We start from the raw sequence: 461,373 nt of genomic DNA, 5'->3' as shown, positions 1-461,373 counted from the left end.
CAGCAGAAGATCGATGAGCAGAACCAGGAGCAGAATCAGGACCAGAATCAGCAGGATCAGAATCAGCAGGATCAGCAGGACCAGAGCCAGGATCAGCAGAACCAGAACGATCAGAATCAGAACAATCAGAATCAGAACCAGTCTGAGCCTGATGATGTTGATGATGATCGAGAAGAAGAGATCAGAGAGCAGATGAAAGAAAAAGAGTCAGACGCTCGCGAAGAAAGAGAAGAGACTCAGCAGGAAGCTGAGGAAGATAAAGAAAGTCAGGGCTATTGGGATAGCTATTATGGAGATGGATCTCCTGAAGAGAGTGAAGAAAGGGTCTGGTAATTATGAAGTGTCCTAATTGCGGAGTCGAGAACGACGAAAACGCGCTATATTGCTACTTTTGCGGGCGAGTACTTCCCGGCAAAGCAAAGAGCACGAATTCAAGTCCGGATTCTGATGTCAAAAAGAAAAAATCCAATACTATCTTAAAGATCATGCTGGGTGTATTAGGCGGCCTTTTGGCCGCCAGCCTGGCTTTTCTTGTTGTAATGGTGGTAAAAGACAGTAAGAGCGACCAGAAAGGTTCGGGAGATCTTGAGGAGATCGCGGATGAGCTTTTTGAGGCACATGATTACATGACGGCAGCAGCAAGATACGATCAGCTGCTTGAGCAGGATCCTGATAATGATGATGCCGTATACGGATCTGTAATGTCCAAGCTTTATTTTGTTTCTGAAGAACTTGGAAGCTTTATTTCAGATGAAGAATATGTGGAAGCTTCGAATTACATGAGGGATTTCAGAATAGATGACTTTATAGAAGAAGCTAAGGATATTGGCATTGAATTCCCTATCTTATGTGAGACCAATTATGGCACTGTAGGATTTTATCTATATGGAGAAAATGAGTTTTATGCCTATGTTGGTGAATATGAGGATGGCGAAAGAAATGGAAATGGCTGTGTTGTAGCAACTAACGTCAGCGACTTTCTTCATGGTAATTTTGACTGCTATGTTGCATATGGCGATTGGGAGAATGATAAGCCAAATGGTCATATGGAAGTTATAAAAGATAGTAACGTCGGCACTTATGTATGTATGAAAGGTAGCGTTACTGACGGAATATGGGATGGAGACGTCGAGTTTATAGGCATTGGTTATAGTGATGAATATACCTTTGAGCTTGTTTGCGAATTTAATGATGGAATAGCAGTAGCTCAAGAGCTGATTAAAAATGAAGAAGGAAAATTCTATAGGATCAGTAAAGATAGTGACGAATCTGATGTATATATTACACAGCCTGTTGACGCTGCTGATATGATATATGGCATTATTTCATTTGCAGATATTATGTAATGAATCAGGCGCAGATTAGTTGAAGGGGAAAACAATTAGTTAACGCTATATAAAATTATACAAAAATAGACAAAAAGAAAAAAAATAGTCTATCTTTTTTGTGCATAATGTGATACATTATGTATTAGTTGAGGTTGGATGATCTAATACCGACCAAAAAAGAGGGGATGCTTCCACTATAGAGAAGCAGAGGGTGAGAAAAAAGTGAAAAATTATATGGAATTGATTACCGCGAGTTCAGGATCAATTATTATTGATAATGGATTTGTACTGGCTGCATATTCAGATGGGAACGGAGCAGTACAGATAGGGTTAGAAAGCGTTGGTGTTAAGAGCCGTAGTGGCATCAGGAATAAACACAACCTTGAAGCCATACTCGAAGCACTTTCATACATGATGGAACATCCGGGGGAGGATAATAATCTTTCGTCTGTTGCAGATAACCTTCGCATAGATCTTCACCATGCAGATGGTGGAGTTACAAGCATAGGTAATGCAGTCTTATATAATGCCCGTCAGAATAATTTCTATTTTGTTGGTCTTGGATGTGATTCTCCTTTTACAGAGCTTTTTTATCGCTTCATGGAAGAACATTGTGCAAGAATGCTCGATGAGGTTCCGGGAAGAATGGGAGGCTCTATGCTTCCTGATAAGCCACTTCCAAGCGGATTTGATGAAATTCAGGATGAAAGATTCCTTAAAGCAATTCCACACCATAAACCTCGTAAAGATCTTAGACTTAGAAGTGCCTTTGATTATGTAAGTTCAGGCATTTTTGTATTTGCATACACTAAGGAAGAAGAGAAGTATATTCACCGCTTTGCTCAGATCACAGGTATTTCTGATGCAAGGATCAAAGAAGGAATGTATGAATTCTACCCTTATGTAACTATTCAGGATAGAACTATGGTTCCTGTAAGAAATACAAATTGGGACAACATAATAAGCTGCAGAGCATTACTCTGCAGAATGGGTGATTCAAAACTATTCGATTAAAAAATAGTGGGAAACTGGGCTAGCAGGATTCGAACCTGCGAAGTGACGGAGTCAGAGTCCGTTGCCTTACCGCTTGGCGATAGCCCAATAGAGATTATTATACCAAATTTATTTTGGCAGATGGATATGATTTCTTTTTGGGTTCAGCATTAAAAATATAACGCTTAGAAATTGGAATCATTCGATATCCATTCTCAGTGTCTTTTAATTCATATTCCTGATGGCAAATCTTGTTCAGAACATCAATTGAATGTGTCTGTCTGGTACTCTTCGTAATACTCATTTACTAATTACCTTAATTACCCTGTGTGACCCCTAATATCAATCCACCTATGTCATTATACATAACGTGTTTGAAAAGTCAATACATCCGCGATACGATCGCAAAATATTATGAAAATTCATTAATAAAATACATAAAGAAAATTCCCTTTTTAGTCGATGTAGTTAATACAGAAGTTGTTTTTGGTTTGTTATATGACGGAAGGGATGATTTGCATGGAAGTAATTATTGCCGGAAGTATACTTATCATAGCTGGAGTTTTAGTTTGCTATTTTAATTACAGGATTGAAAACAAGATACTGGATGATGCAACTGGTAAAAAAGGAAAGATAGTAAAGTTCCGTTCTCATAAACGCAGATTTCGCTTTATGAAAAAGAAAAACAAAGCTAAAAGATCAAAGAAAGCAAATCAGTATGGCAGAAGAGTGAACTCGTATTAAAACTTGTGTTTAACTTGTATTCGGTCTGAATTCGTGGTATGGTAAGATAGATTCAGACCGATTTTTTGTTGTCTGAACGTAATTCCTGAAGTGTTTGGGATTTATAAAATTTAGAAATGATAGAAAAAGTCCTTGGTATTTGTGCATATTCACTATAAAAATAACGTTTTATAGTGACATGTTATGACATTTTACATTGATTGTAATGCTTTATTGGTATATTATTATTAAGGACTCGTGCGAATTTTGTGGATAATTACAAGAGGTTTTCAGATATGGATACAACAGTATATACTAGTTCTTCAGCTGTTAAGAAGAGAGAACATCATTCTGCTCCTGCGGCTAAAAAAGTGAATAAGCTTACTATAGCTAAGTGGGTTGTAGCAGCTGCACTGGTAATTGCTTTTACAGTTTCAACAGAAGTAATTAAGCATCCTGGCTTGTTTTTGTATGTCATACTGGCAGCCGGTCTTATAGTTCTGTTCCATAAAGAGTTTTCGATTAAGGCTTTTGGCAAGACTTACATCAGTGGATGGAAGCCTTGGGCATGGACGGCAGTTTGTGCATTACTTGCATTTGGTGCAGTTCAGCTTAAGACATATATTTTATGGGATCTGTTCTTTGGTAAGGATCCAGGTCTTATTTCTCTTTTCCTTAAAGAGAATTATTTTGAAGAAGCTTTTTATGCTATCACAATGATGGTTTTACTTCCTGTTGCAGAGAACCTTTTCCTGAGAAAAGGCCTGCTTTCAGGCAATAATAAGGCTTTGATGGTTGTGTTTACTATTGTCAGCCTTGTTGGTAGTGCGATTTTATTTGCTCATGGTATTCCTGGAATAGTATATTATGTGATTTTGGCAGCTCCATTTACAGCTGTATACCTTATCACTAAGAATGTATATATAACTATTACAGCTCAGATCATTATTTCTGCTTATATATATATTCCTGATATTGCTTACGATATTGCAAGAATGATGCTTAGATAAGTTATCTACTTTTGAACGAAAGTCAATTTTTCTTGGGGGGAATCGTGAAGAAAAAAAATCTGATTCTTTTTATAGCTGCTACTGCCGTGGCAGCTATTTATATAGGGGCAGCTATATTTTTCTCATTTCATTTTTGTCCCGGTTCAAAACTTAATGATCAGGATATATCCTGGATGACTATTGACGAAGTCAGAAGCCTTGTTAACTCTAAGGCTTCCAGTTATGTTCTTGCGATCTCCGGTAGGAAAGATCTTGAGGAGAAGATCACAGCTGCTGATATCTCATGGACACCTCAGTTTGATGAAGGTCTTAATGATAATCTTGGCTTTTTAAATGGTCTGAAATGGCCTGTTTCTATTTTTTCTCACAAAGCATATACAAATGCAGACCTTGCATCATTTGATGAAGGGCAGCTTCGATCAAAGATAAGCGCTATGTCTTTTTTCAAAGAAGAGAACATGGTGGAACCTGTTGATGCAGAGCTTGTGTTTGATGAAAGCGCTGCAGAATATACAGTTGTTCCGGAAGATTATGGAAGCGAAGTAGATGATACTGCATTTTATAGTGCTGTAACGAATGCGCTTTCTACTATGCAGTCAACTCTTTTACTGGATGAAGCAGGAGTTTATGTAGAACCTACAATCTTTGCTGATGACGAGAAACTCAATGCTGAATGCAATAGTCTTAATCAGTATGCTTCTGCCAAGATAACTTATACCTTTGGTCAGGATGTGATTACGGTTGATGGTAATTATATAAAGGACTGGATCAGTTATGACGGAACAACAACTACTCTTGATACCGATAAGGTTAATGAATTCGTTAATTACCTTGGAAGAACATATGATACCTTTGGACGTGACAGGACATTTACTACATCTCTTGGTCAGACGATAACAATATCAGGTGGTGATTATGGCTGGTGGATGGACAGAACCACCACCTTTAATGAGCTTGTAGAGGCTATAGAGTCTGCAAGTATCTGTGACATGACTCCGGCTTACTTTGGTACAGCGGCACAGTATGGAGCTCAGGATTATGGCGATAGCTATGTTGAAGTTGATCTTGATCACCAGCACGTGTATGTATACGAGGATGGGGTTCTTGTAATAGAAACAGACTGTGTTTCCGGTAAGGTCACCAAGGACAGAGTAACTCCTACAGGAGTTTTCAGTATCACATATAAAGAGCGGGATGCTACTCTTAAGGGTGATAACTATTCTTCAGATGTTAAGTACTGGATGCCATTTTATGGTAATGTTGGTCTTCATGATGCAAGCTGGAGATCATCCTTTGGCTCAGATATATATGTGACAAACGGATCACATGGATGCGTAAATCTTCCTCCGGATGCCGCTGCAGTTGTATTTGAACATGTCGAGAAGGGCGAAGCAGTTATCGTCTATGGCGGAATACAACCGGATCAGGTAAAAGACTATCTTAAGAATAAAGAGGGAAATGACTCATCTGAAGATAGCACAACTCAGGAAGAGGGAACTTCGGAAGAGAGTACTTCTGAAGAAAGCATACAGGCACCAGAAGCTGTTGTGCCTGATGATCAGAATCAGACAGTGACAGAGGAAACGACAGAGACTACACCTGTAACGGAATAAATGACATAGAAGTTGCATAGGAGTTCTTTACAGAACTCCACAATTCTTAACATGTCTAAACTACATCCTGTAATTGGTACATAGAATTACATCCATGTAATTCTAAACATGTACTAACTACATCCTGTAGTTCTTGAAAAATAATTGCGAAAGCGCCGGCTCAACTTAATGAACCAGCGCTTTCTTTTTGCCGAGTACTTAAAAACAGCAGTGCTGTTATTTTTGGGAGGAGGGACGGACTGATGGGGAATCAATCCGTCCGGTATGAAAAAAGTTTTGTTGGGGAGTCAGAAACAATTGACTGTTTCTGATGTTTTATATATTACATTGAATTTGTGTCTTAAATTTGGCTAAATTCTAAAGGCTTTATAAAGTAATGATAAAAGAAGAACAAAGAAATATATTATCAAAAATATGTAAACCAATACTATGATTTTTTGACTATTGGTTCAAAAATGAATTTTATTGCAGCTTTTTTGGCAAAATAAAGGGCTGAAATCGAATGAAATGATAATTTAGAAATACGCATTATGTGGTAAAATGTCTACATATAAATAAGTTTTATGTTGGAGGAATCGAATATATGGCAACTCAGGAATACGAATGCCCTGCGTGCGGCGGAGTTATGGAGTTTGACGCCCCTACGCAAAAACTCAAATGTTTGTATTGTGACACCGCTATTTCTATTGAGGAATACAAAAAGATCGTTTCTAAAGGCAATGCTTCTTCTGCAAATGAAGGGGCACAGGCTTCAGATAATTCTGATAAGTTATCGGATGAGGAAGCAGAGACTTATGGTTTTGGTAAAGACAAGAACGTCTATATCTGTAAGTCCTGCGGTGGTGAGATCATTGCCGATAAGACACAGGGAGCTACCCAGTGTCCATTCTGTGGTAACAATGTTACCTTCAAAGAGGTCTTTACTAATGGTAGAAGACCTGATTTCGTAATCCCTTTCCAGCTTACCAAAGAGCAGGCTAAGCAGAAGTATAAGGATTACATCAAAGGGAAAAAATTACTTCCAAGAACTTTTTCAGCTGAAAATCATATTGATGAGATCAAGGGCGTGTATATTCCTTACTGGCTCTTTGATACCAACATGCATGTGGCGCTTAACTGCGAAGCTACAAAGGTCAGGACCTGGAGCGACAGCAAGTACAGATACACTGAGACAAGCTTCTATGATGTATATCGTGAAGGTGATGTTCCTTTTGTTAATGTTCCTGTTGATGGTTCAAGTAAAATGCCTGATGATCTTACAGAGTCTATAGAGCCATTTGATGCAAACGGACTTAAGAAATACGATGATGCCTACTTCGCTGGTTACATAGCTAATCAGTACGATGTTGATGAACAAAAGTCCAGACCTCGTGCAAGAGAGCGTATGACTAACAGCGCGATTAATGAAATAAAGAGCAGCGCTCAGGGATATTCTACAGTTACTGTACGTAATCAGAATATTCAGGCATCAGGTGAAAAGATCAAATATGCACTCTATCCTGTATGGCTTTTATCTACAACATGGAATGGTCAGAATTTCCTTTTTGCAATGAATGGACAGACAGGTAAATTCGTCGGAAACCTGCCTGTAGATAAAGGTGCAGCAGCAAAATACTTTGCGATCAGTTCTGTTATCTTTACTGCGATCTTTGCAATATTGGAACTGATATTCCGTATTTGAGACTGGGGGATAGAAAATGAAAGGCTTATTTAAGAATAAAAAGATATCGATGATAATTGGAGCTGCGGCTATAGCTGCAAGCTTTGTAGCTTCACCGCTTGCTATGACTGTATATGCGGACGGAGCAGAGGTTATATCCGGTGACTATGGATTTGTTTATGATTCAAGTGATCTTCTGACTGACGATGAAGAAGAGACTCTTCAGAAAAAACTTGAAGAGATCGGTGAGGCTCATGATGTTCAGATCGCTGTAGTTACCACAGATTCTTATTCTCAGTATACTATTCAGGAATATGCTGATGATATAAGAGATTATGGCGAACTTGGCATGAAGAGAGGCAATGATGACAGCGCTATTCTTCTTGCTGTATGTATGAGCGAAAGAGAATATTACACAAGTACAAGAGGTGAAGCAATCCAGATCCTTACGGATGATAACCTTTTAAGTCTTGAAGATAAATTTGTTTCATATCTTAGCGACGGTGATTATGCTAAGGCATTTGATAAGTTTGCTGATGGATGTGACAAGTTTTGTACTGCATATGAGAATCGTGATAAGATTCCTGCATGGAAATGGCTTGCGTGCCTTGTTCTCGGCCTTGCCGCAGGCGGTGTAACAGTAGGTGTTATGGCAAGTGGTATGAAGAATGTTAAGCAGAACAATAGTGCCGCAGACTATGAGCAGAGAAATAATATTAGAATAAATGGTCGTTACGATAGGTTCATCAGAAAGAGTGTTAACAGAGTTAAGATCGATAATGACAGTTCCAGAGGCGGATCTACTGTTCATCGCTCGTCTTCCGGAAATACCAGCGGAGGTCATGGCGGTCACTTCTAAGTAGTATATGTTTTCGTAACTTTGAATCAGAAATCCGCATTTTCTGCGGATTTCGTAAGAAAGTGAATCGGTAGGTAAATAGGCTAGGCACCGAAGGTGTTCTCAATTGGCCTATTTACATGACTTTTGGAACGAAGTGACAAAAAGTCATATATTCTTAGATACATATTTTAAAAAGTCATAATTTTTAAAAAGTACATTTTGTATATAAATAATATACATGAAATATGATCAAGAATAGTTAAAAATATAAAAATAAAAAATATCAATAAAAAAACTATTAAGTCGATTGTATTTCTTACATAAAAACTTTAAAATTTTGAATCAGAAAGCTGTTAATATACAGCTTTCTGATTTTTTATTCATAGTTAAAAATGCTCCGCTACAGATGCAAGTTGATATTTAGGGCCAGGGAGCTATGGGAGGAAAATGTATGAGACAGACGACTTTAGATGAAGTCAGAAAGATAGCAGCGTCAGGCGATTACAAGCTTGTACCTGTCAAAAGAGAAATCTTATCTGACTTAAGAACACCTTTAGAAACACTCAGAGCACTTCAAAACGTTAGTAATCACTGCTTTTTGCTTGAAAGCTGTGAAGATAACAGACAGTGGGGAAGATACAGTTTCCTTGGCTATGCCCCTGACATGACTATCACAAGTAAAGATCACGAACTTACTATTACAAGCAAAGAAGGTACAAAGACAACCAAATGTGATAATCCCGGCGAGTATATCAAAAAAATAGTTGAAGATAATAAAGCACCCCAGGTAGAAGACTTTCCAACATTTACCGGTGGACTCGTAGGCTATTTTGCCTATGAATATATGCAGTATGGCGAGCCATCCCTTCATTTTAATGCCAAAAATGAAAATGATTTTAATGACATGGATCTCATGCTATTTAGAAAGATCATCTGCTATGACAACTTCAGTCAGAAGATTCTCCTTATAGCAAATGTAAGAACTGATGATATTGAAAATTCCTATAATAGTGCCTTAAAGAGCCTCGATGAAATGGAACACCTGATAAGAGGCGGCCTCCAAAAGCCTGTTATGAAGGGAAAACTTAAATCAGAGCTTAAACCCAAGTTCAGTAAAGAAGAGTTCTGTGAAAAGATAGACAGGATCAAGTATCACATTACAGAAGGCGACATATTCCAGCTTGTATTCTCAAATCCCATGGAAGCAGAGTTTGAAGGTTCGCTCCTTAATACATATCGCGTACTCAGGACCACCAATCCAAGCCCATACATGTTCTACTTCTATGGCGACATGGAGATAGCAGGAGCATCCCCTGAAACTCTTGTGAAGGTAACAGACAGAACCATCAGAACCTTCCCACTTGCAGGTTCCAGACCAAGAGGTGCTACATTTGAAGAGGATCAGGCTTTGGAAAAAGAGCTCCTTGCTGATGAAAAAGAAAGAGCAGAGCACAACATGCTCGTAGACCTTGGACGTAATGACCTTGGCCGCCTTTGCAAGTTTGGAACTGTAGAAGTTGAAAAATACATGGAAATAGAAAGATATTCTCATGTAATGCATATAGGTTCTGAAGTAAAAGGCGTTTTGAGAGACGACTGTGATTCGATCGAAGCAGTAGACTCAGTTCTTCCTGCAGGAACCCTTTCAGGAGCTCCCAAGATTAGAGCCTGCGAGATCATAGATGAACTCGAAGACAGTAGAAGAGGAATATATGGCGGCGCCATAGGCTACGTAGACTTTACCGGCAACCTTGACACCTGTATTGCCATTAGACTTGCATACAAAAAAGGAAATAAGGTATTTGTCAGAAGCGGAGCCGGAATCGTAGCTGATTCCGTACCGGAAACAGAATATCAGGAGTGCATCAACAAGGCTAAGGCTGTAGTTCTTGCAATCAAGGAAGCGGAGGAAGAATAAATGATACTACTTATCGACAACTATGACAGCTTTACCTATAACCTGTATCAGTATATCGGAACTCTTGAACCTGATATCAAAGCAGTAAGAAACGACAAGATAACACTTGATGAAATTAAGGAGCTTAATCCAAAAGCAATTATTTTATCCCCCGGCCCAGGTAAACCAAAGGACGCTGGAATCTGTGAAGACGTTGTAGCAAGATTTGGAGATAGTATCCCAATCCTTGGCGTATGCCTTGGACATCAGGCAATTTGCGAATACTACGGCGGAACAGTAGATCATGCTACAAGACTTATGCATGGTAAGCAGTCTGATACCAAGATTGATACATCATCTCCCCTTTTTACCGGAATGACTGATATAATAAAAGTAGCAAGATATCATTCCCTCTCACTGAAAGAAGGAACAGTTCCGGATTGTCTTAAGGTAATAGCAAGAGCCGACGACGGCGAAATAATGGCAGTTCAGCACAAAGAATATAAAGTCTTCGGCGTTCAGTTCCATCCGGAATCCATCATGACACCTCAGGGAATGGATATATTAAGAAACTTCGTACATAGAATTACATCCGGAGTTCTGTAAAGAACTCCTTAATTCTAAACATGTACTAACTACATCCTGTAGTCTCCTCAAATTAGCGTAAGATTCCTTTTGAAAATCAGGAATACAGGCTAAAAGGGCACGTTATGTGGAGGTTTTTATGAGTACCGGTAAAGATGAGAAAAGTAAAAAATCCAGGCTAAGACCCATTATTGTTTATACTCTGGTAGCAATCCTTGTTTGCATCATAGCGTATGAAGGATATGACATCTACGAAGAAATTCACGAAAGGCAGATCGCAGTTGAGGAGTATGACGATATAGCTTCTAAAGCGGTATCCACCAATCCTGAAAAGGATCCGGATACAGGAAAAGAAAGTGTTGTAATTGATGAAGATACAGGAATCCCTGAGCTCTTTGTTGATTTCGATATGCTTTCTTCACAAAATCCTGATTTCATCGGGTGGCTTTACTGGGACTTCGACGTAGAAGGCGATAAGTACGACTTTACATTAAACTATCCCATAGTAAAAGAAAATTACGCCAACCAGTACCTGCACGTAACCTTCACAGGAGAGCATAATTCATCCGGTTGTATTTTCCTTGATGAGTATTCTGATGAGACTTTCATGGGATATAACGACTTCCTCTTTGGGCACAACATGCGTAATGGATCCATGTTCGGTTCTCTGGATTATCTTTACAAGGCGCCTAATAAGGAAGAAACAATGGATGAACCGTTGTATTTCTATGTATATACAAAAGAAGCGACCTTTAAATACGTAGTCTATACATATGAAAGCACTAACAATGGTAACGATACTGTGTATGCCATAATTGATAACGACGAGGACTATGATAAGTATGTAGAAAGGCTCAAAAAGCTCACAAACTACAAATGCCCAATTGATGTGTCATTTGAAGACAGACCGGAAATTCTTAATCTTTCAACCTGTAATGGTCAGCGCGGATCATCCAAACGATTTGTGATCCATGGCGTAAAGGTCGATACAGTACCAAATGCTACAGATCAATAATCCCAGAAAAACTGGCATTATAACCAAAAAACACAGACTCGATTTATACAAAAAACAAGAATCTTTTTAACGAAAAAAGGTTCTTGTTTTTTATTTTGTTGACGATATAAGATTAGGAGATAAAGTGATGAAAATCAGAAAAACATATCATAAATAGCACATATATATTGAAATATGATAGAAAATATGATAGTATAATTACAAATAATGAAACCATGGAGGAATTCATTATGAGAAAAATAAGGGATTTTAAAAAGATAGTATCAGTGCTGATGGTAGCACTTATTGTATTAGGAACAGCTGCATGCGGCTCCAGAGCAGACATCGGAGATGCTGCTTTCCGTGCTGCGGGTGAAGGCGCTGGCGAAATATGGATTGATGAAGGAAAGATAGCTCTTGCTAATGAGCTTAAATCAAGTGAAGAAATTCAGGCTGCACTTGATGAGGCACTTGTTTTAGTAAATGCTCAGAGAACTGCTGCAGGACTTCCGGCACTTGTAAGGAATCAGGGACTTGAAGATGCAGCCAAGGTTAGAGCACAGGAGATCACAACCTACTTCTCACATACAAGACCTGATGGATCAAGCTGGTGGACAGTAAACAGTACACTCCAGTATGGCGAGAACCTTGCAAAGCTTTATCAGAGTTCATCATCAGTTGTTAATGCATGGATGAATTCTCCTACACATAGAGCCAACATTATGGATAGCTCATTTATCTCAATTGGAATGGCAATCTATCAGACAAGTGATGGCTCATGGTATTGGGCACAGGAATTCGGATATTAAATCTATAATGAAACAGTAACCTCCTTATCGGAAAACCGGTAGGGAGGTTTTTTAATGAGAAAAAAGACTGGAGCTTACATGTAACACAAAAGCACCAGTCTTTTCTTACGTAATATTATATTCGCCTTAGCACTGACCGCGATCGAAGTCTGAATCATTCATGCTATACTTCTCGTCGCAGTATTTGCAGCGATAGATCTCATTAGCTTCATCCGCAAGATAGAAGATATGCGGAAGCCCCTGCTCGATAGAAGTGATACAGCGGGGATTGTGGCATCTGAGCACGCCCTTGATCTCTCTGGGAAGGACCAGAGCTCTTTTTTCAATGATCTCGCCATCTTTTATAACGTTAACAGTGATATTGTGATCGATGAAAGCAAGGATATTAAGGTCCATGGAATCGATATCACATTCAACCTTCAGGATATCTTTGCGTCCCATCTTACCGGAACGGGCATTCTTGATGATAGCAACAGTACAGTCAAGGCGGTCAAGACCGAGGTGATGATAGATCGACATGGCTTTACCGGCCTGGATATGATCGAGAACAAAGCCCTCATCTATTTTTCCAACATTAAGCATCGTATATTCCTCCAATGATTTGAGTGTGTTTATAATTACAGTAGTATTATTTAGAACTTGCGTAACAGGCCTTCATTTATATGAGCGTCTGTCATATCTAATAGTGTAAGTATCAGGGCCATTCTTACGTAGAGACCATACTGAACCTGCTTGAAATATGCTGCTCTTGGATCGTCATCAACTTCAACGGAGATCTCGTTAACTCGTGGAAGAGGATGGAGGACCTGCATGGTTTCTTTGGCCATATCCAGCTTCTTTTTATCAAGAATATAGAAATCTTTGAGTCTTATGTAGTCTTCCTCGTTGAAGAAACGCTCTTTCTGAACGCGGGTCATGTAAAGGAAATCAAGGTCTGAGATAACATCTTCGAGTTTGATCACTTCACGGTAGGAGATTCCCTTGGCATCAAGCATTTCTGTGATGTAATCAGGGACTCTTAGCTCTTTTGGTGAAATGAAGATGAAGTTGATGCCTTCGTATCTTGTAAGAGCATTGATAAGAGAGTGAACGGTACGACCGAACTTAAGGTCGCCGCAAAGGCCGATAGTGAAGTTTCCAAGACTTCCATGAAGAGATCTGATGGTGAGAAGATCTGTAAGTGTCTGGGTCGGGTGCTGGTGACCGCCATCGCCTGCGTTGATAACAGGGATAAGTGATTTGGAAGCAGCTACCATGGGAGCACCTTCCTTGGGATGACGCATTGCACAGATATCGGCAAAGCAGCTTATAACGCGAATTGTATCAGCAACGCTTTCGCCCTTGGCAGCAGAAGAGTTGGAAGCATCGGCAAATCCTAAAGTCTTGCCGCCAAGTCTGAGCATTGCTGTTTCGAATGAAAGACGGGTTCTGGTACTTGGTTCATAGAAGCATGTAGCAAGGATCTTGCCGTCACATGCATGTGAGTATTTGTCCATATTGTGTTCGATGTCATTGGCTACATCGAACAGATCTTCGAGTTCTTGCACGGTGAAGTCCATGGGGCTCATAAGATGACGCATTGAATTCATAGTATTCCTCCATTTTGAACATAATAAAAGAGATATTTATTTTAAAAAATAAATATCCCTTCATAATTTACGTTTATTAAAAAACTGAAGCTTATTAGAAAAAATAGAAATAGAAGAAAGTCGCTTATGGCACATCGGTATTTTAATGTCTGATGTCTGAAAATGTCGCATACTCTCTCCTCGTAAAGCTGTGGTTTTTCGTTATCTAAGGTATGATAACATGTCGGCTTCAATAGTTCAACAGATTTTTTAAAATCCTGTTTCCATCCAGTTTTTATCGAGCTTCTATCGAAACTAACACTTGAGTCTTCACAAGTAATGCTGATTTCAACTATAATTAACAGAAACTGGGTTTTATGGGAGAGAAAAATGGATTATAAAGATCAAAGTTTTATTTATAAAGTTCACAAGAAGACATCCTGGACCAAGGAAGAGTTGGATGAGATTGGTGCTGACAGCAGGATGTTCCTGGCAGGAGAAATTATTACTAAAGGTATAATCGTGCTGATGTATGGATTTTTTGCTGCAATGCTTGCTTTTGTGGTGATTGTATCTATTGTGTCGAATGCTCTTATTAGCATGCTGCCAATAATATTTATTATGGCGTTATTGCTTCTTGGATATATTTATATAGTCAACAGTACTATGGACGCAAATTATACAGTATATCTTGCAGATGATAAGATATATTTTCAGAGAGACAGGCGATTTATTCAGGGGATCGGCAGCATCAAAATAAATTATAATAATATCCATTGCGTATATGAAGCGCCAAAGTGCCCAAGAGAGCTGATCTTAGGCTTGAAGGATAAAAAATCTTTGTATAGTGAAGAGTTTTTGAGCATATGGACTGCTTTTAATGGGAATTATATTGTTGCTGAGAATAAAGAAGGTAGAGTTTTATGCGGACTTAGGTATAATGAGGAGGCATGGAACAGACTAAAGGAAAAATGTCCGGAAGATACGATCTTTCAAACTTATGAGGAACATAAAACTTATAAAGAAGAACAGCGCCGAATTATGCAAAAAGCAGATGAAAAGATAAAAAACTATGACGGATACATAAACTAAATGGGGGACTAGCATAGAAGATAACGGATGTTAAAAAAAATCTCTAAAAAAATAAAACCGATCACTCTTTTCCCGGTACTTATTAATAGAATCAAGGAAAGGAGAACGCAGTTTGCCAACTGCAGATCGAAAGGTGATAAGGACAATGGATGAACAACTGATAAAAGCCATAAATGATATGGCTGAGGGTAAAGAAGAGGGCTTTAATGCTGTATATTCTGCAACATATAACTATGTATATTTCAGAGCGAGACAGCATACTAAAAATGATGCTGATGCCCAGGACTTAACGCAGATAGTTTATGTTGAGGCGTATAAGAGCATAAAGAATCTTCAGAATGCAGAGTCGCTTTTTTGGTGGTTGGAAAAAATCTGCCTTAATCAGGGAATGAAACTGTTACGAAAAAATAGGGATATTCTGGCGTCTGATGATGAAGATGGAAGAAGCGTTTTTGACATGCTTGAGAGTAATGACATTTCTTCCATGCCGGAATTATCAACAGAGCAGAAAGAGACAAGCAAGATTATTCAGTCTTTTATAGAGGAATTGCCGGAGCTTCAGAGAGTAGCTGTTGTTGCTTATTATTTTGACGGATTATCAGTTGGTGAGATCGCGCAGATGCAGGACTGTTCTGAAGGAACTGTAAAGAGTCGTCTGAATTATGCGCGAAAATTCTTAAAAGACAAGGTTGAGGGTACAGAGAAACGTGATGGCATAAGACTTCATGTATTTGCACTGCCTACTATATGGTATGCTATCAAGCTTATGTCCGAAAGAACTATACTTTCAGATCAGGCGGCAAATGATGTTTATGCAAAGAGCTGTGCGGGTCTTGGACTTATACCGGGAGCAGTCGCAATAGGCGGCGCCGGCGCAGGTGTTTGTGCAAGCCTTGTATCATCAGGTATGGTCCAGGCTGGTATTACAGGTATAACAGGGGCTGGAACAGCAGCTGTTACTGGAATGGCGGCTATGGAAGGCACAAAGATCGCAACAGGATCATCTTCAACTGCAAGTGCTGCAGCTGTCGGAGGTGAATCTGCAACGGGAGCTGCTACAGGAGCTGGGACTGCATCTGCGACGGGAGCTGCTACAGGAGCAGGAACCGCATCGGCTGCAGGAACTGCGACAGGAGTAACTGCAGGAACCACAGCTGCTACAGCGGCTTCGACAGGGCTTGGCATAAAGGCACTTATAATTGCGACAGTAGCTCTTGCAGGAGTGGGTATTGGCACCGGGGCAACTTATGTTGCTACACACCAGGATGATTCTGAAGATGCTGTAATAGAAGAAAGTGATGCAGCGGAGGACAACTCCATTGTAGTTGCTGATGCAGAGGATTCGGATGATGCAAGTGCTGAATCTTCGGAAGAAATTGATGAAGATGCTATAGAAATTTTGACTGACGTAACAGTTACCGGAGAAGTATTCCTTTGCCAGGATGTAGAGGAGTATATGGAAAAATATGAAGAATATAGAGAGCAGTATGATAGCGTTGGTTATTACATGTATGGAATCCGTTTTGATGAGCCATTGAAAATCATAGATGATGGAGTAGTAAAAGAAATAGATGAAGCTGCATTTAGCTGTATGAATGGTTATATGGAAAGTTTCGTTGGACAAACTATTACAGCAGAAGGATTTTTTGCCCACCATGTTTCTGAAAAGGTTTATGATGATCTGTACCGTGAAGATCTAGGAGGATATACTTACTTCCCAAGCGGAGAGTTTGAATTCACGATCAGAGACTATGAAGATATTTCTGAAGTAGATGGAACAAATCTCCAGGAAGCAAACGCAGACTTCACACTTTCCGAAGAAGCCAAGATACAGATTGCTAATGCCATAGGTTTTTACTCATATTATGGATTGCCGGATGATGGCAGGTATGTTTATGATGCTCGTTATTACATGATACATATGCTTTGTAACAGCCTTGATGTGGATGCGGTTTTACCATGGGAAACTGATGGAAAGTTAACGGCTTCGCAGATAGAGGACTTTTGGAAAGCATTTGGAATCACGTTACCTTATGATTATTCATTCAATGATAACGGCGTAACGCCGAATTCTGATTATGATGATCAGCATTTTACAGGAGATGTAGAACTTATCACATTTGGTTATGAAAGCCTTGATATTAAATACAACGGCGATGGAACTTTCACATTAAACGGAAAATTTAAATGGGCTGCAGATGGTGATGATTATTATGAGATAGTTCCGTTTACTGCAACTGCAATAAGAGGCGGAAGTCCTGATGTATTTGACGGCCTTATAATAAGAGATTTTACATCTGATTATGACTCAGCAGAATATTTAGAGATTGCAAGACAGGAAACAGTGTTTGATTATGCTCTTATGGCCCAAAAAGCATCTACGCTTATGAAGACAAAACAGGCTGAAGGCGTTGTTGATAAATATGATCCTAGATATTTTGTATATGATATAACAGGTGATGGTATTCCTGAACTGTTCGTACAGGAAGGAACCTGTGAAGCTGATTATGTCATTAATATATACGGTTGGTACGGAACAGAATGGCTTTGGAGCGGCACTTTCGGAGGAGGACATTTGGCTACTATGTGGGGGAAGAATTCTCATGATGGAGTTTACTTAAGCGTAGAACAAATGGGATACCAGATGGTGTCTGAGTATGATCAGGCAACCGGAACTCAGACGTTCATATATGAAGGCGAGATAGAGTATTACTATGATGATAATGACAATTTTATTGGAGATAACGGCTATGTACCTGCTGATGTAACACAGTTAAATGATTACAGAGATCTGTCCGCTGATGCCGTTCAAAGAGCACTGGAAACAGGAAAATAACTATATCCAGGTGACTTTAGATATATCGAAATTACAGCCTTAAAAAATTTATAGAAAAAAAATAAAAATTTTTTTCTAAATTATAAAACCGAATAAGTATTGAGTGGTACTTATATATAGAACAATAAATCAGAATCCCGGAAATCTGCGACGGATGCGGATTTCCGGAGAAAACACTCATACTTAGGAGGAAATAAAAATGGCAGAGAAGTATTTTGATTACAACACAAATGAATGGGTAGTAAGAGAAAGAGATGGACGTATCAGACCGGCAACTACTTATGAAACATCACTTGGAGATGATATCGAAGCCGGTTTTAACAGATATGGCAAGTATGCAGCCCGCTTTATGGCAGGAGGCTTAACTGTAGAAAAAGGCATTATTGATAAGCTTGCGGATAAGTATCTAACCGATGAAGAAAAGGCAGAACTTAATGCAAAGGTTTCCAAAATAGAAGCAAAGCCCGATTATCTTTCAAAGGCAGCAGATATGATGGGATCAGAAATGCTTCACAACATGGCAGTGTCTCACAGAGTTTCCCAAACAGGCGACAAGGCACTTCATGCGCTGATCAGGCATTTCTTCAGAAGTTTGACCGGAAGAAATAAAAAGAATTAAGAAACGAGAGATTTCTAACAGAACTATAAAAAAGTTTGAACTGTTCACAAACACTTATAATGATAAAACAAAGGGATTGCATAAAACAGGCTATGGTTTTATGCAATCTCTTTGTTTTGGCCGACAAATATCCGGCCTATATGTTATAGCATGAAAACTGTTATAATTATTGAAGTATATACAAATATGTGCCATAATAGGTCATTCGGAAAAAGTTTTTCATGTTACTGATACTGGCAGGCAGTAACGTTTTACGCGGGGAGATTTAATGAGTTTTTCATATATAGATACGGTCATTTACGACAACTTTGGCGAAATGATTTCAGGCTGGAATGATCGCTATCCTGATAAGACGGCGATCAGGTATTTTGCCAAAGATACCATAACAGATCTTAAGTACAGGGACGTAATACAGCATATCTACAACCTGTATTCTTATTTTGGTGAAAAGAAATTAAGCGGGCAGCACATAGCCATAGTTTCTGAGAACCGATTCGAATATATCACCATTTACCTGGCAGCAGCGCTTGATAACGTAATAGTACCACTGGACAAAGAGCTTGATAAGGAAACTCTTAAAGACATGATAAAAGACTTTGATGTCGACGTCCTTTTTTATACCAAAAAGACAGGCAAAAAAGTTTCCGACCTTCTTGAAGATCCTTTGATCAAAGCGATAAATATCGATGATGAATACGAGAAACTAAGCACAGGTTCGTATCCTTCTGAAGATTTTTTTATCAGAATAAAAACTATTGATAAGGACAAATTCTCTGTTCTTGCGTCAACTTCAGGTACTGACGGCAAGATGAAGGGAGTAATGCTGTCCCAGTATAACATCGCAACTAATGTTCGGGGAACTCTTGAAAATAACGTCCTAAAAAGTCCGACACTATCACTCCTCCCCATGAATCACACCTACGGCTTTAATCCGGGAATTCTCGCAACTTTGTACAATGGAACAACAGTATGCTTAAATCTCGACCTGAAGTACCTTTTAAGGGATATCAAGGCATTCGATCCGTTTTTCTTCGAGGCTGTTCCCATGGTCTTTGAAGGAATTTATAAAAATATCGTTCGCGAAGCTAAGAAAAAGAACAGATATAACCTTCTTTGCAACATGATAAAGGTAAGTAACTTCCTGTTAAAGTTCCACATCGATCTAAGGCACATCTTGTTCGGGAATATATTAAATAAAAGGTTAAGGCTTGTCGTAAGCGGCGGAGCAGCCTTAAACCCCTATTATGTTGAGAAATATGAAGAGCTTGGAATAAAGCTCTTAAACGGTTATGGCATGACCGAGTGCTCACCTACGATCGCGGTAAGCAGGGCAGCCAATAACGTAGTTGGAAGCGCCGGAACCATCATGAGACATATCGATGTCAGAATCTCCGATGAAGGAGAGATAATGGTCAAGGGTCCTTGCGTTATGCTTGGATACTACAAGAATCCCGAAGCCACCAGGCAGAGCATGGAAGGCGAATATTTTAAGACGGGCGATCTTGGCTATGTCGCAGACGACAAGGTCATCTTCGTTACAGGACGCAAGAAGAACCTGATAATCCGCAGTAACGGCAAGAATTTTTCTCCTGAAGCTGTAGAGAAAAAGATATTGGAGCTTCCTTACGTTAACGAATGCATCGTAACAAGCAGAGCCGTTAAAAGTAATGAGATCATAGTAGCCAAAGTCTATATGGAAAAGCCTGCAGACACCCTTGATGAAGATATAAAGAAGATAAATAAAGATCTTCCCGGCTTTATGAACATAGATAAGGTCGAAGTCATGGACCAGGAATTTGAGAAAAACAGTACCCGCAAGATAAAAAGAAATAAGTATGAAAATTGAAAAATCATACCCAAATTTGTGTCGCAAGCTTCAGTAACTAGAAAAATTAGTTATTCGTTTAACTTGCGGCAGGAGGTTAATTATGTTAGATGAATTTAAGAAATTAATGAAAGAACAATATGATATTGATAATATAGAGCTTTCTTCTAATTTTAAGACGGATTTTGACCTGTCATCATTTGATTTTATCGAACTTATCTGTCTGGTTGAAGAAAGATATGGAATAGAGATGGATGAAGATGATTATAAATCACTAAATACTGTCGAAGATATGATCACATATATCCAGGAGAAAATAGTATAAGGTTATGGAAGTAATAGAAGTTAAAGATCATAAGGAACAAAAGCTGTTCCTTGATTTTAGAAGAAAACTATATAAAGAAAGTAGTCTTTACGTAGACAACAACCTGTTCCTGATACAGGAACTTTTCTCCGGAAAGACAAGCTTTGTTAATGATAAAGAGATATACGCCTTCAATGTAAAAGATTCAAATAATATAGTGTGTCAGGGAATTGTTGTATACGCAAGTGACCTCTCTGATTATATCCAGCTTTGCTTTTTCGAAAGCCTTCCAGGCCAGGATGAAGCTGCAAAGCTGCTTGTTGATAAAGCTATCGAAATAGGTAAAAAGCATAACTGCAAAAAACTTGTAATAGGCTTAAATGGCCATGTTAACTACGGCCTTGGGCTTTTATGCGATCATTATGATGAGAAGAACACTTTCTCATCTGCTGCAAATCCAAAGTTCTATAATGACTATTTTGACAAAATGGATCTTGAAAAGGTATATCTTTGCACCTACAGGTCCGTGACCGATCACACAAGGATTGAGAGATACGCAAGCCTTCTTAGAAAGATCAAAAAGAATTATGAATTCAAATCTTTTGACAAAAAGAATTTTGATGAGTATTCAAAGATATACACTGACCTTAATAATCAGGCATTTGAAGGCCACAGATACTATTACAAAAGAAACTATAAAGAAGATAAAGAGATGCTTAAAGAGCTCTTTTTGTTCATGAAAGAGGATTCGCTTATTTTCGCATTCAAAGACGGAGAGCCGGTCGGATTCGTCATGTGGTATCCGGATTATAACGAACTTGCAAAAGGCGGAGAAGTGTTTGGTGTAAGGCACTTTTTCAGGAATATCTTTATGGGCAGGAAGATAAAATACGGAAAGCTGATGGAATACGGCGTCCTTCCGCAGCACAGGAAGAGCGGTCTTGTTATGGGACTTCTTGATCAGGTATATATCTCAATGCAGGGTCATGGAATACAAAACCTTGTATCATCCTGGGTTCTTGAAGAAAATGTCGATTCAAACAGCGTATGTCAGGCCCTGTGCGATGAGAAATACAAAAGGTATGTAGTGTATGAGAAAGAGATCTGACCAAGACCTTATCATAAGAGAAAAAAGTTCTGATACTAGTCTTATGGTAAGGAAGCTGAGCGAAGTCCCTGAGGACATCCAGGCACTTATAGATGGGCAGGCCAAAGAGCCTTTTCCTTTTGAAACAGAGCTGCTTAGACTATGTAAGAAAGAAAACCTCTTTGAACAGGAATACTACCATGTACAAAAAGGCAGTTCCAAAGCTTTCATAATTGTATATAAGATGAACCTTAACATTTTCACCTATGGAAAAATGGACTTATCGCTTAGTACAAGCGTCATTGGTTATCCATGTTCCTTAAGTGAGCCGGGATTTATCACAAATGATACGGATCTTGTACTTGAATTTGCAAAAACATTGAAAGGTCCTGTACTTATCCTTAACACAAAAGAGCATAGACCCCACAAGGACTTCGTTTTGGGGCAGACACTTCCTACCTGCGTCTTCCAAAACAGATTTAAGACAGAAGATGAATATCTATGCGCACTGAGAAGTCATTACAGAAGGCGCATAAAGCTTGCTATTAAAGCGTGTTCCCATTTGACAGTAAGAGAGATCACAGATGACTCTATAGATGTATACCAGTTATATCTAAATACATACAATAAGTCAGACTACAAACTTGAAAAACTGGAAAAAGGTTTTTTTGACAAGGTAGATGCTACCAAGATCGTATTCCTGAAAGAAGATAAGCCTATAGGCTTTGTACTTCTTAGAAAAGCAGAAGATAAGCTCATCTTCATGCTGTGCGGAATGGACTATTCGGAAGATACCACGGATCTTTATTACTATATGCTTTTTCACATAATAAGGTATGGAATAAAGCACGGATGCAAGACCATAGATTTCGGTCAGACATCGGAAGAAACCAAGCTTAAGTTTGGCGCAGCGCTGGAAAAGAGATATTTCTACGCGCATCATTCAAACGGGTTTATAAACTTCCTGGTGAAGCACGGAAGATATCTTCTTGAGTACAGATATGCCTTTCCGGATTTCTGCGTATTTAAAGATTTGAAAGAATGAGTACTTATTAAGGAATGCAAGATTTTCTTTGATTTTATAAATAAATATTTACATCAATCTATACCATCTGTCAGAGGGAAATTCATTTGAATGTGGTTTCAGTTGATTAGAATTTAATGAGGTTGTTATGAAAATTGTTTTATTTAGGCCAAGGCCCCATAAGGAGACGATAGGACTTCAAAACGTCATGATCTGCGAGCCCTTGGAACTTGAATATATAGCGTCCAATGTTGAACCACTGGGACATGAAGTAGTCATAGTAGACATGATCCTTGAAAAAAAGAAGATCGCCTACTTTTTGGAGAAACACAAGCCCGACGTAGTCGGCGTTACCGGCTATATTGCTCATGTAAATATCATTAAGGACTACGCAAGGCAGGTCAAAGAGTACAGTAAGGATATAGTAACAATAGTTGGCGGCGTCCATGCTGAAGTTAATCCGGAGGATTTTGAAGATCCTAATATCGATTACATTATAAGAGCTAATGGAATAAAGACTTTTATTTCGATTCTAAAAAAGCTTGAGAATCTGCATGAAATAGACACAGTAAAAAATAGCATTATTTCTAAAGAAGATATAAATGAGAATAGAAATGATGATGGAAGTGAAGATAGTAAAGAAAAAAATAACGAAGCTGGTATAAAATCTCAAGAAGACTTATTACCTGACCGGAAAAGTATCGTAAGTAAAGAATTAAATAATGCGCAGGAAGCCGTTTGCCAGGATGACAATCCCCTCGACTGTGTCTATACAAAAGGCGTAAATAAGGCGGTAAAAGAGACTACCTTCAATTATCTTTTTCCAGACAGGGACAAGGTTTCAAAATATAGGAAACACTACTATTACATGTTCCACAGAAACTGCAGTCTCATTAAGACATCCTTTGGATGCCCCTATAACTGCAAGTTCTGCTTCTGCAGGCAGATAACCGATGATAAGTACTTCGCAAGAAGTCTTGAAAATATAATAGAAGAGCTTAAGACAATTCCGCAGACAGAAGTATATATAGTCGATGACGACTTTTTGTTTAATGCAGAAAGGCTAATGGAGTTCTGCGACCTGCTTGAAAAGAACAACATTCACAAGAAATATCTTGTATACGGAAGAGCAGACTTTATCGCAAACAACGAAGCAGCCATAAAGAGGCTTAAGGAAGTAGGCCTAAGAGCCGTTATCGTAGGCCTTGAATCCTGCAGTAGTAAAGACCTTGATACCTACAATAAGAGAACTCAGGTTTCCATCAATGAAAAAGCTGTAAGCATCCTGCAAAAATACGATGTCGAATGCTATGGAACCTTTATCCTGGGTCTTGACTGGACCAAGGAAGACTTTAATGCTCTTGGAAGATGGATCAAAAAGCTCGGACTTATTTTTGTAAATCTTCAGCCATTAACGCCACTTCGCGGAACCGAGATGTACGAGCAGTACCGCAAGGACTTTATTATTAGAGAAGATGAATACGAGAAGTGGGACCTTGCCCATCTTGTTGTTAAGCCCATGAACCTTTCAGTCAGGAAGTATTACTGGTACACCATGGTCCTGTATTACAAGATCACAGCCAATCCCAAGAGCTGGTGGTATATGGTCAAAAAGTACGGACTCTATGACACCCTTAAGCTGACCGTAGGCGCTGCCAAGGTTAATATGCAGTATTTTAAAAAGTTATTATAAGTTTAAAAGGAATATCGATCATATTCTTAAGATCGAATTTGATCGTATAAGTTATACATTTAAGGAATTAAAAATATGGAAAATGGTATGAAAAAAGAAATAAAGGTCCTTCTGATAAGACCAAAATATTCATCAATCGTCGCACACCTCGAGCCTTTAGGACTTGAGTATGTGGCAGGACTTTGCAGAGATATGAATATTAAATGTGAGATCCTTGATGAGTTTCAGCATTCCTGGTTTTTCAGGCTCGAAAGGATCAAAAAGAAGATCAGAGAAGGCGGATATAACGTAGTCGGTTTTAATGCTAATGCCAACACGGTCGATTATATCCTTGACAGAGCTGCCCAGCTCAAAAAAGAATTCCCTGATATCTGCATTCAGGTAGGGGGACCTGAAGCAGAGCTCAATTACACTGACTTTTGTAAGGATCAGATAGACATTGTGTATTACGACAACGGCCTTAAGACCCAGAAGAACATATGGGCAGCAGGCCTTGATCCCGAAGTTTTGGACAAGCAGACAGGCATCTGCTTTAAAAAAGACGGCAAATGGGTGGTAAAAGAAAAAGGCGAACCCGTAGACTGCTTCATCGTTAAGCCTGACAGAACAGAGTTCTACAAGGGCCTTAAAAAGAATTTTATCTTTATGAAAGGAAAATTCGCTTTATCAAAAGCTTCTTTTTCCTGCCCATTTAATTGTAACTTCTGTTACTGCACCAAGATGAACAGCGGCGTATACACAGAGATAGACCTTGATTCTGTAATAGAAGAAGTCGAATCTATTAAGCACGACAAGATATGGTTTGTTGATGACACATTCTTTTTTAACAAAGAAAGAGTTATTAGCTTTTGCGAAAAGATAATCGAAAAGGGCATCAAGAAGCAGTTCATGGCATATGCAAGAGCTGACTTTATAGCAGAAAACCCTGACGTACTCCCGCTTGCATATAAAGCCGGATTCAGAGACCTTCTCATAGGTCTTGAAGCAGTAAGCGATGCCCAGCTCAAGGAATATAATAAGCAGACATCCAGAAATGATAACATCCTTGCGATCAAGCACTGCCATGAGAACAATATCGTATGTAACGGCCTGTTCGTAGTAAGCCATACATCTACCAAAGAGGATTTCAGGAATCTTTTGAAGTTTATCAAAGATAACAATTTGTTATGGATGGTATTTGGAATTTTCACTCCTTATAAGGGTACTGATGCATATGAGCAGTACAAGGACAAGCTCGTTAACTTTAAATCCAAGAACAGAGACGGCCTTCATGTTACAGTTCCACCGGAACACATGAGCGCATTTATGTTCCAGATGCGCTACTACTGGCTCCACGTTGTGACATACCCCAAGATCATAGTCAGGACACTCTTTGGAACAGCTTATGACACCAAGAAGACTGGTTGGTTTTAATGCTTTGAAGATTATTTTTGTAAAAAGAATTATCGCAGTCTCATTATTATGATTGTGAGATATGAGGTTGATATGAAAGATTTAAATTATATGTTCGTTCGCGTCCATTATGATGCGAGAGTTGCAAGCCTTGAGCCACTTGGCCTTGAGTACATCATGACCGTGGTTAAGCAGGAAAAGAAAAACTGCATGATTTTTGATGAAAGTCTCCATAGTCCTTTTTTCAGATTCCAGAGACTTGTTAAGCACATTGAAGAAAATAATATATCATTTGTAGGTTTTTCCATCATATCCTATACAGCAGGATATGCCCTTGATGTGATCAAGAAGCTTAAAAAGCTAAAGCCTGACATTAAGATCATGGTTGGCGGAGCTGAAGTTAACATCAATCATCAGGACTTTATGATCGATGAGATAGATTACGTGTACTACGACAACGGCCTTGAATCCCTTAGAAATGCAGTAAGACATAACTTTGAAGTTTCTGTATTAAAGGATTCCACAGGACTTGCTTATAAAAAAGATGGTAAATGGTTTGAAAATGAGAAGTGTCCGCCCATCAGCAGCTATGGCGTAAGACCTGACAGAAGCATCTTTTATGAGAACAGAAAGAAGTTCAGAGTTCTTGCCAAAGGTTGTTTTTCACTGATGAGAGGCTCTTTTTCCTGCCCTCAGGAGTGCAAATTCTGTGTTTCAAGAACCTTTAATAACTGCACCTATAAGGAAAGAGATATAGATGATGTTGTTGATGAGATCGTGGAACTTGACAACGACAAGATTTTTTTCGTAGATGATGATTTCCTGGTAAATAAGGAAAGAGTCAAAGCTATATGCAAGAAACTTCTTGAAAGAAAATGCACCAAGACCATCATGATCTTTGCAAGAGCAGACAGCATCGTTAACTGCGAAGATATCATGCCACTTTTATATAAAGTTGGATTTAGGGATATGCTGGTTGGACTTGAAGCAGTAGAAGATACCACCCTTGAAAAGTACAACAAGAACTCCAGTGTCATGCTCAACAAAAAGGCTGTAAAGATCCTCAGGGATAACAACATGGTCTGCGTCGGCCTCTTTGTTATCAACTACGATTTTAAGCACAAGGATTTCATGAACATCAACAAGTTCATCAAGGAAGAGAAGCTCATTTGGGTTCTTTTCAGTATCCTTATCCCCTTCAAGGGAACACCTGTTTATGAGGAAAATAAGGACAAGCTCATCCGCTATGAATACAAAAGAACAGGTGGAACCAGCGTCCTTATGAAGCCCGAGCACCTGCCGGCGTGGTTTTTCAAGATGGAGTATGATTTCCTCTACTATGTCAACTTCCCAAGAATCTACATGGCAGGACTTCTTGGAACCTTCAACAGGAAATATAAGAATAAGGGCACGGAATAAAATGGGATCGCGGGGGATTCCTGAGGACTGGCAGTTTATAAATATGTGAAGTTAGTTAATCGTAAAATGCATAGCTTTGAAAAGAGAATTTAATGAGTAATAAAAAAATTCTATTAATACAGCCGACACCATACGATCAACATGGGGTGCTGGTTAAAAAGAATAAACTCTACTTTGTAGGATTGGCGCTTCCCCTTCTGGCTGCGCTTACTCCTGAAGGCTTTGATGTTGAAATATGCTATGAGACCATAGAAGATGTTCCCTTCGATACAGATGCTGACCTAATAGGTATCAGTAGCATGGGTCATGCTGTCATGAGGACTATCGCTATAGCTCAGGAATTCAAGAAGAGAGGCAAGACAGTAGTTCTTGGCGGATACATGGTAAGTCTTATGCCGGAAGAAGCGCAGAAATACTGTGACAGCGTAATGATAGGCGATTCCGAAGAGACCTGGCCGCAGATGGTCAGAGACTTTGAAAATGGTAATCTTCAAAAGGTATACAAGAAGAAGCTGGAAAAACTAACTTATCCGATACCCAAGTATGAGCTTATCCTTAATAAGAAAATAGGAAACTTCCTCCCTGTTCAGGCTGGAAGAGGATGCCCTAAAACCTGCAGTTTCTGTTCCATATACTGTTTGTATAAAGGCCAGTACCTGAAAAGAGATATAGATGAAGTTATAAGAGATATCAAAAAGATTAAATCTCTTGGATTCAGGCAGTTCCTTCTTCTTGATGACAATATCTTTTCCGACAGAGACTATGCTATAAAGCTGTGTGCTGAGATCAAAAAGCTTAAGATGTACTGGATGACCCAGTGCTCAATTGATATAGCCAAAGATGAAGAGCTCCTTGATACTATCGCAAAGAGCGGCTGCTATATGCTGAGCTTTGGACTTGAAAGTATCAGCAAGGAAAGCCTTATAGGCATGCATAAAGCATGGGCCAAGCCTGAGAACTATTCCGAGCAGATCAATATCATAAGAAAACATGGAATTGATATATCTACCGAGATGGTAGTAGGTGCTGAGGGAGATACACTTGAGTCCATCAAGGCAACAGCAAAGTTCGTGGCTGATAACCACATAGCTGTACCCAGATTCTATATCCTGACCCCGATTCCGGGTACGGAATATTATGACGAGATGAAAAAGGCAGACAGGATCTACAATACAGACATGTATTCCTACAATGCCTGCGAAGCAGTTCATTATCCCAAGAACATGACGCCGCAGGAACTTACCAAGGCATATTGGGATCTGTACAATGAGGTCTACTCTATAAAGAGCATCTTGAAGAGAACGATATTTACAACGGCATTTTTAAAACGCCCTTACAATGTGACTTTCTATTTTCTCGTAAATTTGTTCTACAGAAAACAGATCAAAAAAGGAATCGTGCCGAATATCATTTAAAAGCGAAGTGTGTATAATATATACAGGAGGGACAGATATGAATCGTTTTTATAGAAGATATATATCGTTTGTTCTGGCAGTAATAGTATTAGTATTTACACTCGCTGGGTGTGGTAAGATTCTTGACCTTGGGTACAACAGCGGAGAGTCTGAAAAGCAGGATCAGCAGAATCAAAAGAAGGACCCCAAAACAGACGTCCCAAGTGAAGGGAAATCCGGTAAGGATGCTACAGATAACGGCGATAGCAAAAATTCTGCTGATACCTCTTGGGCCGGAGACCTTGTCAGTTTTCAGTATCATCCCGGATATAGTGATATGAATGGTGGCCATCATTATCAGACTCTTGCACAAAGGGACGGAGAATGGATCATCGAATGTTGTGATCAGGAGGAGCTAGGAGAGCCTGAAATTACGACTATATATTCGGTTTCTGAAGAAGACGTACAGGCTTTTGGGGATTTTTTAAAAGAAAAGCACGTAGATAAGCTTATGAACAGGGAAGACAGCGATGACTTCGTGACGGATTACAGTGCCTGGAGCTACTCTATATCTTTTGTTGATCCCACAGGGCAAAGTAAATATATCGAAGTACGCTTCGACGAGTACAAAAAATATTCTGATAAAGACTATGAACTTATAGGGGAAATTCATCAGAGGTTTGATTCCCTAAAGACAAACATGGTGTCACAAACCGAGGAATTTGACGACTAAAAGCGTTGAATAGAAGTAATAATTCTTCTCTATATAAACTGGTATTATATAAAAATATATTTTTGGTAATATCAATGATGCCAGTTCAGTGCTATATTAGCAAAAAACAGAGGAGGACTATTATGAAAACATCACAGAAAAACAAGAGACTTATCAAAATCGCATACGCAGGTCTTATGGCTGCGCTTTGCTATGTAGGTTATGCAGTATTTCCTGCTATAACTACAACAGGAACCAAGATTCATATCGGAAATGCTTTTGTTGTATTAGGAGCGCTTCTCCTTGGTGGAGTATATGGTGGATTCGCTGGTGCAATAGGTCTTTCCATAGCAGATATTCTTGGAGGTTATGCAGTTTCAGCTCCTAGAACATTCATCTGCAAATTAGCTATTGGACTTATAGTTGGACTTGTAGCGCACAGATTTGCCAAGATATCTCATAATCATCAAAAGAGCTATATCGTGAAATGGTCTATTGTTTCAGCAGTTGCCGGACTTGCATTCAATTGCGTATTTGAACCCTCTCTTAAATACATCTGGTATACACTTCTTACACCAAATTCAGAGAAGGCTGCATCAGCAATTAGTGCTCTTATTGCGATCACAACAGCCGCAACCGTCGTAAATGCAGTTATCAACTCCGTGATCGGTGTCATCGCTTATCTTGCCCTTCGCCCAATACTCTTCAAAACAGGACTTCTAGGCGAAGTAGACGAAGATCCAGTTCCCATACAAAAGGCAGTTTAATTAAGGTGAAGATTCCTGGGGATGACTGTTAATAAATGATTTTGGGGTCATGAAAATTATATAAAATTCAAGGCATGACAGAGGGAAATCTATATTCCTAGGGTTTGAAAACTCGCTTCGCTCAAACAGTCAAACCCTAAGCAGGAATATAAATCTCCCTCTATCAAGCTCTTGAATTTAATATATTTTTCAAAGACCCCAAAATCATTTATTAACAGTCATCCCCAGGAATCCGCTACATACTCAGTATTATTCCATAGGATTAAATAAGCTCGGAGGCTGGGATCCGTCGATAGGCATGTGGTACATACGAGTGTTGTCCTTGGCTGGCGTGTAATATACATACTGCGACGTCAGGCTTATGTTGAAGAAGATTCCCTGATGTACTGCTACATCACTAGAACCGTCCAGAGTCATTACATGCAGCGCCGGAGTCAGCGACTCTGCTACAGAGTAGAAGATATACTGGTCATTAAGATTGAAACATTCAACCCTGTTATTGGTCAGCTTCTCAACCTTCATGGTCGAAAGCTCCATACGCTTTAAATGGTAGTTATCAACGGCATCCATGTAGTAAATGTAGCCATCATGGTATATAGGATAGAAGATATATCCGTCAGCGATCTTTGTGATCTTATCGCCGTTTAATGTGTCCATCATATACAGATTATGATCTTTAGTTACACCGGTAAAATAGATCTTGCCATCACAGAAACCGCAAGGATCGATATATTCGTCAGAAATGGTGGTGAGATTGGTTTTGTCGTTTTTTATTTTTAAAAGAGAACCACCATTAGCATCTTTTACCTGGAAATAGATGTAGTTACCGCACATAGCCTGGGCAGCAGTACGGCCCCTGTAGAGGCACTTTTGCTTGGTACCGTCAAGACGGCACTGGTAGACTCCATAGTATTTTACAGTAGTACCGATACCGCTTGTTGAAAGCGACAAGTGCTGAGAATCCATATAGAAATAAAGGTAATTGCCGTTTCCGCTTATAAAGTAGACATTCATGGTGGTTACGGGCTTTATATCAGTCTCATCAACATTCATGCTGTACATACAACCATTGTCGTAGTTGTTTCTGAAATAGACCTTTCCATCCATCTCACAAAAATACCCACCATTATAAAGATTGCCGGTAGTGTTGCCACCAACAGTAGGATCCACTTCAGGAATCATATTAAGATAGAAATAAACAACAACGGCTGCTCCAACCGCAACTGTGATAAGAATGATAATAATTATGTTCCTTATCTTAGCCATAATTGCTTAATTTTCCTTTCTTGCGCCAGCTATCAATCCGCGGTATTATTCTCTTATACTGGCCATGACAATAATTTGTCAGAATACTGTATCATCATAAAGTCATGACTTTTGTCACTTCGTTCCAAAAGTCATGTAAATAGGCCAATTGAGAACACCTTCGGTGTTGGGCCTATTTACCTACCGATTCACTTTCTTACGAAATCCGCAGTAAATGCGGATTTCTGATTCAAAGTTGCGAAAACATATTCTTATATTATTATCGGTCAAAAATATGAAGCTATTAATAATAATTGGTATATAAAATACTTAAAAAATAGTTGCACTATAGTTGGAGGTTTTAATGGATTTACAGGAATTAAGAAAAAAGCTCGATGAAATCGATCCCAAGATCGTAGAGCTTTACGAGCAGAGAATGGATGTTTGTTCACAGGTTGCGGATTACAAGATAGGAACTGGCAAAAAAGTCTTCGACCCTGCCAGGGAAAAAGAGAAGATAGATACCGTAAAGGGCCTTACACACAATGATTTTAACCGCACCGGAGTAGAAGAACTCTTCGAACAGATAATGGCCATGAGCAGAAAGCTCCAGTATCAGAAGCTCACAGAGGCCGGAGCATCAGGAAGGCTCCCCTTTATCTCAATTAATTCCATAGATAAAAAAACCTGCCGCGTAGTATTCCAGGGAGCAGAAGGCGCATATTCACAGGCTGCCATGTTCAAATATTTTGGAGAAGGCGTACATAACTTCCACGTAGATACCTTCAGGGATGCAATGATAGCAATCGAAGAAGGTGCAGCAGATTACGCCGTCCTTCCAATCGAGAACTCCACAGCAGGCATAGTTTCTGAAATCTATGACCTTCTTGCAGAATACGAGAACTTTATAGTAGGAGAGCAGATAATCAAGATAGAGCACTGCCTTATAGGTCTTCCCGGAGCTGAGATCAAGGATATTAAGACCGTTTATTCCCATGCCCAGTCCCTCATGCAGAGTGGTAAGTTCCTTTCAGACCATCCTGCCTGGCGACAGATCAGCATGAAGAATAATGCTTTTGGTGTTCAGAAGATAGCAGAGGACGGAGACAAAACGCAGGCGGCTATTGCAAGTGAATATGCAGCCAAGTACTATGGGATGAATATTCTGAAAAAAGGTATTAATAAGTCTGAGACTAATTCAACCAGATTTATAATTGTTACCAATCAGAAAGTTTTCCTGAAAAAGGCAAATAAGATAAGTATTATGCTCGAAATTGGAAATGAGGTGGGAGCGCTGTATCACATTCTGTCTCACTTCCACTATAATCATGTGAATATGACAAGGATTGAATCCAGGCCTATCGGGGACAGAAACTGGGAATACAGATTCTTCATAGACTTCGAAGGAAACTTGGCAGACAGCTCAGTCAAGAACGCACTTCGAGGGCTGCGCGAAGAGGCGAAGTCGCTGCGAGTTCTTGGAAATTATTAAGACTGTGCCGATTCCGGAGGATGGTAGTTAATAAATAATTTTCCGGTCGTGAAAAATATATAAAATTCAAGGCATGATATTTGAAGATTTATATTCCTAGGGTTTGAAACTCGCTACGCTCAAACAGTCAAACCCTAAGCAGGATTATAAATCTTCATCTATCAAGCTCTTGAATTTAATATATTTTTCAAAGACCGGAAAATCATTTATTAACTACCATCCTCCGGAATCCTGAAAGTAATTATTAATTATCATATAAAATATGGAGATGGTATAATGGTAGAAGAACTGATTTGCTTCAGGAATCTGGAAGATGAAGAATTGCTCTTTGCTATGTCAGATCTTATGGACAAGTATACAAAGGGGAGCTTTTCTAATATAAATAGCCAGGATAAAGCACTTTTGTATGAGTGTATGTCGGAGCTTGTGGAATTCGCGGGTAGAGGCGGATTTTATGGGAATCTGTGGCATGATTATCTGGCATATTTGCTTGTTAATAGTGAGAATACGTATTCGCTTGCATGTGAGATGAAGGGGCAGGTTGAGGGGACTATAAATGACCTTGTTCTTCATGATATGGAAGTGTTTAGGAAGTTTTTTGACTATGATTTTACAGAGCTTTTCGAATGTTTTGGGGCACAGAATTTCGAGAAACTTTTTGATTATAAAGCAGGGAATTCGGATAGTAAGATTTATAACAGAAGGATAAGAGATCGCATATGCAGGCTCGCCTGTGACCTTGAAAAGGCAGCAGATGAGAAAGCTATGAAAGACTGCCTTACTCTTTTTTACAAGGAATATGGCGTTGGGAAGTTTGGGCTTCATAAGGCTTTCCGCGTGGGACATAGTAGCGACTCACTAAATACTGAATACAGCGGCGTCACAATTGAGCCGATCAAGAATATAAGACATGTGAAGCTTGACGACCTTGTTGGCTATGAGATCGCTAAGAAGAAGCTTGTGGATAATACGGAGGCTTTTCTTGCGGGGAGGCCGGCTAATAATTGCCTTTTGTATGGCGATGCGGGTACGGGCAAGTCTACATGTATCAAAGCTCTTGCTAATACTTATTTTGACAAGGGGCTTAGGATCATTGAGGTCTATAAGCATCAGTTTAAGGACTTGAATGATGTTATTGCTCAGATCAAGGGCAGGAGCTATCGTTTCATAATCTACATGGATGATCTTTCATTCGAAGATTTTGAGACGGAGTACAAATATCTGAAAGCTGTAATTGAGGGCGGCCTTGAGAAGAAACCTGAGAACGTCCTTATTTATGCTACGTCCAATAGAAGGCATCTCATAAAGGAGAGCTTCAAGGACAAGAAGAGTCTTTCAGATGACGGAGATATCCACGCAAGTGACACGGTTCAGGAGAAGATATCTCTGTCCGATAGATTCGGTGTGTCCATATATTTTGGAAAGCCGGATCCAAAGCAGTTCAAAGAAATTGTTACCACGCTTGCGCTTAGAAATGGTATCAGGATGCCGGAAGATGAGCTTTTGGCTCAGGCGAGTAAGTGGGAGCTTCATCACGGCGGCCTGTCTGGAAGGTGTGCTCAGCAGTTCATTGATTATCTTCTTGGGCAGGAGGCTTGAAATAATTTTGATATAAATATTTTGGAAAAAGATTCAAAATATAAATAGGTGAGGGTGTTTATGAGCGAAACTTTTGCAGCGGTTCATGTGGGATCATATGAGCTTACTATGAAGATTTTCGAGATATCCAAAAAGAACGGTCTTAAATGTCTTGATCACATAAGGCACCGTATCGATCTTGGATCTGAAACCTATGCTACAGGAACCATTACAAGTCAGCATATGCTGGAGCTTACAAGAGTTCTGAAAGAATTTTCAGAGATCATGAAAAGCTATGGCGTAGGAAGCGTTAGAGCATATGGCACAAGTGCGCTCAGAGAAACTCACAATATCAACATAGTTGCAGCACAGATCGAACAGAGAACAGGGATCAAAGTAGAGATCATTTCAAACTCAGAGCAGAGATTCCTTGATTATAAGTCTATCGCCCTGCAGTCAGCAAAGTTCACGGAACTCATCGAAGAGCCCACCGCCATCGTAGATATCGGCGGAGGTTCAATTCAGGTATCCCTTTTTGATAATGATAAGCTCGTTACAACTCAAAATATGAAGCTGGGCGTACTGCGCCTTCGCCAGACGCTGGAGCACCTTGCTGAAGGTAAGGACAGATATCATGAGCTCATAGCAGAGCTTGTTGATTCACAGCTTCGCGTCCTTTCCAAGTTCTATCTTGGAGACAGAACCTACAAGAACCTTGTAATTATCGATGACTATATGTCACCGGTACTTCAGAAGATATCATCTCCCGGCTTTGAAAAGGGTTTTATTACAAGTAAGGACTTTGATAAGCTTCTTGACAGGTTTTCCAAAACTTCCAATGACTATATAGCAAAAGAGCTGAGTATATCAAATGAATATGTACTCCTTGCTTATATATCTGGAATTCTTGTAAAAAGAATCGCATTAACACTCCAGTCACAGCTTTTGTGGGCACCGGGTGTTACTCTTTGCGATGGTATAGCATATGAATATGCAGAAAACAAAAAGTATATAACTCCAACTCATGATTTTGAAGCCGATATCCTTGCCTGCGGAATGTCGATCGCAAAGCGCTACGGTGGAAGTAAATCAAGGGCCAGAACACTTGAATCCATCGCACTTCCTATTTTTGACAAAACTAAAAAGCTCCACGGTCTTGGCCACAGAGAAAGGCTTCTTCTGGAATTGTCCACGATCCTGCACGACTGTGGTAAGTACATAAGTCTCATGAATATGGGCTTTTGCTGCTACAACATCATCATGTCGACAGAGATCATAGGTCTTTCCCACAGAGAGCGTTCCATTGTTGCAAACGTGGTAAGGTTTAATCACGAAGACTTTTTGTATTTCGACGATTCGCCGGACTGCTACAAGGGTCTTACCAAGACAGACTATCTTACTATAGCAAAGCTCACTGCGATACTAAGAGTAGCCAACGCCCTTGACAGAACCCACAACCACAAGTTCAAGGACGTAGCGGTCACAGTTAAGGACGACGAAGTGCAGATACTTCTTGATACAACTTCAGATATAACGATAGAAAAAGGCCTTGTTGGTAACAGAGCAGCTTTCTTTGAAGAGATATTTGGAGTAAGACCTGTTATCAGGCAAAAGAGGCAATTCTAGAAAAGTAGGCCATTAGTAACTCGTTTCACTCGCGACATGAGGTTAAATCTATGGGTAAGAATTCTTTTGACAAGAAAAAAACAGACGAGATCGATTACGAAGATCCCAAATACTACATGAACAGGGAATTGTCCTGGATCCAGTTTAATAAGAGATGCCTTAATGAAGCAAGAGACAAGAATACTCCTTTGTTTGAAAGGCTTAAATTCCTGTCCATAACTGCGTCAAACCTTGATGAATTCTTCATGGTTAGAGTTGCATCCCTCAAGGACATGATCCATGCGGACTATACCAAGCCTGATATTGCAGGGCTTACTGCAACCCAGCAGCTTGACCTTGTGTCAGAGGCTCTTCATGAATTTGTAGATCTTCAGTATGACACCCTCAACAGGATGCTCAGTCCTCAGCTTGATGATAACGGACTTCACATTTTGAGAAGCCATACAGAGATGACGGATAAAGAGTGCGACTACGCGGACAGATATTTCCGCGAGTTCGTATATCCTGTTCTGACCCCGATGGCGGTTGATTCCTCAAGGCCGTTCCCTCTTATCAGGAACAAGTCTTTGAATATCGGCGCCTTGATCAAAGCTAAGAAGTCAGAGACGGTACATTCAGATGATAGTAAGAGTTCCGATGGCAAAAAATCCTGCAAGAAAGCCTATGACTTTGCCATGGTTCAGGTTCCTGACGTACTTCCAAGAATCCTTGAGCTTCCTTCTGATGAGAAGTCGGGCCACAGGGTTATCCTTCTTGAGCAGATAATTCTTAGGAACATGGATATGCTTTTCCTAAACTACAACATAGAATGTGCCTATACATTCCGTGTTGAGCGTAATGCCGACCTTTCAATCGACGAGGACGAGGCAGAAGATCTGTTAAAAGAGATCGAGAAGCAGGTCAAGCAGCGCCAGTGGGGCGAAGCAATAAGACTTGAAGTTGATAAAAAAATAGACAAGCGTCTTATGGATCTGATCGTTGCAGAAATGCACGTTACAGATAATGAGATATATAGAATTGATGGACCGCTTGATCTGACTTTCCTTATGAAAGTCTACAAGATACAGGGCTTTGATGATTTTAAGGAGCACGGCTACCTTGAACCACAGCCTGTACCAGAACTTAGGACCGACGAGAATATTTTTGCCTCTATCAGGAAAAAAGATATTCTCATGCATCACCCTTACCAGACCTTCGATCCTGTAGTAAGATTTATTTCTGACGCAGCTCAGGATCCAAAGGTTCTTGCTATCAAGCAGACGCTTTACAGAGTAAGTGGTAACTCGCCTATCATCGCAGCTCTTGCCAAGGCTGCAGATAACGGCAAGCAGGTAACAGTTCTTGTAGAACTTAAAGCACGTTTTGACGAAGAGAACAACATCGTATGGGCAAGGATGCTTGAGCAGGCAGGATGTCATGTTATCTACGGACTTGTAGGTCTTAAGACTCACTGTAAGATCACTCTTGTTGTTAGAAGAGAAGATGATGGTATAAGGCGCTACGTTCACCTTGCAACAGGTAACTATAACGATTCCACAGCCCGCCAGTATACTGACGTTGGTATGTTCACCTGTAAGGATTCCTACGGCGAAGATGCAACGGCTGTATTCAATATGCTCTCAGGTTATAGTGAACCTCTTGCATGGAACAGGCTTTCAATTGCGCCACTTTGGCTCAAAGACCGTATCCTTTACATGATAGAAAGAGAAGCAGAGAATGCCAGAAAAGGCGAGCCTGCAAGGATCATAGCCAAGATGAACTCCATCTGTCACAAGGATGTTATAGCGGCTTTATACAAAGCCAGCGCTGCAGGTGTTAAGATAGACCTTATTGTCAGAGGTATATGCTGTCTTCGTACAGGAATAAAAGGCGTATCCGAGAATATAACAGTAAGATCCATCGTTGGTAACTTCCTTGAGCACAGCCGTGTATTTTACTTTGAAAATGCGGGCAAACCGGAGTATTATTGTTCAAGTGCCGACTGGATGCCAAGAAACCTTGAAAGAAGAGTAGAGATTCTTTTCCCGGTGGAAGATTCTGACCTTCAGAAGAAGATATGGCATATACTTAATGTTGAGCTCAGCGACACAGAAAAAGCCAGCATTATGAACGAGCACGGCGAATATGTTAAGATTGATAAGAGGGGCAAAGAATCTGTAGACTCCCAGAAGAAGTTCGGCCAGGAGGCGCTATCCTATGCACAGGAAGCTGTAAGGCAGGTCAAGGACACAAGGGTCTTCACGCCGGAGCGCAGCCCTAAGTTCGACTAAAACGTCAGTTGTCGAAGATTCCTGAGGCTGGCCGTTAATAAATGATTTTATGGTCGTGAAAATTATATAAAATTCAAGGCATGATATCTGAAAATTTATATTCTAGGGTCCGAAACTCGCTTCGCTCAGACATGCGGACCCTAAGAAGAATATAAATTTCCATCTATCAAGCTCTTGAATTTAATATAATTTTCAAAGACCATAAAATCATTTATTAACGGCCACCCTCAGGAATCTTCAAGAAATTGATGAGTTATATAATAAAAAAGAAAGAGAAAGAATGGTTAATGGCACCAAAAATTATTTTAGCATCAGGAAGTCCCAGAAGAAGGGAACTCATGCAGCAGGCTGGCCTTACATTTGAGGTTATACCTGCTCGGGGAGAAGAAGTAATAACAAGCGAAGAGCCCGCGGAAGTGGTAAAGCAGCTGTCTTTTCAGAAGGCAGCAGAGATCTTTTCTAAGGAAACTGGTATAAACCTTGAAAATGAACCACTTGAAACGCTTTCTGTAAATGGCAATTTTGACAAAAAATCATCCGATAACTTTGGAGATTTTTCGAAGGAAGATATTGAAAGTCCTGTTGTAATAGGCGCTGATACCGTTGTATCATATAAGCAGAAGATACTTGGTAAGCCCAAAGACAAAGAACAGGCACGCAAAATGATATCCGGTATCCAGGGTGAAGAACACAAGGTAATTACCGGAGTCACTGTATTGTGGAAGCAGGGCGGCAAAGTCCGTTCAATAGTTTTTGCAGAAGAGACGCAGGTTTTTGTATATGATATGACAGACGAAGAGATCGAAGCTTACATCTCTACGGATGAACCTTATGACAAGGCCGGCGCATATGGAATACAAGGTATGTTCGGCGTGTATGTAAAAGGCATACACGGAGATTACAATAATGTAGTCGGACTTCCGATCGCCAGACTTTATCAGACATTAACGTATTACAACCTGGTAGTACATTGAAGAACTTATAAATCTTTACTTGAGATTTGTTTTTCAAAGATATACAGTTTTATCCTATAACTGGTAATGTTGTGCATAATCATGGGCGGTTGGGTGCCCGAAAGGAGTAGACTATGCATGATTTTGATGATGACGTACTGGATTTTTTTATTGAGAATCAGAAACAGCTTTTCCCTGAAGATGTTGCATCTTCCAGAGAAGAAGCCGAAGCTTTCCTTGAAGACTGCTGTGCAGTTGTCGTAGATTCCGTTGACGAAGTTATTGAATACTTCGAAGAAGCCGGAGTTGACTTCGATTCAGACAGCATTCTGGAGGCATCTGAGGTTTTCGATATTGGAGACGGTCGTTTCCTTATTGTTGAAGGATAACAGTAGGGTTATCATTTAAATTATATTTATTAAAAAAATATACCGCAGCAGGCTTTGCGCTTGCTGCGGTTTTCATGTATTTTTTAGATAGCTCCTTCAATAAATGGAGCCAGACCGTCATGATCATTATCAGTATCAGTGATCACATCAGCATTTTCTTTTACCAGGTCAGTTGCATTAAACATCGCAATGCCTGTACCTGCAGCCCTTATCATACTGATGTCATTTTGCTCATCGCCTGCTGCAAGAGAGTTTTCAATCGGTATATTCAGATATTCACACAGACGTACAACTGCTGAACCCTTGCCCGCTTCCTTTGGGAAGATCTCAAGATAGTAAGGGTTTGAATACATCACTGAAAGCTTATCCGGTGCAAGCTCTGAAACTTCCTTCCTGAATTCCTCCATCTTGTCATGATCATGAAGTTCAATAGCTATGCATTTGGACGGCCCGAACTTAAGCTCTTTAAAGATATCATCTGTGACGGTAACAGGAGTTTTAATAACGCGCCTGTAATAATCCATGCACTCGCCGGTTTTCTTTGTCAGAATATGATCATCATTATAAGTATGGATGTGAACACCGCGGCGCTCTGCAATTTCAAAGCATCTCCCTACAAGCTCAAAAGGAATCTGAGCCCTGTAAACGATCTTATTTTTTGCACAGTCATAGATCTGCCCGCCGTTATAGCCTATAAGGAATGTCCCCTGGAAAAATAGTCCCAGCTCCTTTTGAACATCCATAGCTGAATCTATTGCGCGTCCCGTGCTTATGGCAAAATAGTTGCCTGCATCAGTAAAGTGTTTCAGAGCATCCATGGTTTTGGGTGTGATCTTTTTTTCACTATTTAGTAATGTACCATCAAGGTCGAAGAAAAATATTTTTTTATTCATAAAGTACATGATGAACCAGAATCCGCATTAAGTCAATTTCCTGCGATGAAATCAATAATCGGCATTTATCAATTTCCTACGAAGAAATCAATAATGGGACTTTATTCAATTTCTTCGAAGGAATCCAGAATATCCTCCATATCGGCAAAAAGGTCGATTTCTGCATCATCGTAATCTATCATGATTATGTAATAGACATTCTCATCATCCATGAATAAAGCGGAGTAGAAGTTGTTGGTTCCATCGTATTCTATAGTTCCTCTGGATGTAATTGCAGGGTATCCGGCAATATATCTTTCTTCGGGCTCTTCCACCTCAGGAGATTCGAATAGTATTTCCATTGCTTCTTCATTTACTCTTTTGAGAGCTTTGACGCACTTTTTGTAAGTGGAAGTATCTTCTATGTCCAAGGTGTATATAGGGTCATAGAATATGTAGATTACCGGGAATATATATTCACCTTCTGTATATATGTACATGTCGCCTTCGTTGTCATAAATATCGCACCAGAAATCCGGAACTTCAAAAGAATAATTCATATAAGTCAGCTGCGTTACGTCTTTTTTGTCAGATGACTTCTTTGAAGTGGAAGGCCCTCTGTCTTCCGGAGGTACAGAACCTTTATCTAAAGTGACTGAAAGATCATATTTGCCGCCGTTATCAACATCCTGCCAGCCCGGGCATATCACGATATAGTATATGCCTTCCTGGACTTCATATTCTGCTTCAATATCGAAGCGAAGAGGAGAGCTGGTGTCGTCGCTCCATGCATAAATTTTGTCCTGATCAGTGTTTTCGATATAACCATCTTCAATTTCGATTTCTGTAAATGGTACATTTTTACCTTTACGATCAAATACATACATGTTTACATTTGGCGCCTTGATCGACAGATAGATAGACATTACATCATCATCTGATGCTGCAATCTTATATAGGTCAAACTTGTTGTCTTTGGTGTTGCCTTCGTATTCTTCATCGCTTTCTATATCCATTCCATCTTCAGGATCTACTGCGGTATATATTCCTGCAATATATCCGGAAAAAGACTCTTCTTCATACAGGTAAGAAAGTTCAGGATCATCTATCTCGTCGTCGGAAAGTGCGGCTGTGATGCGATATGGTCCGCCATAAGTAACATCCTGCCAGCCAGGATTAACTACGATATAATACGAACCTTTTTGGATCTCGTAAGTTACGCACATATCAAATCGAAGAGGAGAACTGGTGTCATTGCTCCAGGCATATATTTTTTCTGTATCATCTTCATTTTCGATATAGCCATCTTCTATGGTGACTGTATCGTAGTCTACGTATTTACCTTTTTTATCAAAAAGATATATATTTACACATTTAAACTTGCAGGAAAGATATATTGTTAGAGTATCTGAGCCATCGGAAGAGATTTTGTACAGGTCAAAAGGCTCTACCGAGCTGTCGCCCTCTAAAGTCTCGCCACTTGTAAGTTCGGTGGCATCTGCCGGATCGATGTCTGTATATATACCGCCAATGTAGTTTTTAAAAGCTTCATCTTCATCTTTTTTGGCATTTACATTATAGGGACAGATGAGCAGAGAAAAGATAATGGTAGATAGGAAAATGCTGAGAATTCTGCGGTGAGTTTTGCCTTTTTTCATGTGGAACCTCCTTGGTAAAAAAGAGAATAACATGTGTATCAGTAACGTATATATCGGATATTATGTAGAGGGAATTTAAAGATTTTGAACAGATAATGATATATGAATAATGATTTTTGAGATCATAAAACAAAACTCGTCAACAAGAGCACAGTCTCTTGCTGACGAGTCTTTTTATATCAATTATTCAATTATTTTAAATGAATCCAGTATGTCATCAATGTCATCAAATATTGCAGACCCTGAATCTTTGTAATCAATCATCATGAATACATAGATATTTTCATCATCAATAAACTGGGCTATGAAAGCATCATCCTCACCATAGATGTTACAGGTTCCCTGACGGGTGATCGCGGGATTATCTGCTATATATGTAGATGTAGAATCATCGAAGTCACTTGAATTAAATACATAGTCTATAAAATCATCAAGACTTTCATCAAGAATCTTCACATAGTCTTTGTACTTAAGGTTGGATTTTTTGTAATTTTCAGTGTAATAATCCTTTGGAGCATATGTCAGATATAAGAGTGGAAGCGAGCCGTTTTCGCTTACAAAGTACATCTCGGTGTCAACCTGCATCGGTTCACCCCAATACTCAGGAATTTCGAAGGCGTAGCCATTGTATTCAACTTTGATAACATCAGTATCTTCGGTGCTTTGGACACTGCTGTTTGCTGAATAGCCCATATATTCAGTTGTTCGTGTGCGTGCACTCGAAGTGCTTGGAAAAGCCAGCGCAGAAAGGATTACAGTGGTTAGTGTCAGACATACTACTTTGCTTAATCTTTTTACTACCATAGAACCTCCTTGTTCGATCAGACTAATTGACTGAAAGCTAAAACCTTTTTCGGAGACAGGGACAGTAAAATATAGTTAAAATAATTATTTATCAATCTTAATGGTTTAAGGTAGAAATACTGCGACATAGCAAGTGAAAAGCCCTATTTACGAAAATGTATTAAGGCCTTACAAATGAGAGTATAACTGGGTTTGAGAGATTGTATCCATATTTGAACAATTATGAATGAAATGTTAATAAATTTTCTTAAATGGATTAATTATTGATGCGGAAAGAACAAAATATAATTTTATAAGATCAAATTTGCTTGTGCGTCATTATGTCAATCATATGCATTGTGCTATACTAATGTACGGCAATTGACATGGCATAGCTGACCGATTTTTTGACAAATAATAAAGTCAATTTGCATGGTGATATCAGATTTGTTTCTAAGTGCCGTAAATAATTGAAAGAAGAGGATATAAATGAGACCAGTAGATTTACATACACATTCAACCGCATCAGACGGTACATATACACCCGCGCAGCTTATAGATTATGCGCATGAAAAAGGCCTTGCAGCTATTGCACTGACTGATCATGACACAACTAACGGCCTTGCAGAGGCTATGGAGCAGGGGGCAAGGTACGATGACCTTGAAGTTATCCCTGGAATCGAGTTCAGTACTGATTATGAGGGCAAAGATATTCACATAGTTGGCCTTTACATGCGATATGACGAGCCAGATGTACAAAAGAGGCTTCAAGAATTCGTTGATTCAAGAGTCATGCGTAACAAAAAGATGTGCAGGCTCTTAACTGAGCACGGCGTACCAATGGATTTTGACGAGCTTCAGGCAGCTTTCCCTGATTCAGTGATAACTCGTGCCCACTATGCAGCATACATGCTCGAAAAGGGTTATATAAAGTCCAGACAAGAAGCCTTTGACAGATATATTGGAGATCATTGCGAGTGTTTTGTTGCAAGAGAGAAGATAACTCCCGCTATGGCAGTTAAGATGGTCCTTGATGCAGGCGGTGTTCCCATACTTGCACATCCCATACTCTACGGAATGTCTGATGATAAGTTAAGAACTCTGGTAAAAGAGCTTAAGGATACAGGACTTGTAGGCATTGAAGCTATCTATACCACTTATACAGCGGCTGATGAGCGTCAGATAAGAAAGATTGCAGAAGATTACGACCTTCTTATTAGTGGTGGTTCAGATTTCCACGGAGATAACAAGCCTGGAATCGATCTCGCGGTAGGATATGGCAAACTTTTTATTCCGGAGACTGTTCTTGAAAAGATTAAGAGTGCAACTATATTCTGGCATTGACAATTGTTAGGAGAACGTGCTTTAATAAATAAAGCACTGCGTTAATGGATTAAAGTATAAAAGCAGAGAAGCACGCAGCCAAAGGGGGACACCACATGAGCGAAGAAAAAAAGATTCCATACAAAATATATCTTAGTGAAGATGAGATCCCGAGACAGTGGTACAACGTAAGGGCAGATATGAAGAATAAGCCTGCACCACTTCTTAATCCCGGAACACTCAAGCCAATGACTTTTGATGAGCTTCGTCCTGTATTTTGTGATGAGCTTGTAAAACAGGAACTTGACGATACAACACCTTATATCGACATTCCTGAAGAGATCATGGATTTCTACAAGATGTACAGACCATCACCTCTTGTAAGAGCTTATTTCCTTGAGAAGGCTCTTGGAACACCTGCAAAGATCTATTACAAATTTGAAGGTAATAACACAAGCGGCTCACATAAGCTTAACTCAGCTATCGTTCAGGCATATTATGCCAAGAAGCAGGGCCTTAAAGGTGTAACAACAGAAACAGGAGCAGGTCAGTGGGGTACCGCTCTTTCTATGGCATCTGCTTATTTTGGAATCGATTGTAAGGTATACATGGTTAAGGTTTCTTATGAACAGAAGCCTTTCAGACGTGAAGTAATGCGTACTTATGGCGCAAGCGTAACACCTTCTCCATCAATGGAGACTGAGATCGGACGTAAGATCAACGCTGATCACCCAGGAACAACAGGATCTCTTGGATGCGCTATCTCTGAAGCAGTAGAAGTTGCAACTCATACAGAGGGCTACAGATACGTTCTTGGAAGCGTACTTAACCAGGTTCTTCTTCATCAGACAGTTATCGGCCTTGAAGCAAAGGCTGCACTTGATAAATACGACATAACACCTGACGTTATCATCGGATGCGCAGGCGGCGGATCTAACCTTGGCGGACTTATCTCACCATTCATGGGCGAGAAGCTTCGCGGAGAAAAAGACTATCAGATCATCGCAGTAGAGCCTGCAAGCTGCCCAAGCTTTACAAGAGGTAAATATGCATACGACTTCTGCGATACCGGAATGGTATGTCCTCTTGCTAAGATGTACACACTTGGAAGTAACTTCATTCCATCAGCTAACCACGCCGGCGGACTCAGATACCACGGCATGAGCCCGATCCTGTCACAGCTTTATGATGACGGCCTCATGGAAGCAAGAAGCGTTGAACAGACATCAGTATTTGAGGCTGCTCAGCAGTTTGCAAGAGTTGAAGGTATCCTTCCTGCACCTGAATCAAGCCATGCTATCAGAGTGGCCATCGATGAAGCCCTTAAGTGCAAGGAAACAGGAGAGGAAAAGACAATTCTCTTCGGCCTTACAGGAACAGGTTACTTCGACATGGTTGCTTATCAGAAATTCAATGACGGCGTAATGACAGACTACATTCCTACAGACGAAGAGCTCCAGAAGAGCTTTGATGCACTTCCTAAAGTAGACCTTTGATGCGTAGTCTGATATCTATACAGTTGTTAGACAGATTCTTTATCTTACAGGAATAATAGTAGATATCTTGCCGCCTGCCCATAACTTTTAGTATGGGCAGGCGGCTTTTTGCTTTACATTAAGAAGTTTTTTGTGTACAATACGCAGTGGTGCATTTTTGGTATTCAATTAGGTAATTTTAAAAACGCAGCATTTTTTATATGAGGTAAATTATGATTCAGGCAAACGGAGTAACACTTAGAGTCGGTAAGAAGGCTCTTTTCGAAGACGTTAATATCAAGTTCACAGAAGGCAACTGCTACGGTATCATCGGAGCTAACGGTGCAGGTAAGTCTACTTTCCTTAAGATCCTTTCAGGTAAGATCGAGACTACTAACGGCGACATTTCAATGACACCAGGTCAGCGTCTTTCTTTCCTTGAACAGGACCAGTTCAAATATGATGACAATCAGGTTCTTAATACAGTAATTGGCGGTAACGCTCGTCTCCTTGAAGTTATGGAGGAAAAAGATGCTATCTACGCCAAGGAAGATTTCTCTGACGAAGACGGTATCAGAGCATCAGAGCTTGAGGCAGAATTCGCTGAGATGGACGGATGGGAAGCAGAAGCTAACGCAGAATCACTTCTTAACGGCCTTGGAATCGAGACAGAGCTTCATACAAAGCTTATGAAGGAATTAAATGGTGCCCAGAAGGTTAAGGTTCTTCTTGCAAGAGCTCTTTTCGGTAATCCTGATATCCTTCTTCTCGACGAGCCTACTAACCATCTTGATCTTGACGCTATTGCATGGCTCGAAGAGTTCCTTATTAACTTTGAGAATACAGTCATCGTAGTATCACATGACCGTTACTTCCTTAATAAGGTTTGTACATATATCGCAGATATCGACTACGGCAAGATCCAGCTCTATGCCGGTAACTATGACTTCTGGTACGAGTCATCACAGCTCATGATCCGTCAGATGAAGGAAGCTAACAAGAAGAAAGAAGAGCAGATCAAAGAGCTCAAAGAATTCATTGCTAGATTCTCAGCTAACGCATCAAAGAGTAAGCAGGCTACATCCAGAAAGAGAGCCCTTGAGAAGATCGAGCTTGATGATATCAGACCTTCAAGCCGTAAGTATCCTTACATCGATTTCAGGCCTAATCGTGAGATCGGTAATGAAGTACTTACAGTTGAGCATCTTTCAAAGACAGTAAACGGAGTTAAGGTCCTTGATGATGTTTCATTTGTGATCCAACATGATGACAAGGTTGCATTTGTAGGTGGTACAGAGCTTGCAAAGACAACTCTTTTCCAGATCCTTATGGGTGAGATCGAACCTGATGAAGGTACATATAAGTGGGGTGTAACAACATCTCAGGCTTACTTCCCTAAGGATAATACAAAGGAATTCGACAACGATTATACAATCGCTGACTGGCTCACACAGTATTCTGAGATCAAGGATGCTACTTATGTAAGAGGTTATCTTGGACGTATGCTTTTCGCCGGTGAAGACGGTGTTAAGAAGGTTAAGATCCTTTCCGGTGGTGAGAAGGTTAGATGCCTTCTTTCCAAGATGATGATCTCAGGTGCTAACTGCCTTATCTTTGATGAGCCTACAAACCACCTTGATATGGAATCAATCACAGCTCTCAACCAGGGTATGATCAAGTTCAAGGGTGTTGAGCTCTTTGCCTGCCGTGACCACCAGGTTGTACAGACAACAGCTAACAGAATCATGGAGATCCTTCCTGATGGATCGCTTATCGATAAGCGTACAACTTACGACGAATATCTTGAAAGCGATGAGATGGCTCGTAAGAGAACCGTTTACCAGACAACAGAAGAAGACGAAGAAGACGATTAATTTACGCAGAGCGGCGACATGCCGCTCTGTTTTTTATAGATATTTTTGATATACCGTCTTTGAGGGATTTGACATTGATAGGGGGAGGGTCTGATTGTATAATAAAACAAGGTATTAACATGGTTTATAAGCATTCATGAGTTTTAAAAAATAAAATATAGGGGGAGAACGTATGAAGCTTAAGCTAAACTATGGGAGAACGGTTCTGATTGGGTTCGCCTTTATGTCGATCTGCATTTTCTGGCAGTTCTATGACAATGAGATTCCAAGAATACTTAAATACACATTTGGACTTGGTGAGGGTATCACAGGTTTTATTATGGCGCTTGATAATATTTTTGCGCTGTTTCTTCTTCCGATATTTGGTACGTTGTCGGATCGCACCAATACTAAAGTTGGTAAGAGGATGCCGTTTGTGCTTATTGGAACGGTTTTATCAACTATTCTTTTTCAGCTTCTTATAAATGTTGCAAATGTTCCGGGAAGGCTGGCGTTGTTTATTGTCATACTTCTTCTTTTGCTTGTTTCGATGGGTATTTACAGGTCGCCGGCGGTTGCTATGATGCCTGATCTTACACCGCCGCCGCTTCGTTCACGTGCTAATGCAATCATCAATCTCATGGGTACGGTTGGTGCTGTGTATACTCTTGCTATGATTTCTATACTTTTAAAAGATGCGGATGATCAGGCGAAGACTAATTATACACCGCTTGCACTTGCGATCAGTGTTGCAATGGTTATCTGTGTTATCATTTTGTTTGTTACTATCAAGGAAAATAAGATTCGTGATGAAGTTACCAAAGAGGTTGAATCGGCAGGTCTTTCAATGAATGATGCTGATGATGAGGCATCTGAGAAGATTGCAAAGGCTAAGGAAGATGGAAGCTTTGACAAAGAAAACCATTCAGAGCCATCTGTAAAAAGAAGTCTTAATTTCCTTCTTATATCTGTTCTTTTGTGGTTCACAGCATATAATGCAGTAACAACCGCTTTTTCCAGATATGTTGAAGAGGTATGGGGGCTCAAGAACGGAGCTTATGCTAACTGTCTTATGATCGCTACGGTAGCAGCAGTTGTTTCATATCTTCCTATCGGATGGATTTCATCCAAGATAGGGCGTAAGAAGACTATTCTTATGGGCGTATCGGTTATGAGTATATGCTACCTTGCAGGAGCATTCGCAACGGGATATTCTGGCGCGATCGTAGTCATGTTCGTTCTGATCGGATTTGGCTGGGCGTCGATCAACGTTAATTCATATCCTATGGTAGTGCAGATGTCCAATGCATCTGACATAGGTAAGTATACAGGTTATTACTATACTTTTAGTATGGCTGCCCAGGTGTTTACACCTATTGCATCCGGAATACTTCTGGAATATGTATCTTATAGAACGCTTTTCCCATATGCGTGTGTATTTTCAACGCTGGCATTTATAACGATGCTTATGGTAAAACATGGTGATTCCGAAAGACAGGCATAAATAGAATTCATTAACCTCTGGAGACTTGTTCTTCAGAGGTTTTTTAATATGGCGTCAGAGCTCTTTAATTGCAACAATAAATACTAATAATAAACATGGTCATGTAAAAATACACAAAAAGAACATTGAAATTTTGTACATAATTAGGAGTGGAATCCTGGTAAAATCTGTATTCGAATTTAAAACAAACGCTTGCCATTAAAACGCCTATGTATTAAAATAAGCAAGTGGCGTTTGTGAGGATTTTCACAAATTCTTTAGAGGTTGGTAAAAAGTAATGAGTTCTAAGAAAATATTGCTGACATTAGCATCTATACCGGCTGCAATTGGGGGACTGTATCTGGCTGCTGTAATGCCAAGAATAATTAAAAAACCTTCCAAAAAGCCGTTCGTTGGCAAATTATACGCACATCGTGGTCTTCATGATAATCATTCCAATGCACCAGAGAACTCAATGGCCGCCTTTAGGAAGGCAGTAGAAGCCGGATATGGCATCGAGTGTGACGTTCAGCTCACAAGAGATGGTATTCCGGTGATTTTCCATGATTTTACGCTTGCCAGAGTTGCCAGATATGACAAGGGTTTTGAGTCACATTATCCTATTCATAATCTTGATGGCAGCCTTGGAGTAAGAGGTAAGATCGGTGACTATTCTTATGAAGAATTGCAGCATTTTCACCTTCTGGATTCAGAAGAGAAGATTCCAAAATTCGAAGATTTTCTTAAGATGGTCGATGGGAAGGTTCCGCTTATAATAGAGCTCAAGATTGAAGCTTTTGATACAGGCGTATGTCCTGTTGCAGACGGTCTGCTTAGGAGTTACAAAGGAGACTATTGCATAGAATCCTTCAATCCTCTTGGACTTATCTGGTACAGGAAGCATCATCCGGAAGTTATGAGAGGTCAGCTGGCAGAAGAGTTCCTTAAGGACGAGAAAGATGAGTTTCATTCCAAGATATGGAAGGTGCCTTCGAATCTTCTTCTTAACTTCATAACAAGACCTGATTTTGTGGCTTATAATTACAAACACGAAAGAAATATGTCAAGGCGTATTGTTCACAGGCTCTATCGCAATACAGCAGCTGCCTGGACCATCAAGGATCAGGAAGCTTTGGACAAGGCCAGAGGCAAGTTTGATATATTTATATTTGACAGCTTTATCCCCGACATGAAAGAGAAGGCGGAGAATATGAAAGAAAAAGCTGATCAGTTTATTGAAGAGGGCACGCGTGAATACACGCAGCTTTAATAATTCTTGATAATATCTGTATGATTAAGGTTCTGTTCAGGAACTAAATGAGATAAAAGAGAATTTAAGTTCGTATTTTGTTTCGTCCATTCGTTTCTGGACAGGGTCTTAAATTGTGCAGATGATTATAAAAAATGTATAGGGAAATTGCAGTTTTACAAAAAGCTGCAAAGAAAGGGAAGAAAATGGCTAATAAGTGGGTTTATACCTTCAAAGAAGGTAACATGTCCATGCGCAATCTCCTTGGTGGAAAGGGCGCTAACCTTGCTGAAATGACTGAGATCGGACTTCCGGTTCCACAGGGTTTCACAATCACAACTGAGGCTTGTACTCAGTACTATGAGGATGGTCGTAAGATCAACGACGAAATCATGGCACAGGCAATGGAAGGTGTTGCTTGGATGGAAAAAGAGAACGGAAAGAAGTTCGGAGACCTTGAGAATCCTCTTCTTGTTTCTGTTCGTTCAGGTGCTCGTGCATCTATGCCTGGTATGATGGATACAATCCTCAACCTTGGTCTTAATGACGAAGTTGTTGCAGCAATGATCAAGGGCAATCCTGATCCTGCATTCGAGCGTTTCGTATATGACTCTTACAGACGTTTCATCCAGATGTTCTCTGACGTAGTTATGGAAGTTGGTAAGAAGTATTTTGAGCAGCTCATCGACAAGATGAAAGAAGAGAAGGGCGTTAAGTATGACGTAGACCTTACAGCTGCTGATCTTAAAGAACTTGCTGAGCAGTTCAAGGCAGAGTACAAGAACCAGCTCGGTACAGATTTCCCTTCAGATCCTGTTGAGCAGTTAAAGCTTGCTATCGAGGCTGTATTCCGTTCATGGGATAACCCTCGTGCTAACGTATATCGTCGTGACAACGACATCCCTTATTCATGGGGAACAGCTGTTAACGTAATGCCTATGGTATTCGGTAACCTTAACAACCAGTCCGGTACAGGTGTTGCATTCACACGTGATCCTGCTACAGGTGAGAACAAGCTTATGGGTGAGTTCCTCATCAATGCACAGGGTGAAGACGTTGTTGCAGGTGTTCGTACTCCTATGCCAATCGCACAGATGGAGAAAGAGTTCCCTGAAGCATACGCTGACTTCCTTAAGGTTTGTGAGACTCTTGAGAATCACTACCATGACATGCAGGACATGGAGTTCACAGTAGAGAACAAGAAGCTCTACATGCTTCAGTGCCGTAATGGTAAGAGAACAGCTCAGGCTGCTCTTAAGATCGCTTGCGACCTCGTTGATGAGGGACACAAGACAGAGGCAGAGGCTGTTGCTATGATCGAGCCTCGTAACCTTGATACACTCCTTCACCCTCAGTTTGATGCTGCTGCTCTTAAGGCTGCAACACCACTTGGAAAGGGTCTTGGCGCTTCACCTGGAGCTGCTGCTGGTAAGGTTGTATTCACAGCTGATGATGCAGTTGCTTGGGCTGAGAGAGGCGAGAAGGTAGTTCTTGTACGTCTTGAGACATCTCCTGAAGATATCACAGGTATGAAAGCTGCTCAGGGTATCCTCACAGTTCGTGGTGGTATGACATCTCACGCAGCAGTTGTTGCTCGTGGTATGGGTGAGTGCTGCGTATCTGGTTGCGGCGACATCAACATGGACGAAGAGAACAAGAAGTTCACACTTGGTGGCGTAGAGTTCCACGAAGGTGATGAGATTTCTATCGATGGTACAACAGGTAACATCTATCAGGGTATTATCCCTACAGTTGATGCTACTATCGCTGGTGAGTTCGGCCGTATCATGGCTTGGGCTGACAAGTATAGAAAGCTTAAAGTTAGAACAAACGCTGATACACCTGCTGATGCTAAGAAGGCTAGAGAGCTTGGTGCAGAAGGTATCGGTCTTTGCCGTACAGAGCACATGTTCTTCGAAGCTGACAGAATCGCAGCTTTCCGTGAGATGATCTGCTCAGATACAGTAGAAGAGCGAGAAGCAGCTCTTGAGAAAATCCTTCCTTACCAGCAGAACGACTTCGAAGGACTCTTCGAGGCACTTGAAGGTAACCCAGTTACTATCAGATTCCTTGATCCGCCACTTCACGAGTTCGTTCCTACAGAAGATGCTGATATCAAGAAGCTTGCTGAGGCTAAGAACAAGAGCGTAGAAGAGATCAAAGCTATGATCAATTCTCTTCACGAGTTCAACCCTATGATGGGTCACAGAGGATGCCGTCTTGCAGTTACATATCCTGAAATTGCTAAGATGCAGACAAAGGCTGTTATCCGTGCAGCTCTCAACGTACAGAAGAAGCATGCTGACTGGAAAGTTGTTCCTGAAATCATGATCCCTCTTGTATGTGATGTTAAAGAGCTTAAGTTCGTTAAGCAGGTAGTTGTTGAGACAGCTGATGCTGAGATCAAGGCTGCTGGTGCTAACCTTGAGTACGAAGTTGGTACAATGATCGAGATCCCAAGAGCTGCTCTTACAGCTGATGAGATCGCTAAGGAAGCTGACTTCTTCTGCTTCGGTACTAACGACCTTACACAGATGACATATGGTTTCTCTCGTGATGATGCTGGTAAGTTCCTTAACGCTTACTATGATACAAAGATCTTCGAGAACGATCCATTTGCTAAGCTTGACCAGACAGGTGTTGGTAAGCTCATGGAGACAGCTATCAAGCTTGGTAAGCCTGTTAATCCTAACCTTCACGTTGGTATCTGTGGTGAGCACGGTGGAGATCCTTCATCAGTTGAGTTCTGTCACAAGATCGGTCTTAACTATGTATCTTGCTCACCTTTCCGTGTGCCGATCGCAAGACTTGCAGCAGCACAGGCAGCTATCGCTGAGCAGAACTAATTTAAAAAATTGTTGTTTTATCTGCGCTTATGATGGAGATAAAACAGTTGGTAGGGAGCCCGAAAGGGCTCCCTATTGTATTAGTTGAGAGAGTTGGTGGTGACTTCTATGTTTTCGCACCAAAAGACAATAAAACAAACAGACGCCCATTGCTACCGAGTAGTGGGATTCACGTCATTCCTTTAATGCGTCATCTATCCGCTAAAGACTACCTTCTATCGTATTTCCAACACAAAGAAAACCGTTAATGCTATACTCTATCAAAATGCCGCAAACGACATTATAACCACCTTAAGTCGTTTACACATCGAACGAGAATAGGAGACAACATGAAAATAAAAACAACCACCGCGGTACTAAGCATAGTATTGATGGCAACAGCACTTACAGGGTGTTCTGTGCCCGAAAACCTTGGATCAACAATAGAGCTAGGCGGCTCACAAAAAAGCACTGCCAATCAAACTGAAACAGCCAGAGACTTAGATCAGGATATCACTGAAGATAATTCTAATGACAGCTCCAATGACAGTTCCAAGGCCACTTCAAAGGACACTTCTAAGAATAGTTCTGATGACAGTTCCGATGATACTTCCACAGAAGGAACAGCAAAGACACCGACATTTTCAATTGCATACAAAGATTACTCAATACGATACGATGGCGATGCCACTTTTGACGAATCCAATGAAAACTCAGTGGATTATTCTAATGGCATCCTGTTTGAAGGCAGTTACCAATTCCTGATGATGGACGATGAATGGGAGGAAGATTATCCCCAGTTATATGAAGCTGTCAATTCCTATGCCAGAGAATCTATGGCCCAAACAGATGGTTATGCCAATAACATGGCAGATGAAGCCCGTCAGATGCTTGAAGAAGCAGCTGAAGGCGGATACAGCTTTTGGGGACCATATACGGAAGACTACTTTGTATCAGTAACGAGAATAGATGATGCTGTTCTAAGCGTATACAACTATTCCAGTGAATATACCGGCGGGGCCCATGGAATGTACGGAGCAGCAGGAGATAACTATGATGTAGAGACAGGTGAGATGCTTGATATCTCCGATGTTCTTGACACTGATGAGGAAGAGTTTGAAGAAGTCCTTAAAGATGAGATCCTTGCCCTGGCTGAATCTGACGATCAGTTCCAATATATCGATGAGGCACTTGAGGATTTGAAGTTTGATGCGGAATATGACCCGGATAACGAAGTATATGAATTTGGGTACAAATGGTATTTTGCCTATGACGGACTTCATGTGATCTTCAATCCATATGAACTTGGCTCATATAGCGACGGAATGCAGGATGTAGTCATCGGATATGATGAATATCCTGATATGATAAAAGAAAAATTTGTTCCGGCCCAAAATACTGACTATATCTACAAAGACAGAATATACTTTATAGCGGATGAATATGATTATGATAATAATCCGGATTTGCACTTTAGATATACACCGTATGATGGCTACCAAGGCGATATGGTCTCCAGTAAATTCGAGCTTGTCAAAGACGGCAAGTCTGCCCAGGTCGACGGCGGCTTTTATGTAAATGATGAAAATGACTTTGATATATACAGAGTTGTAACCGCAGATGGTCGCGAATATGTATACCTTTTTGTCCCCACAGAAAGTGATCACCTATGGCTGGTTGTATTTGATATCACAGGCGATGTCAAGCTTGTAGATACCCAGGGCTATTATCAGCTGTATAGCGGATCTGATGACGGATATCATCTAGCGCCAATTCTGACAGATCCATATGACATGCGCCTGGGGCACCTTGGTCAGAACTTCGGATCATATATATGCTATGGTGATTACGAAGTTGGCGCTGACGGGCTTCCCAAGGAGATAAGTGAGTTCCATTACATATTAATTGGAAGCGAAGAAGCATACTCCAAGGCAGACATCAAAGTGGATGTTGTTGATACTAATGGAGAAGTGCTGGAGCAAGGCGTTACGATTCCAAAGGGCCAGCATTTTGTCCCTTATAGAACTGATGCGGAATCTTATATGGACCTCTATCTTGATGATGGCAGAATCGTAAGACTTACATATGAGGAATTTGATTCAGGAACAATTCCTGAAGGAAAGATAGGAGACCTCTTTGAAGGCCTTAAATGTTTTGGTTAGAATTATTTTGGAAAAAATATTTTGAAAGCAGGAAAGAATAAGCGCCACATTTCAGCTGATAGCAACTGGAATGTGGCGCTTTTGCTTGAACGGAATAGAGAAATAATTGAAATGATAGGAGAGAACGCGGATGAATCTCTTATGTCAGTCAATTATTTTTAAAATATCATCTATTTTAAAATATAAGATGTGATAAGCTTATAAGGTAATTTAAATTAACAAATCGGCAGTTGTAGGGGGTAATATGCCACACGTACCAATTAAAGATATTCCAGAAAACGACTGGAAATCAGAAGTCTGGGATAAGGATATAGCACCAGATTTCAATGAGTTATAAAAAAACCAGGTTATTATTGTGAAGAGGAATAAGTAATGGAAGAGTGTATTTTTTGTAAGATTGCTTCGGGTGAAATACAGGGGCTAAGAATATATGAGAACGATGAGACGCTTGCGTTCATGGATATAGCAAAGGATGTGGATGGTCATATACTGGTTATTCCTAAGAAACACTGTAAGAACATTTTGGATTGCGATGCCGATACTCTTTCTGCGGTTACACAGACTGTAAAAACGGTTTCAAACCATCTGACTGAGAGATGCGGATATGACGGTGTTAATTTACTTAATGCCAGCGATGAAAGTGCCGGACAGTCAGTGCCTCATTTTCATATTCATATAATTCCTAGAAAAACAGGTGATGGGATAGATGCATGGCCAAAATTTGAAGGAGCAAAGGAAAATATTCAAGCTATATTCGAGAAGGTAAAGGTTAAAGAATAAATGAGACTATATTTGGCAAAGCCTGACTTGATCTATTTTGAGCAGTTCAACGAGATGATGGAAGAGTGGTGCGAGAGTGGCACACAGATCGCACCATGGTTTTTGGATAAACCTTTCGAGTCTATAGAAGATTTCGAGAAGTTTATAAAAATGCTGGATGACTGCGAGCATGGAATTGTTGATAAAAGATTCAGTGCCACAACATCGTTCTTTGTAGTAGATGAGAGCGGAAAGTTAGTTGGAGCATCGAGTTTGAGGCATTATTTGACATGCGAAGGCTTAAATACTTGGGGACATATCGGATATGGAATCCGCCCTAGTGAGAGAAGAAAAGGATATGCCACTGAAGTTCTTAAAATGATGCTCGAAGAGGCAAAAGCAAAGAAAATATACAAAGTATTACTGGGTGCTCATGAAAACAATAGAGGCTCATGGAAGACTATAGAAAAGTGCGGAGGAATACAAGAAAATACAGTTACTATTGATGGTGATGATGAGCCAATCCGTAGATACTGGATTGATGTTTTTAACTTAGAAATACAAATCGGCAGTTTGTAGTGCTCTTTCATAAGAGAAAGAGCTCGATAACTTCAAATTTATAGAGGTGACAAACTATTAGTAGTCAATAGGTTTTAGAGAAAATTTTGAATTTATTGACTTGAGGGTAACTTTAATAAAACATCTGAATACACCGTATTTCAGATGGTGACCGGGGGTCATGACATTTGATATTAGCGAAGTTTTTGAGAATTGAAGTCTATGTTTTGCTTTTCTAAAGCAAAGATAACTCGTAAAAGTTTCTTTGCAACGTGGGTTATAGCTACCCGATGAGGCTTACCTTCATGACGCTTCTTGGCATAATAAGTTGCAAAAGTCATATCGAAGCGAATTAAAGGAAGACAGCAGTTTAGCAAGACATATCTCAATGGAGATGATCCGTGCCTTACCATCTTTCCGCCGTGAGATTCAGTTCCTGAATCATTTACACTTGGTTCAATCCCGGCAAAAGCAAGCATTTGTGCAGGAGATGAAAAGTTGGAAATATCTCCGTATTCTGCGTAGATTACTGCAGCAGAAATAGGACCAATTCCTGGAATGGTCATAAAGTGTGGATGGACTTCGTTTATGAGCCTGATAATCTCACTCTCAAGCGTATTGATTTCTTTGACCAAGGATTTGTAGAGGGACAGTAAGCTTTCAAGTTCGACATCAAATATGGAATTATTGATGCCAACAGTATCAGTAGCTAAACGCTTCAACTCAAGGAATTGTTGAGGAGAAAACTTACCATGAGATACACAACGGATTTCATTATAGTCAGTTTCATTCATGGCAGACATGTTTTCAGCAGAACCGTAGTTTTCTAATAGATATAGAGCTGTTTTAGAAAAACGTTCATTAAAGAATGGCTTGAACTCCGGAAATGTATGATCAAGAACATTTGTGAGTTTAACAAGATATAATGATCTTTGACGAACAAGCCTGTCACGGAGACGAGTTAATGACTTTAAGGAATAAGCGTGATAAAATCCTTTTGAATGGGGTTTGTACTCAACAGTCATTAACCATCGAGCAATGGATTCACAGTCAACAGAATCGGTTTTTGTACGCCTTAGAGTGGTCGATTTTTTATATTCCGATATCAAGACTGGATTTACTTCCATGAACGTTAGCGAGGCGTTTTCAAGGAAAAGCTCAAGATTCAGGGCATAATGAGATGTTGATTCAAACCCTATTCTTATGTCCTCGGGTGAGGATAAAGAGTTAATAGTTGTGAGCAGTTGATCAAATCCTTCTTTATTGTTTTTAAAAGTGAATTTAGCAACTACAGATTGATCGGCTGCAGCTATAATGCAGCAATCATGTTTGTACTTGGAAATATCAATTCCAGCAAAGTACATAGACATTAGATATAACCTCCTGATTATTATAGTTGGCACTGTTGTCTACCACAGAGAGATCGACTGTGTAATCACGTAAATCTAAACGTCAAGCGTTAACAAACTAATTACCAGTATTAGACGAAAAGCTGTGGTCTGAGTCACCTCATACCAGTCAAAGCTGTATCGATTTAGAAACAGATCCACAGTGCCTAAATAAATATATCAGAAAAGGATTAGAAATAGCCCAGAGAACCTGGGAGAAAGGAATAATCCAATCACTTTTCTAACATGATTGGATTATACGTGAAGATTTGAAAAATGAAATAGTATTATTTGAAACAAAGGATCAGGAGATAAAGCTTTCTGTTCCAGTGAATAAGGGAAATGTTTGGCTTAACAGACAACAAATGGCGGATTTATTTGATCGAGATGTTAAGACAATTGGTAAGCATATTAATAATGCATTAAAGGAAGAACTTGATAATTCAGTTGTCGCAAATTTTGCGACAACTGCTAGTGATGGAAAAAGCTACAATGTTGAACATTACAGTTTGGACATGATTATTTCTGTTGGTTATCGTGTAAAATCCAAACGTGGTATAGAATTTAGACGATGGGCTAATGATGTTTTAAAACAATACATCATGAAAGGCTATGCAGTAAATGAAAAACGTTTAGCTGCTTTGAATAAAACCGTTGAGATTCAATCAAAGATTATTGCAAATACGTTAGATATTGAGGAAGCAGAAGTCCTTAGAGCGGTTAATCTTTATACAGATGCACTGCTTCTTTTGGATCAGTATGATCATCAGTCACTGAGTAAACCGGAAGGAAATAAGCCGGTATATCGAATTACATATGACGATTGTAGAAATATGATTAATCATATGGAGGACAGTTTTAGTTCAGATGTATTTGGCGTAGAAAAAGAAGCTGGAAAAGTAGAAGGAATTCTTGCAGCAGTATATCAAGATGTATTTGGCGGTGAGGTATATCCATCATTAGAAGAAAAGGCTGCAAATCTTTTGTACTTTATGATAAAGGATCATCCATTTGCTGATGGATGCAAGAGAATAGCAGCATCACTTTTTCTAGAGTTCTTAGACAAAAATGATGCGTTAATACGAGATGGTCAAAAAGTCATTAGCGATGGAGCTCTCGTTGCTATTACACTTATGATTGCAGAATCAAATCCAGAAGAAAAAGATATCATGACAACATTAGTCATGAATTTATTGAAGATGTAGGCAAATCGGCAGGTTGTGGAGGTAATGGGATTCCAATAAAACAGCAGTGTATGAATTGAATTGTCGCTTGCTCGAAGCATGTTAAATCGAGGGATTGGAGGGGAAACCATGTTAGAAATATTAAAAGCGAGGTTTCAGGATAATAAGAATCTTCATATGGAACTGAGTTGGCTTGACGTGGAGAAACGTTTGCTTGAGCATCCGGGCTCCATGGACGTTTTGAGAAGGATGGAGGAGAGCGGCGGAGAACCGGATACCATCGGCTATGACGAAAAGACGGGAAAGCTAATTTTCTGCGACTGCGCAAAGGAGTCTCCTTCTGGGCGCAGAAGCCTGTGCTATGACGAAAAGGCATTACAGGGGCGTGCTAAAAACCCGCCGTCAGGCAGCGCCGAATGGAAAGCAAAAGAAATCGGCGTTTTGATCATGACGGAGGAACTCTATCGCCGACTGCAAAGTCTCGGGGAATTTGATTTGAAAACGTCAAGTTGGATCACTACGCCGGATGATATTCGCGACAAGGGCGGTGCATTGTTCTGCGAACGACGTTACGGAATGGTTTTCACATTCCATAACGGGGCGGATTCGTACTATTCCGTGCGCGGGTTCAGAGGTTATACGCTTATATAATTAGACATAGAACAGTACACATATCTGGGTTCACCACGCAAGCTGATATGCCAGTGTTGTGGCATGCCACTGGAAGATTCGATTATTGGCAGAAACAAAGACGGCTCTCTTAATGAGGATTACTGTAAATGGTGCTATGCTGATGGAACTTATGTCAGAGTTTAGCGCAGACAGATGTTTTGGGATCCTTGCAAATATGGATTTCATAATGATATGCACATATGAGGCCGAGGGAGCAAATCCGGAACTTGTCCTTTATAAGAAAAGATGAATCATAAGATTATAAAAGTGTGTAGATATTCCTAATTTACGGCATGTTAAGTGGTTTTGACATGGATAAAAAACGTAAATGTCAAAGCCTTTTGATGGAAACTAAATCAATATCTCGGTATTCTAAGCTGGAAAGAGAGACATTTTCAAACTTAGAACCTTACATAGGCCAGTACACTGGGGTCACCCAGATTGTACTGGTCTATTTTTAAATATAATAGTTGACAATAGCAACAATTGATATTATCATTTATATTCAAAAGGAGGTTTGACTATGGATAAAGTAAAAGTGTTTCGAGAATATACCAGAGAACTGGAGCGTAATCTTGATAATATGAATACTACGGATTGTTGTAAGTGCCTTGTTACCACTTCTCAGTGCTTTCTTGTAGTTGAGATTGGACGTAGTCCCGGAATCTGTGTAAAAGAATTGGCAAAAGTACTAAAACTTGATAAAAGTGCAGTAAGTAGAGCTGTAGAAGAACTTGTGCAAAAAGGTTTTGTCATTAGAGAACCTTCTAAAACAGATCGTAGAAGCGTTGTTCTTACACTGACCAAAGAGGGAGAAGCTCGTTTCAATAAGATCGAGAATGATATGTATGAGAAGTTCAAAGAAGTGTTCTCAAGAATTCCAAAAGATAAGCAAGACCAGGTTCTTGAAGCATTAAGAATATATAACGAAGCATGCGATAAAGTGGAGGACAAATGTTGTGATTAGACCAATGATTGATAATGACTGGGAAAGAGTATCAGAGATTTACAAGCAGGGGATGGAAGGCGGTACAGCAACTTTTAATACAGAGTGTCCTAGTTTCGAGGAATGGGATAAGGGACATATTAAGGATTGCAGATTTGTATATGAAGAAGATGGTAAGGTGATCGGCTGGGTTGCAATCAGTCCCACATCAAGCAGATGCGTTTATAAGGGCTGCGTTGAAATGAGCATCTATGTTGATCAAGAATACCGAGGACATGGCGTTGGAACTGCACTTGTAAATGAGTTAATTAAAAGGTCAGAAAAGGCAGGATTTTGGAGTATATATTCAGCAATAATCTCTATTAACAAGGCAAGTATCGCATTACATAAGAAGTGTGGTTTTAGAGAAATCGGATATAGAGAAAGAATTGCGAAGGACAGATTTGGAGAATGGCAGAATACAACCTTGATGGAATATAGAGCTTCATAAGGTGAAGAAAGTGGTAGGTGTTGAAAGTGATAGGCGATTTTTTTATGAAACAGATACTTGGAATGAAGTGGCTAAATGAACTGATAGGTGATTTCCTTTCGTTAATAGGAGCTGATTTAGAATCAAGACTGGGAGGCGGAATACAGTTCTTTTTATATGATGTAATAAAGATAACAATTCTCTTGTGTGTTCTTATCTACTTGATTTCTTATATTCAAAGCTATTTCCCACCGGAAAGAAGTAAGAAAATCTTAGGGCATTTTCATGGTATTTGGGCAAACTGTATTGCAGCACTTTTGGGAACCGTGACACCTTTTTGCTCCTGTTCCTCAATTCCTCTATTCATTGGATTTACCAGTGCCGGACTCCCTCTTGGTGTGACTTTTTCGTTTCTGATATCTTCGCCTATGGTAGATGTTGGAAGTCTGATTCTTCTTATGAGCATCTTTGGTACAAAGGTGGCGATTATCTATGTTATGCTGGGACTTGTGGTCGCAGTAATCGGAGGGACTTTAATAGAGAAGCTTCACATGGAAGATCAGGTAGAAGAGTTTATTCGAAAGGCGTCTGCTGTAGACATTGATTCACCATCCCTTACACAGAAGGAACGCCTTATCTATGCAAAGGATCAGGTGCTTGAGACTTTAAAAAAAGTTTTTCCATATATTGTCATAGGTGTAGGAATTGGAGCTGTAATACATAACTGGATACCACAAAGCTTTGTCGAAGGAATACTTGGTAGAAAGAATTCATTTGGTGTGATGCTGGCTACCATAGTTGGTATTCCGCTGTATGCTGATACTTTCGGAACTATATCTATTGCTGAGGCATTACTATATAAGGGGGCTCAGCTTGGAACTGTGCTTGCATTTATGTTAGGTGTGACTACGCTTTCTCTTCCGTCACTAATCATGCTAAAGAAAGCGATCAAAACAAAGCTTCTGATTGTTTTCATTACCATGTGTGTAGTTGGAATTGTAATAGTAGGATATCTGTTTAATCTAATGCAAGGGATGATTCTGTAGGAGGAAAAGAAAATGGCTTTATTTAGTTTTGCTAAGAAAAAAGAAGAGGAGAAAAAGACTTCATGTTGCTGCGCATGCAATTGTACTACGGAAAACATGCAGGCTGCGGAAGAAGAAAAAAGTCTAAAAGGAGTAAAGATCCTTGGCGGAGGCTGTGCAAAGTGTAATGAGCTAGAAGCAGCAGTTATTGAGGCACTAACGGAACTTGGTATGGATACGATCATCGAACATGTAAAAGAGTATGAAAAAATAGCCGCCTATGGAGTTATGACAACACCTGCATTGGTTGTAGATGGTAAGGTTGTATCTTATGGTAAAGTACTTAAGAAACACGAAGTCGTAAAGATTTTGAAAGACGTTAGAGGATTGTGAAGAGTTTGAAATTTTTTCTGTAAATATGGGGATTCTATGATAATTTAGATTTATGAGGGAGCAATCAGATTGGTTGCTTCCTTTTTCTGACTATACATTTATTAAAGATATAAATCAATATCAGTTTGTGATTGTACCAAGGATTGTAGTATGATTATTTGCATATGCATATGTTCTTTCGTTTGTTTCGATTTTCTTTTGTACTGTCTTTCTTGTGCTCCTGATGTATAAATGGGTGGTGAGTTATTTGAAAGAGGACAAAAAGAGCAGTCTCCTGGTTGCCTCTGCAGTTTCTTTTATAGCGGGGATCACAGCCGGATTTCCGATCATAACCGGATTAACGATTGTAGTAAAAGGGTATATAAGCTTCTGCGAATCAAGGGGAGGATATGATCCCATATATGCTTTCTTGAGAGGACTGTTAGACTTGGATTGGCTGAACATATTTGGCCTTGAAATGGTAGTATTATTGCTTATTCCGAATATTAAGTATGCATTACAGAACAAACATCCGGAAAACAAGTCTACTAATATGTTCATGAATGTCATGGAACAGATAGGCCGTTATGCATGCATGCTTTTTATGATCATTATTTTGGATTTTGCCGTGACCGGCTTTTTGTCCGGTTTTGTGACCGCTGTTTATTTTCTGGGAAATCTTGTACTTATGGTTTCTTATTGGGTTATATGGTTTCTGTATTCTGAAAAGCAGGAATGTTGGAAACAAATGGCACTTGCAATTATTCCCACAGCCTTGTTTTTATTAAGCTGAATAACCATGCTTAATATCCCGTTGATAGTATCTGCAGTCATATTTGGAGCAGGTCATATATACGTAACCCGGAGGGCATAATGATCTTGATAATCTTGACAGGTACTTATTTGAGCCTGAAAAACCGGCTCTTTTGCACGGAGACCTGTGGTCGGGAAATTTCATGACGGATGAAAAAGGTGACCCACTGCTGATTGATCCGGCGGTCTATGTAGGATGTAATGAAGCTGATATTGCCATGACTGAGCTTTTTGGCGGTTTTGACAGACGGTTTTATGAATCGTATTTTAGTGTAATCGATCAGGTGCCGGGATATCGCGACAGAAGGGACCTGCATAGATTTTGCCAACAATAATCTGTTTGTGCCGTTGAACCTTCCTGAGCGAATAGCGCATGGAGACAGCTCCAAAGAAGATCAGTTTGATTTTTTCATGAATAAGAATCCAAGGAAATATGAATGGTACAGCGACCCTCGGGGCTGCGTTACTGCGGGCTGGGGATTATGTATGTCAGCGAAAGATATGTCTGTAATCGGCGCTATGGTGTTGAATGATGGCCTGTATAACGGAAATAGAATAATCTCAGAAGAATATCTGAAAGATATGCTTTCTCCCCATCTCAAGCTAGGCGAACGGTTTGGCTTCATGAACTATGGCTACTTATGGTACAAACCCTATGATGATAAAGAGGTATATGCGGCGATTGGTGACAGCGGAAATATCATCTATATAAACAAAGAGAAAAAAGTATCTGTTGGAGTGACAGGTACGTTTAAGCCGAGGATATTTGACAGAGTGGATTTTATCGAGCAAAAGGTATTGCCTGCCATTGACGGATAATCGGCTAAGGTGGAGAAAAGAAATGTATATTGAAACAGATAGAACGATTATAAGATCCATTCAGCGTGGAGATGAAAAAGCATATGCTGAAATGGCTAAGGATGGCAGTCTTTCCGAAATAGGATTTGATGAGAATTTTTCTGGTTGGGCGGAGAAATGGATAAATGAGGCTGTTGAACTAACAGAAAAGGATGATCCGAGAGTCGATTATATACCGTGTACCATAATACTCAAGTCTTCAAGTGAAGTGATCGGAAACGTTGGATGTACGTATTATGAGGACACGGGTAAAATTGGGATATGCTATTTTGTTGGGACCGCCTACCGAAGAAATGGATATGTCAGTGAGGCTGTGAATGAGTATATTTCATACTTCTTCAATCATTATGATGAGAGGGAGATAATAGCGACAATCAAGGATGCAAACGTACCATCTTGGAAGGCGGCTGAAAAATGTGGATTTAAATTGATGGAAACTAAGATGTATAAGGACATCGATGACGAGAAAGAAGAACTATACAGATTCTACGTGGTAAAAAGATAATAGGGAAAATATATTCCAGGTTTTATAGATGATGACAAATCAAAATTTGTCGACCTAATTGAATATTGAACGTTACATAGCAGTTATCTCAATCGAGGTAGCTGCTTTTTTGGTGAAAAATAGCAGTATTTGGGCAGTGTACGCTTTGTTTTGAAGAGTATATTGTTTGTTGATTTTATAAAATAAGAAGTGAAAATAGCAATTATACTGGAGGTTGAATCATATGGGCAACTGGGGCGAAGACGCTGATTTTGAAGCAAAAAAGTTAAAGGACTATCAAGGTCGTTTTACGATTAACTTTAAGAAAATCTTTGTAGATGTTGATGAGATATCTCAGAAAACATTGGAGATTACTGATAAGCATCCTAAAGATTCACTTTTAAAACTGTGGGCAGGAACGATAGTGGGGCTTTTCATTTTAATGTTATGTTGCTATCAGGTGTTTGCGCTTGTGATGGTTCCGTTTATTGCGTTCTACTTAATAGCGCTGTTTAGAATATATAAATGCTGGAAGGAATTCAAATATAGTAAGGGGACGTTCTGGGGGATGAGTGTAGTCGCTATTTGCGCGTCTCTGGTACTTTCACAGCTTTTACAGCATGTGATAGTTAATACCTTGTTGTAATATATATGACGTTTGTGGTAACGGGAATGGATGAAATATGCCATTCCTTTTTTGTATTACTCGAACTTAACGCTGAGTTGCTGAATTATGACAATTAACGTAAATGTGATAATATATTATTGTGTAAACGTAATAACGTATGCTAAAAACGTAAAGATCACTGATATGCTTTACATTAATTATGCAAAGGAGGTAATTCCATATGGGCAAGTTACTATTAACAGGCGTGGACGGTAATCTCGGCGCTGAGGCTGCAAGAGTGCTTCTGACACTGGAAGACAAGAGCAATCTGATCTTCTGTGGCTATAGTGAGGATTCTCTTAAGAAGTTTGCCGAGCAGGGCGTAGAGACTCATGTTACAGACTTCAATTATCCTGATGGACTTGTAGAGGCATTCAAAGGAGCAGATGTTCTTGCACTTATTTCAATGCCTTTTGTTGGAGAGAAAAGACAGAGTGCCCATAGGAATGCTGTAGATGCAGCCAAGAAGGCAGGCGTTAAGAAAATCATTTATACATCACTTGTAAATGCAGGAGATGAGACCAATCCTTCAGTTGAAAAGAAAGATCATATTTTCACAGAGAATTACGTAAAAGAGGCTGGGCTTGATTATATCTTCCTGCGTAATTCCCAGTATGCTGAAGCTATGATAACCAACTATTTTACCTATGTACATGCAAACGCACCGCTTACAAACAGCCAGGGCGATGGCCTTATGGCATATATTTCAAGAAAAGACTGTGCTAAGGCAGTAGCCTATGCTCTTCACCGTGCATCTGAGTATGATCATGCTACTCTTGATATCAACGGAAAAGAGCTTATGACGATCACTCAGTTTGTTAATATCGGAAATCAGCAGACCGGTAATAATATCAGTTATAAAGAAGTTACTGATGAAGAGAATTATCAGATCTTCGATGCAATGGGCGTACCAAGAACTACAGACGGCCTGTTTAAAAAGGGCAGCGAAGCTCCATTCTCAAGTGATGGTATGGTAACATTTGCTCAGGCAATCCGTGAAGGCAAGATGGCGGTTCACACGGACGATTTCAAGAAACTTACAGGTGATGATCCGATCACAGTAGAGTACATGTTCGCTCATAGTGATGATTTCCAGATCGGAGAGCGTCACTCCAAGGATAAGAAATAGAAAATACATCTATGCCGGAAAATTTCAGCCATTAGCAGGTAATAAATGGTTTTCTTGTCTCAAAAGTATTATAAAGTCAAGGCATGATATCTGGAATCTTATATTCCGGGATCCAAACTCGCTTCGCGGGGACATGTGGATCCCAAGAAGAATATAAGGTTCCATTTATCAAGCTCTTGACTTTTTTAATACTTTTGAAGACTCGAAACCATTTATTACCTGCTAATTGCTGGAATATGCCATTCTCTTTGTGTTATATTACTATCTATATGATTATCTTGTTGGGAGGGCAGGGAACGATTATGAAGATAGAGCATATAGCGATGTATGTTAATGACTTAGAGGCAGCCAGAGAATTTTTTGTGAAGTACCTTGGTGGTAAGTCTAATGATGGCTACCATAATAAAACAACTGATTTTCGCTCCTACTTCATTAGTTTTGATGACGGAGCAAGGCTTGAACTAATGAATAAACCTGGATTATTAGATATAGACAAGCCACTAAACAGAACCGGATATATTCATATTGCTTTTTCTGTAGGCAGTAAAGAGGCTGTTGACGATCTTACTAAGAGATTAAAAGACGATGGGTTCGAAGTGGTAAGCGGGCCAAGAACTACAGGCGATGGTTACTATGAAAGCTGCATCATAGGAATTGAAGGCAATCAGGTTGAGATTACTGAATGATTATAAAGATATTACTAGAGAATGAATTGAAAAGCGAAAAGAAAAAATTTTTAAAGAATGGATCATGTAATAATGAATTATGATAATAAAAAAATTTACAGCGCATACCTGATGCCATCACTTGTGCTGGCTTTGATCGTTGCTATCGTAGCAGTGATGCTGGATTCTATAGGTATAGAACTTGGTTACACATCTCCAGTAGGACTTATTCTTATAGCACTGGGAGGCATTTCAACAGCTTTCTTTGGAGCACGGTTTCAATACAAATACAATAATAAAAGTATAAAAGATATAGTATCAGATTTCTTTTCTATTAAGCAGCCACCAATATTTTACCTGCTTGTGATACTGTTTCTCTTCCTGGACTTTGTTGGAGTAATAACGGGATTAGGGTTTGAAATTGACAGTCCGGTTACTCCTTTTCTTATTTTCCTAAAGGCAATTCTCTTTGGCGGAATAGAAGAAATCGGATGGCGATACACCTTCCAGCCTGAAATGGAGAAGAGATTCTCATACAAAGTTTCGACTTTCATAACTTTCCTTGCCTGGAGTGTATGGCATATCTTATATTTCTGCATTGATGGAAGTATCTATTTTTATTCGGGTAAAGAAATTGTATTTTTCCTGATAGGACTTCTTACTAATTGCTTTATACTTTCGGTCATTTACAAAAAGTCAGGAAGTCTGTGGCTTTGTGTTATGACTCATGCACTTATAAACACTGGAGCGCAGTTGTCACCATATGTTTGGCCGCTGGTTAGCGTTATATGCAGTCTGACATGTATCAGACTTGCATGTGTCATAGCTTCCGAATCTAAAAAAATAGATGTCAAAGGGTTAAGTTCAAAAGATGCGGCAGAATTTTTTTGCAAGTATAAAAGAAGAACACTGAGAAAATATCTTATTTCAATAGGATTATTGATAGTTGGAACACTACTACTATTTATTATTAGCGCTTTTAGTGAATCAGGTTATTTATATTATTTGGAATTGACTTATGATATGCCGTGGCTGGATCTGATAAGGGTTTATTCAGTTAATCTTTTTATTAAAGTCTGGAGTTATTCGCTTTTTGGATTGATAGTCGTCCTTCTTTTACGTAGGGAGATTAGATGCCAACTGATTTTGGGTAAGATTTTGTCTGAAGACCTGGAGCCTCAAAAATATATAGAAGTATTTGAAAAACTTCAAGGCAATCGCAAATTCTATAGAGGTAAGATCACAAAGTATTTTTATTTCACTAATTTCTATGTGGCTTCATTCATTTACGAACAGGAATATGACACGGCACTTGAAAAGATTGATTTAATGCAAGAGAGCACCAAAGGTAGAGCATATCAGCTTGCGGGTTGTGAATATTATAAAGGTGCGATAGCAATTGGCAAGGACAATGTCGAAGAAGCTGAGAAGTGTTTGGAGAAGATAAAAGAACTTGTCGGAAATAATAAAGGCATAACAGCCAAAAATTCCAGGGATATTATCATTGGACTTACCGGTGAAATTGCCTTGAAAAATAAAGACTATGTAAAGGCAGAAGCTTTGATCAGCCAAAGGCTGGCCGGCCGTAAAGACAGAATCTCAAAAATGAGCCTTACCTATGGCCTGGGAAAAGCTAAACAAGGCCTTGGCAAAGAAGATGAGGCAAGAAAGTGTTTTGAAGAAGCTGCAAAGCTGGCAGGCGATGCAACCTTTAAACTGGCAGATAAGATTCGAGAAGAATATAAGAACTGTATAAAGACAAAACCATAAAGAAAGCGAGATAAGAAATGACAGGATACATGGCTGAAATGCGAAAACTTGTAGGACACAAGACAATAATACAATGTGCAGCGAGCATTATGTGCGTTGACGATAAGGGCCGAGTACTTATGGGTAAGCGTTCCGATAACCATATGTGGGGGTATTCTGGCGGATCTGTAGAAATTGATGAATATGCCGAAGACTGCGCCAAAAGAGAACTTTTAGAGGAAATGGGATTAATCGCAGAAGAACTTGAATTCTTCTATGTCAATTCCGGTCCTGAAACACATTATATCTATCCAAACGGCGATGAAGTATCCAACTTTGAGATCATTTATATATGCAGAAAGTGGAGCGGAGAGCCCAAATCAGTCGATGGTGAAATGACAGACCTTAGATTCTTTTCCTATGATGAGATTGATATAGATCAGATTTCACCTCCAATCAGACCTGTTATTACTAAATTTATTGAAAAGATGAAATCAGTAAAATAAGATATTCCTTTATCAGAATTGCGTGGCTAAGCAAAAAGCACTGACCTCACTTATGAGGCAGTGCTTTTATTTGCGTTCTTCATCGTTCTCTTCATGACATACATTCGTTCATCGGCAAGGCCTATAGCTTTACTGATAGTCTCTTCGCCGCGCTTATAAGGAAGTGAGCTTGTTCCTATGCTGGCAGAAACTTTAAAGCCAAGTTCATCACTGGATTGCTGCAGCTTTTTTTCTATTTCGGGAAGAATTCCATCGATATCATAATCACCGATCAGAAGAGCAAGCATTTCATCGCCGCCGGTTCTTACGCAGATAGCTTCTTCAGGGCAAGAGTCTTTAAGAGCAGTAGCAACTGCTTTTATGGCTTTGTCACCTGCCATGTGGCCCAGATTGTCGTTTATCTTCTTAAGGTCATTAAGATCCAGCATTATTATGTTGACTTTTTTGCCAAGAATGCCGGTTGCGTGGATTCGCTCATCAATCTTGGATAGGAAAGCAAGTCTGTTGTACAGGCCGGTAAGAGCATCGTTCTGATACATGGTGCTAAGCTTGTCACGAAGGTACTTCTGATGACGGGTCAGTACATAGCCGCCAATACTCATTTCAAAGCAGTTGGTGAGATTTGAAGTCTGGTTATAATCGATGAGCATGGTTCTTGGATATGCGTAGCATACAAAGCCGCAACATTTGCCCATATATACGAGACTATTGAAAATAAGCGGTTCGCCGCTTTCCATAAGCTTATCAAGATGTGGAACGATCGTATTAGGATCATATGGATATGGATTGTAGTCTTCAATGTAAGGATCGAATACAACTAGCCTGTCACCCTTTTCAACATCGTCATAGAAGTAGTTTTGCTCCAGGTCAAAACAGGATTTTTCTATTACAGCCAAAGCATAATTGCCGTGGTTTGCCTTGAGATAATAGATATTTTGCAGAACATCCTTGTTAGTCATGACCTGGGAGATGATATTCTGATATACATGAATCTCATCTTCATGATGGTAAAAAAGGTTATTAAGTTCGCTGACAGTTGACTTTTTATGTAGCTCTTTTCTCTGACATCCACAGGATTCATTTGGGATGAAAACAGGCTCTACGAGTTTGGTTTCATTCGCATGTCCTGATAGAGATTCCATAACTGATTCAAATACAGCATTAGCAAGCTCGGTATTGTCGCAGACAGCAGTAGTAATACCGGGAGTTGAGAGGAATGCTTCATCGATCCCGTCAAAACCTGAAACGATCACATCTTCAGGAACTCTGATGCCTGCTTCAGATAGAACATCACATACATTGATGGCCATGATGTCATTGGCGCATATGATCGAGTCGGGAAGTACGTCTCTTTTCAGAATCTCCTGAGTTGCAGTCCTGCAGGGAAGTGCCCAGAAATCGCCATAGCTTACCATACTGTCATCAAAAGGCATATTGTTTTGGGCAAGAACTTTTTTGAATACTTCAAGTCTTTCATTGGAAAAAGAATTATTTTTATGACCTGCCATGAAATGAGGCTTTTTGACCTTGTGATCTTCGATGATATGCTTTACAACATTTTCAAAGCCCTTGGCATAGTCGTATCTTACCATGCTGACATTTTCAAATTCGCCATCAACTACGACTACAGGGATATTGTTGGAAGATGCTCTGTCAATAATACTCTGTGATACATCACGAACCTTGATCTTCTCGTTCATGATCACAACAACATCAATCTTGTCATAGGGAATCAGATCGAAAACTTCGATTTCAGGTGAAGTATCAGTAGCAATGCCAATTTCAGAATTTAAGGTATAGATAAAAAGATGACAATTATTACTTTTTAGATTTTCGCTAAGCTCAGAAATGAAAGCAAATTCCTGAGGCTCATATATTCTATAAGTGCAAAGTGCGACAACTTTTTTCCCGTTGATCATATGGCAGTAACTCCCCCACAAGAAGAATGATATTATCCCATAGTTATTTTAATGTTTTTGAGAAAAAGATGCTAATAAAACATTTATATCGAGACAGGATAAATATTTCAATCAGTATAGCGCATTGTGACTTTTGTATGTGCTTTTGTATTAACAAAATCCAGTATTTATAGGCACTTGAGACGGGGGGTGATAGCGAAAACCGCTTTGCGCCTGGATAAAATTGGTAAAAAAGATGAATTTTCGAAAATGTGAAAATATATATAAATCTGCTCCTCTCCATGATATAGGTAAGATAAGGATTTCTGATGCGATTCTTAATAAAACCGGTAAACTTACACCTGAAGAATTCGATATCATAAAAGAAGAATCAGGAACGCATTTTGATCCTGATATAGTCAAGGCTTTTTTTGCAGTGTCTGATGAAGTCCTGGAGACTGCAAAGAAGCAGAGCGGGAGTTAAGTTATATTTAAGTTTAAATAAAGCTTGCTTTAAAGATAGGTAATTATAGTGTACTTCGAAGATTAACGTGAACTATTTTTCGGAGGCTATAATGAAGGATTACGAATTAGATGAGCAGGCAATAGATAATAACGGGATATATAGCAATGTGGCTGACGGTGATGGAGATATTGCTAATGAAGATACCAGTAGTGAGAGCATTATTGGAGAAGGTGACATTCTTGAGGATAGTAGCAATAAAGATCTGATAGACGAAGATAAGATCTACGAGAAGATGATAGGTGAGGATCTTATTGGCGAATATAATATCCATGATGATATGCTGAGTGATGAGCTTGCGGATGAAGATTCGATCAATGAAGATATACCAGATGAAGACTTTGCCTGTGAAGATGAGATTGTAGAAGATGCTTTCGAAGATGGCAAGTCCAATGGATTAAAGATAAGCCCTAAAGCAGTTCTTATAAAGTGCGGCAATGGTATTAAGTCTCATAAGAAGATGGTCTTTGCTGCAATTGCTGTATGTCTTGCCGGCGCTGTGGGAGTATCGGCGTTGTCCTTTGCTAAGGCTAAGGGTGAAGATGTGGAGGCTGTTCCGGCAGCTACAGAGCAGATCATCAAGCAGGATCTGTCCAAGTCCATAGCAGTAAACGGAACTATTGCAAGCAGTGCAAGTTACAGTCTTTCTAGTGAAGTGACGGATGTTACGGTTAGTGAACTCAATGTGTCTGTCGGTGACAGGGTCAAGGCAGGAGATGTCATCGCAGTTCTTGATACTACATCTTTAGAAAAATCCCTTGAAATTGCTAACAAGAATCTTGAGACTACCAAGGAAAAAAATGAGCTTGACGTAGATGCTTCAAAGAGAAGCTATTCTAATGCCACAGAGTCAGCTTCTACTCAGAATGAGAGAGCCAAGGATGATGTAGATAAGGCGCAGGATGAACTTAATAAGTCTACTAATGACATGAATACTGCAAGTAAAGATGTAGATACCACCAAGGCTGACTCTCAGAGTAAGGATGCTGCAGTAACAAGTGCCAAAGATGATGTTACAAATGCTACTAAAAATGCAAACAGTAAGTCAGATGCAGCTACTAAGACTCAGAAGGAGTATGACAATGCGGTAAGTGCTCTGTCTGATGCCCAGGCGCAGCTTGATACTGCCAAGGCCAATGCTCAGACTGCCATAGATGCTGCCAAGACCAAGGTAGATACAGCACAGGCTGCATATGATACAGCTCTTTCTGACAAGAATGCTGCCCAGAGTACTTATGATACTGCCAAGAGTGCCTATGATACAGCTGCAGCTGAACTTGAAGACCTCAGATCTCAGAAAGATTCAGAGAATCCTCCGGAAGATATAGATACACAGATAAGTAATAAAGAAAGCGATGTTGCAACTAAGAAGGCAGATATGGATACAGCCAAGCAGACGCTTGATGATAAGACATCTGCCTATGATACAGCTTCATCTACTCTTGACAGTGCTAAAACTGAGCTTAGTAATGCTCAAAACAGCCAGGAGTTAAAAGATGCTCAGGCCAAATATGATGCAGCCCTTGAAGCCAAAAATAAAGCAGAACAGGCCAATGACACCGCACAGACAGATAGTAAGAATGCTCAAAGAGACCTTGAAAGTAAGCAGTCAGCTCTGACAGAAGCCCAGACAGCTCAGTCTGAAGCAAAGAGTAAACAGTCAGAAGCTCAGTCCAAGTATGATACTGCCAAGTCTCAGACTAAGACCAATCAGGAAAGCCTTGATAAGGCCAAAGAGAATCAGGAAGATACCAAGAGAAGCAGTGATAAGAGCGTTGCAGACAGCGCTGATTCTGTAACTAGCAGTAAGCTTTCGGCAGAGTCTTCTGAGCTTACAGCTCAGCAGGAAGTTGACAAGATCACAGCTCAGATTGAGAAGGCTACGATCACTGCTCCTTTTGACGGAGTTATCACAGTCCTGGATGTAAAACAGGGAGATACCTATAAAGGAGGAGAGCTGGCTCTTCTTCAGGATGATAGCGGATACAAGGTATCAGCTACAGTAGATCAGTATGACATAAGTGATATCTATGAAGGTATGAAGGTTACTATTAAGACTGATACAACAGGGGATGAGCTCATGGACGGAATCCTGACTTTTGTATCACCTGTTCCTAAGGCTACAACAGCATCTTCCTCTACCAATGAATCTGCAGGTACATCCGCTAGTACAGACTATCCTATAGAAGTTACCATCACTAATCCAAGTGACAGACTTCGTATAGGTATGACTGCCAAGCTTACTATCATCCAGCAGGAAGTTACAGATGCTCTAACTGTATCAGAGTCATCTGTTCAGATTGATGATAACGGTCAACCATATTTAGAAGTAGTGACAGGAACAGATGCTGACGGCAATCAGACAACTCAGAATATATCAGTATCATATGGGCTTAAGACAGACTATTATGTCCAGATAATAGGAGATGGAATCTCTGAAGGCATGGAAGTTAAAATGCCTGATCTTATGACTGATACAGGCAGCAATGAGGATGCGGGAGACTTTACGGAAGGCATGTACTGATGAGTGATATTATGATCGATGCAAGAGGCATCATTAAAAGATTTAATATTGGTAAAGAAAATGAGCTTGAGATACTACATGGAGTTGATCTTAAAGTCAGAAAAGGTGAGTTTGTATCCGTAGTAGGTCAGTCAGGATCCGGCAAATCTACTCTTATGAATATAATAGGTATACTGGATAAGCCTACGAAGGGCTCCTATATACTTGACGGAATTGATATAGCCAAGGCCAAAGACAATCAGCTATGTGCAATACGTAATCAAAAGATCGGTTTTGTATTCCAGACTTACAACCTGATCCCCAGAACGAGCGCTCTTAAGAACGTGGAACTTCCCATGCTCTATGCAGGAGTCAAGGCAAGAGAGAGAAAAGAAAAGGCCATGGAACTGTTAGAACTTGTAGGAATGGGCGAAAGGACAGATCATAAGCCTGATGAGCTTTCAGGTGGTCAGAAACAGAGAGTTGCTATAGCAAGAGCTCTTGTCAATGATCCAGCCATAATCCTTGCCGATGAGCCAACAGGAGCTTTGGATAGCGCGACCGGAAGGGCTGTCATGGATCTTTTTCACAAATTAAACGAAGAAAAAGGGATAACCATAGTCTTCATCACTCACTCTAATGAACTGGCAGAAGAGACAGGGAGAATCCTGACACTTCGTGATGGAATGATCATAGGCGAAAGACAGGGAACTAATCAAAATTCCTATGTTAAGGCAGCAAGTAACTTTTGACCGACTGTATTATTTTTTCATACATAATAAGGAAAAAAAATAGAAATGATATTAGAAAATATAAAGCTGTCTCTTTCAGCTCTTTATGCCAATAAATTAAGAACATGTCTTACGATGCTGGGAATAGTGATAGGTATAGCTTCTATGATAGCTATCATGACAGTAAGTGATGCTATGAATAAGTCTACTATGAATTCCATGGGAGATATGGGTGCCAATGTAGTTAGCGTATTCCTCACTCAGAAAGCTGATGAGAACGGAGAATACGATGAGAATGTCCGCGCTATGAAAGACAAGGACTACGTTTCGAGCCAGATGCTTGAAGGCATCCGGAAGACTTTTGGCAGCAGTATAAGTGGCATCTCCATATCTGCAGAAGTAGGCAGCGTGAAAGTCACTGATAAGAAGAACTATGCCAATATAACCCTTATTGGAAGCAATGCCACAGGTATCAAAAAGAACAATCTTACAATGCTTGCAGGAAGAAGTTTTGTATCAAAAGACTATGAAGATGGCAAAAAAGTCATCCTTGTGAGCGATAAATATGTTCAGAATATGTTCAGTGGTGATAATGAAGGCGCCCTTGGGCAGAATGTCGAAGTTGTTATAAACGGCAAATACTACAACTATACTATCGTAGGAGTATATGAATATCATGATACCGGATATAGCAGCGGCACCAGCCAAAAGGACATCCAGACAGGTGCATATATTCCGTATAAGACAGCTACAAGGCAGCTTCGTGACAGCGCCAGGATCACAAGCTTTGATGTTCTGACCAAGGCCGGAGCTGACCCGACTCAGCTATCCTTCGATCTTACTGATTATATGAACGAGAACTTCTATAAAAACAATGATGCTTATGAAATCTATGCTTATAGCATGAAGGCTGAGCTTAAAGAAATGGAGAATATGCTTAATACTCAGAAGATGGCCTTCATGGCAGTTGGCGCCATATCTTTACTGGTAGGCGGAATCGGCGTTATGAACATCATGATCGTATCTATTACAGAGAGAACCAGAGAGATAGGCACCAGAAAAGCTCTTGGAGCTACCAATGGTTATATAAGGCTTCAGTTCATTACAGAAGCAGTAGTCGTATGTTTTATCGGCGGAATAATCGGTGTGATACTGGGTATTGTATTTGGAATAGCTGCATCAAATCTCATGAACTATCAGGGAAGCCCGTCGGTAACAGGTATCGCCGCATGTCTACTCTTCTCTATAGTATTCGGAGTGTTCTTTGGATATTATCCGGCAGGCAAGGCTGCAAAGCTCAATCCTATTGAAGCGTTGCGGTATGAATGAGGTTACGACTTGCGATTTATATACAGTCCGATCCTGCATCTTCTTTAGAGATATAGAATTGCCCATGTGAGAAGATCACATTAAATATGATCAAGCAGCAGGTTGATAATATAAGAAAAATCATAAATGTGGAAATTAATTATTGCAAAAGCATATATTTGAGATTAAAATACAAACATCTGTTTGTTTGATGTTTTTTAAAGGATTAAGGTTTTAATGTTGAGGATAAGATACGAAGCACAGGAAACAGTTAAGTTAGTCGGAGCCAAGATCATGGCATCCAGACAGTTTCAGGAAGCAGATCTCCAGACACATCATCACGTTACCACCGTTGCAAGACATAGCTTCAGAGTTGCATGCATATGCTTTTGCATATGTCATTTCCTTTATGTTGTCTTCAAGATAAGGACTAACTGGCAGCTTCTTATCGTATGCGCCCTCTTGCATGACCTTGGCATTATAGGCAGACACTTCAAGTATGCAAGTAACTCTGAGTGTTATACGAAACATCCTGTAGATTCAGTTGATATAGCAGATAGTCTTCTTGGTGGACTTGATGATACCGCAAGAGATATCATAGGCAATCACATGTGGCCTGTGACTCCCACACGTCCTCGTACTATTGAGGGATTTATAATAACTGTAGCTGATAAGTACAGCGCAATGACAGATTTCATTCCTATGAATCATAGGCAGATGCTTGTAGAAGCTGCTATTTTATGATAAATATTTTTTTTGCCGTCATGTAAAAGTGGCGGCTTTTTTTCACATAATACATATGAGGTGATCTGCTTCTTGAGTATATTATTGCAAATGATGAATTATGAACAGGCACTAAATTACATTGAATCAATCGAGAAGTTCGGCATAGACCTAGGAGAAACCAAATAAAGGAGTTTTAAAATATAATGATCAGGATTGATGGGAAAGATGTAGATGTTTCAAGGATATTCTATGGAACAGCCGCCGAGCCTTTTATGTCAGGTGGTGATGGTAATGATCTTATCGAACAGATGGTAAACATGGGAGTTACTGCAATTGATACTGCCAGAGTTTATGGTCATGCAGAAGAATCTGTTGGAAGATGGCTTAAGATTGGCAATAACAGGCAGAGGGTAACTCTGCTTACCAAGGGCGGGCATCCGGACATGCTCTGGAGGAGCCGCCTTAGAGAAAAAGAGGTCAGGAAGGATCTTAAAACATCCCTTGATAAGCTATGTACAGATTATGTTGATATATACTTATTACATAGAGACGATCCGGAAGTTCCTGTAGGCGAAATCGTTGAACTTCTAAATGATCTTTATAATGAAGGTAAGATAAGGAGTTTTGGCGGATCCAACTGGACTCATGAGAGAATAGAAGAGGCCAACAGGTATGCAAGTGACCACGGCCTTATACCTTTTGCCGTATCAAGCCCATGCTTTAGTATGGCTGTTCCGACCAGGGAGCCTTGGCCGGGGTGCATCACTATTGCAGGTGATGACAATGAAGACGCAAGGAAGTGGTATATAGACAATCAGATGCCTGTCATAGCGTACTCTGCCATGGCAGCAGGCTTTTTTAGCGGCAGATTTAAAAGTGAAGATTATAAAGGGGCCAAAAAAGTCATGTCATCTGACAATTACAAGACCTATGTAAGCGAAGAGAACATGGCATCTCTTAAAGTCTGCGAAGATATTGCAAAAGAAACCGGCTTATCTGTATCACAAGTTGCCTTTTCCTGGATATACGGACAGGATATGAATGTGTATGCTGTTGTCAGCACAAGGAGCGTAGAGCGCATGAAGCAAAATGTGGATGCAATGTTAAAAGCTCTTGGACAAAAATGAGAACCATAAGAAGAGAGTACATATGTACATAGGGGCTTTCGTGCAGGATGATGTTGATAATTTGATTAATTAATTAAAACTTCCCGTATTACAAGACGTAAGCGGGAAGTTTTATTATATAAAAATGTTTGAAAAGTTGAATGTTTACATAAAAAAGATTAGCTATTATATAGCAGTTCTTCCTTCGTTTTTGCCTATATTTATATAGTGATAGTATAACATTTCTGCATTAGGTCCGATAGCTTGTTGAAGATCCGGATATCTGGTGTAATAAATGTATGCATTAAACTCACTGTTATTTAATGGAGAGGTTAAAAGTGCATTTACATCTGCATTAGAAGAGGCAGAATCTAAGCTTTCAATTGTTGTAGATGGCACGAATGATGCAAATCTTGCAGCTGCCTGAGCAGCAGTGATATGTGTGATAAAACCTGTATTGTCTGCTCTTGACCACAGATCTGATTCGCAGGAAGACAGGCATGGCACGTATCTGCCATTCATAGATGAATATGTAACTGCAAAACGTTGTAATGTGGAAGAGCTGCTTTTTCGCTTAATTGTATCCTCTATATTGGGATCAAAAAGATATTCAGTTCCGCTTACTTTAATAATTGCCCATGCGTGATTTGTGAAATCACCGCTTGTAGTGCGGACATCTCCGTGGACAAAGTATGACGGAAAACCTAATCCCCTGCTAAGATAAACAAATGCGCGTGTATATCCATAGCAATCCATATATCCAAATACATCTGAATAATTTCCATATTCAAAATTTGTAATGATCCAATTGTAGACAGCCAGGAGTTTTTGATAGTTCGTCATATCAGCAGTGACTATACCTGCGAGATATGCTTGCACAGTTGTATTCAAGTCATTCTCAGACATAGTTGTCATCAGGTCGCCACAAAGTATACAACCATCCACTCTGTATAAAATACTATCAGCAGTAGGAGATAGGGTTTTGGGAACTAAGATTGCGTTATTAACGGCATCTTGAAAAGTATTTTTGGGTTTTGCATAAACATGTAAAGGTGCAAAACTACATGCAATGCATAACATCATGATAATTAGTGTTGAAGAAATGATTTTTTTCAATCTTGTCACCTCCATTTTGTATTCATATACAAGAATAGTTTCAATCTATAATATTTAGGCTTAAAAGAGTATCGTAAATAAAATGTGGGCATATCATTTTCGGAATTGAAAATAGAATATTTTTGAACTTCTTTATCTAATATAGCAGATAGCAAAAATAAGATAAAGAGGGATAAAACGATAGTAAATAATTGTTTTTATAAATTCTAAATCAAAATTCCCACTTACAAAACAGACTTCATCTCTTGGAGCTGCGCTAACATGGATGGTTTATTAAGTGTTGTCATGTCTTTAAATTATTATAAAGTCAAGGCATGATATCTGAAGTTCTTTAATCCTAAAGACAAACTCAATTTGCCAGATATGATATATAAAAATATTTAATTAAAAACATTGCATTATATTTTGCGCAGATTTATAATACCTTCATACGTAGTAATAAAAACTACATGAAATAGTTTCGAAATACAATGGAGGTAGGATATGATCAAAGGACTTAAAATTGGAGATAAAAGTAGCAAGTATCCCATCATTCAGGGAGGCATGGGAGTAGGCGTATCCCTTCACAGACTTGCAGGGACAGTTAGTAGGGAAGGCGGAATCGGAGTATTATCAGCAGCTGATATAGGCTACCTTGAGCCTGACTTTGAGACAAATCCCAAAGAGGCCAATATGCGTGCTATTAAGACAGAGATAGAGAAGGCAAGGAAGATCGCAGGACCTGATAAGATAATCGCAGCCAATATCATGGTCGCTATGACAGACTATGCAGGGCTTGTCAAGGAATTTGTAAAGCAGGGAATCGATCTTATTATTTCAGGAGCGGGGCTTCCGCTTAATCTTCCTGAATTTATAGAGGGTAGCAAGACTAAGATTGCGCCTATAGTTTCATCTCTTCGCTGTTGCCAGCTTATAGTTAAGACATGGCGCAGGAAGTACAATTATGTTCCGGATATGATCGTGATCGAAGGTCCTAAGGCAGGCGGGCATCTTGGATTTAAGCGTGAAGAACTATTTGCAGAAGAAGGATCAAAACCGGAGCTTGAAAAGATCACATCCGAAGTGGTTTCTTTTGTCAGAGAGCTTGAGAAAGAGACTGGAAAAGAAATCCCTGTAATAGCAGCTGGCGGCGTCTGGGATGGAAGCGACATGAACAGATTTATGCAGCTTGGAGCTGATGGAGTTCAGATGGCAACACGCTTTGTGGCAACCAATGAGTGTGATGCTTCTGATGCTTTCAAGAACGCATACGTACAGGCTACGGAAGAAGACGTACAGATAATAGACAGCCCTGTTGGAATGCCCGGCCGCGCTATACGAAATGAGTTCATCAAGCAGAAAGAAGAGAAGAAGCTGGCGATCACTAAGTGTTATCAGTGCATAAAGACCTGCAACGTCAAGGACGCTCCTTATTGCATAACTAAGGCTCTTATAAATGCTGTAAAAGGTAATCTAGATGAAGGACTGATCTTTTGCGGAAGTAATGTTGGAAGGATAAAGGAAATCGTATCTGTACATGACCTGATACAGGAACTGGTGACAGAATATGAGACTTTGGCTGTAAGAACGGCTTAAAGGGTAACTATTTCTTCGGCATATATTGCAAGTGTACTACATGAAAATTATAATCAAAGGAGATTCATGGCTGATAAATGAAATTTGCATCAGTCAGGCTGGCGGATATGAAATAAAGGATGCAACCAGAAAAGCAGTAAAAGCGATGCCCGATGAATTCCTGATAAAAGAGTTTCTTATAGTTAATCTTGAGGAGGTAGAAGGAATGCTGGATACCGAATATAATGAAGCTGAAGTAATGGAACTATTTAAAGAAGAGGGCAGAATAGAGGGAATATCTGGAACAGTTAAAATACTTAAAGATATGAAAGTTTCAGAGGCTGAGATTATTCAGAAAATATGTAAGCAGTATAATTTAACCGAAGAAAAAGCGAAAAAATATATGTGATAAAAAGCTCATGCCAGATTTTGTGGTATGAGCTTTTTTATAGCATAGCCTTTTTATAGGAGATACCTGTTAATAAAAAAATCTATTCCTTTTATCACAACAAATGAGAATAAAAAACAAAATCTAGATGATAGTATAAGATAATAAAGAGCATTTGAACCAATTCGTGAATTTGAGTTACAAGACTTCAATAAAAGATCACAAATAAAATGGATTAGTAAGGAGAAATACTATCATGCTTGATTGTACACCATACCCAAAACTTAACGTCGCTAATGTAAAAAGAGAAGGAGATTTTCTTACCCTAAACTTCGCTCAAGGTATCCAGAGACTGATCCCCGTAGATGACAGGAGCATCAGAGTTATCTACACGCAGGATTCAGAAATATCAGAAGAGTCTATAAATAGTAAACCTGGAATTGTAGAGATAAAGCCTTTCTCGGACTGGACATATGAAGAATCAGACGAGGAAGTTATCGTTTCACTTCCAAAACTCAAGGTAGTTATAAGAAAAGATGGAGCTGCATATACCTATTATGATGAAAATGGGAAGCTTCTTTTAAAGGAGAAAAGCGCTAGAAGTAAAGAGCTTGATAAAGTCCCTGTATATGCAATGAATGAAGAAAATATACAAAAAGAATACATAGATACAGCAGACGGAAGAAAAGAAATAATACGTCAGGCTTCAAAGATAAAGATAAGAGATGCCTATCGTACCCGCATGAATCTTGTGTTTGATGATGACGAAGCTCTTTATGGCCTTGGTCAGCATGAAGAAGGCTATCACAGTCTTAGAGGAAAGCGCATCTTTTTAAATCAGGGCAATCGAAAGATCGTAGTTCCTATGTTTGTATCCACAAAAGGCTATGGACTTCTTGTTAACACCTATAGCCCGGCTATTTTCAATGATACTGAAGACGGTTCATATTTCTTTACTGAAGCTGACAGCGAGATGGATTTCTTTTTTTTAGGTGGATCAGATGGGAAGATGGACGGCGTCATCAGTGAGTACAGGAAGATCACTGGCAAAGCGGTAATGCTTCCAAAATGGGCATTTGGCTATATCCAGTCTCAGGAAAGATATGAGACGCAGGATGAGATCCTTAGTATATCAAAAGAATACCGTGACAGAAATATAGGACTTGACTGCATCGTGCTTGACTGGTGCTCATGGAAGGATGGCCAGTGGGGGCAGAAGACTTTTGACCCTGAAAGATTCCCAAATCCTGATGCTATGACAGATGAGCTTCATGATAGGAACGTGCACTTCATGATATCTATATGGCCCAACGTCAATGAAGGTACTGACAATTATAATGAGTTCAAAAAAGAAAATGAGCTCCTTCCTGGTATCAATATCTATAACGCCCTTAGCCCTAAAGCAAGGGAGATTTACTGGAAACAGGCTGAGAGCGGCCTTTTTTGCCACGGAATAGATGCCTGGTGGTGCGATAACTCAGAGCCGATCGCGCCAGAGTGGAATTATACGGTTAAGCCTGAGACTTCCAAGATATACGATGAATATGTGAATCAGCTTCCAATGCATATACCGGCAGAAAAGACCAATGCGTTTGGCCTGTATCATGCGATGGGAATATATGAAGGCCAGCGCGGATATTATAAGAATCTTGCCGAATCAGATACAGATGATGCGGGAAAAGAGAATCAAGTAGAAACAGAAAAACTTTTTGAAAGAGAAAAGAGAGTTGTTAATCTTACAAGAAGTGGTTATCTTGGGCAGCAGCGCTATGGAACGATTCTCTGGTCAGGCGATATATCTGCAAGCTGGGATACATTCAGAAGACAGATCGCTGCAGGACTTCATTTTAGCGCAAGCGGACTTCCATACTGGACAACTGATATAGGAGCTTTTTTTGTCAAAAATGGTATTCAGTGGTACTGGAACGGAGATTATGACCTTGGACCAAAGGACCCTGCTTATTGCGAGCTCTTTACCAGATGGTATCAGTGGGCAGTATTTCTTCCAATATTCAGAGGCCATGGAACAGATTTTAGACGTGAACTCTGGCAGTTCCAAAACGATGCAGCGCCATTCTACGAAGCCCTTGTTAAGGCCAATCACCTTCGCTATGAGCTTATGCCTTATATTTACAGCCTTGCAGGCGCTGTATGGTATAATGATAGCGTGGTGATAAGACCACTTGTCTTTGAGTTTACAGAAGATAAGCGCACTTGGGACATCATGGATCAATATATGTTTGGCAAAGACATGATGGTATGCCCTGTGACAAAGCCTATGTTATTTGATCATGACAAAGATTGTAACTGCATAAAAATAGCTGATCAAAATGATACTATAAATATACGTAAAGTATACCTCCCCGAAGGCAATATATGGCGCGATTTCTATACAGGAGAAAGCTATGAAGGTGGTCAGTGGATAGAAACTCAGGCACCCCTTGACGTAATACCTGTATTTGTAAAGGCTGGAGCAATAATCCCTATGACAACTTTTAAAGGTCATGTTCAAAAAGAAGATGAGATTACTCTAAAGATCTTCGGCGGAGCAGATGGAAGCTTTGCCCTATACGAAGATGAAGGTGATGGCTACGACTATGAAAAAGGAGTCTACACCATCACTAATATAGAGTATATCGATACATCTAAAAAAGTTATTATTGATGGATCTGAGATTAGAGATAAAGATACAAGATTTGAAATACAAATGATTTGAATTAATAACTGAACTTAACATATAAAAAGCGCTCAACAACTTGAATATTCCTGAGAGTGATAGTTAGTAAATGATTTTCTTGTCTTTGAAAATATTATTAAATTCAAGAGCTTGATAGATGGAATTATATATCCTGTTAGGAATCCACATGTTTGAGCGAAGCGAGTTTGGATTCCGGGATATATAATTCCAGATATCATGCCTTGAATTACATAATATTTTCATGGCAAGAAAATCATTTACTAACTATCACTCTCAGGAATACGCGATAACTAAGACTTTAAGGAGCTTTCGGATGGAATATTCAAATATCACCCGCGGTACATTTATTAAAAGGCCGAATCGCTTCATTGCTGAGGTCAATATAGATGGCCGGAAAGAAATCGTACACGTAAAGAACACAGGCCGGTGTAAAGAACTCCTTGTTCCGGGGAGCGAAGTGTGGCTTACTGCTCCGGGGACACCGGGAAGGAAAACAAAATACGACCTTGTTGCTGTACGAAAAAGTACCGGAGTTTTATTTAATATCGACAGTCAGGCTCCTAATACAGTAGTTAAAGAATGGCTTCAAAAGCAGGATTATAGCCTCGTTAAACCGGAATACAGATATGGAGATTCCAGAATTGACTTCTATATGGAAAAGGATGATGAGAAATTTCTTATGGAAGTGAAGGGATGCACTTTAGAAGAGGGTGGCATTGGATATTTCCCTGATGCGCCTACAGAGCGTGGCGTAAAACATATAGGTGAACTCATCAAGGCCAAGAAAGAAGGATACCGTGCCATACTTTCTTTTGTCATACAGATGGAAGGCGTATCCGAAGTAAGACCCAACATCGCCATGCAGCCTGAATTTGGAGATGCCTGGAATAAGGCTTTAAAAGCAGGCGTTGAGATCTGGTTCCTGAAATGTAAGGTTGATAAGGGAAGCCTTTCAATAGTTTCATCCGTACCTTGAAGTAAGGAGTTCTTTACAGAACTTCGAACTTCAAAACAGGTACTAACTATATCCTGTATTTGCTATTGCTAAGATTTTATCTGCCAGCTCTAAATTCACGAGGAGACTTTCCAATGTGTTTATGGAATAATCTGCTAAAGTATAGGGCGTTATCGTAGCCAACGCTCATTGCTATGTCGTTAATGGTGTAATCTGTTTCTACCAATAATCTCTTGGCGGTAGAAAGTCTAATATCAAGAACATATTGAAGCGGTGTAACACCAGTGAAGACTTTAAACTTATGGAAGAAAGAATTCTTGCTAAGATTATTGTCTTTTAAATACTGTTCTATACAAATCTGATCGTGATAGTGTTCGTGAAAATAATCCATAGCATGTTCTATCTCAAGGCGAACTGTAGCAGGTATGCTCAGTTCCCTTTTTTCATGTATTCTTCCCATTAAAATAATGATCTGCATAAAAAGAAGTGCTGAATCCGTGTCATAATGAGGCCTTTTAAGCTGGAGTTCCAATATGATCTTGTTAAAGAGGCGTATATAATCGCTACTTACACCGACGGATAAAGTTCTATCGTCAGGATTAAGTCCATATTTTTTTAGTAGATATTCAAGATCAGCTCCGGAGAAATGAATCCAGTAAATAAGCGGCTCATCATCGCCATAATATATGTAGTTCTGAGTTTCATTGGGACGATATATCACAATGTTACCTGCAGGCACGACAATAGGTGAACTTTCATCGAAAATAAAATGCCCGCAGCCGGAATGGATATATATGAGCTGGTAGTCAAGTCGCCCTTTGGGTCTGAATGTAGGCATTCCCTTTTTGGTAATGAGCTTATATGTACCGCAGCTGTTGATCCACAACGGAACGCTTTTGTTTATATATCCTTCCTGTATATCTTCCTGATAATTTCCATAGTTTATATACATTTTAAATACCTCGAACGGTAAGAATGTGCATATATTATACATCTTTGTTTATGTTTTTTGTGAGATGCAATTGATAAAATGACGTAAAAGATCAAGAAACATATAGATTCAGGTCTTATCAAAATCCATATGTTTTGCTGAATTTAATTGGGTTTAAGGGAGGTGAAGTTTGAAAATAAAATTTTCAAACTTCACAAAGTGGTGTCGCGAGCTCCACCACTTCAACCATTAGTCACTCGTTTCACTCGCGACATGAGGTTAAACATGAAAAGAAGAGTAGGTTCACTTTTTATAGCAGCTATCCTGGGAATAAGTGCTATAAGCGGATGCGGCAAAAGCGGTACTGTGGCAGATGCTAAGACAGATTCAGGTCAGGCGTCTACGCAGGATAGTAATGGAAATAATGTTGCTGACATTGCAGGTAAAAATGAGGAGGCAGAAGTGACAGAAAGCCAAAATACTGATGTGACAGAAGTAAATACTGAAGTATCGGGAAGTAGCGATACTGAAGATGAAACATGGAAGGCGGCAATAGAGGGACTTTCTGATGATTTTATTTTCGGAATGGACGCTTCTTCACTTCTGGTGGAAGAAAATAGCGGTGTAAAATATTACGATTTTAATGGAAATGAGCAGGATCCCCTAAAGACCTTTGCAGATTCAGGAATAAACTATATCCGACTTCGTGTATGGAATGATCCTTATGATGAGAATGGAAATGGATACGGAGGTGGCAATAATGATCTTCCTACTGCAATAGAACTTGGATCAAGAGCCACTGAATATGGAATGAGAGTTATGATCGATTTTCACTATTCTGATTTTTGGGCTGATCCCAAAAGGCAGCATGCTCCAAAAGCATGGGAAGGAATGAGTGTAGATGAAAAGGCGTCGGCCCTTTATGATTACACCAAGGATAGCCTGACTCAGCTCCTTGATGCGGGAGTTGATGTAGGTATGATACAGATTGGAAATGAGATCAATTATGGAATGGCTGGAGAATATAACCAGGATAATGTAATAGAGCTCTTAAAATCCGGAAGTAAGGCCATCCGTGAAGTATCTGAAGAGTATGGCAGGGATATTGATATAGTGGTTCACTATACAAGAATTACAAGTAAAGGTGATGTCCTTGATCTTGTTGAAAGTCTTGTTGATGCACAACTTGATTTCGATATGATAGGAATGAGCTATTATCCTTTCTGGGATGGAGGAATGGATAATATGAGCCGTGTTCTTGAACTTATTCAGGAGCGTTATGGAAAAAAGGTATTTCTTGCAGAAACATCCTATTGTTATACAACAGAAGATGGCGATGGTTCAGGTAACAGTCTGACAGAAAGTGATCTTGTAAATGGATATCCTGCAACGCCACAGGGACAGGCATCTATAATACATGATATATGCCAGCATGTAAGTGATGTTGGAGGAATAGGAGTTTTCTACTGGGAAGGAGCATGGATACCTGTTGGACCTGCCAGTGCTGATAACTCATCTATTTGGGAAGAATATGGAAGCGGATGGGCCAGCAGTTTCGCATCAGACTATGATCCGGAAGATGCAGGTGTTTATTATGGTGGATGTTCATGGGATAACCAGGCATTCTTTGACTTCGAAGGGCATCCGCTGGAATCTATAAATGTATTTAATTATATGAGATATGGCGAAAAATAGAATATAGAAATATGGGTACAAAAATAGAAATACAGGGTTCATTTTTGAACTCCGTATTTCTATTTTTATTAAAAGTTGAGTATGTAATTTAAAGTATAAACTCATAAATAAATCACTGTCCCTTATCTCATTAAAGTGTGTGAAAAGTCTGTTTTTATAATAAAAAGAATGCTATTAACAAGAAAAGTATAGTAATCTGATTGTTTGAACAGACTAACAATGAACGAAATATTGATTATTAGTTATCAATAACTTACACTAAATAATGGAAACTTTTTCTCTCAAATGCATTGTTGTGGTTGAAGGTGAGGAAACTATATGGGTAATAAAAGGATGCGTAAGTTATTGTCAATAACCATGTCTATGGTCATGGCGTGTTCTCTTACTACAGGCTGTGGCAAGTTGTTAACAAGAGGCGGTGGTGCAGATTCTGATGACACCAGCGTATCTGATTCCACTACAAAAGATTCTGAAGTTAATCTATCTGAAACCAATTCTATAGAATCTAAAGAAGTTCCAAAATCTGATGGAACCTCAGATTCTTCTGATAATACCCCGATTCTTTTACTTCATACAGATTCCGACTACGCTGTGAACAGCAAGAATAATCCGGCGATCCATGTTAATTATAATTATCTGACTCTGGACAAAGAATATGCCCAAAGCCATGAAGCTCTTGATAAAGCACTTGAGAGCGCAAACGAAGAGATATTAGCGCTTGAAAGCGAATGTTTTGACCAAGCTAAGGAAGATTTATCAGGAAGCGATGATTATACATTTGATGCTAATTACTATACATTCTTTAGAAGAGCTGATGGCAAATATCTGAGCCTTATAAATGAATGTTGTACTTTCGGTACATTTGACTTTGACTATTATTCATTCATAGCCCATTCTTACTACGTAGAAAGTGGTAAGGAGATAGAACTTTCTGATATTGTGGCAGATGAAGATGCTTTTTATACCATTCTATCTGAGAAGGTCAAAGCCGTCGTAGATGATGATCTTTATATTTATATGGGCGAATATTCAAACAAGGACGCAGAGGATTTTGTAAAAGAGATCAAAGATAGCCTTGAAGACGGCACATGTTCTTTTACCCTGGACCCTCAGGGCGTAACTTTCTGGTTTGATTCTAATGTATTTTCACCTATGTGCGCCAGCGCTACAGTTTTATTCTGTGAAGATGCAGACAATACTATTTTTAACGAAGAGTTTTCAAAAGATATACCTGATGAATGGGTCATGCAGATGCCTACAGGAGATCGGACCTATTTTGATGCAAATGGTGATGGAGAAGAAAATAGCGTAATAGCATCAGTTACATATGGTTTTAACACCGGCGGTGAGTACGAGTATTTGTACGTTTCAGGATTTCATTTGGCATACGAAGAAGACAGCAAGTCATATAGCCCTGAATATGAAGGCAGCGCTGGCGATTACAATTTTTTCCTATATCATAAGGGTGATAAAAATCTGATCATCGAAGACCATGACGAATTCGGTTATGGGGAGATGAGCTGTTATATTCTTGAAGATGGCAAGATAAAAGATGGTGATGGCATAAATGCAGGACTTGCCTATTCTTGGGATAATGCAGAGGATTCTGAGGATATTGCACCGGTATTTCTTCCTGTAAATATGAATAAAGTTTTAGTGATCGAGGAAGTCGGCGGCGAAGAAGGAGAGTCGATCGCTTGTTATCTAAGTGTTTCTGAAGATGGTAAGCTTACCCTTACTGAAATAGATGAAGATGGTGACGAAGATAGCGAAGAAGCGGATAATAAAGGCGGCAAGTCTGAAGATAAAGAAGTAGATGTAGCCTGGGCCGGTGAAGCAGTATACTATAATGATCAGATTCTTTTCAGACAGTATTCATCAGATGCATATAGATACAATGCCCTTTGGGGTGAGCTTTCAAATAGTGATATGCAGTATATAAAAGGAAATCTTTGCACTTTTGATCCTAATGCTCCCGAGAATGGGATTAAGACTATATGCGAAGATGACGGCTTTGGCGATATGTATCTGATCGATGGGCAGTACATATATTCTCAGAAAGAAACCGGGTATAGTAATAATAGCAGTGATATGCGAAGGGTATACAAGACGTCCTTGCCGGATGGTGAGCAGGAAGAAATATGCACAGGAGCTATAGAGGGATTTTCGCCCGATGGAAAGCATTTTACTGTTTATAATTATACTCTCGATCCATATACCCATAATTTTTACATCTTTAAGGCAGGCGATGTTGACGTAGATCATGCATCTTACCAAACTGAAAAGACCACTATTTATCTGACCATGGATAATGATAATGCATATCTTATGGAAAAAGAGGATGATGATAAATATATCATTTTGCAGATAAATAATGAAGGTGATATATACCGCCTTGCCGAGTGCGATTTTAGTGATATGGCGGAATATGGCACGGTGTATCCTGAATATACGAAAAAAGGGTACGTAGATAATGGAAAGTTACATCTGCAGTTTGATTTTTATGAAGGCACAGGACATTTCTATTATGCAAGTGCAAAGGTCACAGTGCCGATTTGTGAAGATGAGGGATCTTTTGACGATGTTTTGTATGAAGCTGAAATAGAAGACTTTAGCGCTGATGAAGATCCTCAAACGCTACTTCCTGATAAACTTGAAGATATAGCTTATGACTATCCTGAGCAGGAATCGGGAAGTGCTATCGCAAATGTCCTTCAGTATTATAAAGTATTTGATGAAGGAATATTCTATACCATGGCCCAGTGTCACAGAGAGCCGCTTGATGATGTGGGATGGAGAGAATCTTACATGCTTCTTAACTGTACCTATTATTTTCTTCCGGCGGGGGCAAAAGAAGCATCGTCCTTATTTACCTTATTTGAAGCTCCCGGGTCAAGGGGAGATCTATACCAATACGAATATTATGAGAGGCAGCCTACAGTGTATGCTTATGCGAGATTCTATGCTGATGAAGATGGTCATCTTGTAGGAGCCTTCTATGAGACTGTATATACAGGAGGACCTGAAACGCCTACCGAAACTTCTGATGTTTATTATATGGGTGAGTTTTCGGATGATTTTAAATTTGAACATCCAAAGGATGATTATACTATAGAAGATTTCGTGGTTGAAGATGCAAAGGCATTGGAAGACCTGATAAGAAGTGAGTATAGTAAGGAAGATATCATAATTGATGACGGCGTATTTGATGAAAACGGACATCTAGTATATGAATCGGATAGGGTTTTTACAAGCGACGAGTACGTATACATGTGCCACATATGCTTCGACGCAGACGGAAAAATAAACTATATCCGACCCGTCATTATGGAGTGAGGTTGTCGAGGGGATTCCTGCGGGCTGGCAGTTTATAAATGATTTTCGTGTCGTAAAAGAATTTTAGGTTTCAAGGCATGATATCTGGGATTTTATATTCTGGGATTCAAACTCGCTTCGCTCAAACATGTGAATCCCAAACAGAATATAAAATTCCATCTATCAAGCTCTTGAAACCACAAATTCTTTTAAAGACACGAAAATCATTTATAAACTGCCAGCCCGCAGGAATCCACAAGCGACAGTTAGTGTTATTACTTGCTTGAAGATTTATAAGCTTTTGAATTATAGATTTAAAAGTGCGGGAATAGAGCAAATTTACTTCGACTTTGTCGAAGGCGTTATTGTTAAACGATTCATTGGATTATGAGTTACGCAGTAAATGCGGATTTTGTGAAGAATTGAATCGGTGGGTAAATGATGAAATATCAAAGAGGAGGTTAAGTTTATTATGAAAAGAAAAATAGTTGCAGTTTTCATGTCTTGTGCCATGGGAATGACGCTTCTTACGGGATGCGGTGATATAGCTTCGGCATTTTCTTCAGATGATAAAGAAGATGTTGATGAGAATGCAGATGATGAGTCAGATAAAAAAGATTCGGATAAGGAGGCAAAAGATGGTAAAACTGATGATTCATCATCAAAAGCTTCTGATGAAAAAGAAGATGATTCAAAGGATAATGACAACTCTGACGCTGAAGGCTTAAAGGTACCTGAGTCTGAAGAGGAGCTCTTTGCCTTCATGGAGGGCGAGTGGGATTTTGTTAATCCGGTTACGTTGGAAGATTATGCTCATATGGAGATTGATAATAAGGGCTCTTTTGTCTATGGGTATACGGGGAGTAAAGAAAGCTGTACTGGGGAGTTTGTGGCTAATCATTTATATGTAGAAGAGGATGTGCCGCTGACGTTTACGGTGAATGTATCAGGGCTTGATGGGATGACATTTGAATATAGTGGCTATGTGGTAGAAGACGAGGATTCGTCTGATGGCAAGATCTATTATGGAAGCTGTGATGGCGAAGACTATATTTATATGGAGGAAACAGGGAACGGCGATACATTTGCGGGTAGCGTGCTGTTCCAGGATCCAAATACGGTAGATGGATCTTTTCATATGGGGGCCAATTCTTATATCATGCATAGAAAAAGCGATGCTGATACTACGGCAGAACTTAAGGACGGCGAGTTCTATGCATGGGTATGGAAGGCTGATGATAAGGGACTTTGGGCTCAGGAGATGAAGCCAATTACGTGGGATGATGAGAATGAGTATACAGGTAATCGCTATACAGCGGCTGCATTTATGCCTGAGGAAATGGGATCGGCTTACTATGAGTATTCAAAAGATATAGACAAAAAGCTTCTCTTAAACGGCCAGAGACTTGATATGGAAAACCCAAGGTACATGTGCCTTCTTAAGGTATCATCTGATGGTGTTATCGAGGATATTCAGGAAGTTGATGATGCCTTCTACGGAATGTATGATCTTGGCGATCTTGATGCTGAGATATCCTATGATGGAATGATATTTACCTACAACGGAATAGATTATGATATTGCGGAATATGGCGGCGGTCTTAAGATTTCAAATGTATACCATGCTTATGGCAAAGAGATCATAGAATGCTATGTAACTCATCATGAAAACGAATATCTTGTTTTTGACAAATTTTATGGAGAGATAGTTGGCGAACCTATTGTAGGAACGAATCTCATATGGCAGGGCGATGACTTTACAACTGCTATATATGTAAACGGAACTGAAGTAAGAGATATGTGCGGCGATCTTATGTTCTATATTGATTGCTGGGAGATCGAGAGCATTGAGTTTGCAGATGATGGCGAGAATGTAAAGTGCACATACATTATTTATGATGAAGATAAAGAGGACGAAGAAACCAAAGAAGAGACTTTTGAACTTCCCGAAAGGCGCGATGGTGCTATGAATGCATACTGCGATTATGCAAATTCGGGAAGGGCAAGTGATTACAGAAGATTCAGGGAATATGTACCGGATGATGCAACTTTCTTTGTAATAACAGATCCGCAGCTGTGGACAGAGAGGGTATTTTACTCGATGGGTGCACTTGAAGAGAACGCTGTCAATCATGTAATGGTAGTGGCTCTTTCGGATAATACATATTTTGAGATAAAAGATAAGGACGGTGAACTTCTGGCAAGTGATTATCTCGACAAGGGAAGATACGAGATGTATATTATGACGATCGCAGAAGGTGAGCCGCTCTACACTATCTACGTAACGACTTACGAGGATGGCAAAGAAGTAAATAGTGAGTGGGGCGTAACCATGATCAGCGGCGAAACATATCAGCACTGCTTGTTTGTGGAGTGAGCTGGCATAAAGTGTCGTGATAGGACGGAAGATGTCGTGATAGGACGGAAGATGCCGCTGATATAATCCTCGGGCTACCTTGCCATTCGTCGTAGGGGCTGTGGCAGTTCGCGCTGAAGTTGTTGAAAACGAGAAGTGGCTTAACGATTTAACATACGATGCCCCTGGGCACTCCTCATACGGAATACGCCCGAGGATTATATCAGCGGCATCTTCCTGGCCTGTGGCAAGGCTTCAGTATGTTAAGTGGTGATTTTATATGATTTGAACATGACAGTGCATTAAGCGAGGAAAAGGAAGCGTTTATTTAGGTAATAGTTTTTGTTAATGAAGGGGTAATGAGATGAAGAAAAAAAGTGAATTGATGAAAATGGTAGCAATAATTTCCTTCACGTCACTTGTGACTAATGCAGTTGCGTGTGGGAGTTCGCTGAATTTGAGTGATACGTCTAACGAGGAATCAGTTGAATCAGAAGAGGGAGATAGTGGCAAGAGCGGTGCTACTACCCAGCAGAAAAACAATAACAAAAATAATAGTTCTGATTCAGAAAGTAAAGATGAAGTATCCATAGAAGAGATCACAGAAAAGTTTATAGAAGAGGTGGCTTCAAGCGCGGAGAGTGATGAGGAGGAAGTCAGGTACTATCTTGTAGATGATTTTGATGATGACGGCGCGTATGAAGGTTTTATGTTTGTAGGCGGCGAAGAAGATCCTGACTGGGGATCTGGTGATGGTACGGTGTGGTTTGTTAATGAATCTGGATGTGAGAAGATTCATGATGAGTTTAGCTTTTTAGTTGGTGAGAACGAGAATATTTTTTCCATACTTCAGGAAGAGGATAGAAATTTCGTTGTCTTCAGAGATCTGTATGCAACAGCGGATGTATCAAATATCTATTATGTGGATGGTGAGAAGTGCATAGAATCAAGAGTATCGTATCTTGGATCATCTTATGTTGGCAAGGAAAAGGGTGATCTTAATATAACGGTTAGTGCTTATGACATGTACTGCGATTTTGAGGGCGACGCAGAAGAAGGTACATGGACCGGACATACCTGGAAGCCGTATTACTTTTATTACAGTAGTGAGACAGGTGACTTTGAAGAGTACGGAGCGGTTGAGATCAGTGAAGATGAGCTTTCAAAACTGATTGAGAATGACCCTATTATAGAAATCAAGGAAGAAGGATATGCCATTGACCAGATCATCAAGAGAGATAATGGGATAATCAATATCAATTATCACATGGAAACTGAAGGATCAGGAAGAAATTATGAATATAAAAATGCAACGTATGATCTAAATACAGGACTGTACGTTAACGTCTGGGGTGATGGCGAAGCGGGAGTGTTTGATTCTGACTACGGCGGAATCTATTATCTGCAGCTTCTTGATGATGAAGATGAAGATTCAGAGTCTGCATTAAGTGGTGATGCCCATACTTATGAAGAGAAGATATATGAGCTTAGATCTTCTGCCCCTGTGATTCCTGATAACGAAGATATTCTTAAGGAAATGGCAGAGTGCGTTACGTTTTCCTGTATTCTTGATTACGAAGGCATAACCTTTGCTGATATGGACAATAGTGATAAGGTATCTCTTCGCTACCACATTGTGGATTATGTAACCTGGGATCAGAAGGGTATCTATGAAGATGTCTGCGAGACTGTTAATGACAAAACGGCAATTCCTTTGGATATTGCATTGGATATATTCAAAGATTTCTATGGTGAAGAGAACTTTACTCCAGGCGAACATGAGGATGTAGACGATGAGTATTATTATCCTCTTTATGCTGATGGAGAACCCTGGGAACTTGTCGAGCATATGCAGTTTTTTGAAGATGATGACTATATCCTTTACACAGGCCCCGGATTTTATGAAAGTAATGGAGGCGATGAAGCTTTTGTAGGCTATGCGGATATTCTTTTTGCCAAGAATAAGGACAGCAGATTTGGCGTGACGGTTGTATTTGGATGGTATCGCGAAGATACAATAGATGTTTCTTCTGTAGAGGCGTCTTCGACACTTTCTTCGCAAGGCGGCAATGATTATTCCGCTGATAACCTTATCGACGGCGACTATACAACAATCTGGGCTGAAGGCGCAAAGGGTACAGGCGTAGGCGAGACTATTACAATCCATTTGGACAAAGAGCAGCTCGTATACGGCGTACTTATCTGCAACGGATATACTGCAAGCTACGAGCAGTACAATAATAACGGACGTCTGACTCAGGTAAGCGTTGATTTTGGCGGTGGAAACGTGGTTAAAGGTGACGTAGATGGCTATGGCTATGAGGGATTTAGTTCAGATAATCTTGCTGATAGTAACAGGACCAAGATCGAGCTTGATGAGCCTGTTATGACAGATACGATAGTTATTACGATCACAGGTGCAGAGAAAGGTGCCAAGTACGATGATACCTGCGTTAGCGAACTGCTGGTTTATTGAGTTAAATACCTGCGTGAATGAGCTGCGGGGTTATTGAGTAAATACCTGCGTGAGTGAACTGCTTGTTTGTTGAATAAATACCCTGGCGAGTGAACTATTGATTTTAGTTTAAAGAGGATAGCGATATGATACGTAAGTGTTTTAAGACAATGAGCATAGTTTCGGCAATTGCTCTGTCGTTTTCTGTGGCTGGTTGCGGCGATATTGCTCTTAGCAAAGAAACAGATGGAGATGAAAAAGATGATTCGACCGTAGCTGTAACAGATGAAGATACTGCTACAACAGATGCTGCATCAGATGAAAAATCTGATGACAGTACAACGGATAAGACGGCTGATGAAACAGCTGAAGAAGCAGATCTTGGCGCTCCTATATACTATAACTATCAGAATAATCCATATAGTTTTGTCGCTGATGATAAAGAGCTTGCTATTGGCAACTACTATACCATCGAACTTGAAGAAAGCGATAAGGAGAACTTCCCTGAGCTTCAGAACAGGCTTGATGAATTAAACGACGAAGCCCAAGAAGAGATAGTGACTTTTTTTACAGATAGTGAAGATGAGATTCAGGAGATGATCAAGTCCGGATGGTTCCTTGCATATGAGCTTGATCATAACTATACTCCGGCCAGAGCTGACGGAAGAGTATTTTCATATTGTTTACTTGAGTATTTGTATCTTGCAGGTGCCCACGGCGTTACAAGCTATAAGACTTACAACATAGATCCTGTTACGGGAAAAGATATTTCTTTTTCTTCAGTAGTTGAGAATACTAAGGATCTTCCTGATATCATTGCGGACGAACTGCAGAAACAAAGCAAGGATCTGAAGGGCTATTTTGAATCATGCCCAAGTGATCTTCAAAATCTCAAAGACGGTATCCCAGGAAGACTTTCCAATGATGCAGAGAATCTGGCATGGACTTTAGATTATGACGGCATCACGATCTATTTTGAAGACTATGCAATGGGATCCTATGCTGCAGGCTCACAGTCAGTGAAGATAAGCTTTGCTGATTATCCGGATGTATTTACTGATACATATATCAATTATAGTGATAAAGATATTCCTGATATACAGACTTATGCAAAGGAACTTAAAGAAGCAGAAAGTACAGAAGTTGCAGCATCAAGTGATTTCCAGACAACATTTAAAGTTAGATACACTGTAACATCAGAAGATGTCTATGATTTTTCAGATACCAGGATCAATATCAATGAAGTTGACTGCGTAAGCACAGTAAATGGTGACGACGAAGGAACCAAGTGGCTCTATATAGACGAGGATACAGTATTTGATGAATCCTGTGAAATGGAGTATTTCGCATTCTATGAAGATGGAGATACGCCGCTTTCCTGGTTTAATAAGGTTAATGAACTAAGAGAAACTGATATTGACAGCTATACATCTATGGGACCAGCGCTGTTAGGAGTATTCGAGGTATCGATAAGCGGCGACCACATTGAAAGGATTTACGGTATCTACTGGTGGGACTAGTTTGAAAATATATAATTTTCAAACTACACAAAGTGGTGTCTAGGGCTCAACCACTTCACCAGGTGTATTAGATTTTGCAAGCAGGAGGGTTTGGGAGATGATATTGATTCCATAGTAGTTGTTGGAAGACAGGTTGGTAACAGCGTCATCTATGATGAAGAGGATCATATTGATGCGTTTACCTGCTATGAGAATGTACATAATACAGAAGAGCTTTTAGACTCAAATGATTTTTTTCGTCGCTAGGAATAGGGATCTTTGGTTTTGGCGCATCTATCGCTTTGATCGTAGGTGGAATCATAGTGGTGATCAAAGGGTTCAGATAACAAGAAGTTTTTATTATTTATAGAGATTTGATATAAAAAACATCGCGACTGTACGATATATATTTTGTTAAACGGGTTAATTATTTCTTTTTTATCCTTAAGGAGGGTAAAATTATGAAGAAACAAGTTTTAGCACTTATGTTTTGTGTCGTCTTAGCACTCACTGCTTGCGGCAAAACAGGCACAAACGATGCTTCTGCACAGGCTCCTAAGGAGGAGACAGTCGCAAAGACTGAAACTGTGAAAGAAGAGCCTGTTAAGGAAACAAAGAAGGAAGAAAAGAAGGTTGAAGAGAAGAAGGCTGAGGAGAAGGTCGAGGAAAAATCCGAAGACAAAGCTGAAGTCGCAGCATCATCCGAGTCTTCAAAAGACACCGAGAAAAAGGCTGAAGAGAAGTCTGAGACTGCAGCTGCAGAATCAACTACTCAGGAAATAACACAGGAGACCAACCAGGCTCAGAATACCGAGCAGGTTCAGATTACTGAGCAGACAGCTCAGACCGAAACTCCTCCTGCTACCCAGACTTATTCTACGGTTATCGAGCAATATATTGCTGATGGAGATTTTTCAGATTTCAGAGATTATGGTGCTGCTATTGGAGCTGATGCTACAAAGATTTCAGGAGATGAATGGAATATTGATTTCTATTTCAACGGATACATTGTGTCCCTTGGAACCAACCTTCAGGATCCTGAATATTCATATGTAGCTACTGGCACAATGAACGGCGACATGAAATATGCATGCATCTTTTCATATAAGAACGTTTCAACAGTTCCAGTTTCAGCCTCTGGTACATTTGTACCTGTAGACGCTTTAATGAAACTTGAGCAGACTATTAACTACATGAAACAGCATCCCGATGTTAATGCAAAACCTGACATTCCTGGTATGACCTGGTATTCATGGGCAGAACTTGTCGGATAATTAAAAATTCTTCAAATCAACCCGGCCCCCACTTTTATCACATCGTTATCTTCAAGGTCCAATATATCTGTGATACTATTCATGTATCCTTCTCCTTCGATATTTATTCCAAGAAACATCATAAGAGACGGAGGAAGTGTGGGGAACAATCCCTTCGTAAAAAGAACCAGGATTAGTTAGTTTCAATAACTAATTAATCCTGGCTTTGTTTATTATCACGATAGACCCTCAAACTATACCCTCAAAATGTTTGACCCTCAAAATCTTTGAATACCCTCCGAATTTCGAAGGCTGTCGCTTTGGTGCGGCAGCCTTTTTTAGCGCCTGCAATTGCGCCTGCCGAGCATATTAGGTATAATCGTTACTGTTTTAAGTCAGCAGGAGGCACTTTGCCACAGGCTGCACAGAATATGGATCGCATGATTCCTTCAAGATGATTTTTTACGGGGAGATTTTTAGTTTAGAAAATGAGTAACACGGAAGTTTTAAGTTTTAGTGGGAGAATCAGACGAAGTGATTTCTTCAAAGCAGTTCTTATCCTTGGGCTTATACAGGGAACAGCGTCTTTTGTCTTCCAAGGCGCCGGAACAGGATTCATTATCTTTATAAATCTTATATTTTCAATTATCACGCTTTCTTACCATGTTAGAAGATTACATGATATCGGAATGAAAGGAACTATAGCTATAATGCCTTTTATCGGTCTGTTTTTATTTATTCCAAGCAGTTACTGGGGAGGCTTCACCTTTTGGTTAATTCAGATTTACAGCGCCTGGTTTTTATATCTTGCTTTGCTTGATTCAGAGCCTTGTTCTAATGCTTATGGCGAAAGCCCAAAGCCCTTAGCTGATGATATGATAGTCTCTTCACAGATAAAAAACAGGCAGATGATATGGAAGGTACTTGCTATCGTCACTGTTTCTCTTACCATTTTTTCCAGCATATATGATTTCATCACTGGACGTCCAATGGGAAGAGCCTATGAATTTCAAACAGCTTTATACCCTTGGGGAGTGGCTATTCTTTTGGGGCTTATAATATTTGATAAAACCAAAAAGCAGATTCTTACGTATATATCTATAATTTACCAATTTGCACTAGAAATACCTCTTCATATATTTTTCTTGTGGTTTTATCCATGGAAGTATGACAATTACAACATTTTTAAACATATATCCATACAGGATTTTCTGATCAGTATAGTCGGGCGATTCTACACTGTCATAATCTTCATTCTATTTCTGTATATTATGAAAAAGATAAAAGAAGAGAAGGAATTAAGTCCGGTATTTTTCATGCTTCCTTCGGTGATTTCTTATGTGTGGGGGCTTTTCTTTGAAATATACAAAAATGGACTGGAATGTTTTGCGGAAGGAACTGGAATAGAAGGTTTTAACCGGGGGTGGCAGTCATTCCTATTTACCGGAGGTTTTAAATTTACATTTACTATTGCAATGATCTGCATTTATAACCGCATGAAGATGAGATTTCTTCAAAATCAAATTAAATAAAAAACAGGTGTATCACTGCAATATGCGCTCTATTAACTGAACGATTCAGTATATAGAGGCAACTTACAGTGGTACACCTGTTTTTGGTTTGTCTTTATTTTTTAATTAGTGCGTGCTCAACAATTAATAACCCTTGATATTGCTGAATTTAGATGCCGATCCGTCCAAGTGGGGAGTTTTTAGCAAATTATATTTTCTTTCATAAAATTTTTTATTGTTGCTGTCGATAAGTTTTATTGAGAGTGTGTTGTCTTTTTGAACACTCTTACCTTTGTTCACTTGATTCTGGCATAGGTTTATTATCAGAACAATCCAATTAAATAATAATGCTTTGGATGCTGGAGGATATTGTCTATGAGCACAAATTCTAATGGAAAAGCTTCTTTGAAACCAACTAAAAGCGTAAGCGGCAAACTTATGATGGTCGTGATACCGATCATTGCAGTTGTTATCGTAGGAGTTATTGCACTTATTACGATCAACGCAAGGAGTATCATAACAGTTCAGGCTAGCAACAGACTTATAGAAGAGTCAAGAGCTAATGCCAATTCTATCGGAGTAGAGATTACAGAGCTGGTAAAATATGCTGAATCTGTTGGTGATTCGTTGCAGGTTGCTGATATTGATTCTAATGATGATATCATGGCCTTTATGGAGATAGTAATAGCTAACAATGAGAATGCATCAGATGCATATTTTGCCATAGGAAGTGATACCTTTATAGACGGATCAGGGTGGGTTCCGGAAGATGATTATGATCCTACAACAAGAGCCTGGTACCAAAGAGGTATATCAAGTGACTCAGTTCAGATTGGAACACCTTCACTGGATCTTACAACAGGTCAGATGGCAGTGGTTCTGTCTAGAAAAGTTACGCTTGCAGATGGGAGAGAAGGTGTATTGGCTGTAGACATGCTTATAAGCAGTATAGCAACTCAAGTTAGTGAATATAAGCCGCTTGAAACAGGCGGAAGTATGATGCTTGACGGCGATATGATAATTTCATACTTCACTTCAGATTTTAATGGAACCAGTGTAACTGAGCATTCAGACGATACCTTCCTGACACAGGCTTATGAATATGCTCAGACAGGTTCTGAAGAATTTACATTGATAAAATCATATACTGGTGATACATATGGTGTTGTTGTTTCCAAGGTACCTGGCACTTCCTGGTCACTTATATCTTCTGTGTTAGAATCTGATGTATTTGCAGAGCTCAATAAATTCATATATCTTGTTGCTGCAGTTGCTGTTGTAGTTATATTGGGAATCGCAGCTATAATGTTCACTCTTATCAATTCTATAGTTGCAAAGCCTGTTAAGAGACTTACAGGTGATATTGCCAAGATCGCAGAGGGCGACTTTAGAGTTGATATTAAGACAGGTGGCAATGACGAGATTGGTAAGATGAACAATGACATGAGTGAATTTGTCGTTAATATGAGAAATACACTCGGAGATATTCAAAATGAGGTTAACAAACTCGCAGGCGAAGCATCTTCCAGTAAAGATGCATCTTATAAGCTCACCAATGAAGCCACTGAACAGGCTCACGGTATGCAGCAGATCAAGGATGCCATGAGCGGCATGGCTGATGCTGTTACAGAACTTGCCAATAATGCAACAGAGCTTGCAACAGAAGTATCAGATCTTACAGAGAAGGGGCAGGCTGCCAATGGTACTGTTACCGACCTTGTAGAAAAAGCTAAGAATGGTAAAGAAGATATGGAAGCTGTTCAGAAGGGTATGAGTAATATCTCAGCTTCCATGACAGATATGAATGAGGTAGTAGAAGTAGTAAGAGATTCTGCACAGAAGATCAATTCTATTATTGAGATGATCACATCAATTGCAGAACAGACCAATCTATTGTCACTTAATGCTTCCATAGAAGCTGCACGTGCAGGAGAGGCCGGCAAGGGATTTGCTGTTGTTGCTACAGAGATTGGTAGCCTTGCTACAGATTCTGCTGATTCTACAACGCAGATCGCTAAGATACTTGAGGAGATCACTCAGCAGATCAATTCATTGTCAGAGAAGTCTCAGATCAATATGCAGGAAATCGATACTAATGTTGAGGCTGTATCCAAAGCCGGTAACACATTTGCGGAGATATTCCAGAGCCTTGATGAGACAAGCGCTACTGTAAATGAGATGATCGATAAGATCGGCAAGGTTGATACCATAGCTACGTCAATGGCAGCAATTTCGGAGGAGCAGTCAGCTAGTACACAGGAAGTAAGTGCAACAGCTGAGAATCTTGCAGAAAGCGCTCAGGCAGTATCAGAAAGCAGTAAAGGCGTTGATGAAAGTGCAAGTACTGTTACAGAATCAGCCAACTCTATCGAAGGCTATGTCAAGAAATTTGTAATAGGATAAAAAATATTGCGGCAGTAGCGATCAAATTCGCTATTGCCGCTTTTTTTATTACTTGTATAATTATGAAGTAACTTATTTCTCAAAATGGTAATGATAAGATATTAGTGTATGAAGAAAAGCTTGAAGAAAGAAGGCAGGAAATAGGCCTTACTGATGAAATCTATGAGTTCGGCAGTGAATACCTGCCGGAAGATGAATAAAAGGGTAATCAAATAAAGGATAATCAAACTTTTTGAGGGTCTGGCATGAAATATACAGATGATAATAATTGGAATAGTGATTGCTATAGTAATATGGATAATAACGATACTAATGTAAATGATACAAATGACATAAATAGCAATGGCAATGCGAGAAAAGTACTGCTATTAGTTGGAGACGTAATACATGCTCCATTAATAGGGGGAGTAATAGGATTATTATTTAAAATAGTTTTCTTTATAATCGGCTTGTTAATAGGAACCGGAGATATTATTATCGCGTTTGAGGCATCAAGAAATGCCGGCTTTATTGTAATTGGTCTTCTAACTTTCATCCTTGCAGGCATGTTCCTTACTAACGGCAAGAAAAAAGAAGAAGCAGTAAATCCGGCCTTTAAAAGATATTTTGCAATACTAGGTTATAAAAGCGCTTTGCTTCTCATAATATTAGGCGTCATCATCGTATCTTTTGCGTTTGATTACTTATTATTCCACTGATAAATCTTCTGATTAACCTTCAGTTATACTTACAATCCATTAGCCCTACTGACTGATCATTAGCGTATTGCTACATTGATTCAAACTTCACGCTTGGTGATACTGCGCCGTCCAAGTGATAAGCCCAAATAAATGATATTTGAGCAAATACTTTCTGCTAGTAAAATAAGTGCCACTCCTTGAGGGGGCGCCGATGCAGGAAGTTTATAAAGCATTTTCGCGTTCTTTTGAAGGTGTTATAAAATTCAGGAGTATGATAGATGGAGTATTATATTCTGCATAGGGGCCGCATGTTTGAGCGAAGCGAGTTTCGGCCCCTAGAATATAATGCTCCAGATATCATGCCCTGAATTTATAACACCTTCAAGACGCGAAAATGCTTTATAAACTTACTGTATCAGCACCCCCTCAAGGAGTGGCACTTATTTTACTAGCGCGGCTTTGAGTTATTTGGTAGTACCGCCCTCAACGAAGCTTACGGGAAGGCATACAAGCGGAGGCTTGATGCTCATACTGTCCTGTAATAACAGTTCTACGCACATCTCTGCGATCTTGTCAGTGGGCTGAGCTATAGAAGAGCAGGTGTAGTCCTTGTTGCCATGAATCCTGACACCGTCAAAACCAATGATCTGCACATCTTCCGGGACCCTGATATCAAGCCCCTTTAGGAATTTTACAACATCATAAACTATAGCATCTGTAACGCAGAACATACCATCAAAATCAAGCTTACCATTATGAATATGACTCTTTAAGAATTTGAGGAATTCCTCGTCACTGTCTGCATCGTCTATTATCTTCATCTCATATTCGAGCCCCTTTAACATACAGCCGTTTTCAAAGCCGCCCCTTCTTTTATTAGGCTCATTATCAAGATTTGAGCCTTTTCGCAGGAAGGCCAGTTTTTTGCACCCTTTACTTGCCAGCATCTCGGCAGCAAGGTGACCACCGGCGAAGTTGTCACTGGCTACGCATGGGATGTTTGGAGCTATGATTCTATCGATAGATACAAAAGGAACATCATCCGGTATCTGAAGATTCGGATTATAAGTAAGTGCTATGATCCCGTCTACCTTATTCTGAAGGACCATATCTATATAGTCTTGTTCATGGCTTCTGTCATAGTCAGAACAGCTTAGAAGCATCCTGTAATTACGTTTTTGAAGTTCGATATTAATATAATGTGCCAGGTCACCGAAAAATGGAGTATAGGTGTTTGGAAGAAGGACCGCTACAGTATAAGTCTTGCTGGCCTTAAGTCCTTGCGCATAACTGTTTACATGATAGTCGAGCTTTTTGATGGCTGCATTGACTTTCCTTACATATTCTTCACCTGTTGGCTTACCGTTTATGACCTTGGATACTGTTCCAAGTGATACACCGGCTTCTTTGGCGACATCTTTTATAGTAGGTATATTTCTCTTTTTGTTCATGAAATCCTCCGAGCCTGTTTAGTGGCGGCGATCTAATGTCAGGTGCACAGATCCCGCACAATTACTGGGCTTGATAGTTATACTAGATGATTGTTTGAATGGGGTAAATATATCTTTGTTTATTATGGTTCATGAAATAATATAGCATATAATGAAATGAATTACAAATTTCATGAAACGTTTCGTAGTTGTCTTTTTTTACAAAATTTACATTTTATAATCTACAAAAGCGACAAAATTAACAACCATTTGGCGAAAACTATTGACGTGTATAACACAAATGGAGTATACCATAATTACATCAAAAAACGTTTCACGTAAAAAACGTTTCATAGACAGATCGGCAGATCCGGTATTTTATCTTGTATAAAATAATCTGACCAGGATATTGCTTATCAAAAGTAATTCTATGATACCTGGGTAATTGCTATTAGGGAGGTTGTATGAAAGAAAAAGTAGCAGTTGATTTTCGTAGCAAGCTAAATTATATAAAGCGCCATTGGCAGTTATATGTATTTTTTATGATGCCGGCCTTTGTACTGACTATCATCTTCAAATATATTCCTATGGGCGGAATCATGATTGCCTTTACGGAATATAACCCATTTAGAGGTATATGGGGAAGTGAGTGGGTTGGATTTGCTCATTTTAACAGATTCTTATCATCCCCCGATTTTATGACATATCTGATCAATACATTAAAACTAAGTGTGTATGGACTTTTATGGGGATTCCCGGTTCCTATTATACTTGCACTTCTTCTTAACAGGATCACGAGTGTCAGGATGAAGAAGAACATACAGCTTGTTCTGTATATGCCTAACTTCGTATCAGTTATCGTACTGTGCGGTATCGTTCGTATACTTCTGTCAATAACAGGTCCTGTGAATCTGTTCTTCCATTCAAGCATTAACTTCATGACAATGCCTGAAGCATTCAGAACTATTTACATTGCAAGTGGTATCTGGCAGGGAGCAGGATGGGCATCCATCATGTACACAGCAGCACTTTCCAATGCAAGTCAGGATCTTAGAGAGGCTGCCAAGATAGACGGTGCCAATATCCTTCAGCAGATCAAGGTTGTTGAGTGGCCTGCCATTAAGGATATAGTTCTTATCCAGTTCATCATGAGCGTTGGTAATATCATGAGTATCGGATTTGAGAAGGCTTATGCTCTTCAGACTGATCTTAACCTTGCTTCATCTGAGATTATTTCTACATATGTATATAAGAAAGGTCTTCTTGACGGAGATTATGGTTTTTCTACTGCAGTAGGTCTTTTCAATACTGTAATAAATATTATTCTTCTTATTTCAATGAATCAGGTTGTTAAGAAGATGAATGAAGGAAGGGGAATCTAATATGAGCACAGTAAGAGCACAGCTTAAAAAGAAAAGCGAATTTGCAAGATATTCAGGCGCAGATAAGTCTTTACTTATAACAGGATATGCCCTGCTTGCACTTTTCCTTGTAGCGATAATCCTTCCTATCATATACATAATCGTAGCATCCTTTATGGATCCTATAACCCTTCAGAACAAGGGTATAACCTTTGAGTTCGACAAGTGGACTCTGACAGCATATGAAAGAGTATTGAGCAATAACCAGATCTGGGTAGGTTTTAAGAATGCAGTTATTTATTCTGTACTGTTTTCAGCGCTGTCTGTATTCATAACACTGCTTGCGGCATATCCTATGTCAAGACCTGATTTTGTGGGAAAAAAGTTCTTCAATACTATTTTCATCATAACTATGTTTTTTGGTGGAGGTCTTATTCCTACATACCTTCTTATAAGTGATCTTGGACTTCTTGATACTATGTGGGCTGTTATACTTCCCGGATCATTCAATGTATGGAACATGATAGTAGCAAGAACATATTTCCAGAACGTGCCTGCAGAACTTAGAGAGGCTGCAGAAGTTGATGGAGCATCTGATCTTACATACTTCTTCAAGATACTCCTTCCTGTATGTGTGCCGATCATTGCAACACTTGCCCTTTGGCAGTTTGTAGGAATGTGGAACAGCTATTTCGATGCCATGATCTATATCAATGACGCTGCTAAGCAGCCACTTCAGCTTGTACTTAGATCTATTCTCATTCAGAACCAGCCTGAATCGGGAATGATCTCAGATATGCAGAGTACTGCAGCAAGAGCACAGCTCGCTGAGCTTCTAAAGTACTCAACAATTATTGTTTCCAGTCTGCCACTTATTGTCATGTACCCGTTCTTCCAGAAGTATTTTGAAAACGGAATCATGGCAGGTGCAGTAAAAGGATAATAGCAAAAAAGGAGAGGGAAAATGAGAAAGAGTAATGCAAAAAGAGTTATTGCTACGGCGCTGACTATGTGTATGGCATTTGGCGCCAGCGCATGCGGCAAATCCGGTGCGCAGGTAGGTGGAGGAGAGTTCCAGCAGGTTGATGCTTCTGAGCTTACATTCCCACTTGCCGAGAAGACTACACTTACAGGTACTATCAGCTATCCTGCAAACACAGAGTCTGATCCTAACAACAGAACTATTTTCAAGCGTCTTCAGGAGCAGACCAATGTAGAGATTCAGTGGACAGCAATTCAGTCTGATCAGTGGGGCGATAAGATCACACTTGAGATGTCCAATGTTAAGACTCTTACAGATTTCGTATTCTCAGCAGGTTTTAGTGACAGTGACCTTCTTAAGTATGCTAAGCAGGGGGCTATCATATCCTTAGAGGACTATATCGATGCTTACATGCCTAACCTTAAGGCTGTATTTGATAAGTATCCTGAGTACCGCGCTATGTGCGAAGATGAGAACGGTCATATCTGGGCACTTCCATGGATCGAGCAGCTTGGATCTGAGAAGACAGCTATCCAGACTGTTGGTGATATGAGCTTTATCAACAAAAAGTGGCTTGATTTCCTTGGACTTGAGATGCCTACAACAGTAGACGAGTTCGAACAGGTACTTATCGCATTCAGAGACAATGCAGATGCTATTCAGAAGGAATTTAACATTGACGGAAGCATCATTCCTATGTCTTGTATCGTTAATGATGGTGACCAGGATCCTGCAATCCTTATCAATGGTTTTGGCGAAGGCTATGGTGATGCCGATAGAGGCCGTCACATTGCAGTTACAGATGATCTTAAAGTAATCTGCTCATCAACACAGATGGGTTACAAAGATGGTATTGCATGGCTTCATAAGTTATATGATGAAGGCCTTATCGATTCAGAAGCATTCACTCAGGAATGGTCAACATATGTATCTAAGGGTAAATCCGGAAGATACGGTGTATGCTTTAGCTGGGACGTTGCTAATATCGACAACCTTGAAGACTGGGTACCACTTCCGGCTCTTACAGCTGATACCAGAAACATCACTCCTCAGAACGGTTCATTCACAAGTGGTTTTGACAGAGGCAGATGCGTAGTTACATCCGTTGCTAAGAATCCTGCACTTGTATGTGCTTGGCTTGATCTTATGTATGATCCATTCCAGTCTCCACAGAACAACTGGGGTACTTATGGTGAAGAAGATGAGTTCGATATCTTCGAACTTGGAACTAACGACAATGGCGAGCAGATGCTCAAGCACGCACCTCTTGGTGATGCATCTCCTGTAGAAGTAAGAGAAGCTGAGTGCGTTGGCGGACCTCTTGCAATCCTTGATGAGTATTATGGTGTATATGTAACATGTCCTGATGATGCTCAGTACAGACTTGACTGGATCAAGGATATCTACACACCTGATATGAACACTAAGTATGTATATCCTAACGTATTCATGTCTGAAGCTGATACCAAGAAGCTTTCTGATCTTTCTGCTGATGTTACAAAGTGCATCAACAGCCACAAAGCTGACTGGATCATGAACGGATTTACAGATGCTGATTGGGATGCTTATATCGAAGAGCTTAACTCTTATGGACTTGAAGAGTACCTTTCAATCTATCAGAAGTATCTTGATGCATTCTATGCAGAATAATATGACGTAAGGGGCAAAAGTCATTTCGATTAAACTTGCCCGAAATCAAATATGAATTAGAATAGGTAGATTGCGGGCTTCGCGATAGTGCGAAGCCCCAAATACTGTTAGATGTTTTTTTGAAGCTGTCCAGGCTTTTTTATTTATCAATATCAGATATATCAAAACACGAAAAATGTTTGAACAAGTAATAAAGGGAATATATATGGAAGATATACTTAACAAAGCACGCGAATATGAAAAAGAAAACGAAAGTAAAATGGAAGGTTTAAGACCTTCATTTCACTTAACACCAAGAGTTGGTTGGATGAATGATCCCAATGGCTTTTGCTACTACAAGGGTCAATATCATATGTTCTACCAGTATCATCCTTATGATAATCACTGGGGTCCTATGCACTGGGGACATGCTGTAAGCAGTGACCTGCTTCATTGGGAATATCTTCCTGTAGTTCTTGCTCCGGACATGGAGTATGATAAGAGAGGATGCTTTTCCGGAAGTGCAATTGAACTTTCTGATGGTCGTCATCTCATTATGTACACCGGTGTTTCAGAAACTGTCGATGAAAATGGCAACAAGACAGAATGCCAGACTCAGTGCGTTGCAGTTGGTGACGGTGTAAATTATGTCAAATACGAAAATAATCCGGTCCTCACATCAGATGATGTACCAGAGGGCGGTAGTCATATAGATTTTAGAGATCCAAGGCTTTTTGAAGGCAAGGATGGCCTTATCTATTGCCTTGTTGGTAACAGAAGCAGTGATACAAGCGGCCAGATGCTTCTTTATAAGAGCGCAGACGGCTTTAAATGGGAATTTGTACGTATCATAGCACAGAATAGAAATTCATTTGGTAAGATGTGGGAATGCCCGGATTTCTTCTGCCAGGATGGAAAATGGGTTCTTCTTACAAGCCCTCAGGATATGGAAGCTATTCCAGGCAGATACAATAGCGGCAATGGAACTTTATGCCTTATTGGTAACTGGGATGGAGAAGACAGCGATTTCGAGGTTGAGAATAACCAGTGCATAGATAATGGTATCGATTATTATGCACCTCAGACTATCACATTAGCTGATGGCAGACGTATCATGATAGGCTGGATGCAGAACTGGGATACCTGCAACAACTATACTCCCTCTGATCTGTGGTGCGGACAGATGTCTATCCCAAGAGAAGTTACTGTAAGAGATGGAAGACTCTATCAGGTTCCTGCTAAAGAGATAGAGAGTCTTAGAGGTGATCTTATCTCTGTACTTAACATGAAGCTTAACGGAGAGTATAGCGCTGAGATCTTAAATGGAAGAAAACTCGATCTTACTGTTAAAGTAAGACCTTCAGAAGGCAAGGTATATGACAATTTTGAAGTCAGATTCTTCCAGAAAGATAACAACTATGCGTTTGTAAAGTACAACACACATGAGTCTATGGTGACACTTAGCCGTGAATTTACAGGAGTAAGAAGAGCTATCGTTAATAAGACAAGCTGCAGTGTAGATAATAAGGGCGGAGAGATAGAACTTCGAATTATCTTGGATAAGTACAGTGCAGAAGTATTTATAAATGGCGGCAAGTATGCTATGACTATAGATGTATACAATGATCAGTCATTTGATGGCATCAGTTTTGTATCTGATGGTGAGGCTCTTATCGATATAGAAAAGTATAGCCTTGATAAATAAACAATCCGTTAGTCATAAGGTGTCAAAAGGAACTTTTGACACCTGCCTCATCTGATATGTTGTACATAATCATCTGTAAATAGACGATTATGTTTGGGTTGATCATTTTTAAATAAAAAAACGATTTTACGAATATGGGTTGTTAATTTGGCCGATAGAAAGGATAGTTATGGAGAAGGTAGATGTAGTAGCGTTAGGAGAATTACTTATAGATTTTACAGAAAATGGAATAAGCGCTCATGGTAATCCTATTATGGAAGCTAATCCCGGCGGAGCTGTATGTAATGTTCTGTCTATGCTTTCAGGCCTTTCTAAATCTACAGCATATATTGGTAAGGTGGGAAAAGACATATTTGGAAAACAGCTCACAGAAGCTATAAGGAGCGTTGGCATTGACGATTCCGGCCTTGTTGTTGATGACAATGTTAATACAACACTTGCCTTCGTTCATACCTACGAGGATGGAGACAGAGATTTCTCTTTTTACAGAAATCCCGGAGCTGATATGATGCTTACAGTAGATGAGCTCAATCTCGACCTTGTGAGAAATTGCAGGATCTTCCACTACGGAAGTCTGTCTATGACCAGCAAGTGCTGCGAAGAAGCTACATTTAAGGCTATAGAAGTAGCTAAAGAAAGTGGCGCTATCATAAGCTTTGATCCAAATCTTCGTGAACCCTTGTGGGATAGCCTTGATCATGCCAAGGAAGAGATATCTAAAGGCATGAAGCAGTGCGATATCTTAAAGATCTCTGACAACGAGATCATATGGTTTACAGGCAAAGAGGACTTTGATGAAGGCGTAGAAGAACTTAGAAAGCAGTTTAATCCTAAGCTTATCACAGTCACTATGGGCAAAGACGGAAGCAGAGCTTATTATGGGGATAAGATTGTATCAGTACCTGGTTTTGTTAATGAGAATACTATCGAAACTACAGGAGCAGGCGATACCTTTGGAGCATGTGTGCTCAATTATATCCTCGAGCAGGGACTTGATGGTCTTACAGAAGATGATCTTAAAGAGATGCTGACATTTGCCAATGCTGCAGCATCTATAATAACCACCAGAAAAGGCGCACTTAAGGTCATGCCTTCAAGAGAAGAGGTAGAAAAGCTTTTGCGTTCTTAACACAAAAACCGCTCCTTTACGGCAGTGTTCATAAGACAGTAACGCAAAATGAACACTGTCGCGGTGGATTGGCAAAAAAGAAGAAGTCTGAAAGGAACATTCCTTCCAGACTTTTTTTCTTATTAAAATAATGAGATGGTTTATGCTTTTACATCCACCTCGTTGCCTATTATCTTGGCAATAGACGTAATAGACGTTATTTTGTATAATATAACATGATTTATTGTATGCTTTAAGAGATATTGGTATGATCATCACATTGTCAACTGATAAGTAATTTTCGGCATGGCTATCGGATTGTTTCCGGTTAAAGTGAAGCATCGTGCCTGCCGAGGCGACAGAAAGTGGGCGACGTATTCCCAATCCAAACCGTATGTCCACCATACGCAAGGAAGCCGCCTGGGAGAATATGCACCTTAAGGAGGGTAAAATTATGAAGAAACAAGTTTTAGCACTTATGTTTTGTGTCGTCTTAGCACTCACTGCTTGCGGCAAAACAGGCACAAACGATGCTTCTGCACAGGCTCCTAAGGAGGAGACAGTCGCAAAGACTGAAACTGTGAAAGAGGAGCCTGTTAAGGAAACAAAGAAGGAAGAAAAGAAGGTTGAAGAGAAGAAGGCTGAGGAGAAGGTCGAGGAAAAATCCGAAGACAAAGCTGAAGCCGCAGCATCAACCGAGGCTTCAAAAGACACCGAGAAAAAGGCTGAAGAGAAGTCCGAGACTGCAGCTGCAGAATCAACTACTCAGGAAGTAACACAGGAGACCAACCTGGCTCAGAATACCGAGCAGGTTCAGAATACTGAGCAGACAGCTCAGACCGAAACTCCTCCTGTTACACCTACTTATGCAACGGTCATTGAGCAGTATATTGCCGATGGCGATTTTTCAGATTTCAAGGATTATGGAACAGCCATGGGAGCAGATGCAACCAAAATTTCTAAGTCCGAATGGAACATAGATTTTTACTTCAATGGCTATATTGTATCACTTGGAACAAATCAACAGGACCCCGAATTAGCATATGTAGCTACTGGCACAATGAGCGGTGACATGAAGTATATATACATCACACCTTACAAAGACGTTCCAACAGTACCAGTTTCAGCCTCTGGTACATTTGTGCCTGTAGACGCTTTAATTAAACTTGAACAGACTATTAACTACATGAAACAGCATCCCGATGTTAATGCAAAACCTGACATTCCCGGTATGACTTGGTATTCATGGGCAGAGCTTGTCGGCTAACTTAAAAATTCTTCAAATCAACCCGGCCCCCACTTTTATCATATCGTTATCTTCAAGGTCCAATAAATCTGTGATACTATTCATGTATCCTCCTTCGATATTTATTCCAAGAAACATCATAAGAGAAGGAGGAAGTGTGGGGAACAATCCCTTCATAAAAAGAACCAGGATTAGTTAGTTTCAATAACTAATTAATCCTGGCTTTGTTTATTATCACGATAGCCCCTCAAACCAGACCCTCAAACTATACCCTCAAAATCTTTGAATACCCTTATTTTTTGCTGGTAATATTATACTTCTTATATAGTTCTTGTCTTTCTGCTTCAGTTGCATTTAATGCTTTATTGAACTCGTCACTTCCAGGTTTTAATACCTTAAGGAGTTCTGCTAACATATCAGCACCCTCAGCACGACCCTCAGCGCGGCCTTTAGCATGGCCCTCAGCATGACCTTCAGCACGACTATCTTCAATTATTCCTTGTATAGCTTGGCACATGTCAACTTGCCCTCCTTTGGCATTATCTACAGAAATATTCGCTGATGTAAACAAATTGATCATATTAACAGTTCTTACATCAACGCTCGTATACTCTTTCCTTGTGTTTATTATATCACGCAGCTTATCTTTGTCATCCGAATTATGGATGAATTCAAGTAGAATTCCTAATTGAGAATTGAACTTTGTAAAGTCATCAATTTCGTCCGGAGTAATAAGATTGAGTTTATAATCATCTACATATTCTCTGATTCTTGGATCGACTTCTCCAAACATATCGAATAATGATCTTGGTGCATCCCATTTTTTCTTATCCAGACATATGCAAAGCGTTATAACTGGGATTATCCGATCCTTTTTAGAAAATCCTGATATATACTCATCGCCTTTAAGATCCTTATCTTCACTATGTTTCTTACGGATTGCTTCAACCTGTGATGCATAATTAAGAGCATCATATAGATAATCTCTAACCGGCATTGCATAATGGACATTAGATTGTGCTTCAATTCCTAATAAGACGAGTGTTGCCAATTTACTATGTTTTATTGTGCATAGTTTTAAAACGTCTCTCATTTTTTGATTAGAAAAGACGGTTTTCATCTTCTGAATGACTGCAAGTTCTGTAGCATCCTGTTCTTCTAATTCTTTTGGTTTTATAACTTTCTTACCATCAAACAAAAAGAAATTAAAAGCATCGGCAAACACGTCATTTTGAGCCAAGTATTGTTTGGCTAATAAATCTTTATCCCCCATAAATCCCTTCCTGAATTCAAATGCCTAAATTATAACCTTTACACGAAAAGGCTATTCTTTTAAAATATAACCGTCGGTTACACAAGTATATATATCCATTGGTTATATGTCAAGGAGGTATTATGAAATTCCAGCCAGAGAGACTTATACAACTTCGCGAATCACTTGGAATCAGTAAAGCTGCTGCCGCCAGAAAACTCAACATGTCGGCGATGGGATATGGACGTTATGAAAGAGGCGAGCGAGAACCATCATTTCAAACTGTAAGTTTTATTGCAAATGCGTTCAATACAACAACAGATTACCTTTACGGCTTGTCAGATAAACCGAAATGTGAGACCATAACTATCTCGGCATCTGATGAACCTGAGTTATTTGCTCTTGTACAATCAATTAAAAATGACGATTCTCAAACAAGAAGACTATTAGAGTACTACAAGCAGCTAACAGCAATGAAACAATAGAGGTTGATCATGTTATTAAGTATTTCACTAATGTTTATAATAGGGATGTTCCTAGGCTTTATCTGTAAGAAGATTAAGCTCCCAAGTCTAATTGGATTACTTCTTACAGGAATGATCCTTGGTCCTCATATCCTAAATCTGATAGATGACAGTATCCTGGGAATATCATCAGAACTTCGTAAGATCGCACTGATAATCATACTTACAAGAGCTGGGCTTGGCCTTGATCTGTCAGGACTTAAGAAAATAGGAAGACCGGCTCTTCTCATGTGCTTCGTGCCGGCAAGCTGTGAACTTATAGGAATGATGATACTTGCACCAAGGCTTCTTGGTTTATCACTACTTGAAGCAGCTATTCTTGGAGCCGTACTTGCAGCAGTATCACCCGCAGTAGTAGTACCACGTATGGTGAAGCTCATGGATGAAGGCTACGGCGTAGATAAAGGCATACCGCAGCTGATCCTTGCAGGAGCTTCAGTAGATGATGTATATGTCATAGTTTTATTTACAACATTCCTTGGAATGATCCAGGGACAAGGCGTTTTTGTTATGAGCTTTGTTAACATCCCTGTATCCATCGTACTCGGAATTGCCATAGGACTTGTGACCGGATATATATTATCTCTATATTTTGAAAAAATACATATAAGAGACACCACCAAAGTCCTGATCATCCTGTGCATTTCTTTCATTCTTGTAGTAACTGAAGATAGCCTAAATACACCTATCACATTCTCAGCTTTGATTGCTATCATGTTCATTGGAATTGGACTTAAGAAAAAAAGAGAGATAGTAGCAATAAGACTATCCAAGAAATATGAAAAGCTCTGGGTGGCAGCAGAAGTTTTATTATTCGTTCTAGTTGGAGCTGCCATAAACATAGAATACATTGGGAAAGTTGGCCCGGTAGCAGTTCTTCTCATAATAGGAGCACTCGTTTTCAGAATGTTTGGCGTATTTATATGCCTTCTTGGAACGAAGATGTCCAAAAAAGAAAGACTCTTTGTCATGCTGGCTTACACTCCTAAAGCAACCGTACAGGCTGCGATCGGTGGAATTCCGTTATCTGCAGGACTTGCCTGCGGTGACACGGTTTTAACAGTTGCAGTTCTTGCAATCGTGATAACCGCGCCACTTGGAGCATTTGCAATTGACAGAACTTATAAGAGATTCTTGGATAAAAAGTAATAATAGGCCACTCTATAAAGTGTGACTATAGCAAGGTTTTAGACTTTAACACAGAAAAGTCATACGTCTATAGCTACTTGGAGAGATGCCGGTGATCTTCTGAAATGTTTTGAAAAAGTATGTATAACTTGAATACCCTAAATATTCCTGGACTTCACGAACAGTCTTCCCCTCACGAAGAAGCGTCTGAGCTGCACTAATACGCTGAAGAGTTATATAATGCCCTAAAGATACATGCATGTGGCGTTTAAAAAGGCGTGCAAGATAATCAGGATTCAAATAAAAATGTGCAGCCAGATCTGATATGGTAAGATTATCCTGAAGATGTTCAGAGAGATATGAAATGATGTCGTTGACCTTCTTCTGGGAGGCTGATACTTTCATGGAATGAGTTTTCTTTTGTTTCATCTTAAGAAAATGAATATCTCCAAGCAGGCTAAAGAAAGCTACCATGGAATCTGGAGTGGTACGATTGTCCATATAAGAGAGCAGTCCGTCAAAATGGCGGATGAGCTCTCTTTTTTGTTCGACATCTGGGAAAAGAAGTAGTGGCTTGCTGCCTTCTTTTATATAAGCAAACTCAGATGAACCTTCGCAGAGTACGCCATCAAGCCATTTGTCATGAATCGTAAGGATGTAGCGTTCATATTTTTCTCCGGCTTCATGATAGAGCTGGTGAACGCAAAATGGCGGAATGATGATAAGGGTTCCGGCAGGAACCGCAAGAACAGTGTCACCAAGAAGAACATCCGGAAGGTCTGTAAGGGTGAAGTAGAGCTCTGCCGCGTTATGAGAATGGGGGCCGACAGGGTAGTGAGTAATACTGTTGTGGTAAGCCATATCAAATGGCGGTCCCACTTGAAATATGAGTGTGTTATTGTTTTCGCTTTCTAATGACATGGAGTGCTCCTTATATATAAGTCGGAAAAATACATAAAAATAGTATTTTATATACATATTAAAACCTGATCGTAATATATACAATAGCCTTGAAGAATAAAGCAAACATAGGTATAGCTTTGTTTAAGTAATTAATTTATATAGATGGTTATAAAGGAAATTTGTAAATGAAAAAAGTTGGAATAATTGGCTGCGGGAGTATTGCGCAGGTGCATGCGTGGACCCTTGGTAACATGGAAGATGTAGAGATATGCGCATTGTGCGATGTTGACGTATCAAGGGCAAGGAATATTGCTGATAAGTATTTAAATGAAAAGAATCGTGGCAGTATACATTCAGAAAAGTATACAGACGACAAGGAAGTTGATGGTGTATTTGAGGATAAGAGAGAAAAGGAGTCTTTAATATATACCAATTGGCACGATCTTCTTGATATTGATATAGACGCAGTTCATATCTGTACGCCGCATTATCTTCATGCGCCGATGGCGGTGGAATTTATTAAAAGGGGCAAGGCTGTCTTTTGCGAAAAGCCCTGTGCTATAAGTTTAGAGCAGTTTGATGAGTTGAAAAATGCAGACTTGAAGCATCCGGGATTACTTGGATATTGCTTTCAGAACAGGTATAACGAAACAACTCTTTTAATGGATAAGCTGATAGCTGAAGGCAGGATCGGGGAAGTTACAGGCGTTCGTGCATTTGTTACCTGGAGGCGAGATAGAAGCTACTATGAAGGAAGTCCCTGGAAGGGAAGATTTGAAACTGAGGGTGGCGGTGCGCTTATAAACCAGTCCATACATACGCTTGATCTGATGCTTCGATATCTTGGTGAGCCTGAACAGGTGAAAGCATCTATCTCTAATCATCACCTGCCTTCTATAGAAGTTGAAGATACTGTGGAAGCATGGATGATGTTTGAAGGTGGAAGGCGTGGGTGCTTTTATGCATCAAACGGATATGTAACAGATGCTCCTGTCATCATAGATATTCAGGGTGAAACGGGCAGGATCAGTTTGAATGGCAGGAAAGTAAGCCTGTATGCGGAAGGCAAGGATCCGGAACATTTTCTTTGTGAGAGGCAGCAGGGTATTGGCAAGGACTATTGGGGCTGCGGACACAAAGCCTGCATCAGAGATTTCTATAAGTGCCTTGAATCTGGAGAGAGATTTCAAAACGATCTGGGTGGAGCAACGAATACCTTCAATACCATGATGAAGATTTACGAAGATAGCCAAGCTGAACATATCCTGACTTCAGGCGGTGGAGCATCATATATAAGAGTTGGCGATATGGTCATATGTTCAAATCACATGAGCTAGTCATAACTATGTTTCGAAAGAAAATACATTATGCTTTAATCATAGATTTTAGATTATAAGAGGTTGAATATGGAAGAAGTAAGAATAGGAATTATAGGAATAGGCGGTATGGGCACTAACCATGCAAGAACCATTACAGAAGGTCAGGTGCCAGGCCTTAGATTAACTGCGGTTGCAGATGTCAGGCAGGCAAGGCTTGACTGGGCTAGGGAGAATCTGCCTGAAGACATATCTCTATTTTCTGATGGAAAAGAACTTATTGATTCAGGAAAGTGCGATGCGGTCCTCATAGCAACGCCTCATTATTTTCACCCGGAATATGTTATCTACGCCCTTGAACATGGAGTACACGCTCTTAGCGAAAAGCCCGCAGGTGTCTATACCAAGCAGGTAAGGCAGATGAATGAGGTTGCAGCAAAGTCAGACAAGGTATTTGCCATAATGTTCAATCAGCGTACAAACTGCGTATACAGAAAGCTTCACGAGATGATAGAAAGCGGCGAACTTGGTAAACTCAAGCGCGTCAACTGGATCATCACAGACTGGTATAGAACACAGGCCTATTATGATGCAGCTGGCTGGAAGGCAACCTGGGTAGGTGAAGGTGGCGGAGTTTTACTTAATCAGTGCCCGCACCAGCTGGACCTCTTACAGTGGCTTTGCGGACTTCCTGTAAAAGTACGCGCATTCTGCCATGAAGCCAAGTGGCACGATATCGAGGTTGAAGATGATGTTACTGCATACATGGAATTTGAAGGCGGCGCTACAGGCGTATTTGTAACTACAACAGGCGATGCCCCCGGCACCAACCGTTTGGAGCTTACATTTGACAAAGCTAAGATCGTATGTGAACACGACAAGCTCATAATGGACAAGCTTAAAATAAGTGAAAGAGAGTTTTGCAAGACTGAAAAAAACGGCTTTGCAAAGCCTGAGACAGAACGGATCATAGTTGAAACAGACGGAATGAATGAGCAGCATGTAGGCGTATTCAAGGCATTTACTAATAAAATACTACACAATTCGCCGCTTATTGCTGATGGTCAGGAAGGTATCAACGGCCTGATGCTTTCAAACGCAATGTTCCTTTCTTCATGGCTTGATAAAACCGTCGAACTTCCTATAGATGAAGATCTTTTCCTTGAAGAACTGAACAAAAGAAGAAAGACCTCCAAATTAAAAGAAGATACCGGAATTGTATTTGATACAACCGGAACATACTGACAATAGTTTAATAAAAACATGCAAACAAGAGAAAAAATCAATACCAGGATCCAAATTCTAAAAAGAGAAAAACAGGAGAAGAATTTCACATGAATTCATACGAAAAGATAACCGGATTTGCCGATGAAATCGCCCAGGAACTTGATACTCAGATAGAAAGCGTCAAAAAGCTTGGTATTAAATATATCGAAATGCGAGGCGTTGACGGAGATAATCTTATTTTCCATACAGATGATAAGGTAAAAGAAATAAAGAATAAGCTTGATGATGCAGGAATTAAACTCTCTGCACTAGGTTCACCTCTTGGTAAAATAGGGATTGAAGATCCATTCGAACCTCATTTTGAGCAGTTCAAAAGGGCCTGTGAGATAGCTAACATGATGGATACAAAGAATATCCGCATGTTCAGCTTCTATGTGGCTGATGATAAGCGCAGAGAGTTCAGGGATGAAGTTTTTGAGCGCATGGGCAGATTTGTAGATTATGCAAAGAAAAGCGATGTAGTCCTTCTACATGAGAACGAAAAAGGCATATACGGCGAGAAAGCTCCTGAATGCCGCGAACTTATGGATGAATTTGCCTGTGACAACTTCTGCGCAATATTCGACTTTGCCAACTTCGTCCAAGCGGGTCAGGATACACTTGAAGCATACGAACTTCTTAAAGATTTTATAGTATATATGCATATCAAGGATGCAAGAAACGGAAGCGGTATAGTGGTTCCTGCCGGTTTTGGAGATGGCAACGTCGAAGAAATCCTTGGAAAACTCTTTAGCAGCGGCTTTAACGGCTTTTTATCTCTTGAGCCCCATCTTTTTGATTTCAAGGGCTTTGACGGACTAGAACGTGGCAACAAGACACCGATCGCTAGTAGCGGCGCTGTCTTAAGCGGATTTGAAGGATTCGCACTGGCACATGAGTCTCTTATCAAGATACTCAATAAGATAAAATAAATTGCACATATCCATTACTGAAATCAGCTACTTTAAACTTCTCACATTTGTTAGATGAATATCTCACGGTAACCTAACATAATGTGAGAAGTTTTTATTTAAAAGATAAAATTATTTCATATAACAATAATATGTTATAATATTAACGTAAAAATGTACTGTTTTTGTTATGGTGATTGGATGATTTTTTCTTTCAAAAAGGCACATAACAGAATAGTAAAAAATTTCTCGAAGAGGGTTCTGTCTCTTCTTGTTTTGATGTGCGTCTTGTCTTTTGCTTCCCTGTATTCAATTCAAAGCTCTGCCATGATGGATGATGGTGAACAAAGCATTGGCATAGGTGTAAATGCCACCAGGACTCCGACTGCTGCAACGCCTTCGAGCGGCGAAGGTAAAGTGGTTCGCGTTGGATGGTATGAAGCTTCTTACAATTATACTGATAAATTTGGCAGAAAAACTGGAATCGCATACGAATATCAGCAGAAGATAGTAACATATACAGGCTGGACCTATGAGTATGTAGAAGGTACATGGCCGGAGCTTTTGCAGATGCTAATGAACGGCGATATCGATCTTCTTAGCGATGTATCTTTTACCGCAGAAAGAGCTGAGAGCATTCTCTATCCATCGCTCCCTATGGGCACGGAATCTTATTATATCTATGTAAGCCCGAATAACACGGAGCTGATGTCTGACGATGTTAGCGTTTTTAATAACAAAAAATTCGCCGTTAACCAGGGTAGCATACAGGAAGAGATACTTAAAGACTGGGCCAGAACCAATGGCATAACAGCAAACATCGTTGAGATTATTGACCAGTCGAATGATGAATCTATAGATTTGTTACAGACTGGCGACGTTGATGTTTTTGTTTCACTTGATACATATGGAAGAAGGGAAGAATGCGCTCCTGTTTGTAAGATAGGGTCATCTGATTATTACTTTGCTGTAAGTGCTCAAAGACCTGACATTCTTACAGATCTTGACCATGCCCTTAAAACAATTCAAAACGAAGATCCATTCTATAATCAAAGGTTATATCAGAAATACATCTGGACATTTAGCACAGGTATTATTTTCACCAAGGAAGAAAGACAGTGGCTTGAAAATAACTCTACGATCAAAGTGGGATATAGGGATAACTATGAACCATTCTGCTTTGAAGATGATGGATATATATCCGGTGCACTTAAGGATTTCCTCGAGTATGCTTCTGCTTGTGTTGATGGTACTGTGATCAATTATGAAGCAGTAGCATTTGGAACTACTGAGGAAGCAATAGCTGCCCTTGATGCAGGCGAAATAGATGCTGTATTCCCGGTGAATATGAGTGCTTATGACAGTGAAGAAGGAGATCTTTTTGTAACTACTCCTATTATGAGTACTGAGATCTATGCTCTTGTAAGAACAGGAGAAGACAAGGCTGTTTTTGATGCAGAAGGAACCAGAGTTGTTCTTCTTGAGGGCAACGTTAATTTTGATAACTTTGTAAAAGATTATTTTCCAGAATGGGAGATATCCTGGCAACCAACCCTGGATAAAGTTTATGCGGCTGTTGAAAACGGAACTGCAGACTGTGCCATGGTCAACGGCTACAGAATAAATACCAATGACAGATTAAGGCGCAGGCACAAATTGTCACTTCTTGATACCGGCGAGAAGATGGAATTTTCTTTTGCCGTAAGAAGGAGTGACACTATACTGTTTTCGATACTTGATAAAACAGTAAGTGCCATAGAAGAACCTGTTGTTGATGCAATGCTTTCAAAATATACAAATACTACAACAAAGGTATCATTTTCCGATTATCTTAGAGATAACTGGGCCGTTGCATTTGCGGTAACAACAGTATTGGTATTCCTAATGCTGTTCCTCCTTCTTACAAGACTTAAATCAGATAAGATGGCACAGGAGCGTCAGATGCTGATCACTGCAACTGAGCGCGATTCGCTTACAGGACTCTATACCAGAAACATCTTCTTTGAGTATTCGAGTCGTATGTATAGGGAAAATCCGTCTAACATGATGGATGCTATCGTAATGAATATCGAGCAGTTCCATGTAGTTAATGCCTTGTATGGCTGGAACTTCGGAGATACGGTACTTAAAGGCCTTGGCGATGAGATAAAAAAGATAATAGGTGGAGGCGCCGGAATTGCCTGCAGAACTACAGCAGACAGGTTCGAAATATATACTAAACATATAGATGATTATCAGGGATTGTTTGACCGCTTCCAAAGACGTCTTGATGAGTGTACGGAGGACGTTAATATCTTCCTTAGGATGGGTGTAATGCCGTGGCATGATGGCCTTGAGCCGGTACAGCTCTTTGATAGAGCAAGAGCTGCCTGCAATATGACAAGGAGCGGACGCCATTCAAGACTTGTGGTCTTCAATGAAGAGATGAGGACCAAAGAGATCCTTGAACAAAGACTTCTAAACGACCTTAAATATGCCATTGAGAACAAAGAGTTCCTTGTATACTTCCAGCCAAAATATAACGTGCAGGTGGATCCTCCTGTGATAGGCAGTGCTGAAGCTCTTGTAAGGTGGAAGCACCACGAGCTTGGAATGATACCTCCGGGCGATTTTATTTCTCTTTTTGAAAAGAGCAGTCAGATAGGTATTCTGGATCGTTATGTATGGGCTGAAACTGCAAGATATATAGCGCAGTGGAAAGAAAAATACGGTAAGGTGATCCCTATTTCTGTTAACTTAAGCCGCATTGATATATTCGATCCTGACCTTGAAAAGACAATTGAAGGAATAGTCGAAGAAACCGGAATAGGGCGTGAAAATCTCCATCTGGAAGTCACTGAATCAGCCTATACTGAGGGCGAAGAGCAGATACTTGAAGTTATAAGGTGTTTTAGAAGTAAAGGCTATCATATCGAGATGGATGATTTCGGAACAGGTTATTCATCTCTTAATATGCTGTCTCGTATGTCTATTGATGTTCTTAAGCTTGACAGGAGCTTCATCAAGGATATCAAGGGAGAAGATGATGACAGCAAGGATGTACAAATGGTAGAGCTTATCCTCGATATCGCAAGAAGCCTTAAGCTCGTAGTTGTAGCAGAAGGTGTTGAGACCAAAGAGCAGATGGAATTCCTGAAAAAGAGAGGCTGTGATCTGATCCAGGGCTTCTATTTCTCAAAACCGCTTCCTGCTGATGAATTTGAGGAGAAGGCGATTAAAGATTGATATGTAAAGAATATAACTATGTTACTGCGAAAGGTATATCTGCAAGTTTTACAGCTGACTGCATAAGTATATTAATCAGTAACCACCGGCGTTTGCTGGTGGTTATTTTTGAGAAACAACAGTCATTATATACTCTAAACAGCTGGGAAGTTTGGACTCTTTAATGTATACTGATTATAGATGCGGAGGTTTCTATGGTTGTTTCAACACTTTGTTATTTGGAAAAAGATGATAAGTATTTAATGCTCCTTAGAAATAAAAAAGAGCATGATGTTAATGAAGGTAAATGGATCGGAGTCGGCGGCAAATGTGAAAAGGGAGAAAGTCCTGAAGGATGCGTTATTCGCGAAACTTTTGAAGAGACCGGTATAAAGCTTGAAAATCTTAAGATGCGAGGTGTTCTGACGTTTTCATCAGAAGGATGGGAAGATGAGTATATCTTCGTTTTCACATCTGATAAGTTTTCAGGAAGCATTACTGATTGTAACGAAGGAGAGCTTCGCTGGATCGATAAAGATAAGATCATGGATCTTAATCTTTGGGATGGCGACAGGATCTTTCTTAAGATCATGCTGGAAAGCGACGAGTTCTTTTCTATAAAGTTGTCCTATAAGGGCGATGAGATCGTGGATCAGCAGTTGTATACCTATTGAATAAGGGGGATGGGATGGATATTAAATTCTTGGGGCAGTGCGGATTTCTAATGGAAGAGGATGATATGAGTATAGTTATAGATCCTGTTCTTTCTGATCTTCAGGAAAATGGGCAGTCTATCATGAATTATCCTCCTGTGATGAGGCCTTCAGATATAGCACCTGACTTTTGCTTTTGCACACATGATCACATCGATCACCTTGATATCGCGACAGTCAGCGGCTTCGCAAATTCTAATGATAAGACAAGATTCGTGATTCCATCCGGATGCAAAAAGACTCTTGTTCAAAATGGTATACCTGAAGACAGGATCATAACCTTTGATGATGGTGAGAGCAAGATCCTGACACAAAGTGGTATTGTTTTCAAAGTTAAAGATAATTCCAAAAGTATTAATGAAAATAGTATAGAAGTAACTGCTATCTCTACAGCGCATCCTGTTCACAAGCTTGATGCAGACGGACTTGACAGGAATCTTTTATATTCGATCCTTTGGAATGGGCACAGATATGTGCATCTTGGGGATACTTATCGCACAGACAGGCTTGTTAAGAGTCTTAAAAAGCTTGGGCATATCGACGTGCTCTTTTCCCCGATCAATGGAAGAGATGATGAGAGAGAAGCAAGAGGTATAATCGGTAACCTCTCCGGCAAGGAAACGGCGCTTCTGGCGCTGGAACTTAAGGTATCGGTTGTCTATCCAATGCACTTTGATATGGTAAAAGGCAATACAGCTGACCCGGCAGAATTCGTTGAAGAGATGGAGAGGATCGGCGGCAAAACGGAGTATGTGATACCAAAGAAGATCAGTGATTGAATATTATTATGGCTATTGATTATTATTATCAAAAGATGTTGTAAGATACATAGTTAATGTCGGGATTTTTGCTGTAAGGGTATTATTATCTAAACTAACGTGATAAAATTATGTAAGGGTAAAAGGCAGGTTCTTGTTACTATGAATCAGAACTTTGCTATACCAGTCTTTTATTTTATATTGTGATGCAAATGGGGGAGTTATCTGCCACTGGGCATCTGACCACAAGATCATTTTATAGTGAAGGGAGACACTGTTATGTTCAATGCTAAGACTGATAAGAAGACTGCTATATTTTTTGCTGATGGATGTGAAGAAGTAGAAGCACTTACAACCTATGATATTCTGTACAGAGCAGGAATCCCCTGCACTAAAGTTTCAATAAACGCAGATGAATACGTTAAATCATCACATGAAGTCGTCATTAAATGTGATACTACTATTGATAAACTCAACTTTGACGAGTACGATATGATCATTCTTCCTGGCGGAATGCCTGGAACACCTAATCTCAGGGCTTGCGATAAGCTGTGCAAGGAGATAATCACATTTGCAGGTTTTGGCAAGGGATTAGCAGCTATATGTGCTGCTCCTTCTGTACTTGCTGAGCTTGGTATACTGATGGGTGTTAAGGCTTGCTGTAATCCGTCCAAGGAAGCAGAGCTTGAATCTGAAGGCGCGCTTGTTTCAAGAGAGCAGGTTGTTGTATCTGATAATATTATCACAAGCCGTGCAATGGGTACTGCAATTCCATTTGCACTTGCTATCGTTAAATATTATCTGGGTGATGGAGCTGCATCTTATATCAAGTCTAATATTTTATATTCAGGCTGATTGGGGACATGCCTAAGGGGCTTAAAGACTTAATCAAATTGTGTTTTAGAATTTATAATGGTTATAATCATAAAATCAAAAATAAGCAGGTGGTAGAAGAAATTTTGCCACCTGTTTTCAATTGGATAGAAAATGAGAACGAAATGCTGATACAGCACTACGTTCTCATTTTTGTTATATGCGTTTTTTGTTTACTGTAACAGTGACATTACGCCCTGTTTAGACTGGTTAGCCTGTGCCAGCATTGATTCGCCGGACTGCTTTAGGATGTTTGTAAGCGAATAGTTGACCATTTCTTTAGCCATATCTGTATCTCTTATCTGAGACTCTGAGTCCTGTGTGTTGATACGGATGTTGTTATCGTTAAGGACTGCGTGTTCCATTCTGTTCTGGTAAGCACCAAAGAGTGAACGCTGTTCATTAACAATCTTAAATGCTCCCTTTAATGTATCAATTGCAGCCTGGGCAGAAGCTGAATCTGTTATTTCGAGGTTTCTGATTCCGAGAACGCCGTTATTGAGCTTTTCGTATACGATCGGAATGTCGTTGTCTGCTTCTGAACCGCTCTGAATAATCATGCCTATCTGACCGCCGTATACGGGGACTTTAACTATGCTAGATTTTTCTTCGGGAGCTTCCCAGTAAAAGTAATCTTTTCCTTCATGACTCAGATCTATAATAGTTGTTGGGTTTAGTGCCTTATTTACCTTGTTTAGAATAGTTTGTTCTGTATCTGAGGTGGTAACAGGAATTGTTATTGTCATGGATCCAACGTCTGTTCTTGAAGAATTTCCTGCTGAACTAAATGATGTATCTGCTGTTAATGAAAAGTTGATTTCAACAGTTCCGCCAACATTTGTGTCACCAAGGTTATCTTGAGTTAAAACACCCGTACTACCAGTAAGAGCTTCCATGACACCAGCAAGATTACCGCCTTTTGTAGCAGTATGAGTTAAAATTCTGGTGCCGGTTTTCCAGCTGTTTGTATATTCCCACCAAACATCTTCATTTTCAGGTCTTGAATCAGTTGAATAGAATGTCACGCTTGAGGATTTTGCTGTTACTCCTCCAATTCCTGACATGTTGAATTTGAAGATCCATGGAGTTGTACTTTGCTTTGCTGTATTAATATCTGAGGTTCCATTACCTGATATTTGAGTAAGATTAGTTCCGCTTGTTGTAACAGGCTCTATAAATGGATCATTTGAAGTAGACTGAAATGAATATGCATTAGTACTGGCTTTTGAAGAACTATCTTTTGCATAAATATTTATGGATGCTGATGCGCTTATACCTCCAGTATCTGATGGTGAGTCAAAGGTAGCTGTAGCATATTGGGAAAAATTGACATCAAGTTTTGCGTTATTAAGGGCCTTAACATAATCTTCAATTGTTGCTGTTGTTGTTTCAACGCTCATATATATTGTTTCATCAAGATAATCTTTGAGTTGTTCAAGCGTTTCTCCAGAGTAACTTGAAAGGTGTTCAGATATATTATATTTATAATTGTCTGCTTTAAGCTGTTCCCAGCTGATGTAGTCAGAAGAATAAGTATTCCCGTTAAAACTTGTCCAGCTAACTTTTACACCATTAGTCGCATCTGCTGAAACTATGAATGTATTAGGAACAGGCATGTAGTCTTTGTTTTCCGGATATATATCATGATGGGTATAATCTTTGTCAGCAACATTAAGTGCCTGTATGTTATCATGTCCCACAATAACCGGATCCTCAATCTCAATATTCCAGATATTCCTGTCATTAAAAGATGTTGTGTTGAATATTCTGTCAGATTCTTTCTTTATAGCCTGAATCTCTTCGTTAATATAAGAACGGTCAGTATCTGAAAGAGTGTCATTTGAAGCTTTGACACACAGTTCATTCATTCTTTGAAGTATATCGTGGGTTTCGTTGAGAGCACCGTCTGCGACCTGGACGAAGCTTATTCCGTCCTGGATATTGTCTTCGGCCTGCCTGAGGCCCCTGATCTGACGACGCATTTTCTCAGAAATGGCAAGGCCTGCAGCATCGTCCGCCGCGCGGTTAACCTTATATCCTGAAGAAAGCTTTTCAGCTGATTTGAAATTACGGTCTGCAGTGAGATTGTATTGCCTTTGCGAGTTCATTGCAGCCAGATTGTGTTGAATGACAAAGCCGCTCATAATGTATTCCCTGTATAACTAAAAAAACTAACGTCCTTGTCATGTTGATAGAGAAAGCATCCTTACTTTCACCTTATATATCGGTGGAATGGCGGTACTTACTTAAGATTTAAGAAGTATCTTTTTTTCTCAAAACAGGATTTAGATTCGGGATAAAAAAGCCGATATAAAATTGCGGAGAAGTTTTATTCCAGTTACAACTACATATTTTTCATGTAATAAAAGTGCTGAAAACAGCTTAAACTCTTGGCCTAACGGCCTGAAGGAGACTATTATATGTTAGCTACTTTAATGCCATTGTTTAGTGACAATATGGAAGTTCGAGCATATTCTATCTTTGCGCAAAAATCAGACAGTTACATGGATGCAGTGACCCAGTCTACAAGCGCGTTTGATGGCGCGGGCGTTGTTACAGGGCTTGAAATTGTTAATAAAATAGGTCTTGAAACACTTTCTCAGGACCACATGGTATTTGTAGAGATCAACAATGTATCTATTTTTACAGATATTGCAGGGCAGTGTTTTGCGCCTCATGACAGGGTAGTGCTCCTTATAGACCCTTCTATTAAGCCTGAAGAAATGTATGTTAACAGACTTAGTGAGATCCAGAATGCGGGCTTTAAGTTTGCTATGAGGAAGCTTAAACCTATTGATTTTGAGAATTATCGTCCTGTTTTGGAAAAGTGCAGTTACATTTTCCTTGATCACAGAAATATTGATATTGATAAGGCTCACAAGTACTTTGAACATATGTACAAAGATATGAAGCTGTGCGCAGTTAATGTTAATACAAGAGAAGAGTATGAAGAGTTATCGGGCAAGGCTAGTTATGATCTTTATGAGGGACTCTTTTTCAGAACACCTGTTACTAAAGGTCAGAAAGAACTTGTTCCGTTCAAGGTTACATACTTGCAGCTCCTTAACGTGGTAAATGAATCCGATTTTGAAATTGCAGATGCTGCCAACGTTATCGGTCAGGATGCTGCGCTTGTTGTAAGACTTCTTGAAATGGTCAATCATATGACATCTAACAGAGGTGTATCTTCTGTTCGTCATGCTGCAGCTCTTTTGGGACAGAAGGAGCTGAAAAAGTGGATCACAACAGCTGTTACTAAGGAGCTGTGCTCAGATAGACCCAGTGAGATCACCAGAATGTCCATGATAAGGGCAAGATTTGCTGAGAATCTGTCAAAATACTTTGAACTTGAGCCTTTCAGTGCAGAAATATTCCTGATGGGTCTTTTCTCAGTTCTTGATCAGATACTTGAAAAGCCTATGAAAGAGTGCCTTGAGATGGTCAAGATTTCTACCGATATCAGGCAGGCTCTTCTTGATCATAAGGGGCGTATTTATCCGGTACTTGAGTTTATCCTGCAATACGAAGATGCGGAGTGGACTGATGTATCAAGGATCATGCTTCTTAACAAGATGCGCAAGAATCAGGCTTATGATGCTTATCTTGAGGCACTGGACTGGTATAGAAAGATAATAAGCATTAAATAGAAAGGATGATTTTTGTGTTAGAGCTGGTACAAGGCTAATTTTTTCCTGGGCCGCGAATTAAAGATAAATGCTGTTTTGATGGCGCGTTTGATGATCAGGACCTTCGATAGAATTCGGTAATAATCGAATTATTGAAGGTCTTGTTTTGGTATACCATATATGCTAGGCTTGAATTTAAGAATACTAAAAAATAGTAATAAGGTGTCAAAAGAAACTATTGACACCTATCTCATAAAATCATAAATAATAAAGCGCAATAGAGCAGAGTTTAGATAATATAAAATCAATGATACGAGGTGCGAAAAATGACTGATACAAGTACAAGTAGCAGTAAAAAGTTTTCGGGAATTGTGATATGCGTCGCGTTTGCAATCATGTTTATTGTTATTGATCTTATGATAAGCCCATATATTGACGGCGCTGTTGGTTATCTTATAAAAAGCGTTTTAAGGCTAGTGTTCTTCATGGTCAGCCTGTTCGTTTTCATGAACTTCTATGACAAAGAGACTGTTTCTGAGATAATTCATTTACGCGGTTTTGGCAAGGGCCTTTTTGCCGGAATAGCGATGTTTTTGTTCATACCATTTGTAATAATCACATATTTCATAATTGGTGCTCCTACGTGGCTAAATACGTCTGTATCTATTATATTTACATATCTTATTCTCGAGCAGATCGCGGTTGCACTTTGGGAAGAAATTGTTTTTAGAGGCTTCGTCTGCGAAGGTTACTTTTTGGAGGAAAATAAAACAGCTGGTAAACGTATCATGTATGCCCTGATTTCCGGAGTGATATTTGGGCTGGTGCACGCAGCGACGGCAAATTCTTTAAGTAATGCGATTCTTAAATTTGCACTGACAGGAGTATGGGGATTTGGATTTGCTGCTATTTATCTTTATTCTCATAACATCCTTGCTGCTATGTTCATGCATTTTATTACGGACGTAGTTATTAATTCTACCAATTTGGTAAAAGACTGGACGTCAAGTTCTCTTATGACGATCCTTGATCAATATGCTTATTTTGTTGTAATAGGAATTATCTTTATAGTGGCAGTTATCTTTTTGATCAAAGAAGATAAGAACACAAGCGAAGCTTTGGCAGATGAAGAAGATGAATAAAATGATTGAAACTTCGTACTTGTAAAATAATTAAGACTTCGCCTATTCCTGAGACTGGCCGTTAATAAATGATTTTGGGGTCTTTGAAAATTATATTAAATTCAAGAGCTTGATAGATGGAATAAATATATTCTGTTTGGGATTCACCTGTTTGAGCGAAGCGAGTTTGTGAATCCCGGAATATATTTATTCCAGATATCATGCCTTGAATTTTATATAATTTTCACGACCCCAAAATCATTTATTAACGGCCAGTATCAGGAATATTCAAGTTATTAAGTGGTTTTATAAGTGCGAAGTTTGAGATTATTATATGTTATAGTAGAACTACGTTTGTTTTTGTAAATGAGATATAAGCTTTATGGAAAGAGGACAACGACATGGAATACACACACATCGTTCAATACTATGAAACCGACAAGATGGGTATAACGCATCACTCGAATTATATCAGGTGGATGGAAGAAGCCAGGATAGATTTTCTGTCTCAGATTGGATGGGACTATGCAAAGCTTGAAGAGATGGGTATAATATCACCTGTTTTGAATGTGACCTGCGACTATAAGATCAGTACTACGTTCTCGGACCATGTTCAGATAAGTGTCAAGGTTAAAGAGTTTAAAGGCGTTAAGCTCCATCTTGCATATGAGATGAAGAATGGGGAAGGTAAGACTGTATGTAAAGCTACATCTTCTCATGCGTTTTTAAACAGAGAAGGAAGGCCTATACGTATGAAAGACGAACAGCCTGAGCTTTACAAGGTACTTAGCGACCTGGCTGCGGAGTAAGAGTTTTAGAGGGAGAATAAGTAACATGAGTAACAAAGAAGAGTGGAACAGAATTTTGCAGATAATCGGGGATGATGCATGCGACGAAGATAAGGAATTTAAAGGCAATTGTGTAAGAAAGTTCAATTTCTTAAGAACTATTTTTTATATTGTTGTATTTGGAAGTGCCTTTTATATCTTTCAAGGTGGAAGGCTTATTCCGCATGATAGTACCTGGCTTAGGCTCATTGTAGTAGCTATTTTACTTACAGAAATATTATACCTTAAGCAAAAAAGAGTTCTTCACCGCGAACTTAACAGATATGCCTTCAGAGAATGCCGCCCGGATAAAGGCCTTTCAAGGTACCTTTCCTTTGTTCCGACAACCCTGAACAAGCAGATGTTGTGGAGTGTTACTCAGTATAATTTTGGAAGCATTTTGTATAGACTTGGAAAAATAGATAAAGCGTCTAAATGTCTTGGCCTTATGCAGGAAGCATCCGCAACAGCTGGCAATATGCTGATAGCTTTGCATTTAAAGCAGCTTATAGCGCTTTACTACAATGACTATGATACAGTTAAATCCTGTGCGGACGAGGGATGCAAGCTTTACCCTAAGGCTAGGCATTCTATATGGAATTTTAAGATATACAAAGACTTGCAGCTGTACAGAGACTATGCTTATTGCTGCATAAATAATGACTATGAAAAGATATATACCGTACTTGGCACTCCTCAGGAAAGACCTTTGGATGAAGTTGCAAGGCAGTACTATCTGTATCTTACAGCCAAAAAGCTTGGTGATATTGAAAATGCTGAGAAATACAAAAAGTATATATCTGAAAATGCCGGAACTACCTGGTATGGCAAAGCTGTTGAAGCTGACTTCATTCCTGAAGAAAAGCCCGATAACTATCCTGGGTATGTTGTAAGTGATGAAAAGCTACATAATCCAAGTAAGGTGGATAGGGAAAGACTAAAATATTTACTTATAGGAGTACTGATCGTTCTTTTGTTTTACTATTTACCAAGACTTTTTTGAGGATTTAGTGTTAGAGGCCAAAATCGGCATTGTGTTTTGCACAACCTAATAGTAAGATGGATTGAGATGACTAATACCTTCAGGGGGAACATATGAATAACATTATAGTTAATGGCAAAGTTAGTAAGGGTACCATCAATAAAAATATCTACGGACAGTTCACAGAGCATCTTGGGCGCTGCGTATACGAAGGCATTTATGTTAAGGATGAAGATAATATTCCTAACGTAAATGGTATCAGATGCGATGTGATGAAAGCACTTAAGAACATCGAGGTTCCGGTTGTACGCTGGCCCGGTGGATGCTTTGCAGATACTTATCACTGGAAGGACGGAATCGGTCCTAAAGATCAGAGGAAAACTATCGTAAATACAAACTGGGGCGGAGTTACAGAAGATAACTCTTTTGGAACCCATGAGTTTATGGAATTTGCTGAGCAGCTTGGATGTGACGTTTACTTCTCCGGTAATGTTGGAAGCGGTACAGTTCAGGAACTTTCTGACTGGATCGAATACTGCAACATGGGCGGTATATCTCCAATGGCTAACCTTAGACGTGAAAACGGAAGACAGGAGCCCTGGAATGTAAAATACTGGGGAATCGGTAATGAAGCCTGGGGCTGCGGCGGCAATATGAACGCCGAATACTATTCTGATGAAACAAGAAAATTCTCAACATATATGAGAAATTATGATAACGATCATCCAATCTATAAGATCGCATCAGGAAGTAACGGAGCTGATTATCACTGGACCAAGACCGTATGCGAACGTGCCGGCCATATGATCGATGCTATCACATTCCATAACTATACAGTAACCTATGAATGGAATAATAAGGGTAAGGCTACAGGCTTCACCAAGGATGAGTATTATCGCCTTCTTCACAACACCCTTTCCATGGAAACAATGGTAAATAATCACAGCAACATCATCAAACAGTATGAGAGAGGGGATCACAAGATCGGTCTTATCGTTGACGAATGGGGCACATGGTTTGATGTTGAAGACGGAACAAACCCTGGATTCTTATATCAGCAGAACACTATCAGAGATGCTGTTCTTGCTGCTATCAATCTTAATATCTTCAACAATCACTGCGATACAGTCGTAATGACCAACATCGCCCAGATGATCAACGTATTACAGGCTATGATCCTTACTGAGGGTGAAAAGATGGTACTTACACCCACATATCATGTATACGATCTGTATAAAAAGCATATGAATGCTAAACACCTTGAGAGCTATGTTGATTCTGACATATTAAATGACGAAGAAGAGTATAAGGTTCCCCGTCTCCATGTATCAGCTAGTGAAAAGGATGGCAAAGCTTTAGTTACAGTTGTAAATCTTTCTGAAAGCGAAACTGCTGATGTTAACGTTATGTTATCTGGCCTTAAGGGCAGCAGCGTATCAGGCAGATGTGTAACAGGTGATATGAACGATCACAATACATTTGAAAATCCTGATGTTGTTGGCATTACTGAAGTAAAAGCGCAGCTTTCTGCTGATGGAAACAGCTTTAGCGCAACACTTCCTAAGAACAGCGTATGTTCATTTGAGGTTGAACTTTCATGAATAAATGCAAGAGATGCTTTCTATACGAACTTGCAGGCAAAGAAGATATCTATGCGCACGTGCAAAGAACACGTGCGCTTCTTGCTGATAATGAGAAAGCTTCAGATCAAAAGTATAAGGAGCGTCTTGAAATTTGCAGGGAGTGCGACAGCCTTCTTGAAGCCACCTGCCTTAAATGCGGCTGCTATGTGGAGATTCGTGCATTGAAGATTGATTCAAGATGCCCGGTAAAAAGGTGGTAACGGTTGGTTACAATACTGCATCTTTGAATTTGTGATTCAAAACTTATAAGTTACAAGGTCATTTTTTATGGGGATAAAATAATGATTTGTACATAAATATACTGGGGATATTCAGTTTGGGGAGAAAAATTAAAGTTTTAAAGGAGATTTTTTAGGTATGGAAAAAAGTGTTTTTATGAAAAAAGCTAAGTGGCTTAGTTTTGTTGCGTTATTATCTCAGATTGTTGTCTTTGTAATTAATTCTTATATCGGACAAAATCAAGCATTAATACTTAGTAAGTATGGAACAGACGTTTATAAAATTGGATATTATTTTTATTATATTTCAGGTGCGCCTATTCTTATGCTTGCCTTGTCTTTTGTGGCTTTTGTTGGGATAACTATAATGAAAAAACCTAATATTGGTTTTGCGGTCATATTTGCTATTTTATTTGGCCTAATTTTTATTTTACATTCAGGTGATTTTTTTATACCTCATGATTACTGGCTGATAGCTAACTTTGATTTTTGGACATCATATGGCAGATTGAATAGCTATTCGTATACTTATACTAGATTACCGATTGTGTTGTCTGTGGCCTTTTTCTTTTTAGCTATTGGAATGATCATTGGTGGCAGATGTGAAGTTAAAGATAAGTTCAAAGGAGTATCCATTAAGATTTCCGCTGTACTGATGCTTTTTATAACATTGTTTAAGATTGTCATGAATTTTGATCAAAAAGGGATTGCTACAAAAATTGGTGTTGGCAAGGTGGAAGAAATCGAGTCATGGCCTGTGTATGGTCTTTTGGATAGTACAATACAGATTTGCCTGCTGGTAATATTTGTTATGACTATTTTAGCTAATAGGATTTCCAAAAAGGAAGGCTTGTTTGCAGTTCTGATCTCGATTCTTACAACAATAGTTGTTCGAGCTGATTATTTTCTTGCCCCTATTTACTATGAAATATTAGAAAATAGTGTAAGTGATAGAAGTGCATTTGTAATTGATGAAGTTAATTTTTATATTGACAAGTCTACAGGTTGGTTTTTTAATATTTCGCTGATATTATTTTTTATTGGGCTTGGAATTAATTATGCAGGTAGCCTCAAAACTGGCTTAGATAATAAAGCTGTCGAATCAGTGCAGTAACCAGTAGAGATGCTGACGGTGTCCTGTGAGTGGCAATATATAAAAGATTTTTGAGTCGAAAAGTAATTGAAATTCAAGGCATGATATCAGAAACTTTTATAATCCGGGGTATGAAAACTCGTTTGCGCTCAAGCAGTCAGATACTAAACGGAATAAAAGCGAGCATCATCTGTCGTTTTACGATAGATGATGCTCGCTTTTGCGTTTTTTATCATAGGGAAGAGTTTTCGCTTTTATATCGCAATATATGAGAAGTAATTGTGTATATCTGAATAGAAGCCTATGCAATTAATAAATATAATTCTAAATATCATGTTACAGGTGTAGATGGTATAACCTGTGCATTAATAGCAAATCAAGAATAAAGCTATAATAAACTGAAAATCATACATATAAGAATTGCCTAAACTTTGGGGATTCCTGGGGATGGCAGTTTATAAAGGATTTTTGAGTCTTTGAGAGTATTACTAAATTCAAGAGCCTGATAGATGGATTTTTATATTCTGTTTTGGATCCACATGTCTGAGCGAAGCGAGTTTGGATCCAAGAATATAAAAATCCAGATATCATGCCTTGAATTGTAATACTCGAGAGACTCAAAAATCCTTTATAAACTGCTAGCCCCAGGAATCGGCAAAACCTAGGGCAACCCTATATACATGAATTTTCAGAAGCTATTTATAGCTGTTAATAAGATGAGAGGTACTAATTAATGAACAGAGAAGAAGCAAGAAAAAAAGCAGAAGATCTTGTAAAGAAGATGACCTTCGAAGAGATGGCATCTCAGCTTCGTTATGATTCCCCTGCAATCGAGAGACTGGGAGTTCCGGAATATAACTGGTGGAACGAGGGACTGCACGGTCTTGCTCGTAGTGGAACCGCTACTGTATTCCCACAGTCAATCGGTCTTGGAGCTACTTTCGATAAAGAGCTTATGGAAGAGATCGGTAACTGCATCGGTGTAGAGGCAAGAGCAAGATATAACGAATCATCAAAGAGAGGCGACAGAGATATTTACAAGGGACTTACAATCTGGTCACCTAACGTAAACCTCTTCAGAGATCCTCGTTGGGGAAGAGGCCAGGAGACATACGGAGAAGATCCTACACATATCTCCAAGATGGCAGTTCCTTTCATTAAAGGTATTCAGGGCAAGTCCAAGACTATGCTTGCTGCAGCCTGTGCTAAGCACTTTGCGGTTCATTCAGGTCCTGAGGCACTTCGTCATTCATTTGATGCCAAAGTAAGCCTTAAGGAGATGTATGAGACATATCTTCCTGCTTTTGAAGCATGTGTTAAGGAAGGCGAAGTTGAAGCTGTTATGGGCGCTTACAACAGAACAAACGGCGAGCCATGCTGCGGTCACAACTACCTCATGAAGGATGTCCTTCGTGGCAAGTGGGGCTTCAAGGGTCACTATGTATCTGACTGCTGGGCTATCAGAGACTTCCATGAGAATCACATGGTTACTAAGACTCCTGAAAGAAGTGTTAAGCTTGCACTTGAAGCCGGCTGCGATGTTAACTGCGGATGCACATACCAGAAGATCCTTTCTGCTAAGAGAAAAGGTCTTATCGATGAAAAGACAGTAAGAGAGTCCTGCGTAAGACTTTTCACAACACGTTTCATGCTTGGAATGTTCGAAGAAAACGAGTGGGATGGTCTTGGATTCAAGGATATCGATACTAAGGAGCACAGACAGCTTGCTGATAAGGCTGCACTTGAAAGTGTTGTTCTTCTTAAGAATGATGGAATCCTTCCTCTTAACAAGAAAGAAATCAAGAGCATTGCTGTTATCGGTCCTAATGCTGATTCAAGAGCTGCTCTTATTGGTAACTATCATGGAACACCTGGAAGACACGTAACTGTTCTTGAAGGAATCATGGACGAAGCAGGAGATGACATCAGCGTACATTACGCTAAGGGATCTCACCTGTTCATGGACAAGGAAGAGAACCTTGCTAAGGTTAACGACAGAGTTACAGAAGCAGTTATCGCTGCAGAAAATACTGATCTTACAATCCTTTGCCTTGGTCTTGATGAGACACTTGAAGGTGAAGAGGGAGATACAGGTAACTCCTATGCATCAGGTGATAAGAATACACTTGAGTTCCCTGAGAGCCAGGAAGTACTTTTCGATGCACTTGTTAAGACAGGTAAGCCTATCATTCTTCTTGTTATGACAGGAAGCGCTATGGATCTTAGATTTGCTAACGAGAACTGCGCAGCTGTTCTTCAGACATGGTACCCGGGCGGACAGGGCGGAAGAAGCATTGCCAAGATCCTCTTTGGTGAGAAGTCTCCTTCAGGTAAGCTCCCTGTTACAATTTATAACTCACTTGAAGACCTTCCTGAGTTCACAGACTACAGCATGAAGGGTAGAACATACAGATTCATCGAAGATGACGATAAGGTTCTTTTCCCATTCGGATATGGTCTTACATATTCAAAGACTGCTGTTAAGGAGCTTAAGGTTACAAAGACATTTGCAGATGGTGATGCAGAGGTTGAGGCAGTAGTTGCTAACACAGGAGATGCTGACGTAAGCGATGTTCTTCAGCTTTACCTTAAGGTCGCTGATTCAGCTCTTGAAGTTCCTAACGCTCACCTTGTTGACTTCGAAAGACTTGAGCTTTCTAAGGGCGAAACTAAGACAGTTAAGTTTATTGTTCCGAAGAGCGCACTTTCAGTTGTTAACGAAGAAGGCGAGAGAGTATTCGAGGGATCTAAGGCTGATATCTACGTAGGATTCGCTGGCCCTGACTCCAGAAGTGAAGCTCTTACTGGTGAAAGGGCTGCTCACGTAGAAATCGAATTTTAATGACGTTAAGCGGATGTTAAATCAAAAATAATAATAAATGCACATTTAATGCATTCTTTATGAATTTAAGATCTTAAAAAATTGGCATATTGTCTTGGCATAAGTTTTAAGACCAGCCGGGGCAATATGCCTTAATGAAAAGAGGAATTAGACATGCGTGGACCGGTTGCTCCAAGAGATCCGGAGAAAAAGAGACAGTTTTTTTATCTGATGAAAGACAAGAACGTATTTGCGTTCCCTCTTCCTGATGGAAAGGGTATTACTCCTATCTATCTTGATGGTGGAAGACTTATTGAAGCAAGTAAGTTCGTTGGAAATCTTTCTGATGAAAATCTTATAGATATGCTTAAGACTGCGGAAGGCTTTAAAAAGCTCGTTCACAGCATAGGCGTTATAGTTGATGGATGTGATAAAGATACAGAATGTAAGTTCGTATTCCAGTTCTATGGTAAAAATGATCTTCTTGGCGGTGGAACGCTTCTCGAGATGCCTGTAGAATGTAACGGCTCAGAGCACCTTCTTGATCTGTCTGCCATTGATCTTACTGATGAAGATAAGGAAGTTGGACAGCTTCGCTTTGAATATGGCGCAAACGAATTTACAGCTAATGTAACAGTTAAGCTTTATCTTAATGATGGCTTTGATGCTCCACCTCAGGAAGAGGATACACCTGCTGATCTTACAAGCAAAGAATTCGCAGTCCATGTTAAGGACAGCGTAGTCCAGGTTGGTAACTCTTATAGATTTAATAAGGCAGTTGAAAAGGCAAAGCGCGGCGAAGATACAACGATCGCTTTTATCGGAGGTTCTATCACACAGGGCGCAGGCGCTGTTCCGATCAACACAGAGTGCTATGCTTACAAGACCTATGAAGCTTTCAAGAAGCTCACAGGAAAGGATGAAAATATCCACTATGTAAAAGCCGGAGTTGGCGGTACTCCTTCAGAGCTTGGAATGATCCGTTATGACAGAGATGTAAGGCGTGATGGTCAGGTAGAACCTGATATTGTCATCGTTGAGTTTGCTGTTAACGATGAAGGTGATGAGACTAAGGGCGTATGCTTTGAAAGCCTTATAAGAAAGATCTGGAATGGCGTAAGCAAACCAGCAGTTATAGTTCTTTTCTCCGTATTTGCTAATGATTATAACCTTGAGGAGAGACTTTCACCTGTAGGAAGAGCTTATAATCTTCCTATGGTCAGCCTTAAAAAGTGCGTAACAGACCAGTTCTATAAGACCAAGGATACAGGAAGACTCATTACCAAGGCTCAGTACTTCTACGATGTATTCCATCCGACCAACACAGGTCACAGCGTCATGGCTATGTGCCTTGAACAGGTGATGAAGGATCTGGTAGTAAGTAAGAGCGATGAAGACACTGACTTTGACAAGGTTGTATCACCTATTGGTACAGACTTTGACACAGTAGTCCTTCTTGATAAAAAAGACATGCCAGTTGAAGCTGTTATCGATGCGGGCGATTTCGACAGCACAGATACAGAACTTCAGGCAGTTGAAATGAACATGGATATTAAGGGAACTCCTGAATTTCCAAATAACTGGAGATTTGATGCTAAAAAGCATGGTTCATTTACAAAGCCTTTTACCATGGAGATTGAAGCAAAGCGTCTTCTTATCATCAACAAGGATTCAGGAAGCCCTCTTGAAGGCGTTGCTGAAGTTTATGTTGACGGAGAATTTGTAAGAAGTATCAATCCTTTGGATATCGGTTGGGTACATTGTAATCCGCTTATCATCCTTAATGATAAGGAGTGTAAGAAGAGAAAAGTCGAAGTCAGGATGGCTAAGGGAAGCGAAGAAAAGAGCTTCACGATTCTTGGATTTGGTGTCGTAAGATAAATCATTTCTAAAGATAAGACGTTCTAAGTTGGGGATTTTCCATTATCTGACTGATAATAGGGTATTTTATTCGGGTAAAAAACATAACAGGTAGGGTTACGAAATGAAAAAAAGAATAGTTGGGTTATTACTTGCTATAAATATGGTATGTATAGCCGGATGCAGCGCTGCAAATGACAGCGGCGCAGCATCTTCGGCTCAGGGAGAAAGCTCACAGGAAGCATCAACACAAGCTACTACGGATGCTTCAACTGAAGCTTCAGACTCCAGTGCAGCAGCTTCCACGCAGACATCTGGAAGTACTAACATCTATGAACAGGAATGGTACCAGGAAGCAATAGAAGCAGGTCTTCTTTCGACCGGTACAAATGGAAGGCTGGAGAATGTTGTAAGAAAGCTTCGTGATGGCGAAAAGGTTACCATTGCAATGATCGGCGGTTCTATCACAGAGGGCGGCGGAGTTAAAGATGTTACCAAGTCTTACTGTGATCAGTTCATTACAATGCTTGAGGAAAAGTATCCTGATGCAGAGATAGAATATGTAAATGCCGGCGTTGGCGGAACACCTTCAGCTCTTGGCATCATGCGCTATGACAAAGATGTTACAGCTAATTGCAGCGAAACACCTGATCTTGTAGTTGTAGAGTTTGCTGTTAATGATTATCAGGAGCCTACAGAAGGAAGAGCATATGAAAGTCTTGTAAGACAGATCCTGGAGCAGGATGATAAGACAGCAGTGATGCTTATGTTCGCTGTCTTTAAGACCAAGTGGAATCTCGAAGATCTCTACATTCCTGTAGGTAATCTGTACGGACTTCCTATGGTAAGCGTTAAAGACGGTACTGCAGCAGCATTTGAGTCAGGAGATCTTTCTGATGCTCTGTATTTCAGCGATGAATATCATCCAACAGCTCTTGGTCACAAGATCATGGCTGATACCATGATGAATCTCATCGATGAGATCGACAAGAAAGTAAAGACAGGTACTGCTACTTCCAAGATTGCTCCTGTTCCTGAAACATACTACTATTCACCTGATTTCCTCAATATGAAGCTTGTTACAAGCAAGGATTCAAATGGGGCAAAGGTTAGTACAGGAAGCTTTACTCTGACTGATACAGAGGTGCATCAGTCAGTAAGATGTGATGAAGTTACATTCCCTGACAACTGGTCACATGATGTTAGCGGCAATGATCCGTTTGTTATGGAAGTTAACTGTAAGAATATCCTTCTTGACTATAAAGCAGCTAATAATTCAGAATACGGGGAAGCAGAAGTATATGTAGATGGTGAGCTTATGGCTACCATCGATGCTAATAGAGCTGATGGCTGGAACAATAACAATGTAGAGATCGTTTTTGAAGATACTGAAGTTGCTTCACATAAGCTTGAGATCAAGATGGCAGAGGGCAGTGAAGATAAGAAGTTCACGATCCTTGCACTTGCATACTCAGACGAAGAGATGACATATACCCAGGACAGAAGTGCAAAGGCTGCGGCTTCAGAGCTTGCCGGAACGACAATGCTTGATGTATATGCTGATGCATTTAAACTCGGTGTTGCTCTTCCAAACAACGTATTTAACAATATGACAGCTTTTGATGCTGCAGTTAAGGATAACTTCAACAGTATCACTTGTGAAAACGAGATGAAACCTGAATCACTCCTTGATAAGGATGCATCTGCAAAAGGTCTTCCGGATTCATATTATGAGCCGGCTGTACATTTTGATAACTGCCAGCCAAGTATTGAGTACTGCGAAGAGAATGGCATTCAGATGAGACTTCATACACTTGTATGGCACAGTCAGACTCCAAGATGGTTCTTTACTGAGGACTACACAGACGATGGCGAACTTGTTGACAGAGAGACAATGCTCAAGAGAATGGAGAGCTATATTAAGTCAGTTCTCACATACTTTGAAGAAGAGCATCCCGGACTTATCTATGCAGTAGATGTTGTCAACGAAGCATTCGATGTTGGCGATGGCGATGAGAACGGAATCAGACAGAAGAACAACCTCTGGTATGAAGTTGTTGGACCTGATTATTATGTCAGAGCTTTTGAATATGCTAACAAATATGCATCTGATGAGATGACTCTTTTCTACAATGACTATTCATGTATGTGGAAGGGTGACCTGATACTTGAGAATCTGTCTGAAATTAAGGAAAAAGGCTGGATCGATGGAATCGGAATGCAGTCACATCTTTCAACAAGTGATGATATTGATAAGTTCCTTGAAACAGCAAAATCATTCCTTGAAGCAGGATATGAAGTACAGGGAACAGAGCTTGATATAGGTGTTAAGTCAGACACAGCTGCTGAATATCAGAAACAGGCTGATCTTTATAAGGCATATTTTACAGGCATGCTTGAACTTAAGAACCAGGGATACAATATCACAAGTATCACAGTATGGGGCATAGATGATGCTCATACCTGGAGAACTGGAGAGAATCCGCTTCTGTTTGATAAGGACATGCAGAAAAAAGATGCCTACTATGCAATAATAGAAGATTACGAATCTTGAAGTAATGCATATGATACAGCTTCATTATATGAGCTTTAGTATTTGGATCTTCATATGATCTTTTTGTAAATATATCTTGAGAAAAAATCTTGAGAAAAATATAGAAAATTATTACGAGGAATAGACCGATGCAGAGTTTGAATCCTATTATGAAAACTGATTATCCGGATCCGGATGTTATAAGAGTTGGTAATGCTTATTATATGGTGAGCACAACTATGTATTTTTTCCCGGGATGCGCTATTTTAAGATCTTATGATCTTGTGAACTGGGAGATAGTTAATTATGTTTTTGACAAACTGGAGGATAGCTCTGCTGAGAACCTCGAGAGAGAAGAAAGCATATACGGACATGGAATGTGGGCTCCGACCCTCAGATTCCATAACGGAATATATTATATAGCTTTTTCATCTGTTGATATCAAAAAGACATACTTTTTTACCACAGACGATATTGAAAAGGGCAAGTGGGAGAAACACTATATGGACGGTTTCTTCCATGACTTATCACTTCTTTTTGACGATGACGGAAGGGTATATGTAACTTATGGCAATGGAGATATCTGGATCACAGAGCTTGAGCCTGACCTTTCTGCTATCAAAGAAGGAGGCCTTTCCAAGATCATAATAAGGGATACAGATGATGTATACCTTAGATATGAAGGCTCTCATATCTACAAGATTGACGGTTATTACTATATCTTCCTGATACATTGGCCCAAGAGCGCCGGAATGAGAACACAGGTCGTATACAGAGCAAGCGATCTAAACGGCGAATTCGAAAGAAGAGACCTTGTGATCGATGATATCGGCAATCCCGGAAGAGGCGTAGCCCAAGGCGGAATCGTTGATACTCCTGACGGAAAATGGGTTGCATATCTGTTCCAGGACTGCGGAGCTGTAGGAAGAGTACCTGTGATAGTTCCTCTTACTTTCAAAGACGGCTTCCCATATGTAAGTGATGATCTTAAGATACCTTCTGAGAAGAACATCAAAAAGTTCCTTGAAAAGCAGAATTTGGCTAAAGACCATAAATATGATAAACTATATACTTCGGACGATTTTAAATACGATGTAACCATGACCTCTCATCCTGGTCTTAAAATGCAGTGGCAGTGGAATCATCTTCCTTGTGATTCAGGCTGGAAGATCAAGCATGAAGGCGGTCTTGAGATCAAGAATACCAAGATTGCCACAAATCTTGTTCATGCAAGGAATATGCTTACACAGCGCATGATGATGCCAAAATGCTCTGCTACAGTAACTATCGATGTAAGTGGTATTAAAGACGGAGATGTAGCAGGAATCTGCGCTATGCAGGGATGCTATGGTCTTGTGGGTGTCAGAAATCAGTCCTTCCAGAAAGAGCTTGTTGTTATGGTCAGGAAGAAAGAGGAAGTTGACAGATTTGACAAAAGAATTGATTATATGCCCGGTAATGTCGTATTTTCGCGTATAATAAATACAGACGTCGTTAAGCTGAAGATCTGTGCTGATTTTACCGGTGGTAAGGATACTGCATATTTTTATTATGATGCTGGCGACGGAATGATTGATACAGGGGTAAGTCATAAGCTTTATTTCGGCCTTGATCATTTTACCGGATGCAGATTTGGACTCTTTAATTTTGCTACCAAGCAGCCAGGTGGTAAGGCAGTATTTAACGATTTTGAATATGAAGCTGAAGATTAAGACTGCTGCAGCAGTTTTGTCTTTTGGTCAGAACATGACCTGTGATGTTTAATGTGAATGAACAACGGCATTATCAAAAAGCTCTATTCAATGGGCATAAAACAAAAGATCATATTGTTTTATCTTGTGTGCATTATAATACCTTTATTTGTCGCAGATGAAATAATCGCAGGTATTATATTTAATGCTGAAAAAAAGGAGAGGCAGGGCCTTGATGAAGGCGTTGCCTCTTCGATTGCGTTTATACTTGAATCGGATTTTGGCACGGTCGATGAGATCGCCAAATCTGTCTATATAAGCAGTGGTATATATGATTTCCTTAATACCAGATATGCTTCAGAATATGACTATTACCTTGCTTATAACAATTTCAGAAAGAATTCTACCCTTTGGGATCTTGCAAGTCTTGAACATTGCAAATTCAACTTCTATGCAGATAACAAAACACTTGTTGGCGGCGGCGGTATTCAGAATATCAAAGTGATAGAGAATACCGACTGGTACAAAGACTTTAAAAATTCCGGTCAGAGTAAGCTCTTGTGGATCGGATATTATAAGGATGAGACCAGCAACATAGAAGATAGAAAGCATATATATCTGATACAGGCTCTTGATTATTATCCAAGGCCTTCCAAAGAAAAAATCCTTGTATTTGAGCTGAATTATGATTATCTTGTCAATGAACTTATGAAGATTTCAGGCGTTAATGAAGGTGTTGGCTTTGAAGTCGTAGAAGGCGACAGGATAGTTCTATCCAGTGATCTTTCAGATACTTCCCATGAAGAGTTCAGGATAAGAACTGATGATAAGAATATTGATCACAGCATCGAGACCACTATATATGGCTGCAGGATGAAGATCAATATCCTAAAAAGAGATAATTATATAAAAAGGGCTGTTAATAAGTACTTTTTTATAGTACTTGTACTTGTTGCCTTTAGTTTTATACTTCCTTTGCTTGGCATGATCTTTATAAAGAATATATTTACCAATAGGCTCATAAGGCTTAGTAACACCGTTAAAGGCTACAATGATGAACATCTTGAGCTTGCAACAGATACAGAAGGAAGCGATGAGATATCACTTCTTGCAAGGAACTATAATACTATGGCAAGAAGGATCAATTATCTTATAGACACAGTCTATAAACATCAGCTTAGAGAGAGTGAATCCATCATGGCAAGGCAGAAAGCTGAGCTTCTTGCGCTTCAAAGTCAGATCAATCCTCATTTTCTATTTAACGCTCTTGAAAGTATCAGGATGCACAGCATCATCAAGCATGAGCAGGAGACTGCCCGCATGATAGAGAACCTTGCTGTTATTCAGAGACAGTATGTGGAATGGGACTCTGATATAGTCAAGATCAAAGATGAGATGAACTTTGTAAAAGCTTATCTGGATATTCAAAGCTATAGATTTGGTGACAGGCTATCCTATTCAATTGATATAGAAGATGAAGCATATGGTTATGATATTCCTAAGCTATCGATAGTTACATTTGTAGAAAATGCCTGTATTCATGGAGTTGAACCCAAGGCATCCAAATGCTGGATATTCGTACGTTCATATGTCAAAAATGACAGTTTATACATAGAGATAGAAGATACCGGAATAGGAATGGATGAAGAAGAGCTTGGCCAGCTTGTAGATAAGATGAACAATGCAAGTATAGAGCTTTTGAAAAAGGGTACCAGAGTAGGCATCATCAATGCCTGCCTCAGGCTCAAGATGTATTCTAAAGATAAGATAAAGTTTGAAGTATCTTCAGAAGAAGCTGTCGGAACTATAGTTACTATCAAAATGAAGCTGATATAGGAGATAATAGTAAGCTGATCCTTAGAATAATAGTCAGACGTAAAATATAGATGTCGGTTCTAAAGACATAGGGAAAAAGACATAGGGAAAAAGACATAAGAAAAAGACATAAGAAAAAGATATAAGAACATAGACAGGTACAGGTGGATAATGTTAAAGGCAATAATAGTAGATGATGAACCGCATATAGTACAGGGACTCAAGGCTCTTATTGATTGGAAAAGTGAAGGTTATAATATCGTAGCTTCTTTTTCCAATGGGAAGGAGGCTCTTGAGTATCTTAAGAATAACAAGGTTGATCTTATCATGGCAGATATCAAGATGCCGGTCATGACGGGGCTTGATCTTCTCAAAGAGATACGAGACAGTAAGGTAAGTGATGCAGCTTTTGTCATAAGCAGCGGCTTTGCAGACTTTTCTTATGCTCAGACAGCTATCAAATATGACTGTAAGAGATATATTCTAAAGCCTGTAGATGCAGATGCTCTTCTGGAGATCCTTAGGGAGGTCAAAGAAGAGAATCATGCAGAAGATAAAATCCCTGTAAGTAAAGAGATGGAAGATGCCTATTTTGAGAGGAATCTTATAGGAGTCATCAAGGGCAAATACGATGATGTGATCCTGGAAAGAGTTCTTGATAAGATAAGGAATGATGATGAGATCAGGTATATAGAGATTCAGGCTGAAGATAACAATCAAATCGATGAAGAAGATGATGATTCTGAGAAACTGACGATGCAGAGGAAGATATACGAGGCTGCAAAGGTCTTTCTTGGAGAGAATGAGTACAATGCAGTCCTTGATCCCTCGGGTCATGACAAGATATTTGATGTAGGATTTATATTTACAAGAGATCTTGCGGGCAAGATGGGTATAAGTGAAGAAGAGTATTTTGATAAGCTCCATGACTATCTGAGCGATTATGCAGGAGTTAATGTGATCTTATTTATAGGCAAAAAGGTAAAGGGACTTAAAAATACCTCCAAATCATACGGAACAGCCTGCAGACTCAGATATCTCAAGGGTTTTAGAGAAAAACAGAGTATTTACAATTACGATGATAATGATATAAAAGATAATAATGACAGAGTTTTTATCTTAAAGGATTCAATTGATAATTTCATCCGCTCTGTAGAAGACAATAATAAAGACAGGATACTTGAGACTATTGAAAAACTCTTTGAAGACATGATGGCGTCAGGAGCAGGATCCTTTATTGATATCAATATCAATTATATAGTTTTTCAGCTTATCAATCTTGCTGCCAAGCAGGATGATGATATCAATCAGGAAGAGATCCTCAGGATCATCAGTGAGAAGACCTTTGAAAATGGCGTTCTAAGGGGCAGCAAAGAGCACCTTAAGCAGTTTGCCTTAGAATATGCTGATTATCTCTCTCAGCTTCGTAAGAACGTCAGTAAGGGCGCTCTTTCGGATGTGGAAAGGGAGATCAAATATAATTATATGAGCAACCTGACCCTGAAAGGACTCGGAGATAAGTATTATATTAACAGTGCATACCTGGGCCAGATCTTCCATAGAAAATATGGATGTTCTTTCAAGGACTATCTGAACAATTACAGACTTGAGAAGGCAGTAGAGCTTCTTTTGAATTCTGATATGAAGGTCTATGAGATCGCAAGCAGTGTCGGATATAGAGATGTAGATTATTTTGTCAACAAATTCATAGCACTTAAGGGTTGTACTCCTGCCAAATTCAGGAAACAGGATAAAGGCAGTGTATAGGTCCAAGGAATATAGATCATATGAATAGGAATAGAGTGATATCATCAGCTATTATAGTGATTTTGGTGATAGTGATGATAGGCGGTAACAGTTTTTTCTTTGGTGTAAAAAAGGATATTAATATATTTTCAGCCTTTTTTGCAGTGCCGGGTGAAGAACTTAGTAAGGACAATGACATAAGGAATATCATAGCAGATAAGACAGGTACTATGGTATTAGAGACCTGGCTTCATGGTCAGTCTGCTCAGGATGCTGTTGCAATGTATATAGCATCAGGAGAGTATCCTGATTTTATTGATGCTGGAGACTCTTCATGGATATTATATGAAGCAGGAGCACTTGTTCCTCTTGATGATTATATTGACAAGTATCCCAATATAAAGGCTTATTATTCCAAAGAGGAGTGGGATCTTTTAAGGCAGGATGATGGGCATATCTACTGGATCCCGCAGTTCAATAATATAAAGGGAGAAGATACCTCTTGTACACATAAAGATGAAGCCTTCTGGATCCAGACAAGAGTTCTTAAGTGGGCAGGATATCCGGAAGTCAGAACACTGGATCAGTATTTCGACCTTCTTGAAGCTTATTATGAGGCCAATCCTACCATGGAAGATGGATCTGAAAATATTCCATATACTATTTTGTGCGAAGACTGGAGATATTTCTGCCTAGAGAATGCTCCGCAGTTTCTGGACGGATATCCCAATGACGGATCTGTTATCGTAGATCCGGATACTCTTAAAGTTATAGATTATAATACTACTCCAACTGCTAAGGCATATTTTAAAAAGCTTAATGAGGAGTTTCATAAAGGTATAGTTGATCCTCAGTCATTTACACAGACTTATGATGAATATATTGCCAAGTTATCTACAGGAAGAGTCCTTGGAATGGTAGACCAGTGGTGGGACTTCGCTTATACAGTGCATGACTGCCTGATCCAATCAGGACTTGCAGATAAGGGCTGTGAATATGTGCCGCTTCCTATTACGATATCAGAAGATATACATAATCAGTGGCATAACTGTGGAGGCTCTATGAATGTTGCCAGTGGACTTGCCATTACTACAAGCTGCAAGGACGTAGATGGTGCACTTTCATTTGTTAATGACCTTTTGGATCAGGATATACATAATCTAAGATTCTGGGGAGTTTCTGGCACAGACTATGAAATAGATAAAGACGGTGTGTTCTACAGAACTAATGATCAGAGAATGAACCTTGTAAGTACATCATATAAGCTGTCTCATATGTGCAATTATGCATATTTTCCGCACTGGAACGGTATGAGTGATGATGGCATCAACTCTAACCTCCCTACAGATCAGCCCGGAGAATATTACGACAGTCTTAGTGAACAGGTAAAAGAGTGCCTGTCTGCTTACGGCGCTAGAAACTATGTAGACATGCTTGGAACCAACGAATCCCCGGGCCCTTGGTACCCCATGTTCTCATATTCCAACAGTATGACCAATGCAACCAGCGGAGGCCTTGCCTGGAATCTCATGGGTCAGGTCAAGCACGAGTACCTGCCGCAGGTTGTAATGTCTGACGACTTTGAAGCGATGTGGAAAAAATACATGAAAGCCTATAAACGCTGTAACCCTCAGGATTTCCTTGATGAAATGCAGGAAGAACTGGACAGAAGAGTTGGTAAGTAGTAGAAATGCTCAGATCAAACATCTCACCTTATAAAAAAAGGGGCTGTCGCACTAAGTAATTAGTGCTCAGCTCCCTTTTTATGCCCAAAACACAAAAACCAAGCTTCGAAAAGCCTGGTTTTTGCTGTAAAATATGTTTATGCGACTAAACCAAATCTTACAAGGAGATTATACAGTATCTTCCTTGTATCATCAAATCAAACTTCCGCTAGACATAGAAATATCTATTCCATCTGATGATCCGGTACGCCTGGTTAGTGCATTTGTGGAGGAGATGAATCTTTCTGATCTTTATGAGACTTATGACAGAATCAGAAAGAGTCAGGCCTCACCGCGTCAGATGCTTAAGATTGTTATCTATGCAGCAATGAACAGAATCTATTCCAGTCGTGATATTGAATCATCCTGCAAAAGAGATATCAATTTCATGTATCTTCTTGAAGGGGCACCCGCACCCGATCATTCTACATTAGCAAGATTTATTTCCCTACATCTCTCACAATGTTCAAAGTCTGTAATGTCGCAGGTTGGAACTATACTTCTGGATCTTGGAGAGATATCAGGTGAGAATATATTTATCGATGGAACAAAGATTGAATCTGTTGCCAACAAATATACTTTTGTATGGAAAAAAGCCGTGACCAAGAACATGGCTAAACTTGCAGAGAAAATCTGTATGTTCTGTGCGGAATGCGAAGAACTCTATGATTTTAAGGTTGTATATAAAGACCAGATATCACTTCGCACTTTGAAACGATTAAGAAAGAAGCTTTACAAGATCAAAAAAGATGAGGCTATCGAGTTTGTACATGGCATTGGTAAAAGGAAAACAATGCTTCAACGCTCAATCGAAAAACTTGAAGAATATACAGAAAAGCTTAAAGAATACACAAACAAGCTTTATAAATGTGGCAGACGAAATAGCTATTCTAAAACGGATAACGATGCCACTTTCATGAGAATGAAAGAAGACGCTATGCTTAATGGTCAGCTTAAGCCTGCATACAACCTGCAGCATGGTGTTGATGCAGAATATGTAACCTGGCTCGGCATTTACCCGAATCCAACAGATACTCTTACTCTGATACCTTTCCTAAAAGATATGGAAGAACATCTTCCCTTCAAATATAAAAATATAGTTGCTGATGCCGGTTATGAAAGTGAAGAGAATTATGTTTTCATTGAAAACAACGATCAGACCGGATATATAAAACCACAGAATTATGAACTGTCAAAAACAAGAAAGTTCAAAAAAGATATCAGTAAACGAGAAAACATGGACTATGATTCTGAAACTGACAGTTATACTTGCAAGAATGGAAAAAAGCTATTAGCTGTATCCAAAAGAAAACAAAAGACAGCGACCGATTACCAACGTGAAGTAACAATATATGAGTGTGAAAGTTGCCATGAATGCCCATTCAAGAAAGACTGCATAAAAGGCAATAATTGTAAAACTCCATTTGAAGATAGGAAAAAGGTTCTTTCTGTATCAAGAAAAATGGAAGAAAAACGTGCAGAATGTCTTGAACGAATAACTAGTGATTATGGAACACAGCTACGAATGAACCGTAGCATACAAGCAGAAGGTTCGTTTGCAAACGTGAAAGAAGATATGAATTTCAGACGATACCTTTATAAAGGAAGTGAGAATGTTCTGGCACAGAGTACACTTTTGGCAATAGCTTTTGACATCAACAAACTCCACCATAAGATTATGTCCGAGCGAACCGGAACACATCTATTTGAACTGAAAAAAGTGTCATAAATTTTGAATTTTAAAATAAAAAATTTGTATCAGCGTCGATAATTCAATCGGCTTATTAAAGTACACCCAAAGATAGAGTATATAAAAAATATATAGTAAAAAAGCCGTTTTTAAGGCATGAAAAAGGGGCCTCGCCCAGATGATCAAATCATCTAGTGCGACAGCCCCTTTTTAGTTAAAGTCTGTGAAGCGGGTCATGCTTTCGTCTGTAATCGCTTGGAGTACACTTGTTGACCTGTCTGAAGATTCTGTTGAAAGTTGATATACTTGCAAATCCAACAGCAAGTGATACTTCTGTTATGGACAGATCAGGTCTTGCGAGAAGATCGGATGCAGCCTTGATCCTTCTATGAGTCAGATACTCGTTAAAAGTAAAGTTTGTATACTGTTTGAAAAGTCTTGAGAAGTGGAACTTGCTAAATCCGGCCTTGTAAGCGATGGATTCAAGACACAGATTCTCCATATAATGCTCATCGATATATTCAAGTACTTCGTTGAACTTATCAATGTATTCTTTTTGCTTGTAGATCCTGGTACTGGACAGCTTCATCGCTGAGATCCTGTACTTGCCGATAAGAGAGAAGAGCTCAAGGAGCTTTGAATATATCACGATATCTGCAAAATCACTATCTGAGAAATACTCTGTTCTCATCTGGATGAACAGGTCATATATGTCGTCATATACAGGAAGATAATCTTCCTTGTTTATAACTATCGGCTTACCCAGAATAGTACTGATAGAGGTGAAGCCGTTTAATTTCTCAAGGAAATGAAGATCGAAGAGAAATACGAATCTTGCGCCTGTCTCCGGAGCATGTATTGAATGCAGTGAACCGGAAGGAATGAACAGTATCTCACCTGGATTTACATGAAAAGTCTCCTCTGAGATAGTAACATCATACCATCCTTCAACCGGCATGATGATCTCTATAGCATTGTGCCAGTGAGTCTCATAATCATCGTTTTGATCATTGTACCAGATCCTAAGAGTAGAATCGTTTAGATATTGAACGATCTCCTGATTCTTATTGAGTTTTCTGGTACTGAAGTCCTTATTTATAACATTTATTCCGGAATTTAACTTCTGAACTGCTAAAGCCATAAAATCCCCCTCAAACCCGTGTTTTTACCTAATACCTCATCAGTAAAATACATAATACCATGTAGAATTATAGAAAAAAACATGAGAAATTATTGTATTTTGTCAGAGAAACTATGACACTTTCGGTTCGTAATATCAACAAAATTATTGCTTTTTAAAGTAAGCAAATTCTGAATACGATAGCGCAATATCTGGCAAGTTTAGACACCATCAGGAACTTATAATTGTTGTACATGCTAGAAAAATAGCGATTTTGGCTAAAAATAGCAACAATTGATAAATCATCTGAATGGAACAGGATTGATTTTTGTATCTGCTATCAGGAAGATGATTTGTTTATTTCGAAAAGAGAGGAATTATTATGAAAGCAGTTGCAACAAACCCGATTCTTTCGGGCTTTTATCCTGATCCATCTATTGTCAGGGCGGGGGATGATTATTATATTCTAAATTCATCTTTTGCGTATTTTCCCGGTCTTCCGATAATGCATAGCAAGGATCTTGCCAACTGGCATCAGATCAGTAATGTACTGGTTGATGACAAGTCACTTCCGCTTGATGATACCAGACTTTCACAGGGACTTTTCGCTCCTACAATAAGGTATCATGAGGGAAAATTCTATGTTGTATGCACCAATATCTCACACGGAGGCAATTTCATCGTAACAGCAGATGATATTAATGGTCCCTGGTCTGAGCCTATATACATTAAGGGTGCAGACGGAATAGATCCTAGTATCTTCTTTGATGAGGACGGAAAGTGCTACTATATCGGAACTCATCCCAATCCTGAAGGAGAGAAGTTCTTTGGTAATTATCACATCTATATTGGAGAGCTTGATAAGGAGACATTCCAGTTCGCATCTGAAAAGACAGACGTTTGGAATGGTTCAATGAAGGATATTCAGTGGCCTGAAGGACCCCACCTTTATAAAAAGGATGATTATTACTACATCATGCATGCTGAAGGCGGTACAGGACCTAACCACTGTGAAGCAATCTGCAGAAGTAAATCTCTTTTCGGACCTTATGAGAACAATCTGAACAATCCTATCATCACTCACAGGGATATGGGAAGCAAATATCCTGTTCAGTATGTTGGACATGCTGATCTGGTTGAGACTCCTGAAGGCGGCTGGTTCATGGTAATGCTTGGCGTAAGACGTACAGAGGGCTTTACTACTATCGGAAGAGAGACCTTCATTGCAAAGGTTATCTGGGAAGACGGATGGCCGGTTGTTAACCCTGGTATAGCAAAGCTTACACAGACACTTGAAACAGGACTTGAAGAAGTAAAGTGGGAAGATGATGTTAAAAATAACAGAGATTACAAGTTCGCTTCTATGAAAGAGATAGGACCTGAGTTCCTGACTCTTAGAAACGAACAGGAAGGAAGATACACTCTTTCATCTGAGGGTCTGGTGATCAAAGCGTCAAAGCTTCCTGTTACAGAAGTTTCCAATCCTTCATATCTTGGAATGAGAGTTCAGAATCATGCATTTAAAGCTACGGCTACTGTAAAACATGACGCAGCTGATGCAGTGACTAAAGGACTTGTTCTTATGCAGAACGAAGACTTCTCTTTAAGAGTTGAAGCAAGTGGAGATAAAGTATCAGCGATTTTCAGGCAGGATCAGAAAGACAAAGAACTCGCATCTGTAAGTGCTGCAGCAGAGTCTCTTGTCACATTCGTGATAGAAGCAGATGGACTTAAGGCACGCGCCGGTGTGATCCTTGGAGATAAAGAAGAAATGTTCGATGAAGTTGACATAAGAGCTCTTTCTACAGAGATCGCGGGAGGCTTTGTCGGATGCACTATCGGAATGTATGCTTCTGATGATAGTGGCAAAGATCTTGAAAACAGTGCTGTATTTACTAATTTTAAATACGAAGCATGATATTTGAGAATGAACCGGTTTGAATAGAATCGAAAATATTAGAATTCACGTGTTTCTTATTAAAATGCACGAGATACGAGGTTTGTTATGAACTATAAAATTGATAACGAAAGCAGACTTGTTTTTTATTACTCTTCAAAAACACTTCGCGGTGTTAAGAGAGTGATGGATAAGGTGGCTGAAGATGTTAACAAGGTTTTCGGTATCACGCCTGAGTTCTCTGAAACAGAATCATTTACTGATATAGATGATAATGATTCAAATAGTATATATGTTGGAACTTTGGGAGTATCTTCTGATCTTCCTCTTACAAGCGAAGAGCTGGATACCTTGAAAGGTAGAAAAGAAGCTTATGCTTTTCTTCTTAAGGAAGTTCCGGGGCAGGATAAGCCTGCACTTGTGATAGCAGGAAGTGATAAAAGAGGTACTATCTATGGCCTTTTCCACCTATCAGAGCTTATGGGCGTATCCCCATGGGTTAATATGGCAGATGTAAGACCTGCAAAGAAGACTGAACTTGTTATCACAGATGCTGATGAACTTATTTCAAGACAGCCTTCAGTTAAATACAGAGGTCTTTTCATTAATGACGAATGGCCATCATTTGGTACCTGGACAATGAAGCACTATGGCGGATTTACAGCCCAGATGTACGATAATGTCTTTGAACTTATCCTTCGTCTTAAGGGTAACTACCTCTGGCCTGCAATGTGGACTTCAAATTTCTCACTTGATGGTCCCGGACTTAAGAGCGCAGAGCTTGCTGATGAATACGGAATCGTAATGAGTAACTCTCACCACGAGCCATGTTCAAGACATAGTGAAGAGTGGGACCTTGTAAGAGGTGAAGATTCCAAGTACGGCAACGCCTGGAACTTTGACAAGAATAAAGAAGGTCTTACTAACTACTGGAGAGATGGCCTTAAGAGAAATGCTCCATTTGAGAACATCATCACTGTTGGTATGAGAGGCGAAAGAGACAGCGAGGTTCTTGGACGTGAGGCTACATTAAAAGAGAACATCGATTATCTTAAAGAAGTAATCCTTACTCAGAAAGAACTCATCAAAGAGGTATATGGCGATAATGCAGATGAGATCCCGATGATGCTTGCTATATATAAGGAAGTTGAGAAGTACTACTTCGGTGATGTAAATACTGAAGGACTTCGAAGCTGGGACGGTCTTGACGGCATAACTCTTATGCTTTGCGAAGACAACCAGGGCAATATGAGAAGACTTCCTGAAGACGGCGAAACACATAACGGCGGTTTTGGAATGTACTATCACTTCGATTATCATGGTGATCCTGTTTCTTATGAATGGGTCAACAGCACATATATACCAAAAGTATGTGAGCAGATGAGTGAAGCATATGACAAGGGCGTAAGAGATATCTGGATCGTAAATGTTGGCGATCTTAAGCCTCAGGAATTCCCGCTTTCATATTTCTTCGAGCTTGCTTATGACTATGAAAAGTGGAGCGTTCATTCTGAAAAGCCTTATATCAGATTCCTTGACTACTGGACAAGACAGCAGTTTGGCGGATATCTTCCGGAGAATGAGCTTGCAAGAATTCAGACTCTTCTTGATGAATATACATATCTTAGCAGCATAAGAAAACCTGAGTGTCTGTATCCTGGTACGCTTCACAATTTCAACTATGGAGAAGCGGATCGTATATATAAGAAGGCAAAAGAAATAAGGCAAAGCTGCGATGAGCTTGAGATGTATATCCTTGCTAACAGGCTTAAAGTTATAGATTCAGCTTTGTTTGAACTTGTAACTTTCCCTGCCAAAGTAATAGCTAATCATTATGAAATGAACATAGCTGCAGAAAAGAACAGAGTTTGTGCAAAACAGGGAAGAGTTACAGCTAACTTCTATGCAGAGGAAGTTGAGAGGTGCCACAGAATTGAGAAGAATCTCATCAGCACATATCACTCTATTGAAAGCGGCAAGTGGGATGGAATGATGCTTTCACAGCATACAGGTTTCAGATACTGGAACGAAGAAGAGAATATGTATCCTTCAAGATCATATATCTGGCCTGCAGATAAGCACAGAATGATAGTTACGGTTCCTCTTACTGGTGCATATTCAATGGGAGGAGACTGGACCAGAAAACCTCTTTTCTTATATGAATACATTAAACCTGAAGTAAACTCTCAGACATTCCTTATCGAGAATGGCGGCAACGCTGAACTTGAATATAAGATCGAATCAAATGATGAATGGATAAGTGTGGAGGATTCTGAAGGAAAACTTCCAGTCTTTGAGCAGATCGACGAAAAGATCAGCGAAAAAGAGATCACTGTAACAATAGACAGAGATAAGCTTGAGAGTCTTATCAAAGCTGATTCTTCTAATAAAGATGATCTTAAAGTCATCCGCAAGGGTGATACTTATTATGTAAGCGGAAGTCTTCTGATATCATCCGCTAACAAGAAAGTTACAGTTGTTGTACTTGTTGCTTGTTACAGTGAAAAAGACAGAAAGCTCAGCCATATGGTTCCTGTTGTTCCTGATGAATGGGTAGGATTTATAAATGCAAAAGACTTCCCGTCAGCATTTGCTGAGGTAAGAGAACCTGCCAACACTGGCGATTCAATAGGACTTGCCATTGAAGCTGATGAATATGACGAGCTTAATGATGACAAGGATAGAGAACTTAAGGTTATAAGCCCGCTTGGAAAGTACAGATGCGGTGTAAAGGCGCTTGGAAATGGAAAAGCTTCAAAAACCGATGTTTCTTATCTTATAAGATGTGTTGAAGAAGGTGATTATGAACTGACCTTTATCATTGCTCCTTCCAATCCTATTACAAAGGATAATACCTTAAGACTTGGAATTACCTGGGATGGCAAGAGATACGAACTTAATCTTATAGGAAAAGAGTTCGTTGGAGGAGATAATTCCAATTACCTTTGGTCAAAAGATATATTCGCCGGAGAACACAGGGCAAGTATAACAGTTCCTTGCAAGATCGGAACAGGCAGACTGGATGTTGATTTTATTGATGAAGGAATTGTTCTTGAAAGAATCCTTGTAAAGCATGCAAAGAGCAAATGGCACAAAGGTTTTCTGGGTCCAAAAGCAATAAGTGAATAATGATTTGTCACTTTGACGAATGGAATGCGGCTTGCCTTGAACGGTATTGTGTAGGATGGCAAATCATAGCAATGTGTGAAAAGGTAGTCGCAATAAATAGGAAGTTTGAGTAACTGCTTGAAAGTATAATTTAATTATGAAATCTAATGCAGGAGATAGGTATATGAAAAGTTGGAAGAAAGGCCTGGCAATCGGGGCTGTAGCGGTTCTGGCAATAGTAGGCATCGCTGCATTGTTTCTGACAAAGAGGGTCGAAAACTTTAGGGACAAGTACGAAGGAGTTGACCTCACTCAGGAAGTTGAAGGTATGGAACGAACAGGTGGCTATACCGGATATCTCTTAGAGCATGAGGGAGTCAAAGATTCCGAAAAGGACATTGACATTGATCTTTCTGCTTATGAAGCAGAGGGTGATGTTAAGTTCGAGGCAAGCTATGAAGGTGAGAGTAATGTTCTTTATACAGATCTTAACTCAAAAGTTACTTTCAAAGTAAATGCTCCGGAAGAAGGATTCTACAATCTTTACCTTGAGTACTATCTCCCTGAATCAAGAGGTGTTGCTGCTGAAAGAGCAGTATACATCAACGGAGAACTCCCGTTCGATGATGCCATCAATATTTCTTTTTCAAGAGTATGGGTTGATGGTGGAGACAAGAGAGTTGATAACCAGGGTAACGAAATAAGACCTAAGCAGGTTGAAGAGTACTGCTGGCAGAGTGCTTATTTCAGAGATAAGCTTGGTTACATCGCAGAACCATACAAGTTCTACCTTAACAAAGGTGAGAACGAAGTAATGATCGAAGCAGTCAATGAGCCGATGGCAATCAAGAACCTGAAGTTCACAAGCGTATTCGAACTTGCAACATATGAAGAGTACACAGCTGCTAATTCAAGTAACAGTGCAAATCAGTCTGAAGGATACACACAGATAGTTCAGGGTGAAGAGTCAGCCAGAAGATCAGAGTCATCACTTTATGCAAAGTATGACAGATCTTCACCATCTACTCAGCCAATGTCACTTAAGCATACAGTTCTCAACTATGTTGGCGGTGAGGCATGGAGCACAAACGGACAGTGGATCGAATGGGATGTTACTGTTGAAGAAGATGGTTTTTACAATCTTACTGTAAAAGGTAGACAGAACTATTCAAGAGGTAATGTATCTAACAGAACACTCTACATTGATGGAGAGATTCCTTTTAAGGAAGTGGAAGAGATTTCCTTCCCTTATACAAATAACTGGGATCTGATCACTCTTTCAGATGAGAATGGCAATCCTTATAATTTCTATCTTACAAAAGGAACACACACAATAAGACTTGAAGCTTCTCTTGGAGAGCTTGGAACTATTCTTGAAGAGATCGAGGATTCTACTTACAGACTGAATCAGATTTATCGTAAGATTCTCGTTTACACAGGCGCTTCACCTGACCAGTACAGAGACTATCATGTTGAGACAACATATCCTGAAGTTATGAAGGCTATGGAACTTGAGTCAAAGAGACTCTATAAGATAGTTGATGACATGGTTGACTATTCAGGTCAGAAAGCTGACTCAATTGCAACAGCTCAGACTATTGCACAGCAGCTTGAAAGATTCTGTGAGAAGCCAAACAAGATAACAACAGAGTTTACTACTTTCAAAGATAATATCACATCACTTGGTACATCTACTCTTAATCTGAGTATGACTAAGCTTGATATTGACTATATTGAAGTAACAGCTGCAGGAACAGCGCCTAAGAAGGATACAGAAAGTGCTCTTGACCGAATCGGACATGAGATCAAGTCTTTCGTAATTTCTTTCTTCGTTGATTACAACGCAGTCGGTGATGTTTATGGTGATGGCGATGATGTAGTTAAGGTATGGGTACTTACAGGTAGAGATCAGGGTACAATCCTTAAGTCCATGATCGATGAAGATTTTACTACAAGTACCGGAATTAAAGTTAACGTAGAAATCGTTGATGCGGGCGCTCTTCAAAGTGCAGTTATTGCAGGAAGAGGACCTAACGTAGTTCTTTCAATAGGTGCAGATCAGCCTGTTAACTACGCACTCCGTGGTGCAGCTGAAGATATCACTCAGTTCCCTGATTATCAGGAAGTGCTTGCGAACTATTCAGAAAGTTCATATGAGCAGATAAGCCTTGATGGTCACATTTATGGTATTCCTGAGACACAGACTTTCAACGTTATGTTCTATAGAAAAGACGTTATGGAAGAACTTGGTCTTGAGATTCCAAACACTTGGGACGAGCTTATAGCTGAGATGCCTACTATTCAGGGTAAAAACCTTTCAGTTGGTATACCTAGTGCAGCAGGTTCATCTTCATCAGCTCAGGCTACAACAACTATCATGTCAGCATCAGCCGATCTGTCTATGTACTTCTCACTTCTGTTCCAGTATGGAGGAGATGTTTATAACGAAGCAGGTAACAAGACAACAGTTGATACTGAGGCAGGAATCAAAGCATTTGAAGATTATGTAAGGTATTTCAATGATTATGGTATACCTACTGTTTATGACTTTGTTTCAAGATTCCGTTCCGGTGAGATGCCAATTGGTATTGCACCATATTCAACATACAACACTCTGATGGTATCAGCTCCTGAAATAAGAGGTCTTTGGGACTTCACACTTATTCCTGGAACAGTTCGTACTAATGAAGATGGTACCACATATATCGATCGTTCAGACTTTATATCAGGTGCTGCAACAATGATGATCAAGACAGAAGATGAGCAGCTTCGTCAGATGTCATGGGAATTCATGAAGTGGTGGGCACAGCCTGAAACTCAGGTAACATTCGGTCGAGAGATTGAAGCTCTTCTCGGAGCATCTGCAAGATATGCAACTGCTAACAGAGAGGCATTCTCAAATCTTTCCTGGAGTGCAGATGATATTGAAGTTCTGAATGCACAGTGGGATCAGACAAGAGGTATCAGAGAAGTTCCTGGTGGATATTACACAGGTAGACATATCTCTAACGCAATACGTAAGGTATTTAACGAAAAGGTAGATTCACGAGAAACCATAATCGACTACTCCATCAAGATTGATGATGAGTTGACCAAGAAGAGAAAAGAATTTGGTCTGCCGGTTTATGGGGAATGAGAGAAGACGGTATGAGAGAGTTTTTCAGTAAGTATTTTAAGCTGAGGAAGCGTGAAGCCGTAATCATGGTCAAGAAGGCCAAGGTTTCAAAAATGTGCTACGCATTCCTTGCACCATATGCAATTCTTTTCGCAATGTTTTTTGTCTATCCGGTTGTTGCTTCAATATATTATAGCTTTACTTATTATAATATCTTGCAGCCACCAAGGTTTTTGGGATTGCAGAACTATGTTTCATTGATACTTGAGGATGATGTGTTCCTTACCAGTGTCAAGAACACGCTTATGATAGCGGTTATAACAGGACCTCTTGGTTATATCATGTCATTCCTTTTTGCATGGCTGATAAATGAACTTCCAAGATGGGTCAGATCAATTGCGGTTATAGTATTCTATGCACCTTCAATCGCAGGTAACTGTTATGTTATCTTCTCTGTATTCTTCAGAGGAGATGCATACGGATATGTAAACGCAGCACTTCAGAATCTTGGAATAATTGATACACCTATTCTTTGGTTCATGAATCCACAGTACATGTTGCCGGTATGTATGCTGGTTATCCTGTGGATGAGTTTGGGAACAGGCTTCCTTTCCTTCGTAGCAGGTCTTCAGGGTGTTGATAAATCACAGTTTGAAGCAGGTTACATGGATGGTGTAAAGAACAGATGGCAGGAACTTTGGTACATCACACTTCCTAACATGAAGCCAATGCTTATGTTCGGTGCTGTTATGAGTATCACACAGGCATTCGGTGTTGCTGATGTAACAATTGCTCTTTGCGGTAACCCAAGTACTGACTATGCAGCCAGCACAATCGTTACTCACCTTATTGACTACGGTTCACAGAGATTTGAAATGGGTTATGCATGTGCAATAGCAACAATTCTGTTCCTTATGATGATCCTTTGTAACAAGTTAATTCAAAATCTGTTGAGAAGAGTTGGTACGTAAAATGAAGAAAAAGGAAAAAGTCGTAAAAGAAAAAGAATATCGTAAGCCGTTAGTGAAAAGAAGGAAGCCTAACCGTTCAATTATCGGCGACATACTCTTATATCTGTTCTTATTATTTGTAGCAATAGTAATGGCTTTCCCTATTATATATGCGGTCAGCAGTGCTCTTAAGCCTCTTGATGAACTTTTCAAGTTCCCGCCGCGTATATTCCCACAGAATCCGACATTTGATAACTTCTCGGATCTGTTCGTAACAATGGGTAAGAGCTGGGTTACATTTTCAAGATACCTGTTTAATACTGTATGGATTACATTTGCAGGTACCTTTGGACACCTGATCATAGCATCTATGGCAGCGTTTGTACTTGCCAAGTATGATTTCCCAGGTGGACAGACATTCTTTAAAGTTATAACAGTTGCGATGATGTTCACAGGTTATGTTACACAGATTCCTAACTACCTGATATTGAACAGGCTCGGATGGATTGATACATATTGGGCAATCATAATTCCTGCGTTCGCATCACCTATGGGACTCTTCCTTATGAAGCAGTTTATGGAAGGTCTTCCAACTTCACTTATTGAAGCTGCCAAGATCGATGGAGCTAATGAGTGGAGAGTATTCTGGACAATTGTAATGCCTAACGTTAAGCCTGCATGGATGACTCTTATCATCTTCTCAGTACAGGGACTTTGGAATAACAGAGCATCAACATATATCTACTCAGAAGAGCGTAAGACACTTGTTTATGCACTTCAGCAGATTCAGGCCGGTGGTATTGCAAGAACAGGTCAGGGTGCAGCGGTTCTCGTTGTTGTAATGATTGTACCTATCGTTATATTCGTTCTTTCAGAAAGCCAGATTCTTGAAACAATGGCTAGTTCTGGTTTGAAGGATTAAGGAGGGGACATGAAAAAAGCGACAATAAAGAGAATCCTTGCCGGCGCATGTGCGGTAGCGGTAGCAGTTCTTGCTCCGCTGTCCACTTCTGCGGCCGAAAGAAGTTACTCATATATTTATGATTACTGGGGAGATGTACAGGATGCACCTAATGCATATACCTGCAGTAAGGTATTTACATCATCAGAACTTGGTCTTGATGTAATGCTTAAATCTCCACAGGGCCTTACAGTTGTAGGACAGAAGATCTACATCTGTGATACAGGTAATAACAGAATAATTGAGATTAACAGACCTACACCTCAGACACTTGAGGTTGAAAGGATCATTGATTCATTCAAAGGTGCAGATAACAATACTTTTGTATCTCCCTCTGATATTCAGATCTCAGATGAAGGAAATATCTTCATTGCAGATACAGGAAATGCAAGAATCCTAAAGCTTGATAAAGATCTTAACTACATTATGGAGTTTACAAAGCCTAATGATAAAACTCTTGATCCGGCTCTTGTATTCCAGCCAACAAAGCTTTCAATCGATTCTGCAGAACGTGTTTACTGCGTAGCATCCGGTATCAACAAAGGTCTTGTTAAGTATGAAGATGATGGAACATTCGCTGGTTTCGTAGGTGCTACACCGGTTACCTATGACTGGACAGATTATATCTGGAAAAAGTTCGCAACACAGGAGCAGAGAGCTCTCATGCAGAACTTTGTTCCAACACAGTATGACAACCTCTATATGGATCATGAAGGATTCATATATGCAGTTACCGGCTCAGGTGATTCACAGGATATCAAGAACGGTAGCGTTGATGTAGTAAGAAAGCTGAATCTTATGGGTAGTGATATTCTCGTAAGAAACGGTGAATGGCCTATCATTGGTGATCTGTATATGGGTAACGGCGGCGGATATGAAGGCGCTTCCTATTTTACAGATGTTACCTGCTTTGATAATGACATCTATGTATGTCTTGATAAGAACAGAGGAAGACTCTTTGCTTATGACGATCAGGGCAATATGGTAATCGCTTTTGGTGGTAATGGTAACATGGATGGTTACTTCAGAAGACCTGTAGCCATCGATCATATGGATTACGACTTATTCGTACTCGATGAACTTGATTGTGCTATTACACTTTTCACACCAACAGAATTTGGTCAGCAGATCTACGAAGCAATAGACCAGTTTGATAAAGGTTTCTATGAAGAATCAGAGCAGTCCTGGCGTCAGGTTATGGCTCTTGATGGTAACTATGATCTTGCTTACATAGGAATTGGTAGAGCACTTCTTCGTCAGAAAGATTACAAGGGTGCTATGGAATACTTTGAACTTAAGTATGATGATGAAAACTACTCCAAAGCCTATAAACAGTACAGAAAACAGTGGGTAGAAGACCATATTGTACAGATAGTAATCGTTATACTGGCTATATTCCTCATTCCGCTTGGTATTGAAAGATATAAGAAGATCAAGTGGGAAATAGAAAAGGCTGAATTAGATGAATTGAAACGTAACGGAGGATGATATGCTTCAAGTTGTATTACAAAAGGAAAAAAGGAATAAATACCTGGATTCGTTAAAGTTTGCCTTGTACTGCATGTCACATCCTCTCGATGGTTTCTGGGATCTTACTCATGAAAAACGAGGAACTATGGCTGCAGCGAATACGATACTGTTTCTTACAGTTTTGATCCGTATTCTGAAGCTTCGCTTTACAAGTTTTATATTTTTACAGGTTTACTGGGAAGATTTAAATATTTTCTTATATATTGCAAGTATTCTTTTCCCGCTTGCATTGTGGGTTGTAGGAAACTGGGGACTTACCACTCTCTTTGATGGTAAGGGAAGACTTGGTCAGGTTTATATGGCAACATGCTATGGACTTACACCATATCCGCTTATTCAGCTTCCACTCATGATATTCAGTAATTATGTAACTGTAGATGAACGTGAGTTCTATACAGTACTTAGTGGAATCTCTCTTGTATATGCTGCAATACTTATAGTAACAGCCATGGGACAGATACATGAATTTTCATTTGGTAAAAACATATTATTTACAGTATTCTCACTTTTCGCAATGCTGGTAATGATCTTTATCTTAATGATATTCTTCAGTATGATTTCACAGGGTGTAGCTTACTTTATCTCTTTAGGTAAAGAATTTCTATTTAGGTTGTAATGGGAGCTTATATGAAAAAAGAATTGACAGAAAGACAGGTCGAGAGACGAAATGCAATAAAAGAAACTCTCAAGAGTATGATCGCTCCTGTGATATTCCTGGCTATAATCGGAGCTATTGTATTTGCGGTTGTTACTTTTCAGAATGCGGAAGTCCCACCTGAGATTATCGAACCGAATGCTTATACGGAAATCGAAGGACCTGTAGTGATCGAAAATGATTCATTAAAGCTTACTATGGATCCTGAGACCACACAGTTCGAACTGCTTGTTAAATCAAGCGGAAAAGTTTGGAAGTCAGTTCCGGACGGAAGTGAAGATGATACCATCGCACTTCCTGAGGAGAAGGCAAAGCTTCAGTCAACACTTGTTATGTCATATAACACAGAAGCAGGTCTTGAGACTACATACGATTCATATAACTATTCTGTAAAGAATAAGATATATGAAGTAATACCAGGGGATGATCAGATCGAAGTTAAATATTCACTTGGTAAAGTTCAGAAAGAGTTTGTAATACCTCCTGTATGTACAGAAGAAGATTATGAGAAATGGACAAGCGCAATGTCCAAAGAAGGTCTCAACATCGTTGGTGAGTATTACAAAAAGTATGATATCAACAATCTTGGTAAAAAAGATAACAAAGATGAACTTCTTGCTAACTATCCGATCATAGAGACTAACGTAATATACGTTCTTCGTACTTCTACAAAGGATAATGTTAAAAAGACACTTCAGAATTATTTTGAAGAAGCAGGATATACATATGAACAGTATCTTGCTGATAAGGAACTTGATCTTTCTGAGACAGTATCCGATAGTCCTATCTTCAATATAAATGTTATCTACAGACTTGAAGGTGATGAGCTTGTCGTTGAAGTTCCACTTAAGGAACTTGAGTACAAGTCAGATTATCCGATCTATACCATCACAGTACTTCCTTTCTTCGGAGCAGGTAGTAAAGATGATCAGGGATTCATGATGGTTCCTGAAGGTGGCGGAGCGATCATCAACTTCAATAATGGTAAGACTACTCAGAACAGTTATTATGCAAATGTTTACGGTTGGGACATGTGCCTTTCACGTAAAGCCCTCGTTCATAACACAAGAGCATCATTTGGTGTATTCGGTGTTTCACAGGGAGATGATTCATTCATCTGTGTACTTGAAGACGGTAAGTCATATGCATCTGTTCAGGCTGATATCTCAGGCAAGAATAACAGTTATAATTTTGTAAATGCTGTATACAGTATCTGCCAGAGAGAGCAGTATGAAGTAGCAGATATCGCTAATTCTGAAATTTATAAATATGTTGAAGAACTTCCCGATGAGAATCTCACACAGAGATACAAATTCGTGGATTCAGGCAGCTACGTAGATATGGCTAAGGGTTATGGTTCATATCTCCAGAACAAGTATGGAGATTATATGACTCTTAACACAGATACAGAAGCTCCTGTAGAAGTAGAGATACTTGGAGCAGTTGATAAGGTTAAACAGATCGTTGGTGTTCCTGTATCAAGACCTCTTCCTCTTACAACATATGCTGAAGCACAGGGAATTCTGGAAGACCTTAATTCACAGGGCTTTAACAATATGTCGGTCAAGATGTCCGGTTGGTGCAACGGCGGTGTAAGCCAGAAGCTTCTCAAAGATGTTGACCTTGTAGGCGGACTTGGTGGTAAAAAGGATCTTACAGCCTTAAGTGATTATGCTACAGCACAGGGTATCAACCTTTACTTAAACGGTGTAACACAGTACGAATACAATTCAACTATCCTTGATGGATTCTTCTCATACAGAGATGCAGCAAAGTTCATCAACAAAGAAAGAGCAGAGCTTTATCAGTACAGTGCAGTAACATATGCTCAGAGAGAAGGAGCAAAGTCATATTACCTTCTTCACACTGAGCTTGCAGGACAGATGGCAGATAATCTTGCAAATGCAGCAGCAGGCTATGGCGCAGGCATTTCATTTGAAGATGATGGTAAAGATCTTGCAGCTGATTATTATATTAAGAAGCCTTACTCCAGAGAGGCAGTACTTAAGCTTCAGGTAGCAAGATTCCAGACAATAAATGATAATGGTCAGAAAATGATGGTAAATATGGGTAACGACTACGCAGTTCCTTATGCAAACATGGTTACAAATATGGACCTTCGTGGTAATGATTACACAATCCTTGATGAGTGTATTCCTTTCTACCAGCTTGCTATACACGGTTATGTAGATTATACAGGATATCCGCTCAACATCTGCGGTGATGACGTACAGCAGCTTTTATACAGTGCAGAATATGGTGCAGGTCTTTCCTTTACTGTTATGAAAGAGTCTTCATTTGCACTGCAGAAGACATTATACACTGAGTACTATGGATCTGATTACGATGCATGGCGCGACAGAATGGTAGAGTACTACACAAGATATAACAATGAACTTGGACATGTATTTAATCAGGAAATGGTAGATCATCAGAATATTACAGGCACACTTTCTGTAACAACTTATGCTGATGGTACTAAAGTATATGTCAACTATGATTTCGAAGATGCAACAGCAGATGGTCAGACAATTCCTGCCAGAGATTATCTGGTAGTAAGATCATAAGCGGAAAGGATTTAATGATGAAGAAGCAAAAGAGTAAACTGGCAGGTCTTCAAAAGAGAAAAGCCATTGCCGGATATTTGTTTATATCGCCATTTATTATTGGATTCCTTGCCTTTATGGTTAAGCCACTGTTTCAGTCACTTCGTATGAGTTTTTCAGAAGTTAGTCTTGGATCCGGTAACTTTTCACTTGCCTTTAACGGAATTGAAAACTTAAAGTATGCATTCAGGGTTGATCCTGAATATACAAGACTTCTTGTAGAAGAACTTGGAAGAATGGTTGTCTATTCACTGGCGATTATAGTATTTTCATTTTTCGTAGCACTTATACTTAATCAGAAGTTCAAGGGAAGAGCTCTTGTACGTGCAGTTTTCTTCCTTCCGGTTATTCTTTCATCAGGTGTAATCCTTGGACTTGAGACCAATAACCAGCTTATGGCTACACTTGCTGCACAGATCGAAGAGACAACAAGCGGTGTTAGTATCACAGCAGCACTTGAGAATATTCTTAGAACAGCCGGTGTTGGTGTTAAAGCTTTTGAGAAAGTATTCGAAGTTATTGATAATATTTATGATGTTGCTATAGCATCAGGTATTCAGATTATCATCTTCCTTTCAGGACTTCAGACAATTTCAAGCAGTATGTATGAAGCGGCTGATATCGAAGGATGTACAAAGTGGGAAAGTCTTTGGAAGATCACTTTCCCTATGATAAGCTCAATGTTTCTTGTTAACTGGATTTACACAGTAGTTGATTTCTGTATGAGATCTGATAACAAGGTAATTGAGAAAATCCAGTCTGTAATGATCGATCAGATGCAATATGGTAGAGCTTCAGCGATGTCTTGGGTATACTTCCTTGTTATCCTTGCATTTATAGGAATCTCATCATTCCTGATCTCTAAGGAGGTTTACTACTATGACTAATGCAAAGAATGTCGGAAAGGCAAGCTTCTGGGAGAGAAACAGACTCTCCGGTGGCTATCTTCTCAGAAAAAAAGTCATCGAAATAGTTGTAAGTGTATGCAGATTCATTCTTTTGTTCGGAATGTGCTTCCTCATTCTTCAGCCAATCCTGAACAAGATATCTGTAAGCTTTATGACAGAGCAGGATCTGTTCAACCCGATCGTTACTAATATTCCTGAGCATTTTACAACAGCCAATTACAAGATGGCATCAGACGTAATGTCCTATCCTAAGGCACTTATGAATTCGATCATAATATCACTTACGATAGCTGTCTTACAGATTGCTGTATGTACACTTGTAGGATATGGTTTTGCAAGATTCAAGTTCCCGCTTAAGAAATTGTGGTTCGCTTGTGTAATACTTGTAATCCTTATCCCACCACAGACAATTGTCAGCTCACTTTATCTGCACTTCAGATTCTTTGATATCCTGGGAATCATTAAACTGATCACAGGAGAGGCAATCAACCTTCGTGGTTCAAAGCTTCCTTACTATCTGATGAGTGCAACCTGTATGGGACTTAAGAATGGTCTTTATATCTATATGATCAGACAGTTCTTTAGAAACATACCTGAAGATATGGAAGAAGCAGCATACGTTGATGGATGCGGAATGCTCAGAACATTTTTAAGAATCATGCTTCCACAGAGTAAACCGATCCTTTCATCCTGTTTCCTGTTTGCATTTGTATGGCAGTGGACAGACGGATTTTATTCCAAGATGTTCCTTGGTTCAACACCACTTGTAAGTACATCACTTGCAAGAATCGTTGATTCACTTGGTGCATATATCCAGAGAATTTCAGGCATTAAGACAACTATATCAGTTGCTTATTCAAACTGTATCCTTTCTACTGGAACATTGATGATCATTTTACCTCTTATCGTTATTTACCTCTTTGCACAGAGAGCATTCGTTGAGAGTATCAGTGCTACAGGTATCAAGATGTAATGTTATTGTTACCGAAACTATTGTAATGATAGTTTCAGTAACATAAAAAGAATTATGTAAGTATCAAAAGATCTTTTTGGTAACTACTAATAACAAAAACAATTTTAAATCGTAACAGTGACGAAAATATTACCTAAGAATCGTTCAATATGTTCATGGTTTTTGTGCGAAATGTTTGGTAATATAAGTAGGGGGTTAGTTTCTGGCTCATTCGTAATTAGATCTATAATGAACAAGTCAGTATGCTAGTTCTATATAAATTCCATATTTTGATAATTAAATAAAATAGTCTTAAATAGACATTTGAATTCGACCTGAAGTCTGATATTAGGGTTGACTGTCAGGTTTGTATTGAGAAGGCGAAGATGCCCACTTATCAGTGGTTATCGATAATACAATTTTTTCTTATGAAGGAGGAAAAATATGAAAAAGCAGTTAGCAAACAAAGCAATTGCTGTAGCAACAATTACAGCTATGTCAGCAGGACTTGTTGCATGTAACAATTCTGGGGATGCTGGAAATAATGATCAGGCACCTGCTGGAGATTCAACAGGAACACAGGAACAGGCATCTAACGATGCAACTGATGCACCAGCTGAGGATGAGGGTCCACAGATCATCACAGATGAGAATGGAAACCCTATCGACCTTGGTGGTATGGAAATCGTAGTTCGTGACTGGTGGTCACCAGAAGAGCCAGCTGAGCCTTCAAACGATTACGAAGAGTCTCTCGACGAGTATCGTGAGTGGATCCAGGAGACATACAACTTCAAGATTAAGCAGGTTGCAATCTCTGACTGGGGAACAACACCTCAGGATTTCGTAGACTATGTTACAACAGGTGGCGACGATGTTAACTATGTATTCATCGTTAGAGGTGATGCAGCTATCGTTTCTGCTATGAGCACAGGTCTTATGTATGACCTTTCTACTCTTGATTGCCTTGACTTCACTCAGGATAAGTTCACAAAGAACCTTATTCATGAGCAGTATTCAAAGGGTGATGCAATCTATGCTATGTCAGCTGGTATCGCTGAGCCTCGTACAGGTGTTTACTTCAACAAGAGACTCCTTCAGGATGCTGGTATAGATCCTGACAGCATCTATGACATGCAGGCAGATGGCACATGGACATGGGATAAGTTCGAAGAACTTATGGCTAAGTGCCAGAGAGATACAGATAACGATGGTATCGATGATGTTTACGGTCTTACACTTAACGAAGGTGTTATGACAACAGCAGCTGTATTCTCAAACGGCGGTTCTTACGTTGGTAAGGATGATGATGGTTACTACACATACAACCTTGAGTCTCCTGAGACACAGGAAGCTCTTGAGTGGGCTGTTGATATGTACAACAAGTTCGATAACCACGATCCTGAAGGCGCTGAGTGGGATTACTACAAAGAAGAGTTCGTTCAGGGACACGCTGCATTCATGGTAGAAGATGAGTATGCTGGAACACCTGGTAACTTCCTTGCAGATATGGAAGACGAAGTTGGTTTCGTAATGTTCCCTAAGGGACCTAAGATGGACACTTATATAAACGTATGGAGCAACAACCCAGCTTGTATCCCTGGATGCTATGATGCAGACAGAGCTTGGAAGATTGCATTTGCTTACAACCTTTACACAGAAGCACCTGCTGGTTACGAAGATTACAACGGATTCCTTTCAACAGCTCGTCAGGGCGTATTTGATGAAAGAGCAATCGATGAGACAATCACAATGATGTCTGAGCAGGAGCATGGTACAGTTGCTTACCACGACATGATTCCTAACCTTAATCTTGGTCAGGACCTTGTATGGAGCATTGGACCTAACGCTGACGTTGCAGCTCTTACAGAAGCAATTGCTGATACATGGAAGGCTTATATCGACGAAGCTAACAAATAATTAGATTTTTTATACAATCCGTATAATGTCTAATTTAAGAGGCGGTGCAAATGCATCGCCTCTTTTTTGGAAGAAGGTGCATGCGTGGGGACTCCCGGTGGCTGGCAGTTTATAAATGATTTTCGTGTCATAAAAGAATTTCAACTTCAAGGCATGATATCTGGAGATTTATATTCCCAGGGTTCGAAAACTCGCTGCGCTCAAACAATCGAACCCTAAGCGGGAATAAAAATCTCCATCTATCAAGCTCTTGAAGTTGGAAATTCTTTTAAAGACACGAAAATCATTTATAAACTGCCAGCCATCGGGAATCCGCAAGGTATTTGCAAAGTTTTTGATGGATGAAGCTTAATGTGACTTGTTGTAAGAAGTATGGTTTAGGGAGAATTTATGAAGAAGAAGGTTTTGAGTTTGTTGTTGGTGGCGGCGCTTGTTGGATGCGGGAATAGTGGGGATAATGCTCAGAATAACGCTATAGATACTGCGTCTAATAATGCTGATGCTAATGCAAGTGATGATGATACAGATGTTAAAGGGAATGCAGGTGAAGAGGCTGCGGATGATAAAGCAGGAGATGCTTCATCGACTGAAGATAATACAACTGATCCGTCTAAGGAGGATGATGAGATGGCAACTGATATAACAGTTCCCGAGATTGATATTACGGCAAAGGAGATTCCGGATAACGAGAGTCTTTCATTTGTACATGATATGAAGATTGGTTATAACATTGGAAATACATTTGATGCATATAAAGATGCCGATGTTAAAGATGACATGACAATTGAGACTGCATGGGGGAATGACAAGGTAACAAAAGAATATGTGAAGGCTATTCACGATAATGGATTTAATACAGTCAGAATTCCGATAAGCTGGCACAATCATGTTGATGAGAATTACAACATTAATGAAGCATGGCTTGACCGCGTACAGGAAGTAGTTGATTATGCGGTAGAAGAAGATATGTATATTATCATTAACATTCACCATGACAATCATCTTGAGGCAAATGCTTTTTATCCTGATGAAGCTCACAAGGAGCAGTCACTCAAATATATTGAAAGCATTTGGACACAGGTTGCAGATAGATTTAAAGATTACGATAAAAAGCTTATCTTTGAGGGAATGAATGAACCAAGGCTTGTAGGTCATAACAATGAGTGGTGGATCGATCCTAATAATGAAGATTGTAAGGAATCTATCTCTGTTATCAATGAGCTCAATCAGAAGTTTGTAGATGTTGTAAGAGCATCTGGAAGTAATAATAAGGACCGCTATCTTATGTGCCCAGGCTATTGCGCAAGTCCTGATGGTGTGCTTAATGACGGCTTCGTAATGCCTACAGACAGTGCGGATAATAAGATAATCCTTTCTGTTCATGCATATACACCTTACAGCTTTGCACTTGAAAGTCCCGGAATTGATAACTTTGATGCAAGTGTTTATTCAAGCCATAAGGATATTGACGATTTCATGGATAAATTATACACAAAGTATATTAGCCAGGGAATTCCTGTAGTTATAGGTGAATGTGGATGTGTTAACAAGAATGGAAATTTGCAGGATAGAGTTGACTGGGCTGCATATTATACTGCTAAGGCTGCATCTTGCGGTATGCCGATCCTTTGGTGGGATAACGGAGCATTTACAGGTAACGGAGAGCTGTTCGGCTTCATCCGCCGCGATGATGGAACACTCGAATATCCTCAGATCATGGAAGCAATGCGCAAGTACGCAATGGAGTAAAGGATTTGCCTGGCCAGGCTGGTTATGAAGGTTTGGCAGGGCCGGGCGGTTTGGAAAGGTTTTGCCGGAGCAGGGATGTTTATAAAGGATTTACGATTCATGAAAGAATTCTAACACTCATGGCTTAATATCTGGAATTTTATATATTTTGGGATTCAAACTCGCTTCGCTCAGACAGGTGAATTGTTGTAGACCTCTCAAATTAACATAATACAGATCTGCTTGTTTGACACGGAACTGCTCTGTATACTGTCATAAGAACAGTATATAAAAAGGAATGTCCCAGAGCACCCTCCGTGGAAAGTCGCGTACTCTGGGACGTGGTTTTTCAACCATGATTATTATATCAGAGTACTACCTTACCCGCCATAAAGAAAATATTTTTAGTTGAGAGCAATGGTATCACACCACCGTGTCCTCACTGTGGTGGTGAGCTTAAATACCGAGATTCCAAGAAACGGATACACCGCAAGGAAGGTGGTATTATAGAGTGGTTTATCATCCGAAGGCTTCAATGCTTGGGATGTGGGGACTTTCATACAGAGTTGCCGGATTGCCTGGTCCCCTATAAACATTATGACTCAGAGATAATAACCGGAGTCATAGATGGAATTGTTACATCAGATGATGAGGATTCCGAAGACTACCCTTGTGAGGAAACTATGAAAAGATGGATCCTGTGGTACAAAGAAAACAAAGAACGTGCCGAAGGATATCTTCGCAATACCATATACAGGCTGCTTGATAACAGAGATGACTTCCTGATATCAGGCGTATCATTGCTCAGTACTTTCAAAAAAATTGAAGTCAAACCTCACTGGCTGGGATATATCATCCGCACCATCTACAATAGCGGTAATTATCTTGTCCCTGTCTGGTAATTCTTTGCACTCACTTTGTTTTGAGTGTCAAGATCAGTTCTCGTATAGTTGCCTCATAGGAGGTAACTGACGATGGAAAATAACGAAAATATCAAATGGCAGGAACGTGAGGCTCTTGAACGTTTCAGGCTTATATCACCACTTCTGGATCCTGAAATGGATAATGCTAAAAAGATCCAGATGCGAAACAAGATCGCAGTTCAGAACGATATTTCACCAAGAACACTGTACAGATATGAAAGTTCATTTCGCGATAATGAGTTTGAAGGTCTTAAGCCTGTTCCAAGATCAGGAGTACATTCACACAAGCTGCCAGAGAACTTTGACAACCTTGTAAAAGAAGCCATACAGCTTAGGCTTGAGGTACCAGGAAGATCTGTGGATCAAATCATAACGATCCTTGAGATTGAAGGTAAAGTTCCTATTGGTGTTCTTAAAAGGTCTACTCTTCAACGCCACATGTACAAACAGGGCTTTGGAACCAAACATCTTAAGGTATATTCAGATGCCAGAGAAAGCTCATCCAAAAGATTCTGCAAGCCTCACAGAATGATGCTTGTCCAAGGTGACATTAAGTATGGACCGATGTTACAGATAGGTGGAAAGAAAGTTCAGACATATCTTTCTTCTGCTATCGATGACCATTCCAGGATGATACTTTCTTCGCAGTTCTATGACAACCAGGAAGAGACCATTGTTGAAGATACCTTCAGAAAGGTCATACTCCGTTATGGGAAGTTTGATGCATGCTACTTTGATAATGGAACTCAGTACATAGCAAAACAGCTCAAGCTATCACTTACAAGACTTGGCATAAGAATCAACCATGCCAAGGTGCGAAGCGGTAAAAGTAAAGGCAAGATTGAGAAATTCCATCAGGTAGTCGATGCCTTTTTGCGAGAAGCCAAACTCAAAAAAATCACTTCTCTTGAAGAACTTAATCGCCTTTGGACCATCTTCCTTGAAGAGTATTACAACAAGAAGCCTCATTCTGGTATCAGAGAGTACTATGAAAGCGTCGGAGTAAATGTGCCGAATGAAGGTATAACTCCAGTTCAAGAATTTAATCGTGACAAAAGACCGCTTACATTCATCGATACATCAACTGTATCAGAGGCTTTCATGTACCACGTCACACGGCAGGTAGATAAAGGAGCCTGCATAAGCTTTAAAGGACGAAAGTACGAAACTAAACCTTCACTTATCAGCCACATGGTGGAAGTAGCCTATGACCCGTTCTTTCCTGAAACTATCACAGTATCTTATCCAGGGATTGAACCGTTTACCGCAAAGCCATTAAAGATTGGAGAATACTGCGACAAGAACGAAACCCTTCCGGTCGGCATACAGCTTGCAACATCTGAAACGTCAAGGTTCCTGGATGCTCTTGAAAAGAAACATGCGCAGTCAAAGAAGAGGCTTACAGATGCCATCTCCTTCGCTTCCTACAGAAAGGAAGGTGGCAACAATGTATGAACAATTCTTTGATATGAAACACACACCGTTTACCAGAAATGTTCCACCCGAAAAGCTTTATGAATCAATCGCCATAGATGAGACGCTCGGAAGACTTTCATACGCAGCTGATAGGCAGCTCTTTGCTGTAGTTACAGCTGATGCCGGATGTGGTAAATCAACTCTGATAAGGAAGTTTGTGTCAACCCTTCCCAAGGACGAGTACCTTTTCCTTTATCTATCTGATTCCAAGCTTACCCCGAGATGGTTTTATAAGGGAATGCTTGATCAGCTTGGGATTGAATCAAAGTTCTACAGAGGTGATGCCAAGAGACAACTCCAAAAAGAAGTCGAGATAATTCGCGGTGTCCATGGCAAAAAAGTTGTATGCATTCTCGATGAAGCGCATCTTCTTGAAAAAGAAACTATCGAAGAGTTCCGATTTCTTCTGAATTATCGTTTTGATTCAATGAGCCCTATGGCACTTGTACTTGTTGGCCAAAGTGAACTTTGGGATAAGCTCAAACTTCAAAGATATGCTGCTGTAAGGCACAGGATAGATATAAGCTGCGTTATACCGCATCTTGACAGGGCTGAGACTCAGCATTATATAGAATCTCATCTTAATTACGCTGAAGGACGTAAGGATATATTTACCGATAAAGCTATTGATGAGATCTATAAAGTTTCAACAGGTATACCAAGACGAATAAACCATATCTGTGATGGATGTCTTATGTATGCAAGTCAGCAGAATAAGCGTCTCATCGATGAACATCAGGTTCAGTTTGTCATAGACCACGAGATGCTTGGAGGTGAGGTATCATAATCACTTACGAATTTCCCGTAACAGAATTCGACGGAGATGACCCTGAAGATGCATACACAACCATGCACACAGCAAAGATTGATGTAGAAGAGCTGTTGCACGAACCATACGAAGTCACAGTATATGCCTTTAAGGATACGTTTAAACTGATTTTCGGGCAGTGCCATGATGGATTCTTCCTCTGTATACCAAATAAAAAGATGAGCTGCATACTTGAATCTCTGGATGATATTGAAGAGATCAGCTATGAGCTTCTTCATCCATACGAACCGCTTTGTTTTGAAGATGTAATAGCAATCTCATTTGCGCTTAATGAACTTTGTAAAATTATCAAGGTACGAAGGACATAAAATCTATAACTAAAATGATGGTGATGGATGGCTGATGCCATCCAATAGCCATCAGGAACTATTGACAACAACCTGAGCAGTCTCTTGTCATTGAGTGAGAGCAGTTCGGGGTCAAGCTAAAAGATCATTAACAGTGAATCCCAAACAAAAATATAAAATACCATCTATTAAGCTCATGAGTGTAAGAATTCTTTCAAAGAATCGAAAATCCTTTATAAACCACCCAGCTCCGGCAAAACCTTTCTAAACCGCCAGGTTCATGTAAAAAACTTTTAAAACGCTGCCGAGAAAAAGCTCTAGATTGGGATAAATTTCAAAAGCAGTAAGCTTTGGCATAATTCAGGCATAGCTGTTACAACAAGGGTGGCTATGTGATGAGAAACGTGAGAAGATATTAGCGAGACAGTTTGTAGGTATTAGTTGCTGTGTCTTGTATAATGGGATAATAGGCATTGAAGTTGATAGGTGGTGGACTTATTGAAGTATACAGCTAATATAAATGGAATAGAAACGAGTGTTGAATATTCGGAGAATAATGTAAATGAAATATTCATTCCGTTGCTAAAACAGATGAAAGAATTGAAGGATTCCAAGGGAAGTCGTATTCTTGTTATGCTTGCTGCGCCGCCTGGGGCGGGGAAGAGTACTCTGCTTAGCTTTCTTAAGTATCTGTCTGAGAATACTGAAGGGCTTGAGCCGATATCGGTTGTAGGTATGGATGGTTTCCACAGGTATCAGGAGTATCTTCTTACGCATACTATGGTCAGAGATGGGAAGGAAATCCCTATGGTAGATGTTAAGGGAGCTCCGGAGACTTTCGATATTGATAAGCTGCTTGATAAAGTTAAAAGCGTTGCCAGAGGGGATAAATGCGGGTGGCCTGATTATAACAGGATGACCCATAATCCCCAAGAAGATGCCATTATTGTTGATAGTGATATTGTGATCCTTGAAGGTAATTATCTGCTTCTTAAAGATAAGGGGTGGGATGAGCTTAAAGGATATGCAGATCTTACTATAAGCATAGCAGCCGATGAAGACTTGCTTAGAAAGAGGCTTATAGACAGGAAGATTAAGAGCGGCAAGTCAGAAGCGCAGGCCACGGAGTTTGTTGAATTTAGCGATATGTATAATGTCAGGACTGTGCTGAATAAATCGAGTGATGCTGATATCAGGCTCATGGTACTTGAAGATTGTAGCTATATATGGTAAATTAATGGTCGCTATTTTTAGAATTATTTAAATAATTATATCGTGCTGTATCAAAGGAAACAGGAGATATGATGCTCCTGTTTTTTTGTTGGACTGACTAAAAATAGATATTAGCATATATTCATTTGCTGAGCGGAAGAATATGGACCATGAATTGTTGTATGGTTGTATGACAAATTAAGTAGGAGATGCCTACTATCGACGTGAATCAGAACTGTTGGAGAGATATTTATGATTGGAGATTATAAGGAAAAAGCAGAAAACTGCAATTTTAAAAATAAGATTTATAAAGAAAGAAGTGTATTTGAAGGAAGAACAGTAGCGCTATTATCGGTTTCGGTATTAATAATCATATATTACAACGGAATACTTAGCATATGGATGAATATTATAGAGCATCCTTTATATATTATAGCTATGTCAATTGGTTTTGTGCTTTTTTTGATACCTGTTTTTGCAGTTGTGCTTGTTTGGCCATGTATGTTTATAAACACCATGATTTTTCGAAAAAAGCTGATTTTTGAGGAAGATAGATTGGTATGTAAGAGCTTTTTTATCCGAAAAAAGATTAATTATAATGCTATTGATTATGCAAAAGTAGATTATGGATATGCAGCTACAAATCAATTTCGTAATTCAAAAATGATTATCTTGATCCATACTGAAAAATCTAAATATAAAATAGTATTCAGGAATCGAGCTGTTTATAATGAACTGATTTGTGAAATGCAAAAGCATTTCAAGGTAAAAGAGCAATGAGGAATAGATATGGTTTATAAAAATGATTCTAAGGTAAAAATCAATAATGGAAAATACAAGTATGGGCTTGAAGGGGTTAAGACCAAAATGCCTCTTTTCCCAAAATTGATGGATGTTGATATATCTGCAACAGAATATAGTAATAAGAGAATTATGACTATTTCAAATGGTTGCTTACTTAAGCTGAGATTTGATCTGTATGAATATGAAGATACAGTAGATATAGTTAGACGACAGGGTATTTTTATTAAATTGATAAAAATTATTCTGTTTATGATGTTTTTGATTTTGGGATTATATCTGGTGGAGTCTGCAGATACCTTTTTTCAGACGGAGTATAAATTTTTTTTGTTATATACATTTTTATTTTGTCTTCTTATATATGCATTTTTATATAATTGTGAATATCAAAGACTGGTAGCAGTTTTCTATACAAGAGATTCAGATGTCAAAAACTATATCGAGTTAGATGAAGAAAGAAAAGATGTGTTCAAAAATCGACTATTAGATTCCATGAGAATAGAGGAAGTGGATTTAGAGGAAGAAGATGATGATATAAGTGAAGAAAAAGAAATAAAAGACTTATCTGAAGATGGTTTACCTGTTGCGGATACTTCTCTTTCTAAGAGAAAAATCATATATAGGATCGGAATAATTCTTTCTTTGCTCACGGCTTTATATGTTGTGGTATGTATAATTATTGCAAGACAAAAGGGTTTATCTAAGCCATTTATATTGGCACTGGGATTATCATCATTACCACTATTTGTGTATTCATTGATTTTCAAGAACGATGTTAAATATATCGATAAAAAGCATACCGAAGACGACTCTCGATTTAACATGTTTGGTCTTCCGTTTTTGATATTAGATGTATCATTTTTAATCCTTATGTTTACATCAGGAATTACTAAAATTGCTAAGGGTGGTTTAATGATAGCTATTATTTATATAATTGTAGCTGCTTTCCTTTTACTTATAGTTTTTATCAGATTTCATGATGTTAACAATAAGAATCAGAAGTTTTGTTATATGTTTTTTGTTGCAATGCTTACTTTTAATATAGTAAGTAGTTTCTTTTATGGAACGAGTTCTTTTGTAGGACATTTTCCTTGTGAATATGTTTCAAGATCATATTCGTCCGGTAAAACTACATCATATTATGTTACTGTCGAATTGCAGGATGGATCAATATATAAATGCAGGGTTAGTAAAGATATATACGACAGTGCTGAAACAGAAGAGCTGGTTTCGTGTCACAGTGATGGATATTTGGGTGTTAAATATATAAGCGTACATTGTGCAGATTAGATTGTATCGTCCAACTACTGGTTGGACGATTTTTAAATGTTGTAAACTAATGCGTTATTGTTTTCATCTGTCATGAGTCATTATAATAACTGTATCAACCGGTTGAATAAAGGAGGCCTTGCATTTTCGCTATTTAGTTATGCGTGGCTATTTGCAGATAACGTTATAGCTATAAGATATTTCGTTATTAGTTTTATCTAACGAATACTGCTTTGTAGCTTTGTGCAGAAAGGTGATGACAGATGAACATTGGTGATCAGATATTATTTTTACGAAAAAATAAAGGTATTACACAGGAGCAGCTTGCTCAAAAGCTTGGCATTACTAATCAGGCTGTAAGTAAATGGGAGTCGGGGCAGTGTATGCCGGATATTCAGCTTTTGCCTGATATTGCAGCTTTCTTTAATGTTTCAATTGATAAACTTATGGGTGTTGAGCCTGGGGCTAACGATGATGACATTCTGCTTACTATCAATGATCAGATTCAAAGCGCAGAGACTGGAACAGAGTATAGCAAGGTCATGAAGATAGTCAAGGCGCTTCATGCTATAGTTCTTGTAATGGAGTCAAGAAAAGAAGAATCCGGTTATCCTGAATTTGGAATGGATGAAACTATAGAGCATGCGGTCTGTAATGAATGGGGGCTTTCCAGTATAGCTATTCCACAGATAGTAACGACCATGAGGCGTGGTAACGTCTTTTTCTCAGATGATCAGAAACTGTATGATGAGAATAGCATTAAGAAGATTAGCGGTCTTATGAAGAAGTTGTCTGATAAGCTGACGCTCACGGTACTGTTTGCGATATATGATATCACCTCAAAAGATGAGAAAAAGAGGGCGTTTATAGATGAAATCTGTGAGCTGACTGATCTTTCAAAAGAAATAGTAGAGACAGTACTTGGCGGTGATATATCTTTTTTTCTTGATAAAAAAGAGGATGGGTCATTCAGAATCAAGGGCGAATACATGAATCTTCCGCCTGTTCTATCAGTTTTATATCCTGCGTTGTAATGGCTTGTATAACGACAATAAGATGTCGGATAGATGTGAATATACTATTTTTGTAGTATCATTATTAGTAGTAAGCTCGAAAATCTTTTCAACCCGAATTGGCATCGTGAAAACCGTATATTTGAATTATTAGTTACTCGTGACACTAGTGACATAAGGTTATATTTTTAAAAGGTGGGTAATGCTATGAAGATCATAGATATCTTTAATGAAAAAGAGATCACCCTATCGTTCGAAGTTTTTCCACCCAAGACAGATGCAGGATATGAGGCAGTTGAAAAGGCTTCTGCAGAAATTGCTGCGCTTAAGCCTGATTTTATGAGTGTAACCTATGGCGCTGGTGGTGGAACGAGTAAGAATACAGTAAACATTGCAGCGAATCTTCAGGATAAGTATGGAGTAAATGTTCTGGCCCATCTGACATGTGTTTCGTCTACCAGGGAGCATGTTAAGAGCATGATCGCTTCCTACAAGGAAAGAGGAATTGAGAATATCATGGCTCTTAGGGGCGATATTCCTAAAGAAGGCAGGATATGTGATGATTATCACCATGCTACAGAGCTTATCTATGACATTAAGTCTATGGATGAGAATTTCTGTATTGGCGGAGCCTGTTATCCGGAGGGGCATGTTGAGTGCGAGAGGCAGTCGGTTGATATAGGGCATCTCAAAGAGAAGGTTGATGCCGGATGTGACTTCCTTACAACTCAGATGTTTTTTGACAACGCAATTCTTTATCAGTTTCTGTATAGAATTAGGGAAAAGGGCATAAATGTCACGATAGTTCCTGGAATCATGCCGATAACTAATGCTAAGCAGGTTTCAAGGAGCGTGGCACTCTCTGGATCAACGATACCCCAGAAGATGAAGAGCATGGTAGACAGATTTGCTGATGATCCTCAGAAGATGAAGGAAGCCGGAATAATATATGCCTGCGACCAGATAATAGATCTGATCTGCAATGGGGTTGGTCATATTCATGTTTATTCAATGAACAAGCCGGATATTGCAGCAGGTATCATGCGCAATCTGGAAACGATAATAAAATGATTGCAGATCGCGCGCATTTAAAAGTTATATAAATGCAGAGTTGTACTGAAGCTGGGAGTCAGGCATTGCCAAGGTGGTGCATGGCTCTTTTTTTAGAAAAGATTTTTTGAAAAAAAGATATTACGCATATGATATTCTATTTGTGCGTATCTTTAGTTAAAATAAAAGAGTTTAGAAAACGATCAAAATCCCGGAGACTATATAAATGTCCAAAGACCAAATCCTATTAGTAGCCTTAAATGCCAAATACATACATTCAAATCCAGCGGTATATTCCCTTGCTGCCTATGCCAATGAAGTTAGCGGCAATGTGTCGATCGCTGAATTTACAATAAATGACCGTTATGAGGATGTCCTTCGTGGCATTCTTATGAGAAAACCTGAAGTTATCGGCTTCTCTGTTTATATCTGGAACGCGGAATTTATGAAGCAGCTTATCGAAGATATTCATAACATTGCGCCGCAGATTCGCCTTCTTGCAGGCGGGCCGGAAGCTACCAATGATCCGGAGACATATCTTAACTGGTGCGAGCTTGTAATGCTGGGAGAGGGGGAAAAGAATTTCCGAAAGATTGCTACCTGTATTCAGAAAGGGGAAGACTTGCCTTTTCGTGAAATGGAGGGAATTGCATACAAAGAAGAGGGAATTGCATACAAAGATTCTGAAGTCATCATAAAAGAGCCGGGGCCAAAGTCGATTCTTGATATGGACCAGATTCCTTTTTTGTATAACAGATTAGAGCCTTTTGAAAATCGCATTATCTATTACGAATCCAGCAGAGGATGCCCTTTCCGCTGCAGCTACTGTCTTTCTTCTTTGGAGAAAAAAGTCAGGTACCGCAGCATGGATATCGTAAAGAAGGAGCTTAAATACTTCCTGGATCAGAAGGTAAAGCAGGTTAAGTTTATTGATCGTACGTTTAACAGTTCTTCAAAAAGGTCTATAGAGATCTGGACCTTTATTAAAGAAAATGATAACGGCGTGACCAATTTTCATTTTGAGATTGGAGCAGATCTTCTTACGGAAAAAGAAATTGAGCTTCTATCAACACTTCGCCCTGGGCTTGTGCAGCTTGAGATAGGCATTCAGACAACTCATCTGCCGGCAATGGAGGCAATACACAGGACAGCAGACAATGCTAAGATATTCTCTAATGTCCAAAGACTCCGCAGTGCCTACAATATAAATCTTCATACAGACCTAATTGCAGGGCTTCCTTATGAAGATTATGAGCGTTTCAAGAAGTCTTTTAATGATATATATCCATTGTACGCAGATCAGCTGCAGCTTGGATTTTTAAAGGTTTTAAAAGGAACTGATATGTATGATCACAGACATGAGTATGAGCTTATCTACAGTTCCAGACAGCCTTATGAGATTTTTGCCACCAAGTGGATCACTTATGAAGAGATAGCCAGACTTCACAGGGTGTGTGATGCGGTTGAGCTTTTTTATAACTCCCAGATGTTTACGCGCAGCTTAAAGTATCTGGAGAATTTTTTTGACACGCCATTTAGTATGTTTGAAGAGATGGCAGAATATCTGAACCAGCACCAGCTAGAAGGCGTCGGAATATCTGTAAAGAAAAAATATGATATTTTAGAAGACTTTGGAAAAGAGCACGGGGCTGATGATACTTTCAGCTTATGGGTCCTTTTTGATAAAATGCTTCATACTCATCAGAGCAGGCGCATGAGCGCACGAGAGACATTCGCATGGCCTGATGGGGAGAAAACATATGAGTTTGATTATACAAATATTCACCCTGTTACCATGGAGGCGGCTTTTCGAGTGGCCTGTTCAGATGAGTAATGTTATGTGACATTAAAGAGTTTTTATAGTAACTGAATTGATAATTGTGTTATGATAGCTGTAAGCGCTTTCATTCGCTTTAGAGGCGGTTCTTATGTTTTTTATAATATAAGGATCGTCTTTACTATAAAACACTCGAAATGGAGACCGAAATGAATTCAAACTCAGCTACCTCATCACAATCAAAAATTATCTGGACCCGACTTCCAATTGTTGTAATCACGGCGATCTTTTGTTGCACCTTGTGGGGAAGTGCTTCGCCTGCCATAAAAATAGGATACGAGCTTTTCGATATCTCGGCAGGAGATACACCTTCTAGAATCCTTTTTGCAGGTAACAGATTCATAATTGCAGGAATAATGGTCATTATCTTTGGAAGCATTCTTCAGAAGAAGTTTCTTTTGCCCAAAAAGGAATCTGTTAAATACATCCTGGTTCTTGCATGCTTTCAGACGATAATCCAGTACATCTTTTTCTATATGGCACTTGCCTTTACTTCAGGTGTAAGAGGATCAATCATCAATGCGGCTGGAAGCTTTTTTAGTATACTTCTTGCAGTATATATCTTCAGATTTGAAAATCTTACAATTCGTAAAGCGGCCGGTATGATCATCGGATTTGCAGGCGTTTTCCTCTGCGTTACAGGGGGAAGTGCATCGTTTCTTGAAGGGGGATTCTCTGTCCAGGGCGAAGGCGCTATGCTTCTGGCGGCCTTTGCAAGTGCGATAGCTGGATGCTTTATAAAGCTCTTTTCCGGGAAAGAAAATCCTGTGACCCTGTCAGGCTACCAGTTCTTCCTTGGTGGAATCGTTATGAGCATAGTAGGTAAGGCTATGGGAGGGCATCTGACTATCGTATCATCAGGAAGCATCCCACTTCTTATATACATGGCATTTATTTCTGCAGGTGCATACACGCTTTGGGGAGTGCTTCTTAAGTACAACCCGGTCAGCACTGTCACAGTTCTGGGATTTGTAAATCCTGTGATGGGAGTTATCCTATCGGCCATATTCCTACATGAAGGGGCCGAGGCTCTTAGTATCTATACGCTCATAGCCCTCGTACTTGTAAGTCTGGGAATCTACATTATCAACAGGAAGAAATAATCTACTTTATTATCTAAATATGATAATCCTCCGATATACAAATAGTTGTTTAACAGATGCAGATTTTTGTATATAACACGGGCTCAAAAGGGCTATATTAGCTTGGTGCTTTTGAGCTACGAGATGAGGATTATATTATGAATTTTGGAAAAAGAGTTTCAGCGGTAATGCTCGTAATGGTAATGGCCTTTGTGCTTGTGGTTCCTGCAAGGATTCCCTCAAGGGCAGCAGGAGGCGTTGCTATTACATCAGCCCGGATCGAGGGTAGTAATGTTGTTGTTAAAGCGCAGGCTTCTTCAGTGCCATCTAGTGATGACGGAGTCTATTATCTTTTTGCCCTTAAGATGTATGAAAGTTCGCCGACGGGATCTCCTGTTGCTAGTGCGGCGGCAGGAACAAGTGCGACATTTTCTTTTGGGCTTGGTAAGGGGACGACCAGTTGCCATCTGTATGACAAGTTCGTAGTCGCAACACTAAATGGCGGTAATTATACGGTGTTAAGTAATGCACACTACATTACAAATCCGGAAGCTCTGGCTACTAATACCTCTTCAAGAAAAAATGAATCCAACAAAAAAGGAATCTGGGGTAATGAGCTGGGAGGTCTTAATGTAGGGCAGACTGCTTACAATTTCAATATTCACCAGTTTAGCATTGGCGAATCTTCAAGCGGTAACTGGACTTACAATGGTAAGACCTGGTCTATAACAGGCAATTTCTCAGGCTATGACCAGCTTATGCAAAAATATAACAATCTGGGAATTGCAGTAACCATGGTCGTACTTAACGGATACAAGGATGCTGAGTTTGTATACCCTACTGCAAGAGATGGCGGCGGTTCATGCCCTTATTATATGCTCAATACAGCGGATTCAAGAGGTCTTGAAAAGCTTGAAGCCCTTATGTCTTATATCAGTAACCGCTATAATGGCAGCACCGGTCACGGCCAGATAGATAACTGGGTTATAGGAAATGAGGTTAATGCATATCTTTCATGGAACTATCTGCCATATACTGATGTTGCATCTTATTCAAGGATCTATGCGGACAGCCTCAGGATCTGCTATAACGCAATAATGAGCGAAAATAAAAATGCGAATGTCTGCTTATGTATAGATCAGATGTGGGACAGAGACAGGACTTCTGATCCTACTTTCTATGATGGAAGAGACGTTCTTGATAATGTTAATGCCTATATCAAGTCCGAGGGCAACATAAACTGGGGCGTTGCCCAGCATCCGTACAATACTCCTTTGTACTGGACTCCTTTCTGGACCCCAATGACAGCATATTATGGTTCGCTTATAAGTCACAACGCAGCAACAGATATGCTGACAATGGAGAACATTGAAGTTCTGACAGACTATCTGTGTCAGTCGGATTTCCTTAATAATAAAGGACAGGTAAGGCCAATATATCTTACCGAGTGTGGCTATAGTTCTGCGGTATATGGTGATCAGAACATGCAGGCTGCGGGCATCATCTATGCCTATAACAGAGTTATCAGAAACCAGTATATAAAAGGTATATTTATAAAAAATCTAGAAGAAAGCAGCGTTGAGATAGCACAAAATCTTTACTTCGGAATAATTGATTCAAGCGGCAACAAGAAGGTTGCCTATGCATATTTTAGAGACATGAACGCGGGCGGAGCAGATAACGCAGTAGCATTCGCCCAGTCCGTAATAGGCGCTGATAAGTGGAACACAGACATGAGCGCATATTCAAGGTGATTAATTGGCATAAAAAGTCAGATAGCGATATAGCAGAATAATCAATATCTGTCAGATTCGCATATTACTTAACAATATACTAATGATATAAATATTATTACGTCGTGATCAGAAATATTATTTGCATTTATTTGGTAAAACGTGCGATTGTGAATGTAATATAATTGACGGAGCATTTTTACAATGAGATAATATAAAAGAGCAACGCATTGAGGCGTCGAAAGACTCTCAATGCGTTTTCTTATTAACTTAAACTTTGCACATGTAAATCATTCTCATACCTTAAATATTCCTGATGATGGAAGTTAATAAATGATTTTGGGGTCTTTGAAAATTATATTAAATTCAAGAGCTTGATAGATGGAATAATATATTCTGTTTGGGATTCATCTGTCTGAGCGAAGCGAGTTTATGAATCCCAGAATATATTATTCCAGATATCATGCCTAGTTACAGGACGTAACTAGACATGTTTAGAAATACATGGATGTATTTCTATGTCGGTGAATTTTATATAATTTTCATGACCCTGAAATCATTTATTAACTTCCATCATCAGGAATACACGAAGCCTGAAATAATACATGTGCTAAATTCGTTGCGAAGGGTTCAGGAGAGGAGGCACTATGGTAAGAAAAAACTTTTTGAAGAGTTATGGCTTTATAATAGCGATGCTCGTAGCTATTGTTGCAGGATGTATTGTGGGATGGATATGGCCTGTTGTCACAGCAGAAGATGGAAGTACTATATCTGCAGGTGCAACGGTTCTTGAACCTCTTGGTAAGCTCTTTATTAACCTGATGTTCTGCGTTGTTGTTCCTATGGTCTTTTTCTCAATTTCAAGTGCCATCGGCAATATGAAGAGTCCCAAGAGAGCCGGCAAGATCCTTGGCACAACTATTGGAACATTCCTTGTAACAGGTCTTATTGCAGCAATCCTTTTTTATATCGTTATGATGATAATTCCCCCTGTTACACATACCTATGATCTTACAGAAGGCGAGATAGGAGAGACAATCTCTATTCCGCAGATGATAATAAATTTCTTTACTGTAGAAGACTTCTCAGCTCTTTTCTCCAGAAGAGCAATGCTTCCTTTGATCGTTGCATCTGTATTCACGGGATTCGGTATTCAGGGAGCCGGCGGATCAGAATCAATAGTCGGAAAGTTCTTTTCCAATATGACAGAAGTTATCATGAGAATAGTTAAGCTGATAACTTACTATGCACCGATTGGTTTCTTTGGCTTCTTTGCAAGTCTCGTTGCAACATACGGACCAGACCTTATCGGCGATTATTCAAGAGCACTTATTACTTATTATGTATTTTGTTTCGTATACATGTTTGTTTCATTCCCGCTTTATGCATGGTTTGGAGGCGGTCAAAAGGGTATATCAGTTATGTTCTCACACCTTTTCAGACCTGCAGTTACAGCTTTTGGTACATGCTCATCTGTAGCAACGATCCCTACCAACATGGAAGTTGCTCAGGATTCAGGTGTTCCCAAGGATGTAACAGATATAGTCCTTCCTATGGGCGCAACGATGCATATGGACGGCTCATCTATGTCAGCTATCCTTAAGGTCGCATTCCTCTTTGGAATATTCGGCATGGATTTTACAGGAGGAAAAGCAGTACTTGCTATCATAATCGCTGTATTTTCATCCGTTGCAATGTCTGGAATCCCCGGAGGAGGCGGAGTTGGCGAACTTGTTCTTGTAACGATGTTCTTCCCGAATCAGATGGCGATCGCATATCCTATAGCACTTGCGCTTGGTAACCTCATAGACCCGCCTGCAACAATGGTCAATGCAGCAGGAGACTATGTGGTAAGCTTCATAGTTGCAAGATTTACTGATGGTAAGAACTGGCTTGATAAAAAAGGTGAAGAGAAACCTTTAAAGGAGAAAGCCAGTTAACAGTTAGCTGATAAAAAAGCCCTGTAGTAGTGCATGTACTATGAGTGGGATAGTGATGAAAAAGAAACTCTTGGTGGTCACGATGCCCAGTATCTTGCTTATTCGGAAGCTTCGGAAGATACAGAATTCATAGATGATGTGTTCGCAGTTCATGTAGTTAACTGGTATGATGAAGCAGAAGGCGCTACTCATTCACTTTCTGTAGCAGGTAAGGATATTAACGGCCTTGATCTTGAAGTTGTTGTTGAGAATATGATGAAATAATTCTGCGTAAAGTGATTTCGTTTATTAATCCCATAGCGATCTATTGTGGCTCGCTATGGGATTTTTGTAGTAAAAAACACTATTTACAGATGCAACTTTATATGCTATTGTTATGGACGCAAGTTAAAAATCTGCTCCGTCCGGAGCAATCGATTTCTTGGTGACACTCCTGTTGTCACATCTTCAGAATAAACGTTGTCTGAGACCTCCGGGAAATCGTATTTTCAACTTTTAAAATATACCGGAATTCCTGTAAATAAGCTTGAAAGAGGATTTGTGAAAAAATATAATAAAGGGAGAGAAGTTAATGACTAATATTAATAGCCAATATAAGGACAGGCTGTTTAACTTTATTTTTGGTCGTGAAGAAAACAAGGAATGGACGCTTAGCCTGTACAATGCGGTGAATGGCTCGGATTATACAGATCCAACAGTTATTGAGTTTAATACGATTAAGGATGTGCTATATCTGGGAATGCGTAATGATACGTCTTTTATGATCGCAGATATAATGAGTGTGTATGAGCATCAGTCAACATTCAATCCGAATATGCCCCTTAGGCTTCTTCAGTATGTTGGTGATCTCTATGCAGGATATTTATCAGAGAATAAGCTCAACAAATACGGTAAAACGCTGATAAAGCTTCCGGTCCCAAAACTGGTAGTATTTTACAACGGCAGTGATGAGATGGAAGATGAGTCTGTTCTTAAACTCAGCGATGCATTTGAAGAATCTGTTAGAAAACAGGCTGATGTTGAAGTTAAAGTCCGCATGATAAATGTCAATTATGGCAAGAATCAAGGCCTCATGGATGCATGTAAGCCGCTTTCTGAGTATTCCTGGTTTATAAGTGAGATCAGGGATAATCAAAAAGATGATCATAAACTTGAGGATGCTGTATCCATGGCACTTAACAAGATGCCACATGACTTTACTATTCGTAGTTTTCTAATGCTTCATAAACAGGAGGTACAGGGTATGCTTGATACAGAATACAATGAGACCGAAGTTATGGAACTTTTTAAGGAAGAAGGCAAGGCAGAAGGAAAGATAGAAGGCAAAAAAGAAGGTGTAGATATTGTCAATCAGCTTAATGACATCTTGATAAATCAAGGAAGATTTGATGAACTTAAAAGGACTGTCAAAGATCCTGAGTATCAAAAGAAACTTATAAGAGAGCTTATTGATAAGAACTATGGTGACGACTTATAAGTTGAGGCAATAGTTAAGTAAAAGCCCAGTATGATTTAAGATGAAATAGAGATGACCAGGTGTGACAATTCTATAACCAAAGAGTAGATATCCCGCGGCGACGTAATTCATCGCGGGATATTTTATGGCTTTAACATATCAGCCAAATTTATTGCAACAAATAACAGGACAAAAAATGAACGCAAGCGAAGTACTAAAAGAATATTTCGGATACGACTCCTTCAAACCAGGACAGGAAGAAATAATAGAGTCGATAATAAAGGGCAGGGACGTCCTTGCCATCATGCCAACAGGAGCAGGCAAGTCAATATGCTACCAGGTGCCGGCCATGCTCCTGCCTGGCATCACAATAGTAATATCCCCGCTGATATCCCTCATGCAGGACCAGGTAGGAGCGCTTAACGAAGCAGGAATACACGCAGGATATATCAACTCATCCCTCACAGAATCACAGATTTCAAAAGTATATGAAAGAGCCCGGGAAGGCACCTACAAGATCCTCTACGTTGCCCCGGAGCGCCTTGAAAGCTACGACTTTACAAGCTTTGCTAGTAAGACAGAGATCTCAATGATAACCGTAGACGAGGCGCACTGCATCTCCCAGTGGGGACAGGACTTTAGACCGAGCTATCTAAAGATCGTAGATTTCATCGATAGCCTAAAGCATAGACCAATAGTAAGCGCCTTTACCGCAACAGCCACAACAGAAGTTAAGACAGACATATCCTGCATCCTAAAACTTAAGGATCCCAAAGTAGTTATAACAGGATATGATAGAGAGAACCTCTATTTTGACGTAGTAAATACTAGGAAAAAGAGCGACTATGTCCTTGACTACATAGGGAAGCACCCAAATGACAGCGGAATAATCTACTGTGCCACAAGAAAAAACGTGGATGAGTTATATGATAAGCTCCTAAACCAAGGCGTATCAGTAGCAAGATATCATGCCGGAATGGCAAATGAAGACAGGAAAGTAAGCCAGGATGATTTCATCTACGACAGGTCCCCTGTGATCATTGCCACCAACGCCTTTGGAATGGGCATAGACAAGTCCAACGTAAGATTCGTCATCCACTACAACATGCCCCAGAGCATGGAGAATTACTATCAGGAAGCAGGTCGCGCCGGAAGAGACGGCGAACCGTCAAGATGCATACTTCTTTTTTCACCCCAGGACGTAATGATAGGTAAGTTCCTCTTAGACCATAAGGATTTCACCGACATCCCTGAGGACGACGCCGAGCTTATAAGACAGCGCGACGCAAGAAGACTCCAGGTCATGGAAGGATACTGCCGCACGTCAGGGTGCCTGCGCAACTATATCCTTGAATACTTTGGTGAAAAAAGAACCGCGCCCTGCGATGCCTGTGGCAATTGCCATAGAGAATACACCGAGATTGACATGACGATGGAAGCAAAAAGTGTCATCAACTGCGTCTGGGAGAGCAGAGGAAGATACGGCCTTAACATAATCCTAGGCACCCTCCTTGGAGCTAACAGAGCCAGGTTAAAAGAGCTAAGGACCAACGAGTACAAGACCTACGGAGTGCTCAAAGACCGCAAGGAAGCAGAGCTTCGGACCTTGATAAGCCAGCTGATACAAGACGGCTACCTCATCCAGACCGCGGACAAGTACAGCGTCATCCGCATGGGCAACATCGAGCCCCTTAAGAACCCCGATACCCATATCCTGGTCAAGACCTATAAGGAAAAAGAGCCTGAGTCCAGGAAAAAGAGCTATGGAAGTAAAAATATCGGTAAGCATGGAAGCAGTAAGAAAGATAGTCGCAGAAGCACTGATTCTCTTACAAAAGCAGGCTTTGAACTCTTTGAATCTCTAAGGCAGCTCCGCCTTACGATTGCAAGAGAAGAAGGAATGCCGCCATATATCATCTTTAGTGATAAGACCCTTGTTGATATGTGCATCAAGATGCCAGGGAACAAGGCATCCATGCTGAATGTATCAGGTGTCGGAACTGCAAAATATGAAAAATATGGCGAAAGGTTTATTACTTCTATAGCTGACTTTATAGCAGCTAATCCAGGTGCTGTTACCAATATACAGGAGTGACTAAAAAACCCGATACCGGTATTGACGTGGTATCGGGATTTTTTACGTGCTTATGCAATATTCAGTTATGATGTCATCATTTCTTTAGCTTCTTATACGGAATTTCGTTCATGGCAGCCTGTGTTCCATCGTCTGCGTTAATGCGCATCTCCTGGTATTTATCGAAGAGCTCACAAACTGAGAGAAGCTCATCGTTAAGAGAAGTTGAAGTAGAAACAATTTCAGCAATCTCTGTCTGGATCTGGTTTGTATAATCTGTTGTATCAGAACTTTCGTCTATGTTTTTCGCGGGGCCGTTCAAATTTATCCTTCAATTATATCCAACAATATATCTTTTAGATCTTCTTAGCAACGTGATCGTCTGCAAACAACATTCCTCTTACCGGGTAAAGAGCATTGAGCAGGATCTCACCAAAGATAACACATGTAATAACTTCGCCGGCTCCAACTGTAAGCATTATAAATGGAAGAATATGAGTTGAACCGTAAGCAAATTTAAGAACAAACGGAATGATAAGTACATTACTTATTACAGGTGGAAGAGAGCAAAGAATTCTATGTTTTCTGAGCATATACGTTCCAATACATCCAATGAATGTTGCAAGTGTTCCGAATATAACATCAGGAAGTGGACTTGTAGTTAAAATATTGGCCAAAAGACATCCAATTGTTACTCCTGGAATTGCAGCTGGTGTAAAGAATGGGAGGATTGTCAGAGCTTCTGAGAATCTACACTGGATTTCTCCACTTGCAAGGTTGAATCCCTGCGCAAAAAGGGTTAATACTACATACAAAGCGCCAATGACGCCTGCCTGTACGATGTACAGAATCTGGTTTTTCTTCATTATCTTTCTCCTTTAGTGTTAGTTTGCGAGTGGGAAGGATTTAACACTCGTATAGCAACAGGAATAATACCACGGGCGCATATTATTGTAAAGAGAATTCTGCTAAAGAATTAGATCGTGATTTAAGGCTCTTTAGTGAATTTAAACGGCTTTTCCTTTTTATATTTAAAGACCCTAATGTCATTCGTCGCATAAATTTGTCATTTCAGGATAAAATAACAGATTTAAGAAGTCTTTATTCTATGATGTAGTTGTCTGTAATATCTAACAATTCTAAATAACGACCCAGTTGCTTAGTTTTAATAATTTTATTGGATGGAAGGAAATATATTATGTCAGTAAAAGTATGGCCTCATGAAGTTAATAGGGATGATTATTTCGAACTATTTGAAGAATGTGTAGAGAATATTGACATCAGTGTTCAGGCCGGAATTAAAAGAGATCACATCGTTAGAGAGACAGTAAATGCGATAAAAGAGATAGTGTCTGTTTATGACATCGACTATTCTGAGATAGCAGTCCTGTATCCGGAGAAGGATAGCAAGGGACTTAGATATTATATTCAGTATTGGCTTAGAAAAGCTTTAGATACTAATAATATACCTTATTCTTCTGTTGTACCTGAAGAAGATGGAGAAGGCGTTTATATAAAAGATGAGGGCGGCGTAGTAGTGGCATCTCTCGATGCCATTGCAGGACTTGAATTCAAAGCCGTAGTCCTTACCGGCCTCTACCCATTTTCCTATGTCTTTGATAAAAAAGGAAACAGGATCAAGTTAAATGATTGGGATGCAATACAGTATTTATCTGATGAAAACAGAGAACTGATCCATACATATTTTGCAAAGATATACAAGGGATACCTCAGGGCAAATGAGATCCTGTATGTGCTAAGTGATGCAGAACAGGGAACGATCATAAACGATGTTGTAGAAAACAGCTACAAAGAACCCGAAGAAGATTTTGATTCTATTATCGATGACATATTAAAAAACGTTGTGCTGTGTTAATAGGAATATAGGGGATCACCTGAATATTTCAAACGAACAATTATAAGAACATCATTGGTGAAAAGAGGGACAGTTATGAAAAAGAAATATCTGATCGCAATGGGGGTTTCATTAGCCATGCTTATGACAGGCTGCAGTTCATTTAGCGAGATACATGAAATGACAATGCTTGATAAAGGCGATAAACAGACATCGTCTCAGTCTTCTGATGAAGAAAAAGACATGGATTCTGAAGAAGATAATGAAGAAACAGACAATAAAAACGATGACAACAACGATAATGGCAATAAAGACGATGATAATAATCAAGGTGATACCGCCAGAGAATTAAGCCAGGCCGAACTTTCTGAATTTGAGGATATGTTTAGTGACCTTAAATATGAGGCTTTCATTGATTATGGCTTTGCAGATGTCACTGAGATTCCGTGGGATGATGTAGTCTATTATGAATCAGAAAATCTCTGGACTCCTGCTGATGATGAAAAAGAAAACATCTATCTTGATACAGTCGGGAAGACTGTTGATGAGTATCTGGGAATGATAGTTTATGTTGAACAAAGTAAACTCGAGGAATTTTGCTTAACCTATACAGGAACGGATTATTCCAATGCAAAATTTCCGCTTACATGGCTATATATTCCGGAATGTGATGCTTATTTTTATGAGGTTACGGACGCTAGTGATCCTACATATTCAGTGTTGTCAGGAATAGTCAACGATACTACATACACAGTAGAAATTCTTGACCCTGCTTATGACTATAACAAATCAAGAACATTTACATTTATCAAAGATGGCGATGATGTAAAGGTTATTTCCAATATCATTCATTGGGAAGAAGGAGCAGACAACTCATATACATTTGATTCTGAAATCTATGGTGAGTCTACCATTTACACCTATGGAACAACTGCATATCTTATAGCCCATGGTAATCAGCAGGGATATATTTATACAACATATAGCGGGCATGAAATGACATCAATTGATGATATATACTTCTTTGATTTCAATGCTGACGGTATCAAGGATATTCTGGTAGTAGGCGATTCTAATGAAGGCCCGACAATTACTGTTACATATTCCAATGGAAGATATTATTCGAATTGGCTTACCGGTCTTGACGATGCAATTAACGACGGCATTGATGGAGATCTTACAGAGGATAATCTTAAGGCGTTTCTTTTGAAATATGGCAGTAACGGTTCCTATTCTTCGTATAAGGAAGCTTATTCGCAGGTAGCGTATATTCGTGATCTTGATGATTATGAGTATAATTATGGACTTCAGGATCTTGATGAAGACGGCATGCCTGAACTGATCATAAAAAAGGTCGAAGGTAGTTGGTTCAGGATTGATGTATATTCATTCGAAGATGATTATGCAGTTCGTGTAGCTTCACTCGCAGCTACACAGGATACTCTGGAAACAGAAGAAATTGATGAATACGAAAATGTAACTTTGGGTCAGATAGATATGTCATTGACCTATGAAGAACTTATATCAGAGCTGGATGGATAAAATAGACTTCCTGCAACAGATATGATCACTGCCCCTCAATTATAAGGTTTTCTTTACGCAAACAGAGGAAGTGATAACAAGAGATGGTGAAAAATATGTGATGGAATTAGAACAATTTGATAATACTTTTGTCAGATTTTACCCATATAAGAATCTCTTTTTTAGCGGCCTTATAAGTATAGAAGAATCTTATCCCGAAGCAACTATTATCTACTATGATAAAAACGGCAGAGAGATAAGTGATCATCTAAGTACCTCTGAAAACCAAGAAGAACTGTGGTATCTAAACAATAGAATGACGTAAGGGTCAAAAGGAACTTTTGACACCTACCTCATATTGTAATTTAACAACAAAATATGAATTAAAGTATTTTGGGGAGATGTGAGCTATGAAAAAAAAGACATTTTTAACGGGAGCATCATTAGTTATAGCATTAGCCACATGTGGCTGCAGTTTTAGTAGCAATGCGGCAGGAGACAATGTGATCAGTTCACCGCATTTGCAGGAAAAATCCGATGATTTCGACTGGGACTTTAAGATTGCCTATAAAGAAGTCCAAAACACTTATGACGGCAAAAAGAAATCTTCAGATGCCGAGAAAAACCTTGAAGACGGGGTGCTTTTTGAGGGAAAATATGCAGTTTTGATGATGGATGAAGATAGCGATTATAAAGAGCTTTGTGAAGCCATTAATAAGCATGCTGAAGCCAGGATCAAAGAGCAGGAAAAGATCACACTTGAGACAACAGAGCTTGCAAAATCAGCATACGAAGATGCTGTTGATAATGACTACTATTTCTGCGGACCATATTCATACTACGAAAATGTCAATGTGATTCGTGTTGACGATACTCTGGTCAGCACAGTAACAACCATAGATGAGTTTTATGGTGGACCTCACAGTAATATAAATAGTTATGGTTTTACCTATGACACTCAGACCGGAGAAGAGCTGAAGATAGGTGATGTTTTAACCTGCACTGAAGATGAACTCAACGAAATTCTTGCAGAAGAACTCCACGCAATTGAGGAAGATGAGGATCAGTTCTATAATCTCGAAGATGCGCTTTCTCATTACAAATTCGAGCCAAAAGAGTCGGATTCTTCAGATTCGGATAAGGCTGAATACCCATACAACTGGTATTTTGCAAAAGATGGTATTCATTTTATATTTAATGTTTACGAGATTACCTCTTACAACTTTGGAGCTTCAGATGTTGTTATAGGTTATGACGAATATGAAGATGTGATCGGTGAAAAGTTTATTCCGGATGATGAAAGTAATTATGTGACATATCATACAGCTTATGATGGCAGCAGCAAAGCAGATGAGAACGGGATCAAGCTGGAATTTGTTGATGATGGTGAGTACAAAGATGGATATATACCAGAAAAAGCGCTTATTCTCACTTTGGATGGCAAGAGTGAAACTATTAAAAAGAAGTTTAAGTCTTGCTCCACTATTATAGATTATTATTACGTTCACAAAGAAGATGGAAAAGAATTCATATACGTAGTTGTTCCCGAAGAAGATGAATCATACACCGTTTTCACATATGACATCACGGATGGAGATATTGAGGCTGTTGGTGCAAAGTCTCATGAAATATCAACAGAAACGCTGGAGAATGGTTATACATTGTATCCTTCATATGCATTTCGTGGAAGAGAACTGATGGGCAGATAAAGGAGTATATGTTACAATCAAAGAAAAACATCTTCCGGAGATACGAATGGATATAGCTGTTTTTAGTGACATACATTCAAATCATAGCGCCCTTCAGGCCTGCTTTGACAAAGCCTGCGAGAAAGGGATCACCAATTTTGCCCTTCTTGGAGATTATGTAACCGACTGTCCCAATCCTCAAAAAACTATGGAAATGATATACATGATGCAGAAGTTTTTCAAAGTCTGGATCATAAGAGGTAACAGGGAGGAATACCTTCTTGATTACAAAAAAAGAGGAGAGACAGGCTGGAAAAAAGGTTCTGCAAGCGGGACACTTCTTTATACATATAAGAATCTTACGGATAAGGATTTTAACTTTTTTGACTCACTTCCTATTTATTCCATGTGGAAGCAAAAAGGTATGCCATCTTTTGAAATGTGTCACGGATCGCCGACATCTTCAAGAGAATTCATGATGGGCAAGAGCCGTACAACAAGACGTATCGTAGCTCAGCTTAAGTCTGATTTTATAATTCACGGTCATCATCATGAACAGGAGACCTATACTTATAGAAATAAAAGAGCTGTTAATCCCGGATCAATAGGCATTCCGTGGAATTTTGGCGGAAAGACCCAGTTTGCCATAATTCATGACGAAGGCGGCAGATGGGAAGAGGAATACTATCAGCTTGATTATGACAGAAAAGAGATACTGTCTGAGTTTTCTTCATCAGGCCTCATGGAGATGGCACCTGCATGGGCAGCAGTAACGATGCACACTATCCGAACTGGAATCGATCTCAACCAAACTATACTTATGAGAGCGACCCAGCTGTGCGAGCAGGAAAGAGGAGAAGCACACTGGCCTGATATCCCTGAAAGATACTGGGCCCTCGCTCTTAAAGAGAACTTTATCGACATGAACGGTAAAGACATACCGCACAAATAAAAAAGCATGCGCAGAGGATTCCTGAGGCTGACAGTTAATAAATGATTTTGTTGTCGTGAATTTTATATATTTTTCAAAGACAAGAAAATCGTTTATTAACTGCCAGCCTCAGGAATCCTCAAGGTATTGACCGGTTATATGTGCGAAGGATAATCTGGTTAGATAGTGAAGATAATCAAAAACAGATAAGATCCTTGATATAGCTGAATTAGACAAAAATAAAAAAAGAATAAACAAAGGATAATAAAAAAGGGACATCCTCCTCAAAGTGGCTTAGAAAGCGCGTTTGAGGGGGTGTTCTTTTTTGATGCGACATGTGCAAGAAGCAAAAACGAGTAAACGAGAGATTATGAGAGAAAAATAGAGGTATAATGAATTATAATTACAATAAATCAATTTGCATCAAAACATCTGCGACATTATTATATATTTTGTGGTTAGCACTCAGGGGAGATGAGTGCTAATAAACTAGAAAGCCAGTATTCAGGCTAAATGATAAAACTAAAGTTTTGGTTTTATCGTCGAAGGTCCTGATCTTTGGACTAAAAGTTAGCGGACATCATGGATGTTTGTTATCTTTAATAAATCGCAAATTATATATGTATATAAAGGAGGCTTTATCATGAAATTAACACCACTTGGAGACAGAGTTGTATTAAAGCAGCTTGAAGCAGAGGAGACTACAGCATCAGGAATCGTTCTTCCCGGAAAGGAAAAAGAGAAACCTCAGCAGGCTGAAATTATAGCTGTTGGTCCTGGCGGAGTTGTTGATGGCAAGGAAGTCAAGATGGAAGTTAAAGTTGGACAGAAAGTTATCTATTCAAAATATGCTGGAACAGAAGTTAAGCTTGATGAAGAGACATACATCATCGTTAAGCAGAATGACATTCTTGCAGTAGTAGAATAATTGGCGCATTAGTCAAAAGATATTTCGCTAAGGTTATTTCATAGTGAATATGAATTCTATAGATTTTTTCACAAAAGTATATATCTAAATAATAATATATGGAGGTCATGTATCATGGCAAAGACAATTAAATCAGGTGATGATGCCCGTATGGCAATGGTTGCAGGCGTAAACAAGCTTGCAGATACAGTAGGTGTAACAATCGGACCTAAGGGAAGAAACGTAGTTCTTGATAAATCTTACGGCGCTCCTACAATCACAAACGACGGTGTAACAATCGCAAAAGAGATCGAGCTTGAAGATCCATATGAAAACATGGGTGCTCAGCTTGTTAAGGAAGTTGCTACAAAGACTAACGATGTAGCAGGTGACGGTACAACAACAGCTACAGTTCTTGCTCAGGCAATGATCAACGAAGGTATGAAGAACCTCGCTGCAGGTGCTAACCCAATCGTTCTTCGTAAAGGTATGAAGAAGGCTACAGATGCTACAGTTGAAGCTGTTAAGAAGATGGCTACAAAGGTTAGCGGCAAAGAGCAGATCGAAAGAGTAGCAGCAGTTTCATCAGGTGATGATGAAGTTGGTAAGATGATCGCTGACGCTATGGAAAAGGTTTCTAACGACGGCGTTATCACAATCGAAGAGTCCAAGACAATGCAGACAGAGCTTGACCTTGTTGAAGGTATGGAATTCGACAGAGGTTATATCTCAGCTTACATGGCAACAGATATGGATAAGATGGAAGCAAGCCTTGAAGAGCCTGCAATCCTTATCACAGATAAGAAGATCTCAAACATCAATGACATCCTTCCTCTTCTTGAGCAGGTTGTTAAGACAGGTCAGAAGCTCCTCATCATCGCTGAAGATGTTGACGGCGAAGCTCTTACAACACTTATCGTTAACAAGCTCCGTGGAACATTCAACGTAGTTGCTGTTAAGGCTCCTGGCTATGGCGACAGACGTAAAGAGATGCTTCAGGATATCGCAATCCTTACAGGTGGTAAGGTTATCTCTTCAGACCTTGGCCTTGAGCTTAAGGATACAACACTTGATGACCTTGGACGTGCTAAGAGCGTTAAGGTTACTAAGGAAAAGACAACAATCGTTGACGGCGAAGGCAACAAGGCTGACATCGATTCAAGAGTTGCTCAGATCAAGAAGCAGATTGAAGATACAACATCTGATTTCGATAGAGAAAAGCTTCAGGAAAGACTTGCCAAGCTCGCTGGCGGTGTTGCAGTTATCCGCGTAGGTGCTGCTACAGAGACAGAGATGAAAGAAGCTAAGTACAGAATGGAAGATGCTCTTAACGCTACACGTGCAGCTGTTGAAGAGGGTATCATCTTCGGTGGTGGTTCTGCTTACATCCACGCTTCCAAGGAAGCTGCAAAGACTCTTGAAAGTCTTGAAGGCGATGAGAAGACAGGTGCTAAGATCGTTCTTAAGGCTCTCGAAGCTCCTCTTTTCCACATCGCTGCAAATGCAGGTCTTGACGGATCAGTTATCGTTAACAAGGTTAAGGAGTCTGAAGTTGGAATCGGCTTCAACGCTTACAAGGAAGAGTATGTTGACATGGTTAAGGATGGTATCCTTGATCCTGCTAAGGTTACAAGATCAGCTCTTCAGAATGCTACATCAGTTGCTTCTTCATTCCTTACAACAGAAGCTGCTGTTGCAACAATCAAAGAGCCTGTACCAGCTGCTCCAGCTCCAGCTCCGGGAATGTATTGATTAACCGGATGATCGATCCTTTGGACAAAGATCAATAAAAGATTTGATATAAATAATGAGTGCATCACGTTCGTATTGATTAAATATGATCGTGATGCATTTTCGTTTTGACTGATATACTGGAATGCAAAACACTGATAAATACAGCAATTGTGGCATATGAACCCAGAAGAAAGTCGATAAAAATGCGTGGTATCTTGCTTTACAGGCGTTTTCTTGGTAAAATTAACAATATATGTCTGAATTAATCAGTGAATTGTTATAAAAGTGTTTGGTATAAAAAAACTTTACACCAAAACAACGTATGGCGCCGGAGACAAAAATTGCTTTGACTCCTGCTTTGTTATTTTACTATAACGTTTTTATAATGAACAAATTGTGAGCTGATTCACAAAGTTAATCAGATAATAATCATATAATGATTATGGAAAAGAGGAATAATGAAAGAATTAAAAGACTATGTACGTACAATACCTAACTTCCCTGAAGAAGGAATCATGTTCAGGGATATCACTACAGTAATGCAGGATCCGGATGGACTTAAGCTTGCCATCGATACAATGCAGGATCTTGTTAAAGATCTCGATTTTGATGTAGTAGTAGGAGCAGAGTCTAGAGGATTCATTTTCGGAACTCCTATCGCATATAATCTCCACAAACCATTCGTACTTATCCGCAAGAAGGGTAAGCTTCCTGCAGAGACAGTTTCGATCGACTATGATCTTGAGTATGGCAAGGCTACACTTGAGATGCACAAGGATTCTATTAAGCCTGGTCAGAAGGTCCTCATCGTTGATGATCTTATTGCTACAGGTGGAACAACAGAAGCTATGATCAAGCTTGTTGAGTCACTTGGCGGAGAAGTTGCAGGTGTTCTTGTAATGATGGAACTTGCAGGACTTAACGGAAGAGCTAAGATTGCAGGATACAGACTTGATTCTGCAGTTACTTACGAAGGAAAATAATAAATAATGATATAGAAATTATAGGAGTTCATTTATGAACTCCTTATTTCTAAACATATTAGGTTACATTTTCTACAAAAACTAATAGATTGAAGCAAGAGGGAAAATGTTAGAACAAAGATTTGATGACGGGAAAATTGAATCAATTGAAGAGTTTCAGCCACCGGAAAAGCTCTATGAAGGTCTGATCGCCAGAGTGCAGAAGTATCATCCGTCAGATGATATCACAATGATCGAGAAGGCTTATAATATTGCGCGCGAAGCCCACAAAGACCAGCTTCGTAAATCCGGCGAGCCCTACATTATTCACCCGCTGTGTGTTTCTATTATATTAGCTGATCTTGAGCTTGATAAGGAGACTATTGCAGCCGGGCTTTTGCATGATGTCGTTGAAGATACCATTCTTACTAAAGATGAGATAGATGAACAGTTTGGCTCAGACGTAGCACTTCTTGTTGACGGAGTTACCAAGCTGCAAAGCCTGCAGCTTCCTGCAGACTATAAGGATAAGACCGCTGAGCAGCTTGAAATGCAGGCTGAGAACCTCAGAAAGATGTTCCTTGCTATGGCAAAGGATATCCGAGTAATCCTTATTAAACTTGCCGACAGACTTCATAACATGCGAACCCTGACACATATGCCTCCTGAAAAGCAGCACAGAATAGCTCAGGAGACACTTGATATCTATTCACCTATCGCAGGTCGTCTTGGTATCAGTAAGATCAAGGTTGAGCTTGATGATCTTTCTTTGAAATACTTAAAGCCTGAGATCTACAGAGATCTTAAGGAGAAGGTTTCTGAGAAAAAAGAAGAGCGCGAAGCTTATGTTGAAAAGATTGCCAAAGACGTTGAAGTTGCGATCAAAGAAGCCGGCATTAAAGGCGAAGTCAACGGACGAGTTAAGCACTTCTTCAGCATTTACAAGAAGATGCACAATCAGGGCAAGACTCTTGATCAGATATATGACCTGTTCGCAGTCAGGATCATCGTTGAATCAGTAAAGGACTGTTATGCAGCTCTTGGTATCATCCACGAGATGTACAAGCCTATTCCCGGACGATTCAAAGATTATATAGCAATGCCCAAGGTCAACATGTATCAGTCACTTCATACAACGCTGATCGGACCTAACGGCGCTCCCTTCGAGATTCAGATAAGAACTTTCGATATGCACAGAGCAGCTGAATACGGTATCGCTGCTCACTGGAAATACAAAGAAGCTTCTGATGGAAAGAAGATCGAGACTCAGGAAGAAGAGAAGCTCGTATGGCTTCGTCAGATCCTTGAGTGGCAAAGAGACATGAGCGATAACAGAGAGTTCATGAATCTGTTAAAGAGCGACCTTAATCTTTTCTCAGAAGATGTATACTGCTTCACCCCTCAGGGTGATGTTAAGAACCTTCAGAACGGTTCTACACCTATCGACTTTGCATACAGCGTTCACTCAGCTGTCGGCAACAAGATGATCGGTGCCAAGGTCAATGGTAAGCTGGTTCCTATTGATTATGTGATCCAGAATGGAGATCGTATCGAGATCCTGACATCACAGAATTCCAAGGGACCATCCCGTGACTGGCTTGCAATAGCCAAGTCCACATCCACCAAGAACAAGATCAACCAGTGGTTCAGATCTCAGCAAAAAGAGGAGAATGTTAACCACGGTAAAGAGCTTATCGCTGATTATTGCAGAACCAAAGGTATTGAAATCTCTGATATTACAAAGAATGAGTATATCAATATCATAGTTCATAAATACGGTTTCCATGACTGGGATGCTGTTCTTGCAGCAGTAGGTCTTGGCGCCCTCAAAGAAGGCGGTATCGTTAACAAGCTCTGCGAGCTTTACGAAAAGGATCACAAGAAGAATCTTACAGATGAAGAAGTTCTTGCAGCTGCCAATATTTCAAATTCGCCTGCAAGGATCAACGGAAGCGGCAATGCCATTATCGTTAAAGGTGTGCATGACGTTGCAGTAAGATTCTCAAGATGCTGTAATCCTGTTCCAGGTGATGATATCGTTGGATTTGTAACAAGAGGCAGAGGCGTATCTATCCACAGACGTGACTGCGTCAATGTTGCAGAGATGACAATAGAAGATAAGAGCAGACTTATAGAAGCCCGTTGGGAGAACGACGGAATCATCGGCTCTGAGAAATACACAGCCGACATCAAGATATTTGCTAACGACAGACGAGGCCTTCTTGCAGATGTATCAAGAGTTCTTACAGAGAACAACATCAGCATTCTGTCTCTTAATACAAGAACAAGTAAACAGGGCCTTGCTACTATGGATACTTCATTCCAGGTATCAAGCCGTGAAGAGCTTGTAACTGTAACAGATAAGCTTAGACAGATCGATAGCGTAATTGATATCGAAAGAAGCACAGGCTAAGAATATCTTTTTAAATATAATTTACAAAATATATTCCAATATGCTTTTTGAAAAAGAGCAAATCAGAATAGAGAAAATCAACGCAAAGAAACTGATCTTATCAAAATTGAATAAGATCATATAAAACAGAGTATACTAGATGAATATAAATATTAAAGTTGGTATGGTTACCCTTGGACCCGTACAGACAAATTGCTATTTTGTTTTTAACGCTGCGGATCCAGAAGAACCTACTAAATCAGATGCCCCTATTCCCTGCATAGTATTTGATCCCGCAGATAAGGGCGATCTTTTATATGAAAAGCTTACTCAGAATAATCTGAAAGTGGAACTTATACTTCTTACACATGGTCATTTTGATCATATGTCAGGAGCAGATGATCTTAGAAAGCTTTCAGGAGCGCAGGTTTGGTGCTGGGAAAAGGAAGATGACCTTTGCCAGGATCCCGATGCAAACCTTTCCTACGATTTTATTGGGAAAAGTATAACAATAAAACCGGACAGATTGTTAAGAGATGGCGAGATCATTGAAGCAGCAGGCCTTAAATGCAGGCTTATCGGAACTCCCGGACATACAGTGGGTTCTTGCTGCTACAGCTTTGACGATGATAAGGTTTTAATAAGCGGAGATACTTTATTTGAAGGATCTGTTGGAAGAACAGATTTCCCGGGCGGAAGTGCTTCAACTCTTGTCAGATCCGTTAAGGAAAAACTCTTTGAGCTTTCAGATGATACGATCGTATATCCCGGGCACGGCGGGGGTACAACTATTGGTGATGAGAAACAGTATAATCCCTATATCAGGTGAGGGATTAAATCAGATTACCAAATCGGAGTTTTTATGATTATCGTTAATACAGATAAAGAGAAATACTTTTATGACATCCATTCTCTGGTCAAAAGTTTTTATCCGGAGGAGGATGTCCTTGTTTTTGTAAAAGGAAGTCGTGAGATTCCAGAAGATTCAGATGTCATCCTCACTATAGATCTTTTGCTAAAGTGGGATGAGGGACATATTGATGCTGAGTTTATCAAAGAAAGTGGCGAAAAAGAGTCTCTTTCTATGAACTGCATCAAGGAATCTGAAGCGGACAGCGCGGATATGACAGATTCTCCCAAGAACGTCCTTAAGCGTCTTTTGTATCAGATGCTTAATAAAGAGACAGGCAAGGACCTCCCATGGGGAACTCTTACAGGAATAAGACCTGTTAAGATCGCAATGCACAGACTTCTTCTAGGAGATGATGACGAAGCGATTCGCGACTATATGAAGAAGACCTATATCTGTTCTGATGAAAAGACAGATCTTAGTATCGAGATAGCTCATAGAGAAAATCGCCTTCTTGAAGGAACAACAGATGGTAATGGATACAGTCTTTACGTTAATATTCCTTTCTGTCCTACAAGATGCGCTTATTGCTCATTCATGTCTTCTCCAATAGGGCTTTGGAAGGGACAGGTCGACAGATATCTTGACTGTGTCAAAAAAGAGATAGATGAAACCGCGCCCTTATTTAAAGATAAGCGCCTTGACAGCGTATATATAGGCGGCGGTACACCTACAACTCTTGAGCCTTATCAGCTTGAAAAGCTTATAGGATGGATAAAAGGTGCCTATGATATATCTAAAGTTAGAGAGTTCACCATAGAATCAGGCAGGCCCGACTCTATCACTATGGACAAGCTCCTTACTATGAAAAAAGGCGGAGTTACCAGAATCTCTGTAAATCCTCAGACAATGAGAGATAAGACCCTTGAGCTTATCGGCCGCCACCACAGCGTTAAGCAGACAATTGATGCTTTTTATATGGCAAGAGAAGCAGGTTTTGAGCATATCAACATGGACATCATCCTTGGACTTCCCGGGGAAGAGCTGGAAGACGTTCAGTATACAATGGATGAAATAGGGAAACTAAAGCCCGACGAACTTACAGTTCATTCACTTGCTATAAAAAGAGCTTCAAGACTCTATGACTACGTAGCTGACCACGGACTTGCAGGCATGGATACAACTTCTTCCATGATGAAAGTGGCAGAAGAGGGGGCAAGAAATATGGGCCTTAGCCCATACTATCTCTACCGTCAGAAGAATATTAGCGGTAACTATGAAAATACAGGGTACGGCCTTGGTGATAAGATGTGTCTTTATAACATAATCACAATGGAAGAGACCCAGAGCATCCTGGCACTTGGCTCAGGTTCTGTATCCAAGCGTATATTTGAAGGCCACAGAATAGAAAGAAAAGGAAATCCAAAGGACGTAAAGCTCTATATGGAGAATATGGAAGCAGGCCCGTCTCCTATGAAAGAGTTCTTTTCCTGAAGAGCCAAAAAAGATCTTTGTACTTCAAAATAGAGGTACAAAGATCTTTTTAAGTGCCGTAAAATAAGCATTCTTTTAAAAGTTTTGAACTACTGTTCAAAATTAATAAAAAAAATCTAAAACTGTCTCGAAAATTTGTTTGAACAGTCATTCAAAAATCCATTGACATTGAAAGACAATAACTTTATATTGGTATCGTAATAAATACCTCACCTAATTATAGCAGTTCATTATATGAACTGCCTTTTAAATTTGGCCTTAATAATAACAAACAATACACGGGCAAATTCATCACAAAAGTTATGAATTTATAGTAATTCATTTTTGTGATCGATCAGGGGCGGAGGAACTAATTCATTGCTAAGCACATTTATTATGTGCGGAAAAGGGAGACTATTATGAAGAAGAAAGTATTAAGTACTGTTCTTGCAGCAGCTACATGCGTATCAATGCTTGCAGGCTGCTCATCATCAAATGGAGATGCTAACCAGAATGCTGGTAATACTACAGCTAATAACACTGAGAACGCTACAGAAGGTGGCGAAGCTATCTCAGCTTCAGACATCAAGATCGGTGTTATCTACATCGGTGATGAGAACGAAGGATACACAGCTGCACACATGGAAGGTATCGACCAGATGCAGGCTGCTCTTGGAATCTCTGATGATCAGGTTATCGAGAAGACACTTGTTCCTGAAGATGAGTCATGTACAGATGCTGCAGAAGATATGGTTGATCAGGGATGTAACGTAGTATTTGCTACAAGCTTTGGTCACGAGTCTTACCTCATGCAGGTTGCTGCTGAGCATCCTGAAGTTCAGTTCTGCCATGCAACAGGTTATCAGGCAGCTTCTTCAGGTCTTTCCAATTTCCACAATTATTTTGATAACATCTACGAAGCAAGATATGTTTCAGGTGTTGTTGCAGGTCTTAAGTTAAACGAGATGATCGCTGATGGCAAGATCACAGAGGATGCTGCTAAGGTAGGTTATGTTGGTGCTTATCCTTATGCAGAAGTTGTTTCAGGTTTCACATCTTTCTATCTTGGTGTTACATCTGTTTGCCCTACAGCAACTATGGAAGTTCAGTACACAAACAGCTGGGCTGACATGACAGCAGAAGGTGAAGTTGCAACTCAGCTTATCGCTGATGGCTGCGTACTTATGAGCCAGCACGCTGATACAACAGGTGCTCCTACAGCATGTGAGTCTGCAGGCGTTCCTTGTGTAGGTTACAACGTAGATATGACAACAGTAGCTCCTACATGTGCACTTACATCTGCAACAAACAGCTGGGGTGTTTACTATACATACGCTGTACAGGCTGTACTTAACGGTGAGGCAATGCCTACTGACTGGACAGCTGGTTACAATGACGGCGCTGTAGCGATCACAGCTCTTAACGATGCAGCAGTAGCTGAGGGAACAGCTGAGAAGGTAGCTGAGATCGAGAAAGCTCTTGCAGACGGAACACTTCACGTATTCGACACAAGCAAGTTCACAGTTGGTGGTAAGAGCCTTGAAGCTGCAATTGCAGAAGGCGGAGACTACGCTAAGTATGCTGATTATGTATCAGATGGATACTTCCACGAGTCAGAGCTTGCATCTGCACCTGCATTCGACATTATCATCGACGGAATTACCTCAAATGCAGATTAAATTTGCAAAGCAAATTTAATCTGCTAGACATCAGATTACTTTCAGTAATCTGATGTCCACATGTATAGTAATTACATGGAATCGTGTAAATCGATTTATTTAGAAATAAGAAATGAGATTATTATGGAAAATTATGCGATAGAACTTAAAGGTGTTACAAAACGCTTTGGTAGCGTAGTTGCCAATGATCAGGTAGATCTCGCCCTTAAAAAGGGCGAGATTCTCTCTATTCTTGGTGAAAATGGAAGCGGAAAGACAACCCTCATGAATATGCTTTCCGGTATATATTATCCGGATGAGGGTCAGATCCTTATCAATGGAAAAGAGGTTTCCATCAACGGCCCCAAAGATGCTTTTAATCTTGGAATCGGTATGATCCACCAGCATTTCAAGCTTATTGATATACTGACAGCAGCTCAGAACATCATTCTGGGCCTTGATGGCGGTATGAAGCTTGATATGAAGAAGATCAATCAGGAGATTGATGCCCTTGTAAGCAAGTATGGCTTTGACCTTACTCCTGCTGAGAAGATCTACAATATGTCTGTATCACAAAAGCAGATCGTTGAGATCGTCAAGGTACTTTACAGAGGTGCTGATATCCTTATCTTCGATGAGCCGACTGCAGTTCTTACACCTCAGGAGACAGAGCGTCTTTTTACAGTTCTTAAAAAGATGAAGCTCCTTGGTAAGTCTATCATCATAATCACACATAAGCTTAATGAAGTTCTTGAGATCTCTGATAGAGTTGCCGTTCTTCGTAAAGGAAAGTGCGAAGGCGTAGTTGAGACTAAGGACGCTACCGTTGAATCTCTTACAGAACTTATGGTAGGAGAGAAGGTAGAACTCAATATTCAGAGAAGCGATCCTAAAAAGCCTGAAAAGAGAATCGAGATGCGAGGCGTAACTGTAAGAAACAGTGAAGGCCTTTCTATTCTCAAGGACATTTCCTTTGTGGCTAAAAGTGGTGAGATCCTTGGAATTGCAGGTGTCTCCGGCAATGGTCAGAAAGAGCTTTTGGAATCCATAGCAGGTATACAAAAGATAGACAGTGGCGAGATCTTATATTATCCGCCTAACAGCAATAATGTTGAAAAGCTTTCTGAAAAAACAGTCAGAGAGATCCAGAACCTTAAGATAAGCCTTTCCTTCGTTCCTGAAGACAGACTTGGAATGGGACTTGTCGGTTCAATGGACCTTGCTGATAACATGATGATCAGAAGCTACAGATCAGGTGACAGCAGATTTTTCACAGACAGAAAGACTCCTCGTAAGCTTGCAAAGAAAATAGTAGATAAGCTTGAGGTTTCAACTCCTGACATTAACACACCTGTAAGAAGACTTTCAGGTGGTAATGTTCAGAAAATCCTTGTAGGACGTGAGATCGCGCTCAATCCTGATGTTCTCATGGTTGCTTATCCTGTAAGAGGACTTGATATTACATCTTCTTATACAATTTATAACCTTCTCAATGAGCAGAAAGAGAAGGGCGTAGCTGTTATGTGCGTTGGTGAAGACCTTGACGTACTGCTTCAGCTTTGTGACAGAATACTGGTACTTTGCGAAGGCAAGATCAGCTGCATTGTTAATGCAAAACTCACTTCTAAGGAAGAAATCGGTATGTACATGACAGGTGCCAGAAAGGCAGGAGTTTAATGGACTTAATAACTAAAAAAACATCACGAAAGTCTTTGCACCTTTCAAAGCGTGATTCTATCGCAACATGGAAGGCATGGGTCATAAGACTTGCAGCGGTACTTCTTGCCCTTATCGTTTGCGCATTTGTTATCGTAGGAATCACAGGAGAGAATCCTTTAAATGTTTACTCGGGAATAATAGACGGTGCAGTGGGGTCTAAGCGTCGTATCTGGGTTACAGTCAGAGAGACTGTAGTACTACTTCTTATCGGTGTAGGTCTTATGCCTGCATTCAAGATGAGATTCTGGAACCTTGGAGCAGAAGGCCAGATTCTCATGGGAGGAGCTGCTGCAGCAGCACTTATGATCTATGCAGGAAATCTTCCTCCTGTACTTTTGATCATTCTTATTCTTATAGCATCAGCCTGTGCAGGTATCATATGGGGATTTTTACCTGCATTTTTCAAGGCTCACTTCAATACCAATGAGTCTTTATTCACACTGATGCTCAACTATGTCGCTATGCAGATCATTACCTTCCTTATCGTATTCTGGGAGAATCCATCAGGATCCAACTCTGTAGGTATCATTAATTCTGCAAATAAGGGCGGCTGGTTTCCAAAAATCTTCGGATCTGACTATACTCTTAATATAATAATCGTAGTAGTAGTAACTCTTGTTATGACTATATACATGAAGTATACCAAGCATGGCTATGAGATAGCAGTAGTTGGTGAAAGTCATAACACAGCTAACTATGCAGGTATCAATGTTAGGAAGGTAGTTGTTCGTACTATGCTTATTTCTGCAGGAATCTGCGGCGTTGCAGGCGCTGTTATCGTAAGCGGAGCAAGCCACACGATCTCTACATCCACTGCAGGTGGCAGAGGCTTTACAGCGATCATTGTTGCGTGGATGGCTAATCTTAATCCTCTTGGAATGCTTTTAGTATCAGCATTTCTCGTATTCATGCAGCAGGGCGCGATCCAGATCGCATCCCAGTATGGGCTTAACGAGAATGCATCAGACATAATCACAGGTATTATCATCTTTTTCCTTATTGGATGCGAATTCTTCATCAAGTATAAGGTAAGAGTTAAAAAGAGCGAGGAGGATGCAGCATGACACTTCTTCTTACATTTTTAGTTGCAGCGATCGGACAGGCTGTGCCTCTTTTGTTCGGTGCAACAGGCGAAATCTTAACAGAAAAATCCGGTAACCTTAACCTTGGAATTCCAGGTATCATGTATATGGGCGGTATTTCAGGTCTTATGGGAGCCTTCCTTTATGAAAATAATGTTCAGGATCCTTCAACATTTGTAGGAGTACTTATAGCTCTTGTTTCTTCACTTGTAGTGAGCTGCCTTGGCGGTCTTTTGTACAGCTTCCTTACTGTAACACTTAGATCCAATCAGAATGTTGTTGGTCTTGCGCTTACTACTTTTGGTGTTGGATTTGGTAACTTCTTTGGCGGATCACTGTCAAAGCTTGCAGGTGGTGTTGGACAGATCTCCGTAGCACACACAGCAGAAGGATTTGGAGCATTCCTTCCAACATTCCTTCGTAATATACCTTTTGTAGGAAAACTTCTGTTTTCATATGGCTTTTTGACATATCTTTCTATTATAATAGCTGTTATTGTTACATGGTTCCTTACAAAGACAAGAAAAGGACTTAATCTTATTTCTGTTGGTGAGGACCCGGCAGTAGCTGATGCAGCAGGTATTAACGTAACAAAGAATAAGTATTATTCTACTTTGACCGGTGCTATGATAGCAGGACTTGGCGGACTCTACTTCGTAATGGAATACCTTCACGGAACATGGTCCAATAACGGCTTCGGAGACAGAGGATGGCTTGCCATAGCCCTCGTAATCCTTGCACTTTGGAATCCGACCAATGCTATCTGGGGATCACTTGTATTTGGAGCATTATATGTTTTATATATTTATATACCAGGACTTACAAGAGCATCATCCGAGCTTGTAAAGATGCTCCCTTATGTAGTAACTATCGTGGTACTGGTTCTTACAAGTAAGCGTAACAAGCCAGAAAACCAGCCGCCGTCAGCACTTGGAAAAGCTTACTTTAGAGAGGAACGGTGAGTTTGGATCTTAGATCCAAACTCTGGACGTGCATAGCACGTCCCCATTGGGCGGAGATTAAAGAAAGATAGATCTAGGATCCAAACTCATTGGGCGGAGATTCAATCTCATGAAAAGGAGAAATATGAAGAATATAGAAAAAAACAACGAAGAAAAGATTCTTGATGCTACACTTCGCGTAATTGAGTCATATACTATCAGTGGAACGAGGATCAGTCTTATTGCTAAAGAGGCTGATATGCTTCAGTCTAATGTTCTTTATTATTACAAGACTAAGGAAGAGATCCTTGTAGCTATGCAGAAGAGGATCCTTGATATTTTCCCAAAGCTTCGTGAGGAGCTTAGAGACAATACAGAAGATACTCTTGAGTCAGCGCTTGAGGTCTTTTCAAAGAATGAAGAGAACCTTTTAAAGAACTTCCCGGAATACAACCATGCTGAGATGGACTTCTGGGTACAGAGCAGAACTGATGAGGATACAAGAGTACGTTTTGCAGAGTCTTATGATCTTTGGAGACAGGAGATCAGAGAGGTTCTGGAAAAATATGTTCCGGATCTTCCCGAGAACCTTAAGAAAATACTTCCTGCTCAGTATGTATCAATGCTTGAAGGCTTTACTATTCAGTATCTTATTGATGAAAACAATATGGATATGACAGAGTATTTTGCAATGAGCAGAGAGCTTATCCTTAATACTGTTAAGCCTTATATGAAGTAAGGTCTATGCATTTATCTTCAAAATAAAAATTTATGACCCCAAAATCAGGGCTTAATTTAGATATGATCAAAGGAGAGACAGACATGAATTTTCTGGAAGAGCGTATTGCCTCAGACGGACAGGTAAGGGCAGGAAATATATTAAAGGTAGACAGCTTCCTTAATCACCAGCTGGACGTTGAGCTTCTTGATAAGATTGGAAAGACTTTTTACAAGAAATATAAGGATAAAGGTATAAACAAAGTTCTTACTGTTGAAGCATCAGGTATCGCTATTGCCTGCATGACAGCTCAGTATTTCCACGTTCCCGTGGTTTTTGCAAAGAAGGCAAAAAGCAAAAATCTTGACGGAGACCTTTATACATCAGTAGTTCATTCCTTTACTTATGACAAGGACTATAATGTAACACTTGCTAAGAAATTCCTTTCATCAGAAGATAAGGTTTTACTTGTAGATGATTTCCTTGCAGTAGGTAAAGCCATGAACGGTCTTATCGATATCTGTAATCAGGCAGGCGCAACAGTTGCAGGAATCGGCATTGCAATCGAAAAAGGATTCCAGGATGGCGGATCAAGACTTCGCGGCGCAGGATATGATGTAACATCACTTGCGATCGTAGATGCAATGGATGAAGAAAAAGGACTTACCTTTAGGGATCAGGGCTGATATGTTGGCCTACGTTTGTTTTTAACCAAGGATTGTGAGAGTTTCGAAGAAACGGAACAATCCGTTAGTCATAAGGTGTCAAAAGGAACTTTTGACACCTACCTCATAAAATTATTAAAAAAATCCGATATAAGTTAATGATAGCTTTTTAACAGCTGTCTTTAACATATATCGGATTTTTTCTTAGGAGAAATGCTGATGCGTTCATTGCGAAGCAGGATCACTGCTACAATGCTATGCGTTATATTTGCTGCACTTGCATTTGCAACATTACTAAGCGCTATCTTTATACGAAGGACCGAAAGCCGCAAATCTGACCAGCTGCTTACTATGCTGTGTGAGACTGGGGCTATGAGCCTTGATTATTATTTTGACAGTGTTCAGAACTCTGTTTTAAAAGTTACATCTTTTGCTGAAAATGATCTAAGTACTATAGAAGAATTTAATGACGAGCAGTTTGAAGAGCATATGAAGGCTGTTCGTGACTATTTTGAGATCATGGCTAATAAGACCAAAGGCGTTCTGACTTATTATTACAGGGTTGATCCTTCTGTTTCGAAGACTGTTAAGGGGTTCTGGTACATTGATCTTGATGGTAACGGATTCAAAGAACATGAAGTTACTGATATCACCCTTTATGATGTTGAGGATACGTCTAATCTTGTATGGTTCACGATTCCCAAATACGAAGGCAGGGCAATATGGCTGACGCCTTATATTACTGACAATCTCGATGTTCGCGTAATTTCTTACGATGCGCCGGTTTACTATAATGGACAGTTCATTGGAGTTATCGGAATAGAAGTTGATTATTCTACGATGGCCAAAGAAGTGGACGCAATACAGCTTTATAATAACGGATACGCATTTCTGGGCGATGCAGAAGGCAACCTTTTCTATCATCCCCATATAGATGTAACAAGTCTTCAGGGAAGCTTTTCTATAGATATACCTTATGACAATTTGGAAGATAGAAGTCTTGTTAAGTACAATTTTGAGGGAAAAGAGAAAATAGCTGCCTGCAAGCCTCTAAGTAACGGCATGTGCCTATATGTCACTGCACCTATCGATGAAACCCAGGGTGAATGGCAGGGACTTATTTTAAATATTGTATTGGGAACAGTTGTGATACTAATTGTAGCAAGTTTATTCCTAATGCTATATACAAGGCGTATCACAAAGCCTCTTGAACAGCTGACAGAGGCGGCAGATAAGGTATATAACGGTGATTACGATTTTGAACTTACGTATAACGAAGACGATGAGCTTGGAAGACTTACCAGATCTTTTAAGAGTCTTTCTGATAACGTAAAGGCACATATAAGCGACCTAAACGCCCAGGTTTATGTCGATTCTCTTACCCATGTAAAAAATAAAGGAGCATTTACTGTAGCGGTAGATGAACTTCAAAAAGAGATAGATTCAGCTTCTAACCCTGAGTTTGCGATTGGCGCTTTTGACTGTGATAACTTAAAAAGCATCAATGACAGATTCGGACATGATAAAGGCGATATATACCTTAAGACAGCCAGCCGCGCTATAAGTGATATCTTTAAACATAGTCCTGTGTTCAGGTTTGGCGGTGATGAGTTCTTTGTAATACTTCAAAATGAAGATTATCAAAATCTAAATGAACTTAAAGAACAGTTTGATAAAGCAGCTGATATGATCAATAAAAATGCAATAAATCCCTGGGATAAGGTCTTTATATCTAAAGGCTTTGCAAGTTATAATCATGTGCAGGACAAAAATGTGGATGAAGTTATACAAAGGGCAGACAAGTTCATGTATGATAATAAACGCGAAAGAAAGAGCGGACTTTGCAATTATCTATAAACCAATATAAAATTATCAAAACATGGTATAATATTAAGTGTACTTACCGATATACTTATTTGGAAACCTTCTTTACTAAATAGGATTACATAAGGAGTTTATCTCAGGCTCCGTAATTCGAAGAAAGGAAAAATAAGTTTGTGAGTGATTTCGAGCCGCGAAATACAATAGATGAGCTAACAGGGCTGCCTAATTTCGCCTCTTTTATTGCTATGGCTCAGCATGTACTTAACGATCCTACCGAACGTAAGGATATTGCGTTCGTCTATTTTAATCTGGAAAATTTCAGATCCTACAACGAAATATATGGACTTCCGGCAGGTAATGACTGCCTGGTTACTGTTGCACGCACGATCGAGGCTTTTTTTCCACAGGAGCTTTGCGGGCGTATTGCTTCTGACCATTTTGCAGTACTAACAGATAAGGCTGATCTTGAATTCAAGATAGTGGCCGTATGTGAAGAGCTTCTCCCGTTTAGGATGGATACGCACCTTCAGATGCGCGCCGGAGTATATCTACCAACTGAGAAGGATTTTGACGCTCATAGCTGCCTTAATAAGGCAAAGGTTGCCTGCGACAGTATAAGGAAGAAGTACGACACCATGTTTGCTTACTACGATTCTTCCATTGATGAGAACTTCCAAAGAGAGCGTTTTATAATCGAGAAGCTGGAAAAGGCAATAGAAAACAGAGATATCAAGCCTTACTATCAGGCTGTTATCCGGGTTCTTACAGGCGAAGTCAGTGGATATGAGGCTTTAGCAAGATGGGATGATCCTGAGATTGGAAGAATATCTCCCGGAGATTTTGTTCCGATTCTGGAAAAATATCAGGTCATCAAAAAGCTTGATCTTCACATAATAGATTCAGTATGCAGAGACCTACGGGAAAAGATAGATAAGAGCATTATGGTAGTACCTGTTTCTGTTAACTTATCCCAGCAGGATTTCTTCGGAGATGATATCGTTACAGAAGTTGATGGTATAGCTAATAGATACGGCCTTTCAAGTGACCTGTTCCATGTGGAGGTAACAGAATCTATTTTTGCAACAGATCCAAGAAAGATAGGAAGCTGCATTGACAGATTCAGAGCACTTGGATATCAGGTATGGCTTGATGATTTTGGAAGCGGATATTCATCCCTCAACATGCTCAAAGATTTCAAGTTTGACTGCATCAAGCTTGATATGATGTTCATGAGAGGATTTGAAGAAAATCACGAAACCAGAGTTATCCTTCGTTCTATTATCAATATGGCCAAGAATCTTGGCATCCAGACAGTTGCGGAAGGCGTAGAGACTCAGAAAGCGTCTGACTTTCTTAAGAAGATCGGGTGTGAAAACATACAGGGCTTTTTGTATTCATGTCCGGATAAAATAGAGAATATTTTCGCATCATCTCTAAAAAGAGAGTCAGAGGGTATGAGGAAATACTATACAAGGATAGGAAAAGTCAACCTCCTGTCAGCTAACCCTCTTGATGTCCAAAATACCGGCATGGATTCTGAAGGTCTGCCTATGGCGATCATGGAGATGAGGAGAGACAAACTCATCTATTTGAGCTGCAATCCGGCTTATATGGGTCATCTTGCTGAGCTTAATATCAATACGCTTGAGGAGGCAGAGGAATTCCTTAACCAGGGCAAGCGAAAGCTGCCTTCAGTATTTGTAAATGCTGTAAACAGGTGCAAGAGCTCAGGCAAGCAGGAATCCTGCGACTATGTTATAAATGGTCAGAATTGTACCTTCCAGGCAAGGCATATTGCAACTTACAGGAACAGATCTGCTTTCCTTATAACAAGTATCAACATGTCTGTATATACGCAGGCTGCAAGATCAGAGAAGCAGAAGGCTCTTCTTAAGTTTATCTATACCCAATACAACAAGATAGACGTTTTGGATCCGGAAGAGGGGACCATAGACAATATTTATATAAACAGTTCTGAGTACGTAATGAATAGCACTATCATGTCCAGCGATGAATACAGTAGGACTTTTATAAAAAGTTGTGTTCATGAGAAAGATAGGGACAGATTTGTAGAATTTTTTGTCAAAGAAAAGATACTTGATAAGATATCAAGGACCAATAAAGAATTTGTAACTGAATGTTTCAGAGTCAGAGACATCGAAGGCAACTACAGATGGCAGAAGTTTGATGTTATCTATATTGAAGTCAAGAAAAAGCCTAAATTCCTTGTATGCATAAGCGATATCGATATTGACCGTGTAAGAATGCTTGGTGAACTGGATGAGAATAAACATAAGATTCCTAGAAATCCTGCTTTTATGTGGCTTTCAAGCCGCGAGTTCTCCAAGATGCTGGGCTATAAGTCATATAATGATTTTTTGGATGGTGCTTTTTATTTTGAAGTCAATCTGACTCAGAATACTATTATTGATATGCATTTCCGTGCAAAGAGCACTCTCGATACGAAGGATTATAAGAGCCGTTATAACGATTATCAGAGCGTAGTACAGGATCTTATAAACATTTCGGTAGACTTGCAGGATCTTGACGCGGTAACATCCTTTTTTAACAGAGAAAGCATAATAAGAGAATATGAGGCCGGGAATGAATTTGGCTCTATAGAATTCAGATCTTATGCAAGTGGCAAGATGTTATGGCTTCATGCCATATATCAGGTTGTAAAGTCTAATGAAACGGGAGAACTTTTTGCATACTTCCTTGATTATGATGTCAATGAGTATCACAGAAAGCTTCTTAAGGAAAAAGAAGCTGTTGAGACAGATTTTCTTACAGGCCTTCAGAACAGATATAGCGCAGTTCCTGTTATTCGTGATTACTTGTTCAAGAATCCTGAGAGTACATCAGCACTTATCATGATGGATCTTGATGATTTTAAGCGTGTTAATGATAAGTTTGGGCATAGCGCCGGAGATGAGATGCTTAAAGCCGTGGCCAAAAAACTTAAGGATAAGTTTGAAATGTACGGACTTGTATGCAGGATTGGCGGCGATGAATTCCTTGGCCTTCTCATGAATAAGTCCAAAGAATTTACAGATGAATTCTTAACGGATCTTCTTTCAAAGCCTGTAACAATCGAATACGAAGGAAATACTATCAGCTGCAGGATGTCAGCTGGTTACTCCATGTATCCGGAACAGGGAAGAGAATATCATCATCTGTATCAGATGGCTGACAAGGGAATGTACGCAGCAAAACGAGGTGGCAAGAGTCGTTTTTGCATGTATACACCTGGTGATGATGAAGAGACCTTTAGTAAGATCGAACTTACGACAAGCGAACTTCTTGAAACAATGCCGGCGGCATTTGCTATATGCGAAGCATCGATGAATAATCCGGTACTTCTTGTTAACAGTAGCTTTACAAGGCTGTTCAGATGCAATTCTGTCCCTCAGCTCCACAGCTTTTGCGAGGGTCAAATGATCAATCTTGTAAGTCCGGAATCAAGAGATAAGGTAATAGATGCGATCTACAGTGGATACGACAATTATTCAGGGCAGACGATCAAAATGCTTCTGGAACTGCGGCTTTATGATGGCACTACTTCCAAGAACATGTGTCACATAAGACTAACGAAAACAAGAGAAGGCAACAGGCTGCATATAATGATAACCTAGAACCAGGTAGCGCTTATGCGCAGAAAGCGGGGTAAAAATGGTATTAGTAAAATCTCAGACATTTACAACAGAACGTGAACTTAATGAGTATATTCTGAATAAGATGACAGATCCTGTAAAAAAAGATCCTGCTTTTAAGGTTCATAGGATCACACCTGTTGTACTTACAACATCAAGCGGAAAAGGTGAGGAGTTTTCTATTAATTCTACAATCAACTATGTCCTTGAAAACGAGGAAACATTTGAAGTTCCTAAAAAATGAGTTAACCTTCGGCTAAATGAGTTTATCGAAGGTAACTCGGAACGGGGCGTCGCAAGCGACACCACGTTCTATTACAAGCGACTTTCGATAGGAGGATTATTTATGGGTGAGAAGTATAATATATGTCTTGATATTGGAGGAACCAAGATACTTGGAGCTGTATTTGATGAAAAGGAGAAGATCACATACAGACTCAAGAAGAAAACTAAAGAAGGCGGAGACAGTGCGGGTAATGTAGAAGAAGTCATTATCAGCGTTGTTGACGAGCTCATAAAAGAATCAGGTATTGATAAAAAAGATATAGGAGCTATTGCAGCAGGTGCTCCGGGTGTTATCAACCAGAAAGACGGAATAATCCTCTTTTCCCCGAATCTGCCCTGGAAGAATTATGATATCAAGTCCCCGATAAAAAAGAAATTCGGCGTGCCCTTCTTTATCGGCAACGATGTTAACGTAGGTGTTCTTGGCGAGTACAAATACGGCGCTGCAAAGGGATATAAGAACGTTGCAGGTTTCTTCGTAGGAACAGGAATGGGCGGCGGACTTATCTTAAACGGAGAGCTCTTTACAGGTAATGAGTTTAAGGCTGCTGAGTATGGCCATATGATACTTGACCCTGAAGGCCCACTTTGTAACTGCGGACAAAGGGGATGTCTTGAGGCATTTTCAAGTAAGCAGGGTATGTCCGGATATATCAGACAGCAGGTATCTCGTGGCCGTAAGAGCGAGATGGCAGAAGCTGTAGAAGGTGGCGTATTTAAGTCTAAAGTTCTTAAAAAAGCTCTGGAAAAAGGTGATAAGGTTGCCATGGAAGCTGTTGACAGAGCCTGCCACTACCTTGCGATCGCATCAGGCAATATGATCAATACCATAAGCCCTGATATCATCGTATATGGCGGCGGTGTAATGGAAGCTGTGGGCGATATCTTTATGGAGAAGATTCTCGCAGAAGTAGACAGATACTGCATGCCGTCCATAAGGACCACTGTGGACCTTAAGAAAGCAGCGCTTGGAGACGATTCTATTCTCTACGGCGCACTGTCGATGATAAAGAGTAGTAAGAAATAAGATTAAATTAAGAAATAGTTGCAATCCGGCCTCTGGTTATCTTGAAATGTATGCCAGAGGCCGTTTTGATCATCCTGGCATGGTATGTATATCAACATACTCTCGTGGAGAGTAGCCATATTCCTTACGGAAAGCTTTGTAAAAGTTAGAGTAATCGTTGAAACCATAAGTAATATACGCCTGGCTAATAGGTATGCCGCTCAGCATCTGATCCCGGCAGCCGGCCAGGCGTTTTTTTACTATATATTGATGGACGGAGAGACCGAGTCTGTTCTTGAATTCATGTACGATGTAGGACTTGCTGACAAAAAGCTTTTCTGCAAGGATGTCTAGAGATAGTGTGTCGGTTAGGTGTTCATCAATATAGGTTATGAGCTGGCCCATCATGTCCGTGTTCTCCGGTACGCTTATCTTGTGCTCAGATTCGTAGACGTATCTTGTAAGAGTCAGCAGTAGCTCAGATGAATATATTCTAAGGAAAGCATCGTGGCCATAGTGCACGGTGCTTATTTCTTCAAGAACAGTAATTGCTTTGGACTGAACCTGGCCAAATAGAGCGGATTCAAGGTGGTGAATGAATTTGCCTTTTTGAGCTTCCTCTATGAGATAGGCATAGTCAGGAGAGATACTTACCAGCTCTTTAAGGTACTTATCGTTTATCCAGAAAACGAAACGGCGGTAGGGGGTAGGATTTTGCTCTTTACCTTTATTTTTAGGGGCGGAACGCCTTGCTATTGCATGATGCCTTACACCAGGAGGGAATACGACTATATCGCCCGGGACGAGTTTTATATTTGGCTCTGCCACATTTTCAATCTCCATAGCTATGTCGCCTTCAAGGAATATATAGAATTCATAATAATCGTGCGAATGCATCTCAACGGGTTTTATTGTAACATCGCTGTAATAATAAAGCTCGAAAAGATCTGAAAGCATGGTCTGTCTTGTTGTAAAATCGCTTCTGAGTTCTCGTCTCATATTTAGAATTCTCCACAAAGTTGGGAATCTCAAACTTCGTACATATAGAATTAGTGTAAGTCTCGATTATTACAGAGTGAATTCTATATGTGTGAAGTTTGGGCGGGTGATACGAATAGTTATATTATCTTTAAAATATAGTAATTCATAGCACTATTATTATATTGCCATTTTTGCAAACTATGCAACTTTTTTGTCAATTGAATTATAAGTAGAATTAGCAGAAAATAAACGATGTAATCGATTTCAGTAGAATTTCAATGATTATAATATTTTCAATATATAAGAGATAGGAGATTTTTGCGTTATGGAAATGACACTTCGTTGGTATGGTAAGGAATTTGATACTGTTAAGTTATGGCAGATAAATCAGATTCCAGGTGTAAAGGGCGTTATCACAACACTTTACGACAAGGCAGCAGGTGACCTTTGGACTCAGGATGAGATCAAAAAATTAAAGGCTGACGTTGCAGAAGCTGATATGCACATTTCAGGTATCGAATCAGTAAACATCTCTGATGATATCAAGATTGGCGGCGGTAAGCGCGACGAGCATATAGATAACTACATCAAGACTCTTGAGAATCTTGGTAAAGAAGACATCCACATGGTATGTTACAACTTCATGCCTGTGTTCGACTGGACCAGATCAGAGCTTGCAAGAAGAAGAGCAGACGGCGCTACAGTTCTTGCTTACAATCAGAAAGCTGTTGATGCCATCAATCCTGAAGACATGTTCGCTTCAATCAACGGCGACATGAACGGAACAGTTATGCCGGGCTGGGAGCCTGAGAGAATGGCTCGTGTAAAAGAGCTTTTCGAGATGTACAAGGATATCGACGAGGATAAGCTTTTTGCAAACCTTGTATACTTCCTTGAAGCTATCATGCCTGTATGTAACAAGTATGACATCAAGATGGCAATTCACCCTGATGATCCTGCATGGAACGTATTCGGCCTTCCTCGTATCATCAATAATGAAAAGAACATTCAGCGTATGATGAAAGCTGTTGATGACGTACACAACGGTGTTACATTCTGCTCAGGTTCTTACGGTACAAATCCTGAGAACGACCTTCCTCAGATGATCAGAAATCTTAAGGGTCGTATCCACTTCGCACACGTACGTAACCTTCAGTTCAACTCCTTCCAGCACGAAGACGGAAGCCAGGTAACAAGCTGGACAGGCGAGAAGATCCCTGTAGGTCCTGCAGATTTCGAAGAAGCATGCCACCTTTCTTCAGACGGAAGCTTCGATATGTATGAGATCGTTAAGGCTCTCTATGATATCGGTTTTGACGGACCTATCCGCCCTGACCATGGCCGCATGATCTGGGATGAGAAGGCAATGCCTGGATACGGTCTTTATGACAGAGCACTTGGAGCTTGCTACATCCAGGGACTTTGGGAAGCAATCGAGAAGAGCCATAGATAAAAATTATAGATAAAAACTATAGATAAAAACTATAGATAAAAACAAATAGAGATCATCTATATAGATATAGAAAAAATTGTAGTTTGATTGAAGAAAATCTTTATGAGTAAAAAGATATAGATGATGTGGGAAATAATATAAACCACAGAAAAAATAGATTCACTTATAGAATAAAAAGTTATTCATAGAATATAAAGAGGATATGATCATGAAACTTACAGTAGAGGGAATTAAAGATTCAAGCGCTTGGGAATCCAAAGGCTATCATCTTCCTGCTTATGACAGAGCAGAAATAATCAAGAATACAGAAGAAGCTCCTGAATGGGTACATTTTGGTGCAGGTAACATTTTCCGTGCATTCCATGCAGTTCTTGCCCAGAACCTTATTGAAAAAGGACTTATGAACACAGGTATCGTAGTAGCAGAAGGCTTTGACTACGAGATCGTTGAGAAGGCATATAAAACATACGAGGATCTGTCTATCCTTGCAATCCTTAAGTCAGACGGATCTGTAGAAAAACAGGTTATCGGCTCAATTGCAAAGTCTTATATCCTTGATTCTGAAAGAGATGCTGAGTTTGAAGGCCTTAAGAAGGTATTTAGAAACAAGAGCCTTAAGCTTTGCACATTCACAATCACAGAGAAGGGCTATAACCTCAAAAAGACTGACGGAAGCTACATGGATGCTGTTCTTGCAGACATGAACGAAGGCCCTGCAAAGCCTCACAGCTACATTGGTAAAGTTGCATCCCTTATGTATGAAAGATATACAAATGGTAAGCTTCCTATCGCTATGGTAAGTACAGATAACTGCTCACACAATGGTGAGAAGCTCTATGCAGCTATCTATGAATTTGCTAAGGCATGGGCTGACAACGGCAAGGCTGATACAGGATTTGTTGACTATATAAATGACAAGAGCCTTGTATCATTCCCTTGGTCTATGATCGATAAGATCACACCAAGACCTGATGACAGCGTTAAGGCTATGCTTGCAGAAGACGGCGTAGAAGGTCTCGAGCCTGTTATCACAGGTTTCCATACATATGTTGCTCCTTTTGTTAACGCAGAAGAAAGTGAATACCTTGTAGTAGAAGACGACTTCCCTAATGGAAGACCGGCCCTTGAGAAAGCTGGAGTTATTTTCACAGACAGAGATACAGTTAATAATGTAGAGCGTATGAAGGTTACAACATGCCTTAACCCTCTTCACACAGCACTTGCTGTATATGGATGCCTTCTTGGATATACAAGGATCTCAGAAGAGATGAAGGACGCTGATCTTGTTAAGCTCATAAACACAGTTGGTTATGTAGAAGGCCTTCCTGTTGTAGTAGATCCAGGCGTTATCAATCCTAAGGACTTCATCGATACTGTAACCAAGGTTCGTCTTCCTAACCCATTCATGCCTGACGCACCTCAGAGAATCGCAACAGATACTTCTCAGAAGCTTGCAATTCGTTTCGGTGAGACTATTAAGAGCTATATTGCATCAAGTGATCTTGATGTTCATGCTCTTAAGGCTATTCCTTTTGTACTTGCAGGTTGGCTTAGATACACAATGGGAATCGATGATAAGGGCGCAGAGTTTGAGTGTAGCTCAGATCCACTTCTTGATGAAGTAGCAGCGATCACACGTACTATTAAACTTGGCGATACAAGAAGCGTAGATGAGCTCAAAAAAGTTCTTCTTCCTATCCTTAAGAGAAAAGAGATCTTTGCTGTAGATCTTGAAGAAGCAGGCCTTGCAGATACAGTAGTAGCTGACTTTGCAAAGCTTATAGCAAAAGAGGGTGCAGTTCGCGAGCAGCTTGCGGCTCTCCAATAATAGCTAAAGACTGATGTATTTAATGCCGAAATAAAGAATGGACTATAAGGTTTATTCTTTGTTTCGGCTTTTTTGTGTCCTTGATCTTAAAATAGTTTTTGAATTCCGTTCTACAAATTTTTTAAAGCACTTTTAGGTACTTTTGAAAGGTCTTTGGTATGCGTAAACACATAGTTCTGATAACTAATATCCTTATAATCGTCGTGGTGGTCGCAGGATTTGCGGCAATTGAGTTTGGGCTGGTGAATTTTTTCAATCAAAATGCCAAGAATCAGGCCCAGAACGATGTCATAGTAACGGGCATTGATGTATCGTCGCAGATTTCAAATGTTTCCACCACTCAAAGAGTCGCATCCCAGATGATCGCTTCAGATATTTTCCTGAAGAAATGGACAGAATCAGAGACGGCGATCCCTGAAAATAACGAAAATATAGACCAGCTCTATGATTATCTCAAAGAATATCAAGAAGTCCTTGGATACGACACAGTATTTTTTGTATCAGAAAAAACAGGTAATTACTATTATCAGGATGGTCTTAACAAGACCATATCCCCCGCTGATGATTTTGACAGCTGGTACTACAATTTCGTAGAACTTGATAAATCCTATGATATCCAGATAGACCACGACGAGACTATGGGATTTACTACAAATCTCTTTGTTAACTGCCGCGTGGAAGATGATGACGGGAATCTCCTTGGAGTAGCAGGAACGGCTCAGGAAGTTAGTGAGATAGAAGAGTATATAACAACTATGAAGGATACCATGGATGTTGACATTATGATCGTCAACACTGGTAATGCCATGAACTCTTTTAGCGGAAGCACTGATTATTACAAGACTCCGGAAGAAGCTGCAAATGCCCTGGGGCTTACGGAGACTGTCATTACATCTACTGACCTGGGAAAAGACGATTATATCTGGCTTGACAGAATTCATTGTATGACAATAAAGCACAATACAGATCTTAACTGGAATGTAATCGTAGTTAAAGATATTTCTGATGTTCTGTCAGAGTACAACAGGATCATAGCGTATGCTGTTGTACTTCTTGTGATTGTTCTTGCAATCTTTATAACTGCATCGACTATACTTCTTACTAGGATGAACAGGCTGTCAATAGAGCATGAGAATACGGATGATCTTACAGGCCTTTTTAATAACAGAATGTTCAGGATGAAATATACCGAAAATTTAAGAAAACATCGCGGAAATTTATCTCTTTTCATGATTGACGTTGATGATTTTAAGCAGTTTAATGATCAAATGGGACACCTGTACGGTAATGGTGTTCTTAAGATGGTGGCATCGCTCCTGCAGCAGGCTACAGCCAATTGCGGTATAGTCGGGCGCTGGGGTGGTGATGAGTTCATTGGGATCATGTACATGAATTCAAAAAGGGCAGCCGATATTCTGGGGCAGATCCAGTCGGACCTCGATAAAGAAGATACCAAGATGCCTGTAAGGATAAGCGGCGGTGTGACCAATGTACATCATGGAGAAACAATAGAAGCTGCCATAGAAAGAGCGGATCAGGGGCTCTATGCAAGCAAGAACGCGGGCAAGGGCACAGTGACGGTGCATAATTGAATCGTATCTTTTGGGGTTCCTGAGGATGGTAGTTAATAAATGATTTTGATATATTTTTCAAAGCCAACAAAATCATTTATTAACTACCATCCTCAGGAACTCGCAAGCGATAGATATTTATTATGTGTGAAGTAATGCATATTGCGTTGGCAATAAGCTTTTGGATTATGGAGAGATGATATATGAAGTCAGATATGACAAAGGGGAACATAGCGCCTATATTGATAAAGTTTATGATTCCGCTATTTATAGGAAATTTGTTTCAGCAGTTTTATAACATGGTGGATACGCTTATAGTTAGCAGATTTGTCGGGGCTGATGCGATGGCTGCTGTTGGGGCTACGGGTACTATTATGTTTCTGATCCTTGGGTTTGCTAATGGACTCGCTACTGGTTTTACGGTTCTGACTAGTCAGAGCTACGGTGCACGTGATGAGAACAGGCTTCGTCATAGTGTGGCTAATGCGATAATACTTGCTGTTATAGTGACTGTTATCACGACTTTTATAAGTGTTGTCAGTATGAAGGGGATTCTTCGTATCATGAACACGCCTGACAATATATTTGATTATTCATATGCGTATATTATTACTATAGCTTATGGTATCTGTGCCAGTGTGTTCTATAACCTGGGGGCATCTATTTTGAGGGCTATTGGTAATAGTAAGGTGCCGCTTTATTTCCTGATGCTTTCTGCAGGTTTAAATATCGTTCTGGATCTTGTGTGTATAGTAGGACTTGATCTTAAGACATTCGGTGCGGCGCTTGCAACAGTTGTATCTCAGGGAATATCAGCGATTCTTTGCTTTGTATATATCTATAAAAAGCAGCATTCTATCTGGCCGGAAAAAAGAGACTGGCATCTTGAAGCAAGGGATACAAGCCACCAGCTAAGAGTGGGAATACCTATGGCACTTCAGTTTGCTATCACAGCGTCAGGTACTATGATAATGCAGGCTGCGATCAATCTGTATGGTTCTGTGGCAGTTGCATCATTTTCTGCGGCAAGTAAATTGCAGAGTCTGATCACACAGGGAATGCCATCAATTGGCCAGACAATGGCAGCTTATGCAGGACAAAACTTTGGTGCAGGTAAATATGACAGGCTTAAGGGCGGTGTTAAGAACGCGCTTATCATTATGACTGTTTATTCTGTTGTAGCTGCTATACTTTCTACTTCATTGCTTGAGCCGGCCATGTATCTGTTCTTTGGCTCCGCAGAGAACGTTGCTATCCAGCTTCCATGGGCTATACCATATATAAGATTTTGCGCTATTTGCTATATACCATTATCAGCTATTTTCATCTTCAGAAATATGATGCAGGGCTGCGGATTCGGTTTCCTTCCCATGATGGGCGGAGTGGTAGAGCTGGTATCACGAGCTATAATGGCGGCTTTGTCTATGAAGTTTATGATATACGAGCTTGCAAGTGCCTGCGACCCGGCAGCGTGGCTTACTACGGGAATATTCACTTTTGTTGCATGGCTGTATGTAGCGCCTAAGATAGAGAGGATGTTTTCGGGGAGACAGAAAGTGATTGATTAAGGAGATGTATGAGGATAAAAAGAAATTCTATGAGACAACCGGGAATGACAGAAGGAAATGAAAATAACAAGCTAAAGGATAGCTCTTGGAATGAAGGTTCCAAGAGCTTTTTATAACAACCGAAAAACACCAAATGAAAGTGCCGAAAAACACCAAATGAAAGTGCCGAAAAACACCAAATGAAAGTGCCGAAAAACACCAAATGAAAGTGCCGAAAAACACCAAATAAAAGTGCCGAAAAACACCAAATGAACTTGAATAAATGCTGTAATAATGCTAGAATTCCATATAGAAGAGGAGAGGCGCTTTTATGGAATATATTCAGAGAATTGTTGATGGTGAAATCAATCGAAAAATTGAGGCGTTTAATGCGATCAATATAGTTGGACCAAAAGGCTGTGGTAAGACAAGAACAGCTAAAGAAAGATGTAATACTATCATTGAGTTTCAAGATGAGGAGAAACGAGATGGCTATCTGGCAGTTGCTGAGACGTCACCACGACTATTTTTGAAAAACCCCAAGCCTATTTTGTTTGATGAATGGCAAGATGCGCCCAAAATATGGGGGACAATACGTAAGGACTGCGATGATAACCCTGATGATATTGGTAATTTTTATTTGACAGGATCTACATCCAGGAAGATAGATACTCCTCATTCCGGAACTGGTAGAATTACAGAACTTCTTATGCTTCCTATGACACTGTCAGAAACGGGAGAGTCAAACGGGAGCGTATCTCTTAGCAAGGTTATAACAGACAAGACATATGATATTGATGGAATTCAATCGAATTTATCACTAGATGATCTGTTTTTTGCTGCATGTAGAGGCGGATGGCCTAGATGTCTGGCTATTAAAAAGGATTCTGCTAAGCTTGAAATTGCCAAAGACTATTTTAATCAGATATACAAGAAAGATATAAGTGCAATAGATAAAGTTAATAGAAATCCTGAGCTTACCAGAACTATTCTGTGGTCTTATGCAAGAAATATGGCGACTTGTGCCAAGAAAACAAGTATTTATGCGGATGTCAAAGCTGAATATAATGTTTCTGACAATACAATTGCTTCATATATTGATAAACTGGAACAATTATTTGTTATAAAGGATATTGATGCTTGGACTCCGCAAATTCGTTCGAAAACAGCTATAAGAGCAGCTAAGAAACATATTTTTATAGATCCTTCTATTGGCCTGAGTGCTCTTAATATTAAGCCTGATTATTTTAATAATGATCTGGACATGTTTGGACATGTATTTGAAAACCTTGTTTTACGAGATCTTATTGTGTATGCCGATGCTCACGACGCACGAATCCTGCACTATGCAGATAGTACCGGACTGGAAGCTGATGCTGTGTATCAGATGGATGATGGAAGGTATGCACTGATTGAGATTAAAACAGGGGCTAATAAGATTCCGGAAGCAGAGAAAGGTTTGCTGAAATTCAGAGATGTTATAAAAGCGCATAATGAATCTGCATTAGAAAATAAAAAGCATCCACGCCCTGTTTATAGAGAACCGGAGGAGTTGATAATAATATGTGCTACAGCACCAATGGCATATACTACTGATAATGGCGTAAAGGTAATACCAATAGGATGCCTTAAAGATTAATATTCATATTATGAGTTGCAAAGATAGATGAATATAGATAAGTATATAAAAGGTATTATATCCCTTGTTAAAAAAGATGATACTAAAGACATAATCCCGGAAGAAACCAAGGCTGTTTCTCGCAAAGACCCCAAGATCCATATCCTTTACAAATGGGAGAAGGGCGGAAAGTTCTTTGCTCCGGGAGTCCTTTTGTATGTTGAAAATGGTAAAGGGCTTCTCCATGAGGAGTACTACTATGATTATGAAAAAATGAGCTTCGGTACGCTGATGTTTAGAGATACACCTCTTTTTCAGCTTCAGGGAAGAGGGTATTATTGTCCGACATGTGAGAAGATAGTAAAAAGTGGTTATGATCTGGAGAAGACAAAAGAGTTTTCCTGTGATGCGATAAACGAAGATGGAGCTCTCTTTGAAGATGTAGTTGAGCAGATGAAACCGCTGCTGGGGCTTTTAGAAGAAGATTTTTACTGTCTTTGGGATACAAAGCTTTATCCAACTGATGGTAATGAAAATCTGTTCTGGGATTTTCCAAATGAAGATAAGGCACTACTGGGATCATGTATTTGCTATCTTGGCGACGGCAACTATGCAAGCATTATACCGCACTATACTATAGGTACACAGCCAAAGAGATTATATAATCCTGAGAGAGCTGAGTATTACAGGGATAAGAAAGGTAGCAGAGCAATTGCCTATTACATGGATGGTAATCTTACAGCGCTTATTGATGGTCATCACAAGGCTATGGCAGCAGCTATGGAACATAGAGAAGTCAGTGCGGTTGTTATTTCTAATTGCTACTACGGTGAGGGTAAGAAAGAGAAATATCTTTCTGCTAATGAGGTGCAATTTAGACTTGAAGATCTGCCAAATGATGAACCTATATATGAATGGATTCGCGCGAGACTTGGCAGAAAGGATAGGGTGAAGAAAACCTATAAAGAGATTAACGTTACCGATGATACAGCATTTTCTTTTGACACCAAGGAACTTGCAAGGCAGTATCCAACAGTGTTTGAAAAAGGGTGTGTGGATTATTTTGGTAAAATAGATGATGAGCTGATTGACGGGCTAGTGTATGGTAAAGGTACTGGTACAAAGATTGTCCCAAGAGCTGCCGGGGCTTCGTATCTGGATGACCTTCAGTTATTGATAAAAGCTCTTGGAACCATTAGGCATAAGAGATTTTTTGAAGTTGCTGATCATATTTTACACACAGAAGTGGATGTGGATACTTTGATCATGTGTGTTGACCAGATCGGCAGACAACTTGACATGGGCGATACCATGGGAAGTGGCATGGATATTGATGGTATCAAGGACTACCTTATAACCTATATGGCAGAGATAGAAGATGAGTTCCCTGCTGTAGGAAAAGAAATCTTTATGATTTTATAAAAAGCGGCATGAAAATTGAGTTTTGTGCGACTTTGTTAGAGGAATGATTATGGTAAATATTATTTTTGGTATTATATTTTCAGCATGTATGCTTGGATGGCTTCTATTTTTTTCTATAAAGGGAATGATACTTGCCAAGAAGGCAATGTGTGAGCGCACTGATACTATAGAAGTTACCTGTACAAAGTGTGAGAGGACTTTTCAAGCGACAGTAAAGGATCTTATTACAACGTCTCGTTTGCAGAAGAAGGTAAGGGTCTATACTCCCAACAAACATGTGTACAAAGTACAGAGAAAATGCCCATGCCCATATTGCGAGAGCGTAGAATGGGTGAAAGTTAATGTAGAGCAGCTTAGCGTTATATCACGTGAAGTGGAGTACCCTATTTTAGCTAAGTACCTGGCTATTGCCTTTGTGCCTCCGCTTATTATTGGACAGCTTTTGATGCGTTTTATGTAGAAAAAAGAGAAGGTTGATCAGATTAAGTTAACATTGGAGAATTGACGTGGACAGAATAAAATCTCTTTTTACAAAAATAAAACCTTTGTATGCATATGCATGCTTTACTTCTTTTAATCTTTTGATTCATTTGATAAATTACCAGCGAGGAATATTTGGCGAATATCTGGATTATCTTCTTTACATAGCTAAGATTGCTATATGTATCTTTGTCCTAAGATCTGGAGAAAAACCTGATGATAATGCAAAATCCAAGGTGGATTTGTTGTTCAGGCTGATAATAGCATGCGATCTTTTTGAGATGTTTGTTTCTTTTACCATGACAAGTCTCACGGGTCTTGCGTTGTGGATGTTGATAGGTCTTTTAGTGATCAAATTTGTACTAGACTGGACAGTCTATGCAAGGATCAGCAGATATACGCAAAGAGGATTTTTATGGTATTTTGGAAACGTTGGATGCGTTGTTTTATTTGCTTTTTATCTCAAGATTGGACATTTGGCTCTTTTATATACACTTATAGTACTGCGACTGCTCATAAAGGTATATGTACTTAGGAAGCCTCAAATGCTTGCGTTAGAGAGTGCAAGCGCAGATAAAGCAGAAACTGATATGAAGGCAGAGGCTAAGCTATCCAATACATGGAATAAGATTGCGCTTGCGGTTACAGTTTTATTAGCTTGTGTATTCTTGTTTCTAAGATATGGAAGAGTTCCTGGCCAATATGAACTTACAACTCAAAGTGGTAAACAGACAGTTAGATCTTCTTCAGAGCGTTTAGGAATAATTTCAGATAACAGGGAAGAGTATTCGCTGACCAACTGGCTTCCTGAATGGACTGGTTTTCACATGGAGTGGCACGGCATTGTGGATTCTGAAACCGGTGATAAGACAGGTGCTGTTTATGGGAATGACCTGATCTTTGATGACTACGGGATTGCATGGGACTATTCAGGTCACTTTATAGACACGAATGGAAAAAACGTGATTACAGTATCTCCTTTTGTAATGGAAAGAAGATCGGGCAGGATGAATCTGCTTATATACGCATTTGATGAATACTTAAATGAGCGCCAAAGTTATAGTAATTATGAATCGTATTTGGAATATCATTCAAATATTACATGGCAGGAGAAGTCTGTTTTCGATGGTAATATTCGAATGTACCGCAGCAGCGATTTTAACGATCATGAAAGCTCATATTTTGAGAATCATATCGCGCCGTTTTATTCTGAAGCTACGGGGACCTATGGATTTATAAATGACAAGGGCAAAATCATAGTAAGCCCTAATTATATCGCATATGATGATTACAATTCTGATTATGAGCTTATTACGCTTACCAGAAAGTTTTCAGGTTCGAAGACCATTGTGAACTATAAAGGAGAGTATATTCTTGGCAGATGGGGAAGCTTTGATTATATAATTATCGATTCTCATAATAAGCTTCTTTTTGCAAAAAAACCTAATGAAATTGAGCTATATGATTTTGAAGGCAATAGATTAAATGCAGATAGCGTTTATACTAACCTGGGAAGTTATAAATATCATGGCGATATTGTCGTAATTGGAAAAAGCAATTCCTCAGACAGGCAAGTTTATAATGCTGTAGTTATCGATAGAAATGGCAATGAGCTATTTGAATGTGCAGGATATGATGAATTCTATGGTTATGAGGATTCTACCGGTAGTATTAAATATGTTTTGGCGAGGGATAACGATACCTATAATAATAACTGGGTTTTTCTGACTAGAGACGGACTTGATAAAATAGGCGGAGAATATAGCGAAATTCAGGTACTGGATGGTTTTGAACTATATGAAAATCCTGTTGTGATCGCTGTAGAAGCAGGATCAAATAATGTTTCGATCATGCATTGTGATGGGGAACTTATCGAAACAGGGTATCGATACGAAGAATATAATAGTGACTATAAGCTGATCGAAGTATCTAAAGAAGCTGTTGATGGATTGACATTGTATAATTACGTTGACATGAATGGAGAACTTGTATTTGATAGATGGACTATAGGGGGTCTTCATTAGTGACGAAGAGCGGACAAATTAAAACTTACAAAACAAGAAAACCAGTCTCTATGAGGCTGGTTTATTTTAGAAAATCATTCCTATGATCTACGGGATTAAAATTGTACCCGCGTCTTATCATATCTGAAACCTTTAAGGCTACAAGATTGATATCAGAATCCATACACTTTGCGATCGTACATGCATCCATTCCCTGATAGATATAATCAAGAAGCTCGTCATCAGGAAGGGAAATTTCTGCAGCAAAAAGATTGGCCTCGTACTCCATACGGCTTGTCTGCATATCGAACAGGTTGTATTCTGCAAAGCCTTGTGCAATGTCTCTATGGAGACGGTCGTGGCCTATTTCATGCAGGATTACAATGTTGTAGAGTTCAGGAGCGAGGTCTTCTTTGATGAATATAAAAGGTATATCTTCAATAACCTGATATACCCCTTTTTGCTTCTTAAAAGGTACGGGCTTTATGATTATTCCAAGATAATCTGCAAGTAAGGCGGGATCTGATGCCCCGGCTTCTTTAATAAGGCCTCGTGCCTCTTTTATTATATGATCGTTATCGTAATACATAGTCTTGGAAAAATGAAATTGTTATTATCAACGTGATCAGAATGAGTTATTGTTTAGCTTGACGTATCAAAGTGATCCTTAAGTTTAAGTATCAATCGTCATTTATGTTGGCAGACAGGATCAGTTGCTACGGTGTTTCTTCTTAGCTTCAACATAAGCCTGCTGCATAGAGAGCATGAGAACATCCATATCGTCCTCATCCATCTTGCCACCTGCAAAAAGACTTGTGAGTTCAGCTACAAGGCGCTTTGCTTCAACTTTCTCTTCAACTTCTTCAGAGCTTATTAAAAATCTGTCATCGTCTGCTACAAGGTCAGCAGGAGTTACGCCCAGTACGTCTGCGATCCTGCGCAGCTGATTGGATGTACGGGGGATGCTAAGGTCTGTCTCGTAAGATGAGATAGTTCTCTGAGCTACACCTGAAGCCTCTGCGAGTTCTGTCTGAGATATTTTTCTTTCTTTTCTGATTGATTTAAGTTTTTGACCAAATGACATGAGTATATCTCCTCCAAATTAGTTTAACAGCTGATATATCAGCTCATATACAAATTAACTGCGGATTCCATAGATGGTTAATTGGAAAACTTTAAATATTGGAAATGTTGAAAATAGCATATTATCAAAGTATCATCCGAATGATGAAGTTGAAATGCTAAAACTATCATACAGTATAGAAAAGCATTTAGCAAGCCAAAAGAGGAAAATAGCCTGTGCTTATTTGTGCGTGACAAGCAAAAATAATGCTAATAATATAAATAACAAAGAGATAACTTAAGAGTTTTGGGGAGTGTAAAAAGATTCTAATGACAGATTCTCATGATTTTGCTGAAAATTGTTAAACACAGATGCAGTATGATTTTGTTCAAACACTGAATATTGCGGCATTTTTGTATATGTAAAAAATTAACGATATATAAGGAATTTTAGAAGAATTTTTTTTATAAGTTGCCAAATGAAAAAAATTAGAGTATAGTTCTGACTTGTATGAAGCAATTCGCTTTATTATAGAAGAAACACATCATTGTATTTGTTCGTGTTATAGATTAAATCTTAAATTGACGGATTATTTATGACTTCGAACACATCTTTTTACTAAAAATACATTGTAGCAATTGGCTGCAGAAAGGTTATTAAATGGCAGGAAACAAATTACTCATCGTTGAGTCACCAACCAAGGTCAAGGCAATCAAGAAGTTCCTTGGAAGCGGTTATGACGTTGCGGCGAGCAACGGACATGTAAGAGATCTTCCCAAATCTCAGATGGGAATAGATATTGAGCATGGTTATGAGCCAAAATATATAACTATCCGCGGTAAGGGAGATCTTCTGGCAGATCTTCGTAAGAAAGTTAAAAAAGCAGATCACATATATCTCGCAACTGACCCTGACCGTGAAGGTGAGGCTATCAGCTGGCATCTTATATCAGCACTTAAACTTGGAGAGGGCAGCAAGAAGGTATCTCGTGTAACTTTCAACGAGATCACTAAGAATGCTGTTAAGGAAGCATTAAAGCACCCAAGAGATATCGACATGAATCTTGTTGATGCTCAGCAGGCAAGACGTGTCCTAGACCGTATCGTTGGTTATAGCATAAGCCCGCTTCTTTGGAATAAGATCAAGCGTGGTCTTTCTGCAGGCCGTGTTCAGTCAGTAGCACTTCGAATCATCTGCGACAGAGAGGATGAGATCAATGCTTTCATTCCTAAGGAATACTGGAGCCTTGATGTAAATCTCGGAGTTTCAGGCGAGAAGAAACCTCTCGTTGCCCACTACTATGGTGAAGGCGATGAGAAAAAAGAGATAGCATCCAAAGAAGAGCTTGAAGCACTTGTAAAGTCTTTGGAAGGTGCAGATTATAAGATCACACAGATCAAGAAGAGCGAGAGAACAAAGAAAGCTCCGCTTCCATTTACAACATCAACACTTCAGCAGGAAGCTTCCAAGGCGATTAACTTCAGTACTCAGAAGACAATGCGCGTTGCACAGCAGCTCTATGAAGGAATTGATATTAAGGGTAGTGGTACTGTAGGTTTAATCACATACCTTCGTACCGATTCTACACGTATCTCTGACGAAGCTATCGCAGCAGCATCAGGATATATCGAAGAGAACTTTGGAAAAGAGTACCTTGCAGAAGGCGAAGCTAAAGCTAAGAATGCTCAGAAGATACAGGATGCACACGAAGCTATCCGTCCTACAGATGTAAACAGAACACCTGTAGTAGTTAAGGATTATCTTACAAGAGAGCAGTTCCGTCTCTATCAGCTTATCTGGCGCAGATTCATGGCTTCCCGTATGGCTCCTGCCAAGTACGAGACAACATCAGTTCGTATTGATGCCGGAACTCACCGCTTTACAGTAGCTGCATCCAAAACTGTATTCGACGGTTTCATGAACGTATATACAGATGATGAAGATAAAATTGAGAAGAACACACTTATGAAAGGCATTGATGAAAAGTCAGTCCTTAAGTTCGAATCATTCGATCCTCAGCAGCACTTCACACAGCCCAAGGCTCACTATACAGAAGCTTCACTTGTACATGACCTTGAGCAGCTTGGAATAGGACGTCCATCTACATATGCTCCTACAATCGGAACAATCCTTGCTCGTCACTATATCTCCAAGGATGGAAAAAATCTTTTCGTAACAGATCTTGGTCTTGCTGTTAATAAGGTTATGAACGACCAGTTCAGCCAGATCGTTAACGTTAACTTTACAGCTAACCTTGAGACACTCCTTGACGGCGTTGCAGAGGGAACTGTTAAGTGGAAGACTATCATCGAGAACTTCTATCCTGATCTTGATGATGCTGTTAAGAAGGCAGAGGTTGAGCTTGAAAAAGTTACTATCGCAGATGAAGAGACAGACGTTGTCTGTGAGAACTGCGGCCGTAACATGGTTATCAAGTATGGCCCTCACGGTAAATTCCTTGCATGTCCAGGATTCCCTGAGTGTCGTAACACAAAGCCTTACTTCGAGAAGATCGGCGTAGAGTGTCCTGAGTGTGGAAAGGACATAGTCATCAAGATGACAAAGAAGGGCAGACGCTATTATGGCTGTCTTGGCTTCCCAGATTGCGAATTCATGTCATGGGCTAAGCCTTCTAAGACAAAATGTCCTACATGTGGCGGCTACATGGTTGAAAAGGGCAACAAACTTGCCTGCGCTAACCAGGAATGCGGCTTCGTAATGGATAAGCCTGAGGAAAATAAAGACTGATAAATAATAGAGTCCTATAGCAGAAATGTACTGCTATAGGACTTTTTGCATGATCAATATTAAGACAAAGTGTTTTTTTGAACTATTAAAAGAAGATATGTTCACAGCACTCAATGTGCAGGGCAAGGCTGATAACCAAATACCGATAATTGTCAGAACATTAATGTAAATTGTTGCATTTGTTTGCTTTATTCGATTGATTTATGATTTATTTGTGTTTATAATGATATAGGTATTAGAAATGTATAATTATGACTTTGTGTATTTGCCTGCAAAGTCATAATGATATATTTGCTTCTATTTTCAGATATCTTTTTTGATGCAGATAATGTTTAGCAACAATTACAGAAAGGGTTCTCATGAGCAGCGTTCAGCTTCTAGACAAGACTCGTAAGATCGGTAATCTTCTTCATAACGTTAATTCCGGCAAGGTGGTATTTAACGACATCTGTGATGTACTTGGAGAGATTCTTCTTTCAAATGTTCTCGTTATAAGTAAAAAGGGTAAGGTACTCGGAACTTCCACAAGGAATGAGATCCCGGAGATCAAGGATCTTCTGATTGGAGAAGTTGGAAGTTTTGTAGATCCTATGCTCAATGAAAGACTTCTTACAATTCTTTCGACCAAAGAGAATGTAAATCTGACAACGCTTGGATTTGATTCTGAGGAATCGGATCGTTATCAGGCTATTATCACACCTATCTATATTGCAGGTGAGAGACTTGGAACACTCTTTATCTACAAGATAGAGCAGTCCTACGAAATTGACGATATCATTTTGTGCGAATACGGAACTACTGTTGTAGGTCTTGAAATGCTTCGTGCAGTTAACGAAGAGAGCGCAGAAGAGAATCGTAAGATCGCGGTTGTTAAGTCTGCGATCAGCACACTTTCATTTTCAGAGATGGAAGCTATCGTGCATATATTCGATGAGCTTAACGGTATGGAAGGCGTTCTTGTTGCCAGCAAGATAGCTGACAGGGACGGAATCACACGTTCTGTTATCGTTAACGCACTTCGTAAGTTTGAGAGTGCAGGCGTCATTGAGTCCAGAAGTTCCGGAATGAAAGGAACTTACATCAAGGTCCTCAACGACGTGGTATTTGACGAAGTCAAAAAGCTTAAGAAAGAATCTAAGTGATGTAGATGGTCGTAGCCGCGGGGCTATGACAGATAAATTCATAAGCCTCATGTGAAAAAAATCCTGATTTTCCTAATGTTATTATCCGCTTACGTGGACACGCAGTACTTCAGCTCCTAATAACATAAGGAAAAGCAGGATTTTTTTCAAAATCGGCTTATGAATTTATCTGCCATAGCCCTGCTTTTTTGCGTTCAAGCATCAAGACTTTTTTGCACTTCGTTCAAAAAGTCTTGTGAGCGAGGTGCGTTGGGAAGGACTTTGTTTATGGAAGCGGGGATTAAGTCTAATGAATGCTGATGTTTTGGCCGAAATATAGGTGACGGCGTATGATTATCGAGCCTTTTTATAGGTGGCGGGGAGCGTGTGAGTAAGTAATAATTATCAATAAAGTGATAACAATACTTGCATTTTGCAGGTAAAAGTTTTATCATAAATATTGAATAATCAGATAATTAATTACTCTTTTTGCGATAATTATTCCATGGATGGGAGAAACGCTAAGTAGCAGGAGCTGTATACTGCAGGTAACGTGTTTTTGGGCCGCGGAATGAGCGGGAAAAAGAGGTTCGTATGATTAATTCCAATGCTTTCGATTATATAAATGTTCTGGATGCAACGGCTGATGCGGCATGGGTCAGAAATGAGATCATTGCCAATAATATTGCTAATGCAACAACTCCCGGTTATAAAAGAGAAGATATTGATTTTGAGAATGAACTAAGACGTGCTCTTGGATACGTGAAATTTAAATCACTTGATGAAAAGGTTGCAAATCTTCGCGGAACTAAAATTAAAGGAAGATCCTTCTTAGACAGCGCTAATTATTCCTATCGTCTTGATAAGAACAACGTAGATCCGGAGCAGGAGAATATAGAACTTGTATCCAACCAGCTCAAATATCAGGGCGTAATTGCAAGTCTTACTAATGAGTTCCAAAATCTTCAGACAGCTATGAGGGCACCATCATAAAGTTGAAAAAACGGATTGCGGTTTTTGAATATTTAGGAGTGTTATATGAGTTTATTTACATCATTTGATATCAATGGATCAGGTCTTACGGCTCAGAGATTTAGGATGGACATAATCTCTGAGAATATAGCTAATGCTAATACAACCCGTGATGAAGACGGAGATCCTTATGTACGTAAGGTTGTAACTTTCTCAGAAAAAGGAGAACAGACTCCTTTTACAAAGATATTTAATCAAAAACTTGATCACTACTCGGGTAAGGGTGTTAAAGTTACAACTGTTCAGGAAGATACGAAGACACAGATGAATATAGTCTATGATCCTTCACATCCTGATGCAGATGAAGATGGTTATGTTACATATCCAAACGTTAATATTGTTACAGAGATGACCAATCTCATCGATGCGAGCAATGCTTACCAGGCTAATGCCACTGCTTTCAACGCAAGTAAGCAGATCGCACAGATGGGACTTACAATGGGTAGGGGAGGTTGATAAATCAACCGCTTAACCTAAAAACCAGGTCGGGACGGTAATGTTTTATTCAGGGTAAAAGAACTAATTGTTAGGGGCACTAAGGGGCGGAGAAAACTTGTTCGGGGGGAGAATTTATGCAGGCTAGTGAATAGCTTGTTAATCTCCATGAACAAGTTTTTTGTTTTCGCTAAAAAGGAGAGGGCTGATGGCTGATATTTCTACTCTTACAAATGTCACATCGGGTGCGGTAAAAGCTGCGGAGATAGCTAATAGCCGTGTTAGAAATCCTATGGGTAAACCCGAAGATGATCGTAATACTTTTTCTAGAATTCTTGCTACCACCATCGATAACATCAATACGACCAATGCTTATCTTTCTGATGCAGAAAATGCAGAGATAGAATGGTCTCTTGGTCAGGCCAAGAATACTCACGATCTGACTATCGCTTTAAATAAAGCTTCAACAGCACTCCAGTATACTGTCGCAGTAAGAGACAGAGTGCTTACAGCATACAACCAGCTTATGCAGATGCAATTCTAAGTTGCCTAGAAATACATCCATGTATTTCTAAACAGGCACAGGATACATCCTGTATCCGTTGCCTAGAAATGCATCCATGCATTTCTGAACAGGCTCAGGATACATCCTGTATCCGGTTGCTTACATACAACTGTTTTCTCGCTTAATGGGAGTTAAGCATACCTCAGAGGGGAGGTAGTAAGTATGCCTGAAAGATTAAAAGCAATTCTCGACAGAATTAAAGAGTGGTGGAACCGCTTTACCACCAAACAAAAGACAATGATAGTAGCAGTAGGTGCCGGTGCGCTTGTTACATTGGCTGTTCTTTTGCTGATCTTTTCACAGCCTAAGTACATCACCCTGGTTACGGCGGATGATACGAAGCAGGCTGCTGAGATCAGAGATCTTCTTGAAGAGAACAATATAAATTATCAGCTGTCGGAAGATGCACTTGTATTCAAAGTCCGTGAAGAGGATCAGCAGGATGCAAGACTACTTCTTGCGGCCAACGGTGTTCAGGCTGATGACTATACAATTGATAAAGTTACTGATTCGTCTTTTACCACAACAGAATCTGATAAACAGAAGAAGTACGTAACTTATATGGAAAAAAAGCTTGAGAAGGACCTTGCATCTATCGAGTCTGTAAACTGGGCAAGGATCACACTTCATGTTCCGGAAGATGACGGAACGCTTCTTGCATCACAGGAAGAGTCTACAGCAAGTATACTTCTTGAATTAAGCGATCCGGAGCATTTTACCAAAGATAATGCGGCATTTATCGCCAAGATAATATCCGCAGCTCTTGGAAATGAAACTACTGAAGGCATAGTTATCATGGATTCAACAGGTATGATGCTCTATGCCGGAGAAGATGAGACTGTAATGGGCATAGCAACTTCTCAGCTCACGTTAAAACAACAGGCTGAAGCTTCAGTAAGAACGGCAGTCAAAAACGTAATACTTGGAACCAACATGTATGACAACGTTGAAGTTGGTACCAATCTGAAGATGGATTTTTCTACAATAGATGACACCATTCATACTTACACACCTGTTGAAGGAGGATCTCAAGGCGTTTTAAGTGAGCACAGATCCTACTCTTCAGATTCTACAGGCGGCGAGTCGGGGGTTCCGGGAACCGACTCAAACGATGACACAACTTATGTAACTCAGGACAACGAGAATTATTCCCAGTCGGTTACGGAAGAAGAGTCACATTATCTTCCAAATGAAAGGATCACAACGACCAATACGCCTCCGGGCTCGATCGATTATACCACTTCGACAGTATCTGTATCAGCGATCAATTATGTAGTACTTAATGAGGACGATTACAAATCAGAAGATCATGAGGGACTTAGTTGGGACGAATTTAAGCTTGCAAATTCTCAGCCTGTTGATGTTACTGAAACAATTGATGCAGCAACACTTGTAAGGCTTCAGAATCTTGTAGCTAACGCAACAGGTATCAGCACAGATAATGTTACTGTAGGTCTTTTTGAACAGAATATCTATTTTGACAGCGAAGGCCTTAACATGAGCCTGACAGATCTGTTACAGATAATCCTGATCCTTGTAATCCTTGCACTTCTTGCATTCGTTATCGTCAGAAGCCTTCATTCCGAGCGTCAGGAAGAGGTGGAGGACGAACCGGAAGAGCTTTCTGTTGAACAGCTTCTTGAGTCTCAGCCTGAGGAAACTGAAGCACTTGAGAACATCGAAATGGATCAAGGTTCAGAGACCAAAAAACTTATCGAAGAGTTTGTTGAGCAGAATCCTGAAGCAGCAGCAAACCTGCTTCGTAACTGGCTTAATGATGATTATGCGTAAATGGGAGAAAAAGTATGTCAGAAGAAGGCTTAATGGAAGGCTTTACGCCAACGGTGAATTTAACAGAAAACCTGTCGGGTACGCAGAAGGCAGCGATCCTTCTCATCGCACTTGGACCGGAGAAGTCGTCGCTTATCTTCAAGTACCTGAAAGAGGAGGAAATCGAGGAGCTTACTCTTGAGATAGCCAACACAAGGTCTGTAAGTTCTGAGATAAAAGAGGCTGTTATCAATGATTTCTATGGCGTATGTCTTGCCCAGCAGTACATTGCTGAAGGCGGTATCACATATGCCAAAGAGCTTCTTGAAAAAGCTCTTGGTGAAGACAAGGCAATGGATGTTATCAGTAAACTTACTGCATCCTTGCAGGTTAAGCCTTTCGAATTTATCAGAAAGACTGACCCTTCACAGATACTTACTTTCATACAGGATGAGCATCCTCAGACGATCGCACTTATTTTGTCTTACATGTCACCTGCTCAAAGCTCGCAGATTCTGGGTGCCCTTACTCCTGACAGACAGGCAGATGTTGCCAAGAGGATAGCAACTATGGATAGAACGAGCCCTGATACTATCAAGGATGTAGAAAAAGTACTTGAGACCAAGCTATCGTCTCTTGTTAACCAGGATTACACTATCATCGGCGGTGTCGATGCTGTTGTTGAGATCCTCAATACAGTTGATCGTCAGACAGAAAAGCATATCATGGAGACTCTGGAAATCGAAGAGCCCGAGCTTGCTGATGAAATCCGTAAGAAGATGTTCGTATTCGAAGATATCCTTATGCTGGATGATCGTTCTATCCAGAGGGTACTTCGTGATGTTGATAACTCAGATTTGTCCCTTGCATGTAAAGGTGCTAATGAGCAGGTACAGACTGCAATATTCAACAACCTTTCAAAGCGTCTTGCAGTTATGATCAAGGAAGATATGGATTTCATGGGACCTGTTCGTATGAAGGATGTTGAAGAAGCTCAGCAGAAGATCGTTAACATTATCAGAAAGCTTGAAGATTCCGGCGAGATCGTAATCTCCAGGGGCGGAGGTGATGATATAGTTGTCTAATCTTGTTAAAGGCATGTGGGTAACTCTTGATAGTGAAGATGCAAGAATCATCGATAATAATGAGCTGTCTGATATCAAGATTCAGGAGTCTTATGAGGAAGAGATGCGGCGCCGTGCAAGGCAAAGTGCCCAGATGCAGGGTGAAGACGGCATGGATGGAATGGATGACATGTACGAACCCTCTTTTAACGAAGGGATTCCTGCTGAACCGATTGACAGACTGATGGAAGATCAGGAGGGCATGGATGGAATGGACGGTATGCCCTCTGAGATGAGTCTGTCTGATTTTGATGGCGAAGACGGTGCTATGCAGGGCGGAACCGGTGGTCAGGATTATGGCGGACCAGGTGAGGCCTATGGGGCTGGATCTTATGATGGAGGCCAGGGTTATGGCGGGGGTCCTAATGAAATGCCGCCTAATATTCAAAAAGATATAGATCAGATCTTAAACGATGCCCAGGTTCAGGCTAATCAGATAGTTGCAGATGCAAGAATGCAGGCTGATCAGATCCTGAATCAGGCGAGAGAAGAAGGACACCGCCAGGGTTATGATGAAGGCTTTCAGGAAGGCATGGCCAAGTCCGAGGATAAGGTAGAAAAGACTATTCAGAAAAAAGAAAAAGAGCTTGAGGCAAGATACGAGCGCATGACCCAGTCGGTTGAGCCTGAAATGGTTGATACACTGACAAGGATTTATGAGCATGTGTTCAATGTATCTTTTAAAGACGATAAGGAGATAATCCTTCATCTACTCCAGACAGCTCTTTCAAGAATAGAGTCAAGCGGAAGCCTTCTTATACACATTTCGCCTGATGACTATGACATGATAACGGATGCCAAAGAGCAGCTTATGCAAAACGTTGTAAGTCCTGACACAGTACTTGAGCTTGTTGAAGATCCAACGCTTAAAGAAAATGAGTGCATCATCGAAACAGATGGAGGAATCTTTGACTGCAGCGTAGGAGTTGAGTTAGAAGAACTTGGAAGAAAGATAAAACTTCTTTCGTTTGATAGAAGAAAATAGTAGATACTATTGGAAATGGTCGAAGAATATTATTTGGATATAAATAACATCTTTGGTAGTTAAAATACTAATTTAAAATCCAGATCTTATAGGAGCAGCGAATAATGTCAAGTGGACTTATTGATTTTAGTAGATATAGAAAGCTTGAAGCGCAGACCTTTTATCGTACAAGAGGAAAGGTAATAAATATCGTCGGTCTTACCATCGAGTCAGCAGGACCCGATGCCAAGATGGGCGATATTTGCTATATCTATCCCAAGCAAAAGGGAGATGAGTCTCCTGTTAAATACTCCGGAAAGCCTACTATGGCTGAAGTTGTAGGTTTTTCTAACGGACGAGTCCAGCTGATGCCTTATGAGAATACAAGTGGTATAGGTAGCGGTTCTATAGTTGAAAATACTGAGTCTCCCCTTAGGGTAAATGTTGGCGACGGCCTCCTTGGTCAAACTCTTGACGGACTTGGCCGAATTGACGGAACCAGCTATGGTCAGGGGCATGTTCTTGAAAACGGAATCTCATATTCAGTAGAGAATCAGCCTCCGGATCCTATGACCAGAGACCCTATATCAGAAGTATTGTCTCTGGGAGTCAAGGCAGTTGATGGGCTTCTCACAGTCGGTAAAGGCCAGCGTATAGGTATTTTCGCAGGTTCCGGTGTTGGTAAGTCAACGCTCCTTGGAATGTTTGCTCGTAACACCAAAGCTGACATCAACGTAATAGCTCTTATTGGAGAGCGTGGAAGAGAGGTTCGCGAGTTCATAGAAAGAGACCTTGGAGAAGAAGGTGTTCAAAGGTCAGTTGTTGTAGTCGCAACTTCTGATAAGCCTGCTCTTGAACGTGTAAAGGCGGCTAAGACTGCAACCTCAATTGCAGAGTATTTCAGAGATCAGGGTAAAGACGTACTTCTTATGATGGACTCCTTAACCCGTTTTTCCATGGCTCAAAGAGAAATAGGCCTGGCAAGCGGTGAGCCACCTGTATCAAGAGGATATCCACCGTCTGTATATGCTGAAATGCCGAAGCTACTTGAAAGAGCCGGTAAATCTCAAAAAGGGTCTATAACGGGCCTTTATACAGTTCTTGTAGATGGTGATGACTTTAATGAGCCTATCACAGATACAGCAAGATCTATTCTGGATGGACATATTGTCCTTAACAGAAAGCTTGCGCAAAAGAATCATTATCCTGCGATTGATGTACTTCAAAGCATCTCAAGATGTATGTCTGCTATAGCGTCTCCCGCTCAGAAGCGTTCTGCAGGAAGATTTAAGAACGTAATGGCAACTTATAATGATGCGGAAGATCTTATAAACATCGGAGCATACAGAAAGGGTGCCAACAAGAATATAGACTATGCGATCGATAAGATAGATGCAGTCAATGATTTTCTGCTTCAGTCAACGGATGAGAAGTTTTCATTTGAAGAAATAATTGATCAGCTGGAAACTCTTTTCCCAGATGAACCTAAAAAGACAGAATAATATTAGGTGTTGGAAAGATCTTTGTTTGAGAATTTGGAGTTATGTTTTGCGGTTTTGATCATCCTTTTTTGATAATTAGAAAAAATATGATCATGTGGCCTGGAGGTTATATTGGCAAAGTTCGTTTATAGTATGCAGAGTGTCCTGAATTTAAAGATCAAGACAGAAAACCAGTCCAGAATGGAGTTTGGTGCTGCTCAGATGCGTCTTAACGAAGAACTCGACAAGATGGACCGCCTCCAAAAGCGTCTTGAAGACTACATGCTTCAGGGAGAAGAGCTTCAGGCAAACGTCCTTGATGTGCAGGAAATTTTGTTTAACAGAAATGCTGTTGAAAACGTAAAAGCTCAAATTGAGGACCAGAAACTGAATATAGAACAGGCTGAAAAGATAGTAGATGAAGCAAGACTTAAATTGTCCAAGGACATGCAGGAGCGCAAGATGCAGGAGACTCTGAGAGAAAGAGCCTTCCAGGAGTATCTTCAGGAAGAAAAAGATGCAGAGTTCAAGGAAAGCGACCAGAGAACCAGCTTTACCTACGGACAGAAGATCAATAAGAGCAGGTAGAACAACTACAGGATGTAGTTAGTACATGTTTAAAAATGCATGGATGCATTTTTATGTACCAATTACAGGATGTAGTTAGTACATGTTTAAAAATGCATGGATGCATTTTTATGTACTAGGAAAGGATCGACATATGGCTGATAAGAAGAAAAAAGAAAAAGAGCCCGAAAGACCAGCTTACACATTGCCCGATGATCCTAAGGAGGCAATGAAACAACTTAAAGCCGATAGAAAGCAGCTACGTTCTGACCAGAAAGCTGCAGCTAAAGAAGCGAGACTTCGTGCAAAAGAAATGGAAGAGGCGGAAGCTGAGCTTAATGGAGATATCCATGGTGGCCTTGGATCTTTTCTTCTGATCCTTTTGATAATACTTGTGTGGATGCTCCTTATGGCCATAATGATCAAGTTCAATATCTTAGGACTTGGTGATACATTAACGCCTGCACTCAAGAACGTGCCTTATATAAGGAACCTTCTTCCAAATGCACAGATTACTCAGATGAATAGTGAAGAAAATTCAGAAGAGGTTCTTGTTGATAATTCTGATTATGTAGCATCTCTTGAAAGAGAACTGTCTAATCAGCTTGCGCTTAATGCTTCTTTGTCCGCAACTATAGACAAGCTTAACGCAGAGGTGGCAAGACTTGAACCCTTCGAAGAAGAACAGGCTGAATTCGACAAGCAAAGACAGCAGTTCTATCAGGACATAGTCTACAACGACAATGCCCCCGATGCCAGCGCCTACGCATCCTACTACGCAATGATAGATCCTGAAGAAGCTGCAAAGATCTATGAAGAGATAGCAGCAAGTGAAGTTTCCGATGAAGAAGTTAAAGTCTACGCTGCGACTTTCTCTGCCATGAAACCAAAGGAAGCAGCGGCTATCTTTAACAACATGTCCAATATAACCCTTGTTGCAAGAATACTTCAGCAGATGGGAAGTGATGACAGGGCTAAGATCATGGGCAAACTCGACACGGATGTAGCAGAGAAAGTAACGGAACTTCTTGAACCTGAAGGACTTCCGGGACTACCAGGCGACAACGCGGCGGGGACGTAAACGCTCGAGGGGTGAAGATTCCTGCGGGTGGCAGTTAACAAATGGTTTTGGGGGCGTGAAAATTTTATGGAATTCACCGACATAGAAATACATCCATGTATTTCTAAACATGTCTAGTTACGTCCTGTAACTAGGCATGATATCTGGCATTATATATTCTGGGATTCATAAACTCGCTTCGTTCAAACAATGAATCCCAAGCGAGAATATATAATTCCATCTATCAAGCTCTTGAATTCTATAAAATTTTCAATGACCCCAAAACCATTTGTTAACTGCCACCCGCAGGAATCTTCTAGGTATAGCGTGCGTTTGGGGTGAGAAAGCTCAGGCGAGAAAAGCAGAGATGAGGATAGTTGTGAGAAGTTCGGGAGGTTAAAGGTATAGAGGGTACAATATGGATGAAGAATTTGAGGCGTAAAGGGTGGGAATGTATGATTTACGTATTTTCAGGAATATTAAAGGTATAGAGTATATATATTTGATAAAGTTTACTAACACTTGGTATTGATATAATTTCCCAAAAGATTAGTATGAAAATTTGAGGAATATGGGGAGGGAGAACTGGCTATGGGAGCTGTGGATAAGGTTGTTTTAGAACTTAAAAAGATTTGTGCGGAAATAATTAAGCATAAGTGTCTTATAGCGCTTCTTATATTGTTGGCTACGCTTTCGGGATCGGTTGCTTCTGCTAAGGTTGCAGATCTTCCTGTTTTTTCAAGATCAGTTGAAACGCTTGATGAATCTAAGACGGTAGTTATGAAGGTCACGGGTGCTACGATCGCGCTTTCGTTTGCGATAACGCTACTTCCAGATGACTGGGGGACTCCGCTTGCGGATTCTCTGGCGGATATGAATAAATATCTGGTGTTTATGCTAGGGATGATCTATTTTGAGAATCTTCTGGTAACTAAAGGCATACCGATCATATTCAAATATTTACTCCCAATAGCATTTTTATTACTGATAATATATCTTATTGCCACCACGAAGTGGGTAAAGAAGATTGCTATAAAGCTGTCTTTGAAGATTTTTGCCCTTTCGCTTGTGCTTATCCTGGTGGTGCCTTGTGGAACTGCCATATCAAATCGTCTGTGCTCAGGTTCCATGTCATATGTGAATGATGCGATAACCCTGGCAGAAGATGGGGCGGACAAAGTGGAAGGCATGTCCGAAAATGCATCTGAAGACAAGAGTTTTTATGAAAGAATATCCGAGCTTTTTAACACGGCAATAGGAGGCGTTCAGGATCTGTTTAACTATTACAAAGGAATTGTCGGTAAGTTCGTAAATTCTATCGCGATACTTGCAGTTGCTTACTGTGTTATTCCTGTTTTGACTTTCCTTATACTCTTTTGGATACTAAACCAGATGCTCCAGTTAGAAAGCTTTAGAAGTCGTGGAGATTTCTTTTTGAGGGAAAAAACAAAAGAAGATAACAATGATTTTACCGAGAATAAAGAGATGAAGAGTTAATAAGGGACTCTTATCCGGGTTAACTTTATTAAAGAATATGTTTTCGCAACTTTGAATCAGAAATCCGCATTTACTGCGGATTTCGTAAGAAAATGAATCGGTAGGTAAATAGGCCTAACACCGAAGGTGTTCTCAATTGGCCTATTTACATGACTTTTGGAACGAAGTGACAAAAAGTCATGGTAAGTTGTTACAGCATCATTTTTGTGGGAGAGCTTGTATATGAAAAAAGCAACCGTATTTAAAGTAATTAGCATCGTTTTTTGCGTTATCTGCATCATTTCTTCAATTGTGATCTGGCTTATATATAAAGACTATAAAAGTTATGATCTTTCGAAATATAGGGATGGCGTAACAGTTGTCGATCCTAATACCATAGTTCTTAGTGATAGTGGAGTGAGAGTTTCATTTTCTGAAGTAATCTTGTCAAAACCTAATGAAACTCGGAAACTTGTTGTGTTTGAACAGGAAGGTACTGTCAGTTATACGATTGAAGACAGAATGTTTAGCTTCCTTGATGCTGAGTCAACCAAAAAGTACCAAACAGTTAAATATACCGGCAAAGGCTCTTTTATCGTAGAACTTGATGAACTGACCGCTGCTAACATAATTGATGACAGCGAAAATAAAGTTCTGACGATTAAGATCCCACATCCAAGGCTTGATACCATCGATATTGACCCTAACAAGGTTGAGATCGGAGAGCAGACAACCGGTTTCTGGGCGATTGGAACAATAAAACTTACACTTTCAGACTACAACATAATAGAAACAGAGCTCAGAGACAGATTAGTAGAAAAATTCAATACCACCGCCAATGGGCAGGAAGCCGATGACCTTGCTTTGGACGCCGTATATGCCATATATGCGCCGGTTGTTGAAGCTGTAGATAGTAATTATGAATTGAAGATTGTATTTCAATAAAGAAATACATGGGAGTTTTTCTGAACTCTGTATATATTTGGTATGTGCCGTGAGCCTTTACAATAAAGAGTAGTTATGCTACACTTTGTTAGCAATGTTCTTATGCATGTAGAGGTATCACGGCATTTTCGCCATTTATCCCTATTTTGAATTTGAAGATTATTACTATAAATTGATGAACTTAATGTTTTTTTAGCTTTATAGCCAGAACTTTTTGTATCTTTTGATTCTGATAAGTCTTTTTTCAAGGAATGCCTCTTGTGTATTTGATGTTGCAAGCAAAAATATCAGTACATATAATGGAGGTAACAAATGGAAGAAGTAGTAACTGAAAACAGGGGCAACAGAGAGCACAAGGACAGATTTTTCAAGAAGGTTTTTTCATCAAAGAAAGCCTTGCTTAATTTGTATAATGCTGTAAATGGGACCAATTATACGAATCCTGATGACATTGAGATCAACACTATCGAGGATTTCTTATACTTGAACATGAAAAACGATGTGTCTTTCCTGTTTACAGATAAGATGAACCTTTATGAACACCAGAGTTCGGTTAATCCCAATATGCCATTCAGAGGTTTTATCTATCTTTCGAAGCTTTATCACAAGACTGTATATGAGAAGTACGATTTTTTTGATGATAAGCTTGTAAAGATACCAATGCCGCAGTTTGTGGTATTTTATAATGGAACTAAGGAAGAACCAGACAGGAAAGTGCTTAGCTTAAGTGATGCATTTAATGGTGATGGCAAGTTTGAACCAGCTCTTGAATGTAAGGCAACTGTGCTTAATATCAATTATGAGCACAATAAGGAACTTATGGAGAAGTGCACGGAGCTTAGAGACTATGCATTGCTTATCTCAAGAATCAGAAGTAACTGTCAAAGCGGGATGGTGCTTGGAGATGCGATAGATAAGGCAATAGACGATTGCATCAACGAAGGCATTATGAAGGAAATTCTGGAAGCTCATAGAATGGAGGCGAAGGAAATGCTGTTTACTGAATATAACGAAGAAGCACATATCAATCATGTCAAAGAATCGTCATATGAGAATGGGTACGGAAAAGGATATGATAGTGGAATAGATATTATGAGCCAGTTATATCAGAAACTGAAAGAACTCGGTAGACTTGATGATTTTGATAAGGCAATGAGTGATCAGGGATATAGAAAACAACTTATTGAAGAGTTTTTTTCTAATGAAACTCATATATCGTCTTGCTGATTAATGTATCAAGAAATATAAGTTAATGTCCAAAGGAAAATGGGAATGTTATGGGTGGAAAAGTACTTGATTTACCTGGTTTCATAATTTATGAGCAGGGTATTTTTATCTTCATAGAAGATAAGATCGAAGACAATATTTCAGTGGATGTAATACAAGATAAGTTATGTAAAAAATATAACATTTCAGACGATAAAGCAAAAGAGTACATAGAACGTGTCAGCGCTTTAATGAAAGAAAAGAAGTAATTAATCATAATAAATAATCGATAGAATCGATAAATCCCACAGCAAGGAAAAATCCCCTACTGTGGGATTTTTTAATTGCAGCGATTTTCTTCGCTACTTTCTACTACGCGTTTTTTGGAGAGAAACGATACCGCAGATTTGGCAGAAACCACTGATATAATCCTCGAGCGTAATCCGTACGAGGAGTGTCCAGGGGCATCGTACGTCAATTCGTAAAAAAACTGTACGTATCCAATTACCCTAATGCGAACAATATAAGCCCCTACGACGAGTGGCAAGGTAGCTCGAGGATTATATCAGTGGTTTCTGCCAAATCTCCCCCGCTATCCCCAAAAACGCTCCCCCATTTCTTTTTTATCAGAAAAGGTTATTCCTTTTGCATTTCACTCCGATATATGTGATGACAAGTAATATATGCGCAGGGAAGCGCGTCTAAAGTTCTTAAGCAAATCCATGACACGGAAGTCAAAGATATAGCTGGAAAGGAGCGACAGTACATGCCAGGAAGCACAATGGGCGAAGCCTTAGTACTTTCTATGATGCCGCAGATATCGACCCAGACTCGGCAGCAAGGCAAAGTACAACAGGCGACCAAAGGCGGTGATTTTGGCAGTGTCATCGAGGATGCAAGACTATCGAACATATCAGGCTCAAACAATTCACTACAAAAAGATAGTACATTGCAAAACACCGGACAGACCGCTTCACAAAAAGATGTGAACAACAAAGGACGGACAGACACAGAAAACAGAATAAAGGATTCAAAAACAGACACTAAAAAAGCAGAAACAAACAGACCAGACAAGAAACAGACACAAGGCATCAAAGAAGAGAACAAGGCAAACGATCTTGAAAACAAAATCTCTGAGATAAGCGAAGATTTAGAAGATGCAGGCAAAGAGCTGGTATCAGAGATAGCCGATGAACTTGATGTAACAGATGAAGAAGTATTAGAGATTTTAGCACAGCTTGGATTGACACTAACAGATCTTTTTAATCCTGAGAATCTGACACAAGTGGTAATGGAAGTCACCGGTACAGAGGATGTTTCAGAGATTCTAATGGATGAAGATCTTTCACATTCACTGCAAGACCTGATGGAAAGCGCTCGCAAGATGATTGAGGACATAGCTACAGATTACGACGCTGAGCCTCAGGAGATAGATCAGATGCTTGAAACTCTTAAGACGTTTCAAGGAAAAGAGCTTTCAGGAACCTTTGAACAAAACATTAAAAATCTAAAAGACGCAGAACCGAAGACATTAGAAGACAAGATAGAGATTGAAGCATCAGATAAAGGTCTTTTAGAAAGCGAACAGGTAAAAGAAAGTAAAGATACTGAAAAACACGAAGGCGAAGGCAAAGAATTTAAAGGCGAAAACAATAATCTCTTTTCCCAGACAGATGAGATCAAAACTCCTGAAATGAATCCTTATCAGCAAATGGTAAATGACCTGAAGAACGCATTTAATGAAGCAGTAAATGAAAGCACAAGACCCCAGACTCAAGGCACAAATCCATTGGACGTTATAAACCAGATCACAGATTACATGAAAGTTAACGTCAAAGAGACAATGACATCAATGGAGATACAGCTTCATCCCGCAAGCCTTGGAACAGTAAGAGTCATGGTAGAGCAGGCACAAGACGGCGGAGTTACAGCAAGATTCACAGCATCCACAGAAGAAGCCAAGACAGCACTTCAGACACAGCTAATACAGCTTCAGCAAAAGCTCGATGAACAAGGCATCAAAGTAAACGCAGTAGAAGTAGCAGTTGATGCACACGCATTCGAACAAAACCTTGAAAAAGGAAATCAGCAGAACGCATCAGAGAAGGAAGAAAAACGTCAGAGCAGAATACGAAGAATTAACCTTGGAGACCCGGACCTATTGCAGGAGGGAACCTTGGAGCTCGACGAAGAAACTAGACTGGCAGCCGAAATGATGGCAGCAAACGGACAGACAGTTGACTACCAGGCTTAAGTGGTCAGAATCACAAAATGGTCTGATCCCCGGCCACAAAAGGTCAAAGTAACGAGGTGGAAAAAATGGCAGTAGATGCAATAGTAAAAGATGGAGTAATCGTAAATAACAGTAAAGCTGCTTCAGAAAAAACGGAAACCACATCTAACAACAAAATCGGCGAATACAAAGAGCAGTTCATGCAGCTTCTGTGTGCACAGATGAAATATCAGGACCCCCTGGAACCTACTTCCAACACAGAGTATATTTCACAGTACGCTCAGTTCACACAGGTTGAGCAGATGCAGAATCTGGCTAACACAGTAGCACTTAACAGAGCAGCCGACATGGTAGGCAAGACAGTTCAGATCAAACAGGTAGATGAAGATACCGGCGAAGTTAAGTCTATCGTTGAAGGTAAGGTTGATTTCGTTTCTTATGAAAGCGGCGATTCTTATGTAAGCGTAAACGGTAACAAGTACAAGCTCGACGATGTAAATGCAGTTGTCGATGGCACATATTATGACAACACGCAGCTGGCAGGAACCGTACTTGAAATGCTGGATAAGCTCCCGGCTGTAGATTACATAACACTTTATGCTGACAAAGAAAATATCGAGAAGATGCTCGGAGCATACGAATCAATGACAGGTGATCCTTCAGCATTCTTCTCAGCAACAGAACTTACCAAGATTTCACAGTACGCTCTTAAGTATGCAGACCTTATGGAAAAAGCAGTAGCGGAATCAGAAAAAACTTCAGGAAACAGACAGGTTGAAGAAGTTCAGGAATCTGAGGAAGTAGACAACGATTAAGAATGATCAGGAAAAGACATACGACAAACATCTAAAGTAGTACCTAGAAAAAGGAATAAGGGGGTTAAAGAAAAATTTAGCCCCCTGAAATAGAAAGGAGAAGGCAGACAAATGAATAGTTTGAATCCATCCTTTCTTTCCATAGATCAAGTTCAGGGTCAGTACCTGGGCAAAGACAAAGTTTCAAAACCAAACGTCCAGATCGGTGAAGGCAAGGAATCATTCGCATCCATTCTGGACAAAGCGCAGGAACTGAAAAAACTAAACGAGCCGCTTAAATTTTCAAAACATGCAGCGGCAAGATTAAGTGACAGAAATATCGAAATCACCAAACAACAGCTTGAACGCCTGAATCAGGGAAAGATACAGGCAGGAGAGAAAGGAATCAGCGAATCACTTATACTGGTCGATTCATTAGCATTCATAGTAAACGTACCAAACAATACAGTAGTTACAGCAATGAACCAGAACGACAAGAGTGATAGCAAAGTATTTACAAATATCGATGGAGCAGTAATAGCATAAGGCCGGACTTAAGAAAAAAAGATTTTTTTCTACAAAGAGGTCTAGAAAATCCCGACTGACAGAAGGATTTTTCAAGAAATATTCTGCTCCTGCTGATACCAATCATTTTCATAGTTTTGCTAAAAAAGGTAAATTCGAATAATTTACGGATAATGGCAGACTGTGAATGGTATCGACAAGTAGGAGGTTTTATCTATGTTAAGATCAATGTATTCAGGTGTTGCAGGTCTCAAGACTCACCAGACCAAAATGGATGTTATCGGTAACAACATCGCTAACGTAAACACCACATCTTTTAAGTCCCAGTCTATCAGCTTTTCAGATCTGATGTACCAGACAACACAGCACGCATCAGGCTCAACCGAAACAACCGGTGGTGTCAATGCCCGCCAGATAGGTCTTGGTGCTCAGTCAGCTTCCATAGCTACAGCGATAGAGACTCAGGGTGCAACTCAGACTACAAACAATCCATACGATCTTATGATATCCGGTGATGCATTCTTCATCGTCAATGACGGTACCCAGAATGTATACACGAGAGATGGTTCATTCTATGTAGATGGTAATGGTAATCTTGCTACTCAGTCAGACGGTTACTACATCATGGGATGGATGGCAGTTACTGATGAAGAAACAGGTGTTACATCAATAAATACAAACGGCGGTCTTACCAAGCTCCAGATCATGTCAGATGAGACCAGTACATTCCCTCCTGAAGGAACATCTCAGGCAGTTATCAGCGGTAATATCGACGCTAAGGATACAAACATCACATCATCCGCAGGTAAAAAAATAGCTCTCGAGTTCTACGATAACCTTGGTTACCTCTACACAGCAGAGTTCACAATCAAGGACGTAGATAACGAAATGAACACATATACAATGACACTTACAGACATCATGGATTCTGATGGTGTATCAGTTGGAGCAGAGCAGCTTGCAAATGTACATCTTGGAAGCGATGCACAGGCTGGTGTTACAGAGCAGGTTCCCGGAGTACTTAAGTCCGGTTATTATGTATCTAATTATTCAGCAGCTAAGGGAACTGCAGATTTTGCTCTGTCAGATAGTGACAGTACAACAACTGATACAACAATGTTTTCAGCAGTACCAACAAGTGGAACTCTTAAAGATCTTGATAATGCCGGTGTTTTAAAAGACCTTTATAACATAGCTATCGATGGTAAGACTTTCTATGACGCAGATACATATACAATGGATAATCTTGGAAATCTTACTATCTCACATACAGGAACAACTTCAACAACTACAAAAAAGGCAGTAGTAAATGATACTAACACAGCATCTTATAAAGTAACTGTATCCGGATCAGTAGCTACTATTGAGTATAAAACTACTACTGGTACTCTTACATCAGACGTTGATGGTGGTAAGTATACAGCAATATCATCAGCACTTAAAACTGCTTATAAGATTCCTACAGGATTGAATTCTGCTAGTACATATCATACAGAAGATGGAAGTACAGTAACTCTTACAGTTCCTACTACAACTACTCTTGGAGTTGGAAGTGGTTATGAAGTTGTGGTTACAAGCGGTACTGCAACCATCAGAGAAGGAAAAGCTGAAAAAGTTAATACTGATGTTTCGGGAACAAATTTTTCGGATTTTGCAGCTAGCGAGGACGGAGCAAAAATACTAGCATATTACAACAATTTGACTCCAGCTACATATACTAGCGATCATCCTGATGCTTCATATAGATTTGAACAATATGAAAAAAGTGGTAATAAATACGCTAAATTACTTGTTTCATATAAAGAAGCAAAGAATAATACATCGGTCGCTGATTCACTTGCAACTGGCTATTCCTGTGATTTTACAACAACAGATGACACAACAGATCCCATTAGAATTACATATGGTACAGGTTATGCTGATGTAACTAAAACAGGTAGTCTTACAGATGCTATTGCTACCTATTTTGGAATATCAAGTGAAGATAAAGAGAAATACCTTGCAGAGGGAGCAAATGCAACATATGCAATAACTGTAGACACAACAAATAATACATTATCAATGGTTGTTACATATAAAACATATGAACCAAAGACTGATACATATGAAATGGACACAACAAAACCTGTTACGGCAAATGTTGGAACTGAAAAAGTTGCATTCAATGATGAATCGTCAGTACATGAATATACAATAAATTCATCAGGCAAGCTTACAGATCTTACAGATAATTCACAAGCAGAAGGCATTCTTAAAGCATTTGGATTAGATGCTACAAAAGTACAGGACTATGTTTCTGAGTCAACGTATTCAAAGTCGTCATATGTTATTTCTTCAAGTGGACTTCAGATTACAAGTTATAAAGATACAGATTATACACTTAATACAGCAGATGGATATTCAGCATCAGCATCAGGAACAACTATTACTGTATCACTTACGACAACAGAAGATGTTGATACATCAGGTAATATGACATCTCTTTCAGCACTTGCTAAAAATGCATTTGGAATATCCAGTAATGAGTTTGATACAAGTGAACCATATGATACTTATACAATAGAAATGGATACAAGTGGTAATGCATCTCTTACAATCACAGATAACTCCTATAAGACTATAGCAACAGAGTACAACCGTAACGAAATGACTCTTAACTACGATCATGCTAATGGTTCTTATATCGGAGCAACCTTCAAGCAGGCTGACGGATCAGAGAACGGAATGGGATATTCAACCATTACAACTGATAAGATCATCCTTAACTTCAATCCTGATATGGATGATACAGTTAACCCTTGGACAGATGTATACCTTGATCTTTCAACAACAACTAACTACAACTCATCAGGAACATCTACTCTTCAGGCTTCAAAGGGAGACCTTGCAGGTAACAACACAGGACGTATGATGGGTACAATGACAGGTATTACGATCTCTAAGGATGGTAAGATCTCAGCATCTTACTCTAACGGTCAGACACTTCTTCTTGGACAGATTGCATCTGCAACATTTGCTAATGCATCAGGTCTTGAGAAGGCAGGTAACAACCTCTATACAGCAACACTCAACTCAGGTGATCCTGTAGTTCAGGATATCACAGTTGGCGGCGGTTCAATCTCAACCGGCGTTTTGGAAATGAGTAACGTAGACCTTTCCAATGAGTTCACCAACATGATCACAGCACAGCGTGGTTTCCAGGCGAATTCCAGAATTATCACAGTTTCAGATACACTTCTTGAAGAACTTACTAACCTGAAACGTTAATGAATGATCAGGTACATGAGACCTGAATACAGGTCCCTATAGGACACCCTATATTTCTTGCATGCATCTTAAAAAAGGTGCATGCAAGAATATGATTTGTATCAAATTGTTTTTTGTTTTAATCAATTAAAGAATCAACCAATATCAACAAATTTTACCAAAAATTGCAAAAATATTTGTGTCATTAGTATAAAATTGACAGACAAGTACAATATTTCGTGATATAATAATTTTTATAATAAACATTAATTGCGGAATTGATTGCACGAACCATGTCTATCTATTGTTATTCTCGCGTTTGAAAGTCCTGTCTTTCAAACCTTATTCTAAGATGGATAAAGGAGATTTAACGTGGATCTAGCTACAATAGCAGCTCTTGGTGGTGGAATTGTAATAATCCTTCTGGGAATTGCGACGGCCGGTGGTCTTCAGACTATTCCCAGTTACATTGATATACCGTCGGTTGTTATCACAATCGGTGGTTCTCTTCTTGCAACATTTGGTACCAATACGATTCCTGGTGCTATCACAGCACTTAAGACGATTGGTGTTGTTATTAAGATGCCAAGTCTTGACATGTCAGGACTTGTAAAACAGATCGTTGATCTTTCCAATACCGCCAGAAAAGAAGGACTTCTTGCTCTTGAAGAAGCAGCTAACAGTATTGAAGACCCCCTTCTTAAAAAGGGACTACTTCTTACAGCAGACGGTACTGAGCCTGAGCTTGTAAGAGCCATTCTCGAGGCGGAGATTGATGCAGTTGATGCAAGACATAAGCTAAACATCAAGTTCTTTGAGGACTGGGCCAGCCAGGGACCTTCCTGGGGTATGATCGGTACCCTCATCGGACTTGTTAACATGCTTAATAACATGTCAGATGCATCTTCACTTGGACCTAACATGGCGGTTGCTCTTATCACGACATTCTACGGATCCGCCATCGCGAACTGGATTTGTTTCCCTATTGCAGAAAAACTTAAATTCGATAATGACGCTGAGCTTACATATAAAGGCGTAATGATAGAGGGAATCTTGTCTATACAGGCAGGAGAGAACCCCAGAGTAACAGAAGAAAAGCTTAAGGCATTCATGACTCCTTCAGAAAGAGAAGCTTACGATGCGGCTAATGGTGGTGGCGGAGGTGAGTAATGGCTAAAGCAAAAAAAGAAGCCCCGCCTAAAAAAGGATGTCCTGCCTGGCAGGGTACCTTCGGCGATCTAATGAATCTGCTTCTGTGTTTCTTCGTGCTACTTTTCTCAATGTCAACTTTGGATGCGGCAAAATATGAGGAAGTTGCAGCTTCCTTTAGTGCGGCTTTTGGTATTTTCGATGGTGGTCAGAATGCACTTGGTGATGGCGCTCTGATTGGAGATGGTGTATCACAGCTAAGTTCGCTTTCTGCATATACAACTTCTATGGGTGCTTCTGCATCAGGCGATGCTGATGAGACAACAGATGCAACAAGCGGAGAAGATGTATCTGAAGGCGGTCCTGACGTCTCTGAAGCTGAAGCGACACTTGAAGCAGCCCAGATGGAAGCTTCAGAGCAGCTTGCAAAAGAAGTTACTGAGGCTCTTCAGGCCGGAATGACTGAAGAAGAAAAGGCAGAGCTTACAGAAGAGGAAGTAATATCTGACGTAATACTTAACTATACAAGTCAGTATGTGCAGCTTACCATAAGTGGATCACTCTTATTTGCATCAGGTAGCGCCCAGCTTCAGGAAAGCGCTTATCCTGTACTTGATAAGGTTGGAGCCGTACTTGAAAGCTACGCAGGCGGAACTATTGAAATCGAAGGTCATACAGATAATGTGCCCATCAGTAATGCTATGTTTGCTAATAACGATGAGCTTTCTGATGCACGTGCACTTTCTGTTTTCTATTATATTTTGGATGTAACAGAACTTGATCCTGCTAATATCAAGCATTCCGGAAGAGGAGAATATGTACCGGTTGCTGATAACACAACAGCAGAAGGCAGAGCTAAGAACAGACGTGTAGAAATTAGAATATATAATCCTTTAAGTTCCTCATATTAAAAAAGGAGAACGAATATGAAAAGGAACATGCTGGCTATAATTATTCTGGCTTTACTTATTATCAATACGGTTCTTACCGGAATAGTAATGCTGTCAGTTATGCAGACTAATCAAAAGACAGCCACAGTAATATCGGATATTGCATCGGCTCTTGAACTTGAAGCAGGGGGCGGCGCAGGAACAAGCGCAGGCTTTGCAAGACAGGCATCGGATATAACAGCTGCTGATACAGCTAACTATGAGATCACAGATATCCAGATATCTCTTTCCAAGACAGAAAGCGGTCAGTCTGCGATCTTGCGGTGTTCACTTAATATATCTATGGATACTGTAAATTCAGATTATGCAACACTTGGATCAAGTGAAAGTCTTGCAGGTGCAACATCCAAGATCAAGTCTATTGTTAATGAAGTAGTATCACAGTATAACTTCGATAATGTATCAGATAACCAGGCAGCGATCGAGAGGGAGATCCTTGATAAGGTTCAGGACTATTTCGGTTCTGCATTCATTTATGACATAAGCTTCAGTTCATTCTTGCCAGTAAAAATGTAATATGAGTTTAATGAGTTTGATAAATCAACCTCGTTAAACTCTGGACCTAAAAAACAGGTCCCAAAAAGTTTGACTCTGGTCCGAATAGGGTATGGGAGATAGAGGAGTATGAGTGATGTCTTAAGCCAAAATGAGATAGATAACCTACTGGCGGCGCTGTCAACAGGTGAACTAGATGTCGAAGAGATGTCCAAGGCCGATGAGAAAAAGGTCAAGGACTATGATTTCAGACGCCCTGCGAAGTTCTCTAAAGAGCATCTGAGAACACTTGAGATCATCTTTGAGCATTATGGAAGACTTCTTGCTACAACTTTGCCCCTTTATCTTAGAAAAAATGTACAGATAACAGTTGAAAACTCAGAAACAGTTACATTCTCGGAATTTTCAAATGCTCTTTCAAACCCTGTAATTCTGGGTATTGTTAATTTTAATCCGCTACAGGGTCAGATAATTGTTGAAGTTCAGTCCAATATAGGATTTTCTTTTATAGACAGAATGCTGGGCGGTGAAGGAACGGCGCTCGATAAGCCAAGAGCCTTCACTGATATTGAGATGCCTCTTATAGAGAAAATGGTAACAATATGCGTTCAGCAGCTGGTCGAGCCATGGGAGAACGTTGTAAACATTGATCCTATTCTTGACAGAATAGAGACCAATCCTCAGTTTGCACAGGTCATATCTCCGACAGATATGATCGCTATCGTAACACTGAATCTGAAGATAGGTGAAGTAGAAGGTCTCATGAACTTCTGTCTTCCTTTCTTTACACTTGAAAGTGTAATGGATCGTCTGAATACCAAGTACTGGTTCTCCAGTATGCAAAGGCATAACGAAGAGAATGATTCAGAGTTTCTTGAATCCCTCGTTAGAAAGATTGAAGTACCTGTCAAAGCAGTGCTTGGAAAATGTCAGGTATCTGTCAGTGACTTTGTACAGCTTCAGCTAGGGGACATTATAAGACTTGATTCCAGAGTTACTCAGGAAATGCATGTATATGTGGGAAATATAGATAAATTCACTGCACTTCCTGGAACTTCGGATAAAAAGTATGCGGTTAGGGTTACGTCGGTGATAAGAGAGGAGGAATAAAAGATGGACGGAACACTCTCTCAGGATGAAATTAATGCCCTTTTGGAAGGCATGGATACATCTGGCGGCGGAGATTCGGGTGATGCGGCGCCGGATGGAGGCAGCGTTATGAGTGGTGAAATTGATGAGTCCCTTCTTTCCGATGTGGAAAAAGACGCGGTCGGTGAAGTTGCCAATATCAGTATGGGTTCTTCTGCGACAACTCTTTTCTCGCTCGTAAATCAGAAGGTTAATATCACAACGCCCGTAGTTTCATTATGCAACTGGGATAAGCTCATGAGTGACTATGAGAGACCGTGTGTATTTGTACAGATCAAGTACACGATCGGTCTTGATGGCAGTAACATCATGATATTAAAAGAACATGATGTTATGGTCATCACTGATCTTATGATGGGCGGCGACGGTACCAATATTCAGGATGGTGAGATCGGAGAGCTGCAGCTGTCTGCTATTTCCGAAGCCATGAACCAGATGATGGGTGCTGCTGCGACAGCGCTTTCATCAATGATCGATGAGAAGGTTGATATTTCGCCGCCTCAGGCAACGCTCCTTGCAGCCATGGATACGGATCCTGGTGAAATAGCAGAATTCCTGCGCGGAACTTTTGTAAGGATCAACTTCAAGATGCAGATCGGCGATCTTGTGGATTCGTCAATCATGCAGTTGTATCCTGTTGACTTTGCAAAGAGTTTGTATGATACTTTTATTACAAGCACTAAAGAGGATCAGCTTCCTCCTCCGTCTGAACCAGCGCCTGCTCCCGCAATGGATGCAGCGCCAGCGATGGATGCAGCAGCTCCTCCGCCAGCAATGGATCAGTCTATGGCACAGCAGCCGATGATGCAGCAGCCAATGATGGGCCAGCCGATGATGGGACAGCCTATGATGCAGCCGCAGATGATGATGCAGCCACAGATGATGCCTATGCAGAGTATGAACGTTCAGCCGGCATCATTCCAGAATTTCAGTCCGGACGGTCAGCTCATTGCAGGCGGCGAAAACATTACTCTGATCAAAGACGTTCCGCTTGAAGTTACTGTTGAGCTTGGTAGAACGCACAAGCCAATTTCTGACATTCTTGATTTTGCACCAGGTACTATCATAGAACTGGATAAAGTTGCAGGTGAACCTGTAGACGTACTTGTTAACGGCAAGTATGTAGCCAAAGGAGAAGTAGTTGTAATCGACGAAAGTTTTGGTGTCAGGGTCACAGAAATTATTAAGTAAAGTAATTTGCATATCTGTCCGATATATTTTACGCAGATTGCGATTAGCTTTTTTAATCGAGTTAAATTACCGATGGTAATTTAATCTCCTTAACCGACAACTATATTACTAAAAAGAAATGGAGAATGAGCGATGGCAAAAAATGTGTTAGTTTGTGATGACGCAGCATTTATGAGAATGATGATCAAAGATATTCTTACAAAAAATGGCTACAATGTCGCAGGCGAAGCAGAGAATGGAGCAAAAGCAGTAGAAAAGTATAATGAGCTTCATCCGGATCTTGTGCTGATGGATATTACTATGCCTGAGATGGATGGAATCCAGGCACTCAAGAAGATCAAAGAAGGCGATCCTAAAGCCGTAGTTATCATGTGTTCAGCAATGGGTCAGCAGGCCATGGTTGTTGAAGCTATACAGTCAGGCGCTCGTGACTTTATCGTTAAACCTTTCCAGGCAGACCGTGTTCTCGAGGCTGTCAAGAAGGTTATAGGATAATTTGGACGTAACAGCTATAGCTCAGTTTTTAACTGTGATATTTTTATTCATAGTTATTCTGGTGCTTACGTATTTCACGACCAGATTTATTGCTGGATATCAGAAAAACCATTCTGTTAATACCAACATTGAATCTGTTGAAGTCATGCGCCTTAGCCCAAGCCAATACGTGCAGATAATACGTATTGGCTCGAAGTATGTGGCAATAGCTGTGAGCAAGGATTCCATAGAAAAACTCTGTGAACTTTCATCCGAGGACGTGGAAGTTGCAGCGCAGGATTTTTCTTCAGGTAATTCTTTCCAAAATATCATGGATAAAATTAAACAGGGTTGGCAGCAAAAATAAACTTTGCTTAGCGGGGGATCAAGCGGAATATGAGAAATCCTAAGGGAAAGGACAACATACGCCGGTTGCTTTCTAGAGCTGTCATCAGCACTGCGGCATCTGCGGTTATGGTGGCCTTTCTTTCTTTTGCAATTCCTATCGTATCAACTGCGACCGAGGCCGGAACAGAATATGTTGATGACACCACGGACACTGACCCCACTGTTGAACCGGATTATCATTTGACTGGTACGGATGATGAACGTACCAATATCAAAGACCCCGGCACAGCCGAAACGGCTGAAGACCTTTCGGAACTTAATATTGCTAATTATGTTACCGTTACCTACGACAATGGTAACGGTGACATTAATGGTGCGCTGCGCATTTTCATAACTCTTACTCTGCTCGCACTGTTACCTTCTATTATCATTATGATGACCTCGTTTACGAGGATCATTCTGGTTCTTCACTTTACAAGAACAGCTCTTAATACCCAGACAGCCCCTCCTAACATGGTACTTGTAGGACTGGCTCTGTTTCTGACCTTCTATATAATGCAGCCGACTATACTTCGTGTATACAATGAAGCTTACGTACCGTTTAATAACGGCGAAGTTACTCAGCAGGAGTTTTTGGATAAAGCCATGAAACCTATAAGAGAGTTCATGTATCCACAGACCCAGCGCAAAGACGTTGTTTTATTTATGGAGATAAGCGGAGATGAATGGGATGGAACACTTGATGACATCCCGACTACGGTCCTTGTTCCTTCATTTATGATAAGTGAACTTAGAACCGGATTCATCATAGGTTTCCTTATTTACATCCCATTTATTGTTATCGATATGGTAGTTGCATCCGTACTTATGTCAATGGGTATGATGATGCTCCCGCCTACTACGATTTCTATGCCATTCAAAATACTTCTGTTCGTACTTGCAGACGGTTGGAATCTTATAATCGGAAGTCTTGTTAAGACGTTCTACTGACGTACATAGAAATGCATCCATGCATTTCTGAACATGTACTGAGTTACGGAGCGTAACTCTATACATCCTGTAGTTCCCGATCTTGTATTAAATCACATGGAGGTACGATCTATGGATGCTGGTGTTGTTAATCAGATCATAAGAGAAGCACTATTCCTTGTAATAAAAGTCGGCGGCCCGATGCTTCTGGCTTCCCTTATAATGGGTCTTATGATCTCCATATTCCAGACTGTAACCTCGATACAGGAACAGACCCTGACTTTTGTTCCTAAACTTCTTGTTGCATTTGGATGTTTGATATTTCTTGGAAATTATATGGGTACGCAGATATCCAATTTTATGACAAAGCTGTGGTCAGATTTTTCCCTATATATTCATTGATCAAAAAAGAAAAAAGTCTCACTTATAAGGCATAAATCATGGTTGATCTTTCTTTTACCTATGGCGATCTTGAATATTTTCTGCTTATTCTGGTCCGGGTCTCGGCCTTTATATTTGTTGCGCCGTTTTTTTCTGCCAGAGGTATACCTGCAAGATATAAAGTTGGCTTTTCGATATTTCTTGCTTTTATCCTTTTTGACGTGGCTCCAAGAATGAACCTTGAGTATTCAACTGTCTACGGCTATGCTGTCATAGTCATGAGAGAGCTCGTAACCGGAATTATCCTTGCTTTTGCATCTCTTATCTGTATGCAGATAGGTTCATTTGCAGGTCAGATAATAGATATGATGACGGGTCTTTCTATGGTATCTATAATGGATCCGGGCACCAATACCAACGTGACAATTACAGGTGCTCTTTATCAGCAGATGCTTATGATAATGCTTATTATAAGCGGTATGTACAGATATCTTGTGAAGGCGCTTGCAGATTCTTTTGTGATCATTCCTGTTAACGGAGCAGTGCCCCAGACCAATTTCCTTTTAAAGAGCATGCTTGAATTTATGAAGGACTATATGGTCATCGGCTTTAGGATCACGCTCCCTGTATTTATCATATGTTTTACCATGAATATAGTCCTTGGTATCCTTGCCAAGGTTTCTCCTCAGCTCAACATGTTTGCTGTAGGTATGCAGCTCAAGATCCTGGTAGGTCTTGGGATACTGTTTTTGACAAGCTCCCTTATGTCAGCTGCATCTGAATTTGTTTTTGACCAGATGAAAATACTTGTTCAGGAGTTCGCTTATGGACTTACGCCTTAGGTATGATCTTCAGTTTTTTGCCAAAGAAGGTCCCGGCGGTGAAAAGACCGAAGAGGCAACCAGCAAAAGACTAAGTGATGCAAGAAAAAAAGGTCAGGTGGCAAAAAGCCAGGAAATAACCGTGGCTGCGGATCTTTTTGCCTTTTTTATCATATTGAGCGTCTATAAAGAATACCTTGGCACTAATTTCCTGTTTCTTTTCAGAAATATCTATGAAAATATTCCTGATACCATAGTGATGGTGGATGGATATATCCCAAGAGCTACATTTGATTCTATTTTTAAAAAGATAATTGTTGTTGTCCTTCTCACGGTTCTTCCGTATCTCATCGCAGGATTTGCCCTGGCGCTTATCTGCAATATAATCCAGTTCGGATTTAAGATAACCCCGGAGCCTATGAAACCCAAATTTGATAAGCTTAACCCTCTTAACGGAATTAAGCGTATTTTTTCTGTTCAGTCTCTTTTTAATCTGTTAAAAGCTCTCCTTAAGATAGGCCTGATATCAGCTGTGGTATATATAACTCTCACAGGAAGAGAAGAATCAATATACCTTCTCTATGACATGCCACTCAAACAGGGAATAGCCCTTATGGGTGATCTGATAATAGATCTTGGACTTCGATGCGCTCTTGTATACGTCATTGTAGCATTCGCAGATTTTCTTTATCAGAAGCATAAATTCCGTGAAGACATGAAGATGACCAAGCAGGAAGTTAAAGATGAATATAAAGATACTGAAGGTGATCCTCAGGTCAAATCGAAGCAGAAACAGAGAATGAGAGAAGCTGCCCAGCGCAGAATGATGAAAGAACTCCCCAAAGCTGACGTAGTTATCACAAACCCTACCCACTATGCAGTAGCCCTTCTTTACAACCAGGATGAAGACCCTGCTCCTAAAGTAATAGCCAAAGGTGCCGATTTTGTAGCTCAGAAGATCAAGGAAGTAGCCAAAGAAAATCACATCGAGATAGTAGAAGATAAGCCCCTTGCACGAATGCTCTATGCAAACGTTGAAATAGGCGAATTTATCCCGCCTGAATTGTATAAGGCAGTGGCAGAAGTATTAGCATATGTATATAAACTGCAGGGAAAAATATAAAAAAGTGATGTAATTGCGCTATTTTTTTGATAAAATATCATTAAGGTGTTAGGGTTAGTGCATTTTTCAATCATTTTATGAGAATGATTGGGAAAGGGGGATGCTTATGAATCGTAAGAAGATTACTGAGCTGGTTTTTGACTATGGCGTAGCACTTTATATAGTATCTGCGCTTATAATGCTCATCATTCCCATCCCTGCGATGCTAATGGATATTCTACTTGCAATCGACCTTTCTATGGCCTTTGCAATTTTATTTAATGCCATGTATGTCAAGGAAGCTTTGGATATGAGTTTTTATCCTACAATGCTTCTATGTACAACGGTTTTCAGAATTGCTCTAAACGTTTCATCTACAAGACTTATACTTACAACCGGTAACCCCGGTAAGGTTATTGAGGTTTTCGGTCAGTTCGTTGGTGCCGGCGACCTTATTATTGGTATTATCGTTTATTTTATCCTTATCATTGTTCAGTTCGTAGTTATCAACAAAGGTTCAGAACGTGTATCTGAAGTAACAGCAAGATTTACACTTGATGCTATGCCCGGTAAGCAGATGGCTATCGATGCCGATCTTAATACGGGTGTTATAGATGACAAAGAAGCTAAGAGAAGACGTGACCATATTCAGCAGGAAGCAACCTTCTTTGGTAACATGGACGGTGCTTCCAAGTACGTAAAAGGAGACGCTGCTGCGGGACTTATAATCACGGCTGTAAATATCGTTGGCGGTATCCTGATGGGTGTTTTAAGGCAGAGCCTTTCACTTAATGAAGCTGTTGATAAATACACAATCCTTACAATAGGTGACGGCCTTGTATCATCAATTCCTTCTCTTTGTACATCCCTTGCAACAGGTGTTCTTGTAACTAAGGGTGCAGGCGAATCTGATTTTGGTCATACACTTATCAATCAGGTATTCGGTCTTCCTAAGGTTATGTACCTCGTAGGTGCAGTTGTAGCTTTCCTTGGCGTTTTCTCACCACTGCCGCCTGTTATCTATGTTATTATCGGTGCCGTCTATATAGTTGGCGGAAGAATGATGCAGCAAAGGGTTGAAGAATCTATAACAGAAGAAGCGGTGGAAGAAACTGAAGAGGCCCAGGCAGAAGAGATAAGGCAGCCTGAAAATGTTAACTCCCTTCTTCAGGTTGATCCTATAGAGCTTGAGTTTGGATACGGTATCATTCCACTTGCTGATATCAATCAGGGCGGTGACCTTCTTGACCGTGTTGTTATGATCAGGCGCCAGATAGCTCTTGAACTTGGAACGGTTGTACCTATTATCCGTCTTCGTGATAATATCCAGCTCAATCCGAATCAGTATATCATTAAGATAAAAGGTATACAGATAAGCGAGGGCGAGATCTTATTTGACCACTATATGGCCATGAATCCGGGACATGTTGAGGAAGAGATCACAGGTATCCCGACCTTTGAACCTTCCTTCCACCTGCCGGCTATATGGATCACGGAAAGCCAGAGAGAACGTGCGGAATCCATGGGTTATACAGTTGTTGATCCGCCGTCTATCATCGCAACTCATCTTACGGAAGTTATAAGAGAGCATATTGCTGAGCTTATGACTAGGCAGGATGTTCAGAATCTTGTCAATAACCTTAAAGAGAACAATGCAGCCCTTGTTGACGAGCTTGTACCAAAGCTTATGAGCCTTGGTGAAATAGAGAAGGTTCTACAGAATCTTTTGTCAGAGGGTATATCAATAAGAGACCTTGTAACTATATTTGAGACTCTTGCAGACTATGCTCCGAGTACTCATGATACGGATATACTTACTGAATATGTGCGCCAGAGCCTTAAGCGTGCTATATCCAATAAGTATTTCATCCCGGGCGAAACCACAAGCGTTGTGACCCTTGATCCTAAGGTCGAACAGGAGATCATGGGATCTGTCAAACAGACAGAAACAGGCGCTTATCTTACGCTCGATCCTGAGAGAACGAGAGCTATACTAAAGAGCGTTGTCAGTCAGGCCAAGAAGCTTGAAGACAACGGCAGAAGTCCAATAGTCATGACTTCTCCGATAGTTAGAATGTACTTTAAAAAGATGACAGAGGAAACTTACAAAGATCTTATAGTCATTTCCTACAACGAAGTGGAAAGTGACGTTGAATTACAGTCGGTTGGCATGGTAACAGCATGACCAATATAGATGGGAAAAGAGCCTATGATCATCAAGAAGTTTGTTGGTAAAACAGAAGAAGATGCCACAGAGCAGGCGAGAGAGGAACTTGGTGCAGGTATCGTAGTGATGAATGTACGACCTGTACGAAAGGTTGGCTTTTGGTCTTTTTTCCAAAAACCTAAGACAGAGGTGACGGTTGCACTGGAAGAAGAACCTGATCTTGCTGATAAGATCGTGCGCCCCAAAAAGAGTACTATCACACCTGAACAGTCTGACAGCAAGCCTTCAGAAACTGTGGATCCGTCTAAAAAGCTTATCAAAGCTTCTCAGTCAGGCGTTCTGCCTCCGCTTAAAGTTGGTGGTAGCAGCACATCTTCAAAAATCGCAGATATAAATGCTGTTGTAGCCGAGAATGCAACGGCTTCTTCTGTTGTCCTTGAAAGACCCGGAGTTACTGTGACTCCGTCAAGTTCTGTCATAGAAGAAAAGCTTGATTCACTGCATTCTCTTTTGGAAAAAAATATCGTGCGTCCGCAAAAAGAAAACGAAGCATCTAATGCGTCTGATGATAAGGGCGATAACGTCGTTGTCCATGCTAAGGATGATACGATCCCGGAAGAGACTCTTTCTTTTATCAAACTCCTTTATAACACAATGATCGAAAATGAAGTTGACGAGCACTATGTAAATGACCTGACCGACGAAGTCGAGAGATTTGCAAAGCCAGGAGTTCCGCTTGAATACTTCCTTAGCAATGTATATCAGAAGATGATCCTTAAATTTGGTAATCCCGAGGAGATAAAGCCTTCTGAAAATGGTGTCAAAGCTGAGATCTTCATAGGACCTACAGGTGTTGGCAAGACTACGACTATAGCAAAGCTCGCATCAAAGCTTACTGTAGTTGAACACAAGAAGGTTGCTCTTATTACGGTTGATACTTACAGGATAGCAGCCGCAGAACAGCTTCGTACCTATGCCTCAATACTGGAGATCCCATTCAGGGTTATCTACAGTGTTGATGATATAAAGAAAGCTGCAGATGATTTTAGCGATATGGACTACATTATGGTAGATACAGCAGGGCACTCCATTCATAACGAAGAGCAAAGAAGTGAAGTTGGGAGTTATGTAAAGGCTCTTAAGGAAAAGATGGATACGGATACTTTCCTTGTTATGAGTGCATCTACCAAGTATCGTGATCTTTTAGAGATAGTTGATAACTATAAAGAGGACTTTGATTACAAGCTTATTTTCACCAAGATGGATGAAACAAATGCTGTGGGCAATCTTTATAATCTAAGGCTCCATACCGGCGCGCCGATGTCTTATATCACAAATGGCCAGAATGTACCTGATGATATCGCGGTATTTGACGCACAGAGAGTCGTAAAGAACCTTCTTGGTGGCAAAAAGAAATAAATATCATAAGACGATATTTGTTCCTGGAGATAGACGGAGCTTATCTCGTATATAAAGCCGGGGGATAGTGTATGCAGGATCAGGCAACGCAGCTTAGAAATATAATAAAAAACGCCAATTCTACAAAGTCTAACAGGCCCCTTGCCAGAGTTATTACTGTTACAAGCGGTAAGGGCGGCGTTGGTAAGAGCAATGTGGCCATCAATCTGGCTATTCAGTTTCGCAAGATGGGGCAGAGAGTCATAATCCTTGATGCAGACTTTGGACTTGCCAATATCGAGATCATGTTTGGTACAGTTCCCAAACATAATCTTTGCGATCTTATCTATCAGGGAAAAAATATTAAAGAGGTTATAACCTGGGGACCAATGGGAGTTGGCTTTATTTCTGGCGGTTCCGGCATTTCGGGCATGTATAACCTTTCAAGAGATTATCTTGTTTATATAATAGTTAATCTTGCGGAACTCGATGCAATAGCCGATACAATAATTGTGGATACGGGAGCTGGAATTTCTGATGCCGTTTTGGAGTTTTTAGTTGCAAGTGGTGAGATCATCCTTGTGACTACTCCGGAGCCTACATCGATCACCGATTCCTATTCACTTCTTAAAGCGCTTAATCACCATCCCAGATTTAGCAGGGAGGATACAGTAATTAAAACGGTTTCAAACAGAGTGAGCTCAGAAGCGGAGGGCGAGCAGCTTTATCATAAGCTAAGTGCCGTTTCTACAAGGTACTTAAAGCTTCCCCTTACGTATCTAGGCTCTATTCCGCAAGACCAACAGCTTTCAAACGCTGTTATGCAGCAATCGCCGGTGTCGATTGCTTTTCCGAATGCAAAGTCGGTAAGGTCGTTTGAAAGTATTGCAAAAAAACTTATGGGCGGACCGGGAACAGAACCGGAGGTTCAGCCCAGAGGAATGGCAGCTTTCTTTTCTCATATTATAAAGAGCAGAAAACTTGAATCTACTACAGCTGAGGCCGTAAGCGGCACGAAAGGATGACATGCTATCTGATTACATAATACCGGGAAACAGAATAGAACTTCAGACGTATACCAGCAATTTTACTGACTCGAGCAATGAGAGAAAGTCATATGCAAGTAAGATCTATGACATCCTCTCAGAAGAGAAGATCGATGTCATGATGCCCATGGAAAAAGGGCAGCTGCAGCTCCTTCCAGTAGACGGCACTTATACTATAGTTTTTTATTCTGATAAGGGACTGTTCCAGTGTAATGGACGGGTCGAGGACAGATACAGGTCCAATAATATGTATATCCTGACGCTGGAGCTCACGAGTCCTTTATCAAAACTCCAAAGAAGAGAATATTACCGTTTCAGCTGCGCGATAAATTTCAAATTCAGGAATCTGACGCAGGATGAAGAACTAACGATCAGGGATAATCCATTCTTTTCACTTGATAATGATGAACCTATGGAGAAAGGAATGATTGTCGATATAAGCGGTGGCGGTATCAGGTTCATATCTTCGGAAAGGTTCGATGAAAATACCAGGATATTCATCTGTTACCAGCTTCCTCAAAGAGGCAGTCCCAAGGATTACAGGATCATCGGGCAGATACTTAAAACAAGAGAGCTTGAAAACAAGCAGGGAAGTTTCGAGCACAGGGTTAAGTATACCAATATAGATGAAGATGATCGGGAAGATATAATCCACTACATCTTTGAAGAAGAACGTAAATTAATGCGACGCACATAAACGAATAAACGTAAGAAAGTAGGCGCAAATATGAAAAAAATTTTCTTAGTTGATGACTCTGCACTTATGAGAAGCGTTCTCAGTGATATCATTAATTCAGATTCAAAATTTCATGTGGAAGCTACCGCAAGAGACGGTGTTGAAGCGCTTGAAATGCTGAGGCAGTCCAACTCTTATGATGTCATGGTTCTCGACGTTAACATGCCTAAGATGAACGGAATTGAGCTTCTTCAGAAATTGAACGAAGAAAAGATCAGAATACGCACTATGATGGCTTCTACGGATACCATGGAAGGTGCGAAGGTCACAATGGATGCTCTGGATCTTGGAGCTATAGACTTCGTTCATAAACCTGACAGAGCTTCTGCCTGCAAAGGAGAGGATTTCACCAAGGAATTTCTTTCAACCCTTTGGAGCGTAAGCATTTCAAAGCTGCCTACTATCGTAAGTGTTAATAAAACTGAAAAACCCGCCGATAAAAAAATTGATAAGCAGATCATGCAGGCTGTTCAGAAAAGTACAGCCAGCATATCAGGCAATAAGATCGTCGCTATAGCTTCTTCTACAGGCGGTCCTAGAGCCCTTCAGGCGGTTATACCAAAGCTTCCAAAAAATCTCAAAGCACCAGTTGTTTTGGTGCAGCATATGCCGGTCGGTTTCACGGCTTCCCTTGCTGCTCGTCTTGACTCTCTTTCTGAGATATCAGTCAAGGAAGCAGCAGAAGGTGATGAGCTTCAGAAAGGAACCGTATACATCGCCAAGGGCGGTGTACATATGCACATAGAGAAGAATCCTTCCGGTAAGCTGGTTATCCATTTTAAAGATGGTCCTACAAGAGAAGGCGTTAAACCAAGTGCCAACTTCATGTACGAATCACTTGCAAACTCACCTTATGATGAAGTTGTATGTGTAGTCATGACAGGAATGGGTGCTGATGGCACAGAAGGAATCAAGAACCTTAAAGCTAGTAAAAAAGTGCATGTTATCTCACAGGATGAAGAATCCTGTACAGTTTATGGTATGCCCAGAGCTGTAGCAACTGCCGGATTATCCAATCAGGTAGTATCGCTGGATAAGATCGCACAGGAAATAGTAATGAATGTAGGGGTGAGTTAGAAAGCGAAGCTTTCTAACTCTGGACATGAGAACTGGGTTCTCATGTCCGGAGGAGTTATAGCACGAAGTGCTATAACTCCCGACTTTGTTAAGAAATCACGCCTACATTCCGGTTATTAACTCTTCAAGGAGGGTAATAAAACATGGATACTTCCCAATATCTAGGCGTGTTTCTTGATGAAGCTAAGGAACATATCCAGACTCTGAACGATGCTATTATGACTCTGGAAGATGATCCTACCAACGAAGATTGTGTCAATGAGATATTCCGTTCGGCACATTCCATGAAGGGTATGGCAGGAACCATGGGCTATAAGCGCATGCAGCAGCTGACCCATGACATGGAAGATGTATTTTCTGATGTGCGTAATGGTACTTTAAAAGTTGACACACATATGACTGATACCCTGTTCAAATGCCTTGACGCGGTTCAGGAATATGTTGATAATATCGAATCTTCACAGGATGAAGGTACGGAAGAAAATGCAGACCTTATTCAGGCTCTTGCAGATATTCGTGCCGGCAAGTCTGGCGGAGGAGGCGGGGCAGCACCCGCATCAGCGCCTGCAGCACCTGCAGCAGAAGGCGCACCCGCAGCTGCAGCACCTGCTTCTTCAGCAGAACCTGCAGTTCCTCATGGTGATTGGCATCTTATTCCTCTTGATGATACAGCCAAAGAGGCTATCAAAAAGGGTATTGCTGACAGCCGTAAGGTATTTGGTCTTACGGTCAAGATTCAGGATACCTGTCTGTTAAAAGCTGCCAGAGCTTTCCTTGTAGTTAAAGGTCTGGAAGATATCGGCGAAGTTGTTGCTTCTGACCCCAGCAATCAGGATATCGAAGATGAGAAATTTGATTTTGTTTTCTCACTTATTGTTATTACTGATACTGAGGATGTCGAGAAAGTTTCAGAAATCGCCAAGAATGTATCTGAAATTGAATCGGTTGAAATAGGTGAATTTGATCCTGATGCACCTGCTCCTGCACCAGCAGCAGAAAACGCACCTGCAGCAGCGGCTCCGGCACCAGCAGCTCCGGCGGCACCTGCTCCTGCACCTGCACCTGCAGCCGCAGCTCCGGCACCAGCGCCTGCAGCAAAGCCTGCTGAAGCTGGCAAAGCTGCTGATGCTAAGAAACCTGCAGGAAAGCCTGTTGTATCAAGAACAATTCGTGTTGATACAGAAAAGCTCGATTCCCTTATGAACCAGGTATCAGAGCTTATCATTGCAAAGAACTCACTTATCTCTGCAACTGAGTCAGCAGGAATTCAGAACAGTAATGTTACTGAACAGATAGAATATCTTGAATCAGTAACAACCAACCTTCATGAATCAGTCATGAAAGTTCGAATGGTTCCTATCGAATCAGTACTTCAGAAGTTCCCTCGTATGATCAGAGATCTTACAAAGGCTCTTGGTAAGAAGATGGAACTGACCATGACCGGTGAAGAGACAGAAATGGACCGTACCGTTGTTGATGAGATCGGTGATCCTTTGATGCACCTTCTCAGAAACAGTGCCGACCATGGTATCGAAGATTCTGAGACAAGACTTGCCCGTGGCAAGGATGAGACAGGACAAATTTTCCTTCATGCTTATCAGGATGGTAACTCAGTTGTTATCGAGGTTGGTGATGATGGTAATGGTATAGATGCCAACATAGTAAGAAATAAGGCTGTTGAAAAGGGTATCATGACCCGTGAAGAAGCTGATGTTCTTACAGAGCAGCAGGCGGTAGAACTTCTTTTCCATCCTGGATTCTCAACTGCCAAGCAGGTTTCCGAGATTTCAGGCCGAGGCGTTGGTCTTGATGTTGTTAAGAGTAAGGTTGAATCTCTCTCCGGTACAGTAACAGTAAATACTAAGCTCGGAGAAGGATCCACATGGATCATAAGACTTCCTCTTACACTTGCTATCATCCAGGGTCTCATGGTTGAAGTTGGTGGCGAAAAATATGCTATTCCGCTTGATTCCATTCAGTCTATTGAAAATGTTCCTGTATCGGATATCAAGTTTGTATCAAATAAAGAGGTTATTAACCTCCGTGGTAGTGTAACAAGACTTATCAGAATGAATGAAGTTCTTGATAATGAGTCTACAAATGATCCTAACGAAGACATGATCGTAGTTATCACCAAACGCGGTGATCAGCAGGTTGGTCTCGTTATTGATAAACTTGAGGGTCAGCTGGAGATCGTTATCAAACCTCTTGGCAAGTACATGACGAAGTGTAAGTTCATAAGCGGCGCTACAATCCTTGGCGATGGCGAAATTGCACTCATTCTTGATACCAATCAGATAGGAGGGTGAGTTTGAAAATGTGATTTCAAACTCTGGAAGTGGTGTCGCGAGCTCCATCACTTCCAACCATTAGCCTCTCGTTTCACTCGCGGCATGAGGTTAAATCATGGATGCACTTAGAGATACCCAAGATATAGGTGAAATCGTTCAATATATCATCATCAAGCTTGCTGACGAGCAGTATGGTATCGATATCAAGTATATCGATAATATAGTCAGGATGCAGAATATTACAAGAGTTCCTAAAGTTGATGACTACTTCAGAGGCGTCCTTAATATCCGAGGCGTTATCGTTCCTGTAATGAGTATCCGTATTCTCATGGGAATGGAAGAAGATGTTATCACCAACAAGAGCCGTATCATTATCCTTAAGATCGGCGAAGAAGGCGAACTTCTTGGAATAATCGTAGATCAGGTTAATCAAGTACTTAATATCGGCTCACGCAACATCGATAAGCTTTCCTTTGATGAAAAGACCAAGAAGACCAACGGTAAGTTCATCTCCGGTGTAGGAAAGTACGAAGGCGGACTGGTATCAATCCTTGATCTGACTGCCCTTGATCCTGAACAGGCAAAAGAAAAGAAAGAATAACGATATAATATTAAAATTAAAATGAAAATGTGATACTATATAAAGAGAGATATTTTTATCTCTCTTTATATAGTACATGGGAGTTCATAGGAGTTCATAGGAGTTCATAAATGAACTCCGTACATCTAAACATAGTTTAGATGTACATATTTGGTTTACTTTTATTTTAATGTAAAAACGGTGGTTTTAGATGTGTTAGTTACATCCTAGGTTTTTATAGCAGGAGGGTATATTTTGGCTGATTTAAGTCTTGATGCTCTTTCCGAGCAATACTATGATGTGCTTAAGGAACTTGGTAATATCGGAGCAGGTAATGCTACAACGGCACTGGCGCAGATGCTTGGTGCTAAAGTTGATATGTCAGTTCCCAGTGTAAAGCTTCTTGAGTTCAAAGATGTTGGTGACTGCATGGGTGGTGCGGACCAGATCATGGCCGGCATCTATCTTCGTATGGAAGGCGATGTTGATGGCTCTATCATGTTCCTTACAGGTCAGAAGGAAGCCAGATATCTTGCCAACAAACTTATTATGCAGGACAAGTCTGAGGACGAACCATTTGATGAAATGGAGCTTTCTGCGCTTAAAGAGATTGGTAATATCATTACCGGTTCTTATCTTAATTCCCTTGCAACAATGACAAATTTAAAGATGATCCCTTCAGTTCCGTATGTTGCTGTTGATATGGCAGGAGCTATTCTTTCTGTGCCTGCAATAGAATTCGGACTTATGGGAGATAAGCTTCTTCTTATAGAAAACAAATTTTCTGATGATGTTCAGATAAGTGGATATTTTATTCTTTTACCTGATATTGATGGATATAAAAAGATTTTGAGTTCCCTTGGAATAGATGTTTCAATGTTTGATTGATGCTTTTTTGAGTAATGAATTTGATCGAAGTATTTATAAGTCATAGTCATACATTTGATGAGGAATATGCATGGCTGCAATTATAAAGGTAGGAATGGCTGATCTGAATACGTGTAAGGCGCCGGATGGCATTACGACCCTTGGGCTTGGATCTTGTTGCGGTATTGCAATACGTGATCCTGTTACCAAGATTGGTGGACTGGCTCATATTATGCTTCCGGATTCTAACGAGATCAGAAATAATAACAATATACCGAAGTTTGCGGATACCGGAATCAGAGAGCTAGTAAAGCAAATGGAAGCACTTGGCGCATCAAAATCCAGGATGGTTGCCAAGATCGCAGGCGGTGCGACGATGTTTGCTTTCCAGTCGGCAAGCAACAGCATGCATGTCGGAGAGCGTAATGTAGCGGCATCACTTAAGGCCCTTAAAGAACTGAATATCAGAGTCCTTGCTCAGGATACGGGGCTTAATTTCGGACGAACAGTTATTTTTTATCCAGAGACAGGAGATTATGTAATAAGGGCTGTTGGCAAACCGGAGAAGATCATATGAGTGATGAGGATAATCTTGAAATTCAGGACGAAGAAGCGCAGGAAGGCGAAGCCGAAGAGTCTCAGGAGCTATTTGATGCTCATCCCGAAATGTGGAAGGATCCCCGGGTTGAAAACATTATCAGAGCTATAAGAAAAAATGAAAAAGCTAAACGTAAAACTGAGATCATCAAGGTAAATTATAAGGTTCTGATAGATCCTAAAACCAAGCTTATTGCTCCTTTTGTGACTTTGTTTGGGGCGGCTGTCATAGCAATATATACCTTTGTTAACGGTATGCCGACAGTAAGGTGGTTTATTGTTGTATGTGCCACTACAGTTCTTTTCCTTCTGTTTGGGTCTATCCTTCAGAATATGGTGGAAAAATATGAAGAAGAGGCTGTAAAGAAATGGATAGACAGAAGACTTGACTGGGAACGCCAAATGGATGAGGAAAGGGCAAGGCGTGAGGCAGAAGAACTTATAGCTCAGGCACAAGAGGCAGCTAAAAAACAAGAAGAGGACATTTTTTTCTAATATCAGTTTCATAGAAGTTATTCTTTAGATATATCGTGTGCTTTTAAAACTCGAACATGGGGGTAAGCTCTACATGGATGAAGCAGCAAGAATCAAGTTGTGGAAAGAATACGAAAATTCTAAACTTCCTGAAATAAGAGAAAAGCTGATACTTGAATATGCTCCACTGGTTAAGCTGGTTGCGGGCAGACTTTCAATGTATCTTGGTTTTAATGTCGAATATGATGACCTTGTTGGCTATGGCATATTTGGCCTTATTGATGCTATCGACAAGTTCGATACGTTGAAGGACGTTAAGTTTGAAACTTATGCGAGCCTTCGTATTCGTGGTGCGATCCTTGACCAGATCAGAAAGATGGACTGGATCCCGCGTACAATAAGAGACCGTCAGAAGAAGATAGATATCGCCATCAAGGAAGTCGAGGCTGAGAGCGGTCACGTTGCGACTGATGCTGAGATTGCCAAGAAGATGAATATAACCGAAGAGGAGTATCTTAACTGGCAGAGTCAGATGAAGGTCACAGGTGTCATTTCTCTTAACGAGTTTATGGAGCAGGGCTCTGATGTTCCTGAAGACCGCAATCACGGTGCCAGATTCGATAAGCCTGAAGAAGTTATAGAGAAGGCTGAGCTTAAGAAGATGCTTGGAGAAGCACTTGAACTGCTGACAGAAAAAGAGCGTAAGGTCATTCTTTTGTACTATTACGAAGAGCTTACATTAAAAGAAATCAGTAATATATTGGAAGTTTCAGAATCCAGAGTTTCTCAGCTTCATACAAGAGCACTTCAAAAGATGCGCGGCAAAATGGGCAAGTATATGGGTATCATTACAGATAGGGTCTAATGACATAGAAGTACATCCATGTACTTCTGGACATGTCTTGATTACATCCTGTAATCGTGAATAGAAGCTTCGGAGATTATGAATGAACGGATATTTTCAGCTTGTTATAGGTAAGGCCGGGACTGCTGTTAAGGTGTTTGGTGCAACTGACGGGGATCCTGAGATCACTACCGGTGAAATAACTGAATATCTGGACAGGAACAGGATAGGCTATGATGTCCTTGCTGTTAATGATGCGGTCAAAAAAATGGGCGGTGAACCTGTTTATTTTACCCAAAACAGGGCCAATCCTGTAAGAGAGCAATATAACATGATCATTTCCGAAGATCAGATGACTGTTGTGGTTCGTTTTTATCCTCCGTCTGAAAATGTTGCCGGCGAAGAGAATGGCCAGCTTACGGATTCCAAAGAGGTTATTGGCGATCTGGTCCTTAAAAAGATCAGATACGGCGTTGATAAAAATGCTATAGAAAGTTTTTTTACCAAAAGAGAATATTGTAAGGATTACGTTATCGCAAAGGGAAAGCTTCCCAGAGACGGTAGCGATGCTGTTATTGAATATAAATTCGGGACCAGCAGAAGGCCTCGTCCTACGCTTAATGCGGACGGTTCTGTTGATTATCACAGTCTTAATATCATTAACCACTGTAAGGAGGGAGATCTTCTTGCAGTACTTACGCCGGCAGACATGGGCGACTATGGAACCAGTGTCTATGGCAATCAGGTTAAACCAAAGGCTGTTAAGGTCAAGAGCCTTCACTATGGTCTGAATGTATGTATTTCAGAGGATAAGCTTACACTTACTGCTGAAAAGGCCGGTCATGTTTCGCTTCAGGACGGTAAGGTTGTTGTATCTAATGTTTTGAATCTGAAGAGCATTGATGTATCAACCGGTAATATTGACTATGATGGCAGTGTTATGGTTTCTGGCAATATTGCTTCAGGCTTTAATGTTAAAGCCGGTGGCAATATAGAGGTTAAGGGCACGATCGAAGGTGCTGTACTTGAAGCCGGAGCTGACATTATCATGGAAAGAGGTATCAACGGCGCAGGCGGCGGCACTATCAAGGCCGGTGGCAACGTTGTTACTAAATTTATAGAAAATGCGAATGTTATCGCAGGCGGAAGTGTTAATGCCGAATCGATACTTCATTCAGATGTACAGGCAGGAACAGAAGTCAATGTAACAGGTCATAAGGGCTTTATAGTCGGCGGACATGTTGTCGCAGGCGAGAAAGTAAGCGTCATAACAGTAGGCGGTGAGATGGGAACCACAACAAGAATTGATGTTGGCGTTGATCCTACTCTCAAGGCCAAGATAAGAGGCCTTATGACAGAGATTGGCGAATCCAATAAAAACCTTCAGCAGATAAAGCCTACAGTTGAAGGTATAGTCAAAAAGCTTCAGGCAGGAGTTGTCCTTAGTCCTGACCAGGCGGCATACGCCAAGAAGCTTATGGCTATGAAGACGCAGCTTGAAAATGATATCAATGATAAATCAGAGAATCTGATGGAACTTCAGGATAAACTTGCAGACAGCCATGATGCCTTTGTAAGGGTTGAGGGAATTTGTAATGCTGGAACCATCATAACAATTGGGGAATTGTCAATGACGGTTAGTAAACCTGTTAAGTTCAGTAAATTCGTGGAAAAAGAGGGAGATGTCAGAGTAGCACCGCTTGATTAAATGGGAGCTTTTTGATCAGCATCATGTTCATATCATAAATTTATGCTTGGGTTATGCCTTTGTGTATCCATAAACAAAGGTAAGGAGGACTGGATGGGAATTGGCGTAGTTATATTACTTGTAGGCGGTGTTATCGCGATCGTTCTTGGATTTATCCTTCCTGTTGGTAAGGACCTTGAAAAGGATGATAAAAAAGCAATGGAATCAGCCGTAGCACAGGCTGTTCATAATTCTATTGAAAAATCCCACGATAAAATCCAAAGAGAAATAGATGATACGATCGAGGAGTCTCTTCTTAAAACGGAGAGGGGCCTGGATCGTATTACCAATGAGAAAATGAGCGCTATCAGTGAGTATGCAGATACTGTCATGAACGATATTCATAAAAACCATGATGAAGTCATGTTCATGTATGACATGCTCAATGATAAGCAAAAGAATCTCACATCTACTGTATCTGAAGCTGAAAAGACGCAGGAACAGGCGCTCCAGACAGTTCGTGATGCAGAGATCACCGCAAGAGCAGCAAGAGAAGCGGCAACCAAAGTCAGCATGATGGCTCACGGCATAAATCCCGGATCTGCCAACATCGCTCCGCCTGATTCTAATTCACCTGCAGGATTCTATGATGCTGCAACACCTCCTGTTTCTTTTCACAATGCAGCAGCCACTAATTTCTTTGAGAATCTTGGAATCGATGGCTACGAGCTTGACGGCACTGTAAGCGGAATTCAGCAGGCCAAAGCCGCCATGGAAAAAAATAACAGAAAACCGCAGAGCTCTGTATTTGGAGACGTTAGAGCAGGTAAATCGGCTCCAGGAACAGATCAGAATATATTCGACGGTATAGACGCCAAGAGCTCCGGATTTGCTCCTCTTGGAGCCAGTGAACATCTTTCGAGCGAAGATCTCGACCAGCAGTTTGCAAGGGTATTTGGAAGCCCTGAAAAGACAGAGGATGATTTCAGTGCCCTTACTGATGAGATGGAAGCAGTAAGGGCAATAGCAGCTGCAGCATCAGATCCCGTATCTGATAAGGTTATTCCGATAAGTGACGGACAGCGCGCATCCAGAGAAGATGATGAAATAAGCGAACAGAACCGTCAGAACAATAAAATAATGGAGATGCACGAAGCCGGCAAATCAAATATTGCAATAGCAAGAGAACTTGGACTTGGTGTTGGCGAAGTAGGACTTGTAATAGAACTTGCACAGAAGAATCGCAGAAAAAGACAGATTTGAGTTTGGTGACAGCCTGAAAGGGGGAGCATGAAACTAAAATTATATTTGCGAGGTCTTGGAATAGGTCTTTTGATCGGAGCTTTGGCGCTTCTTATATTTGGAGGCGTTAATGTGGGAAGTGGAACTGATTCTACATCTGACAGTTCTACTGTTGGACTTGTGACGCCTGTGGAGAATCCTAATGAAAACGAAGAAATCGAAGGCACGCTTTACGCTACTGCGTATCCTCTGGAAACATCTTCCTCTGAGGAAAAGAGCAGTGAAGTATCTGAAGAAGGAAAAGAAGCATCTAAAACGATCGACGAAGAACTCACTTCGACAAGTGACACTGTTCCGGAAGAAACTGACGAGACTCAGGAAGCAATATCGCAGGCTCTCGCAAAATCCACCGATGCGCAGCAGAGTTCAGAGACAGCTGAAGATGCTTCAAAGGATGCCACAACAAAGATAGAAGTTGAAGATGGCGAAGCATTTGCGGTTACTGATGAATCTGATACCAAAAAAGATGAATCAGAAACTGATACAGCTAAGAATACGGATACAACTCCATCCGAAGCAGACACTGCTACAAATGAAACAGATACAGGATCTGCTACGCCAACTGCCCAGGACACTACAGACGATACGACCACAGAAGCTGCCACGGGTCAGTCAGTTGTAGTCCAGATACCAGGTGGAAGCGATTCAGCCTCTGTATGCAGGGTATTACAAAATGCAGGAGCTATAGACGATGCTTCAGCCTTTGATGCATACCTCGTATCAAGAGGATTGGACAGATACATACGTTCCGGAACCTACTATATTACAGCAGGTTCTTCTTATGAAGATATAGCAAAGCTCATCACCGGAAGGTGATGAGCTTTTTTCTGAATTATTTTTGTAAAATGGCAGCAAAGGGTTCTTTATTGTTATTAACTGTATTTTTTTAATAAAAAGCCTTGCGCTTTCTGAGTTTGTATGGTATTGTAGTAGAGCTGTGGAAATTTATAGGGATATTTATGTCCTTAGATATTTCTACTATAACAAATCAATCACGTATGTCTGTTCTTCGTTCGGGTGCTGCATTGCAGTTGAACGAAGGTCTCTCCCGAGTGTTAACGCCGCTTGGGGCCAAAGAGTGAGGACGTACGGAAGAATAACCAAATGGAGGTAATATCATGAGCGTTGTTACAATGAAACAGTTACTTGAGGCAGGTGTACACTTCGGACACCAGACAAGAAGATGGAACCCTAAGATGGCTCCTTACATCTTCACAGAGAGAAACAACATCCACATTATCGATCTTCAGAAGTCAGTTGGTAAGGTTGATGAAGCTTACAAGGCAATCTTCGAGATCGCTGAGCAGGGCGGTACAGTTCTTTTCGTAGGTACTAAGAAGCAGGCTCAGGATGCTGTTAAGGAAGAGGCTCTTCGTTGCGGTATGTACTATGTTAACGAGAGATGGCTCGGCGGTATGCTTACAAACTTCACAACAATCCAGTCAAGAATTCAGCGCATGAAAGATATCGAGAGAATGCAGGCTGATGGAACATTCGAAGTTCTTCCTAAGAAGGAAGTTGCTGGTCTCAAGAAGGAACTTGATAAGCTTCAGAGAAACATCGGCGGTATCCGCGATATGAAGAGAATCCCTGATGCAATCTTCGTAGTAGATCCTAAGAAGGAACACATCTGTATCCAGGAAGCTCACGCACTTGGAATCACACTTGTTGGTATTTGTGATACAAACTGCGATCCTGAAGAGCTTGATTACATCATTCCTGGTAACGATGATGCTATTCGTGCCGTTAAGCTTCTTGTTGGTAAGATGGCAGATGCTGTTATCGAAGCTAACCAGGGTGCTGAAGTTGAAGCTCCAGTAGCTGAAGAAGTTTCAGAAGACGCTGAATAATTTATAAAACTTAAGTTTAAACCCGCTGTCTCTCGGCGGCGGGTTTGAACATTATCTGAGAGAAGGAGAATAAAACAATGGCAGCTATTACAGCAGCAATGGTAAAAGAATTACGTGAATCAACAGGCGCAGGAATGATGGAGTGCAAAAAGGCTCTTGCTGCTTCTGATGGAGATATGGATGCAGCAGTTGAGTTCCTCAGAAAGAACGGTCAGGCTAAGGCTGAGAAGAAGGCTAGCCGTATCGCAGCTGAGGGTCTTACAGCAGTAGCTGTTAAGGATGAGAAGACTGCAGCAGTTGTTGAAGTTAACTCTGAGACAGACTTCGTTGCTAAGAACGAGAAGTTCCAGGCATTCGTTAATGCAGTAGCTACACAGGCAGTTAATTCTGATTCTGCAGACCTTGATTCTTTCATGAACGAGGCGTGGAATGAGGATTCCAGCAAGACTGTTAAGGAAGCTCTCGTAGAGATCACAGCAGTTATCTCTGAGAAGATCGATATCCGTCGTTTCCAGAAGCTTACAGCTTCTGAAGGTATCGTTGTACCTTATGTACACGGTGGCGGACGTATCTCTGTTCTTGTAGAAGCTAAGACAGACGTTGTTAACGATGCTATCAAAGAAGCTCTTCACAACGTTGCTATGCAGGTTGCAGCTCTTGCTCCTAAGTATGTAGATATGAACGATGTTCCTGAAGAATACAAAGAGCATGAGAAGGAGATCCTTCTTGCTCAGGCTACAAAGGAAAACGAGGAACTTCCTGAAGAGAAGAGAAAGCCTCAGCAGATCCTTGAGAAGATGCTTGTTGGTCGTCTTAACAAAGAGCTTAAAGAAATCTGCCTTAACGAGCAGGTTTATGTAAAGGCTGAAGATGGCAAGCAGACAGTAGCTCAGTATATCGCACAGGTTGCTAAGGCAAACAGCGCTGATCTTACTATCAAGAGCTTCGTTCGTTTTGAGACAGGCGAAGGCATTGAGAAGAAGCAGGATAACTTTGCAGAAGAAGTTATGGCTCAGGCTGGACTTAAATAATCAAAACTTTGTTTATCAAGGCTCCGGTTTACCGGAGCCTTTTTCTATCTATGGGGCAATCAAAGGACGTGATTTGTACATTTTTAGAATTACATGGATGCAATTCTATGTACTCTCTATATTGTACGTTGCCCTAATTTAATAAATGAGTTAAAATATTATATGCGCTAATGGATTTTACTTGGCAGCATGGTATTGAAAAGAGGATTTAGAAATGGCACAGCCAGTTTCTATTAAGGGGACAAAGTCTGGTATCATTCTGGTACTCGATGAAACAATTCCTTTTATACAATTAAAAGAGTTAATAGAACAGAAATTTGCAGAGGCATCTGCTTTTCTTGGTAATTCAAGCATGGGCCTTTTGGTTAGAGGTCGCAGACTTTCAGAAGCAGAAGAGGCTGAGGTTCTTGATATTATTTCAAGAACAACAAAACTCAGGATCGTATGTATTCTTGATGAGGATCATCCTCTTGATACAGCTTTTGCAAAGATGGTATCAGGAGCAGGCTCTGTAGAGACTGCAGCTAAAGAGCAGATACAGCCGCAGGCAATTAAGCCGCAGCTTTCAAACGAAGAAAGACAGCAGCTTATGGACCAGGCCTACAATGAAGCTTATCAGGCTGCATTTGAGCAGATAGGCGATGCTAATGCCAGGATTCATGTTGGTAACATTCGTTCGGGACAGGAGATAATATCACAGCATTCTATTATTGTTTTTGGCGATGTTAATCCCGGAGGAAGCATTGTCTCCGCAGGTTGTATCTTTGTATTTGGAGCATTGAAAGGTAATGCATTTGCAGGCGCTACAGGAGATCAGAATGCTTTTGTAGTAGCTACAGATTTTAAACCTTTGCAGGTCAGGATCGCAGATGCGATTGCAGTTTCAGAAGAGGAATCTTCATCTAAATCAAAAGGATTTCTTAGAAGAAAAGCAAGCCGAAGCGTTGTTCCGGGACCTGAAGTTGCCTACACATATCAGGGCGCGATCGCAAGATCTGAATTTAACAATAAATATCTTAGAAGTAATCAGTTTTTCAAATAATAAGTTAATAAAATCACACGATTTTAATAAATAATTTTCTTTGGAGGAAGGCTACAATGGGAGAAGTTATAGTTGTTACATCTGGTAAGGGAGGCGTAGGTAAGACTACTACTACTGCCAATCTCGGTACCGGTCTTTCATTACTTAACAAGAAAGTAGTTCTGGTTGATACAGATATAGGTCTTCGTAACCTTGATGTTGTACTCGGACTTGAGAACCGCATAGTTTACAATCTTGTTGATGTTGTTGAAGGTAATTGCAAACTTGCACAGGCTCTTATCAAAAATAAGGATAATGCAAATCTGTATCTTATTGCAGCTGCACAGCAGAGAGATAAGAATGCAGTTAATGAAGAGCAGATGAAGAAGCTTACAGCAGAGCTTAAAGAGCAGTTTGATTATGTTATCATTGACTGTCCTGCAGGTATTGAGCAGGGATTTAAAAATGCCATCGCAGGCGCTGACAAGGCAGTAGTTGTTACTACACCTGAAGTATCAGCCGTTCGTGATGCAGACAGAATCATCGGACTTCTTGAAGCCAATGAGATGAAGGATTCACAGCTTGTTGTTAACAGATTAAGACCTGATATGGTTAAGCGTGGCGATATGATGAGCGCAGATGACGTTGTTGAGGTTCTTGCGGTTAATCTTCTTGGAATCGTTCCTGACGATGAAGATGTGGTTGTTGCTACTAACAGAGGTATACCGCTTGCAGGAAACGGCAAGTCACTTGCAGGTCAGGCATATATGAATATCTGCAGACGTTTGAATGGAGAACAGGTTCCTTTCCTTGATCTTGATACTAAAAAAGGATTCTTCAGCAAATTATTCAGTAAATAAAAACTACCAGGCGGAAGGGGAGACGTACAATGAAACTGTCAGATTTGTTCAAAAAGAAAAGTTCAGGTGATGTTGCAAAAGACAGACTTAAGATGGTTCTTGTCTCTGATCGTGCTAATTGCTCACCTGAAATAATGGAACGTATTAAGAGCGATATTCTTGAAGTGCTTTCCAAGTATGCTGAGGTAGACAAAGACCAGTTAGATATTCACATTACTCAGATGGAAACAGATGAAAGCGGTACTAACTCAGTACCTGCTTTGTATGCAAATATTCCGATCAGAAATATTCATCACACAGCAAAATAATGCACCAGGAAGGTTATTATGACAGGACTTACTGCACAGGAGGCGCAGGACAGATATATACGTGGCTATGGCAATACTCAGATTGATAATGCCCAGAAATCCACGAAAGATATCTTAAAAGAAAACATATTTACATATTTCAACCTGATCTTTACTGTGTTGGCGGTTTTACTTATAATCGCCGGCTCATACAGGTCGCTTACATTTTTACCGGTTGTTATTGCAAATACCCTTATCGGTATTTTTCAGGAGCTTAAGGCTAAGAAGGTTTTAGATAACCTCTCGGTTCTTAATACGCCTACTTGCCAGGTTTTAAGAGATGGTGAGGAGATAACAGTTCCGATTCAGAATCTGGTTATAGACGACGTGATAGTTCTAAGAAGCGGCGTACAGATTCCGGCTGATGCAATAGTTATATCCGGTGAAGTCAATGTAAACGAGGCACTTCTTACAGGCGAGGCGGACGAGATCAATAAAAAAGTTGACAGCGAACTTATGAGTGGTAGTTTTGTTGTCAATGGACTTTGTTATGCACGTCTTATTCGTGTTGGCGAGAAATCCTATATATCACAGCTTACCCTTCGTGCCAAGAAGATGAAAGCCGGTGAGCAGTCAGAGATGATCAAGTCCATAAACAGGATAGTCATTTTCTCAGGTATTGCCATTATTCCTGTGGGCGTAACGCTCATGTGGCAGTCTCTTGCTCTTGGCAATAACTTTAGCGAAAGCATAGTTTCTATGGTTGCCGCAGTTATTGGTATGATTCCTGAAGGCATGTACCTTCTTGTGAGTCTTGCCCTTGCCATGAGTGCTGTAAGACTTGGTATGAATCAGGTCATGCTTCATGACATGAAGAGTACAGAGACGCTTGCGAGGGTAGATGTCCTTTGCGTTGATAAGACTGGTACTATCACCGACAACTCAATGCTTGTATGTGACATCATTCCTGCAGAAGGAAGAAGTGAAGAGCAGCAGACACAGGATCGTATCCGAATGTCGGAATACATAGAAGCCCTTCCTGATGACAATATGACTATGAAGGCGCTGGCGGATTATTTCCCGTCAATGGGAGCCAGAGGATGTGTTTCTAATCTGCCATTTTCATCAGTCAGAAAGTATTCCGGTGTTCAGTTTGATGACAAGACCTATGTTCTTGGCGCTCCTGATATAATCCTTCAAAAGGATTATGAGAAGTACAAGCCACTTGTTAATGAATATGCAGGTAAGGGACTCAGAGTTATAGTTTTTGCTGAATACTCTGATGAAGAGTCATCTGTTCCTGTTCCTGAAAACGGAACCGGAGATGGCAACGTTACTCCTGTAATGTTCGTTCTTTTACAGAATCCGCTTAGAGAGAATGCGGCTGAAACCTTTGCTTATTTCAGAAAACAGGGAGTTGAAGTTAAAGTTATATCAGGTGATAACCCTGTGACTGTCTCAGAGGTTGCAAGACAGGCCGGAATCGAAGGGGCAGAGAAATATGTAGATGTTCGCCCTCTTAACGATGAGATGCTCTTTGAAGCCGCAGACAAGTATACAGTATTTGGAAGAGTTCAGCCTGAGCAAAAGCAAAAGCTTGTTAAAGCTCTTCAAAAAGCCGGTCATAAAGTTGCCATGACCGGTGACGGTGTTAACGATATTCTTGCAATGAAGGATGCAGACTGTTCTATAGCTATGGCGGCAGGTTCAGAAGCAGCCATGCAGGCTGCACAGGTAGTCCTTCTTGATTCTGACTTCTCACACATGAAGCAGATAGTGTCTGAAGGTAGAAGAGATATCAACAATATCACAAGATCAGCTACACTGTTCCTTGTTAAGAATATTTTTTCACTATTGTTATCGATATTCGCTATTGTCAGCCTGATGACATATCCACTTCAGGCTTCGCAGGTAACATTTATCAGTATGTTTAATATTGGTATTCCTGCTTTCTTCTTTGCTCTTGAAGATAATACCAAGAGAAGCAGCGGATCATTTTTGATCCATGTCATGATGAAAGCTCTTCCTGCGGCTATCACCGACTTTTTGGCTATCGCAACTCTGGTAATATTTGGCGAGACTTTTGGTGTTTCAACCGAGGATATTTCAGTTGCGGCAACCTTTGTAATGACAATTGTCGGTTTTATGATACTTATCCATATAAGCTCACCTATGAATAAATTCCGCACAAGAGTTATATTTGGGTGTATTATAGGAATGGTATTTGCAGCAATTGTATTTAGTGATCTGTTCGCAATTACGTATGTATCTAAAGAGTGTGTAATGCTCTTTGCACTTTTTGTAATTGCCACAGAGCCATGTATGCGCTATCTTACAAAGCTGTGTGAGTGGATAGAAAACAAATACAAAAATAGGAAAAGGAAGTCATAAAAATGTCGGAAGAAAAGAAATATGATTCATTAAAACTTGAGAATCAGCTTTGTTTTCCACTTTACGCTTGTTCAAAAGAAATAGTAAGGTCGTATAAACCTTTCTTGGACAAAATTGATCTGACTTATACACAATATATTACAATGATGGTTCTTTGGGAAAAGAAGAAGGTCAATGTAAAAACCCTCGGAAAGTGTCTTTTCCTTGATTCAGGTACGCTTACACCTGTACTTAAAAAACTTGAAGCAAAAGGTTATATAAACAGAGAGCGTAATGCAGCTGATGAAAGAAATCTTGAAGTGACAATCACTCCAGCAGGAGAAAAGCTCAGGGATGAAGCCCTTTGCATTCCTGAAAATATGGGCTCTTGTGTAAAATTAACCCAGGAGGAAGCTCAAGTTCTATATAAATTACTATACAAAGTTATAGGAAATATTAGAGAAGATTAATTTTTGCTTTATTTAATTAAAAGATATCTTGTGATATACTGTTAAAAAGTTTTTCACAAGAATATTGAAAGGTTTTAGGCCGAAGGGGACGGCAGGTATTTATATGAAGTTTAATCGCGTTGATGATACACGTGTTGAATGTATTATTTCGGAGGAAGATCTGGAAGAGTATGGTATTGGTCTTCAGGATCTTCTGACCAAGAAAAAAGAGGCTATGGATTTTCTCAGGGAGATTATCGAAAAGGCTGAGGAAGAAGTTGACTATAAGCCAATGGAAGGCACTTGCATGCCAATGCAGGTTACAGTAACTCCTGATAATCGTATCTCTATCACTTTGAGCGAGGATCCGGATGGAACTATTCAGGATCTTCTTGAGAAGCTTACTCATGATGCAGGAATTCAGTTTCCTAAGAATTTCCTCGAAGAACTGGGCGATGCTCCTGAACAGGAGAGAATTGAAAGGATCAATCAGTATCTTCAGCACATTCACGAAGTTGAGACTGAGAAGCATGATATTATAAAGAATACATATCCCGGCAAGCATAATGCTGGAAACGGCCTTAATAAAAAGAATAATAGCGAGCGCCTTTCTCAGATCCGTGATAGTAAAAGAAAACGTAAATCTTTTGCTCTGGACAGACTTGAGTCTACAGGCTTTGTTTTTTCTTTCACTAATATGGCTGATATCATAAGATTTGCACATATGGTAACAGGCAGGATAAAGATGCAGACAAGCCTTTACAAGAATCCTAAGGATGACCTGTATTATCTGCATTTTGAAAAAGGTACTGACAGTGTGGCACATTTTGCTTCAGTATTTACTACTGCATATGAATTCGGCAATTTTGTAACAAGCAGCCCTATTTATATCGCTAATGTAGAAGAGAGCTATGAAGCTATTATAAAGACTAAGGCTGTTGATACACTCAGAAGCTTTAGCGCATGATACATGATTTCCTGATTTTCTTTTAGAGACTTGGGAAATTGTTTATATGTTTTGATTATTGAATTGAATGGAGATTTTTATGAGTCATAAAGACGAGAGCGAGCAGGTTAGGCTTAATAAGTATATAGCGCAGTGCGGCATTTGCTCTCGCAGAGATGCTGACAAGATCATCGACGAGGGTCGAGTATCTGTTAATGGGCAGCCAGCTCTTGCTGGTACCAAAGTTAACCCTGGAGATGTAGTAAAGATTGATGGCAAGAGAATCAAACTTGTAAGCGAGACCAAAGTATATGCATATTATAAGCCGGAAGGTGTTGTCTGCACGCAGCGTGATGCTCATGCAAAGCGTACTGTGGCAAGTGAAGTCAAGACTCCGGTAAAGGTTAATTACGCAGGACGATTGGATGCTAATTCAAGCGGACTGCTTATTTTATCCAATGATGGCGAGCTCATCAACAGAATGATGAAGTCTGCTAATGATCATGAGAAGGAATACGTTGTAAGAGTCGATAAGGAAGTCAACGGAGCCTTCCTTCGTCAGATGGCAGGCGGAGTATACCTTGAGGATCTTGATGTTACTACCAAGAGATGTAAGGTTGTTAAGACAGGAAGAAATTCTTTCAGGATCATCCTTACTCAGGGTCTGAACAGACAGATCAGACGAATGTGTAAGGCGCTTGGCTACAACGTAAGAGAACTGATGCGTATCAGAGTTCTTAATATACAGCTTGGTGATATGAAGCCCGGCGAAGTAAGAGAGATTACAGGCAAAGATTTGTATACATTGTATTCAAAATGCGATCTCAGGAAAGAGTGATATTTCCTGGTTCAAATAGGTTCTTATAATTATTTAATATAATTCAAAATCCGCACTAGCTGCGGATTTTGTGATATCATGATATTTGATTTTATAATATTTTAAGTGAGGACATATAGTGGGAGAGACTAATTTAATACAAGAATACAAGAATCTGTGTGATACTATCAGATACCACATGGATTGTTACTATAATCAGGATGCTCCACAGATAAGTGATTATGAATACGATCAGCTTATGCTTCAGCTTAAGGCAGTTGAGAAAGAGCATCCTGAACTTATATCTGAGGATTCACCAACAAGAATCATCGGCGGCTCTGTAAAGAGAACTGCAGGCGTTACTGTAGAGCATGATGTTCCTATGCTCTCTATTCAGGACGTATTCACCAAAGAAGAAGTTCTTGAATGGGTTCACGACGTAAGAGCCATGCACCCTGACGTTCGCTTCTGTGTAGAGCACAAGATCGACGGACTTTCAATGAGTATCAGATATGAGAATGGCAAGCTTTCTCTTGCAGAGACAAGAGGCGACGGTCTTATAGGTGAAGATGTTACTTCTAATGCCCTTGTAATACCGGACGTTGTCAGAAGCATCTCATCTGACTTTAATTCCCTTGAAGTTCGCGGTGAAGTATATATGAGCCACGAAGACTTTGATAAGACCAACAGGATTCAGGAAGCTCATGGCAAAAAAACTTTTGCCAATCCAAGAAACTGCGCAGCAGGAACTCTTCGCCAGCTTGATAGTGGAATGGTAAGAGAACGTGGCCTTTCAATGTTTATTTTTAATATACAAAGATCTGATCCGCAGATAGCTTCTCATTCAGAAGGCCTTGAAAAGCTTAAAGCCATGAAGATGGCAGTGGTTCCGTCAACGGTTTGCACAACAGATGATGAGATACTGGCTAGAATTGATGCAATAGGAGAATCCAGAGGAACACTTCCTTACGATATCGACGGAGCAGTTATCAAGATAGACCAGATCGCTTACAGAGACGATTTCCCGGCAGGATCCAAGTATTCAAGCGGACATATAGCTTATAAGTATCCACCTGAAGAAAAGGAAGCTGTGATCAAGGACATAGAGCTTTCTGTAGGTATGACAGGAAGAGTCAATCCGACAGCAGTATTTTCAGAAGTAAGGCTCTGCGGAACAACAGTTTCAAGAGCAACTCTTCACAATCAGGATTTTATCGACAATCTTGGAATAGGAATAGGTCGCACTGTACTTGTTTATAAGTCAGGTGAGATCATCCCCAAGATCAGAAGCGTAGTTGCTGATAAGAACCCTGCAGATTCAGTTACATTCAAGATCCCTGATATCTGCCCTGTATGCGGCGGCAAGGTAGTCAGAGAGCCTGATACAGCTGATATGGTATGTATTAACGACGATTGCCCTGCTAAGCTTGAGAGACGTATCATCAACTTCGTAGGTCGCGATGCTATGGATATCAAGGGCTTTGGTGAAGAATATATCAGAACCCTTATAGACAACGGTTATCTTCACGATATAGCCGATATATACCTTCTTAAGGATCATAGAACAGAACTCATAGAAAAAGGCCTTATAGGCAAGCAGAAGGGCACTGACAACGTTCTTAATGCAATTGAAGGGTCTAAATCAAATGAGCCTGCAAGACTCCTAACAGGACTTTCTATACCCAATGTAGGTAAGACTTCTTCAAAGACTATCATGAAAGCCTTTGACAGTATCGATGATCTGATGCATGCAAGAATCGATCAGCTTGTAGAAGTTCAGGATGTAGGAGAGACTACAGCTCTTTGCATTCATGACTTTTTCCATAAGGAGTCCAATATTAAGCTCCTTGAAAGACTTAAGGAATACGGCCTTACATTTGCAGCCGAAAAGACTGAAACTACAAGTGAACTTGCAGGCCAGACCTATGTTATAACGGGAAGCCTTGAGAAATTCGCTAATAGAGATGCAATGGTGGCCTTTATTGAAAACCATGGCGGAAGCGTATCAGGAAGCGTTTCCAAGAAGACTTATGCACTTATCAATAATGATATTACATCTAATTCAGGTAAGAACAAGAAGGCAAAGGAACTTGGAATACCGATCATTACTGAAGAAGAACTTCTTAGCAGAGTATCAGAATGATATTTTGAGAATTAGAAATTATTGTTGCTTTGAAGTTGGAAATTTGTATTTATTATGAGTTTCTTATTCCCGACATAGAAGTTCATCCATGAACTTCTAAACATGTCGTAACTACGTCCTGTAGTTTGAGTGATCCAATAATATATGGATTCTTGTTAATGTGAATAGAATCACGCTTGTATGATTCCAAGAATCTATTACGACATTTATATTTAGTGGAGAATCAGTTATGCCTATTAAGATACAAAATGATCTTCCTGCAAGGGAACAGCTTGAAAAAGAAAATATATTCGTTGTAGATGAAAACAGGGCTATGCACCAGGATATCAGACCCCTTTCAATCTGTATCCTTAATCTGATGCCGCTTAAAGAAGACACAGAACTTCAGCTTCTTAGATCTCTTTCAAATACGCCTCTTCAGATCGATGTGACATTTATGAGGGTAAGCTCTCATCAGGCGGGACATACATCTACAACCCACCTTAACAGCTTTTATAACACATTTGAGGAGCTTAAGGACAATCATTACGACGGTATGATCATTACAGGTGCGCCTGTGGAGCAGATGGACTTTGAAGAAGTGGATTACTGGGATGAACTCTGTGAGATCTTCGAATGGACCAAGAAGCACGTGACATCAACCTTCCACATCTGTTGGGGCGCACAGGCTGCTTGCTATTACCACTTTGGACTTAAGAAGATCCAGCTTCCTCAGAAGCTCTTCGGAATCTATGCTCATAAGGTTTCAAACAGAAAGGTTCCGCTTATAAGAGGATTCGACGACGTATTCTACATTCCGCACAGCAGATACACATCAGTCCCGATAGAGGATATTCATAACTGTAACAAGCTGATCGTACTTGCCCAGTCTTTTGAAGCAGGAGCAATGCTCTGTATGACCAAGGATGGCAAACAGATATTCAGCTTCGGTCATGCAGAATACGACCGTTACACACTTGATAGTGAGTATAAGCGTGATATTGGTAAGGGCCTTAGTACCCCCCTTCCAAGAAACTATTATCCGGACGATAATCCAAGCAATAAGCCAAGGCTTACCTGGAGAGCGCACTGCAACCTTCTGTATTCAAACTGGCTTAACTATTACGTATACCAGGCAACACCTTATAAATGGGGCCAGATCTTAGATGCAGAGAATATGGTCAAAGCATCCAAGGCACTTACAGAGAAGACGGATTAATACAATTAGTAATATTAAAAAGCTATGCAAAAATGATTCTCGATCATTCGGAGCATAGCTTTTTTATTATCATAAAAAAATGCTCTGCTAAAGATGTTTTAAAAATATATCTATCGTAAGACTTTATTTATCAGTATAGCCTATATTAAGACGATACCAGATGAAAATTAATTAACGGAATTACGTAAAAATCGTTTGAAAAACATACCTGAAAGATTTAAAATATATATATGGTGTTGTTTGAAAAATAAGATATGGTTTTAGCAATTCAGCTGTCGTAAGGTGTTGGAAGATACTGATGACACCTGCATCTTAGTATAAGAAAAGGAGATTTTATTATGGCTCTCAATCTTGAGGAGGAACAGGTAGAAAAGAAGGAAGTTAAAACCAGAAAGAAAACCAAAAAGACAAGGGAGCTCTTAGAAGAAGCGGATCGCCAGATGCAAGAGCTTCACAGACAGCGCGATGAATATGAAGAAGTTCTTGCTTCTTTGAATAAGCAATCTGATGACCTTGGTGAGAAGAATGCCAAAGGTCTTAAGGTTGAGCATGTGAAATTTGGAGAAGGCAAGGTTACTTCTCAGGATGGAAAGTATATAGAAGTTAAATTCGGTAAGGTTGTAAAGAAATTCGTACTTCCGGGCGCTATTGCAGAAAAACACCTTAAAGTAAGCGACGAGGAAATTCAGGAATATTACAACAAGAGTGATGATATACACAAACAGATTCTGAAAGTTCAGATGCAACTTCGTTCTACGGATTTTGCAATTGAACGTCAGGCTGATAATATTGAAAAGCTTAATCAGAAGGCTTGATAATCCTAAAGAAATACTTAAGATCACTAAAATAGAAGACATTATTATTTGAAGTCATAAGGGATGATTCGAAGTTAAGTAAAGAATTAAACTTTAAAGATATAAATAAAGGTTCTGTCGCAAATAAAAATGCGGCAGAACCTTTTTCTTTAAGATCCTAAATATCTATGGATAGCACTATTCACATGGGTGCCCGTAGATATCATTATTTAATCAGATAGCAACCTTTTCACTATCACTGGAAGTCTTATCTTCATGTTTCTTATCCGATACCTTCTTGTTAGCAGTAGAGAGCATAAGCTTGATTCTGTTAAGCTGGTTAACTTCTGAAGCACCCGGATCATAGTCGATAGCAACTATGTTAGAACCAGGATAATGTCTTCTGAGTTCCTTGATAACGCCCTTACCTACTACGTGGTTAGGAAGACATCCGAATGGCTGTGTGCAGACGATGTTGCCAACGCCTTCTTTGATCAGCTCGATCATCTCACCTGTAAGGAACCAACCTTCACCTGTCTGGTTACCGATATCTACGATAGGCTTAGCATATTCTACAAGCTTGTAGATGCTTGTAGGAGCTTCAAAGTGCGTGGATGCTTTAAGAGCCTTAGTAGCACCGCCGCGAAGCTTCTCAAGAGCCCAGATGGCAACCTTCATAGCTTTGGCAGTCTTCTTGCTTGTTCCAAGGTATTCAGCTTTGTAGATCTGGTTGTAGAAGCAGTAGAGCATGAAGTCTAGAAGATCAGGAACTACAGCCTCGGCACCTTCTGATTCAAGAAGGTCAACAAGGTGGTTGTTAGCAGCAGGAGCGAACTTAACAAGGATTTCTCCAACGATACCAACTCTTGGCTTAACCTCATCTGTGATCTCGATGTTATCAAAATCTTCAACCATCAGACGGCACATCTTCTGGAATCTTGCCATATCAGTTGTAACATTTATATTCTTTTTAGATACAAATTCTCTGCAAGCCACTAGCCACTTCTGATGAACCTCTTCTACAGAACCCTTAACCTTCTCGTAAGGACGCATTCTATAGATACATCTCATCATGATATCGCCAAATACAGCGCCGTAAGCGGCACGCTTAAGCATCTCAAAGTCAATCTTAAAGCCAGGGTTAGACTCAAGCTTGGACAGGTTAAATGAGATAACAGGAATCTGCTCCATACCGGCCTTTTTAAGAGCTCGTCTTATAAATCCTACATAGTTTGTAGCACGGCATCCACCACCTGTTTGAGACATAACTACCGCAGTCTTGTTAAGGTCATACTTGCCTGAATGGAGCTCATCCATGATCTGACCTACAACCCAGAGTGAAGGGTAGCATGCATCATTATTAACATATTTAAGTCCCATATCGATAGCATGCATATTGTCATTCTGCATGACGATAAGATTGTAACCGCAGGCACGAAGCGCAGTCTCTAAGATGTCGAAGTGGATAGGAGACATCTGAGGACACAGAAGAGTATATCCTTCTTCCTTCATTTCCTTTGTAAAAAGAACTCTGTGGTTAGCACAGTCACGAACAGTAGCGTGCTTACCTTCCTCTTCACGTACACGGATAGCAGCAAGAAGTGATCTTACACGGATTCTTGCAGCACCAAGGTTATTTACTTCGTCAATCTTAAGACATGTATAGATCTTATCTGAACCGTTAAGGATATCAGCAACCTGATCAGTTGTAACAGCATCAAGACCGCATCCAAAGGAGTTAAGCTGGATAAGGTCAAGATCTTCACGTGTACGTACGTAAGAAGCTGCGGCATAAAGCCTTGAGTGATACATCCACTGGTCTGATACGATAAGAGGTCTTTCAGGTGTTCCAAGGTGTGAGATAGCATCCTCAGTAAGGACAGCAACACCATAAGAACAGATCATATCCGGGATACCATGATTAATTTCAGGATCGATATGATAAGGACGACCTGCAAGTACGATACCGTGGCGGTGGTTGTCTTCGAGCCACTTAAGGGTCTCTTCACCTTTTTTCTTAACATCCTCGCGGCACTTTGAAAGCTCGTCCCATGCAAGAGTAGCAGCTTCAACAAGCTCTTTTTTCGGAATCTCAGTGAATTCCTTGGTAAGAGACTGAAGGATTGTATCAAGTGAAGTGAAAGCCATGAAAGGATTTCTAAGTTTAGCTTTACCGGTAGTTATAGCTTCAACGTTATTTTTAATATTCTCAGAATATGATGTAACAATAGGGCAGTTGTAGTGGTTAGTTGCGCCCTTAACTTCCTCACGCTCGTAGAAAAGACCCGGATAGAAGATAAAATCAACACCCTTGTGAATGAGCCATTCTACATGACCATGACTGATCTTGGCAGGATAGCACTCTGACTCTGAAGGGATGGACTCAATACCCATCTCATAGATCTGGTGTGAAGATCTTGGAGACAGAACTACCTTATAACCAAGCTTTGTAAAGAAGGTGTGCCAGAAAGGATAGTTCTCGTACATGTTAAGAACTCTCGGGATTCCGACTGTTCCTCTTGTAACTTCGCTGTCAGGAAGCGGCTGATAGCCGAATACTCTTTTGTATTTCCAGTCGAAAAGGTTAGGAATGCCATCAGCATTCTTGACTTTACCAAGACCTCTTTCGCAGCGGTTACCTGAAATGTGCTGTCTTCCGCCTGTGAACTTGTTGACAGTAAGACGGCAGTGGTTGGTACAACCCTGGCAGGTAGCCATGGAAGTTGAGTACTCAAGAGTATTGATCTGATTAATAGTAAGCATTGATGTTTCGTAAGAAGGATCCTGCATGAATCTGCTTCTTGCGATAAGAGCAGCACCGAAAGCGCCCATGATACCTGCGATATCAGGACGGATAACTTCAGCGCCTGCGATCTTCTCGAATGCACGAAGAACAGCATCGTTGTAGAAGGTACCACCCTGTACTACGATGTTCTTACCAAGCTCCTTGGCATCAGAAACCTTGATAACCTTGAAAAGAGCGTTCTTGATTACTGAATATGCAAGACCTGAAGAAATATCGTCGACACCGGCGCCTTCCTTCTGAGCCTGCTTAACTTTAGAGTTCATAAATACAGTACAGCGAGTACCAAGATCGATAGGATGCTTAGCAAAAAGAGCTTCCTTAGCGAAGTCCTGAACGCTGTAATTAAGAGACTTGGCGAAAGTCTCAATGAAAGATCCGCAGCCTGAAGAGCAAGCTTCATTGAGTTGAACAGAATCAACAGCCTTATTCTTAATACGGATACACTTCATATCCTGGCCGCCGATATCAAGGATACAGTCAACCTTAGGATCGAAGAATGCAGCAGCATTGTAGTGAGCGATAGTCTCAACTTCGCCGTCATCAAGCTGGAAAGCGGACTTCATAAGAGATTCGCCATAACCTGTAGAGCAGGAGCGGGCTATACGTACACCCTCCGGCATAAGCTTATATATCTCCTGAAGTGAGCTGATCGCAGTCTGAAGAGGTGATCCATTGTTACTTGAATAGAAAGAATAGAGAAGATCACCATTTTCAGATACAAGCGCACACTTTGTAGTAGTAGAACCTGCATCAATACCAAGGAATGCATTACCCTTGTAGTTATCAAGAAGAGAAGTCTTGACCTTGTACTGATCCTGACGCTTCTTGAAGGCATCATAATCTTCCTGAGATGGGAAAAGAGGATCCATGCGGGCAACCTCAAATTCCATATGGATCTCTTTAGAAAGTCTTGAGACCATCTCGTTCATATCGTAAGAAATCTTCTCGTCAGCATTCATGGCACTACCCATTGCTGCAAAAAGATGTGAATTCTCAACATCGATAGTATGCTCGTCATCAAGCTTTAAAGTTCTGATAAAAGATTTTTTCAGCTCAGACTGGAAGTGAAGAGGTCCGCCAAGGAATGCAACATGGCCACGAATAGGCTTACCGCAGGCAAGACCTGAAATAGTCTGATTTACAACAGCCTGATAGATGGAAGCTGCAAGGTCTTCCTTAGTAGCACCATCATTGATAAGTGGCTGAATATCTGTTTTTGCAAATACACCGCATCTTGCAGCGATAGTATATAAAGAATTGTAATTCTTTGCATACTCATTAAGACCGGCTGCATCTGTCTGAAGAAGAGATGCCATCTGGTCTATAAAGGAACCTGTACCGCCGGCGCAGATACCGTTCATACGCTGCTCGACATTACCGTCCTCGAAATATATGATCTTGGCATCCTCACCGCCAAGCTCTATGGCTACATCTGTTTTGGGCGCAATCTCCTTAAGGGCTGTTGATACTGCAACAACCTCCTGTACAAAAGGAACTCCAAGATGCTTGGCAAGATTAAGACCGCCTGAACCAGTGATAACAGGATGAATTGTAACATTGCCAACCTTAGCCTGTGCCTCTTTGACAAGCTCAGCAAGAGTCTCGCGAATATTAGCGTAGTGTCTCTTATAGTCAGCAAAAATAAGCTCGTGGTCCGGATCAAGCAGAGCCACCTTAACAGTTGTTGATCCTACGTCAATACCAAGTGTGTAGTCTTTTGCAATCATCTAAACCTCCAAATGAAATTACAAATAGGCTAAAATATAGTGTCAGTCAGTATTTATGTAATAGCCCTTTACAAAAAACAGGGGCAGCGTCCTTATCGATCTTACTGGTGCTGCCACATACTTGTAATTTCATATTCAAATATGATTTCTTATTAAATAGAAATTCCATTAAACATTCTTAGTGATTATAAATCATGAAACATTTTTTTTCAATGTAAAATGGTAACTAAAAGAGTTCTGTATGAGTGTTTTTGTCACTTATTCATTATTGCAATCTGAATAATATCTAAAATTTTGTTGTAATCGTTTACAGAAAACCTTTTCGATGTTAAAATTTTTTGTGTAAGAAGCGCAGTGGGACGTTTTATAGACTTTCGACTGCGCTTAAATTGTAGCTTTGAGCGTGTGTATTTATGCAGAATATACGCGATATCTTGTACAGAAATTCGAAGAGGTTGCTATGTTTAATAAACTTGAAAGAAAATATGGTAAATATGCCATCAGAGATCTTACTATAAAGCTTATGATCGTCTATGCCGTAGGATATGCGGTATGTTTACTTGGTTCAAATGCAGATCCTGCCTTTGTTTACAACTATATAAGCTTTGATCCGTATAAGATCCTTCATGGACAGGTGTGGAGACTTATAACATGGATACTTATTCCGCTTCAGGAGAATTTCATGTTATATGCCATCTCAATTATTCTTTTTTATCTCCCTATAGGTAGAATGATGGAGAATGTTTGGGGATCCTTTAAGTACAATATGTACCTGCTTTTAGGCTTTTTGGGTACTATTATCGCAGGATTCCTTTTGTACTTTGGCTATATGATATATGGTTCAGCTGTTGGTGTTGAAGTTGATGTATTAGGCCAGTATGTTGGTCTTTTGATCGGCTCCTTCACGCTTCCGTATTATGTAACAATGTCCATATTCTTTGCTTATGCAGCTACATTCCCGGATGCAACAGTACTTCTTATGTTTATAATCCCGATTCAGATGAAGTGGCTTGGAATTGCTTATGCTGCAATTTACGTATACAGCATTGGTAAGTACATTATGGCAGGCAACCTGTTTGGAATCGTAGTTATACTTGCTTCGCTTATACCATTCTTTGTTTTCTTCTTCGGAGACCGTTCAAGTAAGCTGGCTCGCGGTGCAAGCAGATACAAACCCTCCGAAGTCAAGAGAAGAACCGAGTTCAAGCACAACGTAGAAAGCGCCAAGAAGGCATCACGTATGGTAGCACCAGGCTCAGCACACCACAAATGTGCAGTTTGTGGCCGTACAGAGATAGATGATCCTAATCTTGAGTTCAGATTTTGCTCAAAGTGTAAGGGTGCACATGAATACTGTCAGGATCACCTGTTCACGCACGTTCACGTAGATAAGTAAATAATAATTCCCACTTGTTTTGGCGGATCCTGTTATCGGGATCCTGGTCAGTGCAAGTGGGAAGTTTAATTATAAAGAGGATTACAATGGATAAAGAAAAAGAATTTGCTGCGCTCCTTGCGGATGTAACTAAACTTGGTAGAGAGCAGAAGGGTATCGTATCAGAAGACCAGGTAAAAGAAGCTTTTGAAGCACTTTCGCTTTCAGATGATCAGCTTACCCTTGTATACGACTATCTTAAAAAGCATGGAATCGGTATCGGCACACCTGCTGATCCTGAAGAGTTCCTTTCAGAAGAAGAACACAACTATCTCAAGGACTATGAGGAGTCATTAAAAGAGCTTCCTGAAGTTTCTGAAAATGAGAAGATCGGCATCACCATTTCAGCTATGTCAGGCGATAAGTCAGCTCAGAACCGTCTTATCGAGATCTACCTTCCTTCAGTTCCGGATATTGCCAAGATGTACGTAGATCAGGGCGTTTATATTGAAGACCTTATCGGAGAAGGCAATCTTGTACTTACATCAGGCGTTACAATGCTCGGAGCTATTGAAAAGCCTGAAGAAGCAGAAGCCTTCCTTACAAAGATGATCATGGATGCTATGGAAGAGCTTATTTCAGACAGCCTTGATGAGGATGCAAGGGGACAAAAGGCTGTAAAGCATGTTCAGAAGGTTGCTGATAAGGCAGCTGAGCTTGCAAAAGAGCTTCGCAGAAGCGTAACAGTTGAAGAGCTTGCTGAGGAAAGCGGCATGAGCGTAGATGAGATCATTGAAGCCATTCGCATGACAGGTAATAACATCGAAGATATAGATTATACAGAGGAGTAATAGGGGATCTGATTTTCTTTTTGCCCTTGGGGGAAGTATGAAACAGTTTCTATATGAAATCGCTAGCGAACGCAAAGCGGATAATGTATTTCTTGATGCCAGAAAATTTGCTGCGGAGCACAAAGACTGGCTACCGGTTGCACATATATACTATGGCTGTACTCAGCTTGATAAAGCCATGGAAATGGTATCTTATCTAAAGGAATTGTTCCCGGGGATCATAGTCGCCGGTACCAGTTCCTGCGGTGAGATCAAGGACGGACACCTTACAGACCGTTCTATTCAGCTTACGCTGTCTTTCTTTGAAAATACCAAAGTCGAAACAATTATATTTGATTGCCGTGATAAGAGCGAATATGATAACGGCATCCTTATGAAGGAAAAAGTGGACTCTATACCTGATGCAAAGGCTGTAGAAGTCCTTTTTCCCACGCATGCCGGACTTCACGTTCAAAAGTTTTTTGATGCTCTTGAACTATGTAACGAATCCGTGGCTGTTTTTGGCGCTGCTGCCGGCAAATACGAATACGACAGCGACACCTTTGTTTTTAACGAAGAAGGCATATCGGTTTATGGTATACTCTGCGTTATCTATTCGGGCGAAGATTTTCATATCAATATTTCCTACGCCCTTGGCTGGAAAGAGCTTGGTCACTCAATGACCGTTACAAGAATAGAATCTGACAGACTTTATGAGCTTGATGGAGAACCGGCATTTAATGTATACAAAAAGTATTTGAAGATCCAAAACGACAGCTCTTTTTCCAGAAATGCTCTTGAATTCCCTCTTATGTACAGGGAATATGGAGTAGATGTAGCCAGAATACCACTTAAATGTACACCGGATGGAACACTGATCCTTGGAGGCGAATTAAATAACGGAGATACAGTAAGACTTGGATACGGCGATCCCGGAGCAATCCTTGATAATGTTTATGAAGCACAGGACAGGATAAGACTATTTCAGCCTCAGGGAATCTTTCTGTATTCCTGCATGACCAGAAAAGGATTCTGGGGAGATGACATCGATATTGAGATTTCTCCTTTTGACAAGGTTGCCCACACCTCAGGTTTTTATACTTTTGGTGAATACCTAAGGATAGGCACTAAGATCTATGTTCACAACGCAACATTAATTGCTATCGGAATGAGAGAAAAATCGCCTGTTGGTATACCTGTAATGGCTCTTCCAAGACTCATAGAAAAGAGGATGAGTGGCGAAATATCCATGGTTGAGCGACTGGTAAACTTTATTCAGGCTACTACAGGAGAACTTGAAAAACTAAATCATTCTCTTGCAAAGAAAGCACTGACAGATGATCTTACAAGGATGAACAATAGGCGCAGAATAGAAGAAGTTATGGAAGACTTCGTTGAAGAAAGCAAGTGCGACAATGATCCAATATATGTATTTCTCATGGATATAGACTATTTCAAACGGGTTAATGATACATATGGTCATGAAACAGGCGATAAAGTACTTAGGAAAGTCGCGTCAGTTCTTAAGAAACACATGCATGAAGACTGCATGTCAGGAAGATGGGGCGGCGAAGAGTTTATGATCGTTGCACGCCACATTACAAAGACAATGGCGCTTGATCTTGCTGAGACGATAAGAAAAGATATTTCAGAAGTAAGTTATGATCCTGTACCAAAGCTTACTGTATCTATTGGTATAGTTGAGATGGTTCCGACAGACACCGTTCTTGATCTTTACAGAAGAGTTGATAAGGCTCTTTATCAAGCCAAAAAAGCAGGAAGAGATTGCGTTTACTTTGGAACTTCCGATAAGGAATAAGAAACCGGGAAAACCAGTGGTCATTTTTTTGTGAATTATTCACAAAGAAAAAAGTGCGAAATTTTCATGTTTTTTAAAAAATGGTGTTGCTTTTTTGAGAATAATCTGTTATATTTTACTACGTTGAATCCACGAGATAATCTTAGCAAAATAAGCGAAAGCTTATGACGCAAAGCTATAGGGCCTGTAAAATGGCAGCCAGTTGCACTGTACTTAAAGTTTTTCCACCGTCTGCATATTCCGCAGGCGGTTTTTTGATGCTCATTTCTGGGCATATTTTTTGACATAGGATTAAATCCAGTAATTCTCATAATAGCATGATTTCTTGAATGTAAATTACAGAAACGCGCATTTACTGCGTGTTTCGTAATTTGATGAATCGGTTGGCAATAGAGCCTTCGACGAAGTCGAACTCAATTGGCTCTATTGCTGCATTCTTGAACTATATGTTCAAGAATGCATGAGTTTTCGGCTCGATTAGCTGTAGCTTTTCTAATATTTCTCCGATATACATATATGAATTGTACTTAACTAATACAAAAAATATAAAACGAAGGCATATTTAAAAGATGCTTTATGAAAGTAGCTAAAAAGATTATAAGATCCGGGTTGTACAATTCTATAAGAATCTTATCGACAGTTATGATCATAGCTGCCGTTTTTGTGCTGTCTGCATATTCTTCTTTGCATTCCCATGCAGCTCCGGAAGACTTTAGTAAGTCATCTGACAATAAAACAGGTACCGGTTTTTATGAAGACGTGGAAAATGTTCCTGATCTTGTTAACTTTGACAGTGATGACCGTTCTTTTAGCAGAGTGATCAAGGTTGGATATTTCATGATCGATGGTTTTCAGATGTATGATGAATACGGTATATATTCAGGTTATGGCTATGACTATCTCCAGAAGATCCGCACCTATACAGGTTGGGAGTATGATTATATCGGAGATGATGAAGATATTACTTTTGCCGAGCTTTACAGAATGGTTGTAGATGGTGAAATCGATCTCCTTGGCGGAATAACATGGACTGAAGAAAGAGCCCAAAAGCTCCTTTTTAGTAATGTTCCTATCGACATGGAATACACGACTATATTTATAAAAAGCGGTGATACCAAGTATTCTGCCGGTGATTATGGCAGATGGGACGGTATCAGGCTTGGAATATGCAAAGGTACAACCTATGTAGATAATATAAGAAAATTTGCAGAGGACAATTTCTTCACCTATAGAGCCAGATATTATGACAGCGATGCAGAACTTGTATCTGCGCTTGAAAACGGAGAAATAGATGCCTTAGTAAGCGGCAGTTCTCATAATTTTTATGGAGTTTCGATCCTCGCCCAGTTCAATCCAAGCTATCTGTTTTTTGTCACAGGACTTCAGAACCAGGATCTGATGGACAGCCTTAATCATGCGATTTCTCAGATAGAGACAGTAGATGCCGGCTTTAAAGAATCGATCATGTCAAAATATTATCAGGGTAACGGGATAAGCAATATTACATTTACATCCCTGGAAAACCTCTATCTCCATACCCTGAACATGAACGAGAGAACATTTGTCCTGCTTGCCAATCCCGATAACTGTCCATTGTCTTATCTTGATAGCAATGGAGAACCCGTCGGAATCCTTGTTGACATGACCAAGGCAATCTTTGACAGTATAGGACTGTCTTATGAGTTCTACAAAGTCGCCGATGGAAGAGAGTATATTCAGGCTCTGGGTGAGAAAAAAGCTGATATCGTAATAGATCTTGTTTCGGATTTTAGCGGATCAGAGAGAACCGGATACTATGAATGTGACACATATTTCAATACGTCACTTTCCATGATACATCAAAAAGAAGAACAGGAATTCAATACAGTTATAAAAAGAGATGGTGATGGCATCTTTAATGATACTGTTATAAAAGACCTTAGCGGAGCAGAAGAAATCATAATGTTGGGTTCTATCGATGCTTCAATGGATTATCTTGTAAGACACCCCAAGTCATGTACATTTTTGCCTTCAGAAACAGCAAACGTACTAGTTGAACTTGAAGAGACCAATTCTCTTGAAGCTGACAGCGCATCATATAGAAACCTGTATTATTGCCTGGCGATCAATAGCGGCTGCGGTAATTTCCTTGTCGGAATCTTCAATAAAGCCACTAACTCCTTATCTCCACAGACAAGAGGTGAGATAATAAGCAGATATAGCCGCGATAAGTACAGGGTTCACACCTTCAGGTCATTTATCTATGACAATCCAATGTATGGATTCGTTGTTGTTGGCGCAGGCATTATCATCTTTTTCCTAGTTGTGATCATATATAGCGGTAAAAAGACCAGGATCAAGATCGAAAAACTCAACACCCAGCTATCAGAATCTCTTAGCAGGGAGAAAAGAGCTTCTGAAGCCAAAAAGAGATTTTTTGACAACATGAGTCATGATATGAGGACGCCACTTAACGGTATACTGGGCCTTACAAGGAGCGTACTCAAAAACGGCGAGTCTTCAGGTAATAACCTTGATTATCTTTATAAGATAGAGGATAGCGCTAGTTATCTTGAACTTCTTATAAATGATTCTCTTGTCATGAGTAACCTTGGCAAGATCGAATTTGACCTTGATCCCAAGCAGGTAGACCCCGGCCAGACTTATGACAGCCTTAGAAACGTGGCCCTGACCTATGCGGACGAAAGAAATATACGATTTGTAGTTAGAAGAAAAGAAATAGTAAACCTGCCCACAATCCTGGATTATAACAGGCTTGAACAGGCTGTCCTTAATGTTGTCTCAAACGCAGTCAAGTTTTCATATGTAAATGGTATAGTTGAGATCGACCTCACAAGTAAAATGACCCCTGAAAATAAGGTCGAATATACTCTTACTGTTCAGGATCATGGAATTGGTATGAGTAAAGAGTTCCAGGAGACCATGTTTGAAGCCTATACTCAGGAAGACAGAGGCGAGATGACCGATCATGCCGGAACTGGCATCGGCCTTGCCGTAGTTAAGTCTATTGTTGAGAAGATGAACGGCTCTATAGACGTTAAGAGCCAGGAGAACATCGGAACAATAGTTAAAATGACCTTTGAATTTGAAGTAAATACAAATTCTATTGTAGAAGAGCTATCTGATGCTCCTGACAGGAAGGACTGTCTACATGGCAGGAACGTTCTTTACTGTGAAGATAATGAGCTTAATATGGATATAGTATGCGCTATACTAGAAAGCGAGCATGTCAGCGTGGCAAGAGCCTGGAACGGACAAGAAGGTCTTGATAAGTTCCTTAATTCTCCTGCAGGAACTTATGACGCAATCCTTATGGATATCAGAATGCCTGAAATGGACGGCTTTACAGCTGCCCGAAAGATAAGAAGCTCTGATAAAGAAGATGCAAATAGCATTCCTATTATTGCTGTGACAGCCAATTTCTATGACGATAATAAACAGGCATCGAAAGAAGCGGGTATGGATTCGATCCTTTCAAAGCCTGTTGATCCTAAGATTCTTATTGGAGAGCTGAAGAAGTATATCTGTAAATGAAACTAATATTTTACTTCAGTTCAATGATTTTGTAAGTTTGTTAAAAAAACTGGTAATAATGCCTTCTTACATCTATTTATTACGGAGTTTGCGCTTCTTGAGCCAGCGTACGAACATATAGCGAAGAATCAGGAATCCTGCAGCACTGGATGCAATGGCAAAACCCATAAATCCAAGGAATGGGATTCCGAAGATACGAGGCTTCATGTCGGTAGTACAGATGATGGCTGAACCTATAAGAAGGCCAGTAATGCACATTCCAATTACAAGATTTCTTACAGAAGTATAGACAAGCTCTGCAAAAGGACCTGAAATCTGGAGTCTTAGATTGGTCCTTGATTCCCCTTTTAAATATTCCTTTAATGCATCTGTAGCAAGGCCCGGGAGTTCTATGCCTTTACTTGCTGATCTGTAAAGCCTCTTTAGATTAGTCTTAAGCTCTGCCTTTAGATCGATATCTTCAAGATATGTCTCACTAACCCTTGATGCAGCGATATCAAACATATTGATCTCAGGAGCTATAGCTACAAGATCGCCTTCTATATGGGCAAGACCCCTTGCGAGCATAGTGACACCGTGAGGGAGAGCCAGACAGTTATTTTTCATGATGTCCATAAGATCCTGCATGGATTCGGGGATGTTTATGGATCCCATGGAAAGAGAGCCGTATTTATTTAAAAAGTCACGCAGATGTTCATATAACTGAGCTCTGTCAACAGGACCAAACTCATCGCAAAGGTCCATAACAGCGCTTTCAAGCATCGATACATCGCGAAGAGCGATACTCTCAACGCCCCTCATCATGATACGTCTCTGCTGCTCAGTTAGGCGTCCCATCATTCCCATATCAAGCCAGATGATCTTGCCATCTCTAATGCATATATTGCCTGGATGCGGGTCTGCATGGAAGAAACCATCGTCCATGACCTGTTTGATAAAATTGTTGACGAGCTTCTGGCCGATCTCATGAGTATCATAACCACGCTTTAAAAGCTCTTCAGTATCAGTAATGCTGACACCATCAACATATTCCATTACAAGGACGCGGTCGGTCGTATATTCTTTGTATAGTTCAGGAATACCTATATAAACAACATCTTTGTTGTTATGAGCAAATTCAGTGATGTTGGCTGCTTCCTTAAGAAAGTCCATTTCCTGCTGGGCAACAGTCCACATTTCGTCAAGGACCATGTCAAGGTCCACCATATTCTTAAGATCACCAATTTTGGGCATCAGGGATACAAGGCGGTGAAGAAGTCCAATATCACGCGCCATGATATCGTAGATGCCTTTTCTTTGAACCTTAATTACAACATCATCCCCGTTTCGAAGGACTGCTTTATGAACCTGAGCTATAGATGCTGAGCCAAGGGGAGTTTCTTCGATAGAAGATAAGATGTCGTTTATGTTACACATCCATGACTTTTCAAGGACTTCCTGGACCTCGTTAAAAGGCATGGGAGTAACATCTGACGTAAGGTCCATCAGAGCATCACAATAACGCTTGGGCAGGATGTCTGAATGAAGAGACATTATCTGCCCAAGCTTTACATACGTGGGTCCGAGTTCTTCGAGAATCGTCCGAAGCTTTTCGGGAGATATGCCGCGGGTAATATGATTGCGCATAAGTACCTCGCGGATTTCTTTGAACCTGGAAGTGTTGTCTTTGGTGTTTTTAGTAGTAGTTTCAGCCATATTCCTTATTACCTCGGACTACATCGACTTTAATAATAGTGGAAGTGGTGGAGCTTGCGACACCACTTCTTAGAGATTGAAAATTGAAAATTTTCAATCTCATTTTTCCTTTAGAGCTTCTTTTAAGTTCTTGAGTTCCTCTTCAGAAAGAGAACCTACGAAATCCTTCATATCTTTTGGAGCTGCAGAGCCGTCTTTGTGCTCTTTATAAGTGCGCTTTAACTCTTTGTTGAGTTCCTTGCCCTGTTCTACAGTGAGTTCACCTTTTTCAACAAGAGTTCCTACAAGCTCATCAGCCTTCTCAGCTGTAAGAGCAACAGCGCCTACGCTTGCCAGAAGAAGCTTTTTAAGACCGTCAGTAATAGGGTTTTTGTTGTCTGCCATGATGAATCCTCCTTATTTGCATGTATTTTAGTATTTATTGACTTGAACTTTGCACATTTAAAATAGTCTAGGTTGTCGAGTATTCCTGAGGATGACAGTTGATAAATGATTTATTTGTCATGAAAATTGTATAAAATTCAAGGCATGATATCTGGAATAATATATTCTGGGATTCATAAACTCGCTTCGCTCAGACAGATGAATCCCAAACAGAATATATTATTCCATCTATCAAGCTCTTGAATTTAATACAATTTTCAAAGACAAAAAAATCATTTATCAACTGTCATCCTCAGGAATATTCAAGGTATTGAGTATGTTTTAAATGTGCGAAGTTTAAGTTATCAATTAAAAAATCCAATAATGAAATAGTATAGTTTTGGAAAGAAGATTATGCCGCCAATAACAGCAGACAGGATGGCTGCTACTAGAACGGCGCCGGCTGCAGCGTCTTTGGCTTTTTTTGCTAGGGGTGCATATTCTTTGCTTGCTAGATCCACGACTGCTTCAATTGCTGTGTTTACAAGCTCAAGGGGAATGATAATCGAAAAAAGCAAAATGCATATGAACCATTCAGTAAGGCTAATTTTAAGGATAAAGCCGAATATAATGACCAGAGTAGTAACAATTAGGTGAATCTTGATGTTACGCTCATCTTTGATAGTGTTAAAGATTCCTTCAAATGCATACCCAAAGCTCTTGTAAAGTGGACTTCGTTTCTGATTATTCTCCATTGGCATCTGCCACCTTTGTTTATGACTTTTGAACTGAAAAAGATATAGGAACTATATTATTTATTTTACTATAAATGGATTATTTAATCCACATCTGACTTCGCTTTTACGCGTTTTAAGCCGCTTATCCTGAAAATTGTGCAGTTCGTCGGATTTTGAAGAGGAATAAGGTGAAAGGTAGTACAATGCTGTTTAAGCGGTATATCGTAGAAGTTTTTAAATTTAGGTGAAATGAAGAAGGATAATAATCAGATGTATGAGAATAATATAGTAATGAACCAAAATACCAGACATAATAAGACTAAGGAGAATCCTATAAATGTATCTTATTTTTCTACTGAATATTTTGCGCTTTGTTTTGCTGGGGTTATGGTAATTTTGCTTGGATTACTTTTCTTGACAAATGATAGCTTTGATAGACACGGTAAAGAAGACAATGCGCTAGGTGTATTAGTTATTATTATTGGTATATCAATGATAGTGGCTGGCATTATGATCATGAAAAATCGAAAAATAAAGATTGTTGGAAATAGGCTGATATATGTATCAATGTTTAGGAAAAAACACTCTTTTAATATTGATAATATAAAGAAAGTAGAAATATTGGGATATAGGAATACTTCAGAATATAAGATTGAGATTATAATAGATAATTATTCTTGGTGGTTAAAAGTTTATAAGGACTGTCCGGGTTATGAAGAGTTAAAAAAATATTTTTACAATAAAGGAATGTTATCTGTAGCCGGACTTAAAATACGGCCTTACGATGATGAAAATGAGATATATAGTGATGATGAAAACTGATAATAAACAGTTATAATCTTAAAAAAGACCTGACAAAATAATAAATACAAGCAGGATATGGAAAGAAGGAGCTATTTATGAAAAAAGTTACATTACTTAAAAAATACTGCCTAGTAGGACTGGCAGGTATTATTGCTGCATCGGCTATAGGATGCACTAGCGAAGATATCAATCTTGATAAAGATGAAGTTGCAGAAGATGTATCTTCGGAAGAATCATTAAAGGATGAAGAAAACGAAAAGGTAGAAGATAATGCCGCAGGTTCTACTGGCGATTCTTCCGATAGTGAAGATGGCAAAGATGAGTCAGATGCTAATACTGAAAGTACCGAAGACGCTGATGGCAACGACGATGATACAGATATCGGCGCTAATAGCAGAACTGCATATAAAGAATTTGAAGATGGCACAGCGAAAGTTAAGTATGTGATATCAGATGGCGACTTATTCTTCAATGCTGAGTATAATGATCCGGTATTTGAAGAAGGCGAGTTCTATTCCATGGATGAAATCATTGAAGCTTGTAAGGAACTTGGTCAGTACAATGCAGATGGAAATCCTACGATTACCTATACAGAGATCGACTGTGGAGACGATTGCATTCCGGAACTATATGTTGATATTCAGTTTGGCGCTGCATCTTCTCTTGCAATGATCATTAAAGAAGTCGATGGCGAGCTGGTTCTTTGCTATGATGAACTTTATGGTTACAGATATATGCTGGAAATTGGCTCTGATGGAACTATTGAAGGATCAGGAAGCAGTGCGGCAAATATTCATTCTATTAAGAAAGCATTTATTGACGCTGATGGAAATTATATTTACTATTACGGATGTACAGAAACACTTAGTTTATACAACTTCAGTTTATATACATCAGGAGTAAACGAAGCAGACCTTTCTACTGACGGACTTGATATTAATCACATCGGCGTAGACCAGTACTACTTTAGTGAAGACTATAGAAACTGTGATTACTTCTATCATTACTTCATATTCGATGACAACTATGAAGATATTTCTACTGATGCAGACTATGAAGATTCAAGCGAGATCAAGCAGGCATTCAGCGATGCCGGCGTACTGCCTTATACTCAGGATGAGATAGACGAAATGCTTGCTGAAAGGGCAGAAGAAGTCGGATATCCTGGAAAATAATCTTTATGAGATAGTATAAATTCATGACTTTTAGTATGAAGTGAAAAAAGATATAGAATCATAAAGAACAAAGATTATAAATCAAAAACCCGTTTACGTTAAAGTGAACGGGTTTTTGTACGATTAATTGGGAAATGGTCATTCATATAATTGCCTACGGAGATCAGAGTTGAACGATGTATTTACTTTGCCATTTTCTCCATTCTATCTTTAATGACAACAAACCTCTTTTCTTTACATACCGGATTATATCTTTTATGCTCCATATAGCGCAGGAAATACCATGCTGTATTGTGAGGTAACTCTTTATCGGATGTGCCGGTACAGATTTTTTCTACATGGGCAAGCATATTTTCAAGGCTGGTTAAGGTTTCTTCTTTTTTTCCTTGAGCCACATAATAAGTTGATATATATCTGTACAGTACTGCAATGCCGCCATTAAAATCAGCTGACTTTTCTTCATTCGTTATTTCCGATATGAGCTTGCAAAAGTCTATAATGCGTTCAAAATAGCCAATCTTAGCATCCCAATTATCTTCCTCATTCGGTAGAATGTATGCCACATAATCACGGAGATTATTGACCAGACAACGTGACAGAGTAACTAAGCAATCACTGATTTCATCCTTTTCCTGATTAGCTCCGTTAAAGAAATCTGTGATAAACATTTCCCTGCATGACCAAATGCTCGGGAGCATTTTAACTACATCGGCATAGCCTTGTTCATCCTTCCAGGCTTCTTTGTAAAGAACTGCCAGATTTTTGATACATTCAAACCTGAAATCATAATCATCTGACTGTCTGATGAGACCTCGAAGCATTTTCTCTGCTTCCCTTAATAATGCGGTGTTGGGATTTTCTTCGAACATTTCGGAGCATAAAGCCTTAGCCAAAGAAAGACTTATCTTCATATCGTTTGGAAATTCCACATGAGCCTCTCTTAACAAATCTATCGAAGCACGATTATACCCAGAATCTTCTATGTTATTTATTGCAGTATAAATATTTTCACGTCTTGTTTCACGCTCCGAAAGCTTAACACCTAGCAACTCATCCACACTTATGCCAAAGAAACCGGCTATATCAGGCAGATACTCTATCGCAGGATATCCTGATTCAGATTCCCAACGACTGATAGCCTGCGGAGTAACCCCAATGCTTTCAGCAAGTCTTTCCTGCGTAACACCTTTTTGGGTCCTTAATTTCTTTATGTTTTCTCCTATTGTAATATTCATTCCACATCACTCTCCAATGTCATTTTCAACCGGCAAAATGTTTTGCGTTTTAGTTCTGTAAGCTTACAAACAAAGCATAGCGACAATGGGTAGAGAAATCAATTATCAATTCATTGTTGTTATATAAATGATTCATTGTGTTGAAACATAAAAAATTGAGCCATATTACCGGCCCGAGAGATAACGAAAAAGGGCTAAGCCTTTTGATGTCTGCGGAAGATGGGACTTGAATTTTTTTAGAATCTCACAAACCAAGTAAGAAAAGAGGTTCTGACACCGTCCCCCGAAAGGGAACCCCCTAGGGAACCCCTCGCACTACTCTAAAAATGAAAGCAGTTCTTTTATGTGATCTGTATTTTTGCTACCGACAATTATATGGTCACAACCATCCAAAGCAAATTCCAAAAGTTCATTTAGGGAGTGTTCTTTTAACGCATCACCCATAGCCAGAGGCATACTTGCTACGGTCTTAAAGCCCAGCTTGTGACATGCCTCGGCAAGAGTCAATGCTTCGCCATTAACATGCTGGCTAAGTACTGTCCGAGAATAAGGGCAAAGCATGTTGTATTCAAAAATAACGTACTTTAAATGGCTTTTCCCGCCAGCTACTTTGTCCGCACGTTTTTTCGTTACAGTTCAGACCCAATGTCATTTAGTTAACATCACGAGTTAGATTCTTTATTTAGGGTCTAACTCATTTTTTATATAAAACAGTTGACATAGTGAATCAAATATGCGGCCGCTCTAACTACTGATTGATTTTTAAGAGGTAGTTAGAGCGGCCCTTGAAATTAGCAATGTAATCATTGTTTCAATTTCAAGGAGGTTCAAAAATGTCATTTGCTCTACAAGTCAAAGATTCGCTACTTAATATTATTTCTAACATGTCAAAAGATGCAGGAAAGTTTTCTATTAATCCTGACAAGTTTTTTTCTAGAAACAGAAAGCTTGATTTTTCTTCCTTAATTCATCTTATGTTATCAATGGAGGCGGGAACTATTAAAGATGAGCTTCTTAATTATTTTTCATTTCAAGTAAATACACCGACTAACTCTGCATTTATACAACAACGATGTAAATTGTCTACAGATGCTTTACCTTTTTTGTCACATACATTCAATGATTTATACCCATACAAACTTTATAAGGGTAAATATCTTCTTTTAGCTGCCGATGGTTCTTCTTTCACCTTTACCAGAAATCCAAAGGATGAAGAGTCATATTTCCCACCAGATGGTAAAACTACAAATGGTTATAATCAAATACATATAATTCCACTGTTTGAGCTGTTATCAAAACGCTATACCGATTGTACTGTGCAACCAATCAGAAAGAAAAATGAGTTTCAAGCCTTATGTGATCTTATTGATCGCCATCACTATGTCCCTGATCAAAAACCTATATTTATAGCAGATCGAGGATTCCATTCTTTTAATGTATTCGCGCACGCAATTGAACATAATGCATATTTCCTTATTCGTGCCACTGACATAAAGACTCAAAGACTTCTTGGTGCAGATTATATTTTTACTGAAGATGGCTTCGATATTTCTATCAATCGTATACTTACCCGGAGTCAATCTAAAAAGAAACGCCAACATCCAGAATTGTCCGAACAGTACAAATATATATGTCCAGAAGTAAAATTCGATTACATTACTCCAAGCGAGCGGAGTGAGTATCAATTATCTCTCCGTGTTCTCCGATTTAAAATCTCTGAAAATATATATGAAAACATTATTACCAATCTTCCGGTTGATAAGTTCTCAATGGAGGAAATCAAATATCTATACAATCTCAGATGGAATGTAGAAACTTCATTCCGAGAGCTTAAACATGTGATTGGTGCAGCTAACTTCCATTCAAAAACTCGTAAATATATTGAAATGGAAATCTGGGCACGTCTTATTCTTTACAATTTCTGCTCTATAATTACGGGGCATGTTACAATCATTCAAAAAGGCGGAAAGCACATATATCAAGTCAACTATTCTGTTGCCTACAAAGCATGTCATTATTTTCTAAGCTTACATGCTGGAGAAGATCCACCTGATGTAGAAAACCTGATAGGAAAAAATTTGCTTCCTATCAGGCGCGATCGGAAATATGCCCGCCAGCATAGATTCCGAAATCCGTCTAGCTTTACTTATAGATTCAAGTAATAGCTATTATACCAATAATAGAATACTATGTGAGCGGCAGATTTGCATCTGCCTATTTGTCATGCTCAAAAGTCACTTGTGAATTCATATCAGCTTGGAAATAATTTTTAACTATCGATTCCGACCATAATAATGCTAATTATCAGTTCTAGTAATAACATCTATCCTTCTTAACTTACTGACATTGGTTCAGACCCTAGCTTGAGATGAGAAGACCGGTAGACTACACTTGATTCATCAAGTCGATCTACCGGCCTTTTGTCTATCGAAGATCTTCGATACGCTGTCATACACGCTGGATTCTGGATCCTGTCTTAATGACAGAAGCATACTCATGCTCTGACAGAGGTAATCAATGCTCGCATCCGAGCGGAAACTCATGACTTGGTGCTGCTTGCGTTTATAGGCACGCAAAAGACGTTCCGCCATGTTATTGTTGTGCGGAACTCTTATATCATGTAAAAACAGCAGATGGCTGGACCTATACTTTGCCATGCGCCTGTATAAGTTATAGCCTTCCCTATAGTATTTACTGGGTGGAATATATTCGTATTCTTCTCGGGCTTCTTCCAGGATGCTGTCATATCTTTCTTCAAATTCCATGACAGTTTTTTCATCAAATCCTGTGGTTTCATCAATGCCATTTCGGTAATGAACCATTTCCCGCAGAAGTTTATACATCTTCTTATTCCATTTTCGATCAGGCTCATTCTGTATGCTGTCTTTACAGTATCTCAGGATATGAGCGATACATTCCTGATGGCCACTGCCATAATTATAAAAGGTGGTGTCATGGTCATGGATGAATATCGCTGACTGGTTAAGGTCGACAGGGGTATCTTTTATTCCTGCATGACCTTTGTTTTCCCTGAAATAGTACTGGGCAGTCCCATCCGGAGCAGCAACAATAAATACAAATCGACTGCTTCCATTGCTTCTGGCATTGGTGTTATCTGTATGGAGTACAGGCTTCTGCATCAGTGATGCAAAAAGCTCTTTCTTTTCCTTATCCGTTTTCATGGAGAATTCTTTGGAGAGACCATTGACCATGCCTTTTGAAATGCTCAGTTTTCCGTCAGTGAGATCTGAAATAAGTTTGATGGTCTTGTCTATGGAGACACAACATTCATTATTAAGGATGAATGCAAGTGCTTTGACGCTGCCGCCATAGTTTACGTCATTGATATATCCTTCTGGGAACTGCGCGTGGGATCTTTCGCCCGTCTTTGAATTATAGTAGACTTCAGCAGCGTATTCGTTAACATCCAGGAAAAACCTCAGATTTATCATCTGTTTACGGATGACTTTGCCGGTTTTCTTGAAGTCAGGATCTTCAAGTACTTCTTCCGGTGGAGGCAGCATAATAACTGGCTCTGATACAGCCTGCTTTTTTCGACCGTGACCTTTGTGCCCAGGCTGACCGCCTGGACGTCTGCCGCTTTTTTCTCTGCTGTTGGATATTTTCTTGTGATTTGGAGACTGGGAAGATGGTTTAGAAGAGTTCTCATAATCTCTGTTGATCTGAGCCGTCAGTTTAAGATTCTTTCCCTGTTCTTCTTCAAGCTCAGTTTTTACTTCATATAATTCACGCCTTTGTTCAGCGACCTTGTCCAGGGCAGCATCTCGCTGCTGCTCCACCAGGATGATGCGCTTCTCGAGCGCTCTGATCCTGGCATCTTTAGCAGCGATTTCTTTCTGATGATCCTTATAGACATCTTCAATGGTGTCCCACCATTTATTTCTGACATCTATAGTTTGTGCGTGAGCCTTGGACAGCTCGACTTCAAGTTTGTGTATGTGGCATTCTTCAGTATGAAGCATACTCTTATACTGAGCATCCATCTGCAGATACTTGGATCCGTTCTTGAAGGCATCAACCTGTGCCTGAAGATTCTTGACGCGGTACTGTAGAGTTGTAATTATTTCATACTGATAGTCGTTCATAGAAGTGATTACTTAGCCTTTAACTGTTTTATTTCTGCTTTGAGAGATTTGATGAGTATTTCTTGTGCTTCACATTTCTTTTGAAGCTTTTCATATAGCTTTTTGTAGTCGGGGTCTTTTTCTTCGGTTTCCGCGGTCTTTCTATGTCTTCCATCAGTTGGAACCATTTCACCGGTTTCCGGATCAATCCTTCCGATCAGCGTTCTTTTTGCCCGGCTCTGCTTTTTTTCTTTGTCCCAGTATGCCTTGGATTCATATACGTAAGTGATGCCGGTTCGTTTGTCTAACTGCTTAATTATGCCCATGGCGTTCTCCTTTCAAAGATACATCGTTACGTTAATATTATATATCATAACGATTATAAATGCAATAGGAAACCCAGAAAAAGTCAGATTTTTTCTGGGTTTGTGTTACAGTTCAGACCCTAGCTTGAGATGAGAAGACCGGTAGACTACACTTGATTCATCAAGTCGATCTACCGGCCTTTTGTCTATCGAAGATCTTCGATACGCTGTCATACACGCTGGATTCTGGATCCTGTCTTAATGACAGAAGCATACTCATGCTCTGACAGAGGTAATCAATGCTCGCATCCGAGCGGAAACTCATGACTTGGTGCTGCTTGCGTTTATAGGCACGCAAAAGACGTTCCGCCATGTTATTGTTGTGCGGAACTCTTATATCATGTAAAAACAGCAGATGGCTGGACCTATACTTTGCCATGCGCCTGTATAAGTTATAGCCTTCCCTATAGTATTTACTGGGTGGAATATATTCGTATTCTTCTCGGGCTTCTTCCAGGATGCTGTCATATCTTTCTTCAAATTCCATGACAGTTTTTTCATCAAATCCTGTGGTTTCATCAATGCCATTTCGGTAATGAACCATTTCCCGCAGAAGTTTATACATCTTCTTATTCCATTTTCGATCAGGCTCATTCTGTATGCTGTCTTTACAGTATCTCAGGATATGAGCGATACATTCCTGATGGCCACTGCCATAATTATAAAAGGTGGTGTCATGGTCATGGATGAATATCGCTGACTGGTTAAGGTCGACAGGGGTATCTTTTATTCCTGCATGACCTTTGTTTTCCCTGAAATAGTACTGGGCAGTCCCATCCGGAGCAGCAACAATAAATACAAATCGACTGCTTCCATTGCTTCTGGCATTGGTGTTATCTGTATGGAGTACAGGCTTCTGCATCAGTGATGCAAAAAGCTCTTTCTTTTCCTTATCCGTTTTCATGGAGAATTCTTTGGAGAGACCATTGACCATGCCTTTTGAAATGCTCAGTTTTCCGTCAGTGAGATCTGAAATAAGTTTGATGGTCTTGTCTATGGAGACACAACATTCATTATTAAGGATGAATGCAAGTGCTTTGACGCTGCCGCCATAGTTTACGTCATTGATATATCCTTCTGGGAACTGCGCGTGGGATCTTTCGCCCGTCTTTGAATTATAGTAGACTTCAGCAGCGTATTCGTTAACATCCAGGAAAAACCTCAGATTTATCATCTGTTTACGGATGACTTTGCCGGTTTTCTTGAAGTCAGGATCTTCAAGTACTTCTTCCGGTGGAGGCAGCATAATAACTGGCTCTGATACAGCCTGCTTTTTTCGACCGTGACCTTTGTGCCCAGGCTGACCGCCTGGACGTCTGCCGCTTTTTTCTCTGCTGTTGGATATTTTCTTGTGATTTGGAGACTGGGAAGATGGTTTAGAAGAGTTCTCATAATCTCTGTTGATCTGAGCCGTCAGTTTAAGATTCTTTCCCTGTTCTTCTTCAAGCTCAGTTTTTACTTCATATAATTCACGCCTTTGTTCAGCGACCTTGTCCAGGGCAGCATCTCGCTGCTGCTCCACCAGGATGATGCGCTTCTCGAGCGCTCTGATCCTGGCATCTTTAGCAGCGATTTCTTTCTGATGATCCTTATAGACATCTTCAATGGTGTCCCACCATTTATTTCTGACATCTATAGTTTGTGCGTGAGCCTTGGACAGCTCGACTTCAAGTTTGTGTATGTGGCATTCTTCAGTATGAAGCATACTCTTATACTGAGCATCCATCTGCAGATACTTGGATCCGTTCTTGAAGGCATCAACCTGTGCCTGAAGATTCTTGACGCGGTACTGTAGAGTTGTAATTATTTCATACTGATAGTCGTTCATAGAAGTGATTACTTAGCCTTTAACTGTTTTATTTCTGCTTTGAGAGATTTGATGAGTATTTCTTGTGCTTCACATTTCTTTTGAAGCTTTTCATATAGCTTTTTGTAGTCGGGGTCTTTTTCTTCGGTTTCCGCGGTCTTTCTATGTCTTCCATCAGTTGGAACCATTTCACCGGTTTCCGGATCAATCCTTCCGATCAGCGTTCTTTTTGCCCGGCTCTGCTTTTTTTCTTTGTCCCAGTATGCCTTGGATTCATATACGTAAGTGATGCCGGTTCGTTTGTCTAACTGCTTAATTATGCCCATGGCGTTCTCCTTTCAAAGATACATCGTTACGTTAATATTATATATCATAACGATTATAAATGCAATAGGAAACCCAGAAAAAGTCAGATTTTTTCTGGGTTTGTAGCCAATTTAATATGTGATTTTTAATCGTTAGGGTTGTGTGTCAATCTAGCGTCTGAACTGTAACGGGTTTGTAGCCAATTTAATATGTGATTTTTAATCGTTAGGGTTGTGTGTCAATCTAGCGTCTGAACTGTAACGTTTTTTCAACTCGTGAAGCCTCGATATAGGATATATGATTGTATTTGATCTATATATGTGATATCATGCAGTTGAATAAAAGAAAGGGCGATTTTTCGCAGAGGTGACTGAATGATTATTAGATAATTTGATTTAGGTGAACATGTTGATGATGGCTGCTGCTTATGCAGCGGTATTATGTGTACGCTTAAATTGGATTATCATGCATTCGAAGCCTTTATTTATATATAGGTCTTTTTGTGTGAGTCTATTTTGCGTACGCAGGATAGGCTTATTTTTTAGCTGAAAAGGGAGACTTATATGGCGAGACATTTATTGATAAAAGCAGAGAATATAGTCCATTCCTATGGAGAACAGACCGTACTGGATTTCGACAGGTTCTATCTGTATGAGGGCGAGAAGGTTGGACTTGTTGGGATGAATGGCGCAGGCAAGAGCACGCTTCTCAAAATTTTGGCAGGGGAGCTGGAACCAACCAAAGGAACAGTTTCGAGCAATTGTATTCCGTTTTTTTTTGAACAGTTTGGCTCAGACAGTGAATACTTTGAAACTGACTATGCAGAAGCCGGCAAGATGGGAGTTGCAGACCACATCTGGCAGGAAAATGTTAGCGGCGGAGAAGATACCAGGATAAGACTTGCACAGCTCTTTTCAAGTCCACATGCAGTGGCATTTCTCGACGAACCCACATCAAATCTGGATTATAACGGTGTGGAAATGCTCAAAAAAAGACTGAACGAAATAGAAACACTGGTCGTGATCAGCCATGACAGGTCCGTTCTTAATGAAATATGTGACAGGATCGTAGAGATTTCTTTTGGCAAACTTCAGAACTATAGCGGAAATTATGATGAATATGTTGTTCAAAAAGAAGAACAGCGAAAGACTCAGCAGGCCGAATACGAGAACTATCAGGCTGAAAAAAAGAGGCTTCAAAGCGTTTACGTTGAGAAAAAAGCTAAGGCTAAAACTGTAGATAAAAAGCCCAAGAACATGTCAGCAAGTGAAGTAAAGGTTAGAGCGTTCATTGGAAATAGAAAACCTGAGGACAAAGCCCGTGGAATAGAAAGAAGTGCCACAAATGTCCTAAAACGCCTTGAACATATGGAGGTTAAAGAAAAGCCCAAAGAAGAACTTACAGTAAGACCTGATTTCAGACTGACCAATCCGCCAAGAAATCCCATAGTGATCCGTGGAGAACATATTTCTTTTGCCTATGATGACCACGTTATATTCGACGATGCAGATTTTATGATCAAGAATGGAAGTAAGGTTGCGCTACTGGGCGGTAACGGAGCCGGCAAGACTACTTTACTGGAACTAATAAATAATAGAGAAAAAGTATACGTAGTCCCAGGAGCCAAAATAGGATATGCCAAGCAGAACATGTCCCAGATCGACCTTGATCGAACCGTTCTTGAAAATGTGCGCAGAGTCAGTATCCAGAGCGAGAGTCTTTCGAGGATTGTACTGGCACGTCTTTTGCTATCAGAAAGAGATATGAACAAAAAGGCATCAGAGCTTTCGGGTGGTGAGCGGATGAAGCTGTCTTTTGCCATGCTCTTTGTATCGAATGTGAATTTGCTGATACTGGATGAGCCGACGAATTATCTGGATATACCATCTGTAGAGGCTTTGGAGAAAATGCTGATCGAATATGAGGGGACACTTGTATTTACTTCGCATGATAAGGTGTTTGTGGACAGGATTGCTACAGAGCGGATGTATATTGGGGACGGGAAGATTAAACAGGAATAAAAAGTGGCGTCACTTAGCGTGGCGCCATTACTCTTTCTATATATATTATACCACAGATAAATACAGCATTTAAAGCCTTGTTTTTTGCAATTTTGAATGGTAGATTTAGAGCCTGAACGCAGTAGTAAAGGGGGATTCGGGACTTATGAAAAGCTATTTTAAAATTGTAAAAATGATGTTTGCATCAAATAAGCGATTACTATTTGGTGCCTTTGTAGTAATGATGGCATTGATCGCAGTTGAGATGGCAATACCGCTTGGTATAAATGCCATGATCGATATGCTGGAAACGGATAAAGCAGTGTATACCTTTGCGATAGCTGTGCTGCTGTTTGTTATCGGCTATTTTCTTTTATCTCTTTTATCAGGGTTAAATACCAGGCTGTATATCCGTATAGGCAATGATCTTTTATGGAACATGAGACAAAAGATATACAAAGTACTTTGGGGAAGCGAGTACATGGAGTATGTTCAAAAGTCCAAGGACAAATTTAAATATGTCCTGTCAGGACAGACATATACTGCGTTTGCGATTGCAGTGATTTATTCTGTCGGGGGCTTTGTTAATACGCTTACGGTTATAGCTTTTTTGATAATTGCCTTTTGGTATAGCATTCCTGCAGGTATAACGTTAGTCTTAGGGATTGCATTTACACTCGGAACATCATTTATAACAGGCCGTGGCATATTAGGTAATTATGAGCTTTGCGACAAAGCGCATGAACAAGATACTGCGCAGGTATACGAGACGGTGGATATGGTTGAAGCTACTCGTACAAACGGTTTAGAAGATTATTATCTGACTAAGAATAAAAAAATACATGATAGTTTTATGAAACTCTCTGAGAAAGCCGAAGGAAAATCTGCGTTCTTTGAGACAATAGAAAAAAGCTTTACTGACCTTATATACATTATAGTTGCCGGCATGCTGCTTTTGACATCGAACGTAAGTGGCGGAAAGCTTGTAACAGTCCTTTTTATAACAAATACTATTCTTGCTGTCAGCGGGCGAGTTCAGCGCCAGATCCAGGTGATCATCAAGAATATTCCTGCCTTTGACAATGTTGTAAAGCTTATGGATATTCCCATTATTTCCGGAAAAGAGATAAGTGATATCGAGAATATCAGTTTTGAAAACGTAACGCTCGAAATCGATGACAGGAAGATCATGAACAATATTTCTTTTGATATAAATAAGGGCGATAATGTCCTGATCCGTGGTGAAAATGGAAGCGGTAAAAGCTCAATACTTAAGATGATCCTAGGCTTATATAAGCCGTCAAACGGGCAGGTATCTATCAATGATATACCATTTTCTGAGTATGATTCATGCTCTTTTTATAAAGAAATATGCTACGTTTCGCAGGATGAACTTATACTTAATGAAAGCGTCGAAGATTATCTTAGAAATGTAACTCATTCAGATTACAGTGAGGATGAAATAGCGGCAATGCGTAAGAAACTGAATCTGAACCCAGAGATTGATGTTATAGAAGAAAATGGAGCAACCCTTTCCGGAGGTGAAAAGAAGAAGCTTTTCATGATGAAGTGCATGATGGAATCTGATGTATCGCTGGTTATTCTGGATGAGATTGATGCCGGGCTGGACGTTGAAACCAAGGCACTGCTTAAGGATTTGGAAAAAGAGCTGTTGAGTGATCCTGATAAAATGGTCATTAAGATATCTCACATTGATAGTGATGATACAGGATTTGATCAGATTATAGAATTATAACGCAGTAAAACTGATTTATGAAATGTCCATATATTATTTATGCAAAATAATTGCATGAAAAATATGATAATGTTATAATCATAGTGAACAATAGTAAAAATCCTTAACGGAGGAACGGCTATGATTATAGAGATTAGGGCAAAAAACTGCTTCGCATTTGATGAACAGATTGCTTTCTCAATGAAAGCTGATATGCGTAATAAAAAATTTGCCTCAAATGTACATAAAGAAAATAACTTTAATGTCCTTAAGACAGCTGGAATCTATGGCCCTAATAATGCAGGAAAAACCTGCCTTATAAGGTGTATTAAAGCTATAAAAAGCGTTTTACTGAATAAGAAAAATGGCCTTATGTCAAATATTTTTACAGACAACGATATCTGTGAACTTGGAGTCACTTTTTTATCAGGTGGAAGAAAGTTCTCGTATGATTTCAAGTACGATGTCAAGAAAGAGGCTTACGTCTTTGAATCATTTATAGAGGTGTTGAAAGATCAGTACAATAACGAAAAAGAAGTGTGCTGGCTAAAACGCGATACTCTCAATGAAGAATATGAGTGCATAGATACAGAGCTTTTGACAATGATGCCTGTTGTTGCAAAGAATAATGTTATTTTCCACCTTATTGATTCTACAAAATTTAAGGCACTCAATGAGATGAAGGAAGTTCTGGTTGGTTTTGCTGAAAAGATAGATGTTATCAATATGAATAACATCCCTATGGAGCATACCATCGACCTTATGAAAAACAAGAATCAGCTACAGCAGAAAGTTGTTGATTTTATTAAAAATGCAGATCTTTACATGGGCAATTTTGAATATGTGGAAATGGGAAATGTAAAGCTTAATGCTGGTGACGCTGATGAAAAGCCTGAGGAAAAAGTGCTGGATGTTCCAGATAGTGTAATGGATCAGATCAGACTGGTTTCTACATATAAGGGCGTTCAGGTTCCAAGTATGTTATTTGATTCTACAGGAACTAAAAAGATAGCAGCAATGGCAAGTTATGTTATTGAAGCGCTTGAGCAGGGACGAATCTTGGTAGTAGATGAGCTGGATAGCAGTATTCATTTTAAACTTACAAGAGCCACCGTCGCTATGTTTAATAATGAGCTCAATACTGATGCACAGATGATCTTCACAGTACACGATATTAACCTTATGGATTGCAAACGCCTTTTCAGAAAGGAACAGATCTGGTTTGTAGATAAGGATGAAAAGGGCGTTTACGTTTATTCACTGTCTGACTTTACCGCAGAAAATGGTGTGAGAGATACATCTGACATAATAGAAAAGTACCGAAAAGGAGCTTTTGCGGCGTTGCCTGATCCTGAACTGATAAATTCCCTGTTAAGTATAAAGGGAAATGTGAAGGGAGCAGTTGCAGATGGCGAATAGACTTCCTGAACTATATGAAGCGGTAAACAGCAAAGATGAGCATGTTTTTATTGTTAGGAATTGATAATAATCACTTTAGTTGGAGGATATGATGCTTATTCATGAAGTAGATTTAAACGAAGACGTTCTGGCTAAACTAATCAGTTTTTCAGAGGACTGGGCAGCAGAGAACAGTTGCTACGGATATCGTCCAAATGATAAATCAGATATTGAAGGCAATAGAATATTTCTTGCAGAGGACGATGGTACTATTATTGGGTATCTTTTTGGTAAAGTTTGTGAATCTAAGCAGATGAAATCAATAATACCAGAGGGGACTCCATTCTTCGAAGTAGAAGAACTGTATGTAATTTCCGAGAAGCGTTCCCAAGGAGTTGGAGAGAAGCTTTTTAGATTTGCTGAGAACGCTGTCAAAGCAGAGGCAGAATATATGGTTCTGAGCACTGCTACGAAAAACTGGAAGGCTATATTCCATTTTTATATTGATGAACTCAATATGAATTTCTGGAGCGCAAGACTTTTTAAGAAGATAGAGAGATGAAGGTAAGAGACGTGGAGCATTTAGTAACAGTAACATCGGAAATTGAAAAATATGTAGCATTTGCACGTCAAATAAACGCTGACAAAGATTATTCACAGCCTCTCCTGGATTCTGATTTGATAGAGGAGAAGCTTGAAAGGGCTGTTCATAATGCGGATGATCGTGTACTTGCAGTTTTTGATAAAGAGAAAATAATCGGATTATTCGTTCTTCTTGTTATAGATGATGAAAAGTATGTAGAAGAAACTATGGGACTGTCCAGGTCACAAGGTGCCTATATTGAGCTGTTTGCCTATTTGTCACAGTACTTTAACGGTTACCAGATTGATTTTTCCTTTAATCCATGTAATGAAATTCTCAGGAATATTTTAAAGACAAAGAATGCGCTTTTCCGCGAAGAACAGCAAAAAATGGTTTTGAAGCAAATTTTGGAAATTGATGATATATCTGGAATCGAATTGATAGATGATAAATATATCAGAGGTTATCTTGCAATCCATGATACATCGAATTACTGGAACGGGGAAAGAGTACTGGAAGAACCGGACAGATTCTATGTTTTGGTGGCTACTGAAGAAAATAACGTCGTTGGCTATTTGGATCTCACAAAGAATTATGAAGAAAATGAGCCCTATGATGTGTTTGTAAAAGATGAATACCGCAGAAAAGGATATGGCAAAAAACTTCTTGCAAAAGCCATAGAACTGAACAATCCTAAGGGCATGTCTTTGATGGTAGATGTTGATAATGTTCCGGCAATTCGTTTGTATACATCAATTGGGTTTGATAAAGTTGAAGGACAGAACTGCGTATATGCGACTTGGAATGTGTAAAGCTGCATATTAAAAGGGTCTTAAGTATTTATAACAGACAAAAAAATCTACTATCTGTTGGATGAAGTTGCTATGCAATTTCTCGGGGAATTGCAGAATGAGATTGAGGGCCTGCGCAAGTAAACGAAAGTATTAATTATCTTAGAAAAACAGTAGAATAGCCATTTTCACTATGGTATCATAAGGCATATGCTTGCGAAATCGTGAGTATATGCCTTTTATATTAAAACAGTGGAGAAATATACAATGAATAAAGTGCAAATTGATAAATCCTGCGGCGCAGTAGTATTTACAATAGACGGCGAGGAAATTAAATACATTATGGTTGAGGAGGCAAGCGGCTTTTTTAGTCTACCCAAAGGTCATGTTGAAAATGATGAGACTGAGGAAGAGACTGCTATCAGAGAAATAAAAGAAGAGACCGGATTGGAGCTTAGTCTTATACCTGGATTTAGAGAGGTTCAGGAGTATGACCTTTTAGATAGATCTGATGTAAGAAGGCAAATAGTCTTTTTCCTTGCTGAATATAAGGATCAGGAACCGCATATTGTAAGACCTAATGAAGTGAAATCAATAAGAATAAACAATCTGAAAGATACGTTTAAGCTGATAGAGTATGACAGTCTAAAAAATGTGTTGCTGTCAGCAGATAGTTTTATAAAAAAATCATATGAGAAATTAAGAGGAATGGCAGATTATAGCTCTTTTACCATAGAAACTAAGAATGTGATGTTAAAAAAGGCTACGGAGTCAGATTTAGATGACATATATAACAACTTATGGCGACATGAGGAAAGTACAAGATATATGCTCTGGACTGTTACTGATAGTATAGAAAAAGCAAAAGAAAGACTCAGAAAGTCTGTGAAGTTCCAACAGGTCGAAAAGTATGCTTTTTTCGTATATGAAAAGAGATCCGGTAAAGCTATTGGTTTTGCAGGGATGGAAGAGATTAAGCCGGGAGTGTATGAGGATACCGGAATAGCCGTAGGCCCTGAATTTGTAGGGAAGGGATATGGTACGGAAATACTGACGGCTTTCATGGATGAGGCCAGAAAATGCGGTGCACATAAATTTGTCGCATCATGCAGGAAGAAAAATATTGCATCTCATAAACTTATGATGAAATGCGGCCTTTCTTTTTCTCATGATGAGGATAGAACAGATCCGAGGGATGGCAGTCCGTATGTGCTTGAGTTTAATGAGATTGCTTTGAATTGAATGATTTAATATAAAAGCATACGAGCAGATGAGCAAAAGAAAGTCCGATTGGGTTTCCAACCGGACTTTTTGCAACTCATTTACTGATTAAATCTCATTTTTTCTCTCAACATCATCGCTATTCATATATCTATTAATGATGAGGCATACAATTGCGACAATAATTATTCCTACTCCCGGAATATAAAAACTACGTATATCTTTAGTAACATTTATAGCTGAGAAAAAGAATGAGCCAACAGGCATAAATATCATGATAAAAGCGAAGATGACGCTAAATACGCGCCCTTGGAAAGCTTCATCAACACTGGTCTGGATATATGACATGAAATTTATGTTATACATAGCCAGGGTCATACTAAACAAAAGGTATGGGATAAGTCCAATAAGGAGATTGCCTGATAATGCAGCAATAGGGATAAATAACAGGGAAAGTCCAACCAGTACTTCCATTTTTAAAAGAGAAGCTCCGTCCTTTAAATAATTTGCAGCAATCTTGGTATTAACAACTGATCCCAGAATTCCACCAATAGCATCAGCAACAAGAAGCTTGCTATAATATCCGTCAAATGTTCCTTTGTAGAGGATCTCAGTATAAGGTGCCAGTAAGTTATATACGGTGATAAAGAAATTTGTGAAGGCACAGACTATGACTTGGATAAGTATATTCTTTTTCTTATATACATATATGATTCCTGATGGCAGTTCCTTTAATCCTGGTTTCTTTGCTTTCTCGACTTCTGGTTTAAGTGGGTTTAGGAAGACTTCGGAAACAGCTGAAATGAAGAATGAGCCAGCGTTTATAAGTAGAGCTCCCCTTGCCCCGACCAATCCCATAAGTGCCATGCCAAGGATAGGACCGACGATGTTTATGATCTCCATACCGGCATTGTTTACGGAGTTATATTTAACGATCCTGTCTTTTTCTATCATCTGACTTATAACAGCTCTAAAGCATGGTGATTGAAAAGAAAAGACCAGTGCCAGAAGCCCATTAGCGATGATAAGTGCAGCTGCCATATAGTTTGATGTGACAAAAAAGCTTGCTATAAAGCAGAAAGTAGCGCTAAACAGATCTGAAATGATAATGATTTTCTTTTTATTACCAAAATCGGCCAGTAGTCCCCCGATTATGTTAAAGATGATCCCGACAATATATTCCATGCTTTGATACAAGGCCAGTACCCAAGGCTTACTTGTAAATGCAGATACAAGGACGATCTTGTTGGCGTAATCAAAAATGATGTCACCCAATTTTGACGTCAGATGTCCGAATAGTAATATTTTCTCATTGCTTTGTGACTTTGATGATTTCATATTGTTTGTCCTCCTGGGTAAAAAAATAGCCCCATCAAACATATAGTCTGATGAGGCTTAATAAACATATCTATTATGGAGTTATAGTATTAGACCGCATTCCTCCATATTTCCTCATCATTAACAACAAAAACAGACCCCTGAGCATTCACGGGTCTCGCGTTCGCGGCTATAGAATTAATGATGAGTCCATTGTGTATCATAGTTTTTCTGCTTTCTGAAAAATATTAAGTAAAAGTATAGTTGGCTTGTAAAAATAAGTCAACATATAGTATGTTTGATTTTTGATTTAATAAAAGATTACAAATGTAGTAGAATAGCTATTTTCACTATGGTATGATAAGGCATATGTTTAAGAATTCGAAAGAGGAATAATCTAACGATGGGATATTATAAGCCGTGTGATGAGCTGGACAGATGTAGAGCTCTAGGTAAGTATTGGGAAAATGAGGATTTTGAAAAATGGACATCTGAATATCTGAAAATAGCAAAAGAAACAGGTTATCCCCTTGCAGAATGTCAGGTTGGATATGCATATTTGGAAGGTATTGGAGTCGAAAAAGATCTAGAGCAGGGACTATACTGGACTACAAAGGCAGCAGAAGATGGCGACAGAGATGGTCAGTATAACCTGGCATGCTGTTATGAACAAGGAACCGGGACTGCTATAGATATGGAAAAAGCAAGATTCTGGTTTGAAAAAGCGGCTTTACAGAATCATGATCTGGCAATAGAAAAAATGAAAAGAATGTGATTTGTAACAATTTTCGGATTAATGAAAAAGGTATAGAAATGATAGAAATAGTTGAATTTACAAGAGATTACGTTGATAAAGTGATAGATTATGAAAAGAGATTACGTCAGGAAGAGCCAGATACATATTTCTGGGAGCCCGATGATGAGTATAGGGAAAAAATTATAGCTTCTTTTTCAGATGAAAGGTTTGTTAATGCAGTGTCATTTCTTGCGATAGAGAAAGATGCTGTTATTGGCAGAATTGATGCTTCAATCGTATCAAGCCGAAATGATGGAGAGTGTTATGCAGCATACCTTGACTGGATATGTGTTCTCAAAAGTAAAAGGCATCTTAAGGTTGCTCAGATGATGCTTACAAAGCTTCGTGAAGAGCTGAAGAATAGAGGTACATCTATGTTGATAGCACTTATGGCACGAAATGATGAAGCTCAGAGATTTTATAGAAGCGTAGAAAATGCAGAGATCCATGATGAAGGGATTTGGATGAACATTTGATGAGGAAATGTTATGTTGGAATATCATGTGACTACTGACGTAGAAAAGAGCATAATATCTGACTGGAAATATGCTGGAGATTATTCAATCTATAATAGTATTCCCTATGAAGAGCAACTATCGAACCATTCTGGATTTGGAAATCCATGTAATAACTACTACTCGTTTTATGATGGAACATCTTTGGTAGGATACATAAATCTGAAAGAGAAAGAATCTGATGTAGTACTCGGAGTTGGTGTTCATCCGGATATGTGTGGTAAAGGATATGGGCAGACTATAGTAAAATTGGCCATTGAATTATCAAAAGTTGTTTTTGGAGAAAAAACGATTTATATGGAAGTTAGATCATGGAATACTCGAGCAGTGAAATGCTATGAAAAAGCGGGGTTTCATATAATAGGTGAACCATATAGAAAGACAACGCCTATAGGGGAAGGTTTGTTCTATAGGATGCAGATTTAGAGGAACTATGTGATGGATATTAAGCTTGTTTCTGAAAATGAAATTGACAATGCATTGGATCTTATCATACGTGTTTTTATGGAGTTTGAAGCCCCTGATTATTCTGAAGAAGGCGTTGACTCTTTTGTAAATGACATAATTAAAAATGATGATTTTAGAAGAGGCTGTCTAACTGGGCAGTTCAAAATGTATGGAGCTTTTGATGGTAAGAAAATTGTTGCAGTAATGACCATGCGAAAGACTTCACATATTATGCTTGCTTTTGTCGATAGGGATTACCAAAGGCAAGGTATTGGAAAGAGGCTGTTTGAGTATATATGCAATGATATAAGGTCAAACAATGACGATATTTATGAAATCACCGTTAACTCGTCTCCTTATGGCGAAAAATTTTATACAAGCCTCAGATTCATAAGAATATCTGAGGAACAAGAAAAGCATGGGATTAAGTATATTCCTATGGTATATAAGTTGAAAGAATTCAATAGGTACTAAGATTACGGGAACAACATTACTATTTTTAGAAGATATAAAGAATAAGTTTAATCTGAAATCTATCGGTGCATTTACTTATTCTGATAACCTGGCATCTATTAAAGTGTTGGAAAAATCTGGATTTGATTTGGTAGAGTCTTTTGAAGAAGATGGCAGAAAATCCAAATATTTTCAAAAGTGTCTCTAATATAGACTATTTTGGAAAAGAAAAAATAATTCAAGTATAACTGGTACAGAGTGATCGGGAGAAAAAAATAATGGGAAAAATAGACCTTATTCCGGTAAAAGAAAATGAACTCGAACTACTACACAAAATGCAGGTAGAAAGCTTCATGCCCCTATATGAGAAGTACCATGATGATTGTAGTCCTGCAATAGAAACTCTTGAAAGAATTAAGAAAAGAGCAGCCATACCTAACAGGCAGTATTATTTCATAATGCAAGACGTCGATAGAGTCGGAGCGATCAACCTCGGTCACAATGACCCTGAAGAAAAACATATTTCTTTTATCAGTCCCTTATTCATATTGCCGCAGTACCAGGACCAGGGAATGGGTTACAAAGCCATACAGGCTGCGTTTGAACTGTACCAGGAAGTTAAGGAATGGATACTTGAAACAATACTTCAGGAGCCGAGAAACTGCCACTTATACGAAAAATGCGGATTCGTAAGATTCGGCCGCGAAGTGGTTGTGAATGATAAAATGACACTGATAACATACAGGCTTGAAAGAAACGCCCCTAGTAAAGAAGGATAAAAACCATGAAAAAAGTATATCTAAAAGAAGCAAACATGGAAGATGTGCAAAAGGAGTACGAGTTTATTACTCAGCTTCCAGAGGACGAAAACGGCTTCACCAATAAGGATTATGGTTGCTCATACGAAGAGTTTGAAAAGAAGATTCTCCCGGGATATATAGATAAATCCAATGGAATAAACCTTTCTCCCGGACATGTTCCCGGAACAGAATACTTCCTGTGGGATGGCGATACGATCGTAGGACTTTTCAGGATCAGGCATCACCTGTGCGAAGCGCTTGCCAATGGCGCCGGACACATAGGATATGGAATCAAAAAAGAATACCGCGGCAAAGGATATGCCAATGAAGGCCTGCGCCTGACTATAGAAAAGGCATGGGAGATCATTCCGGAAGACGAGATCTATATGTCGGTTCATAAGGATAACCCAGCATCTTTGAAAACGCAGCTTAAGAACGGCGCTTATATCCACCATGAAGATGACAAGGAGTTTTTTACCAGAGTGAAAAGACCTGAGGCTGATCTTGAATTGGTAGAAGCCGATGACAAATATGCTGATGATATCAGTGCATACAGACAGGAATTCATTGACTGCGAAGATCACATGGATGGCTGCGGCTCTCTTAGAAAATTTGAGAATCCGCTTGCGTACATTGAAAATTGCAGGCAGAGGGCAGCAGAAGGCGCGCCTGCGGAGATTGGAGGCCACGCTCAGCAGTTCTTTTGCATAAGAAAATCTGATGAACATCTTATCGGCATGATCTAGTACAGATATGAAGCAGATCCGAAGTTCCAGATAGGATATTCGGTACGTCCATGCGATAGAGGCCATGGCTATGCAAAGTGGATGCTTAAGGAGCTTTTGTTATGGCTTAAACAGCAGGGAATGAAAGATGTTACTATAGCTTGTGAACCTTCTAACATTGCCAGCGAGCATGTGATTCTTAGTTGTGGTGGTAAGGTTGTGGAGACTTGCAATTATAAGGGGATTGAGCTACGGGTGTATTCTTTGGCACTATGATATAAAGATTATGGGAGAGGTACTATTCATAGAAATCTAAGAGAAAAAACGAAATGAGTAATTGACCTTGATGTTGGATGTTTATATTATAATAAAAGAAACAGAAGACTAGATCATCTGTTGACGTAGAAATGTAAATCCCTACTGGCAGGGGGATACATGGAGTCCATGGGCGGGTTTGGTGTGATAACCGCGAGCCAGTTAGGCGTAAGCTGAAAAGAAAACACTAATAAAGCTCCGACATTCTGGCCGGGGCTTTATTTATATTCTAAGCAGGAAATTGTATTAAATAATAGACTGTATGAAAAAAGGGGAGGATTATAAAAATGCCATTTTCTTTAAAAATCACCAGAAAAGGCTTTTTTACCAAAAGAACTATCGATATCGGGGAGATGCTGGAAAACTGCAAATTCAAGTTCGGCACGTACAATGATTTTTACGTATTGGATGAAGGTAAGCACCAGAACAATTCTTGTATTCTATACAATCCGCAGCATATCGGACGTGGCATTTACTTTGATGGGAATAATGATGCGCTCGTAGAGATGTCTATTAATACGCCCACTTCTCAATATGAAATCGAAGACTTCTTTGCTCTCGCTAAGGAGATATGCAGACAGTATAAGAGCTTCGATATTCTTAACGTTGAAGATAATAAGAAGTTCTCATTGGAAGAACTTCTAGGAATAAAAGATGATTTTATTAAGTTCAATTATGATGAACTGCAAAAAGGAATAGAGAAGTCCGATTTTGGTGAAAGAGCTTGGATCATGACAGCTACCATGTGGCCCATATGGATTGATAAACATATGGGTGACAAGATGCGTGAGTCTAAGGATCTTACTGTTTTTTCAAAATTACTCCATGACAAGCAGAACATGGATACGTATTATGCAAAGCCATCGCTTATGCGCAATGAAGTAGATAATTCTATTCTTGCTATATATACACTTACTGAAGATTGCCCAAGCATATTTCCGATGAATTTCAATGATTTTATCAGTGCAAGCAATCCTCAAAACCCTATCAGAGCAGATAAAGGTATGATCAGATTTTTTATCTTCTCAGAAAACAGACCGCTTGATGGAATGTGGGATTATGAAGAGTTCATTAAGTATGTTATGGAACGCGGCGCTACAAAGTATGATGATGCGCATATTCTGATACCGGAATATAACAAGGCTGGTATTGAAGAGATGACTAACTCAATTTTAAGGCATGCTTAAGTTGATAAATAGTATAACAGGGCTTTAACGTTGTAATTTGTAAGTGATTTGATTGTATAGTATTGAAAGTGATTCTATAGTGTAATTTCAAAATCTTCCTATCAGGAAAGTTTTATCATCCAAAATCCTACACTTAGTCTGTTAAGTTCAGCTACCAGGCCGTTTAGAATAAAGGTAGCGAAAACATACATAAGTGAGGATTTGGAAATGAAGAAAAGTACAGGTTACAGAGCTATACTCCATAATTATCAGTACATGAAACTGCTTGTGGCAGGAATAATAAACAGATTTGGGGATTCCATTGATGCAATTGCATCAGCATGGCTGGTATATGAGCTTACAAGCAATGCTATGTGGTCAGCGATAATTTTTGGAGTCAATAAGATTCCATCTGTATTTATCCAGCCATTGGCAGGTGCATGGGTTGAAGGTAAAAAGAAAAAGCCCATCATGGTCGTTACCGATCTTATCAGAGCTATATGTGTGGCAGTTATTGCAACAGGATTCCTTTTTGGATTTCTTAATGCATGGATAATTGTAATTTCTACATTTGTCATTTCGACAGCAGAAGCATTCAGGCTTCCTGCTGGTTCTGCAATAATACCCAAATTACTTAAAAAAGAAGAAATAGTCTATGGAACGTCTTTATCAACGGCTATTTATACAGTTGTTGAACTGATTGGAATGGGCGCTGCAGCCGGAATAATTGCACTTATTGGCACCACAGGTGCAATTTACATTGATATGGTAACATTTGTATTGTCAGCACTTATTATTGCAACAATTAAGATTTCTTCAGATGAGTCAAGAGATATTAATGGAAGTCTGCAGGCTTATTTTGATACATTAAAGCAGGGATTTTCCTACATTGCTCGCAGTAAGGCTGCTATGTTCCTTGTTCTGTTTGCTGCATTTTTGAATGCTATTCTCGTTCCCCTCAACAGCTTAATGGCACCGCTTGCTAATGAAGTTATCTGTACAGGAGCAGAGACTATCTCTTTGATCAGTATAGCTATTACATGTGGAACGCTTTTGGGAACAGTTATTTATCCTATTCTTAGCAGGTTCGTGAGTAAAGAAGTGTTTGTAATAAGCGGAGGCATTTGTATAGGTCTTTACTATCTGGCTGTAATTATTGCCAGGCCTTTATACAATAACACGGCATTTACATACGCATATGTCGCATTTATAAGTTTTATCATGGGAGTGTTTGTATCACTGCTTTCAGCATTTTTGCAGGTAATATTTGTCGAACTTATTGATGAGCAGTATTTTGCAAGAGCTGCTTCCATAATGAATGCCATGGGTAATGCTGCTACACCTGTTATGTCTGTTGTAGTTAGTTTCCTTGCAGCATGGCTTTCTACATCGGTGATATTCGTAGTTATTGGTGCGATTGATGTACTGGTGTGTTTATATTTAATGCTTTCACATACATTATCGGATATCCTTTGTAGTAAAAAGGACATAACAGTCACTTCTTCTGAGTCGGCATAAGGTGTATAGTGATTTAAGAATCGTATTCGATGTAGGAGAACCTTTGGATGCAACACAATTTGAATGAAAACATCAAGAAGTATCGAAAAGAAATGAATCTTACACAGGCAGATCTGGCAGAAGCTTTTGGAGTAACTGAAGGCGCTGTAAGTAAATGGGAGAGCGGAAACACAGTTCCTGATATATCTATACTGATGGATCTTGCGGACTTTTTTGACATATCTGTAGATACATTGCTTGGATACGTCATTTCATCCAAAAGTATAGATGGTATCTCGGATAGAATGAAAAAAGCTCTTGATGAAGGAAAATATGACGAAGCTATCTCTATAGCTGAAAAGGCCGTTGTCAGATATCCGGGGAATTTCAAAATACTTTATAAGTGTGCATATACTTATGAAATGGTATTACCATATAGAAATCCAAAAGAGTATTGCAAAAAGGCCATAGAGCTTTATGAGTCTTCACTTCGTTATTTATCTCAAAACGAGGATCCTGAAATAAATGAATTATCCATAAAAATGCGAATAGCATATGTGAAAATATGGGATGATACAGATAAAGCTCTTATGGATTTTGAAGCACTGAATTATATGGGAATAAATGATGTTCAGATAGCAAGACTCCTTATGAGAAAAGGAAAAGCTGATGAGGCTCTCGATAAATATACCAAAACAATGGTAAGAATGTTAATAGAAAATCTTGATCTGGCAGCAGGCATGTATATAGCTCTTATCAGTACGAATAAAAGCAAAGCATTTGTCGAAGCTTCTGAACTAATGGATTGGTATCTTGCAATCATTGATGCTACCACCAATGGAAAAATAAGCTATTTAACAAAGCTTAAGACAGTAATATTGGTCTTAAAAGCTATGAGCTTATCATGTTCCAAAGAATATGATGGCATGAAGGATTGCATAGACAAAGCTTATGAGATAGCCAAAGAATTTGATAAGAATCCATCCAATGACTTTAATGGAAAAATCAAGTTTTGGCATGCAAGTAAGGATCACAACACATCAGTCTATGATGAAATCGGGCACAGTGCTGTAGATGGCATAGGCAACCTATTGGATGAGATATTACATAAACCTACACCTGAAATGGTTATAAAGAAGATGGAAGCGGCCAGGAAATATTGGGAGAGCATTAAAGAAGAATAAAATATATCGTGTACGATATATTTATGTTGCAAAATATATCTTGCACGATATATTTATACTGCGAAATATATCGTGTATGAAATAAAGCTGTACGATATATATTCTGTAAAATATATCGCACAAGATAATAAAAAAGAGGCGGAGAGAGCAATTTAAGCTTTCTCCGCCCTTTCTTTAAAATTATCTTTTGATCACATGAACCCCGGCCAGCAGTATCATCAAAACTCCAACAACCGTAAAGCAAGCCGACACCCCAAGCCCTGCGACGAAAGCCGACGCGAACAAAAACACGACTTCAACAAAGTTAACACCCATGTTGTAGGCAGATAGCACCTCAGCTCTTTTATCTTCAAGATGATTCTTGTCGATCACCTTATTCTCCATCTCGTCGAATATGTATGCCGGAACACTGACAATAAGCGGAAGAATCAGCATGATCGGAATGATGACCAGCGCGATATTTATTCTTCCAAACACGAGCATGCAGATACCTGAAAGGATGAAGCCCATAACGAAGGCCTTGAAATAGTTCTTTTCCCCGATGGTATCAAGAATCTTCTCAGCAGCCATCTGGAATACTGAGTAGCCGAGGATGATGGCGGTCATCCATTCTTCCGAGATCCCGAGGATTTCAAGCTTGTCTACGTAGAAAAAGTTGATCAGGATAAAAGAGATACTGACGCAAGCGAGTGTAACCATGATTATGATATTCTCGGCATTTAATTTAAGGATGAAGAGCTTTTTGCAAACGCCGTTATGCTCCTTGGCAAAAGAGGTGGCAACATCATCAGCGTTTGTAGCCTTAGTTTTATCTTTTTCTATACCAAGGCTCGTGAGAACCGCGATCACATTCATAGAAGCGGTGAGGATCAGAAGACCTTCGATGCTAAAAAAGTGATAGATGCCGGCGTACATTATAGTGCTGATGATAAAACCGGCAGTACCAAAGTTTCCGACCCTGGCGCTCTTAACAACGTACTCGCCCTCGTCGTACTTCTGATACAGATATGCGCTGATAGTGCCTGAAGTAAAGCAGTTTGCGATTCCTTCAATGATCGCCTCAATGGCGAACACATAGTAGCTTTTGGACAGGAATGCTACAAGCATCATGCTTCTTGCAATTAGTAGCATAACCTGCGACAGGACAATAGTATTCTTATAACCGACAATATCAGTGATCTTACCGGTTGGTATCTCTCCAAGGAAAATAGTAACAGACAGAATTGCCTGTAATATAAAGAACTGGTCAAGGCTGATCCCCGCACGGGTTCTGACCAGAAGCGCCACCGGCGCAAAGAAAACAAGGCCATTTAAGAATGACACAGCTTCGAGGTTGTCTATATGTAGTTTGTTATTCATTGTATTAATCCTCCAACAAAAAGTAAATATTCAGTGTACAAAAATAAACCTGGCAAGCAGGCGATATAATCTTTGTTTTTTACTTTTCGCTAGAAAATTAATGTCTCATTTGTCGCAACCTCTGTGTGTATATTTTGTAATCAAGAATTATTCTAGCAGTGTGAGATGTTGGATTCAAGCTGTTTTTAAAAAAGTAATGGATAATGTTATTCCATTCCCATTACCTGATGTTATGGAGGGATGAGATTTTATTTGAATTTGCGCGCCAGTCATTGTTACAACATTGTAAGATGGCTGGCGCTATTTTTTATTGACCGCTCGCCAATCCCAGTGCTACAATCATCCAGGAAACGAAATCATTGATTTGCTCACTTACGAGCAGAAAGGAGGACAATTATGACATCAAACATGAATACTAATTACGCAACTATATATACAAGAGGCATGGTTGTCCTTAGTCTCATAGGCTGATATTTCTACCAGCTTTTTCCATGTAAAGGATATAGAACCACTCGGCTTAGAATAATCTTTATTCGACTGAAGGTGACGAGTCAGTACATTAGGACAACTAATATGACCTCTAATGCTATTCAGAGGTGTTTTTGGCATGCCCAAAACACCCACGGAGGTTTTATTTTGATACAAATAAACGGAAAATACGCAACCGCCAGGATCATGTGCATAGGAGAGACACCTGGCGAAAACATTGAGCAGTACGCCCTTTCTCAGATTCAGATGATCGCAGATAATGAGGCATCTAAAGGAAGTAATATCTGCGTCATGCCTGATGTGCACTCGGGTAAGGTTGGCCCCATAGGACTTACAATGACAATAACTGATGCAGTGAATCCGTCACTTGTTGGAATAGACATTGGCTGCGGGATGAGCATGGTCAAGCTTGGCAGGATAAGGAAAGAATACCAGAAGCTTGACGCAGTCATTAGAGACAAAGTACCTGCAGGCTTCAAAATAAGAGACAACGCCCATGACATGGCTAGTCAGTTTGATTTTGAAAGACTGATCTGCACCAGACATATTAGAAAAGATAAAGCGCTATTAAGCCTTGGAACTCTGGGAGGAGGTAATCATTTTATAGAAATCGATGTGGATGAAAATGGCGATAGTTATCTAATTGTCCACAGCGGCAGCAGACATCTTGGAAAAGAAGTGGCAGAGTATTATTCAAAGCTTGCCTATCAGCATCTAAGAAAAATGGGCAGAGATGATGTTCCGATAGAGCTTTCATTCCTTACAGGCGATAACGTGTCAGATTACCTTCACGATGCCAGTATCGTTCAGGAATATGCCCAGCTTAATCGCAGGATCATGATCAAAGAGATCTGCAAGGTTATGAAATGGAAGCCTGTTGAAGAAAAAAGCTGCATCCATAATTATATTGACAATAGCCATGGTGAAGTAATACTAAGAAAAGGAGCTATATCAGCTCGTGAAAACGAAGATGTGATCATCCCTATCAATATGAAAGATGGAGTGATCATAGGTAAGGGGAAAGGCAATAAGGACTGGAACTACTCAGCCCCTCACGGAGCAGGCAGAATCTCATCAAGAAAAGAAGTTCTTGAATCCCACACAGTTTCAGAGTTTAAAGCTACTATGAAAGGCATATACTCAACCTGCATCAGTAAAGAAACTCTTGACGAAGCCCCTTTTGCCTACAGAAATATTGACTATATCAAAGAAGCAGTGAAAGACTCTGTGGATATCACGAATATCCTGACTCCCGTCTATAACTACAAGGGAGGTGATGAGCGATGATAATGCAGATAAGTTCAGGTATGGGACCTATTGAATGCAGAGCCGCCGTAGGTGGTATATTCAGAGCCCTCCAAAAAGAGTATCCGGATATTCAGCAGATTACATGTAATAAGGGCGAAGCTGAAGAAATTTACTCTTCAATTATTTTTTCTTCAGATCAGGACCTGTCTCATTTGCAGGGTACAATGGAGTGGATTTGTAAGAGCAAATTCAGACCCAGTCATAAGAGGAAAAACTGGTTCGTAGACGTAAGCATAATTCCTGAAGCAGACGAAGTCTATGAGAAGATTAACCCTGATGATATCACTATCGAAAGCTATAGAAGCGGCGGCCCCGGCGGTCAGCATGTAAACAAGACTGAATCCGGAGTTAGAATAACACACCTGCCAAGCGGCATAACCGTAACATCCACCAAAGAACGAAGCCAGTACATGAACAAGCAGGATGCACTTAGAAAGCTATCTGCAATCCTTAAGAATGCAAATATTGCAAGTAGAGATAGTCAGAAGGCTGTGGCTTGGGCCAAGCACGCACAGATACAGAGAGGGAATCCGGTGAGGATTTATGAAGGAGAGAGGTTTTTATTGAAAAAAACAATAATAGTGTAAAAATGATTTTATTTGATTATTGAGTAAATAACGCCGCTAGTATAATAGATAGCGGCGTTGTTGCTTTGAGTTATTCTGAGTCTTTGGATTCTGATGAACTGTCGTATTCAGAGTTCTCTTTGTTTGGATTGGGAGTAATTGAAACGTACGTATATCTGTCTTGAATTTTGCATGCCAATATGCTATTCTTACGAAGCTGTGAATTTCTATCACAGTTCTTTTTCCAATCTGGAGAGGCTTAGCAGTTCTTGCATATGCCGATTTCAACGATGGAAGGATTATTATTTGTAGGAGGCATATGTGTATGCAAAATGACAAGCAAACTAAAAAGGACGCGCCGATTTTCTCGGACTTTTCGTACGATGATGCGTTCAGGACTATGGAGACGGAGTGCGATGATATTGTGATTCCCTTTGTGAACTATTTTTACAATGAGAATTATGATAACAGCGCACAAATAACGCGTCTTAGGAACGAACACTTCATTGAACATGAGGATCAGTCTGATGAGAAGAGGATTACTGATTCTCATTTCAAGATAACTCAGAATGGTGTCAGCAAGATCTACCATATCGAGTGTGAAAGCAGTTCTTTTGACAATTCTATTCTGGTAAGGTTGTTTGAGTACGATTCCCAGATTGCGATTGATGAAAGTGAGACAGAAGGTACTGTTCTGAGGGTAAAGTTTCCGTATACCGGACTGCTTCTTTTACGAAAGTCAAATAAGGCGCCAGGCAGAGCGGAGGTTATCATTCAGACGCCGAAGGGTGAGATATCTTATGATGTTACGATCATGAAAATGTCTGATTTTACCATAGATCATCTGTTTGAGAATCGGTTGTATCTTATGATTCCGTTTTATATTTTCAACTATGAGAGGCAGCTTAAGAAGATTAATATGGATGAGGATAAGACGGAGGCACTTGCGGAAGAGTTTCGTTGTATCATCGACAGGCTGGATGAGGAACTTGATAATGGCAAGTTGTCAGCGCTGTCGCACAATGCTATCATAAGATTAACACATAAAGTTGTTTACAAACTATCCATGAAACATGATAAGGTTCAGGAAAAGGTAGGTGGAATTATGGGTGGTAAGGTATTGGATTTGCCGGAGTTTAGGGTTTTTCGTGAAGGTAAGGAAGAGGGCCTCATTGAGGGCGAAGCCAGGGGCTTGAAACAAGGCGAAGAAATGCGCCAGCAGATGGCCGAGGAGATAAAACTAGGCGAAGAAGTACGAAAACAGATGGCTGAAGAAATTGAGGCACTTCAAAAAGAGCTGAAAAAACTCAAAAATGATAAGTCTTAATAGGCAATTCATAAATTTGAATTATATTTTTGGATTTAAAGCTCCTGATGTCTGGTACGAAGATACTTGGCATTAGGAGCTTTTTATGAATTGACGTACAAATAATGACAGGGAATAAAAGAAATGCAGCTTGGAAGATACGAAATCGAAAATACTGACATAAAGATAGACGATATTGCCAAGAAGGTACTAGCGTCTGAAGATATAAAGAAGATCACCAGAATCTGCGAGCGCTATTCCGATGAAGAGGATGATTACAGGGAATATGACGTTTACAAGATAACAACTACATCAAAGGAACTGATCCTTAAGAAAACTTCAGAGCGTGAAGCTACTAATTATGAAAAGTACTTAAGTGGACACGGTTTTAACGTCCCTGAGTTTTATGGTAGCCACATAGACGGAGAAGATATTTGGATTGTTATAGAGAACATCGAAGGTGAAGATCTTAGAAATGTGACAGATGCGCTGGCTATAGCAGCTGCTGATAGCTTGTCTGAGATACAGAATAGTTGCTGGAATTCATCTGATACCAAGCGCTTTGATGTTTATATGGAGAGGATTGGCAGAAGATATGCTTTTATTAAGGGCGATCTTGTTATTGGAAAGGCATATGCTCTTTTCCTTGAACGTCAGAAGACTTGTCCCAGAACGTTGTCTAACGGTGATTTTATGGAGTTTAATGCCGTGGTAAAAGAAGGAACAGTCTACATTATTGACTGGGGCTTTGGCGGCGTGATGCCGTATTCTCTCGATATCGCAAGGTTCATCGCTCATGCCACTGAAGATAGAGCAACGTTCCCGTTTTATATGAATGATGCGCAGAAAAAACTCTTTGTAGAAGGCGTGTATGAAAGTCTTAATGATAAGCCTGATCATGAGCAGTATATTAGGGATATTAAGCTGGCTGTGCTTAATGAATATGTAGAATTTGTAGAAGCGGATGAAGACGAGGATCACTGGTACTATGAACACGCCAGGGAATTGGCAGAAGAAATAAATGGCTGGAAATAGTTAGATTATTACATTGAATAAAACCTGATTTTTCAATATTGTAGAGGTTTTATTGCGGTTAGTCAAAAATGATGTTGAGGAACGCTATAAAATCAGAATGATGCAAGCTCAAATATAGCTTGCCAGAAAGGCATAGGTTGTAAAAAGCATTCATGTCATATAGAATTAAGGCAAGATGCTTTTTTCGTGCATAAAACCTATGATAGCAGGAGAAAAAACATGTTAAATATTTTTTATGGAGATATGCCGGAGGCAATTTACAATACATCAGCATATTTTAAATTCAATTATGAAAAAGATTGGATTACAGAACCCAGAGTTGCAGATATGATAAAAGATGTCGACAGTTCAACAGTGCTGGGAACCGGCGCTATTGACAGCCCGGTATTAGGAGTTATCGCACCAATCAATCTATCTGGTGGTGTTAAAACACTTATATTGATAGATAAGGTACCGGATAAAGTGTTTAACGCTTCAAATTGCGGCGATAATTGTGCTCACTGGCTATTAGAGATTGCAAAGGATAAGGATGTGACAATCAATCTTCGACACATTATGAAATTCAAAGATGAACCATTTGAAGTACGAATTCTAAATGATGATGTAATCGTAACAAACATGAAGGATCTTATTCCTATTGCCGGGAGGTACGTATAAAGATGCATGGAAGTCATCATTTGATCGTTCAAAGCGCTCATCTGAAATATGAATTAGATATAAAAAGAAATATAACTGTAATCAAGGGAGACAGTGCTACCGGAAAGACTACTCTGGCAGATATGATCAGAGAATATGTCCTAAATGGTACTGATACAGGTATTACAGTTAGCTGTGACGTTCTTTGCAGACTGCTGGAAGGTAATACATGGCAGGAACAGCTGAGCTTAATAAATAACAGTATAGTATTTGTTGATGAAGGCAATAGTTTTGTTTCATCTTTGGATTTTGCCAATGCAGTAAAAAATTCAACTAACTATTTTGTGATAATTACTAGAGAGAATCTTCATGCATTACCATATAGTGTTAATGAAATATATGGAATTCATTCTTCTGGTAAATATAACTCCTTAGAGCCGGTTTATCATGAGTTGTATCATATTTATGGAAACAGTCCTGAATCAATCGTGCATCCTGATGTATTGATTGCAGAAGATAGTAATTCAGGATTTGATTTTTTTAGCTCGGTAAGCGCTGATAAAATAAAATGCATTTCAGCCAAGGGGAAAGCTAATATTTTTAACCTGCTTTCATCTGGAGAAATTGAAGGAAATGTCCTTATTATAGCTGATGGTGCTGCTTTTGGGGCTCAAATGGCTAATGTCTTTGATCTGGCTGAAAAAAACGAATCAATAAGTTTGTATTTACCAGAATCTTTTGAATGGATCATTCTTGATTCAGATGTTTTAAATGATGCAGAGGTAAGACGCATTTTACAAAATCCTGAAGATTATATAGATGGTGAAAAGTATTTTAGCTGGGAACGGTTCTTTACATCTTTGCTGGTAGAAAAGAGTAGTGATTCTTATCTCAAATATACTAAGAATAAATTGAATCCGGCCTATTTGGATGGTAAGGTATTAAGTCAGATTCTCTCTTCAATTCCGGCTCAGGTTGATATTCATGATCAAACTTAAAAATATATAAAAGGATATAATTATAAAGCTTCGCTTGCTACTCAGGCGGAGCTTTATTATAATAGTCGAATATTGCCACTAATATTGGGGAAACGGCAATTGAAGTTCGAAAGGAAAACGGTATGAAGAAAAAAGTAGTAGCAATGCTCATCCTTACTATGCTACTAACAGGATGCGGCTCAAATGGTAGTGAAAACGATAGCAGTGTAACACTGCAGACATCTGAAGAAGCTCAGGGAACTGACGCTGGAATGGAAACTGGATCTGAAACAGACATTCCTGCAGATGATGAGATGGCAGATGATAATACTTCTGATATAGCATCAAACGACGCATCAGATATAGCCAATGATGAAGCTGGTACAGGAGATTCATCAAAAGATGGCAGCGTAGATGACGCAAGCGAAGATAAGTCTTCAGCAGACACAGACAAATCTTCAGATTCATCCACAGACAAGACAACTGATGCATCAAGTGAAGCTTCAACAAGTAATGCAGACAAGGCAGATAATTCTGCAACTAAAGATGAGAAGAAAGACGATTCTCAGACCACAACACCTCCTGCAGAAGAGAAAAAAGATACAGCATCAGCTTCAACTCTTCCCGATGGAACGTATAATGCTGACTTTATGACTCCGGATCAGCCACATTATATAAAAAGTATTGAAGTTAAAGGAGATACAGTAGTCCTTGAAGCTGCAATATATCAGTTTGATACAAACTGGAACACGGTTGAGATTGGTATGGGAACATATACTTTGAAGATAAACGATCAGACAAGGTTCCTCTTTGGCGGTGGCGAGGAAGATCCAACCGTTGTGAGCAAAGAGGAATTCGGTAATAAAATTTCTAATCTCATCGGCTCAGGACTTGGCCTTAGCTTCAAGATTCAAAACGGATATCTGGTTCAGATAGGAATTTGGTCATAAGGTATAAAATTTTCAATTAACATAGCGTTATAAAAAAAGGTGTGGACTAATTAAATAGTTTGCACCTTTTTTGATGTTGCGTTAAAATATCAAAAACAGATTGGAAGGCAGACCCAGACAGACTTCAAGGTGTTTTATCCCAAAAGAGTTCTCTTACTTGATTCAAAGTTGCGAAAACATATACATTAAAGAAATATGAAAAAAGAGCTTCAATCCTTGTACTTGAAGCTCTTTTGTTCGTATAATGGAAGAACGTATAAATAAGGAGAAATAGATTTGAATACTAGTTTTAGAATAACCTCTGATGGCAATGAACAGGACATACAAGAACTATTTGAAATGCTTAAGAAGTACAATTTAAGCAATCGCGAAAAATCAGAGAACGTGCCACTAGGAGTTTATTTAGAAGATAATGGTCAAAAGTTCGCAGGACTCACCGGAGAAACCTTCGGAAACTGGCTCTGTATTCACTACTTCTTTGTAGACGAAAGCTTAAGAGGCCAGGGAATCGGTAGTAAGATGTTAGAAGCAGCCGAATCTGAAGCAAGGAAAAGAGGCTGCAAATACGCCTTCGTAGATACATTCTCTTTTCAGGCACCAAGTTTTTATATCAAAATGGGATACAAGGAAGTTTTTGCCCTTGAAGAGTATCCCTATACAGGAAAAAGACACTACTATACCAAGTGCTTGCTTGAGAATAATGAGTAATAAGCTATGGTCAGGTTAGAAAAAGTAAATGGAAAAAACGTATGGGACATTTTAAAGAGGACTGTATTAGAAGAGGGAAATATGAGTAGAACAGAAATGACCGAATTAACAGTACTTTGTCTGATTATAGACGGAGACAAAGTACTGCTACAGAATAGAGTTAAAGAAGATTGGAAAGGCTATACACTTCCGGGTGGCCACGTTGAACCTGGTGAATCTTTCGTTGATGCGGTGATTTGCGAGATGAAAGAAGAGACTGGACTTGATATAAAAAATCCCAAACTCGCAGGAATCAAACAGTTCCCGATCAAAGATGGCAGATATATAGTCTTCCTTTTTAAGACAAGCGAATTTTCAGGAACAGTTGCCTCATCTGACGAAGGCCAGATGGAATGGGTAGATATAAATAAGCTGTCAGAATATGAAACAGTTGATGATCTTGAAGAACTTCTGGAAGTCATTAACAATCCTAACCTTACAGAGTTTCAGTATCTTGTGAACGGCGATAACTGGACAGTCTCAATAAGATGACAAAATTCCTACTATACATTTGCAGAAGTTTTATACGATTAAACTTTCGTACATATAATAATCAATAACTTGAAAATGCATGAGATGGTTATAAAAGTACGAAGGCTGACAAAATATGATAATAACTGTAATACAGAGTAATTACGTCGGGGGAGGAGATACAAAATGGCTGATTTTGGCATAAACGAAATGCTTGATATGCAAAGAAAATTGCAGGACAAGTACAAAGATAAGTGGGAAGGAATTTCTCCAGAAGTTGGCAAAAATAAGCTCTTATGGATGATTGGTGAAGTCGGAGAAGTAATTGATATAGTAAAGAAGAACGGTCATCAGGCTTGTAATGAAGACAATCCCGAACGTGAACATCTAATAGAAGAACTAGCTGACGTCCTCATGTTCTACAATGACGTCTTGCTTTGCTATGGTATATCAACCGAAGAACTGAAGGAAGTATATACCGCCAAGTTTGAGAAGAATATGAAAAGATGGTAACTAATTAGCCTTTGAATATTTTGTTGTTTTTATAATAATTAAGATAAGCAGGTATACTATGAGTAATATTATATTTCTAGATGTAGACGGAGTCCTTAACTCAAAGTTCTGGGACAACGACCACCAGCGCGAAATAAGTGAAGGCAAATACGTAGATCTTTCTGCAGTAAAACTCCTCGGAACCCTCGTGGATAGAACCGGCGCCAAGATCATACTTCATTCCGGCTGGAGATTCTGGTTTGATGAATCTATGAATCCGCTAAAACCCGCAGCAGAGTTCTTTATTAATGCAATGGCAAATGAAGACATGATCATATCAGGCGTAACACCAGATCTCACAACAGAAGAGATAAGAAAAGCCAAGATTTTCAGTCTTGTCAAAGCTGATGAAATACTCACATGGCTGAAAGAAAATCCTTCCGACAACTGGGTAGTACTTGATGACCTAGATCTTAACAATCCCGAAATTCAAAGCCATCAAGTTAAGACAGATCCAGAAGTTGGACTTACGGATCAAGATGTTGAAAAAGCTATAACCATACTTACAAGAAGAATTAACTAAATTTTTCTCCTGTAAAGACTTTAAACTTTGAAGCTGCCATCCTCCGGAACCCGCCACAGCCTAATTCTATCACAGGAGAGAAGTTTATTAATAACAAAAGCGACGATCCAAGATCGTCGCTTTTGTTAAATACTTATTACCGATAACGGGGATCATACCTTCCTGGCCTTGGGCATTCGATCGAACAGTCACACTGCTTCCTCTTTACCGCTTTGACCTGATTCCCTGTCCAAGTGAAGCATAAGCCACTCTTTCATGAATCAGAAAATACGATCTGACACTTTTATTGCTCGTCCAAGTGAAGCGTAAGCCACTCTTTCTTCGCTTATGTCGTACCCGTTTGTATTAAGTAACTTTAATATAACAGATGGGTATGCTATTGTCAATCATCTTAATCAAAAAAGTTATATTGTCTGTAAATTCAGTTTACATGCTACAATATACTGTAAACTCAAACGGTCAAAACTAAATAATCAAACTAATAGTGTTGACCGATTGTTCAAAATACCATATATTGTGCTTTGAATTGTCTGACAATTCAAAAACCCAGACTACGCCAACCTTGAAAGGTTCTTATTTAATGTGCTAAAATTTATTGGGTTTATGCAAACCCATAGGAGGAGATTATTATGGTTTTTTCATCCATGACATTTTTATGGATTTTTCTGCCCATAGTATTTGTGCTTAGTTTAGTAGTTCGTAATATTAAGGTGCAGAATATTATACTTCTGATTTTCAGTCTTTTATTCTATGCCTGGGGCGAACCCGCATACCTTCTTATACTTCTTGCGTCAGTTATCATGAACTGGGGCCTGGGCCTTCTTATGGAGAGCCTTCCGGAGCACAAGAAGGGTGTTCTTGTTTTATCACTTATAGGTAACATCGGAATTATCGGATATTTTAAATACTGCAATTTCATTCTTGGAACTATAGACGCAGTCCTGCCCATAAGCCTTCCAAGATATGATATCGCCCTTCCTATCGGCATATCTTTTTTCACATTCCAGGCTATGAGTTACATAATTGACCTTTACAGAGGTCAGTACAAGGCTCAGAAGAGTCTTCTTAACCTTGCGCTTTACATCTCTTTCTTCCCGCAGCTTATTGCAGGACCTATTGTTAAGTACAAGGACATAGAAGAGCAGATCCTTAATAGGAATGCCTGCCTTGAGAAAAGAGCTACAGGATTCAGACGCTTTATCTACGGTCTGGGCAAGAAAGTTATCATCTCTAACGTTCTTGCACAGGTAGTAGATACTATCTATGGAATGAATCTTGGTGATATCAGTGCATCCATGGCATGGCTTGCAGCAATCTGTTACATGCTTGAGATCTACTATGACTTCTCAGGATATTCAGATATGGCTATTGGACTTGGAAGAATGTTTGGATTCGAGTTCCTTGAGAACTTCAATTATCCATACATTTCAGCATCCATCAAGGAATTCTGGAGAAGATGGCATATATCACTGTCATCATGGTTCAGAGATTACCTTTACATCCCGCTTGGCGGCAATAGAAAAGGTATTAACAGAACTTACCTTAACCTGATCATTGTATTTGCAGTTACAGGCCTTTGGCACGGTGCAAGCTGGACCTTTGTTATATGGGGACTCTATCATGGCTTTTTCCTCATAATTGAAAGAATGGGATTTGGAAAAATACTTGATAAGTCAAGGATTGTCGGCACTATCTACAGCCTCTTCGTAGTTATCATAGGCTGGGTGTTCTTCAGAGCTGATGATCTTCATTTTGCCCTTGCATTTATAAAGAGAATGGTGCTCCCATGGAGATACGGCCCAGCAGGTGCCATCATAGGTACTATAGTTACAACTAAGACATTGATAATCCTTGTTATCGGAATTATTGCAGCAGGTCCTTTCCAGAAGCTTTTTGAAATCAAGGGACTTGATAAAGTATCTGTAAAGTGGAAGAACAGTATGATTGAGGCGGTATATCTTTTAGCAGTGCTGTTTTATTGCATCCTTCTTCTTGCAAACGATACATACAACCCGTTCATTTATTTCAGATTCTAATGCGTTTGTATGGAATACAAACGCTAGACGTTAAAAAACACTTTTTTAACGTCCGAGGATTATTGGAAAAATAAATTTTTAACGTCCGAGGATTCCATCCAAATCACCTAAATTACAGAGGTTATAGACAATTATGAAAAAATCAACCCAAAGTATATACATGGCTATACTGGCACTTCTGATCATTCTTCCTGTTGTAGCATATGCCATCATTGGTAAATACCTTGATAGCAGCACAGCAGATAAGGAAAACCGTGTCATGACTGAGATGCCAACACTTACAAACACTCAGATTTCAGAATTCCCTACGCTGTTTGACGCGTATGTGAATGATAATCTTCCCTACAAGAACTACCTTGTAACACTCAATAGCATGATAGATTATCACATATTTAATACATCTTCTTCAGATGACGTAATCGTTGGTGATAACGGCTGGCTCTTTTACATAGGTCATGAAAATAATGATGAAGATCCGCTTGCAGATTATGCCGGAACTAATCTCTACAGCCAGGAAGAGCTTGAGCTGATAGCTGCCAACATGATCGCAGCAAGAGATTTCCTCGCTTCTCAGGGCAAAGAGTTCGTTATCACAATGATACCTAATAAATCAAGAGTATACAGCGAGTATATGCCTGACATGTGCGGCCCTGTAAATGAGGAGTGCCGTCTGAACCAGGTATATCAGTACCTTTCAGAGAATACAGATCTTACGATCGTATCTCCTTATAGCGACATCCTGAAATATAAAGAAGCTCACCCTGAGACTCAGCTTTATTTCAAGTACGATACTCACTGGAACAACTTTGGAGCATACGTTGCAGCTCAGTCTATAGCAAGAGTATGGGGCTTTGAGATGCCTGATCTTGATACAGTAGAGCATGTATATGCTAATTCTGATACTTATGATCTTGCAAGAATGATCAATATGGGAGACTACCTCAAGGAACAGGCCCCTGTTGCAACAGCCTACAGCGGTCATATGGCCAAAGTTGAGATACTTGCAGACGGAATGAGCTTTACAGGAACCGTAGAGTCTGGAATTGCAGATGAGAGGAAGCTTTTCATAATAGGAGACTCCTTCTCAGCACTTCTTTTCCCGTATCTTGCTTGTCATTTTAATAGCTCAAAATCCGATATGTATTACAACTATAACTACACATCCCTTGAAGAATATGATCCGGATGTTGTTGTATTTGAGTGTGTAGAGAGATATCTCAACAACATGCTTCATTTTTCCATAGAGAACGGAGTGGTTTATTGAGCAGGAATAGCTTGGATGCTTTGTTTGGGATGATGAACTCAGCCTTCCTTGACAAAGAACATCAGGAATACGAAAAAGTCAGCAAAGCCCTTGAAGGCGTAGACTCTATAGGGAAGATGCCTGGCAGGAATATATTACGACTTAAAAGATATACGGATTTTGGTGTCGAGTATGAGATCCCTATGAACTGGGAACTGGCTGAAAGAGAAGAACATAAAAGCGTTATGTACGTTGATAACGTTTATGAAGGGACAAAAGAGTTTACAGCTGCCGCACTTCGTATACGAAGACTTCGCGGGGATTACAGAGGATATGAAAATCTTGACCAGCTCAGGAAGCTTGCCTTATATGTTGCCAAAAAGAGCAAGACAATGGATTTCAAATATCTTGATGAAATCCTTATAGGACGCAGAAAAGGCATAAAGGTATCCTGTGAGGATTATAGTGATCCGAATGATTTTTATGATATCGATATGTATTTTTTCTATAAAAGCAAGACTGAAATAATGATCTTCTTTTGTATCACAGCTCAAAGGACAAGATCTTACTATGGAAAAATTTTCAATAAAATTCTTTCAAGTATAAGGTATTTAAGATAAAGTCCGATATTAAAATATAGTGAACAAGCTTTATTATTCGAGTTCATCTCTTGTGAAAATTGACGGTTACATAAACCAAAGATTTGTGTCAATACGCATTGAGACTCAATAAATTTCAACAAAAATTCGAGTAATTGAAGTAAAATTGTGCTTGTATATTAAAAAAATCAAAAAACTCTTACAAATGTCAGAAAAGGGTTTTATAATAAACGGAGCTTGAATATGTTATCTTTTTATTTGTGCCGCGGCGACGAGACAGTATCCAGCATGCTTGACAGGATCAACGCCGAAGATACTGACGGTATTACCTACGTATGTGATGAGGTAGAAGATCACTGCTTTATCAACGACGAGAAGTTTGTAAATGCAGACAAGATAATCAATTATCACAACGAATACTGGGCTGTACATGCAGTGCGGGGAGAGTAGACTGCATTTATACAATCTTACTTAGGGTTTTACAGGTCTAAAGAAAATAAGATTTAAGCAATATATCAGGTATATTATTAATACTTTTGATATAAGATACGGAGGCAGTTATGACAGAAACTCAAGCAGCAGAAAGCTCCGGAATCGGCGCTATTATTAGAGGGCTGATCGAAGAACTTATTGGTGAAGACAAGACCGTTATTGAAATTCCCTTTGGAAATGGCTTTTTCAATATCAGCAGTAGTACTGTAACCATGTGGAAGATCATGGCGGTATTAATTGTTATCTGCATAATTCTGAGTTGGAACCTTAAGGTTTACAACATTTCTAAAAGACAGGCTATCACTGAATTTATTGTAGTTGGACTACGTAATCTTGTAGGTGGCTTTCTTGGACACACAGCAATAGAGTATACAGACTTTCTTGTTACGACTCTTATTCTTATCGGTGTCAGCAACTTGTCCGGTTTATTTGGAGCAACTCCTCCTACAATGGATCTAAATGTAACTATAGCACTGGCTCTTGTCAGCATTACTATGGTTGAAGTTGCAGGAATCAGGAAGAGAAAATTCGGAGGCTGGCTTAAGTCTTTCGCTCAGCCGGTTGCTATCATTACCCCAATGAACATTCTTGAGGTTGGAATCAGACCATTATCACTTTGCATGCGTCTTTTTGGTAATGTTCTTGGTGCGACCATCATTATGGAACTTTTGAAGAAGATGGTTCCTGTCATTGCACCCGCTATTTTATCAGTTTATTTTGACTTGTTTGATGGACTTCTTCAGGCATATGTATTTATATTCCTGACAAGTTTGTATATCAAAGAAGCAACAGAATAAGGCGATCAATATTTCCAATATTGATCGCTAAGAGTTAAAAATGTCATAGACATTTTTAACTCCCACAGTAATAAAAACTTAATAAGGTGCGATCATCATAAATGCTGATCGCATTGTAAAAACAAAATATGGTAGTTATTGAGTCGCATAAAAACGACTTTTGACGAAAGGAGATTATAGTATGAACTTAACAGCAATCGGAGCAGCAATAGCAGCATTCACAGGAATTGGCGCAGGTATCGGTATTGGTATTGCAACTGCTAAAGCCGTTGATGCAGTAGCACGTCAGCCTGAGGCAAGTGGTAAGATCATGACACTTCTTATCCTGGGCGGAGCTCTCGCAGAAGCAACAGCTATTTATGGTATGATCGTAGCTCTTCTGATCATATTTGCATAAGAATAGGGGACGGGAAAGGAAGCGCGAAAATGGAACTATTAAACATTAACGCGAATGTTATATACAACATAATAAATCTGCTTATACTGGTTGTTGCTTTCCGTATAATTCTTTTTAAAAAGGTTGATAAGATCCTTGAACAGAGAAGAAAAGATGTTGACGGACAACTTCAGGATGCGTCAGATGACAGGATCAAAGCTGCTGATCTTAAGAGAGAGTATGAAGAAAAGCTCTCTATTCAGGAAGCTGAGAAGGATAAGGTTATGAGTGAAGCCCGTGAAAAAGGCTATGCTCAGTACAATGAGATCATAACCAACGCCCACAAAGAAGCAGATACAATCATTGAAGAAGCCAGAGTACATGCTAAGGCTGATGCCGAGCGTGAACGTGCTAAATATCTGGCTGAACTTAGTGATGTTGTAATCGATGCCGCTGCCAAGATCGCTGCAAATTCACATACAGCAGAAGGCGACAGCAGTCTTTATGATGCATTCATTGAAAATGCATTTGATAAGGGCACAGAAAAACAGGATTAATTTAACTTTTGGCCAGTAGATGGCCCTAAGGAGACTGAATGAGTAATATTAGTGGATTTGGCGGATCCGGCTCGCAGTATTCAACTGCAGTCGTAAGATATGCCGGAGAACCACCAAAACAGGAACAACTTGATAAGATCAAAAAAATACTTTGTGACAGAATTGGTATAAGTGATGTCACGATCACAACTCAGTTGGATCCATCTATTGGTGGTGGATTTATTATTCGCTGCGGCAATTATGAATATGACTGGAGCGATAAAGGAAGAGCTGAGCAGCTTCGTAACAAGCTTAAGAATATAAGACACAATGATACCAGTCCTTCAAAAAGCGTTGTTTCTATGCTTCGTGGCCATGTAGATATTTTTGACCTCTCTATCGAAAGTAGAGAAGTTGGTAAAGTATCATGGGTTGGTGATGGTATCGCCCAGGTAGTAGGACTCGACAGAGCCTTCTATGGTGAGATCGTCCAGTTTGAAGATGGTACCAAAGGAATGGTACAGGATATAAGACGTGACCACGTCGGATGTATACTTTTTGGTTCAGATGAAAACATAACCCAGTCAAGTCAGGTTATGCGTACATATAAAGAAGCCGGTGTTCCTGTAGGTGATGAACTTATAGGAAGAGTAGTCAATGCTCTTGGTGAGCCCCTTGATGGTAAGCCGCCAATCTCAACAACGGAATATTATCCGGTTGAGAGACCGGCTCCCGGAATTATAGACAGACAGTCTGTTAATGAGCCTATGGAGACAGGTATCCTTTCTATCGATACAATGTTCCCTATCGGCCGTGGTCAGCGTGAGCTTATCATCGGTGACAGACAGACCGGTAAGACATCTATAGCAACAGATACTATCATGAATCAGAAGGGCAAAAATGTTATCTGTATCTATGTAGCCATAGGTCAGAAGGCATCAACAGTTGCCCATATCATAAACACACTGACTCAGGCCGGTGCTATGGATTACACAGTAGTTGTATCCTCAACTGCAGCTGATACATCTCCTCTTCAGTACATTGCACCATATGCAGGTACTGCGATCGGTGAATACTTCATGCAGCAGGGACGCGATGTCCTTATCGTTTATGATGATCTTTCCAAGCATGCAGTTGCTTATAGAGCGCTGTCACTCCTTCTTGAAAGATCACCAGGACGTGAAGCATATCCCGGAGACGTTTTCTATCTTCACTCAAGACTTCTTGAAAGATCAAGTAAGCTTTCACCCGAGAATGGCGGCGGTTCAATGACAGCACTTCCAATCATTGAAACCCAGGCGGGTGACGTTTCTGCTTACATTCCGACCAACGTTATCTCTATCACGGATGGTCAGATATTCCTTGAAAGTGACCTTTTCTTTGAAGGCCAGAGACCCGCTGTTAACGTAGGTCTTTCTGTATCCCGTGTAGGTTCCGCGGCTCAGACCAAAGCTATGAAAAAAGCTGCAGGTTCTATCCGTATCGACCTTGCCCAGTACAGAGAAATGGCTGTTTTCACACAGTTTTCTTCAGATCTTGATGAGACAACCAAGAAACAGCTCAACCACGGTAAAGTTCTCATGGAACTTTTGAAACAGCCACTTGGACATCCGCTTGCAATGTACGAACAGGTTATCACACTTGTTGCAGCTAACAGCGGTAAGCTTGATAAGGTTGAACCTTCTCAGGTTAAGAGCGTTCAGGCTAAGCTCCTTGACTGGTTTGAGAAGAACGAAAAGGATGTAATAGCTGAACTTACCAACGGCAAAGAGCTTCCTGATGAACTGAGAAAAGAAATCGAGAAATCTGTTGACGCTTTCTTTGAAAAGAACAAGAATCTTATTTCTGAGTAACAAATTTTTAGTTTAAATGAGGCAATGATTTGGCTGATATAAAAGAGATTCAGGACAGAATCAAAAGTGTCAATGACACCATGAAAATCACGAACGCAATGTATATGATTGCGTCCAATAAGCTCCGCAAAGCCAGAAAAATGCTTGAAGAGACAGAGCCTTACTTTTATGCTGCCAGAGGAATGCTGGACAGAGTTATGAGACATCTTCCCGAAGATTCCAACGATCCATTCCTCAACCAGCACAAAGAAAAGGATCCTAAAGAGATCAAAAGAGGCTACATCATCATCACTGACGATAAGGGACTTGCGGGAGCTTATAATCATAATGTCCTAAAAATTGCAGAAGAACATCTTAAAGAAGATGGAGATAACTGGAAGCTTTATGTAATAGGAGAGATGGGCAGACAATATTTTTTGAGAAAAAATATTCCTGTCGAAGAAGAGTTCCACTATACAGCACAAAATCCAACTCTGTCACGTGCAAGATGGATATCTTCAATGGTTCTTGATCCTTATCTTAGAGGAGAACTCGAAGAAATTAACATTATCTACACAGCTATGAAGAATAGCCTTGTATGTGAGACACATTTCGAAAAGCTCCTTCCTCTTGAAAGACCTAAGAACAACGATGAAATGATGAGAATGGCAGGTATTACGACTCCTTTGGAAGAGTTCTTGATGCTGCCAAGTCCGGAAGCGGTACTTGATAACATAGTCCCGTCACTGGTAACAGGTTATATATACGGAGCTATGGTTGAAGCTTTCTGCTCGGTGCAGAACAGCCGTATGATGGCTATGGATACTGCAAATGACAATGCCAAGCAGATGATACATGATCTTTCGATCCAGTATAACAGGCAGAGGCAGGCGAGGATCACACAGGAAATAACTGAGATCGCAGCCGGAGCCAGAGCCTTAAAAAGAGCCCACGAGCTTCAGGCACAGATGAGAGAAGCAACCAAACAGGCATTAATTAAGCAATAATAGTAAAAGAGGTGCAAAGTGAAAGATGGCAGAATAGTACAGGTCATGGGTCCTGTTGTAGACGTTGAGTTTCAGGATTCTGATCTGCCACATATCGACGATGCTCTTGAAGTTATCAACAATAACAAAAAAGTTGTAATGGAAGTTGCCCAGCACATTGGCGATAATACAGTAAGATGTATTATGCTTGCTGCATCAGAAGGCCTTTCCAAAGACATGACAGTTCATCCTACAGGGGCTCCTATTCAGGTACCTGTTGGTGATGATACCCTTGGAAGACTCTTCAATGTTACAGGACAGACCATTGATAATGGGCCTTCTCTGGAACACGGAGAGCACTGGTCTATACACAGAGAAGCTCCGCCACTTTCTGAGCAGAGCCCTGTTGTTGAGATACTCGAGACAGGTATCAAGGTTATAGACCTCCTTGCGCCATATTCTAAAGGTGGTAAGGTCGGACTCTTCGGCGGTGCCGGCGTTGGTAAGACTGTACTTATACAGGAACTTATCCAGAACGTAGCATCCGAGCACGGTGGATACTCTATTTTCACAGGAGTTGGAGAGAGAAGCCGTGAAGGTAACGACCTTTGGTCCGAAATGAAAGAATCAGGTGTTTTATCAAAAACAGCCCTGGTATTCGGACAGATGAATGAGCCCCCGGGAGCACGTATGCGTGTTGCTGAGACAGGACTTACAATGGCTGAGTATTTCCGTGATGTTAAGAATCAGGACGTACTTCTTTTCATTGATAATATTTTCAGATTTATTCAGGCTGGTTCTGAGGTTTCATCACTCCTTGGACGTATGCCTTCAGCCGTAGGTTATCAGCCTACACTTGCAACTGACCTTGGATCCTTGCAGGAGCGAATCGCTTCAACCAAGACAGGATCTGTTACATCAGTTCAGGCTGTATACGTACCTGCAGATGACCTTACAGACCCTGCACCTGCTACAACCTTTGCTCACCTTGATGCGCAGACAGTTTTGTCCCGTAAGATCGTAGAGCAGGGTATCTATCCGGCTGTTGATCCTCTTGAATCTTCAAGCCGTATCCTTGAAGCAGATGTTGTTGGTGAAAGACACTACAATATCGCCCGCAAAGTAACTGAGATGCTTCAGAAGTATAAAGAGCTTCAGGACATCATCGCTATCCTCGGTATGGAAGAACTTGGCGAAGATGATAAGCAGACAGTTTACAGAGCACGTAAGATACAGAGATTCTTGTCTCAGCCATTCCACGTAGCTGAGCAGTTTACAGGTGTTCCCGGCAAGTACGTTTCTCTCGAAGATACAATAAAAGGCTTCGAAGCTATTGTCGGCGGAGAAATGGATCAGTATCCGGAAGTAGCATTCTTCAACGTTGGTAAGATCGACGATGTAGTAGAGAAAGCTAAATCACTTGAATAAAAAGAATGTAATAGATATATAGTCTTAGCTGTTTCAGATTCTTATGACAAGATGCTAATACAAAAGTTTTAAGTCTGTCAGAATAAATGTCAAACAGATTAAGACGATATTTACCAGGAGTAGTTTATGGCAAATGTTAATACATTTGGCCTTCAGGTCATGTCAATAAACGGAATATTTTTTGACGGAAGAGCTGCCAGTATCACCCTGCCTTGTAGCGACGGCGAACTGTGTATCCAGTCTCATCATGAGGAAATGTGGGTTGCCATCTACGCCGGCGAAATCAAGATCAGAAAACCTGACGGCGAAGTAGTCACAGGCGTATGCGGCAACGGCTCTGTTCAGTTCGCCAACAACAGATGCCTCGTCCTTGCCGACACCATAGAGCGACCTGAAGATATCGACATCAGAAGAGCAAAAGAAGCTCTTGAAGTTGCCAAAGAGCGTATGCGTCAGAAGAACTCCATCGCAGAATACAAAATGTCCCAAGCCGCCATGGCAAGAGCTCTTTCAAGACTTAAAGCCACAAACAAGAGAATCGGCGGACTTGACTAAGGCGAGCAGTTAAATAAAATAAAATTATTGGATAAAAAAGCGAGCAGTTATCATAAGCTGCTCGCTTTTCTGTCACTATTTTTGTTGCTGTTTATTATTGTTGTTGTTGTTGTTGTTGTTGTTGTTGTTGTTCAGTTGTTCCTTCTTCAACAGGATCGATCTGACCAGCTTCCTGCGTAGTTACAGTAACACCTTCACCCTCCGGAATCTCCCCATGAAGAATAGAAACAATATACTGAACCCTTACAAAAGCTCTTTCATAGTACTGGCTCGCAGTAGATTCAGCCTGGGCATTAAACTCCCCATCATAAGCCTCATGATAAGAAATCGCAGCCTTAGCCATATTATCTGCCGCCTCATCAGCCAGCCCCTCCGCAGCCTTGAATTCACTCGGAACCTCCAATGTCGCCATAGTAGCAAAACTTGCATTTAACTTATCAATATAAGTAAGCAGCTGCGCCGGTGCATCATCAGCATTAGGATCAATACTGTTCATAGCATCATTACAATCGGAAACCTCTGTAAAAAAAGTCTTCATACTAGTCTTATAAGACTCAAGCTCACTATTCTTACCACATCCGCATAAACCAATAACGGAGACTAATAATATCGATAATATAGTTATATTCCTTTTAATAAAATTCAAAATCTCATTCCCCTTACGCTAAAAAGTATTTTTGTTATTTGTAGGTTGTATTTCTTATAATAATATGAGGTAGGTGTCAAAAGTTCCTTTTGACACCTTATGACTAACGGATTGTTCCGTTTCTTCGAAACTCTCACAATCCTAAAACATTCGCAAATCCGCACTACGTGCTACTTTGCTCATGTTTTGCGGGTCATAAATTCATATTCGATTTCGAGCAAGCTCGAATCGAAATGACTTTTGACCCTTACGTCATAATATATAATTAGCTAAATAACTAGAAAATGCTTATATTCTCGATAAAAGCATATATTATAAAACTGCATATATACTTAAGAAAACCTATCAACATATTCTAATACGTCATAATAAAAAGGGCAACACAAGTATTGCTTTTTATATCTAATTACGCTTGGCAAACACCCTCATTAACTACAACGTGCGTGAACGTAGATGGCGGGACTGAGGAAATAAAGTCATAAGCCGATTTTGAAAAAATACAGATTTTCCTTAGTGTCTTAGGAGCTGCAGTATAGCATGTCCACGAAAGCGGATAAGACACTTAGGAATATCCGTATTATTTTCAACTGAGGCTTATGACTTTATTTCCTCAGTCCCGCAGCTACGCTACCACGCCCCCCAAATGAAGAGTTGTAGTTTGCGGGTGTCTGTGATAGGATAATACAAATATCGTAAATTAACGCAGTAAAGTGAAATGCGTTTTTATAGGAGGCCCTTTTTGACCAGGCAAGATTTCGAAAATTTTTTCAAAAATAACCACCCCATTTTTTTAGACGGTGCCACCGGCACCAACCTCATGAAAGCAGGAATGCCCGCAGGCGTATGCCCCGAAGAGTGGATCTTAAACCACCGCGATGTCATGATAGATCTGCAAAGAAGATATGCAAATGCAGGAAGTAACATAGTCTACGCACCAACATTCACCGCATCAAGAATTAAGTTAAAAGAATACGGACTAGAAGATAAGCTAGTCCAGATGAATACAGACCTTATTAAACTTTCAAAAGAAGCAGTAGAAGGCAAAGCCCTCGTTGCAGGCGATATCACAATGACAGGCCGCCAACTCCAGCCTGTAGGCGACCTTTCTTTTGAAGAACTCATAGAAGTATATAAGGAACAGATCAAAGTTATAGACGAGGCAGGAGCAGACCTCCTCGTAGTAGAAACAATGATGAGCCTTCAGGAATGCAGAGCAGCAATGATCGCTGCCAAGGAAGTTTCAGACCTTCCTGTAATGGTAACACTTACGTTCGAAGGTGACGGCAAGACACTATACGGAACAACTCCCGAGTGCGCTGCAGTAGTTCTCGAATCCCTTGGCGCCTGCGCAGTTGGTGCTAACTGCTCAACAGGCCCTGACAAGATGGCGGCTGTAATAAGACGTATGGCTCAGGTTACAAACATTCCGATAATCGCTAAGCCCAACGCCGGAATGCCTTCCGTTGTAGACGGCCAGACCATATACGACATGCAGCCATCTGAATTTGCAGATGACATGGAGCTTTTATTAAATAGCGGCGCCAGCATTATTGGTGGCTGCTGCGGTTCAACACCTGATTTTATCAAAGCGTTAAAAGATAAATTCACTGATTTTGATACAACAAGCGCTCGCGACGAAGAGGGTAATCCCCTTACAAGAGGCGATAAGAGCTTAAGACGCCTTACTTCTGAAAGAGAGTTACTTTCTTTTTCCTTAAATGATCCATTCATGATCGTCGGCGAGCGAATCAATCCTACTGGTAAAAAGAAACTTCAGGCTCAGCTTCGTGAAGGCTCCCTTGATATGGTCTGCGACTTCACGACCAAGCAGGAAGAGGACGGCGCTGCCATTCTCGATGTCAATGTCGGAATGAGCGGAATCGACGAGCATGAGATGATGATGAAAGTCTTAAACGAAGTAATTCAGCTCACATCACTTCCTATATGTATAGATTCAAGTAACGTAGACGTTATGGAAGAAGCCCTTCGCTGGTATCCGGGACGTGCGCTCATTAACTCAATATCACTCGAAGAAGGCAAGGCAGAACGATGTCTACCTCTTGCAAAAAAATATGGCGCAATGTTCATCCTTCTTCCGGTAGGCAGAGACGGAATTCCTACTACTATAGAAGAAAAGATCGCTAACATCAAAGAACTCACTGATATGGCTCTTTCCTACGGTCTTACCAAATCAGATATAGTAGTTGACGGCCTTGTAGCAACAGTCGGCGCTGACCCTGAAGCTGCCATCAAGACCCTTGAAACTATCCAGTGGTGCTATGAGAACGGCTATGCAACAATCTGTGGCCTTTCCAATATCTCTTTTGGCTTGCCCCAGAGAAGCTTCATAAATACAGCCTTTCTTACAATGGCGATCGACAGAGGCCTTACAATGGCGATCTCAAATCCGTCCCAGGAACTCCTCGTCAACGCCGCATTTGCATCAGACCTGCTCAAACACAAGGAAGAATCAGACCTTAGATACATCACAAGAATGCAGCGCTATGACGGAGACGCCGGCAAAATAGCCGTAAGCATATCCGGAAGTTCAGCTTCCAATGCCGCATCCGGCACAGGAACACCTACTGATGAGAAAAGTTCAGATCCAATTCAGCGCAACATGGACATTCTCTATAAAGATGTCATGGGCGGAAACAAAAGAAAAATAGCCCAAAACACCCAGACCGCAATAGACGCAGGCTGCGAACCCGCTAAGATCCTAAACGACGTCTTAATGCCTGCAATCAACGACGTAGGCGCCAAGTTTGATAAAGGAACCTATTTCCTTCCTCAGCTTATCGCCAGCGCCGAAGCCATGAAACTCTCAATTGCAGTCCTTGAGCCTCTCCTTAAACAAAGCGGAGAGCAGAGCGAACCCAAAGGAACCGTAATTATCGCTACAGTCCACGGCGACGTCCACGACATCGGCAAAAACCTGGTAGCGCTGATGCTTGGCAACTGCGGTTATAGAGTTATCGACCTTGGCAAAGACGTAGAGTCAGAGCTGATTATAGAAACGGCCATGAAAGAAAATGCAAAGATAATAGCATTAAGCGCCCTCATGACCACAACAATGGTTGAAATGAAAAATGTAATCCAGCTTGCCAAAGAGCGTGGCTGTACCGCCAAGATCATCATCGGCGGCGCCTGCGTAACAGAAGACTATGCCAAAGAAATAAACGCAGACGGCTACTCCACCGATGCAGCAGACTGCGTACGAGTGGTCAATGAACTTATGGAGCAGACAGCATAATTTTTAACATATTATTTATTAATACACACAATTGTACGATATATAGTATTAACTAGATAAATATTATCAATTGTTTTGATATATAATAGGATTAAAGTAATACAAATATAAGGAGGCCCCTACATGATAGGTGCAGATGCGATTGTTGAGTGTTTGAAAAAGGAAAATGTTGAGATCCTCTTCGGTTATCCCGGAGTTGCGATCGCTCCATTTTTTAACAGCTTATTAAATTCAGATATTAAATCCGTCCTCATACGTACAGAGCAGAATGCTGCCCACTGTGCAAGCGGATATGCAAGGATAAGCGGTAAGCCCGGTGTCTGCGTCGTTACATCAGGCCCAGGTGCAACTAACCTTATAACAGGCATAGCTACAGCCTTTGCTGACAGCATCCCGCTTATTGCCATAACAGGCCAGGTTAACAGCTCTATGATAGGCTCTGACGTATTCCAGGAAGCTGATATCACAGGCGCTGTAGAGTCTTTTGTTAAATACAGCTATCTTGTAAGAAACGTTAACGACATCCCTAAGATCTTCAAGGAAGCCTTTTATATAGCTAATTCCGGAAGAAAAGGACCTGTCCTTATTGATATTCCTATTGATATACAGCAGGCTCAGATTAATAAGTTCTCTTATCCTGAAACAGTCAGCATGAGAACCTACAAGCCCACTGTTGAAGGCAATATGGCTCAGATCAAGAAGCTTGTCAAAGAAGTAGAAAGATCCAAAAAGCCTGTAATGTGCGTTGGCGGAGGCGTTCACCTTTCTGATGCGGCGCAGGAGATAAGGGATTTTGCGGCTAAGTGCCAGATACCTGTAGTATCTACAATGATGGGACTTGGCACTATTACTAATGACAATCCTCTTTATTTCGGCATGGTCGGCAATAACGGAAGAGCTTATGCCAATAAAGCTCTGAAGGATTCAGATCTTGTCCTTATGGTTGGTGCCCGCGTTGCAGACAGAGCAGTCAACAGACCTGAACTTATCACAGATAATACAGTTCTTATTCATATAGATGTAGATCCCGCCGAGATAGGCAAGAACGTAGGACCTACGATTCCGCTTGTTGGTGATCTTAAACATATTTTCACAAAGCTCAATACAATTGATATAAATGCAAGGGATCATAAAGAATGGCTTGAATTCCTTACGGATTATAAAGCAGGGCATCCTGATCCAAGACCTGATATATCAAAAGAATATGTTGATCCCAAAGAGTTCCTTGGAAAGCTCGCTAAAGCTATGGATGACAACGGAGTATTCGTTGCAGATGTAGGACAGAACCAGATCTGGGCAACAGCGTTTTTCAGGATCAAAGAGCATCAGAGATTTATGACAAGTGGTGGTATGGGAACCATGGGATATGCTATTCCTGCGGCTCTTGGCGCTAAGCTTGCGGACCCTGACAGACAGGTTGTTGCATCCTGCGGAGACGGCGGCTTCCAGATGTCTATGATGGAGCTTGCAACTATGGATCAGCAGAAGGTTCCGCTCAAGATAATCGTATATAGAAACAACTACCTTGGAATGGTCCGCGAATATCAGCATTATTCTTATAAAGATAAGTATGCAATGGTTGATATCGCAGGTAAACCTGAACTTGATATGATCGCAAAGGCATACGGTATGGATTATCAGAAGATTGACGGAGGTAGCGACATTGATAAGGAGATCAAGGATTTCCTTAATAACGAGCACGCTGTCCTTCTGGAAGTTATGACTGATCCGATGGATCTGGCGAAAGGTTAAAACGGAGATTACTTATGAAAAAGATATATTCAGTTCTTGTTGAAAACAGAACAGGTGTTCTTTCAAAAGTTGCAGGTCTTTTTTCAAGAAGATCTTTTAACATTGATTCTCTTACAGTTGGTGAGACGGAAGATCCGACTGTATCGAGAATGACAATTGTATCAAGCGGCGACAAGGCTATCCTTGAGCAGGTTGAGAAGCAGCTCAACAAAAAGCTTGATATCATCAAGGTCAAAACCTTCGATGAGCCTGCATCCATAAGCAGAGAACTTATGCTCATAAAGGTTAAGTACAACAAATCCAACAGACGTGATATAATAGAAAACTGTGACATCATGAAGGCACAGATCGTGGATATGTCTAAATCCTATATGATGATCCAAATCTGCGATGTCCCGGAGCGTTCACAGCTTCTTCTTTCTATGCTGAGAGGGATCTCTATTGTGGAAGTGGCTCGTACAGGAACTCTGGCCTTGACGAAATGTGTTGAAAATGAGAATGGAGGGAAGTAATGTTTTGTCCTAATTGTGGAAAAGAACTTCCGGATGGAAGCAAGTTCTGTGGTTTCTGCGGAGCAGATATCAGTAAAGAACAAAAGGGGAATGATGCAATTAACGGGGGAATGAATGACGCTGCAACCGGTATGGGCGGTCAGAGCTTTGGAGGATATGATCCTCTTGGTAATGGTCAGGGTATGAGCCAGCCTGATAATGGTCAGTTTTATGGCGGTCAGAATACTAATCAGTATGGCGGGCAGTTTAATCAGTTTGATAATAACCAGTACAGCGGTGGTCAGTTTGATAATAACCAGTATTACAACAATAATCAGTATGGTGCCCAACAGTTTGGTGCTCAGAATCCCAACATGCAATACGGTGCTTATGGCCCGATGAATCAGCAGCCTCAGCCGCCTAAGAAGAGCAAAAAGGGTATCATCGCTGCAATAGTTTCAGTGATCCTTGTTCTTGTTATCGGAGGATCTGCAGCAGCTTATCATTTCATAAGTGCAGATAAGGCTAAGAAAAAAGATGATGATGACGACAAGAAGATCGATGTAGCTACATCCGCTTCTACAGAGGAAGAAGAGAAGAAGGATGACAGTTCAAATGCTGCAACAGAAGCAACTACAGAACCTGAAGAGGAAGAAATCTCAGGAGAAGAAGCTCTTGAGCTTGCCTGTGAGAATCTTTCAAAAGTCAAGGATATGACAACAGAGTTCTCTTATGTAATGGAATGTACAATGGCAGCTCCTGATGAAGGCGTATCCGGTGACGTAGTTGAGTCTGCAGAATTTAAGATCGTTACAGATTATGATGTAAACGCAAAGAACTCTGATGCTGATGCTTTAGAATTGGCAGAGGGTACTGTTTCAAGAGAGATCCTTGGAGTTGAATTTGATCAGGAGATCTCAGTATTCCGTGGTGATATTTCAGGTTCGTATGTTTCCGGTATTGAATATGATACAGGCGAAAGATATGTTGCATCTGAAAGCGAGGTTGTAACTGAGCTCTTAGGTTTTTATGATTATGATGTCTATAAGGCTGAGCTTCAGGATAAGACAGAAAAAGTTGACGGTGTTGAGTGCTACGTTTATGTCAGCGAAGATACCTATGATCAGGGCGGTATCAGCGGCGTATTTTCTCCTATTTCAGGTATTTACAATGGAGATACTGATCTTTGCACAGTAACTATTTATGTTTCAAAAGAGGATGCTCAGCTTGTGAAGGTTGAGACAGAGTTTACTGATATCCAGGATGAGCCTTTACAGGATTCATTAAGAACATATACAGGCGCAGATGATATCGAGTTTACAATGGATAAGCTTGAGTACTCACTTACATTTGTAGAGTTTGATACAGGCGTAGATATCGATCCTGATTTTGAAGATCTTGATGATGAGACAGTTAACGTATACACCAGTTTCATGCTGTATCTTGGCGGTCTCCTTGAGATGGGCGATTTCGACTTTACTGATACAGATGATGATGTAACAGAAGATGACAAGACCAAGTATATAACTGATACATACGGAGCTCTGACATATGAAGTACCGGAAGACTGGTATGGACAGGAAGTAGATATGTCAGATGATATGTCCGGATATATTTATGCTCCTGATAAGAATGCAATGTCCGGTATTCTCGTAATGTACTCAGAAGTTGATACTACAAGCCTGACAGATTCCCAGCTCAAACAGGGAATTGATAGCGTTCTTATCTACGTTGCAGATTCATATGGAGTTTCTTATGATGAGAAAGATATAAAGAAGGGTACTGTTAACGGAGGATACGCTGAGAACGTAAGAGGACCTGTTGATGGTTCGGATATGGAAATGGATATCATGGTATTTGAAACAGGCGGATCTGGAATCGGTATCGTAATCTTCATATCAGAGGATATTGAAAATTCTGAGTACCTTGCTCAGTATTATCACCTTCTTGAATCACTTGAGTTTTAAAACCAAGAACTTGTGAATCAATGATCATTAGATCTTATTGGTAAAAAAACTGGCAATAAGCCGGTATATAATGCAATCTACAAAGCTGTCGTTACGAACTGGCGTAACGGCAGCTTTTTTCTTCCGTTTATTTTTTTCTGTCATTTATTTTTGGGCATTTAGAAATAGAATAAGTCGTTCAAAGGCTGCAAAATAAGCTTGACTTTTATGGTTTAAAGTGATAATGTATTGCATGGTCAATGACCCATGAGACGACGTTGCAAAGTAAACGGTAATACGATAATATTAATTTTGTAATGATAAAGTCATTAAATTCTTCATATTGACGCATTAAAATTGCACGGATATAATTGACCTAAATTGATGTTTGGGGATCAAAATTTCACCATTATTCAATATAATATTTCACACTTTAAAGAGGTAAAGGAATATGGCAGATACTGAGGTTAAGACATATAAAAAGGTGTTCCAGCTTCTCGTTGATAACACATCAGGAACCCTTAGCAGAATATCCGGACTCTTTTCCAGAAGAGGATATAACATTGAAAGTATCACAGCTGGTACAACAGCTGACCCGAGATTCACAAGGATCACCATCGTTGCTTCAGGTGATGATGACATTCTCGAGCAGATTGAGAAGCAGGTTGCAAAGCTTGTTGATGTACGAGACATACATGAGCTTAAGCCTGGTGATTCAGTTTACAGAGAGCTTGCACTTGTCAAGGTTAAGGCAGACGTAGACCAGAGACAGCAGATCATTGCTATTGCTAACGTATTCAGAGGCAATATCGTAGATGTATCCAATGAAAGTCTTATCATCGAGATCACAGGTGGACAAGACAAGATCGACGCATTCCTTAAGCTCCTTGACGGATACACTATCTTAGAGCTTGCACGTACAGGCCTTGCAGGTCTTGGAAGAGGAATCGAGAACGTGGTATATCTCGATGAATAATACTAAAGATCTTATTGATTTATGATCTTACCCAATGATTACGTATAAGATCAGAGATATAGATAAGTTCAGGCGTTATAAAAAAGAATATCTTTACGAGTATTTATAAATATTTGATATATCTATAAATGTTGATATTTACCCGTGTTGATAGATATAAATTGACATTTCGACTATATTTTAATACAGCCGATCATATTAAAAAGGATGGAGCATTCCTGTAATTCAGAAATAACGCCAATTGAATAAAAAGAAACCTCTAAGTAAGATAAAGGTGTTCATCTTGGCGGATGAAAAAACATCTTATGCTAACCGGAGGTTTCTCAAAATGAATTTTACACAGAATGACAGACTTAAGCAAGTTACGGCAAATACATTGATTGTTGGGGTTGATGTTGGATCACAGACACATTTCTGTAGAGCGTTTGACTGGAGGGGATTTGAGCTATCCAGAAGAGTGTTTAAGTTTAGTAACGACCGAATGGGATTCCTTACATTCCTTCGATGGACTGAGGAACTCATGAATAAGACCGAAATGAAGAAGGTTATTGTTGGCTGCGAGCCTACTGGTTGCTACTGGCTTACGTTTCAGAAGTTTTTACAGGATCATGATGTAAAGCTTGTAACAGTAAATCCATTTACTGTAAATAGAAGCAAAGAACTGGATGATAACAGCCCAGAAAAGAGTGATCTAAAGGATCCTAAAACAATTGCTATGTTGGTTAAAGAAGGAAGATATTCAACTTCTTATCTGCCGGAAGGAGTATATGCGGAGATTAGAGAAGCCTCTGTGTGTAGAGACCAGATCATGAAGCAGCATGTGCGTCTGTCTAATCAGATACAGGGATGGTTGCAAAAATTCTTTCCTGAGTATCTGGATTGTTATTCCGATTGGGATTCAACAAGTGGACTTATGCTTTTAAAGAGTGCACCACTTCCACAGGATATCCTAAAAATTGGGGCAGGTGGAATCAATCAGATATGGCGTGATGCAAAGGTACGTGCAGCAGGGCTAAAGAGGGCTCAGACCCTGGTAGAAGCTGCACAGGAAAGTGTAGGTTTAGAAGCTGGTGAGGCTGCAAGACTCGAGATTTGGGTTCTTGTGAATGACTATATACTGAAGGCAGAACAGCTCAAAAGACTTGATGAATACCTGGAGGAAAAAGTAAAAGAAGTACCGAATGTGGAGAAACTGCTCGCCATTAAAGGAGTAGGGATGAGTACTGTGATTGGCTTTATAGCAGAGGTTGGTGATATCGGACGTTTCACTGACCCAAAGCAGATACAGAAGCTTGCAGGGCTAGAGATAGTCAAAAAGAGTTCTGGAAAGAAAAAAGGGCAGCCAAGAATCAGTAAGAGGGGCAGAAGAAAGTTACGTAGAACAATGTATGAATCGGCTCGTGCACTGATGAACTGGAATCCTGCATTTCAAGATGTATTCCTTTATTACAGGAACAGAACAAGAAATCCTCTTGGAGGAATGCAGGCAAAGATAGCAGTTGCATGTAAGGCTATCAGAGTGTTCTATGTAATACTACAGACAGGTTGTGACTTTGATGAAGAAAAGTTCCGAAGGGACATCATCAGACCGGAAGCAGCCTAATTAAAACAGCACATACTGTACCAGACAACGTCCGCCAAGAGTTCAATTGGTGCTGGATTACAGGAGTGCTCTCTAGCAATGACAAAGCAGAGCGAAGCCGCTAAGACATACTATATAGGGCATGACCCTGGAATGGAGCAGAGGCGGCACCCCACTATGGGTAGGCTGGACGAAGGAATTTAGGACACTCCTACGGGAGTACGATCCTGTTAGACATGAGAGGTTAGCAGCCATAGGGAAGAATGGGACACAGATTCGCCTTCATAAAAAGGATGACGTTATCTTTCGTGCACCCTTCTGACTGGAAACACATATGCATTGTACCTGAAATGACATAGTTTTCGCCCATTATTTATTGCTTATCATTGTTTGTAACTTATTAACCAATTGCACAGAAGGCTTAAATGCTGGTTCTTTTGTGCAAAATATATAAGAAAGTATAGAGAGGATTTTATTATGTCAGAAGCAAGAATTTTTTATCAGGAAGATTGTAACCTTTCACTGCTTGAGGGTAAGAAGATTGCTATTATCGGTTATGGTTCACAGGGCCATGCTCATGCACTTAACCTTAAGGAGTCAGGCTGTGATGTAAGAATCGGTCTTTATGAAGGTTCTAAGTCCAAGGCTAAAGCTGAGTCTCAGGGACTCACAGTTATGAATACAGCAGATGCTGCAAAGTGGGCTGATATAATCATGATCCTCATCAACGATGAGAAGCAGGCTGATATGTACAAGCAGGATGTTGCTCCTAATCTTGAAGCTGGTAACATGCTCATGTTCGCACATGGTTTCAATATCAACTACAAGCTCATCCAGCCACCAAAGGATGTTGACGTTACTATGATCGCTCCTAAGGCTCCTGGTCACACAGTTCGTTCTGAGTATCAGGCTGGTAAGGGAACTCCTTGTCTTGTAGCTGTAGAGCAGGATGCAACAGGTAAGGCTCTTGATCTTGCACTTGCTTATGGTGCTGGTATCGGCGGAGCTAGAGCTGGTATCCTTGAGACAACATTCAAGACAGAGACAGAGACTGACCTTTTCGGTGAGCAGGCTGTTCTTTGCGGCGGTGTTTGCGCACTTATGCAGACAGGTTTCGAGACACTTTGCGAAGCTGGTTATGATCCAAGAAATGCATACTTTGAGTGTATCCACGAGATGAAGCTCATCGTAGACCTTATCTATCAGTCAGGTTTCGAAGGAATGAGATATTCAATCTCTAACACAGCTGAGTACGGTGACTATGTAACAGGTCCTAAAATCATCACACCTGAGACTAAGAAGGCTATGAAGAAGGTCCTTTCTGATATCCAGGACGGAACATTCGCTTCAGAGTTCATTCAGGATATGAAGAATGGCCAGATCCACTTCCAGGCTATGAAGAAGAAAGCAGCTGCTCATCCTTCAGAAGTAGTTGGAACAGAGATCAGAAAGCTTTACAGCTGGAACAACGAAAGCGACAAGCTTGTTAACAACTAATTTCATAGGGCTTACATTGTAAAAGTCGCAGGATTACGTTAAACTAAAGAGGTGGCACCTTGTTGGTGACACCTCTTTAATAAAAGGCAGATATATTTATTATATAGTTGGCTTTTATTTCAGTAATCTATGGGGAGACTATATACAAGTGGACAATAATTACGTAGCAGACAATAACAAACCTGAATTTGGCAAGTGCCGAATGTGGTTTTGCATGTTTTTCCTTGGCGCTTTAATGTATGTTCTGGCGGCATTATATGTCATCATCAAACATAACGGATTATTCTTTTATTATGGTGATTATAATGTTCAGCAGGTTCCTTTTTATATCCTTGCACACAGAGCTATAAGAAATGGACAACTGTTTTGGAACTGGAATCTTGACCTCGGCGGAGATTTGATCGCTGATCTGTCTTTTTATCTGATGGGTAGTCCATTCTTCTGGATCACAATACCTTTCCCTGAAAACTGGCTTCCATATATGATGCCATTTCTGATGGCACTCAAATACGGTGTAGCAGCGGCCAATGCCTTCCTCTATATGAGAAGGTATACAAAGACCAACAGGGCAGCTCAGCTTGGCGCGATCCTCTTTGCATTTTGCGGATTCAACGCAACCAATATAGTGTTCAATCACTTTACGGATGCAGTAGCTTTTTTCCCATTACTAATGATCGCATTTGAAGATCTCTGTGATTTTGATAAGGGTCAGTCAAAGTTTGAACCAAGCAGATCCAGATGGATATTCTTTGCAGTTATGACCTGCGTTTGTAGCATTGTTAACTATTATTTCTTCTTCGGACAGGTCATATTCCTTGCGCTGTATTTTCTGCTTAGATACATTCCGGGCAGGAAAATTGGCGATATCTTCAAGAATCTCTTAAGACTTGTGACGGCAGGATGTGTCGGAGTTATGATAGCAGGACTCTTTTTGGTTCTTGCATCAAACGGTGTTCTTGGTAACAGCCGTCTTGACAATATCCTGATGGGATACGATGTGGTCGTATATTCAAGCGGGTACATGTACTGGGATATACTAAAGAGCATGATAATGCTTCCTGACATCATCGGAAGAGGAACCCTGTTCTTTACATCAGGCGTTAAGAATGCATCACTTGCTGTATACCTTCCGATGTTCGGACTTGCCGGAGTTATAGCCTATTTCAAGGCTCTTAAAGGGAAGTCTGACTGGAAAAAGAGGATGCTTGTTGCATCTTTGGTAATAGCTTTTATTCCGGTACTTAACTCCATGTTTTCTCTATTTAACTCACAGTACTACGCAAGATGGTTTTATATGCCAATACTCATCATGAGCCTTGTGACCTGTGAGATGGTAGAAAGAGACAAGGGCGAGAATATCAGAACCGGTACACTTGCAACTATTATCATGTTCATTCTCTTGATCGTGATCGCGATTCTTCCTTCAAGAGATGATGATGGCAATGTTGTCTACATGAAGATGGCTTCAAATAGCGATATCTTCTGGCGCGACGTACTTGGAACAGCGATATTTTGTTCGATACTTATACTTATCATATTCTTGACAAGGAAAATAAAGACAAGAGTTAACCTGTCATTTGCAGGTACTGTATTTGCAGGCTGCATCGGAACCATGATCATTCTTATAAACGGAAGCACTCTTATAAGCGACTATGGAATGGAACAGTGGAAGCTTCAGATGCTGGACACAAAACCAACGATAGACGAAAGTTCTTTTTCCAGGATAGAAACCGATTCGACCTCGACCAATTATGAAATGAGATGGGGGATGCCTACCATTCACTGTTTCCTTTCAACTGTACCGGGACAGATATTTGATTTCTATGAAGGCGCAGCGGGTATCAAACGAACGGTTGAATCTGATTCGCCTCTGTCCAGAGCAGGACTACGTTGCCTTTTGTCAGCAAGATACTATGTTGAGAATACAAGGATAAATGATAAAGATGAATTCCTCGAGGGTGAAGGCACCTTTGACTATGAACAGGTCAGCACTGAGGAAGAAATGAACGGATTTACCTTATTTGAGAATACTAATTATATACCTATGGGTTTTACTTTTGACTACTTTACGTCAGAGTCTGACTGGATTGCAGCTGATCCGGCAGATAATGATCTTGCTCTTGTGAAGGTACTTATTCTTCCCGATGATGTTGCAGACACATATCATGGGGATATGACAAGGCTTAGTGCATCAGATATTAGCAATGATGAAATTGATATATATGAGTTCAGAACCTTGTGCAACTCAAGAAGAGCATCTGCCTGCACTGAGTTTACAACGACAGCTGATGGATTTACAGCTACGACCAAGGAATTCAAGGAATACGAGCTGGTCTTTTTCTCAGTACCGAATGTACCTGGGATGAAGGCAACAGTCGATGGCAAGGAAGTAGACATCATTACAGCCGATTACGGACTTATGGCTATTCCTGTAGAAAAAGGAAAACACGTGATAGAAGTGAAGTACAGACCTACTAATTTCTATCTTGGATTATATGTTACAGTTATAGGCGTATGTATACTTATTGGATATATTGTTTTTCTCAAAGCGCGCGAAAATAATAAAAAAATAGAAGAACAAGATTGATCTTGTTCCGAATGTAGTTTTGATTTTGCAACAAGAAGAATCAGGAGAATACACTATGAGTGGAATGACTATGAGCCAGAAGATCCTGGCTAAACATGCAGGCCTTGACTATGTTAGTGCTGGTCAGCTTATAGAGGCAGATCTCGACCTCGTTCTTGGCAATGATATTACAAGTCCTGTTGCCATCAAAGAGATGGAGAAGTTTAACAAAGACGGCGTATTCGATAAAGACAAGATCGCACTTGTTCCCGATCACTTTGTTCCTAACAAGGACATAAAGTCAGCGGAGAACTGCAAGTGCGTTCGCGAGTTCGCAAGAAAGAATAAAATCACCAATTACTTTGAAGTTGGAAAAATGGGTATCGAGCATGCCCTCCTTCCTGAGAGCGGCCTTACAGTTCCCGGCGACCTTATAATCGGTGCGGATTCCCATACCTGTACTTACGGTGCACTTGGCGCATTTTCTACCGGCGTAGGTTCTACTGATATGGCAGCTGGAATGGCTACAGGTAAGGCATGGTTCAAGGTGCCTTCTGCTATTAAATTTGTTCTTAAAGGTTCTTTTCCTAAATATGTATCAGGTAAAGACCTTATCCTTCATATAATCGGAATGATCGGCGTTGACGGTGCACTTTATCAGTCAATGGAATTCGTAGGAGAGGGCGTTAAGAGCCTTTCTATGGATGACCGATTCACAATTGCCAATATGGCTATTGAAGCAGGCGGCAAGAACGGAATTTTCCCTGTTGACGAAAAAACTATAGAGTACCTTGAGGAACATGCTCCGGGCAAGGAATACGAAGTATTTGAAGCTGACGAGAACGCTGAGTACGTAAGAGAGATAGAGATCGATCTTTCAAAGCTCACACCTACAGTTTCTTTCCCTCACCTTCCTGAAAATGCCAAGACTTTTGATGAGATCGGCGATATCGCTATAGATCAGGTCGTAATCGGATCCTGCACCAACGGCCGCATCTCTGACCTTCGCATGGCTGCAGCTATCCTCAAAGACAGACACGTTGCAGATGGCGTAAGATGCATAGTTATCCCGGCTACACAAAAGATATACATGCAGGCACTTAAAGAAGGACTCATCGAGACTTTCATTACTGCCGGTGCAGTTGTTTCTACTCCAACCTGCGGACCATGTCTTGGAGGTTATATGGGTGTACTTGCAAGCAAGGAAAGATGTGTATCTACAACTAACCGTAACTTCGTAGGGCGTATGGGTGCTATCGATTCTGAGATCTATCTTGCATCTCCCGAAGTTGCAGCGGCAAGTGCGGTAACAGGTAAGCTTTCACAGCCTTCGGAAATAATGTGAATTAGATTAGAACCCAAGAATAAGATTATTGATTATATATTATAAATTAAATAACAATATATAATCAGTGGAGGATTATATATGGAGAACGCTAAAGGCAGAGTTTTTAAATACGGCGATAACGTAGATACAGACGTTATCATTCCTGCAAGATATCTTAATAACACAGATCCCAAAGATCTTGCTGCACACTGCATGGAAGATATCGATAAGGATTTTGTAAATAAAGTTAGTGACGGCGACATCATTGTTGCCAACAAAAATTTTGGCTGCGGATCATCACGTGAGCATGCTCCTATAGCTATCAAGGCTGCAGGCGTATCCTGCGTTATAGCTGAAACATTCGCAAGGATTTTTTACAGGAATTCTATCAATATAGGACTTCCTATTATCGAATGTCCTGAAGCTGCCAGAGAAATTAATTCCGGTGATGTAGTGAATATTGACTTTGATAGTGGTATCATAACTGATGAGACCACGGGCAAATGTTATCAGGGACAAGCATTCCCTGCTTTTATGCAGAAAATAATTGACCTCGGAGGCCTCGTAAATTATATAAATACAAAATAATTTATTGGAGGTTTGCATGGCAGACGAAGAGTTAAGAAAAAAATTCGCGGCTAAAAAGCCAGTGAATTTTAAAGTGGATCCTGCAGAAGGAACACACGTTAAGAAGGTAATAGGAATAGTATCAGGTAAGGGCGGAGTTGGTAAGAGCTTTGTAACAGCCATGTCAGCCTGTGCAATGAATCGTGAAGGCTTTAAAACAGCTATCATGGATGCCGATATTACAGGCCCTTCAATTCCGAAGATGTTTGGTGTTTCAAGTGTAAAGCAGGTTAACGAACAGGGGCTTATTATTCCTGCATCATCAAGTAAGGGAATAGACATTATGTCAATTAACCTGCTTATGAAGAATGATACAGATCCTGTTATCTGGAGAGGACCTGTTATTGCTGGAGTTGTTAAGCAGTTCTGGTCAGAGGTTTGCTGGGGCGATGTAGATTACATGTTTGTAGATATGCCTCCCGGAACAGGTGATGTACCTCTTACTGTATTCCAGTCACTTCCTGTTGACGGAATCATTGTTGTAGCAACACCTCAGGACCTTGTAGCTATGATCGTAGACAAGGCTGTTAACATGGCTAAGATGATGAACATCCCTGTTATCGGACTTGTTGAGAATATGAGTTATATGAAGTGCCCTCACTGCGGCGAGATGATTTCAATCTTTGGTGAGAGCGGACTTGATTCATATGCAGCTTCTAAAGGAATAGATGTACTTGGACGTCTTCCACTTGATTCTTCATATGCAAAGCTTTGTGATAACGGACAGGCTGAGGATATAATTTCAGAAGATCTTGATCAACTGGTATATAGACTTAAATCATTAATGGATAGTGAAGAGCAGTAATCATTTTAATGATGATTCAAGAGATGATCATAGTAGATGATCTATGAAGTCATTATTCGTATTCGATTATGATAGAACTCAGATCGAAATGTCTTTTGACCATTAAATAGTAAAGTCATATCAAGTTTATTAGGAGGCAAATTTGAAATTCAGACCTGATAAGGATCAGATTACATGGAGTATTACCGGAATAATAACAGCCCTTGTTGTTATGCTTATTTACTATGTCATCTTTAAGGGTAATCACATTCTTTCAGGAATACACTCTGTAATAAATGGTATGGAAGGCATTGTTACAGGACTTGTTCTGGGATACATACTGTCGCCTATCATGAATTTTATCGAACAGAAGATCCTTGAAAAGATATGGGAGAAAGCCGGTGCTAAAAGAGACGAATATGGAGAATTTCGTCAAAAGCAGCTCATCAGGAATATAGCTATAGTGATCACAATGGCTATAGTCATTTTTGTAATCTGGTCATTCCTTTATTACATCATCCCTCAGATATATCAGTCTATCAGAGAGATCATACGTAATATACCTATGTATTACAGAAATGTTGACCTTGCGATCAACAGATTCATGGAATCATCTGATCCTGTGACTATCAGTACTGTTAATTCCATAGCGGATCAGATATATATCAGAATTAACAATTTTATACAAGAGACAGTCCTTCCGAATATATCTCAGATCATAACAATAGTATCCATGCAGGCGCTTAATGTTATTAACAGCCTCATCAATCTCATTGTCGGATTTATTGTTGCTGTATATGTTCTTAATTCCAAAGAGGGCTTCTGCGGTAAGGGTAAGAAAATGGCCTATGCTTTTTTTAGAGAAGATATAGCAAATGAGCTTATTTCATCTTCAAGACTTATCCACACAACTTTTACAGGTTTTATAACCGGTAAGATAGTTGATTCTGCGATCATAGGAATACTGTGTTATATAGGATGCCTTATCCTTAAGATACCGTATCCACTTCTTATCGCTGTCATTGTTGGCGTAACCAATATAATCCCGTTCTTTGGTCCTTACATTGGTGAAGCTATAGGTACACTTATACTTGTACTTATCAATCCATGGTCAGCACTGGAATTTCTGATATTCGTTGTAATACTGCAGCAGATCGATGGTAATATCTTGGGCCCCAAGATTCTTGGCAATTCTACAGGACTTTCAAGCTTCTGGGTTATCTTTGCCATCATGTTCTTTGGAAGTCTCTGGGGATTCGTTGGCTGGATCCTTGGCGTTCCGGTATTTGCGGTTATCTATGCCCTTATATCAAGACTTACCAATCATTATCTGTGCAAGCACAATCTGCCTACTGATGAGGATACCTATATTGATACTGCCTATATCGAAGATGGAAGCTTCCACTATCTGGGAGACCCGAGTAGTACCAAGTACAGATCTCAGAAGGCAGCATCGTCCTGGAGCAGGATCTTCAGATCCAAACACAAGGAGGAGCACAAGAAAGCTCATATTGATAAAGCATCTGATAATGATCAGGCAAAAAAGGACGAATAAAAACACTACAGGCATTAATGTTAAAAAAGATCAAGAATCATTTTTGGTAAATTGCTAAAGATTGTATTCTTGACAGTTCCTTATTTGGAATTATAATAATTTTAATCAACCTAGCATATTAAATATGCAATGGTTGCTTTGACTATTTTTGAGGAGAAAAATTAAGAAAAGAGGATCAGGAAATGGCAAAGAAAGAACTTGACTGGAGTAACATCGGATTTACTTACATACCTACAGACTATAGATATGTATCTAATTTCAAAGATGGAAAATGGGATGATGGTGAGATAACAACAGATTCTAAGGTTGTCTTAAGCGAGGACTCAGGTGTTCTTCACTATGCTCAGGAATGTTTTGAAGGACTTAAAGCATATGAGACAAAGGATGGCAAAATAGTCACTTTCCGTCCTGATCTTAACGCTTCTCGTATGAAGGATTCTGCTGCAAGACTTGAGATGCCTCAGTTCCCTGAAGAAAGATTCTTAAAGGCTGTAGAGGAAGTTGTAGCTGCCAATAAGGACTGGGTTCCACCTTACGGTAGCGGTGCTACACTTTATATCCGTCCTGTTATGTTTGCTACAGGCAATGTAATCGGTGTTAAACCTGCTGATGAATATCAGTTCAGAATCTTCTGTACACCTGTTGGCCCTTACTTCAAGGGCGGAGCTAAGCCGATCGTAGTTAAGATCTCTGACTTCGACAGAGCAGCACCACACGGAACAGGTAATATCAAGGCAGGACTTAACTATGCAATGAGTCTTCATGCAATCGTAACAGCTCATGAAGAAGGTTTTGCTGAGAATGTATATCTTGATGCTGAGTCAAGAACTTACATTGAGGAGACTGGCGGAGCTAATATCATCTTCGTTACTAAGGATGGTGGACTTGTAGTTCCTAAGTCACATACAGATTCTATCCTTCCTTCTATCACTAGAAGATCTATTGTAACTGTAGCAAGAGATATCCTTGGTCTTAACGTAGAAGAAAGACCTGTTAAGCTTTCAGAAGTAGAGAACTTCACTGAGATGGGTCTGTGCGGAACAGCTGCTGTTATAAGCCCTGTTGGCAAGATCAATGATCATGGCAAGGAGATCTGCTTTGCATCCGGTATGGATGAAATGGGACCTGTTATCAAGAAGCTCTATGATACACTTACAGGTATCCAGATGGGTAGCGTAGAAGCTCCCGAAGGCTGGATCCACGAGATTCCAGTAGAGTAAGGCGGGGAATCTTTTTACGTAATTGGAAAGTTTGAAAATGCTCTCGTAGGCAGATTGGCCTAGGAGAGCATTTTTCGTATAGCGCATGTTTAAGTTTTTTCTTAGCTTTAATACTGTATCAGTAGATATTACGAATATCTATTTTAATGATCCTTGTTAGAAGCAACAATAGAAGAGTTCTGGTTAGCATTAGTGGTTCTCATAAGCTTTATGGCTTCTACTGCGGTTTCGTATATCAGGTACATTTCGTTGCCTTCGGAGGTGCTTCTGTCGCAGCGCTTTAAATTAGCTTCAAAGAACTCACTGGCTTTCTCGACTATGCTTGGGCTTATGATATGGCCGTTGCAGTAAAATGTTCCTGTTCCTTTATCATATCTGTTAGTTCCTTCATAAGTTGTAGCTGCAAATGTTCCTGCTCCCATGGCTGCAGCCAGACCGTTAATAAGATCACGTCTGTTCGATGTCATGATGGTCCTCTTTCATAATCTTAAATATCATAAATAATCACTGATTTGAATTTTGAATCGAAGAATATGATAATCTATCAAGAAACGAAAATCAATCAACAGTTTTCCACAAAAAAATCATTCAAAATTTTTAAAAATACATCAACTTGTCTAAGTCATTATAAAGTACAAAACAACACGCAATAACGCGCTCCCAACGGGATACATGCCCCTAATACCATTTGTATGATTTATTGAACGTAAAATACAGAAACACGCATTTACTGCGTGTTTCGTGATTCAATGAATCAGTTGGTAAATAGGCCCAATGCCGAAGGCATTCTCAATTGGCCTATTTACTGCATTCTTGGACTTTATGTTCAAGAATGTATAGTTTTTAAATATTAGATGCAGGCTTGTTATAAGAAAGCCTTGTTTTATGCGGCTTTTAGGGCCGACTATAGCGGGTTATAAAGAGCGCATATTAGACGGCTTGTTTGTATGACACATATAATAACCGACAACAAAGGCATATATACTGACATGTTCTGGTAAAGGCAGTATGAACATATCAGTACACCCAAACTGAAATATTTTAAAAGGAGATCATAAAATGCAGCCTATAGAAAGACCAAGATATTCGTGCATGCTTGGAGGTGCACTGGCTACTATAAGTTCGCTTCCCGGCGTTGTTCCAATCATACATGGAGCACAGGGATGCGGCGGAGGATTGTCCAATGCTTACTATCTGGGAGGACATCTGGGATCAGGATACTGCGGCGGTGTCAGCATCCCAAGTTCCAACATAGGAGAGAAGGAAGTCATATTCGGAGCAGCCAAGCGCCTTGAAACACAGATTAATTCTACACTTGAAGTGATGAAAGGAGACCTGTTTCTGGTTTTGTCAGCATGTATGACGGACATAATCGGTGAAGATATTGAAAGTGTTATAAGAAATATTAAGAACCCGGACAATGTCCCCGTCAGATATATAGATACAGGAGGTTTTCAGGGCAAGGCTTATGACGGATATGATGAAGTATTTTCATCGCTTTTTGAAGATTATATCCCTAAGGCTAAAAAAGATGAAAAGCTTGTGAATATCCTTGGACAGGTTCCCGGGTACGATCCCTACTTTAGAGGGAATCTTGAAGAGATTGCAAGGCTTCTTAGAGAACTTGGACTTAAGGTTAATACTTTCCTTACCCCCGATCAAAGCCATGAGAACATCTTAAGCGCAGGAGGCGCAGTTCTTAACATAGTCGTAAGCCCATTGTACGGAATAAAAGCAGCAAGGACTGCCAAGAGAGTACATGATATAGATTATCTTGTAACAGATCTCCCTATAGGCGCGGCAGCAACCAAAAAGTTTCTATATAGCATAGGATCAGCTCTTTCTCTTTCTATAGGGGATATAAAAAAGCTTGTGGATAAAGAGAAGAAAAGCTATTACGGCTACCTTGACCGCATAGCAGATTATGTTGCAGATACTGATACCCAGAGCTATGCAGTAGTTATCGCAAACAGTACAGATGCATTTGCTTATGCCAATTATCTTGAAAATGAGATCGGTTATATTCCAAGGTATATTTTTATCACTGATCATCTAACTCAGGAAAAAGAAGAGCTCCTGACTTCAAAGCTTGACGAATACGATTTTGGTCAAAAGCCTGAACTTATCTTCGAGCAGGATACAACAGCAATCAGAAGATTTATAGAACAGCGTCACCCATACGAGGAATCAGAGGATTATGTAGACCGTCTTTCACCGCTTCTGGTTCTTGGAAGTTCCATAGATTATAAGCTTGCTCAGGAATATAACGGAGTGCTTCTTCCTGTAAGCTATCCCGTTTTTAACATCATATTAAATAAAGGATTTGCAGGCTTTAAAGGCGCAGGAGCGCTGTTTGAGAGCATTCTGAATACACAGCTAACAAGGGAGGTCAAGAAAGTTGTCTGATACAAAAACAAATATAATCCATGTAAATAAATTCCTGCATGATTTCGATAACAGAGAGCCCAAAAGCAGAGAATATACAAGAAATACAACAAATGCCTATGGCGGCAATCTTGATGATATGCTATCAGGAGCCTGCAGCGGGTGCCTTAAGAAATGCAACAGAGATTTTACACAGGCTATCTATTGCCAGAACACAGTATCAACGCTTCTGTCTATGTCCATCAAGGGCTCAGTTATCATTATGCATGGCCCTATAGGGTGCGGATCTCAAAATCACAGTCAGGAGAGTAAGCTTAAGCTTGCACTTAAGCAAAGAGGCCTTGATCCTGAGGAAGCTATCTGGCTTAGTAGTAACATGTCTGAGGATGATGTAGTACTTGGCGGCGAGAAACCTCTTAAGGCAGCAATCAAAAAGGCCGACACTCTTTACAATCCCACCTGTATATTCATTCTGAATTCATGTGCTCCCGGAGTAATAGGCGATGACATAGAAGGAATCATAGATTCTGTCAGAGATGAGACCAAGGCTATTCTCGTTCCTCTTCATTGCCCCGGATTCATGGCCAAGGTATTTACTTCAGCATATGACGTGGTATATCACGGAGTCCTTAGGAATTTCAAGTTCACTCATGACGATGGCGAGTTTGGACTTGATCATAACAACCCTGATTACCTTGCTCAGAAAAAAGAACTTGAAGAGCGCAAGAAAAAGACTGTAAACATCTACGTTGCATCCTCAATTTCAGCATTTGATGAAAAAGAGATGATACGTCTTTTAAATAAGCTAGGGCTTTATGTAAGGACTGTTATCGAATACAACTCTCCGGAAGAGCTTAAAGATGTAACGAATGCAGCCCTTAACGTGTGCCTGTGCCATGTGCATGATATATATTTTGTGGAATTTCTTAAGGAAAAATACGGTATGCCCTACGTAACACCTTCTATACCCATCGGCATAAGCTCAACCAATAGCTTTATAAGAGATATAGCTGCATTCTTCGGCCTTGAAAAAGAGGCAGAAGAATTAATTGAAGAAGAAAGTAGGAAGGTATTAAAGGCAGTAGAGCCAATAAAGAATAGACTTCAAGGTAAAACAGCCGTTGTAAGCGGAGGATACTTAAGGATAGGTTCAACAGCCCTTCTTCTAAATGATATAGGAATCCAGGTTCTTGGCTTCAGGCATTTTAACTATGACGAATTCGGGAATGAGCTTTTCAAGGAAGTCAGAGAACGTATAGGCAATGTTACTAACAGCGTATCAACACAGGCATCAGAGCTTGTAAACCTTCTTAAAAGGTTAAAACCAGACCTGTGCATAACCCATACAGGAGCCGGCGTCTGGGTAGAAAAAAGCGGAATACCAACCTTGACTTTATTTTCTGAAAACTTTTCATACTTTGGGTATAACGGTGTATTTGAAGTTGCAAGAAGAGTTGAAAGAACCCTTGCAAACGGCAAGTTCTCAAGAAATCTCAAAGATAACGTAGAACTTCCCTTTAGAAAGGAATGGTATCTCAAGGATCCTTATCACTATATAACAGACTTCAAGCAGAATAATACAGGTAAGTCATATTCGGAAGTATATGCCAAGGAGGAGAATCCTGCTTAAGGGTCTTATAAAGGTCTAGTAAAAGAAATAATAAAAAACAGTCAAAAGAGGAGATATTATGAAAAAAGGTTTTAGATATTTAAAAAGTATACTTGTTACCATACTTGCAGCAACACTTCTTCTAAGTGGATGCGGAAAAGGAGGCGAAGAAAAAGCATCGGCACAAGGTGAAGTTTTAAACGTAGCTTATTTTCCCACATCATTTAAGAGTAGTCTTAGCACGATAGCATATGTTAAGGGATTCTTTGAAGAGGAAGGAGTCAATGTCAACCTTGTGAATCTTCAAAGCTCGGCAGATTCACTTGTAGCCCTTCAGGAAGGCAAGATCGATGTTAATCCCCTTGGCATCACCAACACGATTCAGGCCATAGAAGATGGTGAAGGAGGAGTTGTGATCATAGGAGGATCTGCTCAGGCCGGAGGTATCATAATCACTACGCCTGAAAATGCAGACAAATTCAAGGATCTAAATAACTGGAAAGGAGCAACCTGGGCAACCGGAAGAAGCTATACAGGTGACTTCGTTGTAAGGCACTATCTGTCAGAGATCGGAATAGATTCCAATGTGGATGTATCATCTGTCGATCTTGGAGATAACCTTTCTATCATACAGTCGGTATCCAAGGGTGAAGCGGATGTTGGATATATAACTGCAGACGGTGCCAGAACAGCTCTTGACTATGGCCTGGAACTCATAACAGACGTTGATGATATAGAGCATGCATACCCGTGCTGCCGCATAAGCTCAACACAAAATGCCGTAGATACCAAAGGCGACCAGCTTGTAGCATATCTTAGAGCTGTTATAAGAGCATATGATTTCATCCTGGCCAATCCTGACGAAACAATAAAGATCTTCACAGATCTTACATCTCAGGACGAGGATTATGTTAGAGACGTCCTGTACGGCGACTTTGCATCAGCATATGTTCCTGATCCCGCAAGACAGAAGGTTCTTAACTTCTCGCAGTATCTGCTGGAAGCTCAGGCTCTTTCAAGTACAGACGGGATCAAAGAAGCTATCAATGTTGACCTTTACAAGAAGGCTCTTGATCAGATACTGACCAAGTACCCTGACAATGAGAACTACAAGACTCTTCTTGAGATCTATAATGAGTTCGATTCCTGAGAAAAAAGATTATATAAAAGGAAATATCATATAAAAGAAAGGAGACTGCACTATGGGTAAGATAAGATTTCAGAATGTATCTCTTAATTACAGTAATGGAAATTCTGTCAAAAATGTACTTGAAAATATAGACCTTGAGATTAATAAAGGGGAATTCGTCTGCGTCATAGGCCCTTCCGGGTGTGGAAAAAGTACTCTTTTGTCACTTCTATCAGGGCTTAACAAACCCACAAATGGAATCGTGACCATAGACGGGCAGAAGATCAAAGGTCCCGGGACAGACAGAGGAGTTGTGTTCCAGCATTATTCTCTTTTCCCATGGCTTACTGCCAGAAAAAATATAATCTTTGGCATAAAACAAGCCGGTAAGGAAAAAAATAAGGCAAGGATTCTCAAAAGAGCACAGTACTTCCTTGACAGAGTAGAGCTTTCTGACAGCGGTGACAAGTATCCTTTTGAATTATCAGGCGGTATGCAGCAAAGGGTTGCTCTTGCAAGGACTCTTGCAATGGATACGGATATCCTTCTTATGGATGAGCCTTTTGGAGCTATTGACCCTAAGGTTAGATATGAGCTTCAGGATCTTACGCTTGAGCTTTGCAAAGATGGAGATGCCAAAAAGACTGCGGTGTTCGTAACTCACGATATAGACGAAGCAATCTTCCTTGCAGATAGGATCATCTTCATGAGCCCCGGCGGTGCATACAAGGATATCAAAATCCCTGCTTCTATAAGGAATTTAAGAGACAGGTCTTTACTATTTGTAAATAAAGACTACAAAAAGTTACATGATGAGCTTGTAGGTCTTTTCTACAACGATGCAGATGAAGGCAAGGGTCGTTCTGGAGCCTCCTACATAGAAGAACATGAAATAGAGGTGGCTGTGTGAATAGAATTGTTAAAATATTATTATCTGTACCGACAGTACTTTTTCTGGCCAACTTACTTATTACGATTTTGGTGGAAGGCAAAAGAGAGGTGGAATCCAATACCGTATATATTGCGGTACTGGTAGGAATCTGGCTTTTATATATTGGTAGGAATCTATATACCAAAAATATAGTCAAAAAAAGCTTTAATGACATAATCACGGTTATCTATATTGTGTTTCTTGCCATCGAACTTAGTACCAGAGTCTTTGACAGCCTCAACAAGACCCTTTTCCCGGCAATGGAGGATGTTGCCTTTATATTTGCAAAAGACTATCAGATGATGCTTCTGAATATATTAAGCTCACTTGAAATTCTTGTGATTGGCTATGGGATCGCACTTGTTCTGGGCAATTTCCTAGGGCTTATAATCGGCTATAATGACAGGCTGCGGGAGCTCTTTTTTCCAATAGCCAAGGTAGTGAGCCCTATACCGCCTATGGTATACACGCCGTATCTTATTGCGATCCTTCCCAATTTCAACATGGCGTCTATCTCGGTTATTGCCTTTGGACTGTTCTGGCCTATATTCATGAATATGATAATACGTATAGAGGGTATGGAAAAAAGGATTCTTGATTCTGCCAGGACTCTCAACGTAGACACGCCTACAATGCTGTTTAAGATAATCCTGCCGTATTCACTGCCGGGGATTATCAAGAGTATAAGGGTTCAGTTCTCGGTTACTTTCATGATCCTGGTGATGGCTGAGATGATAGGAGCTAAGTCAGGTCTTGGGTTCTATGTTAAGAAGTTCTCCGATTATATCGACTTTACAAGGGTGTTTGCAGGTATCATCCTTATAGGCTTTGTGATCGCGGTAGCGAATTCTTTCCTTCAAAAACTTGAAAACAGGCTCATCAAGTGGAAGCCCGTATGATGAAATACGCACATCCCGGACAGATCAGCTTATTCAGCTAATCTGTCCGGTTTTTTAATGGGGTTTTCGCCGGCGGCGTGGTATTCTCAAAGGCCTTGTGTGGGATGTGAATCATGGGCGGGCAGATTATAAATTATTGCTGCGCTTTAAATGTTTTATAAATTCATGGCATAATATCTGGAGCTATCCATTCTGGGGTCCGAAACTCGCTTCGCTCAGACATACGGACCCCGGGCAGAATTGATAGCTCCATCTATCATGCTCATGAATTTTATAAAACATTTAAAAGCTTTGCAATGATTTATAATCTGCCCGCCCTTGATTCGCATCCCCCACAAGGCCTTTGAGAATACCACGCCACCTATTGGAAGTTTATTAATCCTATAAAAAAATGGGAGGATGCTATTTTTGATTTGTTTTAATTGATGAAAGATTATGTTAATAATATAATGATTGGAGCGTTTAAATTATTATTATTGACGCTACTGCAAGGAATGACGTGTTTTTGGTAGGTGTGAGGTTTTTAGTATATTGATTTTGATATATAGGAGGGATTTGTTTTGAGACTGATTTTTATAAGGCATGCACAGCCGGATTATTCTATAGATGGTCTTACAGAGAAGGGTAAAGTTGAAGCACAGCTTCTTGCAAAGAGGACTGCGAGCTGGGATGTAGACAGGTTCTTTTGTTCGACGCTTGGCAGGGCGAAAGATACGGCGGAGCCTACGCTTAAAACTCTTAACAGGGAGGCTACGATCTGTGACTGGCTTCAGGAGTTTCATTACAGGGTAGAAGATCCCTATACCAAGGATTTAAGAGTTCCGTGGGATTATTTCCCGGAGTTTTTCACAACTCAGCCTTTAATGCTGGATCCAGACAAGTGGTATGACTGTGATCTGTACAAGACCAATCCGGAGATTAAGTCTAAGTGGTTTGAAGTTTGTAACGGCCTTGATGATATCCTTAAGTCATACGGATATACCAGAAACGGCAAGTACTATGATTATAAGAATCCTGATGAACCGGATCTTCCTGCAGAGATAGGTGATATTCAGACAAGGGGCATCATGGAGTATCAGGTAAGGGATGAAGATGACAATAAGACTATAGTTTTCTTCTGTCATCTTGGAGTTGAATGTGTGATGCTTGCGCATCTTCTGTCTATATCACCGGTAACTTTGTGGCACGGGACTTTCCTGGCTCCATCATCTGTTACAGTTGTTAATGCGGAAAAGAGATACCACAATCAGGCCTTTTTCAGAATTCAGGCACTTGGTGACACATCTCACCTTTATGCAGCAGGAGAGCCTGTTTCCGGTTTTGGCGCTTTTTCAACTGTATTTAGTAAATGATTAGTAATAAGTCAATAATAAGATATCTAAGGATAAAATGGATCGTATAATGAAACAAAATGATAGAATTTACACGTTTACCCATACACTGATGCTTCTTGTAGCATCATTTTTCTGGGGGACGACTTTTGTAGCGCAAAGTCTTGGAGCGGAATACGTGGGTGCCGGGACATATCTTGCGCTTAGAACTTATATCGGTATCGCATTCCTTCTTCCCTTTGTGATATACAGAGATAGGGAGGAATATAAGGTCTATAAGAAGGGTTCTTTGGGAAGGGATAATTCAATAGAATCCGCAGATTTAGATTTGAAATCTTCATCTATACTTAAAGATAAGAGAAAAAAGGAAATAGAAGCCTTTATAAAAGGCGGGCTTCTTGCAGGACTTTTCATATTCCTTGCAAGCTTTGCTCAGCAATACGGCATCGCTTATACATCTGTAGCTAAGGCTGGCTTTCTTACTGCTTTATATGTAGTATTTGTGCCTATTATCTCAGTTTTCTTTGGACGAAAGTTTAATAACAATCTATGGATCTGTATTGCGCTTTCTGTTGTGGGCTTATACCTTTTGTGTATGAAGGGGAGCTTCTATCTGGAGATGGGTGATGCCTTGATGGTTGTGTCTGCACTGGGATTTTCAGTTCAGATCCTTGCAGTATCAAGGTATTCTAAGAGAATTGATCCTGTTAAGCTTACGCTTTCTCAGTTTATAGTCGAAGCCGTTCTTGCTACAATAGTTATGTTTATTTTGGAAAGGCCTGACATGGCATCTATCTATAACGCGCTTCCTGCAATTCTTTATGCAGGTATTTTTAGTAGTGGTATAGCTTATACCCTTCAAGCGCTTGGTCAAAAGAATCTTAATCCTGCAATTGCTTCAATTGCAATGTGTCTTGAGAGTGTATTTGGAACACTGTCCGGTTGGATAGTGCTAGGCCAGAGCCTGTCATTTCGCGAAGCAGCAGGCTGTGTTTTGATGTTTGGTGCAATTGTTCTTTCGCAGTTTCTTGGAAGCAGTGATTCTAAAGAGCCTTCTAAAAAGAGTGTAATTTCTGATTAAAATATCTTTTGATCCTATGCAGGTGGCAAGGAAAATAATATATGGTAAAAGACAAAAAGAAAACTAAAGCGGAATTGATACTTGTTACTGGACTTGTTATAGTAGCTGGATGTATCTACCTGTATTTGCATTTTGTTGGAGCAGTTAAAGGCGCTAAAGTGCAGATTCTGGTAGATGGTGTAGTTACTCAGGAATATGACCTGTATAGTAACCAGACAGTTGCCATCGAGACTGAGAACGGCGGACAGAATATACTGGTTATTGATAATGGTGAGTGTTATCTTGATGATGCTAACTGCCCTGATAAGCTGTGCGTGTCGCAGGGCATCATATCGAAGTCCGGTCAGAGTATTATATGCCTTCCTCACAAAGTGGTTATCACCATAGAAGGCGCTGATGAAGCAGAAGTAGATACTATAGCAAAATAATTAAATAAAAGAGGTCAGTGTGAAAAATTGTATAGATATGACAATTTTTCACACAGCTATTTGAGACGAGCTCAAATAGCCTTGATGGCAAATCCGAATCTGATATTCGGATTGCCGGACTCGCACAAGTGCTCGTCATGGAGGAATAATATGGATTCAATTTTAATTAAAGACACAACAAGAGAGCAAAGAGAACAGATAGTAGCTGAGTCGATCGGCAATATAAACGGATCATGTGATGGCTGTATGTCCGGCCTTGTTGATATGTATCAGGATTATATTGATGGCAAGAAAGAAATCCGCGATATCAACATGGAGTTCAGGGCTCATTATGAGTCAGGAGTAGAAGGACCTGAAAAAGCAGATTGTGGCTATAAGTATTAAGATAAGTCAAACTTCCCACTTAGATGGACCAACATCCCCCTGTAAAACTTTGAGGACTCTGATCCATCCAAGTGGGAAGCTAAGATAATAATATTGAGAGGTGCACAATGCGTACTAGAGCAGCTAATCTTGGATTACTTCTCGGCGTAGCCCTGATTTTATCATACGTCGAATCTCTGATTCCTTTTGCCTTCGGGATTCCGGGGATGAAGCTTGGACTTCCTAATGCAGCAATACTTATTGTATTATATTTATACGGATGGCAACAGGCGCTAATTATAAACGTGCTTAGAATTGTTGTTTCCGGTTTTTTGTTTGGCAGTATGTTCGGCATTTTATTTAGCCTTGCCGGAGCGATCATCAGTTTTGCTGCCATGTGCATCTTTAAAAAGGCAGATTTTTTTTCTATAAAGGGAGTATCAATATGCGGGGGCGTAAGCCACAATATAGGGCAGATGCTTGTGGCGGTATATGTTGTTAAGACAAGTGGCATCCTGTATTATCTTCCGGTTTTGATGATTGGCGGCCTTATAACAGGTATACTTATTGGAATCATAAGTGAGAATATCATTCCCAGAATCAGAAGTGAGGTAATCCTCAGATGAGCTAGTCATGGAGGAATAATATGCTTTTATACCACTATTTTGACAAGAAAACAGGGCCATTTCGTAATCTGTCGGATTTAAGCGAGGAAGAAGCTAGAAAGGTTCTTCTATCCATAAAGTCTGAAAAACCTGAAACAATGTGTGCCAAAAGGCAGGACAGCTATATTGCTGACAGAAGGCGGTTCGAAGAAATACTAAGAAATGAGTTCCTGAAAAAGGGCGGGATCATTGAACGAAAAGCCCCTCATTATCTTGTGGTTGGTGAATGCCCGTGGCTACAGAGCTGGTTCGAAGACTGTGATCATATAGTCATAGATACTGACGACTTGGATCTGCGCACAGTTTCTTTTACCTATGGAGATTCTCATCCAACATTCAGCGACAGAGTCAATGATGGCAAAGAGTACAGAAAGAAAATCTACACATATGATGAGATAATCGGTGTGATAGGCAGGTATGGCCTTCCGCAGGACTGGAATCCTGATGGGAAATATGGTCCTGAACGGTACGTCGAAGCTCATGTGTGGAGTGACAGAGGAATATACTGCTAAATATAGAAGTTAAGCAGATTGTACATCTTGTAGGAGAGGACTGAAGTTGAAAAATACCTTTTATCTGGTGGCTAGTGACAAGGCGTAAGGATATGAGAGAAAGGCCGATGGGTCAATTCTTCCAAGTTGTTGCATTCATGCGTCGGCCAATATCTGTTCGGGATTATTATCAGCATTTATGTTATAATTATAACGGTCTGCGATGCAGGCTGTTTTTTTGAATAAAAAACTTAAAACTTTCCACATGGCTTTGATCAAGTGGTAAGTTCAAAAGATATAGAGTGCTTGCTCTTTGGGATAATACATGGACGAGCAAGCATTCTGGTAAAGGGAGATCTTATGATAGCATATGTTCAGGGGATTCTTGAAAATCTCGAAATAGATAAAGCGGTAATAGATGTAGGAGGAATTGGATACGAGGTCAATATATCCGCATCAACCTGCGACAGAATGCCGGGGATTGGAGACAATGTTAAGCTCTACACATATATGAATGTGAAGGAAGATGAGATGAGCCTTTTTGGCTTCCTTACAAGAGATGAGATCCGCATGTTCAGGATGCTCATCACTGTAAGTGGTATAGGCCCTAAGGGTGCACTTTCGATTCTTTCTGTATTTGATACAGATGATCTTAGATTTGCAATCCTTGCAGGAGATGTCAAGACAATATCCAAAGCCCCCGGCATTGGCAAAAAGACTGCAGAACGCCTTGTACTTGAACTTCGTGACAAGATATCCAATGCAGATATCACAAGTGCAGAAGGTATAGGACAGGCAGCAGGCAGTGCATCTACCGGCAAATCTTCAGGCGAAGATGCATCTTCAAGAGATGAAGCCGTGGAAGCTCTCGCTGCCCTTGGCTATAACGCTACAGACGCCATGAAAGCTGTTAGAAAAGTTCTTTCGGCTTCGGATGAAAAGCTTGATACCGAGGCTATATTAAAGCTTGCACTTAAAGAGCTCTTTTAAAATTGTAATGCTTTATATTAAAACTTAAGAATGCAGTATAAACAGCTGATGCAGATTTATATACTGTCTACCCCTGTAAAGACTTTTGGGATGCTGGTTCGTCCAAGTGGGGAGCTTTAGTAAAATTAGAATAAATCAATATAAACACGAGGATAGATATGGCCAAAAGAACCATTCAAACAGAAAAAAACTCAAAAAATATGATGGATGCCGGCTTTACCGGCGAAGATGCAGGCGTTGAAAGCTCACTTCGTCCCAAGAGCCTTGATAAATACATAGGTCAGGAGAAGATCAAAAAGAGCCTTAAGATCTACATAGAAGCTGCCAAGGAGCGTGGAGACAGCCTTGATCACATCCTTTTTTACGGACCTCCGGGTCTTGGTAAGACAACTCTTGCACAGATCATGGCTCATGAGATGGGAGTAAATATCAAGATCACATCAGGCCCTGCAATTGAAAAGCCGGGAGAGATGGCAGCAATCCTTAACAGCCTTCAGGAAGGTGATATTCTATTCGTTGATGAGATCCACAGAATATCCCGCCAGGTAGAAGAAGTGCTGTATCCAGCTATGGAAGACTTTGCAATAGACATCATGATCGGCAAAGGCCCTACAGCAAGATCTATCCGTCTTGATCTTCCAAAGTTCACTCTTGTTGGAGCTACAACAAGAGCGGGTATGCTGTCTGCGCCTCTTAGAGACAGATTCGGCATGATCCACAGGATGGAATTCTATAATGAAAAAGAGTTATCGCAGATCATAATCCAGTCTGCAAGAGTCCTTGGAATCGAAGTTGGCGAAGAAAGCGCCATAGAGATGGCAAGAAGAAGCCGTGGAACACCCAGACTTGCAAACCGCACACTTAAACGTGTACGAGACTATGCTCAGGTTAGGAATAATGGTATTGTTTCAATTGATATAGTAAGAGAAGCTCTTAATCTACTGGAAGTAGATGATATGGGACTTGACCACACAGACCACGAGATCTTAAAGACTATGATAGAGAAGTTCGGCGGAGGACCTGTTGGTCTTGACACTCTGGCAGCTGCTATAGGCGAAGATGCCGGAACTATAGAAGATGTATATGAGCCCTATCTTATTAAATGCGGATTCATCAATAGAACTCCCAGAGGCCGCGTGGTAACACAACCAGGGTACGAGCAGATGGGACTAAAGATGCCGGAAGACTCTGATAATAAATGACTCAAACTTCCCACTTGAACGGTGCAGTATCACCCAAGGCTTTGCTGGGACAAGCAGTATATAGATCATTGTCATGCTGTTAATCGTTTTATAATTCATGGCACGATATCTGGTGATTCCCATTCTGGGGTCCAAACTCGCTTCGCTCAGACAGGTGGACCCCGGGAAGAATGGAAATCTCCATCTATCATGCTCATGAATTTAATAAAACGATTAAAAAGCATGACAATGATCTATATACTGCTTGCCCCAGCAAAGCCTTGGGTGATATTAAACCGTCCAAGTGGGAAGTTTGAATAAATGATATAAAAGTCCTAGTTTGGGTGTGTAGTATCCTCAATAAATAGAACTAAAAAAGATATGAAATAAAAAATTAGGATATATCAATAATATGGATTGTATAAAGATAATATATGGCATTCAGACTGATAGTGAAGGGCGGTGCATTCATTATCACAGTCATAAAGATGTGATAGCTAATAAATGCAATAAATGCGGTAAGTTTTATGCCTGCTATAAATGCCACAATGAACTTGAAGAACATAAATTTGAGCCTGTAGATCCTGACGAGAAGGATACAGTTATGTGCGGCGCTTGTGGAAGGATTTATAGCTATAATGAGTATTCATGTATTGAAAGGTGTCTTGACTGCGGTCATGAATATAATCTGGGATGTTCTTTGCATAAATCTATATATGCTGCAAGGTAAAATGATTAATTTAAAATTCCCACTTGGACGAATAGGGATTCTTAAATCCTGCCCTGCAAAGGCTTTGGGAATTTCGATCCGCCCAGGTGGGACTAAGTTAACTACAGGCATTTTGAGTTATCATTTTTGGAAAACATCTGTCTTTTTTCAATAATAGGGATGTTTCTTACTTTGATATCTTCAATGAGCAAAGTTCTGTTCATACACATATCATCAAATGTGCAGAATTTGGTCCCATCCTTTTTATAGAGCTTAATTTTGGAGTTTGATATGCAAAATAAAAATAAATACAATAAGACACTACTTGCCTGTTATCTTGGTTTTGTAGTTCAGGCAATCTGTGCCAATTTTGTTCCGCTGCTTTATATTGTATTTCACGATAATTACAATATTTCATTTGGACAGCTGGCGCTTATTTCAACGACTTTCTTTTTTACCCAGCTTATAGTTGATTATATATGCGGAAGAGTTGTAGACAAAATTGGATATAGACCTAGTATTGTTGCTTCGGAGATAACCTGCTGCGCGGGATTATCACTTCTTGCAGTACTGCCGGATATAATGCCGTCGCCTCTTATAGGTATACTTATCTGTGTCACGATATATGCTATAGGTAGTGGTCTTATAGAAGTTCTGGTGAGTCCTATAATCGAAGCCTGTCCTTTTGATAATAAAGACGTTATGATGAGTCTTCTTCATTCGTTTTATTGTTGGGGAACTGTAGGCGTAATCCTTATTTCTACAATATTTTTTAAATTCTTTGGAATAGGTAACTGGAAGTTACTGGCTATTCTTTGGGCTATCGTCCCATTTTATAACATCTTTAATTTTGCAACCTGCCCTATAGAAAAGCTCGTGGATGATGATCAGAGCATGACAATGGGAGAGCTGCTTAGATCAAAGACATTCTGGCTTTTTATATTGCTGATGGTCTGCGCAGGATCTTCTGAGATATCTATGTCTCAGTGGGCATCTGCTTTTGTGGAGTCGGCACTTCATATGTCCAAGGCAGTTGGAGATCTTGCAGGTCCTTGCGGATTTGCTGTTCTTATGGGAATAAGTAGAACTTTGTACGGCAAATTTGGCGAGAAGATCGACCTTACAGGCTTTATGATCGCTTCCGGTATTCTATGTTTGATATGTTATTTACTGGCAGCTTTGTCCAAGGCGCCTGTAATGGGACTTGTTGGCTGCGCTTTATGCGGATTTTCAGTTGGTATCATGTGGCCCGGATCCATTAGCATATCTTCTAAAGTTATCCCAAGGGGAGGTACAGCAATGTTTGCACTTCTTGCTCTTGCAGGAGATTTGGGCGGTGCTTCCGGACCTGCGATCATAGGCTATGTATCCCAGTTTGCAGGCAACAACATACAGGCCGGGATTCTTTCCGGCATCGGCTTTCCGATTGTCTTGGTCATATGTGTACTGGTTATTAAAAGAGTAAAAAACAATGATATTCTATGAACTGATGAAATTTGAGTAATTAATCTTAGCTTTTTGGAGTGTTATTTATGAGTTCTGATATAGCAGTAATATTCGATATGGACGGAGTTCTTCTTGATACTGAGATGATCTACATGAAAGCCTGGGAAGAGCGTGCGAGGCAGACTTTACTTGATGTGGACTTTGTACGAGATATGGTTCTTGCCTGTACAGGTACTACATCTGCCATGACAAAAGAGATCATGATCCAAAGGCTTGGCAGTATAGAGGCTTATGAAGAAGGTGTTACATATACAAGAAACTATTTTCACAAATATATTAATGACAATGGTATACCTGTAAAAAAATACGTTCGAGATATCTTGCAGTATCTAAATAGCAATAATATACCAACAGGCCTTGCATCATCCACGAAAGAAGCTATCGTCAGACAGGAGATAAGCGAAGCCGGAATTATCGACTATTTTACAGTGATACTTGGCGGCGACAACGTCATAAACGGCAAACCCGCCCCTGACATCTTCCTAGACTGCGCAGCCAAACTCAACGCAAATCCTAAGACCTGCTACGTAATAGAAGACTCCTTCAACGGAATCAGGGCCGCCCACGCCGCCGGAATGCACCCAATAATGGTTCCCGACCTCAGACAACCAGATGATGAAATAAAAGGGCTTTCAGAAGCAGTACTGCCAGATTTAAATGAAGTAATTAAATACTTTGAAAAGATAGGATTTTAGTTTCAGCTTTGCAAATCTGAGCATCACCAAAATCTTGACGATTCCAGAGGGGAGCTGTTAATAAATGATTTGGAGGTCTTTGAAAATATTATTGAATTCAAGAGCTTGATAGATGAAATTATATATCCTGTTAGGAATCCACATGTCTGAGCGAAGCGAGTTTGGATTCCGGGATATATAATTCCAGCTATCATGCCTTGAATTCTATAATATTTTCATGACCCCCAAATTATTTATTAACAGCTCCCCTCTGGAATCCCACGACAATGATGCACAGCCTCATCCCCCAAGCTGAATAAGCATTGTCAGCTCGTTGTAAGGAACCACGATGACCGGGTATCCCGCAACATACGGTGCGATCTCGTAAGATCTGAACCTTACAGCCACCCCTTCAGGCGTCAGGAACCAGTTAAAGTCATTGTATGTATAGTCGTCCCTTATCTGCTGAGCTGTTTCATCATAACTGCAGAAAAGTTCCCCCTCATCAAGATCCGTCACATGACTACATACAAGCTCTACAAACTCTTCCTGAGTCTGCCCGATAACATCGCTAAGTTCAAGAACCCTTCCATCCTGCATATCAAGAGTATAAGAATACTCCCATCCAAGACCATGAGCTCCGCCCCAGTATTCATAATCGCTAGTAGTAAGGCACACATACCTTGAATCGTGATAACTAAGCTCTGAAAAGTAATATGAGTAAGTATATGGATACAGATCCATAGGCGAGTATTCATCATAAGGATCAGAATCCTCGGCAATTGACTTGGCATCTTTAAGCGATAACTGGGCCATATCAGTTACATCAAGATTTTCAGCAATCGTTTCATTAAATTCTATAAATGCATCGGACGTTGCAGGAAGCTGCGGCACGATAAGGTCGGCCCTGAACACCATAATGTCATAGTTATCATCTGTATAGTAGTACGCACTGTGAAGAGATTTTAAAGTAATCCCATACTCCGAAAGAGCGGAAATAGAAGAGTCGTAATTATATTCCGGCGTTGTCAGCACAACTTCTTTTCCCATCTCATCATAGGACATATTGCAAAGACTGGTGTTTGCATCTACAACATTAGTGTAGGTAAGTCCCCTCGATGTAAAGTTGTAGTAAAGGTCTGAATAGTATAATCCCGGCTTTTCCCCTTTAGTAATTGTTCCAATAAGCTGCGTGCTGCCATCAGACAGACTAACCTTCAAAATGTCAAAAGAAATATTCGCCACAGGATCTTCAGTAAGAGGCAGATCGACCTTTATAAATGCATTTTCATCGTCATAGTCGATAAGTTCAATATCAGATGAATGGCCATAGCCAAGTTCATTAAATCCATCAGTGCTCAGAAGATCAGTGCGCTCACCGGAAGATAGATCAATCGTATAAATACATTTTCCATGAGAATCATTTTGCAGCATTATAAGCTTATCTTTGGTAATGGCAGCAATATTACCATCACTGATATCTGCGATCTTACTGGCTGTAGAATCGTCCGACGATACAAAATATAAAGAAGATTTATTGCCAACCGAATCCATACAATACATTCCGCCAAAAAAATCTATAGAAGAAGGCGAACACTTATAGCTTCCAAAGCTTATATGTAGCGGAAAAAGATCATCTCCAAAATCAAAAGAAATATCTGCGAATTCATTATAAGAATCTCCAATACTTCCATCTGAGTTCAGCTTATATCCTTCAGTAACAAGGCCTTTATCGCTGTCGAAACTATAGAAATACAAAGTGTCATTGTATATATCCAGAGAAGAATAGTATGTAAGTTCATTTTCAAGCGTTATTTCTGAAACGTTGCCCTCACTATCTATCCTGAATGCGCTTTCGGTATAATCCGCATACTTTTCAGCAAACACGAAGACACTACCGCCATACACCGCGAATTTCATGCCATCTACACAACATGAATCATCCTTTGGAAAAAGACATACCGTATCATCCGGATCATTCTTAGAAGTACGCCATAGCTTTGCATTTAAAACATAATAAAAATATGTCGAATCTTCTTTTATCTGACTGTTAAAAAGAATCCTTCTTGATTCACAGTTAAGATCAATGAACCCGTTGTCTTTATATGTTATTACGCTCTGATTATTACTGCTACCAGTTGAAGAAGACGAGCTACTATCTGCATTACCTGCACCTGGTGCTCCTTCATTCTGAGCGTCATCTTTTTGTCCACCGATAAGAGGTGATGAGCAAGAACAAAGAATAAGAGAAAGCGCTAATGAAGCACAACATATGACTCTAAAGAATCTAAAAGATTTTTTCATAGCTATCCCCCGAAATATAGAAATAATAAATATAGTATACATCAATATTCATGCATATTAAACCTGACCAATACCTGAATATTCCTGGGGATGGCAGCCTATAAATGATTTGGTAGTCTTTGAAAATAATATTAAAATTCAAGAGCTTGATAGATGGAATAATATATTCTGTTTGGGATTTATCTGTCTGAGCGAAGCGAGTTTATAAATCCCAGAATATATTATCCCAGCTATCATGCCTTGAATTTAATATTATTTTCATGACTACCAAATCATTTATAGGCTGCCATCCCCAGGAATATTCCCCTTTGCCAGAACCTTCACTTGCCATACCACATTTGTTGGTGTATTATGAAATGCCTTGTTGCGTCAAGGCTTTCATGAGTTTATAATCTATATATGACTCTATAGATATTAAGCAGATTTATGCTTATTTTTACATTAAAATTTCAGGGGAGGAAGATCTATGTCAGCAAAAACCGATGCTCAGGTCATCATTGGTGGAAGGGTGCTTACATTAAGCGGTTATGAAAGTGAAGAGTATCTTCAGAAGGTAGCATCATACCTTAACACTAAGATAGCAGACTGCAGTAAGATCGAAGGATTCAACAGACAGCCGGTAGATCTTCAGTCAATACTCCTTCAGCTCAATATAGCAGACGATTATTTTAAGGCTAAGAAGCAGATACAGCTTCTGGAGGAACAGGCTACTGAGAAGGAAAAAGAGCTCTATGATCTCAAGCACGAGCTTATCGCATCTCAGATCAAGCTTGAGAATACTGAGAAGAACGTCAAGAATCTTGAGAAGAATCTTGAAGACGATTCAAGAAAGATAATACAGCTTGAAACAGAGTTAAAGAACAAAGTTACACCCATTAGTTCAGGGTCTTCTTCCGGTAAAGGAAGACGATAAGGAAAAATATGAATGAATTGAAACGTCCCGAGCTTTTAGCTCCGGCCGGTAATTATGAAGCATTTCTCGGAGCCATAGCTGCAGGTGCCGATGCTGTATATTTAGGCGGCACAAGGTTTGGCGCAAGAGCATATGCTGACAATTTTGATACAGAAGCAGTTATTAGAGCTATTAAGTATGCCCATCTTTATGGCAGAAAGCTTTATATGACTGTAAATACACTTGTAAAAGAAGAAGAATTTAATGACCTGTACGATTATCTTGCGCCCTTCGCTGAGGCGGGGCTTGATGGAGTAATCGTACAGGATTTTGGTGTATTGGGATTTATAAGAGAGCATTTTCCAAAAGTTGAGCTCCATGTAAGTACCCAGATGGCCATAACTGGCGTAAATGGCGCCAAACTCCTTAAGAAAATGGGAGCCGTAAGAGTCGTGCCTGCAAGAGAGCTTTCTTTGGATGAGATGATACAGATCAAAGAAGAGGCTCAGATCGAAGTTGAAGCCTTCATCCACGGCGCAATGTGTTATTGTTATTCCGGCATGTGCCTCTTTTCCTCAATAGTTGGAGGAAGGTCCGGCAACAGAGGAAGATGTGCCCAGCCATGCAGACTTCCATACAAGGTCCAGGGCGGATTTATAGCAGATGACAGGAACAAAAAGTCATCCGGTCCTAAAGATCAGGGAAGCTCTGAAGAGTTCTATCCGCTTTCATTGAAGGATATGTGCACCATCGAGATCATTCCAAGCCTGATCAGAGCCGGAATTGACTCCTTCAAGATAGAAGGACGCATGAAAAAGCCTGAGTACGTAGCAGGTGTTACATCTATATACAGAAAGTATATAGACAAGTTCCTTGAAGATCCCGAAGCTCCATTCAAAGTAGAAGAGGTCGATCTTAATGTATTAAGACATCTATATCTTAGAACCGAGATAAGCCAGGGCTACTACGAAAGACACAATTCAAGAGACATGGTAACCTTGTCATCCCCAGGCTATAGCGGATCTGATGACGCGCTTATAGCAAAGATAAGAGATAAGTATGTTACAGGTGAAAAAAAGCGCAGCATATCTGCCTACGGTTATTTCCACCCCGGATGCGAGTCCATGCTGACATTTTCCTGCGACGATATCTCAGTTACAGTATCAGGTCAGGTTGTACAGGAAGCTTCAAAGCGTCCTATGTTAAAAGAAGACATCGAAAGCCGTATCATGAAGCTTGGCGATACATTTTTTGAATTAAAGCCCCAGGACCTTACCATAGATATGGATGAAAGTGATCCGGGAATCTTCATGCCGGTAAAAGAATTAAATGAGCTCAGAAGACAAGCTGCTGATAAGCTTTTGGACGAACTCAAAAACAAGGTCTAACCCATGAGGTTGTTATGACAAATAAGATAAACAAACAATTACATATACTGGTCTCAACCCATGAACAGCTTGAAGCAGTAGCGTCCATGTCCAGGAGACCTTCAAGAATATACGTAGACTACCACATGTTCCTTGATGATATCCCTGGATCTTTGCAAGATCTTTCAACGGATATAGAAATCTACGCTGCGCTTCCTTTTATGATGCGTAGTGAAAAGAACCTTCAGGGAACTGCTGATATAAAAAGGATATGGGATACATGTTCTTCTTTTCTCAAAGGATTTCTTGTAAGGAACATGGAGGAACTATCGTACCTGTCGCTTAATGAAGACGGATCATTTGATGGAAAAATAGTCTGTGACTACGGTTTATATATGTGGAATCACGGCGCTGCAGATATGTTCTTTTCAGAAGCAGGTGCAGACGAGGGCTGCATTCCCTATGAACTTAACAGACATGAGATAGGAGAGCTTCTCGCAAATACAGACGGAATCTTTTCTGCGTGCCTTTACGGATACATTCCTATGATGGTTTCTGCAGGATGCGTCAAGAAGACTACTAATAACTGCTCAGGCAAGCTTGGCACTAATTTTACAGCATATGAAGTTATTACAGATAGAAAAAATAATTCTATGAAAGTGCTGACAGACTGTCGGCAATGTCTTAATATTATTTACAATAGCGTTCCGCTTTCTCTTCATAAGCAGGCAGAGAGCCTTTCGAGAGAAAAGAAGATCGCTGCGTTCAGAGTTGATCTGACGATTGAAAAAGGTCAGGATGCAAAGCGCATTCTGGGCTTTTGGGAGGATGTTCTTGGTGGTAAAAATGAGGCAGCGCCTTACAAAGACTACACCACAGGACATTATAAAAGAGGAACGGAATAAGGGAGAAGTTTTTGGATGAAGTTATATATTGTGGAGATTTCTAAGTATGTTATCGCCATACTTAGTGTTGCTTATGCATTGTGCGGCTTTATTTCACTTAAGTTTAAAAGTGAAAAGAAAAGAATTCCGCTTTATGCTTTTCAGTACATAATGCTAGTTGTGATACTGTTTCTAAGTTTTGTGACCATCGTTTTAAGGACAGGAAGCTTAAACTATATTTTCTATGGAATTGGTATAGCTTTGATCCTGTCGTGTCTACTTCTTTTATTCAGCGCATTTTTTCCTGATGGTAACAGACTTATTATCAATAATGCAGCATTTCTGATGATGACATCGGTTATAATGCTGATGCGAATCGATTCAGGTAAGGCTGTAAGGCAGATGATCATTGCCGGAGTATCGATCATCGCCATGTTTGTTATCTGCGAGATAGTGTACAAATTCCCGATTCTGACTAATCTTGCATGGTTTTACGCAATACTTGGCGCTGTATTTCTTGGAGTTGTTCTTTTATGCGGATCTCTTACTAATGGTTCTTATATATCGTTTACCGTCTTCGGTGTAACTTTCCAGCCATCAGAATTTGTAAAGCTTATCTTTATCTTCTTTTTAGCGTGCGTCCTGTGTAAGGCAGCGACCATCAAAGAAGCAGGGATTACATTTGGCGTAGCTATGCTTTATATTCTGATACTCATGATGAGTAGGGATCTTGGTGCATCTGCCATTCTTTTTATCATCTTTCTTGCAGTTGTATTCGTGGCTTCAAGAAATCCTGTATACCTTCTTGGAGGTATAGGAATCGGTATGGTCGGCGCCATAGTTGGATTTACTTTGTTCCGTCATGTAAGAGTACGTGTACAGGCTTGGCTTGATCCCTGGTCTACCATTGAATCTACAGGATATCAGCTTACCCAGTCTTTATTTGGCATAAGCTCAGGCGGCTGGTTTGGCCTTGGACTTTTTAAAGGTAATCCGCAGACCATTCCTTACGTTGAAGATGACTTTATTTTCTCAGCAATAGCAGAAGAGTTTGGTATTATCTACAGTATCTCAATGATCCTTATCATTGTTTCAATGTTTTTGATGATACTTTTAGAAGCAACAAGACTTCGTGATAAATGGTCCAAGCTTGTTGACTGCGGAATTGCTGTCTGGCTCATATTCCAGACATTCCTTACAGTTGGAGGCGGTTCCAAATTCATACCGCTTACAGGTGTAACCCTTCCGCTTGTAAGTTATGGCGGAACATCACTTATGGTCACCATGCTTTCCATAGGAGTATATGAAGCGACCTGTCTCATAAGAGTTGACGAACATTATGAGGCAATTGAAAGATACAGACAGGCACAGTCAATGGGGAATTATGGCATGAGAGAGTAAAAAAATATTTTTTCTCAGGATAATATATGTGCCTAAGGAGGCAGGAAGTATTGAAAAATAACAAAGCGATAGCGTTTATAGCTGTATTCTTTACAGGGCTGGTTGTTGCGATGCTTGTATATATAGGCTGGTACAGCTATGCTCACAGAGTTGATTTTGTAATGAATGATTATAACAAGCGTGCATCAGCGCTTCAGGCAGAAAATACCAGAGGCTCTATCATTTCTTCTGATGAAGTTACACTTGCATATACACAGACAGACGAAGCTGGTAATGAAACCAGAGTTTATCCATACAACGACCAGTTTGCACATGTTGTTGGATATGCAGATATGGGTGCAATGGGAATTGAGAAGTCGATGAAGTATTACCTTATTAACTGTAATTCTTCATTGTCTACCAAGGCATCCTACGACGATAAAGGGCTTAAATTCCCCGGAGACAACGTTTATACTACGATCAATGCAAGTCTTCAGATCCTTGCTTATTATTCGCTTGGAGATTATAACGGAGCGGTTATCATATCTGATCCTAAGACAGGAGCTATCCTTGCAATGGTTTCAAAGCCTGACTTTGATCCTAATACCATCAAGGCGGACTGGAATGTTCTTTCTAATGACAAGGATACAGCAGCTCTTGTAAACAGATGTACTCAGGGCCTTTATCCGCCTGGATCAACCTTTAAGATCGTTACATCTCTTGAATACATAAGAGAAAATCCATCTACTTATCAGAATTACACGTTTTCCTGTAAGGGAACTTTGACTGTAAACGGCTCTACTATCAAGTGTTATCACAATCAGGTACACGGAGCACTTGATTTTTACTCATCTTTTGCGAAGTCCTGTAATTCATCCTATGCAAATATAGGACTTTCACTTGATCAGGATAAGTTTGCAGGTACTCTTAAGGGACTTTTATTTAATCAGGCACTGCCTGTAGACTTCCCTTATTCACAGAGCATTGCTACAGCAAGCACATCACTTTCTGATCAGGACAAGATGCAGCTGTCTATCGGTCAGGGAGCTACATCAGTTTCACCTCTTCATATGAACATGATCACAATGGCAATAGCTAACGACGGCGTACTGATGAAGCCTTATCTTGTATCTTCTGTAAAAACAGCTGATGGCAAGACGGTAGAAGAGTTCAGCCCCGAAACATATGGTCAGCTCATGACAGCAGATGAAGCGGCAATACTTACGGATATGATGCAACAGGTGGTAGTATCAGGTACAGCTAAAGGCCTTAAAGATTCAACCTATAATGCTGTTGGTAAAACAGGTTCAGCAGAGTATTCAACATTTTCTACGGATTCACATGCCTGGTTCACCGGTTTTGCACCTAAGGACGATCCGCAGATTTGTGTTACAATAATTATGGAAAAAGCAGGAAGCGGCGGACATATGGCTGTTCCTGTTGCAAAACGTATTTTTGATGAATACTTTAAAGTAAATTCAGTGCAGTAATTGAGCCCTGGACTTAATTATTCAGTGATCTACTGGATTTATATAATAAGATCATGTGGCTTTTTCGAAGCCGCTATTTATGGGAGATAATTCTTTTTGAAAAAGCATTACTGTGAATTTGATAAAAATCTATATGTGGGATCATCTCTAAAAAACCTTCCAGTCGTGAAATGGAAAATGCAGCATGGCGCAGGCCAATTGAACGTTTATGCTATCTGCAAGGCTGCAAATCGCCATGACCAGCTGGATATAGTCCACTGCGCAGTTCTGACACAGAAGTATTACAGGAATAATCCTGTTCATGTATACGGACTTACATCAGGTTATAAAGAAGCTCTGGATATGATAGTAACTATCTCTGAAAGAGCATCTGAATGCGATATGGATGGTGATCTTTTGGGATATCTTGAAACAATGGGAGCACAGGAGGAAACTTGATGCTGGGGGTATTTCTTGGCATTTTAAAAATCATAGGGATTACGATTTTAGTGATCCTTTTGATCATAATCGCGCTTCTTCTTATAGTACTTTTTGTTCCTATAAGGTATAAAGCGCATGCTGTTATAGATCACTGCAATCTGGATGATGAGAATCTTGATTTCAAAGAAAAAGTCAGCGCAGAAGCAGGCTTTACATGGCTACTTCACCTTGTAAGAGGCGGTATCGGCTACCCTGAGAATAAAGAATTCTGGGTTAAAGTTCTTTTCTTTAAGATTCTTCCAAAGTCAGAAGATTCTAAAAAGAAAAAAGAAGAAAAGCAGCATAAAAAAGACCGTAAAAACAGCAAGAAAAAACTGGAACAGGCTCTGGAAAATGCTGGTGATGCGCAGGAAATCGGGCCTGAAGACAGGAAAGATGTCGAAAACGGTTCTGCATCTAACGAGGCGGATTCTGCTAACGGAGGCACTTTAGTTAGTGGAAATTCATCAGAAGATGGCAGTACAACTGATGATAATGCTTCAAATAGTGTAAATTCTGAAGGCGAAGGTCGTACTGATGGAAAAGATTATTCTGAAGGCGAAGGTCGTACTGAGGGAAAAGATTATTCTGAAGGCAAAGACCGTTCTGAAGGAAAAGATCATTCTGAATCAGAAGGTAATCCTGAAAGTACTGGAGATTATGATAAAACCAGCAATCTGGAAGGTTCTTCAAACCAGGAATCGCTATCTAATGACTCTGATAAAGGTAAAAAATCTGGCAGAAAAAAATCATCAAGGCTAGACGACTTAGATGATGACGGAGTTGATATTTTTACCGTATTTGACTTTTTTGAAAAGCTTTCAGACCTTTTCTGGGGAACTCTGGACTTCCTTGAAAAGCCTGAAATGGCCGTAGAAAAAGCTTTCTATACAATATCAAGGGCGTGTGATAAAATAGATTTGATTCAGGATACGCTTGAAAGTCCTACATTTGAAAGGGCTTACAGGTGTGCTAAAAAAGACCTTTTTCTTATTTTAAGACATGTCAAGCCAAAGAAACTTAGTGCCGATATATTATTAGGACTGGGAGACCCTGCGACAACTGCTCAGGTACTTGCAGCTGTTAATATAGCAGATGCATTTTTGAGCTATGATATTGACCTTGAGCCTGATTTTGAGAACAAAGTCGTAGAAGCTGACGTGGATATAAAAGGTAAAATTGCTCTTTGGAGAGTGCTTTTATCAGCTGCCAGAGTGTATTTTAACAAAGATATACGTAAAGTTTGGAAAAGAATCAATCGTATTATCAGCAAATAAGAGGACATAAGCTGGAGGATATATGGAGAATAAGCATTTTGACGGAATAGTTGATTCCCTTATGGAAGGCATGGAACAGATGCTTTCTGCAAAAACTGTTGTAGGTGAGCCAACAAAGGTTGGAGATACGATCATTATTCCTTTGGTTGATGTATCAATGGGAGTTGGTGCAGGATCCAAGGATGAAGAGAAGAAGAAAAGAGGAGCAGGCGGATTTGGAGCTAAGATGTCTCCAACAGCTGTTCTTGTTATAAGGAACGGACAGACCAAGCTTGTTAATATCAAGAATCAGGATGCAGTTACAAAGATACTGGATCTTGTGCCCGATGTTATAAATAAGTTCCAGGGCGCCGGCAAGAATGACATGCCTAGCGATGAGGATGTCGTTGATGCTGCATTTGGAGACGACGCTCAGTAACTGTTTTTGAGCATGGGAGGGAGCTATGGATCAGAAACGAAGTGACGAGTTACTCGGTAACGGAGATCAGAACTCTCTTGAAGAACTTAGACGTTTTCTTTTTAAGGAAAGTTGCAGGCTGAAGAATCAGGAAAGCGCTCTTGATGATCAGTGGCAGAAGCTTGAAAAGGAACGCAGTGCTCTAAAGGAAGAAATCGATGAGGCTGGACGCAAGCTTCAGGAGCAAAGAGCGGAATTCGAGCATGACCGTTCATTCTTTGACCAGAAGATGCAGATCCTCAAAGATGGATATGACAAATTAAGTAATGACCGCAAGAGCCTTGAGATCGAGAAAAAAAGGATAGCGCAGGAGCGGATGATGCTGCAGGAAGATATCGCAAATGCTGATATTAAGCTGCAGGAGCAGTCAGCCGGCCTTATGAATGTACTGTTTAAGGGTGCAGACTCGCCTCTTGCCCTCAAAAAAAGATACAAGGCACTTATGAAGATTTTTCATCCGGACAATATGAACGGTGATGATGAACTCGTTCAATGGCTTAACATTGAGTATTCAAAGCTTAAGCAGGAGATGGATGATGCTATGGGTGAGGAGGCTTCTGAGAGTTGAAGCTTCATAAAATGAAGGGTTTAAGCGCATTTTTTTAAAAAAATGCTATCAAAATTAAATTTCTTCTTGCAAAAACCCAAATGTTTTGATATAGTATCACTGTTGCGACTGCATAGGACAACTTTTTATGTTGTTCAAATGCGTACATGGATGTGATTTTTAATTAAAATTATCATTAGTTAACATAGTTTTACAGGAGGTGTTAAGATGGCAAAGTGTGAAGTATGTGGCAAGGGCGTTCATTTCGGTAACAACGTGAGCCATTCCCATAGAAGATCAAACAGAATATGGAATGCAAATGTTCAGCGCGTTGCAGTTAAGATCAATGGATCTACACGCAGAATGAATGTATGCACCAGCTGCCTCAGATCAAATGCTGTAGAGAGAGCTTAATTATTTCTGAGAATGACACGGAAGCGCTTCTTTTTTTAGGGGAAGCGCTTTATTTTTTGTCAATCCTGTCATATAATGCTAATATCTATGTATTTTTGAATTTGAAATTCAAAAATGCAGCAATAGAGCCAATTGAGTTCGACTTCGTCGAAGGCTCTATTGCCGACTGATTCACTGAATTACGAAACACGCAGTAAATGCGCGTTTCTGTAATTTATGTTCAAGAAGTCGTTTTTAATAGAAAATGCCATTTAACAAGGAGGACAACCAATGAAGGCTTCATCATTGAACACACATATGGGCAATATTTCCATAGACAACGAGGTTATAGCTCAATATGCCGGAACTGTTGCAATGGAATGCTTCGGAATTGTTGGCATGGCTAACGTTAGTATAAGAGACGGACTGGTAAGTCTGCTTCGTTCTGATAACATGACTAAAGGTATCAACGTAGAGCTTAACCAGAACAAGAAGCTTGTACTTAATTTCCACGTTATTATTGCTTACGGTGTAAGTATTTCTGCTGTGGCAGACAACCTTATCGACTCTGTAAAGTATAAGGTTGAAGAATTTACAGGACTTGAAATAGAGAAGATCAATATTTATGTCGAAGGTGTTCGAGTTATCGACTGATCGACTTGTGTAGGAGGAACCCAGCTTGAGTACAAGTAGTATTGATTCAAGAATGGTCGCAAGAATGTTTCTTGCAGGCGCAAAGAACCTTGAAGCTAAAAAAGAATGGATCAACCAGTTGAACGTTTTCCCTGTACCGGACGGTGATACAGGAACAAATATGACTATGACTATCATGGCTGCAGCTAAGGAAGTTCAGGAATGTGACCAAAGCGACATGACTGCAGTATGTAAGGCTATCTCATCAGGATCTCTTCGCGGAGCCAGAGGTAATTCAGGCGTTATCCTGTCACAGCTTTTAAGAGGACTTACAAAGGGACTTATAGAGCACCAGGAAATTGATGTTCAGATTCTTGCCGATGCTTTTGATAAGGCTGTAGAGACAGCATATAAGGCTGTAATGAAGCCTAAGGAAGGTACAATCCTCACTGTAGCTAAAGGCGCAGGCGATAAGGCCAGAGAAGTTGCAAGCGCAGGTGAGACAGATATCGAGAAGTTTGCAGACGAAGTTATAAAGTATGCAGATGAAGTTCTTGATAAGACTCCTGAGATGCTTCCTGTTCTTAAACAGGCAGGCGTTGTAGATTCAGGTGGAGAAGGTCTTGTGCAGGTACTTAAAGGTGCTATGAGCGCACTTCTTGGAGAAGAGATCGATCTTACTCCTGTATCCGCAGAAGAAGCTCCTGCAGCTCCTAAGAAGATGGTTTCTAAGGAAGCACCTACAGAGATCAAATTTGGATATTGTACAGAGTTCGTTATCCTTTTAAAGAGAGAGCTTAATTCTAAACAGGAAGCTGATTTCAGAAAGTTCCTTGGAGATATCGGTGACAGTATCGTAATGGTTGCAGATGACGAGATCTGCAAGATTCACGTACACACCAATGATCCTGGTCTTGCTATTCAGAAAGCACTTCTTCTTGGTCAGCTTTCAAACATGAAGGTTGATAACATGCGTATGGAGCATCGTGAGAAGCTCTTCCACATGAATGAGAACGGAACTGTAGATGAGATCGATCAGGAGATCTCAGGAATGGCTGAGCGTACAATTCCTCAGACTGCTGAGTTTGAATATCCTGATGGAGAGATCAAGGTTTCAGGAAAGCACATTGATGCAGTACTTAACGATGCTGCTAAGTGGGACGATGATAAGGGCGAAGCTTTCGGTTCTATGGAAGGTGCTAAAGCCGAAGAACCGGCTGCAGAGCCTGCAGAATATGGATTTGTTGCTGTATGTGCCGGTGACGGACTTGCAGAACTTTTCAGAGGTCTTGGCGTTGATGAAGTAATCAGCGGCGGACAGACCATGAATCCAAGTACAGACGATATTCTTACTGCGATCGAGCACGTTAATGCCAAGACAGTATTTGTTCTTCCTAACAACAAGAACATCATCATGGCAGCTAACCAGGCAAGAGACCTTTCAGAGGATAAGGAAGTAATCGTTATTCCTACTAAGACAGTTCCTCAGGGTGTAACTGCAGTGATCAACTTCATACCTGATATGTCTGCTGAAGAGAATCAGGAGACAATGGTAGAAGCAATCGGCGGCGTTCACACAGGTGAAGTCACATATGCCGTTCGTGATACAGTGATCGATGACAAGCAGATCCATGAAGGCGACTACATGGGAATTGGCGATGAAGGAATAATCTCTGTTGGTCAGAAGATGGAAGATGTAACCTTTGAAATGCTTAAAGGCCTTATGTCCGAGGAACTCGAGCTCATTAGTATCTACTATGGTGCTGATGTTGATGAAGAGACAGCTGAAAAGCTCAGAAAGCGCGTAGCTAACGAATATCCTAACTGTGATATCGAGCTTCAGCCTGGCGGACAGCCAGTTTATTATTACATCGTATCTGCAGAATAAGATTTTGAAAGTGTAATGCTTCAGAATATAAATGTTAGTAAAGGTATACCGGAGAGGGTTGACCTTTCCGGTATTTTTGTGGGAATCTTTCTTGGTGAAAGGAAAGATTTGCTTCTGATAGGAGGTCAGTAATGAGTGAAATATCTAAGCAGAAATTCATGAATACCTTGCTTGAATCTGGTATTCAGGTATCATACGAGATTGGAATGCCGGTGGCACTTTGCGAGAGCAAAGATGATATGCCGGGGATGCTTCGTAAGGTAAAGGAACTTGCTAAGAAAACAGATTACAACGAAAGCCTTGGAGTAAAGTGCATTTAAAAATTCTGGAGGAGCTCGGCCGTGTGTGGCCGGGCTCTTTTTTCGTTTTTGTGGGAGGTTATGCCGCCTGGGGAGGGGGAGTCGCATCATTTCCTCTGGGGAGTAGATCCAAAAATGTGATTTTCTGACGCGTTTCCAACATTTTCTCTTAGCGTGCGCGGAGAAAGTGTAAGTAAAGATGGACACTTTCTCCGCGCAAGAGAAAATGTTAAAAACGCTAGAAAATCTCATTTTTAGATCAAATACTCCCCAGAGGAAATGATGCGACTCCCCCTCCCCAGGCCCCTTAACGTTCCCGAAAAAGGAAAAAGAGGACCGGGGGGATGCGTGGAAATTGTGGTTTAAGGAAGGCGGTTGAAGGTTATAGGGCGTCGTCTTTTGGAAGGTGATGGAGAGGACACGCATCTATTGCGCGATTTGTGGGATTAAGGATCAAAATAGAATATTTAAAAAACGATATTAGATATGAGAGTTGAAGTTATTATTATTTGAGTGTTTGATTTCTTGATGGATTATAGGTTGGTGAAATGATACATATATGAGATGAATTTGAGAGTCTATATGAGAGTTTTTGATATGTTTTAGTTTGTAAATTATTGTTATTTAGAATAAAAAATATATTATACGTATATTTGTAAAAATGACTTTGCTTTATTGATTATAACTAGAAAGGTCAATTAGAATTTTGGGTTTGATTTGAGAGACTTTTTTGTAAAAAATGCCAACTCCACATCTAAAAAATGCTGTGATAAAATTATTTTCGATATGAGGGGGCTGAATTATATCTTAAAAATTAAGTTTAAGAGTATAAAAACTCGCTGATATTCAATCAAAAAATAATACAGGGGTTATGAGGAGATAGCATGAAGAACGTTGAGAAAATCAAGGTTTTAAGAGCAGTTGAAGGATCAGAGAAGACAATAGACTATTATAATGTTCTTGGTAACATGGGAGATCTCAAGTACAATTACTCCGATTATATGATCACGGGACCAGTTGTTGCAGATGAGGAACTTAAGCGTCTGCCGCATGCAAATTATGATCTTTGCTGTGCGCTGATGACGATGCTTCTTAGAGAGGATTATTTTGATAATGGTCAGTTCGTAAGACGTTGCCGTGATGGTCAGGTTAGTCTTGTAATCAAGAAGATGACTGAGCTTCTTTCACAGCAAGCTTGACTTGTTGACCACAAAAGTCACACTTGTGACTAATAAAAACACTTCAAAGATCTCTGTACCTTTAAGTATAGAGATCTTTTTCTTTTTTAAGGATTCATTTTTATGAATACTAAAACCAACTCGAAAGCTTTTCTTTTACACTGGGTCAGATATTGTGATAATCTATAAGGAGGTGGAGGAATGGCATGAACGAAGCTTCTTTAAAGGAAACGGTAGAATCCCTCAAGGGGATTGGAGATAAAACTGCAAAGGTATTTGAAAAAGCCGGTATTGTCCGTATTGAAGACCTGCTTATGTATTACCCGAGGAATTATGACATTTTTGAGAATGTTGTGAATCTGTCAGATCTTAAGAGTGGTAATACAGTTGCGGTGAGGTGTCAGATTGCGGGCAATATTTATGTCAAACATATCAGAAATATGTCAATTATTACTTTTGATATAGTTGATATTACTGACAAGGCTAAGGTTACTTACTTCAATCAGCCATATTTAAGGAGTACCTTAAAGCAGGGACATTTTTATATTTTCAGAGGTCTTGTTACAAGGAAGGGCAATCTTTTTTGCTTCAACCAGCCCAAGATATATCAGCCGGAAGATTATTTTTCTCTTCAGGGAACCATGCAGCCTGTATATCCGCTTGTAAAGGGGCTGACTAACAATATGGTGGTCAAGGCCATGCAGCAGGCACTGGAATCAGCGGTGTACATGCACGATCCGCTTCCTGAGTATCTGGTCAAAGAGAATGATCTCATGGATTATAGGGATGCCATAAGAAGTGTACACTTTCCCAAGGATAAAAATACTTTTGATAAAGCAAGAAGAAGGCTCGCTTATAACGAATTTCTCTTTTTCATCTTAAGACTTAGGCTGTTAAAGCTTACAGAAGAAGAGTCTCTTAGCAGTCACATCATGAAGAAATCAGAGCTTGCTGATGAATTTCTAAGTAAGCTCCCTTACGATCTTACTGATGCTCAGAAGAGGGTCTATAAGGAGATTGAAGCTGATCTGACCGGAACAAGGGTCATGAACCGTCTGGTTCAGGGTGATGTAGGTTCAGGTAAGACGATCCTTGCATTCCTGGCACTTCTCATAACAGTCGAGAACGGCTATCAGGGCGCTATGATGGCGCCGACAGAAGTTCTTGCAAGGCAGCATTATGAAGATATCTGCAAGATGGCAGAAGAATACGGCCTTCCTTTTAAGCCTGTGCTTATGATCGGTTCTCTTAAAGCCAGTGAAAAAAAGCAGAATAAAAAAGGCATAGAAGATGGAACCTACAATGTCTGCATCGGCACTAATGCACTTATTCAGGACTCAGTAAACTACAAGAATCTCGCCCTTGTCATAACTGACGAGCAGCACAGATTCGGCGTACGTCAGCGTGAGAAGTTTGCGGGAAAAGGCGAATGCACACACGTTCTTGCCATGAGTGCAACACCGATTCCAAGGACGCTCGCTATCATACTCTACGGCGATCTTCATGTATCAGTCCTTGATGAAAAGCCCTCTTCAAGGCTTCCAATAAAGAACTGCGTTGTCGGCCCCGATTACAGGCCCACAGCCTACAAATTTATAGAAAAACAGGTAGCATCCGGCCATCAGGTCTATGTTATCTGTCCAATGATCGAAGAAGGCGAGATGAACGACGTTGAGAACGTCACAGATTATACAGAAAAGCTCCGTAAAGCTCTTTCCCCATCCATAACCGTCGACATGCTCAGCGGCCGCATGAAGGCCTCTGAGAAGGACGAACTCATGGAACGTTTTGCAAATAAAGAGATAGATGTTCTGGTGTCTACAACGGTTATAGAGGTCGGTATCAACGTCCCTAACGCAACCGTCATGATGATCGAAAACGCAGAACATTTCGGCCTTGCCCAGCTCCATCAGCTAAGAGGCCGCGTAGGAAGAGGTAAAGACCAAAGCTACTGTATCTTCTTGAACACCTCCGAATCTAAAGATGCTGCAGCACGCCTTGATATATTGGGAAAATCAAACGACGGCTTCAAGATAGCCGAAGAAGACCTGAAACAGCGAGGACCCGGCGATATGTTCGGCATCCGTCAAAGCGGCGACTTATTCTTCAGCATAGGCGATATTTATGCGGATTCAGACCTTATAAAGAAAGCCTCCATTGATGCAGACCGCATCCTGGCTGGCGATCAGGAGCTGTCACTACCTGAAAACAAGTCGCTACATGATGTTCTTTCGGATATCAATTCAAACTTAACGTTGTAGGCGTTTGACAGTGGTTCAGCTGCAAGGTAATATAATTAAGGGATTTTGTGACATCAAATCAAAGCGAGGTATACTAATGTCTAAAATAGCTATAATTACAGATTCCAACAGTGGTATTACACAGGCAGAAGGTGAGAAGCTTGGTATTAAAGTTGTGCCAATGCCATTCACCATTGCAGGAACTGATTATTTAGAGGATATAAATCTTACACAGGAAGAGTTCTATACTAAGTTAAATGATGACGAAGAAGTATCTACATCTCAGCCATCCCCCGGAACTCTTATGGATTTATGGGATGAGGTTCTGAAAGAGTACGACGAGATCGTATACATCCCTATGAGTAGTGGTCTTTCTTCATCTTGTGCAAGTGCAACAAGCCTTTCAATGGACGATGACTATGAAGGAAAGGTATTTGTTGTTAATAACCAGAGAATCTCTGTTACAATGCGTAACTCAGTCCTTGATGCAATAAGACTTGCAGAAGAGGGTAAGACTGGAGCGCAGATCAAAGAGATCCTTGAAGCAGATAAGTTTAATTCCAGCATCTACATTATGCTTGATACTCTTTACTATCTGAAAAAAGGTGGTAGAATAACTCCTGCGGCTGCAGCACTGGGTACAATCTTAAGGATCAAGCCCGTTCTTCAGATTCAGGGTGAAAAGCTTGACTCTTTTGCCAAAGCCAGAACAACATCTCAGGGTCAGAAGATCATGCTTAATGCGATCAAAGATGATGCTGAGAAGCGTTTCGGCGGTCTTGACCCGTCAAACGTTAGAATTGATGCAGCATTCACACAGGATCATGAGAAAGCTGCCGAGTGGAAGAAGATGATCGAAGAGACTTTCCCTGGATTTGACATCCACATGGATCCGCTTTCACTTTCTGTATCATGCCATATAGGACCGGGAGCCCTGGCTGTTACAATTACCAAAATTCTTAAATAATCAATCTAAAATGTCAGAAGTTGTTTTTGTCAAAAAAAGCTTCTGACAACTTTTACTTAAAATAACTTGTTAGGGGGATTTCTTTTAATGTCGAAATCAAACGAATACGATGCAGGCAGTATTACTGTCCTGGAGGGACTCGAAGCGGTCCGCAAGAGACCCGGAATGTACATCGGATCCGTATCTACAAGAGGACTTAATCACCTTGTATATGAAATAGTTGATAACGCAGTAGACGAGCATCTTGCCGGCTACTGTTCCAAAATTCATGTAACTTTGGAAGCAGACGGATCTGCAACTGTAGAAGATAACGGACGTGGTATTCCTGTTGGAATGCACGCTAAAGGTATTACCGCAGAACGTGTAGTTCTTACTATGCTTCACGCCGGCGGTAAGTTCGATAACGCATCTTATAAGACATCGGGCGGTCTGCACGGTGTTGGTTCATCCGTAGTTAATGCACTGTCTACCTGGATGAAAGTAAGAATCAAGGAAAATGGTGCTATTTACGAAGATTCTTATGAAAGAGGTGTTCCTACAACTGAGCTTGTAAACGGACTTCTTCCTGAAGTTGGAAAGACAAGAGAGCATGGAACCACAATTTCATTCCTTCCCGATCCTGAAATCTTTGAAAAAACAAGATTCAGAGAAGAGGATATCAAAAACCGTCTTCACGAAACTGCATATCTTAATCCGGAACTTTTGATCATCTATGAAGATAAAAGACCCGGAACAGAGGAACATCTTGAGTTCCATGAGCCTGAAGGAATTCGCGGCTTTGTCAAAGAGATGAACAGAAACGCTGAGACTCTCCATGACATCGTTTACTTTACAGGCGAAAGCGAGAACATTTCTGTAGAAGTAGCTTTCCAGTATGTAAATGACTTCCATGAAGATGTACTTGGTTTTTGTAATAACATTTATAACTCTGAGGGTGGTACACACATCACAGGCTTTAAGACTGTGTTTACTACAATCATTAATAACTATGCAAGAGAACTTGGAAACCTTAAGGACAAGGATCAGAACTTTACAGGTGCTGACGTTAGAAACGGCCTTACAGCTGTAATTTCCATTAAGCATCCAGATCCAAGATTTGAAGGGCAGACCAAGACTAAGCTCGATAACCAGGATGCAGGTAAAGTCGTATCCAAGATAACTGGTGATGAGCTTACAAGATTTTTTGACAGAAATCTTGAGACACTTAAGGCTGTCATCAGCTGCGCTGAGAAGGCTGCCAAGATCCGTAAGACAGAAGAGAAGACCAAGACAAACCTTCTTACAAAGCAAAAGTATTCTTTTGATTCAAATGGTAAACTTGCTAACTGTATCAGCAAAGATGCAGAAAAGTGCGAGATCTTCATCGTAGAGGGTGATTCTGCGGGTGGTAGTGCCAAGACTGCAAGAGACAGACAGTATCAGGCAATTCTTCCTATACGTGGTAAGATCCTTAACGTTGAAAAGGCTTCAATTGATAAAGTCCTTGCTAATGCTGAGATCAAGGCTATGATCAATGCTTTTGGCTGCGGATTCTCAGAAGGCTACGGCAATGACTTTGATATATCAAAGCTTCGTTATAACAAGATCGTAATCATGGCCGATGCCGACGTGGATGGTGCTCATATAGCAACACTTCTTCTGACACTGTTCTACAGATTCATGCCTGAGCTTATTCAGCAGGGTCATGTTTATATTGCAATGCCTCCTCTTTACAAGGTAATTCCTTCTAAAGGCAAGGAAGAGTATCTGTACGATGACAAGGCGCTTGAAAAGTACCGCGCAACTCACAAAGGAAACTTTACTCTTCAGAGATATAAGGGTCTTGGTGAGATGGATGCAGATCAGCTTTGGGAGACAACACTTGATCCTGAGCGCAGAATGATGCGCGTCGTTGAAATCGATGATGCAAAGACTGCATCTCATATTACAGAACTTTTAATGGGTAATGATGTTCCACCAAGACGTGCATTCATACACGACCACGCAGACGACGCGGAACTCGATTTCCAGGCATAAAATGAGTTTGAAAATCATATGATGATTTTCAAACTCTGGAAAGTAAAAATCATAAAATGATTTTTTTCCGAGTAAAAAATGAAATGATTTATAAACTCTGGTAAGTAAAAATCATCTACGATGATTTTTATTACCAAGTATTGGAAGGCGATAATCATAGAAATAGATTATCAAACTACCAAAAATAAATATACTGATACGAGGAATATATGGAAGAACAGCGTATTATTCGAAGTGAATATTCTGAAATAATGCAGCAATCTTATATAGATTATGCGATGAGTGTTATTGTTGCACGTGCTCTGCCGGATATCAGGGATGGTCTTAAGCCGGTTCAGAGACGTACACTTTACGATATGTATGAGCTTGGTATCAGATACGACCGCCCTTACAGAAAGAGCGCACGTATCGTCGGCGATACAATGGGTAAATATCACCCACACGGTGACAGTTCAATCTATGACTGTCTCGTAGTAATGGCTCAGAATTTTAAAAAAGAACTCCCGCTTGTAGACGGTCACGGTAACTTCGGAACGATCGAAGGTGACAGCGCAGCGGCAATGAGATATACAGAAGCAAGACTTGCCAGAGTTACACAGGAAGCTTTTCTTGCTGACCTTGATAAGGACATAGTTGATTTTGTCCCTAACTTTGATGCTACAGAGAAAGAACCCGCAGTTCTGCCTGTTAAGATCCCTAACTTCCTTGTTAACGGATCAGAAGGTATCGCTGTAGGTATGGCTACAAGTACACCGCCTCATAACCTTGCAGAAGTTATTGATGCTCAGATCGCTCTTATGCAGGATGAGACTCTTTCTACAAGACAGCTGATGAGATATGTAAAAGGACCTGACTTCCCAACAGGCGGAATCGTTATCAACAAGGACGAGCTTGCCGCTATCTACGAAACAGGTGAAGGTAAGATCAGGATCAGAGGTAAAGTTGAGACAGAAAAGGCTAAGAACGGCCACATTAACCTTATCATCAGCGAGATTCCATACACTATGATCGGCGCCGGAATCGGTAAGTTCTGCGCAGACGTAGCAGCCCTTGCTGAGAAGAAAGTCACAAACGACATCATCGATATCTCCAACCAGTCTTCAAAAGAAGGTATCCGTATCGTTATCGAGCTCAAGAAAGATACTGATGTTGAGAACTTCACAAACCTTCTTTACAAAAAGACCAAGCTTGAAGATACATTCGGCGTTAACATGCTTGCTATCTATAACGGACGTCCCGAGACAATGGGCCTTAAGAGCATCTTGCAGGCTAACATTGACTTCCAGTTCGAGACTGCCCGCCGCAAGTATACAACACTCCTTCAGAAAGAAACTGACAAGAAGGAAGTTCAGGAAGGTCTTATCAAGGCTTGTAACGTAATCGACCTTGTAATCGAGATCTTAAGAGGCTCTAAGACACGTGCTCAGGCAAAAGACTGCCTTGTTAACGGCGTTACAGACGGTATTAACTTTAAGTCCAGAGAGTCAGTAGTTATGGCATCTCAGCTTCACTTTACTGAGCGCCAGGCAGATGCCATCCTTGAGATGCGTCTTTATAAACTCATCGGTCTTGAACTTGATGCCCTTATCAAAGAGCATGAAGAGACAGTTGCCAACATTTACAGATATGAGGACATCCTTGAAGACAGAACTTCAATGTCCATGGTAATTCAGGAAGAACTAAGAAGCATCCGTAATGAATATAAACAGAAGAGAAAAACTGAAGTAGGCCAGTTCGACGAAGCTGTCTACGAAGAAAAGCCTGAAGAAGAGATAGATGTAGCATTTATCATGGATCGTTTCGGCTATGCAAAGACAATCGACGCTACAACCTATGATAAAAACTTTGACACTATCAAGAACGACTTCAAATACAGCTTTAAGATCAAGAACACAAGCCGAGTATGCGTATTTACTCACCTTGGTAACCTTCATACCATCAAAGTCCAGGATCTTCCTGCAGGTAAGATGCGTGACAAGGGCGTACCTATTGATAATGTCTCTAACTACGACACAACCAAGGAGCAGATCATAGCAGTTCTGCCGCAGTCATCACTCAATATTTATCGCTTGCTTTTTGTTACCAAATCAGCCATGATGAAGATAGTAAGCGGTGGCGAGTTCGACGTTACAAGAAAGCTCGTAGCAGCTACAAAGCTTTCAGACGGAGATGAGCTTTTAAGCGTATCTGTAGTTACAGATGAAGAAAGCTGCGTACTCTATACTGAGAACGGCTATGCACTTAGATTCCTGCTTGAAGAACTTCCTGATCAGAAAAAGACTGCAGTTGGTGTTCACGGTATGAACCTTGCCAAGAATGACAGCGTAAGCGACATGTGGCTTTTAAAACCAGAGGAATCCAGAGAAGTAGCTATTGGCGAAAAGTCTTTTGACATAGGAACAATTAAGATTGCAGGCCGCAATACTAAGGGTTCAAAGTTGAAGCTTAAATAAGTAATGAAATAATAATCCAAAGATTTAACTGTTATTGGATTGTTTAAAATCAATTATTAAAGATACAAAAGGAGGATAGCGCCATGCGAGTAATAGCAGGTGAAGCGCGTAGTATCCCACTTATTACACCGAAAGGTGATGATACACGTCCAACTCAGGACAGAATTAAAGAGACTCTTTTCAACATGCTTCAGATGGAGGTTCCGGGGGCTATATTTGTAGACCTTTACGCAGGAAGCGGCGGAATCGGGATCGAGGCTCTTTCAAGAGGCGCTAAGCACGCCTATTTTATAGACAGAGGCGGCGAGCCCATTAAGTGCATCACAGCCAATGTCCACAAATGCCATTTTGATGAGAAGTCAACTATCATCAAGAAGGATGCTGCAATGGCCCTTCGTTCCATTCATGAAAAAGAGGTCGATATCATTTTCATTGACCCGCCATATGAGGCAGACCTTTACGAGCATACACTCAGAACTCTTTCCACACTTCCTTATGTGACTGAGTTTACAACCATCATCTGCGAAGCAGCTATGGATGAGGACTTTTCATTCGTAGAAGGAATGGGATACGAGATCAAGAGAGAAAAGACATATAAGAATAACAAACACGTCTTTTTAAAGAAGGTGGCAAACTCATGAAAACTGCAGTTTATCCCGGATCATTTGATCCTGTAACATTAGGACACCTTGATATCATAAAAAGAGCATCAATGATGTTCGATACGGTAATTGTTACCGTTATGCATAACTCTGCCAAGAGTTCGTTGTTTTCAGTAGATGAACGTGTTAAAATGATTAAAGAAGCGGTCAGCGAATTTGGGAACGTAGTAGTGGATTCGTATGATGGGCTGCTTATTGATTATTGCAAGGAAAAGAATATTCATATCGTAGTAAGAGGTCTTCGTGCCATTACTGATTTTGAATATGAATTGCAGATAGCTCAGACTAATCGCGAACTTTCTCATAACAATGTTGATTCAGTCTTTCTTACGACTAACCTTCGTTATTCATATCTTAGCAGCTCTACTGTTAAGGAGATTGCTAGTTATGGCGGCGAAGTTTCAGGCATGGTTTCTGAGAATGTGTTCAAAGCTCTTGAATCAAAATACAACAAACATCTAAATTAAACGGGGGAACTTTACATGAGCAGTAAAATCGAGCTTTTGATTGATGAAATCGAGGCATATATCAATAGTTGTACGAAGGTGCCTTTTTCAAGTACTGATGTAAGGGTTAATAAAGATGAGATCAACGAACTCATTCACGAGCTCAGATCCAAAACTCCTGATGAAATAAAGAGATATCAGAAGATTGTCTCCAACAAAGAGGCAATCCTTAATGATGCTCGTGCAAAAGCTCAGCAGCTTATTGAGAACGCTCAGGCTCAGACCAATGAACTTATCAACGAACATGAGATCATGCGTCAGGCTTATGAGCAGGCCAATCAGGTTGTTAGTTCTGCAGCCAAGCAGGCTCAGGCACTTCTTGATAATGCAACAGTTGAAGCTAACAACATGAAGGCATCAGCTGTACAGTATACAGATACTCTTTTATCAGAGGTTGAAGCTATACTTCAGGGCTCTATTGATTCTACTAATAAGCATTATGAAGGTCTTCTTACAGACCTTACAAATTATGCAGAGATGGTTAAGTCCAACAGAGCAGAGCTTGTACCACCAGTTCAGACTCAGCCGGCTCCGGCGCAGGAACCTGTGTATGCTGAGCAGGCTCCACAGCAGAGCACTCCTGCAGCACCTGGTGCAGATACAGGATTAGAGGACTTCGATGCAGATCTTCCACTTGATGCTCCAGTGGTATAGGGTACATAGAAGTTCATCCATGAACTTCTAAACATGTACTAGATACATCCTGCATCCGGCACATAGAATGATTTATTGCAACTTAAAGCGGCTGGTAGTTTTACCGGTCGCATTTTTTTAGAGAGTAAGATACTGAATTATTAAGTATGCGGAGGGGAATTAGATGAGGAATAAGATTAAGACATTTGTTAGTATTCTTTCTTTGACAGCTATGGTTTTTGCTCTGATATTTACTTCTGAAAGTGCAACAGTAACTGTAGATGCTGCCAAAGATAAAGTTGTTATCGTACTTGACCCCGGACACGGCGGAACAGGCGATAGAAACCTTGGCGCCCAGTACAATGGCATTAGTGAAAAAGAGATCACACTTAAGACTGCAAACTATGCCAAGGCATATCTTGAGAACTTTGATAATGTCACAGTATATATGACAAGAACATCTGATACAGAAGTTACTCTTGAAGATCGTGTTAAGTATGCAAAGAGCGTTAATGCTGACTTTATGTACTCAATTCATTTCAATGCTTCTGTTGAGCATGACCTTTGCGGTTCAGAAGTCTGGGTTTCAGCTTATGACAAGTATTATGAGAACGGATATGAATTCGCAGCTGCTGAGATTCAGGAACTTTCAAGCCTCGGCCTTTATATAAGAGGCATCAAGACAAGACTTGGTTCAAATGGCGACTACTATGGAATCATCAGACATGCAAGAAACTATGACGTAAACGCAGTTATCATTGAGCACTGCTACCTTGATCATCCTGCTGACGTTGCATGGCTTAAGTCTCAGGCAGATCCTTATCAGACACTGGCAATAGCAGATGCAACAGCCATCGCCAAGTATTTCGGACTTAAATCAACCAAGCTTGGACTTGATTATTCAACTTATAAGAACGTAGATATACCTACACCTACAACAGTCATGGGCGATGACCTTACACCGCCTACAGTATGTACTATCAATTCTGTTACTAGAGACCGTTCAACAGGCGACATCACAGCAAGCATCACAGCTTCAGATCCTGATACACCAATCATCTATTACAGATACAGCTTTGACGGCGGCAAGAACTGGTCATACGTAGTTGGCTGGAACAGAACCAAGACTACAGATACTGTTGTGATCAAAGATCCGTCTATCAAGGCTACAAGCCTGACCATTCAGGTATACAATCAGTATGATGGCAAGACTGTAAGCAATACAGTTACAATTCAATAACTATATAAATACTTTGAGATTGGGGCAAAAGATCTTTTTGCCCCTATCATCTTTTTAGTATATGAGAGGAATACGTGCAAAGACTCGATAAATTTCTAGCCGATTTTGGAATCGGTACAAGAAAACAGATCAAAGAACATATCAAAAATGGGGCAGTCACAGTAAATGGACAACCTGTTAAAAAAGCAGATATGCATATAGATGAAAATGCCGATAAAGTTACCTTTATGGGCCAGGAGCTTGTATTTGAGAAGTTCCGCTACTATATGCTCAATAAGCCTGACGGAGTAATATCTGCAACCAAGGATGGCCGTACAACAACGGTCTTAAACCTTCTTTCAGATGAGAATATCAAAGACCTTTCACCTGTCGGAAGACTTGATATCGATACAGAAGGACTTCTTCTGATAACTAATGACGGACAGCTCATACACAGGCTCTTATCGCCCGCTCACCACGTTGATAAGGAATATGAAGTGCACCTTAGGAGCGAACTTTCAGACTCCGACATTGAAAAGCTTGAACAAGGCGTAGATATAGGTGATGTGAAAAAAGACGGATCGCCAGATATCACGATGCCTGCTGTACTTAGAAGAGGCGAAGCCGATGACCAGGGACGTCCCGTTGTATATCTTACAATTCACGAAGGCAGGTTCCATCAGGTCAAAAGAATGATGGAAGCAGTCGGAAATGAAGTTCTTTACCTTCGCAGGATCAGAATGGGAGATGTAAAGCTTGATGAAAGCCTTGCACTGGGCGAGTACAGAAGGCTTACAGATGAAGAAGTAGCGGCACTTTCAAAATAAAATACGAAAAAAGGAACACAAATGACTAGGGTAACAAAAGGCGATTTCGGACATATCGCATATCAAAGAAAAGTAGCAATAATAAGATCAGTGATCATGGGAATAATAACTGTAGGACTTTTCCTTACAGGACTTATACTTACTAAAACTAACAAAAATATCTTTTCAATAGTAGCAGCACTTGGATGCCTTCCTCTTGGATGGAGCGTAATAAATCTCATAATGTACTTTAAGGCAATTCCTCTTACAGAAGGCTCTTACGATAAGATAAAACAGCACGCAGGCGATCTCAATATGATCTATGACCTGTCACTTACTTCTGAAAAGAGTACCTTCAACGTAGGCGCAATAACTGTATTAGAGAAGAATATCGCAGGATTTACAGAAGATAAAAATATGGATATCAAGGATTGTCAGGATCACATCAAGAATCAGATATCCCTTAGCAAATACCACGATTATTCAATAAGGATATTCTCTAACGTAGACGACTACTGCAAGCGCCTTGACGAACTTGAAAAGCTTAGAGCCAGTCACGGCGTAGATCCTAAAGCTATAGAAGAAGCCTGGGTTCCCGGAACTATCCAGACAGTATCAGGCATACTTAAATCTATTTCACTGTAAGTAAATAGATAATAATTAAAACTATTAGTTACAAGTGACATGAGGTTAAGCGTTTGAAAATAATATTTTCAAACTCAGAGAAGTGGAGTTGCATGTGCTGCCACTTCAACCATTAGTTGCTCGTTTTACTCGCAACAAGAGGTTAGAATGAAAGAAATCACTATTAAAGACAATGAAGCCGGAAAGAGACTTGATAAATTCTTAAGCCAGTATTTATCTAAAGCATCTACCGGTTTTATTTATAAGATGCTTAGAAAAAAGAATATAGTCCTTAACGGCAAGAAAGCTACAGGCCAGGAAAAGCTTGAAAACGGCGACACTGTGACCCTATGGCTTTCTGATGAAACATTCCTTAAGTTTGCCAACGACAGACTTGCAAGAGCCGAAAGAGGCGAAGAAATATCCGTTACAGAATTCACCAAAGCTTATAAGAGTATAAAAGGTGTAGAAGTTATATATGAAACCAAGGACGTCTTATTTGTAAATAAGCCAGTCGGAGTCCTGACACAAAAAGCTGAACAAGGCGACACATCACTAAATGAGTGGATCGTTGGCTACCTTCTTCATGAAAAGACAATTGAACCCGAAAGCCTTATCACTTTCAGACCTTCAGTAAGTAACCGCCTTGACAGAAACACATCCGGAATAGTCATCTGCGCTAAAACGCTTCAGGGCGCCCAAATGATGGCAAAAGGCCTTAAAGAAAGAACCTTCAAGAAATATTACAGAACAGTTGTATCAGGAATCATCGATAAGTCCGAGGAAATATCAGGATATCTGACAAAGGACACTAAGACTAATACTGTAACTATAAGAAAAGTTGAAGTCGACTATAAATCAACCAATGAAAACTCAAATAAAATAGCGGAAAACAACACTGATAAAACTGCTTTAAAAAGCGAGGATTCATCATACATCGAAACCGCCTACAGCCCCGTTTCTACAAATGCCAAATGGAATCTTACCTATCTTGAAGTAGAACTCAGAACAGGTAAAACTCATCAAATCAGGGCACACCTTTCTAGCATAGGCCATCCTATTGTCGGTGATCCTAAATATGGCGACAAGAACGTCAATGACAGTTTCAAACAGACCTACGGCCTCAAAGGCCAGCTGCTTCACTGTTATAGACTAGAATTCCCTGATGATCCAGAAGCGTTTGGTGATCTTGCAGGTAAAGAGATCATCGCACCGCTGTATTCTAAGTTTAGAAATCTTGTATTAGACAAATTTAAAATAAATGATTGATTCACGCTATAACTATAGCCGACCAGTTTACAATACTAATTGCATATAAAATTTGGGCAGTGAGTGAAAGGCTTGTATATATTATTTCCAGGCCTTTTTGAGCGGCCGGTACTTAGCTTTCGTATTTTGAAAGCTTAGTATCGCTGCCAGCGAGAAAGAGCGAGAGCGTGCCAGGAAAAAATATATACAAGCCTTTCACGGACTTCCCCAAGGAGACCCCCATGGCAACTTGGAATTCTAGAGGTCTTCGAGGCTCTATCCTCGAAGACATGATCAATCGAACCAACGAGAAGTATCTTATGGAGGAGCTGGCTCTGATCCAAAAAATCCCCACTCCAATCACGCCTATAAATATAGATAAAGAGACCAGACACATCACACTGGCATATTTTGACCAGAAGAGTACCGTTGACTACATCGGTGCTGTGCAGGGTGTGCCTGTTTGTTTTGATGCCAAAGAATGTGCTGTAGATACCTTTACACTTCAGAACATTCACCCTCATCAGGTAGCCTTTATGGAGAATTTTGAGAAGCAGGATGGCGTAGCTTTTTTCCTAATATATTATAAGTCAAGGGACGAACTGTATTATCTACCTTTCAGAGACCTCAAGCGTTTCTGGGACAGAGCTCAGGCGGGAGGCCGTAAGAGTTTCAGAATAGATGAGCTTGACGAAGAGTATTTTATCAAGCATAAAGCAGACGGACTGGTACCTTATCTTGAGGCTTTGCAAAAAGACCTTGAGTCCAGAGAGTAAATTTTTTTCTATTTTTTTCTTTACATAAGCAGTTTTGTTTAGTATACTCTAGTTTAATATGATAATTAGGTAGCAAGGTAACACGTTACCACAATAAAGCATATATTGAAATGAGGTATTTATGAGCAAAGAACTCGTGCATACACCTGAAGGCGTAAGAGACGTTTATGGCAGAGAATCTTATGAGCGCAGCACAGTAAAACATAAGATCAAAGAGATCATGTACCGTTACGGATATGAGAATATCCTGACACCTACATTTGAATTCTTTGATGTTTTTGCCAAGGAGATAAGCCAGGCAAGTGCCAGAGACCTTTATAAGTTTTTCGACAACGAAGGTAATACACTTGTCCTTCGCCCTGATTTTACCCCATCTGTTGCAAGATGCATTGCCAAGTATTTCATGGAAGACACAGAACCGGTGAGAATCTGCTACAGCGGCAACATCTTCATCAACACCCATAGACTTCAGGGCAAGCTTCGTGAGCATACCCAGATGGGCGCTGAACTTATGTGCGACGGTTCAGTCAACGCAGATGCCGAGATGATCGCCATGATGATCGAGTCTATAAGGGCTACAGGCCTTACAGATTTCAAGGTTACGATCGGCGATGCAGATTATTTCAAGGGCATCATTGAAGAAGCCGGAATCGATGAGGACACTGAAGACCAGCTTAGAGAATATCTGTCAGGCCGCAACTACTCAGCATTAGAAGATTATCTTCATAATCTGGTAAAAGAGGGTAAGATCGAATCCAAGTTCGCAGATATCCTTATCCATATGCCCGACTTCACAACAGCCGACGAGCTCGAAGAAGGCGCAGCTGATCTTGTGAACTCAAGATCCAGATCTTCTATAGAAAGACTTAAGAACCTGTATCATCTGCTTGATGTATACGGCGCTTCTGACAACGTATCCTTCGATCTTGCCATGCTTTCAGAATATAACTACTACACAGGCGTTATGTTCAGAGCTTACACCTACGGCGTAGGTGATGCTATAGCCAAGGGCGGCCGCTACGATAATCTTTTATCAAAGTTTGGAAAAGATGCCCCCGCTATCGGATACATGGTAGATCTTGAGTACCTTATGAGCGCACTTTACAACCAGAAGATAGACATTCCCTACAGTCAGGAGCCTGAAGTTGTGACTTACAATGATTCTAATTATGAGGAAAAGCTTGCACAGGTACAGCGCAAAAGAGCTCAGGGCTACTATATAGTGTTGAAGCATGAGTAATTCTTAAAGAATCATCAGAATTTTTGACTATTATTATGCTGATGACCGGGGTGATACCCTAATGATGGTCAAGACAAAGTGAATCAGTCAATTTTATGAATAGATACTTATAAATGATGAGAGTTTTGTAGAAACGAGGAATATTATGAGATATCTGACATTCGCCCTTGGAAAAGGACGTCTTGTAAAAAATACAATGGAACTTCTTGAAAAGTGCGGTATTCAGTGCGAAGAAGTTACTGACAAGGATACAAGAAAACTTATTTTTACAAACGAAGAATTGAAGCTCAGGTTCTTCCTTGCTAAAGGACCTGACGTTCCAACTTACGTTGAAAACGGCGCAGCTGACATAGGTATCGTTGGCGAAGATACGATACTTGAAGAGGAGCGCAACGTATACGAAGTTTTGGATCTAGGATTTGGCAAGTGCCGCATGTGCGTAGCTGGTCCACCTCAGGCAAAAGAGCTATTAAGCCATCATGCCATGATACGCGTAGCCAGCAAATACCCTAACATTGCCAAGAACTATTTCTATAATAAGAAAAATCAGACTGTTGATATAATCAAACTCAACGGCTCTGTAGAACTTGGACCGATCGTAGGCCTTTCTGATGTCATCGTCGATATCGTAGAAACAGGCTCAACTTTAAAGGCTAACGGCCTCGAAGTATTAGAAGAAATCTGCCCGTTGTCCGCCAGAGTTATCGTAAACCCAGTAAGTATGCAGATGGAGAACGAGAGAATCAGGAAGATCGTGGCAGATATGAAGAAAGCATTGATGTCAGAGTGATTGTAAATAAGATGACATTTATTCAGAATGTATCATAGATATCTATTGGATTTGAGAAATTGAAATAATATTGAGAATTAGAAATGATATTGATGTTTGAAATAAGTACACTTATATAGAAATTTAGAATTTCTAGTATTGTAAATTGTTTTTGGAGGAGCCAATGAGAATCGTTAATTTAACCGAAGAATCTAAATCAGAGCTTCTAGATATACTGCAAAAGAGAAGCCCTGCAAGCTATACAGAATACGAAAACACAGTAAATGATATAATCAGTAATGTAAGAGAAAATGGTGATAAAGCTCTTTTTGAATACACAGAGAAGTTCGACAAGTGCGTTATCACAAAGGATACCATCAAAGTTACAAGAGAAGAGATCGATGAAGCCTACAAAAAGCTTGATCCAGAGTTCATCGAAGTTATGAAAAAATCTGCTGCCAACATAAGAGAATTCCATGAAAAGCAGAAGAGAGAGTCCTGGTTTACAACAAAGCCCGACGGTTCTATCCTTGGACAAAGAGTCCTTCCTGTCGAGATATCAGGTGTATATGTTCCAGGCGGAAAGGCAGCATATCCTAGCTCAGTTCTTATGAACGTAGTACCTGCCAAGGTTGCAGGCGTTGAGCGTATCGTAATGGTGACACCTCCTCAGAAGGACGGATCACTTAACGCAGGAACTCTTGTAGCAGCTGATATAGCCGGTGTTACAGAAGTTTACAAAGTAGGCGGTGCTCAGGCAATTGCAGCTATGGCTTTTGGAACAGAATCTATACCAAAGGTAGACAAGATAACAGGCCCCGGCAATATTTTCGTAGCACTTGCCAAGAAGGCATGCTTTGGCCACGTATCAATCGATTCAATTGCAGGCCCTTCTGAGATCCTTGTAATCGCTGACGAAACTGCAAATCCAAAGTGGGTTGCAGCAGACCTTCTTTCTCAGGCAGAACACGACGAGATGGCAAGCGCTATCCTCGTTACAACATCAGAAGAGATAGCTAAGCAGGTTTCAGAAGAAATCGACAAGTTTGTAGAATTACTTGAGCGTAAAGAGATAATCCAGAAGTCACTTGATAACTACGGATACGCTTTCGTTGCAGAAAGCATGGACGCTGCCATAGAAGCTGCCAATGCGATCGCATCAGAGCACTGCGAGATCATCACAGCTAATCCATTCGAAGTTATGACCAAAGTTAAGAACGCCGGAGCTCTTTTCCTTGGACACTACTCATCAGAACCACTTGGCGACTACTTTGCAGGACCAAACCACATCCTGCCGACTAACCAGACAGCAAGATTCTTCTCACCACTTTCTGTAGACGATTTTGTAAAGAAGACAAGCATCATTGCATATTCTGAAGAAGGATTAAGAGCCGTTTACAAGGACGTTGAGAGATTCGCTAAGGAAGAAGGACTCACAGCTCACGCTAACAGCATTACGGTTAGATTTGAGTCATGAAGTAATTGAAAGATTTACAATAAGACTGTAAATCATACAAATAGTAAAGATGTAACTAAAAAGTCCTCATTATAGAAAGGATGACACATGGCTAGAACAGCTACTATCTCAAGAAAAACCGGAGAAACAGACATCACCGTAACAATCAACCTTGACGGCACAGGTAAGACAAGTATTGATACCGGCATAGGCTTTTTTGACCACATGCTGGATGCATTTGGACGCCATGGCCTGTTCGATCTTGACGTTAAAGTTAAGGGCGATCTGAATGTCGACGGACACCACACCGTAGAAGATACCGGCATTGTTCTCGGCCAGGCCATAGCTAAGGCTGTTGGAGACAAAAAAGGTATAAAGCGCTACGGCTCAATGATCCTTCCTATGGACGAAGCATGTGCCATGTGCGCAGTTGACCTTTGCGGCAGACCTTACTTTGTGATGGATGCAAGCTTCACAGCGCCTATGGTGGGAGAGTTTGATACCCAGCTTGTTAACGAGTTTTTCTACTCAGTATCTTACGGCGCTATGATCAATCTTCACTTAAGACTCTTTTCCGGAGAGAATGATCACCACAAGATAGAGGCTATGTTCAAGGCTTTTGCTAAAGCAATGGATCAGGCAACTATGTTTGATGAGAGAATCACAGACGTACTTAGCACCAAAGGTACTCTTTGATTTATAGAATACCAATACATAGAATAGTTATCTAAAAAGTATGACTTCTTGAACGTAAATTACAGAAACACGCATTTACTGCGTGTTTCGTGATTCAATGAATCTGTTGGCAATAGAGCCTTCACCGAAGGTGAACTCAACCTGCTCTATTGCTGCATTTTTGAATCTTTGATTCAAAAATGTATTATCTATTATCTTGGTAATATGACCAGATAATAACTTGTATTTAATACATTCATATCGACTTAAAATATATCGAAAGGCCTAAATATATGAAAAAGCAGTTTATTCCATCCATAATCCTGAATGATAAAAAAGCAGTCAAAAGCTTTTTTGACAAGACTGTTATCTCTGAAAATCCTGTAGAGCTCGCAGTTAGCTACAATGACGCTAACTGCGACGCAATCATCGTATTCGACCAGTCTACAGACGATAAGAGCCATGAGGATTCGCTTGATATCCTGAAAGAGATCTGCTCCAAGACAGATGTTCCCGTTATTGGTGCAGGCAATGTAAAAAGGATGGAAGATGTCAAAAAGCTCCTGTATGCAGGATGCAAGATGGCTGCTCTTAACTTCTCCAAAGCTGAAAATGCCGAGATACTTGAAGAAGTATCCAAGAAGTTCGGCAAGGACAAGATCGTTATAAGCTATGCCGATACTGCTGAAAGCAGAAAGATAGTTGCTGATAATGCAGCTGCAATAAATGAACTTGCAAGCCTAATGATCTTCATGCCTGAATCTGCGGCTGTAGATGGTCTTAATTCAAATGCGGGCTTTGCTGAAAAACTTGTATCAAACCCTGTTGTTCCTGAAGAAGGCGTTAAGGACATACCTCACATCGTATATCTCGACAATCCGGAATCTGACCTTTCTAACTTGAAAGGCGGCGCGCTGGCAGTTCTTTTTTCAGATCAGGTATGTGCTATAACAGGCTCAGCCCTTTCAGCTAACGCTCAGAACATCAATGACCTCAGAAAGTTCGCCATCGAAGCAGGAATCGACGTTCAGACCTTCGAGGCAAAATACAAATGGGAAGACTTCAAGCTTGATTCTAACGGCATGGTTCCTGTTGTAGTGCAGGATTACAGAACAGATCAGGTCCTCATGGTCGCTTACATGAACGAGGAAGCTTATAACGCAACGCTCAGAACCGGCAAGATGACCTATTTTAGCAGATCCCGTAATGAACTCTGGGAAAAGGGCGATACCTCAGGCCACTTTCAGTACGTTAAGAGTCTCACAGCAGACTGCGACCTTGACACGATCCTTGCTAAAGTTAAGCAGATCGGCGCTGCCTGCCACACAGGTTCCTATAGCTGCTTCTTCAACGAGATTGCCAAGAAAGACTATACTGAGAAGAACCCCCAGAAGGTTCTCGACAGCGTATATAACGTCATCGCAGACCGCAAGGTTAACCCAAGAGAAGGCTCCTACACCAACTACCTTTTCGATAAAGGCCTTGATAAGATCCTAAAAAAGTGCGGCGAGGAAGCAACAGAGATCACAATCGCTGCCAAGAACGCTAACGGCAACGAGATCGTCTACGAAATGGCAGATTACCTGTATCACATGATGGTCCTTATGGTAGAAAAGGGAGTATCATGGGAAGATGTAACCGACGAACTTGCCCGCAGATAATATACAGGAAATATTTTCAAACATTATTAGTGCCTAATACTTTAAATAATCTAAGAGCTTGCCTTTTTCATCAGATAAAGCTTTGGGATTATTTAGGGTATTAGGTATTTTTTGCGTTATAGATGTTATACTGTAACAAGGCATGTTTATATGTCTGGACAGATTCAGAGTTAAATGATGCGAGAGTTAATAATTTATGAGATATGATTTTTTTGAAAAACAATACCGAGAATAAATTTTATCCCGTCAGCAAAGAAGAAATTACAAGGCTCCTCCCACCGCCCTTGGCAGTGGGTTTTCGCCTACGACAACCGAAAGGAATTTATTTATGAAAGCAATACGTAACTATTTAAAAGAAGAGCTTGCCGGATGGAAAGTATTTGATGTGGCGTGGCTTGCGATTGCCACAGCTGTTATACTTGGATTATCTATTTACTGGAAAGATTCGCTGATCAGTCTTTTTGCAGCTCTTACTGGTGTATGGTGCGTAATACTTACCGGCAAAGGCAAGCGTTCATCGTTTATCTTTGGATTTTTTAACACAATTCTATATGCCATAGTTGCTTTCGGAGCAAAATATTATGGCGAAGTAATGTTGAATGTCTTATACTATCTGCCTCTCAATTTCGTAGGATTCATCGCCTGGCGCAAATATATGAATTCTGAAACAGGTGAAGTCATTAAAGAACGTCTTAATCCATCAAAAAGTCTTATACTTTACACTATTACAGCGATTGGAATTGTTGGCTATGGAATGATTCTTAAGATGCTTGGTGGTAATCTGCCATATATTGACAGTATGAGTACCGTTGTATCGATAGTAGCTCAGATACTTTCAATTAAGCGTCTTACTGAACAGTGGATCCTGTGGATCGTTGTTGATGTCGTCACGGTATTTATGTGGGCTGTCAATTTTATGCAGGGCGGCGAAACAATTGCTACGCTGGCTATGTGGTCGGTGTATCTTGTAAATGCGTTCATCATGTTCTTCCGCTGGTATAAGGAGGCTAAGAAAAATGAGATATAAAGTTGGAATGTATGGCGGATCCTTCAATCCGCTGCACCTGGGCCACGTTGACTGCATAATACAGGCAGCCAACATGTGCGAGGAATTATATATAGTATTAAGCGTTGGCACTAATCGCAGCGAGATCGATTACAGAGTTAGATACAGGTGGCTGTATCAGCTTACCAAGCACATCGGGAATGTTAGTATCATAATGCTTGAGGACGATACAGCTTCCAAGGAAGATTACAACGAAGACTGCTGGGATGCAGATGCTAAGAAGGTAAAAGAGCAAATTGGTAAACCTATTGATATCGTCTTTTGCGGCGACGATTATGATGAAAACAGCTTTTGGAATAAGTGCTATCCAGATAGTGAGCTGCATAGATTCCCCAGAAATGAAATCAGCTCTACGCAGATTAGAAAGAATCCATATGAGCATTGGGAGTGGCTCCCAAATGTGGTTAAGCCTTTTTATGTAAAAAAAGTTCTTTTGATGGGCGGTGAGAGCACTGGTAAATCCACATTAACAATCAATCTTGCAAATCGTTTTGCAACAAATTATATAGATGAGGCTGGAAGAGATCTTTCCGAGAAAAGCGGCACAGACCTGATGATGCTATCTGCGGATTTTACAGAAATATTGTTGCAGCATAAGCTTAATGAGATTAAGGCTATAGAAAACAGTAATAAAGTACTGTTTGTTGATACCGATGCTCTTGTTACCCAGTTTTACATGAACTTCCTCAATGATCCTGAGATCGAGAAAAATAAAGCTTTGTCCGATGCCATAGATGCCATCAATACCTATGATTTGATTCTGTTTCTTGAGCCGGATGTTCCTTTTGTTCAGGACGGAGACAGAAGTGAAGTCATTAGAGATGATAGGCTTAAATATAGCAACCAGATCAAAGACCTGATACTTTCTCATGGCAAACAAGTCGTATCCATAAAAGGTTCGTATCAGGAACGATACATGGCTGCTGTCAGAGAAATCGAGAAATTGCTAAAATGAATCTAATAAATCTGTCAGTTTAGAATTATGATTTTTTGTAAATCAAAGAGGTAAATAATAATGTCTGTTGATATATATAAGTATGATGACAATATTTACGGTAATGCAGATGAAATAGTAAGTGAAGTTATTGCTTCTCAAAGGATCTATGATAAGTATCTTTCTAAAGCAATTAAAGAATTGGGCATTGCTTATTTACAAGATGGAGCAGAGCTTAGAATAGAAAATTTAGAAAAAAGCTCTTTCAGAAATACAATTGTTGATTGATTGGATACAAGCGAACGTTAAAGGAGAAGATCATTAATAAGTAGAGCAACAAATATGAATGAAGAAAAATACGATTACAAAAAACTAATTGAAGAAATTTTTATCCCCAAAGATGCTGATAAAATTACTCTTAATAAAGAAATCAAAGATAGGCTTCTTAAAATAAACTGGCTCAGTAATTGTGGAAGGCAGGATGAGCTTGATCTATCATTTGAATATACCTATATAAAAAGAATAAAAGAAATTGAAAAGATGTTAGATGACGTCAAATGGGGTAACACATGTATAAATGCCCGCAATGATCTTACGGGATTTCTGTCATTGCACCATTCACGTAAATATCATTGTTGGAATCAAATGGTTGATGAAGTTAAAGATGATATTATTTCTGGAATCTCGAACATAATTATAGAGAGCTGTAGAAAGTTAGGGATTCCAGAAAAAATGGGTGATCATATATACTCCGATATAGTAAATATTGCATTAACATATTCCTACAAAGAGTATTATGAATCCGTATTTTATGACGATATGCTAAAGATATACGAATCCGGTCACTTGCCATGCGGATGGCTTGGCAAAAAATATCCAAACGGAAAATTTAAGATTTATTAAGAAGACAGAAAGGCAATCCAAAAACTTGATAACGACCAAATGTACTTTGCAACAATTCCTATAGGAAACAACGTCCATGATCTTTTCGAAGTCTCTGTAAAAGATTATCAATAGCAATAAATACAATATAGAAATCTCCTAGTCATAGCATGCTTAACGTATATATGGTATGATATGTGAAGATAAGAAAACTACGTCCTTCATTACCACCCGGGCGACAACTTAGAATCAGGACTCTGACAAATATTATCATTAGCCGATTTGAAAATTTTTTTGATTTTTCTTAGGGCCTTCGAAGCGAAAGTACAACGTGCCCACGCCAGCGTAGAAGGCCCTTAGAAAACTCAAAAAATTTTCAGTGAGGCTAATGATAATATTTGTCAGAGCCCTGAGGCAAAAACTTACCCCCGCGACAATGAAGCACGTACATCAGTACTTTTCAAGCAATATGGAGATTTTATGAACGAAAAACTGGCACTTAGTGATGATATCCTTCTTTCCTGCTCCAAGCCGGAGAGATATATAGGTAACGAAGTCAACAGCGTTACCAAAGATCTTAAGGATGTGAAGATTCGCTTCGCATTCTGCTTCCCCGATGTTTACGAAATAGGAATGTCCCACCTGGGCATTCAGATTCTTTACGGCATGTTCAATTCCTACGACGACGTATGGTGCGAACGTGTTTATTCGCCATGGACTGACATGGATCAGGTCATGAGAGAGAACAAGATCCCTCTTTTTGCACTGGAATCCCAGGACCCTGTCCATGATTTCGATTTCCTCGGCTTCACCCTTCAGTACGAGCTGTGCTATACCAACATCCTGCAGGTTCTCGACCTTTCAGGAATTCCATTTACAAGCGCTGAGCGTACCGACTGGTCTTGCCCGATCGTAATCGGCGGCGGCCCTTGCACTTATAACCCTGAGCCGATCGCAGACTTTTTTGACATATTCTATATAGGTGAGGGTGAAAACCACTACAGAGCCCTATTCGACCTTTATGAGCAGTGCAAGGCAGATGGCACTTCCCGCCGCGACTTCCTTATCAAAGCCGCATCAATCCCGGGAATGTACATTCCGTCCCTTTACGAAGTCAAATACAAGGAAGACGGCACCATCGAGTCCATGAATCCTACTGTTGAAGGCATCCCTTCACACATCACCAAGGACATCGTAACCGACCTCGACCACGCTTTCTATCCAAGTAAGCCTGTAGTTCCTTTCATCAAAGCAACTCAGGACCGTATCGTTCTCGAAGTTATGCGCGGCTGCATCAGAGGATGCCGTTTCTGTCAGGCTGGCCAGCTTTACAGACCTAAGAGGGAAAAGAGCCACGAAGTCCTTGAAAAGCAGGCAGTTGAGCTTCTTAAGAACACTGGATATGAGGAGATCTCACTTAGCTCTCTTTCAACCTCAGACTACGAGCAGCTTCCTCAGCTCCTTGATTTCCTGTTAAAAGAGTGCGGAAGTAAGCATGTCAACATCTCGCTTCCTTCACTTCGAATCGACAATTTCTCACTTGATGTCATGAGCAAGGTTCAGGATATCAAGAAGAGTTCACTTACATTTGCGGCAGAAGCCGGAACACAGCGCCTTAGAGACGTCATCAACAAGGGTGTAACTGAAGAGGACATTTTAAGAGGTTCTCACGAAGCCTTCCTTGGCGGTTGGAACAAGGTTAAGTTCTACTTCATGCTGGGTCATCCGTGGGAGACAGACGAAGATATTGCTGGAATTGGCGAGATTTGTAACAAGGTTGCTGCTGAGTATTTTGACACCGTTCCTAAGGAAAAGAGAAACGGCCAGTCTGTAGAGATCACAGCCAGCACAAGCTTTTTTGTTCCAAAGCCGTTCACACCATTCCAGTGGGCGCCGATGTGCAGACCTGAAGAGTTCCTTGAAAAAGCAGCCAAGACCAAAGCCGGTATCAGATCTCAGGTTAACCAGAAGAGAATCAAATACAACTGGCACGAAGCCAACGCAAGTATGCTCGAAGGCGTATTCGCAAGAGGCGACAGAAAGCTTTGTAAGGCAATCCTTCGTGCTTATGAGAAAGGCTGCCTCTACGATGCATGGGGCGAGTACTACAAGTATGATGTATGGATGGAGACCTTTGAAGAACTTGGAATCGATCCATGGTTCTATGTAAGTCGTACAAGACCGGATGATGAGATATTCCCTTGGGATATTCTGGACTGCGGCGTTACAAAGTCATTCCTTCTTAGAGAGTGGCACACATCTCAGGAAGGCAAGATTTCCAAGAACTGCGCAAACCAGTGTATGGGATGCGGCGCTAAGCAGTATGGCGTGGGAATCTGTATGGAACCAAAAACAGACAAGAACGTCGGCTACGCTGTTTGATTTCATGAATTGCTAGTGTCAATCCTTTGTAGGCACGCTTTCGCTCTTTCTCGCTGGCAACGGTACTAAGCTTTTAAAATCCAAAAGCAGAGCTTTGTATTTAAAAAGCAAGTACCGGCCGCTCGCAAAGGCCTAAAAAGGAAATGACACTGCGCATTTCAAGCTAATAGCGGCGTAGTAGCCGACTTTGCATAAGCAAAAAAGGAATAATAAATGGTAAAAGTAAGGTTAAAATTCAGTAAAAGAGGTCCTATTCGTTTTATAGGGCATCTTGATCTTATGAGATATTTTCAGAAGGTAAATAGACGAGCAGATATTGATGTCAAGTATTCAGAGGGATTCAGCCCTCATCAGGTTCTGTCATTTGCAGAGCCTTTGAGTGTTGGAGCTACATCTGACGGTGAATATCTTGATATCCAGATGAACTCAGAACCTGACATGAAGGTTTTGATCTATCAGCTCAACAGTGTCATGAACGAAGGTGTTGAGATCTTAGACGGTTGCATTCTTGATGAGCACGCAGAGAAGGCAATGGCCCTTGTTGATGCAGCAGAGTGGATCATGACTTTCCGTGAAGGTAAGGAGCCTGAAGCAGGCTGGGAAGATAGACTTGTAACTTATATGGCCAAGGACAATCTTCCTGCTATCAAGAAGACAAAGAGAGGCGAGACAGAAATCAACATGAAGCCTCTTATCTTCAAATCTGAAGTTGTTAAAAAGAAGGATCTTAAAGGCTTCTCTGATCCTGAATACAGATTTGTTGATAATAATATTGATGATGAAATTTCCTGTATCCACATCTTCGTAAGTTCAGGAAGTGCCGACCACTTAAAGCCCGGCATGGTAGTAGAGAACTTCATGAGAGAGTGCGGCGAAGAGATGCAGCCCAATGCGATAAGACTTCACAGAGTTGAGACTTTCTTAAAGGGAGAAGATGAGAAGGGCACATTCGAAGTTCCTATGACTGATACCGAAGGAAAGTACAAAATTTATCTGTAAGGATTTTTTCAAATCAATAGTTTTGATTTCGAATCAGAACATTTATTGTAATGTTAATGATCTAATTAAAGATAAATTGGTATATTTATAACATCTAAATAAATAGTAAAATCAATCTCAAAAATCCGCACCAGTTGCGGATTTTCTGAGCTTAAAACATAATTTCAAGCTGGTAATGATATGAAAATACTGATAACCCGCGAAAGCGACAATACTAATAATAGTAAAAAAGATCCAAAATTAAATGAACATGTTCACAAAGATGGTAACACTCAAAGTGAACAAGCTCATAAAAAAATAAGGATCAGCGCATATGATGATAACCGCTTAGAGCTTACCTATACCACACAAGGAAGCTCTGATAATCTTGGAAACATCTATGTAGGCCACGTTGAGAACATTGTTGCCAACATAGATGCTGCTTTTGTGCGCTTTAAGTCAGATAGCAGTAATGTCAAAGAGAATATCGGCTACCTTGATCTTAAAGATGTAGTTCCTGCATCTGTTGTTTCAAGGAATTTCGAAGACAATCCCAAACTTCGTAACGGCGACATAGTCCTTGTTCAGGTCAAAAAGCCTGCTGTTAAAACAAAGCAGGTAGTTCTGACGACTAAGCTTTCCATTAGCGGAAGATATTCAGCCGTTACCCTTGGTCAGAAAGGAACAGGCTGCTCCAAGAAACTATCTGAAGAGAATAGAAAAGATATAATTGCTATACTAAAGCATGACTTCTCTATTAAGAACAGACTCTCTGATAAGTACGGACTTATCGCAAGAACAGAATGTGAAGGCCTTCTTGACAAGAAGAACTCACAAAGCAAAGACGATAATACTCTCGAAGCCAATCCTTTTAGCGTTGTTAGAGAAGAAGTCGACATACTTTGCGATAAGATTGATGAACTCTTAAAGATAGGTGCAACAAGATCAGTTGCAACCTGCCTTTACGAGACCGCAAGCGACAGCGATTTTTCTGAAAAGGTACTTAGATGTTTCAATTATCATAACTTAAAGAGTAATGATAAAGCTGAAGAAAATGAAACTGATAATGATCAAGATAGCAATACGTTAGGTGACAGCACATTTAAAGATCTCGAAGTCGTCACAGATGACACCGATATCTTTTCAATGTACAACGCAAGCTCTTTTCACAAAGATCATCCGGAAGTTCCTGCAAGGCTCCTGACACCAAAAGATGGTACAATCAACATCCTGTACGGCTTGTCATCAGCAATTGACAATATATACCAAAAGAAAGTATGGCTGAACAGCGGCGCTTATCTGGTAATAGAGTCAACAGAAGCCATGCACGTGATCGACGTCAACACAGGTAAAGCTATTGATAAGAAGAAAAACAACTTCCTGAACATCAATATAGAAGCTGCCATAGAATCTGCCCGCCAGATAAGACTTCGCAATTTCTCTGGTATGATCATGATCGACTTTATCAATATGGACAGTAAGAAAGATTACAAGGAACTTGAGACCGTTATCAAAAGTAAACTTTTACTCGATCCGGTAAAGGCTGATTTTGTGGACTTTACAAAGCTTGGAATAGCAGAACTTACTAGAGCTAAGAAGGATTGAGTAATCAAGTTATCAAATATTACCCAAACTTACAAAGGTTATGTCAAATCAGTTCCTATATTTAATACCAGATATAAAAAGGCCCGCCGATCATATCAGATCGATGGGCCATAATATTGCCATTAAACTTTTTAAGCTGATTTTTTCTGAACTTCTTTAAGCTTCTTATATGCCTCAGCAATGATATCCGAGAACTTATTTGCATGGAACTGGCTGTTAAGCACATGTGCATAGCTGATATGGATAGAATCTTTACCCGGCTGCATATTGTAATCAGAAACGCGCTTGTTGAGCTTTTGGAAGAACTCATTCATCTTAAGATCATCACAGTTTTCAACGATGAACAGGAATTCATTACCGCCGTTTCTTCCGGCAAATCCATAATCGTCGCTGATATCTTCAAGCATCCAGGAGAAGTCTACAAGTGCCTGGTTTCCTGCGATTCGTCCTTTTTCCCTGTTGATCTGAATGAGATTGTCGATGACGATGATGGCACATGCTACGTTATTAAGCTTTCTGTTTTCACCATACATCTCGAATACAAGATCACAACTGAATCTGTTAGGAATACCTGTAAGAGCATCAAGATAGGATTTGTTTTTCTGCTCTTCATATTCAGTAAGTATAGGCACATACTTGGACAGATCAAATATCGTGATCAATATTCCAATAAGTATCAGGATAAACAAGGATATATTAGTGATCCTGAGAAGATATGAATGCTCCACGTAATCACGCATATCCGGGATCGACATAAACAGAACAATATAGACGATAATAACAAGTACCATCAGCAGAAGCTGGATGATCTTCAGAGCCTTAAAAGAGTCGGCGTATTTTTGTTTTTGAATTTCTTTAATCGGATTCATGCTGGCTATAACCCCCCTATGGCAATAGTTAATAATTTTTTAAATGAATCGTATAATCAAAAAATTTGAAACAGATCTTTGAAATAAAAAAACATTTTTTACCAATATTTATTTCTTACATATAATATTATCATAATTACGTATCCAGATGCTAGTAAAAATAAGTGTTTGAAAGATTATATTTTTTGCATGACCGGATAAAAAGCCTAGTCTATATCATTCATATTATTTTTATACAGAAATCATATATAATGCATTCACGTATAGTGATACAATTTACCTTAAGAAAAAGCGATAATAAGTTGGCTTATTGGATATATAATATTAGCACCCTGAATATTCTTGAAAGTGGTAGCTGCTAATTAAGGGAGGTTTTAAAATGTCTGTTTATGAAAGATTATCGAAACTTAGGAATGAAAAATACAGAGATTTTCAGTCTAAACTTGTGCCAAACATCTCAAAAGACCTTATCCTTGGTGTCAAAACTCCCGAAATGCGTAAGATTGCCAAGGATATAAAAGACACTCAGGAAGCAGAAGATTTCTTAAAAGAACTTCCTCACAAATATTATGAAGAAAATCTTGTTCATTTTTTCCTAATAGCAATGATCAAGGACTTTGACAAATGCGTAGAAGCCGTAGAGACCTTTCTTCCCTATGTTGACTGCTGGCCTGTATGTGATCAGGCAAGTCCTAATGTATTTAAGAAAAATCATGCAAAGATCCTTCCTCTGATAAAGAAATGGATCGATTCAGATCACGTATATACCTCAAGATTCGGTATGCGTATGCTTATGAATGAATTCTTAGGTGATGATTTCAAGCCGGAATACCTTGAATGGGTAGCAAGTGTCAAAGGAGAAGATTACTACGTCAAGATGATGGTTGCCTGGTATTTCGCAACAGCACTCGCCAAGCAGTACGACGAAAGCGTTGTTTATATTGAAAAGAGAAGGCTTGATCCCTGGACTCATAAGAAAGCCATTCAAAAGGCGATCGAAAGCTTCAGAGTATCCGATGAACACAAGGAATTTCTAAAGACGCTCAGGTAAGCCTTGTTTAGTTGTAAGATCGTGCCGATATACCTATAGATAAGAGTTCTTTTGATCAAATAGACCAGATTAGTTCTTTTTACTGGTAGAAAAGAGGGGCAATCTTATGGCTGAAGGTAATATCGAGTATAACGATCTTATTAGCGTCATCATCCCGACCTTTAACGACAAAAAGTTTCTTCCGGAATGTCTCCAGTCAATTTATAATCAGACCTACAAAAATCTTCAGATCATCCTTGTTGACGACGGCTCTACAGACAAAACCTCGTCGATCTGCGACAACTGGGCCAAGAACGACCAGAGGATCCAGGTTATTCATAAAGATAGAGGCGGCGTATCCGCTGCCAGAAACGCAGGTCTCCATGTAGCCAAGGGAACTTACATCTCATTTGTAGATGCAGATGACTATCTGGACAGCCATTTTTATGAAAAGATGTTAAGAGCTGCCAAAGAAAATAATGGCGATGTTGTAGTCTGCTTCGAAAGACTCATTGATAAAAAAGGCAACACCAGGATCAGCATATGGCATGAAATGAACAGAGTAGGCAATAACATAGCTTTTATTAAAGAATTCCTGGCTCAGGCCAATCCCGCATCGGCCGTTATCTGGAACAAACTTTACAGAGCCGAATTTATTAAGGGGATCACCTTTACAAGAGGTAATTTCCTGGAAAGTATGCTCTTTAACGTAGAAGTTGGCTGCCGAAAGGGAACTTTCGTATGGATCAAGGACAGGCTCTATTATCACAGAGTTGATGACAATAGCGACCTTAATCCTATGGGCCAAAAACGCATTGTTGCAACTGTAAGGACTATGGCCAAATCTGTTGATATATATGACAGTCACAAGCCTGGATATGAGCTTATGTGCCAGATCAAGACCAAGGCACTGTGGAAGCTTGAGCAGAGCTATTCTTACTGCTTAAATAATGGCTGGATAGAAGAAGGCAGAAAAGTTAAAGATATTTATATGCGTAATTACGATAATTGGAAAGGTAATATCGTAGGCACAGCCAATCGAATGAAACTCTGGTTTATACGTCTGATGCCAACTATTTTCTTTTTGAAGAAAAAACAAAATTCCGATTGACAAAATCAAAAATAGAGGGTATTATATCAGAGTATGCCGCTTAACGAGGTACAAGTATGCCCGTTCGAGGACGCAAGAAATCGTCGGACATCACCATAGTTAGCGAGTTTTTTGAAGAAGGAGGTGCCTTATGTACGCAATTATTGTTACAGGTGGTAAGCAGTACAAGGTTTCCGAAGGTGATGTAATCAACGTTGAGAAGCTGGATGCTGCAGCTGACGAGAAGGTTACATTCGATCAGGTTATTGCTGTTAACGATGACAAGGAGCTCAAGGTTGCTTCAGACGTTGCTTCAGCTAAGGTTGAGGCTACTGTTGTAAAGCAGGATCGTGCTCGTAAGGTTGTTGTTTACAAGTACAAACCAAAGTCTGGATATCATAAGAAAAATGGTCACAGACAGGCTTTCACACAGGTTAAGATCAACAAGATCTCTCTGTAATTGAGAAGCTAAAGTAGTAATTAATACGCATACTGAAAGACATATACTATGACAGACATTACAATTCAGAAGAACTCCAAAGGCTGGTACAAGGGATTTAAGTGTGATGGACATGCAGGTTATGCCGAATACGGTCAGGACATTGTATGTGCAGCACTCTCAGTGCTTACCATCAACACGATCAATTCTATCGAGAACTTTGCGGGCGATCTGATGGATGTTTCATCCGATGAAGAGAACGGTATTATCACTTGTACATTCAGGAACAAGACTGGTAATATTTCTGAAGAGGCAACTCTTTTGATGAAATCTTATGAACTCGGCGTTAATGGTATCTTCGAACAGTATGGGAAAGAATTTTTGAACATTAAATTCGAGGAGGTATAAGGCCATGTTAAACATGAACCTTCAATTTTTTGCTCATAAGAAAGGTGTAGGATCAACCAAGAACGGTCGTGATTCTGAGTCAAAGCGCCTTGGAGCAAAAAGAGCTGATGGTCAGTTCGTAAAGGCTGGAAACATTCTTTACAGACAGCGTGGAACACATATTCATCCTGGTGTTAATGTAGGCATCGGTTCAGATGATACATTATTTGCTCTTGTTGATGGCGTTCTTAGATTTGAGCGTAAGGGCAGAAGCAAGACTCAGGCAAGTGTTCATCCTGTAGAAAAGGCTGAGTAATTTATTATTTAGCGCATGTTTTGAGCAATTAATGGGGACTCCGGACGCATTTGTTCGGAGCCCTTTTTATTTAATGACAACAACGTTGAAATTTTCTGGAATATTTCAAAACTTTTGGACATGTTTACATGTCCGAAGATTGAAAATTTTCGAAGAAAATTCTCAATCTTTTGCGACTGATGGAATGGAGGCGGCAGTGCCTCTGTGATGACGGTCAGAAACGGAGTATAAGATGCCTCAGTTTGTAGATCAGGCAAGAATTTACGTAAGAAGCGGTAAAGGCGGCGACGGCCACGTTTCATTCAGAAGAGAAAAATTCGTCGCAAATGGCGGCCCTAACGGCGGAGACGGCGGTAAAGGCGGCGACGTTATCTTTCAGGTAGATAACGGTCTTAATACACTGTCAGATTACCACTATGGTGGAAAGTACAAGGCAGTAGATGGTGCAGAAGGCGGCCAGAACAGATGTACCGGTAAGTCCGGAGATGACATCGTGTTAAGAGTTCCTGAAGGCACTGTTATCAAAGAAGCCGTAAGCGGCAAAGTCATTGCCGATATGTCAGGCGATAATCACAGAGTTACAATTTTAAAAGGCGGAAGAGGCGGTAACGGTAACATGCATTATGCCACATCAACGATGCAGGCTCCTAAGTATGCACAGCCCGGACAGCCAGCCAAGGAACTTGAGCTTATATTAGAGCTTAAAGTCATTGCAGACGTTGGTCTTGCAGGCTTTCCTAATGTTGGTAAGTCAACATTCCTTTCAAAGGTTTCTAATGCTAAGCCCAAAGTTGCAAACTATCACTTCACTACACTTACACCTATGCTCGGCGTAGTAGATCTTGACGATGCTAAGGGATTTGTAGTAGCTGATATTCCAGGACTTATCGAAGGTGCATCAGAAGGTGCAGGCCTTGGACATGAGTTCCTCCGTCACATAGACAGAACCAGAATGATCATTCACGTGGTTGATGCCGCAAGCACAGAAGGCAGAGACCCGATTGAAGATATATATGCAATCAACAAGGAGCTTGCTAACTACAACTCAGACCTTGGAAGCAAGAAGCAGATCATTGCTGCCAACAAGCTTGATATGCTCACAGAAGAAGAGGCTAATGAGGTTGTAGAGAAGATAAGAGCTGAGTTTGAGCCAAAGGGCGTTAAAGTATTCCCTCTTTCTACACTTACAGGTAAGGGACTTAAAGAGCTTCTGTATTATGTAAGTACCAATCTTGAAGAACTCGGCGAAAAGCCTGTCGTTTACGATCAGGAATATGATCCTGAAGTTGAACTTAAGACAGTTAACGAAGCCTTCACTGTTGAATATGACAGCAAAGAGCACGAGTACGTAGTTGAAGGTCCTAAGATTGAGAAGATGCTTGGTTATACCAACCTTGATTCCGAAAAAGGATTCGCATTCTTCCAGAACTTCCTTGCAGAAAATGGAATTCTGGACAGACTCGAAGAACTTGGAATCCAGGAAGGCGATACAGTTCGTATGTATGGTCTTGCATTTGATTATTACAGAAACGCAGATACTAAGTCACCTGACGATATGGATGATGATTTCTATCCGGAAGATATAGATGATTCTGATTTTGAAGAATAATAATTGGATAGAAACCCTAATATTGATTTGTAGTGTATGACCGGAAGTTGTCTTTAAGAAGCTATCCGGCAAGAAAGGAATATATGCAGTTTACAAGTAAACAGAGAGCTTATTTAAGAAGTATCGCTCAAACAACAGATCCACTTTTCCAGGTTGGAAAAAGTGCCGTATCTCCTGAAGTTGTTGGTGCAATTTCAGAAGCATTTAATACAAGAGAACTTATAAAGATAACAATTCTTAAGAATTGTCCTGAAGATGTAAAGACAGCAGGAATCACACTTGCAGAGCGTACAAGATCAGATCTTGTAGAAGTGATCGGACGTAAGGTTGTTCTCTACAAGAGATTCCAGGAGAATCCTGAGATCATTCTTCCTAGAAAATAATCACTTTTGATGAAAAAATTAATCTGATCTTAATAAATCAAATCCCGGCATTGTGCTACAATTGTAATGTAGACATGGAGGTTGCTTAAAAACACTGTAAATGTGCCATGTTCTATTTTTACAAAAAGTGAATTTTGAAAAGGGAGACTTTCATGGAAAAAAGACGTATTGGAATTATAGGTGGTACCTTTAACCCTATTCATTATGCTCATTTATTTGTTGCAGAATGTGCACGCGAGCAGTTTAAACTTGACCGCGTTATCTTCATCCCAAGCGGTGAATCTTATTTCAAAAGAGGTCAGGACATCCCAAGTGGCGAGATCAGGTATCAGCTTGTAAAGAAAGCTACTGAGGATAACCCTTTCTTCAAAGTATCAAGAATAGAAATTGACAGACCGGGTGATACCTATACGATAGAGACTCTTGAGCAGCTTTCTGAGATGTATCCGGGTGATGAACTGTATTTTATAGTTGGTGCCGATACTCTCAATCAGATTGATAAATGGGTCCGTTTCGAAGATGTACTCAGAGCCTGCACCATACTTGCAGCAGTTCGTGATGATACAGATGAGGACAATCTCCAAAATCGTATCAAAGAGCTCACTCAGATGGTTCCTGAAGCTAAGATTGAATCCATCAGAATGGGTAGGATCGAGATCTCCTCAACTATGATCAGGGAAAGAGTTAAGGCAGATAAGTCTATCAAGTACCTTCTTCCTGAAAGCTGTATCGAATATATCGCATTAAAGGGACTCTACAGCGACAACGGAAGTACAGAAGAAGATATTATGGAAGCACCGGACAAGATCGTTTGACGAAAGGTTTCGCGCAATGAAGATTATTGAAGCTTCTCAGAAGTACCGTATTGAGATGGAGAAGGTTCTTAAAAAGGACAGATTTGATCATACACTTGGAGTTGCCTATACCGCAGCCAATATGGCTTTTGTGTTTGATGAAGACATAGAAAAGGCTATAATCGCAGGAATGCTCCATGACTGTGCCAAGTGTATTCCACACAGCGAGCAGATTGAGATCTGCAAAAAGTATGGCGTAGAGCTAACAGACGTAGAGATGAGAAATCAAAAGCTTATCCACGCTAAAGCCGGTATGTGTCTTGCAAGATACAAGTATGATATCGAGGACCAGTATATACTTGATGCCATCAGATATCACACAACCGGAAGACCGGATATGACCAGGCTTGATAAGATCATCTTTACAGCTGATTTTATAGAGCCCAACAGACGGATGCTTAAGGATATGGATGTTATAAGAAAAGAAGCCCTGTCAGACCTTGACGAGGCCGTATACCATATCTTAAAGAATTCCCTTGATTATCTGGGCGGTCAGGACGATGAAATGGATCCTATGACGATCCAAACCTATGAATTCTATAAAAACAAGTTACAGAAAGGTGAACAGATTTGAGTAATATTACAGAAAAGTCAAAAGAAATGGCAAGACTTGCTATCAAGGCACTTGAAGATACAAAAGCAGTAGATGTTAGAGCGCTTGATATCAGTGAAGTATCAGTTATGGCTGATCTTTTCATCATTGCAAGCGGCTCAAGCACCAAGCAGGTTAAGGCTCTTGGTGATCACGTAGACGAAGCTCTTGGAAGAGCTGGCTACGAAGCAAAGGATATTGAAGGCTATGAAGGCGCTAAGTGGATCCTTATGGACTACGGCGATATCATCATCCACATCTTCGACGAAGAGAACAGAAAGTTCTACGATCTCGAAAGAATCTGGAGAGACGGCCAGCAGATCGAAACATCTGAGTTATGATTAGACGCCCCCTTGCTACAGCAAGGGGGTTTTGTTATATAGAATTGCGGGGGCTTTGTGCATTCCAGTGGGTGGCAGTTAATAAATGATTTGAGTGTCGTGAAAATTATATAAAATTCACCGACATAGAAATACATCCATGTATTTCTAAACATGTCTAGTTACGTCCTGTAACTAGGCATGATATCTGGAATGATATATTCCGGGATTTATAAACTCGCTTCGCTCAGACAGATAAATCCCAAACAGAATATATCATTCCATCTATCAAGCTCTTGAATTTAATATAATTTTCAAAGACACTCAAATCATTTATTAACTGCCACCCACTGGAATGTTCAAAGTTATCGTGTAATTTTATATATGCAAAATTTCAGTTGATTTAGAGATCGAAGATGTCGTTGTGTTTGGAGTTATCTTCGTAATTATCACTATCTTCGGTACTATCAGTGTTTCGCAAGTGCACCATCTTGGCAGCGTGGCGTCTGTTGGCGTCGCTTTGAGCTGCATAATGTTTACGGGTGGTGTTTACGTCTTTGTGGCCTAAGACGTCTGCTACAAGGTAGATGTCACCGGTTTCGTTATAGAGGTTAGTGCCGAAGGTACTACGGAGTTTATGAGGGGTAATCTTTTTAAGAGTAGTAACGTTTGAGGCATATTTTTTAACCAGATTCTCAACAGCTCTTACGGTGATCCTGCGGTTCTGCAAAGAGAGGAACAGTGCTTCTTCGTGGCCTGAGTTAGCGACGATGAGATTACGCTGTGACAAGTAAGCTTTCAAGGCTTCCTCAACTTCCTCACCAAAATAAACGATAGATTCATTACCGCCTTTTCGGTGGATTCGTATACCGTTAGTATTAAAATCTATATCTTCGATATCAAGGCCTACGCACTCAGATACACGGATTCCGGTTCCTAGAAGGAGAGTAACGATGGCTGTGTCACGTACCTTAGTCTTATCATGGAATTTTTTCTGGGCTTTAGTGAGTTTGTTGCCGTCTTCAACAACGTCCAGCATCTGTTTAACTTCATTGGGCTCAAGTCTTATGATTGCCTTTTCGTGAGATTTTGGTGTGTTAATCTTGGATGGAGCGTTGGTCTGGATTCTGTCTGTTTTGAAGAAGTAGTTGTACATAGATCTTATGGCAGCGATTTTTCTTTTTTTGCCATTTTCTGTATTAGAGAATTCCTTGCCGTTCTTGTCGTACAAAGATACGTATTCAAGGTATTCTTCAAGATCATCTCTGGTGATCATATCAAGGACTTCGATCTTGAAATCATTGATATCAATCTTATTAAGGACTGAATTAGTTTCATGAAGGAATTCAAAGAAGATCCTTATGTCATAAGCATATCCAAGTCTTGTTCTGACAGCTGTATTTTCTGCGATAGATCTAAAGTATGCCTTACAAAACTCAGGCAGAGTCGCAAGAACCTCCCTGAATTTTTGTATATTTTCCTTATCCATTTCCTGGTAATATTTCAGATTATCTGAAGCGATATTATTCTGCATTAGATTCCCCCTGCAAATAAAAAAACGAACGTCCATGTAGAAAACTTTAGCGATTAAAGATAAATCGCAAATCCTTTATATAATATTTTAACACAAGAATAGTTCGTGATATGATATATATATAATCGCATTAACGATATTTTTATGTGGCTATTACTCAGACTTCATACATTTAAAAATAACTAAAATCTAGAAGATTCCTGAGGATGGCAGTTGATAAATGATTTTTGGGTCTTTGAAAATTATATTAAATTAAGGAGCTTTGCACGTGAATATGAATAACAGTGTTGAAGCCTTAAAAAGAGAAAATGAAGAGCTAAAGAACCAGCTTGACGAGATCAAGCACCAAAATCTTGTCCAGCAGGAATTCATCTCGCGAATGTCCCACGATATTCGTTCGCCTCTTAATGCCATAATCGGATTTGCAACTCTTATAAAGAACCATTCTTTTAATGCACAGAAGGTCCATGATCAGGCTGGGAAGATCCTTAAATCCAGTGATTATATGCTTGATATCATCCAGGACGTTCTTGATCTTAATAAGATCGAATCCGGAACCATAAAGCTTAAAAATGATGTCTTTGACTTGGATCAGTGCATAAATGACATTAAAGAGATGATCATGTCTCAGGTACATTCAAAGAATCAAAGGTTTTCTGTAAATATAGATCAGCTACAAAACAAAACAGTCTGTGCAGATGAAAACTATATCAAACAAATACTTCTGAATCTTTTGTCCAATTCATGTAAATATACGGATAATGGCGGCGATATTACACTTACTGTTAAGGACAAAGAATCGTCAAAATGCGGATTTGTAGATGTTACTTTTGAAGTAAGTGACAATGGACGTGGAATGTCTGAGGAGTTTCAGAAAACTCTTTTCACACCATTTAAAAGAGAGCAGCAAAGCGGTATCGCTGATCCCGGCGGTACAGGGCTGGGACTTGCTCTTATCAAAAACATGATAGAAATGATGGAGGGAACCATTACTTTTGAAAGTAGTCTTGGTGTTGGCACGACTTTTACGGCAATGATCCCTATGATGCTGACAGGCGAGGTTTCATGCGGACTTGATGAAAGGCCTGTTGTATTAGAATCGCCTCCCTATAAAGGGATCTTAAAAGGGCTTAATATCCTGGCTGCAGAAGATAACGATCTTAACAGGGAGCTTTTATCCGAGATACTTGTTGATCTGGGAGCCAAAGTCATAGTAGAGCCTGATGGCAGAAAACTTGTAGACAGGTTCCTGAATGAGCCAGAAAACACTTATGATCTGATTCTTATGGACATTATGATGCCTGATGTAGATGGATATGAGGCGACGAGGCTCATTAGAAACAGTAATAGAGAGGGAGATAAAAAGATCCCGATCATAGCAATGACGGGTAATGCCTTTGAAGAAGATATACAGAAAGCGCTTAAGGCAGGTATGAATGCGCATATTACCAAGCCTTATAATGTTGATGCCATTGAAAAGGCTGTAGCCAAAGTTTTATGAACTGTGATTGCGCATTGACTTTATCGTATTAAGCTTTTCATCGGCTTCTTTGATAAGCTTGAATATTTCTTCTTTGTTATGGATTATGCCTGATGCAACGCCGAAGTTGACTTTTACAGGTTCATCTATATTTTCGATCCTGGTAACTGACAATTTTTTCTCCCAAAGTGCCAGCCTGTCCCGGAATGTATCTTCAGTAAGATTGATAGCGACTATCAGGAATTCGTCGCCTCCATAGCGGTAACAGTCTTTTTTTCTGAATACATCAAGAAGAGCCGATGCAGTTGCTTTGAGAACTTCATCGCCTTTGATATGACCATACTTTTCATTAAATACCTTGAAATGATCGATATCTGACATTGCGATCTGACATCTTACTGGATTTTCAATATTCGGAATATTATCAAGCGCATATCTGTTCATAAGACCTGTAAGCTGGTCCTGAGAAGACTTTAGTGCAAATTCTTCAGCCATAACTTTGGCTGTGTAGGTCGAAGATGCAAAATTAAGCACTCTATAGAAACTGATCTGACTCGCCACGAGAATTATGAGCATATAGATAATGACATTAGGCACTATTACGCCTTTTGCACCATCATAGTTATATAAGATCGCATAGAAAATAGAATGTTCCACCAGGATGAAAATAAGCTGGAACAGCGGAGTTATATGAATAAAGCTGATAAGACAGACGGTAACTGCATAAAATATGATGATCTGTCTTCCGGCAATATAATTCATATATGATACAAACATTGCAAAACAAGTCATGGCAGTAATGGTGAACACTGCTATGATAACAGCGATATTATGTCCTTTGATCCTTTTTTTCAAAAACAGATCCGTACTAATAGCTGTTATAAGATTAATGACAATAATTGCTGTAAGTATGATCACTGTAAGATCAAAGTTTAAATAGTCTACATTATGAAAAAGTAAATGGATCAAAGAAACACTTTCAATGGCAACAGTAAGAAGGCTCATGACCCTTAAAGATGCCATGTTGCTATGATCAAACAGATTATAGATCTCTTCATTTCTTTCAGGAAAGAGAACATTTTTGATTTTTTTCAAAATATTCATTTGTTATCCTTTTCTTTGTGAAAAGATCTTTTTCCGAAAACTTGTGCTATCTTGAAAATGAAACTTTACATATGTTTATTTCGGTCTGATTGTTCTTCAAATTTAGCCGATATACTAGTTAAGGCAATTAATATTTCATATTGATTGAAGGAGGAAAAGATGCTGGATATTAATGCGACAAATGATGGTGGAAAGATGAATGTAACTCTCGATGGAAGAATTGATACCACGACAGCTCCACAGCTTGAGGCAGTTCTTAAGGAAAAACTTGGAAATTCTACAGAGCTTACCTTTGATATGACAAATGTAGAGTATATTTCTTCCGCAGGCCTCAGAGTTTTGCTTTCAGCTCAGAAGGCTATGAACAAGCAGGGCAAAATGTATATCAAAAATGTATGTGATGCTGTTAAAGACATTTTTGAGGTAACAGGATTTTCAGATATTCTCAATATAATTTAAATCACTAATTTTCAAAATGCGCATAATATGAATAAGATCAGAGCCTATTTATTTGCCGGATCAGCATTTACAATAATACTGGTTGCCGTATTTTTGTGGGTTCTTAATTTTAATGAACCTTCAGAATATACGTCAGTACCCTTCAGTATTCTTATCGTTCTGACAGCTATAGCAGTCCTTGCTATGGCTATTTTCTGTGCAAAGGGACCTGTTTTCAACATTGAAGGACAGCTGGAAGCTGCTAACATCAATGCCATGCTCATAACTGTTCTTGTCATTATTCAGGTGGCTTTTTTCTTTGAAATATTATCTGTTCGTAATCAGATGATCAATTATCAGACATATACTGAGATCAGAAATAATATTACTCGAATTGAAAAAATCTCAGAAAATGAGCTTGATAGAAGCCTTCCCCATATTTTAAATGATACGATAACGGATATCATGATACTTGATGAGGATATGAATGTTGTTCATTCATCTGATGCATCCCTCATCGGCACGAAAGCTACTTATGATGTTTATGATGAACATACTTATCCTTTCAGCAAAGGAAGAAGTATAAGCTTTATCGTAAACTATGATCATAATATCAGCGTGATAAAAAGCATTGCGCTTAATCTTATCACGGTTTTGATCACATCTGTTTTTTTCTCAGTTGAGATGGTTCTTTTGATCCTGCAGATCATCAAAAGAAATATGCAAAAGAGCTTTGATCAGGGAGCTCCGTCAGAAGTTAAAGCCGATGATTCAGACGGCATGATCTCATCTTTATATTACATAAGGCAGATTTCATTTTTGTTTTACTTTGCATCAAGGCTGTCATCCGCCTTTATTCCCACCATGGCCAAAGAGCTCATTAATCCCATCTCATTTATTTCAGCCAACGCAGCGGCAGGCCTTCCTCAGTCGGCAGAGACCCTTCTTACATGCTCGGCCATTTTTATCACGACCATTATCCTTGAGAAAAAAGGCTGGAAGCTCCCCTTTATATCAGGTCTTATACTGGTAGCTTTAGGCACCTTCCTTTCAGCTATATCAGGGAATCTTGTGATGTTTATCCTTTCAAGAGCTGTAGTTGGCCTTGGATACGGGCTTTGCTGGATGACGCTTAGAAATCTGTCTTTGTTTGGCAAAGATTCAAAACAGCAGCTTCTTGGCTTTGCCCTCTTGAATGCAGGTATTTACGCAGGTATGAACTGCGGTTCAGCTCTTGGCGCCATACTGGCAGATATATTCGGCTACAGAATCGTATTTTATATTTCTGCAGTTCTTACGATCACGACATCTCTATTCATAATCAAGCTTGAAAACGCTGTTCTGCCACATAAGGAAGCTGATATTAATGATGTATCTAAAGAACTGGAAGCTAAAGACTTTAGTGATTCAGCTGAAATAATTGCTAATGAAGAAGCAATTACAACTAAAGAAGCAATCTCAACTAAAGAAGCAATCTCAATTAAAGAAAAGATCTCGATTAAAGAAAAGATCTCAATTAAAGAAGGTTCTCTTGGATTTTCTGACAAGCTTCAGGCAATCATATTCGTAATCCTTATGATAGCTCCTGCAAGTATAGCAGCATCTTATCTTAGTTATTACCTTCCGTTATATTTCCAGAGCATAGGCGGAAGTACCACCGATGTAGGAAGAGCGCAGCTTATATACGGAATGATAATAGTATATGCAGGTCCGTTGCTTTCTGTGCTTCTTGCAGGTAACGGAAGATCTTTAAAGAAAATAAATGTTGTTTACAGCGTGATGATCGCAATATCTTTGTTCCTTCCTGGCATTGGATCAGGCTTTATCCTAGCTTTTGCAGGCGCAGGCCTGCTTGGACTTGCCGACAGTTTTGGCTTTGGCGTTCAGAACAATTATTATCTTGATCTTCCTGCAATTAAAAAGCTTGGCGCATCAAAGTCTCTATCTGTCCTTTCTTTTACCAAAAAGATGCTCGAGATGATTGGACCATTTGTATTTGCATTTGCCATCGTGATTGGCTATCAGGCAGGAATCAGGGTGCTGGGAATAATATTCCTTTGTGCAGCGATTATGTTCATGATAATCGGAAATGTCAGTAGTGCAAACAGAAGATAAAGTTAAGGTTCTACGTAGCTTTATGAAGCTAATACATATTAGATCATGATCATATAAAAGATAGTACAGATCAAGTAATGGTCAAATATTTTTTTAATAGAGGCACAGTATGAATGTAAGTATTGTATACGGCGGAACTTCCGAAGAGAGGTTCGCTTCTGCGAAAAATGCTCACGATATAGCTGACGCCCTTAATTCACGCGGCTATAACACGAAGCTCATAGAATTTGGTCATGACATAATGGCGACCATAAAGGCTGCCGACACCGATGTCGTTTTTGTCTGCACTCAGGGCAAGGGCCACGGCGATGGCACGCTTCAAGGGATGCTGGAACACGAGAACATTCCCTACACAGGAAGCGGCCTTCGAGCAGCGAGCCTTATTAACGACAAGATACTGTGCAAATCGCTTTTTGATAAATATAACATCAGAACTCCCAAGTGGGAGATTTTGGAAAAAGAAGACTACGACAACAAAAACTTTGATTTTGCCGCATTTGGATACCCCTTTGTAGCCAAAGCCCCCACACAAGGCGGAAGCTTCGGAATTGCCCTGATACAAAACGAAGGCGAACTTTCAAAGATTGATGACATCTTCAAATACGACGATCCGATCCTTTTGGAAAAATACGTAAAAGGTAAATTTTATACAGCAGGTATATATGAAAGTAAAGGCGAGATCATCTCTCTTCCTGTAGTAGAAGGCCAGGACCTTGACCTTAATAAATCTGATCCGGATGCCCCTGAGCTAATTGTTTTTACCGGCAACTACGATGCGACTGCTGCAAGACTGGATAAGGATACAGAAGATGAAATATTAAGAGTAGCTCGAAAAGTCTGGAACATCACCTATGCAAGAGGCCTTGCAAGAGTGGATTTTATGGTGTCCAATGAAGACTCAAAGCCCTACGTACTTGAAATAAATGCAGTTCCCGGCCTTAAACGATATTCACTAATGCCCAAAGAAGCTGAGATTATGGGCATTGCCTACGAAGATTTTATTGAAGAGATATTACTTACAGCCCTGAACCAGCACCAAGATAGATAATCAGATATCTGTATATCTGAAGTCAGAATATAGACAATCAGACATCAGGATATCTAAAGATATATTGTCAGATAATCAATATCGAAGATAACAGCCTCAAATCAGGAGGACTCCTATGTTTAAGAATATGAAGATCAGTATCAAGATTCTCCTCGTAATAATGGTAATGTCCCTTGGATCACTACTTATCATATTTGGAGCATCAGCCTATTTCATGAATTCCATGGTCGACGAATTCGAACAGACCAACATAACACTTGGCCTTAATTCGTCTACAATTGCCAAGGAGTCCTTGCTTGATCAGGCCAATAATTATCTTGTAATGATCGTTGAAAAGCAGGCCCAGGCCGCTAACGAGAAGTTTTACTCTGTTAACAGAATAGTTACTGAGTCAGCTGAATATACCAGCAGTCTGTATACTGATTCTTCCAATTTTGTGGGAAATGATATTCCTGCCCCTGACGAAACAGTTATGGGAGAAGCTTCTTCTAAGTATTTCCTTGTTAAAGGTATTGAAGAAACGCCTGAAATTCAAAAAGAAGTCCTGATATTGTCTAATTGCGAATATATGTTTGCACCATTTCTTGAAAATACTGAAATACTCAATAACATATATATTGGCACCCAAAGCGGTATTTCCTACAGATATTCAAGATCCAATCAGTTCAATCCTGATTACGACCCAAGAGCACGTGACTGGTATATAGAAGCAATGAATGCTCCCGGTACTTTGGTATGGCTTCCGACATATCTTGATTCTTATGGCAATACTTGTATTACAGCAGCTATGACCTATGATGATGCAAGTGGCAATAGAGCAGGAGTTGTTGCATCTGATGTTGCCCTCCAGGATCTGATCGATGATGTCATGTCCATGAAAGTAGGCGATACAGGCGCATGTTTTATCCTTGATGATAATTACAACTTTATAGCTCATAAGGATATGGATGAAGCGTCTTTTGACCCGGATATCAATAATCATTTTGATAATGATGACTTTATAAAGGCTCTTTCCGGTAAAACAAGCGGAATCGTAGAAACTGTCTATGAAGATGAAAATAGCTATGTTGCTTTTTCCAAACTTGAAGAGACAGGATGGATATTCTGCGCAAGTATAAATACTTCAGAAGTAACCCTTCCTGCAGATCATGCCAAGGAGCAAAGCGACATGATGACAGCCACGTCACAGGAAGAAATGCAAAAGCGCCTCTTTGATATCAATAAGCTTTTCATCATATATTTTGCAGTAATCGGTATCATCCTGATCATGGTATCCTTCGCAGTATCAGGAACCATCACACGTCCGATGCAGGCACTTGCCAAAAACGTTAAGGCTATCGGTAAAGGTAACTTCGACATAAAAATTCCCGTTGAAAGCGGCGACGAAGTCGGACAGCTTGCAGAAAGATTTAATGAAATGCAAGATGACCTTAAGACTTACATGGAAGACGTAAAATATGCTACTGCAGAAAAAGAAAGGATCGGTACGGAGCTTAACGTCGCAACCCAGATCCAGGCAAGTATGCTGCCATCTATTTTCCCTGTTTATTCAGAAAAAGCTGAATATAAGATATACGCGACCATGCATCCTGCAAAGGAAGTCGGCGGTGACTTCTATGATTTCTTCTATGTTGATGAAGATCACCTTGCCATGGTAGTAGCTGACGTATCCGGTAAGGGCGTACCCGCAGCTCTTTTCATGGTGATCGGTAAGACTTTGATCAAAGACCATACGAAGCCCGATACTGATCCGTCCAGCATCTTTGAAGAAGTTAACTCAATCCTGTGCGAATCCAACGAAGGCGGCATGTTCATTACTGCATACGAAGCTGTTATAGACCTAAGAACAGGCGAAGTCAGATACGCCAACGCAGGCCATGAGCACCCGTTTATCATGCACAAAGGCGAAGATGGCAAGTATGTCTATGAGGAAATGAAGATCAAGGCAGGCTTTGTCCTTGCAGGAATGGAAGATATGGTCTATAAGACAGGTTCCTTCAAAATGGAACCCGGAGATCGCCTGTATCAGTACACTGACGGCGTCACAGAAGCTACAAACGCTGATAATGAGCTGTACGGCATGAATAGACTCACTGACTTCCTTAATAACAATATCGACAAGGATCCTGAAAATCTGCTGCCAGCAATAAGAGCAGATATAGACGAATTTGTTGCTGGAGCACCGCAGTTTGATGATATAACCATGCTGAGCTTTGAATTTTGTAAGTATAAGGAGTGATTAGTCTCACTGAACATTTGATTTTGAAAGTATGAAGGTTATTAGCTTTATGAAAATACTTGATTGTCTGTTTCTCATTTCAAAAATATACGAAGTATAAGTAATTTTGATCGATTCTATAATTGCTCTTGTTATGTGCTTTCGTTCATTATTTATGTCTATTAAACAATGTTATAAGTAATATTGATGGATATACTAGCTTTTTGGCACATGTTTTTGTACATTTTATGACATTTGTTTGCCCCAAACACCGTTCTTTGTTGTATAATGTTTGCATATCGTTTTTTCGATTTGGGTTACTCTAAAAAAAGAGAAGGGAAGATTTGGGGGAATGAATGATTATATTTACTGGCACCTGCCAGGGTTTAGTGTGTTCAGAGACCTGAACAGTACTCTTATTGATGTTATGAAGGAATATCCGGATTGCTTCTACGATAATTACCGTGTTGGTAGTGTTTACGGCACATTCCCGGGAGCAATATGGAATGGTGGCAGAACTGTTCTTGGCTTTTGCCCCAAAAACGAGATTGAAAATATCATCAAGCTCTATAATTCTAAAAATGTTCCGGTCCGCTTCACCTGGACCAATCCGCTTATCGAAGAAAAACATCTTGATGACACCTTCTGCAATCTGATCATGCACATTGCTGACAATGGCAAGAATCAGGTTCTTGTTAACACGCAGATCCTGGAAGGTTATCTTAGAAAGAACTATCCAAATTTTAAATTCATTTCATCTACAACAAAGAGAATCACTGATCCAGAAAAGCTCTATTCAGAGCTTAACAAAGACTATTTTATGGTCGTTCTTGATTATGACATGAATCATAACGAAGACGTACTCAAACAGCTCGAACCCATGGCAGACAGAGTAGAAATACTCGTCGACGAGATCTGCTTCCCAAACTGTCCCAAGCGTCTCGAGCATTACCGCGACGAAGCTTTGAAGCAGCTCCAATACGAAGTTGCCAGACCCTTTCCATGTCCCAACAGACAGGAAAAGAAGACCTTCGAAGACTGCAAGAATAAGCCCGCCTTTATCTCCAAGGAACAGATGAATGATTACATAAAGCGAGGCTTCCGCAACTTCAAATTAGTCGGCCGCGGCCTTCCTCAGTCCGTAGTCCTTGACTCCTACATGTACTTCCTTGTAAAGGAGGACAGCCAGAGCTTTATAAGGGACAAGATTACTAAGAGACTTACATTTATAGCTCAACAAAGACAGAAATTAAGAAGATAAGAACAACAGAAGACAAGAGACGATGGGTAAGCGTTTTGCCCCATCGTCTTTTTGATTTTCTATCTCTATCTGTTTGTCAGGCAAATTTTTGTAATACATTAGCCTATTTCTCCGGATTTATCTTCGATTTGCCATAATCATCTATTTAAGGTAGAATTAACAAGCTAAAATTTTTATGTTATTGGGGAATAACAATGTCAACGTATGAAAAAAGGTTAAAAGAAGATCTAAAAATTCTAGGGGGATTCTTAATTGCTGCAGTAATAATCTCTGCAATTTTCATCTACCTAAATTCCTGCAACAAAGGACCAACCAGATATGTTCTGGATACAGAAGGGAATATTATTTGTTCTCATAAGAGTACAGAACCATTGGATATTCATAACAATAATACAGTAACGTACACATATACTAATAATTGGAGCGAGAGAAGCAAATTTTATAATAGACAGAGCGGAATCTATAACTTTGAGACTAACAAAGATTCAGATACTTTAACTCCTGATAACTTAACTACTGATAATTATATTAGTTCCTTTTGGTGGGATTTTTTCTATAATTCACCTAAAGATTTTGCAATAAATTCAATTTATGAAATGATGTATCACAGTGTTCCCTACACACACACAAACTATTCTTGCACTCTTAATAATGGTGATGTTTATTTATTGGATCATAGAAGCTATTACACAAAATATGGGATTGCTAATAAATTTGGCATTTGGGTAGATAAGCCTGATTACGACTATTTAGATACTTCCTATATAGATAAGGGCTTACTGTTTGTTACAACAAGTACTGATCTTAAGGGTGTGATGAATCTTGAATATAAATGGATAATAGAACCAAATTTCTCTAGAATCAGCATCGACAATAATGATACTTATATTCAAGTTATGAAAAAAAAAGACGGAACCGACTGCTATGGTGCGTATGATTTTGATGGACATGTAATTTTAGATGCGGATTACTCTTATATTCACGATTTTGGTAGCTTGTTATATTTTGACAAGAAAGATAATGGCAGACATTATTGCGGTATATGCGATTTAAATGGAAACATAATACTTGAGCCATCTTACGAAGATATAGATATAGATGAAAGTTCTGAAAGAATTATTACTGAAGATAGCGATGGTAATTATATGCTTTTAGATTTTTCAGGCAACGATGTTTTGGGAGAAAGCTTCAAGTATATAGAGTGTTTAAAACAATCATTTGTTAGCAATATACCTTCTTTCTTTATTATTCAAGACAACAATGGAAAGTATTATATCTGCGATAAAGATGGTAATAAATTAGCGGATTCACAATATGATTATTTAGATTCATGGGTGTCTAGTGATGATTACATTATTGCTGAGATAGATGGCAAAAGAGGTCTAATAGACCGCTTAGGAAACATTTATATCAATTTTGAATATAAAGAAATAATAAGAAACTATAATACAAACAATGAAAGTGAAGATAATTGCATTGTTATTACAGAAGATGACTGCGTTGGGATAGTTGATTACGATAATAAAACAGTCATAAATCCTCAAAAATATAAGCTATCTGAAATCGATGAAAATTCTGATTATTATTATGCATACGATGCAGATATCATGTTTTTTCCATATGATATCAATAATTGGGTCATATTATCATCTAATAGTGAGCCTGTAGAAATTAAATGTGACTATCTGGAATATTTAGGAAGCGGCATTTTTAAAGCTTGCAAATATCATGATCAATATTGCGATAGTGTCATAGATTACAAAGGTCAGTTTATATGTGAATTGCGTCAACATGACTCTGATGTTAGTGTCTCTACTTTTAATGAAAAGCCACTAATTGCCATCATTAGCGGTTGCTACGGATCAATATTTTATGACGGATCAAAAGTATTAGATATTGATGATTATAGTTACCACTGCATATCAAATTCAAATGGTACAGTACTATTTTGGACAACAGCTGAAGCTAAAGTATACAGCGCAGATGGAGAATATCTTGGAATAATAGAAGATCCTGACGAAGGCCAAAAAAGTTTACTTGTTGTAAAAGATGAATCAACTGGTCTGTATGGTCTTGTTGGTAAAAATGGAGAACTGTTACTAGATTATGAGTATAAATATATTGAAACTTCATGCATTGTTAATAGCAGCCATGATAATAAATCAGAACTTGTTGCTGTTGTAAAAAACAAAAAAGGCAAATATGGCATTTTTGATGCCAATGGAAACTGGATATATGAACCACAGTTTGACTGGGTATCATTAGGAAATGGATTTATTCAGGTTACACTGCGATGGGGTCAAAAGGTTAAGAAATGAAGCTGATTAATTTTATTGATAACAAGATACTTAAATATATACCAAAAATATATGCTTTCTATATTCCACTTAGCTTTGCTTTATTTATATTTGGTAGCATCACAGGAATAGGTCATGTGTTTTTTGGATACATTATGGATTTGGTGAAAATATGCGTAATATTGCTGTTTTCCTACTATGTTCTAAAAAAATATGATTTAGAAGATGCTTATAATAATCCAAGTAAATACTTTTTATTTTTCACAGGCTTTTGTTTTCTGGAATTTGTTTTTACGATCTGTTTACACGGAAAAATAGATTATGGTAGTACGTTACTAACATATATATACCTGTTTTTCTTTGTAGCAGAGTTTGTATCTGAAAATATTGCAATACAAAAATTGGATTCTGCATTTGACGATAACGAAAACAAAACATGGACTCTATTAAATTCTACAATTGCTGTTTTCTTTATAATTGAGATAGTAGTGCATGGATTTGGTCTTTTAATAATCTTAGGCCTTTTATGTTTCTTCAGAGAACTAATACGAATTCACTGCATACTAGATTTTGAAAGGCCAGTCAATATGGAGGCAGAAAGTTAAGAAATGACCAAGTATATACCTAAAATATACGCAATCTATATTCCGATAAGTATTGCTATCTTTGCATACTTAATCCTTGCAGAAATAGGACATCCCTTTTGGATATACATCTTGGATCTGTTGAAGATCTGTATAATACTAATGTTTTCCAATTATGTTTTACAGAACTATAAATCAGAATATCATAATACAAATCCAAGTATTTCATGACAGATATAAGAAATAGAGATGTGAAAAGAGCATATATATTATGAACATGTTCATATAAAATGAGTAAGACACAGCTTGTTTAATTTAGCAGGCTGTGTCTTTTTATGCATACGTAGAGCTTCAGAAATAGCATTCTTTGACCAAATGAAAATAGAGTATTGCCAACTATGCTTTAGTATGGTAGAGTGGTAAAAGATTATCACATTAAAAACACCCCTGGAGGAAAATTAATATTATGAAGAAAAAACTTATGGCTTCTTTACTTGCACTTACTATGGTTATTGGCATGACTGCATGTGGAAATACGAAGAAGAGCGCAGAAAGCGACGTTGAATATATCAAGAATAAAGGAACCCTTATCGTAGGAATCACAGATTTTGCTCCTATGGATTACAAGGATGAAAACGGTAACTGGATCGGTTTTGATGCTGATATGGCCAAAAAGGTTGGCGAATCTCTTGGCGTAGAAGTTGAATTCGTAGAGATCGACTGGGACAACAAGATCCTTGAGCTTGAGAATAAGTCAATTGACGTTGTTTGGAACGGAATGACTCTTACAAGCGAAGTTACAAGCGCTATGGAATGTACAAACGCATATCTTAACAACGCGCAGGTAGTTGTAGTTCCAAATGCTGATGCAGATTCTTATAAGACTGTAGACGATGTTAAGGGACTTAGCTTTGCAGTTGAGTCAGGATCTGCCGGTGAACAGGCAGCTATTGATAACGGTTTTGACTACACATCTGTTACATCTCAGGCAGATGCTGTAATGGAAGTTGCAGCAGGAACATCCGGAGCCTGCATCATCGACCTTCTCATGGCTGGAGCTATGGTTGGCGCCGGCACAAGCTATACAGATCTTACACACACAGTAGAACTTACAACTGAAGAATATGGTATCGGTTGCCGCAAAGGTTCAGACCTTGCAGCATATATAAACGACCAGCTCAAAGCTTATTATGCAGATGGCTCTATGCAGGAAGTTGCTAAGACATACGGCGTACAGGATGCGCTTGTAGAGCAGAAATAAGGAGCAGGTATCCATGTTCTATACAGTAACTTTATCCCTTTTAGAGGGCTTTTTAGGGACTATCAAGTTATTTGCACTTACACTTGTTTTTTCCCTTCCTCTTGGCCTTTTTATCTGCTTTGGATCAATGAGCAAGGCCGCTATAATCAAATATCCCGTAAGATTTATCATATGGATAATCCGTGGAACGCCGCTTATGCTGCAGCTCCTTGTCATGTATTATGGCCCTGGAATATTCCTTGGAATAAATGTATGGGGCACAAGCACAACAGGTAGATTCATTGCAGCCCTTGTGGCATTCGTTATCAACTACGCATGCTATTTCTCAGAAATATACAGAGGCGGCATCCAGTCTATTCCTGCAGGCCAGTATGAAGCCGGTCAGGTCCTTGGTATGACCAAGAAGCAGATCTTCTTTAAAGTTATCCTTCTTCAGGTTATAAAGAGAATCGTTCCGCCTATTTCAAACGAGGTCATCACTCTTGTAAAAGATACATCTCTTGCCAGAGTAATCGCCGT

General features: G+C 40.0%; 386 protein-coding genes, 1 tRNA gene, 4 pseudogenes and 1 riboswitch (2 of these 392 cut by a window edge). Of the genes and pseudogenes, 352 read left to right on the top strand and 39 right to left on the bottom strand.

The genetic code is table 11. From position 1 onward, the window contains the following. The 3 genes from WAA20_RS11800 to WAA20_RS11790 form a co-directional block, all read left to right on the top strand. Positions 1–333 carry the final stretch of a tetratricopeptide repeat protein gene (locus WAA20_RS11800; protein WP_073385868.1) on the top strand. Its footprint begins 603 nt before the window's first position, so 333 of the gene's 936 nt are visible here — the last part of the coding sequence; its start codon lies off the left edge, out of view; its stop codon occupies positions 331–333. Positions 334–335: 2 nt separating this feature from the next. Next, positions 336–1,346 carry a zinc ribbon domain-containing protein gene (locus tag WAA20_RS11795; RefSeq protein ID WP_073385869.1) on the top strand — a complete coding sequence of 337 codons (1,011 nt, stop codon included), beginning with the start codon at positions 336–338 and terminating at the stop codon, positions 1,344–1,346. Positions 1,347–1,562: 216 nt separating this feature from the next. Beyond that, complete coding sequence (locus WAA20_RS11790) at positions 1,563–2,342, top strand: hypothetical protein (RefSeq protein WP_139263626.1); 780 nt, start codon at positions 1,563–1,565, stop codon at positions 2,340–2,342. Positions 2,343–2,356: 14 nt separating this feature from the next. Here WAA20_RS11790 and WAA20_RS11785 read toward each other — a convergent pair. Further along, positions 2,357–2,429: transfer RNA gene (locus WAA20_RS11785), tRNA-Gln, on the bottom strand. A 411-nt stretch (positions 2,430–2,840) separates the two neighbouring features. Between WAA20_RS11785 and WAA20_RS11780 the strand changes: the two genes are divergently transcribed. The 9 genes from WAA20_RS11780 (at position 2,841) to WAA20_RS11740 (ending at position 12,453) form a co-directional block, all read left to right on the top strand. Further along, positions 2,841–3,065: a hypothetical protein gene (locus tag WAA20_RS11780; RefSeq protein WP_073385873.1), complete on the top strand. Its 225-nt coding sequence runs from the start codon at positions 2,841–2,843 to the stop codon at positions 3,063–3,065. 275 nt (positions 3,066–3,340) lie between these two features. Then, a complete protein-coding gene (locus tag WAA20_RS11775; protein WP_073385874.1) occupies positions 3,341–4,054 on the top strand; it encodes a hypothetical protein in 714 nt (237 codons plus the stop codon). A gap of 44 nt (positions 4,055–4,098) precedes the next feature. After that, positions 4,099–5,667 carry a L,D-transpeptidase family protein gene (locus tag WAA20_RS11770; RefSeq protein ID WP_073385876.1) on the top strand — a complete coding sequence of 523 codons (1,569 nt, stop codon included), beginning with the start codon at positions 4,099–4,101 and terminating at the stop codon, positions 5,665–5,667. Positions 5,668–6,250: 583 nt separating this feature from the next. Continuing rightward, positions 6,251–7,348: a hypothetical protein gene (locus WAA20_RS11765; protein WP_073385877.1), complete on the top strand. Its 1,098-nt coding sequence runs from the start codon at positions 6,251–6,253 to the stop codon at positions 7,346–7,348. Positions 7,349–7,364: 16 nt separating this feature from the next. Continuing rightward, entirely contained in the window at positions 7,365–8,186 is an 822-nt protein-coding gene (locus WAA20_RS11760) for a TPM domain-containing protein (RefSeq protein WP_073385879.1), read from the top strand. Between the two features lie 433 nt (positions 8,187–8,619). Next, positions 8,620–10,086 carry an anthranilate synthase component I gene (gene trpE / locus WAA20_RS11755; protein WP_073385880.1) on the top strand — a complete coding sequence of 489 codons (1,467 nt, stop codon included), beginning with the start codon at positions 8,620–8,622 and terminating at the stop codon, positions 10,084–10,086. Continuing rightward, complete coding sequence (locus WAA20_RS11750) at positions 10,087–10,671, top strand: aminodeoxychorismate/anthranilate synthase component II (protein ID WP_073385882.1); 585 nt, start codon at positions 10,087–10,089, stop codon at positions 10,669–10,671. It abuts the gene before it with no gap. A gap of 118 nt (positions 10,672–10,789) precedes the next feature. After that, the gene (locus WAA20_RS11745; protein ID WP_073385883.1) at positions 10,790–11,665 is read left to right on the top strand and encodes a class B sortase; all 876 of its coding nucleotides are present in this window, start codon (positions 10,790–10,792) and stop codon (positions 11,663–11,665) included. A gap of 230 nt (positions 11,666–11,895) precedes the next feature. Next, a complete protein-coding gene (locus tag WAA20_RS11740) occupies positions 11,896–12,453 on the top strand; it encodes a CAP domain-containing protein (protein ID WP_073385885.1) in 558 nt (185 codons plus the stop codon). Between the two features lie 126 nt (positions 12,454–12,579). Here the strand turns inward: WAA20_RS11740 and WAA20_RS11735 are convergent, their stop codons facing one another. Together WAA20_RS11735 and pyrB are read right to left on the bottom strand one after the other, a co-directional pair. Continuing rightward, the gene (locus WAA20_RS11735; RefSeq protein WP_073385886.1) at positions 12,580–13,035 is read right to left on the bottom strand and encodes an aspartate carbamoyltransferase regulatory subunit; all 456 of its coding nucleotides are present in this window, start codon (positions 13,033–13,035) and stop codon (positions 12,580–12,582) included. Positions 13,036–13,085: 50 nt separating this feature from the next. Beyond that, positions 13,086–14,033 carry an aspartate carbamoyltransferase gene (gene pyrB, locus WAA20_RS11730; RefSeq protein WP_073386035.1) on the bottom strand — a complete coding sequence of 316 codons (948 nt, stop codon included), beginning with the start codon at positions 14,031–14,033 and terminating at the stop codon, positions 13,086–13,088. A gap of 444 nt (positions 14,034–14,477) precedes the next feature. Between pyrB and WAA20_RS11725 the strand changes: the two genes are divergently transcribed. The 13 genes from WAA20_RS11725 to WAA20_RS11665 all read left to right on the top strand — a co-directional run bounded on the left by WAA20_RS11725 (position 14,478) and on the right by WAA20_RS11665 (position 30,185). After that, the gene (locus WAA20_RS11725) at positions 14,478–15,113 is read left to right on the top strand and encodes a hypothetical protein (RefSeq protein WP_139263628.1); all 636 of its coding nucleotides are present in this window, start codon (positions 14,478–14,480) and stop codon (positions 15,111–15,113) included. Positions 15,114–15,225: 112 nt separating this feature from the next. After that, positions 15,226–17,949, top strand: a complete 2,724-nt coding sequence (locus WAA20_RS11720) for a sigma-70 family RNA polymerase sigma factor (protein ID WP_139263630.1) — start codon at positions 15,226–15,228, stop codon at positions 17,947–17,949. A 199-nt stretch (positions 17,950–18,148) separates the two neighbouring features. Further along, positions 18,149–18,568 carry a hypothetical protein gene (locus tag WAA20_RS11715; protein ID WP_073385891.1) on the top strand — a complete coding sequence of 140 codons (420 nt, stop codon included), beginning with the start codon at positions 18,149–18,151 and terminating at the stop codon, positions 18,566–18,568. Positions 18,569–18,836: 268 nt separating this feature from the next. Further along, entirely contained in the window at positions 18,837–20,414 is a 1,578-nt protein-coding gene (locus WAA20_RS11710) for an AMP-binding protein (protein ID WP_073385892.1), read from the top strand. Between the two features lie 82 nt (positions 20,415–20,496). Beyond that, positions 20,497–20,718: an acyl carrier protein gene (locus WAA20_RS11705; protein WP_073385894.1), complete on the top strand. Its 222-nt coding sequence runs from the start codon at positions 20,497–20,499 to the stop codon at positions 20,716–20,718. A gap of 4 nt (positions 20,719–20,722) precedes the next feature. Continuing rightward, a complete protein-coding gene (locus WAA20_RS11700; protein ID WP_073385895.1) occupies positions 20,723–21,805 on the top strand; it encodes a GNAT family N-acetyltransferase in 1,083 nt (360 codons plus the stop codon). Next, positions 21,789–22,829, top strand: a complete 1,041-nt coding sequence (locus tag WAA20_RS11695; protein WP_073385897.1) for a GNAT family N-acetyltransferase — start codon at positions 21,789–21,791, stop codon at positions 22,827–22,829. The genes WAA20_RS11700 and WAA20_RS11695 overlap by 17 nt, the downstream gene beginning before the upstream one ends. Before the next feature lie 127 nt (positions 22,830–22,956). Further along, the gene (locus WAA20_RS11690) at positions 22,957–24,501 is read left to right on the top strand and encodes a radical SAM protein (RefSeq protein ID WP_081373692.1); all 1,545 of its coding nucleotides are present in this window, start codon (positions 22,957–22,959) and stop codon (positions 24,499–24,501) included. An 87-nt stretch (positions 24,502–24,588) separates the two neighbouring features. Next, positions 24,589–25,914 carry a radical SAM protein gene (locus WAA20_RS11685; protein ID WP_167562666.1) on the top strand — a complete coding sequence of 442 codons (1,326 nt, stop codon included), beginning with the start codon at positions 24,589–24,591 and terminating at the stop codon, positions 25,912–25,914. Between the two features lie 72 nt (positions 25,915–25,986). Beyond that, positions 25,987–27,312 (top strand): radical SAM protein, encoded by a 1,326-nt coding sequence (locus tag WAA20_RS11680; RefSeq protein ID WP_073385901.1) that lies wholly within the window; start codon positions 25,987–25,989, stop codon positions 27,310–27,312. 92 nt (positions 27,313–27,404) lie between these two features. Beyond that, positions 27,405–28,727 carry a radical SAM protein gene (locus tag WAA20_RS11675; RefSeq protein WP_073385902.1) on the top strand — a complete coding sequence of 441 codons (1,323 nt, stop codon included), beginning with the start codon at positions 27,405–27,407 and terminating at the stop codon, positions 28,725–28,727. A 37-nt stretch (positions 28,728–28,764) separates the two neighbouring features. Continuing rightward, complete coding sequence (locus WAA20_RS11670) at positions 28,765–29,439, top strand: hypothetical protein (protein ID WP_073385904.1); 675 nt, start codon at positions 28,765–28,767, stop codon at positions 29,437–29,439. Between the two features lie 122 nt (positions 29,440–29,561). Beyond that, entirely contained in the window at positions 29,562–30,185 is a 624-nt protein-coding gene (locus WAA20_RS11665) for an ECF transporter S component (RefSeq protein WP_073385905.1), read from the top strand. A gap of 249 nt (positions 30,186–30,434) precedes the next feature. On the opposite strand, the gene WAA20_RS11660 is transcribed toward WAA20_RS11665, so the two are convergent. Next, positions 30,435–31,451: a DUF5050 domain-containing protein gene (locus tag WAA20_RS11660; protein WP_073385906.1), complete on the bottom strand. Its 1,017-nt coding sequence runs from the start codon at positions 31,449–31,451 to the stop codon at positions 30,435–30,437. Between the two features lie 343 nt (positions 31,452–31,794). Between WAA20_RS11660 and pheA the strand changes: the two genes are divergently transcribed. From pheA to WAA20_RS11630, 6 genes are all read left to right on the top strand, one after another. After that, entirely contained in the window at positions 31,795–32,922 is a 1,128-nt protein-coding gene (pheA, locus tag WAA20_RS11655; RefSeq protein ID WP_073385908.1) for a prephenate dehydratase, read from the top strand. A 273-nt stretch (positions 32,923–33,195) separates the two neighbouring features. After that, positions 33,196–34,521, top strand: a complete 1,326-nt coding sequence (locus WAA20_RS11650) for an ATP-binding protein (RefSeq protein ID WP_139263632.1) — start codon at positions 33,196–33,198, stop codon at positions 34,519–34,521. 60 nt (positions 34,522–34,581) lie between these two features. Continuing rightward, on the top strand, positions 34,582–36,126 hold the full coding sequence (locus tag WAA20_RS11645) for a hypothetical protein (RefSeq protein ID WP_073385911.1): 1,545 nt from the start codon (positions 34,582–34,584) through the stop codon (positions 36,124–36,126). Between the two features lie 50 nt (positions 36,127–36,176). Beyond that, positions 36,177–38,396 carry an RNA degradosome polyphosphate kinase gene (locus WAA20_RS11640; protein ID WP_073385912.1) on the top strand — a complete coding sequence of 740 codons (2,220 nt, stop codon included), beginning with the start codon at positions 36,177–36,179 and terminating at the stop codon, positions 38,394–38,396. Between the two features lie 287 nt (positions 38,397–38,683). Then, on the top strand, positions 38,684–39,370 hold the full coding sequence (locus WAA20_RS11635; RefSeq protein ID WP_073385914.1) for a nucleoside triphosphate pyrophosphatase: 687 nt from the start codon (positions 38,684–38,686) through the stop codon (positions 39,368–39,370). Positions 39,371–39,483: 113 nt separating this feature from the next. Then, on the top strand, positions 39,484–39,738 hold the full coding sequence (locus tag WAA20_RS11630) for a glyoxalase (protein ID WP_073385915.1): 255 nt from the start codon (positions 39,484–39,486) through the stop codon (positions 39,736–39,738). An 83-nt stretch (positions 39,739–39,821) separates the two neighbouring features. On the opposite strand, the gene WAA20_RS11625 is transcribed toward WAA20_RS11630, so the two are convergent. The 3 genes from WAA20_RS11625 to WAA20_RS11615 all read right to left on the bottom strand — a co-directional run bounded on the left by WAA20_RS11625 (position 39,822) and on the right by WAA20_RS11615 (position 43,072). Further along, the gene (locus WAA20_RS11625) at positions 39,822–40,631 is read right to left on the bottom strand and encodes a Cof-type HAD-IIB family hydrolase (protein WP_167562667.1); all 810 of its coding nucleotides are present in this window, start codon (positions 40,629–40,631) and stop codon (positions 39,822–39,824) included. A 101-nt stretch (positions 40,632–40,732) separates the two neighbouring features. Beyond that, the gene (locus tag WAA20_RS11620; RefSeq protein WP_073385918.1) at positions 40,733–42,268 is read right to left on the bottom strand and encodes a hypothetical protein; all 1,536 of its coding nucleotides are present in this window, start codon (positions 42,266–42,268) and stop codon (positions 40,733–40,735) included. A gap of 183 nt (positions 42,269–42,451) precedes the next feature. Beyond that, complete coding sequence (locus WAA20_RS11615) at positions 42,452–43,072, bottom strand: hypothetical protein (RefSeq protein ID WP_073385920.1); 621 nt, start codon at positions 43,070–43,072, stop codon at positions 42,452–42,454. Positions 43,073–43,540: 468 nt separating this feature from the next. On the opposite strand from WAA20_RS11615, the gene WAA20_RS11610 reads away from it, so the two are divergent. The 9 genes from WAA20_RS11610 to WAA20_RS11570 all read left to right on the top strand — a co-directional run bounded on the left by WAA20_RS11610 (position 43,541) and on the right by WAA20_RS11570 (position 56,759). After that, the gene (locus WAA20_RS11610; RefSeq protein WP_073385921.1) at positions 43,541–44,395 is read left to right on the top strand and encodes a PHP domain-containing protein; all 855 of its coding nucleotides are present in this window, start codon (positions 43,541–43,543) and stop codon (positions 44,393–44,395) included. 95 nt (positions 44,396–44,490) lie between these two features. Next, complete coding sequence (locus WAA20_RS11605; protein ID WP_073385923.1) at positions 44,491–45,870, top strand: TrpB-like pyridoxal phosphate-dependent enzyme; 1,380 nt, start codon at positions 44,491–44,493, stop codon at positions 45,868–45,870. A 212-nt stretch (positions 45,871–46,082) separates the two neighbouring features. Beyond that, positions 46,083–47,723: an ATP-binding cassette domain-containing protein gene (locus WAA20_RS11600; protein WP_073385924.1), complete on the top strand. Its 1,641-nt coding sequence runs from the start codon at positions 46,083–46,085 to the stop codon at positions 47,721–47,723. Between the two features lie 172 nt (positions 47,724–47,895). Further along, entirely contained in the window at positions 47,896–49,206 is a 1,311-nt protein-coding gene (locus WAA20_RS11595; protein WP_073385926.1) for an MFS transporter, read from the top strand. Between the two features lie 277 nt (positions 49,207–49,483). Next, the gene (locus WAA20_RS11590; RefSeq protein WP_073385928.1) at positions 49,484–50,455 is read left to right on the top strand and encodes a glycerophosphodiester phosphodiesterase family protein; all 972 of its coding nucleotides are present in this window, start codon (positions 49,484–49,486) and stop codon (positions 50,453–50,455) included. 185 nt (positions 50,456–50,640) lie between these two features. Then, positions 50,641–53,280 (top strand): pyruvate, phosphate dikinase, encoded by a 2,640-nt coding sequence (ppdK, locus tag WAA20_RS11585; RefSeq protein WP_073385929.1) that lies wholly within the window; start codon positions 50,641–50,643, stop codon positions 53,278–53,280. A gap of 329 nt (positions 53,281–53,609) precedes the next feature. After that, entirely contained in the window at positions 53,610–55,421 is a 1,812-nt protein-coding gene (locus tag WAA20_RS11580) for a DUF3298 and DUF4163 domain-containing protein (protein WP_073385931.1), read from the top strand. A 372-nt stretch (positions 55,422–55,793) separates the two neighbouring features. After that, positions 55,794–56,201: an HIT domain-containing protein gene (locus WAA20_RS11575; RefSeq protein WP_073385933.1), complete on the top strand. Its 408-nt coding sequence runs from the start codon at positions 55,794–55,796 to the stop codon at positions 56,199–56,201. Next, positions 56,202–56,759: a GNAT family N-acetyltransferase gene (locus tag WAA20_RS11570; protein WP_073385934.1), complete on the top strand. Its 558-nt coding sequence runs from the start codon at positions 56,202–56,204 to the stop codon at positions 56,757–56,759. 173 nt (positions 56,760–56,932) lie between these two features. On the opposite strand, the gene WAA20_RS11565 is transcribed toward WAA20_RS11570, so the two are convergent. Next, complete coding sequence (locus tag WAA20_RS11565; RefSeq protein WP_073385935.1) at positions 56,933–58,108, bottom strand: IS110 family transposase; 1,176 nt, start codon at positions 58,106–58,108, stop codon at positions 56,933–56,935. Between the two features lie 287 nt (positions 58,109–58,395). Here WAA20_RS11565 and rhuM point away from each other — a divergent pair, with 287 nt between their 5' ends. The 16 genes and pseudogenes from rhuM to WAA20_RS11485 all read left to right on the top strand — a co-directional run bounded on the left by rhuM (position 58,396) and on the right by WAA20_RS11485 (position 69,665). Continuing rightward, positions 58,396–59,331 (top strand): RhuM family protein, encoded by a 936-nt coding sequence (gene rhuM / locus WAA20_RS11560; RefSeq protein WP_139263634.1) that lies wholly within the window; start codon positions 58,396–58,398, stop codon positions 59,329–59,331. 108 nt (positions 59,332–59,439) lie between these two features. Then, the gene (locus WAA20_RS11555) at positions 59,440–59,961 is read left to right on the top strand and encodes a DUF4256 domain-containing protein (protein WP_073385938.1); all 522 of its coding nucleotides are present in this window, start codon (positions 59,440–59,442) and stop codon (positions 59,959–59,961) included. A gap of 18 nt (positions 59,962–59,979) precedes the next feature. Continuing rightward, positions 59,980–60,232, top strand: a pseudogene (locus WAA20_RS11550) (zinc ribbon domain-containing protein); the annotation flags it as partial. A 273-nt stretch (positions 60,233–60,505) separates the two neighbouring features. Next, positions 60,506–60,949, top strand: coding sequence for a MarR family transcriptional regulator (locus tag WAA20_RS11545; protein ID WP_073385940.1), 444 nt, complete (start codon positions 60,506–60,508; stop codon positions 60,947–60,949). Next, on the top strand, positions 60,942–61,418 hold the full coding sequence (locus tag WAA20_RS11540) for a GNAT family N-acetyltransferase (RefSeq protein ID WP_330361705.1): 477 nt from the start codon (positions 60,942–60,944) through the stop codon (positions 61,416–61,418). The genes WAA20_RS11545 and WAA20_RS11540 overlap by 8 nt, the downstream gene beginning before the upstream one ends. Before the next feature lie 44 nt (positions 61,419–61,462). Beyond that, entirely contained in the window at positions 61,463–62,443 is a 981-nt protein-coding gene (locus WAA20_RS11535; protein WP_073386037.1) for a permease, read from the top strand. 12 nt (positions 62,444–62,455) lie between these two features. Next, complete coding sequence (locus WAA20_RS11530) at positions 62,456–62,815, top strand: thioredoxin family protein (RefSeq protein WP_073385941.1); 360 nt, start codon at positions 62,456–62,458, stop codon at positions 62,813–62,815. Between the two features lie 247 nt (positions 62,816–63,062). Further along, positions 63,063–63,587, top strand: a complete 525-nt coding sequence (locus WAA20_RS11525; protein ID WP_139263636.1) for a hypothetical protein — start codon at positions 63,063–63,065, stop codon at positions 63,585–63,587. A 163-nt stretch (positions 63,588–63,750) separates the two neighbouring features. Then, positions 63,751–63,942: a fructosamine kinase family protein gene (locus WAA20_RS11520; protein WP_081373695.1), complete on the top strand. Its 192-nt coding sequence runs from the start codon at positions 63,751–63,753 to the stop codon at positions 63,940–63,942. Between the two features lie 151 nt (positions 63,943–64,093). Continuing rightward, a complete protein-coding gene (locus WAA20_RS11515) occupies positions 64,094–64,426 on the top strand; it encodes a hypothetical protein (RefSeq protein WP_242951147.1) in 333 nt (110 codons plus the stop codon). A gap of 22 nt (positions 64,427–64,448) precedes the next feature. Beyond that, complete coding sequence (locus WAA20_RS11510; RefSeq protein ID WP_073385946.1) at positions 64,449–64,970, top strand: GNAT family N-acetyltransferase; 522 nt, start codon at positions 64,449–64,451, stop codon at positions 64,968–64,970. A 223-nt stretch (positions 64,971–65,193) separates the two neighbouring features. Further along, the gene (locus WAA20_RS11505; RefSeq protein ID WP_073385947.1) at positions 65,194–65,595 is read left to right on the top strand and encodes a hypothetical protein; all 402 of its coding nucleotides are present in this window, start codon (positions 65,194–65,196) and stop codon (positions 65,593–65,595) included. A 202-nt stretch (positions 65,596–65,797) separates the two neighbouring features. Beyond that, entirely contained in the window at positions 65,798–66,745 is a 948-nt protein-coding gene (locus WAA20_RS11500) for an NmrA family NAD(P)-binding protein (RefSeq protein WP_073385949.1), read from the top strand. Positions 66,746–67,047: 302 nt separating this feature from the next. Further along, positions 67,048–67,431, top strand: a complete 384-nt coding sequence (locus WAA20_RS11495) for a VOC family protein (RefSeq protein ID WP_073385951.1) — start codon at positions 67,048–67,050, stop codon at positions 67,429–67,431. A 57-nt stretch (positions 67,432–67,488) separates the two neighbouring features. Beyond that, entirely contained in the window at positions 67,489–69,180 is a 1,692-nt protein-coding gene (locus WAA20_RS11490; RefSeq protein ID WP_338801037.1) for a CPBP family glutamic-type intramembrane protease, read from the top strand. 29 nt (positions 69,181–69,209) lie between these two features. Beyond that, positions 69,210–69,665, top strand: a complete 456-nt coding sequence (locus tag WAA20_RS11485; protein ID WP_338801036.1) for an NUDIX domain-containing protein — start codon at positions 69,210–69,212, stop codon at positions 69,663–69,665. Positions 69,666–69,715: 50 nt separating this feature from the next. Here the strand turns inward: WAA20_RS11485 and WAA20_RS11480 are convergent, their stop codons facing one another. Then, positions 69,716–71,584: a GGDEF domain-containing protein gene (locus WAA20_RS11480; RefSeq protein ID WP_073385956.1), complete on the bottom strand. Its 1,869-nt coding sequence runs from the start codon at positions 71,582–71,584 to the stop codon at positions 69,716–69,718. A 235-nt stretch (positions 71,585–71,819) separates the two neighbouring features. On the opposite strand from WAA20_RS11480, the gene WAA20_RS11475 reads away from it, so the two are divergent. From WAA20_RS11475 to WAA20_RS11450, 6 genes are all read left to right on the top strand, one after another. Then, on the top strand, positions 71,820–72,047 hold the full coding sequence (locus WAA20_RS11475; protein WP_207649271.1) for an HD domain-containing protein: 228 nt from the start codon (positions 71,820–71,822) through the stop codon (positions 72,045–72,047). A 91-nt stretch (positions 72,048–72,138) separates the two neighbouring features. Further along, positions 72,139–74,610 (top strand): HlyD family efflux transporter periplasmic adaptor subunit, encoded by a 2,472-nt coding sequence (locus tag WAA20_RS11470; protein WP_073385959.1) that lies wholly within the window; start codon positions 72,139–72,141, stop codon positions 74,608–74,610. Beyond that, positions 74,610–75,341, top strand: coding sequence for an ABC transporter ATP-binding protein (locus WAA20_RS11465; protein WP_022755122.1), 732 nt, complete (start codon positions 74,610–74,612; stop codon positions 75,339–75,341). Before WAA20_RS11470 ends, WAA20_RS11465 begins: the two co-directional genes overlap by 1 nt. Before the next feature lie 45 nt (positions 75,342–75,386). Then, entirely contained in the window at positions 75,387–76,649 is a 1,263-nt protein-coding gene (locus WAA20_RS11460) for an ABC transporter permease (protein WP_034491670.1), read from the top strand. Positions 76,650–76,865: 216 nt separating this feature from the next. Then, positions 76,866–77,372: an HD domain-containing protein gene (locus WAA20_RS11455; protein ID WP_027205586.1), complete on the top strand. Its 507-nt coding sequence runs from the start codon at positions 76,866–76,868 to the stop codon at positions 77,370–77,372. A 185-nt stretch (positions 77,373–77,557) separates the two neighbouring features. Then, positions 77,558–78,481 (top strand): aldo/keto reductase, encoded by a 924-nt coding sequence (locus WAA20_RS11450; protein WP_073385960.1) that lies wholly within the window; start codon positions 77,558–77,560, stop codon positions 78,479–78,481. A gap of 165 nt (positions 78,482–78,646) precedes the next feature. On the opposite strand, the gene WAA20_RS11445 is transcribed toward WAA20_RS11450, so the two are convergent. After that, positions 78,647–79,405: a transglutaminase-like domain-containing protein gene (locus WAA20_RS11445; RefSeq protein ID WP_338801027.1), complete on the bottom strand. Its 759-nt coding sequence runs from the start codon at positions 79,403–79,405 to the stop codon at positions 78,647–78,649. A gap of 654 nt (positions 79,406–80,059) precedes the next feature. Between WAA20_RS11445 and WAA20_RS11440 the strand changes: the two genes are divergently transcribed. The 4 genes from WAA20_RS11440 (at position 80,060) to sfsA (ending at position 85,192) form a co-directional block, all read left to right on the top strand. Next, on the top strand, positions 80,060–81,151 hold the full coding sequence (locus tag WAA20_RS11440) for a nitronate monooxygenase family protein (protein ID WP_073385963.1): 1,092 nt from the start codon (positions 80,060–80,062) through the stop codon (positions 81,149–81,151). Positions 81,152–81,191: 40 nt separating this feature from the next. Next, positions 81,192–81,539: a hypothetical protein gene (locus WAA20_RS11435; protein ID WP_073385965.1), complete on the top strand. Its 348-nt coding sequence runs from the start codon at positions 81,192–81,194 to the stop codon at positions 81,537–81,539. Between the two features lie 235 nt (positions 81,540–81,774). Next, the gene (locus tag WAA20_RS11430; protein WP_073385967.1) at positions 81,775–84,234 is read left to right on the top strand and encodes a TIM-barrel domain-containing protein; all 2,460 of its coding nucleotides are present in this window, start codon (positions 81,775–81,777) and stop codon (positions 84,232–84,234) included. A gap of 295 nt (positions 84,235–84,529) precedes the next feature. Further along, a complete protein-coding gene (gene sfsA, locus WAA20_RS11425; protein WP_073385968.1) occupies positions 84,530–85,192 on the top strand; it encodes a DNA/RNA nuclease SfsA in 663 nt (220 codons plus the stop codon). Between the two features lie 76 nt (positions 85,193–85,268). Here sfsA and WAA20_RS11420 read toward each other — a convergent pair whose 3' ends face one another. Next, positions 85,269–86,123, bottom strand: coding sequence for an AraC family transcriptional regulator (locus WAA20_RS11420; RefSeq protein WP_073385969.1), 855 nt, complete (start codon positions 86,121–86,123; stop codon positions 85,269–85,271). Between the two features lie 264 nt (positions 86,124–86,387). Between WAA20_RS11420 and WAA20_RS11415 the strand changes: the two genes are divergently transcribed. The 10 genes from WAA20_RS11415 to WAA20_RS11370 all read left to right on the top strand — a co-directional run bounded on the left by WAA20_RS11415 (position 86,388) and on the right by WAA20_RS11370 (position 103,287). Beyond that, positions 86,388–87,797 (top strand): glycosyl hydrolase 53 family protein, encoded by a 1,410-nt coding sequence (locus WAA20_RS11415; protein WP_073385971.1) that lies wholly within the window; start codon positions 86,388–86,390, stop codon positions 87,795–87,797. Positions 87,798–88,115: 318 nt separating this feature from the next. Next, positions 88,116–91,133: a hypothetical protein gene (locus WAA20_RS11410; protein ID WP_073385972.1), complete on the top strand. Its 3,018-nt coding sequence runs from the start codon at positions 88,116–88,118 to the stop codon at positions 91,131–91,133. A gap of 451 nt (positions 91,134–91,584) precedes the next feature. Then, on the top strand, positions 91,585–93,489 hold the full coding sequence (locus WAA20_RS11405; protein ID WP_073385973.1) for a hypothetical protein: 1,905 nt from the start codon (positions 91,585–91,587) through the stop codon (positions 93,487–93,489). Between the two features lie 343 nt (positions 93,490–93,832). Further along, the gene (locus tag WAA20_RS11400; RefSeq protein ID WP_139263638.1) at positions 93,833–95,944 is read left to right on the top strand and encodes a discoidin domain-containing protein; all 2,112 of its coding nucleotides are present in this window, start codon (positions 93,833–93,835) and stop codon (positions 95,942–95,944) included. Between the two features lie 125 nt (positions 95,945–96,069). After that, positions 96,070–97,443 (top strand): DUF3298 and DUF4163 domain-containing protein, encoded by a 1,374-nt coding sequence (locus WAA20_RS11395; protein ID WP_073385975.1) that lies wholly within the window; start codon positions 96,070–96,072, stop codon positions 97,441–97,443. Positions 97,444–97,533: 90 nt separating this feature from the next. After that, a complete protein-coding gene (locus tag WAA20_RS11390) occupies positions 97,534–97,689 on the top strand; it encodes a hypothetical protein (protein ID WP_167562669.1) in 156 nt (51 codons plus the stop codon). A gap of 194 nt (positions 97,690–97,883) precedes the next feature. Then, positions 97,884–98,696 carry a hypothetical protein gene (locus WAA20_RS11385; RefSeq protein ID WP_073385976.1) on the top strand — a complete coding sequence of 271 codons (813 nt, stop codon included), beginning with the start codon at positions 97,884–97,886 and terminating at the stop codon, positions 98,694–98,696. A 467-nt stretch (positions 98,697–99,163) separates the two neighbouring features. Further along, positions 99,164–100,207, top strand: a complete 1,044-nt coding sequence (locus WAA20_RS11380; protein ID WP_073385977.1) for a DUF805 domain-containing protein — start codon at positions 99,164–99,166, stop codon at positions 100,205–100,207. A 354-nt stretch (positions 100,208–100,561) separates the two neighbouring features. Beyond that, on the top strand, positions 100,562–102,589 hold the full coding sequence (locus tag WAA20_RS11375; RefSeq protein ID WP_073385978.1) for a methyl-accepting chemotaxis protein: 2,028 nt from the start codon (positions 100,562–100,564) through the stop codon (positions 102,587–102,589). A 245-nt stretch (positions 102,590–102,834) separates the two neighbouring features. Continuing rightward, on the top strand, positions 102,835–103,287 hold the full coding sequence (locus WAA20_RS11370) for a hypothetical protein (RefSeq protein ID WP_073385980.1): 453 nt from the start codon (positions 102,835–102,837) through the stop codon (positions 103,285–103,287). A 446-nt stretch (positions 103,288–103,733) separates the two neighbouring features. On the opposite strand, the gene WAA20_RS11365 is transcribed toward WAA20_RS11370, so the two are convergent. Then, complete coding sequence (locus WAA20_RS11365) at positions 103,734–104,720, bottom strand: LacI family DNA-binding transcriptional regulator (protein WP_073385982.1); 987 nt, start codon at positions 104,718–104,720, stop codon at positions 103,734–103,736. Positions 104,721–105,163: 443 nt separating this feature from the next. Between WAA20_RS11365 and WAA20_RS11360 the strand changes: the two genes are divergently transcribed. The 6 genes from WAA20_RS11360 (at position 105,164) to WAA20_RS11335 (ending at position 112,751) form a co-directional block, all read left to right on the top strand. Next, complete coding sequence (locus WAA20_RS11360; protein WP_027216865.1) at positions 105,164–106,081, top strand: sugar ABC transporter permease; 918 nt, start codon at positions 105,164–105,166, stop codon at positions 106,079–106,081. A 1-nt stretch (position 106,082) separates the two neighbouring features. After that, a complete protein-coding gene (locus WAA20_RS11355; protein WP_073385983.1) occupies positions 106,083–107,003 on the top strand; it encodes a carbohydrate ABC transporter permease in 921 nt (306 codons plus the stop codon). Between the two features lie 21 nt (positions 107,004–107,024). Next, positions 107,025–108,692, top strand: coding sequence for an extracellular solute-binding protein (locus WAA20_RS11350; RefSeq protein ID WP_073385985.1), 1,668 nt, complete (start codon positions 107,025–107,027; stop codon positions 108,690–108,692). A 205-nt stretch (positions 108,693–108,897) separates the two neighbouring features. Next, a complete protein-coding gene (locus WAA20_RS11345; RefSeq protein WP_073385986.1) occupies positions 108,898–110,376 on the top strand; it encodes a glycoside hydrolase family 32 protein in 1,479 nt (492 codons plus the stop codon). A gap of 169 nt (positions 110,377–110,545) precedes the next feature. Further along, on the top strand, positions 110,546–111,505 hold the full coding sequence (locus tag WAA20_RS11340) for a PfkB family carbohydrate kinase (protein ID WP_073385988.1): 960 nt from the start codon (positions 110,546–110,548) through the stop codon (positions 111,503–111,505). 433 nt (positions 111,506–111,938) lie between these two features. Then, a complete protein-coding gene (locus WAA20_RS11335; protein ID WP_073385989.1) occupies positions 111,939–112,751 on the top strand; it encodes a hypothetical protein in 813 nt (270 codons plus the stop codon). 271 nt (positions 112,752–113,022) lie between these two features. Here the strand turns inward: WAA20_RS11335 and WAA20_RS11330 are convergent, their stop codons facing one another. After that, positions 113,023–114,003, bottom strand: coding sequence for an Rpn family recombination-promoting nuclease/putative transposase (locus WAA20_RS11330; RefSeq protein WP_073385991.1), 981 nt, complete (start codon positions 114,001–114,003; stop codon positions 113,023–113,025). Positions 114,004–114,125: 122 nt separating this feature from the next. Between WAA20_RS11330 and WAA20_RS11325 the strand changes: the two genes are divergently transcribed. Further along, positions 114,126–114,467, top strand: a complete 342-nt coding sequence (locus WAA20_RS11325; RefSeq protein WP_073385992.1) for a helix-turn-helix transcriptional regulator — start codon at positions 114,126–114,128, stop codon at positions 114,465–114,467. Between the two features lie 9 nt (positions 114,468–114,476). Further along, on the top strand, positions 114,477–115,655 hold the full coding sequence (locus WAA20_RS11320) for a cation:proton antiporter (RefSeq protein ID WP_073385994.1): 1,179 nt from the start codon (positions 114,477–114,479) through the stop codon (positions 115,653–115,655). 45 nt (positions 115,656–115,700) lie between these two features. On the opposite strand, the gene WAA20_RS11315 is transcribed toward WAA20_RS11320, so the two are convergent. Next, positions 115,701–116,555, bottom strand: a complete 855-nt coding sequence (locus WAA20_RS11315) for an AraC family transcriptional regulator (RefSeq protein ID WP_167562670.1) — start codon at positions 116,553–116,555, stop codon at positions 115,701–115,703. A 167-nt stretch (positions 116,556–116,722) separates the two neighbouring features. Here WAA20_RS11315 and WAA20_RS11310 point away from each other — a divergent pair, with 167 nt between their 5' ends. The 7 genes from WAA20_RS11310 (at position 116,723) to WAA20_RS11280 (ending at position 125,560) form a co-directional block, all read left to right on the top strand. Further along, positions 116,723–117,874 (top strand): Gfo/Idh/MocA family oxidoreductase, encoded by a 1,152-nt coding sequence (locus WAA20_RS11310; RefSeq protein ID WP_073385997.1) that lies wholly within the window; start codon positions 116,723–116,725, stop codon positions 117,872–117,874. Positions 117,875–117,943: 69 nt separating this feature from the next. Further along, the gene (locus WAA20_RS11305; protein ID WP_073385999.1) at positions 117,944–119,098 is read left to right on the top strand and encodes a Gfo/Idh/MocA family oxidoreductase; all 1,155 of its coding nucleotides are present in this window, start codon (positions 117,944–117,946) and stop codon (positions 119,096–119,098) included. An 89-nt stretch (positions 119,099–119,187) separates the two neighbouring features. Continuing rightward, a complete protein-coding gene (locus tag WAA20_RS11300) occupies positions 119,188–120,051 on the top strand; it encodes a sugar phosphate isomerase/epimerase (RefSeq protein WP_073386000.1) in 864 nt (287 codons plus the stop codon). 153 nt (positions 120,052–120,204) lie between these two features. Next, entirely contained in the window at positions 120,205–123,255 is a 3,051-nt protein-coding gene (locus tag WAA20_RS11295) for an EAL domain-containing protein (protein WP_081373698.1), read from the top strand. Between the two features lie 194 nt (positions 123,256–123,449). Further along, positions 123,450–123,908 carry an 8-oxo-dGTP diphosphatase gene (locus tag WAA20_RS11290; protein ID WP_073386004.1) on the top strand — a complete coding sequence of 153 codons (459 nt, stop codon included), beginning with the start codon at positions 123,450–123,452 and terminating at the stop codon, positions 123,906–123,908. Between the two features lie 14 nt (positions 123,909–123,922). Then, the gene (locus WAA20_RS11285) at positions 123,923–124,726 is read left to right on the top strand and encodes an MBL fold metallo-hydrolase (RefSeq protein ID WP_073386005.1); all 804 of its coding nucleotides are present in this window, start codon (positions 123,923–123,925) and stop codon (positions 124,724–124,726) included. A gap of 258 nt (positions 124,727–124,984) precedes the next feature. Next, on the top strand, positions 124,985–125,560 hold the full coding sequence (locus tag WAA20_RS11280; RefSeq protein ID WP_073386007.1) for a DJ-1 family glyoxalase III: 576 nt from the start codon (positions 124,985–124,987) through the stop codon (positions 125,558–125,560). 191 nt (positions 125,561–125,751) lie between these two features. Here the strand turns inward: WAA20_RS11280 and WAA20_RS11275 are convergent, their stop codons facing one another. Beyond that, on the bottom strand, positions 125,752–127,722 hold the full coding sequence (locus tag WAA20_RS11275; protein WP_073386010.1) for a flagellin: 1,971 nt from the start codon (positions 127,720–127,722) through the stop codon (positions 125,752–125,754). A gap of 276 nt (positions 127,723–127,998) precedes the next feature. Here WAA20_RS11275 and WAA20_RS11270 point away from each other — a divergent pair, with 276 nt between their 5' ends. The 15 genes from WAA20_RS11270 to WAA20_RS11200 all read left to right on the top strand — a co-directional run bounded on the left by WAA20_RS11270 (position 127,999) and on the right by WAA20_RS11200 (position 151,007). Continuing rightward, entirely contained in the window at positions 127,999–129,225 is a 1,227-nt protein-coding gene (locus WAA20_RS11270) for an EAL and HDOD domain-containing protein (RefSeq protein WP_073386012.1), read from the top strand. Between the two features lie 305 nt (positions 129,226–129,530). Then, positions 129,531–130,346: a CPBP family intramembrane glutamic endopeptidase gene (locus WAA20_RS11265; protein WP_073386013.1), complete on the top strand. Its 816-nt coding sequence runs from the start codon at positions 129,531–129,533 to the stop codon at positions 130,344–130,346. Between the two features lie 380 nt (positions 130,347–130,726). Then, entirely contained in the window at positions 130,727–131,134 is a 408-nt protein-coding gene (locus WAA20_RS11260; protein WP_073386015.1) for a thioesterase family protein, read from the top strand. Between the two features lie 25 nt (positions 131,135–131,159). Further along, positions 131,160–132,155, top strand: coding sequence for a hypothetical protein (locus tag WAA20_RS11255; RefSeq protein ID WP_073386016.1), 996 nt, complete (start codon positions 131,160–131,162; stop codon positions 132,153–132,155). Between the two features lie 92 nt (positions 132,156–132,247). Further along, a complete protein-coding gene (locus WAA20_RS11250) occupies positions 132,248–133,735 on the top strand; it encodes an alpha-L-arabinofuranosidase C-terminal domain-containing protein (RefSeq protein ID WP_073386018.1) in 1,488 nt (495 codons plus the stop codon). Then, on the top strand, positions 133,732–133,977 hold the full coding sequence (locus WAA20_RS11245) for a DUF6171 family protein (protein ID WP_073386019.1): 246 nt from the start codon (positions 133,732–133,734) through the stop codon (positions 133,975–133,977). Before WAA20_RS11250 ends, WAA20_RS11245 begins: the two co-directional genes overlap by 4 nt. A gap of 157 nt (positions 133,978–134,134) precedes the next feature. After that, the gene (locus WAA20_RS11240) at positions 134,135–135,109 is read left to right on the top strand and encodes a hypothetical protein (protein ID WP_073386021.1); all 975 of its coding nucleotides are present in this window, start codon (positions 134,135–134,137) and stop codon (positions 135,107–135,109) included. A gap of 712 nt (positions 135,110–135,821) precedes the next feature. Continuing rightward, positions 135,822–137,930, top strand: coding sequence for a glycoside hydrolase family 3 C-terminal domain-containing protein (locus WAA20_RS11235; protein ID WP_073386023.1), 2,109 nt, complete (start codon positions 135,822–135,824; stop codon positions 137,928–137,930). Positions 137,931–138,083: 153 nt separating this feature from the next. Continuing rightward, positions 138,084–139,790: a GDSL-type esterase/lipase family protein gene (locus WAA20_RS11230; protein ID WP_073386024.1), complete on the top strand. Its 1,707-nt coding sequence runs from the start codon at positions 138,084–138,086 to the stop codon at positions 139,788–139,790. Between the two features lie 103 nt (positions 139,791–139,893). After that, entirely contained in the window at positions 139,894–142,323 is a 2,430-nt protein-coding gene (locus WAA20_RS11225; protein WP_073386026.1) for an endo-1,4-beta-xylanase, read from the top strand. A gap of 149 nt (positions 142,324–142,472) precedes the next feature. Then, positions 142,473–144,014: a family 43 glycosylhydrolase gene (locus WAA20_RS11220; RefSeq protein ID WP_338800994.1), complete on the top strand. Its 1,542-nt coding sequence runs from the start codon at positions 142,473–142,475 to the stop codon at positions 144,012–144,014. A 57-nt stretch (positions 144,015–144,071) separates the two neighbouring features. Then, positions 144,072–145,829: a histidine kinase gene (locus tag WAA20_RS11215; protein WP_073386029.1), complete on the top strand. Its 1,758-nt coding sequence runs from the start codon at positions 144,072–144,074 to the stop codon at positions 145,827–145,829. A 150-nt stretch (positions 145,830–145,979) separates the two neighbouring features. Continuing rightward, on the top strand, positions 145,980–147,575 hold the full coding sequence (locus WAA20_RS11210; RefSeq protein ID WP_073386030.1) for a response regulator: 1,596 nt from the start codon (positions 145,980–145,982) through the stop codon (positions 147,573–147,575). 74 nt (positions 147,576–147,649) lie between these two features. Beyond that, positions 147,650–149,239, top strand: coding sequence for an extracellular solute-binding protein (locus tag WAA20_RS11205; RefSeq protein ID WP_242951148.1), 1,590 nt, complete (start codon positions 147,650–147,652; stop codon positions 149,237–149,239). A 139-nt stretch (positions 149,240–149,378) separates the two neighbouring features. Further along, positions 149,379–151,007 carry an IS1182 family transposase gene (locus WAA20_RS11200; protein WP_073386038.1) on the top strand — a complete coding sequence of 543 codons (1,629 nt, stop codon included), beginning with the start codon at positions 149,379–149,381 and terminating at the stop codon, positions 151,005–151,007. Positions 151,008–151,182: 175 nt separating this feature from the next. On the opposite strand, the gene WAA20_RS11195 is transcribed toward WAA20_RS11200, so the two are convergent. Then, positions 151,183–152,109 (bottom strand): helix-turn-helix domain-containing protein, encoded by a 927-nt coding sequence (locus WAA20_RS11195; RefSeq protein WP_073390178.1) that lies wholly within the window; start codon positions 152,107–152,109, stop codon positions 151,183–151,185. 361 nt (positions 152,110–152,470) lie between these two features. Here WAA20_RS11195 and WAA20_RS11190 point away from each other — a divergent pair, with 361 nt between their 5' ends. The 29 genes and pseudogenes from WAA20_RS11190 to recQ all read left to right on the top strand — a co-directional run bounded on the left by WAA20_RS11190 (position 152,471) and on the right by recQ (position 191,418). Beyond that, on the top strand, positions 152,471–154,006 hold the full coding sequence (locus WAA20_RS11190; RefSeq protein ID WP_073390180.1) for a glycoside hydrolase family 43 protein: 1,536 nt from the start codon (positions 152,471–152,473) through the stop codon (positions 154,004–154,006). Between the two features lie 87 nt (positions 154,007–154,093). Further along, positions 154,094–157,114 carry a glycosyl hydrolase 115 family protein gene (locus tag WAA20_RS11185; protein ID WP_073390181.1) on the top strand — a complete coding sequence of 1,007 codons (3,021 nt, stop codon included), beginning with the start codon at positions 154,094–154,096 and terminating at the stop codon, positions 157,112–157,114. A gap of 163 nt (positions 157,115–157,277) precedes the next feature. Next, the gene (locus tag WAA20_RS11180; protein ID WP_073390183.1) at positions 157,278–160,229 is read left to right on the top strand and encodes an extracellular solute-binding protein; all 2,952 of its coding nucleotides are present in this window, start codon (positions 157,278–157,280) and stop codon (positions 160,227–160,229) included. 11 nt (positions 160,230–160,240) lie between these two features. Continuing rightward, entirely contained in the window at positions 160,241–161,179 is a 939-nt protein-coding gene (locus WAA20_RS11175; protein ID WP_081373983.1) for a carbohydrate ABC transporter permease, read from the top strand. Between the two features lies 1 nt (position 161,180). After that, a complete protein-coding gene (locus tag WAA20_RS11170; RefSeq protein ID WP_073390186.1) occupies positions 161,181–162,080 on the top strand; it encodes a carbohydrate ABC transporter permease in 900 nt (299 codons plus the stop codon). Between the two features lie 9 nt (positions 162,081–162,089). Beyond that, positions 162,090–163,607: a hypothetical protein gene (locus WAA20_RS11165; RefSeq protein WP_073390188.1), complete on the top strand. Its 1,518-nt coding sequence runs from the start codon at positions 162,090–162,092 to the stop codon at positions 163,605–163,607. 1 nt (position 163,608) lies between these two features. Then, positions 163,609–164,265: a YIP1 family protein gene (locus tag WAA20_RS11160; RefSeq protein WP_073390189.1), complete on the top strand. Its 657-nt coding sequence runs from the start codon at positions 163,609–163,611 to the stop codon at positions 164,263–164,265. Positions 164,266–164,276: 11 nt separating this feature from the next. Then, complete coding sequence (locus WAA20_RS11155) at positions 164,277–166,871, top strand: DUF5696 domain-containing protein (RefSeq protein ID WP_139263867.1); 2,595 nt, start codon at positions 164,277–164,279, stop codon at positions 166,869–166,871. 14 nt (positions 166,872–166,885) lie between these two features. Further along, a complete protein-coding gene (locus tag WAA20_RS11150; protein ID WP_242951235.1) occupies positions 166,886–167,797 on the top strand; it encodes a sugar ABC transporter permease in 912 nt (303 codons plus the stop codon). Beyond that, on the top strand, positions 167,790–168,791 hold the full coding sequence (locus tag WAA20_RS11145; RefSeq protein WP_073390192.1) for a carbohydrate ABC transporter permease: 1,002 nt from the start codon (positions 167,790–167,792) through the stop codon (positions 168,789–168,791). The genes WAA20_RS11150 and WAA20_RS11145 overlap by 8 nt, the downstream gene beginning before the upstream one ends. 423 nt (positions 168,792–169,214) lie before the next feature. Beyond that, positions 169,215–170,687 (top strand): extracellular solute-binding protein, encoded by a 1,473-nt coding sequence (locus WAA20_RS11140; RefSeq protein ID WP_073390193.1) that lies wholly within the window; start codon positions 169,215–169,217, stop codon positions 170,685–170,687. A gap of 390 nt (positions 170,688–171,077) precedes the next feature. Then, a complete protein-coding gene (locus WAA20_RS11135; RefSeq protein WP_073390195.1) occupies positions 171,078–172,436 on the top strand; it encodes a glycoside hydrolase family 5 protein in 1,359 nt (452 codons plus the stop codon). Between the two features lie 368 nt (positions 172,437–172,804). Further along, positions 172,805–173,098, top strand: a pseudogene (locus WAA20_RS11130) (DUF6431 domain-containing protein); the annotation flags it as partial. Next, entirely contained in the window at positions 173,099–173,317 is a 219-nt protein-coding gene (locus WAA20_RS11125; protein ID WP_338800978.1) for a hypothetical protein, read from the top strand. Between the two features lie 72 nt (positions 173,318–173,389). Continuing rightward, the gene (locus WAA20_RS11120) at positions 173,390–174,793 is read left to right on the top strand and encodes a DDE-type integrase/transposase/recombinase (protein ID WP_338800976.1); all 1,404 of its coding nucleotides are present in this window, start codon (positions 173,390–173,392) and stop codon (positions 174,791–174,793) included. Further along, positions 174,786–175,601: an AAA family ATPase gene (locus WAA20_RS11115; protein ID WP_338800974.1), complete on the top strand. Its 816-nt coding sequence runs from the start codon at positions 174,786–174,788 to the stop codon at positions 175,599–175,601. Before WAA20_RS11120 ends, WAA20_RS11115 begins: the two co-directional genes overlap by 8 nt. 62 nt (positions 175,602–175,663) lie before the next feature. Continuing rightward, positions 175,664–175,951, top strand: a complete 288-nt coding sequence (locus WAA20_RS11110) for a hypothetical protein (RefSeq protein ID WP_338800972.1) — start codon at positions 175,664–175,666, stop codon at positions 175,949–175,951. Positions 175,952–176,419: 468 nt separating this feature from the next. Continuing rightward, positions 176,420–177,163, top strand: coding sequence for a nucleoside/nucleotide kinase family protein (locus tag WAA20_RS11105; RefSeq protein ID WP_338800971.1), 744 nt, complete (start codon positions 176,420–176,422; stop codon positions 177,161–177,163). Between the two features lie 231 nt (positions 177,164–177,394). Then, positions 177,395–177,922 (top strand): hypothetical protein, encoded by a 528-nt coding sequence (locus WAA20_RS11100; protein WP_073387106.1) that lies wholly within the window; start codon positions 177,395–177,397, stop codon positions 177,920–177,922. A 9-nt stretch (positions 177,923–177,931) separates the two neighbouring features. Then, positions 177,932–179,233: a hypothetical protein gene (locus WAA20_RS11095; protein WP_073387105.1), complete on the top strand. Its 1,302-nt coding sequence runs from the start codon at positions 177,932–177,934 to the stop codon at positions 179,231–179,233. Between the two features lie 242 nt (positions 179,234–179,475). Continuing rightward, on the top strand, positions 179,476–180,246 hold the full coding sequence (locus tag WAA20_RS11090) for a helix-turn-helix transcriptional regulator (protein WP_073387104.1): 771 nt from the start codon (positions 179,476–179,478) through the stop codon (positions 180,244–180,246). Between the two features lie 186 nt (positions 180,247–180,432). Beyond that, positions 180,433–181,296, top strand: coding sequence for a methylenetetrahydrofolate reductase [NAD(P)H] (gene metF / locus WAA20_RS11085; RefSeq protein ID WP_073387103.1), 864 nt, complete (start codon positions 180,433–180,435; stop codon positions 181,294–181,296). Between the two features lie 205 nt (positions 181,297–181,501). Continuing rightward, positions 181,502–183,109, top strand: a complete 1,608-nt coding sequence (locus WAA20_RS11080) for a B12-binding domain-containing radical SAM protein (RefSeq protein WP_073387102.1) — start codon at positions 181,502–181,504, stop codon at positions 183,107–183,109. A gap of 152 nt (positions 183,110–183,261) precedes the next feature. Continuing rightward, positions 183,262–184,215, top strand: a complete 954-nt coding sequence (locus tag WAA20_RS11075) for a DMT family transporter (protein ID WP_073387101.1) — start codon at positions 183,262–183,264, stop codon at positions 184,213–184,215. A gap of 137 nt (positions 184,216–184,352) precedes the next feature. After that, on the top strand, positions 184,353–185,948 hold the full coding sequence (locus WAA20_RS11070) for a DUF5722 domain-containing protein (protein WP_073387100.1): 1,596 nt from the start codon (positions 184,353–184,355) through the stop codon (positions 185,946–185,948). A gap of 626 nt (positions 185,949–186,574) precedes the next feature. After that, positions 186,575–187,867: a dicarboxylate/amino acid:cation symporter gene (locus WAA20_RS11065; RefSeq protein ID WP_073387099.1), complete on the top strand. Its 1,293-nt coding sequence runs from the start codon at positions 186,575–186,577 to the stop codon at positions 187,865–187,867. A gap of 33 nt (positions 187,868–187,900) precedes the next feature. Then, a complete protein-coding gene (locus tag WAA20_RS11060) occupies positions 187,901–188,131 on the top strand; it encodes a hypothetical protein (protein ID WP_073387098.1) in 231 nt (76 codons plus the stop codon). Between the two features lie 307 nt (positions 188,132–188,438). Next, positions 188,439–189,344: an Rpn family recombination-promoting nuclease/putative transposase gene (locus WAA20_RS11055; protein ID WP_081373765.1), complete on the top strand. Its 906-nt coding sequence runs from the start codon at positions 188,439–188,441 to the stop codon at positions 189,342–189,344. Positions 189,345–189,519: 175 nt separating this feature from the next. Then, positions 189,520–191,418, top strand: a complete 1,899-nt coding sequence (gene recQ, locus WAA20_RS11050; protein WP_073387096.1) for a DNA helicase RecQ — start codon at positions 189,520–189,522, stop codon at positions 191,416–191,418. 76 nt (positions 191,419–191,494) lie between these two features. Here the strand turns inward: recQ and WAA20_RS11045 are convergent, their stop codons facing one another. Together WAA20_RS11045 and WAA20_RS11040 are read right to left on the bottom strand one after the other, a co-directional pair. Beyond that, complete coding sequence (locus tag WAA20_RS11045; protein ID WP_073387095.1) at positions 191,495–191,719, bottom strand: hypothetical protein; 225 nt, start codon at positions 191,717–191,719, stop codon at positions 191,495–191,497. A 34-nt stretch (positions 191,720–191,753) separates the two neighbouring features. After that, a complete protein-coding gene (locus WAA20_RS11040) occupies positions 191,754–192,263 on the bottom strand; it encodes a QueT transporter family protein (protein ID WP_073387094.1) in 510 nt (169 codons plus the stop codon). A 332-nt stretch (positions 192,264–192,595) separates the two neighbouring features. Here WAA20_RS11040 and WAA20_RS11035 point away from each other — a divergent pair, with 332 nt between their 5' ends. From WAA20_RS11035 to WAA20_RS10935, 21 genes are all read left to right on the top strand, one after another. Further along, positions 192,596–193,273 (top strand): hypothetical protein, encoded by a 678-nt coding sequence (locus tag WAA20_RS11035; RefSeq protein WP_073387093.1) that lies wholly within the window; start codon positions 192,596–192,598, stop codon positions 193,271–193,273. Positions 193,274–193,348: 75 nt separating this feature from the next. After that, on the top strand, positions 193,349–194,794 hold the full coding sequence (locus tag WAA20_RS11030) for a hypothetical protein (RefSeq protein WP_073387092.1): 1,446 nt from the start codon (positions 193,349–193,351) through the stop codon (positions 194,792–194,794). Between the two features lie 100 nt (positions 194,795–194,894). Continuing rightward, positions 194,895–195,098, top strand: a complete 204-nt coding sequence (locus tag WAA20_RS11025) for a hypothetical protein (protein ID WP_139263708.1) — start codon at positions 194,895–194,897, stop codon at positions 195,096–195,098. An 85-nt stretch (positions 195,099–195,183) separates the two neighbouring features. After that, positions 195,184–196,482 (top strand): RsiV family protein, encoded by a 1,299-nt coding sequence (locus WAA20_RS11020; protein ID WP_073387090.1) that lies wholly within the window; start codon positions 195,184–195,186, stop codon positions 196,480–196,482. A 46-nt stretch (positions 196,483–196,528) separates the two neighbouring features. Continuing rightward, a complete protein-coding gene (locus WAA20_RS11015) occupies positions 196,529–197,413 on the top strand; it encodes a metallophosphoesterase family protein (protein ID WP_073387089.1) in 885 nt (294 codons plus the stop codon). A gap of 622 nt (positions 197,414–198,035) precedes the next feature. Further along, on the top strand, positions 198,036–198,320 hold the full coding sequence (locus WAA20_RS11010; RefSeq protein ID WP_073387087.1) for a co-chaperone GroES: 285 nt from the start codon (positions 198,036–198,038) through the stop codon (positions 198,318–198,320). Positions 198,321–198,434: 114 nt separating this feature from the next. Further along, positions 198,435–200,051, top strand: a complete 1,617-nt coding sequence (gene groL / locus WAA20_RS11005; protein WP_073387086.1) for a chaperonin GroEL — start codon at positions 198,435–198,437, stop codon at positions 200,049–200,051. Positions 200,052–200,491: 440 nt separating this feature from the next. Continuing rightward, entirely contained in the window at positions 200,492–201,016 is a 525-nt protein-coding gene (locus WAA20_RS11000; protein ID WP_073387084.1) for an adenine phosphoribosyltransferase, read from the top strand. A 106-nt stretch (positions 201,017–201,122) separates the two neighbouring features. Continuing rightward, complete coding sequence (locus WAA20_RS10995; RefSeq protein WP_073387083.1) at positions 201,123–203,408, top strand: bifunctional (p)ppGpp synthetase/guanosine-3',5'-bis(diphosphate) 3'-pyrophosphohydrolase; 2,286 nt, start codon at positions 201,123–201,125, stop codon at positions 203,406–203,408. A gap of 139 nt (positions 203,409–203,547) precedes the next feature. Beyond that, complete coding sequence (locus tag WAA20_RS10990; protein ID WP_207649285.1) at positions 203,548–204,216, top strand: MBL fold metallo-hydrolase; 669 nt, start codon at positions 203,548–203,550, stop codon at positions 204,214–204,216. Positions 204,217–204,249: 33 nt separating this feature from the next. Beyond that, entirely contained in the window at positions 204,250–205,731 is a 1,482-nt protein-coding gene (hemZ, locus tag WAA20_RS10985) for a coproporphyrinogen dehydrogenase HemZ (protein WP_073387081.1), read from the top strand. 398 nt (positions 205,732–206,129) lie between these two features. Further along, a complete protein-coding gene (locus WAA20_RS10980) occupies positions 206,130–207,389 on the top strand; it encodes a BMP family ABC transporter substrate-binding protein (protein WP_073387079.1) in 1,260 nt (419 codons plus the stop codon). A 120-nt stretch (positions 207,390–207,509) separates the two neighbouring features. Continuing rightward, a complete protein-coding gene (locus tag WAA20_RS10975) occupies positions 207,510–209,045 on the top strand; it encodes an ABC transporter ATP-binding protein (protein WP_081373767.1) in 1,536 nt (511 codons plus the stop codon). After that, on the top strand, positions 209,045–210,151 hold the full coding sequence (locus WAA20_RS10970) for an ABC transporter permease (protein ID WP_073387077.1): 1,107 nt from the start codon (positions 209,045–209,047) through the stop codon (positions 210,149–210,151). The genes WAA20_RS10975 and WAA20_RS10970 overlap by 1 nt, the downstream gene beginning before the upstream one ends. Next, positions 210,148–211,131 (top strand): ABC transporter permease, encoded by a 984-nt coding sequence (locus WAA20_RS10965; RefSeq protein WP_073387075.1) that lies wholly within the window; start codon positions 210,148–210,150, stop codon positions 211,129–211,131. The genes WAA20_RS10970 and WAA20_RS10965 overlap by 4 nt, the downstream gene beginning before the upstream one ends. A 124-nt stretch (positions 211,132–211,255) precedes the next feature. Continuing rightward, entirely contained in the window at positions 211,256–211,849 is a 594-nt protein-coding gene (locus tag WAA20_RS10960) for a TetR/AcrR family transcriptional regulator (RefSeq protein WP_073387114.1), read from the top strand. Between the two features lie 83 nt (positions 211,850–211,932). Then, complete coding sequence (locus tag WAA20_RS10955) at positions 211,933–212,514, top strand: xanthine phosphoribosyltransferase (protein WP_073387074.1); 582 nt, start codon at positions 211,933–211,935, stop codon at positions 212,512–212,514. Between the two features lie 198 nt (positions 212,515–212,712). Next, complete coding sequence (locus WAA20_RS10950) at positions 212,713–214,350, top strand: diguanylate cyclase (protein WP_073387072.1); 1,638 nt, start codon at positions 212,713–212,715, stop codon at positions 214,348–214,350. Positions 214,351–214,490: 140 nt separating this feature from the next. Beyond that, positions 214,491–217,952 (top strand): EAL domain-containing protein, encoded by a 3,462-nt coding sequence (locus WAA20_RS10945; RefSeq protein ID WP_073387070.1) that lies wholly within the window; start codon positions 214,491–214,493, stop codon positions 217,950–217,952. A gap of 37 nt (positions 217,953–217,989) precedes the next feature. Next, entirely contained in the window at positions 217,990–218,214 is a 225-nt protein-coding gene (locus WAA20_RS10940; protein ID WP_073387069.1) for a hypothetical protein, read from the top strand. Between the two features lie 102 nt (positions 218,215–218,316). Beyond that, positions 218,317–219,282, top strand: a complete 966-nt coding sequence (locus WAA20_RS10935) for an ROK family protein (protein WP_073387067.1) — start codon at positions 218,317–218,319, stop codon at positions 219,280–219,282. Between the two features lie 69 nt (positions 219,283–219,351). Here WAA20_RS10935 and WAA20_RS10930 read toward each other — a convergent pair whose 3' ends face one another. After that, the gene (locus tag WAA20_RS10930; RefSeq protein WP_073387066.1) at positions 219,352–220,260 is read right to left on the bottom strand and encodes an AraC family transcriptional regulator; all 909 of its coding nucleotides are present in this window, start codon (positions 220,258–220,260) and stop codon (positions 219,352–219,354) included. A 307-nt stretch (positions 220,261–220,567) separates the two neighbouring features. Here WAA20_RS10930 and uxuA point away from each other — a divergent pair, with 307 nt between their 5' ends. The 8 genes from uxuA (at position 220,568) to WAA20_RS10890 (ending at position 232,185) form a co-directional block, all read left to right on the top strand. After that, a complete protein-coding gene (uxuA, locus tag WAA20_RS10925) occupies positions 220,568–221,695 on the top strand; it encodes a mannonate dehydratase (protein ID WP_073387064.1) in 1,128 nt (375 codons plus the stop codon). A 208-nt stretch (positions 221,696–221,903) separates the two neighbouring features. Next, the gene (locus WAA20_RS10920; protein ID WP_073387063.1) at positions 221,904–223,523 is read left to right on the top strand and encodes a mannitol dehydrogenase family protein; all 1,620 of its coding nucleotides are present in this window, start codon (positions 221,904–221,906) and stop codon (positions 223,521–223,523) included. A gap of 158 nt (positions 223,524–223,681) precedes the next feature. After that, positions 223,682–225,115 carry a sensor domain-containing diguanylate cyclase gene (locus WAA20_RS10915; RefSeq protein WP_073387061.1) on the top strand — a complete coding sequence of 478 codons (1,434 nt, stop codon included), beginning with the start codon at positions 223,682–223,684 and terminating at the stop codon, positions 225,113–225,115. Positions 225,116–225,297: 182 nt separating this feature from the next. Further along, positions 225,298–226,662 carry an MATE family efflux transporter gene (locus WAA20_RS10910; RefSeq protein WP_073387060.1) on the top strand — a complete coding sequence of 455 codons (1,365 nt, stop codon included), beginning with the start codon at positions 225,298–225,300 and terminating at the stop codon, positions 226,660–226,662. A 310-nt stretch (positions 226,663–226,972) separates the two neighbouring features. Next, positions 226,973–228,280: a DUF4143 domain-containing protein gene (locus WAA20_RS10905; RefSeq protein WP_073387058.1), complete on the top strand. Its 1,308-nt coding sequence runs from the start codon at positions 226,973–226,975 to the stop codon at positions 228,278–228,280. Between the two features lie 27 nt (positions 228,281–228,307). Then, positions 228,308–229,681 (top strand): hypothetical protein, encoded by a 1,374-nt coding sequence (locus WAA20_RS10900; RefSeq protein WP_073387057.1) that lies wholly within the window; start codon positions 228,308–228,310, stop codon positions 229,679–229,681. Between the two features lie 49 nt (positions 229,682–229,730). After that, a complete protein-coding gene (locus WAA20_RS10895) occupies positions 229,731–230,141 on the top strand; it encodes a hypothetical protein (RefSeq protein ID WP_073387055.1) in 411 nt (136 codons plus the stop codon). Between the two features lie 46 nt (positions 230,142–230,187). After that, a complete protein-coding gene (locus WAA20_RS10890) occupies positions 230,188–232,185 on the top strand; it encodes a WG repeat-containing protein (protein WP_073387054.1) in 1,998 nt (665 codons plus the stop codon). 61 nt (positions 232,186–232,246) lie between these two features. On the opposite strand, the gene WAA20_RS10885 is transcribed toward WAA20_RS10890, so the two are convergent. Then, entirely contained in the window at positions 232,247–232,753 is a 507-nt protein-coding gene (locus WAA20_RS10885) for an ImmA/IrrE family metallo-endopeptidase (protein WP_073387052.1), read from the bottom strand. A 120-nt stretch (positions 232,754–232,873) separates the two neighbouring features. Further along, positions 232,874–233,248 (bottom strand): helix-turn-helix transcriptional regulator, encoded by a 375-nt coding sequence (locus tag WAA20_RS10880; RefSeq protein WP_073387050.1) that lies wholly within the window; start codon positions 233,246–233,248, stop codon positions 232,874–232,876. A gap of 639 nt (positions 233,249–233,887) precedes the next feature. Here WAA20_RS10880 and topA point away from each other — a divergent pair. From topA to WAA20_RS10600, 56 genes are all read left to right on the top strand, one after another. Then, entirely contained in the window at positions 233,888–235,975 is a 2,088-nt protein-coding gene (gene topA / locus WAA20_RS10875; RefSeq protein WP_073387049.1) for a type I DNA topoisomerase, read from the top strand. A gap of 359 nt (positions 235,976–236,334) precedes the next feature. Next, complete coding sequence (gene codY, locus WAA20_RS10870; protein WP_073387047.1) at positions 236,335–237,117, top strand: GTP-sensing pleiotropic transcriptional regulator CodY; 783 nt, start codon at positions 236,335–236,337, stop codon at positions 237,115–237,117. A gap of 573 nt (positions 237,118–237,690) precedes the next feature. Then, positions 237,691–238,089 carry a flagellar basal body rod protein FlgB gene (gene flgB, locus WAA20_RS10865; protein WP_073387046.1) on the top strand — a complete coding sequence of 133 codons (399 nt, stop codon included), beginning with the start codon at positions 237,691–237,693 and terminating at the stop codon, positions 238,087–238,089. A gap of 45 nt (positions 238,090–238,134) precedes the next feature. Then, positions 238,135–238,584 (top strand): flagellar basal body rod protein FlgC, encoded by a 450-nt coding sequence (gene flgC / locus WAA20_RS10860; protein ID WP_073387044.1) that lies wholly within the window; start codon positions 238,135–238,137, stop codon positions 238,582–238,584. A 187-nt stretch (positions 238,585–238,771) separates the two neighbouring features. Then, on the top strand, positions 238,772–239,107 hold the full coding sequence (gene fliE, locus WAA20_RS10855; protein ID WP_073387043.1) for a flagellar hook-basal body complex protein FliE: 336 nt from the start codon (positions 238,772–238,774) through the stop codon (positions 239,105–239,107). A 183-nt stretch (positions 239,108–239,290) separates the two neighbouring features. Then, positions 239,291–240,919 (top strand): flagellar basal-body MS-ring/collar protein FliF, encoded by a 1,629-nt coding sequence (gene fliF, locus WAA20_RS10850; protein ID WP_073387041.1) that lies wholly within the window; start codon positions 239,291–239,293, stop codon positions 240,917–240,919. A 14-nt stretch (positions 240,920–240,933) separates the two neighbouring features. Continuing rightward, positions 240,934–241,983, top strand: coding sequence for a flagellar motor switch protein FliG (gene fliG, locus WAA20_RS10845; protein ID WP_330393619.1), 1,050 nt, complete (start codon positions 240,934–240,936; stop codon positions 241,981–241,983). Beyond that, positions 241,976–243,007 (top strand): type III secretion system stator protein SctL, encoded by a 1,032-nt coding sequence (gene sctL / locus WAA20_RS10840; RefSeq protein ID WP_081373763.1) that lies wholly within the window; start codon positions 241,976–241,978, stop codon positions 243,005–243,007. Before fliG ends, sctL begins: the two co-directional genes overlap by 8 nt. Positions 243,008–243,111: 104 nt before the next feature. Next, a complete protein-coding gene (gene fliI / locus WAA20_RS10835; RefSeq protein WP_073387039.1) occupies positions 243,112–244,488 on the top strand; it encodes a flagellar protein export ATPase FliI in 1,377 nt (458 codons plus the stop codon). 111 nt (positions 244,489–244,599) lie between these two features. Then, a complete protein-coding gene (gene fliJ / locus WAA20_RS10830) occupies positions 244,600–245,055 on the top strand; it encodes a flagellar export protein FliJ (RefSeq protein ID WP_073387038.1) in 456 nt (151 codons plus the stop codon). Between the two features lie 133 nt (positions 245,056–245,188). Next, on the top strand, positions 245,189–246,115 hold the full coding sequence (locus tag WAA20_RS10825) for a MotE family protein (protein WP_073387036.1): 927 nt from the start codon (positions 245,189–245,191) through the stop codon (positions 246,113–246,115). A 570-nt stretch (positions 246,116–246,685) separates the two neighbouring features. After that, positions 246,686–247,591 carry a hypothetical protein gene (locus WAA20_RS10820; protein ID WP_073387035.1) on the top strand — a complete coding sequence of 302 codons (906 nt, stop codon included), beginning with the start codon at positions 246,686–246,688 and terminating at the stop codon, positions 247,589–247,591. A gap of 222 nt (positions 247,592–247,813) precedes the next feature. After that, positions 247,814–248,515 carry a DUF4230 domain-containing protein gene (locus tag WAA20_RS10815; RefSeq protein ID WP_073387033.1) on the top strand — a complete coding sequence of 234 codons (702 nt, stop codon included), beginning with the start codon at positions 247,814–247,816 and terminating at the stop codon, positions 248,513–248,515. 312 nt (positions 248,516–248,827) lie between these two features. Beyond that, a complete protein-coding gene (locus WAA20_RS10810; RefSeq protein WP_073387032.1) occupies positions 248,828–249,742 on the top strand; it encodes a hypothetical protein in 915 nt (304 codons plus the stop codon). A 50-nt stretch (positions 249,743–249,792) separates the two neighbouring features. Continuing rightward, positions 249,793–249,990 (top strand): hypothetical protein, encoded by a 198-nt coding sequence (locus WAA20_RS10805; RefSeq protein WP_073387030.1) that lies wholly within the window; start codon positions 249,793–249,795, stop codon positions 249,988–249,990. 497 nt (positions 249,991–250,487) lie between these two features. Then, positions 250,488–251,975: a flagellar hook-length control protein FliK gene (locus WAA20_RS10800; protein ID WP_073387029.1), complete on the top strand. Its 1,488-nt coding sequence runs from the start codon at positions 250,488–250,490 to the stop codon at positions 251,973–251,975. A gap of 65 nt (positions 251,976–252,040) precedes the next feature. Beyond that, positions 252,041–252,769, top strand: coding sequence for a flagellar hook capping FlgD N-terminal domain-containing protein (locus WAA20_RS10795; RefSeq protein WP_073387027.1), 729 nt, complete (start codon positions 252,041–252,043; stop codon positions 252,767–252,769). A 111-nt stretch (positions 252,770–252,880) separates the two neighbouring features. Beyond that, a complete protein-coding gene (locus WAA20_RS10790; protein WP_073387026.1) occupies positions 252,881–253,294 on the top strand; it encodes a TIGR02530 family flagellar biosynthesis protein in 414 nt (137 codons plus the stop codon). Positions 253,295–253,489: 195 nt separating this feature from the next. Then, entirely contained in the window at positions 253,490–256,540 is a 3,051-nt protein-coding gene (locus WAA20_RS10785) for a flagellar hook-basal body complex protein (RefSeq protein ID WP_073387024.1), read from the top strand. A 351-nt stretch (positions 256,541–256,891) separates the two neighbouring features. Further along, a complete protein-coding gene (locus WAA20_RS10780) occupies positions 256,892–257,689 on the top strand; it encodes a MotA/TolQ/ExbB proton channel family protein (RefSeq protein WP_073387022.1) in 798 nt (265 codons plus the stop codon). Next, positions 257,689–258,579, top strand: coding sequence for a flagellar motor protein MotB (locus WAA20_RS10775; RefSeq protein ID WP_073387021.1), 891 nt, complete (start codon positions 257,689–257,691; stop codon positions 258,577–258,579). Before WAA20_RS10780 ends, WAA20_RS10775 begins: the two co-directional genes overlap by 1 nt. Positions 258,580–258,594: 15 nt before the next feature. Next, on the top strand, positions 258,595–259,134 hold the full coding sequence (locus tag WAA20_RS10770; protein WP_073387019.1) for a flagellar basal body-associated FliL family protein: 540 nt from the start codon (positions 258,595–258,597) through the stop codon (positions 259,132–259,134). Positions 259,135–259,242: 108 nt separating this feature from the next. Beyond that, entirely contained in the window at positions 259,243–260,223 is a 981-nt protein-coding gene (gene fliM, locus WAA20_RS10765) for a flagellar motor switch protein FliM (RefSeq protein ID WP_073387018.1), read from the top strand. A gap of 3 nt (positions 260,224–260,226) precedes the next feature. Further along, complete coding sequence (gene fliY, locus WAA20_RS10760) at positions 260,227–261,453, top strand: flagellar motor switch phosphatase FliY (protein ID WP_073387016.1); 1,227 nt, start codon at positions 260,227–260,229, stop codon at positions 261,451–261,453. 132 nt (positions 261,454–261,585) lie between these two features. Next, the gene (locus tag WAA20_RS10755; RefSeq protein WP_022752859.1) at positions 261,586–261,948 is read left to right on the top strand and encodes a response regulator; all 363 of its coding nucleotides are present in this window, start codon (positions 261,586–261,588) and stop codon (positions 261,946–261,948) included. 1 nt (position 261,949) lies between these two features. After that, complete coding sequence (locus tag WAA20_RS10750; protein ID WP_073387015.1) at positions 261,950–262,294, top strand: flagellar biosynthetic protein FliO; 345 nt, start codon at positions 261,950–261,952, stop codon at positions 262,292–262,294. A gap of 29 nt (positions 262,295–262,323) precedes the next feature. Next, entirely contained in the window at positions 262,324–263,265 is a 942-nt protein-coding gene (gene fliP / locus WAA20_RS10745; RefSeq protein ID WP_073387013.1) for a flagellar type III secretion system pore protein FliP, read from the top strand. A gap of 111 nt (positions 263,266–263,376) precedes the next feature. After that, entirely contained in the window at positions 263,377–263,646 is a 270-nt protein-coding gene (gene fliQ / locus WAA20_RS10740) for a flagellar biosynthesis protein FliQ (protein WP_073387012.1), read from the top strand. Positions 263,647–263,684: 38 nt separating this feature from the next. After that, positions 263,685–264,467 (top strand): flagellar biosynthetic protein FliR, encoded by a 783-nt coding sequence (locus tag WAA20_RS10735; protein ID WP_073387010.1) that lies wholly within the window; start codon positions 263,685–263,687, stop codon positions 264,465–264,467. Then, a complete protein-coding gene (flhB, locus tag WAA20_RS10730) occupies positions 264,451–265,569 on the top strand; it encodes a flagellar biosynthesis protein FlhB (RefSeq protein ID WP_073387009.1) in 1,119 nt (372 codons plus the stop codon). Before WAA20_RS10735 ends, flhB begins: the two co-directional genes overlap by 17 nt. A gap of 106 nt (positions 265,570–265,675) precedes the next feature. After that, positions 265,676–267,733 (top strand): flagellar biosynthesis protein FlhA, encoded by a 2,058-nt coding sequence (flhA, locus tag WAA20_RS10725; RefSeq protein ID WP_073387007.1) that lies wholly within the window; start codon positions 265,676–265,678, stop codon positions 267,731–267,733. 9 nt (positions 267,734–267,742) lie between these two features. Next, a complete protein-coding gene (gene flhF, locus WAA20_RS10720; protein WP_338800938.1) occupies positions 267,743–269,134 on the top strand; it encodes a flagellar biosynthesis protein FlhF in 1,392 nt (463 codons plus the stop codon). Positions 269,135–269,205: 71 nt separating this feature from the next. Continuing rightward, positions 269,206–270,138 carry a MinD/ParA family protein gene (locus tag WAA20_RS10715; RefSeq protein ID WP_073387004.1) on the top strand — a complete coding sequence of 311 codons (933 nt, stop codon included), beginning with the start codon at positions 269,206–269,208 and terminating at the stop codon, positions 270,136–270,138. A gap of 1 nt (position 270,139) precedes the next feature. Then, the gene (locus WAA20_RS10710) at positions 270,140–270,856 is read left to right on the top strand and encodes a flagellar brake protein (protein WP_073387003.1); all 717 of its coding nucleotides are present in this window, start codon (positions 270,140–270,142) and stop codon (positions 270,854–270,856) included. Positions 270,857–270,886: 30 nt separating this feature from the next. Continuing rightward, the gene (locus WAA20_RS10705; protein WP_073387001.1) at positions 270,887–271,972 is read left to right on the top strand and encodes a chemotaxis response regulator protein-glutamate methylesterase; all 1,086 of its coding nucleotides are present in this window, start codon (positions 270,887–270,889) and stop codon (positions 271,970–271,972) included. Between the two features lie 143 nt (positions 271,973–272,115). Next, entirely contained in the window at positions 272,116–274,281 is a 2,166-nt protein-coding gene (locus WAA20_RS10700; RefSeq protein ID WP_073387000.1) for a chemotaxis protein CheA, read from the top strand. A 97-nt stretch (positions 274,282–274,378) separates the two neighbouring features. Continuing rightward, entirely contained in the window at positions 274,379–274,864 is a 486-nt protein-coding gene (locus tag WAA20_RS10695) for a chemotaxis protein CheW (RefSeq protein ID WP_073386998.1), read from the top strand. Positions 274,865–275,098: 234 nt separating this feature from the next. Then, positions 275,099–275,731, top strand: a complete 633-nt coding sequence (locus WAA20_RS10690; RefSeq protein ID WP_073386997.1) for a chemotaxis protein CheC — start codon at positions 275,099–275,101, stop codon at positions 275,729–275,731. 70 nt (positions 275,732–275,801) lie between these two features. Next, on the top strand, positions 275,802–276,287 hold the full coding sequence (locus WAA20_RS10685) for a chemotaxis protein CheD (protein WP_073386995.1): 486 nt from the start codon (positions 275,802–275,804) through the stop codon (positions 276,285–276,287). Next, positions 276,284–276,802 (top strand): hypothetical protein, encoded by a 519-nt coding sequence (locus WAA20_RS10680; protein WP_073386994.1) that lies wholly within the window; start codon positions 276,284–276,286, stop codon positions 276,800–276,802. The genes WAA20_RS10685 and WAA20_RS10680 overlap by 4 nt, the downstream gene beginning before the upstream one ends. Before the next feature lie 73 nt (positions 276,803–276,875). Continuing rightward, entirely contained in the window at positions 276,876–277,646 is a 771-nt protein-coding gene (locus WAA20_RS10675; RefSeq protein WP_073386992.1) for a FliA/WhiG family RNA polymerase sigma factor, read from the top strand. Between the two features lie 82 nt (positions 277,647–277,728). Next, the gene (locus WAA20_RS10670) at positions 277,729–279,333 is read left to right on the top strand and encodes a DUF342 domain-containing protein (RefSeq protein WP_073386991.1); all 1,605 of its coding nucleotides are present in this window, start codon (positions 277,729–277,731) and stop codon (positions 279,331–279,333) included. A 93-nt stretch (positions 279,334–279,426) separates the two neighbouring features. Further along, entirely contained in the window at positions 279,427–280,575 is a 1,149-nt protein-coding gene (locus WAA20_RS10665; RefSeq protein ID WP_073386989.1) for a DUF6115 domain-containing protein, read from the top strand. A 27-nt stretch (positions 280,576–280,602) separates the two neighbouring features. After that, positions 280,603–281,430: a hypothetical protein gene (locus WAA20_RS10660; RefSeq protein ID WP_073386988.1), complete on the top strand. Its 828-nt coding sequence runs from the start codon at positions 280,603–280,605 to the stop codon at positions 281,428–281,430. A gap of 302 nt (positions 281,431–281,732) precedes the next feature. After that, positions 281,733–282,464, top strand: coding sequence for a 30S ribosomal protein S2 (gene rpsB, locus WAA20_RS10655; protein WP_073386987.1), 732 nt, complete (start codon positions 281,733–281,735; stop codon positions 282,462–282,464). Positions 282,465–282,541: 77 nt separating this feature from the next. Further along, the gene (tsf, locus tag WAA20_RS10650; RefSeq protein ID WP_073386985.1) at positions 282,542–283,495 is read left to right on the top strand and encodes a translation elongation factor Ts; all 954 of its coding nucleotides are present in this window, start codon (positions 282,542–282,544) and stop codon (positions 283,493–283,495) included. 214 nt (positions 283,496–283,709) lie between these two features. Further along, positions 283,710–284,537 carry a septum site-determining protein MinC gene (locus tag WAA20_RS10645; protein WP_073386984.1) on the top strand — a complete coding sequence of 276 codons (828 nt, stop codon included), beginning with the start codon at positions 283,710–283,712 and terminating at the stop codon, positions 284,535–284,537. A 56-nt stretch (positions 284,538–284,593) separates the two neighbouring features. Beyond that, entirely contained in the window at positions 284,594–285,376 is a 783-nt protein-coding gene (minD, locus tag WAA20_RS10640; protein WP_073386982.1) for a septum site-determining protein MinD, read from the top strand. A gap of 29 nt (positions 285,377–285,405) precedes the next feature. Beyond that, the gene (minE, locus tag WAA20_RS10635; RefSeq protein WP_073386981.1) at positions 285,406–285,684 is read left to right on the top strand and encodes a cell division topological specificity factor MinE; all 279 of its coding nucleotides are present in this window, start codon (positions 285,406–285,408) and stop codon (positions 285,682–285,684) included. Between the two features lie 18 nt (positions 285,685–285,702). Then, positions 285,703–288,054: a cation-translocating P-type ATPase gene (locus WAA20_RS10630; protein ID WP_073386979.1), complete on the top strand. Its 2,352-nt coding sequence runs from the start codon at positions 285,703–285,705 to the stop codon at positions 288,052–288,054. Between the two features lie 2 nt (positions 288,055–288,056). Further along, entirely contained in the window at positions 288,057–288,503 is a 447-nt protein-coding gene (locus tag WAA20_RS10625) for a MarR family transcriptional regulator (RefSeq protein ID WP_073386978.1), read from the top strand. A gap of 103 nt (positions 288,504–288,606) precedes the next feature. After that, entirely contained in the window at positions 288,607–289,449 is an 843-nt protein-coding gene (locus WAA20_RS10620; protein WP_073386976.1) for an adaptor protein MecA, read from the top strand. Between the two features lie 79 nt (positions 289,450–289,528). Then, positions 289,529–290,266: a pseudouridine synthase gene (locus WAA20_RS10615; protein WP_073386975.1), complete on the top strand. Its 738-nt coding sequence runs from the start codon at positions 289,529–289,531 to the stop codon at positions 290,264–290,266. A gap of 118 nt (positions 290,267–290,384) precedes the next feature. Beyond that, on the top strand, positions 290,385–292,388 hold the full coding sequence (ligA, locus tag WAA20_RS10610; protein WP_278308443.1) for an NAD-dependent DNA ligase LigA: 2,004 nt from the start codon (positions 290,385–290,387) through the stop codon (positions 292,386–292,388). A gap of 229 nt (positions 292,389–292,617) precedes the next feature. Beyond that, entirely contained in the window at positions 292,618–293,586 is a 969-nt protein-coding gene (gene metA, locus WAA20_RS10605) for a homoserine O-succinyltransferase (protein WP_073386973.1), read from the top strand. Positions 293,587–293,924: 338 nt separating this feature from the next. Further along, entirely contained in the window at positions 293,925–294,401 is a 477-nt protein-coding gene (locus WAA20_RS10600; protein ID WP_073386972.1) for a hypothetical protein, read from the top strand. A gap of 213 nt (positions 294,402–294,614) precedes the next feature. Here the strand turns inward: WAA20_RS10600 and WAA20_RS10595 are convergent, their stop codons facing one another. Beyond that, positions 294,615–298,913, bottom strand: a complete 4,299-nt coding sequence (locus tag WAA20_RS10595; RefSeq protein ID WP_073386970.1) for a 2-hydroxyacyl-CoA dehydratase — start codon at positions 298,911–298,913, stop codon at positions 294,615–294,617. Positions 298,914–299,373: 460 nt separating this feature from the next. On the opposite strand from WAA20_RS10595, the gene WAA20_RS10590 reads away from it, so the two are divergent. The 4 genes from WAA20_RS10590 to WAA20_RS10575 all read left to right on the top strand — a co-directional run bounded on the left by WAA20_RS10590 (position 299,374) and on the right by WAA20_RS10575 (position 306,471). Then, complete coding sequence (locus tag WAA20_RS10590; protein ID WP_073386969.1) at positions 299,374–300,309, top strand: hypothetical protein; 936 nt, start codon at positions 299,374–299,376, stop codon at positions 300,307–300,309. Positions 300,310–300,395: 86 nt separating this feature from the next. After that, entirely contained in the window at positions 300,396–301,139 is a 744-nt protein-coding gene (locus WAA20_RS10585) for a sigma-70 domain-containing protein (protein ID WP_073386967.1), read from the top strand. 37 nt (positions 301,140–301,176) lie between these two features. After that, positions 301,177–302,937: a diguanylate cyclase gene (locus WAA20_RS10580; protein ID WP_073386965.1), complete on the top strand. Its 1,761-nt coding sequence runs from the start codon at positions 301,177–301,179 to the stop codon at positions 302,935–302,937. Positions 302,938–303,071: 134 nt separating this feature from the next. Continuing rightward, positions 303,072–303,147, top strand: a riboswitch (cyclic di-GMP riboswitch). 366 nt (positions 303,148–303,513) lie between these two features. Further along, complete coding sequence (locus WAA20_RS10575; RefSeq protein WP_073386964.1) at positions 303,514–306,471, top strand: transporter substrate-binding domain-containing protein; 2,958 nt, start codon at positions 303,514–303,516, stop codon at positions 306,469–306,471. Positions 306,472–306,543: 72 nt separating this feature from the next. On the opposite strand, the gene WAA20_RS10570 is transcribed toward WAA20_RS10575, so the two are convergent. The 3 genes from WAA20_RS10570 to WAA20_RS10560 form a co-directional block, all read right to left on the bottom strand. Next, positions 306,544–308,166, bottom strand: coding sequence for an AarF/UbiB family protein (locus WAA20_RS10570; RefSeq protein ID WP_073386962.1), 1,623 nt, complete (start codon positions 308,164–308,166; stop codon positions 306,544–306,546). A 99-nt stretch (positions 308,167–308,265) separates the two neighbouring features. After that, the gene (locus tag WAA20_RS10565) at positions 308,266–308,550 is read right to left on the bottom strand and encodes a hypothetical protein (protein WP_073386961.1); all 285 of its coding nucleotides are present in this window, start codon (positions 308,548–308,550) and stop codon (positions 308,266–308,268) included. A 344-nt stretch (positions 308,551–308,894) separates the two neighbouring features. Next, the gene (locus WAA20_RS10560; RefSeq protein ID WP_073386959.1) at positions 308,895–309,290 is read right to left on the bottom strand and encodes a diacylglycerol kinase family protein; all 396 of its coding nucleotides are present in this window, start codon (positions 309,288–309,290) and stop codon (positions 308,895–308,897) included. A gap of 225 nt (positions 309,291–309,515) precedes the next feature. On the opposite strand from WAA20_RS10560, the gene WAA20_RS10555 reads away from it, so the two are divergent. Continuing rightward, entirely contained in the window at positions 309,516–310,088 is a 573-nt protein-coding gene (locus WAA20_RS10555; protein ID WP_139263704.1) for a hypothetical protein, read from the top strand. 77 nt (positions 310,089–310,165) lie between these two features. Further along, positions 310,166–311,245, top strand: coding sequence for a hypothetical protein (locus WAA20_RS10550; RefSeq protein WP_073386956.1), 1,080 nt, complete (start codon positions 310,166–310,168; stop codon positions 311,243–311,245). Positions 311,246–311,427: 182 nt separating this feature from the next. Here the strand turns inward: WAA20_RS10550 and WAA20_RS10545 are convergent, their stop codons facing one another. Further along, entirely contained in the window at positions 311,428–312,480 is a 1,053-nt protein-coding gene (locus WAA20_RS10545) for a helix-turn-helix transcriptional regulator (RefSeq protein ID WP_022759620.1), read from the bottom strand. 833 nt (positions 312,481–313,313) lie between these two features. On the opposite strand from WAA20_RS10545, the gene WAA20_RS10540 reads away from it, so the two are divergent. Beyond that, complete coding sequence (locus WAA20_RS10540) at positions 313,314–314,642, top strand: IS4 family transposase (RefSeq protein ID WP_338800926.1); 1,329 nt, start codon at positions 313,314–313,316, stop codon at positions 314,640–314,642. Between the two features lie 237 nt (positions 314,643–314,879). On the opposite strand, the gene WAA20_RS10535 is transcribed toward WAA20_RS10540, so the two are convergent. The 4 genes from WAA20_RS10535 to WAA20_RS10520 all read right to left on the bottom strand — a co-directional run bounded on the left by WAA20_RS10535 (position 314,880) and on the right by WAA20_RS10520 (position 319,063). Then, positions 314,880–316,586, bottom strand: coding sequence for a transposase (locus tag WAA20_RS10535; RefSeq protein WP_027217083.1), 1,707 nt, complete (start codon positions 316,584–316,586; stop codon positions 314,880–314,882). A gap of 8 nt (positions 316,587–316,594) precedes the next feature. Continuing rightward, positions 316,595–316,891: a hypothetical protein gene (locus WAA20_RS10530; protein ID WP_338800922.1), complete on the bottom strand. Its 297-nt coding sequence runs from the start codon at positions 316,889–316,891 to the stop codon at positions 316,595–316,597. A gap of 160 nt (positions 316,892–317,051) precedes the next feature. Then, positions 317,052–318,758, bottom strand: a complete 1,707-nt coding sequence (locus WAA20_RS10525) for a transposase (protein ID WP_027217083.1) — start codon at positions 318,756–318,758, stop codon at positions 317,052–317,054. Positions 318,759–318,766: 8 nt separating this feature from the next. Next, positions 318,767–319,063: a hypothetical protein gene (locus tag WAA20_RS10520; protein WP_338800922.1), complete on the bottom strand. Its 297-nt coding sequence runs from the start codon at positions 319,061–319,063 to the stop codon at positions 318,767–318,769. A 543-nt stretch (positions 319,064–319,606) separates the two neighbouring features. On the opposite strand from WAA20_RS10520, the gene abc-f reads away from it, so the two are divergent. From abc-f to WAA20_RS10490, 6 genes are all read left to right on the top strand, one after another. Further along, the gene (gene abc-f / locus WAA20_RS10515; protein ID WP_073389882.1) at positions 319,607–321,064 is read left to right on the top strand and encodes a ribosomal protection-like ABC-F family protein; all 1,458 of its coding nucleotides are present in this window, start codon (positions 319,607–319,609) and stop codon (positions 321,062–321,064) included. A 145-nt stretch (positions 321,065–321,209) separates the two neighbouring features. Continuing rightward, entirely contained in the window at positions 321,210–322,799 is a 1,590-nt protein-coding gene (locus WAA20_RS10510; RefSeq protein ID WP_073389881.1) for an ABC transporter ATP-binding protein, read from the top strand. 120 nt (positions 322,800–322,919) lie between these two features. Continuing rightward, the gene (locus tag WAA20_RS10505) at positions 322,920–324,197 is read left to right on the top strand and encodes an ATP/GTP-binding protein (RefSeq protein WP_073389879.1); all 1,278 of its coding nucleotides are present in this window, start codon (positions 322,920–322,922) and stop codon (positions 324,195–324,197) included. Positions 324,198–324,288: 91 nt separating this feature from the next. Then, complete coding sequence (locus tag WAA20_RS10500; protein ID WP_073389877.1) at positions 324,289–324,738, top strand: GNAT family N-acetyltransferase; 450 nt, start codon at positions 324,289–324,291, stop codon at positions 324,736–324,738. Continuing rightward, positions 324,735–325,571, top strand: coding sequence for a GNAT family N-acetyltransferase (locus WAA20_RS10495; RefSeq protein ID WP_073389876.1), 837 nt, complete (start codon positions 324,735–324,737; stop codon positions 325,569–325,571). Before WAA20_RS10500 ends, WAA20_RS10495 begins: the two co-directional genes overlap by 4 nt. A 246-nt stretch (positions 325,572–325,817) precedes the next feature. Further along, positions 325,818–326,792, top strand: a complete 975-nt coding sequence (locus tag WAA20_RS10490; protein ID WP_081373960.1) for a GNAT family N-acetyltransferase — start codon at positions 325,818–325,820, stop codon at positions 326,790–326,792. 87 nt (positions 326,793–326,879) lie between these two features. Here WAA20_RS10490 and WAA20_RS10485 read toward each other — a convergent pair whose 3' ends face one another. Further along, positions 326,880–328,109, bottom strand: coding sequence for an MFS transporter (locus WAA20_RS10485; RefSeq protein ID WP_073389874.1), 1,230 nt, complete (start codon positions 328,107–328,109; stop codon positions 326,880–326,882). A 382-nt stretch (positions 328,110–328,491) separates the two neighbouring features. Between WAA20_RS10485 and WAA20_RS10480 the strand changes: the two genes are divergently transcribed. The 10 genes and pseudogenes from WAA20_RS10480 (at position 328,492) to WAA20_RS10435 (ending at position 335,986) form a co-directional block, all read left to right on the top strand. Next, positions 328,492–328,863, top strand: a complete 372-nt coding sequence (locus WAA20_RS10480) for a tetratricopeptide repeat protein (RefSeq protein ID WP_073389873.1) — start codon at positions 328,492–328,494, stop codon at positions 328,861–328,863. A 38-nt stretch (positions 328,864–328,901) separates the two neighbouring features. After that, the gene (locus WAA20_RS10475) at positions 328,902–329,360 is read left to right on the top strand and encodes a GNAT family N-acetyltransferase (protein ID WP_073389871.1); all 459 of its coding nucleotides are present in this window, start codon (positions 328,902–328,904) and stop codon (positions 329,358–329,360) included. Positions 329,361–329,372: 12 nt separating this feature from the next. Continuing rightward, positions 329,373–329,825 (top strand): GNAT family N-acetyltransferase, encoded by a 453-nt coding sequence (locus tag WAA20_RS10470; protein WP_073389870.1) that lies wholly within the window; start codon positions 329,373–329,375, stop codon positions 329,823–329,825. Positions 329,826–329,837: 12 nt separating this feature from the next. After that, positions 329,838–330,320, top strand: coding sequence for a GNAT family N-acetyltransferase (locus WAA20_RS10465; RefSeq protein WP_073389868.1), 483 nt, complete (start codon positions 329,838–329,840; stop codon positions 330,318–330,320). 257 nt (positions 330,321–330,577) lie between these two features. Beyond that, positions 330,578–331,078, top strand: a complete 501-nt coding sequence (locus WAA20_RS10460) for a GNAT family N-acetyltransferase (RefSeq protein ID WP_073389867.1) — start codon at positions 330,578–330,580, stop codon at positions 331,076–331,078. Positions 331,079–331,083: 5 nt separating this feature from the next. Continuing rightward, entirely contained in the window at positions 331,084–331,845 is a 762-nt protein-coding gene (locus WAA20_RS10455) for a GNAT family N-acetyltransferase (RefSeq protein ID WP_073389865.1), read from the top strand. 21 nt (positions 331,846–331,866) lie between these two features. Continuing rightward, positions 331,867–332,100 (top strand): annotated as a pseudogene (locus WAA20_RS10450) (GNAT family N-acetyltransferase); the annotation flags it as partial. A gap of 326 nt (positions 332,101–332,426) precedes the next feature. Beyond that, positions 332,427–333,326, top strand: a complete 900-nt coding sequence (locus WAA20_RS10445; protein WP_073389863.1) for a DUF4299 family protein — start codon at positions 332,427–332,429, stop codon at positions 333,324–333,326. A 207-nt stretch (positions 333,327–333,533) separates the two neighbouring features. Next, positions 333,534–334,823, top strand: coding sequence for an MFS transporter (locus WAA20_RS10440; protein WP_139263850.1), 1,290 nt, complete (start codon positions 333,534–333,536; stop codon positions 334,821–334,823). Positions 334,824–334,870: 47 nt separating this feature from the next. After that, complete coding sequence (locus tag WAA20_RS10435; RefSeq protein WP_073389860.1) at positions 334,871–335,986, top strand: helix-turn-helix transcriptional regulator; 1,116 nt, start codon at positions 334,871–334,873, stop codon at positions 335,984–335,986. Between the two features lie 180 nt (positions 335,987–336,166). On the opposite strand, the gene WAA20_RS10430 is transcribed toward WAA20_RS10435, so the two are convergent. Further along, positions 336,167–337,345, bottom strand: a complete 1,179-nt coding sequence (locus WAA20_RS10430) for an MFS transporter (protein WP_073389859.1) — start codon at positions 337,343–337,345, stop codon at positions 336,167–336,169. A gap of 675 nt (positions 337,346–338,020) precedes the next feature. Between WAA20_RS10430 and WAA20_RS10425 the strand changes: the two genes are divergently transcribed. From WAA20_RS10425 to atpC, 22 genes are all read left to right on the top strand, one after another. Continuing rightward, on the top strand, positions 338,021–339,121 hold the full coding sequence (locus WAA20_RS10425; protein ID WP_207649305.1) for an RtcB family protein: 1,101 nt from the start codon (positions 338,021–338,023) through the stop codon (positions 339,119–339,121). Next, the gene (prfH, locus tag WAA20_RS10420) at positions 339,118–339,729 is read left to right on the top strand and encodes a peptide chain release factor H (RefSeq protein WP_073389856.1); all 612 of its coding nucleotides are present in this window, start codon (positions 339,118–339,120) and stop codon (positions 339,727–339,729) included. The genes WAA20_RS10425 and prfH overlap by 4 nt, the downstream gene beginning before the upstream one ends. A gap of 304 nt (positions 339,730–340,033) precedes the next feature. Continuing rightward, the gene (locus WAA20_RS10415; RefSeq protein ID WP_073389854.1) at positions 340,034–341,035 is read left to right on the top strand and encodes a hypothetical protein; all 1,002 of its coding nucleotides are present in this window, start codon (positions 340,034–340,036) and stop codon (positions 341,033–341,035) included. A 123-nt stretch (positions 341,036–341,158) separates the two neighbouring features. Continuing rightward, the gene (locus WAA20_RS10410) at positions 341,159–342,049 is read left to right on the top strand and encodes an aminoglycoside phosphotransferase family protein (protein ID WP_073389853.1); all 891 of its coding nucleotides are present in this window, start codon (positions 341,159–341,161) and stop codon (positions 342,047–342,049) included. 219 nt (positions 342,050–342,268) lie between these two features. Next, a complete protein-coding gene (locus tag WAA20_RS10405) occupies positions 342,269–342,706 on the top strand; it encodes a DUF4869 domain-containing protein (RefSeq protein ID WP_073389851.1) in 438 nt (145 codons plus the stop codon). 2 nt (positions 342,707–342,708) lie between these two features. Further along, complete coding sequence (locus WAA20_RS10400; RefSeq protein WP_073389850.1) at positions 342,709–343,683, top strand: translation initiation factor 2; 975 nt, start codon at positions 342,709–342,711, stop codon at positions 343,681–343,683. Between the two features lie 122 nt (positions 343,684–343,805). After that, a complete protein-coding gene (locus WAA20_RS10395) occupies positions 343,806–344,612 on the top strand; it encodes a hypothetical protein (protein ID WP_073389848.1) in 807 nt (268 codons plus the stop codon). Positions 344,613–344,888: 276 nt separating this feature from the next. Continuing rightward, entirely contained in the window at positions 344,889–345,320 is a 432-nt protein-coding gene (locus tag WAA20_RS10390) for a GNAT family N-acetyltransferase (protein WP_278308466.1), read from the top strand. A gap of 81 nt (positions 345,321–345,401) precedes the next feature. After that, positions 345,402–345,851, top strand: coding sequence for an 8-oxo-dGTP diphosphatase (locus WAA20_RS10385; RefSeq protein ID WP_073389845.1), 450 nt, complete (start codon positions 345,402–345,404; stop codon positions 345,849–345,851). 165 nt (positions 345,852–346,016) lie between these two features. Continuing rightward, the gene (locus WAA20_RS10380) at positions 346,017–346,343 is read left to right on the top strand and encodes a dUTP diphosphatase (RefSeq protein ID WP_073389843.1); all 327 of its coding nucleotides are present in this window, start codon (positions 346,017–346,019) and stop codon (positions 346,341–346,343) included. 58 nt (positions 346,344–346,401) lie between these two features. Beyond that, positions 346,402–346,905, top strand: a complete 504-nt coding sequence (locus WAA20_RS10375; RefSeq protein ID WP_073389842.1) for an HAD domain-containing protein — start codon at positions 346,402–346,404, stop codon at positions 346,903–346,905. 629 nt (positions 346,906–347,534) lie between these two features. Further along, a complete protein-coding gene (locus WAA20_RS10370) occupies positions 347,535–348,941 on the top strand; it encodes an MBOAT family O-acyltransferase (protein WP_073389840.1) in 1,407 nt (468 codons plus the stop codon). A 133-nt stretch (positions 348,942–349,074) separates the two neighbouring features. Continuing rightward, positions 349,075–350,205 carry a hypothetical protein gene (locus WAA20_RS10365; RefSeq protein ID WP_073389839.1) on the top strand — a complete coding sequence of 377 codons (1,131 nt, stop codon included), beginning with the start codon at positions 349,075–349,077 and terminating at the stop codon, positions 350,203–350,205. Beyond that, positions 350,202–350,804: a hypothetical protein gene (locus WAA20_RS10360; RefSeq protein ID WP_139263848.1), complete on the top strand. Its 603-nt coding sequence runs from the start codon at positions 350,202–350,204 to the stop codon at positions 350,802–350,804. The genes WAA20_RS10365 and WAA20_RS10360 overlap by 4 nt, the downstream gene beginning before the upstream one ends. A gap of 222 nt (positions 350,805–351,026) precedes the next feature. Further along, positions 351,027–351,233 (top strand): hypothetical protein, encoded by a 207-nt coding sequence (locus WAA20_RS10355; RefSeq protein ID WP_073389836.1) that lies wholly within the window; start codon positions 351,027–351,029, stop codon positions 351,231–351,233. Positions 351,234–351,343: 110 nt separating this feature from the next. Continuing rightward, positions 351,344–352,072, top strand: coding sequence for a F0F1 ATP synthase subunit A (locus WAA20_RS10350; protein ID WP_073389834.1), 729 nt, complete (start codon positions 351,344–351,346; stop codon positions 352,070–352,072). 181 nt (positions 352,073–352,253) lie between these two features. Continuing rightward, complete coding sequence (gene atpE / locus WAA20_RS10345; protein ID WP_073389833.1) at positions 352,254–352,469, top strand: ATP synthase F0 subunit C; 216 nt, start codon at positions 352,254–352,256, stop codon at positions 352,467–352,469. 29 nt (positions 352,470–352,498) lie between these two features. Beyond that, entirely contained in the window at positions 352,499–353,005 is a 507-nt protein-coding gene (locus WAA20_RS10340) for an ATP synthase F0 subunit B (RefSeq protein ID WP_073389831.1), read from the top strand. Positions 353,006–353,043: 38 nt separating this feature from the next. Beyond that, positions 353,044–354,837, top strand: a complete 1,794-nt coding sequence (atpA, locus tag WAA20_RS10335; protein WP_073389830.1) for a F0F1 ATP synthase subunit alpha — start codon at positions 353,044–353,046, stop codon at positions 354,835–354,837. Between the two features lie 29 nt (positions 354,838–354,866). Next, on the top strand, positions 354,867–355,823 hold the full coding sequence (atpG, locus tag WAA20_RS10330) for an ATP synthase F1 subunit gamma (RefSeq protein WP_073389829.1): 957 nt from the start codon (positions 354,867–354,869) through the stop codon (positions 355,821–355,823). Positions 355,824–355,841: 18 nt separating this feature from the next. After that, the gene (gene atpD, locus WAA20_RS10325) at positions 355,842–357,230 is read left to right on the top strand and encodes a F0F1 ATP synthase subunit beta (RefSeq protein WP_073389827.1); all 1,389 of its coding nucleotides are present in this window, start codon (positions 355,842–355,844) and stop codon (positions 357,228–357,230) included. Positions 357,231–357,356: 126 nt separating this feature from the next. Continuing rightward, positions 357,357–357,785: an ATP synthase F1 subunit epsilon gene (atpC, locus tag WAA20_RS10320; RefSeq protein ID WP_073389826.1), complete on the top strand. Its 429-nt coding sequence runs from the start codon at positions 357,357–357,359 to the stop codon at positions 357,783–357,785. Positions 357,786–357,879: 94 nt separating this feature from the next. Here atpC and WAA20_RS10315 read toward each other — a convergent pair whose 3' ends face one another. Then, on the bottom strand, positions 357,880–358,323 hold the full coding sequence (locus WAA20_RS10315; protein ID WP_338800906.1) for a hypothetical protein: 444 nt from the start codon (positions 358,321–358,323) through the stop codon (positions 357,880–357,882). An 847-nt stretch (positions 358,324–359,170) separates the two neighbouring features. Between WAA20_RS10315 and WAA20_RS10310 the strand changes: the two genes are divergently transcribed. The 13 genes and pseudogenes from WAA20_RS10310 to WAA20_RS10250 form a co-directional block, all read left to right on the top strand. Then, on the top strand, positions 359,171–361,684 hold the full coding sequence (locus WAA20_RS10310) for a homocysteine S-methyltransferase family protein (RefSeq protein WP_073389824.1): 2,514 nt from the start codon (positions 359,171–359,173) through the stop codon (positions 361,682–361,684). A 123-nt stretch (positions 361,685–361,807) separates the two neighbouring features. Continuing rightward, positions 361,808–363,436 (top strand): biosynthetic-type acetolactate synthase large subunit, encoded by a 1,629-nt coding sequence (gene ilvB / locus WAA20_RS10305; RefSeq protein WP_073389823.1) that lies wholly within the window; start codon positions 361,808–361,810, stop codon positions 363,434–363,436. 14 nt (positions 363,437–363,450) lie between these two features. Beyond that, on the top strand, positions 363,451–363,948 hold the full coding sequence (gene ilvN, locus WAA20_RS10300; RefSeq protein WP_073389821.1) for an acetolactate synthase small subunit: 498 nt from the start codon (positions 363,451–363,453) through the stop codon (positions 363,946–363,948). Beyond that, positions 363,948–365,894 (top strand): zinc ribbon domain-containing protein, encoded by a 1,947-nt coding sequence (locus WAA20_RS10295; protein ID WP_073389820.1) that lies wholly within the window; start codon positions 363,948–363,950, stop codon positions 365,892–365,894. The genes ilvN (WAA20_RS10300) and WAA20_RS10295 overlap by 1 nt, the downstream gene beginning before the upstream one ends. 430 nt (positions 365,895–366,324) lie before the next feature. Further along, positions 366,325–366,849 (top strand): acetolactate synthase small subunit, encoded by a 525-nt coding sequence (gene ilvN, locus WAA20_RS10290; RefSeq protein WP_073389818.1) that lies wholly within the window; start codon positions 366,325–366,327, stop codon positions 366,847–366,849. 328 nt (positions 366,850–367,177) lie between these two features. After that, complete coding sequence (locus tag WAA20_RS10285; RefSeq protein WP_073390585.1) at positions 367,178–368,452, top strand: IS110 family transposase; 1,275 nt, start codon at positions 367,178–367,180, stop codon at positions 368,450–368,452. A 456-nt stretch (positions 368,453–368,908) separates the two neighbouring features. Then, positions 368,909–369,928: a ketol-acid reductoisomerase gene (gene ilvC / locus WAA20_RS10280; RefSeq protein ID WP_073387755.1), complete on the top strand. Its 1,020-nt coding sequence runs from the start codon at positions 368,909–368,911 to the stop codon at positions 369,926–369,928. 148 nt (positions 369,929–370,076) lie between these two features. Then, on the top strand, positions 370,077–372,515 hold the full coding sequence (locus tag WAA20_RS10275; protein WP_073387756.1) for a YfhO family protein: 2,439 nt from the start codon (positions 370,077–370,079) through the stop codon (positions 372,513–372,515). Positions 372,516–372,570: 55 nt separating this feature from the next. Next, complete coding sequence (leuC, locus tag WAA20_RS10270) at positions 372,571–373,839, top strand: 3-isopropylmalate dehydratase large subunit (RefSeq protein ID WP_073387758.1); 1,269 nt, start codon at positions 372,571–372,573, stop codon at positions 373,837–373,839. A gap of 81 nt (positions 373,840–373,920) precedes the next feature. Continuing rightward, the gene (gene leuD / locus WAA20_RS10265; RefSeq protein ID WP_073387759.1) at positions 373,921–374,409 is read left to right on the top strand and encodes a 3-isopropylmalate dehydratase small subunit; all 489 of its coding nucleotides are present in this window, start codon (positions 373,921–373,923) and stop codon (positions 374,407–374,409) included. Between the two features lie 16 nt (positions 374,410–374,425). Continuing rightward, entirely contained in the window at positions 374,426–375,253 is an 828-nt protein-coding gene (locus WAA20_RS10260; RefSeq protein ID WP_073387761.1) for an Mrp/NBP35 family ATP-binding protein, read from the top strand. Between the two features lie 142 nt (positions 375,254–375,395). Continuing rightward, the gene (locus tag WAA20_RS10255; RefSeq protein ID WP_073387762.1) at positions 375,396–376,787 is read left to right on the top strand and encodes an AI-2E family transporter; all 1,392 of its coding nucleotides are present in this window, start codon (positions 375,396–375,398) and stop codon (positions 376,785–376,787) included. A gap of 161 nt (positions 376,788–376,948) precedes the next feature. Further along, positions 376,949–378,007 (top strand): annotated as a pseudogene (locus tag WAA20_RS10250) (branched-chain amino acid aminotransferase); the annotation flags it as partial. A gap of 143 nt (positions 378,008–378,150) precedes the next feature. On the opposite strand, the gene WAA20_RS10245 reads toward WAA20_RS10250, so the two are convergent. Continuing rightward, entirely contained in the window at positions 378,151–378,474 is a 324-nt protein-coding gene (locus WAA20_RS10245) for a hypothetical protein (RefSeq protein ID WP_022752779.1), read from the bottom strand. A 592-nt stretch (positions 378,475–379,066) separates the two neighbouring features. On the opposite strand from WAA20_RS10245, the gene WAA20_RS10240 reads away from it, so the two are divergent. The 16 genes from WAA20_RS10240 to WAA20_RS10165 all read left to right on the top strand — a co-directional run bounded on the left by WAA20_RS10240 (position 379,067) and on the right by WAA20_RS10165 (position 394,400). Then, the gene (locus WAA20_RS10240; RefSeq protein ID WP_073387765.1) at positions 379,067–380,413 is read left to right on the top strand and encodes a nitrogenase component 1; all 1,347 of its coding nucleotides are present in this window, start codon (positions 379,067–379,069) and stop codon (positions 380,411–380,413) included. Then, positions 380,406–382,022 (top strand): nitrogenase component 1, encoded by a 1,617-nt coding sequence (locus WAA20_RS10235; RefSeq protein ID WP_073387767.1) that lies wholly within the window; start codon positions 380,406–380,408, stop codon positions 382,020–382,022. Before WAA20_RS10240 ends, WAA20_RS10235 begins: the two co-directional genes overlap by 8 nt. Positions 382,023–382,080: 58 nt before the next feature. Beyond that, positions 382,081–383,151, top strand: a complete 1,071-nt coding sequence (locus WAA20_RS10230) for an ABC transporter substrate-binding protein (protein WP_073387768.1) — start codon at positions 382,081–382,083, stop codon at positions 383,149–383,151. Positions 383,152–383,203: 52 nt separating this feature from the next. Beyond that, positions 383,204–384,040, top strand: coding sequence for an ABC transporter ATP-binding protein (locus WAA20_RS10225; RefSeq protein ID WP_073387770.1), 837 nt, complete (start codon positions 383,204–383,206; stop codon positions 384,038–384,040). Further along, a complete protein-coding gene (locus tag WAA20_RS10220) occupies positions 384,037–384,960 on the top strand; it encodes an ABC transporter permease (protein ID WP_022757957.1) in 924 nt (307 codons plus the stop codon). The genes WAA20_RS10225 and WAA20_RS10220 overlap by 4 nt, the downstream gene beginning before the upstream one ends. 560 nt (positions 384,961–385,520) lie before the next feature. After that, complete coding sequence (locus WAA20_RS10215; RefSeq protein WP_073387772.1) at positions 385,521–386,312, top strand: histidine phosphatase family protein; 792 nt, start codon at positions 385,521–385,523, stop codon at positions 386,310–386,312. A gap of 49 nt (positions 386,313–386,361) precedes the next feature. Next, positions 386,362–387,372 carry a DMT family transporter gene (locus tag WAA20_RS10210; RefSeq protein WP_073387878.1) on the top strand — a complete coding sequence of 337 codons (1,011 nt, stop codon included), beginning with the start codon at positions 386,362–386,364 and terminating at the stop codon, positions 387,370–387,372. Between the two features lie 41 nt (positions 387,373–387,413). After that, positions 387,414–387,800: a NusG domain II-containing protein gene (locus WAA20_RS10205; protein WP_073387773.1), complete on the top strand. Its 387-nt coding sequence runs from the start codon at positions 387,414–387,416 to the stop codon at positions 387,798–387,800. A 150-nt stretch (positions 387,801–387,950) separates the two neighbouring features. Further along, complete coding sequence (locus tag WAA20_RS10200) at positions 387,951–388,184, top strand: hypothetical protein (protein WP_022752775.1); 234 nt, start codon at positions 387,951–387,953, stop codon at positions 388,182–388,184. Positions 388,185–388,291: 107 nt separating this feature from the next. Then, complete coding sequence (locus WAA20_RS10195; RefSeq protein WP_073387775.1) at positions 388,292–388,789, top strand: Gx transporter family protein; 498 nt, start codon at positions 388,292–388,294, stop codon at positions 388,787–388,789. Between the two features lie 20 nt (positions 388,790–388,809). Beyond that, positions 388,810–389,340 (top strand): hypothetical protein, encoded by a 531-nt coding sequence (locus WAA20_RS10190; RefSeq protein ID WP_073387776.1) that lies wholly within the window; start codon positions 388,810–388,812, stop codon positions 389,338–389,340. Between the two features lie 339 nt (positions 389,341–389,679). Further along, on the top strand, positions 389,680–390,309 hold the full coding sequence (ruvA, locus tag WAA20_RS10185; protein ID WP_073387778.1) for a Holliday junction branch migration protein RuvA: 630 nt from the start codon (positions 389,680–389,682) through the stop codon (positions 390,307–390,309). A 200-nt stretch (positions 390,310–390,509) separates the two neighbouring features. After that, positions 390,510–391,511 carry a Holliday junction branch migration DNA helicase RuvB gene (gene ruvB, locus WAA20_RS10180; RefSeq protein ID WP_027204904.1) on the top strand — a complete coding sequence of 334 codons (1,002 nt, stop codon included), beginning with the start codon at positions 390,510–390,512 and terminating at the stop codon, positions 391,509–391,511. A 391-nt stretch (positions 391,512–391,902) separates the two neighbouring features. Next, a complete protein-coding gene (locus WAA20_RS10175; RefSeq protein WP_073387779.1) occupies positions 391,903–392,220 on the top strand; it encodes a CHY zinc finger protein in 318 nt (105 codons plus the stop codon). A 270-nt stretch (positions 392,221–392,490) separates the two neighbouring features. Beyond that, positions 392,491–393,684: a sugar MFS transporter gene (locus tag WAA20_RS10170; RefSeq protein WP_073387782.1), complete on the top strand. Its 1,194-nt coding sequence runs from the start codon at positions 392,491–392,493 to the stop codon at positions 393,682–393,684. 47 nt (positions 393,685–393,731) lie between these two features. Continuing rightward, positions 393,732–394,400 (top strand): HAD family phosphatase, encoded by a 669-nt coding sequence (locus WAA20_RS10165; protein ID WP_073387784.1) that lies wholly within the window; start codon positions 393,732–393,734, stop codon positions 394,398–394,400. Positions 394,401–394,679: 279 nt separating this feature from the next. Here WAA20_RS10165 and WAA20_RS10160 read toward each other — a convergent pair whose 3' ends face one another. Both WAA20_RS10160 and WAA20_RS10155 read right to left on the bottom strand, forming a co-directional pair. Continuing rightward, complete coding sequence (locus tag WAA20_RS10160; protein WP_073387785.1) at positions 394,680–396,683, bottom strand: RsiV family protein; 2,004 nt, start codon at positions 396,681–396,683, stop codon at positions 394,680–394,682. Between the two features lie 202 nt (positions 396,684–396,885). Next, on the bottom strand, positions 396,886–397,014 hold the full coding sequence (locus WAA20_RS10155; protein WP_338800882.1) for a hypothetical protein: 129 nt from the start codon (positions 397,012–397,014) through the stop codon (positions 396,886–396,888). 135 nt (positions 397,015–397,149) lie between these two features. Here WAA20_RS10155 and zapA point away from each other — a divergent pair, with 135 nt between their 5' ends. The 38 genes from zapA (at position 397,150) to WAA20_RS09965 (ending at position 437,625) form a co-directional block, all read left to right on the top strand. Continuing rightward, positions 397,150–397,596, top strand: coding sequence for a cell division protein ZapA (gene zapA / locus WAA20_RS10150; protein ID WP_073387787.1), 447 nt, complete (start codon positions 397,150–397,152; stop codon positions 397,594–397,596). Between the two features lie 8 nt (positions 397,597–397,604). After that, a complete protein-coding gene (locus tag WAA20_RS10145; RefSeq protein ID WP_073387788.1) occupies positions 397,605–398,963 on the top strand; it encodes a U32 family peptidase in 1,359 nt (452 codons plus the stop codon). A gap of 14 nt (positions 398,964–398,977) precedes the next feature. Further along, the gene (locus WAA20_RS10140) at positions 398,978–399,847 is read left to right on the top strand and encodes a hypothetical protein (RefSeq protein ID WP_073387790.1); all 870 of its coding nucleotides are present in this window, start codon (positions 398,978–398,980) and stop codon (positions 399,845–399,847) included. Positions 399,848–399,862: 15 nt separating this feature from the next. Then, a complete protein-coding gene (locus WAA20_RS10135; RefSeq protein WP_073387792.1) occupies positions 399,863–401,227 on the top strand; it encodes an FtsW/RodA/SpoVE family cell cycle protein in 1,365 nt (454 codons plus the stop codon). A gap of 50 nt (positions 401,228–401,277) precedes the next feature. Continuing rightward, positions 401,278–402,696, top strand: a complete 1,419-nt coding sequence (locus WAA20_RS10130) for a penicillin-binding protein 2 (RefSeq protein ID WP_167562715.1) — start codon at positions 401,278–401,280, stop codon at positions 402,694–402,696. A 96-nt stretch (positions 402,697–402,792) separates the two neighbouring features. Continuing rightward, positions 402,793–403,134: a hypothetical protein gene (locus WAA20_RS10125; protein ID WP_073387795.1), complete on the top strand. Its 342-nt coding sequence runs from the start codon at positions 402,793–402,795 to the stop codon at positions 403,132–403,134. Continuing rightward, positions 403,134–404,432, top strand: coding sequence for a DUF2953 domain-containing protein (locus WAA20_RS10120; protein ID WP_073387796.1), 1,299 nt, complete (start codon positions 403,134–403,136; stop codon positions 404,430–404,432). Before WAA20_RS10125 ends, WAA20_RS10120 begins: the two co-directional genes overlap by 1 nt. A 22-nt stretch (positions 404,433–404,454) precedes the next feature. Beyond that, the gene (locus WAA20_RS10115; protein ID WP_073387798.1) at positions 404,455–404,850 is read left to right on the top strand and encodes a GerW family sporulation protein; all 396 of its coding nucleotides are present in this window, start codon (positions 404,455–404,457) and stop codon (positions 404,848–404,850) included. Between the two features lie 25 nt (positions 404,851–404,875). Further along, positions 404,876–405,457: a hypothetical protein gene (locus tag WAA20_RS10110; RefSeq protein WP_073387799.1), complete on the top strand. Its 582-nt coding sequence runs from the start codon at positions 404,876–404,878 to the stop codon at positions 405,455–405,457. Positions 405,458–405,664: 207 nt separating this feature from the next. Then, complete coding sequence (gene rpmB / locus WAA20_RS10105) at positions 405,665–405,850, top strand: 50S ribosomal protein L28 (protein WP_073387801.1); 186 nt, start codon at positions 405,665–405,667, stop codon at positions 405,848–405,850. A 270-nt stretch (positions 405,851–406,120) separates the two neighbouring features. Beyond that, positions 406,121–406,483, top strand: coding sequence for an Asp23/Gls24 family envelope stress response protein (locus tag WAA20_RS10100; RefSeq protein ID WP_022753133.1), 363 nt, complete (start codon positions 406,121–406,123; stop codon positions 406,481–406,483). Between the two features lie 25 nt (positions 406,484–406,508). Further along, positions 406,509–408,350 (top strand): DAK2 domain-containing protein, encoded by a 1,842-nt coding sequence (locus tag WAA20_RS10095; protein ID WP_073387802.1) that lies wholly within the window; start codon positions 406,509–406,511, stop codon positions 408,348–408,350. Between the two features lie 131 nt (positions 408,351–408,481). Then, the gene (locus WAA20_RS10090; protein WP_073387804.1) at positions 408,482–408,670 is read left to right on the top strand and encodes a hypothetical protein; all 189 of its coding nucleotides are present in this window, start codon (positions 408,482–408,484) and stop codon (positions 408,668–408,670) included. Positions 408,671–409,533: 863 nt separating this feature from the next. Beyond that, the gene (locus WAA20_RS10085) at positions 409,534–409,848 is read left to right on the top strand and encodes a hypothetical protein (protein WP_022753136.1); all 315 of its coding nucleotides are present in this window, start codon (positions 409,534–409,536) and stop codon (positions 409,846–409,848) included. A gap of 185 nt (positions 409,849–410,033) precedes the next feature. Then, positions 410,034–412,088 carry an ATP-dependent DNA helicase RecG gene (gene recG / locus WAA20_RS10080; protein ID WP_073387805.1) on the top strand — a complete coding sequence of 685 codons (2,055 nt, stop codon included), beginning with the start codon at positions 410,034–410,036 and terminating at the stop codon, positions 412,086–412,088. A 76-nt stretch (positions 412,089–412,164) separates the two neighbouring features. Further along, positions 412,165–413,034, top strand: a complete 870-nt coding sequence (locus WAA20_RS10075; protein ID WP_073387806.1) for a DegV family protein — start codon at positions 412,165–412,167, stop codon at positions 413,032–413,034. 87 nt (positions 413,035–413,121) lie between these two features. Then, positions 413,122–415,050, top strand: coding sequence for a type IIA DNA topoisomerase subunit B (locus WAA20_RS10070; protein ID WP_073387808.1), 1,929 nt, complete (start codon positions 413,122–413,124; stop codon positions 415,048–415,050). Between the two features lie 209 nt (positions 415,051–415,259). Beyond that, complete coding sequence (locus tag WAA20_RS10065; protein ID WP_073387809.1) at positions 415,260–417,503, top strand: DNA topoisomerase (ATP-hydrolyzing) subunit A; 2,244 nt, start codon at positions 415,260–415,262, stop codon at positions 417,501–417,503. Positions 417,504–417,565: 62 nt separating this feature from the next. Next, positions 417,566–418,144, top strand: coding sequence for a 16S rRNA (guanine(966)-N(2))-methyltransferase RsmD (gene rsmD, locus WAA20_RS10060; RefSeq protein ID WP_073387811.1), 579 nt, complete (start codon positions 417,566–417,568; stop codon positions 418,142–418,144). Next, positions 418,141–418,632, top strand: a complete 492-nt coding sequence (gene coaD, locus WAA20_RS10055) for a pantetheine-phosphate adenylyltransferase (RefSeq protein WP_073387812.1) — start codon at positions 418,141–418,143, stop codon at positions 418,630–418,632. The genes rsmD and coaD overlap by 4 nt, the downstream gene beginning before the upstream one ends. 15 nt (positions 418,633–418,647) lie before the next feature. Beyond that, positions 418,648–419,325: a hypothetical protein gene (locus WAA20_RS10050; RefSeq protein ID WP_073387814.1), complete on the top strand. Its 678-nt coding sequence runs from the start codon at positions 418,648–418,650 to the stop codon at positions 419,323–419,325. A gap of 163 nt (positions 419,326–419,488) precedes the next feature. Then, positions 419,489–420,544 (top strand): N-acetylmuramoyl-L-alanine amidase, encoded by a 1,056-nt coding sequence (locus WAA20_RS10045; protein WP_073387815.1) that lies wholly within the window; start codon positions 419,489–419,491, stop codon positions 420,542–420,544. A gap of 74 nt (positions 420,545–420,618) precedes the next feature. Then, the gene (locus WAA20_RS10040) at positions 420,619–421,350 is read left to right on the top strand and encodes a pseudouridine synthase (RefSeq protein WP_073387817.1); all 732 of its coding nucleotides are present in this window, start codon (positions 420,619–420,621) and stop codon (positions 421,348–421,350) included. A gap of 21 nt (positions 421,351–421,371) precedes the next feature. Continuing rightward, positions 421,372–421,974 (top strand): hypothetical protein, encoded by a 603-nt coding sequence (locus WAA20_RS10035; RefSeq protein WP_073387819.1) that lies wholly within the window; start codon positions 421,372–421,374, stop codon positions 421,972–421,974. A 147-nt stretch (positions 421,975–422,121) separates the two neighbouring features. Continuing rightward, entirely contained in the window at positions 422,122–423,222 is a 1,101-nt protein-coding gene (locus WAA20_RS10030; RefSeq protein ID WP_073387820.1) for an RluA family pseudouridine synthase, read from the top strand. A gap of 221 nt (positions 423,223–423,443) precedes the next feature. Further along, positions 423,444–423,977: a Holliday junction resolvase RecU gene (locus tag WAA20_RS10025; RefSeq protein WP_073387822.1), complete on the top strand. Its 534-nt coding sequence runs from the start codon at positions 423,444–423,446 to the stop codon at positions 423,975–423,977. 121 nt (positions 423,978–424,098) lie between these two features. Continuing rightward, positions 424,099–425,217, top strand: a complete 1,119-nt coding sequence (hisZ, locus tag WAA20_RS10020) for an ATP phosphoribosyltransferase regulatory subunit (RefSeq protein WP_073387823.1) — start codon at positions 424,099–424,101, stop codon at positions 425,215–425,217. A 145-nt stretch (positions 425,218–425,362) separates the two neighbouring features. Continuing rightward, complete coding sequence (gene hisG / locus WAA20_RS10015; protein WP_073387825.1) at positions 425,363–426,007, top strand: ATP phosphoribosyltransferase; 645 nt, start codon at positions 425,363–425,365, stop codon at positions 426,005–426,007. Positions 426,008–426,170: 163 nt separating this feature from the next. After that, positions 426,171–427,463, top strand: coding sequence for a histidinol dehydrogenase (gene hisD, locus WAA20_RS10010; protein WP_073387826.1), 1,293 nt, complete (start codon positions 426,171–426,173; stop codon positions 427,461–427,463). Positions 427,464–427,550: 87 nt separating this feature from the next. Then, positions 427,551–428,138 (top strand): imidazoleglycerol-phosphate dehydratase HisB, encoded by a 588-nt coding sequence (hisB, locus tag WAA20_RS10005; RefSeq protein ID WP_022753152.1) that lies wholly within the window; start codon positions 427,551–427,553, stop codon positions 428,136–428,138. A 272-nt stretch (positions 428,139–428,410) separates the two neighbouring features. After that, positions 428,411–429,778, top strand: coding sequence for a bifunctional phosphoribosyl-AMP cyclohydrolase/phosphoribosyl-ATP diphosphatase HisIE (gene hisIE / locus WAA20_RS10000; protein WP_073387828.1), 1,368 nt, complete (start codon positions 428,411–428,413; stop codon positions 429,776–429,778). A 328-nt stretch (positions 429,779–430,106) separates the two neighbouring features. Continuing rightward, positions 430,107–430,805 (top strand): nicotinamide riboside transporter PnuC, encoded by a 699-nt coding sequence (pnuC, locus tag WAA20_RS09995; protein WP_073387830.1) that lies wholly within the window; start codon positions 430,107–430,109, stop codon positions 430,803–430,805. Then, the gene (locus WAA20_RS09990; RefSeq protein ID WP_073387831.1) at positions 430,795–431,799 is read left to right on the top strand and encodes an AAA family ATPase; all 1,005 of its coding nucleotides are present in this window, start codon (positions 430,795–430,797) and stop codon (positions 431,797–431,799) included. The genes pnuC and WAA20_RS09990 overlap by 11 nt, the downstream gene beginning before the upstream one ends. A 60-nt stretch (positions 431,800–431,859) precedes the next feature. Then, complete coding sequence (locus WAA20_RS09985; RefSeq protein ID WP_073387833.1) at positions 431,860–432,066, top strand: hypothetical protein; 207 nt, start codon at positions 431,860–431,862, stop codon at positions 432,064–432,066. 54 nt (positions 432,067–432,120) lie between these two features. Continuing rightward, positions 432,121–432,681, top strand: a complete 561-nt coding sequence (locus WAA20_RS09980) for a hypothetical protein (RefSeq protein ID WP_073387834.1) — start codon at positions 432,121–432,123, stop codon at positions 432,679–432,681. A gap of 459 nt (positions 432,682–433,140) precedes the next feature. Beyond that, positions 433,141–435,042, top strand: a complete 1,902-nt coding sequence (locus WAA20_RS09975) for a TIGR03960 family B12-binding radical SAM protein (protein ID WP_073387836.1) — start codon at positions 433,141–433,143, stop codon at positions 435,040–435,042. A 213-nt stretch (positions 435,043–435,255) separates the two neighbouring features. Continuing rightward, on the top strand, positions 435,256–436,041 hold the full coding sequence (locus WAA20_RS09970) for a TIGR03936 family radical SAM-associated protein (protein WP_073387838.1): 786 nt from the start codon (positions 435,256–435,258) through the stop codon (positions 436,039–436,041). Between the two features lie 180 nt (positions 436,042–436,221). Next, entirely contained in the window at positions 436,222–437,625 is a 1,404-nt protein-coding gene (locus WAA20_RS09965) for a ribonuclease E/G (RefSeq protein WP_073387839.1), read from the top strand. 131 nt (positions 437,626–437,756) lie between these two features. Here the strand turns inward: WAA20_RS09965 and WAA20_RS09960 are convergent, their stop codons facing one another. Continuing rightward, on the bottom strand, positions 437,757–438,494 hold the full coding sequence (locus tag WAA20_RS09960; protein ID WP_073387841.1) for a diguanylate cyclase: 738 nt from the start codon (positions 438,492–438,494) through the stop codon (positions 437,757–437,759). Positions 438,495–438,873: 379 nt separating this feature from the next. Here WAA20_RS09960 and WAA20_RS09955 point away from each other — a divergent pair, with 379 nt between their 5' ends. The 10 genes from WAA20_RS09955 (at position 438,874) to rsfS (ending at position 445,535) form a co-directional block, all read left to right on the top strand. After that, positions 438,874–439,545, top strand: a complete 672-nt coding sequence (locus tag WAA20_RS09955) for a DNA alkylation repair protein (protein WP_073387842.1) — start codon at positions 438,874–438,876, stop codon at positions 439,543–439,545. Between the two features lie 106 nt (positions 439,546–439,651). Next, positions 439,652–440,635 (top strand): glycosyltransferase, encoded by a 984-nt coding sequence (locus tag WAA20_RS09950; protein WP_073387844.1) that lies wholly within the window; start codon positions 439,652–439,654, stop codon positions 440,633–440,635. Positions 440,636–440,765: 130 nt separating this feature from the next. Further along, entirely contained in the window at positions 440,766–441,074 is a 309-nt protein-coding gene (rplU, locus tag WAA20_RS09945) for a 50S ribosomal protein L21 (protein WP_073387845.1), read from the top strand. A gap of 48 nt (positions 441,075–441,122) precedes the next feature. Beyond that, on the top strand, positions 441,123–441,461 hold the full coding sequence (locus WAA20_RS09940) for a ribosomal-processing cysteine protease Prp (RefSeq protein WP_073387847.1): 339 nt from the start codon (positions 441,123–441,125) through the stop codon (positions 441,459–441,461). Positions 441,462–441,465: 4 nt separating this feature from the next. Further along, positions 441,466–441,756, top strand: a complete 291-nt coding sequence (gene rpmA / locus WAA20_RS09935) for a 50S ribosomal protein L27 (RefSeq protein ID WP_022753164.1) — start codon at positions 441,466–441,468, stop codon at positions 441,754–441,756. Positions 441,757–441,988: 232 nt separating this feature from the next. After that, entirely contained in the window at positions 441,989–443,365 is a 1,377-nt protein-coding gene (gene obgE, locus WAA20_RS09930) for a GTPase ObgE (protein ID WP_073387848.1), read from the top strand. An 83-nt stretch (positions 443,366–443,448) separates the two neighbouring features. Then, on the top strand, positions 443,449–443,748 hold the full coding sequence (locus tag WAA20_RS09925; protein WP_073387849.1) for a YhbY family RNA-binding protein: 300 nt from the start codon (positions 443,449–443,451) through the stop codon (positions 443,746–443,748). 152 nt (positions 443,749–443,900) lie between these two features. Next, positions 443,901–444,563 (top strand): nicotinate-nucleotide adenylyltransferase, encoded by a 663-nt coding sequence (gene nadD / locus WAA20_RS09920; protein ID WP_073387850.1) that lies wholly within the window; start codon positions 443,901–443,903, stop codon positions 444,561–444,563. Between the two features lie 16 nt (positions 444,564–444,579). Then, positions 444,580–445,176: a bis(5'-nucleosyl)-tetraphosphatase (symmetrical) YqeK gene (gene yqeK, locus WAA20_RS09915; protein WP_073387852.1), complete on the top strand. Its 597-nt coding sequence runs from the start codon at positions 444,580–444,582 to the stop codon at positions 445,174–445,176. Between the two features lie 26 nt (positions 445,177–445,202). Next, a complete protein-coding gene (gene rsfS, locus WAA20_RS09910; RefSeq protein ID WP_073387879.1) occupies positions 445,203–445,535 on the top strand; it encodes a ribosome silencing factor in 333 nt (110 codons plus the stop codon). Positions 445,536–445,917: 382 nt separating this feature from the next. Here the strand turns inward: rsfS and WAA20_RS09905 are convergent, their stop codons facing one another. Then, on the bottom strand, positions 445,918–447,048 hold the full coding sequence (locus WAA20_RS09905; RefSeq protein WP_073387853.1) for a tyrosine-type recombinase/integrase: 1,131 nt from the start codon (positions 447,046–447,048) through the stop codon (positions 445,918–445,920). Between the two features lie 274 nt (positions 447,049–447,322). On the opposite strand from WAA20_RS09905, the gene WAA20_RS09900 reads away from it, so the two are divergent. Next, on the top strand, positions 447,323–448,549 hold the full coding sequence (locus tag WAA20_RS09900) for an ATP-binding protein (protein WP_073387855.1): 1,227 nt from the start codon (positions 447,323–447,325) through the stop codon (positions 448,547–448,549). Here the strand turns inward: WAA20_RS09900 and WAA20_RS09895 are convergent. Next, positions 448,544–449,623, bottom strand: coding sequence for a diguanylate cyclase (locus tag WAA20_RS09895; RefSeq protein WP_338800863.1), 1,080 nt, complete (start codon positions 449,621–449,623; stop codon positions 448,544–448,546). The genes WAA20_RS09900 and WAA20_RS09895 overlap by 6 nt on opposite strands. Positions 449,624–449,791: 168 nt before the next feature. Between WAA20_RS09895 and WAA20_RS09890 the strand changes: the two genes are divergently transcribed. The 9 genes from WAA20_RS09890 to WAA20_RS09850 form a co-directional block, all read left to right on the top strand. Further along, positions 449,792–450,091 carry an STAS domain-containing protein gene (locus WAA20_RS09890; protein ID WP_073387858.1) on the top strand — a complete coding sequence of 100 codons (300 nt, stop codon included), beginning with the start codon at positions 449,792–449,794 and terminating at the stop codon, positions 450,089–450,091. Between the two features lie 27 nt (positions 450,092–450,118). Continuing rightward, positions 450,119–452,185 carry an MFS transporter gene (locus WAA20_RS09885; protein ID WP_073387859.1) on the top strand — a complete coding sequence of 689 codons (2,067 nt, stop codon included), beginning with the start codon at positions 450,119–450,121 and terminating at the stop codon, positions 452,183–452,185. 109 nt (positions 452,186–452,294) lie between these two features. Continuing rightward, positions 452,295–453,233 carry an ATP-grasp domain-containing protein gene (locus tag WAA20_RS09880; RefSeq protein ID WP_073387861.1) on the top strand — a complete coding sequence of 313 codons (939 nt, stop codon included), beginning with the start codon at positions 452,295–452,297 and terminating at the stop codon, positions 453,231–453,233. A 115-nt stretch (positions 453,234–453,348) separates the two neighbouring features. After that, a complete protein-coding gene (locus WAA20_RS09875) occupies positions 453,349–455,472 on the top strand; it encodes a SpoIIE family protein phosphatase (RefSeq protein ID WP_073387862.1) in 2,124 nt (707 codons plus the stop codon). Between the two features lie 331 nt (positions 455,473–455,803). Beyond that, positions 455,804–456,712, top strand: coding sequence for a hypothetical protein (locus WAA20_RS09870; protein ID WP_073387864.1), 909 nt, complete (start codon positions 455,804–455,806; stop codon positions 456,710–456,712). A gap of 194 nt (positions 456,713–456,906) precedes the next feature. Next, complete coding sequence (locus tag WAA20_RS09865; RefSeq protein WP_073387865.1) at positions 456,907–459,030, top strand: WG repeat-containing protein; 2,124 nt, start codon at positions 456,907–456,909, stop codon at positions 459,028–459,030. Then, positions 459,027–459,614 (top strand): hypothetical protein, encoded by a 588-nt coding sequence (locus tag WAA20_RS09860; protein ID WP_073387867.1) that lies wholly within the window; start codon positions 459,027–459,029, stop codon positions 459,612–459,614. The genes WAA20_RS09865 and WAA20_RS09860 overlap by 4 nt, the downstream gene beginning before the upstream one ends. 445 nt (positions 459,615–460,059) lie before the next feature. Continuing rightward, complete coding sequence (locus tag WAA20_RS09855) at positions 460,060–460,854, top strand: transporter substrate-binding domain-containing protein (RefSeq protein ID WP_073387870.1); 795 nt, start codon at positions 460,060–460,062, stop codon at positions 460,852–460,854. A gap of 13 nt (positions 460,855–460,867) precedes the next feature. After that, positions 460,868–461,373, top strand: the 5' portion of a protein-coding gene (locus WAA20_RS09850; protein ID WP_073387871.1) for an amino acid ABC transporter permease. 151 nt of this gene lie beyond the right edge of the window; the window shows 506 of its 657 coding nt (coding positions 1–506); its start codon is at positions 460,868–460,870; the stop codon falls past the right edge of the window.

Origin of the sequence: Butyrivibrio fibrisolvens (genome assembly GCF_037113525.1) — a bacterium.
Taxonomy (GTDB): Bacteria; Bacillota; Clostridia; order Lachnospirales; family Lachnospiraceae; genus Butyrivibrio; species Butyrivibrio fibrisolvens.
This window is presented reverse-complemented; position numbering and strand designations above follow the sequence as displayed.

What these genes read in the sequence shown, in the direction of transcription:
- WAA20_RS11000 (WP_073387084.1), top strand. Translation starts at nt 200,492, where the DNA reads ATGAAAGAATTAAAAGACTATGTACGTACAATACCTAACTTCCCTGAA.
- WAA20_RS10685 (WP_073386995.1), top strand. Translation starts at nt 275,802, where the DNA reads ATGGCTGCAATTATAAAGGTAGGAATGGCTGATCTGAATACGTGTAAG.
- leuD (WP_073387759.1), top strand. Translation starts at nt 373,921, where the DNA reads ATGGAGAACGCTAAAGGCAGAGTTTTTAAATACGGCGATAACGTAGAT.
- WAA20_RS10715 (WP_073387004.1), top strand. Translation starts at nt 269,206, where the DNA reads ATGCAGGATCAGGCAACGCAGCTTAGAAATATAATAAAAAACGCCAAT.
- WAA20_RS10200 (WP_022752775.1), top strand. Translation starts at nt 387,951, where the DNA reads ATGGATTCAATTTTAATTAAAGACACAACAAGAGAGCAAAGAGAACAG.
- WAA20_RS10445 (WP_073389863.1), top strand. Translation starts at nt 332,427, where the DNA reads ATGCCATTTTCTTTAAAAATCACCAGAAAAGGCTTTTTTACCAAAAGA.
- rpmA (WP_022753164.1), top strand. Translation starts at nt 441,466, where the DNA reads ATGTTAAACATGAACCTTCAATTTTTTGCTCATAAGAAAGGTGTAGGA.
- WAA20_RS09880 (WP_073387861.1), top strand. Translation starts at nt 452,295, where the DNA reads ATGAATGTAAGTATTGTATACGGCGGAACTTCCGAAGAGAGGTTCGCT.
- WAA20_RS10920 (WP_073387063.1), top strand. Translation starts at nt 221,904, where the DNA reads ATGAAACTTACAGTAGAGGGAATTAAAGATTCAAGCGCTTGGGAATCC.
- WAA20_RS11170 (WP_073390186.1), top strand. Translation starts at nt 161,181, where the DNA reads ATGAAGAAAAAGGAAAAAGTCGTAAAAGAAAAAGAATATCGTAAGCCG.
- WAA20_RS09985 (WP_073387833.1), top strand. Translation starts at nt 431,860, where the DNA reads ATGTCTGTTGATATATATAAGTATGATGACAATATTTACGGTAATGCA.
- WAA20_RS09950 (WP_073387844.1), top strand. Translation starts at nt 439,652, where the DNA reads ATGGCTGAAGGTAATATCGAGTATAACGATCTTATTAGCGTCATCATC.
- WAA20_RS09900 (WP_073387855.1), top strand. Translation starts at nt 447,323, where the DNA reads ATGAATAACAGTGTTGAAGCCTTAAAAAGAGAAAATGAAGAGCTAAAG.
- WAA20_RS10595 (WP_073386970.1), bottom strand. Translation starts at nt 298,913, where the DNA reads ATGATTGCAAAAGACTACACACTTGGTATTGACGTAGGATCAACAACT.
- WAA20_RS11740 (WP_073385885.1), top strand. Translation starts at nt 11,896, where the DNA reads ATGAGAAAAATAAGGGATTTTAAAAAGATAGTATCAGTGCTGATGGTA.
- WAA20_RS10990 (WP_207649285.1), top strand. Translation starts at nt 203,548, where the DNA reads ATGAATATAAATATTAAAGTTGGTATGGTTACCCTTGGACCCGTACAG.
- obgE (WP_073387848.1), top strand. Translation starts at nt 441,989, where the DNA reads ATGCCTCAGTTTGTAGATCAGGCAAGAATTTACGTAAGAAGCGGTAAA.
- topA (WP_073387049.1), top strand. Translation starts at nt 233,888, where the DNA reads ATGGCAGGAAACAAATTACTCATCGTTGAGTCACCAACCAAGGTCAAG.
- hisIE (WP_073387828.1), top strand. Translation starts at nt 428,411, where the DNA reads ATGAAAAAGCAGTTTATTCCATCCATAATCCTGAATGATAAAAAAGCA.
- WAA20_RS11485 (WP_338801036.1), top strand. Translation starts at nt 69,210, where the DNA reads ATGGCTGAAATGCGAAAACTTGTAGGACACAAGACAATAATACAATGT.
- ilvC (WP_073387755.1), top strand. Translation starts at nt 368,909, where the DNA reads ATGTCAGAAGCAAGAATTTTTTATCAGGAAGATTGTAACCTTTCACTG.
- WAA20_RS11325 (WP_073385992.1), top strand. Translation starts at nt 114,126, where the DNA reads ATGAAATTCCAGCCAGAGAGACTTATACAACTTCGCGAATCACTTGGA.
- leuC (WP_073387758.1), top strand. Translation starts at nt 372,571, where the DNA reads ATGAGTGGAATGACTATGAGCCAGAAGATCCTGGCTAAACATGCAGGC.
- WAA20_RS11360 (WP_027216865.1), top strand. Translation starts at nt 105,164, where the DNA reads ATGAAAGAAAAAGTAGCAGTTGATTTTCGTAGCAAGCTAAATTATATA.
- WAA20_RS11510 (WP_073385946.1), top strand. Translation starts at nt 64,449, where the DNA reads ATGTATATTGAAACAGATAGAACGATTATAAGATCCATTCAGCGTGGA.
- WAA20_RS10550 (WP_073386956.1), top strand. Translation starts at nt 310,166, where the DNA reads ATGAAAAAAGTTACATTACTTAAAAAATACTGCCTAGTAGGACTGGCA.
- WAA20_RS11315 (WP_167562670.1), bottom strand. Translation starts at nt 116,555, where the DNA reads ATGTCATTAGAAAGCGAAAACAATAACACACTCATATTTCAAGTGGGA.
- WAA20_RS10825 (WP_073387036.1), top strand. Translation starts at nt 245,189, where the DNA reads ATGGCTGATAAGAAGAAAAAAGAAAAAGAGCCCGAAAGACCAGCTTAC.
- hisB (WP_022753152.1), top strand. Translation starts at nt 427,551, where the DNA reads ATGGCTAGAACAGCTACTATCTCAAGAAAAACCGGAGAAACAGACATC.
- WAA20_RS11645 (WP_073385911.1), top strand. Translation starts at nt 34,582, where the DNA reads ATGAGCGAAACTTTTGCAGCGGTTCATGTGGGATCATATGAGCTTACT.
- WAA20_RS10035 (WP_073387819.1), top strand. Translation starts at nt 421,372, where the DNA reads ATGACTAGGGTAACAAAAGGCGATTTCGGACATATCGCATATCAAAGA.
- WAA20_RS11150 (WP_242951235.1), top strand. Translation starts at nt 166,886, where the DNA reads ATGATGAAGAAGCAAAAGAGTAAACTGGCAGGTCTTCAAAAGAGAAAA.
- WAA20_RS10490 (WP_081373960.1), top strand. Translation starts at nt 325,818, where the DNA reads ATGAATAAAGTGCAAATTGATAAATCCTGCGGCGCAGTAGTATTTACA.
- WAA20_RS11500 (WP_073385949.1), top strand. Translation starts at nt 65,798, where the DNA reads ATGGGCAAGTTACTATTAACAGGCGTGGACGGTAATCTCGGCGCTGAG.
- WAA20_RS10520 (WP_338800922.1), bottom strand. Translation starts at nt 319,063, where the DNA reads ATGGGCATAATTAAGCAGTTAGACAAACGAACCGGCATCACTTACGTA.
- WAA20_RS11420 (WP_073385969.1), bottom strand. Translation starts at nt 86,123, where the DNA reads ATGTATATAAACTATGGAAATTATCAGGAAGATATACAGGAAGGATAT.
- fliY (WP_073387016.1), top strand. Translation starts at nt 260,227, where the DNA reads ATGGACGGAACACTCTCTCAGGATGAAATTAATGCCCTTTTGGAAGGC.
- WAA20_RS11310 (WP_073385997.1), top strand. Translation starts at nt 116,723, where the DNA reads ATGAAAAAAGTTGGAATAATTGGCTGCGGGAGTATTGCGCAGGTGCAT.
- WAA20_RS11025 (WP_139263708.1), top strand. Translation starts at nt 194,895, where the DNA reads ATGGAATTAGAACAATTTGATAATACTTTTGTCAGATTTTACCCATAT.
- WAA20_RS10785 (WP_073387024.1), top strand. Translation starts at nt 253,490, where the DNA reads ATGTTAAGATCAATGTATTCAGGTGTTGCAGGTCTCAAGACTCACCAG.
- WAA20_RS11365 (WP_073385982.1), bottom strand. Translation starts at nt 104,720, where the DNA reads ATGAACAAAAAGAGAAATATACCTACTATAAAAGATGTCGCCAAAGAA.
- WAA20_RS10555 (WP_139263704.1), top strand. Translation starts at nt 309,516, where the DNA reads ATGAAGAAGGATAATAATCAGATGTATGAGAATAATATAGTAATGAAC.
- recQ (WP_073387096.1), top strand. Translation starts at nt 189,520, where the DNA reads ATGAACGCAAGCGAAGTACTAAAAGAATATTTCGGATACGACTCCTTC.
- WAA20_RS11305 (WP_073385999.1), top strand. Translation starts at nt 117,944, where the DNA reads ATGGAAGAAGTAAGAATAGGAATTATAGGAATAGGCGGTATGGGCACT.
- WAA20_RS10170 (WP_073387782.1), top strand. Translation starts at nt 392,491, where the DNA reads ATGCAAAATAAAAATAAATACAATAAGACACTACTTGCCTGTTATCTT.
- WAA20_RS11035 (WP_073387093.1), top strand. Translation starts at nt 192,596, where the DNA reads ATGTCAGTAAAAGTATGGCCTCATGAAGTTAATAGGGATGATTATTTC.
- WAA20_RS11125 (WP_338800978.1), top strand. Translation starts at nt 173,099, where the DNA reads ATGAAAAGATGGATCCTGTGGTACAAAGAAAACAAAGAACGTGCCGAA.
- WAA20_RS10895 (WP_073387055.1), top strand. Translation starts at nt 229,731, where the DNA reads ATGGTAAATATTATTTTTGGTATTATATTTTCAGCATGTATGCTTGGA.
- tsf (WP_073386985.1), top strand. Translation starts at nt 282,542, where the DNA reads ATGGCAGCTATTACAGCAGCAATGGTAAAAGAATTACGTGAATCAACA.
- flhB (WP_073387009.1), top strand. Translation starts at nt 264,451, where the DNA reads ATGGACTTACGCCTTAGGTATGATCTTCAGTTTTTTGCCAAAGAAGGT.
- WAA20_RS10885 (WP_073387052.1), bottom strand. Translation starts at nt 232,753, where the DNA reads ATGTATTACGATAACGATCATATAATAAAAGAGGCACGAGGCCTTATT.
- WAA20_RS10440 (WP_139263850.1), top strand. Translation starts at nt 333,534, where the DNA reads ATGAAGAAAAGTACAGGTTACAGAGCTATACTCCATAATTATCAGTAC.
- ilvN (WP_073389821.1), top strand. Translation starts at nt 363,451, where the DNA reads ATGAAAAAGATATATTCAGTTCTTGTTGAAAACAGAACAGGTGTTCTT.
- WAA20_RS10395 (WP_073389848.1), top strand. Translation starts at nt 343,806, where the DNA reads ATGAAGAAAAAAGTAGTAGCAATGCTCATCCTTACTATGCTACTAACA.
- WAA20_RS11075 (WP_073387101.1), top strand. Translation starts at nt 183,262, where the DNA reads ATGAATTCAAACTCAGCTACCTCATCACAATCAAAAATTATCTGGACC.
- WAA20_RS11280 (WP_073386007.1), top strand. Translation starts at nt 124,985, where the DNA reads ATGTTCAATGCTAAGACTGATAAGAAGACTGCTATATTTTTTGCTGAT.
- WAA20_RS11385 (WP_073385976.1), top strand. Translation starts at nt 97,884, where the DNA reads ATGAAGAAACAAGTTTTAGCACTTATGTTTTGTGTCGTCTTAGCACTC.
- WAA20_RS11240 (WP_073386021.1), top strand. Translation starts at nt 134,135, where the DNA reads ATGGAAAAAAGTGTTTTTATGAAAAAAGCTAAGTGGCTTAGTTTTGTT.
- WAA20_RS10510 (WP_073389881.1), top strand. Translation starts at nt 321,210, where the DNA reads ATGAAAAGCTATTTTAAAATTGTAAAAATGATGTTTGCATCAAATAAG.
- WAA20_RS11680 (WP_073385901.1), top strand. Translation starts at nt 25,987, where the DNA reads ATGAAAGATTTAAATTATATGTTCGTTCGCGTCCATTATGATGCGAGA.
- WAA20_RS11065 (WP_073387099.1), top strand. Translation starts at nt 186,575, where the DNA reads ATGGTAAGAAAAAACTTTTTGAAGAGTTATGGCTTTATAATAGCGATG.
- ruvA (WP_073387778.1), top strand. Translation starts at nt 389,680, where the DNA reads ATGATAGCATATGTTCAGGGGATTCTTGAAAATCTCGAAATAGATAAA.
- WAA20_RS11330 (WP_073385991.1), bottom strand. Translation starts at nt 114,003, where the DNA reads ATGGGGGATAAAGATTTATTAGCCAAACAATACTTGGCTCAAAATGAC.
- WAA20_RS11205 (WP_242951148.1), top strand. Translation starts at nt 147,650, where the DNA reads ATGATAGGCGGTAACAGTTTTTTCTTTGGTGTAAAAAAGGATATTAAT.
- WAA20_RS11275 (WP_073386010.1), bottom strand. Translation starts at nt 127,722, where the DNA reads ATGAGCGGCTTTGTCATTCAACACAATCTGGCTGCAATGAACTCGCAA.
- WAA20_RS11735 (WP_073385886.1), bottom strand. Translation starts at nt 13,035, where the DNA reads ATGCTTAATGTTGGAAAAATAGATGAGGGCTTTGTTCTCGATCATATC.
- WAA20_RS10880 (WP_073387050.1), bottom strand. Translation starts at nt 233,248, where the DNA reads ATGTCATTTGGTCAAAAACTTAAATCAATCAGAAAAGAAAGAAAAATA.
- fliI (WP_073387039.1), top strand. Translation starts at nt 243,112, where the DNA reads ATGTCAAGTGGACTTATTGATTTTAGTAGATATAGAAAGCTTGAAGCG.
- WAA20_RS11095 (WP_073387105.1), top strand. Translation starts at nt 177,932, where the DNA reads ATGGTTTATAAAAATGATTCTAAGGTAAAAATCAATAATGGAAAATAC.
- WAA20_RS10415 (WP_073389854.1), top strand. Translation starts at nt 340,034, where the DNA reads ATGCAAAATGACAAGCAAACTAAAAAGGACGCGCCGATTTTCTCGGAC.
- WAA20_RS10295 (WP_073389820.1), top strand. Translation starts at nt 363,948, where the DNA reads ATGTTTTGTCCTAATTGTGGAAAAGAACTTCCGGATGGAAGCAAGTTC.
- WAA20_RS10475 (WP_073389871.1), top strand. Translation starts at nt 328,902, where the DNA reads ATGATAGAAATAGTTGAATTTACAAGAGATTACGTTGATAAAGTGATA.
- WAA20_RS11285 (WP_073386005.1), top strand. Translation starts at nt 123,923, where the DNA reads ATGGATATTAAATTCTTGGGGCAGTGCGGATTTCTAATGGAAGAGGAT.
- WAA20_RS11110 (WP_338800972.1), top strand. Translation starts at nt 175,664, where the DNA reads ATGCACACAGCAAAGATTGATGTAGAAGAGCTGTTGCACGAACCATAC.
- fliP (WP_073387013.1), top strand. Translation starts at nt 262,324, where the DNA reads ATGAGAAATCCTAAGGGAAAGGACAACATACGCCGGTTGCTTTCTAGA.
- WAA20_RS10205 (WP_073387773.1), top strand. Translation starts at nt 387,414, where the DNA reads ATGGTAAAAGACAAAAAGAAAACTAAAGCGGAATTGATACTTGTTACT.
- WAA20_RS10790 (WP_073387026.1), top strand. Translation starts at nt 252,881, where the DNA reads ATGAATAGTTTGAATCCATCCTTTCTTTCCATAGATCAAGTTCAGGGT.
- WAA20_RS09940 (WP_073387847.1), top strand. Translation starts at nt 441,123, where the DNA reads ATGACAGACATTACAATTCAGAAGAACTCCAAAGGCTGGTACAAGGGA.
- WAA20_RS10800 (WP_073387029.1), top strand. Translation starts at nt 250,488, where the DNA reads ATGCCAGGAAGCACAATGGGCGAAGCCTTAGTACTTTCTATGATGCCG.
- WAA20_RS10965 (WP_073387075.1), top strand. Translation starts at nt 210,148, where the DNA reads ATGACACTTCTTCTTACATTTTTAGTTGCAGCGATCGGACAGGCTGTG.
- WAA20_RS11690 (WP_081373692.1), top strand. Translation starts at nt 22,957, where the DNA reads ATGAAAATTGTTTTATTTAGGCCAAGGCCCCATAAGGAGACGATAGGA.
- WAA20_RS11700 (WP_073385895.1), top strand. Translation starts at nt 20,723, where the DNA reads ATGGAAGTAATAGAAGTTAAAGATCATAAGGAACAAAAGCTGTTCCTT.
- codY (WP_073387047.1), top strand. Translation starts at nt 236,335, where the DNA reads ATGAGCAGCGTTCAGCTTCTAGACAAGACTCGTAAGATCGGTAATCTT.
- WAA20_RS11235 (WP_073386023.1), top strand. Translation starts at nt 135,822, where the DNA reads ATGAACAGAGAAGAAGCAAGAAAAAAAGCAGAAGATCTTGTAAAGAAG.
- WAA20_RS11295 (WP_081373698.1), top strand. Translation starts at nt 120,205, where the DNA reads ATGTACTGTTTTTGTTATGGTGATTGGATGATTTTTTCTTTCAAAAAG.
- WAA20_RS11400 (WP_139263638.1), top strand. Translation starts at nt 93,833, where the DNA reads ATGAAGAAAAAAAGTGAATTGATGAAAATGGTAGCAATAATTTCCTTC.
- WAA20_RS11675 (WP_073385902.1), top strand. Translation starts at nt 27,405, where the DNA reads ATGAGTAATAAAAAAATTCTATTAATACAGCCGACACCATACGATCAA.
- WAA20_RS10140 (WP_073387790.1), top strand. Translation starts at nt 398,978, where the DNA reads ATGACAAATAAGATAAACAAACAATTACATATACTGGTCTCAACCCAT.
- WAA20_RS10940 (WP_073387069.1), top strand. Translation starts at nt 217,990, where the DNA reads ATGGTATTAGTAAAATCTCAGACATTTACAACAGAACGTGAACTTAAT.
- WAA20_RS11195 (WP_073390178.1), bottom strand. Translation starts at nt 152,109, where the DNA reads ATGGCTTTAGCAGTTCAGAAGTTAAATTCCGGAATAAATGTTATAAAT.
- ilvN (WP_073389818.1), top strand. Translation starts at nt 366,325, where the DNA reads ATGGCAGATACTGAGGTTAAGACATATAAAAAGGTGTTCCAGCTTCTC.
- WAA20_RS11140 (WP_073390193.1), top strand. Translation starts at nt 169,215, where the DNA reads ATGAAAAAGCAGTTAGCAAACAAAGCAATTGCTGTAGCAACAATTACA.
- recG (WP_073387805.1), top strand. Translation starts at nt 410,034, where the DNA reads ATGAACGAAGCTTCTTTAAAGGAAACGGTAGAATCCCTCAAGGGGATT.
- WAA20_RS11340 (WP_073385988.1), top strand. Translation starts at nt 110,546, where the DNA reads ATGGAGAAGGTAGATGTAGTAGCGTTAGGAGAATTACTTATAGATTTT.
- rpmB (WP_073387801.1), top strand. Translation starts at nt 405,665, where the DNA reads ATGGCAAAGTGTGAAGTATGTGGCAAGGGCGTTCATTTCGGTAACAAC.
- WAA20_RS10340 (WP_073389831.1), top strand. Translation starts at nt 352,499, where the DNA reads ATGGAACTATTAAACATTAACGCGAATGTTATATACAACATAATAAAT.
- WAA20_RS10615 (WP_073386975.1), top strand. Translation starts at nt 289,529, where the DNA reads ATGAGTCATAAAGACGAGAGCGAGCAGGTTAGGCTTAATAAGTATATA.
- WAA20_RS10955 (WP_073387074.1), top strand. Translation starts at nt 211,933, where the DNA reads ATGAATTTTCTGGAAGAGCGTATTGCCTCAGACGGACAGGTAAGGGCA.
- WAA20_RS10425 (WP_207649305.1), top strand. Translation starts at nt 338,021, where the DNA reads ATGTGCATAGGAGAGACACCTGGCGAAAACATTGAGCAGTACGCCCTT.
- hisZ (WP_073387823.1), top strand. Translation starts at nt 424,099, where the DNA reads ATGAGCAAAGAACTCGTGCATACACCTGAAGGCGTAAGAGACGTTTAT.
- WAA20_RS11055 (WP_081373765.1), top strand. Translation starts at nt 188,439, where the DNA reads ATGACTAATATTAATAGCCAATATAAGGACAGGCTGTTTAACTTTATT.
- WAA20_RS10795 (WP_073387027.1), top strand. Translation starts at nt 252,041, where the DNA reads ATGGCAGTAGATGCAATAGTAAAAGATGGAGTAATCGTAAATAACAGT.
- ruvB (WP_027204904.1), top strand. Translation starts at nt 390,510, where the DNA reads ATGATGGATGCCGGCTTTACCGGCGAAGATGCAGGCGTTGAAAGCTCA.
- WAA20_RS10960 (WP_073387114.1), top strand. Translation starts at nt 211,256, where the DNA reads ATGAAGAATATAGAAAAAAACAACGAAGAAAAGATTCTTGATGCTACA.
- fliG (WP_330393619.1), top strand. Translation starts at nt 240,934, where the DNA reads ATGTCAGAAGAAGGCTTAATGGAAGGCTTTACGCCAACGGTGAATTTA.
- WAA20_RS10565 (WP_073386961.1), bottom strand. Translation starts at nt 308,550, where the DNA reads ATGGCAGACAACAAAAACCCTATTACTGACGGTCTTAAAAAGCTTCTT.
- WAA20_RS10525 (WP_027217083.1), bottom strand. Translation starts at nt 318,758, where the DNA reads ATGAACGACTATCAGTATGAAATAATTACAACTCTACAGTACCGCGTC.
- WAA20_RS11535 (WP_073386037.1), top strand. Translation starts at nt 61,463, where the DNA reads ATGAAACAGATACTTGGAATGAAGTGGCTAAATGAACTGATAGGTGAT.
- WAA20_RS11245 (WP_073386019.1), top strand. Translation starts at nt 133,732, where the DNA reads ATGAATAAATGCAAGAGATGCTTTCTATACGAACTTGCAGGCAAAGAA.
- WAA20_RS09885 (WP_073387859.1), top strand. Translation starts at nt 450,119, where the DNA reads ATGAATAAGATCAGAGCCTATTTATTTGCCGGATCAGCATTTACAATA.
- WAA20_RS11745 (WP_073385883.1), top strand. Translation starts at nt 10,790, where the DNA reads ATGAGTACCGGTAAAGATGAGAAAAGTAAAAAATCCAGGCTAAGACCC.
- WAA20_RS11030 (WP_073387092.1), top strand. Translation starts at nt 193,349, where the DNA reads ATGAAAAAGAAATATCTGATCGCAATGGGGGTTTCATTAGCCATGCTT.
- WAA20_RS10435 (WP_073389860.1), top strand. Translation starts at nt 334,871, where the DNA reads ATGCAACACAATTTGAATGAAAACATCAAGAAGTATCGAAAAGAAATG.
- WAA20_RS10915 (WP_073387061.1), top strand. Translation starts at nt 223,682, where the DNA reads ATGCGTAAACACATAGTTCTGATAACTAATATCCTTATAATCGTCGTG.
- WAA20_RS10090 (WP_073387804.1), top strand. Translation starts at nt 408,482, where the DNA reads ATGAGTGAAATATCTAAGCAGAAATTCATGAATACCTTGCTTGAATCT.
- WAA20_RS10380 (WP_073389843.1), top strand. Translation starts at nt 346,017, where the DNA reads ATGGCTGATTTTGGCATAAACGAAATGCTTGATATGCAAAGAAAATTG.
- WAA20_RS09960 (WP_073387841.1), bottom strand. Translation starts at nt 438,494, where the DNA reads ATGAATCCGATTAAAGAAATTCAAAAACAAAAATACGCCGACTCTTTT.
- WAA20_RS11600 (WP_073385924.1), top strand. Translation starts at nt 46,083, where the DNA reads ATGATTCAGGCAAACGGAGTAACACTTAGAGTCGGTAAGAAGGCTCTT.
- WAA20_RS10930 (WP_073387066.1), bottom strand. Translation starts at nt 220,260, where the DNA reads ATGAGACGAGAACTCAGAAGCGATTTTACAACAAGACAGACCATGCTT.
- WAA20_RS11555 (WP_073385938.1), top strand. Translation starts at nt 59,440, where the DNA reads ATGTTAGAAATATTAAAAGCGAGGTTTCAGGATAATAAGAATCTTCAT.
- WAA20_RS11590 (WP_073385928.1), top strand. Translation starts at nt 49,484, where the DNA reads ATGAGTTCTAAGAAAATATTGCTGACATTAGCATCTATACCGGCTGCA.
- WAA20_RS10805 (WP_073387030.1), top strand. Translation starts at nt 249,793, where the DNA reads ATGGGTGGAAAAGTACTTGATTTACCTGGTTTCATAATTTATGAGCAG.
- WAA20_RS11395 (WP_073385975.1), top strand. Translation starts at nt 96,070, where the DNA reads ATGATACGTAAGTGTTTTAAGACAATGAGCATAGTTTCGGCAATTGCT.
- WAA20_RS10660 (WP_073386988.1), top strand. Translation starts at nt 280,603, where the DNA reads ATGAAACTAAAATTATATTTGCGAGGTCTTGGAATAGGTCTTTTGATC.
- WAA20_RS10045 (WP_073387815.1), top strand. Translation starts at nt 419,489, where the DNA reads ATGAGGAATAAGATTAAGACATTTGTTAGTATTCTTTCTTTGACAGCT.
- metF (WP_073387103.1), top strand. Translation starts at nt 180,433, where the DNA reads ATGAAGATCATAGATATCTTTAATGAAAAAGAGATCACCCTATCGTTC.
- WAA20_RS11250 (WP_073386018.1), top strand. Translation starts at nt 132,248, where the DNA reads ATGAATAACATTATAGTTAATGGCAAAGTTAGTAAGGGTACCATCAAT.
- WAA20_RS11015 (WP_073387089.1), top strand. Translation starts at nt 196,529, where the DNA reads ATGGATATAGCTGTTTTTAGTGACATACATTCAAATCATAGCGCCCTT.
- WAA20_RS11300 (WP_073386000.1), top strand. Translation starts at nt 119,188, where the DNA reads ATGAATTCATACGAAAAGATAACCGGATTTGCCGATGAAATCGCCCAG.
- WAA20_RS11220 (WP_338800994.1), top strand. Translation starts at nt 142,473, where the DNA reads ATGAAAACTGATTATCCGGATCCGGATGTTATAAGAGTTGGTAATGCT.
- WAA20_RS11615 (WP_073385920.1), bottom strand. Translation starts at nt 43,072, where the DNA reads ATGGTAGTAAAAAGATTAAGCAAAGTAGTATGTCTGACACTAACCACT.
- ppdK (WP_073385929.1), top strand. Translation starts at nt 50,641, where the DNA reads ATGGCTAATAAGTGGGTTTATACCTTCAAAGAAGGTAACATGTCCATG.
- rplU (WP_073387845.1), top strand. Translation starts at nt 440,766, where the DNA reads ATGTACGCAATTATTGTTACAGGTGGTAAGCAGTACAAGGTTTCCGAA.
- WAA20_RS11010 (WP_073387087.1), top strand. Translation starts at nt 198,036, where the DNA reads ATGAAATTAACACCACTTGGAGACAGAGTTGTATTAAAGCAGCTTGAA.
- pnuC (WP_073387830.1), top strand. Translation starts at nt 430,107, where the DNA reads ATGAAAGCAATACGTAACTATTTAAAAGAAGAGCTTGCCGGATGGAAA.
- WAA20_RS10995 (WP_073387083.1), top strand. Translation starts at nt 201,123, where the DNA reads ATGTTAGAACAAAGATTTGATGACGGGAAAATTGAATCAATTGAAGAG.
- fliF (WP_073387041.1), top strand. Translation starts at nt 239,291, where the DNA reads ATGCCTGAAAGATTAAAAGCAATTCTCGACAGAATTAAAGAGTGGTGG.
- WAA20_RS11520 (WP_081373695.1), top strand. Translation starts at nt 63,751, where the DNA reads ATGACGGATGAAAAAGGTGACCCACTGCTGATTGATCCGGCGGTCTAT.
- WAA20_RS10195 (WP_073387775.1), top strand. Translation starts at nt 388,292, where the DNA reads ATGCGTACTAGAGCAGCTAATCTTGGATTACTTCTCGGCGTAGCCCTG.
- WAA20_RS11625 (WP_167562667.1), bottom strand. Translation starts at nt 40,631, where the DNA reads ATGAATAAAAAAATATTTTTCTTCGACCTTGATGGTACATTACTAAAT.
- WAA20_RS11040 (WP_073387094.1), bottom strand. Translation starts at nt 192,263, where the DNA reads ATGAAGAAAAACCAGATTCTGTACATCGTACAGGCAGGCGTCATTGGC.
- WAA20_RS10100 (WP_022753133.1), top strand. Translation starts at nt 406,121, where the DNA reads ATGAAGGCTTCATCATTGAACACACATATGGGCAATATTTCCATAGAC.
- WAA20_RS11635 (WP_073385914.1), top strand. Translation starts at nt 38,684, where the DNA reads ATGGCACCAAAAATTATTTTAGCATCAGGAAGTCCCAGAAGAAGGGAA.
- WAA20_RS10705 (WP_073387001.1), top strand. Translation starts at nt 270,887, where the DNA reads ATGAAAAAAATTTTCTTAGTTGATGACTCTGCACTTATGAGAAGCGTT.
- WAA20_RS09875 (WP_073387862.1), top strand. Translation starts at nt 453,349, where the DNA reads ATGTTTAAGAATATGAAGATCAGTATCAAGATTCTCCTCGTAATAATG.
- WAA20_RS10535 (WP_027217083.1), bottom strand. Translation starts at nt 316,586, where the DNA reads ATGAACGACTATCAGTATGAAATAATTACAACTCTACAGTACCGCGTC.
- WAA20_RS10590 (WP_073386969.1), top strand. Translation starts at nt 299,374, where the DNA reads ATGTTTAATAAACTTGAAAGAAAATATGGTAAATATGCCATCAGAGAT.
- WAA20_RS10260 (WP_073387761.1), top strand. Translation starts at nt 374,426, where the DNA reads ATGGCAGACGAAGAGTTAAGAAAAAAATTCGCGGCTAAAAAGCCAGTG.
- atpE (WP_073389833.1), top strand. Translation starts at nt 352,254, where the DNA reads ATGAACTTAACAGCAATCGGAGCAGCAATAGCAGCATTCACAGGAATT.
- ilvB (WP_073389823.1), top strand. Translation starts at nt 361,808, where the DNA reads ATGATAGGTGCAGATGCGATTGTTGAGTGTTTGAAAAAGGAAAATGTT.
- groL (WP_073387086.1), top strand. Translation starts at nt 198,435, where the DNA reads ATGGCAAAGACAATTAAATCAGGTGATGATGCCCGTATGGCAATGGTT.
- WAA20_RS11255 (WP_073386016.1), top strand. Translation starts at nt 131,160, where the DNA reads ATGAGTAACAAAGAAGAGTGGAACAGAATTTTGCAGATAATCGGGGAT.
- WAA20_RS11355 (WP_073385983.1), top strand. Translation starts at nt 106,083, where the DNA reads ATGAGCACAGTAAGAGCACAGCTTAAAAAGAAAAGCGAATTTGCAAGA.
- WAA20_RS10470 (WP_073389870.1), top strand. Translation starts at nt 329,373, where the DNA reads ATGTTGGAATATCATGTGACTACTGACGTAGAAAAGAGCATAATATCT.
- WAA20_RS09865 (WP_073387865.1), top strand. Translation starts at nt 456,907, where the DNA reads ATGTCAACGTATGAAAAAAGGTTAAAAGAAGATCTAAAAATTCTAGGG.
- WAA20_RS10410 (WP_073389853.1), top strand. Translation starts at nt 341,159, where the DNA reads ATGCAGCTTGGAAGATACGAAATCGAAAATACTGACATAAAGATAGAC.
- WAA20_RS10155 (WP_338800882.1), bottom strand. Translation starts at nt 397,014, where the DNA reads ATGGCAAGTGAAGGTTCTGGCAAAGGGGAATATTCCTGGGGATGGCAG.
- WAA20_RS11665 (WP_073385905.1), top strand. Translation starts at nt 29,562, where the DNA reads ATGAAAACATCACAGAAAAACAAGAGACTTATCAAAATCGCATACGCA.
- WAA20_RS11060 (WP_073387098.1), top strand. Translation starts at nt 187,901, where the DNA reads ATGTACTATGAGTGGGATAGTGATGAAAAAGAAACTCTTGGTGGTCAC.
- WAA20_RS11230 (WP_073386024.1), top strand. Translation starts at nt 138,084, where the DNA reads ATGCGTGGACCGGTTGCTCCAAGAGATCCGGAGAAAAAGAGACAGTTT.
- WAA20_RS09955 (WP_073387842.1), top strand. Translation starts at nt 438,874, where the DNA reads ATGTCTGTTTATGAAAGATTATCGAAACTTAGGAATGAAAAATACAGA.
- WAA20_RS11020 (WP_073387090.1), top strand. Translation starts at nt 195,184, where the DNA reads ATGAAAAAAAAGACATTTTTAACGGGAGCATCATTAGTTATAGCATTA.
- WAA20_RS10070 (WP_073387808.1), top strand. Translation starts at nt 413,122, where the DNA reads ATGTCGAAATCAAACGAATACGATGCAGGCAGTATTACTGTCCTGGAG.
- WAA20_RS11505 (WP_073385947.1), top strand. Translation starts at nt 65,194, where the DNA reads ATGGGCAACTGGGGCGAAGACGCTGATTTTGAAGCAAAAAAGTTAAAG.
- WAA20_RS11160 (WP_073390189.1), top strand. Translation starts at nt 163,609, where the DNA reads ATGCTTCAAGTTGTATTACAAAAGGAAAAAAGGAATAAATACCTGGAT.
- WAA20_RS10585 (WP_073386967.1), top strand. Translation starts at nt 300,396, where the DNA reads ATGGATAAAGAAAAAGAATTTGCTGCGCTCCTTGCGGATGTAACTAAA.
- WAA20_RS10240 (WP_073387765.1), top strand. Translation starts at nt 379,067, where the DNA reads ATGCAGCCTATAGAAAGACCAAGATATTCGTGCATGCTTGGAGGTGCA.
- WAA20_RS09965 (WP_073387839.1), top strand. Translation starts at nt 436,222, where the DNA reads ATGAAAATACTGATAACCCGCGAAAGCGACAATACTAATAATAGTAAA.
- WAA20_RS10770 (WP_073387019.1), top strand. Translation starts at nt 258,595, where the DNA reads ATGAAAAGGAACATGCTGGCTATAATTATTCTGGCTTTACTTATTATC.
- WAA20_RS11265 (WP_073386013.1), top strand. Translation starts at nt 129,531, where the DNA reads ATGACTGATACAAGTACAAGTAGCAGTAAAAAGTTTTCGGGAATTGTG.
- WAA20_RS10970 (WP_073387077.1), top strand. Translation starts at nt 209,045, where the DNA reads ATGGACTTAATAACTAAAAAAACATCACGAAAGTCTTTGCACCTTTCA.
- fliQ (WP_073387012.1), top strand. Translation starts at nt 263,377, where the DNA reads ATGGATGCTGGTGTTGTTAATCAGATCATAAGAGAAGCACTATTCCTT.
- WAA20_RS11480 (WP_073385956.1), bottom strand. Translation starts at nt 71,584, where the DNA reads ATGATCAACGGGAAAAAAGTTGTCGCACTTTGCACTTATAGAATATAT.
- WAA20_RS11775 (WP_073385874.1), top strand. Translation starts at nt 3,341, where the DNA reads ATGGATACAACAGTATATACTAGTTCTTCAGCTGTTAAGAAGAGAGAA.
- WAA20_RS09990 (WP_073387831.1), top strand. Translation starts at nt 430,795, where the DNA reads ATGAGATATAAAGTTGGAATGTATGGCGGATCCTTCAATCCGCTGCAC.
- WAA20_RS10165 (WP_073387784.1), top strand. Translation starts at nt 393,732, where the DNA reads ATGAGTTCTGATATAGCAGTAATATTCGATATGGACGGAGTTCTTCTT.
- WAA20_RS10700 (WP_073387000.1), top strand. Translation starts at nt 272,116, where the DNA reads ATGGATACTTCCCAATATCTAGGCGTGTTTCTTGATGAAGCTAAGGAA.
- WAA20_RS10225 (WP_073387770.1), top strand. Translation starts at nt 383,204, where the DNA reads ATGGGTAAGATAAGATTTCAGAATGTATCTCTTAATTACAGTAATGGA.
- WAA20_RS11190 (WP_073390180.1), top strand. Translation starts at nt 152,471, where the DNA reads ATGAAAGCAGTTGCAACAAACCCGATTCTTTCGGGCTTTTATCCTGAT.
- WAA20_RS11210 (WP_073386030.1), top strand. Translation starts at nt 145,980, where the DNA reads ATGTTAAAGGCAATAATAGTAGATGATGAACCGCATATAGTACAGGGA.
- uxuA (WP_073387064.1), top strand. Translation starts at nt 220,568, where the DNA reads ATGGAAATGACACTTCGTTGGTATGGTAAGGAATTTGATACTGTTAAG.
- WAA20_RS11490 (WP_338801037.1), top strand. Translation starts at nt 67,489, where the DNA reads ATGGATCATGTAATAATGAATTATGATAATAAAAAAATTTACAGCGCA.
- WAA20_RS11575 (WP_073385933.1), top strand. Translation starts at nt 55,794, where the DNA reads ATGGAAGAGTGTATTTTTTGTAAGATTGCTTCGGGTGAAATACAGGGG.
- WAA20_RS10600 (WP_073386972.1), top strand. Translation starts at nt 293,925, where the DNA reads ATGGCTCTCAATCTTGAGGAGGAACAGGTAGAAAAGAAGGAAGTTAAA.
- WAA20_RS10695 (WP_073386998.1), top strand. Translation starts at nt 274,379, where the DNA reads ATGGATGCACTTAGAGATACCCAAGATATAGGTGAAATCGTTCAATAT.
- WAA20_RS11750 (WP_073385882.1), top strand. Translation starts at nt 10,087, where the DNA reads ATGATACTACTTATCGACAACTATGACAGCTTTACCTATAACCTGTAT.
- WAA20_RS11695 (WP_073385897.1), top strand. Translation starts at nt 21,789, where the DNA reads ATGAGAAAGAGATCTGACCAAGACCTTATCATAAGAGAAAAAAGTTCT.
- WAA20_RS11120 (WP_338800976.1), top strand. Translation starts at nt 173,390, where the DNA reads ATGGAAAATAACGAAAATATCAAATGGCAGGAACGTGAGGCTCTTGAA.
- WAA20_RS10145 (WP_073387788.1), top strand. Translation starts at nt 397,605, where the DNA reads ATGAATGAATTGAAACGTCCCGAGCTTTTAGCTCCGGCCGGTAATTAT.
- WAA20_RS10120 (WP_073387796.1), top strand. Translation starts at nt 403,134, where the DNA reads ATGCTGGGGGTATTTCTTGGCATTTTAAAAATCATAGGGATTACGATT.
- WAA20_RS10500 (WP_073389877.1), top strand. Translation starts at nt 324,289, where the DNA reads ATGCTTATTCATGAAGTAGATTTAAACGAAGACGTTCTGGCTAAACTA.
- atpA (WP_073389830.1), top strand. Translation starts at nt 353,044, where the DNA reads ATGAGTAATATTAGTGGATTTGGCGGATCCGGCTCGCAGTATTCAACT.
- WAA20_RS11260 (WP_073386015.1), top strand. Translation starts at nt 130,727, where the DNA reads ATGGAATACACACACATCGTTCAATACTATGAAACCGACAAGATGGGT.
- WAA20_RS10065 (WP_073387809.1), top strand. Translation starts at nt 415,260, where the DNA reads ATGGAAGAACAGCGTATTATTCGAAGTGAATATTCTGAAATAATGCAG.
- WAA20_RS11225 (WP_073386026.1), top strand. Translation starts at nt 139,894, where the DNA reads ATGAAAAAAAGAATAGTTGGGTTATTACTTGCTATAAATATGGTATGT.
- WAA20_RS10575 (WP_073386964.1), top strand. Translation starts at nt 303,514, where the DNA reads ATGAAAGTAGCTAAAAAGATTATAAGATCCGGGTTGTACAATTCTATA.
- WAA20_RS10570 (WP_073386962.1), bottom strand. Translation starts at nt 308,166, where the DNA reads ATGGCTGAAACTACTACTAAAAACACCAAAGACAACACTTCCAGGTTC.
- WAA20_RS10370 (WP_073389840.1), top strand. Translation starts at nt 347,535, where the DNA reads ATGGTTTTTTCATCCATGACATTTTTATGGATTTTTCTGCCCATAGTA.
- WAA20_RS11765 (WP_073385877.1), top strand. Translation starts at nt 6,251, where the DNA reads ATGGCAACTCAGGAATACGAATGCCCTGCGTGCGGCGGAGTTATGGAG.
- flgC (WP_073387044.1), top strand. Translation starts at nt 238,135, where the DNA reads ATGAGTTTATTTACATCATTTGATATCAATGGATCAGGTCTTACGGCT.
- WAA20_RS11370 (WP_073385980.1), top strand. Translation starts at nt 102,835, where the DNA reads ATGAAATATACAGATGATAATAATTGGAATAGTGATTGCTATAGTAAT.
- fliM (WP_073387018.1), top strand. Translation starts at nt 259,243, where the DNA reads ATGAGTGATGTCTTAAGCCAAAATGAGATAGATAACCTACTGGCGGCG.
- WAA20_RS10775 (WP_073387021.1), top strand. Translation starts at nt 257,689, where the DNA reads ATGGCTAAAGCAAAAAAAGAAGCCCCGCCTAAAAAAGGATGTCCTGCC.
- WAA20_RS11115 (WP_338800974.1), top strand. Translation starts at nt 174,786, where the DNA reads ATGTATGAACAATTCTTTGATATGAAACACACACCGTTTACCAGAAAT.
- flhF (WP_338800938.1), top strand. Translation starts at nt 267,743, where the DNA reads ATGGGAAAAGAGCCTATGATCATCAAGAAGTTTGTTGGTAAAACAGAA.
- WAA20_RS11605 (WP_073385923.1), top strand. Translation starts at nt 44,491, where the DNA reads ATGAGCGAAGAAAAAAAGATTCCATACAAAATATATCTTAGTGAAGAT.
- WAA20_RS11345 (WP_073385986.1), top strand. Translation starts at nt 108,898, where the DNA reads ATGGAAGATATACTTAACAAAGCACGCGAATATGAAAAAGAAAACGAA.
- WAA20_RS11100 (WP_073387106.1), top strand. Translation starts at nt 177,395, where the DNA reads ATGATTGGAGATTATAAGGAAAAAGCAGAAAACTGCAATTTTAAAAAT.
- WAA20_RS11200 (WP_073386038.1), top strand. Translation starts at nt 149,379, where the DNA reads ATGCGACTAAACCAAATCTTACAAGGAGATTATACAGTATCTTCCTTG.
- WAA20_RS10375 (WP_073389842.1), top strand. Translation starts at nt 346,402, where the DNA reads ATGAGTAATATTATATTTCTAGATGTAGACGGAGTCCTTAACTCAAAG.
- WAA20_RS10315 (WP_338800906.1), bottom strand. Translation starts at nt 358,323, where the DNA reads ATGAAGACTTTTTTTACAGAGGTTTCCGATTGTAATGATGCTATGAAC.
- coaD (WP_073387812.1), top strand. Translation starts at nt 418,141, where the DNA reads ATGAAAACTGCAGTTTATCCCGGATCATTTGATCCTGTAACATTAGGA.
- WAA20_RS11630 (WP_073385915.1), top strand. Translation starts at nt 39,484, where the DNA reads ATGCATGATTTTGATGATGACGTACTGGATTTTTTTATTGAGAATCAG.
- WAA20_RS10505 (WP_073389879.1), top strand. Translation starts at nt 322,920, where the DNA reads ATGATTATAGAGATTAGGGCAAAAAACTGCTTCGCATTTGATGAACAG.
- WAA20_RS09905 (WP_073387853.1), bottom strand. Translation starts at nt 447,048, where the DNA reads ATGCAGAATAATATCGCTTCAGATAATCTGAAATATTACCAGGAAATG.
- WAA20_RS10620 (WP_073386976.1), top strand. Translation starts at nt 288,607, where the DNA reads ATGAAGTTTAATCGCGTTGATGATACACGTGTTGAATGTATTATTTCG.
- minD (WP_073386982.1), top strand. Translation starts at nt 284,594, where the DNA reads ATGGGAGAAGTTATAGTTGTTACATCTGGTAAGGGAGGCGTAGGTAAG.
- yqeK (WP_073387852.1), top strand. Translation starts at nt 444,580, where the DNA reads ATGAAGATTATTGAAGCTTCTCAGAAGTACCGTATTGAGATGGAGAAG.
- WAA20_RS11430 (WP_073385967.1), top strand. Translation starts at nt 81,775, where the DNA reads ATGCTTGATTGTACACCATACCCAAAACTTAACGTCGCTAATGTAAAA.
- WAA20_RS10135 (WP_073387792.1), top strand. Translation starts at nt 399,863, where the DNA reads ATGAAGTTATATATTGTGGAGATTTCTAAGTATGTTATCGCCATACTT.
- WAA20_RS11380 (WP_073385977.1), top strand. Translation starts at nt 99,164, where the DNA reads ATGAGTAACACGGAAGTTTTAAGTTTTAGTGGGAGAATCAGACGAAGT.
- WAA20_RS10405 (WP_073389851.1), top strand. Translation starts at nt 342,269, where the DNA reads ATGTTAAATATTTTTTATGGAGATATGCCGGAGGCAATTTACAATACA.
- WAA20_RS11270 (WP_073386012.1), top strand. Translation starts at nt 127,999, where the DNA reads ATGTTAGCTACTTTAATGCCATTGTTTAGTGACAATATGGAAGTTCGA.
- WAA20_RS11320 (WP_073385994.1), top strand. Translation starts at nt 114,477, where the DNA reads ATGTTATTAAGTATTTCACTAATGTTTATAATAGGGATGTTCCTAGGC.
- WAA20_RS10385 (WP_073389845.1), top strand. Translation starts at nt 345,402, where the DNA reads ATGAGTAGAACAGAAATGACCGAATTAACAGTACTTTGTCTGATTATA.
- WAA20_RS11440 (WP_073385963.1), top strand. Translation starts at nt 80,060, where the DNA reads ATGATCAAAGGACTTAAAATTGGAGATAAAAGTAGCAAGTATCCCATC.
- WAA20_RS10910 (WP_073387060.1), top strand. Translation starts at nt 225,298, where the DNA reads ATGAAGTCAGATATGACAAAGGGGAACATAGCGCCTATATTGATAAAG.
- flhA (WP_073387007.1), top strand. Translation starts at nt 265,676, where the DNA reads ATGAATCGTAAGAAGATTACTGAGCTGGTTTTTGACTATGGCGTAGCA.
- WAA20_RS11155 (WP_139263867.1), top strand. Translation starts at nt 164,277, where the DNA reads ATGAAAAAAGAATTGACAGAAAGACAGGTCGAGAGACGAAATGCAATA.
- WAA20_RS10115 (WP_073387798.1), top strand. Translation starts at nt 404,455, where the DNA reads ATGGAGAATAAGCATTTTGACGGAATAGTTGATTCCCTTATGGAAGGC.
- WAA20_RS11495 (WP_073385951.1), top strand. Translation starts at nt 67,048, where the DNA reads ATGAAGATAGAGCATATAGCGATGTATGTTAATGACTTAGAGGCAGCC.
- WAA20_RS09980 (WP_073387834.1), top strand. Translation starts at nt 432,121, where the DNA reads ATGAATGAAGAAAAATACGATTACAAAAAACTAATTGAAGAAATTTTT.
- WAA20_RS11705 (WP_073385894.1), top strand. Translation starts at nt 20,497, where the DNA reads ATGTTAGATGAATTTAAGAAATTAATGAAAGAACAATATGATATTGAT.
- WAA20_RS11515 (WP_242951147.1), top strand. Translation starts at nt 64,094, where the DNA reads ATGTCAGCGAAAGATATGTCTGTAATCGGCGCTATGGTGTTGAATGAT.
- WAA20_RS10365 (WP_073389839.1), top strand. Translation starts at nt 349,075, where the DNA reads ATGAAAAAATCAACCCAAAGTATATACATGGCTATACTGGCACTTCTG.
- WAA20_RS10810 (WP_073387032.1), top strand. Translation starts at nt 248,828, where the DNA reads ATGGAAGAAGTAGTAACTGAAAACAGGGGCAACAGAGAGCACAAGGAC.
- WAA20_RS10935 (WP_073387067.1), top strand. Translation starts at nt 218,317, where the DNA reads ATGGGTGAGAAGTATAATATATGTCTTGATATTGGAGGAACCAAGATA.
- trpE (WP_073385880.1), top strand. Translation starts at nt 8,620, where the DNA reads ATGAGACAGACGACTTTAGATGAAGTCAGAAAGATAGCAGCGTCAGGC.
- WAA20_RS11135 (WP_073390195.1), top strand. Translation starts at nt 171,078, where the DNA reads ATGAAGAAGAAGGTTTTGAGTTTGTTGTTGGTGGCGGCGCTTGTTGGA.
- WAA20_RS11710 (WP_073385892.1), top strand. Translation starts at nt 18,837, where the DNA reads ATGAGTTTTTCATATATAGATACGGTCATTTACGACAACTTTGGCGAA.
- WAA20_RS10495 (WP_073389876.1), top strand. Translation starts at nt 324,735, where the DNA reads ATGAAGGTAAGAGACGTGGAGCATTTAGTAACAGTAACATCGGAAATT.
- WAA20_RS11780 (WP_073385873.1), top strand. Translation starts at nt 2,841, where the DNA reads ATGGAAGTAATTATTGCCGGAAGTATACTTATCATAGCTGGAGTTTTA.
- WAA20_RS10355 (WP_073389836.1), top strand. Translation starts at nt 351,027, where the DNA reads ATGTTATCTTTTTATTTGTGCCGCGGCGACGAGACAGTATCCAGCATG.
- pheA (WP_073385908.1), top strand. Translation starts at nt 31,795, where the DNA reads ATGGATTTACAGGAATTAAGAAAAAAGCTCGATGAAATCGATCCCAAG.
- WAA20_RS10980 (WP_073387079.1), top strand. Translation starts at nt 206,130, where the DNA reads ATGAAGAAGAAAGTATTAAGTACTGTTCTTGCAGCAGCTACATGCGTA.
- WAA20_RS10085 (WP_022753136.1), top strand. Translation starts at nt 409,534, where the DNA reads ATGAAGAACGTTGAGAAAATCAAGGTTTTAAGAGCAGTTGAAGGATCA.
- zapA (WP_073387787.1), top strand. Translation starts at nt 397,150, where the DNA reads ATGTCAGCAAAAACCGATGCTCAGGTCATCATTGGTGGAAGGGTGCTT.
- WAA20_RS11595 (WP_073385926.1), top strand. Translation starts at nt 47,896, where the DNA reads ATGAAGCTTAAGCTAAACTATGGGAGAACGGTTCTGATTGGGTTCGCC.
- WAA20_RS09975 (WP_073387836.1), top strand. Translation starts at nt 433,141, where the DNA reads ATGAACGAAAAACTGGCACTTAGTGATGATATCCTTCTTTCCTGCTCC.
- WAA20_RS11640 (WP_073385912.1), top strand. Translation starts at nt 36,177, where the DNA reads ATGGGTAAGAATTCTTTTGACAAGAAAAAAACAGACGAGATCGATTAC.
- WAA20_RS11180 (WP_073390183.1), top strand. Translation starts at nt 157,278, where the DNA reads ATGAAAAGTTGGAAGAAAGGCCTGGCAATCGGGGCTGTAGCGGTTCTG.
- WAA20_RS09925 (WP_073387849.1), top strand. Translation starts at nt 443,449, where the DNA reads ATGCAGTTTACAAGTAAACAGAGAGCTTATTTAAGAAGTATCGCTCAA.
- WAA20_RS11185 (WP_073390181.1), top strand. Translation starts at nt 154,094, where the DNA reads ATGAACTATAAAATTGATAACGAAAGCAGACTTGTTTTTTATTACTCT.
- WAA20_RS10665 (WP_073386989.1), top strand. Translation starts at nt 279,427, where the DNA reads ATGGGAATTGGCGTAGTTATATTACTTGTAGGCGGTGTTATCGCGATC.
- WAA20_RS11545 (WP_073385940.1), top strand. Translation starts at nt 60,506, where the DNA reads ATGGATAAAGTAAAAGTGTTTCGAGAATATACCAGAGAACTGGAGCGT.
- WAA20_RS10160 (WP_073387785.1), bottom strand. Translation starts at nt 396,683, where the DNA reads ATGAAAAAATCTTTTAGATTCTTTAGAGTCATATGTTGTGCTTCATTA.
- flgB (WP_073387046.1), top strand. Translation starts at nt 237,691, where the DNA reads ATGATTAATTCCAATGCTTTCGATTATATAAATGTTCTGGATGCAACG.
- WAA20_RS11070 (WP_073387100.1), top strand. Translation starts at nt 184,353, where the DNA reads ATGAATTTTGGAAAAAGAGTTTCAGCGGTAATGCTCGTAATGGTAATG.
- WAA20_RS10485 (WP_073389874.1), bottom strand. Translation starts at nt 328,109, where the DNA reads ATGAAATCATCAAAGTCACAAAGCAATGAGAAAATATTACTATTCGGA.
- WAA20_RS10645 (WP_073386984.1), top strand. Translation starts at nt 283,710, where the DNA reads ATGGCACAGCCAGTTTCTATTAAGGGGACAAAGTCTGGTATCATTCTG.
- abc-f (WP_073389882.1), top strand. Translation starts at nt 319,607, where the DNA reads ATGGCGAGACATTTATTGATAAAAGCAGAGAATATAGTCCATTCCTAT.
- WAA20_RS11350 (WP_073385985.1), top strand. Translation starts at nt 107,025, where the DNA reads ATGAGAAAGAGTAATGCAAAAAGAGTTATTGCTACGGCGCTGACTATG.
- WAA20_RS11670 (WP_073385904.1), top strand. Translation starts at nt 28,765, where the DNA reads ATGAATCGTTTTTATAGAAGATATATATCGTTTGTTCTGGCAGTAATA.
- WAA20_RS11405 (WP_073385973.1), top strand. Translation starts at nt 91,585, where the DNA reads ATGAAAAGAAAAATAGTTGCAGTTTTCATGTCTTGTGCCATGGGAATG.
- hisD (WP_073387826.1), top strand. Translation starts at nt 426,171, where the DNA reads ATGAGAATCGTTAATTTAACCGAAGAATCTAAATCAGAGCTTCTAGAT.
- WAA20_RS10545 (WP_022759620.1), bottom strand. Translation starts at nt 312,480, where the DNA reads ATGAATATTACAATAGGAGAAAACATAAAGAAATTAAGGACCCAAAAA.
- WAA20_RS10350 (WP_073389834.1), top strand. Translation starts at nt 351,344, where the DNA reads ATGACAGAAACTCAAGCAGCAGAAAGCTCCGGAATCGGCGCTATTATT.
- WAA20_RS10755 (WP_022752859.1), top strand. Translation starts at nt 261,586, where the DNA reads ATGGCAAAAAATGTGTTAGTTTGTGATGACGCAGCATTTATGAGAATG.
- WAA20_RS09855 (WP_073387870.1), top strand. Translation starts at nt 460,060, where the DNA reads ATGAAGAAAAAACTTATGGCTTCTTTACTTGCACTTACTATGGTTATT.
- WAA20_RS11415 (WP_073385971.1), top strand. Translation starts at nt 86,388, where the DNA reads ATGAAAAGAAGAGTAGGTTCACTTTTTATAGCAGCTATCCTGGGAATA.
- WAA20_RS10480 (WP_073389873.1), top strand. Translation starts at nt 328,492, where the DNA reads ATGGGATATTATAAGCCGTGTGATGAGCTGGACAGATGTAGAGCTCTA.
- WAA20_RS10530 (WP_338800922.1), bottom strand. Translation starts at nt 316,891, where the DNA reads ATGGGCATAATTAAGCAGTTAGACAAACGAACCGGCATCACTTACGTA.
- WAA20_RS11335 (WP_073385989.1), top strand. Translation starts at nt 111,939, where the DNA reads ATGAAGAAACAAGTTTTAGCACTTATGTTTTGTGTCGTCTTAGCACTC.
- WAA20_RS11090 (WP_073387104.1), top strand. Translation starts at nt 179,476, where the DNA reads ATGAACATTGGTGATCAGATATTATTTTTACGAAAAAATAAAGGTATT.
- WAA20_RS11450 (WP_073385960.1), top strand. Translation starts at nt 77,558, where the DNA reads ATGATCAGGATTGATGGGAAAGATGTAGATGTTTCAAGGATATTCTAT.
- WAA20_RS09970 (WP_073387838.1), top strand. Translation starts at nt 435,256, where the DNA reads ATGGTAAAAGTAAGGTTAAAATTCAGTAAAAGAGGTCCTATTCGTTTT.
- WAA20_RS10460 (WP_073389867.1), top strand. Translation starts at nt 330,578, where the DNA reads ATGGGAAAAATAGACCTTATTCCGGTAAAAGAAAATGAACTCGAACTA.
- WAA20_RS11565 (WP_073385935.1), bottom strand. Translation starts at nt 58,108, where the DNA reads ATGTCTATGTACTTTGCTGGAATTGATATTTCCAAGTACAAACATGAT.
- WAA20_RS10190 (WP_073387776.1), top strand. Translation starts at nt 388,810, where the DNA reads ATGCTTTTATACCACTATTTTGACAAGAAAACAGGGCCATTTCGTAAT.
- WAA20_RS11790 (WP_139263626.1), top strand. Translation starts at nt 1,563, where the DNA reads ATGGAATTGATTACCGCGAGTTCAGGATCAATTATTATTGATAATGGA.
- hisG (WP_073387825.1), top strand. Translation starts at nt 425,363, where the DNA reads ATGAGATATCTGACATTCGCCCTTGGAAAAGGACGTCTTGTAAAAAAT.
- WAA20_RS11175 (WP_081373983.1), top strand. Translation starts at nt 160,241, where the DNA reads ATGAGAGAGTTTTTCAGTAAGTATTTTAAGCTGAGGAAGCGTGAAGCC.
- WAA20_RS09860 (WP_073387867.1), top strand. Translation starts at nt 459,027, where the DNA reads ATGAAGCTGATTAATTTTATTGATAACAAGATACTTAAATATATACCA.
- WAA20_RS10230 (WP_073387768.1), top strand. Translation starts at nt 382,081, where the DNA reads ATGAAAAAAGGTTTTAGATATTTAAAAAGTATACTTGTTACCATACTT.
- WAA20_RS10465 (WP_073389868.1), top strand. Translation starts at nt 329,838, where the DNA reads ATGGATATTAAGCTTGTTTCTGAAAATGAAATTGACAATGCATTGGAT.
- WAA20_RS10210 (WP_073387878.1), top strand. Translation starts at nt 386,362, where the DNA reads ATGAAACAAAATGATAGAATTTACACGTTTACCCATACACTGATGCTT.
- WAA20_RS11080 (WP_073387102.1), top strand. Translation starts at nt 181,502, where the DNA reads ATGTCCAAAGACCAAATCCTATTAGTAGCCTTAAATGCCAAATACATA.
- WAA20_RS11165 (WP_073390188.1), top strand. Translation starts at nt 162,090, where the DNA reads ATGAAAAAAGCGACAATAAAGAGAATCCTTGCCGGCGCATGTGCGGTA.
- WAA20_RS10560 (WP_073386959.1), bottom strand. Translation starts at nt 309,290, where the DNA reads ATGCCAATGGAGAATAATCAGAAACGAAGTCCACTTTACAAGAGCTTT.
- WAA20_RS11620 (WP_073385918.1), bottom strand. Translation starts at nt 42,268, where the DNA reads ATGAAAAAAGGCAAAACTCACCGCAGAATTCTCAGCATTTTCCTATCT.
- WAA20_RS11715 (WP_073385891.1), top strand. Translation starts at nt 18,149, where the DNA reads ATGGCAGAGAAGTATTTTGATTACAACACAAATGAATGGGTAGTAAGA.
- WAA20_RS10400 (WP_073389850.1), top strand. Translation starts at nt 342,709, where the DNA reads ATGCATGGAAGTCATCATTTGATCGTTCAAAGCGCTCATCTGAAATAT.
- WAA20_RS10455 (WP_073389865.1), top strand. Translation starts at nt 331,084, where the DNA reads ATGAAAAAAGTATATCTAAAAGAAGCAAACATGGAAGATGTGCAAAAG.
- WAA20_RS10175 (WP_073387779.1), top strand. Translation starts at nt 391,903, where the DNA reads ATGGATTGTATAAAGATAATATATGGCATTCAGACTGATAGTGAAGGG.
- WAA20_RS11460 (WP_034491670.1), top strand. Translation starts at nt 75,387, where the DNA reads ATGATATTAGAAAATATAAAGCTGTCTCTTTCAGCTCTTTATGCCAAT.
- rsfS (WP_073387879.1), top strand. Translation starts at nt 445,203, where the DNA reads ATGGCAAGACTTGCTATCAAGGCACTTGAAGATACAAAAGCAGTAGAT.
- WAA20_RS10950 (WP_073387072.1), top strand. Translation starts at nt 212,713, where the DNA reads ATGCGTTCATTGCGAAGCAGGATCACTGCTACAATGCTATGCGTTATA.
- WAA20_RS10675 (WP_073386992.1), top strand. Translation starts at nt 276,876, where the DNA reads ATGGATGAAGCAGCAAGAATCAAGTTGTGGAAAGAATACGAAAATTCT.
- WAA20_RS10630 (WP_073386979.1), top strand. Translation starts at nt 285,703, where the DNA reads ATGACAGGACTTACTGCACAGGAGGCGCAGGACAGATATATACGTGGC.
- WAA20_RS10625 (WP_073386978.1), top strand. Translation starts at nt 288,057, where the DNA reads ATGTCGGAAGAAAAGAAATATGATTCATTAAAACTTGAGAATCAGCTT.
- WAA20_RS11410 (WP_073385972.1), top strand. Translation starts at nt 88,116, where the DNA reads ATGGGTAATAAAAGGATGCGTAAGTTATTGTCAATAACCATGTCTATG.
- WAA20_RS10285 (WP_073390585.1), top strand. Translation starts at nt 367,178, where the DNA reads ATGAATTTTACACAGAATGACAGACTTAAGCAAGTTACGGCAAATACA.
- WAA20_RS10110 (WP_073387799.1), top strand. Translation starts at nt 404,876, where the DNA reads ATGGATCAGAAACGAAGTGACGAGTTACTCGGTAACGGAGATCAGAAC.
- WAA20_RS10540 (WP_338800926.1), top strand. Translation starts at nt 313,314, where the DNA reads ATGTCATTTGCTCTACAAGTCAAAGATTCGCTACTTAATATTATTTCT.
- prfH (WP_073389856.1), top strand. Translation starts at nt 339,118, where the DNA reads ATGATAATGCAGATAAGTTCAGGTATGGGACCTATTGAATGCAGAGCC.
- WAA20_RS11570 (WP_073385934.1), top strand. Translation starts at nt 56,202, where the DNA reads ATGAGACTATATTTGGCAAAGCCTGACTTGATCTATTTTGAGCAGTTC.
- WAA20_RS10050 (WP_073387814.1), top strand. Translation starts at nt 418,648, where the DNA reads ATGAGCAGTAAAATCGAGCTTTTGATTGATGAAATCGAGGCATATATC.
- nadD (WP_073387850.1), top strand. Translation starts at nt 443,901, where the DNA reads ATGGAAAAAAGACGTATTGGAATTATAGGTGGTACCTTTAACCCTATT.
- WAA20_RS11215 (WP_073386029.1), top strand. Translation starts at nt 144,072, where the DNA reads ATGAACAACGGCATTATCAAAAAGCTCTATTCAATGGGCATAAAACAA.
- WAA20_RS10430 (WP_073389859.1), bottom strand. Translation starts at nt 337,345, where the DNA reads ATGAATAACAAACTACATATAGACAACCTCGAAGCTGTGTCATTCTTA.
- pyrB (WP_073386035.1), bottom strand. Translation starts at nt 14,033, where the DNA reads ATGCGTCATCTTATGAGCCCCATGGACTTCACCGTGCAAGAACTCGAA.
- WAA20_RS11685 (WP_167562666.1), top strand. Translation starts at nt 24,589, where the DNA reads ATGAAAAAAGAAATAAAGGTCCTTCTGATAAGACCAAAATATTCATCA.
- WAA20_RS10680 (WP_073386994.1), top strand. Translation starts at nt 276,284, where the DNA reads ATGAGTGATGAGGATAATCTTGAAATTCAGGACGAAGAAGCGCAGGAA.
- rpsB (WP_073386987.1), top strand. Translation starts at nt 281,733, where the DNA reads ATGAGCGTTGTTACAATGAAACAGTTACTTGAGGCAGGTGTACACTTC.
- fliE (WP_073387043.1), top strand. Translation starts at nt 238,772, where the DNA reads ATGGCTGATATTTCTACTCTTACAAATGTCACATCGGGTGCGGTAAAA.
- WAA20_RS10670 (WP_073386991.1), top strand. Translation starts at nt 277,729, where the DNA reads ATGAACGGATATTTTCAGCTTGTTATAGGTAAGGCCGGGACTGCTGTT.
- WAA20_RS11530 (WP_073385941.1), top strand. Translation starts at nt 62,456, where the DNA reads ATGGCTTTATTTAGTTTTGCTAAGAAAAAAGAAGAGGAGAAAAAGACT.
- WAA20_RS09870 (WP_073387864.1), top strand. Translation starts at nt 455,804, where the DNA reads ATGAATGATTATATTTACTGGCACCTGCCAGGGTTTAGTGTGTTCAGA.
- minE (WP_073386981.1), top strand. Translation starts at nt 285,406, where the DNA reads ATGAAACTGTCAGATTTGTTCAAAAAGAAAAGTTCAGGTGATGTTGCA.
- WAA20_RS11475 (WP_207649271.1), top strand. Translation starts at nt 71,820, where the DNA reads ATGAATTTTCGAAAATGTGAAAATATATATAAATCTGCTCCTCTCCAT.
- WAA20_RS11465 (WP_022755122.1), top strand. Translation starts at nt 74,610, where the DNA reads ATGAGTGATATTATGATCGATGCAAGAGGCATCATTAAAAGATTTAAT.
- WAA20_RS10820 (WP_073387035.1), top strand. Translation starts at nt 246,686, where the DNA reads ATGGGAGCTGTGGATAAGGTTGTTTTAGAACTTAAAAAGATTTGTGCG.
- WAA20_RS10245 (WP_022752779.1), bottom strand. Translation starts at nt 378,474, where the DNA reads ATGACATCGAACAGACGTGATCTTATTAACGGTCTGGCTGCAGCCATG.
- WAA20_RS11455 (WP_027205586.1), top strand. Translation starts at nt 76,866, where the DNA reads ATGTTGAGGATAAGATACGAAGCACAGGAAACAGTTAAGTTAGTCGGA.
- WAA20_RS11795 (WP_073385869.1), top strand. Translation starts at nt 336, where the DNA reads ATGAAGTGTCCTAATTGCGGAGTCGAGAACGACGAAAACGCGCTATAT.
- WAA20_RS11470 (WP_073385959.1), top strand. Translation starts at nt 72,139, where the DNA reads ATGAAGGATTACGAATTAGATGAGCAGGCAATAGATAATAACGGGATA.
- WAA20_RS10905 (WP_073387058.1), top strand. Translation starts at nt 226,973, where the DNA reads ATGGAATATATTCAGAGAATTGTTGATGGTGAAATCAATCGAAAAATT.
- WAA20_RS10815 (WP_073387033.1), top strand. Translation starts at nt 247,814, where the DNA reads ATGAAAAAAGCAACCGTATTTAAAGTAATTAGCATCGTTTTTTGCGTT.
- WAA20_RS10735 (WP_073387010.1), top strand. Translation starts at nt 263,685, where the DNA reads ATGGTTGATCTTTCTTTTACCTATGGCGATCTTGAATATTTTCTGCTT.
- WAA20_RS10580 (WP_073386965.1), top strand. Translation starts at nt 301,177, where the DNA reads ATGAAACAGTTTCTATATGAAATCGCTAGCGAACGCAAAGCGGATAAT.
- WAA20_RS11375 (WP_073385978.1), top strand. Translation starts at nt 100,562, where the DNA reads ATGAGCACAAATTCTAATGGAAAAGCTTCTTTGAAACCAACTAAAAGC.
- WAA20_RS11290 (WP_073386004.1), top strand. Translation starts at nt 123,450, where the DNA reads ATGGTTGTTTCAACACTTTGTTATTTGGAAAAAGATGATAAGTATTTA.
- WAA20_RS10025 (WP_073387822.1), top strand. Translation starts at nt 423,444, where the DNA reads ATGGCAACTTGGAATTCTAGAGGTCTTCGAGGCTCTATCCTCGAAGAC.
- atpC (WP_073389826.1), top strand. Translation starts at nt 357,357, where the DNA reads ATGGCAAATGTTAATACATTTGGCCTTCAGGTCATGTCAATAAACGGA.
- WAA20_RS11760 (WP_073385879.1), top strand. Translation starts at nt 7,365, where the DNA reads ATGAAAGGCTTATTTAAGAATAAAAAGATATCGATGATAATTGGAGCT.
- WAA20_RS10030 (WP_073387820.1), top strand. Translation starts at nt 422,122, where the DNA reads ATGAAAGAAATCACTATTAAAGACAATGAAGCCGGAAAGAGACTTGAT.
- WAA20_RS11580 (WP_073385931.1), top strand. Translation starts at nt 53,610, where the DNA reads ATGAAAATAAAAACAACCACCGCGGTACTAAGCATAGTATTGATGGCA.
- WAA20_RS11610 (WP_073385921.1), top strand. Translation starts at nt 43,541, where the DNA reads ATGAGACCAGTAGATTTACATACACATTCAACCGCATCAGACGGTACA.
- sfsA (WP_073385968.1), top strand. Translation starts at nt 84,530, where the DNA reads ATGGAATATTCAAATATCACCCGCGGTACATTTATTAAAAGGCCGAAT.
- WAA20_RS11435 (WP_073385965.1), top strand. Translation starts at nt 81,192, where the DNA reads ATGAAAATTATAATCAAAGGAGATTCATGGCTGATAAATGAAATTTGC.
- WAA20_RS10900 (WP_073387057.1), top strand. Translation starts at nt 228,308, where the DNA reads ATGAATATAGATAAGTATATAAAAGGTATTATATCCCTTGTTAAAAAA.
- hemZ (WP_073387081.1), top strand. Translation starts at nt 204,250, where the DNA reads ATGATTATCGTTAATACAGATAAAGAGAAATACTTTTATGACATCCAT.
- metA (WP_073386973.1), top strand. Translation starts at nt 292,618, where the DNA reads ATGCCTATTAAGATACAAAATGATCTTCCTGCAAGGGAACAGCTTGAA.
- WAA20_RS11660 (WP_073385906.1), bottom strand. Translation starts at nt 31,451, where the DNA reads ATGGCTAAGATAAGGAACATAATTATTATCATTCTTATCACAGTTGCG.
- WAA20_RS11145 (WP_073390192.1), top strand. Translation starts at nt 167,790, where the DNA reads ATGACTAATGCAAAGAATGTCGGAAAGGCAAGCTTCTGGGAGAGAAAC.
- WAA20_RS09890 (WP_073387858.1), top strand. Translation starts at nt 449,792, where the DNA reads ATGCTGGATATTAATGCGACAAATGATGGTGGAAAGATGAATGTAACT.
- WAA20_RS10710 (WP_073387003.1), top strand. Translation starts at nt 270,140, where the DNA reads ATGCTATCTGATTACATAATACCGGGAAACAGAATAGAACTTCAGACG.
- WAA20_RS10075 (WP_073387806.1), top strand. Translation starts at nt 412,165, where the DNA reads ATGTCTAAAATAGCTATAATTACAGATTCCAACAGTGGTATTACACAG.